This window comes from Kaistia sp. UC242_56, assembly GCF_044452255.1.
Lineage (GTDB): Bacteria > Pseudomonadota > Alphaproteobacteria > Rhizobiales > Kaistiaceae > Kaistia > Kaistia defluvii_A.
The window spans coordinates 1,377,620-1,823,360 of record NZ_JBIOAN010000002.1 but is presented as its reverse complement, the minus strand read 5'-3'; the positions used below and the strand labels follow the sequence as shown (position 1 = coordinate 1,823,360).

General features: G+C 66.1%; 423 protein-coding genes, 3 tRNA genes, 8 pseudogenes and 3 riboswitches (2 of these 437 cut by a window edge). Of the genes and pseudogenes, 228 read left to right on the top strand and 206 right to left on the bottom strand.

Features of this window, described 5'->3' with window-relative positions:
* On the top strand, positions 1 to 648 hold the 3' portion of the coding sequence (locus ACHMWQ_RS11310; RefSeq protein ID WP_396307527.1) for an outer membrane protein. Its footprint begins 87 nt before the window's first position; the window shows 648 of its 735 coding nt (coding positions 88-735); the start codon falls outside the window, past its left edge; it ends in the stop codon at positions 646 to 648.
* A gap of 160 nt (positions 649 to 808) precedes the next feature.
* On the top strand, positions 809 to 1,960 hold the full coding sequence (locus ACHMWQ_RS11305; RefSeq protein WP_396307526.1) for a serine hydrolase domain-containing protein: 1,152 nt from the start codon (positions 809 to 811) through the stop codon (positions 1,958 to 1,960).
* Between the two features lie 61 nt (positions 1,961 to 2,021).
* Here ACHMWQ_RS11305 and ACHMWQ_RS11300 read toward each other — a convergent pair whose 3' ends face one another.
* A complete protein-coding gene (locus tag ACHMWQ_RS11300) occupies positions 2,022 to 2,474 on the bottom strand; it encodes a PACE efflux transporter (protein WP_396307525.1) in 453 nt (150 codons plus the stop codon).
* A gap of 110 nt (positions 2,475 to 2,584) precedes the next feature.
* Here ACHMWQ_RS11300 and ACHMWQ_RS11295 point away from each other — a divergent pair, with 110 nt between their 5' ends.
* From ACHMWQ_RS11295 to map, 3 genes are all read left to right on the top strand, one after another.
* A complete protein-coding gene (locus ACHMWQ_RS11295; protein ID WP_396307524.1) occupies positions 2,585 to 3,466 on the top strand; it encodes a LysR family transcriptional regulator in 882 nt (293 codons plus the stop codon).
* 112 nt (positions 3,467 to 3,578) lie between these two features.
* Complete coding sequence (locus tag ACHMWQ_RS11290; protein WP_266333128.1) at positions 3,579 to 3,791, top strand: ParD-like family protein; 213 nt, start codon at positions 3,579 to 3,581, stop codon at positions 3,789 to 3,791.
* Entirely contained in the window at positions 3,788 to 4,549 is a 762-nt protein-coding gene (gene map, locus ACHMWQ_RS11285) for a type I methionyl aminopeptidase (protein WP_396307523.1), read from the top strand. Before ACHMWQ_RS11290 ends, map begins: the two co-directional genes overlap by 4 nt.
* A gap of 149 nt (positions 4,550 to 4,698) precedes the next feature.
* On the opposite strand, the gene ACHMWQ_RS11280 is transcribed toward map, so the two are convergent.
* Together ACHMWQ_RS11280 and ACHMWQ_RS11275 are read right to left on the bottom strand one after the other, a co-directional pair.
* On the bottom strand, positions 4,699 to 5,397 hold the full coding sequence (locus ACHMWQ_RS11280; protein ID WP_396307522.1) for a DUF2161 domain-containing phosphodiesterase: 699 nt from the start codon (positions 5,395 to 5,397) through the stop codon (positions 4,699 to 4,701).
* Positions 5,398 to 5,523: 126 nt separating this feature from the next.
* Positions 5,524 to 7,725, bottom strand: a complete 2,202-nt coding sequence (locus tag ACHMWQ_RS11275; RefSeq protein ID WP_396307521.1) for a P-loop NTPase fold protein — start codon at positions 7,723 to 7,725, stop codon at positions 5,524 to 5,526.
* A gap of 318 nt (positions 7,726 to 8,043) precedes the next feature.
* Here ACHMWQ_RS11275 and ACHMWQ_RS11270 point away from each other — a divergent pair, with 318 nt between their 5' ends.
* On the top strand, positions 8,044 to 8,934 hold the full coding sequence (locus ACHMWQ_RS11270) for an alpha/beta hydrolase (RefSeq protein ID WP_396307520.1): 891 nt from the start codon (positions 8,044 to 8,046) through the stop codon (positions 8,932 to 8,934).
* A 106-nt stretch (positions 8,935 to 9,040) separates the two neighbouring features.
* Here the strand turns inward: ACHMWQ_RS11270 and ACHMWQ_RS11265 are convergent, their stop codons facing one another.
* The gene (locus ACHMWQ_RS11265; RefSeq protein WP_396307519.1) at positions 9,041 to 9,979 is read right to left on the bottom strand and encodes a DMT family transporter; all 939 of its coding nucleotides are present in this window, start codon (positions 9,977 to 9,979) and stop codon (positions 9,041 to 9,043) included.
* A 168-nt stretch (positions 9,980 to 10,147) separates the two neighbouring features.
* Between ACHMWQ_RS11265 and ACHMWQ_RS11260 the strand changes: the two genes are divergently transcribed.
* Together ACHMWQ_RS11260 and ACHMWQ_RS11255 are read left to right on the top strand one after the other, a co-directional pair.
* Complete coding sequence (locus tag ACHMWQ_RS11260; protein WP_354548104.1) at positions 10,148 to 10,723, top strand: DUF1214 domain-containing protein; 576 nt, start codon at positions 10,148 to 10,150, stop codon at positions 10,721 to 10,723.
* Positions 10,720 to 11,313 carry a DUF1254 domain-containing protein gene (locus ACHMWQ_RS11255; protein WP_354548103.1) on the top strand — a complete coding sequence of 198 codons (594 nt, stop codon included), beginning with the start codon at positions 10,720 to 10,722 and terminating at the stop codon, positions 11,311 to 11,313. Before ACHMWQ_RS11260 ends, ACHMWQ_RS11255 begins: the two co-directional genes overlap by 4 nt.
* Before the next feature lie 52 nt (positions 11,314 to 11,365).
* Here the strand turns inward: ACHMWQ_RS11255 and ACHMWQ_RS11250 are convergent, their stop codons facing one another.
* A complete protein-coding gene (locus ACHMWQ_RS11250) occupies positions 11,366 to 11,548 on the bottom strand; it encodes a hypothetical protein (protein ID WP_354548102.1) in 183 nt (60 codons plus the stop codon).
* A gap of 233 nt (positions 11,549 to 11,781) precedes the next feature.
* Here ACHMWQ_RS11250 and ACHMWQ_RS11245 point away from each other — a divergent pair, with 233 nt between their 5' ends.
* Positions 11,782 to 13,290: a hypothetical protein gene (locus ACHMWQ_RS11245; protein WP_396307518.1), complete on the top strand. Its 1,509-nt coding sequence runs from the start codon at positions 11,782 to 11,784 to the stop codon at positions 13,288 to 13,290.
* 7 nt (positions 13,291 to 13,297) lie between these two features.
* On the opposite strand, the gene ACHMWQ_RS11240 is transcribed toward ACHMWQ_RS11245, so the two are convergent.
* The 3 genes from ACHMWQ_RS11240 to ACHMWQ_RS11230 are packed head-to-tail and all read right to left on the bottom strand — an operon-like array spanning position 13,298 to position 16,233.
* A complete protein-coding gene (locus ACHMWQ_RS11240) occupies positions 13,298 to 13,639 on the bottom strand; it encodes a DUF1491 family protein (RefSeq protein WP_396307517.1) in 342 nt (113 codons plus the stop codon).
* A gap of 16 nt (positions 13,640 to 13,655) precedes the next feature.
* On the bottom strand, positions 13,656 to 14,483 hold the full coding sequence (locus ACHMWQ_RS11235) for a peptidoglycan-binding protein (protein ID WP_396307516.1): 828 nt from the start codon (positions 14,481 to 14,483) through the stop codon (positions 13,656 to 13,658).
* Positions 14,476 to 16,233 (bottom strand): ATP-binding protein, encoded by a 1,758-nt coding sequence (locus ACHMWQ_RS11230; RefSeq protein WP_396307515.1) that lies wholly within the window; start codon positions 16,231 to 16,233, stop codon positions 14,476 to 14,478. Before ACHMWQ_RS11230 ends, ACHMWQ_RS11235 begins: the two co-directional genes overlap by 8 nt.
* 291 nt (positions 16,234 to 16,524) lie before the next feature.
* Here ACHMWQ_RS11230 and ACHMWQ_RS11225 point away from each other — a divergent pair, with 291 nt between their 5' ends.
* Positions 16,525 to 16,869, top strand: a complete 345-nt coding sequence (locus ACHMWQ_RS11225) for a DUF5330 domain-containing protein (protein WP_396307514.1) — start codon at positions 16,525 to 16,527, stop codon at positions 16,867 to 16,869.
* A gap of 82 nt (positions 16,870 to 16,951) precedes the next feature.
* Entirely contained in the window at positions 16,952 to 17,395 is a 444-nt protein-coding gene (locus ACHMWQ_RS11220; protein ID WP_354548094.1) for a SufE family protein, read from the top strand.
* Here the strand turns inward: ACHMWQ_RS11220 and ACHMWQ_RS11215 are convergent, their stop codons facing one another.
* Both ACHMWQ_RS11215 and ACHMWQ_RS11210 read right to left on the bottom strand, forming a co-directional pair.
* Positions 17,396 to 18,190: a DUF6456 domain-containing protein gene (locus ACHMWQ_RS11215; protein WP_396307513.1), complete on the bottom strand. Its 795-nt coding sequence runs from the start codon at positions 18,188 to 18,190 to the stop codon at positions 17,396 to 17,398.
* Positions 18,190 to 18,483, bottom strand: coding sequence for a helix-turn-helix domain-containing protein (locus ACHMWQ_RS11210; protein WP_396307512.1), 294 nt, complete (start codon positions 18,481 to 18,483; stop codon positions 18,190 to 18,192). The genes ACHMWQ_RS11215 and ACHMWQ_RS11210 overlap by 1 nt, the downstream gene beginning before the upstream one ends.
* Positions 18,484 to 18,791: 308 nt before the next feature.
* Between ACHMWQ_RS11210 and ACHMWQ_RS11205 the strand changes: the two genes are divergently transcribed.
* Positions 18,792 to 19,079 carry a hypothetical protein gene (locus tag ACHMWQ_RS11205; protein WP_396307511.1) on the top strand — a complete coding sequence of 96 codons (288 nt, stop codon included), beginning with the start codon at positions 18,792 to 18,794 and terminating at the stop codon, positions 19,077 to 19,079.
* A 64-nt stretch (positions 19,080 to 19,143) separates the two neighbouring features.
* Here ACHMWQ_RS11205 and ACHMWQ_RS11200 read toward each other — a convergent pair whose 3' ends face one another.
* The 11 genes from ACHMWQ_RS11200 to ACHMWQ_RS11150 form a co-directional block, all read right to left on the bottom strand.
* Complete coding sequence (locus ACHMWQ_RS11200) at positions 19,144 to 19,560, bottom strand: MucR family transcriptional regulator (protein WP_266333103.1); 417 nt, start codon at positions 19,558 to 19,560, stop codon at positions 19,144 to 19,146.
* 270 nt (positions 19,561 to 19,830) lie between these two features.
* Positions 19,831 to 21,510 (bottom strand): proton-conducting transporter membrane subunit, encoded by a 1,680-nt coding sequence (locus ACHMWQ_RS11195; RefSeq protein ID WP_396307510.1) that lies wholly within the window; start codon positions 21,508 to 21,510, stop codon positions 19,831 to 19,833.
* Positions 21,503 to 21,721, bottom strand: coding sequence for a hypothetical protein (locus ACHMWQ_RS11190; RefSeq protein WP_396307509.1), 219 nt, complete (start codon positions 21,719 to 21,721; stop codon positions 21,503 to 21,505). The genes ACHMWQ_RS11195 and ACHMWQ_RS11190 overlap by 8 nt, the downstream gene beginning before the upstream one ends.
* 175 nt (positions 21,722 to 21,896) lie before the next feature.
* Positions 21,897 to 23,360 (bottom strand): proton-conducting transporter membrane subunit, encoded by a 1,464-nt coding sequence (locus ACHMWQ_RS11185; protein WP_396307508.1) that lies wholly within the window; start codon positions 23,358 to 23,360, stop codon positions 21,897 to 21,899.
* Positions 23,357 to 24,838: a monovalent cation/H+ antiporter subunit D family protein gene (locus ACHMWQ_RS11180; RefSeq protein WP_396307507.1), complete on the bottom strand. Its 1,482-nt coding sequence runs from the start codon at positions 24,836 to 24,838 to the stop codon at positions 23,357 to 23,359. The genes ACHMWQ_RS11185 and ACHMWQ_RS11180 overlap by 4 nt, the downstream gene beginning before the upstream one ends.
* Positions 24,835 to 25,242: a cation:proton antiporter subunit C gene (locus tag ACHMWQ_RS11175; RefSeq protein ID WP_354548083.1), complete on the bottom strand. Its 408-nt coding sequence runs from the start codon at positions 25,240 to 25,242 to the stop codon at positions 24,835 to 24,837. The genes ACHMWQ_RS11180 and ACHMWQ_RS11175 overlap by 4 nt, the downstream gene beginning before the upstream one ends.
* Positions 25,239 to 25,658 (bottom strand): Na(+)/H(+) antiporter subunit B, encoded by a 420-nt coding sequence (locus ACHMWQ_RS11170; protein WP_396307506.1) that lies wholly within the window; start codon positions 25,656 to 25,658, stop codon positions 25,239 to 25,241. The genes ACHMWQ_RS11175 and ACHMWQ_RS11170 overlap by 4 nt, the downstream gene beginning before the upstream one ends.
* Positions 25,658 to 26,194, bottom strand: coding sequence for a DUF4040 domain-containing protein (locus tag ACHMWQ_RS11165; protein WP_396307505.1), 537 nt, complete (start codon positions 26,192 to 26,194; stop codon positions 25,658 to 25,660). Before ACHMWQ_RS11165 ends, ACHMWQ_RS11170 begins: the two co-directional genes overlap by 1 nt.
* The gene (gene mnhG / locus ACHMWQ_RS11160) at positions 26,191 to 26,559 is read right to left on the bottom strand and encodes a monovalent cation/H(+) antiporter subunit G (RefSeq protein WP_396307504.1); all 369 of its coding nucleotides are present in this window, start codon (positions 26,557 to 26,559) and stop codon (positions 26,191 to 26,193) included. Before mnhG ends, ACHMWQ_RS11165 begins: the two co-directional genes overlap by 4 nt.
* Positions 26,556 to 26,834 (bottom strand): monovalent cation/H+ antiporter complex subunit F, encoded by a 279-nt coding sequence (locus tag ACHMWQ_RS11155; RefSeq protein WP_354548077.1) that lies wholly within the window; start codon positions 26,832 to 26,834, stop codon positions 26,556 to 26,558. Before ACHMWQ_RS11155 ends, mnhG begins: the two co-directional genes overlap by 4 nt.
* Positions 26,831 to 27,316: a Na+/H+ antiporter subunit E gene (locus ACHMWQ_RS11150; RefSeq protein ID WP_396307503.1), complete on the bottom strand. Its 486-nt coding sequence runs from the start codon at positions 27,314 to 27,316 to the stop codon at positions 26,831 to 26,833. Before ACHMWQ_RS11150 ends, ACHMWQ_RS11155 begins: the two co-directional genes overlap by 4 nt.
* A 242-nt stretch (positions 27,317 to 27,558) precedes the next feature.
* On the opposite strand from ACHMWQ_RS11150, the pseudogene msrB reads away from it, so the two are divergent.
* From msrB to ACHMWQ_RS11135, 3 genes and pseudogenes are all read left to right on the top strand, one after another.
* Positions 27,559 to 27,994, top strand: a pseudogene (gene msrB / locus ACHMWQ_RS11145) (peptide-methionine (R)-S-oxide reductase MsrB).
* A gap of 183 nt (positions 27,995 to 28,177) precedes the next feature.
* Entirely contained in the window at positions 28,178 to 30,268 is a 2,091-nt protein-coding gene (locus tag ACHMWQ_RS11140; RefSeq protein ID WP_396307502.1) for a S9 family peptidase, read from the top strand.
* Positions 30,269 to 30,351: 83 nt separating this feature from the next.
* The gene (locus tag ACHMWQ_RS11135; protein ID WP_354548072.1) at positions 30,352 to 30,699 is read left to right on the top strand and encodes a hypothetical protein; all 348 of its coding nucleotides are present in this window, start codon (positions 30,352 to 30,354) and stop codon (positions 30,697 to 30,699) included.
* A 79-nt stretch (positions 30,700 to 30,778) separates the two neighbouring features.
* Here ACHMWQ_RS11135 and ACHMWQ_RS11130 read toward each other — a convergent pair whose 3' ends face one another.
* Positions 30,779 to 31,378: a superoxide dismutase gene (locus tag ACHMWQ_RS11130; protein ID WP_354548071.1), complete on the bottom strand. Its 600-nt coding sequence runs from the start codon at positions 31,376 to 31,378 to the stop codon at positions 30,779 to 30,781.
* Positions 31,379 to 31,675: 297 nt separating this feature from the next.
* Between ACHMWQ_RS11130 and ACHMWQ_RS11125 the strand changes: the two genes are divergently transcribed.
* The 4 genes from ACHMWQ_RS11125 (at position 31,676) to ACHMWQ_RS11110 (ending at position 34,808) form a co-directional block, all read left to right on the top strand.
* Positions 31,676 to 32,119 (top strand): cytochrome c, encoded by a 444-nt coding sequence (locus tag ACHMWQ_RS11125; protein WP_354548070.1) that lies wholly within the window; start codon positions 31,676 to 31,678, stop codon positions 32,117 to 32,119.
* A 2-nt stretch (positions 32,120 to 32,121) separates the two neighbouring features.
* Positions 32,122 to 33,057 carry a c-type cytochrome gene (locus tag ACHMWQ_RS11120; RefSeq protein ID WP_396307501.1) on the top strand — a complete coding sequence of 312 codons (936 nt, stop codon included), beginning with the start codon at positions 32,122 to 32,124 and terminating at the stop codon, positions 33,055 to 33,057.
* 145 nt (positions 33,058 to 33,202) lie between these two features.
* Positions 33,203 to 33,556: a YciI family protein gene (locus ACHMWQ_RS11115; RefSeq protein ID WP_396307500.1), complete on the top strand. Its 354-nt coding sequence runs from the start codon at positions 33,203 to 33,205 to the stop codon at positions 33,554 to 33,556.
* A gap of 28 nt (positions 33,557 to 33,584) precedes the next feature.
* Positions 33,585 to 34,808: an RNA polymerase sigma factor gene (locus ACHMWQ_RS11110; protein ID WP_396307499.1), complete on the top strand. Its 1,224-nt coding sequence runs from the start codon at positions 33,585 to 33,587 to the stop codon at positions 34,806 to 34,808.
* Positions 34,809 to 34,818: 10 nt separating this feature from the next.
* On the opposite strand, the gene ACHMWQ_RS11105 is transcribed toward ACHMWQ_RS11110, so the two are convergent.
* Together ACHMWQ_RS11105 and ACHMWQ_RS11100 are read right to left on the bottom strand one after the other, a co-directional pair.
* Positions 34,819 to 35,397, bottom strand: coding sequence for a TIGR00730 family Rossman fold protein (locus ACHMWQ_RS11105; RefSeq protein ID WP_354548065.1), 579 nt, complete (start codon positions 35,395 to 35,397; stop codon positions 34,819 to 34,821).
* Positions 35,394 to 36,791: a M20/M25/M40 family metallo-hydrolase gene (locus ACHMWQ_RS11100; protein ID WP_396307498.1), complete on the bottom strand. Its 1,398-nt coding sequence runs from the start codon at positions 36,789 to 36,791 to the stop codon at positions 35,394 to 35,396. Before ACHMWQ_RS11100 ends, ACHMWQ_RS11105 begins: the two co-directional genes overlap by 4 nt.
* Before the next feature lie 215 nt (positions 36,792 to 37,006).
* On the opposite strand from ACHMWQ_RS11100, the gene gstA reads away from it, so the two are divergent.
* Positions 37,007 to 37,615 (top strand): glutathione transferase GstA, encoded by a 609-nt coding sequence (gene gstA, locus ACHMWQ_RS11095; protein WP_396307497.1) that lies wholly within the window; start codon positions 37,007 to 37,009, stop codon positions 37,613 to 37,615.
* Positions 37,616 to 37,697: 82 nt separating this feature from the next.
* Here gstA and ACHMWQ_RS11090 read toward each other — a convergent pair whose 3' ends face one another.
* Positions 37,698 to 39,263: a helicase HerA-like C-terminal domain-containing protein gene (locus ACHMWQ_RS11090; protein WP_396309428.1), complete on the bottom strand. Its 1,566-nt coding sequence runs from the start codon at positions 39,261 to 39,263 to the stop codon at positions 37,698 to 37,700.
* 195 nt (positions 39,264 to 39,458) lie between these two features.
* On the opposite strand from ACHMWQ_RS11090, the gene ACHMWQ_RS11085 reads away from it, so the two are divergent.
* Complete coding sequence (locus ACHMWQ_RS11085) at positions 39,459 to 39,866, top strand: DUF4332 domain-containing protein (RefSeq protein WP_354548061.1); 408 nt, start codon at positions 39,459 to 39,461, stop codon at positions 39,864 to 39,866.
* A 383-nt stretch (positions 39,867 to 40,249) separates the two neighbouring features.
* Here the strand turns inward: ACHMWQ_RS11085 and ACHMWQ_RS11080 are convergent, their stop codons facing one another.
* On the bottom strand, positions 40,250 to 40,750 hold the full coding sequence (locus ACHMWQ_RS11080; protein WP_354551521.1) for a fasciclin domain-containing protein: 501 nt from the start codon (positions 40,748 to 40,750) through the stop codon (positions 40,250 to 40,252).
* Between the two features lie 444 nt (positions 40,751 to 41,194).
* Here ACHMWQ_RS11080 and ACHMWQ_RS11075 point away from each other — a divergent pair, with 444 nt between their 5' ends.
* Positions 41,195 to 42,373 carry an aminotransferase gene (locus ACHMWQ_RS11075; protein WP_396307496.1) on the top strand — a complete coding sequence of 393 codons (1,179 nt, stop codon included), beginning with the start codon at positions 41,195 to 41,197 and terminating at the stop codon, positions 42,371 to 42,373.
* A 35-nt stretch (positions 42,374 to 42,408) separates the two neighbouring features.
* Here the strand turns inward: ACHMWQ_RS11075 and ACHMWQ_RS11070 are convergent, their stop codons facing one another.
* Both ACHMWQ_RS11070 and ACHMWQ_RS11065 read right to left on the bottom strand, forming a co-directional pair.
* Entirely contained in the window at positions 42,409 to 43,095 is a 687-nt protein-coding gene (locus ACHMWQ_RS11070) for an anti-sigma factor domain-containing protein (RefSeq protein ID WP_354548058.1), read from the bottom strand.
* Positions 43,085 to 43,603, bottom strand: coding sequence for a sigma-70 family RNA polymerase sigma factor (locus ACHMWQ_RS11065; RefSeq protein ID WP_354551519.1), 519 nt, complete (start codon positions 43,601 to 43,603; stop codon positions 43,085 to 43,087). Before ACHMWQ_RS11065 ends, ACHMWQ_RS11070 begins: the two co-directional genes overlap by 11 nt.
* Positions 43,604 to 43,800: 197 nt before the next feature.
* Here ACHMWQ_RS11065 and ACHMWQ_RS11060 point away from each other — a divergent pair, with 197 nt between their 5' ends.
* Entirely contained in the window at positions 43,801 to 45,606 is a 1,806-nt protein-coding gene (locus ACHMWQ_RS11060; RefSeq protein WP_396307495.1) for an ABC-F family ATP-binding cassette domain-containing protein, read from the top strand.
* A 162-nt stretch (positions 45,607 to 45,768) separates the two neighbouring features.
* On the opposite strand, the gene ACHMWQ_RS11055 is transcribed toward ACHMWQ_RS11060, so the two are convergent.
* Positions 45,769 to 46,830, bottom strand: coding sequence for a LacI family DNA-binding transcriptional regulator (locus ACHMWQ_RS11055; RefSeq protein WP_396307494.1), 1,062 nt, complete (start codon positions 46,828 to 46,830; stop codon positions 45,769 to 45,771).
* A gap of 189 nt (positions 46,831 to 47,019) precedes the next feature.
* On the opposite strand from ACHMWQ_RS11055, the gene ACHMWQ_RS11050 reads away from it, so the two are divergent.
* From ACHMWQ_RS11050 to ACHMWQ_RS11025, 6 genes are all read left to right on the top strand, one after another.
* A complete protein-coding gene (locus tag ACHMWQ_RS11050; protein WP_354548054.1) occupies positions 47,020 to 48,255 on the top strand; it encodes an ABC transporter substrate-binding protein in 1,236 nt (411 codons plus the stop codon).
* A 115-nt stretch (positions 48,256 to 48,370) separates the two neighbouring features.
* On the top strand, positions 48,371 to 49,255 hold the full coding sequence (locus tag ACHMWQ_RS11045) for a sugar ABC transporter permease (RefSeq protein ID WP_354548053.1): 885 nt from the start codon (positions 48,371 to 48,373) through the stop codon (positions 49,253 to 49,255).
* Between the two features lie 2 nt (positions 49,256 to 49,257).
* Positions 49,258 to 50,160, top strand: coding sequence for a carbohydrate ABC transporter permease (locus ACHMWQ_RS11040; protein ID WP_396307493.1), 903 nt, complete (start codon positions 49,258 to 49,260; stop codon positions 50,158 to 50,160).
* 3 nt (positions 50,161 to 50,163) lie between these two features.
* Entirely contained in the window at positions 50,164 to 51,252 is a 1,089-nt protein-coding gene (locus tag ACHMWQ_RS11035; RefSeq protein ID WP_396307492.1) for an ABC transporter ATP-binding protein, read from the top strand.
* A gap of 66 nt (positions 51,253 to 51,318) precedes the next feature.
* On the top strand, positions 51,319 to 52,074 hold the full coding sequence (locus ACHMWQ_RS11030; RefSeq protein WP_396307491.1) for a sugar phosphate isomerase/epimerase family protein: 756 nt from the start codon (positions 51,319 to 51,321) through the stop codon (positions 52,072 to 52,074).
* 14 nt (positions 52,075 to 52,088) lie between these two features.
* On the top strand, positions 52,089 to 53,228 hold the full coding sequence (locus ACHMWQ_RS11025; protein WP_396307490.1) for a Gfo/Idh/MocA family protein: 1,140 nt from the start codon (positions 52,089 to 52,091) through the stop codon (positions 53,226 to 53,228).
* 441 nt (positions 53,229 to 53,669) lie between these two features.
* Here the strand turns inward: ACHMWQ_RS11025 and ACHMWQ_RS11020 are convergent, their stop codons facing one another.
* From ACHMWQ_RS11020 to ACHMWQ_RS11000, 5 genes are all read right to left on the bottom strand, one after another.
* Positions 53,670 to 54,125: a periplasmic heavy metal sensor gene (locus ACHMWQ_RS11020; protein WP_354548047.1), complete on the bottom strand. Its 456-nt coding sequence runs from the start codon at positions 54,123 to 54,125 to the stop codon at positions 53,670 to 53,672.
* Positions 54,125 to 54,583: a hypothetical protein gene (locus ACHMWQ_RS11015; protein WP_396307489.1), complete on the bottom strand. Its 459-nt coding sequence runs from the start codon at positions 54,581 to 54,583 to the stop codon at positions 54,125 to 54,127. The genes ACHMWQ_RS11020 and ACHMWQ_RS11015 overlap by 1 nt, the downstream gene beginning before the upstream one ends.
* The gene (locus ACHMWQ_RS11010) at positions 54,580 to 55,314 is read right to left on the bottom strand and encodes an RNA polymerase sigma factor (protein WP_396307488.1); all 735 of its coding nucleotides are present in this window, start codon (positions 55,312 to 55,314) and stop codon (positions 54,580 to 54,582) included. Before ACHMWQ_RS11010 ends, ACHMWQ_RS11015 begins: the two co-directional genes overlap by 4 nt.
* Positions 55,315 to 55,326: 12 nt before the next feature.
* The gene (locus ACHMWQ_RS11005; protein WP_396309427.1) at positions 55,327 to 58,509 is read right to left on the bottom strand and encodes an efflux RND transporter permease subunit; all 3,183 of its coding nucleotides are present in this window, start codon (positions 58,507 to 58,509) and stop codon (positions 55,327 to 55,329) included.
* Positions 58,510 to 58,589: 80 nt separating this feature from the next.
* Complete coding sequence (locus ACHMWQ_RS11000) at positions 58,590 to 59,729, bottom strand: efflux RND transporter periplasmic adaptor subunit (RefSeq protein WP_396307487.1); 1,140 nt, start codon at positions 59,727 to 59,729, stop codon at positions 58,590 to 58,592.
* Between the two features lie 531 nt (positions 59,730 to 60,260).
* Here ACHMWQ_RS11000 and ACHMWQ_RS10995 point away from each other — a divergent pair.
* From ACHMWQ_RS10995 to ACHMWQ_RS10975, 5 genes are all read left to right on the top strand, one after another.
* On the top strand, positions 60,261 to 61,355 hold the full coding sequence (locus ACHMWQ_RS10995; RefSeq protein ID WP_354548039.1) for a sn-glycerol-3-phosphate ABC transporter ATP-binding protein UgpC: 1,095 nt from the start codon (positions 60,261 to 60,263) through the stop codon (positions 61,353 to 61,355).
* A gap of 283 nt (positions 61,356 to 61,638) precedes the next feature.
* Positions 61,639 to 62,124, top strand: a complete 486-nt coding sequence (gene rirA, locus ACHMWQ_RS10990; protein ID WP_396307486.1) for an iron-responsive transcriptional regulator RirA — start codon at positions 61,639 to 61,641, stop codon at positions 62,122 to 62,124.
* Positions 62,125 to 62,236: 112 nt separating this feature from the next.
* Positions 62,237 to 62,683, top strand: coding sequence for a hypothetical protein (locus ACHMWQ_RS10985; protein ID WP_396307485.1), 447 nt, complete (start codon positions 62,237 to 62,239; stop codon positions 62,681 to 62,683).
* A gap of 28 nt (positions 62,684 to 62,711) precedes the next feature.
* Positions 62,712 to 63,992 (top strand): TonB family protein, encoded by a 1,281-nt coding sequence (locus ACHMWQ_RS10980; protein ID WP_396307484.1) that lies wholly within the window; start codon positions 62,712 to 62,714, stop codon positions 63,990 to 63,992.
* A 73-nt stretch (positions 63,993 to 64,065) separates the two neighbouring features.
* Complete coding sequence (locus ACHMWQ_RS10975; protein ID WP_354548034.1) at positions 64,066 to 64,572, top strand: cyclic nucleotide-binding domain-containing protein; 507 nt, start codon at positions 64,066 to 64,068, stop codon at positions 64,570 to 64,572.
* A 75-nt stretch (positions 64,573 to 64,647) separates the two neighbouring features.
* Here ACHMWQ_RS10975 and ACHMWQ_RS10970 read toward each other — a convergent pair whose 3' ends face one another.
* Positions 64,648 to 65,442: a FecR domain-containing protein gene (locus ACHMWQ_RS10970; RefSeq protein WP_354548033.1), complete on the bottom strand. Its 795-nt coding sequence runs from the start codon at positions 65,440 to 65,442 to the stop codon at positions 64,648 to 64,650.
* A gap of 244 nt (positions 65,443 to 65,686) precedes the next feature.
* Here ACHMWQ_RS10970 and ACHMWQ_RS10965 point away from each other — a divergent pair, with 244 nt between their 5' ends.
* Positions 65,687 to 66,844: a hypothetical protein gene (locus ACHMWQ_RS10965; RefSeq protein ID WP_396307483.1), complete on the top strand. Its 1,158-nt coding sequence runs from the start codon at positions 65,687 to 65,689 to the stop codon at positions 66,842 to 66,844.
* A gap of 382 nt (positions 66,845 to 67,226) precedes the next feature.
* Here the strand turns inward: ACHMWQ_RS10965 and ACHMWQ_RS10960 are convergent, their stop codons facing one another.
* The 8 genes from ACHMWQ_RS10960 to ACHMWQ_RS10925 form a co-directional block, all read right to left on the bottom strand.
* Entirely contained in the window at positions 67,227 to 67,583 is a 357-nt protein-coding gene (locus ACHMWQ_RS10960; RefSeq protein WP_396307482.1) for a DUF3307 domain-containing protein, read from the bottom strand.
* Between the two features lie 123 nt (positions 67,584 to 67,706).
* Positions 67,707 to 69,896, bottom strand: coding sequence for a CHASE2 domain-containing protein (locus ACHMWQ_RS10955; RefSeq protein ID WP_396307481.1), 2,190 nt, complete (start codon positions 69,894 to 69,896; stop codon positions 67,707 to 67,709).
* A 66-nt stretch (positions 69,897 to 69,962) separates the two neighbouring features.
* Positions 69,963 to 70,769, bottom strand: a complete 807-nt coding sequence (locus ACHMWQ_RS10950; protein WP_396307480.1) for an ATP-binding cassette domain-containing protein — start codon at positions 70,767 to 70,769, stop codon at positions 69,963 to 69,965.
* On the bottom strand, positions 70,766 to 71,887 hold the full coding sequence (locus ACHMWQ_RS10945) for an ABC transporter permease (protein ID WP_354548026.1): 1,122 nt from the start codon (positions 71,885 to 71,887) through the stop codon (positions 70,766 to 70,768). The genes ACHMWQ_RS10950 and ACHMWQ_RS10945 overlap by 4 nt, the downstream gene beginning before the upstream one ends.
* Positions 71,888 to 71,977: 90 nt before the next feature.
* Positions 71,978 to 72,976, bottom strand: a complete 999-nt coding sequence (locus ACHMWQ_RS10940; RefSeq protein WP_354551518.1) for a sugar ABC transporter substrate-binding protein — start codon at positions 72,974 to 72,976, stop codon at positions 71,978 to 71,980.
* A gap of 87 nt (positions 72,977 to 73,063) precedes the next feature.
* Entirely contained in the window at positions 73,064 to 74,329 is a 1,266-nt protein-coding gene (locus tag ACHMWQ_RS10935) for an ROK family protein (RefSeq protein ID WP_396307479.1), read from the bottom strand.
* A gap of 165 nt (positions 74,330 to 74,494) precedes the next feature.
* Positions 74,495 to 74,902: a hypothetical protein gene (locus tag ACHMWQ_RS10930; RefSeq protein ID WP_396307478.1), complete on the bottom strand. Its 408-nt coding sequence runs from the start codon at positions 74,900 to 74,902 to the stop codon at positions 74,495 to 74,497.
* The gene (locus tag ACHMWQ_RS10925) at positions 74,899 to 75,174 is read right to left on the bottom strand and encodes a hypothetical protein (RefSeq protein WP_396307477.1); all 276 of its coding nucleotides are present in this window, start codon (positions 75,172 to 75,174) and stop codon (positions 74,899 to 74,901) included. The genes ACHMWQ_RS10930 and ACHMWQ_RS10925 overlap by 4 nt, the downstream gene beginning before the upstream one ends.
* Before the next feature lie 81 nt (positions 75,175 to 75,255).
* On the opposite strand from ACHMWQ_RS10925, the gene ACHMWQ_RS10920 reads away from it, so the two are divergent.
* Entirely contained in the window at positions 75,256 to 76,095 is an 840-nt protein-coding gene (locus ACHMWQ_RS10920) for an AraC family transcriptional regulator (protein WP_396307476.1), read from the top strand.
* Here the strand turns inward: ACHMWQ_RS10920 and xylB are convergent.
* On the bottom strand, positions 76,059 to 77,531 hold the full coding sequence (xylB, locus tag ACHMWQ_RS10915) for a xylulokinase (RefSeq protein ID WP_396307475.1): 1,473 nt from the start codon (positions 77,529 to 77,531) through the stop codon (positions 76,059 to 76,061). The genes ACHMWQ_RS10920 and xylB overlap by 37 nt on opposite strands.
* 319 nt (positions 77,532 to 77,850) lie before the next feature.
* On the opposite strand from xylB, the gene ACHMWQ_RS10910 reads away from it, so the two are divergent.
* The 3 genes from ACHMWQ_RS10910 (at position 77,851) to ACHMWQ_RS10900 (ending at position 81,577) form a co-directional block, all read left to right on the top strand.
* Positions 77,851 to 78,279 carry a hypothetical protein gene (locus ACHMWQ_RS10910; protein WP_354548022.1) on the top strand — a complete coding sequence of 143 codons (429 nt, stop codon included), beginning with the start codon at positions 77,851 to 77,853 and terminating at the stop codon, positions 78,277 to 78,279.
* Between the two features lie 326 nt (positions 78,280 to 78,605).
* On the top strand, positions 78,606 to 80,906 hold the full coding sequence (locus ACHMWQ_RS10905; RefSeq protein ID WP_354548021.1) for an EAL domain-containing protein: 2,301 nt from the start codon (positions 78,606 to 78,608) through the stop codon (positions 80,904 to 80,906).
* Between the two features lie 89 nt (positions 80,907 to 80,995).
* On the top strand, positions 80,996 to 81,577 hold the full coding sequence (locus ACHMWQ_RS10900; protein WP_396307474.1) for a serine acetyltransferase: 582 nt from the start codon (positions 80,996 to 80,998) through the stop codon (positions 81,575 to 81,577).
* A gap of 1 nt (position 81,578) precedes the next feature.
* Here ACHMWQ_RS10900 and ACHMWQ_RS10895 read toward each other — a convergent pair whose 3' ends face one another.
* The 5 genes from ACHMWQ_RS10895 to ACHMWQ_RS10875 all read right to left on the bottom strand — a co-directional run bounded on the left by ACHMWQ_RS10895 (position 81,579) and on the right by ACHMWQ_RS10875 (position 90,128).
* Complete coding sequence (locus tag ACHMWQ_RS10895) at positions 81,579 to 82,814, bottom strand: glycosyltransferase (RefSeq protein ID WP_396307473.1); 1,236 nt, start codon at positions 82,812 to 82,814, stop codon at positions 81,579 to 81,581.
* Positions 82,815 to 82,816: 2 nt separating this feature from the next.
* Entirely contained in the window at positions 82,817 to 84,112 is a 1,296-nt protein-coding gene (locus tag ACHMWQ_RS10890) for a hypothetical protein (protein WP_396307472.1), read from the bottom strand.
* A gap of 120 nt (positions 84,113 to 84,232) precedes the next feature.
* Positions 84,233 to 84,853: an invasion associated locus B family protein gene (locus ACHMWQ_RS10885; protein WP_396307471.1), complete on the bottom strand. Its 621-nt coding sequence runs from the start codon at positions 84,851 to 84,853 to the stop codon at positions 84,233 to 84,235.
* 81 nt (positions 84,854 to 84,934) lie between these two features.
* Complete coding sequence (locus ACHMWQ_RS10880) at positions 84,935 to 85,474, bottom strand: invasion associated locus B family protein (protein WP_396307470.1); 540 nt, start codon at positions 85,472 to 85,474, stop codon at positions 84,935 to 84,937.
* Between the two features lie 391 nt (positions 85,475 to 85,865).
* Positions 85,866 to 90,128, bottom strand: a complete 4,263-nt coding sequence (locus tag ACHMWQ_RS10875) for an autotransporter domain-containing protein (protein WP_396307469.1) — start codon at positions 90,126 to 90,128, stop codon at positions 85,866 to 85,868.
* 541 nt (positions 90,129 to 90,669) lie between these two features.
* Here ACHMWQ_RS10875 and ACHMWQ_RS10870 point away from each other — a divergent pair.
* Positions 90,670 to 90,912, top strand: coding sequence for a hypothetical protein (locus ACHMWQ_RS10870; protein WP_354548012.1), 243 nt, complete (start codon positions 90,670 to 90,672; stop codon positions 90,910 to 90,912).
* A 327-nt stretch (positions 90,913 to 91,239) separates the two neighbouring features.
* A complete protein-coding gene (locus ACHMWQ_RS10865; protein ID WP_354548011.1) occupies positions 91,240 to 92,592 on the top strand; it encodes an MFS transporter in 1,353 nt (450 codons plus the stop codon).
* A gap of 87 nt (positions 92,593 to 92,679) precedes the next feature.
* Here the strand turns inward: ACHMWQ_RS10865 and ACHMWQ_RS10860 are convergent, their stop codons facing one another.
* Together ACHMWQ_RS10860 and ACHMWQ_RS10855 are read right to left on the bottom strand one after the other, a co-directional pair.
* The gene (locus ACHMWQ_RS10860; protein WP_396307468.1) at positions 92,680 to 93,609 is read right to left on the bottom strand and encodes a ring-cleaving dioxygenase; all 930 of its coding nucleotides are present in this window, start codon (positions 93,607 to 93,609) and stop codon (positions 92,680 to 92,682) included.
* Positions 93,610 to 93,890: 281 nt separating this feature from the next.
* A complete protein-coding gene (locus tag ACHMWQ_RS10855; protein ID WP_396307467.1) occupies positions 93,891 to 94,754 on the bottom strand; it encodes a DMT family transporter in 864 nt (287 codons plus the stop codon).
* An 87-nt stretch (positions 94,755 to 94,841) separates the two neighbouring features.
* Here ACHMWQ_RS10855 and ACHMWQ_RS10850 point away from each other — a divergent pair, with 87 nt between their 5' ends.
* Positions 94,842 to 96,293, top strand: coding sequence for a PLP-dependent aminotransferase family protein (locus ACHMWQ_RS10850; protein WP_396307466.1), 1,452 nt, complete (start codon positions 94,842 to 94,844; stop codon positions 96,291 to 96,293).
* Between the two features lie 58 nt (positions 96,294 to 96,351).
* Here the strand turns inward: ACHMWQ_RS10850 and ACHMWQ_RS10845 are convergent, their stop codons facing one another.
* The 4 genes from ACHMWQ_RS10845 to ACHMWQ_RS10830 form a co-directional block, all read right to left on the bottom strand.
* Positions 96,352 to 97,524 carry a pyridoxal phosphate-dependent aminotransferase gene (locus tag ACHMWQ_RS10845; RefSeq protein ID WP_396307465.1) on the bottom strand — a complete coding sequence of 391 codons (1,173 nt, stop codon included), beginning with the start codon at positions 97,522 to 97,524 and terminating at the stop codon, positions 96,352 to 96,354.
* Complete coding sequence (locus tag ACHMWQ_RS10840) at positions 97,521 to 98,321, bottom strand: amino acid ABC transporter ATP-binding protein (protein WP_396307464.1); 801 nt, start codon at positions 98,319 to 98,321, stop codon at positions 97,521 to 97,523. The genes ACHMWQ_RS10845 and ACHMWQ_RS10840 overlap by 4 nt, the downstream gene beginning before the upstream one ends.
* Positions 98,322 to 98,350: 29 nt before the next feature.
* Positions 98,351 to 99,019 (bottom strand): ABC transporter permease subunit, encoded by a 669-nt coding sequence (locus ACHMWQ_RS10835; RefSeq protein ID WP_354547999.1) that lies wholly within the window; start codon positions 99,017 to 99,019, stop codon positions 98,351 to 98,353.
* 67 nt (positions 99,020 to 99,086) lie between these two features.
* On the bottom strand, positions 99,087 to 99,869 hold the full coding sequence (locus ACHMWQ_RS10830) for a transporter substrate-binding domain-containing protein (RefSeq protein ID WP_354547998.1): 783 nt from the start codon (positions 99,867 to 99,869) through the stop codon (positions 99,087 to 99,089).
* A 323-nt stretch (positions 99,870 to 100,192) separates the two neighbouring features.
* Between ACHMWQ_RS10830 and ACHMWQ_RS10825 the strand changes: the two genes are divergently transcribed.
* Positions 100,193 to 101,029, top strand: a complete 837-nt coding sequence (locus ACHMWQ_RS10825; protein ID WP_396307463.1) for a response regulator transcription factor — start codon at positions 100,193 to 100,195, stop codon at positions 101,027 to 101,029.
* Positions 101,030 to 101,071: 42 nt separating this feature from the next.
* On the opposite strand, the gene ACHMWQ_RS10820 is transcribed toward ACHMWQ_RS10825, so the two are convergent.
* The 5 genes from ACHMWQ_RS10820 to ACHMWQ_RS10800 all read right to left on the bottom strand — a co-directional run bounded on the left by ACHMWQ_RS10820 (position 101,072) and on the right by ACHMWQ_RS10800 (position 106,015).
* Positions 101,072 to 102,103, bottom strand: coding sequence for a histidine kinase dimerization/phosphoacceptor domain -containing protein (locus ACHMWQ_RS10820; protein ID WP_354547996.1), 1,032 nt, complete (start codon positions 102,101 to 102,103; stop codon positions 101,072 to 101,074).
* A 3-nt stretch (positions 102,104 to 102,106) separates the two neighbouring features.
* On the bottom strand, positions 102,107 to 102,520 hold the full coding sequence (locus ACHMWQ_RS10815) for a response regulator (protein ID WP_354551516.1): 414 nt from the start codon (positions 102,518 to 102,520) through the stop codon (positions 102,107 to 102,109).
* 34 nt (positions 102,521 to 102,554) lie between these two features.
* Complete coding sequence (locus tag ACHMWQ_RS10810) at positions 102,555 to 104,060, bottom strand: CHASE3 domain-containing protein (protein ID WP_396307462.1); 1,506 nt, start codon at positions 104,058 to 104,060, stop codon at positions 102,555 to 102,557.
* Positions 104,061 to 104,734: 674 nt separating this feature from the next.
* Positions 104,735 to 105,781 (bottom strand): helix-turn-helix domain-containing protein, encoded by a 1,047-nt coding sequence (locus ACHMWQ_RS10805; protein ID WP_396307461.1) that lies wholly within the window; start codon positions 105,779 to 105,781, stop codon positions 104,735 to 104,737.
* Positions 105,782 to 105,938: 157 nt separating this feature from the next.
* A tRNA-Pro gene (locus ACHMWQ_RS10800) sits at positions 105,939 to 106,015 on the bottom strand.
* Positions 106,016 to 106,199: 184 nt separating this feature from the next.
* Between ACHMWQ_RS10800 and ACHMWQ_RS10795 the strand changes: the two genes are divergently transcribed.
* A tRNA-Gln gene (locus ACHMWQ_RS10795) sits at positions 106,200 to 106,274 on the top strand.
* A 371-nt stretch (positions 106,275 to 106,645) separates the two neighbouring features.
* Here the strand turns inward: ACHMWQ_RS10795 and ACHMWQ_RS10790 are convergent.
* From ACHMWQ_RS10790 to ACHMWQ_RS10780, 3 genes are all read right to left on the bottom strand, one after another.
* Positions 106,646 to 107,320, bottom strand: coding sequence for an outer membrane protein (locus ACHMWQ_RS10790; protein WP_396307460.1), 675 nt, complete (start codon positions 107,318 to 107,320; stop codon positions 106,646 to 106,648).
* A 192-nt stretch (positions 107,321 to 107,512) separates the two neighbouring features.
* Positions 107,513 to 108,163 (bottom strand): outer membrane protein, encoded by a 651-nt coding sequence (locus ACHMWQ_RS10785; protein WP_396307459.1) that lies wholly within the window; start codon positions 108,161 to 108,163, stop codon positions 107,513 to 107,515.
* Positions 108,164 to 108,350: 187 nt separating this feature from the next.
* Complete coding sequence (locus ACHMWQ_RS10780) at positions 108,351 to 109,004, bottom strand: outer membrane protein (protein ID WP_396307458.1); 654 nt, start codon at positions 109,002 to 109,004, stop codon at positions 108,351 to 108,353.
* Positions 109,005 to 109,451: 447 nt separating this feature from the next.
* Here ACHMWQ_RS10780 and ACHMWQ_RS10775 point away from each other — a divergent pair, with 447 nt between their 5' ends.
* Both ACHMWQ_RS10775 and ACHMWQ_RS10770 read left to right on the top strand, forming a co-directional pair.
* Complete coding sequence (locus ACHMWQ_RS10775; RefSeq protein ID WP_396307457.1) at positions 109,452 to 109,889, top strand: YqaA family protein; 438 nt, start codon at positions 109,452 to 109,454, stop codon at positions 109,887 to 109,889.
* A 129-nt stretch (positions 109,890 to 110,018) separates the two neighbouring features.
* Positions 110,019 to 110,291, top strand: coding sequence for a hypothetical protein (locus ACHMWQ_RS10770; protein ID WP_396307456.1), 273 nt, complete (start codon positions 110,019 to 110,021; stop codon positions 110,289 to 110,291).
* Positions 110,292 to 110,347: 56 nt separating this feature from the next.
* On the opposite strand, the gene ACHMWQ_RS10765 is transcribed toward ACHMWQ_RS10770, so the two are convergent.
* Positions 110,348 to 111,496, bottom strand: a complete 1,149-nt coding sequence (locus ACHMWQ_RS10765; protein ID WP_396307455.1) for an MFS transporter — start codon at positions 111,494 to 111,496, stop codon at positions 110,348 to 110,350.
* Between the two features lie 23 nt (positions 111,497 to 111,519).
* Between ACHMWQ_RS10765 and ACHMWQ_RS10760 the strand changes: the two genes are divergently transcribed.
* From ACHMWQ_RS10760 to ACHMWQ_RS10740, 5 genes are all read left to right on the top strand, one after another.
* On the top strand, positions 111,520 to 111,786 hold the full coding sequence (locus ACHMWQ_RS10760) for a hypothetical protein (protein WP_396307454.1): 267 nt from the start codon (positions 111,520 to 111,522) through the stop codon (positions 111,784 to 111,786).
* Entirely contained in the window at positions 111,783 to 112,151 is a 369-nt protein-coding gene (locus ACHMWQ_RS10755; protein ID WP_396307453.1) for a hypothetical protein, read from the top strand. The genes ACHMWQ_RS10760 and ACHMWQ_RS10755 overlap by 4 nt, the downstream gene beginning before the upstream one ends.
* Positions 112,152 to 112,287: 136 nt before the next feature.
* Positions 112,288 to 112,848, top strand: coding sequence for a sigma-70 family RNA polymerase sigma factor (locus ACHMWQ_RS10750; RefSeq protein WP_396307452.1), 561 nt, complete (start codon positions 112,288 to 112,290; stop codon positions 112,846 to 112,848).
* On the top strand, positions 112,845 to 113,519 hold the full coding sequence (locus tag ACHMWQ_RS10745; protein ID WP_396307451.1) for a zf-HC2 domain-containing protein: 675 nt from the start codon (positions 112,845 to 112,847) through the stop codon (positions 113,517 to 113,519). Before ACHMWQ_RS10750 ends, ACHMWQ_RS10745 begins: the two co-directional genes overlap by 4 nt.
* Before the next feature lie 55 nt (positions 113,520 to 113,574).
* A complete protein-coding gene (locus ACHMWQ_RS10740) occupies positions 113,575 to 115,080 on the top strand; it encodes a S8 family serine peptidase (protein WP_396307450.1) in 1,506 nt (501 codons plus the stop codon).
* A 218-nt stretch (positions 115,081 to 115,298) separates the two neighbouring features.
* Here ACHMWQ_RS10740 and ACHMWQ_RS10735 read toward each other — a convergent pair whose 3' ends face one another.
* Positions 115,299 to 117,584: a heavy metal translocating P-type ATPase gene (locus tag ACHMWQ_RS10735; RefSeq protein WP_396307449.1), complete on the bottom strand. Its 2,286-nt coding sequence runs from the start codon at positions 117,582 to 117,584 to the stop codon at positions 115,299 to 115,301.
* 98 nt (positions 117,585 to 117,682) lie between these two features.
* Between ACHMWQ_RS10735 and ACHMWQ_RS10730 the strand changes: the two genes are divergently transcribed.
* Entirely contained in the window at positions 117,683 to 118,108 is a 426-nt protein-coding gene (locus tag ACHMWQ_RS10730) for a helix-turn-helix domain-containing protein (protein ID WP_396307448.1), read from the top strand.
* A gap of 97 nt (positions 118,109 to 118,205) precedes the next feature.
* Here the strand turns inward: ACHMWQ_RS10730 and ACHMWQ_RS10725 are convergent, their stop codons facing one another.
* Positions 118,206 to 118,598 carry an endonuclease domain-containing protein gene (locus ACHMWQ_RS10725; RefSeq protein ID WP_396307447.1) on the bottom strand — a complete coding sequence of 131 codons (393 nt, stop codon included), beginning with the start codon at positions 118,596 to 118,598 and terminating at the stop codon, positions 118,206 to 118,208.
* A gap of 79 nt (positions 118,599 to 118,677) precedes the next feature.
* On the bottom strand, positions 118,678 to 119,604 hold the full coding sequence (locus tag ACHMWQ_RS10720; protein ID WP_396307446.1) for an SMP-30/gluconolactonase/LRE family protein: 927 nt from the start codon (positions 119,602 to 119,604) through the stop codon (positions 118,678 to 118,680).
* A 193-nt stretch (positions 119,605 to 119,797) separates the two neighbouring features.
* On the opposite strand from ACHMWQ_RS10720, the gene wrbA reads away from it, so the two are divergent.
* Both wrbA and ACHMWQ_RS10710 read left to right on the top strand, forming a co-directional pair.
* Positions 119,798 to 120,415, top strand: coding sequence for an NAD(P)H:quinone oxidoreductase type IV (wrbA, locus tag ACHMWQ_RS10715; RefSeq protein ID WP_354547967.1), 618 nt, complete (start codon positions 119,798 to 119,800; stop codon positions 120,413 to 120,415).
* Positions 120,416 to 120,557: 142 nt separating this feature from the next.
* Entirely contained in the window at positions 120,558 to 121,466 is a 909-nt protein-coding gene (locus ACHMWQ_RS10710) for an MBL fold metallo-hydrolase (protein WP_396309426.1), read from the top strand.
* 9 nt (positions 121,467 to 121,475) lie between these two features.
* Here the strand turns inward: ACHMWQ_RS10710 and ACHMWQ_RS10705 are convergent, their stop codons facing one another.
* On the bottom strand, positions 121,476 to 122,294 hold the full coding sequence (locus ACHMWQ_RS10705) for a DUF1499 domain-containing protein (RefSeq protein ID WP_396307445.1): 819 nt from the start codon (positions 122,292 to 122,294) through the stop codon (positions 121,476 to 121,478).
* A 267-nt stretch (positions 122,295 to 122,561) separates the two neighbouring features.
* Between ACHMWQ_RS10705 and ACHMWQ_RS10700 the strand changes: the two genes are divergently transcribed.
* Positions 122,562 to 122,741, top strand: a complete 180-nt coding sequence (locus ACHMWQ_RS10700; protein WP_354547965.1) for a hypothetical protein — start codon at positions 122,562 to 122,564, stop codon at positions 122,739 to 122,741.
* Positions 122,742 to 122,972: 231 nt separating this feature from the next.
* Here ACHMWQ_RS10700 and ACHMWQ_RS10695 read toward each other — a convergent pair whose 3' ends face one another.
* Both ACHMWQ_RS10695 and ACHMWQ_RS10690 read right to left on the bottom strand, forming a co-directional pair.
* Positions 122,973 to 123,584: a LysE/ArgO family amino acid transporter gene (locus tag ACHMWQ_RS10695; protein ID WP_396309425.1), complete on the bottom strand. Its 612-nt coding sequence runs from the start codon at positions 123,582 to 123,584 to the stop codon at positions 122,973 to 122,975.
* Positions 123,585 to 123,707: 123 nt separating this feature from the next.
* Positions 123,708 to 124,442, bottom strand: coding sequence for an SOS response-associated peptidase (locus ACHMWQ_RS10690; protein WP_396307444.1), 735 nt, complete (start codon positions 124,440 to 124,442; stop codon positions 123,708 to 123,710).
* 138 nt (positions 124,443 to 124,580) lie between these two features.
* Between ACHMWQ_RS10690 and ACHMWQ_RS10685 the strand changes: the two genes are divergently transcribed.
* From ACHMWQ_RS10685 to ACHMWQ_RS10660, 6 genes are all read left to right on the top strand, one after another.
* Entirely contained in the window at positions 124,581 to 124,988 is a 408-nt protein-coding gene (locus ACHMWQ_RS10685; RefSeq protein WP_396307443.1) for a hypothetical protein, read from the top strand.
* Positions 124,963 to 125,412 (top strand): NUDIX hydrolase, encoded by a 450-nt coding sequence (locus ACHMWQ_RS10680; RefSeq protein ID WP_396307442.1) that lies wholly within the window; start codon positions 124,963 to 124,965, stop codon positions 125,410 to 125,412. Before ACHMWQ_RS10685 ends, ACHMWQ_RS10680 begins: the two co-directional genes overlap by 26 nt.
* Before the next feature lie 109 nt (positions 125,413 to 125,521).
* A complete protein-coding gene (locus ACHMWQ_RS10675; protein ID WP_396307441.1) occupies positions 125,522 to 125,938 on the top strand; it encodes a TIGR02301 family protein in 417 nt (138 codons plus the stop codon).
* Between the two features lie 148 nt (positions 125,939 to 126,086).
* On the top strand, positions 126,087 to 126,335 hold the full coding sequence (locus tag ACHMWQ_RS10670; protein ID WP_266333004.1) for a hypothetical protein: 249 nt from the start codon (positions 126,087 to 126,089) through the stop codon (positions 126,333 to 126,335).
* Positions 126,336 to 126,487: 152 nt separating this feature from the next.
* Positions 126,488 to 127,165: a hypothetical protein gene (locus ACHMWQ_RS10665; protein WP_396307440.1), complete on the top strand. Its 678-nt coding sequence runs from the start codon at positions 126,488 to 126,490 to the stop codon at positions 127,163 to 127,165.
* A gap of 78 nt (positions 127,166 to 127,243) precedes the next feature.
* On the top strand, positions 127,244 to 127,654 hold the full coding sequence (locus ACHMWQ_RS10660) for a VOC family protein (protein ID WP_396307439.1): 411 nt from the start codon (positions 127,244 to 127,246) through the stop codon (positions 127,652 to 127,654).
* Positions 127,655 to 127,746: 92 nt separating this feature from the next.
* Here the strand turns inward: ACHMWQ_RS10660 and ACHMWQ_RS10655 are convergent, their stop codons facing one another.
* Positions 127,747 to 129,081, bottom strand: coding sequence for a dihydroorotase (locus tag ACHMWQ_RS10655; protein WP_396307438.1), 1,335 nt, complete (start codon positions 129,079 to 129,081; stop codon positions 127,747 to 127,749).
* A 116-nt stretch (positions 129,082 to 129,197) separates the two neighbouring features.
* Between ACHMWQ_RS10655 and ACHMWQ_RS10650 the strand changes: the two genes are divergently transcribed.
* The 6 genes and pseudogenes from ACHMWQ_RS10650 to ACHMWQ_RS10625 all read left to right on the top strand — a co-directional run bounded on the left by ACHMWQ_RS10650 (position 129,198) and on the right by ACHMWQ_RS10625 (position 136,216).
* Entirely contained in the window at positions 129,198 to 130,082 is an 885-nt protein-coding gene (locus ACHMWQ_RS10650; protein WP_396307437.1) for a YgfZ/GcvT domain-containing protein, read from the top strand.
* Positions 130,079 to 130,706: pseudogene (locus ACHMWQ_RS10645) on the top strand (hydrolase). Before ACHMWQ_RS10650 ends, ACHMWQ_RS10645 begins: the two are co-directional and overlap by 4 nt.
* Positions 130,707 to 130,823: 117 nt before the next feature.
* Positions 130,824 to 131,345 carry a tyrosine phosphatase family protein gene (locus ACHMWQ_RS10640; protein WP_266332998.1) on the top strand — a complete coding sequence of 174 codons (522 nt, stop codon included), beginning with the start codon at positions 130,824 to 130,826 and terminating at the stop codon, positions 131,343 to 131,345.
* Between the two features lie 25 nt (positions 131,346 to 131,370).
* Positions 131,371 to 131,943 carry a GNAT family N-acetyltransferase gene (locus ACHMWQ_RS10635; RefSeq protein ID WP_396307436.1) on the top strand — a complete coding sequence of 191 codons (573 nt, stop codon included), beginning with the start codon at positions 131,371 to 131,373 and terminating at the stop codon, positions 131,941 to 131,943.
* 136 nt (positions 131,944 to 132,079) lie between these two features.
* Positions 132,080 to 134,800 (top strand): pyruvate, phosphate dikinase, encoded by a 2,721-nt coding sequence (gene ppdK / locus ACHMWQ_RS10630; protein ID WP_396307435.1) that lies wholly within the window; start codon positions 132,080 to 132,082, stop codon positions 134,798 to 134,800.
* A gap of 126 nt (positions 134,801 to 134,926) precedes the next feature.
* A complete protein-coding gene (locus ACHMWQ_RS10625; protein WP_396307434.1) occupies positions 134,927 to 136,216 on the top strand; it encodes a cell wall hydrolase in 1,290 nt (429 codons plus the stop codon).
* 246 nt (positions 136,217 to 136,462) lie between these two features.
* Here ACHMWQ_RS10625 and ACHMWQ_RS10620 read toward each other — a convergent pair whose 3' ends face one another.
* Entirely contained in the window at positions 136,463 to 137,452 is a 990-nt protein-coding gene (locus ACHMWQ_RS10620) for an MDR family oxidoreductase (RefSeq protein ID WP_396307433.1), read from the bottom strand.
* A 262-nt stretch (positions 137,453 to 137,714) separates the two neighbouring features.
* Between ACHMWQ_RS10620 and ACHMWQ_RS10615 the strand changes: the two genes are divergently transcribed.
* Together ACHMWQ_RS10615 and glyS are read left to right on the top strand one after the other, a co-directional pair.
* Positions 137,715 to 138,599 carry a glycine--tRNA ligase subunit alpha gene (locus ACHMWQ_RS10615; RefSeq protein ID WP_266332994.1) on the top strand — a complete coding sequence of 295 codons (885 nt, stop codon included), beginning with the start codon at positions 137,715 to 137,717 and terminating at the stop codon, positions 138,597 to 138,599.
* Complete coding sequence (glyS, locus tag ACHMWQ_RS10610; protein WP_396307432.1) at positions 138,600 to 140,810, top strand: glycine--tRNA ligase subunit beta; 2,211 nt, start codon at positions 138,600 to 138,602, stop codon at positions 140,808 to 140,810.
* A 375-nt stretch (positions 140,811 to 141,185) separates the two neighbouring features.
* On the opposite strand, the gene ACHMWQ_RS10605 is transcribed toward glyS, so the two are convergent.
* Positions 141,186 to 141,377, bottom strand: coding sequence for a hypothetical protein (locus tag ACHMWQ_RS10605; RefSeq protein ID WP_396307431.1), 192 nt, complete (start codon positions 141,375 to 141,377; stop codon positions 141,186 to 141,188).
* A gap of 486 nt (positions 141,378 to 141,863) precedes the next feature.
* Between ACHMWQ_RS10605 and ACHMWQ_RS10600 the strand changes: the two genes are divergently transcribed.
* The gene (locus ACHMWQ_RS10600) at positions 141,864 to 142,220 is read left to right on the top strand and encodes a hypothetical protein (RefSeq protein ID WP_396307430.1); all 357 of its coding nucleotides are present in this window, start codon (positions 141,864 to 141,866) and stop codon (positions 142,218 to 142,220) included.
* 38 nt (positions 142,221 to 142,258) lie between these two features.
* Here ACHMWQ_RS10600 and ACHMWQ_RS10595 read toward each other — a convergent pair whose 3' ends face one another.
* From ACHMWQ_RS10595 to ACHMWQ_RS10580, 4 genes are all read right to left on the bottom strand, one after another.
* Positions 142,259 to 142,450: a hypothetical protein gene (locus ACHMWQ_RS10595; protein ID WP_396307429.1), complete on the bottom strand. Its 192-nt coding sequence runs from the start codon at positions 142,448 to 142,450 to the stop codon at positions 142,259 to 142,261.
* A gap of 76 nt (positions 142,451 to 142,526) precedes the next feature.
* Entirely contained in the window at positions 142,527 to 143,399 is an 873-nt protein-coding gene (locus ACHMWQ_RS10590) for a S49 family peptidase (RefSeq protein ID WP_396307428.1), read from the bottom strand.
* A 13-nt stretch (positions 143,400 to 143,412) separates the two neighbouring features.
* Positions 143,413 to 144,243 carry a tRNA1(Val) (adenine(37)-N6)-methyltransferase gene (locus ACHMWQ_RS10585; RefSeq protein ID WP_396307427.1) on the bottom strand — a complete coding sequence of 277 codons (831 nt, stop codon included), beginning with the start codon at positions 144,241 to 144,243 and terminating at the stop codon, positions 143,413 to 143,415.
* Between the two features lie 3 nt (positions 144,244 to 144,246).
* The gene (locus ACHMWQ_RS10580) at positions 144,247 to 144,474 is read right to left on the bottom strand and encodes a DUF2007 domain-containing protein (protein ID WP_266332986.1); all 228 of its coding nucleotides are present in this window, start codon (positions 144,472 to 144,474) and stop codon (positions 144,247 to 144,249) included.
* Positions 144,475 to 144,700: 226 nt separating this feature from the next.
* Here ACHMWQ_RS10580 and ACHMWQ_RS10575 point away from each other — a divergent pair, with 226 nt between their 5' ends.
* From ACHMWQ_RS10575 to moaB, 4 genes and pseudogenes are all read left to right on the top strand, one after another.
* A complete protein-coding gene (locus ACHMWQ_RS10575) occupies positions 144,701 to 145,720 on the top strand; it encodes a polyprenyl synthetase family protein (RefSeq protein ID WP_354547936.1) in 1,020 nt (339 codons plus the stop codon).
* A gap of 145 nt (positions 145,721 to 145,865) precedes the next feature.
* Positions 145,866 to 147,902, top strand: a complete 2,037-nt coding sequence (locus ACHMWQ_RS10570) for a tetratricopeptide repeat protein (protein WP_396307426.1) — start codon at positions 145,866 to 145,868, stop codon at positions 147,900 to 147,902.
* Entirely contained in the window at positions 147,899 to 148,813 is a 915-nt protein-coding gene (locus ACHMWQ_RS10565) for a 4-(cytidine 5'-diphospho)-2-C-methyl-D-erythritol kinase (protein ID WP_396307425.1), read from the top strand. The genes ACHMWQ_RS10570 and ACHMWQ_RS10565 overlap by 4 nt, the downstream gene beginning before the upstream one ends.
* Positions 148,814 to 148,881: 68 nt before the next feature.
* A pseudogene (moaB, locus tag ACHMWQ_RS10560) lies at positions 148,882 to 149,437 on the top strand (molybdenum cofactor biosynthesis protein B).
* Here moaB and ACHMWQ_RS10555 read toward each other — a convergent pair.
* Positions 149,438 to 150,031 (bottom strand): glycosyltransferase, encoded by a 594-nt coding sequence (locus ACHMWQ_RS10555; RefSeq protein WP_396307424.1) that lies wholly within the window; start codon positions 150,029 to 150,031, stop codon positions 149,438 to 149,440.
* Between the two features lie 113 nt (positions 150,032 to 150,144).
* On the opposite strand from ACHMWQ_RS10555, the pseudogene ACHMWQ_RS10550 reads away from it, so the two are divergent.
* The 4 genes and pseudogenes from ACHMWQ_RS10550 (at position 150,145) to ACHMWQ_RS10535 (ending at position 153,905) form a co-directional block, all read left to right on the top strand.
* Positions 150,145 to 151,283 (top strand): annotated as a pseudogene (locus ACHMWQ_RS10550) (PA0069 family radical SAM protein).
* Positions 151,284 to 151,395: 112 nt separating this feature from the next.
* On the top strand, positions 151,396 to 152,151 hold the full coding sequence (locus ACHMWQ_RS10545; protein ID WP_396307423.1) for an NYN domain-containing protein: 756 nt from the start codon (positions 151,396 to 151,398) through the stop codon (positions 152,149 to 152,151).
* 112 nt (positions 152,152 to 152,263) lie between these two features.
* The gene (locus ACHMWQ_RS10540; RefSeq protein ID WP_354547924.1) at positions 152,264 to 153,049 is read left to right on the top strand and encodes a hypothetical protein; all 786 of its coding nucleotides are present in this window, start codon (positions 152,264 to 152,266) and stop codon (positions 153,047 to 153,049) included.
* Positions 153,050 to 153,194: 145 nt separating this feature from the next.
* Positions 153,195 to 153,905 (top strand): ribonuclease HII, encoded by a 711-nt coding sequence (locus ACHMWQ_RS10535; protein ID WP_396307422.1) that lies wholly within the window; start codon positions 153,195 to 153,197, stop codon positions 153,903 to 153,905.
* Here the strand turns inward: ACHMWQ_RS10535 and ACHMWQ_RS10530 are convergent.
* The 5 genes from ACHMWQ_RS10530 to ACHMWQ_RS10510 form a co-directional block, all read right to left on the bottom strand.
* Positions 153,902 to 154,387, bottom strand: a complete 486-nt coding sequence (locus ACHMWQ_RS10530; protein WP_354547920.1) for a F0F1 ATP synthase subunit B — start codon at positions 154,385 to 154,387, stop codon at positions 153,902 to 153,904. The genes ACHMWQ_RS10535 and ACHMWQ_RS10530 overlap by 4 nt on opposite strands.
* An 11-nt stretch (positions 154,388 to 154,398) precedes the next feature.
* Positions 154,399 to 155,010 carry a F0F1 ATP synthase subunit B gene (locus tag ACHMWQ_RS10525; RefSeq protein ID WP_396307421.1) on the bottom strand — a complete coding sequence of 204 codons (612 nt, stop codon included), beginning with the start codon at positions 155,008 to 155,010 and terminating at the stop codon, positions 154,399 to 154,401.
* 92 nt (positions 155,011 to 155,102) lie between these two features.
* Positions 155,103 to 155,330: a F0F1 ATP synthase subunit C gene (locus tag ACHMWQ_RS10520; RefSeq protein WP_266332970.1), complete on the bottom strand. Its 228-nt coding sequence runs from the start codon at positions 155,328 to 155,330 to the stop codon at positions 155,103 to 155,105.
* A gap of 62 nt (positions 155,331 to 155,392) precedes the next feature.
* Positions 155,393 to 156,145, bottom strand: a complete 753-nt coding sequence (locus tag ACHMWQ_RS10515; RefSeq protein ID WP_354547916.1) for a F0F1 ATP synthase subunit A — start codon at positions 156,143 to 156,145, stop codon at positions 155,393 to 155,395.
* Positions 156,146 to 156,203: 58 nt separating this feature from the next.
* Entirely contained in the window at positions 156,204 to 156,596 is a 393-nt protein-coding gene (locus ACHMWQ_RS10510) for an AtpZ/AtpI family protein (protein ID WP_396307420.1), read from the bottom strand.
* Between the two features lie 229 nt (positions 156,597 to 156,825).
* On the opposite strand from ACHMWQ_RS10510, the gene ACHMWQ_RS10505 reads away from it, so the two are divergent.
* From ACHMWQ_RS10505 to smc, 3 genes are all read left to right on the top strand, one after another.
* Positions 156,826 to 157,332 carry a DUF721 domain-containing protein gene (locus ACHMWQ_RS10505; protein ID WP_266332965.1) on the top strand — a complete coding sequence of 169 codons (507 nt, stop codon included), beginning with the start codon at positions 156,826 to 156,828 and terminating at the stop codon, positions 157,330 to 157,332.
* A 137-nt stretch (positions 157,333 to 157,469) separates the two neighbouring features.
* Positions 157,470 to 158,108 carry a DsbA family protein gene (locus ACHMWQ_RS10500; RefSeq protein WP_396307419.1) on the top strand — a complete coding sequence of 213 codons (639 nt, stop codon included), beginning with the start codon at positions 157,470 to 157,472 and terminating at the stop codon, positions 158,106 to 158,108.
* Positions 158,109 to 158,285: 177 nt separating this feature from the next.
* Positions 158,286 to 161,747 (top strand): chromosome segregation protein SMC, encoded by a 3,462-nt coding sequence (gene smc / locus ACHMWQ_RS10495; RefSeq protein WP_396307418.1) that lies wholly within the window; start codon positions 158,286 to 158,288, stop codon positions 161,745 to 161,747.
* Between the two features lie 30 nt (positions 161,748 to 161,777).
* On the opposite strand, the gene ACHMWQ_RS10490 is transcribed toward smc, so the two are convergent.
* Positions 161,778 to 162,593 (bottom strand): class I SAM-dependent methyltransferase, encoded by an 816-nt coding sequence (locus tag ACHMWQ_RS10490; RefSeq protein ID WP_396307417.1) that lies wholly within the window; start codon positions 162,591 to 162,593, stop codon positions 161,778 to 161,780.
* A 254-nt stretch (positions 162,594 to 162,847) separates the two neighbouring features.
* Between ACHMWQ_RS10490 and ACHMWQ_RS10485 the strand changes: the two genes are divergently transcribed.
* Both ACHMWQ_RS10485 and mutY read left to right on the top strand, forming a co-directional pair.
* The gene (locus ACHMWQ_RS10485; protein ID WP_396307416.1) at positions 162,848 to 164,476 is read left to right on the top strand and encodes an ABC-F family ATP-binding cassette domain-containing protein; all 1,629 of its coding nucleotides are present in this window, start codon (positions 162,848 to 162,850) and stop codon (positions 164,474 to 164,476) included.
* 7 nt (positions 164,477 to 164,483) lie between these two features.
* Positions 164,484 to 165,575, top strand: a complete 1,092-nt coding sequence (gene mutY, locus ACHMWQ_RS10480) for an A/G-specific adenine glycosylase (RefSeq protein ID WP_396307415.1) — start codon at positions 164,484 to 164,486, stop codon at positions 165,573 to 165,575.
* Between the two features lie 42 nt (positions 165,576 to 165,617).
* Here mutY and ACHMWQ_RS10475 read toward each other — a convergent pair whose 3' ends face one another.
* Positions 165,618 to 168,701 carry a hypothetical protein gene (locus ACHMWQ_RS10475; protein WP_396307414.1) on the bottom strand — a complete coding sequence of 1,028 codons (3,084 nt, stop codon included), beginning with the start codon at positions 168,699 to 168,701 and terminating at the stop codon, positions 165,618 to 165,620.
* Between the two features lie 359 nt (positions 168,702 to 169,060).
* On the opposite strand from ACHMWQ_RS10475, the gene ACHMWQ_RS10470 reads away from it, so the two are divergent.
* From ACHMWQ_RS10470 to ACHMWQ_RS10460, 3 genes are all read left to right on the top strand, one after another.
* On the top strand, positions 169,061 to 169,675 hold the full coding sequence (locus ACHMWQ_RS10470) for an HAD family hydrolase (RefSeq protein ID WP_396307413.1): 615 nt from the start codon (positions 169,061 to 169,063) through the stop codon (positions 169,673 to 169,675).
* 73 nt (positions 169,676 to 169,748) lie between these two features.
* Entirely contained in the window at positions 169,749 to 170,210 is a 462-nt protein-coding gene (locus tag ACHMWQ_RS10465) for an Rrf2 family transcriptional regulator (RefSeq protein ID WP_266332956.1), read from the top strand.
* Positions 170,200 to 171,108 (top strand): NAD(P)/FAD-dependent oxidoreductase, encoded by a 909-nt coding sequence (locus tag ACHMWQ_RS10460; protein WP_396307412.1) that lies wholly within the window; start codon positions 170,200 to 170,202, stop codon positions 171,106 to 171,108. Before ACHMWQ_RS10465 ends, ACHMWQ_RS10460 begins: the two co-directional genes overlap by 11 nt.
* A gap of 71 nt (positions 171,109 to 171,179) precedes the next feature.
* On the opposite strand, the gene ACHMWQ_RS10455 is transcribed toward ACHMWQ_RS10460, so the two are convergent.
* Complete coding sequence (locus ACHMWQ_RS10455; RefSeq protein ID WP_354547898.1) at positions 171,180 to 172,304, bottom strand: site-specific DNA-methyltransferase; 1,125 nt, start codon at positions 172,302 to 172,304, stop codon at positions 171,180 to 171,182.
* A gap of 199 nt (positions 172,305 to 172,503) precedes the next feature.
* On the opposite strand from ACHMWQ_RS10455, the gene ACHMWQ_RS10450 reads away from it, so the two are divergent.
* The 4 genes from ACHMWQ_RS10450 (at position 172,504) to ACHMWQ_RS10435 (ending at position 175,842) form a co-directional block, all read left to right on the top strand.
* Entirely contained in the window at positions 172,504 to 173,943 is a 1,440-nt protein-coding gene (locus tag ACHMWQ_RS10450) for a VWA domain-containing protein (protein ID WP_396307411.1), read from the top strand.
* 198 nt (positions 173,944 to 174,141) lie between these two features.
* On the top strand, positions 174,142 to 174,822 hold the full coding sequence (locus ACHMWQ_RS10445) for an HAD family phosphatase (protein WP_354547895.1): 681 nt from the start codon (positions 174,142 to 174,144) through the stop codon (positions 174,820 to 174,822).
* Positions 174,823 to 174,838: 16 nt separating this feature from the next.
* Positions 174,839 to 175,420 (top strand): biotin transporter BioY, encoded by a 582-nt coding sequence (locus ACHMWQ_RS10440; protein WP_396307410.1) that lies wholly within the window; start codon positions 174,839 to 174,841, stop codon positions 175,418 to 175,420.
* Positions 175,417 to 175,842 (top strand): DUF1284 domain-containing protein, encoded by a 426-nt coding sequence (locus ACHMWQ_RS10435; protein ID WP_396307409.1) that lies wholly within the window; start codon positions 175,417 to 175,419, stop codon positions 175,840 to 175,842. The genes ACHMWQ_RS10440 and ACHMWQ_RS10435 overlap by 4 nt, the downstream gene beginning before the upstream one ends.
* Before the next feature lie 3 nt (positions 175,843 to 175,845).
* Here the strand turns inward: ACHMWQ_RS10435 and ACHMWQ_RS10430 are convergent, their stop codons facing one another.
* From ACHMWQ_RS10430 to ACHMWQ_RS10405, 6 genes and pseudogenes are all read right to left on the bottom strand, one after another.
* Entirely contained in the window at positions 175,846 to 176,793 is a 948-nt protein-coding gene (locus tag ACHMWQ_RS10430) for a formyltransferase family protein (RefSeq protein ID WP_396307408.1), read from the bottom strand.
* A gap of 207 nt (positions 176,794 to 177,000) precedes the next feature.
* Positions 177,001 to 178,580: pseudogene (gene gcvPB, locus ACHMWQ_RS10425) on the bottom strand (aminomethyl-transferring glycine dehydrogenase subunit GcvPB).
* Entirely contained in the window at positions 178,577 to 179,920 is a 1,344-nt protein-coding gene (gene gcvPA, locus ACHMWQ_RS10420; RefSeq protein ID WP_396307407.1) for an aminomethyl-transferring glycine dehydrogenase subunit GcvPA, read from the bottom strand. Before gcvPA ends, gcvPB begins: the two are co-directional and overlap by 4 nt.
* 84 nt (positions 179,921 to 180,004) lie before the next feature.
* Complete coding sequence (gcvH, locus tag ACHMWQ_RS10415) at positions 180,005 to 180,376, bottom strand: glycine cleavage system protein GcvH (protein ID WP_396307406.1); 372 nt, start codon at positions 180,374 to 180,376, stop codon at positions 180,005 to 180,007.
* A 25-nt stretch (positions 180,377 to 180,401) separates the two neighbouring features.
* Positions 180,402 to 181,550, bottom strand: coding sequence for a glycine cleavage system aminomethyltransferase GcvT (gene gcvT / locus ACHMWQ_RS10410; RefSeq protein WP_396307405.1), 1,149 nt, complete (start codon positions 181,548 to 181,550; stop codon positions 180,402 to 180,404).
* Between the two features lie 57 nt (positions 181,551 to 181,607).
* Positions 181,608 to 181,729, bottom strand: a riboswitch (glycine riboswitch).
* Positions 181,730 to 181,823, bottom strand: a riboswitch (glycine riboswitch).
* 167 nt (positions 181,824 to 181,990) lie between these two features.
* Complete coding sequence (locus ACHMWQ_RS10405; protein ID WP_354547881.1) at positions 181,991 to 182,596, bottom strand: hypothetical protein; 606 nt, start codon at positions 182,594 to 182,596, stop codon at positions 181,991 to 181,993.
* 213 nt (positions 182,597 to 182,809) lie between these two features.
* On the opposite strand from ACHMWQ_RS10405, the gene thrC reads away from it, so the two are divergent.
* From thrC to ACHMWQ_RS10385, 4 genes are all read left to right on the top strand, one after another.
* On the top strand, positions 182,810 to 184,216 hold the full coding sequence (gene thrC / locus ACHMWQ_RS10400) for a threonine synthase (RefSeq protein WP_396307404.1): 1,407 nt from the start codon (positions 182,810 to 182,812) through the stop codon (positions 184,214 to 184,216).
* Between the two features lie 41 nt (positions 184,217 to 184,257).
* Positions 184,258 to 185,532, top strand: a complete 1,275-nt coding sequence (locus tag ACHMWQ_RS10395) for a M16 family metallopeptidase (protein ID WP_396307403.1) — start codon at positions 184,258 to 184,260, stop codon at positions 185,530 to 185,532.
* A gap of 128 nt (positions 185,533 to 185,660) precedes the next feature.
* Positions 185,661 to 186,248 (top strand): GNAT family N-acetyltransferase, encoded by a 588-nt coding sequence (locus tag ACHMWQ_RS10390; protein ID WP_396307402.1) that lies wholly within the window; start codon positions 185,661 to 185,663, stop codon positions 186,246 to 186,248.
* A gap of 134 nt (positions 186,249 to 186,382) precedes the next feature.
* Positions 186,383 to 189,271, top strand: coding sequence for an EAL domain-containing protein (locus ACHMWQ_RS10385; protein WP_396307401.1), 2,889 nt, complete (start codon positions 186,383 to 186,385; stop codon positions 189,269 to 189,271).
* A 46-nt stretch (positions 189,272 to 189,317) separates the two neighbouring features.
* Here ACHMWQ_RS10385 and ACHMWQ_RS10380 read toward each other — a convergent pair whose 3' ends face one another.
* Positions 189,318 to 190,211, bottom strand: coding sequence for a hypothetical protein (locus ACHMWQ_RS10380; RefSeq protein ID WP_396307400.1), 894 nt, complete (start codon positions 190,209 to 190,211; stop codon positions 189,318 to 189,320).
* A gap of 78 nt (positions 190,212 to 190,289) precedes the next feature.
* Here ACHMWQ_RS10380 and ispH point away from each other — a divergent pair, with 78 nt between their 5' ends.
* The 3 genes and pseudogenes from ispH to rnhA all read left to right on the top strand — a co-directional run bounded on the left by ispH (position 190,290) and on the right by rnhA (position 192,702).
* Positions 190,290 to 191,258, top strand: a complete 969-nt coding sequence (ispH, locus tag ACHMWQ_RS10375; protein WP_396307399.1) for a 4-hydroxy-3-methylbut-2-enyl diphosphate reductase — start codon at positions 190,290 to 190,292, stop codon at positions 191,256 to 191,258.
* Between the two features lie 10 nt (positions 191,259 to 191,268).
* Positions 191,269 to 192,235 (top strand): annotated as a pseudogene (locus tag ACHMWQ_RS10370) (homoserine kinase).
* Positions 192,232 to 192,702 (top strand): ribonuclease HI, encoded by a 471-nt coding sequence (rnhA, locus tag ACHMWQ_RS10365; RefSeq protein ID WP_354547871.1) that lies wholly within the window; start codon positions 192,232 to 192,234, stop codon positions 192,700 to 192,702. Before ACHMWQ_RS10370 ends, rnhA begins: the two are co-directional and overlap by 4 nt.
* Here the strand turns inward: rnhA and ACHMWQ_RS10360 are convergent.
* The 4 genes from ACHMWQ_RS10360 to ACHMWQ_RS10345 all read right to left on the bottom strand — a co-directional run bounded on the left by ACHMWQ_RS10360 (position 192,689) and on the right by ACHMWQ_RS10345 (position 194,794).
* Positions 192,689 to 193,096 (bottom strand): type II toxin-antitoxin system VapC family toxin, encoded by a 408-nt coding sequence (locus ACHMWQ_RS10360; RefSeq protein WP_396307398.1) that lies wholly within the window; start codon positions 193,094 to 193,096, stop codon positions 192,689 to 192,691. The genes rnhA and ACHMWQ_RS10360 overlap by 14 nt on opposite strands.
* Before the next feature lie 2 nt (positions 193,097 to 193,098).
* Complete coding sequence (locus ACHMWQ_RS10355; protein WP_396307397.1) at positions 193,099 to 193,335, bottom strand: type II toxin-antitoxin system Phd/YefM family antitoxin; 237 nt, start codon at positions 193,333 to 193,335, stop codon at positions 193,099 to 193,101.
* A 73-nt stretch (positions 193,336 to 193,408) separates the two neighbouring features.
* Complete coding sequence (locus ACHMWQ_RS10350; protein ID WP_354547866.1) at positions 193,409 to 193,891, bottom strand: peroxiredoxin; 483 nt, start codon at positions 193,889 to 193,891, stop codon at positions 193,409 to 193,411.
* Between the two features lie 90 nt (positions 193,892 to 193,981).
* Positions 193,982 to 194,794 (bottom strand): protein-disulfide reductase DsbD domain-containing protein, encoded by an 813-nt coding sequence (locus tag ACHMWQ_RS10345; protein WP_396307396.1) that lies wholly within the window; start codon positions 194,792 to 194,794, stop codon positions 193,982 to 193,984.
* A 155-nt stretch (positions 194,795 to 194,949) separates the two neighbouring features.
* Between ACHMWQ_RS10345 and ACHMWQ_RS10340 the strand changes: the two genes are divergently transcribed.
* Positions 194,950 to 195,561 carry a YqgE/AlgH family protein gene (locus tag ACHMWQ_RS10340; RefSeq protein ID WP_354547862.1) on the top strand — a complete coding sequence of 204 codons (612 nt, stop codon included), beginning with the start codon at positions 194,950 to 194,952 and terminating at the stop codon, positions 195,559 to 195,561.
* Positions 195,562 to 195,567: 6 nt separating this feature from the next.
* Here the strand turns inward: ACHMWQ_RS10340 and ACHMWQ_RS10335 are convergent, their stop codons facing one another.
* From ACHMWQ_RS10335 to coxB, 8 genes are all read right to left on the bottom strand, one after another.
* Positions 195,568 to 196,329 carry an SURF1 family protein gene (locus ACHMWQ_RS10335; RefSeq protein WP_396307395.1) on the bottom strand — a complete coding sequence of 254 codons (762 nt, stop codon included), beginning with the start codon at positions 196,327 to 196,329 and terminating at the stop codon, positions 195,568 to 195,570.
* A gap of 30 nt (positions 196,330 to 196,359) precedes the next feature.
* Positions 196,360 to 196,761, bottom strand: coding sequence for a DUF983 domain-containing protein (locus tag ACHMWQ_RS10330; protein WP_354547858.1), 402 nt, complete (start codon positions 196,759 to 196,761; stop codon positions 196,360 to 196,362).
* 89 nt (positions 196,762 to 196,850) lie between these two features.
* Positions 196,851 to 197,690, bottom strand: coding sequence for a cytochrome c oxidase subunit 3 (locus ACHMWQ_RS10325; RefSeq protein ID WP_354547856.1), 840 nt, complete (start codon positions 197,688 to 197,690; stop codon positions 196,851 to 196,853).
* A 21-nt stretch (positions 197,691 to 197,711) separates the two neighbouring features.
* The gene (locus ACHMWQ_RS10320; protein ID WP_354547855.1) at positions 197,712 to 198,305 is read right to left on the bottom strand and encodes a cytochrome c oxidase assembly protein; all 594 of its coding nucleotides are present in this window, start codon (positions 198,303 to 198,305) and stop codon (positions 197,712 to 197,714) included.
* 9 nt (positions 198,306 to 198,314) lie between these two features.
* A complete protein-coding gene (locus tag ACHMWQ_RS10315) occupies positions 198,315 to 198,476 on the bottom strand; it encodes a hypothetical protein (RefSeq protein WP_354547853.1) in 162 nt (53 codons plus the stop codon).
* Between the two features lie 11 nt (positions 198,477 to 198,487).
* Positions 198,488 to 199,420 (bottom strand): heme o synthase, encoded by a 933-nt coding sequence (locus ACHMWQ_RS10310; protein ID WP_396307394.1) that lies wholly within the window; start codon positions 199,418 to 199,420, stop codon positions 198,488 to 198,490.
* A 60-nt stretch (positions 199,421 to 199,480) separates the two neighbouring features.
* Positions 199,481 to 201,103 (bottom strand): cytochrome c oxidase subunit I, encoded by a 1,623-nt coding sequence (gene ctaD, locus ACHMWQ_RS10305; protein ID WP_354547850.1) that lies wholly within the window; start codon positions 201,101 to 201,103, stop codon positions 199,481 to 199,483.
* An 87-nt stretch (positions 201,104 to 201,190) separates the two neighbouring features.
* On the bottom strand, positions 201,191 to 202,126 hold the full coding sequence (gene coxB, locus ACHMWQ_RS10300; RefSeq protein ID WP_396307393.1) for a cytochrome c oxidase subunit II: 936 nt from the start codon (positions 202,124 to 202,126) through the stop codon (positions 201,191 to 201,193).
* 374 nt (positions 202,127 to 202,500) lie between these two features.
* Between coxB and ACHMWQ_RS10295 the strand changes: the two genes are divergently transcribed.
* Positions 202,501 to 202,971 carry an invasion associated locus B family protein gene (locus tag ACHMWQ_RS10295; protein WP_354551507.1) on the top strand — a complete coding sequence of 157 codons (471 nt, stop codon included), beginning with the start codon at positions 202,501 to 202,503 and terminating at the stop codon, positions 202,969 to 202,971.
* Positions 202,972 to 202,988: 17 nt separating this feature from the next.
* On the top strand, positions 202,989 to 203,600 hold the full coding sequence (locus ACHMWQ_RS10290; protein ID WP_396307392.1) for a pyridoxamine 5'-phosphate oxidase family protein: 612 nt from the start codon (positions 202,989 to 202,991) through the stop codon (positions 203,598 to 203,600).
* A 432-nt stretch (positions 203,601 to 204,032) separates the two neighbouring features.
* Here ACHMWQ_RS10290 and ACHMWQ_RS10285 read toward each other — a convergent pair whose 3' ends face one another.
* A complete protein-coding gene (locus tag ACHMWQ_RS10285) occupies positions 204,033 to 205,304 on the bottom strand; it encodes a 3-phosphoshikimate 1-carboxyvinyltransferase (protein ID WP_396307391.1) in 1,272 nt (423 codons plus the stop codon).
* A gap of 204 nt (positions 205,305 to 205,508) precedes the next feature.
* On the opposite strand from ACHMWQ_RS10285, the gene ACHMWQ_RS10280 reads away from it, so the two are divergent.
* Together ACHMWQ_RS10280 and tldD are read left to right on the top strand one after the other, a co-directional pair.
* Complete coding sequence (locus ACHMWQ_RS10280; protein ID WP_354547845.1) at positions 205,509 to 205,865, top strand: hypothetical protein; 357 nt, start codon at positions 205,509 to 205,511, stop codon at positions 205,863 to 205,865.
* An 81-nt stretch (positions 205,866 to 205,946) separates the two neighbouring features.
* A complete protein-coding gene (gene tldD, locus ACHMWQ_RS10275) occupies positions 205,947 to 207,371 on the top strand; it encodes a metalloprotease TldD (RefSeq protein WP_354547843.1) in 1,425 nt (474 codons plus the stop codon).
* 214 nt (positions 207,372 to 207,585) lie between these two features.
* Here the strand turns inward: tldD and pdxH are convergent, their stop codons facing one another.
* A complete protein-coding gene (gene pdxH / locus ACHMWQ_RS10270; protein ID WP_396307390.1) occupies positions 207,586 to 208,188 on the bottom strand; it encodes a pyridoxamine 5'-phosphate oxidase in 603 nt (200 codons plus the stop codon).
* 216 nt (positions 208,189 to 208,404) lie between these two features.
* Between pdxH and ACHMWQ_RS10265 the strand changes: the two genes are divergently transcribed.
* Both ACHMWQ_RS10265 and ACHMWQ_RS10260 read left to right on the top strand, forming a co-directional pair.
* Entirely contained in the window at positions 208,405 to 208,755 is a 351-nt protein-coding gene (locus ACHMWQ_RS10265) for an RT0821/Lpp0805 family surface protein (RefSeq protein ID WP_396307389.1), read from the top strand.
* A 113-nt stretch (positions 208,756 to 208,868) separates the two neighbouring features.
* Positions 208,869 to 209,855 carry a DnaJ C-terminal domain-containing protein gene (locus ACHMWQ_RS10260; protein WP_396307388.1) on the top strand — a complete coding sequence of 329 codons (987 nt, stop codon included), beginning with the start codon at positions 208,869 to 208,871 and terminating at the stop codon, positions 209,853 to 209,855.
* Positions 209,856 to 209,942: 87 nt separating this feature from the next.
* Here the strand turns inward: ACHMWQ_RS10260 and ACHMWQ_RS10255 are convergent, their stop codons facing one another.
* Positions 209,943 to 210,929 (bottom strand): L-threonylcarbamoyladenylate synthase, encoded by a 987-nt coding sequence (locus ACHMWQ_RS10255; RefSeq protein ID WP_396307387.1) that lies wholly within the window; start codon positions 210,927 to 210,929, stop codon positions 209,943 to 209,945.
* 220 nt (positions 210,930 to 211,149) lie between these two features.
* On the opposite strand from ACHMWQ_RS10255, the gene ACHMWQ_RS10250 reads away from it, so the two are divergent.
* The 4 genes from ACHMWQ_RS10250 to ACHMWQ_RS10235 all read left to right on the top strand — a co-directional run bounded on the left by ACHMWQ_RS10250 (position 211,150) and on the right by ACHMWQ_RS10235 (position 214,239).
* Entirely contained in the window at positions 211,150 to 211,899 is a 750-nt protein-coding gene (locus ACHMWQ_RS10250; RefSeq protein ID WP_396307386.1) for an enoyl-CoA hydratase-related protein, read from the top strand.
* 48 nt (positions 211,900 to 211,947) lie between these two features.
* Positions 211,948 to 212,877 (top strand): histone deacetylase family protein, encoded by a 930-nt coding sequence (locus ACHMWQ_RS10245; protein ID WP_396307385.1) that lies wholly within the window; start codon positions 211,948 to 211,950, stop codon positions 212,875 to 212,877.
* Positions 212,878 to 212,956: 79 nt separating this feature from the next.
* Positions 212,957 to 213,205 carry an exodeoxyribonuclease VII small subunit gene (locus tag ACHMWQ_RS10240; protein WP_354547830.1) on the top strand — a complete coding sequence of 83 codons (249 nt, stop codon included), beginning with the start codon at positions 212,957 to 212,959 and terminating at the stop codon, positions 213,203 to 213,205.
* A 104-nt stretch (positions 213,206 to 213,309) separates the two neighbouring features.
* Positions 213,310 to 214,239 carry a pirin family protein gene (locus tag ACHMWQ_RS10235; RefSeq protein WP_354547829.1) on the top strand — a complete coding sequence of 310 codons (930 nt, stop codon included), beginning with the start codon at positions 213,310 to 213,312 and terminating at the stop codon, positions 214,237 to 214,239.
* A 143-nt stretch (positions 214,240 to 214,382) separates the two neighbouring features.
* Here ACHMWQ_RS10235 and ACHMWQ_RS10230 read toward each other — a convergent pair whose 3' ends face one another.
* From ACHMWQ_RS10230 to ACHMWQ_RS10215, 4 genes are all read right to left on the bottom strand, one after another.
* Positions 214,383 to 215,312 carry an IS110 family transposase gene (locus ACHMWQ_RS10230; protein ID WP_396306466.1) on the bottom strand — a complete coding sequence of 310 codons (930 nt, stop codon included), beginning with the start codon at positions 215,310 to 215,312 and terminating at the stop codon, positions 214,383 to 214,385.
* A gap of 319 nt (positions 215,313 to 215,631) precedes the next feature.
* Positions 215,632 to 216,642, bottom strand: a complete 1,011-nt coding sequence (murB, locus tag ACHMWQ_RS10225) for a UDP-N-acetylmuramate dehydrogenase (RefSeq protein ID WP_396307384.1) — start codon at positions 216,640 to 216,642, stop codon at positions 215,632 to 215,634.
* A 111-nt stretch (positions 216,643 to 216,753) separates the two neighbouring features.
* On the bottom strand, positions 216,754 to 218,058 hold the full coding sequence (locus tag ACHMWQ_RS10220; RefSeq protein ID WP_396307383.1) for a chloride channel protein: 1,305 nt from the start codon (positions 218,056 to 218,058) through the stop codon (positions 216,754 to 216,756).
* Between the two features lie 68 nt (positions 218,059 to 218,126).
* Entirely contained in the window at positions 218,127 to 218,426 is a 300-nt protein-coding gene (locus tag ACHMWQ_RS10215) for a Dabb family protein (RefSeq protein ID WP_396307382.1), read from the bottom strand.
* A 157-nt stretch (positions 218,427 to 218,583) separates the two neighbouring features.
* Between ACHMWQ_RS10215 and dxs the strand changes: the two genes are divergently transcribed.
* The 10 genes from dxs (at position 218,584) to ACHMWQ_RS10165 (ending at position 227,756) form a co-directional block, all read left to right on the top strand.
* Entirely contained in the window at positions 218,584 to 220,506 is a 1,923-nt protein-coding gene (dxs, locus tag ACHMWQ_RS10210) for a 1-deoxy-D-xylulose-5-phosphate synthase (RefSeq protein WP_396307381.1), read from the top strand.
* A gap of 114 nt (positions 220,507 to 220,620) precedes the next feature.
* Positions 220,621 to 221,109: a DUF6790 family protein gene (locus tag ACHMWQ_RS10205; RefSeq protein ID WP_396307380.1), complete on the top strand. Its 489-nt coding sequence runs from the start codon at positions 220,621 to 220,623 to the stop codon at positions 221,107 to 221,109.
* A gap of 58 nt (positions 221,110 to 221,167) precedes the next feature.
* Positions 221,168 to 221,689, top strand: coding sequence for a copper chaperone PCu(A)C (locus ACHMWQ_RS10200; RefSeq protein ID WP_396307379.1), 522 nt, complete (start codon positions 221,168 to 221,170; stop codon positions 221,687 to 221,689).
* Positions 221,686 to 222,309 carry an SCO family protein gene (locus tag ACHMWQ_RS10195; protein ID WP_396307378.1) on the top strand — a complete coding sequence of 208 codons (624 nt, stop codon included), beginning with the start codon at positions 221,686 to 221,688 and terminating at the stop codon, positions 222,307 to 222,309. The genes ACHMWQ_RS10200 and ACHMWQ_RS10195 overlap by 4 nt, the downstream gene beginning before the upstream one ends.
* A gap of 483 nt (positions 222,310 to 222,792) precedes the next feature.
* The gene (locus ACHMWQ_RS10190; RefSeq protein ID WP_396307377.1) at positions 222,793 to 223,062 is read left to right on the top strand and encodes a metal-sensing transcriptional repressor; all 270 of its coding nucleotides are present in this window, start codon (positions 222,793 to 222,795) and stop codon (positions 223,060 to 223,062) included.
* 25 nt (positions 223,063 to 223,087) lie between these two features.
* Positions 223,088 to 224,050, top strand: a complete 963-nt coding sequence (dmeF, locus tag ACHMWQ_RS10185) for a CDF family Co(II)/Ni(II) efflux transporter DmeF (protein WP_396309424.1) — start codon at positions 223,088 to 223,090, stop codon at positions 224,048 to 224,050.
* Positions 224,051 to 224,135: 85 nt separating this feature from the next.
* On the top strand, positions 224,136 to 224,864 hold the full coding sequence (locus ACHMWQ_RS10180; RefSeq protein WP_396307376.1) for a class I SAM-dependent methyltransferase: 729 nt from the start codon (positions 224,136 to 224,138) through the stop codon (positions 224,862 to 224,864).
* A gap of 111 nt (positions 224,865 to 224,975) precedes the next feature.
* Complete coding sequence (locus tag ACHMWQ_RS10175; RefSeq protein ID WP_266332902.1) at positions 224,976 to 225,731, top strand: TlyA family RNA methyltransferase; 756 nt, start codon at positions 224,976 to 224,978, stop codon at positions 225,729 to 225,731.
* Positions 225,724 to 226,998: a class I SAM-dependent RNA methyltransferase gene (locus ACHMWQ_RS10170; RefSeq protein ID WP_396307375.1), complete on the top strand. Its 1,275-nt coding sequence runs from the start codon at positions 225,724 to 225,726 to the stop codon at positions 226,996 to 226,998. Before ACHMWQ_RS10175 ends, ACHMWQ_RS10170 begins: the two co-directional genes overlap by 8 nt.
* A gap of 287 nt (positions 226,999 to 227,285) precedes the next feature.
* On the top strand, positions 227,286 to 227,756 hold the full coding sequence (locus ACHMWQ_RS10165) for a DUF1203 domain-containing protein (protein WP_396307374.1): 471 nt from the start codon (positions 227,286 to 227,288) through the stop codon (positions 227,754 to 227,756).
* Between the two features lie 246 nt (positions 227,757 to 228,002).
* On the opposite strand, the gene ACHMWQ_RS10160 is transcribed toward ACHMWQ_RS10165, so the two are convergent.
* The 3 genes from ACHMWQ_RS10160 to aroC form a co-directional block, all read right to left on the bottom strand.
* Positions 228,003 to 228,575 (bottom strand): NADPH-dependent FMN reductase, encoded by a 573-nt coding sequence (locus ACHMWQ_RS10160; protein WP_396307373.1) that lies wholly within the window; start codon positions 228,573 to 228,575, stop codon positions 228,003 to 228,005.
* A gap of 109 nt (positions 228,576 to 228,684) precedes the next feature.
* Positions 228,685 to 228,972, bottom strand: coding sequence for an antibiotic biosynthesis monooxygenase family protein (locus tag ACHMWQ_RS10155; protein ID WP_354547805.1), 288 nt, complete (start codon positions 228,970 to 228,972; stop codon positions 228,685 to 228,687).
* Between the two features lie 29 nt (positions 228,973 to 229,001).
* Complete coding sequence (aroC, locus tag ACHMWQ_RS10150; RefSeq protein WP_354547803.1) at positions 229,002 to 230,087, bottom strand: chorismate synthase; 1,086 nt, start codon at positions 230,085 to 230,087, stop codon at positions 229,002 to 229,004.
* Between the two features lie 434 nt (positions 230,088 to 230,521).
* Between aroC and ACHMWQ_RS10145 the strand changes: the two genes are divergently transcribed.
* From ACHMWQ_RS10145 to ACHMWQ_RS10115, 7 genes are all read left to right on the top strand, one after another.
* Positions 230,522 to 230,800 carry a hypothetical protein gene (locus ACHMWQ_RS10145; protein ID WP_396307372.1) on the top strand — a complete coding sequence of 93 codons (279 nt, stop codon included), beginning with the start codon at positions 230,522 to 230,524 and terminating at the stop codon, positions 230,798 to 230,800.
* Between the two features lie 518 nt (positions 230,801 to 231,318).
* Positions 231,319 to 231,447, top strand: a complete 129-nt coding sequence (locus ACHMWQ_RS10140) for a hypothetical protein (RefSeq protein WP_396307371.1) — start codon at positions 231,319 to 231,321, stop codon at positions 231,445 to 231,447.
* Between the two features lie 20 nt (positions 231,448 to 231,467).
* Entirely contained in the window at positions 231,468 to 231,725 is a 258-nt protein-coding gene (locus ACHMWQ_RS10135) for a DUF1344 domain-containing protein (protein ID WP_354547799.1), read from the top strand.
* 161 nt (positions 231,726 to 231,886) lie between these two features.
* A complete protein-coding gene (locus tag ACHMWQ_RS10130; protein WP_396307370.1) occupies positions 231,887 to 232,144 on the top strand; it encodes a DUF1344 domain-containing protein in 258 nt (85 codons plus the stop codon).
* A gap of 175 nt (positions 232,145 to 232,319) precedes the next feature.
* Positions 232,320 to 232,592 (top strand): DUF1344 domain-containing protein, encoded by a 273-nt coding sequence (locus ACHMWQ_RS10125; RefSeq protein ID WP_396307369.1) that lies wholly within the window; start codon positions 232,320 to 232,322, stop codon positions 232,590 to 232,592.
* A gap of 152 nt (positions 232,593 to 232,744) precedes the next feature.
* Positions 232,745 to 233,002: a DUF1344 domain-containing protein gene (locus ACHMWQ_RS10120; protein ID WP_396307368.1), complete on the top strand. Its 258-nt coding sequence runs from the start codon at positions 232,745 to 232,747 to the stop codon at positions 233,000 to 233,002.
* A gap of 157 nt (positions 233,003 to 233,159) precedes the next feature.
* On the top strand, positions 233,160 to 233,426 hold the full coding sequence (locus tag ACHMWQ_RS10115; RefSeq protein WP_396307367.1) for a hypothetical protein: 267 nt from the start codon (positions 233,160 to 233,162) through the stop codon (positions 233,424 to 233,426).
* A 250-nt stretch (positions 233,427 to 233,676) separates the two neighbouring features.
* On the opposite strand, the gene ACHMWQ_RS10110 is transcribed toward ACHMWQ_RS10115, so the two are convergent.
* Together ACHMWQ_RS10110 and fabI are read right to left on the bottom strand one after the other, a co-directional pair.
* On the bottom strand, positions 233,677 to 234,255 hold the full coding sequence (locus tag ACHMWQ_RS10110; protein WP_354552774.1) for a histidine phosphatase family protein: 579 nt from the start codon (positions 234,253 to 234,255) through the stop codon (positions 233,677 to 233,679).
* A gap of 118 nt (positions 234,256 to 234,373) precedes the next feature.
* Positions 234,374 to 235,192 (bottom strand): enoyl-ACP reductase FabI, encoded by an 819-nt coding sequence (fabI, locus tag ACHMWQ_RS10105; protein ID WP_354552772.1) that lies wholly within the window; start codon positions 235,190 to 235,192, stop codon positions 234,374 to 234,376.
* Between the two features lie 259 nt (positions 235,193 to 235,451).
* Here fabI and ACHMWQ_RS10100 point away from each other — a divergent pair.
* The 3 genes and pseudogenes from ACHMWQ_RS10100 to ACHMWQ_RS10090 form a co-directional block, all read left to right on the top strand.
* Positions 235,452 to 235,976, top strand: a pseudogene (locus ACHMWQ_RS10100) (DUF3300 domain-containing protein); the annotation flags it as partial.
* A gap of 43 nt (positions 235,977 to 236,019) precedes the next feature.
* Positions 236,020 to 237,204: a DUF3300 domain-containing protein gene (locus tag ACHMWQ_RS10095; protein WP_396307366.1), complete on the top strand. Its 1,185-nt coding sequence runs from the start codon at positions 236,020 to 236,022 to the stop codon at positions 237,202 to 237,204.
* A gap of 215 nt (positions 237,205 to 237,419) precedes the next feature.
* Positions 237,420 to 238,847, top strand: coding sequence for an FAD-binding oxidoreductase (locus tag ACHMWQ_RS10090; protein WP_396307365.1), 1,428 nt, complete (start codon positions 237,420 to 237,422; stop codon positions 238,845 to 238,847).
* A 729-nt stretch (positions 238,848 to 239,576) separates the two neighbouring features.
* Here ACHMWQ_RS10090 and lpxK read toward each other — a convergent pair.
* From lpxK to ACHMWQ_RS10060, 6 genes are all read right to left on the bottom strand, one after another.
* Positions 239,577 to 240,593: a tetraacyldisaccharide 4'-kinase gene (gene lpxK / locus ACHMWQ_RS10085; protein ID WP_396307364.1), complete on the bottom strand. Its 1,017-nt coding sequence runs from the start codon at positions 240,591 to 240,593 to the stop codon at positions 239,577 to 239,579.
* Entirely contained in the window at positions 240,590 to 241,909 is a 1,320-nt protein-coding gene (locus ACHMWQ_RS10080) for a 3-deoxy-D-manno-octulosonic acid transferase (RefSeq protein ID WP_396307363.1), read from the bottom strand. The genes lpxK and ACHMWQ_RS10080 overlap by 4 nt, the downstream gene beginning before the upstream one ends.
* Complete coding sequence (locus ACHMWQ_RS10075; protein WP_354552763.1) at positions 241,902 to 242,642, bottom strand: lysophospholipid acyltransferase family protein; 741 nt, start codon at positions 242,640 to 242,642, stop codon at positions 241,902 to 241,904. Before ACHMWQ_RS10075 ends, ACHMWQ_RS10080 begins: the two co-directional genes overlap by 8 nt.
* Before the next feature lie 82 nt (positions 242,643 to 242,724).
* A complete protein-coding gene (locus ACHMWQ_RS10070; RefSeq protein ID WP_266332886.1) occupies positions 242,725 to 242,961 on the bottom strand; it encodes a DUF4170 domain-containing protein in 237 nt (78 codons plus the stop codon).
* Positions 242,962 to 242,999: 38 nt separating this feature from the next.
* On the bottom strand, positions 243,000 to 243,815 hold the full coding sequence (locus ACHMWQ_RS10065; RefSeq protein WP_396307362.1) for a 3'(2'),5'-bisphosphate nucleotidase CysQ: 816 nt from the start codon (positions 243,813 to 243,815) through the stop codon (positions 243,000 to 243,002).
* Positions 243,816 to 243,819: 4 nt separating this feature from the next.
* Entirely contained in the window at positions 243,820 to 245,163 is a 1,344-nt protein-coding gene (locus ACHMWQ_RS10060; protein WP_396307361.1) for a TldD/PmbA family protein, read from the bottom strand.
* Between the two features lie 257 nt (positions 245,164 to 245,420).
* Between ACHMWQ_RS10060 and ACHMWQ_RS10055 the strand changes: the two genes are divergently transcribed.
* Positions 245,421 to 247,250 (top strand): monovalent cation:proton antiporter-2 (CPA2) family protein, encoded by a 1,830-nt coding sequence (locus ACHMWQ_RS10055; RefSeq protein ID WP_354552758.1) that lies wholly within the window; start codon positions 245,421 to 245,423, stop codon positions 247,248 to 247,250.
* A 112-nt stretch (positions 247,251 to 247,362) separates the two neighbouring features.
* Here ACHMWQ_RS10055 and ACHMWQ_RS10050 read toward each other — a convergent pair whose 3' ends face one another.
* The 4 genes from ACHMWQ_RS10050 to ACHMWQ_RS10035 all read right to left on the bottom strand — a co-directional run bounded on the left by ACHMWQ_RS10050 (position 247,363) and on the right by ACHMWQ_RS10035 (position 252,356).
* Positions 247,363 to 248,670, bottom strand: a complete 1,308-nt coding sequence (locus tag ACHMWQ_RS10050; RefSeq protein WP_396307360.1) for a M16 family metallopeptidase — start codon at positions 248,668 to 248,670, stop codon at positions 247,363 to 247,365.
* 19 nt (positions 248,671 to 248,689) lie between these two features.
* Positions 248,690 to 250,120, bottom strand: a complete 1,431-nt coding sequence (locus ACHMWQ_RS10045; protein ID WP_396307359.1) for a M16 family metallopeptidase — start codon at positions 250,118 to 250,120, stop codon at positions 248,690 to 248,692.
* An 81-nt stretch (positions 250,121 to 250,201) separates the two neighbouring features.
* Complete coding sequence (rsmD, locus tag ACHMWQ_RS10040) at positions 250,202 to 250,759, bottom strand: 16S rRNA (guanine(966)-N(2))-methyltransferase RsmD (RefSeq protein ID WP_396307358.1); 558 nt, start codon at positions 250,757 to 250,759, stop codon at positions 250,202 to 250,204.
* On the bottom strand, positions 250,740 to 252,356 hold the full coding sequence (locus ACHMWQ_RS10035) for a pseudouridine synthase (protein WP_396307357.1): 1,617 nt from the start codon (positions 252,354 to 252,356) through the stop codon (positions 250,740 to 250,742). Before ACHMWQ_RS10035 ends, rsmD begins: the two co-directional genes overlap by 20 nt.
* Positions 252,357 to 252,460: 104 nt before the next feature.
* On the opposite strand from ACHMWQ_RS10035, the gene ACHMWQ_RS10030 reads away from it, so the two are divergent.
* Positions 252,461 to 252,925 (top strand): nucleoside deaminase, encoded by a 465-nt coding sequence (locus ACHMWQ_RS10030; protein ID WP_396307356.1) that lies wholly within the window; start codon positions 252,461 to 252,463, stop codon positions 252,923 to 252,925.
* Positions 252,926 to 253,048: 123 nt separating this feature from the next.
* On the opposite strand, the gene ACHMWQ_RS10025 is transcribed toward ACHMWQ_RS10030, so the two are convergent.
* A complete protein-coding gene (locus ACHMWQ_RS10025) occupies positions 253,049 to 253,891 on the bottom strand; it encodes an alpha/beta fold hydrolase (protein ID WP_396307355.1) in 843 nt (280 codons plus the stop codon).
* Positions 253,892 to 254,355: 464 nt separating this feature from the next.
* On the opposite strand from ACHMWQ_RS10025, the gene ACHMWQ_RS10020 reads away from it, so the two are divergent.
* Positions 254,356 to 255,261, top strand: a complete 906-nt coding sequence (locus ACHMWQ_RS10020) for a hypothetical protein (RefSeq protein WP_396307354.1) — start codon at positions 254,356 to 254,358, stop codon at positions 255,259 to 255,261.
* Between the two features lie 91 nt (positions 255,262 to 255,352).
* Here ACHMWQ_RS10020 and ACHMWQ_RS10015 read toward each other — a convergent pair whose 3' ends face one another.
* The 11 genes from ACHMWQ_RS10015 to ACHMWQ_RS09965 all read right to left on the bottom strand — a co-directional run bounded on the left by ACHMWQ_RS10015 (position 255,353) and on the right by ACHMWQ_RS09965 (position 266,256).
* Positions 255,353 to 255,613: a BrnA antitoxin family protein gene (locus tag ACHMWQ_RS10015; RefSeq protein WP_396307353.1), complete on the bottom strand. Its 261-nt coding sequence runs from the start codon at positions 255,611 to 255,613 to the stop codon at positions 255,353 to 255,355.
* Positions 255,597 to 255,899 (bottom strand): BrnT family toxin, encoded by a 303-nt coding sequence (locus ACHMWQ_RS10010; protein WP_266333593.1) that lies wholly within the window; start codon positions 255,897 to 255,899, stop codon positions 255,597 to 255,599. Before ACHMWQ_RS10010 ends, ACHMWQ_RS10015 begins: the two co-directional genes overlap by 17 nt.
* 86 nt (positions 255,900 to 255,985) lie before the next feature.
* A complete protein-coding gene (gene groL / locus ACHMWQ_RS10005) occupies positions 255,986 to 257,626 on the bottom strand; it encodes a chaperonin GroEL (protein WP_354552746.1) in 1,641 nt (546 codons plus the stop codon).
* A gap of 66 nt (positions 257,627 to 257,692) precedes the next feature.
* The gene (gene groES / locus ACHMWQ_RS10000) at positions 257,693 to 258,001 is read right to left on the bottom strand and encodes a co-chaperone GroES (protein WP_266333589.1); all 309 of its coding nucleotides are present in this window, start codon (positions 257,999 to 258,001) and stop codon (positions 257,693 to 257,695) included.
* A gap of 187 nt (positions 258,002 to 258,188) precedes the next feature.
* Positions 258,189 to 258,830, bottom strand: coding sequence for a lysophospholipid acyltransferase family protein (locus ACHMWQ_RS09995; RefSeq protein WP_354552744.1), 642 nt, complete (start codon positions 258,828 to 258,830; stop codon positions 258,189 to 258,191).
* A 9-nt stretch (positions 258,831 to 258,839) separates the two neighbouring features.
* On the bottom strand, positions 258,840 to 259,817 hold the full coding sequence (locus ACHMWQ_RS09990; RefSeq protein ID WP_396307352.1) for a phosphatidate cytidylyltransferase: 978 nt from the start codon (positions 259,815 to 259,817) through the stop codon (positions 258,840 to 258,842).
* Positions 259,817 to 260,431 (bottom strand): CDP-alcohol phosphatidyltransferase family protein, encoded by a 615-nt coding sequence (locus ACHMWQ_RS09985; protein WP_396307351.1) that lies wholly within the window; start codon positions 260,429 to 260,431, stop codon positions 259,817 to 259,819. Before ACHMWQ_RS09985 ends, ACHMWQ_RS09990 begins: the two co-directional genes overlap by 1 nt.
* Before the next feature lie 113 nt (positions 260,432 to 260,544).
* Positions 260,545 to 261,129: a hypothetical protein gene (locus tag ACHMWQ_RS09980; RefSeq protein ID WP_396307350.1), complete on the bottom strand. Its 585-nt coding sequence runs from the start codon at positions 261,127 to 261,129 to the stop codon at positions 260,545 to 260,547.
* Between the two features lie 123 nt (positions 261,130 to 261,252).
* Complete coding sequence (locus ACHMWQ_RS09975) at positions 261,253 to 262,683, bottom strand: sigma 54-interacting transcriptional regulator (protein WP_396307349.1); 1,431 nt, start codon at positions 262,681 to 262,683, stop codon at positions 261,253 to 261,255.
* Positions 262,684 to 262,799: 116 nt separating this feature from the next.
* Complete coding sequence (locus tag ACHMWQ_RS09970; RefSeq protein ID WP_396307348.1) at positions 262,800 to 264,566, bottom strand: hypothetical protein; 1,767 nt, start codon at positions 264,564 to 264,566, stop codon at positions 262,800 to 262,802.
* Positions 264,567 to 264,576: 10 nt separating this feature from the next.
* Entirely contained in the window at positions 264,577 to 266,256 is a 1,680-nt protein-coding gene (locus ACHMWQ_RS09965) for a hypothetical protein (protein WP_396307347.1), read from the bottom strand.
* A 583-nt stretch (positions 266,257 to 266,839) separates the two neighbouring features.
* Between ACHMWQ_RS09965 and ACHMWQ_RS09960 the strand changes: the two genes are divergently transcribed.
* The 3 genes from ACHMWQ_RS09960 (at position 266,840) to ACHMWQ_RS09950 (ending at position 269,596) form a co-directional block, all read left to right on the top strand.
* Entirely contained in the window at positions 266,840 to 267,712 is an 873-nt protein-coding gene (locus ACHMWQ_RS09960) for a TIGR01459 family HAD-type hydrolase (RefSeq protein ID WP_396307346.1), read from the top strand.
* Positions 267,713 to 267,850: 138 nt separating this feature from the next.
* Positions 267,851 to 268,888 (top strand): bifunctional riboflavin kinase/FAD synthetase, encoded by a 1,038-nt coding sequence (locus ACHMWQ_RS09955; protein ID WP_396307345.1) that lies wholly within the window; start codon positions 267,851 to 267,853, stop codon positions 268,886 to 268,888.
* Positions 268,889 to 268,993: 105 nt separating this feature from the next.
* Positions 268,994 to 269,596, top strand: coding sequence for a hypothetical protein (locus ACHMWQ_RS09950; protein ID WP_354552729.1), 603 nt, complete (start codon positions 268,994 to 268,996; stop codon positions 269,594 to 269,596).
* 57 nt (positions 269,597 to 269,653) lie between these two features.
* Here ACHMWQ_RS09950 and ACHMWQ_RS09945 read toward each other — a convergent pair whose 3' ends face one another.
* Positions 269,654 to 270,346, bottom strand: coding sequence for a L,D-transpeptidase (locus ACHMWQ_RS09945; protein ID WP_396307344.1), 693 nt, complete (start codon positions 270,344 to 270,346; stop codon positions 269,654 to 269,656).
* A gap of 255 nt (positions 270,347 to 270,601) precedes the next feature.
* Here ACHMWQ_RS09945 and ACHMWQ_RS09940 point away from each other — a divergent pair, with 255 nt between their 5' ends.
* Entirely contained in the window at positions 270,602 to 271,252 is a 651-nt protein-coding gene (locus ACHMWQ_RS09940; RefSeq protein ID WP_396307343.1) for a DNA-3-methyladenine glycosylase I, read from the top strand.
* On the opposite strand, the gene ACHMWQ_RS09935 is transcribed toward ACHMWQ_RS09940, so the two are convergent.
* The 6 genes from ACHMWQ_RS09935 to ACHMWQ_RS09910 all read right to left on the bottom strand — a co-directional run bounded on the left by ACHMWQ_RS09935 (position 271,249) and on the right by ACHMWQ_RS09910 (position 277,713).
* Positions 271,249 to 271,407, bottom strand: a complete 159-nt coding sequence (locus ACHMWQ_RS09935; RefSeq protein WP_266333564.1) for a hypothetical protein — start codon at positions 271,405 to 271,407, stop codon at positions 271,249 to 271,251. The genes ACHMWQ_RS09940 and ACHMWQ_RS09935 overlap by 4 nt on opposite strands.
* A gap of 161 nt (positions 271,408 to 271,568) precedes the next feature.
* Positions 271,569 to 272,555, bottom strand: a complete 987-nt coding sequence (gene hisG, locus ACHMWQ_RS09930; RefSeq protein ID WP_396307342.1) for an ATP phosphoribosyltransferase — start codon at positions 272,553 to 272,555, stop codon at positions 271,569 to 271,571.
* Positions 272,552 to 273,664, bottom strand: coding sequence for an ATP phosphoribosyltransferase regulatory subunit (locus tag ACHMWQ_RS09925; RefSeq protein ID WP_396307341.1), 1,113 nt, complete (start codon positions 273,662 to 273,664; stop codon positions 272,552 to 272,554). Before ACHMWQ_RS09925 ends, hisG begins: the two co-directional genes overlap by 4 nt.
* A 5-nt stretch (positions 273,665 to 273,669) precedes the next feature.
* Positions 273,670 to 275,160 carry a histidine--tRNA ligase gene (gene hisS / locus ACHMWQ_RS09920; RefSeq protein WP_354552721.1) on the bottom strand — a complete coding sequence of 497 codons (1,491 nt, stop codon included), beginning with the start codon at positions 275,158 to 275,160 and terminating at the stop codon, positions 273,670 to 273,672.
* 185 nt (positions 275,161 to 275,345) lie between these two features.
* A complete protein-coding gene (locus ACHMWQ_RS09915; RefSeq protein WP_396307340.1) occupies positions 275,346 to 275,810 on the bottom strand; it encodes a DoxX family protein in 465 nt (154 codons plus the stop codon).
* A 151-nt stretch (positions 275,811 to 275,961) separates the two neighbouring features.
* Complete coding sequence (locus ACHMWQ_RS09910) at positions 275,962 to 277,713, bottom strand: ABC transporter ATP-binding protein/permease (protein ID WP_396307339.1); 1,752 nt, start codon at positions 277,711 to 277,713, stop codon at positions 275,962 to 275,964.
* Positions 277,714 to 277,960: 247 nt separating this feature from the next.
* Here ACHMWQ_RS09910 and ACHMWQ_RS09905 point away from each other — a divergent pair, with 247 nt between their 5' ends.
* Positions 277,961 to 278,575 carry a L,D-transpeptidase gene (locus tag ACHMWQ_RS09905; RefSeq protein WP_354552718.1) on the top strand — a complete coding sequence of 205 codons (615 nt, stop codon included), beginning with the start codon at positions 277,961 to 277,963 and terminating at the stop codon, positions 278,573 to 278,575.
* Positions 278,576 to 278,631: 56 nt separating this feature from the next.
* Here the strand turns inward: ACHMWQ_RS09905 and ACHMWQ_RS09900 are convergent, their stop codons facing one another.
* Complete coding sequence (locus ACHMWQ_RS09900; RefSeq protein WP_396307338.1) at positions 278,632 to 279,294, bottom strand: TetR/AcrR family transcriptional regulator; 663 nt, start codon at positions 279,292 to 279,294, stop codon at positions 278,632 to 278,634.
* Between the two features lie 252 nt (positions 279,295 to 279,546).
* Between ACHMWQ_RS09900 and ACHMWQ_RS09895 the strand changes: the two genes are divergently transcribed.
* From ACHMWQ_RS09895 to ACHMWQ_RS09885, 3 genes are all read left to right on the top strand, one after another.
* Entirely contained in the window at positions 279,547 to 280,791 is a 1,245-nt protein-coding gene (locus ACHMWQ_RS09895; protein WP_396307337.1) for an HlyD family secretion protein, read from the top strand.
* A gap of 176 nt (positions 280,792 to 280,967) precedes the next feature.
* Positions 280,968 to 282,536 (top strand): DHA2 family efflux MFS transporter permease subunit, encoded by a 1,569-nt coding sequence (locus ACHMWQ_RS09890; protein WP_396307336.1) that lies wholly within the window; start codon positions 280,968 to 280,970, stop codon positions 282,534 to 282,536.
* 154 nt (positions 282,537 to 282,690) lie between these two features.
* Entirely contained in the window at positions 282,691 to 284,190 is a 1,500-nt protein-coding gene (locus tag ACHMWQ_RS09885) for an MDR family MFS transporter (protein WP_354552713.1), read from the top strand.
* Between the two features lie 60 nt (positions 284,191 to 284,250).
* On the opposite strand, the gene ACHMWQ_RS09880 is transcribed toward ACHMWQ_RS09885, so the two are convergent.
* The 4 genes from ACHMWQ_RS09880 to thiM form a co-directional block, all read right to left on the bottom strand.
* A complete protein-coding gene (locus ACHMWQ_RS09880; RefSeq protein ID WP_396309423.1) occupies positions 284,251 to 284,823 on the bottom strand; it encodes a glyoxalase superfamily protein in 573 nt (190 codons plus the stop codon).
* A 190-nt stretch (positions 284,824 to 285,013) separates the two neighbouring features.
* Positions 285,014 to 286,609: a malate synthase A gene (gene aceB, locus ACHMWQ_RS09875; protein ID WP_396307335.1), complete on the bottom strand. Its 1,596-nt coding sequence runs from the start codon at positions 286,607 to 286,609 to the stop codon at positions 285,014 to 285,016.
* A gap of 106 nt (positions 286,610 to 286,715) precedes the next feature.
* Positions 286,716 to 287,357 (bottom strand): thiamine phosphate synthase, encoded by a 642-nt coding sequence (thiE, locus tag ACHMWQ_RS09870; RefSeq protein WP_396307334.1) that lies wholly within the window; start codon positions 287,355 to 287,357, stop codon positions 286,716 to 286,718.
* The gene (gene thiM, locus ACHMWQ_RS09865) at positions 287,357 to 288,187 is read right to left on the bottom strand and encodes a hydroxyethylthiazole kinase (RefSeq protein ID WP_396307333.1); all 831 of its coding nucleotides are present in this window, start codon (positions 288,185 to 288,187) and stop codon (positions 287,357 to 287,359) included. The genes thiE and thiM overlap by 1 nt, the downstream gene beginning before the upstream one ends.
* A 65-nt stretch (positions 288,188 to 288,252) precedes the next feature.
* A riboswitch (TPP riboswitch) is annotated at positions 288,253 to 288,364 on the bottom strand.
* 224 nt (positions 288,365 to 288,588) lie between these two features.
* On the opposite strand from thiM, the gene ACHMWQ_RS09860 reads away from it, so the two are divergent.
* Both ACHMWQ_RS09860 and ACHMWQ_RS09855 read left to right on the top strand, forming a co-directional pair.
* A complete protein-coding gene (locus tag ACHMWQ_RS09860) occupies positions 288,589 to 289,191 on the top strand; it encodes a TMEM175 family protein (RefSeq protein WP_396307332.1) in 603 nt (200 codons plus the stop codon).
* Positions 289,192 to 289,369: 178 nt separating this feature from the next.
* The gene (locus ACHMWQ_RS09855) at positions 289,370 to 289,633 is read left to right on the top strand and encodes a DUF1488 domain-containing protein (protein WP_266333536.1); all 264 of its coding nucleotides are present in this window, start codon (positions 289,370 to 289,372) and stop codon (positions 289,631 to 289,633) included.
* 36 nt (positions 289,634 to 289,669) lie between these two features.
* Here the strand turns inward: ACHMWQ_RS09855 and glcF are convergent, their stop codons facing one another.
* Positions 289,670 to 290,968 carry a glycolate oxidase subunit GlcF gene (glcF, locus tag ACHMWQ_RS09850; RefSeq protein WP_396307331.1) on the bottom strand — a complete coding sequence of 433 codons (1,299 nt, stop codon included), beginning with the start codon at positions 290,966 to 290,968 and terminating at the stop codon, positions 289,670 to 289,672.
* Positions 290,969 to 291,089: 121 nt separating this feature from the next.
* Here glcF and ACHMWQ_RS09845 point away from each other — a divergent pair, with 121 nt between their 5' ends.
* Positions 291,090 to 291,428 carry a hypothetical protein gene (locus tag ACHMWQ_RS09845; RefSeq protein WP_396307330.1) on the top strand — a complete coding sequence of 113 codons (339 nt, stop codon included), beginning with the start codon at positions 291,090 to 291,092 and terminating at the stop codon, positions 291,426 to 291,428.
* A 69-nt stretch (positions 291,429 to 291,497) separates the two neighbouring features.
* Here ACHMWQ_RS09845 and ACHMWQ_RS09840 read toward each other — a convergent pair whose 3' ends face one another.
* On the bottom strand, positions 291,498 to 292,670 hold the full coding sequence (locus ACHMWQ_RS09840) for an FAD-binding protein (protein ID WP_396307329.1): 1,173 nt from the start codon (positions 292,668 to 292,670) through the stop codon (positions 291,498 to 291,500).
* 34 nt (positions 292,671 to 292,704) lie between these two features.
* Positions 292,705 to 294,138 carry an FAD-linked oxidase C-terminal domain-containing protein gene (locus tag ACHMWQ_RS09835; protein WP_396307328.1) on the bottom strand — a complete coding sequence of 478 codons (1,434 nt, stop codon included), beginning with the start codon at positions 294,136 to 294,138 and terminating at the stop codon, positions 292,705 to 292,707.
* Positions 294,139 to 294,264: 126 nt separating this feature from the next.
* Here ACHMWQ_RS09835 and ACHMWQ_RS09830 point away from each other — a divergent pair, with 126 nt between their 5' ends.
* The gene (locus ACHMWQ_RS09830; RefSeq protein ID WP_396307327.1) at positions 294,265 to 295,194 is read left to right on the top strand and encodes a LysR family transcriptional regulator; all 930 of its coding nucleotides are present in this window, start codon (positions 294,265 to 294,267) and stop codon (positions 295,192 to 295,194) included.
* Positions 295,195 to 295,253: 59 nt separating this feature from the next.
* Here the strand turns inward: ACHMWQ_RS09830 and ACHMWQ_RS09825 are convergent, their stop codons facing one another.
* Both ACHMWQ_RS09825 and ACHMWQ_RS09820 read right to left on the bottom strand, forming a co-directional pair.
* Positions 295,254 to 296,534, bottom strand: coding sequence for a DUF3422 family protein (locus tag ACHMWQ_RS09825; RefSeq protein ID WP_396307326.1), 1,281 nt, complete (start codon positions 296,532 to 296,534; stop codon positions 295,254 to 295,256).
* A 56-nt stretch (positions 296,535 to 296,590) separates the two neighbouring features.
* Positions 296,591 to 297,727, bottom strand: a complete 1,137-nt coding sequence (locus tag ACHMWQ_RS09820; RefSeq protein WP_354552836.1) for an alpha-hydroxy acid oxidase — start codon at positions 297,725 to 297,727, stop codon at positions 296,591 to 296,593.
* Positions 297,728 to 297,839: 112 nt separating this feature from the next.
* On the opposite strand from ACHMWQ_RS09820, the gene ACHMWQ_RS09815 reads away from it, so the two are divergent.
* On the top strand, positions 297,840 to 298,637 hold the full coding sequence (locus ACHMWQ_RS09815; RefSeq protein ID WP_396307325.1) for a FadR/GntR family transcriptional regulator: 798 nt from the start codon (positions 297,840 to 297,842) through the stop codon (positions 298,635 to 298,637).
* Between the two features lie 185 nt (positions 298,638 to 298,822).
* Here the strand turns inward: ACHMWQ_RS09815 and ACHMWQ_RS09810 are convergent, their stop codons facing one another.
* The 3 genes from ACHMWQ_RS09810 to ACHMWQ_RS09800 form a co-directional block, all read right to left on the bottom strand.
* A complete protein-coding gene (locus ACHMWQ_RS09810) occupies positions 298,823 to 299,524 on the bottom strand; it encodes a type 1 glutamine amidotransferase (protein WP_396307324.1) in 702 nt (233 codons plus the stop codon).
* A 91-nt stretch (positions 299,525 to 299,615) separates the two neighbouring features.
* The gene (locus ACHMWQ_RS09805; RefSeq protein ID WP_396307323.1) at positions 299,616 to 302,765 is read right to left on the bottom strand and encodes an efflux RND transporter permease subunit; all 3,150 of its coding nucleotides are present in this window, start codon (positions 302,763 to 302,765) and stop codon (positions 299,616 to 299,618) included.
* Positions 302,762 to 304,084 carry an efflux RND transporter periplasmic adaptor subunit gene (locus tag ACHMWQ_RS09800; RefSeq protein ID WP_396307322.1) on the bottom strand — a complete coding sequence of 441 codons (1,323 nt, stop codon included), beginning with the start codon at positions 304,082 to 304,084 and terminating at the stop codon, positions 302,762 to 302,764. Before ACHMWQ_RS09800 ends, ACHMWQ_RS09805 begins: the two co-directional genes overlap by 4 nt.
* 277 nt (positions 304,085 to 304,361) lie before the next feature.
* On the opposite strand from ACHMWQ_RS09800, the gene ACHMWQ_RS09795 reads away from it, so the two are divergent.
* Complete coding sequence (locus ACHMWQ_RS09795; protein WP_396307321.1) at positions 304,362 to 305,315, top strand: DMT family transporter; 954 nt, start codon at positions 304,362 to 304,364, stop codon at positions 305,313 to 305,315.
* Positions 305,316 to 305,359: 44 nt separating this feature from the next.
* Here ACHMWQ_RS09795 and ACHMWQ_RS09790 read toward each other — a convergent pair whose 3' ends face one another.
* Positions 305,360 to 306,106, bottom strand: a complete 747-nt coding sequence (locus ACHMWQ_RS09790; RefSeq protein ID WP_354552692.1) for an SDR family oxidoreductase — start codon at positions 306,104 to 306,106, stop codon at positions 305,360 to 305,362.
* Positions 306,107 to 306,265: 159 nt separating this feature from the next.
* Here ACHMWQ_RS09790 and ACHMWQ_RS09785 point away from each other — a divergent pair, with 159 nt between their 5' ends.
* From ACHMWQ_RS09785 to ACHMWQ_RS09775, 3 genes are all read left to right on the top strand, one after another.
* Positions 306,266 to 307,636: a glutamate--cysteine ligase gene (locus tag ACHMWQ_RS09785; RefSeq protein WP_396307320.1), complete on the top strand. Its 1,371-nt coding sequence runs from the start codon at positions 306,266 to 306,268 to the stop codon at positions 307,634 to 307,636.
* Positions 307,637 to 307,727: 91 nt separating this feature from the next.
* A complete protein-coding gene (locus ACHMWQ_RS09780) occupies positions 307,728 to 308,552 on the top strand; it encodes a universal stress protein (protein WP_396307319.1) in 825 nt (274 codons plus the stop codon).
* Between the two features lie 79 nt (positions 308,553 to 308,631).
* Complete coding sequence (locus tag ACHMWQ_RS09775; protein ID WP_396307318.1) at positions 308,632 to 309,330, top strand: DUF937 domain-containing protein; 699 nt, start codon at positions 308,632 to 308,634, stop codon at positions 309,328 to 309,330.
* A 130-nt stretch (positions 309,331 to 309,460) separates the two neighbouring features.
* On the opposite strand, the gene ACHMWQ_RS09770 is transcribed toward ACHMWQ_RS09775, so the two are convergent.
* Positions 309,461 to 309,811, bottom strand: a complete 351-nt coding sequence (locus ACHMWQ_RS09770; RefSeq protein WP_354552686.1) for a DUF1127 domain-containing protein — start codon at positions 309,809 to 309,811, stop codon at positions 309,461 to 309,463.
* Positions 309,812 to 310,107: 296 nt separating this feature from the next.
* On the opposite strand from ACHMWQ_RS09770, the gene ACHMWQ_RS09765 reads away from it, so the two are divergent.
* Both ACHMWQ_RS09765 and ACHMWQ_RS09760 read left to right on the top strand, forming a co-directional pair.
* Complete coding sequence (locus tag ACHMWQ_RS09765) at positions 310,108 to 310,980, top strand: LysR substrate-binding domain-containing protein (protein ID WP_396309422.1); 873 nt, start codon at positions 310,108 to 310,110, stop codon at positions 310,978 to 310,980.
* An 18-nt stretch (positions 310,981 to 310,998) separates the two neighbouring features.
* The gene (locus tag ACHMWQ_RS09760) at positions 310,999 to 311,418 is read left to right on the top strand and encodes a bleomycin resistance protein (RefSeq protein WP_396307317.1); all 420 of its coding nucleotides are present in this window, start codon (positions 310,999 to 311,001) and stop codon (positions 311,416 to 311,418) included.
* A 451-nt stretch (positions 311,419 to 311,869) separates the two neighbouring features.
* Here ACHMWQ_RS09760 and ACHMWQ_RS09755 read toward each other — a convergent pair whose 3' ends face one another.
* Entirely contained in the window at positions 311,870 to 315,115 is a 3,246-nt protein-coding gene (locus ACHMWQ_RS09755; RefSeq protein WP_396307316.1) for an ATP-binding protein, read from the bottom strand.
* A 328-nt stretch (positions 315,116 to 315,443) separates the two neighbouring features.
* Between ACHMWQ_RS09755 and ACHMWQ_RS09750 the strand changes: the two genes are divergently transcribed.
* The 3 genes from ACHMWQ_RS09750 (at position 315,444) to ACHMWQ_RS09740 (ending at position 316,828) form a co-directional block, all read left to right on the top strand.
* A complete protein-coding gene (locus tag ACHMWQ_RS09750; protein ID WP_354552681.1) occupies positions 315,444 to 315,824 on the top strand; it encodes a phasin in 381 nt (126 codons plus the stop codon).
* 258 nt (positions 315,825 to 316,082) lie between these two features.
* Complete coding sequence (locus ACHMWQ_RS09745; protein ID WP_396307315.1) at positions 316,083 to 316,583, top strand: phasin family protein; 501 nt, start codon at positions 316,083 to 316,085, stop codon at positions 316,581 to 316,583.
* 168 nt (positions 316,584 to 316,751) lie between these two features.
* Positions 316,752 to 316,828: transfer RNA gene (locus ACHMWQ_RS09740), tRNA-His, on the top strand.
* Between the two features lie 197 nt (positions 316,829 to 317,025).
* Here ACHMWQ_RS09740 and ACHMWQ_RS09735 read toward each other — a convergent pair.
* Positions 317,026 to 317,946: a LysR family transcriptional regulator gene (locus ACHMWQ_RS09735; protein WP_396307314.1), complete on the bottom strand. Its 921-nt coding sequence runs from the start codon at positions 317,944 to 317,946 to the stop codon at positions 317,026 to 317,028.
* A 157-nt stretch (positions 317,947 to 318,103) separates the two neighbouring features.
* Between ACHMWQ_RS09735 and ACHMWQ_RS09730 the strand changes: the two genes are divergently transcribed.
* The 6 genes from ACHMWQ_RS09730 (at position 318,104) to ACHMWQ_RS09705 (ending at position 325,396) form a co-directional block, all read left to right on the top strand.
* Positions 318,104 to 318,919: an alpha/beta hydrolase fold domain-containing protein gene (locus ACHMWQ_RS09730; protein WP_396309421.1), complete on the top strand. Its 816-nt coding sequence runs from the start codon at positions 318,104 to 318,106 to the stop codon at positions 318,917 to 318,919.
* Positions 318,920 to 318,959: 40 nt separating this feature from the next.
* A complete protein-coding gene (locus ACHMWQ_RS09725) occupies positions 318,960 to 320,150 on the top strand; it encodes an efflux RND transporter periplasmic adaptor subunit (RefSeq protein WP_396307313.1) in 1,191 nt (396 codons plus the stop codon).
* A gap of 119 nt (positions 320,151 to 320,269) precedes the next feature.
* A complete protein-coding gene (locus ACHMWQ_RS09720) occupies positions 320,270 to 323,491 on the top strand; it encodes an efflux RND transporter permease subunit (protein WP_396307312.1) in 3,222 nt (1,073 codons plus the stop codon).
* A gap of 289 nt (positions 323,492 to 323,780) precedes the next feature.
* Positions 323,781 to 324,299, top strand: a complete 519-nt coding sequence (locus ACHMWQ_RS09715; protein WP_396307311.1) for a DUF4142 domain-containing protein — start codon at positions 323,781 to 323,783, stop codon at positions 324,297 to 324,299.
* Between the two features lie 66 nt (positions 324,300 to 324,365).
* Positions 324,366 to 324,959, top strand: coding sequence for a DUF4142 domain-containing protein (locus tag ACHMWQ_RS09710; protein ID WP_396307310.1), 594 nt, complete (start codon positions 324,366 to 324,368; stop codon positions 324,957 to 324,959).
* A 164-nt stretch (positions 324,960 to 325,123) separates the two neighbouring features.
* On the top strand, positions 325,124 to 325,396 hold the full coding sequence (locus tag ACHMWQ_RS09705; RefSeq protein ID WP_396307309.1) for a helix-turn-helix transcriptional regulator: 273 nt from the start codon (positions 325,124 to 325,126) through the stop codon (positions 325,394 to 325,396).
* Between the two features lie 143 nt (positions 325,397 to 325,539).
* Here ACHMWQ_RS09705 and ACHMWQ_RS09700 read toward each other — a convergent pair whose 3' ends face one another.
* The 9 genes from ACHMWQ_RS09700 to ACHMWQ_RS09660 all read right to left on the bottom strand — a co-directional run bounded on the left by ACHMWQ_RS09700 (position 325,540) and on the right by ACHMWQ_RS09660 (position 334,307).
* Positions 325,540 to 326,709, bottom strand: coding sequence for a zinc-dependent alcohol dehydrogenase (locus tag ACHMWQ_RS09700; protein WP_354552652.1), 1,170 nt, complete (start codon positions 326,707 to 326,709; stop codon positions 325,540 to 325,542).
* A gap of 183 nt (positions 326,710 to 326,892) precedes the next feature.
* Positions 326,893 to 327,636 (bottom strand): SDR family oxidoreductase, encoded by a 744-nt coding sequence (locus ACHMWQ_RS09695; RefSeq protein WP_396307308.1) that lies wholly within the window; start codon positions 327,634 to 327,636, stop codon positions 326,893 to 326,895.
* The gene (locus tag ACHMWQ_RS09690; RefSeq protein WP_396307307.1) at positions 327,636 to 329,870 is read right to left on the bottom strand and encodes a hypothetical protein; all 2,235 of its coding nucleotides are present in this window, start codon (positions 329,868 to 329,870) and stop codon (positions 327,636 to 327,638) included. Before ACHMWQ_RS09690 ends, ACHMWQ_RS09695 begins: the two co-directional genes overlap by 1 nt.
* Before the next feature lie 267 nt (positions 329,871 to 330,137).
* A complete protein-coding gene (locus tag ACHMWQ_RS09685; RefSeq protein ID WP_396307306.1) occupies positions 330,138 to 330,365 on the bottom strand; it encodes a hypothetical protein in 228 nt (75 codons plus the stop codon).
* Positions 330,366 to 330,527: 162 nt separating this feature from the next.
* Positions 330,528 to 331,148 (bottom strand): cysteine hydrolase family protein, encoded by a 621-nt coding sequence (locus ACHMWQ_RS09680; protein ID WP_396307305.1) that lies wholly within the window; start codon positions 331,146 to 331,148, stop codon positions 330,528 to 330,530.
* 34 nt (positions 331,149 to 331,182) lie between these two features.
* The gene (locus ACHMWQ_RS09675) at positions 331,183 to 331,587 is read right to left on the bottom strand and encodes a low affinity iron permease family protein (protein ID WP_396307304.1); all 405 of its coding nucleotides are present in this window, start codon (positions 331,585 to 331,587) and stop codon (positions 331,183 to 331,185) included.
* Between the two features lie 266 nt (positions 331,588 to 331,853).
* Positions 331,854 to 333,293 carry a DUF1254 domain-containing protein gene (locus ACHMWQ_RS09670; RefSeq protein ID WP_396307303.1) on the bottom strand — a complete coding sequence of 480 codons (1,440 nt, stop codon included), beginning with the start codon at positions 333,291 to 333,293 and terminating at the stop codon, positions 331,854 to 331,856.
* A 16-nt stretch (positions 333,294 to 333,309) separates the two neighbouring features.
* Entirely contained in the window at positions 333,310 to 333,960 is a 651-nt protein-coding gene (locus ACHMWQ_RS09665; protein WP_354552642.1) for a hypothetical protein, read from the bottom strand.
* Positions 333,961 to 334,001: 41 nt separating this feature from the next.
* Positions 334,002 to 334,307 (bottom strand): hypothetical protein, encoded by a 306-nt coding sequence (locus tag ACHMWQ_RS09660; RefSeq protein ID WP_354552640.1) that lies wholly within the window; start codon positions 334,305 to 334,307, stop codon positions 334,002 to 334,004.
* 513 nt (positions 334,308 to 334,820) lie between these two features.
* Here ACHMWQ_RS09660 and ACHMWQ_RS09655 point away from each other — a divergent pair.
* Positions 334,821 to 336,479, top strand: a complete 1,659-nt coding sequence (locus ACHMWQ_RS09655) for a hypothetical protein (protein ID WP_396307302.1) — start codon at positions 334,821 to 334,823, stop codon at positions 336,477 to 336,479.
* 48 nt (positions 336,480 to 336,527) lie between these two features.
* Here ACHMWQ_RS09655 and ACHMWQ_RS09650 read toward each other — a convergent pair whose 3' ends face one another.
* A complete protein-coding gene (locus tag ACHMWQ_RS09650) occupies positions 336,528 to 336,920 on the bottom strand; it encodes a GFA family protein (protein ID WP_396309420.1) in 393 nt (130 codons plus the stop codon).
* A gap of 297 nt (positions 336,921 to 337,217) precedes the next feature.
* Between ACHMWQ_RS09650 and ACHMWQ_RS09645 the strand changes: the two genes are divergently transcribed.
* Both ACHMWQ_RS09645 and ACHMWQ_RS09640 read left to right on the top strand, forming a co-directional pair.
* Positions 337,218 to 337,454 (top strand): hypothetical protein, encoded by a 237-nt coding sequence (locus ACHMWQ_RS09645; RefSeq protein WP_396307301.1) that lies wholly within the window; start codon positions 337,218 to 337,220, stop codon positions 337,452 to 337,454.
* Positions 337,451 to 337,639, top strand: coding sequence for a DUF982 domain-containing protein (locus tag ACHMWQ_RS09640; RefSeq protein ID WP_396307300.1), 189 nt, complete (start codon positions 337,451 to 337,453; stop codon positions 337,637 to 337,639). Before ACHMWQ_RS09645 ends, ACHMWQ_RS09640 begins: the two co-directional genes overlap by 4 nt.
* Before the next feature lie 81 nt (positions 337,640 to 337,720).
* On the opposite strand, the gene ACHMWQ_RS09635 is transcribed toward ACHMWQ_RS09640, so the two are convergent.
* From ACHMWQ_RS09635 to ACHMWQ_RS09610, 6 genes are all read right to left on the bottom strand, one after another.
* Complete coding sequence (locus tag ACHMWQ_RS09635; protein WP_396307299.1) at positions 337,721 to 339,349, bottom strand: sulfite reductase subunit alpha; 1,629 nt, start codon at positions 339,347 to 339,349, stop codon at positions 337,721 to 337,723.
* Positions 339,346 to 341,103 carry a NirA family protein gene (locus tag ACHMWQ_RS09630; RefSeq protein WP_396307298.1) on the bottom strand — a complete coding sequence of 586 codons (1,758 nt, stop codon included), beginning with the start codon at positions 341,101 to 341,103 and terminating at the stop codon, positions 339,346 to 339,348. Before ACHMWQ_RS09630 ends, ACHMWQ_RS09635 begins: the two co-directional genes overlap by 4 nt.
* Before the next feature lie 11 nt (positions 341,104 to 341,114).
* Positions 341,115 to 341,915 (bottom strand): nitrite transporter NirC, encoded by an 801-nt coding sequence (nirC, locus tag ACHMWQ_RS09625; protein ID WP_396307297.1) that lies wholly within the window; start codon positions 341,913 to 341,915, stop codon positions 341,115 to 341,117.
* A gap of 11 nt (positions 341,916 to 341,926) precedes the next feature.
* Positions 341,927 to 343,390, bottom strand: a complete 1,464-nt coding sequence (cysG, locus tag ACHMWQ_RS09620; protein WP_396307296.1) for a siroheme synthase CysG — start codon at positions 343,388 to 343,390, stop codon at positions 341,927 to 341,929.
* A 315-nt stretch (positions 343,391 to 343,705) separates the two neighbouring features.
* Positions 343,706 to 345,037, bottom strand: a complete 1,332-nt coding sequence (locus ACHMWQ_RS09615; RefSeq protein WP_396307295.1) for a CmpA/NrtA family ABC transporter substrate-binding protein — start codon at positions 345,035 to 345,037, stop codon at positions 343,706 to 343,708.
* A 35-nt stretch (positions 345,038 to 345,072) separates the two neighbouring features.
* Positions 345,073 to 345,663: an ANTAR domain-containing response regulator gene (locus ACHMWQ_RS09610; protein ID WP_396307294.1), complete on the bottom strand. Its 591-nt coding sequence runs from the start codon at positions 345,661 to 345,663 to the stop codon at positions 345,073 to 345,075.
* A gap of 935 nt (positions 345,664 to 346,598) precedes the next feature.
* On the opposite strand from ACHMWQ_RS09610, the gene ACHMWQ_RS09605 reads away from it, so the two are divergent.
* The 4 genes from ACHMWQ_RS09605 (at position 346,599) to glsA (ending at position 352,040) form a co-directional block, all read left to right on the top strand.
* Positions 346,599 to 347,855, top strand: coding sequence for a porin (locus ACHMWQ_RS09605; protein WP_396307293.1), 1,257 nt, complete (start codon positions 346,599 to 346,601; stop codon positions 347,853 to 347,855).
* A 125-nt stretch (positions 347,856 to 347,980) separates the two neighbouring features.
* On the top strand, positions 347,981 to 349,393 hold the full coding sequence (locus ACHMWQ_RS09600; RefSeq protein ID WP_396307292.1) for a glutamate decarboxylase: 1,413 nt from the start codon (positions 347,981 to 347,983) through the stop codon (positions 349,391 to 349,393).
* Positions 349,394 to 349,554: 161 nt separating this feature from the next.
* Positions 349,555 to 351,087 carry a putative glutamine/gamma-aminobutyrate antiporter GadC gene (gadC, locus tag ACHMWQ_RS09595; protein WP_396307291.1) on the top strand — a complete coding sequence of 511 codons (1,533 nt, stop codon included), beginning with the start codon at positions 349,555 to 349,557 and terminating at the stop codon, positions 351,085 to 351,087.
* Positions 351,084 to 352,040, top strand: coding sequence for a glutaminase A (gene glsA / locus ACHMWQ_RS09590; protein WP_396307290.1), 957 nt, complete (start codon positions 351,084 to 351,086; stop codon positions 352,038 to 352,040). The genes gadC and glsA overlap by 4 nt, the downstream gene beginning before the upstream one ends.
* A 91-nt stretch (positions 352,041 to 352,131) precedes the next feature.
* Here glsA and ACHMWQ_RS09585 read toward each other — a convergent pair whose 3' ends face one another.
* Positions 352,132 to 353,898: a hydantoinase B/oxoprolinase family protein gene (locus ACHMWQ_RS09585; RefSeq protein WP_396307289.1), complete on the bottom strand. Its 1,767-nt coding sequence runs from the start codon at positions 353,896 to 353,898 to the stop codon at positions 352,132 to 352,134.
* A gap of 14 nt (positions 353,899 to 353,912) precedes the next feature.
* Positions 353,913 to 355,976 carry a hydantoinase/oxoprolinase family protein gene (locus ACHMWQ_RS09580; RefSeq protein ID WP_396307288.1) on the bottom strand — a complete coding sequence of 688 codons (2,064 nt, stop codon included), beginning with the start codon at positions 355,974 to 355,976 and terminating at the stop codon, positions 353,913 to 353,915.
* A gap of 445 nt (positions 355,977 to 356,421) precedes the next feature.
* Between ACHMWQ_RS09580 and ACHMWQ_RS09575 the strand changes: the two genes are divergently transcribed.
* The 10 genes from ACHMWQ_RS09575 (at position 356,422) to ACHMWQ_RS09530 (ending at position 368,164) form a co-directional block, all read left to right on the top strand.
* The gene (locus ACHMWQ_RS09575; RefSeq protein ID WP_354552610.1) at positions 356,422 to 357,240 is read left to right on the top strand and encodes an IclR family transcriptional regulator; all 819 of its coding nucleotides are present in this window, start codon (positions 356,422 to 356,424) and stop codon (positions 357,238 to 357,240) included.
* 202 nt (positions 357,241 to 357,442) lie between these two features.
* Positions 357,443 to 358,564, top strand: coding sequence for a substrate-binding domain-containing protein (locus ACHMWQ_RS09570; RefSeq protein ID WP_396307287.1), 1,122 nt, complete (start codon positions 357,443 to 357,445; stop codon positions 358,562 to 358,564).
* An 84-nt stretch (positions 358,565 to 358,648) separates the two neighbouring features.
* Positions 358,649 to 359,713, top strand: a complete 1,065-nt coding sequence (locus ACHMWQ_RS09565; protein WP_354552608.1) for an ABC transporter permease — start codon at positions 358,649 to 358,651, stop codon at positions 359,711 to 359,713.
* Positions 359,710 to 361,236, top strand: coding sequence for an ATP-binding cassette domain-containing protein (locus ACHMWQ_RS09560; RefSeq protein WP_396307286.1), 1,527 nt, complete (start codon positions 359,710 to 359,712; stop codon positions 361,234 to 361,236). The genes ACHMWQ_RS09565 and ACHMWQ_RS09560 overlap by 4 nt, the downstream gene beginning before the upstream one ends.
* Positions 361,237 to 361,511: 275 nt before the next feature.
* Positions 361,512 to 363,152, top strand: coding sequence for an FGGY-family carbohydrate kinase (locus ACHMWQ_RS09555; protein WP_396307285.1), 1,641 nt, complete (start codon positions 361,512 to 361,514; stop codon positions 363,150 to 363,152).
* A 37-nt stretch (positions 363,153 to 363,189) separates the two neighbouring features.
* Positions 363,190 to 364,188, top strand: a complete 999-nt coding sequence (locus tag ACHMWQ_RS09550) for a substrate-binding domain-containing protein (protein WP_266333476.1) — start codon at positions 363,190 to 363,192, stop codon at positions 364,186 to 364,188.
* Between the two features lie 3 nt (positions 364,189 to 364,191).
* Positions 364,192 to 365,241 carry an ABC transporter permease gene (locus ACHMWQ_RS09545; RefSeq protein ID WP_396307284.1) on the top strand — a complete coding sequence of 350 codons (1,050 nt, stop codon included), beginning with the start codon at positions 364,192 to 364,194 and terminating at the stop codon, positions 365,239 to 365,241.
* On the top strand, positions 365,238 to 366,065 hold the full coding sequence (locus tag ACHMWQ_RS09540) for an ATP-binding cassette domain-containing protein (RefSeq protein WP_396307283.1): 828 nt from the start codon (positions 365,238 to 365,240) through the stop codon (positions 366,063 to 366,065). Before ACHMWQ_RS09545 ends, ACHMWQ_RS09540 begins: the two co-directional genes overlap by 4 nt.
* Positions 366,066 to 366,088: 23 nt before the next feature.
* The gene (locus ACHMWQ_RS09535) at positions 366,089 to 366,856 is read left to right on the top strand and encodes an SDR family NAD(P)-dependent oxidoreductase (RefSeq protein WP_396307282.1); all 768 of its coding nucleotides are present in this window, start codon (positions 366,089 to 366,091) and stop codon (positions 366,854 to 366,856) included.
* A 96-nt stretch (positions 366,857 to 366,952) separates the two neighbouring features.
* The gene (locus tag ACHMWQ_RS09530; RefSeq protein ID WP_396307281.1) at positions 366,953 to 368,164 is read left to right on the top strand and encodes an ROK family protein; all 1,212 of its coding nucleotides are present in this window, start codon (positions 366,953 to 366,955) and stop codon (positions 368,162 to 368,164) included.
* Between the two features lie 27 nt (positions 368,165 to 368,191).
* On the opposite strand, the gene ACHMWQ_RS09525 is transcribed toward ACHMWQ_RS09530, so the two are convergent.
* Positions 368,192 to 369,910 (bottom strand): BTAD domain-containing putative transcriptional regulator, encoded by a 1,719-nt coding sequence (locus tag ACHMWQ_RS09525; RefSeq protein WP_396307280.1) that lies wholly within the window; start codon positions 369,908 to 369,910, stop codon positions 368,192 to 368,194.
* Between the two features lie 134 nt (positions 369,911 to 370,044).
* Here ACHMWQ_RS09525 and ACHMWQ_RS09520 point away from each other — a divergent pair, with 134 nt between their 5' ends.
* From ACHMWQ_RS09520 to ACHMWQ_RS09500, 5 genes are all read left to right on the top strand, one after another.
* The gene (locus ACHMWQ_RS09520; protein ID WP_396307279.1) at positions 370,045 to 370,710 is read left to right on the top strand and encodes a peroxiredoxin; all 666 of its coding nucleotides are present in this window, start codon (positions 370,045 to 370,047) and stop codon (positions 370,708 to 370,710) included.
* A gap of 135 nt (positions 370,711 to 370,845) precedes the next feature.
* Positions 370,846 to 371,883 (top strand): MBL fold metallo-hydrolase, encoded by a 1,038-nt coding sequence (locus tag ACHMWQ_RS09515; RefSeq protein ID WP_396307278.1) that lies wholly within the window; start codon positions 370,846 to 370,848, stop codon positions 371,881 to 371,883.
* A gap of 292 nt (positions 371,884 to 372,175) precedes the next feature.
* Positions 372,176 to 372,997, top strand: coding sequence for an alpha/beta fold hydrolase (locus ACHMWQ_RS09510; protein ID WP_396307277.1), 822 nt, complete (start codon positions 372,176 to 372,178; stop codon positions 372,995 to 372,997).
* An 86-nt stretch (positions 372,998 to 373,083) separates the two neighbouring features.
* On the top strand, positions 373,084 to 373,389 hold the full coding sequence (locus ACHMWQ_RS09505; RefSeq protein WP_396307276.1) for a UBP-type zinc finger domain-containing protein: 306 nt from the start codon (positions 373,084 to 373,086) through the stop codon (positions 373,387 to 373,389).
* A gap of 67 nt (positions 373,390 to 373,456) precedes the next feature.
* Positions 373,457 to 375,151, top strand: a complete 1,695-nt coding sequence (locus ACHMWQ_RS09500) for an FAD-dependent oxidoreductase (RefSeq protein WP_396307275.1) — start codon at positions 373,457 to 373,459, stop codon at positions 375,149 to 375,151.
* Between the two features lie 88 nt (positions 375,152 to 375,239).
* Here the strand turns inward: ACHMWQ_RS09500 and ACHMWQ_RS09495 are convergent, their stop codons facing one another.
* The 4 genes from ACHMWQ_RS09495 to ACHMWQ_RS09480 all read right to left on the bottom strand — a co-directional run bounded on the left by ACHMWQ_RS09495 (position 375,240) and on the right by ACHMWQ_RS09480 (position 378,600).
* The gene (locus ACHMWQ_RS09495; RefSeq protein WP_354552587.1) at positions 375,240 to 375,608 is read right to left on the bottom strand and encodes a response regulator; all 369 of its coding nucleotides are present in this window, start codon (positions 375,606 to 375,608) and stop codon (positions 375,240 to 375,242) included.
* A gap of 93 nt (positions 375,609 to 375,701) precedes the next feature.
* Positions 375,702 to 376,334: a response regulator transcription factor gene (locus ACHMWQ_RS09490; protein WP_396307274.1), complete on the bottom strand. Its 633-nt coding sequence runs from the start codon at positions 376,332 to 376,334 to the stop codon at positions 375,702 to 375,704.
* Positions 376,334 to 377,845, bottom strand: a complete 1,512-nt coding sequence (locus tag ACHMWQ_RS09485) for a sensor histidine kinase (RefSeq protein WP_396307273.1) — start codon at positions 377,843 to 377,845, stop codon at positions 376,334 to 376,336. Before ACHMWQ_RS09485 ends, ACHMWQ_RS09490 begins: the two co-directional genes overlap by 1 nt.
* 50 nt (positions 377,846 to 377,895) lie before the next feature.
* A complete protein-coding gene (locus tag ACHMWQ_RS09480) occupies positions 377,896 to 378,600 on the bottom strand; it encodes a YoaK family protein (RefSeq protein ID WP_396307272.1) in 705 nt (234 codons plus the stop codon).
* Between the two features lie 226 nt (positions 378,601 to 378,826).
* Here ACHMWQ_RS09480 and ACHMWQ_RS09475 point away from each other — a divergent pair, with 226 nt between their 5' ends.
* Together ACHMWQ_RS09475 and ACHMWQ_RS09470 are read left to right on the top strand one after the other, a co-directional pair.
* Positions 378,827 to 379,876: a cupin domain-containing protein gene (locus tag ACHMWQ_RS09475; RefSeq protein WP_396307271.1), complete on the top strand. Its 1,050-nt coding sequence runs from the start codon at positions 378,827 to 378,829 to the stop codon at positions 379,874 to 379,876.
* Positions 379,877 to 379,920: 44 nt separating this feature from the next.
* Entirely contained in the window at positions 379,921 to 380,415 is a 495-nt protein-coding gene (locus ACHMWQ_RS09470; protein ID WP_354552579.1) for a DNA starvation/stationary phase protection protein, read from the top strand.
* A gap of 59 nt (positions 380,416 to 380,474) precedes the next feature.
* On the opposite strand, the gene ACHMWQ_RS09465 is transcribed toward ACHMWQ_RS09470, so the two are convergent.
* Complete coding sequence (locus tag ACHMWQ_RS09465) at positions 380,475 to 381,974, bottom strand: CoA-acylating methylmalonate-semialdehyde dehydrogenase (RefSeq protein ID WP_396307270.1); 1,500 nt, start codon at positions 381,972 to 381,974, stop codon at positions 380,475 to 380,477.
* A gap of 106 nt (positions 381,975 to 382,080) precedes the next feature.
* Between ACHMWQ_RS09465 and ACHMWQ_RS09460 the strand changes: the two genes are divergently transcribed.
* Positions 382,081 to 382,968 carry a LysR family transcriptional regulator gene (locus tag ACHMWQ_RS09460; RefSeq protein WP_396307269.1) on the top strand — a complete coding sequence of 296 codons (888 nt, stop codon included), beginning with the start codon at positions 382,081 to 382,083 and terminating at the stop codon, positions 382,966 to 382,968.
* A gap of 7 nt (positions 382,969 to 382,975) precedes the next feature.
* On the opposite strand, the gene ACHMWQ_RS09455 is transcribed toward ACHMWQ_RS09460, so the two are convergent.
* Positions 382,976 to 383,281 (bottom strand): DUF2218 domain-containing protein, encoded by a 306-nt coding sequence (locus tag ACHMWQ_RS09455; RefSeq protein WP_396307268.1) that lies wholly within the window; start codon positions 383,279 to 383,281, stop codon positions 382,976 to 382,978.
* The gene (locus tag ACHMWQ_RS09450) at positions 383,281 to 383,892 is read right to left on the bottom strand and encodes a PadR family transcriptional regulator (RefSeq protein ID WP_354552574.1); all 612 of its coding nucleotides are present in this window, start codon (positions 383,890 to 383,892) and stop codon (positions 383,281 to 383,283) included. The genes ACHMWQ_RS09455 and ACHMWQ_RS09450 overlap by 1 nt, the downstream gene beginning before the upstream one ends.
* A 203-nt stretch (positions 383,893 to 384,095) precedes the next feature.
* Between ACHMWQ_RS09450 and ACHMWQ_RS09445 the strand changes: the two genes are divergently transcribed.
* The 4 genes from ACHMWQ_RS09445 to ACHMWQ_RS09430 all read left to right on the top strand — a co-directional run bounded on the left by ACHMWQ_RS09445 (position 384,096) and on the right by ACHMWQ_RS09430 (position 387,277).
* Entirely contained in the window at positions 384,096 to 384,857 is a 762-nt protein-coding gene (locus ACHMWQ_RS09445) for a FadR/GntR family transcriptional regulator (protein WP_354552572.1), read from the top strand.
* 44 nt (positions 384,858 to 384,901) lie between these two features.
* Positions 384,902 to 385,801 carry a polysaccharide deacetylase gene (locus ACHMWQ_RS09440; protein ID WP_396307267.1) on the top strand — a complete coding sequence of 300 codons (900 nt, stop codon included), beginning with the start codon at positions 384,902 to 384,904 and terminating at the stop codon, positions 385,799 to 385,801.
* Positions 385,802 to 385,880: 79 nt separating this feature from the next.
* A complete protein-coding gene (locus ACHMWQ_RS09435; RefSeq protein WP_354552570.1) occupies positions 385,881 to 386,186 on the top strand; it encodes a hypothetical protein in 306 nt (101 codons plus the stop codon).
* A complete protein-coding gene (locus tag ACHMWQ_RS09430) occupies positions 386,186 to 387,277 on the top strand; it encodes a CobW family GTP-binding protein (protein ID WP_396307266.1) in 1,092 nt (363 codons plus the stop codon). Before ACHMWQ_RS09435 ends, ACHMWQ_RS09430 begins: the two co-directional genes overlap by 1 nt.
* Before the next feature lie 307 nt (positions 387,278 to 387,584).
* On the opposite strand, the gene ACHMWQ_RS09425 is transcribed toward ACHMWQ_RS09430, so the two are convergent.
* The 9 genes from ACHMWQ_RS09425 to ACHMWQ_RS09385 form a co-directional block, all read right to left on the bottom strand.
* Positions 387,585 to 388,565 carry an asparaginase gene (locus tag ACHMWQ_RS09425; protein ID WP_396307265.1) on the bottom strand — a complete coding sequence of 327 codons (981 nt, stop codon included), beginning with the start codon at positions 388,563 to 388,565 and terminating at the stop codon, positions 387,585 to 387,587.
* 121 nt (positions 388,566 to 388,686) lie between these two features.
* The gene (locus ACHMWQ_RS09420) at positions 388,687 to 389,445 is read right to left on the bottom strand and encodes an SDR family NAD(P)-dependent oxidoreductase (protein ID WP_266333460.1); all 759 of its coding nucleotides are present in this window, start codon (positions 389,443 to 389,445) and stop codon (positions 388,687 to 388,689) included.
* 14 nt (positions 389,446 to 389,459) lie between these two features.
* Positions 389,460 to 390,893: a dihydropyrimidinase gene (hydA, locus tag ACHMWQ_RS09415; RefSeq protein ID WP_396307264.1), complete on the bottom strand. Its 1,434-nt coding sequence runs from the start codon at positions 390,891 to 390,893 to the stop codon at positions 389,460 to 389,462.
* Between the two features lie 40 nt (positions 390,894 to 390,933).
* Entirely contained in the window at positions 390,934 to 391,689 is a 756-nt protein-coding gene (locus ACHMWQ_RS09410) for an SDR family NAD(P)-dependent oxidoreductase (RefSeq protein ID WP_396307263.1), read from the bottom strand.
* On the bottom strand, positions 391,689 to 392,618 hold the full coding sequence (locus ACHMWQ_RS09405) for an NAD-dependent epimerase/dehydratase family protein (protein ID WP_396307262.1): 930 nt from the start codon (positions 392,616 to 392,618) through the stop codon (positions 391,689 to 391,691). Before ACHMWQ_RS09405 ends, ACHMWQ_RS09410 begins: the two co-directional genes overlap by 1 nt.
* Positions 392,615 to 394,288 carry an ATP-binding cassette domain-containing protein gene (locus ACHMWQ_RS09400; protein ID WP_396307261.1) on the bottom strand — a complete coding sequence of 558 codons (1,674 nt, stop codon included), beginning with the start codon at positions 394,286 to 394,288 and terminating at the stop codon, positions 392,615 to 392,617. The genes ACHMWQ_RS09405 and ACHMWQ_RS09400 overlap by 4 nt, the downstream gene beginning before the upstream one ends.
* Positions 394,285 to 395,124, bottom strand: a complete 840-nt coding sequence (locus ACHMWQ_RS09395) for an ABC transporter permease (RefSeq protein ID WP_396307260.1) — start codon at positions 395,122 to 395,124, stop codon at positions 394,285 to 394,287. Before ACHMWQ_RS09395 ends, ACHMWQ_RS09400 begins: the two co-directional genes overlap by 4 nt.
* The gene (locus ACHMWQ_RS09390; RefSeq protein ID WP_266333454.1) at positions 395,124 to 396,179 is read right to left on the bottom strand and encodes an ABC transporter permease; all 1,056 of its coding nucleotides are present in this window, start codon (positions 396,177 to 396,179) and stop codon (positions 395,124 to 395,126) included. Before ACHMWQ_RS09390 ends, ACHMWQ_RS09395 begins: the two co-directional genes overlap by 1 nt.
* 70 nt (positions 396,180 to 396,249) lie before the next feature.
* Positions 396,250 to 397,932, bottom strand: coding sequence for an ABC transporter substrate-binding protein (locus ACHMWQ_RS09385; protein ID WP_396307259.1), 1,683 nt, complete (start codon positions 397,930 to 397,932; stop codon positions 396,250 to 396,252).
* Positions 397,933 to 398,581: 649 nt separating this feature from the next.
* Between ACHMWQ_RS09385 and ACHMWQ_RS09380 the strand changes: the two genes are divergently transcribed.
* Positions 398,582 to 399,184, top strand: a complete 603-nt coding sequence (locus ACHMWQ_RS09380; protein ID WP_396307258.1) for a biliverdin-producing heme oxygenase — start codon at positions 398,582 to 398,584, stop codon at positions 399,182 to 399,184.
* A 319-nt stretch (positions 399,185 to 399,503) separates the two neighbouring features.
* Positions 399,504 to 400,046, top strand: a complete 543-nt coding sequence (locus tag ACHMWQ_RS09375) for a flavin reductase family protein (protein WP_396307257.1) — start codon at positions 399,504 to 399,506, stop codon at positions 400,044 to 400,046.
* A 23-nt stretch (positions 400,047 to 400,069) separates the two neighbouring features.
* On the opposite strand, the gene ACHMWQ_RS09370 is transcribed toward ACHMWQ_RS09375, so the two are convergent.
* A complete protein-coding gene (locus ACHMWQ_RS09370) occupies positions 400,070 to 400,981 on the bottom strand; it encodes a LysR family transcriptional regulator (protein ID WP_396307256.1) in 912 nt (303 codons plus the stop codon).
* A 118-nt stretch (positions 400,982 to 401,099) separates the two neighbouring features.
* Here ACHMWQ_RS09370 and atzF point away from each other — a divergent pair, with 118 nt between their 5' ends.
* The 8 genes from atzF (at position 401,100) to hpxZ (ending at position 409,768) form a co-directional block, all read left to right on the top strand.
* On the top strand, positions 401,100 to 402,914 hold the full coding sequence (gene atzF, locus ACHMWQ_RS09365; RefSeq protein WP_396307255.1) for an allophanate hydrolase: 1,815 nt from the start codon (positions 401,100 to 401,102) through the stop codon (positions 402,912 to 402,914).
* A gap of 241 nt (positions 402,915 to 403,155) precedes the next feature.
* The gene (locus tag ACHMWQ_RS09360; RefSeq protein ID WP_396307254.1) at positions 403,156 to 404,259 is read left to right on the top strand and encodes a BMP family ABC transporter substrate-binding protein; all 1,104 of its coding nucleotides are present in this window, start codon (positions 403,156 to 403,158) and stop codon (positions 404,257 to 404,259) included.
* Between the two features lie 128 nt (positions 404,260 to 404,387).
* The gene (locus ACHMWQ_RS09355) at positions 404,388 to 405,497 is read left to right on the top strand and encodes an ABC transporter permease (RefSeq protein ID WP_396307253.1); all 1,110 of its coding nucleotides are present in this window, start codon (positions 404,388 to 404,390) and stop codon (positions 405,495 to 405,497) included.
* Complete coding sequence (locus ACHMWQ_RS09350) at positions 405,494 to 406,414, top strand: ABC transporter permease (RefSeq protein ID WP_396307252.1); 921 nt, start codon at positions 405,494 to 405,496, stop codon at positions 406,412 to 406,414. The genes ACHMWQ_RS09355 and ACHMWQ_RS09350 overlap by 4 nt, the downstream gene beginning before the upstream one ends.
* 25 nt (positions 406,415 to 406,439) lie before the next feature.
* Entirely contained in the window at positions 406,440 to 407,162 is a 723-nt protein-coding gene (locus ACHMWQ_RS09345; protein WP_396307251.1) for a cysteine hydrolase family protein, read from the top strand.
* A complete protein-coding gene (locus ACHMWQ_RS09340) occupies positions 407,159 to 408,706 on the top strand; it encodes an ABC transporter ATP-binding protein (RefSeq protein WP_396307250.1) in 1,548 nt (515 codons plus the stop codon). The genes ACHMWQ_RS09345 and ACHMWQ_RS09340 overlap by 4 nt, the downstream gene beginning before the upstream one ends.
* 2 nt (positions 408,707 to 408,708) lie before the next feature.
* On the top strand, positions 408,709 to 409,392 hold the full coding sequence (locus tag ACHMWQ_RS09335; RefSeq protein ID WP_396307249.1) for a cysteine hydrolase family protein: 684 nt from the start codon (positions 408,709 to 408,711) through the stop codon (positions 409,390 to 409,392).
* Positions 409,385 to 409,768, top strand: a complete 384-nt coding sequence (gene hpxZ, locus ACHMWQ_RS09330) for an oxalurate catabolism protein HpxZ (RefSeq protein WP_396307248.1) — start codon at positions 409,385 to 409,387, stop codon at positions 409,766 to 409,768. Before ACHMWQ_RS09335 ends, hpxZ begins: the two co-directional genes overlap by 8 nt.
* A 29-nt stretch (positions 409,769 to 409,797) precedes the next feature.
* On the opposite strand, the gene ACHMWQ_RS09325 is transcribed toward hpxZ, so the two are convergent.
* Together ACHMWQ_RS09325 and ACHMWQ_RS09320 are read right to left on the bottom strand one after the other, a co-directional pair.
* A complete protein-coding gene (locus ACHMWQ_RS09325; RefSeq protein ID WP_396307247.1) occupies positions 409,798 to 410,391 on the bottom strand; it encodes a TetR/AcrR family transcriptional regulator in 594 nt (197 codons plus the stop codon).
* A gap of 80 nt (positions 410,392 to 410,471) precedes the next feature.
* Positions 410,472 to 411,356 carry a MurR/RpiR family transcriptional regulator gene (locus ACHMWQ_RS09320; protein WP_396307246.1) on the bottom strand — a complete coding sequence of 295 codons (885 nt, stop codon included), beginning with the start codon at positions 411,354 to 411,356 and terminating at the stop codon, positions 410,472 to 410,474.
* Between the two features lie 241 nt (positions 411,357 to 411,597).
* Between ACHMWQ_RS09320 and ACHMWQ_RS09315 the strand changes: the two genes are divergently transcribed.
* The 6 genes from ACHMWQ_RS09315 to ACHMWQ_RS09290 all read left to right on the top strand — a co-directional run bounded on the left by ACHMWQ_RS09315 (position 411,598) and on the right by ACHMWQ_RS09290 (position 416,864).
* Positions 411,598 to 412,875 carry an ABC transporter substrate-binding protein gene (locus ACHMWQ_RS09315; RefSeq protein ID WP_396307245.1) on the top strand — a complete coding sequence of 426 codons (1,278 nt, stop codon included), beginning with the start codon at positions 411,598 to 411,600 and terminating at the stop codon, positions 412,873 to 412,875.
* A 74-nt stretch (positions 412,876 to 412,949) separates the two neighbouring features.
* The gene (locus ACHMWQ_RS09310; protein ID WP_396307244.1) at positions 412,950 to 413,834 is read left to right on the top strand and encodes a carbohydrate ABC transporter permease; all 885 of its coding nucleotides are present in this window, start codon (positions 412,950 to 412,952) and stop codon (positions 413,832 to 413,834) included.
* Positions 413,827 to 414,645 (top strand): carbohydrate ABC transporter permease, encoded by an 819-nt coding sequence (locus ACHMWQ_RS09305; RefSeq protein WP_396307243.1) that lies wholly within the window; start codon positions 413,827 to 413,829, stop codon positions 414,643 to 414,645. The genes ACHMWQ_RS09310 and ACHMWQ_RS09305 overlap by 8 nt, the downstream gene beginning before the upstream one ends.
* A complete protein-coding gene (locus tag ACHMWQ_RS09300; RefSeq protein WP_396307242.1) occupies positions 414,642 to 415,448 on the top strand; it encodes an ROK family protein in 807 nt (268 codons plus the stop codon). The genes ACHMWQ_RS09305 and ACHMWQ_RS09300 overlap by 4 nt, the downstream gene beginning before the upstream one ends.
* Complete coding sequence (locus ACHMWQ_RS09295; protein ID WP_396307241.1) at positions 415,445 to 416,290, top strand: class II fructose-bisphosphate aldolase; 846 nt, start codon at positions 415,445 to 415,447, stop codon at positions 416,288 to 416,290. Before ACHMWQ_RS09300 ends, ACHMWQ_RS09295 begins: the two co-directional genes overlap by 4 nt.
* Position 416,291: 1 nt before the next feature.
* Entirely contained in the window at positions 416,292 to 416,864 is a 573-nt protein-coding gene (locus tag ACHMWQ_RS09290) for an AAA family ATPase (protein WP_396307240.1), read from the top strand.
* A 69-nt stretch (positions 416,865 to 416,933) separates the two neighbouring features.
* Here the strand turns inward: ACHMWQ_RS09290 and ACHMWQ_RS09285 are convergent, their stop codons facing one another.
* Positions 416,934 to 417,098, bottom strand: coding sequence for a hypothetical protein (locus ACHMWQ_RS09285; protein ID WP_396307239.1), 165 nt, complete (start codon positions 417,096 to 417,098; stop codon positions 416,934 to 416,936).
* Between the two features lie 299 nt (positions 417,099 to 417,397).
* On the opposite strand from ACHMWQ_RS09285, the gene ACHMWQ_RS09280 reads away from it, so the two are divergent.
* The 10 genes from ACHMWQ_RS09280 to ACHMWQ_RS09235 all read left to right on the top strand — a co-directional run bounded on the left by ACHMWQ_RS09280 (position 417,398) and on the right by ACHMWQ_RS09235 (position 426,598).
* On the top strand, positions 417,398 to 418,204 hold the full coding sequence (locus ACHMWQ_RS09280; RefSeq protein WP_396307238.1) for an ATP-binding cassette domain-containing protein: 807 nt from the start codon (positions 417,398 to 417,400) through the stop codon (positions 418,202 to 418,204).
* Positions 418,205 to 418,264: 60 nt separating this feature from the next.
* Complete coding sequence (locus ACHMWQ_RS09275; RefSeq protein WP_396307237.1) at positions 418,265 to 419,317, top strand: sugar ABC transporter substrate-binding protein; 1,053 nt, start codon at positions 418,265 to 418,267, stop codon at positions 419,315 to 419,317.
* Between the two features lie 15 nt (positions 419,318 to 419,332).
* Complete coding sequence (locus ACHMWQ_RS09270; RefSeq protein ID WP_396307236.1) at positions 419,333 to 420,322, top strand: ABC transporter permease; 990 nt, start codon at positions 419,333 to 419,335, stop codon at positions 420,320 to 420,322.
* Positions 420,319 to 421,326: an ABC transporter permease gene (locus ACHMWQ_RS09265; protein WP_396307235.1), complete on the top strand. Its 1,008-nt coding sequence runs from the start codon at positions 420,319 to 420,321 to the stop codon at positions 421,324 to 421,326. Before ACHMWQ_RS09270 ends, ACHMWQ_RS09265 begins: the two co-directional genes overlap by 4 nt.
* 48 nt (positions 421,327 to 421,374) lie before the next feature.
* A complete protein-coding gene (locus ACHMWQ_RS09260; protein ID WP_396307234.1) occupies positions 421,375 to 422,565 on the top strand; it encodes an enolase C-terminal domain-like protein in 1,191 nt (396 codons plus the stop codon).
* Between the two features lie 5 nt (positions 422,566 to 422,570).
* The gene (locus ACHMWQ_RS09255) at positions 422,571 to 423,344 is read left to right on the top strand and encodes an IclR family transcriptional regulator (RefSeq protein ID WP_354552537.1); all 774 of its coding nucleotides are present in this window, start codon (positions 422,571 to 422,573) and stop codon (positions 423,342 to 423,344) included.
* Between the two features lie 9 nt (positions 423,345 to 423,353).
* Positions 423,354 to 423,656, top strand: coding sequence for an L-rhamnose mutarotase (locus ACHMWQ_RS09250; RefSeq protein ID WP_396307233.1), 303 nt, complete (start codon positions 423,354 to 423,356; stop codon positions 423,654 to 423,656).
* Between the two features lie 89 nt (positions 423,657 to 423,745).
* Positions 423,746 to 424,663: a dihydrodipicolinate synthase family protein gene (locus ACHMWQ_RS09245; protein WP_396307232.1), complete on the top strand. Its 918-nt coding sequence runs from the start codon at positions 423,746 to 423,748 to the stop codon at positions 424,661 to 424,663.
* 2 nt (positions 424,664 to 424,665) lie between these two features.
* Positions 424,666 to 425,694: an aldo/keto reductase gene (locus ACHMWQ_RS09240; RefSeq protein ID WP_396307231.1), complete on the top strand. Its 1,029-nt coding sequence runs from the start codon at positions 424,666 to 424,668 to the stop codon at positions 425,692 to 425,694.
* 22 nt (positions 425,695 to 425,716) lie between these two features.
* The gene (locus ACHMWQ_RS09235; RefSeq protein ID WP_396307230.1) at positions 425,717 to 426,598 is read left to right on the top strand and encodes an amidohydrolase family protein; all 882 of its coding nucleotides are present in this window, start codon (positions 425,717 to 425,719) and stop codon (positions 426,596 to 426,598) included.
* A gap of 40 nt (positions 426,599 to 426,638) precedes the next feature.
* On the opposite strand, the gene ACHMWQ_RS09230 is transcribed toward ACHMWQ_RS09235, so the two are convergent.
* On the bottom strand, positions 426,639 to 427,466 hold the full coding sequence (locus ACHMWQ_RS09230) for a universal stress protein (protein ID WP_396307229.1): 828 nt from the start codon (positions 427,464 to 427,466) through the stop codon (positions 426,639 to 426,641).
* Positions 427,467 to 427,750: 284 nt separating this feature from the next.
* On the opposite strand from ACHMWQ_RS09230, the gene ACHMWQ_RS09225 reads away from it, so the two are divergent.
* Positions 427,751 to 428,194 carry a MaoC/PaaZ C-terminal domain-containing protein gene (locus ACHMWQ_RS09225; RefSeq protein ID WP_266333401.1) on the top strand — a complete coding sequence of 148 codons (444 nt, stop codon included), beginning with the start codon at positions 427,751 to 427,753 and terminating at the stop codon, positions 428,192 to 428,194.
* An 18-nt stretch (positions 428,195 to 428,212) separates the two neighbouring features.
* On the top strand, positions 428,213 to 429,091 hold the full coding sequence (locus tag ACHMWQ_RS09220) for an amidohydrolase family protein (protein ID WP_396307228.1): 879 nt from the start codon (positions 428,213 to 428,215) through the stop codon (positions 429,089 to 429,091).
* 66 nt (positions 429,092 to 429,157) lie between these two features.
* On the opposite strand, the gene ACHMWQ_RS09215 is transcribed toward ACHMWQ_RS09220, so the two are convergent.
* Complete coding sequence (locus ACHMWQ_RS09215) at positions 429,158 to 430,138, bottom strand: LacI family DNA-binding transcriptional regulator (protein WP_354552528.1); 981 nt, start codon at positions 430,136 to 430,138, stop codon at positions 429,158 to 429,160.
* Between the two features lie 162 nt (positions 430,139 to 430,300).
* Here ACHMWQ_RS09215 and ACHMWQ_RS09210 point away from each other — a divergent pair, with 162 nt between their 5' ends.
* The 7 genes from ACHMWQ_RS09210 to ACHMWQ_RS09180 all read left to right on the top strand — a co-directional run bounded on the left by ACHMWQ_RS09210 (position 430,301) and on the right by ACHMWQ_RS09180 (position 437,857).
* Positions 430,301 to 431,509, top strand: a complete 1,209-nt coding sequence (locus tag ACHMWQ_RS09210; RefSeq protein ID WP_266333398.1) for a CaiB/BaiF CoA-transferase family protein — start codon at positions 430,301 to 430,303, stop codon at positions 431,507 to 431,509.
* A 49-nt stretch (positions 431,510 to 431,558) separates the two neighbouring features.
* Positions 431,559 to 432,536: a substrate-binding domain-containing protein gene (locus ACHMWQ_RS09205; protein WP_396307227.1), complete on the top strand. Its 978-nt coding sequence runs from the start codon at positions 431,559 to 431,561 to the stop codon at positions 432,534 to 432,536.
* Positions 432,537 to 432,726: 190 nt separating this feature from the next.
* On the top strand, positions 432,727 to 433,725 hold the full coding sequence (locus ACHMWQ_RS09200) for an ABC transporter permease (RefSeq protein ID WP_396307226.1): 999 nt from the start codon (positions 432,727 to 432,729) through the stop codon (positions 433,723 to 433,725).
* A gap of 47 nt (positions 433,726 to 433,772) precedes the next feature.
* On the top strand, positions 433,773 to 434,738 hold the full coding sequence (locus tag ACHMWQ_RS09195; RefSeq protein WP_396307225.1) for a sugar ABC transporter substrate-binding protein: 966 nt from the start codon (positions 433,773 to 433,775) through the stop codon (positions 434,736 to 434,738).
* Positions 434,739 to 434,789: 51 nt separating this feature from the next.
* Complete coding sequence (locus ACHMWQ_RS09190; RefSeq protein ID WP_396307224.1) at positions 434,790 to 436,265, top strand: sugar ABC transporter ATP-binding protein; 1,476 nt, start codon at positions 434,790 to 434,792, stop codon at positions 436,263 to 436,265.
* A gap of 15 nt (positions 436,266 to 436,280) precedes the next feature.
* Complete coding sequence (gene rbsD / locus ACHMWQ_RS09185; protein WP_396307223.1) at positions 436,281 to 436,772, top strand: D-ribose pyranase; 492 nt, start codon at positions 436,281 to 436,283, stop codon at positions 436,770 to 436,772.
* Positions 436,773 to 436,792: 20 nt separating this feature from the next.
* Complete coding sequence (locus ACHMWQ_RS09180; protein ID WP_396307222.1) at positions 436,793 to 437,857, top strand: Gfo/Idh/MocA family protein; 1,065 nt, start codon at positions 436,793 to 436,795, stop codon at positions 437,855 to 437,857.
* Between the two features lie 75 nt (positions 437,858 to 437,932).
* Here the strand turns inward: ACHMWQ_RS09180 and ACHMWQ_RS09175 are convergent, their stop codons facing one another.
* Together ACHMWQ_RS09175 and ACHMWQ_RS09170 are read right to left on the bottom strand one after the other, a co-directional pair.
* Positions 437,933 to 438,631: a FadR/GntR family transcriptional regulator gene (locus ACHMWQ_RS09175; RefSeq protein WP_396307221.1), complete on the bottom strand. Its 699-nt coding sequence runs from the start codon at positions 438,629 to 438,631 to the stop codon at positions 437,933 to 437,935.
* Positions 438,632 to 438,756: 125 nt separating this feature from the next.
* Positions 438,757 to 439,806 (bottom strand): LacI family DNA-binding transcriptional regulator, encoded by a 1,050-nt coding sequence (locus tag ACHMWQ_RS09170; protein WP_396307220.1) that lies wholly within the window; start codon positions 439,804 to 439,806, stop codon positions 438,757 to 438,759.
* A 214-nt stretch (positions 439,807 to 440,020) separates the two neighbouring features.
* Here ACHMWQ_RS09170 and ACHMWQ_RS09165 point away from each other — a divergent pair, with 214 nt between their 5' ends.
* The 5 genes and pseudogenes from ACHMWQ_RS09165 to ACHMWQ_RS09145 all read left to right on the top strand — a co-directional run.
* Entirely contained in the window at positions 440,021 to 440,881 is an 861-nt protein-coding gene (locus tag ACHMWQ_RS09165; protein ID WP_354552514.1) for an amidohydrolase family protein, read from the top strand.
* Positions 440,882 to 440,930: 49 nt separating this feature from the next.
* Positions 440,931 to 442,665: pseudogene (locus ACHMWQ_RS09160) on the top strand (IlvD/Edd family dehydratase).
* 280 nt (positions 442,666 to 442,945) lie between these two features.
* Positions 442,946 to 444,667 carry an IlvD/Edd family dehydratase gene (locus ACHMWQ_RS09155; protein ID WP_396307219.1) on the top strand — a complete coding sequence of 574 codons (1,722 nt, stop codon included), beginning with the start codon at positions 442,946 to 442,948 and terminating at the stop codon, positions 444,665 to 444,667.
* A gap of 23 nt (positions 444,668 to 444,690) precedes the next feature.
* On the top strand, positions 444,691 to 445,353 hold the full coding sequence (locus ACHMWQ_RS09150; RefSeq protein ID WP_396307218.1) for an RraA family protein: 663 nt from the start codon (positions 444,691 to 444,693) through the stop codon (positions 445,351 to 445,353).
* A gap of 75 nt (positions 445,354 to 445,428) precedes the next feature.
* Positions 445,429 to 445,741 carry the beginning of an ABC transporter permease gene (locus ACHMWQ_RS09145; RefSeq protein WP_396307217.1) on the top strand. It continues 728 nt past the right edge of the window, so only the first 313 of its 1,041 coding nucleotides appear in the window; the start codon lies at positions 445,429 to 445,431; the stop codon falls past the right edge of the window.

The window sequence follows — 445,741 nt, the reverse complement described above, 5'->3', positions numbered from 1 at the left end:
GAGACGGTAATCGTTGCCCCTGCATTCAGCTGGACCGGCTTCTATGCGGGCGTGCATGTTGGCTATGGCTGGGCGGACCTGACCAGCGAGTTCAACGATTCCCTTTTCGGCGGCGAAGGCAGCAGCCCTGACGGTTGGCTCGCCGGTGGCCAGGTCGGCTACAACTACCAGTTCTCGAACAATATCGTGCTCGGCATCGAGGCCGACGCGTCCTTTTCAAACCTGAAGGACAGCGCCAGCCTCTACACGACGGTCAACCTCAACGACGAGGACTATTTCCTCGACGCCGTCAGCCAGACGAAGATCTCGCCGCTCGGCACCGTCCGCGCGCGCGCGGGCTATGCCGTCGACCGCTTCTTGCCCTATGTCACGGGCGGTTTTGCCTGGGCCAATGCCAAGTCAACGGTCCGGGTCGACACCGACTACACCCCCGTTGCGGGCTTTAACACCAGTGACAGCCAGATCTTCACCGGATGGACGGTCGGCGCAGGCCTCGAATATGCCGTGACCAACAACATCACGGCCAAGATCGAATATCTCTATGCCGACCTCGGCAAGAAGGATTTCAACTACGGCCCCAACTTCCAGAGCGAAGGCGATCTCTCCTCGCTGGAGACCGTCAAGCTCGGCCTGAACTACAAGTTCTGACCGACGCCTGACGTCGACCCGACCCGAAGCCCCCGCGCCGTCGTGCCCGGGGGCTTTTTTTTCGCCGCTTGGCGCAACGGCACCTTCGCGGGATCAGGCCCTTGCGCATGAGCCCAGACCCGATTCATTCTGTCGCCCCGCGTCTCGCCCGGAGTACTCCATGACCGTTGCCGCCGCCGTCGATACCGCCGCCTCCGCCGCCCAGGAGAAGCGCGCCGCGCGTCTCGACGCGGTCATCGACAGCGCGATCCGCGACGGCGTGATCGTCGGCGCCGTGGTGCTGGTCGCCGAGGACGGCAAGCTCGCCTACCGGCGCACGGCTGGCCATGCCGACCGGGAAGCCGGACGCCGCACCACGGAAGACACGATCTTCCGCCTGGCCTCCGTGACCAAGCCGCTCGTCGCCGCCGCCGCGCTGTCGCTGGCCGAAGCCGGCGTGATCGGGCTCGACGACCCGGTGACGCGCTTCCTGCCCGATTTCCGGCCGAAGCTTGCCGATGGCAGCGAGCCGGTGATCACCATCCGCCACCTGCTCACCCACACCAGCGGGCTGATCTATGGCTATCCCAAGGAAGCCGGCATATCGGAGGGGCTCGACCAGCCCGGTCGCGGCATGGATGAAAACCTGGCGAAGATCGCCGCGCAGCCGCTCGCCTTCGCGCCCGGCACGTCCTGGTATTATTCCGTCGGTATCGACGTCCTGGGCGGGCTGCTCGAAAAGGCGACCGGCCAGAGCCTGCCGGACATCGTCGCCAGCCAGGTGACGAAGCCGCTCGGCCTTGCCGACACCGGCTTCCTGCCCAGCGATCCCGCCCGGCTCGCCGTGGCCTATGCCGATGGCGATCCGCGCCCGACGCCGATGGCCGACCACCAGGCCGTGACGGGCCTCGCGATCGAGGGCACGATTAATTTCGCGCCGAACCGCAATTTCGATCCGAACTCGTTCCCCTCGGGCGGCGCAGGCATGTTCGGCACGGCGGGCGACTTCCTGACCTTCCTCGAAGCGATGCGCACGGGCGGCGCGCCGGTGCTTTCGGCGGAAAGCCTGGCACTGCTGTCGCAGAACGCGATCGGTACGTTCGACACCGGCGTGCCGGGCCGCGGCTTCAGCCTCGGCTGGTCGATCACCCATGACCCGGCCGCCGGCGCCTCGCCCTTCTCGCCCGGCACCTGGCAATGGGGCGGCGTCTACGGCCATTCCTGGTTCGTCGATCCCGTCCGCAAGCTGTCGGTGGTGTCGTTCTCGAACACGGCCTTCGCCGGCGTCGCCGGCCCCTACCCCGACGCCATCAAGGCCGCCGTTTACGGGTAAGTTGCGTTCGCCGCGCCCCTTACCTCTCCCTGAGGGAGAGGTGAAGAGTCTACGCGTCGCCTCAAGCCGCCTCGGCGGCGTCCTCGCCAAAGCCCTTGGTGACCGCGTCGGGCAGGCCGAACAGGCCGTCGAACGCCCAGTTGAACACGAACATGTAGATCGGGAAGAACACGATCAGCGCAGTATCGAGGATCAGCGCCTCGACGAGCGACATCTCCATCCACCACGCCATCAGCGGAATGAGGAACACCAGCAGCGTCACCTGGAAGCCGAGCGCATGCAGCACGCGGCGGCCGAACGAGCGCGACCGCGCCGGGCGCGACGCCTCCCAGCGCTCGAACAGGCTCGTATAGGCAAGGTTGACCGTAATCGCGAGCGCCGAGGTCATCACCGCGAGCGGGCCGGTATGCGAGGGCGCTGTGCCGGAAAGATAGGCAAGGATCAGCGCCGATATGAGGATCCCGGTCACCTCGAATGTCGAGATATAGACCACCCTGCGAAGAACACCCTGCACCGAAACAACCTCTTGGCTAGCGCCGGACCGACCGGCTGGAGGCGGGCTTATAGGCGCTTTCGCAGATCGAAAAAGTTGCCATCTGTCAATTCGACTGATAGATCGCCGCCATGACCTTTTCCAGCGACAGCATCGCGCTCTTCCTGGCGGTGATCGACCACGGCTCGTTTTCCGCCGCCGCGCGGGCGCTGCGCCGCGTGCCCTCCGCCGTCAGCATGGGCATCGGCCATCTCGAGGCCGAGCTCGGCTATGCGCTGTTCGAGCGGCGCGCCCGGCAGGTCTTCCCCACCGCCGCGGCGCAGGCCCTGCTGCCGCAGGCGCGGCTGATCGCCGAGCAGCTGAAGCAGATCGACGCCCATGCCGCCGGGCTCTCGGAGGGGCTGGAGACCCGGCTCTCGATCGGCATCGGCGCGGAAATCGACAGCGCCCGCCTGATGCAGGCGATTTCCGCCGTCGCCCGGCACTATCCGCTGCTGGCGATCGAGGTGGTCGCCGCGCCGCATGACGACATCATCCGCCAGATGCGCCGCGCCGAGATCGACCTCTGCGTCGCCTATGGCGAGCTGGAAACCAGTTTGCAGGAGGATTTCCAGTTCGTCGGCACGGAAACGCTGGTCGCGGTCGTCTCGGCGCATCACGAGTCCGAGCTGCTGGCGGCGGAGACCCTGCGGCTCGACGATTTGTTCCAGCACCGCCAGATCGTCATCGCCAGCCGCGAGCTGCCGCTCTCCAATTTCCGCCAGCTGATCGCGCCCACTTTCTGGCGCATCGACAACCTCGCGACCGCCGTCAACATGGTGAAATCCGGCCTCGGCTGGGCCAACCTGCCGCTCGCCATCGCCGAGCCGCTGCGCCGTGACGGCTGCGTGCGCATCCTGCCCTTCAGCAATGTCACCAACGGCCTGAAGCTACCGCTCTATGCCCGCTGGATGAAGCAGAACCCGCCGGGCAAGGCGGGACAGGAACTGCTCTCGCTGCTCAAGGCCGGCTGATCGCCGCCGCCCCTCGCCCTCGCAAAACGCCCCTCCGCCACCAAGCTCCGCCTTGGCAAGGACAAACCGTCTCTGTATACGCTCCATAAACGGATCATATACGGAGCATGCCATGGGCATCGTGAACATCGACGACGACCTGCACGAGCAATTGCGCCGGGCGAGCAAGGTGTCGCTGCGGTCGATCAACGCCCAGGCCGCCTACTGGATCAAGATCGGCATGCTCTGCGAAACCAACCCGACGCTGACCTTCACCGAGATCATGGAGCGCGAGCTTGCCTCCGCCGGCGTCTCGGCCGCGTCGCTTTCCGCGAGCGCCGCATGACCAAGGATCCGCAGGAACTGGCGCTGATGGCGCAATCCGGCCGGCTGCTGGCCTCCGTCTTCGAGAGGCTCGACCGCACGCCGCTGATCGGCCAGTCGACGCTCGCGATCAACGATCAGGTCGAGCGCTTCATCGTCGACGAACTCCAGGCCCGCCCCGCCAGCAAGGGCCAGTACGGCTTCGGCTTCGTGCTCAATTCGTCGATCAACGACGTCGTCTGCCACGGCATCCCCTCCATGTCGGACGTGCTGCGCGACGGCGACATCGTCAATTTCGACATCACGCTGGAGAAGAACGGTTTTATCGCCGATTCCAGCAAGACCTACCTCGTCGGCACGGTGAACCCGGCGGCGCGCAACCTGGTCCAGACCACCTATGAGGCGCTGTGGATGGGCATCAGGGCGGTGCGCCCCGGCGCGAAGCTCGGCGATATCGGCTTCGCGATCGAGCGCCACGCCAAGCGCAACGGCTATTCGGTGGTGCATGATTATTGCGGCCACGGCATCGGCCGCGAGATGCACGAGGATCCGCAGATCCTGCATTTCGGCAAGCCCGGCACCGGGCTGACGATGCGCGAGGGCATGGTGTTCACCATCGAGCCGATGCTCAATCGCGGCCGCCGCGCCGTGACGACGCAGGAGGATGGCTGGACGGTGGTGACGAAGGACGGCTCGCTCTCGGCCCAGTTCGAGCACACCGTCGCCGTCACCGCCTCCGGCGTCTCGGTGCTGACCCGCCGGGCCGACGAGCGCGGCTAGAGCGTTTTTTTCCCAACGAAGCGGATGCCGGTTCGCGGCAAGCAAACGCGACCCGACGAGGGTCCGAGCTTCCCTGTTCAGGAAAACGGCGAAAGCTCCAGCGACGGCGGCAACGGATCCGAGCGCCCCACTCTCGCGTGCGGCCGGCGTCACTCCGCCGCCGGCGCGGCGACCGGGTCGCGGGCCTGCGCCTCGGCCGGTCCCTCCGGCGCGGGCGCTACGGCGGCTCGGCCGCGCTCGGTCAGCTCGTAGATCCCCCGGCTCTTGCGCTGGAACCAGCCATAGACGTTGCTCTGCAGGATCCCGGGCGCCCGCGCCACCAGCGCCTTCAGCTGCTTCGGGCTTTGCGGCCCGGAAAGCAGCGCCGTGGCGCAGATCCGGCAATCCTGCCGGTAGGCGGTCATGATCGGCTTGCCGCGTCCGCCGCCCACCTGCGGATCGCCGACCCGGCGCTTGTGCTCGGCCAGCAGCCGCGAGCGCCGCTTGGGATCGCGGCGCGGCAGGGCCGCGAAAGGCTCGATGATGACGTCGACCGCGCCGGAGGCCGAAACCGCGATCATGCCGAAGCCGAGCCGCCGGCAGAGATTGCGGAAGCGCGCATCATGCTCGCGCCCCTTGCCCTTGGAGGCGCGCGCCGCGAGCCAGACCTCGTCCGAGATCGCCGCCCGGTTGACGCCCTGCAGCACCAGTTCGAGATTGAAGGAAAGCTTCATCTCGCAGACGACGAGGATAGCCGGCTCGCCCTCCCGCACGCCGACGAGATCGCACCCCTGCACCTCGCCCTTCACGGCATACCCGGCGCCCTCGAGGAACGCTTTTATGGGAAGATAGAGGTCGGTTTCGGGCATGCGTGTTGTCGGGGTTCCAGTGTGCTCCGGGTGGTTTAGCTGAGTCCGGGGATAGGTGCACTGGATCGCTGCCGATGGCTCCGTCCTCACCGCCGCAAAGCCGCCGGTCCGGAGATCGAGACGCCCTCATTTACTCTCATCCCCTCCGGAACGACCAGGCCTCTTCTCTCGTCGCATTCTATCAACGCCATCAACTAGGGCCTTCAATATTGCTCGTTCGTCGTCGGTCAGCTCGCCGTGTCTTCCGAGATGTCTCTTCGCATTATCGTAGATGATATCGAGGTCATAGAGACTTCCATCGTAGTCATCGCGGAACTTATAGTGAATGCCGTCTCCAGAGGAAGTCTGGGCCACCACTCCCTTTACCACTTTAGCGGCGAAGCTTCCGTCCGCTACGATGCCCGCTTTCAACCATTCCTTTAGGCCAGTGAGCTCGCCCAAATGTTTCCACGCCAAAGCGATTCTACCGAAGTAGGGGGCACGACCTAGAGAGCTGTCATCGGCTGCGGCCTTTAGCTTAGGCATTAGTATGACGCCAAGTTTATCGAAGTCTCCGCTGCTGATAACAGTTGGCTCTGGTCCATCGGTTGCGAAGATACCGAGTTCTCGTCCCCGCTCAACGTAAACGTCGGAAAGAACGAACGGCGAAGCCGATCGCTCGAAAGCTGTAACAAGGTGCCTCCCAGCTTCCTCTTCGCCCCATGCTTCAAGTATGTCACGCAGGAGGAAACGAAGGTAGGAGGCCGCCCCCGAGACAAACATTTCGCCACGCCAGGGAATTGATAGAACTTCATCTCCAACGGAGATGACAGCGTCTAGTAAATCCTGCGTGGGAACCGGACTTGGTTTCAACGCGAACCGCATCCTAACCTCATCTAGCAGTATACCGACCATATCCCTGCCACGACTATTATTTTTACCTAAATAAAATCGAAATATACTCTCTATTTTATTCTTATCATTCAAATTTCTGAACACCGAATCAATTGTGCTTTTGGGTACCGCATCAGCACTGGGGTGAAGACCAAAATAGGCGTCATAGCCTGCCTCGCTCATTAGGCCTCGCCGGACCTGCGACGCGAAATGGCTTTCGCGGATCATATAACGATCTGGCTCGAACGATTTGCCATGCGCGGGAAAGAGAACCGTGAGAAGCTCGACTATAGGTTCCACCGTAGCAACCGGCAATGATGCCTTGAGGGCCTCAATATTCGCCTTGCGTTCGTCGTCCGCCCCTAAGCTGTAGCGGCCCTCACCAAAGAGGAAGTCACGATTGCGTTTGATCCACTCGAAGGCAACGGGATCGAAGAGCCGAATGCCCTCTATAGCAATGAGGTCTTGAGCGTCGAATTCGTCCTTCAAAGCTGACCAGGAAAATTTCAGCGCATTGGAGAAGCGCAACACGTCTCGCGGGGAATTTATCCAACGGTGAACACCGTCTCGAACGATGTACTGCCATCTAGCGGAATCTTCGCCGTCGGCGGTAATAAGACTTATGTGCTCATCGAGCATGGCCAAGAGCGTGTTCTTCGCCGGCATTGGAAGTTCGACCTCTTGCTGGACGATCTTCTCAGCAAAGCGTGGGCCAACACGATCGATTCCTTCGTCTAATGCCTGCCAAACGATTTCACGGTCGTAAACGAGCAGGTAGATGACGTTCGGCAAGCGTCCTATGGTTTTCACCATCTGCATGATTGACCTGATTTCGTCGTCGTCGAGCCTATCAATGTCATCAATCGTAACAAGGAGGCGCCGGTTGCTATTGCCGAGTTGCGCTCTCAGATTCTCGTATGCCTTTTGAAGACTAGGGGTATTAAGGAACTTGCCTATAGCGGCCTTTAGGGCCTTTTTCCCGACATTGCCGACGAGGCCTGAGAGCGCGCCACCACTTGGATCGATCGTGAGGGCCATCGTGGCAGCCGCGTCGACCAAATTGTCCGCTCCTGCCGCCGCCGTGCGCATACCTTTATTGAAAAGCGTCTTAGCTTTTCCTTCTTTCGGCTTCAAGTGCTCGGACAATAGCTGGAAGAAGGCAGCCATCAGGTCTTGATGACCTGAGACAATCCACGGCCGAAAATCAATGTGTTCGATTTTTTTCTTCCCGACGAAATCCTCTTTGTGCTCGTTGAGGCATTCGAGAACGAAGTTGACGACGGTAGTCTTGCCAGATCCCCATCTTCCATGAAGGCCAATGACGTAGCCATTTGGCACATTCATCTTAACGATGATATCCGCCAATCTCTTCGCGAAGGGCGCGTAAGTGAGGCGATCGTCCTTAAGGCTCTTTTTCGGTTGATCGTCGCCTAGTGTGTATTCATCGCCCCTCATCGCGCTTCGCTCCCAATTCACAAGATCTCGATGTTAACCCGACAACTAGCTACGCTACCTGCAGGTTGAGAGATAGCTCTTGCACTACCATGGCCAGTTTCCTCTGAACTACTAGGGCAGTCGCAATGCCGGCTCACTGCCGGCGCGGGTCAAGGCGAGCCGATAACCGCCATCCACGGCCATACCGAAACAGCCACTTTCCTGCGCCCCAATTGACGCAACGGAAACATCGCGCTCAAGATCTAAACGAACGCTCAGATTGACCAGCACCTCTGCGTGCACGCAGCGGCGGGATCTAGCTTGATCAGGGGGACAGGCATGACCGACACAGCCACTGAAATCGCTGCCGTTCGCGCCCTGCTGGCGGCGGGGGAGCGGCCGGCGGATCTGGCTGGGCGGCGGAAGCGGCTGGATGGGTTGACCGCGCGCTACGACATGCCGGCGGATGTCGTCGTCGAGCCGGTGGATGCGGACGGGGTGAAGGCGGAATGGACGTCGACGCCCGCTGCCGATCCGACCCGCGTCATCCTGTTCCTGCATGGTGGCGGCTATGTCGCGGGATCGATCCGCAGCCATCGGCACATGCTGGCGCAGGCCGGGCGGGAAGCAGGCACGCGCACGCTGGCGCTGGACTATCGCCTGGCGCCGGAGAATCCCTTTCCGGCGGCGCTGGAAGATGCGCTGGCCGGCTATCGCTTCCTTCTGGCGCAGGGGTTCCTGCCACAAAACATCGTGCTGGCCGGCGAGAGCGCCGGCGGCGGGCTGGCGATCGCGACGCTAGTTTCCCTGCGCGATGCGGGCACGCCCCTGCCCGCCTGCGTCTGGTGCGCCTCACCCTGGGTGGATCTCGAAATGTCGGGGGCGACGATGGAGAGCAAGGCGGCGGTCGACCCGCTGATCCAGCGCCCGTATCTGCAGGAACTGGCGACCGCCTATCTCAACGGCGCCGATCCACGCAATCCGCTGGTTTCACCGATCCATGCGGACCTCGAGGGAATGCCGCCGCTGCTGATCCAGGTCGGGTCCGACGAGACGCTGCTCGATGACGCGATCCGGCTGGCCAGCGTCGCGGCTTCAGCCGATGTGCGAACCAGCCTGCAGGTCTGGCCGCAGATGATCCACGCCTGGCACCTGTTCTATTCGCAGCTTGCCGATGGCCGTCGTTCGCTCGCGGAGATGGGCGCGTTCGTGCGCGCGGTGCTGGGCTGAGGGCGGGATCGGTTCCTCTCGGGCCTTCTAGAGGAAGACAGGACCCTCACCCCCGCCCTCTCCCACTGCGTGGGCGAGGGAGCGGACGGAGCGTGCCGCCTGTTCCTCAGGCGGGTTCGACGGCGGTTCGCGCCTTTACCCACCGCCAAACCCGTCCATCGAACGCCAGCAGACCCACGCCGATCAGCGCCATGCCGGCAAAATGCTGGGGCGCCAGGGTTTCGCCCAGCACCAGCGTGCCGAGCAGGATCGCCGAGACCGGGACCAGCAGCGTCACCAGCGAGGTGTTGGTGGCGCCGGCGCGGGCGAGCAGGCGGAAGAAGATCCAGTAGCCAAGCGCCGTCGAGAGCGCCGCGAGGCCGAGGATCGCACCCCAGACCGGCCAGCCGGGCACAGGCAGGTTCCACGGCCGGTCGAAGACGAGCGCCAGCGGCAGCATCATCGTCGTCGCCGCGATCATCTGCCCCGTCGCGGCCGTCATCGGCGCGACGCCGAGGCGCGGCAGATGGCGCCCGAGCGCGCCGGAAAAGCCGTAGCTGAGGGTCGCGAGCAAAATCGCGAATTCGCCGAGCCCGTGCGAACCAAGATCCAGGAAAACCGACGGGCCGATCAGCACGGCGACGCCGAGAACGCCGATGGCGATGCCGGCGAGCTTCGCCGGCGTCAGTTTTTCGTCGCGGGTGAGGAAATGGACGACCAGCGCGGTCCAGAACGGCGTGGTGGCGTTGAGGACAGCGGCAAGGCCGCTCGGCACCTGTTGCTGGCCCCAGACGATCAGCGAGAACGGGATGACGTTGTTGATCAGCCCCATGCCGAACAGCACGCGCCAGACCCGCCAGTGGCCGGGCAGCGCCTGCTTCGTCAGGCGCAGCAGGCTGAGGAGAATCAGCGCGCCGAGGCCGACCCGCAGCGACACGAGGGTGAAGGGCGGCAGCGCGCGGCCGGCGACCGAATTGAAGAAGAACGAGCCGCCCCAGAGCGCCGAGAGGGTCGCGAGCAAGGCCCAGTCGCCCCGCGTCATCGTCTGGCGGATCGCCATCGTCATCCTCGCTGCCGAATTTGGGAACACCGGCCTGCTCTGCCCGTCCGGCCGGCGGCCGGCAAGCCGTTTCTTGCGCTGGCAGGCGAAGAGGCGGGGGCTGGCGCATCAACCGCGCTATCGCGCGCCGCGTGCCCGCGCTATCTTCGCCACGCTCCGCTTCGAGGCCCGTTCTTGCGACTACTCATCAACATCGCGATCGCCATTGCCGTCGCCCTGATCGTCGGGTTCGGATCCGCGGCCCTCGTGCTCGACCGCGAAAGGCTTTTTGGCGCGGTGACGCGTGGGGCCTGGACGGCCTGGCCGGATACGGGCAGCCCGGACGCCGATCCCTATACGGAGGCGATGCTGGCGCGCACCGGCGAGGTGCCGCTCGGCGCCGGCGAAGGGCTCGCCTTCTCGGCCGATGCCGACAGCGCGGGGGGAAGGCTCCGCGGCGAATGCAGCTACCGCGTCACCGGGCAGACGCCGCCGGCGCGGCTCTGGACGCTGACGGTCTATGATGCCGACGGCCATCTGATGGACAATCCGGCGAACCGGACGGCGTTTCACTCGCGCGAGGTGCTGCGCCACGAGGATGGCAGCTTCACGGTGGCCGTGTCGCGCTCGGCCCAGCCGGGCAACTGGCTGCCGGTGACGACGCCCGACGCGATCCGGCTGATCCTGCGGCTCTACGATACGCCGCTGGCCGGCGGGTCGCGCATCGGCGCCGTGGTCATGCCGGCGATCGAGAAGGTCGGCTGCCCATGATCCGGACGCTGTTCTACGTGTTGGGCGGCGTGCTGCTCGGCGGCATCATCCACATCGCCATCATCCTGCTGCTGCCGGATTTCGCCAATCGCGACGCCTGGACCTCGCTTGGCCGGTTCGGGCCGGATGGCGCCTTCCACCGGCTCCCCATGTCGGAGCCCGGCACGGAGCCGCTGCCCTATCTCGACCCGCAAATGGCCTATGCCGCCTGCCGCTTCTCGCTCGATGACGGGCCGATCCGCATCAAGGCGGCGATGCCGGAGGATTTCTGGTCGATCGCGGTGTTCAACCGGCGCGGCAGCAATGTCTACAGCCTGAACGACCGCTCGGCCGAACGCGCCGATATCGACCTGGTGATCGCGACGCCGGTGCAGATGGCGCAATTGCGCGAAAATCCGATCGCGGCGCTCGACCAGTCGATCGTGATCGAGGTGCCGGTGACGCGCGGCTTCGCGCTGATCCGCAGCTTCGTCGCCGATCCGACCCTGGTCGGCCGCGCGGAAGCGTTGCTCGGCGCTGCCGATTGCTCGGCCGAACTGCCTTCCGCCGATGCCCCGCCCGCCGTCGATCCCGGCGACGAGAAGCGCTGACGGTTCCTCCCCTGCCGGGCCGCGCCTTGCCGACGCGATCCGGGTACGTGCCCTAGCCGCCGCGGCCGGGTTTGGGTTGCGGCGCCAGCGCCGGTTGCGGTGGCGGGGGACGTTCCGGACGCGAGCGATCGATCCGCACGCCCGAGAAGATGATGATCTCGCATTGTCCCTGCTTCGGCAGGTTCGCCCGGGCGCGTCTACGCCGGTCGACCGAGTAGCTCAGGATGGTGCCCATGTGACCTCCTTGGAGGTCCGTCCGGCTGCATCGACGCCCCGATTGCCTGGCGGACGCTCTCGTCAACAATAGCATCATTTACCGACTGGCAAGGTTAACGGATCGCTAACAACTTTTCGGCATGATCGGGCTGGGCTTGGCGATCGGGGCTACCAAACGGGATTTGCGATCGCGTCGACTGCTCTTCGGGTAAACGCGTCATCATGCATCCCTCCTATTTTTCGGATGGTCTCATGGCCATGGCCGTGTCGAGCCAGCAAAGTCGCGATGCCGCGTTGCTCCGCGCAACGACAGAACTGTTCGTGCTCGACAAGACGCACGACCAGGCCGGGATCCGCCGCTTCGAGGAACTGGCAGCGCATTTCCTCACCAAGGTATCCTCCGCCGATCGCGCCTTCGTGGCCGAGCGGCTGGCCCGCCACCCGGATACGCCCGGATCGATTTTGCGCATCCTGGGCAAGGACTTGCCCGAGATCGCCTCGCCGATCCTGCGGCATGCGCCGGGGCTGAACTCGTTCGACCTGCTGGCGATCATGGCCGCGACCGGCCCGGCCCATTACCGGATGATCGCGACGCGCGACGACCTCGCGCCCGATATCGTCAGCGCGCTGCGGATGACCGGCGACGCCGAGACGATCGCCCTGCTTCCGGCCGTCGCACAGGAAGCGCCGCAGGTGCCTGTCGCCATGCCCGCGCCGTCGGCGCCTAGCCTGCCCAACCCGCTCGAGGCTCTCGAAGCGGCTCTGGCAAAAATGGCGGCAAAGTCGGCCGAAACCGTCACGGAAGCGCCGGTCGAGACCCCGAAGCCGATCGATCCGGACGTCGAACCCGCGAATCACCCGGCCCAGACCAAGCTTCAGGAACCGCTGTCGGCGCTCGCGGCGGCGCGGGTCCTGACCGCCAGCCTGAGCGCCGAGATGAGCGCGCTTTCGACCGAAGCGCCCGCCCCGGCCCCACAGCTGAAGCCATCCTTCGCGTCGCCGGCTCGCCCCGTAGCCGTCGCGCCGAAGCCAGAGATCACGGCGCCGCAAGCCGTGGAGCCTGCCGTCGAGACACAACCTGCGGCAGCCGAGATTGTGGCGGCAGCCACCGTCGCGGCCGCCGAGCCGGTCGCGATCGAGCCGGAGGCACCTGCGCCAGAGCCTGCCCCAGTCACCGCCGAAGCGCCGGCCGAAACGACGCCGGAAGCGCCCGCCAACCCCGCCGAGGCCTTCCTGCGCCTCGACCGGGCCGAACGGCTGGCATGGATCCACGCGCAGTCCCCGGCCCCGACCTCGGCGCCGAGACTGTCGCCGATCCAGATCGACCACGCCTTCCGCGCGGCGCTCAGCCGGGCACGGCTGCCGATGCTCGCGCGGCAGCGCCAGCGCGAGTCGCTGATCGCGGCGCTTGCCGAAGGACTGCGGCTCGAAGTCGACCAAGTCACCGCGCTGCTGGATGATCCGTCCGGGGAGGCGCTGATCGTGCTGCTCAAGGCGATCGGCCTCTCCGATACCGAGGCGCAGCAGGTGCTGCTGTTCGCCAATCCGGTGATCCGCGAGGCGGTCGAAGCGTTCTTCCGGCTGACCGAACTGTTCCAGGGCGTGCAGCAGCCGGCTGCCGGCCGTCTGGTCGGCCAATGGCGCGGCGAGGCGGAAGCCGAGCCCGCGCATCAGCCGCATTATGCGGATGCCGGCCGCAAGGATGCGCATCCGGCCGTGAAGGAGCAGGTCGCGGCCGCGCGAGTAGAAAAGATCGCCTGAGGCGGGTCTAGCCGGTGGCGATATCGAGGAAGGATCGTCCCTGGCGATCCTCGATCTCGACCACCCAGATGTCGGAATCGAAGCGGGTTTCCGAGCCGATGCGTTCCTGCATGGCGAGCCGGTCGATCCGCTCGCCGATGCGGGAGAACAGCCGGTCCGTCGGCTTGCTGTCGTCGAACGCTGTCTGCGGCGCCGGGCCGTAGAGGTCCACCGTGCCATCCAGCCAGTCGACGACGACGAAGATGGCGCCCGCCTCTTCCGAGCCGCGCCGGACGACGGCGGCGAACGCCCCCTCGACGAAGGCGCGGCGGATATAGGCCGCGACCCAGAGGCCCGACGTCACGCGCATGTTTGCCTCGATGCCTTCAGAAGGTGTTCATGGCGCCGATCAGCACCAGCTTGGCGATGACGGCGTCGCCGGCGGTGCCGGTGAGCGGCAGTCCGTTGTCGAGCTCGAAGCGGCGAATGGCGTTTGCCGTCTTGCCGCCGCCATGGCCGTCGGTCTCGATCGGACCATAGCCGATTTCGTTCAGCGCTTCCTGCACGCGCTTGACGCGGGCGCGCTCGGCCGGATCGTCGATCGAGCCGGTGGAGACGGGATCGGCGAGATGCGCGCGCGGCCCGCCTTTGCGGATCTGCCCCAGCAGGCGCGCGCTCGGTTGCCCGGTCGGGATCAGGCCGATCTTCTTTTCATAAGCCGAGATGGCCGCCTTGGTCTGCGGGCCCATGACGCCATCGACGGCGCCGTCATAGAGCTTGACGTCGGCCAGCGCCTTTTGCGTCTCGGCAATCAGGTTGTCGGCCGGCGCCTGGCTGTTCGATGCGGAGATCGCCACCGGCAGCGGCTGGGTCTGGGTCTGGACCACGCGCGGCTGCGTCCCCGGCAGCTGGGTGGCGGCACGGCTCTTCGGCAGGGGCACGGACGCAGGCTCGGCGCCGATCTCGAGCACCGGGCTTTCGGCGACGCTGCGCGTCACGAAGAACGGGTCTGGATGATGCTTGGTCTGCAGGAAGGCGGCGTTGGAGACGATCGCCGTGATCGCGATGGCGATCAGCGCAAAACCGCCGGCGCGACCCGGATTCTCGATGATCTTGTCGGCGAGCCGGCCGAGCAGGCTCTCGTTCTCCTGCACGACGGGGCGGGAACGGGCTGGCGGACGCTTGCGTCGAACGGGCGCCTCACGCTCACGCACGCCTGCGCTCCCTCTCCTGGAGGTCTGTAGACGGCGCGCTCAGGGCGCGGGCCGGACGAACCGGCAGCCGCACGGTGGCGACGGTGCCCCGCCCGGCTTCGCTCTGCAGCGCAAAGGTGCCGCCCTGCAGCGCCACCAGCCCCTTGACGACCGAGACGCCGAGCCCGGTGCCTTCGCCACGCCGCTCGGCGCAGGCATCGGCCTGGACGAAGGGCGTGCCGATCCGCGGCAGGTCGTGGGCGGCGATGCCGATGCCGGTGTCGCGGACCTCGATCACGAGGTCGCCATGCTCCAGCGAAGCGGAGACGGTGACGGTTCCGCCCGCCTCGGTGAACTTGGCGGCGTTGGAAAGGAGATTGAGCAGGATCTGCCGGCAGGCGCGCCGATCGGCGACGATGTCCGGCAACTCGCGGTCGATCCGGCGGACGAGCTTGACGCCGCGGCTGGCGATCTGCTGCGCCATCATGTCGAGGGCACTGTCGATCACCGGGACGATCGGGAACGGCGCCGCCACGACATCGAACTTGCCGGCCTCGATCTTCGACATGTCCAGCACGCTGTTCACGACCTGCAGCAGATGTTCGCCGGAGGAGTGGATCAGCCGGATGTAGTCGCGATGCCGCGCCATCTCGAACTTGCCGAACAACTCGCGCTGCAGCAGCTCCGAAAAGCCGATGATCGCGTTGAGCGGCGTGCGCAATTCGTGGCTCATATGCGCCAGGAACTGGACCTTGGACTGGTTGGCGTGATCGGCGGAGGATTGCGCCTCGACGAAAGCCATCTGCTGGCTGCGGCCGGCGGTGACGTCGCGCATCACGGCAACGACCGAGCGCGTCCCGGTGGCGGCATCCAGCGCCGGTCGGCAGCGCATCTCGACCCAGATGAAGCTGGCCGCTCCCGCGCCTTCCCGGCGTAGGCGGAATTCGACGTCGCGCGGCTCGCCCGTGCGGTCGGTTTCCGACAGGGCGTGCAGATAGGCCGGCCGGTCCGCGACATGGACACGGTCGAACAGGCCATGGCCGATCAGCTCGCTCGAGGCGCAGCCCAGCATGGCGCGGGTGGCGGGCGAGGCAAACTCGACCGCGCCGACGCTGCTGTGGCGGGTGACGAGATCGATCGTGTTGTCGGCGAGCATCCGGTAGCGCGCCTCGCCGTCGCGGGCGGCCCCCTCGGCAACGCGCTGGACCAGTTCGATACGCAGCGCCAGGCCCGCGCCATAGAGAATGGCGGCGGCGATCAGGATCGGCGCAAAGGAGACGGGACCGGCCATCGGCGCGGGCATCCAGCCGGCAAGCGCGACCAGCGCCAGGCCCGCCAACGCAGCCGCCGACATTCCGATGGAAGCCAGCGTGATCCGGCGCGAGCCGGACAGAGCCGCTTCGGCCGGGACAATGGCGAGCAGCACCAGGGACGGCGAAGCGAGACCGCCGGTCAGCGCGCCGACCCAGACGACAAGCCCGGCCAGCGCCAGGGCGGAAAGAAGATGCGCCTCGCCATAGCGGCCGGTGCGCGACAGGAAGCCGGCGATCGGCAACGGCGCGGCGAGCCAGGCAAAGGCGACAGCCGAGGTGAAGCTCGGCCGGCCGGAAAGGGCCAGCCAGATCGGGAACAGCATCAGCACGCCCAGCCCGACGGCGAGATGCGCCGCGATGAAGGCGCGATGGCGCGCGGCGAGGAGCGAATCGTCAACGACCGAGCCGTGCACCAGCCCGTCGATGATTCGCCGCAAGGGCTCGAATGAAACCGTCATACACAACACACCAATGACGCTCGTTTCGGCCTTCCGGCCCGGCTCGGAGGTCCCGCGCAGGACCATCCGGCAATGAGCGCATCATGCCAGCCCCCGCTTAAGGGAACCCTAAGGGGGGCGGTGCCGGCGGCGCTCGACAGCCCCTCCATGGTTAACCGATCCTGACCAACCTCTTTCAAATACAGCGTTTTCTCTGCACCTCGCCTTCAGTTGCATCACCTAGGATGACAATCAGCACCACGCGAAGGCCGTGGCGAAGCGGCGCGCAAGAGAAGGCGGAAGGGCAGATCGATGTTTATCCTCCGGGCAGCATTCTGGTTTTCGGTCGTCGCCCTGCTGATTCCCGGCGATCCAAGCCACGGCGTCCAGGCGCCGCGCGTCGATGCGATCGGCGCCCTCCTCGCCGCACGGGGCGCTGTCGCCGATCTCTCGGGCATGTGCGAGCGCCAGCCGGACGTCTGCAGCCATGGCGGCGCGGCGCTGGCCGCCTTCGGCGCCAAGGCGCGCTACGGCGCACAGCTGCTCTACAGCACGATCGACGGATCGCTCGCCGGCGCGACGCTGCCGGGTGCCCAGCCGGGCGGCAGCACGCTGACGCCGGCCGATGTCGAGCCGAACTGGCGCGCCCCGGCGTAGCAGGCGCGAAAGGCCTGAACCGCCAACTTTTTGCTGCCCCGCCGTTTCACAGCGAACCGCAAAACGCTATATGCGGGGGGCCATGAACACCACCACCACGCTTTCGCCCATCGACCAGATCCTGGACGACTTCGCCTTTCTCGACGATTGGGATGATCGGTACCGCTATCTGATCGAGCTCGGCCGCGCGCTCGAGCCGCTTTCGCCCGAAGCGCATAACGAAGCCAATCGCGTGCAGGGCTGCGCCAGCCAGGTCTGGCTGCAGAAGGAAGTGCGGCAGGAAGCCGACGGGCCGCATCTCGACTTCAAGGGCGACAGCGACGCGCTGATCGTCAGCGGCCTTGTGGCGATCGTGATCGCGCTCTTCTCCGGCCGCCCGGCGGCGGAAATCGTGCAGACCGACGCCGAGGCCGTGTTCGAGAAGATCGGCCTGCGCGAGCATCTGACCGCGCAGCGCTCGAACGGCCTGCGCTCGATGGTCAATCGCATCAAGACCGAAGCAGCCGCCGAAGCCGCCGCCCGCTGATCATCCGGCCTTCGGCTTAAAGTCTTCGGCGCCCCAATGGCGTACCGGGCCGGATGCGCGCCCCTGCGCCCCCGAGGCAAGGCCGTAGTGGCGCGCGAGCGCCGATAGCGCCAGCTGGAGCACCAGCTTTGCGGAGCGCTTGGGCCAGTCGCGTTCACGCTCGATTTCCTCGATCCCCTTCAGGAAGCAGCAGAAATCGACCAGGAGGCCGGAGAATTCCGGCCCCGCAGCCGCCAGCGCCCGCTCGACCCGCAGCCGCGCTGAAAGCGCCGCGTCGGTCAGTTCCGCCATGCCGCCGGCGCCGCCACGCCGTCCGCTCGCCACTGCCGCCGACCAGTTGGCGGTCACGCGCGGCATCAACTGGCCGCGGGTGAAATCCGAACGCAGGCGTTCGCCGGCCTGGAACGCCGCGTCATCGATCAGCGGCCTGCCGTCGCGGCCCTTGCGGCTGCGCAGCCAGGCGAGCGGGCTCTCGCTTTGGTCGACGAGCACGGAGGCGCGACCGCCCTCCTCCTCGATCGTTCGGCGCTCGCGGGGCTGGTGCTGGGCGGCGAAATCATCGCCACCGGCCAGGAGCCGCCGGACCATCGCCCGTCCCGCCTGCGACAGCACATAATCCGCCCCTTCGGCGTCCAGTGCGCCATCGGCCAGCAAAGCCTTGACGGCAGCCGCATCCACCGCGCCGCGTCGTGCCGTAAGCGGCGAGACCAGGAAATATCCTTCCGGGTCACGCATGATCCGGGCTCCGGCGGTGGCGAGACGCCTTGCCAGCCGCGCGGCTTCGCGATTCGCCATCACGCCCTCCCCGATCCCAAGGAGGCCTGGCAGGCCGCCCGCTCCAGGCGATCGACGAACTGGTCCACGCGTTCGATCTCGCGCTGCTCCTCGACCCGCCGGCAGGCATGCGCCGCCGTCGTTCGGTCGCGGCCGAACAGCCGGCCGGCCTCGGTATAGGAAAACCCCAGCGTAGTGTGGGCGATATAGAGTGCGACCTGGCGCGCATAGGCCTCCTCCGCGGTGCCGCGCCCCGAGGCGCACAGCCGCTCGCCATCGACGGCGAGCGCCGAACCGACCAGCGAAACCAGCATGCGCTTCGTCGCATCCTCCCGGGCGTGCCGCCGCCTGCGCGCCTGGCTCAAGGCCAACAAATCTATCCGAACCTGCATCCGAACCTCCCGCTTTACGCATCATAGGATTATTTTCCTATGACACCATAAAGCAGCGGACTACGGACGGGGATAGATTTTTTGGGATGCACCGGGGAAGGGTTTTCTGCCGGGCCCTCCGGGGATAGAGGCCAGGCTTATCCCCGGCATCCGGGGCGGCGCGAAAATGACGGCTTCGAAACCTGGAGCCAACCATGACCGAAGCTGCCGCATGCCACGATAGCCCCGCCTTGAAGGCGAGCCTCCGCTACCACGCGCGCCACGCCGTCGATACGACGATCCAAAGCGGCATCGCCCTCTACCGCCGCCAGACCTGCCTGCCCCGCCTGCTGCCGCTGCTGCCGTCGGAACTCGCCGACGAGAGCGAGACCGCTCGGCGGCGGATCGTCGCCAGGCTCGCCCGCGCGCTGCGGGCCGAGCGCATGCGCGGCCGCGCCGGACACTGGAGCTACGACCTCAACCGACACATCGCCCTGCACCAGGCCTATGAAGGCGAGCGGCAGCGGCTGAGACCCTGAGCCATGCCGGCAACAAAAAAGGCCCGGCAGATGCCGGGCCTTTTGAGATCCTGGGAAGGAACGACTAACGGACGCGCTTGCGCTGCTGACCGAGGCCCATCTTCTTGGCCAGCTCGGAACGGGCCGCAGCATAGCTGGGGGCGACCATCGGATAGTCGGCCGGCAGGCCCCACTTCTCGCGATATTCTTCCGGCGACAGGTCGTAATGCGTACGCAGGTGGCGCTTCAGCGACTTGAACTTCTTGCCGTCTTCGAGGCAGACAATAAAGTCCGGGAACACCGACTTCTTCGGGTTCACGGCGGGCTTCAGGGGCTCGGGCTCGGGCTCGACAACACCGCCATGGGTGCGGTTCAGCGCCTGATAGACTTCGGTGATCAGCCCGGGGAGGTCGTGGGCCGAAACCGAATTGTTGCTGACGTAAGCGGAGACGATATCGGCGGTCAGATCTATAAGGTCGCTTCCTGCCGTTTTTTCAATCATGGTCTACCCTAACTTCGGTTGTGTCGTCGTAATTCTGTAGCGAGTAAATTGAGAGCTTGCGGCTTCGACGGCGCCACACCGGACTTATCCAAGCATCGGCAGTGGCCATCGGAGCTCTAAATCCGTTACTTCGTGGCACCTATATAAGTGCGCTCCCGCGAAGACAAGCACTAAGTCGGTGCATTGATAGGCGATGGCACATCTTTGTGGTCGCGGCGATTCGTCTCGGCCAATCTTCAGGTGATCACACGGTCGGGCGGGAAACCCCACTCACAATGCCGCGATCAATACGTAAATCGCCAAAAGCGCCGTCGCCCAGAAGGCAATTTGGCCCGTGGGCCAGTTTCCAGCCAGGCTGAGCCGCAAGATCGACCGCTTCGAAAAGCCCGACCATCCTTCGCCCAGCGCATCCCTTGCGACAGAGAGGGACGGGCGAAGCTTATCCAAGTTGCGGCGCCAGAGCGGCGCTACCAGGCGTGGCAGTTCGCGCCAGATCCAGTCCACGTCCAGCGTAGATCCGGCTTTCGGCTGAAGTAACGGCCATGCGCCGATAAATATGCAACTTGCCGCGATTAACATCAGGAGTTGGAACAGGATGTGATCGGGCGTGAGGATCGAAACCCCGGCAATCTCGGGCGTCAATTGCACGAGGAAGCCCGGGAAGCACCCCAATGCCAGGATGAGGATGCAGAGCAATCCCATCGCCGCTTTCATCGACAGGACGAGCTCGGCCGCCACGGTCGCCCGCTGCGTCCCGAACAGGGCGAACCAGGGCAGCTTCAGCCCGATATACAGGAAGGAACCGGCAGAAACCGCCGTCAGCGCGAACCAATAGAAGCGCGCCAGATCTTCCGCGAGAGACGCCATTATCGCCGATTTACTGACGAACCCCGCCGTCAGCGGCAGCGCTGCCAGCGAGAGTCCGCCAATCAGCATCGCCACAGCGGTAAACGGCATGGAACGGGCGAGGCCGCCCAGCGCGCTCAACCGGGTTTCACCGGTGGCGCGCAGAATCGATCCCGCCGCCATCATCAGAAGCGACTTGTAGAGAATATGCGCCAGCGCATGCAGGGCGGCGGCGGCAAGCGCCAGTGGCGTTCCAATGCCGACCGCCACGACCATGAAGCCGACCTGGCCGACGATCGAATAGGAAAGCAGCTTGCGGATGTCGTCCTCGAGCAAGGCGTAGATCAGCCCGTAGACGGCCATGGCGAGACCGATCCAGAGCAACGCCGGCTCGCCCGGAAACAGGCGGATCAGCACGAGCACGGCCGCCTTGGTGGTGAAGGCTGAGAGGAAGACTGCGCCCGACCACGACGCCTTCGGATAGGCATCCGCCACCCAGGCCGAAAGCGGCAGCGCGCCGGCATTGAGGAGAATGCCGGAAAGCATCAGCCAGCGGCCGATGCTGTCGGCGCGCATCGGGTGCAGCGCGACGCTGCCGGTTCCGGCAATTTCGGCAGATATGCCGGCGAAGAGCAGCACGCCGCCCAGCACGTGGATCAGCGCGTAGCGCAGGCCGGCACGCGCATTTCCGTTCGACCAGATCACCAGCGTCGAGCCGATCGCCAGGATCTCCCAGAACACGAACAGCGTGACGAGATCGCCCGCGAAAGCGATGCCCTGCGCCGCCCCGGCATAGACCAGCGCCGCCGCCTTTTCGGTGACGCTCGACTGGCTCACGCCATAAAGCGCTCCCGCCACCGCGGCGATGCCGAAGGCGGTACCGAAGATGCGAGCCATATTGTCTGGCGCCAGCGGCACGAGTTGCAGGCCAAGCCAATCGATGACGAGGCCCGGCCCAAGCGGCAGCGCCCAGACGAGCGCGAGGGCGGCGACCGGCGCGGCGAGGAACAGAGCGTTGCGCAGCCCCCCCTTCAGGAGCGGCAGGAGCAGGCCGGCGACGATCAGGATAAGGGCGGACGACAGCGGCCCAAAGGTCTCAGTCATCGGCCCGCTCCCCGGGACGCCGCATCAGACGCCCCCAGCCATAGGCGACGAGGACCGCGACGGCGGCGCTGACGAGGCCGAACCAGGCGGCGAAGCCCGGCGTCCCGTCAATGCCGAAGCTGGCGTGATGGGTAACGAAGGTGTCTGCCACGACCAGCAAGGCCAGGAGGACGACCAGGGCGAGAAGGATCTTGCGGCGGGTAGCGGTCATGACTGCCTCCCGGCACGAATTTGGAGAAAGACCCTCACCCCAACCCTCTCCCGCGCGCGGGAGAGGGAGCGCGACGGCGTGTGTTCGATCGATGGAGTTGCCCCGGAGGCGCGCTGGCGCAAAAGCCCTCGCCCGCTTGCGGGAGAGGGCTGGGTGAGGGTCTCGCTGAAATCGTTCATCTCACCCTCCCATAATCATCGAGGCGAGGCGGAACGGCACGCCGGGGAAGAGGAAGAGCAGGACTGTGCCAGCCGCCGTCGCGGTCAGTGCGACCACCATCGGCCAGGGCGCTTTCCTGCCGGGGGCCATTAGCCGGGCGCAGGAAGGCGCGGGTCAGGATCGGCAGGAAATAGGCGGCGTTGAGCACGGTGGAGACGACGATCACGCCGACGGCGAACCAGTCCTTGGCGCCGGTCGCCGCGTCGAGGATGAACCATTTGCCGAGGAAGCCGGCCGTCGGCGGCAGGCCGATCATCGACAGGGCGCCGATGGCAAAGGCGCCCACCGTCCAGGGCATGCGGCGGCCGATCCCGTCCATCTGGCTCACCTTCGTCACATGCTCGGCCGTGTAGACCGAGCCGGCGGCGAAGAAGAGCGTGATCTTCGAGACAGCGTGGGCTGCGATATGCAGGCCCGCCCCGATGACGGCGACGGGGGATGCGAGCGCTGCCGCCAGCACGATGTAGGAGAGCTGGCCGATGGTGGAATAGGCAAGGCGGCGCTTCAGATCATCGGCGCGCAGCGCGACGACCGAGGCAGCCACGATGGTGAAGCCCGCGACATAGACCAGCCAATCGCTGGCGCCGCTCGTCTGCAAAGTCTCGATGCCGAACACCGATACGCTGACCTTGAGGATGGTGAAGACGCCCGCCTTGACCACCGCAACCGCATGCAGGAGCGCCGAGACCGGCGTTGGCGCCACCATGGCGGCCGGCAGCCAGCGATGCAGCGGCATGACGGCGGCCTTGGCCGCGCCGAACACAAACAGCGCGAACAGCAGCGCCATGGCGCCATCGCCGAGCTTGCCGCCAAGAATGCCGCCCGTGCGGAAATCGAGCGTGCCGGCGACGAGGCCGGTCCAGACGATTGCCGGCAGCAGCAGGACCATCGACGCGCCGATCAGCGTCAGCAGATAGACCCGCCCTGCCCGCATCGCGGCCGGCGTCTGCTTGTGCGTAACCAGCGGATAGGTCGAGAGCGACAGGATCTCGTAGAAGACGAACAGCGTGAACAGGTTGCCGGAAAAGGCGAGCCCCATGGTGGCGGAGATCGCGATGGCGAAGCAGGCATAGAAGATCGTCTGGCGCGGCTCGTCATTGCCGCGCATGTAGCCGATCGAATAGAGCGAGTTGACGATCCAGAGCGTCGCGGCGACGGCGGCGAACAGCATGCCGAGCGGGTCGACCTTGAGCGCCAGCGTCAGTCCCGGCGCGACCGAGGCCAGATGCAATTGGGGCCGCGCGCCGCCCAGCACATGCGCCAGCAGAGTCATGACGACGCCGAAGAGCAGCACCGCCCCCAACAGCGTCGATGCCTCGCGGAGATCGGGCCAGCGGCCGAAGCCCGCGATGGCGAGCGTCACCAGGGCCGGGATGCCCAGCGCCAAGGCGAGCAACATCGGATCGCCCAGCCAGGTCATGGCGCCACCCGGAGCAGCGCGTCGGCCGCCGCGCGCGCGAGACCCGCGGGTCCCTCGGCGCGGACACCGAGCCAGATCGTGGCGCCAGCAAGGGCCCACATTGGGAGCAGCATTTCGAGCGGTGCCTCGCTCGCTTCGCGCGCGGCCAGCGCCGGCTCGCGGAACCAGACGACCTCGACGATGCGACCGACATAGAGCACCGCGATGAAGGAACTGGCGACGATCAGGATCGCCAGCCAGCCATGGCCTGCCTCCAGCGCGCCGAGAAGGAGATAGTATTTCGAGACGAAGCCGCTGGTGCCGGGAACACCGATCAGCGCCAGGCCGGCGATGGTCAGCGCCGCAGCGGTCCAGGGCATGGCGCGGCCGATGCCCGCGAGTTCGTCCAGCTTGGCGGTGCCGGTGCGCAGCACGATCGCGCCCATGGCCATGAAGGCGGCGCCCTTCATCAGCGCGTGGTTGAAGAGATGCAGCAGGCCGCCGGTGAGCCCTATCGGATTGGCCAGCGCGAGACCCAGAGTGATGTAGCCGATCTGGCCGACCGACGAGAAGGCAAGCAGGCGCTTGATATCGTTCTGGACGACGGCGGCCGCCGAGGCGAGGAACATCGCGGCCAGCGACAGCCCGATCAGGATCGAGCCGAGCGGGACCGAGCCGACATCGACATGGCCGCCGAATACGGTGAACAGGAAGCGCGCCAGCAGATAGATCGCGACCTTGGTCGCCGTCGAGGCCAGCAGCACAGCGGCGCTGGAAGGCGCATAGGCATAGGCGTTGGGCAGCCACGCATGCAGCGGGAACAGAGCCAGCTTGAGGCCGATGCCGACGACGATGAAGGCTTCGGCGACGATCAGCGCGCGGGAGCTTTCGATGTCAGCAAGGCGCTCGACGATCAGGCCGAGATTGAGCGTGCCGGTGGTCAGGTAGATCAGGCCGACGCCGATGACATAGAAGGTCGCGCCGATCGTGCCGACGATCAGATACTGGTACGCGGCGACCAGCGCCCGGCGGTCGCGGCCGAGCGCGATCAGCGTATAGGTCGAGAGCGACGAGATCTCGAGAAAGACGAAGGCGTTGAAGGCGTCGCCCGTCACCGCGATGCCAAGCAGGCCGGTGATGCAGAGCAGCATCATCGTGTAGAACCACGCGACGCGCTCGGGGATGATCTCGGCCAGCACGCTGCGACGGGCGAAGATCATCGTCAGCACGGCGATGATGCCGACCAGCAGGACGATGAAGGCGTTGACCGCGTCGACGCGATATTCGATGCCGAGTTCCGGCGCCCAGCCGCCGATGCGGTAGGAAATCACGCCCTCCGCCTGCACGCGCCAGAGCAGCGCGAGGGCGACGGCCGCCGTCAGCGCCGAAGCAAGGAGCGCGATCAGCCAGGCGGCGAAGCCGTTGCGCGAAAGCGCCGCGAGGATCGCGCCGATCAGGGGCGCGAGAATGAGAAGGACCGGCAGATTATGGGCGATCATGCAGCGTTCCTGCCCGTGCCCGGCGTCTTGCCGCGCTTGACCCGAAGTTTCGAGGCCTCTTCCGGTCCGTCGCGGAGCAGGATCTCATCCTCCTCGATCGTGCCGTAGGCTTCCTTGATCCGCACCACCAGCGTCAGGCCGAGCGCCAGCGTGGCGATGCCGACGACGATCGCCGTCAGGATCAGCACATGCGGCAGCGGGTTGGCGTAGACGGTGTGCGCCGGATCCAGGATCGGCGCGGTGCCGCCCAGCACCTTTCCAGGCAGGATGTAGAGCAGGTAGACCGAGGTCTGGAACAGCGACAGGCCGATCAGCTTCTTGACCATGTTGCCGCGCGCGATGACGACATAGAGCCCGGCGACCATCAGGAAAACAGTAGCGATCTGGCTGAAATGTACGATCACGAACGCCTCCGGCCGGCAAAGGCGTAGTAGATCGCGATCATCGTCGAGAAGACGGTCAGGAACACCCCGACCTCGACGAGGAAGACGCCCCATTCCTGGCCGTGGATGCTGTCATGGGCGAGATGGTTGTAGTCGAGGAGATTGTCGCCCAGCAGCATGCCGGCGACGCCGACCGCGACATAGATCAGCACGCCGCCCGGGATCAGCACCTCCAGAAGTCCGACCGGCACAATCTTCTGCGCCGGGCCGAGCCCGTTGATCAGGCCATAGAGGATGATCGCCGCCGCCGCGATGACGCCGGCCTGGAAGCCGCCGCCCGGACCGTAGTCGCCATGGAACTGGACGTAGAGCGCGAACAGCAGCAGCGGCGCCAGCATGAACTTGGTCGCGACGCGAAGGACGACATCGAGCCGCATCAGCTTTTCCCCTCGCCGCGCCGGCGCCGCAGCAGCGCCAGGATGCCGATGCCGGCCGTGAAGACGACGGTGGTTTCGCCGAGCGTGTCAAAGCCGCGATAGCTGGCGAGCACCGCGCTGACCACGTTGGCGATCCCCGTTTCCGGCATGGAGCGGGCGAGATAATCCGCGCCGTCGCGATGGATCGGCTGTTCGGGCGAGCCGAATTGCGGCAGGTCACTCAGGCCCCAGAGCAAGGCGCCGGCGGTCACCACGGCCACGAAGAGCGGCATGATCTGGCGGCGCTTGCGGGGCGCCTCGACGGTATCGGTCAGCGACAGCGCGCCCAGGAAGAAGACCGTCGAAACACCCGCGCCCACCGCCGCCTCGGTCATGGCAACATCGACCGCATCGAGCACCACGAACAGCGTGGCCATCAGGAAACTGTAGACGCCGAGCAGCACGACGGCGGCGAACAGCCCGCGCACCCGGACGATGCCGATCGTGACGGCGCCCAGCATCAACAGGAGAAGGATGGTGACAGCCGTCTCGATCATGGCTTGCGACCCTTCGAAACCGGCTTGCCGCGCTTGGCGGGCTGCTTCTTCTCGCTATCGCCGGCCAGCAGCGGCTTGACGCCCGCCTGCAGCGCGGCGGCGGCCAATGCGTGCGAGGCGACCGGTCCCATGAACAGAAGGAAGCCCAGCAGGAATACGAGCTTCAGGGTCACCAGCGTGAAGCCGGCGAGGAACACCATGCCGATCAGCATCAGGCTGACGCCCAGCGTGTCGCCGACCGAGGCCGCATGCATGCGCGTGAACAGATCCGGCATGCGGTTCATGCCGATCGCGCCGGCGATCAGGAAGAAGGCGCCCGCGAACAGGAACAGGCCGGCCAGGATGTCGCGTGCGAGGTCGATCACGTCCGGTCCGCCTCCGCTTCGGCGCCGAGCGAGCCGTGCCGGAAGAATTTCAGCACGGCGAAGATGCCGACATAGTTGAGCAAGGCATAGGTGAGGCCGAGATCGAGGAATTCCGGCCGGCCGGTCAGGAAGCCGAACAAGGCGAGCACGAGGATCGCGCCATTGCCGATCGAATTGGCGGCGAGCAGCCGGTCGAAGGTGCTGGGCCCGCGCAGCGCGCGCACCACGACCAGCGCCATGGCGACGAGCACGGCGAGAAGCGCTGCGGCGATCATTCCGCGCCTCCTTCGAAACGTCGGACGCGGCGGTCCATCTCGCCCGCCTCGACATCGTCCGCACCCGCCTTGGTCAGGGCGTGGACGAGGAAGCGTCCCTGTTCGCGATCGACCCCGGCCGTAATGGTACCAGGCGTCAGCGTGATCGAATTGGCGTAGGTCGCGATCCCGACCGGCGTGCGCGCCGACACCTTGGTGTGGAAAAGCTGCGGCGAGATCGGCAAATTCGGATCGAGGATGATCCGGGTCACCGACAGCGAGGACTTGACGATCTCGCGCGCCAACCATGGCCAATACAGCAATCCGGCAAGCAACCGGCCGACTGGATGGCCCTCCTCGTCGGCAAAGCCGAGCCGCCGCCCTGCCAAGGCCAGCAGGATCGATATGACGAGCCCTGCCCCCACCAGCCAAGGCGTGTAATGACCGGACAAAAGCAGCCAGAAGGCGAACAGAAATAGAGCAAGACTAGCGGTACGCAGCATGTAATCGGCTCCTTCTGCTCAGGACATCTCCGTCCGGTGGCGTGTGATTCGATGGATGGCCATAGACTAATCACGATGAGCCGCCCAACCCAAGGCAGGTCGGACCGTAAAGCGACAAGCGCGACAACGTGAACGGAACCGATTGTGAATTGGCGCCGATTGCCTATCTAGAGGGCTCAGCTTTGTGTTTCACCCGATTGCCATCTGCCGGCCGCCCCGACCGCAGATCGAAAGGAGCGTTCATGTCCACCACCGATCGCCCCGACACCGCCATCAAGAAGATCGAAAAGACGGATGCCGAGTGGCGGGCAGAACTGACGCCCGAGCAATATGCCGTCACCCGCCAGCAGGCGACCGAGCGCCCCGGCACGGGTCCGTACCTGCATGAGAAGCGCGCCGGGACATATACCTGCGTTGCCTGCGGTGCGCCGCTCTTCCGCTCCGAGACCAAGTATGAATCGGGCAGCGGCTGGCCGAGCTTCTTCGCCGCCGTCGACGATACGGCGGTGGGCGAGGTCACGGATCGCTCGCATGGCATGGTGCGGACCGAGATCGTCTGCGCCAGCTGCGAGTTCGCATCTCGGCCATCTGTTTCCCGATGGCCCCAACCCGACCGGCTTGCGCTATTGCACCAACGGCACGGCTCTGAAGCTGAAGCCGGACGACGGCCAGGAATAGTCGCAGCACCCCGCCTCCAGAAATTCGGGGAGCCCGCCCGGCGGGCGCCTCACCCTGGCGGAGCGTTTGTGCCATAATTGGCACCCATCATGCCGAGACGGCCGCCGGCCGTCTCGAAGAACGCAAGACCCCAGGCCAAGCCGAGGTTTGGCCGAACCACCCCTTCCCGGAGCACCCTCCCTCGTGAACCCGCCGCTCGCCGCCAAGAAGCCTGTGACCTCCACCGTCCACGGCGTCGCCATCTCCGATGACTATGCCTGGCTTCGTGCCGACAACTGGCAGGAGGTTATGCGCGACCCGAGCGTGCTTGCGCCCGATATCCGCGCCTATCTGGAGCATGAGAACGCCTACACCGCCAGCCAGATGGAAGACACCGCCGGCCTGCAGGCGGAGCTGTTCGCCGAGATGCGCGCCCGCATCAAGGAAGACGATTCCTCCGTCCCCTCGCCCGATGGCGACTTCGCCTATGCCATGCGCTTTACCGAAGGGGCCGAACAGCCGCTGGTGGTGCGGACCGCGCGGGACGGCAGCGGGCCGGAGACGATCCTGCTCGACGGCAACCAGATGGCGTCCGGCCGCGCCTACTTCCGACTCGGCAGCGCCGATCACAGCCCCGACCACAAGCGCCTCGCCTTTGCCTATGACGACAAGGGCTCGGAATATTACACGCTGCATGTGCGCGACATCGAAAGCGGCGCGGATCTCTCCGACGCCATCGAGGCGACGACCGGTGGGGGCGTTTGGGCAGCGGACAGCAACACGCTGTTCTACACCGTGCTCGACGACAACCATCGCCCCTGCCGGATCTATCGCCACATCGTCGGCACGCCGCAGTCCGAGGACGTGCTGGTGTTCGAGGAAAAGGATCCGGGCTTCTTCCTGGGCGTCGGCCAGACCCAGTCGTCGCGCTACATCCTGATCGACAGCCATGACCACGAGACGTCGGAAGTCCATCTGCTCGACGCGGAAGATCCGACCGGCGCCCACCGGCTGGTCGCCGAGCGGGTCACGGCGGAGGAATATTCCGTCGATCACAATGGCGACACGCTCTACATTCTGACCAATGCCGGCGGCGCCGAGGACTATAAGATCGTCACCGCGCCTGTGGCCTCGCCCGGCCGCGAGAACTGGGTCGATCTCGTTCCGCATAATCCCGGCACGCTGATCCTCGGCATGACGGTCTACCAAGACTACATGGTCCGGCTGGAGCGGGCTGGCGGCCTGCCGCGCATCGTCGTCCGTGCGCTCGCCAGCGGCGAAGAGCATGCGATCGCGTTCGACGAGGAAGCCTATTCGCTCGGCATGGGCGACGGCTACGAGTTCGATACCTCGATCCTGCGCTTCACCTATTCGTCGATGACGACGCCGTCGCGCGTCTATGATTACGACATGGCCACCCGCGAACGGACGCTGCGCAAGGAGGAGGAAATCCCCTCCGGCCACAACCCGGCCGACTATGTGACGCGCCGCGTCTTCGCCAAGGCGGCGGACGGCGAGACCGTCCCGGTGTCGCTGCTCTACCACAAGGACACGCCGCTCGACGGCAGCGCGCCCTGCCTGCTCTACGGCTATGGCGCCTATGGCATCACCATTCCCGCCTCCTTCTCGATCTCGCGGCTGTCGCTGGTCGATCGCGGCTTCGTCTACGCCATCGCCCATATCCGCGGCGGCAAGGACAAGGGCTTCCGCTGGTATGCGGATGGCCGGCGCGAGAAGAAGATGAACACGTTCACCGATTTCATCACGGCCGGCGAGTATCTGGCGCAGCAGGGCTTCACCGCGCGCGGCAAGATCGTCGCCTGGGGTGGCTCGGCCGGCGGCATGCTGATGGGCGCCGTCGCCAACATGGAGCCGGACCTGTTCGGTGGCATCATCGCCGAAGTCCCCTTCGTCGACGTGCTCAACACCATGCTGGACGACACGCTGCCGCTCACCCCCCCGGAATGGCCGGAATGGGGCAATCCGATCGAGAGCGCCGAGGATTTCGCCGTGATCGCCGCTTACTCGCCCTATGACAATGTCGGCGCCCACGCCTATCCGCCGATCCTGGCGATCGGCGGCCTGACCGACCCGCGCGTCACCTATTGGGAACCGGCCAAGTGGGTCGCCAGGCTGCGCGAGACCAAGGCCGGCGACGATCTGCTGCTGCTCAAGACCAACATGGATGCGGGCCATGGCGGCGCCTCCGGCCGGTTCGACCGGCTGAAGGAGACGGCCTTCTCGACCGCCTTCGCCATCAAGGTCGTCGCCAGCAAGATCATCGGCAACGGCTGATCCTTCGCAAGACTAGCGGCGGCGCTTGACTTCAGCGGGCGCTGCCGCACCTTAATCCCTACGGATCCATCGAGGGCACCGCGATGAAACGATTGGCCGCCACGGTTCTGGCTGCATCGGCACTGGCGGGCGCGCTGACGGCGCCCCTGCCGGCCAGCGCGCAAGTGTTTTTCGGCCTCAGCTACGGGCAGAACGTCTCACAGGGCGACTGCAAGGGACTGGCCGCTTCGCTCGGGCCGCGAAAAGTCTGGTTCTCGCGCTTCTCCGGCTCGAAGCCGGATGTCTGGGATCGCGGCCTGGAGCCGGCCTGGGGTGTCGGCTGCTTCCGCACCCAGCAGGAATGCAAGCGCTGGCTCTACAACACCCAGACGGAATGGCCGCGCCTGATGAACTTCACCCGCTGCGCCCAGGGCCTGCCGGCTCGCTTCTGAGACCGAGAGTAGCCACTCCCACAAACGAAAAACCCCGGCGCAAGGCCGGGGTTTCCGTATTCGACGTCGATCCGTGGGATCAGACGGCCTTCTCGTATTGCTCCAGGACGTAGTCCCAGTTGATCAGGCTGTCGACGAACGCCTCGAGATACTTCGGGCGGGCGTTGCGGTAGTCGATGTAATAGGAATGCTCCCAGACGTCGACGCCGAGGATCGGCTTCGCGCCGTGGATCAGCGGGTTCTCGCCGTTCGGGGTCTTGGAGATGGCGAGCTTGCCGTCCTTGACTTCAACCCAGGCCCAGCCGGAGCCGAACTGCGTCGTGCCGGCGGCGATGAAATCGGTGCGGAACTTGTCGTAGCCGCCAAGGTCGGAATCGAATGCCGCCTGCAGCTTGCCCGGAAGCTTCTTGCCGCCGCCGTCCTTCTTCATCCAGTTCCAGAAATGGAGATGGTTGTAGTGCTGGCCGGCATTGTTGAAGAGGCCGGCGTTCTTGCCGTAGCTCTCCTTGACGATCTCTTCCAGGCTCTTGCCCTCGAGACCCGAGTCCTTCAGCAGGTTGTTGCCGTTGGTCACATAAGCCTGGTGATGCTTGTCGTGATGGTACTCGAGAGTTTCCTTCGACATGAAGGGACCGAGCGCCTCGTAATCATAAGGCAGCGGCGGAAGTTCGAAAGCCATGGGAGACTCCTATCGACCATGTCGGTGGGTTTGGGGCTCGTCCGAAAACGGCGCCCCGGCGGGAAAGGTTCCGAACGCAACATAGGCAGCGCCGGGTCGTCCGGCAACTCGTCTCCGTCCGGATGCACAATCAAAGGTATGCGGTTTCCGATCCGCGCTCCGGGCCGCATTGCGCGCGGCGCGGCCGGGCGGGAAAGGCGATCATATTTGCGTGACCGCGACCCCTTCCGACTTGCCCCTGTCATCGTTCATCGTGACAGTTAGAACGATTCCGAACACCACAACGGAGGATTGTCGATGCGATTCAAGATCATACTGGCCGGACTGGCCCTGACGCTGGGAGCCGCGGGCCTCGCCCATGGCGCCGACGACGTCATCGCCCAGCGCCAGGCGCTGATGAAGGACAATGCCGGCGCCGCCAAGACGATCTTCCAGATGGTGCAGGGAAAGACCCCCTACGACGCGGCGGCCGCCAAGGCGGCGTTCGAGAAGATCGCCGCTGACATCAAGACCTTCCCGACCCTGTTCCCCGAAGGGTCGGACCAGGGCAAGACCACGGCCTCGCCCGCCATCTGGCAGGACAAGGCAGGGTTTGAAGCCCTCGCCGCCAAGATGGGCGCCGCCGCCACCGCGGGCGCCGCCGCCGCATCGGGCGGTCTCGACGCCATCAAGGCCTCGGCCGGAGAAGTCGGCGCCAGCTGCCAGAGCTGCCACGAGAAGTTCCGCATCAAGAAATCCTGACCGTGCGGATCCGTACCGCCACCCTTGCCGTCGTCGCCGTCGCAGCCCTGGCTGCGGCGGTTTTCTGGTTCCTGACGGCGCCGCAGCCGCTCGATGCCGCCGTTCTGCCCGACAAGCCGGGCGACGCGGCCAAGGGCGAAAGGCTGTTCTGGGCCGGCGGTTGCGCCTCCTGCCATGCCGCCCCGGGCGCCAGCGGCGACGACCTGCTGAAGCTCACCGGCGGCGTGGCGATAGCCTCTCCCTTCGGCACCTTCCACGCGCCCAACATCTCGCCGGACAAGACGCATGGCATTGGCAACTGGAGCGCGCTCGACTTCGTCAACGCCATGAAGCGCGGCATGGCGCCGGATGGGTCGCACCTCTACCCGGCCTTCCCCTACACCTCCTATCAGCGGATGACGGTGCCGGATCTCCTGGATCTCAAGGCCTATCTCGACACGCTGCCGGCGGAAGCGACGGCCAACCAGCCGCACGACCTGCCCTTCCCCTTCTCGATCCGCCGCGGCATCGGGCTGTGGAAGCTGCTCTATCTCGACGGCAAGACCTTCACGCCGGACCCGGCCAAGAGCGAGGCCGTCAATCACGGCGCCTATCTGGTCGAGGGGCCGGGCCACTGCAACGAATGCCACACGCCGCGCACGGCGCTGGGCGGGCTGGACATGAGCCGCGCGCTCGCCGGGGCGCCCGACCCTTCCGGCAAGGGCAAAGTGCCCAACATCACCTCGGGCCCCGGCGGCCTTTCCGACTGGAGCGCCGACGACATCGCCAACGCGCTCGACACGGGATTCACGCCGGACTTCGATTCCCTCGGCGGCACGATGGCCGAGGTCGTCCGCAATATGGCCAAGCTGACGGCCGAGGACCGCCAGGCGATCGGCGATTATCTGAAGCAGGTGCCGCCGGCGGCGGTTGCAGCGGCGGCCGCGCCCACGCCCTGAGGACCTTCGGCTTGACGTGGCCCATGTCGCGCTGCGAGATCGCGGAAGTTTATTTTCCCGGCCCTGTCCGAATGACGGGGCGCACCGCGACATGGTCGTGAAGGCCGGGAATGGTCCCGCCTCTCGAACCGCAGCCGAGATTTCCATGCAATACGCCCTGCTCTTCTACGAAAACAGCCAGCAGTTCACGACCCGCGAACACGACCCCGAGACCGTCGCCTATTGGGGCGCGTGGAAGGCCTATGTCGAGGATATCAGCGCTTCCGGCATCGTTCGCGGCGGCGAGGGTCTGCTCGGCCCGGAAACGGCGACATCCCTGCGCATCCGCGACGGGCAGCACCAGGTCCAGGACGGGCCGTTTGCCGATGCCAAGGAGCAGTTGGGCGGATTCTTCATCATCGAAGTCGACGATCTGGACGCGGCCATCGCCTGGGCCGCGAAGGCGCCCTGCGCGCCATATGGCGGTGTGGAGATCCGCCCGACGCTGACCACGATGTAACGAACCACTCGCGTCGGAGGGCATATCGATGGCGGGAGGTCGGGTCGAGCAGGCGGTTCGCGAGAGCTACGGCCGGCTCGTCGCCATCCTCTCCGCGCGGGGGCGCGATATCGGGGCGGCCGAGGACGCGCTTGCCGATGCGATCCTCGCCGCCTTGGAGCAATGGCCGGATCGGGGCATCCCGGATCGTCCCGAGGCGTGGCTGCTTGCCGTTGCACGGCGCCGGTCGATCGACCGCGCGCGACGCGCAACGACCGATGAAGCGTTGTCGCGCTCGCTCGCGCTACTGACCGATATCGCCGGCGAGATCGATCTGGCGGCGCCGAACTTTCCCGACGAGCGGCTGAAACTGCTTTTCGTCTGCGCCCATCCGGCGGTCGATCCCGTCATCCACGCCGCGCTGATGCTGCAGAGCGTGCTCGGGCTCAACGCGGCGCGCATCGCCGCCGCCTTCGTCGTGTCGCCGGACGCGATGGGGCGCCGGCTGACGCGCGCCACGATCAAGATCCGCGACGCCGGCATCGGCTTCGAATTGCCGGACCGGCGCGAACTCGCCGGCCGGCTGCATCCTGTGCTCGACGCCATCTATGCCGCCTATGGCCATGGCTGGGACAGCCCGACGGATGACAGCCAGCAGCATGACCTCGCGGCCGAGGCGATCTGGCTGGGCCGGACCCTGGTCGAGCTGATGCCGCAGGAGCCGGAAGCGTTGGGCCTGCTCGCCCTGATGCTGCATCTGGAGGCGCGCTCGCCGGCGCGGCGGGGGACGGACGGCGCCTATGTGCCCCTTTCAGAGCAGGATCCGTCGCTCTGGTCGCACGCCAGGCTGGCCGAGGCAGAGGCAACGCTGGCGCGCGCCGGAGCGCTCGGACGGCCGGGGCGATACCAGCTGGAAGCGGCGATCCAGTCCGCCCATGCCGGCCGCAGACTGACCGGCGAGCCGGATCGCTCCACCATCGCAGGCCTCTATGACCGGCTCCATCGCACGTCGCCGCGACTGGGGGTGGCCGTTGGCCGGGCCGCAGCGATGGCGGAGGCGCATGGTGTCGAGGCCGGGCTTCGATGCCTGGCAGAACTCGACAGCGGCAGGGTTGAAGCCTACCAGCCCTTTTGGGCGGTTCGCGCCGACCTGCTGGCCCGGGCGAACGCGCGCGGCGGGGCAATCGAGGCCTATGACCGTGCCATCGCGCTCGCGACGGATGCCGCCGTTCGATCCTATCTGACCGAACGGCGCGCCCGGCTTCTGTCCTGAAGCCGGGGCCTCAGCGCTCGGTCGGGCCGATCCACTTGGCGAGCGCCACCGGCTGGTAGTTCTCGTAGCGATCGAGCAGCGTGACCGGATTGTCGTCGACGATCAGCATGTCGCGGTGTTCGGCACGCACGAAACCGGCCTCGACCGTGTGGTCGAGGAAGGCGTCGAGCTTCTCGTAGAAGTTCGCGACATCCAGCAGGCCGACCGGCTTCTTGTGATAGCCGAGCTGGGCCCAGGTCCAGATCTCGAACAGCTCCTCCAGCGTGCCGAGCCCGCCCGGCAGCGCCACGAAGCCGGTAGAGAGATCGGCCATCATCTGCTTGCGCTCATGCATCGAGCCGACGACATGCAGCTTGGTGAGATGCGGGTGGGCGATTTCCTTGTCGCGCAGCGCCTCGGGAATGACGCCGATCACCTCGCCGCCCGCCGCCAGCGCGGCATCGGCGACCGCGCCCATCAGGCCGACTTTTGAGCCGCCATAAACAAGCGAGGCGCCGCGATCGGCTATGGCGCGTCCAAGCGCCACCGCCGCGTCGCGATAATCGGGCCGGAAACCGGAGCTCGAACCGCAGAAAACGCAGATCTTCACTGCGCGCCCTCCTCGGACAGCGCCGACAGGATCCGCGCCCAGGAGCGGATGCCGCCATGGAAGCTGGTGAGGTCGTATTTCTCGTTCGGCGAATGGATGCGGTCGTTCTCCTGCGCGAAGCCGACCATCAGTGCATCGAGCCCGAGCACGGTCTTGAAGTCGCCCGCGACCGGGATCGAGCCGCCCGAGCCGACCACGACGCAATCATGGCCCCATTCGTCCGTCAGGGCGGCACGGGTCTTCACCAGCGCCGGATTCTCGGCCGAGAGCCGGATGCCGGGCGAGCCGCCATGCCGGGCGAACTCGACCGTGCAATCGGCCGGCAGCTTCGACTCGACATAAGCGCGGAAGGCGGCACGGATCTTTTCCGGATCCTGCTTGTCGACCAGACGGAACGACACCTTGGCGAAGGCCTGCGAGGGGATCACCGTCTTGAAGCCCTTGCCGGTATAGCCGCCCGAAATGCCGTTGACCTCGCAGGTCGGCCGCGCCCAGATCTTCTCCAGCACGCTGCGATCTTCCTCGCCGGCCGGGATCGACAGGCCGACCTCGCCCAGGAACTGATCGGGATCGAAGCCGAGCGACTGCCACTGCTGGAGGATGCTGTCGGGGATCTCGCCGACGCCGTCATAGAAGCCCGGCAGGGTGACCCGGCCGGTCTCGTCGCGCAGGCCGTCGAGGATCGAGACGAGGACGTGGATCGGGTTGCGCGCGGCGCCGCCATACATGCCCGAATGGAGGTCGCGCGAGGCGGCGGTGATGGTGATCTCCTCGCCGACCAGGCCGCGCAGCATGGTCGTCACGGCCGGCGTCTGACGGTCCCACATGTTCGTGTCGCAGATGAACGCGAAATCGGCGGCGAACTCGTCCTTGTTGGCCTGCATGAACGGCACGAGGCTGGGGCCGCCCGATTCTTCCTCGCCTTCCAGCAGGATCGAGACGGGAATCGGCAGCGAGCCGGTGACCGCTTTCCAGGCGCGGAACGCCTCGATGAAGGTCATCAGCTGACCCTTGTCGTCCGAGCTGCCGCGGGCGACGATCTGCTTGGTGCCGTCGGCGGCCGTGACGATCTTGGGCTCGAACGGGGCGGTATCCCACAGCTCGACCGGATCGACGGGCTGCACGTCGTAATGGCCGTAGAACAGCGCGCGGGGCCCCTTGGCGCCATCCTGATGGGCGACAACCATCGGGTGGCCGGGGGTCGGACGCGTGCTGGCGTCGAAGCCGATCGAGGCGAGATCGGCGGCGATCATCTCGGCCGCCTCGCGGCAGGCGCCCGCATAGGCCGGATCGGTCGAGATGCTCTCGATGCGGATCAGCTTGAACAGCCGCTCGAGGCTGTTTTCGATATCGGCATCGATATGGGCGAGAACGTCGGCGAGGCGATCGGACACGGGCGGGCTCCAGGGCAATGAGCGCGCGCAGGCACGCGCTGTAAGCGGCTCTGATACGCTCGCGGCCGGAAAAAGAAAAGGCAAGCGCTTGTCGCCCCTCCCACCACAATTCGCCGCATTGTAAGGCATTGGTAGAATGCCCACCTTACAAACCAACCACTGACGCCAAACCATTCCCCGGCCGTCTGTTCCGGTCCCAATCTAGGATGTGATGAATGAAGCTCTTCTACGCTCCGGGCGCCTGCTCGCTGTCGCCCCATATCGCCCTGCGCGAAGCCGGTCTGCCCTTCACGATGGAAAGGGTGGATCTGCGCGCCAAGGCGACCGAGAGCGGCGCGGACTTCAAGGCGATCAATCCGAAGGGCTATGTGCCCGCCCTGGAGCTCGACAACGGCCACGTCGTCACCGAGGGCCCGGTGATCGTGCAGATGATCGCCGACATGGCGCCCGAAAGCGGCCTCGCTCCGGCCTTCGGCTCGGCCGAGCGCTATCAGCTGATGGATTGGCTCGCCTTCATCTCGACCGAGCTGCACAAGGGCTTCAGCCCCCTGTTCAATCCGTCGCTCAAGGATGACGCCAAGCAAAGCTTCAAGGACCGCCTGTCGCTGCGCTTCGCCTTCCTGACCGACGCGCTCGGCGATAAGCCCTATCTCATGGGCGACAAGTTCAGCGTCGCCGACGGCTACCTGTTCACGGTGCTGCGCTGGGCCAAGGGCTTCAAGTTCGACGTTGGCTCCAAGCTCGACGCCTATTTCGACCGCGTCGCTGCCCGTCCGGCGGTCAAGGAAGCGCTCCAGGCCGAAGGCCTGCTCGCCGCCGCCTGATCCGGCCTATCGGTCTGCAAGTGAAAAATCCCCGGCGTTTCGGCGCCGGGGATTTTTTTGTGCTGTCTTGGGCCGGAACGCGTCAGCGCGGGCGAAGAATGCTGCCCAGGACGCCGCGCACGATCGAGCGGCCAACGGAGCCGCCGATCGAGCCGGCAACGCTCTTGCCGATATTGGCCGCGACGTCGCCCGCAACGCGGTTGGTGACGGTGCGCGTCACTTCGCGCGCCACGCGCTGGGTCGCCGTGAAGCGCTCGCCACGCTTCTTGTCAGTGCCGAGCAGCGAGCCGAGAATGCCGCCAATGTCGAAGCCGCTGGCCGACGCCGGCGCCGCGGCCGCATCGGATTCCGCCGGTGCGTTGGCGGCGGCCTGGCGGCCCAGGATCTCATAGGCCGACTCGCGATCGACCGTCCTGTCATAGGCGATGCCGATCGGGCTGGTGGCGATGATCTGGCGGCGCTCGGCCTCCGTCACCGGGCCGATGCGCGACGACGGCGGGCGGATGAAGGTGCGCGCGACAATGCTCGGAACGCCCTTCGGCTCCAGCGTCGAGACCAGCGCCTCTCCAACGCCGAGCTGGGTGATGACGTCCATCGTCTTGAAGGCGGGATTGGGCCGGAAGGTGTCGGCGGCGACCTTCACCGCCTTCTGGTCGCGCGGCGTGTAGGCGCGCAGCGCATGCTGGACGCGGTTGCCGAGCTGCGACAGCACGCTGTCCGGCACGTCGAGCGGGTTCTGGGTCACGAAATAGACGCCGACGCCCTTCGAGCGGATCAGCTTGACCACCTGCTCGACCTTGTCGAGCAGGGCCTTGGGCGCCTCGTCGAACAGCAGATGCGCCTCGTCGAAGAAGAACACCAGGCGCGGCTTGGCCGGGTCGCCGACCTCGGGAAGCACCTCGAACAATTCCGACAGTAGCCAGAGCAGGAAGGTCGCGTAGAGGCGCGGCGAGTTCATCAGCTTGTCGGCGGCGAGCACGTTGACCATGCCGCGGCCATCCGTGGTCGTGCGCATCAGGTCGGCGATCGCGAGCGCCGGCTCGCCGAAGAAGGCGTCACCGCCCTGGTTTTCCAGCACCAGCAACTGGCGCTGGATCGCGCCGACCGAGGCCTTAGTGACATTGCCGTATTTGGCCTGGATGCGATCGGCATTCTCGGCCATGAAGCCGAGCATGGCGCGCAGGTCCTTGAGGTCGAGCAGCAGCAGCCCTTCCTCGTCGGCGACACGGAAGGCGATGGTCAGGACGCCTTCCTGCGTATCGTTCAGGTTCATCAGCCGCGCGAGCAGCAGCGGCCCCATCTCGCTCACCGTGGTGCGGATCGGGTGGCCCTGCTGGCCGAACAGGTCCCAGAAGACCGTCGGGCAGGCGCTGAACTTGTATTCCGGCGCGAAGCCGATCTCCTCGGCGCGCTTGGTGAGAAAGTCCTTTGCCTCGCCCGGCTCGGCGATGCCGGAGAGGTCGCCCTTCACGTCGGCGCAGAAAACCGGCACGCCAGCATCGGAAAAGCCCTGCGCCATCACCTGCAGCGTCACCGTCTTGCCGGTGCCGGTGGCGCCCGTGACCAGTCCATGCCGGTTGGCGAGGCCGAGCAAGAGATATTCCGGCTTGTCGCTCGTCCCGAGATAGATCTTGTCCGCTTCCAGCATCGGCATCGACACATTCCTCTGGCGCCGCCGCTTCGAGGATCGAAGGGCTATGGCGACCTTATAGAACCCAATTCGGTCCGCGCAATCTACCGTCGCGCCACCCGCGTGACGAGACGACTTGCCATCCCGCAACACACAGGCGAACATCCAAGTCTAGACTTCTAACACTTGGGATTCGCTCAGGAGAGTTCGGGAATGTCTTACCCCATCAAGGATATCGAAGGCATCGGCGCTGTCTTCGCAGAAAAGCTGATTGCCGCGGGTGTCCGCACGACCGGCGCTCTTCTTGAGCAGGCGAAGGACCCCAAGGGGCGCAAGGCGCTTGCCGCGACGTCGGGGCTCGGCGAAGACAAGATCCTGAAATGGGCCAACATGGCCGACCTGATGCGCATCAAGGGCGTGGCGGAGGAATATTCCGAGCTGCTCGAGGCGGCGGGCGTCGATACGGTCAAGGAACTGAAGACCCGGCGGGCGGACAATCTCGCGGCCAAGATGGCCGAGATCAACGCCACCAAGAAGCTGGTGCGCCAGTTGCCTTCGGAGAAGATCGTCGAGACCTGGATCGAGCAGGCGAAAAACCTGCCGCCGATGCTCACCTACTGAGGTCGATAAAGCCCGAGCCCAAGTCCGGGCAACGCACTCGCCCGGATGGTTCGCGCCGGAAGGCGAACGTCGTCGCGCGACCGTCGATGCGCGTCCAGTCCAACTCAAAAGACGGGAGAAGTCCGGCACCGTTCCAGTGGGCGGGGCGGCCTCCGGAACGGTGCCAGTGCGCAGATCGCGGAGGCGATGCGGCGCGCAGGGAGTTGGTGAACGTGCCAGGAGGCAGGGGCAGGAACACCAACTTGTCCTCCATGTACGGAGCGGGCGCCGGAAAGGTTTCAGCAGCCATCCGTTTTATCTCAAGCGGCGCGAATTCCGCCGCACCGGAGCCAAAAAGAACCCGGCCTCGCGGCCGGGTTCCGAACTCAGAGTGTCCGTTTCGATTACGGAAGCAGGACCGCGTTGATGACGTGGATCACGCCGTTCGACTGGTTGACGTCAGCGATGGTCACGCGAGCCTTGTTGCCCTTGGAATCGATGACCCAGACCTTCTTGCCGTCGACCTGGATCTTGAGCGTCTCGCCCTGCACGGTCTTGTATTCGGCCATGCCATTCATCTTCTTGGCGGCCTTCATGATGTCGGCGGCGGAGATCTTGCCGGGGACGACATGATAGGTCAGCACGGAGGTCAGCTGGCCCTTGTTGGCGGGCTTCAGCAGCGTGTCGACCGTGCCGGCCGGCAGCTTGGCGAAAGCTTCATTGGTGGGCGCGAAGACGGTGAACGGGCCCGGGCCGGACAGCGTGTCGACCAGGCCGGCTGCCTTGACGGCGGCGACCAGCGTGGTGTGGTCCTTCGAATTGACCGCGTTCTCGACGATGTTCTTGTTGGGATACATCGGCGCGCCGCCGACCATCACGGTCTTGGCAAAGCTGGGAGCAGCCATGGTGGCGACGCCGCCGAGAGCCAGGGTAGCGACAGCAGCGACACGAACGAAATTGGCAAAATGAGACATTGGACTTCCTCCTATAACGTCGGGTCTTTCCCGTCCGTTGATCCACGTTGAACTTCCGAAGTCACGTATCGAACCAGTCAATAAAATCTGTATTCAGGCAAGGATATAGCGTTGACGGAAATCGAATCTTCAAAATGCGATCTTCATCCGTATCCAATTCCGCGATTTTCTTGATCGGGTCCGAAACGTCCTTCTGCTACCTTATACGGAGGTAGATCCAAACGGTTTCAGCCCACCTCATAAAAATTGCACGCGGCGATCTCCGGGATGCCCCGATGGCAAAAACCGCCTGCGACCCGGTGTATCGAAGGCATGCGATTGCTTGCACGGGCGGGGTGCGCGCCATAATCTCCCGCGCGCCGAGTGGAGCTGCTGATGAAACCGACCAATCCCGTCTATACTGGCCTTCCGACCACCATCTTCGAGGTGATGTCGCGGCTTGCCATCGAGCACGGCTCGATCAATCTCGGCCAGGGGTTTCCCGATGTCGACGGTCCGGAGGACGTGCGCCGGATGGCGGCCGAGGCCCTGATCGCCGGGCCCAACCAGTATCCGCCGATGATGGGCCTGCCGGCGCTTCGCCAGGCTGTGGCCAGCGCCAACAAGCGCTTTTACGATCTCGACATCGATTGGAAGACCGAGGTCCTTGTGACCTCCGGCGCGACCGAGGCGCTCTCCGACGTGTTCACGTCGCTGATCGAGCCCGGCGACGAAGTCGTCATGATCGAGCCGCTCTATGACTGCTACGTGCCCTTGGTGCGGCGCGCGGGCGGCATTCCGAAGATGGTGCGCGTGACGCCGCCGCTCTGGAAGCTCGACCTCGACGAACTCGCCGCCGCCTTCTCGGACAAGACCAAGGCGGTGCTGCTCAACAATCCGATGAACCCGGCCGCCAAGGTGTTCACCCGCGAAGAGCTAAACGGGATCGCCGAACTCTGCGTGCGCTTCGACGCCTATGCGATCTGCGACGAAGTCTATGAGCACATCATCTTCGACGACCGCGCCCATATTCCGCTGATGACGCTGCCCGGCATGCGCGAGCGCACCGTGCGCATCGGTTCGGCCGGCAAGACCTTTTCACTGACCGGCTGGAAGGTCGGCTATGTGACGGCGACGCCGCGCCTGCTCGATCCGATCGCCAAGGCGCACCAGTTCACGACATTCACAACGCCGGCGGCGCTGCAGTCGGCGGTCGCGTTCGGACTGGCCAAGGAAGACGCTTATTATGCCGGTCTGGCCGGAGACCTCGCCAAGAAGCGCGACCGGCTCGCCTCCGGGCTGGAGCGGCTCGGCTTCGAGGTCGTGCCCTGCGGCGGCACCTATTTCGTCACCGCCGATACCGCTCCGCTCGGGCTTGGCGGCAGCGATGTCGAGATCTGCCAGCGCATGACGGTGGAAGCGGGCGTCACGGCGGTGCCCGTCTCGGCCTTCTATGTCGGCGATGCGCCCAAGACCTTCGTGCGCTTCTGCTTCTCGAAGCAGGATTCGATCCTCGACGCGGCGCTCGAGCGGCTGGGGAACTGGATCGACAAAAAAGTAAAGGCGGTGGCCTAGCCACCGCCTCGGTATCTCCAGGGAGAGTTGTCGTCTTACTCGGCCGGCAGCAGGTCGCCGATATAGACCACCGGTCCGGTCGCCTGGCCGGTCGGCGAACCGCCCTTGGGCTCGACCGAGATCGCCAGCTTCTCGCCCGGCTTCAGCGAGACATTCATCGACTTCAGGTCGCTGAGGTTGTCGGCTACGCCCATCGAGACGGTGGGGCCTTCGGCCGGAACCTGCCAGAGCTCGAAGCTCTTGTCCGGCGGCGGCGCATCGCCGACCCGGCGCAACCTTATCGTGCCGGCATTGGTATCGACGGAAGCGACGAAGGCCGGCTTGCCGCCCTCCCCGCCGAGGACCGCGACATAGTTCGCGGCGGGCGGCGGCGGCACGAGCCGGTCGCTGGCCACGACGACCGCGAGCACGGCGGCCGCGGCGCCGAAGATGCCGGTCGCGATCCGCAGCCGTCGCACGGTACGCTCCAGCAGAAGCACGCGCGCGCCGCCGCTGCCGACGGCGCGGATCTGGGAAAGGATGCTGGCCCAGAGGCCTTCGGGCGGCGCCTGTTCGCCGGCAAGGTCGGCCAGAGGCTGCAGCCGGCCCGCCCAGCCGCCGATCGCGGCGCGAAGGGCCGGATCGCTGGCGGCGCGCGTCTCTACCGCGTCCCGCTCGGGCCGATCGAGCGTGCCGAGCACATATTCGCCGGCCAGGCCCTCCATTTCGTCGTCATCGGCCACCGAGGCACTCCTTCAAGGCGATCAGGCTTCGCCGCAATATCGTCTTCACCGTCGCGACGGGCTTGTCGAAGCGCCGCGACAACTCCTCCCGGCTGTAGCCATAGCTATAGGCCAGGAGCACCATGCCGCGCCGGTCGGGCTCCAGCCCTTCCAGGCAGCGCCGCAATTGCGGCCCGGTCAGGCCGTCCGTCGTCGAGCCGGGGGCTGGCAGCTTTTCCGCCAGTTCCTCGTCGATGACGACCGTCGTCTTCGAAACGCGCTCCGACCCTTTGCGTACAGCGTCGATCGCCGCGTGACGGGCGATCGTCGTCATCCACGTGATCGGGGACGCCATTGCCGGATCAAACCTGTCGGCATGATTCCAGATCCGGACCCATGCCTCCTGCAGCGCCTCCTCGGCAGCTGCTTCACTAACGGCAATACGGCGGACCACGGCGAATAGTTTCGCGGAAGTACGATCATAGAGCCTTTTGAACGCGGTTTCGTCGCGCGAGGCGACGTCCCGCATCAAGGCAACCAATTCGGCGACCCCATCGGAACCTTGATAGACCAAACTCAACCTCCCCGCGCCCGACGACCGGATGGGAAGCTTAGGCCAAACTCTCGCGCCCTGCCATGGGCTCGCCGCGCCAGATCGCGCCTGTTCTGCGCCCGCCTGCGCGATCCGCCTTGCTACCGCCCTCGCGCATCGCTACATCCCGTCGAATGGCTCCTCCTCTGCTTCTCCTCCAGGACATCCGCCTCACCTTTGGCGGCCGTCCGCTCATCGAAAACGCCACGCTTTCGGTCTCGGCCGGCGAAAGGCTGTGCTTTGTCGGCCGCAATGGATCCGGCAAGTCGACGCTGCTGAAGATCGCCGCCGGCACCGTCGAGGCGGATGCGGGAACGCGCTTCGTGCAGCCCGGCGCAACGCTGCGCTACCTGCCGCAGGAGCCGGATCTTTCCGCCTTCGCCACCGTGCGCGCCTATGTCGAGGCCGGCCTCGGACCGGGCGACGACCCATACCGCGCCACCATGCTGATGGAATCGCTCGGCCTGACCGGCAACGAGGCGCCGAACACGCTTTCGGGCGGCGAGGCGCGCCGCGCGGCGCTGGCCCGCGCCATCGCGCCGGAGCCCGACGTGCTGCTGCTCGACGAGCCGACCAACCATCTGGACCTGCCGGCGATCGAATGGCTGGAAGAGACACTGAAGTCGATGCGCTCGGCGCTCGTCCTCATCAGCCATGATCGCCGATTCCTGGAGCGCCTTTCCAAGGCGACGCTGTGGCTCGACCGCGGCACGACGAGACGGCTCGAACAGGGCTTTACCGCCTTCGAGGAATGGCGCGACAACGTCCTGCACGAAGAGGAAAAGGAGCGCGAACGCCTCGACCGCAAGATCAGCCAGGAAATCGACTGGGTGCGCTACGGCGTCACCGCGCGGCGCAAGCGCAATATGGGCCGCCTGCGCAAGCTCGAAGGCCTGCGCCAGGAGCGCCGCGACCAGCGCCGCGCCGTCGGCAGCGTCAACCTTCAGGCCAGCGAAGGCAATGTCTCCGGCAAGGCCGTGGTCGAAGCGATCGGCGTGTCGAAATCGTTCGGCGACCGGGCGATCGTCCAGGATTTTTCCACCCGCATCCAGCGCGGCGACCGGATCGGCCTGGTCGGCGCCAATGGCGCGGGCAAGACTACGCTGCTCAACCTGCTGACCGGCGTGCTGCAGCCCGACAGCGGCATCATCAAGCTCGGCACCAATCTGCAGATGGTGACGCTCGACCAGCGCCGCGAAAGCCTGGATCCGAGCCTGCGCCTCGCCGACGCGCTGACCGAAGGCCGCGGCGACAGCGTCATGGTCAATGGCGAATCGCGCCACGTCATCGGCTACATGAAGGACTTCCTGTTCACGCCCGAACAGGCCCGTGCCCCGATCACCGCTCTATCCGGCGGCGAGCGCGGCCGGCTGATGCTGGCGCGCGCGCTGGCGCGGCCGTCCAACCTGCTCGTGCTCGACGAACCGACCAACGATCTCGACCTCGAGACGCTCGACCTGCTCGAAGAGCTGCTCGACGATTATCCCGGCACCATCCTGCTCGTAAGCCATGATCGCGACTTCCTCGACCGTGTCGCGACGTCCGTGATCGTGGCGGAAGGCGATGGCCGCTGGACGGATTATGCCGGCGGCTATTCCGACATGCTGATCCAGCGCGGCGCGGCAGCCCCGGCCCGCGCGATCAACAAGGCCGAGCGCAAGGACGAGAAAAAGGTCGCCGCCGACAAGGCGCCGCCCTCGAAGAGCAAGCTCTCTTTCAAGCAGAAGCACGCGCTGGAGACGCTGCCGGCGAAGATCGAGGCGCTGACTGCCGAGATTCACAAGCTGGAGGCGACGCTCGCCAAGCCAAACCTGTTCGCTGTCGACCGCAAGGCGTTCGACACGGCCAACGCCCGCCTCGCCGCCGCCCAGCATGAGCGCGACGCCGCCGAGGAAGAATGGCTGACGCTGGAAATGCTGCGCGAGGAACTGGCGGGCTAGGCTCGCCTATTAGCTTAACTAAGCCCCTCACCCAACCCTCTCCCGCAAGCGGGCGAGGGCTTTTGGCCGGTGCGCTCGCAGCCTCGCGAGTCCATGGATCGACCGGGCTCGTCGAGCCCCCTCGCCCGCTTGCGGGAGAGGGTCGGGGTGAGGGTTCTTGCCCTACCCCACCGCTCTCACGCTTTCGCGCACCACGAGTTCGCAGGCCAGGCGCACCTTCAAGGTCGGCACCGTGCCGTCGCGCCCCGTCGCCATGCGGCGCAGCAGGTCGGTCGCGGCAAGCCGGCCCATCTCGTTGCGCGGCTGGCGCATGGTCGTCAGCGCCGGATCATAGTGCACGGCATATTCGGTATCGTCGAAGCCGATCACCGATACGTCGGACGGAATGCCGACCCCCCGGTTCTTCAGCGCGCGCATGAAACCGAGCGCGATTTCGTCCGCCGCCGCGAAAACCGCCGTCGGCTTCTCGTCGAGCGCGAAATAATCCCTGGCCGCCCGTTCGCCGGAGGCGAAATCGAAATTGCTGGCGCCACGCCAAATCAGTGCCTGGTCGATCGGCAAACCGGCCTCTCGTAGTGCATCGCAATATCCGCCGAGGCGCTCGCTCGCTTCGAGCCCACCCTCCGCGCCGGGGATATGCGCGATGCGGCGATGACCCTGCGAAATCAGGTAGCGCACCGCCTCGGCCGAGGCGCCGCGATTGTCGACGTCGAAGACGGAGAATTGCGGCGTGCCGGGAATCTCGGAAAACATCAGCGATACCGGAACCGTGTCCGGCACCGAGACGAATTCCTCGTCGCGCGGCACGTTGCCGGTGACGACCAGAACGCCGTCCACCTGCCCCGCCCGGATCACGCGGGCATAGTGCGTCTCGCGGCTACGGCTTTGACGCGTATAGCCAATCAGCACGCCGTAGCCACCTTCGGTGAACACTTCCTCCAGCGCATTCAGCACGGGCGTGAAGAAGGAATTGCCGATGCCGGGCAGCAGCACCAGCACCATCTTGGTCGATTTGGCGCGCAGCGAACGGGCCGCCGCATTGGGCGTGTAGCCGGTCTCGCGGATGGCGGAAAACACTGCGGCCCGAGTCGCCTCGGTCACGCGCTCAGGCAGGGCGATGGCCCGGCTGACGGTTGCGGTGGACACGCCCGCGCGGCGCGCGACGTCCTGGATCGTAACGGATCGGGCGGCCGCTTCCGGCTCCGGCGTTTCAGATTTTCGCACCGTTTGGTCCTTCCCCAGTCCGGCTTTTCTTTTGCACTGCAAAATAACTTTGCGTTGACAGCCGGTTTGGGGAGTATACGGTAGATGTAATCGATTACAAGAATTCGGGCGTTCAAGTCCGGTGGATCGGACGGACGTTCACGAATTGGCGCCTTTGAGGAAAGGCGCTGAACCCCGGGAGGAGGAAGCATGAAGCATTTTACCAAGGCGTTGCTCGGTGCAGCAGCAGTCGTGGCCCTGATGGCTGGTCCGTCGGTCGCTGCCGAAAAGGCCGAAGTCATCCATTGGTGGACCTCCGGCGGCGAATCCGCTGCCGTGAAGGTGTTTGCCGACCAGTTCAACGCCGCTGGCGGTGAGTGGGTCGACGCGGCCATTGCAAGCGGCGAAGCGGCACGCGCCGCCGGCATCAACCGCATCGTTGGTGGCAATCCGCCCACCGCCATGCAGTTCAACACCGGCAAGCAGTTCGAGGACCTGGTCGCCCAGGGCCTGCTCAACAACCTCGATGAGGTCGCCAAGGCCGATGGCTGGGACAAGTTCCTGTCGCCGGTTCTCGTGAAGGCGGTCTCGCGTGACGGCCATTACTTCGCCGTTCCGGTCAACATCCATTCGAACAACTGGCTCTGGTACAACGCGGCCCTGCTCGAAGCGAACAAGATCGAGCCGCCGAAGACCTGGGACGAACTGTTCGCCGCCATGGACAAGCTGAAGGCAGCCGGCGTCATTCCGATGGCGCAGTCGGGCGACGCCTGGACCCAGGTCCTGCTGTTCAACGACGTCCTGCTCGGCGTCGGCGGCCGCGACCTCTATCTGAAGGTCTATGGCGACAACAACGTCGAAGCCGTCAAGTCGCCGGAATTCGCCAAGGTCGTCGAGACCTTCGGCAAGCTGCGCGAATATGGCGATGCGGGCCAGCAGGGCCGCCAGTGGAACCAGGCCACCGGCCTCGTCGTCTCCGGCAAGGCAGGCTTCAACTTCATGGGTGACTGGGCCAAGGGCGAAGTGATCGCCGCCGGCCTGACCCCCGGCAAGGAAGTCGGCTGCATTCCCGGCATCGGCAACCAGGTCTACTGGATCGGCGGCGACGTGTTCGTCTTCCCGAAGACCGACAATGCCGACGCCCAGAAGGCCCAGGCTCTGCTCGCCCACACCATGCTGACGCCCGAGACCCAGGTCGCCTTCAACGCCAAGAAGGGCTCCGTCCCGGTTCGCGGCGATGTCGACACCTCGAAGCTCGACGCCTGCGCCCAGGCCGGCCTGAAGCTGCTCGGCACCGAGAACGGTTCCGTCCCCGGCTTCGACTTCCTGCAGACGCCGGACTCGATCGGCTCGATCCAGGACATCATCGGCCAGTTCTGGACCACTCCGTCCCAGACGCCGGCCGACCTGCAGGCGAAGTTCGCCGAAATCATCGCTGCAGAATAACAGGACTCCGACCCGGCCGGTTCTCCGGCCGGGTTTTCTCCTCGATCTGGCGCCACCGCGACGGTGAGCCGGTCCGCGGCGGCTCGCATCCGCCGGGCTATCGGAGTGCGTTATCTTGAAACCTCGATTCCTACGCTTCTGGATGGCGCAGGTCGCCCTGGCTCCTGCCTGGCTGATCGTGATCTTCGCCTATATCGGCACCATCCTCTGGACCATCCAGATCTCGTTCACGAGCTCGAAGGTCTTTCCGGTCTCCAACTATGTCGGCTTCTCGCAATATACCCGACTGTTCGGATCGGAACGCTGGATCATATCGGTCCAGAACCTCGCGATCTTCGGCCTGATTTTCATCGTCGGCTGCCTGATCCTCGGCTTCCTGCTGGCGGTGTTCCTCGACCAGCGGATCCGCGCCGAGAGCGTGTTCCGCACGATTTTCCTCTATCCCTACGCCCTGTCGTTCATCGTGACCGGCCTTGTGTGGCAGTGGACACTGAACCCGACGCTCGGCGTGCAGCAGACCGTACGTAACTGGGGCTGGGAGAGTTTTACCTTCGATTGGCTGTCGCGCGGCGACCGGGCGATCTACGTCATCGCCCTTGCGGGCATGTGGCAGGCCTCCGGCCTCGTCATGGCGATCCTGCTGGCCGGCCTTCGCGGCGTCGACGGCGAGCTGTGGAAGGCCGCCAAGGTGGACGGCATCCCGACCTGGCGCGTCTATGTGCACATCGTGATCCCGATCCTGACTCCGATGTTCGTGACGGCCACGGTGCTGCTCGCGACCGCGGTGGTGAAGGTCTACGACCTGGTGGTGGCGCTCACCAATGGCGGCCCCGGCATATCGACCGAAGTGCCGGCCAAGTTCGTCATCGAATATCTGTTCCAGCGCCAGAATCTCGGCCTCGCCACGGCGGCCTCGACCGTCATGATGATCACGGTCCTCTGCGTACTGGCGCCCTGGCTCTACGTGCAATACTTCCGCAAGCCGAGGAGCGCGCACTGATCATGGCTTCTCTCACTGCAAACGCCCAAGTCGAGCCTTCGGGCCCCCGTCCCAAGCGCATCGGCCCCGGCCGGTACGGCGTCTACGCCTTCCTGATCATCTCGGCGCTGTTCTTCCTGATCCCACTCTACGTGATGATCGTGACGTCGCTGAAGCCGATGGACGAGATCCGGATGGGCAATCTCTTCGCCCTGCCGGGATCGCCCAGCTTCGACGCCTGGATCAAGGCGTGGTCGCAGGCCTGCACCGGGCTGAACTGCGAAGGCATTCATGTCGGCATGTTGAACTCGATCAAAATCCTGATCCCGAGCGTCATCCTGTCGATCGCGGTCGGATCGGTGACCGGCTACGCCCTCTCCTTCTGGCGGCCGAAGGGCGCCAATATCCTGTTTGCGATCCTGCTGCTCGGCGCCTTCATCCCCTACCAGGTCTTCCTCTATCCCCTGGTGCGGATCCTCTCGATGGTGTCGCTCTACAATTCGATCCCGGGTGTCGTGTTCGTGCACACGATCTTCGGACTGCCGCTGATGACGCTGCTGTTCCGCAACTTCTACGCCGGCATCCCGATCGACCTGTTCAAGGCGGCCCGCGTCGATGGCGGCGGCTTCTGGGCGATCTTCCTGCGGCTGATGCTGCCGCTCTCCACGCCGATCATCGTCGTCGCCGCGATCCTGCAGATCACCGGAATCTGGAACGACTTCCTGTTCGGCCTGATCTTCGCCGGTCGCGAGAACTTCCCGATGACCGTGCAGCTCAACAACGTCGTCAATTCGAGCTTCGGCGAGAAGGAGTACAACGTGAACATGGCTGCCACGATCCTGACGGCACTTGTTCCGCTCTTCGTTTATTTCGTGTCGGGACGCTGGTTCGTTCGCGGCATCGCTTCCGGCGCCGTGAAGGGGTGATCCATGGCCACTGTCTCCATTCGAGACCTCGAAATCGAATTCGGCAACCTCAAGGTCCTGAAGAATCTCGACCTCGAAATCGAACAGGGCGAGTTCATCGTCCTGCTCGGCCCCTCCGGTTGCGGTAAGTCCACGCTGCTCAACGCCGTCGCAGGCCTGCTCGACGTTTCCGCCGGCCAGATCTGGATCGGCGGCAAGAACGTCACCTGGGAGGAGCCGAAGAACCGCGGCATCGGCATGGTGTTCCAGTCCTATGCGCTCTATCCGCGCATGACGGTGACGGGAAACCTCTCCTTCGGCCTGAAGATGGCCAAGGTGCCGAAGGACGAGATCGACAAGCGCGTCGCGCGCGCCGCCAAGATCCTGCAGATCGAGCCGCTGCTCGACCGCCGTCCGGCCGAGCTCTCGGGCGGCCAGCGCCAGCGCGTCGCCATCGGCCGCGCCCTGGTGCGCGATGTCGACGTGTTCCTGTTCGACGAGCCGCTCTCCAACCTCGACGCCAAGCTTCGCACGGAACTGCGCGTGGAGTTGAAGCGCCTGCACCAGGGCCTCGGCTCGACCATGATCTACGTCACGCACGATCAGATCGAGGCGCTGACCTTGGCCGACCGCGTCGCCGTGATGAATGGCGGCGTCATCCAGCAGCTGGCCTCGCCGAAGGAAATCTACCGCCGGCCGGTCAACCGCTTCGTCGCCGGCTTTGTCGGCTCGCCGTCCATGAACTTCATCGACGGCACGATCTCGGTCGAAGGCGGCGCCGTTTCGTTCAAGCTCTCCAACGGCACGCTGATCGACCTCACCGGATACGAGTTCGAAAAGCCGCCCGAGCATGGCCGCCCGGCGACCCTCGGCATCCGGCCGGAACAGGTCGACCTCGAGCATCGCGAACCGGATGCCAGGACGATCCCGGTCAATCTGACCCTGCTCGAGCCGATGGGCGCCGACAGCCTGGTCTGGGGCGATGTCGCAGGCACGACGTTCTCGGTGCGCATCGATGGCGACGCCCACGTCCAGACGCCCTCTTCGGCAGATGCCTTCTTTCAGCCTGCCTACGCGTCGATCTTCGATCTCGCCAGCGGCCAGCGCCTCTGATCGCCCCCTGAGCCGCCTGGCGTTTCAGGCGACTTCCCTAAGAACGGATTCAAGAAAGACATTCCCATGTCGCAGCACAAGATCTCGTTTCAGCTCTACTCCGCCCGCAATTTCCCGCCGCTCGAAACCGTTCTCGAGGGCCTGGCCAAGATCGGCTATGACGCGGTCGAGCCCTATTATCCGCTCTATGGCGAAGACGCCGCCGGCTATCGCGCCAAGGTCGACGCCGTCGGCCTGGTGACCCCTACCTTCCACGCGCCGCTCGACGGCGTCGTCGGCGAGACCAGCCGCTTCATCGACATCGCCAAGACCATCGGCGCCGAAACCATCGTCATCCCCTATCTCGTCGCCGAACAGCGCCCGACCGATGTCGATGGCTGGAAGAAGTTGCATGAGAGCTTTGCCGGCGCCGCCGAAAAGGCCAAGGCAGCCGGCCTCGGCCTCGGCTATCACAATCACGACTTCGAATATGCGACGCTGGCTGACGGCTCGCGCCCGATCGACCATCTGATCGGCAATGGCGTCACCTCCGAGCTCGACCTCGGTTGGGTCGCCCGCGCCGGCCAGGACGTGGCCGCCGAGATCGACAAGCTCGCCGACGAGACGATCGCCTTCCACATCAAGGACCTGGCCCCGGCTGGCACGACGGTCGATGATGGCTGGACCAATGTCGGCGACGGCGTCGTGGACTGGAAGGCACTCTGGCCGCATATCGAGAAGGCCAAGAAGGCCCGCATCCTCGTCGCCGAGCACGACAATCCCTCGGATTGGAAGCTCTTCGCCGAGCGTTCCTATGCGGCCATCAAGGCCCTGGTTTCCTGAAAGGCTTCCCCGACATGACCAAGGTTCACAAGATCGGCCTGATCGGCGCCGGCAACATTTCGGCCGCCTATCTGAAGCTGGCACCGCTCTTTCCGGGCACCCAGATCGTCGCGGTCGCGGACATCGTGGCGGAGGCAGCCAAGGCCCGCGCCGACCAGTTCGGCGTCCGCGCCCTGACGATCGACGGATTGCTCGGCGATTCCGAGATCGACACGGTCATCAACCTGACCATCCCCTCGGCGCATTATGAAGTGTCGAACGCGATCCTCTCGGCCGGCAAGCACGCCTATTCGGAAAAGCCGTTCGCGCTTTCCGTCGAGGACGGCAAGAAGCTGGTGGCGCTGGCGGACGCCAAAGGGCTGAAGCTCGGCAGCGCGCCGGACACCTTCCTCGGCGGCGCGGGCCAGACGGCGCGCAAGCTACTGGATGAAGGCAAGATCGGCCGCGTCATCGCCGGCACCATGCATGTGATGAGCCACGGCATGGAGATGTGGCACCCCAATCCCGGCTTCTTCTTCCAACCCGGCGGCGGCCCGATCCTTGATCTCGGACCCTATTACATCGCGGCGCTGATCAACCTGCTCGGTCCGATCCGCACCGTCACCGCCGTCGCGACCAAGGGGTTTGAAGACCGCCTCGTCACGGCCGAAGGTCCGCTCAAGGGCAAGACCGTGCCGGTCGGCACGCCGACGACGATCAACGCCATCCTCCACTTCGTCTCCGGCGCTCAGGTTACCCTGACGGCGAGCTGGGACGTCTGGAAGCACGGCCACGTCAATCCGATCGAGCTCTACGGCTCGGAAGGCACGATGCTGGTGCCCGATCCGAACTTCTTCGGCGGCAGCGTCCGCTACTCCGTTGAAAGGGGCGACTATATCGAGGTCGACAGCTCGGAAGCGCCGTTCGGCAAGGCCAACTGGGAAGACGGCAAGCATGCCAACTACCGCATGCTGGGCGTCGCCGATCTGCTTGACGCCGCCGATCAGGGCCGCGAGCCGCGCTGCTCGGGCCGGGTCGCGCTGCATGCCCTCGACGCGATGGTGTCAATCCTCGATTCGGCGGCGCAGGAGAAGGTGATCACGCTCTCGACCACCACCGAGCGCCCCGCCCCGCTGACCCAGGCCGACGCCGACCGCTTCACCGCGGCGCGCTGATCCTCCCTGCACGAATGAAAACGGGGCCACTTGCGGCCCCGTTTTTCGTTATTTCGATAGGGGTTAGAAGGTTTCTCATCCCAACAAGCTGTTCGACAAGGCTCGGCCTCCAACAACCTGGGTGTCTGATCCGCAACTCGACAAGCGAGCCCGATTTCCCCACTCGAGCCGCCCTGCCCCTTACCTCTCGCTGAGGGAGAGGCCGGAGCGAAGCTCCAGGTGAGGGTTTAGGCAACCATCCGGTGAGGCCGTAACCCCTCACCCGCCGGCCTGCGGCCGTCGACCTCTCCCTCAGGGAGAGGTGAAGAAAGGGCATCTTCGCGCCTAAGAACGAAATCGTTGGCTTGGCTGTGCTGCGTGCTTCGAGACGGCCCTACGGCCTCCTCAGCATGTTGAGGCCGGGCGTGCGCAGAGAGAACGGGCGGGAAGAACCAGCCGCCGCTAGTTCGCGGGTCTAGCGAGCGCCGCGCGCTGTTCCGGCGGCAGGTTGAGGAGCGCCTCGAAGGTGCGCGATTGCACCTGCTCCTGCATCGCGCCGACCTCGATGCGGATGTTGCGCAGATGCGCATCGATCGCCGCCTTGTCCGGCGTCGGCGCAGCGACGAGCGCGTTGAGCTCGCCCCGCAAGGTCTTCAGGCGGTCGAGCCGCGCCAGAATGTCCGGCTTGAGGACATTGAGCTGCGTCTCGATGCTGTCGATCGCGTCGGGCGACAAGCGGTCCTTGAGCCAGCGCAGTTCGGTGCGGATGATGCGCGGGCTCTTATCCTCGGAGCCCAGCCGGAATCGGGCGAGATCCGTGACGGTCGCGCCGATGAAGAAGGCATTGACGGCCAATGACACGACGAGCAGGCCCCACAACAGGGTGCGCCGGGTCTTGGGTTCGATCTTGAAAGCCATCAAAAGTCTGCCTCTGACGGTCCGAAGACCAGCGTATCCAGTTGCACGACATCGACCCTCGGCGCCTCGATCTGGGCCGGAACCATCTCCGCGAAGGCGCTGCCCAAGGCGGCCGACAGCATCATCACGGCGGCGAGCGCCGCGATCCGGCGACGCCAGTGAATGACCTTCGATCCCGTCGCATCGAGCAGCTTGCGGGTGATCCGTTCGACGGAGCCGCTATCCGCGATCCGCTTGTCGAGCGATGTCGCGGCGCGGGAAAGCCGGGCCGCCTCGGCCACGGCGCGGTCGCGATGCCCACGGAAATTACGGTCGGCCAGCAACGCCTCGCGCGCCCGGCGGACGAGCATCAGGTCGGGCCAGAGATTGAGATCGGGGCCCCAGCGATCGACAGCTTCCTGCAGGCTGGCCGGACCGCTTGCCAGTTCAAAACGCCCTTCACCGGATGTCTTGCTCATGATCGCATTCCTTCCTGCCGATCGTCCCCGTCCTTGCCGCCGAGCAGGCTTCGCAGCCGGCGCCGGGCTCTCGCGAGGAGCGATTCATAGGCGTGTTCGCCAATTCCCATGATGTCCGCGCCCTCGGCCTGGCCCAGTTCCTGGAAGTGGGCCAGCACGATGACGGTGCGCTGCCGTTCCGACAGCTGGTCGAGGGCGGCCTGGACGACGCGGCCATCATCCTTCTGCGTGAGGTGACGCTCCGGGGTCGGGGCGTCGTCCTCGAGAATGTCATCGAAGCCGTCGATATCGAGATGCGGCCGGCGCCGCCGCAGACGGTCGATCGCTATTCGATAAGCCACCTGATGCAGGAAGGTGCCGATCCGCGCGTTCGGCTCCCAGGTCGCGGCCTGCTTCCAGAGCCGGAGCAGCGCCTCCTGCACGACTTCCTCGGCTTCGGCCAGATCGGAGAGCACGGACGCGACGAAGCGGGTCAGTTTCGGCGCCTCGGCCTGGATGAGGCGCGCGAACGCCCCTTCCTCGCCGGCAGCCACCGCCTGCATCAGCGCATGGTCGGCCTGGATCGCCTTGTCGTCGCCCGGATCGTCCCTGCCTGCCAATGCGTCTGCCCGACCTTTCGAATCGTCCTCGCCGGCGCTTTCGCCGGCTTTCCCGCCCGGGATCAGACGATAGCGTATCGACGCCGCCGTGGCAGCCTTGAGGCGGGGAAGATCGGGGTGGGAAAATGCCACGGCAATCTCTCCCTATTCCGCCGCGATCGCGAGAGGGCGAGGCGGCGCTTCTTCCGGACCCTTGCCCTCGCGCCGGCGGGAATCTTCGGCCTCGGCCAGTTCGGCCACCAGCCTGTGCTCCTCGGCAATGCGCGGCTTGGAGAAGCCGGCCAGCAGCAGGAAGGAGACGGGCGTCAGGAACAGCGTCGCCAGGGCCGAGACGCCGAGGCCGCCAACCATGATCCAGCCCAGCGCAGCGCGGGCCTCGGAGCCGGCGCCGCCGGTCAGGATCAGCGGCAGGCCGCCCAGCACGGTCGCGATCATCGTCATCAGCACCGGCCGAAGCCGGATCAGGCAGGCATTGCGGATCGCGTCGCGAACCGATTGGCCTTCATCGCGCAGCTGGTTGGCGAATTCGACGATCAGAATGCCGTTCTTCGCCATCAGGCCGACCAGCATGACGAGGCCGATCTGGGTGTAGATGTTGAGCGAGCCGCCCGAGAGCAGGATGGCGTAGATGCCCGCCGCGACGCCGAACGGCACCGTGGTGAACAGGATCGCCGCCGCGACGAAGCTCTCGAACTGCGCCGCCATCACCAACAGGATGATGACCACGGCGAACATGAAGGTCTGCAGGATGCCGCTCGACGTCTCGTTGAGCGTCGCCGCCTCGCCCGTCAGCACGATGTTCATGCCGGCCGGCAATTCCTTGGCGGCTTCCTCGTTCAGGATCTGCATGGCCGAGCCGAGGTCGACGCCGGGGCTCAGCGTGGCGGTGATCGGCACGGCGCGACGCAGCGACTGGCGCGCCAGCGTCGGCGACGTCGCGCCCTCGCTGACCGAGATCACGGAGGACAGAGGCACCATGGTGCCGCCGCCCGTGCGGACCTGCACGTTCATCAGATCGCTCGGGGTCACGATCATGCCGTCCGGGGCGAGCGCGGTGATGTCGATCTTGTCGTCGCCGACATAGAAATTGCCCATGTCGGCGCCGGCCAGCAGCGTCGAAACGATGGTGCCGATATCGGCGACCGAGATGCCGAGATCGGCGGCGCGGTCGCGATTGATGTCGACCGAAAGCTGCGGCTGGTTGAGGTCGTAGTTGAGCTGGACGTTGGAGAAGGCGGGATTGGAGCCCAGCGTATTGATGAGCTGCTGCGCCGCCTTGGTGATGCCGTCATACTCGACGCCCGTGACGGCGAAGGTCAGGCCCTGGCCGCCGCCGCGAATCCCGAGGCTGTTGGGCTGACGCAGATTGATCATCGCGCCGGGGATCGAGCGGATCTTCTGGCTGAGCTCGGCGGCGATCTGCGCCTGGCTGCGGGTGCGCTCGCCCCAGGGGGCCAGCGTCACCATCATGAAGCCGTTGCTCGGGCTGCCGAAATTGCCGGCGACGGAGAAGATGTTGGTCGCCTCGCCGGATTTCAGCAGCGGTTCCACGGCGCGCGTCACCAGCGACATCTGTCCCTGCGTATAGTCGACCGTCGATCCCTGCGGCGTCGTCATGGCGATCATGACCGAGCCGCGATCCTCCTGAGGCGTCAATTGCTGCGGCAGCATGTCGAAGGCCAGCACCGCGCCGCCCGCGAACAGGATGCTGATCAGGATGATGACGGCCGGAGCCTTCAGGCAGAAATCCAGCACGCGCTCATAGATGCGCTGGCCGACATTGCCGACGGCGTTCAGCCCGCGCTGCAGGAAATTGCCGCCCTCGTCGTGACCATGATTGCCATTGCCGAGCAGCCTCGAGGCCATCATCGGCGCCAGCGTCAGCGCCACGAAGCCGGACAAGGTGACCGCGAAGGCGAGCACGAAGCCGAATTCGGAGAACAGGCGGCCGGCGGTTCCCTTGAAGAAGGAGATCGGCACGAACACCGCGACCAGCGTGGCCGTGGTGGAGATGACGGCGAAAAAGACCTGCTTGGCGCCGAGAACGGCGGAGGCGCGCGCGCCGACCCCCTGGGCGCGATAGCGGGTGATGTTCTCGAGCACCACGATGGCGTCGTCCACCACCATACCCGTCGCCAGCACCAGCGCCAGCAGCGTCAGGATGTTGAGCGAGAAGCCCATCAGATACATCGCCGCGATCGTGCCGAGCAGCGAGACCGGCACGGTAACGGCGGGGATGAGCGTCGAGCGGAGCGAGCCCAGGAACAGGTAGATGACGCCGATGACGATGAAGATTGCCAGCACGAGGCTGCGCTCGACTTCCTCGAACGAGCCCGAGATGAAGTCGGCATCATCGGAGGTGACGCGGACCGCGACATCCTTGGGCAGCGTGGTAGCCAGTTCGGTGATGGCCTTGCGCACGCCGGCCGAGATTTCCAGCGTGTTGGAGCTCGCCTGGCGAACGATGCCGAGACCGACGCCAACGCGGCCATTGACCTGCAGGCTGGAGGACTTCGCCGCCGGGCCGAAGACGACGTCGGCGACGTCGCCGACGCGGGTGTCGCCCTTGATCCGGATCGCCTTGACGTCGTCGGCGTTCTTCACGCTGGCGTCGGCGCGCACGAACATGTTGCGGTTCGTGTCCTTGAGATTGCCCGCCGGCACGTCCAGGGCCACGGTCGCCAGGGCGGTCTTCAGATCCGCGACCGTGAGGCCGAAGGATGCGAGCCGCATCGGATCGATATAGATGCTGATATTGGGCGAGCGATCGCCGTTGATCTGCACGTCGGCGACGCCATCGACGGCCTTCAGGCGATCGACGATGACGTCGTTGACCAGCTTGGTGAGGTCCTCGATCTTCTGCGTCGGCGATGTCACGGCGAGCCGCATGATCGCGTCGCCATTGGTATCCGCCTTGGCGATAGTCGGCGGATCCGCGTCATCCGGCAGGTTGCGCTGGGCATTGCCGACCGCATCGCGCAGATCGTTGGCGGCGACGTTGATGTCGACGGAATCGGAGAACTGCACCGTGACACGGCTGCGGCCGCTGGTCGATTGCGACTGGATGTCGGTCCAGCCGGTGACGCCGGCCGCCGCCTTCTCGATGACGCTGGTGATCTCCTTGTCCATCGTATCCGGCGTGGCGCCGGTATAGGTGGTGGTGATCGTGACGACCGGCTGGTCGATATTCGGCAGTTCGCGGATCTCGACGCCGCGATAGGCGGCCAGACCGGCGATGACGATCAGCAGGTTGAGAACGATGGCCAGGACCGGCCGCCGAACCGAAAGCGCGGAAATGCCGCCCGGCACCGCCCCTTCCTTCGGCATCAGGCCGGACGAATTATCCATGCCGGATCCCTTGGGGTCCGACGGGTCATGCGACGGGTCCGCTCCATCGGTGCGCATGATCAGCTGCCCTTCCCGGTGGCGGCATTCGTGCCGGTGGCGGCGGTGGCGAATTCAGCCACCTTCGAGCCCTCGCGCAGACGCTGCAGGCCCTCGACGACGACCTTGTCGCCCTCCTTCAGCTCGCCCGAGACGAGCACGCGCCCGCTCTGGCGCTCCAGCACCGTGATCGGCAGGCGCTTGGCGACGTCGTCGACGACCGTCCAGATATAGGAACCGGCCCGGTCCCACTGGATCGACAGGGCGGAGATGGCCATGCGCTTCTCGCCGGCGAAGCCGAGCGAGACGACGACCGACATGCCCGGCTTGACGCCGACGGCATTGGCGGCTTCCGCGTCGAGCGAGGCCTCGACCTTGAGGGTGCGGGCGGTCGGGTCGATGCGCGTATCGACCGAGGTAACCTTGCCGGAGATGGTCGCATCCGGCTTGCTCGCCGCTGTCGCCGTAACCGTGAGGCCTTCCACCACCCGGCCGGCATAGCGCTCCGGCACCAGGAAGCTGACCAACAGCGTCGAGACATCGTCCAGCGTGGTGACGACCGTAGACGAGGTGACGAAATCGCCGACCGCGAGGTCGCTCAGGCCGACGACACCCTCGAAAGGCGCGGTGATGGTGCGGCGGTCTAGCGCGATCTGCGCACCGAGCACGGCGATCTGCGCCTTGCGCTCCACCGACTGCGCGTCCTCCAGCGCCGAAAGCGCGAGGTTGCGGCTGGCCGAGAGCTTCTGGGCGCGATCGAGCGCCGCCTGGGCATCCTTGAGCGCGATATTGGCAAGGTCGAGCGCGACGCGCTGGTCGGCATCATCCAGCCGGACCAAAGGCTGATCCTTGGTGACCTTGTCGCCCGCCTTGAACAGCACTTCGTTCACGACCGCCGAGACCTGCGGGTAGATGTTGATCGAGCGCGGCACCTTCACCGTGCCGACCGAGCGCACTTGATCGCTCTCGACCTCGCTCGTCACGGCTTCGGTCACCACCAGCGTCGGCCCGCCGCCACCCGGACGGCCGCCACCGGGAGCCGCGGACGCACTCCTGCCTCCGGCGCCGTCGCCCAGCGAATCGCGATGCTGGAAGGCGTACCAGCCCCCTGCCGCGAGAATGACGACGACAAGGCAGAGCAGTATCTGTTTCCAAAGCGGCATGGTGCGTCCGGTGAATGTGGCCCGTTCCCACCTTCAACGCGGGAACCCGGCGCTTCCGTCGCGGCGTTGCGGAAAAAGAATCGCTATGCCGTCGCAATGCGGAAGGCCGCTTTCCGCGACGCAGCCTCCGCTTGTCCGCGCCAGGCCGCGCCAAGGGCCGAGAACCAGGCCGCGCGACCGATCCACCGCCTGTCTGCCGCAAGGTAAAAATAGGTCGCCGTCGCACTATCAACAGATCAGTCATCGAGGGCGCGGCGGAAATCCGCCCGGTTTCGAGGCACGACCTCGCGGAATCCGGCAAGGGAAACCCAGCCTTGCGCGCGATTGCCGTCGTGGCGGGCACCCAGGGTTGCGCCTTCGTGGGCATAGGACCCAATCGATCACCCGCACCCGGCGCTGCGGCTGCATTTCGGGACTTTACTCAAGCCCCGCGATCGTGGACGGTAGGTATGGAGGAATGATCCTGCTTGTGGGATTGCGGCTGTCTCGACGGCCGCGCCCGTTTGCGTGTCCATCTTGGAGGTTTGATTAATGGCAAGTCTGACGTTGCGCGAAGTCCAGAAGTCGTTTGGTGAGGTTCCCATCATCCGCGGCGTCGATCTCGAAGTGAAGGACGGCGAGTTCTGCGTCTTCGTTGGCCCGTCGGGTTGTGGCAAGTCGACGCTTCTGCGTCTGATCGCCGGACTTGAAGGCACGACGGACGGCACCGTCCGCATTGGCGATCGCGACGTGACCCGCCTGGCGCCGGCCGAGCGCGGCGTTTCGATGGTGTTCCAGTCCTACGCCCTCTACCCGCACATGACCGTCGCCGAGAACATCGGCTTCGGCATGAAGATGGCCAAGATGCCGAAGTCCGAGATCCAGGCGCGCACCGAAAAGGCCGCCAAGATGCTGCACCTGACGGAGCTGCTGCAGCGCCGCCCCGCCCAGCTCTCCGGCGGTCAGCGCCAGCGCGTCGCCATCGGCCGCGCCATCGTTCGCGAGCCGGACGTGTTCCTGTTCGACGAGCCGCTGTCGAACCTTGACGCCGCGCTGCGCGTGCAGATGCGCATCGAGATCTCGAAGCTGCACAATGATCTCAAGGCGACGATGATCTACGTCACCCACGATCAGGTCGAGGCCATGACCATGGCCGACAAGATCGTCGTGCTCAGCGCCGGCAAGATCGAGCAGGTCGGTTCGCCGCTCGAGCTCTACCACCGCCCGAACAACATCTTCGTCGCCACCTTCATCGGCAGCCCGAAGATGAACCTGTTCAAGGTCAACGTCACGGAAGTGACCGGCGGTTCGGCGATCATCGCCCTGCCCGGCGGCTCTACCCTGGCGGTGCCGACGCGCGGCGCCACCATCACCCCGGGTCCGATGACCCTCGGCGTTCGTCCGGAGCATCTCACGATCGCCCCGACCGACACGGGCGGCATCCCCGGCGTCGTCTCGCTCTCCGAGCATCTCGGCGGCGAAACCATGCTCTACATCGACGTGGACGGTTCCGACCCGACCGTCGTCAAGGCCGATGGCCTTGCCGGCCAGCGCTCGGGCGACAAGATCCGCATCATCGTCGCGCCGGAGACGGTCCACCTGTTCGACCAGTCGGGCAAGGCCGTCGTGAACGGTTCGCTGATCTAGGATCCTTCGAGGGCCCTGCCCCCGGACATCCCTGAATTGGCTGCATCGAAGTGACGAAGCCCGGAAGGTTCGCCTTCCGGGCTTTTGTTTTGCCCGGCCCGAGAGAGCCGGAACTGACCAGCGGGCGGCTCGGAAATCGGCCGCGAAGCGCCGCTTTCCGAGCCGGAAGAGTCGATTTGGTTGAACTCCGGAAAACAAGACTTTAAAGAGAAGGTATTAACGACCGCTCGAGCGGCGCCCGATTCCGGCGCGCGGGCTCGGCCGGGGGTAGAAGAGGGACGCCATGCGCCTGACCCAACAGACCAGCTATTCCATCCGCATCCTGCTCTATTGCGCCGCCAATCCGGGCAGCAACAGCCGGATCAAGGATATCGCATCGACCTACAGCATCTCCGAGCTGCATCTCTTCAAGATCATGCACGTCCTCGTCGAGAGCGGTTTCGTCGAGACCATCCGTGGCCGTAATGGCGGCATCCGGCTCGCCCGCTCGGCGCATGAGATCTCGATCGGCGAGGTCGTCCGCGCCACCGAGAGCAACTTCTTCCTCACCGACTGCTTCGACACGGCCAACCGCGATTGCCCGCTGGTCGATTCCTGCGGTGTGAACAAGATTCTGGCGGAAGCGCTGCGCGCCTTCTTCGCCGTTCTCGACAGCTACACGATCGCCGACGTGGCCAAGGATCGCGGCCAGTTGCGCGGGCTTCTCGATCTCGACCACGAGGCGATGCACCCGATCACCGCCCTCACCTTCGCCGCCCAGCCCTCCTGAGCGGCGACCGCGACGAATTTATAGTTGACTTTCACTATCATATTTTAATACCTGCACATGTGGCGGCCCTTCCAAGTGGCCAGCCGGCTTCCTTCGGATGACGGGGTGGAACATGGCAGTTTTGAGTGGCAGCAAGCGCGTCGGCATGCAGCTCGGCGCGGCGCTGGTCCTGATGACGGCGACATCGTTCGCCGAAGCCCAGCAGGCGCCCCAGCCGATCGCGATCGAGCTGAATGGCGCCGAAGCCAACGGCAAGGCCTGTCGCCTGAGCTTCGTCATCGACAACCGCCTCTCGGCCGGGATCGACGACATGGCGCTGGAACTGGTGCTGTTCGAGCAGGATGGCCGGGTCAACCGCTTCGCGGTCGTCCGCACCGCCAAGGTCCCCGCCGGCAAGAGCCGCGTCCGCCAGTTCGACATCCCCGAGACCGCCTGCCCGTCGATCGCCCGCATCCTCGTCAACGACGTCAAGGAATGCAGCGGCGCCGGCCTCACCCCCGGCGCCTGTGCCGAGAGCATCCAGGTGTCGACGCGCACCGACATGCGCTTCGACAATTGATGACGACGCGAGGGATCGAGGCTCGGTGATGAAGGTTCGGCGCGCTTCCTGGGCTTGGGCACTGGTTCTGTCGATCGCGGCGCATGGCGCGGTGGTCGCAGCCTTCACGCCGGATCCCAATGAGGTCGCGGAAGCCGGCAGCGGCGCCGGCAGCTCGGTCGAGGGTTCGATCGATGCGACGCTCGGCTCGGATGTCGAGATCCAGGAGTTCCTCAGCGAAGAGCTGAAGACGGCCCAGGATACCGAGGTCGCGCCGACCGCCGAACCGGCCACGCTGGCCGCCCTCTCCCCCTCCCCGATGGATGCCGAGCCGACACCGCAGCCGACCCCGCCGGCCGCCGCCGAGGCCGTGCAGCCGGCTGCCGTCCCTGAACTGAGCCCGGCGACAACGCCATCGAGCAGCATCGCGCCGGTGCTGACCGCCGATCTCTCGGCCACGCCGATCGAGATCGACCTCCCGGCCCCCCTCTCGCCCGTGATGACCGAAATCGTGCCGACGGAGACTCTCGCTGCGATCGCCCCGACGACGCCGGACCTCGCGCCAGTCGAGCCGGCCCCCGCCGTATCGGCCGCGGCGACCGAGACGCTGGAAGCCACGACGCCTGCCTTCGAGGCCAAGCCCGTCGAGCCCGTCGCCAAGCCGGTGCAGACCGCGGTGCTGACGACGCTGAAGCCGGTCGAGGAACTGCCGCCGCAGGAGACACCCGAAGAGCTGACGCCCCTGCCCGAGGCCAAGCCGGTCGAGGTGCAGCCCGTCGAGAAGCCGGTCGAGACCAAGCCGGTCCAAGCCAAGCGCGTCGAGCCGAAGCCGGTTGAGAAGAAGATCGCCGAAAAGGCCGAGCCGACCCGCAAGCCGCCGCGCGAAAAGGCGGAGAAGGCCGACAGGAAGCGCAAAGCCGAAGCGCCGAGCCGCGGCAATGCCGAGACTGAGAGCCGCCGCGGCGCATCCGTCGCCAGCAACAACACTACCGCCCGCGACAGCGGCACAGGGCGGTCGCGCGAGGCCGGCTCGGGCGCCGCCGCCAATTCGAACTACAAGGGCAAGGTGCGGGCCAAGATCGCGCGGTCAACCCAGATGCCCAGCAAGGCACAGCGGCTCGGCATCAGCGGCCGCGCCCAGGTCCGGTTCGTGATCACGCCATCTGGCGCCGCCCAGAACATCGTGGTGGCGAGCAGCGCCGGAAACCCGATGCTCGACGAAGCCGCCATCGCCGCGGTCCGCCGAGCATCCCCCTTTCCGCGCATGCCAGAAGGCATGACCCAGCTCGAAATCAACGTTCCGATCGCTTTCAAACTCGAAGGCCGCTAGTCCGCGCAACCCGCCCGCTTGACGGCGAAGCGAAGCTGGACCCACACTCCGGCAACAACGGAGACGGTCTTCCATGGAAGCGCGCGACGTTCTGGCCCGGACCCCGCTTTTTGCCGACGTGCTTTCGGCGCGGCAGCTCGACGAGCTCGCCGCGCGCAGCAAGGTCTACGACGTCGGCAAGGACCGCGTGCTGATGACCGAGGGCGATTTCGGCACCTCGATGTTCATCATCGTCAGCGGCAAGGTCGACGTCACCGTCGCCGGCACCCGCCATCCGCACCGGGAAGTCGCCATGCTCGGACCCGGCGAGCTGTTCGGCGAGATGTCACTGATGACCGGCGCCCGCCGCGCCGCCACCGTCACGACGATGGAACCGACGCGCGTCGTCGAGATCACCAAGGTGGCGCTCGAAAACGTTCTGACGCACTCGCCGGAACTGGTCGATCATTTCGGCGCAGTCCTGGCCAAGCGCCGGGCCGAACTGGAGCAGATCGCCGACGACGAGCATGCAAGCCGCATCCTCGGCATCCGCACCGACGAGATCGTCGGCGCCATGCGGCGACTGTTCGGGCGTGGCTAGATTCTTCAGGCTTCGGAGCGGCGCTTTCCGCGTCTTCGATCCGCGCCCGTTCGGCGAGCTTTCCGCAATCGGGCGCTAGTCGCACCCGGCATGGGTGGCCGAACCGCCATTGCAGCCGCAGCTGCCGGGTTCGCAGGGCGGCGGCCCGATGTCGCGAACGCGGTTGTTGAGGTCGTTGATGACGTCGTTGCGGCCGTCCTGGGCCTGCAGCTTCTCCGGATAGGGCAGGAAGCTGTCGCCATAGAGCGGATACGGCACGACGCCGGTGACGCGGATCAGCGAGCCGTCCCAGGTCAGCGGCCCCTCGATGCGGCCGCCCTTATGGATGCGCAGCGCCTTGCCGGGCCGGTCGAGCGTGACCTCGCGCCCGCCGGGCAGCGTGATCACCAGCTTGCCCTCGACCAGGATGATGACGGATTCGCTAGGCCCGACGATCGTGTCGTAGATCGTGCCGCGCACGCCGATCGTCGCGACCGGCGTCTTCAGGTGATAGCTGCGCGGATCGGACGAGCCGGAGACGAAGCGGAAGATGCCCTTGGTGGCGCGCAGCGCAATGTCGTTCTGCGAGCGGCCGGGATCGTAGACGAAGCGGTCGAGCGTCACGTCGGAACCAGGCCCGACATTCAGGCTGGTCTCGTCCAGGAACAGGAGCTGCGCGGTCGAATTCGCGCCGGTGCGCACCTGCTGGTTCTGGACGATGGGGTCGCGCACGGCGAGCGGCCGCGCGGCGCCGCGAACCACGCCTTCCACCTTGTTGTGAACCGCGCCGGCCCGGCCGATCGTCGTATCGGCGGCGGAAGCCGGGGCCGCAGCGACCGTGGCGAGGGCCAGGACGGCCGCGGCGGTCCTGATGAGTCGACCGATACGCATGATGGGCTCCCGGTTGCTGGGATCGCTGGATCTGCCGAGGATTTTGCCACTCCGCGTGCGACAAACCAAGCCCGGCGGCAAGAACAGCGGATGGAGACGCTACGGAAGCTCCGCTTTTGCGTTCGTCGTGGCCAATCTGCACCGCTCGCCGGCAAAGTCGCCCCGCGCGGCCTGTGCAGGTTGCTCAAAGACGCGGCCGAATTTATCCTTGGTTAATTCAGGCTTGATCGGGGAGCTTCCGAGCGTGAAGCGCAGTCTTCTGGCGTTTGCACTCACCGCCTATGCCGTCGCTCTTGGCGCGTCCATCACGCCGGCTCTGGCGGTGGATCGTTCGGAGGCGATCGCCTTGGGCGAGGTTTACCAGCGCGTGCTCGCCAACCCGACCGATACCGCCGCCAACATGGAATATGCCCGCCTGGCCGAGGCGGTCGGGCAGCCGCGCAAGGCGCTCGCGACCTATGAACGCGTGCTGCTCTACGATCCCGAAAACGCCGAGGCACTGGCAGCGCTGGTGCGCATCCGCCGCCAGTTGCAGCCGGACACGACGCTGGTCACGCTGACGGGCGGGCTTGGCTATGAGAGCAACCCGCTGCAGCGCCATAGCGACTTGGAAAGTTCGCTCAAGGCCTATGTGGCCGGGCGGGTGGAGGACGAGCGCCGCCTGGGCGACACGCGCTGGCGCACGCTGCTGCTCGGCAATGCCGAGTATTTCAGCGATGTCAGCCAGCTCGACTATGGCTATCTCGGCGGCGTCACCGGACCGATCCTGCCGGTCGGCGCGCAGCTCAGCGTCAATCCGTTTGCCGGCGGCGGCGTGTCCTTCCTCGACAACGCCTATTACTATTCCGAGGCGATCGCCGGCATGCAGTTCGAGGGTTACCTGCAGGGCGCCTACCAGCTGCTGCGGGTGCGCGGCGGCTATCGCAGCTTCGGCGACCAGTCGATCTCGACCGACGGCTTCTATGCCGACGTCGTCGGCCGTTGGGCGTTGCCGCAGGTGGTTCAGGATAGCGACGTCTTCGTCTTCACGCCGCATGCGCGCTGGAGCGGCATTGGCGGCATCGACGTGACCAATACCAGTCTTGGCCCGGACGACATCAAGCCGGGCGATTATGTCTCCTGGGGCGCGCGCTTCGAATATTTCAACCAGGTTGCCGACTGGCTGACTTTGGGCGGCGGCGTCGACGTCACCCAGACGCTCTACAGCAACCTCTACGCGCCCGACGGCGACAAGCGGGACGACGTGATGATCGAGCCGCTGCTCAGCGCCGTGTTCAACCGCGCCCTCGGCATGCAGACGGACATCGCGCTCGACTACCGCTACCAGTGGAACCAGTCGAACGACGAGCAGGCCGAATTCGGCAACCACATCGCCATGGCCCGGGTGGTCACGCGGTTCTGAGGCTGGCGGTCCATGTGGGGACCATGGCCGGTTCGAAGGTGTGCGAAGGCCAAGGACTGATCCTCCAAGCGCGTTTGAACTCGCTGCGCCATCATCCTGAGGCGCTTCGCGACAGCGAAGCCTCGAAGGAGGCTCCAGCGGACGCCTCGGCACGCGAGCCAGCCAAGCGCATCTAAGTGAGCGTTCCCTGGACCCTCCTTCGAGGCCCGGCTTCGCCGGGCACCTCAGGATGATGGTCGAGGTCTTCGAGATCGGACGCCAGGCGCCGGCGCCTCTTGAAGGGATCTCAGCCGGATGCGAGCGGGACGCACAAGGTAGGGCGTTTCAACGACGCTGGGACCAGGCCTCGAGACCCTCGCGAACAACCGAACCCGCCCGGGGGCTATCGATTGACCAGAACCAGCGCAATCGTCATGGCGATATAGGTCGCCTGGTGCGCCAGTTGGTCGAGCCCCATTGCCCACCAGTACTGCTTGTCCTTCGGCTCCCAGCCAAAGCGGGCGCTGAGGTCGTTCTTCAGCCAGTCGATGTGGTAGTGCGCCACGAATTCCAGCGCCAGGATCAGCAGCGCGATCGGCAGGCGCGTCGGATAGATCAGGAAAACCGGGATCGATCCTAGAACGTGCGTCCCGGCATGGATGAGCCCGGCCGGGTGGCCATAGCGTCCCTTGTTGAGGATCTGGTTGGTCGTCTGCAGGAAATAGTCACAGACGACATGCTTGACCTGGAATATTGCCAATGCGGCAATCGGTGCGAGCGTAGGATCGATCAACACGGTCCCCCGGAATGCCGCCGGCTTCCTTGTGCAAGCCGGACACGGTTCGAATCTGGCAGAACGCGCGCGAGCGGAATGTGATCCACGTCACAGGTCGATTGTGATCTGTGGCGACGGCTCCCCCCCGAGTCCGCCACGCGCCGAAAGCCGCTCCAGCATAAGTTGATAGTAGCCGGCAAAGCGAGCCGGGGCGGAGGACTTTGCGCGATAAAATGCCGCGCGCCAGATCGCCGGATCCTGTTGCGGCAGGACGGCAGCGAAGGCCTGCTGCGCCTCGACGAAATCGGGCTCAGCATCATCCGGCACCATGGTGAAGATGCGGCTCACCCCGTGGCGGCCGCGCACCTGGATGCGGTCGATCTCTACGAGCCCGTCCGTCCCCGCCGCCCGCACCGTCGGCTCGCCGACAATGACGCCAAGGCCGTATTCCTTCGTGAGCTGCTCGAGGCGGCTGGCGATGTTGACCTCGTCGCCGATCGCCGAATAGTCGAAGCGCCGCGCCGTGCCGAGATTGCCAACGCAACAGGCGCCGGTATTGATGCCGATGCCGATCCGCACCTCCGGCATGGCGCGCCCGCGCTCCGCCGCCGCGGCCTGCCAGCGCGCGTTGAGCCCGACCATCGCGTCCATCATCGCCTCGGCGGCGTCCAGCGCGTGGCGCGCGTGGTCGGGATCGTCGAGCGGCGCGTTCCAGAACGCCATGACGGCGTCGCCCATATATTTGTCGATCGTGCCGCGATGCTCGAGGATGATGTCCGAGAGCGGCGTCATCAGCTCGTTGATGAAGCTGGTCAGCTCGGTTGCGCTCAGGCCTTCGGCCAGAGTGGTGAAATTGCGCACGTCGCAGAACAGCAGCGTCAGCTCGCGCATCTCGCCGCCCAGTTCCAGCCGCGTCGGATCGGCGATGATCTCGTCGACCACCGCCGGCGCGACGTAATACTGGAAGGCGCGGCGGATGCCGGCGCGGGCGCGCTCGGCCTGGCGGAAGGTGTAGAGCACCGAGCCGATCACCAGCAGCGCGATCACCAGCGCGGGATAGAACGGGTCGAACAGCAGTCCCGCCCAGTCATAGGCGAGGAAGCCTCCGACCAGGATGCCGCCGATCGCCATTACGCCCAGGATCGCGGCAACCCCGGCCGAGACCAACGGCAGCACCAGCGCCAGCAGCAGGCCGAGCGCGACAATGCCGGCGATCTCCAATCCGCTGGCATAATCGGGCCGGGTCAGCGAGCGGCCGGTCAGGATGTGTTCGATCACCTGGGCATGGATCTCGACGCCCGGAACGGCGGAATCGAGCGGCGTGGCGCGCAGGTCGAGCAGACCGGCAGCGGACGTGCCGACCAGCACGATCCGGCCCTCCATCGAGCGGGCGGGAAGGCTGCCGGCGAGCACATCCCTGGCGGAGACGAAGTTCTCGGGGTCGCTCGGCCGGAAGCGCAGCCAGATTGCGCCATCGGCATCGGTCGGAACCACCAGCGCACCAATCCGGACGTGGTTGAGGCCGGTCGAGCGGCCGAAAGCCTCCTCGCCGCTGGCGTTCGATCCCTTGAGGATATAGGAGCCCGCGTCCTGCGCGACGCGCAAAGCCTCCGCTGCCAGCGACGGCACCAGCGTGTCGCCGACTCGGAGCACCAACGGCACGCGGCGCACGATCTGGTCGCGATCCTGCAGCCAGTTGATCGAGCCGAGCCCCTTCGCCGCCGCGTCGAGCGCCGGCACGTTGGCGACGGCGCCGGCAAAATTCGGGATGAACGGGCGCGGATCGTCGCCGGCCGTGGCGAAGCCGGCGTTCAGATGCGGCAGCGGCGCGCCTCCGCCCGACAGCGACAGGCCAAGCACCGAAGGGCTCCGGGCGAGCGCCTCGGCAAAGGCCCTGTCATGCGTCGGCGCGGAGCCGATCGAGGCGGTGACCAGCGCCGCCTGCTCCGGCGGCAGGCGCTTGACCACCTCTTCCGGCGAGCTCTGGTCGGGCTCGGAAAACAACACGTCGAAGGCGATCGAGGCCGCCCCCGCCTCCGCCAGCTTACGGGTCAGTTCCGCCAGAACCGTGCGCGGCCATGGCCATTGGCCGATGGCCTTCAGCGAGGTCTCGTCGATGTCGACGACCACCACGGGCGGCTCGGCGAGCGGCGCGGCCGGCGCCATGCGCTGATAGAGATCGAAGGCGAGCAGGCGGATCGCCTGGACCGGGAACGGATCGGCGACGCGCAAGAGCACAGCGCCACCGAGAAACGCTGCCACTGCCAGGAAATAGACAGGCCTGCCGAAGAATCGCATGAAAATCCGTTCGCTCTCGCGGTCGGAACGATAGCCGAAGGCGGGCGCGAACGGAAAGTGCCCGCCTCAGGCGGCTTCGTCGATCGGCGGGGCCATGGCGCCTGTCATGATCGCCACGGCGTCGGACATGGTGTGGTTCTTCGGATGGATCACGGCGATGCGCTTGCCGAGACGATGGATGTGGATGCGGTCGGCCACCTCGAAGACATGCGGCATGTTGTGGCTGATCAGCACGATCGGCAGGCCCCGCTCCTTGAGGCGCAGGATCGTCTCCAGCACTTTTCGTGATTCCTTGACGCCGAGCGCCGCCGTCGGCTCGTCCATGATCACCACGCGGCTGCCGAAGGCGGCGGCGCGCGCCACCGCCACGCCCTGGCGCTGTCCGCCGGAAAGCGTCTCGACCGGCTGGTTGATGTTCTGGATCGTCAGCAGGCCCAGTTCCGTCAGCTTCTGGCGCGCCACCTTCTGCATGTAGGGCTTGTCGAGGGTTCGGAACATCCGGCCAATGAAGTCCTCGCGCCGCTTCTCGCGGCCGAGGAACATGTTGTCGGCGATCGACAGCGCCGGCGACAAGGCGAGGTTCTGGTAGACCGTCTCGATGCCCAGGTTGCGGGCCTCGATCGGGCTCTTGAACGCGACCGGCTGGCCGTTCAGCCAGATCTCGCCGTGATCGGGGCTGACCGCGCCGGTAAGCGCCTTGATCAGGGTCGACTTGCCCGCGCCATTGTCACCGATGACGGCGAGGATCTCGTTTGGCATCAGGTCGAAATCGGCATTGTCCAGGGCGACGACGCGGCCATAGCGCTTGTTGAGCGCGCGGGCCTTGAGCGCGGGGACCAGGGCGGCGGGTTCGGTGGGGCTTGCGGCGCTCATGACGAAATCTTCCGGATCCACTGGTCGATGGTGACGGCGACGATGATCAGCACGCCGACGGCGAAATCCTGCCAGAGCAGTTCGAGGCCGGACAGCGCGAGGCCGTTGCGGAACACGCCCACGATCAGCGCGCCGACCAGCGTGCCGACGATCGAGCCGCGGCCGCCGAACAGGCTGGTGCCGCCGATCACCACGGCGGTGATCGAATCGAGATTGGCGGTCTGGCCGGCCTGCGGGCTGACGCCGCCGATGCGGCCGATCAGGACCCAGGCGGCGATGGCGCAGATGAAGCCGGCCAGCGCATAGACGCCAATCAGCGTGCGGTCCGTGTTGATGCCCGCGAGCCGCGCCGCATCGGGATCGTCGCCCGAGGCATAGACGTGGCGGCCAAAGGCCGTCTTGTTGAGAACGTACCAGATGACCGCGGCGACGATCAGCATCACCACCGAGCCATAATTGAGCACCCAGCCCTTCAGGAAGGTCAGGTCGAGCCCGAGCGTCTTCGAGAAGAAGTCATAGGGTTTGATGATCGTGCCGGTCCATTGCAGGAAGGGCGCGGTTTCCTGCACGTCGGCCTGGCGGATCGTCTCGCTGCGCGAATACCAGACATTGAGCGCGCCGAAGATGCTCCAGGTCCCCAGCGTCACGATGAAGGGCGGCAGGCGCAGCTTGGTGACGATGACGCCGTTGACGAAGCCGCATGCCAGGCCCGCCAGCAGGCCGAGCGGAAAGGCGATCTCGACGGGAACGCCGTAGACGACAGCGGTGCGCCCCATCACCACCGAGGCGAGGATCATGATGACGCCGACCGAAAGGTCGATGCCGGCGGTCAGGATCACCAGCGTCTGGGCGACGCCCAGGATCGCGATGATCGTCACCTGCTGCAGGATCAGCGAAAAATTGAACGGGGCGAGGAATTTGCCGGGCGCGGCGAACGAGAAGATGACGACGCCGATCAGCAGCACGATGAACGGGATGCTGGTCGGAAAGCGATGCAGGAATTCCTGCATCCGCCGGATCGGGCCGCGATCGGCTTCATCGAAGCTCGCGACGCCGCCCGGTTCGGCCGGTGGCAGGCCTCGCTCGGCCGCTGCCGAACCTGTTGCATTGTCACTCATAAAGCCATCCTTCCCCACGCCTGTTCGTGGGAGCGCCGAAGCGCTCCCACCTGTTCATGCTCAGAACCGCCACGGGGCGGCGCGGAAAACTCAGCCCCAGCAGAGCTTGAGGCCCTCTTCCACGGAGATCGACGGCACGCCATCGACCGGCTTGGAGGTGATCAGCTGCGCGCCGGTATCGAGGAAGCCGACGGCCGGATCGATGTCCGGAATCTTGCCGGCATGGATCGCCTCGAGCGCCATCGCCGCCATCTTCAGCGGGTATTGCTGCGAGGTGGCGCCGAGCGTGCCGGCCTGGACGTTCTTGACGCCCGGGCAGCCGCCGTCGATCGAGACCAGCAGCACGCTGCCATCGTCCTTGCCGACCGCCTTCAGCGCTTCCCACGCACCGGCAGCCGCCGGCTCGTTGATCGTGTAGACGACGTTCACGTCAGGGCACTTCTGCAGCGCGTTCTCCATCGCGGTACGACCCTTCTCCTGGTCGCCCTGGCTGATTTCATGCGTGCAGATGCGCGGATCGTTCTCGTCGCCGATCTTGTTCGGGTCCTTCACGTCGATGCCGAAGCCCTGCATGAAGCCCTGGTCGCGCAGGAAGTCGACGGTCGGCTGGTTGGTGGCGAGGTCGAGGAAGACGATCCGGGCGTCGGCCGCCTTGTCGCCCAGCGTGCCCTTGGCCCACTGGCCGATCAGCATGCCGGCCTTGCGGTTGTCGGTCGCGAAGGTGGCGTCGGCGGCGTTCATCGGATCGAGCGGTGTGTCGAGCACGATGACCTTCAGGCCCGCATCGCGCGCCTTCTGGATCGTCGGCACGATGGCCTTGGAATCCGACGGGACGATCGCAAAGCCCTTGGCGCCGGCCGCGATCAGGTTCTCGATGGCGGCGACCTGGCCGTCATTGTCACCGTCATACTTGCCGGCGGCGGTGATCAGCGTGACGCCAAGCTCCTTGGCCTTGGCCTGCGCACCCTCGCGCATCTTGACGAAGAAGGGGTTGGTCTCCGTCTTGGTGATCAGGCCGATCGTCTCATCGGCGAGCACCGGAGCGGCCGACAGCGCCAACAGGCTGGCGGCGAGCATAAGCTTCTTCAACATGTCCGTTCCTCCCTGGCCGTTTCTTGTTCTGCGCCAGCGAAGCGACCAGCTTCTCCGCGACGCTCTCGGTCCCTCCCGAGGATTTCAGGTGAGGCCGGCAAGCCGCATCGGGCCGGTCTCGAATTCGCTGTCGTCATCGTCCCGCGTCAGGATCGAGGCGCGGGGCGAGAAATTGAAGAACATCGGCAGTGTCGCTGCGCCGATGGCGCCGGCATCGCGGCCGAGCGTGCCATGCAGGATGCGGGGCGGCCGGCGCGCTTCGGGCGCGTGCTGGTCGAGCGCGACGGCAAGCCGCGCGATCAACGCGTCGACCAGACCGCCATCGATGTCGGCATCGACCACGATCAACGGCACGTCGAGCAGCGCGATCGCCGACCAGATCGCCGGCGCCAGCGCCTCGACCGCGTCCTCGATCCACTCAAGCACCGCTGTATGGCCGGCCGCGAACGCCGCCTGCATGTCCGCCGGCGAGTTGACCGGGACGCCGCGCGCCTGCAGATGCCGGCCGAGCGCATTGAGCGAGGCGCGGGTGATCAGAAGTTCGCGCCCATCCTCCGACTTCGGCGAGGAACCGAGCCGGCTAGGCGCCACCGCGATCACCGCGACGTCGCCGGCATTGCCGGTGCTGCCACGCAGGCAATCGCCCTTGACGACGATGCCGCCCCCGATTGCCGGTCCGATGAACAGATAGAGAAAATCGTCGACGCGCCGGCCGAGGCCATAGAACAGCTCAGCGATGGCGGCGGCGTTGCCGTCATTCTCGCTGAACACGGGCAGGCCGGTCGCCTCCTCCAGCTGCGCGGCAAAGTCGAAATCGTCCCAGCGCTGGAAGATCTCGACCGGCAGGTCGAGACGCCGCAGCCAGGCGCCGAGATTGTAGGGCAGCGCCAGGCCGATGCCGGCGAAACGCTCGCGCGCCTGTGGGTCGAGCCGCTCCAGCAGCGCCTGCACGTCGCCCGCCACCATGGCCAGCGCCTCGGCCGGCTCGGGCAGCACCATGTCATAGGCGCGTCGGGCGAGCGGCCTGCCGTCGAAATCGATCAGGATGGTTTCGATCGAGCGGCGATCGAGGCGCACGCCGATGCCATAGGCGCCATCGGGATTGAGTCGAAGCATGGTGGCCGGCTGGCCGCGGCCGCCATCATGGCGCTTGCCGACGGCCTCGATCAGGCCGAGGTCGTCGAGCTTGCGGATGATGCCGCCAATGGCGGTGTTGGTGAGGTCGGCGGCGCGGGCGAGTTCGGCCTTGGAGGCTTCGCCGGCACGGCGCAGCCGCTGCAGGACGAGCCTTTCATTGTAGCGGCGAAGCTGGGCGGAATTGCTCCCGCGACCGATCCCGGCCTTTTCCAAGGCACGCCTCCCAGGCAGAGCGTTGACCGCTCATTAATTTAATCTGATGCAGTTAATCGGCGGATGCGAAGGCAAGTCAAGCCGCATTCGATCTTGCGCCGCGGCAATAAAAGTCTCCCGATTGCGGCGATGCAAAGTCTCGATTTCTTGGATCGGAACCTGCATTCAACCCGAGGTCAGGACTTTGTCCGCCAGGATAGTGGTGGCTACTTCTCTGGCTGCCTTATCGTCTCCGACAAACCTGAATTCGACTCCGAACGCCTTGCCGACAGCGCGCGCGGCGAGGCGGATCGGCATCGGCGTCGGGCCATTGCTCTCGATCACGATGGCGCCAGCGCAGAGCGCGGTCAGGCGGGCGCGATTCCTCTTGAACCAGATCGCCTTCTCGCGCCGCTCCTCCTGCGTCTCCTCGTGCTCGTGCTTTTGCGGCGTATCGAAGAGGATAACGAAGGGACGGTTTCGGCCGAGCAGCGCCTCCATCTCCTCCTGCCAGGACGCCTCGCCAGGCGCGGGAACGTCGTGATCGTGGTCCTGGACATAGACCAGCGGAAACTCGTCGCAGTTCAGCATCATCGTTCTCTCCGCCCGGCTCCGGTCCAGTCCGCGATCCAGTGACGAAGGTTCGGGTCACGAACCTCCATGACGGCGAACAGGCCGAGCGCCTGGAGCGCCGGTACGGCTTCGAGGATGTCAAACTCTGCGATTGCCTTGGCGGCCGCGGAGGCGCCCGGGTCCGAGAAGGTCGCGGCATTGGCGAGGAAGGCCGCGACGGTGCCCTTGCGGATCACCGTGCCGGCGAATTCGCCGGTATCGACGTCATCGGGGAGGATGTCTTCTGCACGCATGGAAGGTCTCCGTTCTGCGATGCCGGAGATTTACGCCGCGCGATCTGGCGTGGCTTGCGGGTTCGTGCCAATTTTTGTCGCATGGACGCCAATCTAGCCTCATCGATCGAACTCGACCTCCTCCATGCCGAGGACGGCCCGCTGCTTTATGCCGTGGCCGATATGCGCGGGACTGTGGTCCGGTCCGGCCAGCATCAGCATGCCCGCGGCCAGCTGTTCGGCTCGAACGCCGGCCTGCTCTCGCTGATGAGCGAGACCGCGGGCTTCGTCGTGCCGCCCGATTACGCGATCTGGATTCCGCCTGGCGTGCCGCATGGCGCGCGCTCGCATGGGCCGTTTGCCGGCTGGACGGCCTATATCGCGCCGAGCGCCTGCGCAGGCCTGCCCGACACGGTGCTGGTCGGGGCGCTGTCGCCCTTCCTGAAGCAGGCGGTGCTGAAGGCGGCGAACTGGCCGGAGAAGCGGGAGCTGGGGCCGCCCCAGATCAACCTCACCCGTGTCATCCTCGACGAAATTGCCGCCCTGACGCCGATGCCGCTGAGCCTGCCCCTACCCCGTGACCCGCGCGCCCGCAAGATCGCGCGCGCCATCGCCGACGATCCCGCCGCGAAGATGGATCTCGCCGGCTGGGGCGTCTGGGCCGGGATTGCGCCGCGGACGCTGACGCGCCGCTTCATCGACGAAACGGGGATGAGCTTCTCCGCCTGGCGGCAGCGCGCCTGCCTGATCCGCGCGCTGGAACGGATCGCCGCCGGCAACCCGATCACCCATGTGGCGCTCGATGTCGGCTACGACAGCCTGAGCGCCTTCATCGCGATGTTCCGGCGCGAGCTGGGCGTCACGCCCGCGCGCTATTTCGCTACCCCCCGCCCAGAAACGCCGGCTCAGCGCGGCGCGAATTCCGGCTTCAGCACCTTGTAGAGCCGGCGGAAGCGCTCGATCTTCTCGGCGTAGCGCGTCGTGGCGGCGGGATCGGGATCGATCGTCGCATTGATCGGCGGGGCGGTGCAGACGGCAGCCGTGCTCTGGCCCGTCGCCGCCAGGATGGCGAGCCTCGCCGCGCCGAAGGCCGGGCCCTTGGCGCCGCCTTCATGCAGCACGATCTGCACGCCCAGCACATCGGCGAACATCTTCATCCAGAGCGGACTCTTGGCGCCGCCGCCAATGGCGCCCATCCGCTTCGGCCGCGTTCCGGCGGTCGCCAACGCCGATTGCGCGTCGGCAAAAGAGAAGGCGACGCCTTCCAGGACGGCGCGGATCAGATCGGTCGTCTCCGTCGCCGGGTCCAGGCCGAAGAAGACACCGCGTGCGTAGGGGTCGTTGTGCGGCGTGCGCTCGCCGGCGAGATAGGGCAGGAACAGGAGCTCGCTGTTCTTGGCCGGCGTCGCCTCGACCCGGGCCAGCAGCTTGCCGATATCCGCCTCGCCGACCAGCTGCGCGGCCCAGGCCAGCGCGCTGGCGCCGTTCAGCATCGCCGCCATCTGGAACCAGCGCCCGGGCAGCGCATGGGCGAAGGTGTGGACATAGGCGGCCGGATAGGGCCGGTAGGTCTCGTTGACGACGAAATACTGGCCCGACGTGCCGAGCGAGATGAAGGCGTCGCCCTCGTCGACCGCGCCGATGCCGATGCCACCCGCCGCCGCGTCGCCGGCACCGCCCGCGACGATCACCTTGGCATCCAGCCCGAGCGCCGCGGCCGCCTTCGCCGAAAGCGTGCCGGCCGCATCCGAGCCCTCGACCAGGCGCGGCATCACGGCCGGATCGAGCCCGGTGGCGGCGACGATCTCCGGCGACCAGCGCCGCTCCGCTTCGTCGAGCCAGAGCGTGCCCGCGGCATCCGACATTTCGGAGACATAGGCGCCGGTCAGGCGGAAGCGGACATAGTCCTTGGGCAGCAGCACATGCGCGATCTCGGCGAAGGTCTCCGGCTCGTGCCGCGCCACCCAGAGCAGCTTCGGCGCGGTGAAGCCCGGCATGGCCGGCACGCCGGCGATCTGGCCGAGGTCGGGCACGCGGTGTTCGAGCGCCGTGCATTCGGCATGGCTGCGGCCATCGTTCCAGAGGATGGCCGGCCGCAGCACGCGATCTGCCTTGTCCATGAGCACGGCGCCGTGCATCTGCCCGGAAAGGCCGATCGCCACCGTGGCCGCATAGGCGGCGGGTGCGGCGTCCTTGAGGGTGCGGAGCGCCTTCTCCGTCGCCTGCCACCAATCCTCGGGATCCTGCTCGGACCAGAGCGGATGCGGCCGCGAGATGGGCAGCGCCACATCCGTCTCCGCCAGCACGAACTGGTTTTCGTCGATCAGCAGCGCCTTGACCGCCGACGTGCCGATATCGATGCCGATGTAGCAGGCCATGTGTTCTCCCCCAACCAAAGCGTTGCGCCCAAGAACTGGAAAGACGCCGATCTTGTCAATCGCGGCGTTGCAAAACCGAGCGCCGCCCGCCCCGGAAATTCCCCTTTGGAGCGCGCAAAAGCGAAGATTTACGCCGGATTCCATGCGGGACGACCCGACCGGAATGGCATCCTCGCCAACTGTCAAAAAAAGGAAATGCGTGGCTGGTAGAAGGGCATGTGTCGGCCCCATATGGGCATCGCATCCAACGCGATGCCGCGGTGATTTGAACAGCAGCTTGCGCCGCGACACCAAACGCTAAAGCGTCACGAACGGGTTCGTGGCTCTGGATTTCGATGAGGAGATTTCCGATGCCGAAAACGATGGCAACCCTGCGTCATCCCTTCCGTCCGTTCGAAATGTGCCGCTGTCGCCGGAACTCCCACTGACTTCCCACATTGGTGCGCACCGGGGACGAAATCCCGGCGCGACGCTTACGCTGAGCTACATGAATGATCGCGGCCCGAAGCTTGCATGGCAGGTTTCAGGCGGCGAAAGGAGAACTTCGGTGTTCGACAATTACATCATCGAGATCGATGACGAAGCGGCCGGCATCCTGATCCGGTCGGGCAGATCCTTCGCGTTCCACGCGCTGGAAGGGACATTTTCCGCCCTGGAAGGCCAGGTGTTCATGGACGCCGTGGCAGCCGAGCGCGCCGTGCGCAAGATCCGCCGCAATCCCCCGGCCCCGCTCGCCAGGGCCTCGTAAGACGACTTTCGCCCGCGTCGCCTGACCACGGCGCTCCGAATTGCATGCACCGCGCGCTGCCCAGGCGCGCGGGCCCCTCGCAAAATCGCTCCGGCGACCCGCCCGCCCGGCGCCCCCCCCCGCTCCCCGCTCCCCGAAAACGCACTCGTCCACGCAGCGACGATAAGCTTACCTTACGGCAGGCTCTGCCGTGAAATGTCGCATTATGAGGATTGCTGGAGAACAGGAATTCGCCACAATTGCGGCGGCGGATGACTTCATTTAATCGGTTATAAAGATAGGTCACGGTAGCTTTCGCCAGGTGCTGACCCAGGAAGGCCTCCGGTTTGACGAGCTATGTAGACGTCCGCATAGACGATATAGAGCAGACCACCGATTTCAGTGACGTCCGTGATCTCTGCGCCATGTGGTATGCGGCCAATGGCGGCGACATCCCTGATATCCGGCACTTCGCACTCGCGCTCGCCAGCCCCATGGCCGAGCGGATGATGGTGATGCGCGCCATCGGCGAGTCCCTGGTCTATGAACGGGTCGGCCGGAACGTCGTGGCGGTGTTCGGCCATGATCCGACCGGCCGGGTGCTGGAGCAGATGACCAATCGGGGCGCCCGCTCGTTTCGCGCCACCTATTTCCAAATCCTGCAATCGGGCCGGCCCGGCCTGGCGCTGCACAGCAAGGTCGGCGCGACCGCCGTCGGCATCACGGAGCGCCTGATCCTTCCCGTGCGGTCGGGCGAAGCCCTGCTCCTCGTCTGCTATATCCGGCCGCGCGAAGACGCGACCAATGTGCTGCGCTCGGTCTTCAACGTCAGCGCCGATGCCATCACCGTGCTGAGCGCGATCCGCGACAGCAAGGGCGCCATCCTCGACTTCAGCATCGTGGCCGCCAATGCCGAATCCGCCCGGCGCGTGCACAGGCATCCCGATGCGCTGATCGGCAGCCAGATGCTGGAAGCCTGGCCGTTCGCGGAATCGAGCGGCATGATGGAGCGGTTCGTGCGCGCCGTGAACAGCCAGCTGCCGGACGTCTTCGATGCCCGCTATACCCAGGATGGCAAGATCGTCGAACGCCAGCTGCGCCTCGCGCCGCATGGCGAGGGCCTGACGGTCACCGATATCGACATCGGGCCGACACTGGCCGCGACCCGCGCCATCGAGAAGCAGCATAACGAGCTGCTGCACGCCAACGAATTGCTGGAGGCGCGCGCCGTCGACCTGATGGCGAGCTATGCCTCGCTCGAACGGACGACGAACGAACTACGCGAGGAAATCACCCGCAACCGCGCCCTGGAGGCGGAGCTGGTCCATCTCGCCCATCATGACGGGCTGACCGGGCTCCCCAATCGCAGCTTCTTCGAGCAGCGCTTCGAGGAGAAGCTGAAGCAGATGAAGCGGGCCAAGCGGCGCGCCGCGCTCTGCATCATCGATCTCGACCATTTCAAGGACATCAATGACAGTCTCGGCCATGACGCCGGCGACATGGTGCTGCGCGAGGTGTCGAGCCGGCTTCGCGGCACGATCCGCAAATCCGACGTCATCGGCCGCCTCGGCGGCGACGAATTCGCCGTCGTGCTGACCAACGCGCAGGACACACAGGACGCGGCCGCCGCGGTCAAGCGGATGATGGAATCGGTGGCCCGCCCCTTCTCCGTCAAGCAGCAGGACGTGCCGATCAGCCTGAGCGCCGGCGTCGCCATCTTCCCTGCCGACGGCCGCACCTCGGGCGAGCTGATGGCGGATGCCGACATCGCCGTCTACCGCTCCAAGCGGGCCGGGCGCGGGCGCACGGTGTTCTTCGCGCCATCGATGCGCGACGACGCGGAGCGCCGCTATTCGCTGCTCAAGGCCCTGCGGCTGGCGCTCGACGCCAGCCAGATCGTGCCTTTTTACCAGCCGATGCTCGATATCCGCACGGGCAAGCTGATCGGCTACGAGGCGCTGGCGCGCTGGTTGCATCCCGAGCGCGGCACGCTGATGCCCGGCACCTTCGCCGAGACCTTCGACGAGCCGGATATCGCCCAGGCCCTGACGAAGACGATGATCCAGAGCGTGATCAGCGACCTCGCCGCCTGGGACAAGGTCGGCCTGTCGACACGGGTCAGCATGAACGTCACCGCCTTCGACCTGCGCCAGCCGAGCTTCGCCGAGGACCTGCACAGCCGCTTGCGCCTGCATGGCCTGACCAGCGCGCAGCTCACCATCGAGGTAACGGAAACCACGATCCTGTCACGCGACGCCGAGCGCATCGCCTCGACGCTGAACGATCTGCGCCGGCTCGGCTTCTCGCTCGCGCTCGACGATTTCGGAACCGGCTACGCCTCGCTCAGCCATCTGCGCAGCCTGCCCGTCGACAGCCTGAAGATCGACCGCTCCTTCATCACCGATCTCGAGCACGATCCGAAGACGCGCGCCATCGTCCGCTCGATCATCGAGCTGGCCGATGCGCTCGATCTCGAAATCGTCGCCGAAGGTGTGGAGACTAAGTCGCAGCTCGACGCAGTCGTCGCGCTCGATTGCCCGATCATCCAGGGCTATCTGATCGCCGAACCGATGCCCGCCGACGCCGTTCCCGCCTTCTGCCAGGCCTTCAACCAGAAGCAATTGCTGGCGCAAGGCGCGATCGGCTGAGCGCTGGCGTCCTGAGGGCGAGCAGCAGGCATTGCCCGCCGCCGCGTTTCCTTCCAGACTGGCTGCCGCGTTCCGATGCGGGGGCATCCATGCGACAGGCTGCGGAATCAAGCTCGCCCTTCGACAAGCTGCGGCAGGATTTTCACGCCTGGGCCAAGGCGACGGGCCGGCCGGCGGATTTCCGGTTGCTGCTGCGCCTCGTCCTGCTCGAGCCCGGCTTTCAGCTGGCGCTGTCGATCCGCCTGCAGGAGGCGGCGATCCGCGTGCCGCTCGCCGGCCGATTGCTGCGCCGCCTGCTCTGGTATGGCGCGACGATCTCGACCAGCTGCCACATCGCGCCGGACTCCAGCATCGCCGGCGGACTCTACCTGCCGCATCCAACCGGCATCGTCATCGGCGCGGGCACGGTGGTCGGCGCGCATGCGACCCTCTTCCAGCAGGTGACGCTCGGACGGCGCGACCCCGACCGATCCGAGGTCCCCACGCTCGGCGATCACTGCTGCATATCGGCCGGAGCGAAGGTGCTTGGCGGCGTCACGCTGGGCGATCGCGTCACGGTTGGCGCCAACGCCGTGGTGCTGAGCGACATACAGGCGGGTAACACCGCCGTGGGCATCCCGGCCCGCATCCTCGCGGCGACGGCCGAGCGAGCCACCGGCATCGACATCTGAATCAGTCCTCGTGTGCTTCCGGCGCTGCGGCGGAAGATCCGGCGATGGTGGCCATGAAGGCCAGCATCCGTTCGCCCAGCCGGTCCTGGTCGAAGCGCCCGCGCGTTGCCTCGGCGTTCCGCTGCCAGCGCCCCAGCTCCATCGGGTTTTCAAGCACGCGCCGGAGCGCGGCGATCCATGCGGCGCGGTCTCCCACGGGCACAAGGTCGCCGGTTTGGTCGGGATCGATCAGCTCCGGCAGGCCCCCGATGCGGCTGCCAAGCACCGGCAGCCCCATCTCCAGAGCCCGCACCGCCACGCCGGGCCAGTTCTCCTGCCAGAGCGAGGGGATGCAGAGAAGGTCGGCATCGCGCATGTATACCGACACCGCCGCCTCCGGCACATGGCCGGCAAAACGTAGCCAGGCCGAAGGGCGATAGCGGCCTTGCAGCCGCCCCGCTTCCGGTCCCCCGCCGACGATCGTCAGCTGGAAGCGATGCGTGGCCGCCAGAGCTTCCGCTGCCTCCAGCAGAAGCTCTACACCCTTGCTGCGATGCAGCCGGCCGACATAGAGCAGCCGGACAAGGTCAGACGCCGAGCGCGGCAGGTCCGGCCGATCATAGAGATTGGGATTGGGGATGCTGGTGTGGGGATAGCGGTCGATCGGGAGCAGCGCCGAGAGCGTCGCCAGATTGGCGCGCGACGGCGAACAGAAGCCGATCCGCTCGAAGCGGGCGATCAACGCCGCCTTGTAGCGGCTGGAGATCCGGCAGCCGAGGCATTGCCGGGCGCAGTTGGCGCCATCGCGGAACATCGACATCCGCATGCAGGCAAGGCCGAGATCGTGCAGCAGGAACAGCGTGGGCAGGCGGGCGCCGGCAATTTCCGTGAGCGCGTTGTAGCCGATCCCCTGCACGAAATGGACGTTGACGAAATCCGGCCGGAACGCCTCGATCACCTTGGCCACCAGGCCGGGATTACGGGGATCGACATGGTCCTGCAGATGCCAGATTGGCTTCTTCCAACGCGGCGCGACCGGGGCATCGCGGGCGGGATAGAGATGGGCGGTGCGGAGCCGCCAGATCCGGATGCCGTCGACCTCGACGCCGTGCAACTCTTCGGCGCGCGAGGGCGCGGTGGTCAGCACCGCCATCTCATGCCCTTGCCGCGCCAGCCACCGCGTCAGATTGGCGGCGGAATTCTCCGCGCCGCCGCGACTGTCGGGAGGATAGAGCGCGGCGACGACCAGGATCCGCATCGCTAGATCCGCACCGGGTCGAGGCGCAGCTGCCGCCCGAACCGGATGGCGGGCTGGCCCTCGAAGGCCGCGGCGCGTGGATCCAGCGCCTTGCCGGCCAGCATGCCCAGCAGGAAGCCCGGAATGACCGATTCCACGAGATTGGCCATCGCACCCAGGACGAGCACGAGGATACCCACCAGGAACAGCTCGCGATGCGCCGCGGGCGCGGTTTGGAACAGCCAGCGATTGCCCCTCCAGAACGGGGCCGCGAACAGCAGCGAGCCGAAGCCGAACGTCACGAACAGGAACACGAACAGATTGTCGCCGGGGCTGAACCGCGCGGCGTCGAAATAGGCCTGCCCGGCCCCGATGCCGCCAAACCCGACGCCCAGCGCAAGACGCGGCCAATAGGGCTCGAGCAGCGCATAGGCGCGCGGCCACATCTCGTCCATCCGCACGCCGACCGAGCCGAGCGACAGGAAGGCCAGGTTCCCGCTTTCGCCGAACCGAAACCCCGCCAGCGCCGCCAGGGGCAGGCCGATCGCGACAGCGAGCAGGCCGCCAATGGCCCACTGGCTGAAGCGGAAGCGACGGGCGGCGGCGAGCCGGTCATACAAGGCGAGGCAAAGCGGCGCGACGAGGATGGCGGCGAGCGGCGCCTTCGACGTCGTCAGCGCGATGCCCAAAACCGACAGCAGCCATATGGCAAGTTTCGCGGCGCGCCGGATCTCGCCGGCGAGCAGCAGCGCCCCGCCGATCGCGATCTGGTTGGCGGCCGTAAAGCTTGCCCGGGAGAAGCCCGGCAGCCTCTCGACGCCAAAGGCCTGCCATTCGCGCGCAAACTCCGCCTGCACGCCGAGGATTTCATAGCTCTCGCCGACCCAGGGAAACGGCATCATCGCGTTGGCGAGCACGCCGATCACGGCTACCGCCCAGACCCCGGCGATCAGCCGCAGCGCCGCCGCCCTCGCCCCGGTCGCGACCGCGAGCATGCCGAGGAAGAACGGCACCCAAGTATAGAGACCGAAGGCGGCCTGCGCCTTGGGCAACCCCAGCAACAGCGCATAGGACAGCCAAAGGAAGGCCGGCAGGAAGATGGCGATCGCGATCGCGTCCGGCCGCAGCGTCATCAGCGCCGCGAGCCCATAGGCCAGGATCAGGACGGCTGCGATCAGGAACGGCGCATAGGACAGGCCGACCAGGCCGATCGGCGCGAGGGCATAGCGGACCGGCCCGCCGAGCGCATCGTTCGCCAGCATCAGGCCGAGCGCTGCCAGCACGGCCCAGCGGAACCCGTTTGCCGGATTGCCGTTCATGCGCCCCTGCCCCCTGCCGCACGATCCAGGCGAAGCCGGCCTGCGAAGGGTCCGCGGCGGGCTTCGGGATCATGCTGGCAAGCGCATGACGCAACGTCAATGCCGTGCCGGTCGCGCCGGCTATTTGGCAGCGATCAGGCGCGTCAATCCGGTGGCGAGACCCTCATGGCTGAAGCCATAGGTCTGGGTGGCGCCGCCCTTCAGGGTCACGGTGGTGCCGGTCCTGCGGGCGGCCCGCATCAGCTCGACGAAATCAGGACCGAGCTTGGCGCGCACCTCGCAGGAGGACTGCGCGCAGGAATCATAGGGCACCACGCTCGGCTTGCCGTCGTCGAGCGCCAGCTGCATGCCCCGCCCTACCATGATCCCCGTCGGCATCGTCCAGACGCCCACGAGCTCGCCGGCGGCGTTCCGCTCGATCCGCCAGGAGACCGCCGGCATGCCCGATTGGCGGACCGTCTGGGTGAGGGAACAGCCCTTCGCCGGCGCATCGCAGGCGACGAACCAATCGCCGACCCGTTCGCCGACATCGAGGCTCGGCGCGCCGACATCGGCGGCATGGATGACGGGCGCCGACTCGCTCGCGCTCCGGCCGATGCCGACCACCGCGAGCAGGCGATCGAGGCCGGCGCCGCGCCAGGTCAGCCCAACCGCGACGACCAGCGCCACCAACAGCACCGCGAAAATCCCCCAGAGGACCGGTCGCCCGCCCGATTCCTCCTCGTTATATACGTCGCGCATCGCTCGGCGCCCCCACTCGCCATCGATCCCTACCCGACGGAAAGCCGCGGGGGCAGAGCCCCCCGTTTCCGTCGCGCCGCCTTACTTGATCTTGCCGTATGTGGCCGAGAAGCCCGCCAGCGACATCGGCAGCTTGATCGGTTCCTTGTTGAGGTTCTGGAACGTCACATTGAGCTTCTGGCCCTTGAACATCGCGGCCAGCAGCTCGTCGGAGACCGGCGCGCCGGCATAGCAGCCGCCGGCGTCACAGGTCTGCAGCGGCAGCGCCAGCGGCGAGGCATCATCAACATCGACGGTAACGCCGCCGGCCAGCGACAGGCCGAGCGGCCCGCGGATCATCAGCACGGGCTTGCGCGTCTGCGAGGGGACGCGGATCGTGATCGAGCCGATCAGCTGGCCCGAGCCGGAGATGACCGCGCGCTGCTCCATCTGACATTCGAGCTCTGCGGCGCGGCCGGGGCCCTGGCAGGTGCTGAGCCAGCTCAGGGCGGCAGCCGCCTTGTTGGCCCCGAGGACCGGCACGTCGCCGCCCTTGTCCTGCGCCAAGGCGAGGCCGGGCACGGCCAGCAGCAGCGCGGCGGTGAAAAGCGAAGGCCGCAGGCGGCGCGCGAAATGGAACATCTGAATCCCCCGAACTGAAACGATACGCCCAACCTCGCCCCGGACTTCCGCGACGGCAAGAGAGCGCCGTAGATGTCTCTCTATAGACGACCGCTGCCGACATGCCAGCGGAAGATGAAGGCCCCGTTCGATCGTGGCCGGAGGCTGGGAAAAGTGCCACAGACGCTGCGTCCGCCGGCGCCCCCGGTTGGAACGCCGAGGCGGGCATCCGGGTGATGCGTTGCGCGGTCCGTCCCCGGCCCTTTTGCAGCAGGCCCGGAGGCGGTTCGCGCGCGGGCGGCGGGTTCTATGGCGCGACCGCGACGACGACACCCCGAAGGCTACGCAAGCCAGCCTGCAAATGCAAACCGCCGGCCCTGGGGCCGGCGGCATGTCGTTTCGGCAGGCGTGCCTACCAGGCCCAGCGGGCGCCGATCTTGCCGGTGCCGCCGAAATAGTCGTCGCCGAAGCGAAGGTCTGCCTTGGCGAAGCCGGTCCATCCGCTCTTGCTGGAGAAGATGTTGATGCCCGCGCCGACCTCGCCGAAGACGTCCGGCGCGTCGTCCTCGACGACGAGACCCGGGCCGCTATCGAGGAAGACCGAGTTGTTGCTCAGCAGTTCCCCGGCAATGCCGAGGCTGACATAGGGGTCATACTTGACGCCGTCCTTCAGCGTGGAGCCGCCGAAGCGCGCACCCAGCTTGCCTTCCAGGCCGTCACCATTATCGAAGTTCACCGCCGTGCCGGAGACGTTGATGTCGTCGAACTTGGTGTGGGCATAGGCGAGGCTCGCATTCGGCTCGATGAACATGCCGGTCGAGGTCAGGAAGCGATAGCCCGACTCGACGCGGACACCGATCGTGGTGGAGTCGGTGCTGTCATCCGCGCCGCCGACATTGTAGTCGGCCTTGAGGAAGTCGCCCTTGACCAGGCCGTCGACATAGAGGCCGCCCTTGACCCAGGTCGCATAGACACCGACCTGCGGGCCGGAGAGCTTGACGCTTTCGCCATTGTCGAAGTCGACATTGCTGGTGACGTAGCCGGCGAGCACGCCAGCAACCAGCACGCCATCGGCGACCGTGCCTTCGAACTCATGGTCAATACCGGCCTGGAAGCCCCAGAGGGTCTGGTCGTAGCCGGTGTCGATCTTGACCGACTGGTTCTGGAACGGCGTGATGGTGGCATCGGTGCTGCGGTTGGCGCCGTTGCCGATCATCCGGCCCCAGATGCCGGACCGCTTCGAGGGATCGGTGCCCTCGGCGCTGACGCGCAGGTCGCCGGCCCGGTCGATCCAGCTATCCGAGGTGGTGTTCCACACACCCTGGGCAAGCCCGGTGAAGGCGGACAGATTGTAGGCGCTGGCATCGGCATAGCTGGCGAGAACCCAGGACGCGCCGCCCTCGGTCTCGGCCATCGGGCTCATGCCACCGCCCTCGGCTTCGGACTTGAGAAACAGATCGTAGGTGTAGAGCCCGCGATCGATCGGACCGTTGGCAAGCTTGAAGTCGCCTTCCGAAGTGTTGCCCGACCAGACGCGAGCCACGGTGATCCCGTCGGGATTGTAGCCGCCGATCGCCGAGGTGTCGTAGTTCACATAGACCTTCGTCGTGCCGACGACGTCGCCGGTGATCGACAGCAGGTCCGAGGCGGAGTCGCCCTTGACGCTGAGCCGCGCATCGACCGCCAGGCTGCTATCCGGACCGGCAACGAAATTGCCGTCGATCAGCGTCCAATCGCCGACGTGCGTTTCCGTACCCGGCATGGTCATCAGGCCGTAATCGTACTGGCCGTTCACCATGGTGAGCATGCCATTGTTGTTGAAGTCGTCGAGGCCGAGGAAGGACGTCACCCCGTTCGTCGAGAAGTAGTCATTGTTGTTGAACGTGCTGGTGCCGCCGGCGGCGAAGTTGAACGCCGTCAGACCGTAGGTCTCGAACACGCCGTCATTGGTGACGGTGTTATTTCCATTCACCGAGCCGAAGTTGAAGGCATGGAGGCCCGTAAACGTCATCTCCCCGGTGTTGCTGAAGTCGTTGCTGCCGGAGACGGAGCCGAGATTGAACATGACGGCGCCCTGGCTGGTAAAGCCGCCGCTGTTCTGCACGAAGTTGTCGCCGGAGACGCTGCCGAGATTGAACATCGCCGCGCCGATGACGTCGAAGCTGCCGTTGTTGGCGAGCGTATTGTCGCCGCCGATGGCGCCGAGGGTGATCATGCCGTTGGACAGGTCGACCTCAGCACCCAAGGCATTGGTTAGCGTGTTGCTGCCCGAACCGGTGGTGATGAAGGTGCTGGCGCCCGACGTCTTCCAGGTGCTGCCCTCGTCATTGTTGAACGCGTTGTCGCCGCCATTGGTGGTGAGCGCGATCACCCGGCCGATAACGTCGCCATTGTTGTTGAGGGTCATCTGGCCGCCACCGGTCAGGATGGCGAGATCGTCCGGCGCCTCACTCGCGTTCTGGATGAGGCCGCGATGAACGTTGGTGCCGTCGTCGTAGTTGTTGTTGTCGATCACGACGCCACTGTCGGAGTAGACGCCGATCACCGGCGCCGAACCGTCGCCACCAATGATCGCGCCGCCATTATTGGCGATCGAGACTTTCGAGCCCGAGCCGGCCGCAATAGCGAGGATGGCGCTGGTCTGGCCGTTGACGACGGAGTCCGTCCCGATCGTGATCTCCGTCGGGGCGCTGCCGGACGTGTCGAGCGTGAGGATGCCGAACGTTGGTACCGTGGCATCGCCGATGGTGCTGTTGTCGCCGACATCAACAGTTATGCCGCCAGCGCCGAAATTGAGGCCCACCGCGCCAGCCAGGGTGGCATCGACGTTGCTGTTGTTGCCGATGTTGACGGTCGAATTGCCGTTGACGGAGATCGCTGCCATGCCGATCACCGGCGGATCGATGTCGACGCCGTCGTCGAGCGTCACGATCGCATGGCCAGTGCCGAGCGCGATCGCGGCGCCGCCGAACATGCCGCCGTCCACCGAGACATTGCCGTGCAGGCGGACATCGACCGCACCGTCGCCGAGCGCCACGCCGACAACGCCACCGCCAACACCGATGCCCAGCCCGGGGATCGTGAAGGCATTGTCAGCGCCGGCATTGACTGTGCCGGCATCGATCGAGACGTCGCCGTTGCCCAGTGCCGCGCCAAAGATGCCGGAGCCGTTGGTTGCGTCGACAGAGCCGTAAATCTTGCCACCGGCACCATCGTCTTCACCGTCGATAACGACATTGCCAAGTCCGGCGATCGCAACGATGCCATTCTGTCCGGCCGTGATGTCGCCGCCGTTGGCGATGTTCACACCGCTGAGCAGCGAAGTGACGTTGATGCCGTTCGTAGCGCCATCGATCGTGCCGCCAGAGAGATTGACGATATCGATCTGGCCCGTTGCAAGACCGGTAATGCCGTCGCCAGCGGTAGCGCGGATGATGTCGTCCGCACCGTTCTGGATCTCAACGTCGCCGACATGCGGAATGGGAACCCCACCGACAGTGGTGCCGAAGCGAATTCCGCTCGACACGCCCTGAATTGTGCTCGCGTCGACTCCGGTCGAACGATTGTCGATGAAGAGTTTGCCCGCCGCGACCGCAGACACGCCATTGTCGCCGCCGGTGATCGAGCCGCCGTCGTTATAAACGGTTGCGTCTCCGAGCGAGCCGAGGCGGATTCCGTCGCCGCCAGTACCTTCGATTCTTGCACCTGCCCCGTTGGAAACAATCACATCCCCCTCAGTTATGGCATGGACGCCGTGCCGTCTGCCTTCAAGGGATCCGAGGTTTTCGACTTCAACGTCACCGCCCGTAGCCAATTCGACGCCAAGGGCCACGCCATACGCAGCTACACCATCTTGCCCTGCCGCGATCTCGCCCGCGACGCCATTCGAAATGGTGGCTCCGCTGGTTGTATTCGACCAGATGCCGTTCCCCGCGACATCGATAGTCTTATTGTTAACAATCGAAGCCATGCCCTCAGAGCGGACAGTCGCTCCAAGACCGTAAGGATTTCCGACGGAATTACCAACCACGATACCGTCGCCCGATACGGACTTCAGCGTTCCAGAGTTCGTAATGGCAACCGTCTGATTGAGGTCTGAATTAGTCGAATTCTGACGATAGGCTAGTATTGCGGGCCCCGAGCTGGCTTGAATCGATCCGCTATTTGCAATGGAGATCCCGCCCGCGCCCGCGGCGCCAAGAGCATTTCCACTGACTGCGACGATGCCAGTCCGTTGGGCAGTGATGTTGCCTGATGCCGTGATATTGATCGAATTATCACGACCATCCGTCATCGTGAACAGGCCGTCACGATTGGCGTTAACCGAAGAGAGGACGGGAAGATTCACTGTGACCGGATTCGACGTCCCATATGGGACACCAAAAACTGTGCCACCTAAGATCCTTATGCCGTCCGCATTCGCGCCACTGCCAGTCGCGGTTACCGTCGTAAGCGCCGTTCCATCTCCGAAATTTAGCGTAAACGCGCCAGTTGGAATGTAACTGCGTGTCGAATTGAAGCTGTTTGCGCCGGTGCAATTGACCACGTTACCACTTGTACAAGCCGCCAGCGCCTGTTCCGGCGTCATGACGGCCATGCCGGCGAGGAGCACTGCGCCGGAGGCAGAACTCAGCAGCCAGGCCTTGCGGCCCGTGTTTCGAATAGTCTCAGACATCCAGTCCCCCGGGTCAAAGCTCGGATTGACATTCCGCGCCGGCGACAAGCCCCTCGTGCCGCCAAGCGCATCCGCATGCCTGAGATATGAGCAGGACCGTGGTCGCAGCGTCCAGATACCTCCCTTTCAAGTTGCAATTTGCAACTCCAGGGACTCCCTTCCGTTTCGTAAGGATGGTAATGCAACTTTTGATAAAGGCCGCGCCTAATTTAGTTCGAATTTTTAAATATATATGGTGAAATCAGTTTGGCAGACGAACTAACGCTAACGTCACCTTCGCCATGCAACCGAGCTTTGAAAGCGGCAGGCCGGCGTGATGTTAATTTTCCCATTGTTGCCGAAACGGCACACGCTGGCAGTCCATGACACCGCCTGACAGACGCGATGGCGAGGGCGAATCACGTTACGCGGCGGCAGAAAACGCTCCCACTCGCCCGTCGGATCGCCCGCAGCCCCTGCCACCCTCCCCGGCGCCGGGCCGGATTCGACAGTCCCGCCAATTCATGGGATCAAGCCGCGCCTATTGAAGGAGAACGGCGGAATGGACACCAATACCAAGGCGTTGATCGACGAGATCAACCACGCCATGCGCAACATCGATGCCGGCATGACGGCGATCATGGCCTTCGTCGCCTCGATCCCCGGCGCCAAGGATGTCGACATCGAAGCCGTCAAGGCGCGGCTGAACGTGCCGAGCAACCTCAAGGCCGGCACCCGCCAGCCGCCGCCGAACATCGTCGTCGCCGAAGTGCTCGACCGCCTGAAGCGCATGGCCGACAAGTAAGCCCGGCACCCGCCCGGCGATTTCCGGCACGCGATGCGTGTCATCGACCTCGACACGACTTCGACGCGCGAACCGGATTTTGCGCGTCGTCTTGCTTCCGCACCCGCCGGATCCTTCGCGAGCGGCACCAGATCGCCCCCACGGCCCGAAAATCGGCGATTCAAGGGTGCATTCGGGCAAAAGCTCGGCTATAGCCACTGCCATCATCTTGACGCAAAGCAACGGCGCCCGTCGCCGCGCCCGCGACCTGCCAGCATCATCGCCAGCCTGATCCGGACGAGGACACTGCCTGTCGCCGCTGCCGCGTCCCCTTGGAGCATGGTACCCATGGCATCGACCCTCGCCGCGACAGCAAGGAACGCCGCGCCGGCCAATTCGCGCGCTCGCGTCCTCCTGGCCAGTCTCGTCGGCACCACCATCGAGTTCTACGATTTCTACGTCTACGCCACGGCGGCGGTGCTGGTGTTCCCGCACCTCTTCTTCCCGACCGGCAATGACACCACGGCGCTGCTCGCCTCCTTCGCCGTGTTCGGCGCGGCGATGGTGGCCCGTCCGCTCGGCGCCATCTTCTTCGGCCATATGGGCGACAAGCGCGGCCGCAAGATCACGCTGGTCGGCGCCCTGCTCACCATGGGCATCGCGACCTTCCTGATCGGCGTGCTGCCGACCTATGGCACGGTGGGCTGGCTCGCCCCCGCCATGCTGGTGATCCTGCGTCTCGCCCAAGGCTTCGCGCTCGGCGGCGAGTGGAGCGGCGCGGCGCTGGTCGCGACCGAGAACGCACCGCCCGGAAAGCGCGCCATCTTCGGCACCTTCCCGCAGCTCGGCGCCCCGCTCGGCTTCATCATCGCCAACGGCCTGTTCCTGATCATCGCGGCGCTGCTGCCTTCCGACGATCCGTCGCGCCCGTCGACCGCCTTCCTCGAATGGGGCTGGCGCATTCCGTTCCTGTTCTCGGCCGTCATGGTGATCGTCGGCCTCTGGGTCCGGCTCAACCTGGTCGAGAGCAACGCCTTCGAGAAGACGGTCGAGACCGGCAAGGTCCAGAAGGTGCCGCTCGCCGCCGCCTTCAAGCTGCATTGGAGGGAGCTGATCCTCGGCACCTTCTACATGCTGGCGACCTATGTGCTGTTCTACCTGATGACGACGTTCTCGCTCAGCTATGGCCGCGCCGGCGTCAACGCGCCGCTGCCGGGCCTCGGCTTCGATTATCGCACCTTCGTGCTGATGATGATCGCCGGCGTCGTGTTCTTCGGCATCTTCACGCTCGCCTCCGGCCCCTGGGCCGATCGCTGGGGCCGCCGCAAGACGCTGATCTGGGTCACGCTCGGCATCATCCTGTTCGGCCTGCTCTGGGTGCCGATCCTGTCGCTCGGCACGTTCGGCGTCATGGCCTGGCTGATCCTCGGCTTCACGCTGATGGGCATGACCTTCGGGCCGATGGGCGCGCTGTTGCCGGAACTGTTCCCGGCCAATGTGCGCTATACCGGCTCGGGCATTTCCTACAACGTCTCGTCGATCCTGGGCGCCGCCGTGGCGCCGTTCATCGCCGTGGCGCTCTGGAGCTATGGCGCCGGCAGCCCGTTCTGGGTCGGCGTCTATCTCTCGGCCATGGGCGTGCTGACGCTGATCGCGCTGGTGCTCGGCAAGGAAACCAAGGACGTCGACATCAACGCCTGAGGCAAGCCCCGGACGCTGGACGTCACAAAACAAAGCCCGCGCGGATCGCTCCGCGCGGGCTTTTTGTTGGATCGGCCGTGGTGCCGATCAGCCGAGTTGCGGCAGGACGGCTTCGAGTTCGGCGCGGCGCGGCTCCAGGAAGGCCGGCAGCTTCAGCGACTGGCCGAGGCTCGCCTGCGGCTCGTCGACCGCGAAGCCGGGCACGTCGGTGGCGATCTCGAACAGCACCCCGCCCGGCTCGCGGAAATAAACCGAGCGGAAATAGTCCCGGTTCTTCTGGGCCGTCGTCCGCTGGCCGTGGTTCTCGGCCAGCTTGCGCACCATCGCTTCCTGCGCCGCGTCATCCGCCGCGCGGAAGGCAACATGGTGCACGGTGCCGGCGCCGAGATTGCCGCGCGGAAAACCGCCGACGACACGGAGATCGACGATGCCGCCCAGCGTGGTGCCCTCGACCTGGTAGCGCTGCGTCGTCTCCTCGCTTCCGCCCTTCTGGAAGCCGAAGACATCGCTCAGGATCGCGCCGGTCGCGGCGGCGTCGTCGAGCAGCAGCGTTACGGAATGAAAACCGCGAAGCGCATGCTCGGCCGGGATGTCGCCCGCGCTGAAGCCGGGCTCGGCCTCGGCGCCGGCGACGCCGACCAGCGCCAGCCGCATGCCGTCCGGATCGCGGAAGGCGAGCACCGGTTCGCCGAAGCGGCGCGACGGCGTCTCGTGCGAAACGCCCTTTTCCAGGAAGCGCTGCGTCCAGTAGCCGATCGACGATGCGGGCACGCGGAAGGCGGTCTCGAAGGTCTCGCCACGGCCGACCTGCCCGGCTGCTGCATGCTCCCAGGGGAAGAAGGTCAGGATGGTGCCGGGATGGCCGATCTCGTCGCCGTAATAGAAGTGATAGGTGCGCGGATCGTCGAAATTGACGGTCTTCTTGACGAGGCGAAGGCCGAGCACGCCGGCATAGAATTCGAGATTGCGCCGCGCCGGGCCGGAGATCGCGGTGACGTGGTGGATGCCGTTCGACATGGGAATCTCCCGTTTCGGGAGCGCGTGAAGGCCGCGCTCGTTCGAGAGGGAATGTAGGCGAGCCGCCCCGCCCCCGCCACGCAGGGTTCGGTGAACGATCTGTCGCCGGGTGTGGCCGAGAGGGCGAGCAAGGAAGCAAGGCCCTCACCCAACCCTCTCCCGCGCGCGGGAGAGGGCTTTTCGGCCGGTATGGTAAAAAGGTCGAGGTCAGGCGCGATCGGCCCCCTCTCCGGCATGCGGGAGAGGGCTGGGGTGAGGGTCTTACCGTCCTCCGACGATCCTCAGCGTGCAAACCGCCGGGCGCCGGCGACGCAGGCGATGACGGCCAGCGTCACCACCACCATCATCCAACTGACGGGTTCGCGCAGCAGCCAGGCGGCGAGCGCCAGGCCGAAGAAGGGCTGCAGCAATTGCAGTTGGCCGACGGCGGCGATGCCGCCCTTTGCCAGGCCGCGATACCAGAACACGAAGCCGATCAGCATGCTGAACAGCGAGACATAGCCGAGGCTGAGCCAGGCTGGCGCGCCGATGCCGGCGAAGTTCGGCGGCCAGTAGAGCGCCGATACGGCCAGCATCACCGGCAACGACAGCACCAGCGCCCAGGAGATCACCTGCCAGCCGCCGATCGTGCGCGAAAGCCGGCCGCCCTCCGCATAGCCGAGGCCGCAGACGAGGATCGCCGCCAGCATCAGCAGGTCGCCCGCGGGCGAAGCCGTCAGCCCCTGCGCCAGAGCGAAGCCGGCGACGGCCGCGCTGCCCAGCCCGGAAAAGATCCAGAAGGCCGGTCGCGGCCGCTCGCCGCCGCGGATGACGCCGAAGATCGCGGTCGAAAGCGGCAGCAGGCCGATGAAGACGATCGAATGGGCCGAGGTGACATGCTGGAGCGCCAGCGCGGTCAGCAGCGGAAAGCCCAGCACCACGCCGCCCGCGACGACGGCGAGCGGCACGAGGTCTTCGCGCGCCGGCCGCTTCTGGCGCAGCAGCAGCAAAAGGGCAAGCGCCAGCAGGCCGGCGATCGCGGCGCGCGCCACGGTCAGGAATACCGGATCGAACTGCAGCACGGCCGTCCGGGTCGCCGGTAGCGAACCGCTGAAGATGAGCACGCCAATGAATCCGCTGATCCAGCCGCTCGTCGCCTTGTCCATGTCGCACCTTTTCAAGATCCCGCCGCTTCATCGCGCGCGGAGGCTTTTGCGACCAGACACAGAGCGGTACAGTTCGCGGAAACTGTTATGGCGACGGAAACAATACGGATGGACAGGATCGCTGGCGACGGCACGCTCACCGCGCAGGTCATGGCAGTCATCCGGCAGCGCGTCGCCAATCGCAGCCTGACGGCCGGCGCGAAACTGCCGTCGATCCGCGCGCTGGCGGCGAGCCTCCGCGTCTCGACTTCGACCGTGGTGGAAGCCTATGAGCGCCTCGTCGGCGAAGGGCTGATCCAGTCGCGGCCGGGCTCGGGCTTCTATGTCGCCAGCCAGACGGCGCCGCTGGCGCTCTCGGAAATCGGACCGAAGCTCGACCGCGAGATCGATCCCTTCTGGGTGTCGCGGCAGTCGCTCGATGCCGGCGATGGCGACCTGAAGCCCGGTTGCGGCTGGCTGCCGCCGGCCTGGTTTCCGGAGGATGGGCTGCGGCGGGCGCTCCGCAGCCTGTCGCGCGCCGACAGCGCGGCGCTCAGCGATTACGGCACGCCGCTCGGCTTGGCGCCGCTGCGCCAGCTGATCGGCCGCCGGCTGGCCGAGAAGGGCGTCGAGGTGCCGCCCGACCAGATCCTGCTGACGGATTCCGGCACGCAGAGCATCGACCTGCTCTGCCGCTTCCTGGTCGAGCCGGGGGACGTGGTGCTCGTCGACGACCCCTGCTATTTCAATTTCCAGGCGCTCCTGAAGGCGCATCGCGTCGTCATCGTCAGCGTGCCCTACACGCCCAACGGCCCCGATATCGAGGCGTTCGCGCAGGTTTGCGCCGAGCGGCGGCCGCGCCTCTACATCACCAATTCGGCGATCCACAATCCGACCGGCGCCACGCTCTCGCCCGTCATCGCGCATCGCGTGCTGAAGCTCGCCGAGCAGTTCGCGCTCACCATCATCGAGGATGACATCTTCGCCGATTTCGAAGCGCTGCCCGCGCCGCGGCTGGCGGCCTTCGACGGCCTGGAGCGGGTGATCCAGATCGGCAGCTTCTCCAAGACGCTTTCCGCCTCGGCGCGCTGCGGCTTCATCGCCACGCGTCCCGACTGGATCGAAGGGCTGATCGATCTGAAGATCGCCACCACCTTTGGCGGCGGGCGGCTCAATGCCGAGTTGACGCTGGCCGTGCTGCGCGATGGCGGCTATCGCAAGCATCTGGAAGCGCTGCGCCTGCGTCTTTCGCGCGCGCGGCTGGAGGTCGGCGCGAAGCTGCGGGCCCTGGGGCTCGTGCCCTGGATCGAGCCTCAGGCCGGCATGTTCCTCTGGTGCCGGCTGCCCGAAGGCATCGACGCCGCCGATGTCGCCCGGGCGGCGCTCGGGCACGGCATCGTGCTGGCCCCGGGCAACGCCTTCAGCGTCGCGCAATCCGCCGGAAACTACCTGCGCTTCAACGTCTCGCAATGCCAGGACGAACGCGTCTTCACGGTGCTGGAGGCGGCGATCGGCATGGCCGCACGGCCGGACAAGGCGCGGAGCGCCTCGCCCTCGTGATGCCGTCTCCGACCGGATGGCCGAGGCCCCGCCCCTTGCGACGAAGCCCCCGCCGATCCTAGCGGCGCAGGAAGTCGCGCAGGCGGGCGACGCCGGCGACGATCTTTTCCTCGGTGGTGGCGTGGCACCAGCGCAGCCAGCCCTCGCCTTCCGGTCCGAAGGCGCGGCCGGGCGCGAGGCCCAGGCCGGTCTCGCGCACCAGGCGCTGCGCCAAGGCGAGCGAGTCGTCATGGCCTTCGATCTTCAGGAAGGCATACATCGCCCCGCCGGCATCCGGCACGCTGACGCGGTCGAGCGCCTTGAGCTCGTCAACCAGCAGCGCCCGCGTGCGGACGAGATGGGCGCGCATCCGCGCGACCTCCGCCTCGCCCTCGACAAGGGCCGTGGTGGCGGCGCGCTGCGTCGGCTCGAAGATGCAGGAGAAATTGTATTCGACGAGCTTGGTCGCGTCCTGGGCCAGCGGCTCCGGCAGCACCATCCAGCCGATGCGCCAGCCGGTCATCGACCAGGACTTCGAGAAGCTGTTGACCGAAATGATCCGGTCACCCGGCTGATAATGGCGCAGGAAGGACGGCGCCGAACGCGGCGCGGGATCATAGACCAGCCGTTCATAGACGTCGTCGGCGAGGATCCAGATACCGTGCTTGCGGCAATGGGCGAGGATCGCCTGGAGGCTCTCGTCGTCAATCATCCAGCCGGTCGGGTTGTTGGGCGAGTTGATGATCACCATGCGCGTGTCCGGCGTCAGCGCCGCGATCAGCTTGTCGACGTCGAGCGTCCAGCGCCCGTGCTCGACCGACAGCGACACGCGCTCGACCTTTGCGCCGAGGATCAGCGGTGCCTCGCTGATATTCGGCCAGAGCGGCGTCACCACCACGACCCGGTCGCCGGGCGACAGGATCAGCTGGTTGGCGACCTGGAGGCCGGTCATGCCGGAGCCCGTCGCCACCACCCGCTCGACCAGGATGTCGCGGCCATGCAGGTCGCTCAGATAGGCGGCGATCGCCTCGCGGAGATAGGGTCGGCCAAGGTTCTGGGAATAGAAGGTCTCGCCCCCGGCCAGCGACGCGGCGGCGGCCTCGCGGATGAAGGGCGCGGTCGGCTGGTCGGATTCACCGAACCAGAACGGCAGCACGTCGGCCTTGCCCATCGCGGCATTGGCGACTTCGCGGATCAGCGAACTGGACAGCGCGCGCACGGCGGGCCGAGCTTCAACGGGGGTATCAATCATCGTGCAGGCTTTCGTGGTGAGGACGACCAGGCGGCGCCGTGCATGATGGCGCTGAGGAAGGCACGGGCTCGGTCGGTCTGCGGATTGTCGAAGAGGTCGTCGGGGCTGCCCTGCTCGATGATCTGCCCCGCCTCCATGAAGACGACGCGATCGGCGACGCGGCGGGCGAAGCCCATTTCGTGCGTCACCACAAGCATGGTGACCCCGGTGGCCGCAAGGCTCTGGATCACGTCGAGCACCTCGCCCACCATCTCCGGGTCGAGCGCGGACGTCGGCTCGTCGAACAGCAGCACCAGCGGCTCCATGGCGAGCGCGCGGGCGATCGCGACGCGCTGCTGCTGCCCGCCCGAAAGCTGCTCGGGATACTTGTCCACCTGCGGCGAAAGTCCGACGCGCTCCAGAAGCTGCCGTGCACGCTTCTCGGCTTCGGCCTTCGGCATGCCGCGCACGCGCATCGGCGCGATGGCCACGTTGCGCAGCACGCTCATATGCGGGAAGAGGTTGAACTGCTGGAACACCATGCCGACCTCGGCCCGCACCCGCGCCAGGCTCTTGCCGTCTTCCACCTTGGTGCCGTCGACGACGATCTCTCCGGACGAGATCGTCTCCAGCCGGTTTATGCAACGGATCAGCGTCGATTTGCCGGAGCCGGAGGGTCCGATGATCGCGATCACCTCCCCGCGGCGCACGTCGAGGTCAATGTCGCGCAGCGCGTGGAACTTGGCGTAGTGCTTTTCCACCTTGCGCATCGTGATGATGGGATCGGTGCCGGATGCCGAAGCGGCCTTGTCGCTCATGACGGTGGCTCCTGGATTGCGGACGGCCATCAGCGCGACCGCTTCTGGCGGGCTTCGAGGATGCTGACCAGACGCACGAGCGGCAGCAGCAGGATCAGGTAGAGCAAGGCGGCGCCGACCAGCGGCGACGGGTTGGCGTAGAACGCCTGCGTCTGCGTCGCCTGCTTGAGCAGGTCGGGCAGCGCCACGACCGACGCGAGCGCCGTATCCTTGATCAGGCCGATCGATACGCCGGTCGTCGGCGGCACGACAAGCCGCATCGCCTGCGGCAGGATGATGTCGGACATCATGCGCGGCCAGCTGAAGCCGAGCGTGCGCGCGGCCTCGAACTGCCCTCTCGGCACGGCCTCGATGCCGGCGCGGAACGTCTCGGCCATATAGGCGGAGGCGACCAGCGACAGGGCGGCGGCCGCAGCCCAGAACGATGTGAGCCGGATCCCCACGAAAGGCAGGGCGTAATAGACGAGGATCAGCAGCACCAGCAGCGGCAGCGCCCTGAAGACGTCGATATAGGCGATCGCCAGGAAGCGCAGCGGCCTCGGCGCATAGAGCCGGATCAGGACCAGCAACAGGCCCAGCGACAGCGAAATCACCAGGCTAGTCGCGCCCAGCAGGATGGTCAGCCAGAAGCCCTGCAGCAGCAAGGGCGCCGCCTGCTTCAGAACATCGAGATTGAAGAAGGTCGTGATCAGGTCCATGCGGCCCCCGCGGATACGGGTCCGGCCCGCTTTGAGGCAGGCCGGACTTCATTGGGATGGGGAAGGATCAGAGAGCCGGAACCGGCAGCACCTTCGCCGTGCTCGAGCCTTCGGCCGGGGCCATGCCGAACCACTTCTCGTGCAACTCCGCCATCTTGCCGCTCTCCTTGAGTTCGGTGATGACCTTGTTCACGTCGTCCAGGAGCGGGCTGTTCTTGGGAAGCATCAGGCCGAACTGCTCGTTCGTCGGGATGGTGGCGACGATTTTGAACTGCGGCTTGTCCTTGATGTAGTAGGCGTCGATCGGACAGTCGTGCACGAAGCCGTCAATGCGACCGGTCGCGATGTCCATCATCGGATCCTGGTTGCTGTCATAGCGGCTGATGGAACCGAACTTCAGCTTGCCTTCGCTGTCGGTCGCCCAGATCTCGCCGGTGGTGCCCGTGATCACGGCGAGAGCCTTGCCCGACATGCCCTCGACGCCTTCGATGCCGCTCTTCGAGCCGACGGTCAGGCACTGGTCCGCGTCGAAGAAGGGCTGGGTGAACGCCACCGATTCCAGGCGCTTCGGCGTGATGGTGATCGAGCCGATCGCCAGGTCCGAACGGCCCGACTGAACCGCCGCGAACAGGCTCTGGAAGGGCATTTCCTGGAAATTGACCGGCCTGCCGAGCTTTTCGCCAACCAGGCGGAGAATGTCGACTTCGAATCCCATCAGAACGCCATTGCCATCTTGGAACTCGAACGGGACGTTGGCGATGTTGGTCGCGACGCCGATCGGATCGGCGGCCTGCGCAAGGCTGGCGCCGGTGAAGAAAAAGGCCGTGGCGAGCAGGGTCTTGGCGTTCATGTAGTCCTCCCGATGAACTTGAAGAACGCTGTCCATAGCAGACGGCCCCGGGGGCAAATATCCTCCGGCGGGGGGACAGGCGCGCGCCCCCGCGCTGCGCGTGTGCAAGCAGTGACTCGTCCGGCAGGACATGACCGAGCGGCATGAAGGCGGATTCCGGCCTGGGGGCCCGGTTCGCACATAGGCTGGCCCCCGAAAGCGGGGTTTGCCATTGACGGCGCCCGCACAATCGGCTGAATCCTGCGGCCGACATCGAAGACAAGGGGGAAGCGTTGTCCTCGTCCGACTTCAAACCTGTTTGCCAGTTGGCGGCTCCCCGGTCGGTGCGGCCCCTTGCGACGCGCCGGTCCGACGACGCGCTGGCGCGCCTCATCCTGGCGTCGGAACAGCGGGACTTCGACGGTCACCTGACCGCCACGCTGCAGGAGCTGATCTCTTTCGACCTGGCGATGATCGCGCTCTATCACGACGAGGAACTTGTCGAGGTGACGTCTACCTCCTCGCCCGAGCGGATCGGCAGCGAGGTGCTGGAATCCTACGCAAAGCACACCTTCCAGCACAGTCCGTTCTACCAGATGCACCGCCGCAAGATCCAAAGCGGCTTCTACCTGATGGAAACCCTGGCCCGCAGCCCCGTCCTCGACAAGCCGCCGAGCGCCACCGAAACCATCGAGATCGATACGCGCGAAGAGATCGGCTATCTGACCGCCGGCTGGCCCAAGCGGTTGAAGGAGCTGGACTTTGCCCTGCGGGTCTCGGAGCGCGATACCGTCCAGGTCGCGCTCTATCGGACCGGCAGTCGCGGCTTCAGCGAGCGTGACCTGTCGTCGATCGAGCCGATCCAGGCCTCGTTGATGGCGATCTGCCAGCGCCACTGGGAAGACCGCACCCTGCATCTGCAGACCCGCGAAGACCCGATCCAGGCGGCGCTGAGGCGGCTCGGCAGCGACAACCTCTCCTCGCGCGAGATGGAGGTGATGCGGCTTCTGATCTCGGGCGTCGGCGAGAAAGAGATCGCCCAGATGCTCCAGGTCAGCGCCGAGACGGTCAAGACGCATCGCAAGCGCGCCTACCAGAAGCTGGAAGTCTCGTCGCGGGTGGAGCTTCTGGTGCGGCTGCTGGATGAGCGCGGCGTAGCCGGTTCGGGGCGTTGTCAGTGACGGGCGAAGAGCGCGGCATGGCGCGCGTCTTCGCCCTATCGGTCAGACGTCGAAATCGAGGCTGACCGTGCAGCCGGGCGGCAGCGAATAGTCGATCGTGGCTCCCAGACTCGCCGCCATGGCGCTGACGATCCGGCCGCCGACGCCGGTCCCGCGGGGATCCGCGCTCTGCCGGCCGACGCCGTCATCCTGGACGAGGAGGCGAAGCCGGGTTGCCGGATCCGCCTTGAGGATCACGCGGATCTGGCCGCTCAGGGCGCCGGGATAAGCGTATTTGAACGCGTTGATCACGAGTTCGGTGACGAGGATGCCGATCGTCACCGCCTTGTCGGTCGGGACCTCGACGGGGTCGATCTGGCAATGCGTCGTCGAGGTATGGCCCGAAGCGCGCATCGTCGTCTCGAGTTCGCTGACCAGGCCGCCCAGATAGGCGGAAAGGTCCACCACCCGCACGTCGTGCGAGGAATACAGCCGGCGATGCACGCCGGCGATCGCCGCGATCCGGCTCTGCACCTCGCCAAGCGCCTGCTTGACCTGCGGCTCGGTGACGGCGTTGGCCTGCATGCGGATCATCGAGCCGACGATGGCGAGGCTGTTGGCGACGCGGTGGTTGACCTCGTGCAGCAGCACCTCGGCGCGCTCCTTGGCGATGCGCGTCTCCTGCTCGGCCAGCTCGCGTGCCCGCTGCAGGCGGCCCTTCTCGACCGCCTGGTCGATGGCGCTGCCCAGGATTTCCAGGAACTCGTCGCCCACCGCCTTCGGCACATAATCGGCGGCGCCGGCCTTGAGCGCCGCGACGATCACCGCCGTGTCGCCCGATGCCGTGACATAGACCACCGGCGGCCGATCGGGGATGGCGGCGAGTTCGCGCAGGAAGTCGAGGCCGGTGCCGGTCGGCAGATAATGGTCGAGCGCGATGACGTCGATGCCACCGGCCGCCAGCCGCTCCAGGCCGCTTTCCCCCGTCGGCGACGCCTCGACCGCATAGCCCCGCCGCCCAAGCGCCTTCTGCACCAGGCGCGTCAGGCCAGGATCGTCGTCGATATAGAGGATCGAAATCGGCCGGCTTGGCATAACTTATTCGGTTTCCGGCACTTGCATGACCGCGAAGAACAGCCCGAGCTGCCGGATCGCGTTGGCGAAGCCTTCGTAATTGACCGGCTTGGTGATGTAGACATTGGCGCCGAGATCGTAGCAGCGCTGGATCTCGCGGCTGTCATCCGTCGTCGTCAGCACCACGACCGGGGAGCGGCGGGTGTGCTGGTTCGACTTGATCTTCTCGAGAATGTCGATGCCGGTCATGTCGGGCAGGTTGAGATCGAGCAGAACAAGAATCTGCCGGCCGGCGCTGACCAGGCCCGAGCCATCCGGCCCCATCAGATAGTTCAGCGCTTCCGTGCCGTTGGTGAACGGGACGATCTCGTTGCTGACGCCGGCGCGGCGAATGTTCTTCTCGATCAGACGGGCATGGCCTTCATCGTCTTCGATCATGACGATGAGAACGGGTTTGGCTTGCTGGTTCACGTCAAATGGCTCCGATTACGCTGCGCAGATCCCGCGCGAAGGTGATTTCAAAGGTCGATCCGGTGCCCAGTTCCGACTGGACGCCGACATCGCCGCCTATGTTGCGGGCCATCGAGCGGACATGGGCGAGGCCGATCCCCTCGCCGGCCTGATCCTGCGATCCCGACCGGCGGAACAGCTCGAAAATGCGCTCGTGGTCCTGGGGCGCGATGCCCCGGCCATTGTCCTCGACCCTGACGACCACGGTGTTGCCCGGACCGACCCCGGCCTCGATCCGCACCCGCAAGGGCCGGTCTTTGGAACGATACTTGACGGCATTGTCGAGCAGATTGCCGAAGATCTGCTCCAGCGTCAGGCGGTCGGAAAGCAGCGCCGGCGGGCGGCCGTCGATGACCACCTCGCCGCCGGCATCGACGATCTGGTGGCGCACCGCATTGGCGGCATTTTCGAGCAGTCCCTGCAGGTCGATCGTCTCGGGCTTCAGCGTGCGCCGGCCCTCGCGCGAAAGCTTCAGGATGGCGTTGATCAGGCCGTCCATCTTGCGCGTCGAGGAACGGATGAAGCCAATTGCCTCGGGCAGTTCCTCGAAGGCGGCGAGGCGCGCGGCCTCGGCCTTGTCCGTCTCGGCGGCGGCGGCGCCGGTCGGGGCGGTTGCCTCGCCGACATAATCCTGCAGCGCGCCGAGGCTTGCCTCCAGCTCGCTGGTGAAGCCCATGATGTTGACCAGCGGCGCGCGCAGATCATGCGTGACGATATAGGCGAAGCGCTGGATTTCCTCGTTGGCCCGGCCGAGATCGGCGGTCCGCTCGCTGACCCGCCGCTCCAGGTCGGCATTCAGCACGGCGACCTCGCGCTGCGCCTCGACCAGCTGCCGCGTATATTGCCAGACGGTCCAGATCGAGCCGCCGACCACGCCGATGATGACCAGCGCGCCCAGGAACGTCACCCAGCGCAGCATGTCGATGCCGCGCTGCTGCCGCGCGATGCTGTCGAGCACGGTCTGGTCGGCCTTTTCGATCGCGCGGTCGAAGAAGGCGCGCGCCTCGTCCATCAACTCGCGGCCGCGATCGGCGTTGACGATCGCCAGCGCCTCGTCGCGCTGGCCGTTTTTCGCCAGCTCGATCGTAGTCTCGAGTTCCGCGAATTTCGCGGTCATCGTCTCGCGCAGCCGCGCCGCGAGGGTGGCCTGGGCCGGCTCGTCGTCGAAGGCCGCCTGGACCTTGTCCATCTGGGCGGGGAACTTCGACTTCGCGTCGTTATAGGGCGCGAGATAGTCGGGATTGTTGGTGAGCAGGTAGCCGCGCTGGCCGGTTTCCGCGTCCTGGCCGAGGCCTCGCAGCGTGATCAGCGCGGCGCGCTCGCTGCGCGCCTTGATCAGATTGTTCGAGTTGACCGCCGTCTCGTTGACGAGCCAGACCATGGCCCCGACGATCGCCAGCAGGGCGGCGAGACCGAGCAGCAGGAACAGGACGGTCGAGCGGACCAGGGCATTTTTGGAGATCGGCATGGGACCACGTCTCAGGCCCAGGCGACGGCTGGACATCTTGGGCGCCACGCTATCGTCGCGCCCGCCAGTCAGCAAGATATGATGACGCCGGGAAACGGATGCAAGTCCTTCATGGTGAAGGGAAAGCTTGCCTTTCCACCTTCCGGGGCACCCTGCCCGGCATTTTGCCGCTGCGCCCGGCCACGCGCTCCGGATCGCATCCGGCGCTGGATCGTTAAAGGGCTGCAACCGGCCGCGAATCGATGTCGGCGGAATCGTCGCCGGCGGGACACAACGAACCCGCCAGCTCCCAGGAAGCCGGCGGGTTCCAGCATGCCACGGCCCGGTGAGGGATGGACCACACCCTCGGCGTCACCGCTCGGCTCGATCGGGAAACGACCTGCCGATGCCGGCGCAGTGCCGGGCGCCTGACGGCTTTAGCAGTCTTCGAAGCTGATATTGCAGGCTGCGGCGATGGTCTGCAGCGTGGCAGCCTTGTCGAGCGACGGCTTCTGGTAGGTCTTCTTCATCATGTGCCCCCTGGCATTGTTGACGCTACGCAATCTGGCAGAACCGTAAGGCATCCGTCCAGTGCGAAGTGGGGTATTCGCGGTTGCGGTTGGCGAATGTCACAACGAAATTTTCCGAGCCTAACGTCGCGTCGGCCAGTGCAAAAATGCGGCCGGGCCCGAGACCTACCCGCCCTTGGAGTCGCGCAGCAGGTCCAGCCCGATGACGTCGCTCGGGGGATAGCCGAAGTGCTGCTTAAAGGCGCGCGAGAAGGTCGAATGATCCGTGAAGCCAAGGCTGAGGGCGACCTCGCCCACCGCCGGAGCCTTGCGCGCCGCCGCCAGCCGCCGATGCGCCTCGATCAGCCTCTCCTGCTTGATCACGGCAAGAACGCCGCCATGAGGCTGGAAGGCCCGATAAAGCGCCGAGCGCGACATGCCGAGCTCACGGACCAGGGTGCCGGGGCCGAAAGAAGGGATACCGAGGTTTCGCTGGATCAGCCTCCGAGCCCGCGCGACCGTCGCCTGGTTGAGCGTGTCCGCGGCCGGCGCCCAATGCTCGGCTGAGGGGAGAATGCAGGCCGTGACCATCGCCAGCGTCGCCTCGGCAACCCGGTCCAGCTCCATTCCCGACAGCAAGGGGGCTCGATGCTCCAGCGAAACGAGATAGTCCACCATCAGCGCCGTCAATCCCGTGCAGGGGACGGCGGGCCGCAGGCTGTCGAAGATCGCGGCCTGGCCGGCGAACAGATGCCGGGGAAGGAACAGCGACAGGACTTCGCCATCCTTGCCGCGGCTCTCGAAGGGCCGGGCGAGCGACCGGAAGGTCAAGGGCGGGACGTCGAGCTCGTCCGTTCTCCTGGCGGCGTGGGGGGCGACGACCAGCATCCAGTCGTCGACGCGCGGCCTGGCCCAGTGGCGCCACTGCCGGACAATGCCGGGCGGCATCGACGCCCTTGTCAGCGTGAGCCCGCCCAACCCCCAGGCGGAATGTTCGGCCCGATACGGCGCGGCGCGCCCGTCGGCAAGATCCAGTTCGAAGACGTCGCGATAATGATCCCGCCAAGCCGCGAACTGCGCCGTGGGAGCGAGATCGAAGGTGTCAAAACGGGTGGGTAGCATCGCAGACGTCATGGCCGGTTGTGGGTGGATCCGCATTTCACCCCAAAGTGTACCGCCGATCGCCCCTCGTCCATACGCGTCTTTGCGTAGGCGCGGCGTCAGCGAGGCCATGCGCGACGCGGATAGGCCGAGGTCGGGCGCTCGAGACCGGGTGGGTTGATACGGAAACGAGAAAGAAGAAAAGCGCCGATGCGGCGTCTGCCCTGAAAGGGCCTGGCCCGTTTCCCCGAAGGGAAATCAAATCATTCAATGACTTCCGGGAGATCGATGGTCGGAGTGGCAGGATTTGAACCTGCGACCCCCTCGTCCCGAACGAGGTGCGCTACCAGGCTGCGCTACACTCCGTGACCGCCGATGAGCCGGGTTATAGACAGTGGATTCGCCAGCCGCAAGGGGCCTTGTGAAGCTTCTAAACCGCCCTGTGGATGACCGATGACGAAGGCTGTTGATGACGGGGGTGATGCACCGTTGCGGGCGCGCGTCCAACCGTCTATAGGACGGTCGCTGCGGTGTCTTCGGGCCCGCCTGCTGGGGCGTCGCCAAGCGGTAAGGCAGCGGTTTTTGGTACCGCCATTCGGAGGTTCGAATCCTCCCGCCCCAGCCAGTCAGCCAGAAAGCCGTAAATCTGCCGTCTTGGAATTCGGATCGCGACGATGCGTCCAATTCGAGACCATCTGCGCTCGATGGGCGATACCATCGTTCTCCACGACGGTACGGCTCTGTACCGCGCTCTTTGGCACGGAAGCGCCGGTCGTGCAGGCTGCCCTATTTCCCGACGACGCAAGCTACGGCCCGACATACGCCGCCCCTTTCGCGGGCAGCGATCTCGATTCGCTTCCCCCGGGACGAGGCTGACGAGCCGGGGAACCGAACTGTCCGAGCCCCTCCCCGATCTATCGAGGGCCAATGGGCCGAGCCCAAAACGAAAAAGGCGGCCCGATGGGCCGCCTTCTCGTAACCGTATGTCGAAGCCGATTAGAACTTGTAGTTCAGGCCGGCCTTGATGACGTTCGACGTCAGATCAGCCTTGACCGAGTCGAAGGCGTAGGTCTGCGAACCGAGATCAACGTAGTTGTACTCGAGCAGGCCGGTGATGTTCTGGGTGAAGGCGTATTCCGCGCCGACGCCAGCGGTCCAACCAACATGCCACTGCGACTCGTCATACGCGACGACCGGCGTGTTCAAAGAGAGCTTGGACTGGCCGTAAGCAACACCGCCCTTGCCGTAGACGAGCAGGTTGTCGAAGGCATAGCCGATGCGGCCGGTCGTGCTGCCGAGCCACTCAAGCTTCTGCTCGAAGTTGGAGCCCTCGAAGCCATCCAGGCTGACCTTAGCCGAGGTGTAGGAGAAGTCGGTCTGGGCGCCGATGACGATGTTGTCGAACTGCCAGTTGTAGCCGGCCTGGACGCCACCGAGGAAGCCGGTGTTGTCATCGTTGAAATCGGCGAAGTTGCCCTGCGGCGAGCTGTAATCGAAATCGGTGATGGCAGCGCCGGCATGAACGCCGAGGTAGAAGCCGGTCCAGTTGAAGGCAGCGGGAGCTGCTGCGGTGACCGGGGCGGGCTCGTAGGTCAGGTCAGCTGCCTGGGCGCCGACGACGCCGAGAGCCAGGACCGAAGCGGAGGCGAGAGCGAAAAAACGAATGTTCACGGGGGAGCTCCATCTGAATTGCTATGGCACTCATAGCAGACGCCCCTACGGAATACCGTTGCGCGGACGCCACAGTTTAGCTGGAATGAAAAAATGTCGAGCCCTTTATCCGCAGACGTATGGCGGGGCCGAGCCCAAAACGAAGAAGGCGGCCCGATGGGCCGCCTTCTCGAAGCGCTCGATCGAAACCGATTAGAACTTGTAGTTCAGGCCGGCCTTGATGACGTTGGTCGTCAGGTCTGCGCTGACGGCGTCGTTGAAGTAATCCTGCGAGCCGAGGTCAACGTAGTTGTACTCGAGCAGGCCGGTGATGTTCTGGGTGAAGGCGTATTCAGCGCCGACGCCAGCGGTCCAACCAACGTGCCACTGCGAGTCGTTCATGTTGAACAAGGTGTCCTCGATCTTGGACTGGCCGTAAGCGACACCGCCCTTGCCATAGACGAGCAGGTTGTCAAAGGCGTAACCGACCCGAGCGGTCGTGCTGCCAAGCCATTCAAGCTTGTTCTCGGCGCCGACGAAGTCGTCCGAGATCTTGGCTGAGGTGTAGGCGAAGTCGGTCTGGGCGCCGATGACGATGTTGTCGAACTGCCAGTTGTAGCCGGCCTGAACGCCACCGATGAAGCCGGTGTTGTCATCGCTCGGCTGGTAATCGCCGTAGTTGTAGTCGCCGTCAAACATCGCCGCGCCAGCGTGGACGCCGAGGTAGAAGCCGGTCCAGTTAAAGGCAGCCGGAGCTGCAGCGGCGACCGGAGCGGGCTCATAGGTCAGGTCAGCTGCCTGGGCGCCGACAACGCCGAGAGCCAGAACCGAAGCCGAGGCGAGAGCGAAAAAGCGAATGTTCACGGGGGAACTCCATATAAATTGCTATGACAATCATAGCAGAGCCCCTGACCGAATGCCGTTGCGCAGACGCCACAGTTTAGTGGGAATGAAAAGTCCAACCCTTCCGGTGCGGCCTGGCGGACCATCACACGCCAGAAACGAAAAAGGCGGCCCGAGGGCCGCCTTCTCCAGATAATGTCGAAGCCGATTAGAACTTGTAGTTCAGGCCGGCCTTGATGACGTTCGACGTGATGTCAGCCGAAACGGCGTTGTCGAAGTAATCCTGCGAGCCGAGATCGACATAGTTGTACTCGACCAGGCCGGTGATGTTCTGGGTGAAGGCGTATTCAGCGCCGACGCCAGCGGTCCAGCCGGTGTGCCACTTGGAGTCGTCTGCACCCGGGATGTTGATCTTCGACGAACCGTAGGCGACGCCGCCCTTGCCGTAGACGAGCAGGTTGTCGAAGGCATAACCGACGCGAGCGGTCGTGCTGCCCAGCCACTCGAGCTTGTTCTCGAAGCCGCCGTCCGAGATCTTCGCCGAGGTGTAGGCGAAGTCCGTCTGCGCACCGATGACGATGTTGTCGAACTGCCAGTTGTAGCCAGCCTGGACGCCTCCGAGGAAGCCGGTGTTGTCATCGCTGGCCGTGCCGACGACGAAAGGCGAGCTGTATTCGAAATCGGTGATGGCTGCGCCGGCGTGCACGCCGAGGTAGAAGCCGGTCCAGTTGAAGGCGGCCGGAGCTGCCTCGACGACCGGAGCCGGTGCGGGCTCATAGGTCAGGTCAGCAGCCTGGGCGCCAACGACGCCGAGAGCCAGAAGCGAGGCCGAAGCCAGGGCAGAGAGACGGAGAATGTTCACGGGGGGAACTCCAAGTTCGAAGATATTAAGCTACGTATATCACAGCCCAGCCAAATTACTGTTGTGCGCAGGACACAGCCACAGCATGAATTGAAAGGACTTCCGGAAACTCCGAGCGACAACGCAAACGGCACGATTTCGTTGCAGCCCCAAGATGGACCGTTACGAATTCATGTCCGCTAGGTTAAGAAATGTCAGGAAATCCGGCGATTATGAGGCGGAAATAAGGTCTCTGCCAGTTCGTGCACAAGCCGTTCTCCGGAGACGCCGCCGCCAGCGATCCATAGAAACAAACGCGTCGGGAGATCCGAATATATTGGAAGGCAACCATACTTACGCTGGGGAAGAAAAGGCCGATCCTCTCGCGAGACTCGCCCGGATCTTGCGGCCGCACGCATCACGCCAGCAACGCGCCTTGCGGCATCGGGCCGATGGCCGGCGTCCGGCATGACCGATCTCGCTCTCTATGCCGGCCTCTTTCTCGCCGCCCTCGCCGCCGCCACCATCCTGCCGATGCAGTCCGAAGCGGTCCTCGTCGGGCTGCTGCTGGCCGATTATTCGCCGATCTGGCTGCTGACGGTGGCCAGCATCGGCAATGTGCTGGGCTCGGTGATCAACTGGTATTTTGGTCGCGGCATCGCGCGCTTCCAGGATCGCCGCTGGTTTCCCGTCGGGCCCGCAGCGCTGGCCCGCGCCGAGGCCTGGTATCGGCGCTATGGCCGGTGGTCCCTGCTTTTGAGCTGGGCGCCGGTTGTCGGCGACCCGCTGACGGTCGTCGCCGGCATCCTGCGCGAACCGATGCCGGTTTTCCTGCTGCTTGTCACCATCGCCAAGGTGGGACGCTATCTGGTCCTGGCGGCGATCACGCTGAACTGGATCGTCTGAGCCGATTCGGGCCAAGACGGGCCCCCGCCTCCCTGGCCTCGTTTCGAACTTCGACCCAGCGGAAAGTTGGCTGCTGGCGACGGATCCAAACGCCATGCGATGCATTGGGAATGTCAGGAGGTACCCGACATGCCCATTCAATCCATCCATCAGGCGACCGCCGCCGCGAGCCCGGTCTCCCGCTCATCCTATGGCTATCTGCCGGAAGGCGTCACGCCGATCGGCTCCAGCCTCGCAGCGCTGAGAAAATCGCGCGGCCTCACCTGCGCCCAGCTGTCCGAGCGCTCCGGCGTTGATCTCATCATCATCATGCTGGCCGAACGTGGCAGCGATCTGATGGCCGAGGAGCGGGCAGCGATCGCGACCGTCCTGGAAGTCGAGGACGACGTCAGCTGGAGCTGAACGGGCAGGTCCGCCGCCCGCCTAGGGCGGCGAACCGATCTCTGCCAAGTGACTTTCTAGCGTAGCCAGCGGCTGCTCACGGCGACGCCGACCAGCAGCAGCGCGATCAGCAAGAATGCTGCCGACAGGCTGGTGAGCTGGGCGACGAAACCGATCGCCGCCGGTCCGGCCAGAATGCCGGCGTAACCCAGCGTGGTCACGGCGGGGATCGCGATGTGCTCCGGCATCACCTTCTGCCGACCGATGGCGCTGTAAAGCACCGGAACGACGTTGGAGCAGCCGGCTCCGACTAGCGCGTAGCCGACCAGAGCGGCTTCCCAGAACGGCACGAGCGTGGCAATCGCCAGGCCCGCCGCCGCGCACAATCCCCCGAACACGATGATGCGATTCTGTCCGACGAGGCGCACGATCCGATCGCCCGTCAGGCGGCCGATCGTCATGGTGATCGCGAACGCCGTATAGGCAAGACCGGCATGACTCGGGTCGACGCCGCGCACGGAGTTCAAAAATACGGCGCTCCAGTCGAGCACGGCGCCTTCCGTCAGGAAGACGATGAAGCAGAGCGCGCCGATGAACAGCACGACGCCATGGGGAATCGCGAAGGCCGGTCCGCTGCCGCTGCTGCCATAGGGCAGCAGATTGGCGGCGGCGAAGGCGAGCGCCGCGGCCACCAGCGCCACCACGACCAGGGCCGCCACGAAGGGCGATGCCCCCAGCGCCAGCATGGCGCTGACCCCGCCAGCCCCCGCTATGCCGCCCACGCTGAACAGGCCGTGAAAGCCGGACATCATCGTGCGCCCGCTGGCTCGTTCCACGATCACCGCCTGAATGTTGACGACGCAGTCGACGAGACCGACGCCGGCGCCGAACAGCAGCAGCGCCGGCACCAGCAAGCCGAAGCTGGAGACGCTGGCCAGCATTGGCAGCGCAAGGCAGAGCATGGCGGAGCCGGCAATGATGATCCGGCGGCAGCCGAACCGCGCCGCCAGCGCACCCGAAGGCGGCATGGAAACGATCGAGCCGGCGCCGAGGCAGAGCAGCAGCAGGCCCAGCATGCCGTCATCGAGGCCCGCACGCGCCTTGGCGAAGGGCACCAGCGGTGCCCAGGCGGCCATGCCGAAGCCTGCGATGAAGAATGCGATCCGGGTTGAAAGCTGTTCGGGCGCGCCGGGAACGCTGGTCGCGATCGTTTCGGTGGAAGCCATGCAAGAAGACCTGTCGTAGCTCGATGGTTGCCTTTGCGGAGCGCTCGGCGGGCTGCCCGGCCAAGAATCCGGCGCAGCGCGACCGTGACGATGGAGAAACCGGCGCTGTAATCAAGCCCGAAGGCGCTTTCCGGGCTGAATTCGCAGCAAAATCGGCGATTTCCGGCGATCGCAAAAAAACTTCGAAAAAAGTGCGAGCCCGCGTGAACCTTTTCCCGCGCCGCCGCGACCAATGGTCATCGGGGCCGCAACGGGCGGACCCAAGAGTTCCAGAGGGAGATCCAAAATGACCATTCTCAAGTCGATCCGCACCACTGCCACCGTCGCAGCGCTGGCCATCGCCACCATCGGCGCCACCTCGCTCCTCACCGCGAGCAGCGCCAATGCCGGCCCCGGCTTCGGTGGCCCCGGCGGCTTCAGCGGCGGCCATGGTGGCGGTCACGGCGGAGGCCATGGTGGCGGTCATGGTGGCCATGGCGGTCACGGTGGTTGGGGCGGCCATGGTGGTGGCTGGGGCGGCCCGCGCTGGGGCGGCGGCATCTATGTCGGCATCCCCGCTTATGTCGGCGTCCAGGAGGAATGCTACAAAGTCCGCAAGCGCGTCTTCGTCCCCGGCGTCGGCCGGGTCTGGAAGCGGGTCGTGGTCTGCGATTGAGCGCACCATGGCCGGTACAAGCCAGGCGGCGACGGGAAATTGCCCCAAAACCGCCTGGCAACCGCCACGAGAGTTGACCGGGGAACGGCAAGTCGCCACCCTCCCCGGTCAGATGGCGGGATGGATGGGGCCTCCAATGCTCGGCAGCCAGGACGAACAGTGGATCGCCCGGATCGCCAGGGGCGACCAGGCGGCGATGCGGGCCCTGTTCGGCGCCCACAACATTCGCGTCCACCGTTTCGTCCTGAGGCTGGTCCGGCGAGAGGACATCGCCGAGGACATCGTCACCGAAGTCTTCCTGGATGTCTGGCGCCAGGCCGCCAAGTTCGAAAGACGCGCCAGCGTCACGACCTGGCTGCTGTCGATCGCCCGCTTCAAGGCCTATTCGGCGCTGCGCCGTCGCACCGAAGCCCCGCTCGACGACGAGTTCGCCGAGACGATCGAGGACCTGGACGACACGCCGGAAGTCTCGCTGCAGAAGTCGGACAAGGCCGGCGTCCTGCGCGCCTGCATCGACCGGCTGTCGCGCGAGCACCGCGAGGTGATCGACCTCGTCTACTACCAGGAACAATCGATCGAAGATGTCAGCCGCATTGTCGGCATACCGGAAAATACGGTGAAGACCCGCGTGTTCCATGCCCGCAAGCGGCTTTCGGAGCTCTGCCGGGACGCCGGACTGGATAGGGGTTGGCCATGACGGATCCACAAGACGAACCCGGCCGGATCGAGGCGCTGCTGCCCTGGTACGCCAATGGCACGCTTTCGGCCGAGGAAGCCGCCGAGGTAGAAGCGGCGCTGGCGAGCGATCCGCTGCTGCGCGCCCATCTGGCGCGGATCGAGGACGAGCGTATCGCCACGATCGAAAGCGCCGAGGCCTTGCCCCTGCCCTCGTCGCGCATGACCGATCGCCTGTTCGTCGAGATCGGAAAATCCGCCCCATCGGCCCGTCCATCGCTGCTTTCCCGGCTGTTCGGCGCATTCGGGGAACAGATCGCCGCGCTATCCCCGTCTCAGCTCGGACTGTCAGCGGCTGCCGCGGCGCTGGTGCTGCTCGTGCTGGGCGGCGCGCTTGGCGGGCTGGTTGCCCAGCGGGAGTTAACGGAGGGCTACCAAACCGCCTCCGGCGACACGGCTGTTAACCCCACCGGCGCCTACCTGCTTGTCGCCTTCCAGCCCACGGCGACCGCCGCCGAGATCGAGCGGATCGTCGGCTCGGTTGGCGGCAACATCGTCGACGGCCCCCGCGCCGGCGGCCTGTTCAAGCTGCGGATCGGCGAGGCGACCATGACCGCCGCCGACCGCAAGGCGGTGACCGACAGGCTGGCGGCTGAGAAGGCCATCGTGAAGCTGGTCATAGCGGCGCCCTGAGCGCCGGTTCACAACCGTCCGAGATGGAACTGCGACCGCCCCTTGGGAGGCTGCCATGAACACGCACCGGATCACCATGCTCGCGCTCGCTTTGGCGATGCTGGCGACAACAACGCCCTACCCGCAAGCCCTTGCGGCGGAACGGTTTTCGGTGGCGCAAGCGAGCACCGACAACGGTTGGCGCGACGAGGACTGGCGGCGGCCGAAGCGCCCCAGGCCGGAACGGCCCGACCGGCCGCGCCGCCCTCACACTGGCCCAGTGATCCTGTTCGTCCCGGCGATCGCCTATCCGATGACCGAGCGCGAAGTCGCGCCGCCGCGCGATTATGAGCGACCCGCCCCTCGCCGGCCAAAGGCCGTGACGCGCAAGCCGACGCGGGCGGCCAAGGCTCCTGCCCAGAAAAAGGCGACTCCGAAACCGACCCGGCAGGCGCCCGCCGTCCAGGCACAGGCCGGCAGCTATGTCGAAGGCGAGGTTCTCTTCAGCGCCCCCTCGCCGGAAATCAGCGAGACCATCCTGAAGCGTCATCGGCTGACGCGGCTGGAGACCGTCCAACTGTCCCTAACCGGCACGACGGTGGTGCGCGCCCGGGTCGCCAGGGGCGGCAGTTCGGTCACGGCGCTTCGAGCGCTCCGGGCCGATAAAGCCTTGCTTTCCAGCGAGTTGAACCATCTCTACGCCCTGCAGGAAGATGGCGCGGCGGCGCCGGTGGGCGACCTGGCGGCGGTTCAATATGCGCCGACGAAGATGCGCCTGCCCGAGGCGCATGCGGTGGCCGATGGCAAGGCCATCCTCGTCGCCGTCATCGATTCCGGCATCGATGGCAGCCATCCGGAGCTTGCCGGCACGCTCGACGCTGCCAGCCAGAGCGCAACCATCGACCCGCATGGCACGGCGATCGCCGGCGTCATCGCCGCGCACCAGCGCTTGGTCAGCGCCTCGCCGAAAGTGAGGATCCTGGCTTTCGACAGCTTCCTCGGACGGCAGGACGGCACGGCGCGCGGCTCGACGCTCGACATCCTGAAAAGCCTCGATAAGGCGGCAGCAGCGGGAGCGCGGATCGTCAATCTGAGCTTCGCCGGCCCGGAAAACCTCATGCTCGCCAAGGGTTTGGAGGCCGCGGGTCAGCGCGGCATGATCCTGATCGCGGCGGCCGGCAATGGCGGCTCCAAGGCGGCACCCGTCTATCCCGGCGCGCATCCAGCGGTGATTGCCGTGACGGCGACGGACGCCAACGACTCCATCTACGCCTCGGCCAATCGTGGCGCCTATGTCGCGCTGGCAGCCCCCGGCGTCGACATCCTGACCGCCGCGCCGGGCGCAACCTATTCCCAGCTTTCCGGCACTTCCTTCGCGGCGGCGCAGGTGACGGGCGTGGCGGCCCTACTGCTTGAACGGGCGCCGGACCTGTCGCCCGCGGCCCTGCGCGCCATCCTCACCCGGACGGCCCGCGACCTCGGCAAGCCCGGCCGCGACGACATTTTTGGCGCAGGGCTGGTCGATGCGGCAGCGGCGCTGTCGGCGCTTCCCGAAGCGACAGCAAGCGCCGCTTTGCGGTGAGGCGGCGGCCGTCGGTTGGCCGCAGCTCTCCCGTCATCTCGTCGCCCCATCTCTCCGTCATCCCTGCGCAAGCAGGGATCCATGTCGGGGAAGGCCATCCTGCGCCGCCGAGCCTGGCGGCGCCATGGATCCCTGCTTGCGCAGGGATGACGGCAGCGTGTTGGGACAGGTCGAGATTCCTGTGGGACCCGCCCAAGGACCTTGGAGGACCTCGAGCCCTACCCCTTCTTCACTACCAGCAGCGACAGCGCGTTGATCGTCACCAGCACCGTCGCGCCGGTGTCGGCGAGGATGGCGGGCCAGAGGCCGGTGATGCCGAGAATGGTCGTGACCAGGAACACCGCCTTCAGGCCGAGTGCGATGACGATGTTCTGGTGGATGTTCGCCATCGTCCTCCGCGCCAGCCGGATCAGCCGCGCGACGTCGCCGACATTGTTGTTGAGAATCGCGGCATCGGCCGTCTCCAGCGCCACATCGGTGCCGCCACCCATGGCGATGCCGACATTGGCCGCCGCCAGCGCGGGCGCATCGTTGATGCCGTCGCCGACCTTGGCCACCTTCGCGCCGCCGGCCTGCAGTTCGCGGATGATGCGCTGCTTGTCCTGCGGCAGCAGTTCGGCGCGCACCTCGATGCCGAGATCACTGCCGACCGCCTGGGCCGCGCGCGCATTGTCGCCCGTCAGCATGATCGGCGACACGTTCAGCGCCGCCAGCGCCGCCAGTCCCGCCTTGGCGTCGGCGCGCGGGCCATCGCGCATGGCGATGATGCCCACGACGACATCGTCGACCAGCAGCACCGAAACGCTCTTGCCCTCGCCGCTGAAGGCGCTGATCGAGGCGTCCTGCTCAGTCGTCAGCGGCACGATCTCCGCCGCGGCAGCGGCCGAGCCGAGCAGCAGGGAACGGCCCTCGACCTTGCCGGTCATGCCCTTGCCGGCGATCGCCGCGATCGCCTCGGCGACGATCGTAGGCGCCGCCAGGTCGGTCGCCTTGGCGAGAATGGCACGGGCGAGCGGGTGGTTTGACCCAGTCTCCAGCGACGCGGCGAGCGCGATCACCTCGGCCTCCGGGCGGCCATAGCCGACGACATCGCTGACGACAGGCCGGCCCAGCGTCAGCGTGCCGGTCTTGTCGAAGGCGACGCGATTGATGCCTGCCAGTGTCTCCAGCACGGCGCCGCCCTTCATCAGCAAGCCCTGCCGGGCGCCGGCGGCGAGGCCGGCCGCGATCGCCGCCGGCGTCGAGATCACCAGCGCGCAGGGGCAGCCGATCAGCAGGATGGCGAGGCCCTTGTAGATCCATTCATCCCAGTTGCCGCCGAAGAACAGCGGCGGCAGGACGGCGACCAGCACGCCGACGATCAGCACGGCCGGCGTGTACCAGCGCGAGAAGCGGTCGATGAAGCGCTCGGTCGGCGCTTTGGATTCCTGCGCTTCCTCGACCAGGCGGACGATGCGCGCGATCGTGTTGTCGGACGCGACCGCCGTCACCTCGACGCGGATGACGCCATCGGCGTTGATCGTGCCGGCGAAGACGGTATCGCCGACACCCTTGCGCTTCGGCACGCTTTCGCCGGTTACCGGGGCCTCGTCGATCGCGCTCTCGCCCTCGAGAATCCGGCCATCGGCGGCGATGCGGTCGCCGGGGCGGATCTGGATGATCGCGCCGAGGGTCAGCTCGGCGGCCGGAATTTCCCGCGTGCCGTCAGGGCCTTCGAGGCGAGCCGTTTCGGGCAGCAGGGTGGCGAGGCCGCGAATGCTGGAACGCGCCCGGCGGGCAGCGACGCCTTCCAGCAGCTCGCCGATCAGGAACAGGAAGACGACCATCGCCGCCTCCTCGCCCGCGCCGATGATCACGGCGCCAACAGCGGCGATCGTCATCAGCGTCTCGATCGAGAACGGCGTGCCATAGCGCGCCGCCATCAGCGCGCGGCGGGCGATCGGCACGAGGCCGACCAGCATGGCGACGGCGAAGATGATCGACTTCGCCTCGGGGAAGAGATGCGAAGCCACGAAGGCGACGACGATCGCAGCGCCCGCCGCCAGGGTCAGCTTGGCCTTCTTCGATTGCCACCAGGCGCCCTCGTCCTCGCCGGCATCGTGGCCATGCAGGTCGAGCGGCGGCGCCGCCTTTGCGGCAGCCGCCGGGGTCGCAGGCGCATGCTCGTGCGCATGGCCACGGTCGTGCCCGGCGTGATCATGGTCGTGGCCGCTGCAGGAGGCACCATGGTCGTGGTCATGCTCGGCGGCAGCATGCGAATGTGCCGGCGCAGCCGGCGCCGTGCGGTTCGCGAGTGGCGCGATGCCGTAGCCAAGCTTCGTCACGATCGCCCGGATCGGCTCGGCCGGATCCGCGATCTGGCCGCGCCGCACCGTCATCGTGCCGGCGGAGACCGACACGGAGACATCCTCGACGCCGTCAATCCGGCGGACGGCCGTATCGATCTTCTGCGCGCAGGAGGCGCAATCCATGCCGGTGATGCGGTAGCGGTCCTGAATTCCCATGATCTACTCTCGAATTCGGCCTGGTGGTGCGAGGCTCTTGTGTGTTTCGAAAGGGAGCCTACATGCTCTAGCGACTAGAGGATCAAGAGGTGATTTGCATGGATCGCGCAGTTCCGATCGGCACGGTGTCGCGCCAGACGGGCATCAAGGTTCCGACCATCCGCTATTACGAGGAAGTCGGGCTGCTGCCCTCCCCGGCCCGCACCGACAGCAACCGGCGCAGCTATGACGCCGCCGCGATCCAGCGGCTGCGCTTCATCCGCCATGCGCGGGAGCTGGGCTTCGAGGTGGATGCGATCCGGCAATTGCTGACGCTTTCCGACCAGCCGGATCGCTCCTGCGCCGATGTCGATGTCATCGCGCGCAGCCATCTCGCCGAGATCGACGAGAAGATCGCCAAGCTGACGGCACTGCGCTCCGAGGTTCAGCGCATGGTCGACGAAGGCGAGCACGGCCGCGTCGCCGAATGCCGGGTGATCGAAGTCCTCGGCGACCACGGCGCCTGCCTGCACGACCGGCATTGAGGGGTGGTGGGGCTAGCCGGAGACGAAGTCTTGGACGACGGAACCCCTCACCCGCCGGCCTTCGGCCGTCGACCTCTCCCCATGGGAGAGGTGAAGGCTAGGCCGAGTCGTCAGGTTGGGCTCGGAGGGTTGTCAGGATGCGCAGCAACACCGTCTCCGTCTGGCGCAACACCTCGTCGTTCCAGAACCGTAGAATGAAATAGCCCGCTGTTTCCAGAATTGCGGTGCGTTCGGCATCCACCGCTGGATGGTGCTGGCCGCCGTCGACCTCAACAATCAGCCTTCGTTCGACGCAGAGAAAGTCGACGATGAAGCGATCAATGGGTTGCTGTCTGCGGAACTTGAACCCGTCGAGGCGACGGTCGCGCAAGTGATACCAGAGCCGGCGCTCGGCTTCCGTCATGTCCACACGAAGCCGCTGAATGAAGCGCCGACTATCCATCATCACCTCACAGCCAACGCAAGGCGACCGCTCGATCACCTCTCCCATGGGGAGAGGTCGGCCCGTCAGGGCCGGGTGAGGGGTTGAGGTCTAGCAGACCTGCCCCCTCACCCGCCTTCTCGAATCCCTACTTCGCTGCCGGACGCTTTGCCGCGCGCGTGTTAAGGTAGACCGAATAGAGGCTGGTCGTGCCGCAGATGTAGAGGCGGTTGCGCTTGCGGGCGCCGAACTCGACGTTGGCCACGACTTCCGGGATCTTGATCTTGCCAATCAGCGTGCCGTCCGGCGCGTAGCAGTTCACGCCGTCGCCGCACGAGCTCCAGATATTGCCGTGGATGTCGACGCGGAAACCGTCGAACAGGCCGATATCGCTGGTGGCGAAAGTGCGGCCGGCGCCGACCGACTTGCCGTCGCCCGCGACAGGATAGGCGCGGATGTCCGGCGAGCAGTCCGCCTTGTGGGTCAGGCCAGTGTCGGCGACGTAGAGGATCGATTCGTCCGGCGAGAAGGCCAGGCCGTTCGGGCGCACCATGTCGGTCACGACCGCCGTCACCGCCCCGGAGGCCGGATCGATGCGGTAGACGTTGCAGGCGCCGATCTCGCTCTCCGCCTTGTCGCCCTCATAGTCGCCGTCGATGCCATAGGTCGGATCGGTGAACCAGATCGAGCCATCCGACTTCACGACCACGTCGTTCGGCGCGTTCAGCTTCTTGCCCTCGAACCGGTCGGCAAGCACCTTGCGCGTGCCGTCATGCTCGATGCGGCTGACACAGCGGCCGAGATGCTCGCAGGAGACGAGGCGTCCCTCGAGATCGACGGTATGGCCGTTGTGGTTGTTGCACGGCGTGGCGAAAACCGAGACCGAGCCGTCGGTTTCGTCATAGCGCATCAGACGGTCGTTCGGGATGTCGGACCAGATCAGATATTTGCCGGCGGCGAAATAGGCCGGGCCCTCGGCCCAGCGAAAGCCCGTCGCGAGCTGCTCGACATGGACGTTCCCCATGGCCAGAGAACGGAACCGGTCGTCATAGACCACGAAATCCTTGGTAAGCATGTCCCCTCCACAATCTTCCATATCTTGGCGTTGAAAGATGCCGAAGCATAGGCGAAGCAACCTTTGCCGCAAGGCCCTCCACGACGGCCGCCGACGCATAACCGTGCATAGACAGACTGTTCACCAGCAGCCGCCTTTCAAAAAATGCTCAGGCATCCGACATGTGCTGAAGTGCAAATGAAGGAAGGCTCCCATGACCAAGGTTCTCGTTCTCTATTATTCCGCGTATGGCCACATCGAGAAGATGGCGGAAGCCGTCGCGGAAGGCGCCCGCTCCACCGGCGCCAAGGTCGATATCAAGCGCGTACCCGAGCTGGTGTCGGAAGAAGTCGCCAAGGCTTCCTATTACAAGATGGACCAGGCCGCTCCGATCGCGACCCCGGCCGATCTCGAAAACTACGACGCGATCATCGTCGGCGCCGGCACCCGCTACGGCACCGTCGCCTCGCAGATGCGCAATTTCTGGGACCAGACCGGTGGTCTGTGGGCCCAGGGCAAGCTCGTCGGCAAGGTCGGCTCGATGTTCACCTCGTCGGCGACCCAGCATGGCGGCCAGGAGTCGACGATTCTCGGCTTCATCCCGACCTTCCTGCATCACGGCCTGGCCTATGTCGGCCTGCCCTACGCCTTCCAGGGCCAGATGGGCGTTGAAGAAGTAAAGGGCGGCTCGCCCTACGGCGCCTCGACCATCACCGATGGCGACGGCAGCCGCCAGCCGTCGGCGATCGAACTCGAGGCCGCCAAGTTCCAGGGCGCCCACGTCGCCACCATCGCTGCCAAGGTTGCCGGCAAGGTCCTGCAGCCGGCATAAGCCGCACCAGAGCCGCTGCGCCCGCCTTCCTGCGCGGCGCGCTTGGAAACGCCCCGGCCTTCGCCGGGGCGTTTTTGCGTCGGGCGCCCGATTTTGTCGCGGCTTGCTTGAACCCGCCCGCCGATCCCGCTAGCTCATGCGCATGACTTCCATGGATTTCGAACGCGACTTCGATCCCGCCTATGGCCGCGCCGTCGCGATCGGCGACCAAGTGCGCCGCATGACAGTGCCGAATGGCGGCCCCTTCACCTTCCACGGCACCAACAGCTACATCGTCGGCCGAGGCGACGTCGCGGTGATCGATCCAGGTCCCGACGATCCCGAGCATATTGAGGCGATCCTGCGCGCCACAAAGGGCGAGCGGATCCGCCAGATCCTCATCACCCATACGCATCGCGACCATTCCCCCGGGGCCGCGCGCCTCAAGGCGCTCACCGGCGCGACGCTGCTGGGCGAAGGGCCGCACCGGCTGTCGCGGCCTCTGGCAACCGGCGAAATCAACATGCTCGACGCCAGCGGCGACATGGATTTCGTGCCGGACCGGGCGCTGGCGGATGGCGACCGGATCGAGGGCGACGGCTGGGCGCTGACGGCGATCGCCACCCCCGGCCACGCCGCCAACCATCTTGCCTTCGCGCTGGAAGGGACGCCGCTGCTATTCTCCGGCGACCATGTGATGAAATGGGCGACGACCATCGTGGCGCCGCCGGACGGGGCGATGAGCGACTACATGGCCTCGCTCGACAAGCTGGCCGAACGCCCCGAGACGATCTACCTGCCCGGCCATGGCGGCCCGGTCGAGGACGCGCCCTCCTTCGTGCGCGGCTTGAAGGCGCACCGGCGAATGCGCGAGGCAGCCATCGTCTACCGCATCGGCCGCGGCGACCGCACCATCGCCGACGTCGTCGCCGCCATCTATCGCGATACGCCAACCGCCCTGCATGGCGCCGCCGCGCTCTCCGTCTTCGCGCATCTGGAAGATCTGGTGGCGCGCGGACGGCTTCGCGCGCCAGAGGGCGTCACGCTGGTCGGCACCTTCGAGCCGGCCTGACCGGACGGCTCAGCGCGCCCGGGGCGATACCGGCGGCAAGGGCGGCATGTCGGTCTCGTCGCCCTCCACGGGCTCCGTGACGCCCTGCAGAGCCGTATCGAGATCCCCGAAGAAGGCGCGGATCCGGCGCGCATTGTCGCCGAGATCATGCGAGCCGATGCGCGAGGCCGACCGCATGTCGACCAGCGAACCGTCATCGTCGGCGACAATGCGAAGCGCGACATCCGCCGGCAGGGCCAGGACGAGGGTGCGCGCGACCGCCTCGATCGACGCGTCGGCGCTTTCGATATCAGGCGGCACCGCCTTGCTGAGGGTCCAGCCGCGCGCCGTCATCAGCGCGGTCGCCGCGTCGTAGACGCGCGCGGGCGACACCGGATAGTGGCGCGATAGGATGTCGGGATAGGCCTTCGCCTGCTCATCATTGCTGACGACATCCGGTGCCGGATGGGCAGCCTGGGCGGATGGCGCGAGTTCAGGCGGGTCATTCAGATCCGTCGAGATATCGGCCAGGCGCGGCAGGCGGACCATTTCCTCGACCACCAGCCCCGGCACGGCGAGAATCGCGATCGCCAGCAGCGAGCCGGTGAGCGCCGGGGCGAAGCCGCGCACGCCGTCGATCCAGATCCGGCGCATGGCGAGCCCGCCGAGCACCAGCGCCGCCAGCGCCAGCGCCCAGGCGATGGCGATCAGCAGGAAGAGCGGCACGGTGTCGATCTGGCCGTAGCGGTGCATCACCACAGCGACGATCAGGAGCGGGATCGGCAGGAGGGCAAGGCGCAACGACCAGGGGGCCGTCCTCGCCTCGCGCTCGAACGGGCGCGCGGTCATGCTGTCTCTCCGCAGCCACGCTGCTTCAGGAAACTCGGCTGGCCGGAACTCGTCTTCCGGAAGCTTGTCATGGCAAGTTTACCGCAGCCGGCGGACATTCCTATCCTGCAATATCCTTTAACAATCATTGTCCTCAGCCGTGGCCTTTTAACCATTTTGTAAACCACGAATCCGCCATAATGGAATTTCATACGCGCATCCCTCGGATGCCAGCCGGCGAAAGATCGGTACGGTGTCCGGCGGAAACGCTCAGGATTCGAGACGATTATGACCAGTGTGAAGCACCCCCCCTTCCGTTCCAAGGCTCAACGCGAGCAGGAGCAGAACCTGCAGGCCAAGTATGGCGAACTCGGCAATCCCGAGATCGTCGCCGCCATCCTGCAGAAGAAGAAGCTGGAACAGCAGAAGCAGGCCCAGGCCGCTTTGAAGCCCAGCGAGCGGGACTGATCCACGCGGCGGCCCGCTGGGCTGCCTCGCGCATCGACCGGAATAGAGAGGCGGGATGACCCGCCGAATCCGCTGAATCGTGCGTGGAGCCTGCGCAGCGCTGTCGCGACTGCGCCTCGACGGTGAACCTTCCAGCCTGAAAACGGGTTGCTGCGGGCATGCCGTCGGCACGCCTGGACGCGCCGCCGGCTAAAGCAGCCGCAGCGTGAGGCGGGCCATCGCTTTGGCCTATCAGCCAAAAGCCTGCCACAGCAGCGACGCGGCGATCGCGAACATCACCAGGCCGATGACGATATCGAGCGCCTGCCAGGCGACGGGCCGGGCAAACAAGGGCGCCAGCAGCCGCGCGCCATAGCCAAGCGTATAGAACCAGGCGCAGGAAGCGAACATCGCGCCCAGGCCGAATGCCAGCCGGGCCGTGCCCGCGTGGCGCGCCGACAGTGACCCCAGCAGCACGACCGTGTCGAGATAGACATGCGGGTTGAGGAAGGTCAGCGCCGCGACGGTCGCCAGCGCCGGGGCAAGCCGCGTCTCCGCCGCGCCGCTGGCCGAGAGCCCCGCCGCATGGAAGGCGCGGTGGATGGCCATCGCGCCATAGGCTGCGAGGAAGGCCGCGCCGGCCAGCGTCACCACGAACAGAACGCTCGGCATCGCCTGCACCAGCGAACCCAGCCCGCCGACGCCGGCCGCGATCAGCAGGGCATCGGCAAGAAAGCAGAAGGTGGCGATCGCAAAGACATGCCGCCGCGCCAGTCCCTGCCGCAGCACGAAGGCATTCTGCGCCCCGATGGCGACGATCAGGCTCGCGCCGAGGACGAAACCCTCGACGGAGGGCTGGAGCAGGTCTGGCATGGGGTCGGCTTCCGGACAGGCGAGAGAGGTTGGACGGCACCGTCTTAGGCAAGCCGAATGGCGCCGTCATCCTCCAAAACGTCGACTTCGCAGCCGGAAGGGGGCGTAGCGCGCCTAGAACAGCTTCAACTGGCTGCTGTCGACCGGCTTTTCCGCCTTTTTCGGACGCAATGGCTCCGGTTCCGGCATGGGCGCCACACGCGCCAGGATCGACGGATCGTCATTGCGGAAATTGTTGACCGCCGGGCCGATCGGAATCGCCTCGAACGTGCCGTCCGGGGGCGGCAGCAGAACCTGACCGGCCTTGGCGCCCCGGTCAGCGTCGAGCCCGAGCCAGAGATCATATTGCTCGCGCCGGACGATGACCGGCATGCGCTCATGAATCGGCGCCAGTTCGCGGTTGGCGGCCGTGGTCAGGATCGTCGCCGTGTCGATGATGTTGCCCTTGTCGTCGGCCCATTCATCCCAGAGCCCGGCGAAGGCGATGATGCCGCCGCTGGCGGGCTGCAGATAATAGGGCTGCTTCTTGCCGTTCGGCCCCTTCTGCCATTCGTAGAATCCGGTCGCAGGGATCAGGCAGCGGCGATGGCGATAGGCGCCGCGATAGGCCGGCTTCTCCGCCGCCGTTTCCGAGCGCGCATTGAACAGCAGCGGCAGGGCTGCGAGGTCCTTGGTCCAGGACGGGATCAGCCCCCAGCGCACCAGCGCCGGCCGCCGCTCCCCCCGGACGATCAGGATCGGCTGCGTCGGCGCAATGTTGTAGCGCGGCGGAAACCACTCGATGCGGATCATCGAGAATTCAGCCTCGATATCCTCCGGCTGCACCGCCAGGGCAAAGCGTCCACACATCCATTTTGCTCCAACTCAGCCTGCGGCGCCGCTTTGGTAAAGACTTCGTAAGGAAGCGCCGCTAACGATCTGCATCGTATCATTTTCTCGCCGCGTATTTGCGATGCCGTCCAGCGTCGTCGCAATTTGGGGGACAGCATGCAGTTCGGGCCGGCGCCGCCGGAAAGCAATTATCTGAATCACGCCGAGGACCTGGCGCTGCTTCTTGAGACATTGCCGCACCGGCTCGACCTCGTCGACGGCGTTCTGGCCTGGAGGCCGGAGCATCGGCGTCATGTGCTGGCCACCGCGGCCGGCCACCGCGATCGCGTTCGCCTGGAACAGCTGGAAACCCGCCTCTATCGCCAGGCCACCGCCGCGCAGGACGCGGTTCGCGAAGTGGTGCGCAACGGCAAGCTCGACCTGCTTTGGCCGATCGCGGCGCTCGCTGCCAAGGAAATCCGGCCCGTCATCGCCGAGGCGCGCGACGCCATCGCCCATGCCGAGCCGACGATCCCCTCCCCCGCGCCGGAGGAATCGCATGTCCCGTTCGCCCGCTCCGCCTGAGCCGCCAACGACCGCGCCGCGAGCCGGCCCGGTGCTCGGTGTCAGCGTCGCCGTCTGGCGCGACGGGAAGGTGCTGCTGATCCAGCGCGGCCACGATCCCTGGCGGGGCGCCTGGTCGCTGCCAGGCGGCCGGGTCGAGCGCGGCGAGACGCTGGTCGAGGCGGTCGCGCGCGAACTCTTGGAAGAAACCGGCCTCGTCCTGGGCGTGCCTCGCCTCGTCGAAACGCTGGACGCGATCGACCGGGCCGAGGACGGTACGGTGCGCGGCCATTTCGTCATCATCGTCTTCGCGGCCAATGCGGAAGGGACGCCAATCGCGGCTACCGACGCCGCGGACTTCGGCTGGTTTACGCTCGACGCCATAGACGCCCTCACGACGACGCCGGGGCTGAAGCGCATCGTTGCCCTCTCCGCTCCGGCATGAGCGGCGCAAATTGCCACCGCGACGCCGGGCGGCCTTGCTGCGCGTCGCCCGGCACAGCATGATCCCGCCCGACCGCGAGGTCGCAGCAGGAACGGCAAGCAGGATCGGCGTGATCACCTCAAAGGGCAATTCGGGACGGATGGCGGCGATCGCGCTGGCGCTGGTGCTCGCGGCCACGCCCATAGTGGCGCGAGGCCAGGATGCCGTCGGCGCCGGCGCGGGCGACCCGCCCTATGAACAGCAATTGCAGCGGCTGGCCGAAATCCTTGGAGCGCTGCACTATCTGCGCCCACTTTGCGGGGCCGAGGAACCGAGCGTCTGGCGCGACCAGATGGACCAGATCCTTGCCGCCGAGGACCCCACGCCGGACCGGCGCGCGCGCATCGTCTCGCAGTTCAACCACGGCTTCTCCAGCTTCGCCACGGTCTATCGCACCTGCACGCCCGCGGCGCTAACGGCGATCGATCGCTACATGGCAGAAGGCAAGAAGCTGACCCGCGACATCACGGCGCGCTACGGGCGCTGATCGCGTGTGTTAACCAGCCGCATCGAATTGTTATCGACATCTTAACCTCCTCTTCAGGATCTCGGCCCGGTTCCAACCGCTCGTGCTACCCTGCGGATGAGGGCGATTCGGTTTCTGCCCATTCATGATGCGGAAAGCAGGCGACCCCATGGAACACGATCCCGACGAGATCGAGATTGCCGAACAGAAGCGCGCGGCTCTCGCCTATCTCACGGAAGCCTGGGACGAGGCGATCGCCGAGGGTATCGAGCCGGACATTCTTGCCCATGCCGCCCTGTTCGCGGCCCTTTCCGACCTGATCGACACCTATGGCGAAGACGCCGTCGCCGATCTCGCCGTGTCGCTGCCCGACCGCGTCCGTCGCGGCGAATTCACGCTGCAGCGCACGATCCAGTAACGGAACCAGCCACAGCGCATTGACATCAAAGCCTCGCGGCGGAAACGCCGGCGGGGCTTTTTCATGCCCGGCGAAGGCCGGATTGTCCGCCCCGGCGCTTGGCCGTTTCCGGCCGGTCGGTTATGACTGACAGACGAATGTAGGAGACAGGCATGCTCGGGCGCTGGACTATCGCGGGAACCGCCATCGCGATGCTGATGATCGGGACGAGCCCGTCCCACGCTCTCGTCGCCGGCGAGAGCAAATCGGTGCCGACCTTGAGCATCACCATCCCGCCCGATCCGGAGGACGATGGCGCCGAGGATCCGGCCGATGCCAAGAAGGCCGCGCCTGCGGTCAAGGTCGCTCCGGATGAGCCGCTTCCTGTCATCGAATATGACGTCTCCAAGCTGCCGGAACCGGTGAAGCGCCTGCGCGAGAAGCTGCTCGAGGCCGCCAAGACCGGCGACATCAACCAGCTGAAGCCGATCATCGACGCCAACAAGTCGCCGCCCAATCTCGGCGCCGACGAAGACCAGGACAAGGACCCGATCGCCTTCCTGAAGACGCTGTCGGGCGACCCCGAGGGCCGCGAGATCCTGGCGATCCTGAGCGAGATCCTGGATGCCGGCTACGTGCATGTCGATATCGGCACGCCGCAGGAAGCCTATATCTGGCCCTATTTCGCGCGCTACCCGATCGACGCGCTGACGCCGCCGCAAATGGTCGAATTGTTTCGCATCCTCACCTCGTCCGACTTTGACGAGATGAAGAGCTTCGGCGCCTACATGTTCTACCGCGTCGGCATCGCGCCGGACGGCACCTGGACCTATTTCGAAGCGGGCGATTGAGGCGACTGGCCTCGCCCAAAGCCGGTTGACGACGCCTGAGGTTCATGATTTGTTCTATCCGCTATCGGAGGGAACATCATGGACACCACGCAGTTTCATCGCGGCCGCCTGATCGACCATATCCAGCTCGTCGTCAGCGACTACCCGGCCTGCCGCCGCTTCTATGAAGCGATCATGGACGTCCTCGGGATTCCGATCCTCTTCGGAGAGAACTTCCTCGACGCCGATGATTTCGTGGTGAGTGCGGGGTCGCCGACGACCGGGCGCTGCCACGTTGCCTTCCAGGCGAAGGATCAGGCCACGGTCGATGCGTTTTATGCCGCGGGGCTGAAAGCCGGCGGCCGGGACAATGGCCCGCCGGGACTGCGCGACTATCATCCGAACTACTATGCGGCCTTCCTGATCGATCCGGCCGGCAACAACATCGAAGCCGTGAACCACGGCCCCGCGAGGCGATCGGCGGAATCGGTGGTGATCGAAGCGCTGTGATCCCTGCGCCTCCCCTGGTAGGGCGCAGCGGCCCCGGTCGTCCCGGGGCCGACGTTGGAGGGCGGTTGGCTTTGGGCCCCAAGGGCCGCCAATCAGCCGCGCGGCAGGGCCTCGAGGAACTGGATCGGCTCGCCGATCGAGGGCTCCGTGATCTCTCCATCCCACATGACGCGGCGGCCGCGCACGACGGTGCCGACCGGCCAGCCTATGACGCGCTTGCCGTCATAGGGGGTCCAGCCGGCGCGCGATGCGATCCACTTGTTGGTGATCGTCTCGCGCCGCTTCATGTCGACGATGGTCAGGTCGGCATCGTAGCCGACGGCGATGCGGCCCTTGCGCGCCATGCCGAAGATCCGCGCCGGTCCGGCCGATGTCAGGTCAGCCAGGCGCTCCAGCGTCAGCCGGCCCGCATTGACGTGGTCGAGCATGATCGGCACCAGCGTCTGCACGCCCGTCATGCCGGAGGGCGAGGCCGGATAGGGCTTGGCCTTTTCTTCCAGCGTATGCGGGGCATGGTCGGAGCCGAGCACGTCGATGATGCCCTGCGCCACGCCCTTCCAGACGCCGGTGCGATGGCGCGCATCGCGGATCGGCGGGTTCATCTGCAGAAGGGTCCCGAGCCGGGCGTAATCGTCGGAAGAGAGCGTCAGATGGTGCGGCGTCGCCTCGGCGGTGGCGACATCCTTGTGCAGCGCCAGGAAGTCGATTTCCTCCGCCGTCGAGATATGCAGGACATGGATGCGCGCGCCCGTGCGGCGGGCGATGGCGACGAGCCGCTCGGTCGCCTGCATGGCGGCGATCTCGTCGCGCCAAATCGGATGCGAGGAAGGATCGCCCTCGACGCGCAAGGACTTGCGCGATTCGAGCCGCATCTCGTCTTCGGAATGGAAGGCGGCGCGGCGGCGGGTCTTGGAAAGGATGGCGGCGATGCCCTCATCGTCCGCGACCAGCAGATTGCCGGTCGAGGAACCGATGAACACCTTGATGCCGGCAGCGCCCGGCAGGCGCTCGAGGTCGGGAATCGCGTCGACATTCTCGCGCGTGCCGCCGACCCAGAAGGCGAAATCGCAATGCATTCGATGATGCGCGCGCGACACCTTGTCGGCCAGCGCCTCGGCCGTCGTCGTGGTGGGATTGGTGTTGGGCATCTCGAAGACGCCGGTCACGCCGCCCAGAACGGCGCCGCGCGATCCAGTTTCGAGATCTTCCTTCTGCTCCGCGCCCGGCTCGCGAAAATGCACCTGGGTATCGACGACGCCCGGCAATATATGCAAGCCGGTGCAGTCGATCACCTTGCCGGCGCGGCGCGGATCGACATCGCCGATCGCGGCGATCCGTCCATCGCGGACAGCGATGTCATGCGTTCCGATGCCGTCCTGATTGACGACGGTTCCGTTCCGAAAGAGAAACTCGTAGGTATCCGACATGGCCGCCCTCCCCAGTGCATACCTGATCCGCCCAAGTCCGATGACGGATGGCTGGCATCGGATTAAGGAAGGCGGAAGAACTTCACAAGCGCGTCCAATGCATGGGAACCATGTCTATGCGTAATGGGTCATATGCCCGCCTTACCGATCGCGGCTCCGTGTTCATCAATGGCGCAGAGGCCGAAGCGTTCCTGCAGAATATCATCACCACCGACATGGGTCGCGTGGTTTCGAGCGGCGCCGGCTTTGGCGCGCTGCTCTCGCCGCAGGGCAAGATTCTGTTCGATTTCCTGGTCTTCGCATCCGAAGACGGCTTCCTGTTCGACCTGCCGCGCGGGCTGGTGGACGATTTCATCAAGCGCATGACGCTCTATCGGCTGCGCGCCAAGGTCGGCATCGCCGATCGCAGCGAAAGCGACCAGGTCGTGGCGTTCTGGGGCGGCGACGTTCCGCCCGCGATTGCCGGAGTGGTCGCCGCGGATCCGCGCCTGCCGGCGCTCGGCTATCGGGCGATCGTCCCGGTCGGGACGTCCCTTGCCGTCCCGGGTTATGACGAGGCGACCGAGGCGGATTATCACGCCTGGCGGACCGGGCTCACCGTGCCGGAGGGCGGGCGCGACTTCCCGTTCGGGGACGCCTTTCCGCATGATGTCGACATGGACGATCTTGGCGGGCTCGATTTCCGCAAGGGCTGTTATGTTGGCCAGGAAATCGTCTCGCGCATGGAGCATCGCGGCACCGCTCGCCGCCGCGCCGTTGCCATTGCGGGCGAGAGCGCCCTGCCCCCGCCCGGCACGCCGATCGAAGCCGACGGCAAGCCGCTCGGCGCCCTGGGCGGCACGGCGGGCCAAGCCGGCATCGGCCTGATCCGGCTCGATCGGGCGAAGCGGGCGCTCGACCAGGGAACGCCGGTAACGGCGGGCGGCGTGCCGCTTTCGATCACGCTGCCGGCCTTTGCCAAATTCGACTGGCCTGGAGATGGCGGAGAGAGCGACGCATGAAGCCGAAGGCCGCCGCCCCGCCCCGCGTCTGGCAGCGCATGCTTTCCGGCCGACGGCTCGATCTGGCCGATCCCTCGCCCTTCGACATCGAGATCAGCGACATCGCGCATGGGCTTGCCCGGGTCGCGCGCTGGAACGGCCAGACCAGCGGCGCGCATGCCTTCTCGGTGGCGCAGCATTCCGTGCTGGTCGAGGAGATCGCGGGGCTTGCCGATCCCGCGCTTTCCGCCGCCGGGCGGCTGGCGGCGCTGCTGCATGACGCACCGGAATATGTCGTCGGCGACATGATCTCGCCGTTCAAGGCGCTGGTCGGCGGCGAATACAAGGTGGTGGAGGCGCGGCTGCAGGCGGCGATCCATCTGCGTTTTCGGCCTGCCCGCCGACCGTGCTGCGGGCCTGACCGAGGCGATCAAGGCGGCAGATCGCGTCGCCGCCTTTTTCGAGGCGACGGAACTGGCAGGCTTCACCGCCACCGAAGCGGCGAAATATTTCGGCCGGCCGCGCGGCCTGCATCGCGAGCAGCTTGCGCTGGAGCCCTGGCCGACGGCCGAAGCCGAGCAGCGCTTCCTGGCGCGGTTCGCCGCCCTGGTCGAGGCGCTGGCGCCCCCGACCGTTTCGGCGTGACCCGAACGCCTCGAACCCCTACATAGACGTCCCGGCGCCTGTTTCGCCGGGCCAATCCATTCCGGCGGCCGGTCGATCCGGCACGCCGGCGAACGAGACGGCGCAAGGAGAAAATCGATGTCCCGCATTCACGTCTGCTCATTGTCCCGTATCGGCGCGACCGTGGCCCAGACCGGCGCCAGCCATCTCGTGACGCTGATCAATGCCGGCACGCCGGTCGAGCGCCCGGCGGCGATCCCGGAAGACCGCCACCTCTTCCTGGCCTTCAACGACATCCTGGAGCCGATGGAGGGCATGACCCCGCCGGCAGAGGAGCATGTCGTCTCGCTGCTCGACTTCGTCGAGGGCTGGAAGCCGGAAAAGCCGATCGTCATCCATTGCTTCGCCGGCATCAGCCGCTCGACCGCCGCCGCCTTCATCACGGTCTGCGCGCTGCGCCCGGATCGCGACGAGGCCGAGATCGCCACGCTGATCCGCAGCGGCTCGCCCTCGGCGACGCCGAATCTCCGCCTGGTGCGTTTCGCGGACGAGATCCTCGGCCGCCGCGGCCGCATGGTCAGCGCGATCGAGGCGATCGGCCGGGGCCGAGACGCTTTCGAGGGCCATCCCTTCGCGCTCGACCTCGATCTGGTGCGGTGATCGCACTTCGCGGGAACCCAGCTGCATGAACACTCAGTCTCTGCAATTCCCCCTCGCGACTGGTCGGCTGACGCTCCGGCCGTTCGTGGCGGAGGATTTCACTGCCTACGCCGCGTACCACACGCTTCCCGAGGTCTATCGATATCTCTATGCGGCGCCGCCGGCCGGCGTGGACTTGCAAAAGCAGTTTGACGAAGTGCTCTCCGCGCCTTTCGATACGGACGGGGATGCCTTCCGGCTGGCCGTCGTGTCGACTGCCGAGCACGCCGTCATCGGCGAGACCATTCTGAAATTGGCCAGCAAGGCGGCCCTGCAGGGCGAGGTGGGATACATCTTCAACCCCGCCTTCTCCGGAAAGGGCTATGCCACCGAAGCCGTTGCCAGCACGATCGATTTCGGTTTCTTCAACTTCGGCTTCCACCGGATCTTCGCACGGCTCGACACCGCCAACCGCGGATCCGTGGGCGTGGTCGAGCGCCTCGGCCTGCGGCGCGAGGCGCATCTCGTGCAGAACGACCGCTTCAACGGCGAATGGGGCAACGAGTACATCTATGCCGCGCTGGCCTCGGAATGGCGCCAGAGACGGGCCATCGCCTGATCCTCGCTCGCGCGCCAATCGCCGCAGGGACAGGCGCCGAGAACTGTTTCAATATTTTCGTGTTGCAGCGCAGTAAGAGCTTGATCTAGCTAGATGTAGCGCCGGCAGGAGCCGGTCGCCGCGGGAGCGTGCGCAGATGACGAAATGGGTCTACACCTTCGGCGGGGGACGCGCCGAGGGTGACAGCGCGTTGAAGGAGATCCTCGGCTCCAAGGGTGCGGGACTCGCCGAGATGAGCGCGCTCGGCCTGCCGGTACCGCCGGGCTTCACCATCTCGACCGAAATCTGCCGCCACTTCCTCGCGACCGAAAGCGCCTTCCCGCCCGAGCTCGAGCAGCAGGTTGCCTCGGCACTGGACGGGATCGGCAAGGTGGCCGGCCATCGCTTCGGCGATACCGAGCATCCGTTGCTGGTATCCGTCCGTTCCGGCGCCGCCGCGTCCATGCCCGGCATGATGGATACGGTCCTCAATCTCGGCCTCAACGACGAGACGGTCGAGGGACTGGCGCGTGTCTCGGGAGATCGCCGCTTCGCCTTCGACAGCTATCGTCGCTTCATCCAGATGTATGGCGACGTCGTGCTTGGTCTCGACCACTCGGTGTTCGAGGAGAAGCTGGAAGACTACAAGCTCGAGCGCGGCTTCACGCTCGACAGCGATCTTGATGCTGGCGACTGGCAGGCGGTCTGCGATTTGTTCAAGGCGCTCGTCGCCGACGAGCTGGAGATCCCCTTCCCGCAAGCGCCGCAGGAACAACTCTGGGGCGCGATCTCAGCCGTCATCCGATCCTGGAACAATCCGCGCGCCAAGGCCTATCGGCGGATCAACAATTTGCCCGAGGGCGGCGGCACGGCCGTCACCGTGCAGGCGATGGTGTTCGGCAATCTCGGCGAAACCTCGGCGACGGGCGTCGCCTTCACGCGCCATCCCTCGACCGGCGAAAACATCCTCTGGGGCGAATACCTGCCGAATGCGCAGGGCGAGGACGTCGTCTCGGGCATGCGCACGCCGCAGGACCTGACCGAAGTCGCGCGTCGCGAGACCGGGTCCGAATTACCATCGATGGAAGCGGCGATGCCGGCGGTGTTCGCCGAGTTCCACGCCGTCTGCGCGGCGCTCGAAAAGCACCATCGCGACGTGCTCGACCTCGAATTCACCATCGAGCGCGGCCGGCTCTGGATGCTGCAGGCGCGGCCGGCCAAGCGGACGATCCACGCGGCGCTGAAGACCGCCGTCGACATGGCGCATGAAGGGCTGATCACCCGCGCCGAGGCGGTGGCCCGCATCGATCCACGCACGCTGGAGCAGTTGCTGCACCCGACGATCGACCCGGAATCGAGCGGCGACATTTTTGCACGCGGGCTGCCGGCGTCGCCCGGGGCGGCGAGTGGCACCGTCGTCTTCACCTCGGAAGAAGCCGAGATCGCGCGCACGCAGGGGCGAAAGGTCATCCTGGTCCGCGTCGAGACCAGCCCGGAAGACGTGCACGGCATGCATGCGGCGCGCGGCATCCTGACGACGCGCGGCGGCATGACCAGCCATGCGGCGGTCGTGGCGCGCGGCATGGGCAAGCCCTGCGTCTCCGGCGCCGGCACGATCCGCGTCGATTTCCACGCCGGCACGATGTCGGCCGGCGGCCGGACGATCCAGCGCGGCGACATGATCACCATCGATGGGGGCACCGGCCAGGTGCTGCTCGGCGCCGTTCCGCTGCGCGAGCCCGAGCTTTCGGGCGCCTTCGCCGAGCTGATGGAATGGGCCGACACCTTCCGCACGCTCAAGATCCGAACCAATGTCGATACGCCCTCGGATGCGCGCGCCGCGCGCGGCTTCGGCGCCGAGGGCATCGGCCTCTGCCGCACCGAGCACATGTTCTTCGATGCGCGCCGCATCGTCGCCGTGCGCGAGATGATCCTGGCCGAGACCCATGCCGCCCGCGCCGAAGCGCTGGCCAAGCTGCTGCCGATGCAGCGCAGCGACTTCGCTTCGCTGTTCGAGATCATGTCGGGCCTGCCGGTGACGATCCGCCTGCTCGACCCGCCGCTGCATGAATTCCTGCCGAAGGGCGAGGCGGAGATCGCCGAGCTCGCCGCGGTCATGGGGATTTCACCGGCCAAGATCCGCGCCAGCACCCATGCGCTTTCGGAAGCGAACCCGATGCTCGGCCATCGCGGCGTGCGTCTTGCCATTTCCTTCCCCGAGATCGTCGAGATGCAGGCGCGCGCCATCTTGGAGGCAGCCCTCGACGTCGCCGACGAGACGGGCACGCCGGTCGACCTCGAAATCATGGTGCCGCTGATCGCCGGCAAGCCGGAGCTGGACCTGGTCAACAGCCACATACGTGCGGCAGAAGCGCTCGTTCGAAAAATTCACGGCCGCGCCCCCGCCTACCAACTCGGCACGATGATCGAGCTGCCGCGCGCGGCGCTGGCCGCCGGCGAACTGGCGAAGAGCGCCACCTTCTTCTCGTTCGGCACCAACGACCTGACCCAGACGACGTTCGGAATTTCGCGTGACGACGCCGCGACTTACCTGAACACCTATCTCGCCAAGGGCATCCTGCCGCACGATCCCTTCGCCTCGATCGATCGCGAAGGCGTCGGCGAACTGATCCGCATCGCCTGCGAGCGCGGCCGGGCGACGCGGCCCGATCTCAAGCTCGGCGTCTGCGGCGAGCATGGCGGCGACCCCGCCTCGATTCATTTTTTCGCCGAAATTAACCTTGATTACGTCTCGTGTTCGCCTTTCAGGGTGCCCGTCGCCCGACTGGCCGCCGCTCAGGCAGCCTTACAAAACAGAGACAAAGCCAATTCCGCCTCTCCCCTCCCAACGCCCCCGACGGCCCCTCCCGACCGTTAACCTCGTTTTTAGGTTAATGCCGCAGATTCCAGCCACGTGACCAGCAGAGCACACTGGTCGGTTTTGTTCCGTGCGCGTGGAGTTGCGTACCTCATGGCTGGATCCAAGCGGCGTCCGACGTCAGGAATGTCCCCCCGCGCCCACCCGGGCAACGACGCGCAATTCGTTCTGCGACGTCGGCGACCGCGGCCGACCTTCCGCCGCATCGCGCTGCTTTCCGGCATTCTGGCGAGTGGCCTCGTGGCGCTTTCCTCGACCACCGTCGCGTTCCAGGACGTCGCCAGCCTCTATGGCAAGGATCTGCCGGCCTCGCAGCGCTGGCTGGCGCGGCTGATGCCGCGGCCCTCGGGCGAAGCCTATCAGCCGGGCTCTCTTTCGGCGCCGCCGGCAGCCCGCCTCGTCGCCGGCAATGTCGTCAGCGACGGCAAGCTGATCGAGCCCGTGCTCGACATCGCCGTGCGCGGTCCCGTTTCCGCGCCGGAATTCGTTCCACCGACCGTGAACCGGACCGGCAAGCAGGACATCACGATCGCTCAGCGCAAGGCAGAGCCGCTCCGCACCGCCGCCGCCCGCTTCAAGGCCGGCGTGCTCAAGACCGCCGATCTCGGCAGCGTCTTCAGCAGCGCCAATGCCGTTCCGAAGATGGCCTTTCTGACCGCCCAGGACGTGGCCAAGCCAGATCAGCCGCTGCAATACGCCTCGAAGGCCGATCCTGTCGGCGCGGATGCGAAGAAGGGCGAGGAAGTCGCCAAGCCGGTGGTGGCGCTCGCCTCGATCGCGCCGCTGCCGCGCCGCAACGAATTGCTCGAGCGCAGCAGCAAGAAAGCCGAGGCTGCCGCCAAGGCGCCGGGCAGCCTGGTTGTTTCCGCCTATGCCAATCCCGAACAGGACAAGGCGCTCAGCGCACCGTTCACCGCCCTGCTCAACCGCCCGATGGCGATCGGCAAGGATGGCAAGCCGGATCATTGGTGGGTGATGAACAAGATCCCGACCAATGCACGCTCCGCCACCGAGCAGAAATGCCTGGCGACCGCGATCTATTTCGAAGCGCGCGGCGAATCGGTGAAGGGCGAACTGGCCGTCGCCCAGGTCGTCATCAACCGCCTGAAGAACCCAGCCTATCCCAACACGGTCTGCGGCGTCGTCTACCAGAACAAGAACATGCGCAACGCCTGCCAGTTCTCTTTCGCCTGCGACGGCATCCCCGACCGGATCACCGACGCGACCTCATGGGCGCGGGCGCAGGTTCTGGCCAAGCGCGTCCTGTTCGAAGACAATTGGTGGAATGCCGATGTCGGCTCCTCGACGCACTATCACGCCAACTACGTGAAGCCGCGCTGGGCAAGGACGATGAAGAAGATGCAGAAGGTCGGGCACCACATCTTCTACAAGACCTATGGCGGCGGCTGGATTTGAGGCGGTGCGACCGGCTTTTCCGGTGGCGGACGACGGCCGTCTCCCCCGCTCCGCCGTCATCCCTGCGCAAGCAGGGATCCATGCCTAAGCGAGCCTTTCCGGCCCACGGCCACGACCGCCCTAGCCGACAACACCGCGTTTTCCGGAAAGGTGGATCCCTGCTTTCGCAGGGATGACGGCGAGGGTGAGGAAACGGGAGAGCCGCATTCTGCGCGAGGATGACGCCGGCGCGGGACGCGAAAAGCCCTACCCGATTTCCACCACGAGCCGCCCCCGGACCTTGCCGTCGACGATCTGACGCGCGGCGTCGATGACATCGTCGAAGGCAATCCGCTTCGTCATGGCGGCCAGCTTGGCGCGGTCGAGGTCGCGGTCGAGCCGGTCCCAGGCGGCGATACGGACGGGCTTCGGCACATAGACCGAATCGATGCCGTACAAAGTCACGCCGCGCAGGATGAACGGCGCGACGGTGGCCGGGAATTCCATGCCGCCGGCCAACCCGCAGGCCGCCACCGCGCCGTCATAGCGGATCATCGACAGCAGATTGGCCAGGGTTTGGCCGCCGACGACGTCGATCGCGCCGATCCAGCGTTCGCGCGCCAGTGGCTTGCCGCGACCGTTCAGCTCCGAGCGCGGTATGATCTCGGCCGCGCCCAGCCCCTTCAGATAGTCTGCCTCCTCCGGCCGGCCCGTCGAGGCGACGACGTGGTAGCCAAGGCCGGCCAGCAGGGCGACGGCGACCGAGCCGACTCCGCCCGCAGCGCCCGTGACGAGCACGGGCCCGGCAGGTGGATGGATGCCGTGGCGCTCCAGCGCCATCACCGCCATCATCGCGGTATAGCCGGCCGTGCCGATCGCCATGCCTTCATCGGGCGAGAAGCCGGAGGGCAGCGAAATCAGCCAGTCGCTCTTCCAGCGTGCCTTTTCGGCCCAGGCGCCCAGGTGCAGTTCGCCGACGCCCCAGCCATTCAGCAGCACCCGGTCGCCCGGCTTGATGCCGGGTGCGGAGGATTGCTCGACGATGCCGACGCCATCGACGCCCGGCACCATGGGAAAGCGGCGCACGACCGGGGCACGGCCCGTGATCGCCAGGCCGTCCTTGTAGTTGACCGTCGAGCGCTCGATGCGCACCGTGACGTCGCCTTCCATCAGATCCGCGTCGCCGAGGGTTGCGAAGCCGACCGACTGGCTCCCGCTCGCATCCTTCTGGATCAGGACGGCCTTGAAGCCGGGCATGGCATGTCTCCTCGGTTCGGTTGCGGGCAAAGCGCTTCTACGATCATAGGAAGTCGAGCCCGCTTCGATAAGGTCGCCACTGCCTGAAACCGCCGGATCGTCCTTCGGCGCTCCCATGCCATCCCCTTCAGCCTCGCGGGAATCCCGCGCTTCCTTGACCGGGCGGGCGCCGGGCGATTAGGGTGCGCCGCCTTCGCGTCGCATCACGCCACGCGTCCGAATTTCTCAAGGTTTGCCGGTGTTCGAAACACTTCCTCCCCACATGCGCCCTGACCGGTCCTTCCAGGGCCTGATCCTGACGCTGCAGCGCTTCTGGGCCGATTACGGCTGCGCGATCCTGCAGCCCTATGACATGGAAGTGGGCGCCGGTACCTCGCATCCCTCGACCATGCTGCGATCGCTCGGTCCGAAGCCGTGGAAGGCCGCCTATGTGCAGCCTTCGCGCCGGCCGAAGGACGGCCGCTATGGCGAGAACCCGAACCGGCTGCAGCACTACTACCAGTTCCAGGTGATCCTGAAGCCGAACCCGCCGAACCTGCAGGATCTCTATCTCGACTCGCTGCGCGCCATCGGCATCAACATGGCGCTGCATGACGTGCGCTTCGTCGAGGACGACTGGGAAAACCCGACGCTCGGCGCCTGGGGCCTCGGTTGGGAGTGCTGGTGCGACGGCATGGAAGTGTCGCAGTTCACCTATTTCCAGCAGGTCGCCGGCATCGAGTGCAACCCGGTTTCGGGCGAGCTGACCTACGGCCTTGAGCGCCTCGCCATGTATGTGCAGGGCGTCGACAACGTCTATGACCTGAACTTCAACGGCCGCGAGGGCGACGAGAAGGTCACCTATGGCGACGTCTTCAAGCAGGCCGAGCAGGAATATTCGCGGCACAATTTCGAATTCGCCGACACGGAGATCCTCTTCCGCCGCTTCGCCGATTGCGAACGGGAATGCCAGGCGCTGCTCGCCGCCGGCGGCATGACCATGCCGGCCTATGACCAGTGCCTCAAGGCAGGCCACGCCTTCAACCTGCTCGACGCGCGCGGCGTGATCTCGGTCACCGAACGCCAGAGCTACATCCTGCGCGTCCGCGAACTGGCCAAGGCCTGCGGCGCTGCCTGGCTGGAAACCGCAGCCGGGGGAAAAGAATAAATGCCCGATCTTCTGCTTGAACTCTTCTCGGAAGAAATCCCCGCCCGCATGCAGCGCAAGGCGGCGGAAGACCTGAAGAAGCTCGTCACCGACGCGCTCGTCGAGGCCGGCCTGCACTACGAGGGCGCCAAGGCGTTCTCGACGCCGCGCCGCCTCGCCCTGACCGTCAGCGGCATCCCGACGCATTCAGCCGCGACCCATGAGGACCGCAAGGGACCGAAGGTCGGCGCTCCCGACGCCGCGATCCAGGGCTTCTTGCGTGGCGCGGGGCTTACCTCGCTCGACCAGGCGCATATCCACTCGGATCCGAAGAAGGGCGATTTCTACGTCGCCCATATCCACAAGCCGGGCAGCGACACCAAGGACGTGCTCGCCAACGCGATCCCCGCCATCATCCGCTCGTTCCCCTGGCCGAAATCCATGCATTGGGGCACCGGCAAGCTGCAATGGGTGCGCCCGCTGCAGTCGATTGTCTGCACCTTCGGACCGGAGACCGAAGAGCCGGAAGTAATCGATTTTGAGATCGACGGCATCCGCTCGGGTAACATCACCCACGGCCACCGCTTCATCGCGCCGAGCGCGATTCCGGTGAAGCGCTTCGACGACTATGTCGACAAGCTCGACAACGCCTCTGTCATTCTCGATGCCGACCGCCGCAAGGACGTCATCCTGCATGACGCGCGCGACCGGGTGTTCGCGCTCGGGCTGGAACTGGTCGAGGACGAGGGCCTGCTGGAGGAAGTCGCGGGCCTGGTCGAGTGGCCGGTCGTTCTGGTCGGGACCTTCGAGGAAGAATTCCTTTCGATCCCCCCGGAAGTGATCCGCGCCACCATCCGCGCCAACCAGAAGTGCTTCGTCGTCCGCAAGCCCGGCACGACCGAGCTCGCCAACCGCTTCGTGCTGATCGCCAACATCGAGGCGATCGATGGCGGCGAGGCGATCACGGCCGGCAATGGCCGCGTCATCCGCGCCCGCCTGTCGGACGCCAAGTTCTTCTATGACACGGACCTGAAGACCCGCCTCGAGGACCGTCTGCCGAAATTCGACCAGATCGTCTTCCACGAGAAGCTCGGCACGCAGTCGCAGCGCATCCTGCGCCTGCAGAAGCTCGCCGCCGCGATCGCGCCGCTGGTCGGCGCCGATGTCGACAAGGCGAAGCGCGCCGCGCTGCTTGCCAAGACCGACCTCGTCACCGAGGTGGTCGGCGAATTCCCGGAAGTCCAGGGCCTGATGGGGCGCTACTACGCCATCGCGCAGGGCGAGGACGAATCGGTCGCCGCCGCGATCGAGGACCACTACAAGCCGCAGGGCCCCGGCGACCGCGTGCCGACCGATCCGGTCGCGATAACCGTGGCGCTGGCCGACAAGCTCGACACGCTCACCGGCTTCTGGGCGATCGACGAGAAGCCAACCGGCAGCAAGGACCCCTATGCGCTGCGACGCGCGGCGCTGGGCGTCATCCGCATCGCGCTGTCGATCCCGGCCAAGCTGCCGCTCAACGTCGCGCTCGCCCATGCGATCGACGGCTATAATGACCAGACCGAATCCGAAGCGCTCACGGATTATGAAGGCGCCCAGAGCCATGTCTCGCGCGAGGACGTGGATGGCGAACAGGATCTCGACAACGCGCTGGAGAACTTCGGCCGCCGGCTGCGCCGCGAGCTCGACGCGAAGACGCCCGAGATCATCGCCGACCTGATCGCCTTCTTCGCCGATCGCCTGAAGGTGCAGCTGCGCGACCAGGGCGCGCGGCACGATCTGGTCGACGCCGTGTTCGCGCTCGGCAATCAGGACGATGTGCAACTGATCGCCCGCCGCGTCGAGGCGCTGGGCAAGTTCCTCGATACCGAGGACGGCAAGAACCTGCTCGCCGGCTACCGTCGCGCCGCCAACATCCTCAAGGCCGAGGAGAAGAAGGGCGAAAGCTTCGATGGCGCCGTCGATGCCGCCCATCTCCGCCTGTCGGAAGAGCGGGCGCTGCATGTGGCGATCGCCACCGCCCGCGCTGAGGCGGAAGGCGCCGTCGCACGTGAAGACTATGAAGGCGCCATCGCCGCGCTCGCCCGCCTGCGCGCGCCGGTCGATGCCTTCTTCGAGGCCGTTTTGGTGAATGCCGAGGAGCCGGAGGTTCGCGCCAATCGGCTCCGCCTGCTGAACGCCATCCGCAGCGCCACGCTGACGGTTGCCGACTTCTCGAAAGTCAGCGGCTAGTCCGCCGCAATCCGCCTGGCCCTCCCCCTGGGGAGGGCCAGGTTGCGCCCCACTCTCCTGATGGTGGCAACTCGATCACGCTACGTCACAGCGTTTTGAGGCGCGGAATTCTTGATCTCCTGCGGGAAAGAGAGATTTTCCCGACTTGCCCTCGGCCCGGGGGAAATCCCCCGTTTGAAGCACCTTTGGATCCGATGCGACGCGCGAGCGGCTGGGAGGTCGCTCGGTTTTCACGTCGCTGCCGATGGCATGGGCTCAAGGAGCAATCATCATGGCGACTCAAACCAGACATGCTTCACTTGCTTTCGCTGCCGCCCTTTCCTTGGCCGCAGCGCCCGCATTTGCCGATCAGAACGGATATGGCGGCCCAAAAAGCTATTCCGGTAACGGCGGATCGTCCTTCACCAGTATGGGCGGGCCTTCCTTCTCCAGCATGACGGGAGGGGGTTCCATGTCCGGCTCCCCGTCCTGGGGCAGCGCGACATCCATGAACAGCCCTTCGTCCGGCAGCCATTCCGGTTCGGGATGGCAAGGAGGAACGGGCAACAGCCCCAAGAACTGGGCCAATAATGGCTCCTGGGGCGGCAACAGGCACCATGGCGTCAAGTGGCCAGGCACTGGTCATTGGCCACATCATCCCCTGCCCGAACCCGAGCCGACACCGACGCCAACACCCACGCCCACTCCGGTCCCGGTGGCTCCGCTGGCGCGCCTGCTGGGCCTCGGTAGCGGAGGGGGGAGCAGCAGCAGCATGCCGGACTATAACTGCTCGATCTACGGCTATGCGAACGCGCCCTGGTATTGCGGACAATCGTCCGGCGGCCAGTAACAGTCTTCGCCGGATCGGTGATTTCCGCTGATCGCGCCGGGGTCGCGAGCTTGTGACCCCGGTCATATTGCCGCTGAGGGGAAAAGACGATGGTGCGCCTGCCATCGGCCGGGCAGACATGCCCGGTGCAGCCTCTCCTCGAAGAGACCGCATGGGCGCGCGGACGACAGGGTGTCGCTCCGGTATTCGCGTCGTCATCGGTGGCAGCTCAAGGGAGCCCCATCATGACGAAACGCCTCGCCCTCTCCATCGCCGCCTTTGCCATCGCCGGCCTGTTCATGGCCGACCTGTCGCCGGCCATCGCCCAGACCGCCGCGCCTTCCCGCACGCCCCCGTCCTCGACCGTTCCTGGTGGACCGGACGGCGGTGATGGCGGCATGCGTTCGGCCAGCTGCGGCGAATACGGTTATGCCAACATGCCGTCGGGCTGCCTGATCCAGGCCATGGCCTGCGTCTGCCCGAACGACAGCGATCCGAACTACCGGTCGCCTTCCAGCTGCGAAGGAATTACGCGCAACGCCCGCCACGCCGCGGAGCGCAAGTGCGCCAACAACACGCGCGCGGTTCGCCGGCTGTTCTGAGACGTCGGTGTCGACCGAAGACTTCGCTACGGAGAGATCTAGTAGCGGTCGTTGGGACGATAGATGCCGGTCACAGGATCCTGAACCAGAGTCGCCATCGGCCGCTTGGCCATGGCGCGCTCTGCTTCGCGCATCCGGACCGCGACGCGTTCGCGCGACTTCATCAGGGTGCGGGCCGTAATGACGCCCAGCGTGCCCAGAAGCGCCAACATCAGAACCTGCGGCATCATCCCAATCCCTTCCCTGTCGAGCCCTTGGCTCGCTCGATCCATCCGCTGAAAGATGCCGGGAAAACCCGGCCTGCGCCTAGAGCCCGAACCGGCTCCAATGGGCGCGTTCCTCCAGCGTCGAGACCGCACTGTCCACCATATTGGACGCAATAGCGGCAGAGGCAAGGCCACCGGCTCCGCCACCGCCAAACCGCGCCAACACGCCGCGCTTCGGCGCGACCAGGACCATGCGCATCTTGTCGCCGAAACGACCGCGCAGATAGGAGCGCAGATCGCCGATCCGGTCGATCAGGCCGAGTTCCAGCCCTCGCGTGCCCGACCAGAACGCGCCGGAGAACAGCGTCGGATCATCGGCGAGCCGCTCGCCGCGGCGGGCGCGGACAAGGTCGATGAACATGTCGTGCACGTCGCGCTGCAACGACTTCAGATGCTGGATGTCGGCCTCTTTCTCCGGCTTGAACGGATCGAGCATCGCCTTGCTCTCTCCCGCCGTGTAGACGCGGCGCTCGATGCCGATCTTCTCGATCAGTTTCTCGAAACCGAACCCGGCCGAGACGACGCCGATCGAACCCACGACCGAGCTCTGATCCACGATGATGACGTCTCCGGCGAGCGCGATCAGGTAGCCGCCGGAAGCGGCCACATCCTCGACCCCGACGATCACGTCCTTCTTGTTCTCTTCGGCCAGCGCGCGGATGCGCTTGAAGATCAGATGCGACTGCACCGGCGAACCGCCGGGCGAATTGATCAGGATCCCCACCGCGGGCGCGTTCTTCATCGCAAAGGCGCGCTCCAGCTGCGGCGCCACGCTGGAGAGCGTGAGGCCCGAGCGAAATTGCGAAACGGCGCCGATGACGCCCGAGAGGCGAACCACCGGGACGACCACCTCTTCCTTGCGGAAGCGGGCGGGAAGAACCCTGGAAAGCGAGGCTTTGAGATCCTGAAGCACGGCGATTTGACCTTCACGAAGAACGGGTTGCGGTCTCGCCCCATTGCGGGTCGGACCAGACGGAATGGATGTCGGCAATCGAAGCGCCGTCGCGCAGGATCGCGGCCGGGCCGGCCAAGTAGGGGGAGCCCGTGCTGCCGTGCAGAAACAGGCCCGGCAGGAGGCGCATGGCCGCCCGGCTGCCCTTGGTGCCACGGACCAGAACCCGGCTTGCCGGTTCGCCGACTCGCGGATGCAGCGGCAGGACCGCCAAGCCACCGAACCGGCCCTCGCAGGCGGCCAGAACCGCCGGCAGGCGATCGGCGGGCAGGATGGCCGCCAGCGTCCCCTGCTGGCGGACGAGCGCGGCGGCGGCGCGGAACCAGTCGTCCAGCCCGCCCGCCTCCAGCACATGCGCCCGGGCGCGAAAATCATCCGGCGAGGCTCGAACGCGGCCACGGTCGTGAAAAGGCGGATTCATTAGCGCATGGTCGAAGCTCTCCGGCAGCAGCGCCGCCGCCTTGCGGGCATCGCCGGCCAGGAGATCCACGCCGACGACCTCGACCCGATCGGCGAAGCCGGCATTGGCCGGCCGCTGGAGGGCCTGCTCCGCGCAAGCCAACAGTTCCGCTTCGCGTTCGGCCAGCACCAAGCTGGCGCCCTGGGCCCGCGCCGCGAGCGACAGGCCGGCGACGCCGGCCCCCGCGCCCATGTCGATGATACGGCCTCGCGCGACGCCACCCATCGCGGCCGCCAGGATGACCGCGTCGAGCCCGGAACGGTGATGACCGCGCGCCGGCTGGATCGCCTCCACCATGCCGCCCAAGAAGGCGTCGACCGTCGTCTCAAGCGGCATGTCGAGCATCGCCTAGCGTTCCTCCGGCAGTTCGCCACCGACACCGGCGTCGGTCAGCAACTGGCGCGCGTCCGCCATCTCCTCGGCGAGGACGAGGACGCGGCGCGGCAGCACGCCGAGCGAACCTTCCATGACGCTCATGTTCTGGTCGACGACCATGTGCTCGATGCCGGCATCCCGCAGCAGGGCTTCAACGAAGGAAATCATGACGATGTCGTTGGTACGGATGAGTTCTTCCATGTCCCCTCAAGAGTTGTCGACGGCGATATACCGTCTCGCCAAGCCTAAGGCCGGCCGGGCCTGGCAGCAATGCGGCTGGCATGGTCGCAACGTTCGTCCTGCATCGCAGCAAGAAAAGCCGCAATCGGCGACTTGGTTGCCTGCGTGAGCCATCGTGTCACTTGTTCCGATCCCGCTCGCCCCCTATTGTCCCCCGCGAAACAGAGGCGAACCGGGAGCGTTGCCCGTGGGATTGGTAGTTCCGCTCGACGAGAGCAAGAAGAAGGGCGCAGCCCGGATCGAGCCTCTCGTCGCGCTAGTATCGGCCGACATGGATCTGGTGAACCAGATCATCCTGTCCAAGGCCGGATCTGATGTGGAGATGATCCCCGAGGTCGCCCAGCATCTTATTTCTTCCGGCGGCAAGCGCCTGCGCCCGATGCTGACGCTCGCGGCGGCGCGCATGTCTGGCTATCATGGCGATGCGCATGTGAAGCTGGCGGCCAGCGTCGAGTTCATGCACACGGCGACGCTGCTGCACGACGACGTTGTCGACGAGAGCGAATTGCGGCGCGGCAAGCAGACGGCGCGGATGGTCTGGGGCAACCAGGCCAGCGTGCTGGTCGGCGACTTCCTGCTCGGCCAGGCCTTCCGCATGATGGTCGAGGTCGGCTCGCTCGACGCGCTCGACGTCCTCTCGGCTGCCGCCACGGTGATTGCCGAGGGCGAAGTGATGCAGCTCTCGGCCGCCAAGAACATGGCGACGACCGAGGACGAATACCTGGCCGTGATCAAGGCCAAGACGGCGGCGCTGTTCTCGGCCGCTGCCGAAGTGGGCCCGATCATTGCCGACAAGGGCCGCGACGCCCGCGCCGCCTTCCGCTCCTACGGCACCAATCTCGGCCTCGCCTTCCAGCTGATCGACGATGCGCTCGACTATGGCGGCAACTCGGCCGAGCTCGGCAAGAAGGTCGGCGACGATTTCCGCGAGGGCAAGATCACCCTGCCCGTCGTGCTGGCCTATCGGCGCGGCTCGGAAGCCGAGCGCGCCTTCTGGCAGCGCACGCTCGAAAAGGGCGACATCCAGGACGGCGATCTGGAAAAGGCGATCGCCCTGCTTCGCTCGCACAAGACCATCGACGAGACGATCGAGCGCGCCCGCCATTTTGGCTCGGTCGCGCGCGACGCGCTGGCCACCTTCCCGGACAGCGGCTGGAAGTCCTCGCTGCTCGAAGTCATCGACTTCTGCATCGAGCGGGCGCACTGACGAACGTGGCGGTGGAACCCGTGGCGCCCCGACTGCCATGAGTTCATTCGCCACGGGTTGCGGGGTGGTCGCAAAAGCGCCATCCTCTTTGGCCAGCCTCGGGATCGAGGTTCTATACCAACACTGGGTATCAGACAGGATTTCGATGCGCCGCACGCTGCCTTCCCTTGTCCGCCCGCTTCGCTCCGCGGCCATCTGCCTTGCCCTGCTCGCCAGCACCAGCCTTCTGGCCGGCGCGGCGGCCCGGGCCGAGACGTCCGTGTCCGACTTGCTCGACGACGCGATGCCCACGCTGACGGGCAGCTATCTGGCCGCTTTGAGCGCCATCTCGGCCCAGGACTACGATGCGGCGACCGCGCTGTTCGAGGAGGCGCTGAGCCAGGATCCGGACAATCCGATCCTGATGGAGCGGACCTTCACGCTGCTGATCGCCAATGGCCATATCGACCGGGCGATTCCTCTGGCCGAACGGCTGGTCGAGTTGAACCCCGAAATGCGCATGGGCCAGATGGTGCTCGGCGTGAAGGCGCTCAAGTCGAAGAAATTCGCCGAAGCCGGCAAGCATCTCGGCAAGAGCGAGCGCGGCCCCCTCGCCAACATCTCGTCCGGCCTGCTTTCGGCCTGGGCGGCACAGGGCCAGGGTGAGACCGACGCGGCGCTCAAGATCGTCGAAACGCTGCAAGGCCCCGAATGGTATTCGGTGTTCAAGAATTTCAACATCGCCCTGATCAACGAAAATGCCGGGCGCACCGACGCCGCGCTCAAGGCGATCACCGCCGCCTATGAGGCCGAAGGCGGTTCGCTGCGCGTCACGGAAGCCTATGCCCGGATGATGGCAAGGGCGGGCAAGATCGACGAGGCGAAGCAGGCGCTCGACCGCTTCACCCAGAACAGCGTCGGCCATCCGCTGGTCGCCGCCCTGCAGAAGGACGTCGCTTCCGGCCGGAAGCCCGCCCCGATGGTGCGCAACGCCCAGGAAGGCGCCGGCGAGGTCCTCTACGGCCTCGGCTCGGCGATCGGCAGCGAGAATGGCGGCGCGGACCTCGCGACGATCTATCTGCGTCTGGCGAACTACCTGCAGCCGACCAACGAACTCGTGATCATGGCGCTCGGCGACCTGACGCAGAACGCGCAGCGCTTCGAGCGCTCGATCCCGATCTTCGACAAGGTCCCCAAGACCTCGCCGCTGCGGCGCAATGCCGACCTCCAGGTCGCACTCAGCCTCGACGCGGCCGGCAAGCCGGACCTGGCCATCAAGCGCCTCAAAAGCCTGATCGCGGCAAACCCGCGCGACATCGACGCCCTGACCACCCTGGCGACGATCAATCGCACGGCCAAGCGCTATGACGAGGCGGCCAAGCTCTACACCCGGGCGATCGATGCGATCACCGAGGACAATCCCCGCAACTGGCTGATCTATTATTTCCGCGGCATCGCCTATGAGCGCGCGCAGCAATGGCAGAAGGCCGAGGCCGATTTCCTCAAGGCGCTGGAAATCACCCCGGAAGAGCCGCAGGTACTGAACTATCTCGGCTATAGCTGGATCGATCGCGGCCTCAATCTCGACCGCGCCACCGACATGATCAAGAAGGCGGTCGAGCTGCGCCCGAATGACGGCTACATCGTCGATAGCCTCGGCTGGGCCTACTACAAGCAGAACAAGTTCGAGGAGGCGGTCGCCCAGCTCGAGCGCGCCATCACGATCAAGGCCGACGACGCCACCATCAACGACCATCTCGGCGACGCTTACTGGAAGGTCGGGCGCAAGCTCGAAGCGACGTTCCAGTGGGCGCATGCGCGCGACCTGAACCCCGAGCCGGCCGACAAGGCGCGTATCCTCGCCAAGCTGGCCAAGGGGCTCGACAAGGTCGAAGCCGAAGAGAAGGCTGCGGCTGCCCCGGGCGACGCGACCAAGGGCAACGCCGTCAAGGGCGATGCAGCCAAGCCGGAGCCCGCCAAGGCGGATTCCGCTACCGACAAGACCGCTTCGCCGCATGCCGAGGGTCCGAGCCGGATCACGATTAGCGCCGGCGACAGCCTGTGGAAGATCGCGCTCAAGGTCTATGGCGATGGCGAGCTCTACAGCCGGCTGATCGACGCCAACCGTGACAAGCTGCCCAACCCGAACGTCATCGTTCCGGGCCTGGTCATCGACATTCCGCAGTTCGACACGGCGCAGTGACCGCAGACGACCGGAGCGGCGCCGAGCCGGGTTCCGTGCTCGGATCCGCTTTCGCTCCGGCGAAGGTCAATCTCGCCTTGCACGTCACCGGCCGGCGCGCCGATGGCTATCATCGCCTGGACAGCCTCGTTGCGTTCGCGGCGATCGGCGACACCATTGAGGCGATCGCCGACCCGGCCGCCACCGAACCTTCCCTCGCCATCCAGGGTCCATTCGCGGCGGGTCTCGCGATCGGGCCGGATAATCTCGTCCTGCGGGCTGCGCGCGTCCATGCCGCGGCCGGCGGCCGTATCGACGGCCTCGCCTTGCGCCTCACCAAGCGGCTGCCCGTGGCATCGGGGATCGGCGGCGGATCGGCCGACGCGGCGGCGACGCTCCGCCTGCTGGGCGCGATATCCCCCCTCCCCGACGCGCGCGCCAGCGAGCTTGCGGCGCTCGCCGCATCGCTTGGCGCCGACGTGCCGATGTGCCTGCTCTCGGCGCCCGCGCGCGCCAGCGGCATTGGCGAGATCCTCAAGCCGGTGTCCGGCCTGCCCGCCCTGCCCATGCTGCTGGTGAACCCCGGCATCGCCGTGTCGACGCCAGCCGTCTTCAAGCGGCTCGAACGGGCCGACAATCCCGCGCTTCCGCCTATTCCCTCCGCCTTCGCCGATAGTGCCGAAGTGGCGGAATGGCTCCGCGCGACGCGCAACGATCTCGAGGCCCCGGCCATCGCCGCCCTGCCACAAATCGGCGATGTGATTGCCAGGGTCGAGGCCGAGCCGGGATGTTTACTGACGCGAATGTCAGGGTCCGGCGCCACAGTCTTTGGACTTTTCCCCGATACCGCCAGCGTGGACCGGGCCGCCGCGCGGATACGCGCCGATCATCCCGCATGGTGGGTCGTCTCGACCCGGACGGCTTCGTCCTAGCCGCCACTTTCCTCGGCCCCCGGCGCGGTCTATGTCTGGTCCCGAGACATGCGACCGAGGATCCAGCCATGGCCACGCCCGACGAGAGCCTGCCCTTCATTGCCGTCCGCTTCGCCGTGCTGACCGTCTCGGACACGCGCTCGCTGGAGGACGACAAGTCCGGCAAGATCCTGGCCGACCGCATCCTGGAGGCGGGCCATATCCTGTTCCGAACGGGCGATCGTTCCCGATGACATCGACGAGATCCGGACCATCGTCACCTGCTGGATCGAGGACCCCGAGATCGACGTGATCATTACAACGGGCGGAACCGGCTTCACCGGCCGCGATGTCACGCCGGACGCCGTGGAGCCCTTGTTCGAAAAGCGGATGGACGGCTTCTCCGCCGTCTTTCACCGGATCAGCTACGACAAGATCGGCACGTCGACGATCCAGTCGCGCGCCACGGCCGGCGTCGCCAACTCGACCTTCATCTTCGCCATTCCGGGATCGCCCGGCGCCTGCAAGGATGCCTGGGACGGGATTATCCGCGTGCAGTTCGACTATCGCAGCCGGCCCTGCAATTTCGTCGAGATCATGCCCCGCCTGGACGAACACCTGAAGCGCGGCAAGCTGAAGGGCTGATCAGGCGACCGCTGCGCGCGACACAGCGCGCGAACGCAGGAAGGACAGCCGGGCGCGGCCGATGCGACGGGCGAGATCGCCGTCGACATTGCCGGGCCTGGCCCGATGACCGCCGACCGTGCGGTAGAGGCTGGCCGAGACCAGAAGCCCTTCCATGCGCGAGGGCGAGGCGAACAGGCGCGAGCGGACCGAGGCACGGATTTCCGACAGCCGGGCCCGCCAGCCGAAGCCGGCATTGGCATGACGGAACGAGGCGGCGCGATTGGCCCCTGCCCCCGAGATCGCCAGCCGATCGATGAAATCGCGCGCCTCGCGCTGCCAGCCGGGCTCCAGCATCACGTCGGGCGACAGGAACAGCAGCCAGTCGGAGCGCGCCTTGGCGGCGCCCGCCGCCAGGTCCGCGCCGCGATCGCCGGTACCGGGGAGGATCTTGCAGCCGGCCGCATCCGCGACCGCCAGCGTGTCGTCCGTCGAGCGCGCATCGACCACGATCACTTCGCGCACCATGCCATCGGCCGCAGCCGGGACCAGTGCCGCCAGCGCATGCGCCAACGCCATTTCATCATTGTGAGTGGAAAGGATCACGCTGATCATCATTTCGATCTTAAACCGAGTTTTTTGCGACTGCGAGACGAATCCGCCGAGACGTTGCGTCGCAAGACATAACGTTCTTGTTTTGTTCCCGCTCTGAGCGTATGAATCGTTGCATGTCGCTCGCCCGCTCCCTCCCCCCGCATCTCGACCCGCTGCTCCTGCCGGCGGACCAGACCCATGCCGCGTCGATCGATCCTGACCGTCGACGCGGACGGGCGCCCAGAGCAACAGCTCTGGGCGCTTTGAAAAATTCCAGTCCATCCCTTTCGACGATGGCTGGCAGACCCTGGATGAACTGCCGCCGTTCAAGACGGAAGTGATGCCGGAGAAGGCGAAGACGATCATCACGCGAAACGATTCGCCGGATCTCGCCTTCGACCGGTCGATCAATCCCTATCGCGGCTGCGAGCATGGCTGCTCCTACTGCTTCGCCCGGCCGACGCACGCCTATATGGGCCTGTCGCCGGGACTCGATTTCGAATCGAAGCTTTTCTACAAGCCGGATGCCGCCAAGCTGCTGGAGAAGGAGCTGTCCGACCCCGGCTACAAGCCGCGCACGATCGCCATCGGCACCAATACCGACCCGTATCAGCCGATCGAGCGGCAGCACCGGATGATGCGCGACATCCTCGAGGTGCTGGACCACTTCAACCATCCCGTCGGCATCGTGACGAAGTCGGCGCTGGTGCTGCGCGACGTCGACATTCTCGGGCGGATGGCGGAGCGCGGCTTGGCCAAGGTGGCGCTGTCGATCACGACGCTCGACCGCCAACTGGCGCGCACGATGGAGCCGCGGGCGGCCACGCCCGGTCGCCGGCTCGACGCGCTGCGCGGCCTGGCGGACGCCGGCGTCCCCGTCGGGGTCCTGGTCGCACCCGTCATTCCGGCCCTCAATGATTCGGAGATCGAACGGATTCTCGACGCCGCGGTCGCCGCCGGGGCGACGGAGGCCGGTTATGTGATCCTGCGCCTGCCCCTCGAGGTCAGCGAGATATTCAAGGAATGGCTGCTGCGCCATTATCCCGACCGCTTCCGCCATGTCCTCTCGGTCCTCCGCTCGATGCGCGGCGGCAAGGATTACGATTCGGAGTTCGGCAAGCGGCAGAAGGGCGAAGGCCCCTATGCCTGGCAGATCGGCCGCCGCTTCGAGATCGCGGCGCAGCGCCTCGGGCTGAACCGGCGCCACCTGAAGCTTCGCACGGACCTGTTTTCCCCACCTCGCGAGGCCCCGGCGCAGCTCAGCCTGTTCTAGTCACGGCGCTCTCCGACGCCATCTATGGTAACAAGGGCGATCTGGCGCGCGGGTGGCAGGCGCTCGGCGTCTTCGTCCATCGGCCGCCCTCATGCGACGATCGGAGTGAGAATTGGCAGAACAACTTCCCGGGGCGACGCAGAAGCTCGCTCTGCTGATCGATGCCGACAATGTGCGGGCCGACTTCCTTCCGATCATCATTCGCGAAGCCTCGACCATCGGCCGCGTCGTCATCCGCCGCGTCTATGGCCACTTCGCCTCCAGCGCGATGAACCAGTGGCAGCCGCTGCTGCATTCGCATGCGCTTACGCCGGTCCATGTGCCGCCGGCCGCTGTCGGCAAGAACGCGACCGACATGAAGCTCGCCATCGAGGCGATGGACATGCTGCACGAGAAGGGGCTGGACGGCTTCTGCATCGCGTCCAGCGACAGCGATTTCACCACGCTGGCAAGCCGGATCCGCGAGGACGGGCTCGTCGTCTATGGCTTTGGCGAGCAGAAATCGACCAAGCCCTATGTCGCCGCCTGCGACCGTTTCTTCTACTGCGACCTGCTTCTGGCCGAAGAGCGGCAGGAGAAGAATGACGGCCCCGCGGCCAAGGCGACCAAGCAGCCGGCCAAGAGCGCCCCTCGCCTGCCGCGTGATGAGATCTTCGCAGCGATCGAGGACGTGTCCGGCGACGATGGCTGGGCGCATCTCGGCCCGGTCGGCCAGATCCTGTTCAAGCGCATGCCCGATTTCGACCCGCGCAATTACGGCTTCCGCAAGCTCGTCGACTTGATGGAGACGGTTGCCGGCGTCGAGGTGCGACGCGTCGACCTGGAAGCGGGCGGCCGCGCCGTGATGATCCGGCTCAAGGTGAAATAGCGCAGGCCCGTGTTGGCAGGCGAAGCGCAGCGCGCGGCGGCCGGATGGCATTGCGGCGCGCGGCTTTGCTGACTAACATACTCACAATTGTATCCATCTTGTGGGGGCGACCGTGCTCAAGTCCACGACAACCGATCTCGACTATCTGGTCAGCCACATCGCCCAGGCGGTCCGCTCTGCCGAAGCGTTCGACGATCCGTTCTATCATCTGGTGCTGGACGGGATCTTTCCGGCCGATGTCTATGCCGAGATGCAGGAACTGATGCCGTCGGCCGGCCATTTCCGCGCGCTCGCCGGCCGGGGTAACGTCAATATCCGCGATGACGGCAGCGCAACCCGCGTCAAGGTCGATCTGTTTCCGGAATATCTGCGCCATCTCGAAGGCCGCCGGAAGGTCCTCTGGAACCTGGTCGGCGCCGCGCTGTGCTCGGTTCCCGTCCGCGATGCCTTCGTCGAGCGGCTGGAGCCCGGCCTCAAGCGTCGCTTCGGCAGCGCCTACAAGGCGACGGATTTCTTCCCGATCCCGATGCTCACGCGCGACACCTCCGGCTACCGGATCAAGGAGCACACCGATACGCGCTGGAAGGGCATCACCGTCCAGATGTACCTGCCGCGCGACGAATCGCTGAACGGCGTCGGCACCGTGTTTTCCTCGCGCGAGCCCGAGGGTGGCTTTACCCGGGTGAAGCAGATGGAGTTCATCCCGAACCACGGCTATGCCTTCGCGGTCGGCGACAACACCTGGCATTCGGTCGACCCCACGGGCGTGCTGCCGACTTCGCGCGACAGCATCCTGCACACCTATTTCGTCGACCAGACCGCCTTCGAGAAGGCGCGCAATCGCGGCAAGCGGGTCGGCAATTTCATCAAGAACGAGTTCCGCCAGTTGGTTGGCTGAATTCGGCCCATAGCGGCGCAGGCTTGCCTTCGAAGGCGTCGGGGCAACCCGGCGCCTTTTTCCATTCGGCCACGGCTCGCCTGCGTCGTCAGGCGCGACGCCGGCCGCGCTTGCATTCGTCCGCCGCCTCGGGGATTTTGCCGAAATGGCACGCGCATCCGAATCACAGCTTCTGTTCGAACTTCCGCCCGTCCCGACCGACGCGATCGAACGACGCCTGCGCCGGGCCGGCCACAAGGCCATTGCCGGGGTCGACGAAGTCGGCCGCGGTCCGCTCGCTGGTCCCGTGGTCGCGGCGGCGGTCATCCTCGATCCCAAGCGCATCCCCGACGGGCTGAACGATTCGAAGAAGCTGACGCCAGCGGCGCGCGAAGCGCTGTTCGAGCAGATCATGGCTACGGCGCATGTCTCCGTGGTCGCGGCGTCCGTGCTCCGGATCGATACGACCAACATCCGCCAGGCGACGCTCTGGGCGATGGCGCGCGCCGTCAACGGCCTGTCGCATCTCGCCGACCACGTCATCGTCGACGGCATCGACGTGCCGCCCGGCCTCGCCTGCCGGGGCGAGGCGTTCGTCAAGGGCGATGGGCGCTCCGTGTCGATCGCGGCCGCCTCGATCGTCGCCAAGGTCTCGCGCGACCGGATGATGGTCCGCGCCGCCGCGCATTACCCCGATTACGGCTTCGAGCGCCATGTCGGCTACGGAACCCCGGTTCATCTCGCCGCGCTGGCTAGCCTCGGCGCCTGCCCGCTGCACCGCACCAGCTTCGCGCCGGTGCGCGCCGTGCTCGCAAACGAAAACGCCGCCGGCATGGCCGACGGCGTTGACTGTCTCGACGAGGAATTCCTCGTTTAGTTCAGGCGGTTCTTCACGTCGGCGATCGACGAGGCAACCATCTCGGCGCCGGCCGCGCCCTTGAGCTTGGCCGACAGGATCTTCTCGGCAGCCGCAATCGCGACATCGGCAGAAAGCGCCTTCACTTCCTGCAGAGCCTGATGCTCGGCCTGGGTGATCTTGTCCTCGGCCATCTTGGTGCGGCGCGTGACGTAATCTTCCATCTGGACCTTCGCCTCATCGGCCAGCGCCGCGGCTTCGCGACGTGCCTTCTCGACGATGGTCTGAGCCTCGGCCTCGGCCTCGCGAGCCCGCTTCTGGTAGTCGGCGAGCAGAGCCGCCGCTTCCTCGCGGAGACGCTTGGCGTCGTCCAGGTCCTTGGCAATGCTCTCGGAACGCTTGTCGAGCGCCTTACCGATGGTCGTGTGCACGCCGACGAAAGCCAGCAGCACGAAGAAAAGGATCAGGCCGACAAGGGCGAAAAAGGAAGCATCGATATGCATGGTCCTGCCCCTTACTTCGACGACACGGAGGAGACGGCGGCTGCCACCTCTTCCGAGCTCGGCTGCTGTCCGGAAAGCGCCGCGACAACGGCTGCGGCGGTTTCTTCGGCGATCGCGCCGACATCGCCGAGCGCCTTTGCCTTGATCTCGCCGATCCGGGCTTCGGCTTCCTCGAGCTTCGCGCTGAGCGAGGACTCGATATCGGCACGCTGCTTGACGGCGGCAGCCTTCGCCTCGTCCGTGCCGGCCTGCGCGATGGCGTGGGCGGCGGTACGTGCGTCGGCCAGAGCCTTCTCATAAGTGCCGAGTGCCTTGTCGGACTCGACGCGAAGGCGCTGGGCTTCTTCCAGATCGCCGGAGATCCGCGCTGCGCGGCCCTCGACGATGGTGCTGAGCCGCGGCACCAGGAAGCGCTTCATCAGCAGATAGAGCAGGCCGAAGAAGATCACATACCAAAGGATCTGCGACGGGTACTTCTGCGTGTCGAAGGGTGGGAACGGTGCCTTCACCCCTGCCTCGTGCCCGACCTCGGTATGTGTCTCAGTCGGCGCCGGCGGAACGACGGCAGGCGCCGGCGCGGGCGCGGCATCCTGTGCGTGGGCAGGCGAGATGAACCAAGTCATCGAAGACCCCAGATCGTAAACTAAAACACATGCGACGGCACGAGGCCGCCGCATGAGGCTTCACCCGGCCGCCCGAAGGCGGCCTGACGGGATCAGACCACGAAGAGCAGGAGCAGAGCGACGAGCAGCGAGAAGATGCCGAGCGCTTCCGTCACGGCGAAGCCGAGGATGAGGCGACCGAACTGGCCGTCAGCAGCCGACGGATTGCGCAGCGCGCCCGTCAGGTAGCTCGAGAAGATGTTGCCGAGGGCGAGAGCCGTTCCGGCCATGCCGAAGCAGGCAAGACCAGCACCGATGAACTTTGCAGCTTCCGCTTCCATTTTATGCTCCTTGAAGTCGTAATTTCGGGTTGGAAGAACGTGTACCTTCGCCGACCTGCTGATCAATGCCCGGGATGGAGGGCGTCGTTCAGATACATGCAGGTAAGGACCGTGAAGATGTAGGCCTGGAGGAATGCCACCAGGAATTCGAGAGCCGTCAGGCCGACCGTCATGGCCAGCGGCAGGATCGCGCCGCCGACGCCGATGGCGCCGAGCGAGGCCATGCTGGCAACGAAGCCGGCAAATACCTTGAGCGTGATGTGACCGGCAAGCATGTTGCCGAAGAGACGAACCGAAAGGCTGATCGGGCGGGACAGGAACGAGATGATCTCGATCGCCGACACCAGCGGCACGACCGCCATCGGAACGCCATGCGGCACGAACAGGCCGAGGAAGCCGAAGCCATGGCGCATGAAGCCATAGACAACCACGGTCAGCATGACCGTCATCGCCAGGGCGAAGGTCACGATGATCTGGCTGGTCGCCGTCATGAAATAGGGGAACATTCCGAAGAAGTTGGCCACCAGGATGAACATGAACAGCGAGAATACGAGGGGGAAGAACCGCATCCCCTCCTTGCCGGCGCTCGATCGGAGCGTGTTGGCAACGAATTCATAGGCCAGTTCCGCGACCGACTGCAGCCGGCCCGGGATCAGGCTCGCCTTCGACGTCGCGAGCAGGATGAAACCCGTCACGATGGCGACCGTCGCCCCCATGGCGAAAGCGGAGTTGGTGAAATGGAATTCCATTCCGCCGAACTGGCCGAGCGGGAAATATTCCTGAATGTGAAACTGATGGATCGGATCGTTAGCCACCGAGCCCGCCTTCTTCGCCTGAGTCTGACCGCAGCCTGTGCCGCGACCCTATGGATACCTACTTCTTCTTAGTCCGGCTCGACACCTGCCGGGCTTCCGGCGGCGCAACTTTGCCGACCGCGCGCAAGACGTTCAGGACGCCCGCGACGAACCCAAGCAGCAAGAGCACGATCATCCCCCAGGGGGACGTACCAAGCCAGCGGTCGAACAACCAGCCAAGTCCGGCACCGACCAGCACGCCCGAGACGAACTCTCCAACGATCCGAAACGCCAGACGCATACCCTGCGCATTGACTTCGTTCGATGGCTGAGCCCGTTCGGCTGCCTTCGCTTCCTCAGACGCCTTATCCAGCTTCTGACTTAGCGCGCGCAGCCTCGCCGATAGCGCGGCTTCGTCCTCAGCCATACGCTTGATCGTCTCTTCGTCACCCGGCGAACCCGTGTCGCTCATCGCGTCATCCTTGCCAAGTGCCGAGAAAGCCTCACAAAGCTTATTACCGCCCCGAAACCGCGCGCACCATAGTGACGCCTCCAACCCGTGTCAAGAAGCCGGAATTCATTCGTAACGCCTTGATTTTATTGGAATTAATCAAATCGTTGCTGAGACGTTTTAACGGAATCAGCGAATCCCTGACGGGCGGCACGTTCACAGCGCCTCGCCATCGTGCGACAAGACGACCATGAGCGACAATACTAATCCCAAGGTCAACCGCGGGCCGCGATCGATCGGCGCGCTGATCGGCAGCGTGATTGCGCCGGTCTGCGCCAAGCGCGGCTTCGCCACCGCCGATCTGATCTCGTCCTGGGCCGACATCGTCGGTCCGCGCTACGCGACGACCACAATGCCGGAAAAGATCACCTGGCCGCGGCGCGACCAGGCCAAGGCGCCGGCCGGCGCGACGCTGGTCATCCGGGTCGATTCGGGCATGGCGATCTATCTGCAGCACGAGACCGGCGTGATTCTCGACCGGATCAACGGATTTCTGGGTTTCGGCGCGGTGTCGCAGCTCAAGATCGTGCAGGGCGTCGTCGCGACGCCGCGCAAGGCCACGGTGGCGCCCGCCCCGCTTTCCAAGGCCGACGAAGCCCGCGTCGTCGATACCGTCGCCTCGGTGGAGAGCGAGGGATTGCGCCAGGCGCTCGAGCGCCTCGGTCGCGGCGTCTACGGCGCCTCCCGGCGGTCCTGAGCGTCGCTGGCAAGGGCCGGCGTGTTCAACTTAACGAGAAACGCCACATTTGATGTGGTAGGTTTCCCGCCAAGCGTGTCATTCGTTCCGCTGTCCGGACGCCATAGCAGCGCCGGGGCAAAAGGAGATGCAGGATCTTGAAGTTCAATCGCAGACAGTTTCTCGGCCAGGCTGGTGTCGGCGTTCTCGCCATCGGCGCCGTTTCGATGCTGCCGGCTTCGGCCCAGGCCGCGGACTCGGTCGACCTCGCAGCATTGCTGAAGCCGGGCCCGCTTGGCGACAACATGATGGGCGATCCCAAGGCCCCCATCACGGTCGTCGAGTACATGTCGCTGACCTGCTCGCACTGCAAGCATTTCCACGACACGACCTGGAAGCCCTTCAAAGAGAAGTACATCGACACGGGCAAGGTCCACTTCATCATGCGGGATTTCCCGCTCGATCCGCTGGCCACCGCCGCGATCATGCTGGCGCATTCCGCCCCCAACGATAACTTCTTCCCGATGGTCGACCTGCTGTTCGACCAGCAGGAGAAGTGGGCCTTCGTCGAGAACCCGGTTCCCGCCCTGCTCGACCTCGCCAAGCAGGTCGGCTTCACGCAGGAAACCTTCGAGCTCACCCTGAAGAACCAGGCCCTGCTCGATGCGGTGAACGCGGTCAAGGAACGCGGCGCGAACGAGTTCGGCGTCAATTCTACCCCGACCTTCTTCATCAACGGGTCCAGGCATCCGGGTGCTCTCTCGATCGAGGAAATGGACAAGCTGCTGGCCGGCTGACCGGCGGCACCGGATCGTATCCAGTCTCGCGAGGGCGCGCTGGCGCCCTTGCGGGCCTTCCTTTCTGTCTGTCCCGACGATCGGCCCTCTCGACCCTGGGAGGGCTTTTGCTATGCAGTTGTTCCGCTTGCCGTCCCTCCGCTCGCAGCCCCTCTCCTCAAGGCCCGGTGCCGCGTCATGAAATTCACGCGGCTCCGCGTCCACGGCTTCAAGTCCTTTGTCGAAGGCACCGATTTCCTGATCGAGCCGGGGCTGACCGGCGTGGTCGGCCCGAACGGCTGTGGAAAATCCAACCTCGTCGAAGCCCTGCGCTGGGTGATGGGCGAGAGCTCGTACAAGAACATGCGCGCGTCCGGCATGGACGACGTCATCTTCGCCGGCAGCGGCAAGCGCCCGGCGCGCAACACCGCCGAAGTGACGCTCGTCGTCGACAATCAGGACCGGATGGCGCCGGCAGCCTTCAACGATGCCGACATCCTGGAAGTGACGCGCCGGATCGAGCGCGAATCGGGCTCGGTCTACAAGATCAACGGCAAGGACGTCCGCGCCCGCGACGTGCAGTTGCTGTTCGCCGACGCCTCGACCGGCGCCCGCTCTCCGGCCATGGTGGGCCAGGGGCGCATCGGCGAGCTGATCTCGGCCAAGCCGCAGGCACGCCGCGCGGTGCTTGAAGAGGCCGCCGGCATTTCCGGCCTCTATTCCCGCCGCAACGAGGCCGAGCTTCGCCTGCGCGCCGCCGAGCAGAATCTGGAGCGGCTGGAAGACGTGCTCTCCGAGCTCGAGAACCAGCTCGAGGCGTTGAAGCGCCAGGCGCGGCAGGCCAACCGCTACCGCAACCTTTCTGCCGATATCCGCAAGACCGAGGCGACCGTCCTTTACCTGCGCATGCTCGCCGCCGCCGTGCAGATGCGCGACGCGGAAACGGCGCTGCAGGCGGCGGGCGAAACCGTGGTGGCCCGCAGCGAGGCGCAGGCTCGCGCGGCCCGCGACCAGGCCGTCGCCGCCAGCAAGCTGCCGGCGCTGCGCGAGGCCGAGGCCGGATCCGCGGCGGCGCTGCAGCGCCTGACACTCGCCCGCGACGCGCTCGACGCCGATGAAAAGCGGATGAAGGAGCGGCTGGTCGACCTCGATCGCCGCCTCGCCCAGCTCAACGAGGACATCCTTCGCGAAGAGCGCATGGTGCGGGAGAACGCGGATATCCTCGCAAGGCTGGACGCCGAAGAGCAGACGCTCCGGGCCGAGGACGCCGAGGCTGTCGGCAAGCAGGCTTCGGCCAATGAGGCGCGCGGCCTCGCCGAGGCCCAGCTCGCCGAGACGGAGCGCAAGCTTGCCGAGGCGACCGCCGCCCATGCCGCGATCGCGGCGCGGAAATCCGAGCTGGAGCGTGCGCATCGCGAGACCGGCGAGCGCACCGCCCGCGCCCGCAACCAGCTTGCGGAAGTCGACCGGGAACTGACGGCGCTGGTCCGCCAGATCGCCGCCTTGCCGGGCGTCGCCCCGGCGCAGGCAGCCGTCGCCGCCGGTGAGGCCACCCTAGCCGAGGCCGACGCCAAGGCCCAGGCGGCAGAGCGCCAGACGGCGCAGGCCCGCGACAGCGAGACCGCCGCCCGCGCGCCGCTGGCGGAAGCCGAGCGCGCGCTTTCCGGCATCGAGACGGAAGCGCGCACGCTCGCCAAGATCCTGGGATCCGGGGCGCCGGCGGGCAAGCGCCCGCCCCTGCTCGACACGCTCTCCGTCGCCAAGGGCTTCGAGGCAGCGCTGGCGGCTGCCTTCGGCGATGCGCTCGACGCTTCGGACGACCTCGCCATGGTCGCGCACTGGCGCGATGTCGCGGCGCTGGGTGACGACCCCGCCCTCCCCGCCGGCGCGCAGCCGCTTGCCGCCAAGGTCAAGGCGCCCGACGTGCTGGCCCGCGCGCTGGCCCAGACCGGGCTGGTCGCCCGCGCCGATGGCCCGGCGCTGCAGAAATCGTTGAAGACCGGCCAGCTTCTGGTTTCGCGCGAGGGCGACCTCTGGCGCTGGGACGGCTATGTCGCCACCGCCGAAGCGCCGACGGCCGCCGCCATGCGCCTCGCCAACCGCAACCGTCTGGCCGAGCTGCAGGAAGCGGCGATCGGCGCTCGCACCGAGGTCGAGAACCACCTGGCCGGATTGGCGCAGGCAGCGCTCGCCGCCCGCAGCGCGCAGGAACAGGAGCGGATGGTGCGCGAGGCCGGCCGCGCCGCGCAGCGCACGCTGGACGAAGCGCGCAGCCGCCTCGCCGCCGTCGAGCGCGAGGCCGGCCGCCTGACCAGCCGGCGCACGGCGCTGGAGGAATCGCGCGAGCGCGTCGTCGCCTCCGTTACCGAGGCCGAAGCGCAGCACGCCAGCGCCGCCAGTGCGCTCGCCGACGCTGCCGACCCGCTCGCGGCGCAGCAGGGCGTCATGATCCTTCGCGGCACGGTCGCCGAGGAGCGCGGCGCGCTGTCCGAAGCCCGCGCCGCCGCCGATGGCCTGACACGCGAAGCGGAAGTTCGTCGGCGCCGTCTGGAGTCGATGGCGGCGGAACGCAAGAACTGGCAGGAACGCGCCCTCAACGCCGAGAGCCAGGGCCGCATCCTGGCCGGCCGGCGCAAGGAGATCGAGACCGAACGCGCCGGCCTTGCCGACGCCCCGGCCGAGATCGAGCAGAAGCGGCGGGCGCTGCTTTCCGAAATCACCCGGGCGGAGGCGGCCAAGCGGGACGCCGCCGACGCGCTGCGCGAAGGCGAGCAGGCGCTGGCCGGCTTCGACCGCGCCTCGCAGGACGCGATGACGGCGCTTTCCGAGGCACGCGAGCAGCGTGGCCGCGGCGAGGAACGGTTGAAGGCGACGCAGGAGCGCCGGCTCGAGATCGAGGCGCGGATCCTCGAGATCCTCGATTGCGAGCCGCATGAGGTGGTGAAGCTCGCCGAGATCGATGCGTCCGCGCCGATGCCGGACCTTGGCCAGCTGGAGACCCGCCTCGACCGGCTGCGGCAGGAGCGCGAAAAGCTTGGCGGCGTCAACCTGCGCGCCGACGACGAGGCCGTGGAAGTCGCCGGCCGGCGCGAGGCGCTGATCAAGGATCGCGACGATCTGATCGAGGCGATCCGGCGGCTCCGCCAGGGCATCGCCAGCCTGAATCGCGAGGGCCGCGAGCGCCTGCTGGCCGCCTTCGACGTGGTAAACGGTCACTTCCAGCGGCTGTTCACCCATCTCTTCGGTGGCGGCGCGGCCGAACTCCAGCTGACCGAATCGGATGATCCGCTGGAAGCCGGCCTCGAAATCATGGCCAGCCCGCCCGGCAAGAAGCCGCAGACCATGACGCTGCTTTCGGGCGGCGAGCAGGCGCTGACGGCGATGGCGCTGATCTTCGCCGTGTTCCTGACCAATCCGGCGCCGATCTGCGTGCTCGACGAGGTCGACGCCCCGCTCGACGACCACAATGTCGAGCGCTTCTGCAACCTGCTGGACGAGATGGCGCGGACGACCGATACCCGCTTCGTCACCATCACCCACAACCCGATCACCATGGCGCGGATGAACCGTCTGTTCGGCGTGACGATGGGCGAGCGCGGCGTCAGCCAGCTGGTCTCGGTTGACCTCGAAACGGCCGAGCAGTTCCGCGAGGCGGGCTAGCCTCCCTCCGTATCGATCGATTCGCGGAATTCAGTCCGGCTTTCTGGCCTCGAACACCAGCGTCTTGATCGGCATACGGCCGGGATCGGCGCCAAATTCGCGCTGAAGCGCCTCGGCGAACGCATCCACGAGCCGATCGGGATCGACACCGCCACGCGCCCGGACCTCGGCGATGGTCGGATTGCCGAATACCAGCCCGCGCGCAAAGGCATGCGCGTCTGGAATGACGGCTTGCCGCCGGATGAAGGCGGTCTCGATATCGGTGAACCCTGCCGCCGCCAACGATGCGCGGATGGGCTCTGGATCGGGACAGGAAAACGGCACCTTGTAGAACTGCGGCGGATCATCGGGGAAAAAGCTGGCGATGGTCTCATGCGCGATCCGGCCATACGGATTGTCGGCATGGGAGCCCCACGTATTGAACAGATAGGTCCCACCGGGCGTCAGAACGCGAAACACTTCGCGGTTGCAGCGGTCCTTGTCGGGAAAGAACATCATGCCGAACTGGCATGCCACGACGTCGAACGAATTGTCGCGGAATGGCAGCACCATGGCGTCGGCGGTCTGGAACTCGACCTGCTCGCCGGGCCGGAACTTCGATTGGGCTCGATCCAGCATCGGCGCATTCAGATCCGTGATGGTCATCCGCACGCTGGCGGGAAGCCTGTCGCGAAGCTGCCGGGACAAGATGCCGGTCCCGGCCGCGATCTCGAGCACGGTCGCAGGATTATGCGCCTCCACGCGGCGGGCTAGATCCTCCGCGGAGGGGCCGAAAATGACCGGCCCGAGCCCCTGATCATAGTGCTCCGGGATATCCCCAACGAAGCGTGCAATGTCGCTGCTCATGATAACCCTTCGATTCCTTATACCGTCAAATAGATAGCCGGTGCCAAGTGACAAGATGGGCCGCCTCGATGCCGGGTTGCCGCTGTTCGGCTATCGGCACTTGGCATTCTGGCGCGGTGGGCCTATTTACGGCGCACCGACAGGCGCAGGAGTTCAGGACAATGAAGCAGCAGGCATCCGCGACGGCGTAATCGCCGCAATCCGCCTGTCCTTGGCGCGCCGATCCGCGCCCTGCTTCCTTCTCCGGTATCTCCATGTCTCTTCGCGCCGCCACGTCGCTCGTGGCCCTGCATGGTGTTTCGTTCGCCACCCCCGACGGCCGCCTTCTCCTTGATGGGATCGATCTCGCCTTCGGGCCGGAACGCACCGGCCTCGTCGGCCGCAACGGCGTCGGCAAATCGACCCTCCTGAAGATCATCACCGGCGAAGCCTTGCCTTCCGCCGGCTCGGTCGAGCGTGCCGGCCGGATCGGGCTGCTGCGCCAGACCGTTCAACCCTCTCCAGGCGAGACCGCCGCCACCGCGCTCGGCATCGGCGCCGATCTCGAAAGGCTCGACCGGCTGGAGCGCGGGCTCGGCACGGATGAGGACTTTGCCGAGGCGGACTGGTCGCTGGAAGCCCGCCTGGGCGAAGCGCTCGCCGCAGTCGACCTCGCGGGGCTCGATCCTGGCAAGGCGATCGACAGCCTCAGCGGCGGCCAGCGCACCCGGCTCGGGCTCGCCGCGCAGCTTCTGGCCGAGCCCGACCTGATGCTGCTGGACGAGCCGACCAACAATCTCGACGCCGAGGGCCGCGCCGCCGTGGCCCGCATCCTGGCCGGCTGGAAAAAGGGCGCGATCGTCGTCAGCCATGACCGGACGCTGCTGCGCGACATGGACCGCATCGTCGAACTCTCGACGCTGGGCGCCCGCATCTATGGCGGCAATTACGACCTCTATGCCGAGCGCAAATCAGCCGAACGGGCGAGCGCCGCGCGCGATCTGGAGAGCGCCCGGAACGAGGCCAAGGCAACGGAGCGCCGGATCCAGGCCAGCGTCGAGCGCCAGCAAAAGCGCGACGGTCGCGGCGCGAAGAATCGCGCCCGGAACGACCAGCCGAAGATCCTGCTCGACGCCAAGCGTGATCGCAGCGAGCGCACCGCGGGCGCGATCGGCCAGCGTGCCGAACACCAGCGACAGGAGGCGGCGGAGGCACTTTCCAGCGCTGAAGCCGAGGTCGAGCGCATCGAGACGCTGGCGTTGCGCCTGCCCTCCACAAAGCTGCCGGCGGGCCGGGTCGTGCTCGCTTTCGACGAGGTCGCGTTCGCCTATCCCGACCGCCCGGCCACCCTTAGCGATTTCAGCCTCACGCTGACCGGGCCGGAGCGCGTGGCGCTGGTCGGCGCAAACGGGGCGGGCAAGTCGACCCTGCTGAGGCTCGCCGCCGGCGAAATCCTGCCAACGATAGGAATCGTGCAGCGGCCCGTCGCGAGCGCCATGCTCACCCAGAGCGTCGATTTTCTCGACCCCGCGCTGTCGATCGTCGAGAATTTCCGCCGCCTCCATCCGGATGCCAGCCTCAACCATGCCCATGCGGTGCTGGCGCGCTTTCTCTATCGCAACCAGGCGGCGCTGAAGCCGGTGCATGCGCTTTCCGGCGGCGAGATGCTGCGGGCCGGGCTTGCCTGCGTGCTGGGCGGTGCGACACCGCCGGGCCTGCTCATCCTCGACGAGCCGACCAACCATCTCGATCTCGATTCAATCGCGGCGATCGAGGCGGCCTTGCGCGAATTCGACGGCGCGTTGCTGGTCGCCAGCCATGATGCGGATTTCCTTGACGCCATCGGGATCGAACGTCGCATCCCCTTCCCGCTCGCTGGCGCGGCAACACCGTTTCCAGCATGATCCCGGCATGATTCAGCCCGTCAGCCCGCCCCGTCCCGCCGATCTGCTCGCCTGGTATGATCGTCATGCCCGCAGGCTTCCCTGGCGGACGCCGCCGGCCGAACGTCGCGCCGGAGTGAAGCCCGATCCCTACCGGGTCTGGCTTTCGGAGATCATGCTGCAGCAGACCAACGTCACGACGGTGAAGCCCTATTTCGAGGCGTTCCTCGCGCGCTGGCCGACGGTCGCCGACCTCGCGGCCGCGCCGACGGAAGACGTCATGAAGGCCTGGGCCGGCCTCGGCTATTATTCGCGCGCCCGCAATTTGAAGGCCTGCGCCGATGCCGTGGTGCGCGAGCATGGCGGCCGCTTCCCGGAAAGCGCCGCGGGCCTGCGGGAATTGCCGGGAATCGGCGCCTATACCTCGGCCGCCATCGCCGCGATCGCTCATGACGAGCCGGCCGCGGTCGTCGACGGCAATGTCGAGCGCGTGCTGTCGCGCGTCTTCGCCATCGAGACGCCACTGCCCGCCGCCAAGAAGGAAATCGGCGCGTTGCAGGCGCAGCTGACGCCGGAAAAGCGGGCGGGCGATTACGCACAGGCGATCATGGATCTCGGCGCCACGCTCTGCACGCCGAAGCGTCCCGCCTGTTCGCTCTGCCCGTGGGAGACCGGTTGCGTCGCCCATGCGCGCGGCACGGAAGAGCTTTATCCGCGCAAGGCGGCCAAGACCGACCGGCCGGAGCGTGCCGGAGCCGCCTTCGTCGCCATCCGCGCCGATGGCGCCATCCTGCTGCGCAAGCGGCCCGAGCGCGGCCTGCTCGGCGGCATGACCGAGGTACCCGGCTCGGACTGGATCCAGGGCTTGGAGCGATCCCAGGGACCGGAGGCGGCGCCGCTCGACGCCGACTGGCAACGCGTCGCCGTGCCCGTCATCCATGTCTTCACCCATTTCCGCCTGACGCTCGACATCTGGCATGCGCGCCTGCCGGACACCCATCCCGCCCCGGACGATTCCTGGTGGGCGAGCGCGGCGGAGCTGCCGCATGAAGCGCTGCCCAGCGTGATGAAAAAGGCGATCGAAGCGGCCGCCCCGGGAGCCACCCGCAAACGGAAATGACGGCCGGAAACCGGCCGTCATTCTTCCTGTCAGAGCGTCAACCTATTGCGGCGGCTGTTGCTGCTGCAGTTGGTCCAGTTGTTGCCGGATCATCCGCTGCGGCCGCTGGTTGTCGCCGCCCTGCTGGTCCGGCACGCACTGACCGCGACGGAAGGTGGTTCCATCGGGGCAATCCGGCCGCTTGCGTTCCGGCTGCTGGTTCCGTTGCGGCCGGTTGTCCTGCGGCGGCTGGCTATCCTGCTGGGGCCGGTTGTCGCGTTGGCGCTGCGGCTGCACGTCAATGCAGCGGCCGTTGCGCAGGCGCTGGTCCGGCCCGCATTCGACCGGCGCCGGCCGAGCCGGGCGATCCGGCTTCTGGACGTCGGTCGGTATGCAGCGGCCACGGCGCGAGATCGTCCCATCGGGGCAAGCCTGCTGGGGCGGATTGGACCGGACGTCGACGCAGCGACCATTGCGCAGGCGCTGGTCCGGGCCGCAGGCGGCGGGCGTGTTCCGGTCCGGGGTCTGGGCGTCGGTCGGCACGCAACGGCCGCGGCGCGAGATCGTGCCATCGGGGCACTGCTGCTGGGGGTTCTGGATGTCGACGCAACGTCCATTGCGCAGCCGCTGATCCGGCCCGCACTGGGCAGGCGCAGGACGAACCGGCTGGTCCGGATTCTGCACGTCAACCGGAACGCAGCGCCGTCCCTTGCGAACCTGGCCATCCGGGCATTGCGCGGCGGCAATCGGACGGCAGCGGCCATTGTCGGCCCGCTCCTGGCCGCGTGGGCAAGGCCTTGTGTCCGGCGGGGCAACGCAACGGCCGTTATTGTCGCGGATCTGCGGCGGACGGCAATCGCCCTGCGGCGGGACGCAGCGGCCATTGTTGTCGCGGATTTGCGGCGGACGGCATTCGCCTTGCGGGGGAACACACCGGCCGTTGTTGTCGCGCACCAGCGGCGGGCGGCACTCGCCTTGCGGCGGGACGCAGCGGCCATTGTTGTCGCGGATCTGCGGCGGACGGCACTCGCCTTGCGGCGGGACGCACCGGCCGTTGTTGTCGCGGATCAGCGGCGGACGGCACTCGCCCTGCGGCGGAACGCAACGACCGTTGAAGTCGCGCACCATCGGCGGGCGGCACTCGCCCTGCGGCGGAACGCAGCGGCCGTTGAAGTCCCGCACCATCGGCGGGCGGCATTCGCCCTGCGGCGGGACGCAGCGGCCATAGCGGTCCATGAACAGCGGCGGGCGGCAGCCGACCGGCGGCACGCAACGGCCGTTGCGATCCATGAACATGGGAGGACGGCAGCCCTGCGGCGGCAGGCAGCGACCGTCGCGGGTCATGAACATGTCCGGCGGGCAACGCTGCGGAATGCACTGGCCACGGACATAGATTTCGTCGCGCGGGCAGCCGCAATAGCCGTTGGGCAGCCGCACCAGGTCCGGCGGGCAGCGCCAGGGAATGCAGCGCCCGTCAACGAAGGTCTCGTAGCGCTCGCAATGCATCGGCGGGGGCAGGCATTCGCCCCGGATGCGGATCATGTCCGGAGGACAGCCTATGGCGACGCAATAGCCATCGCGGAAGCGCGTGCCGATCGGGCAACTGGGCGGCAGCAGGCAAGCGTCACCGACGAGGAAAGTGCCGACCGGGCAGCCGAGCAGTACCGGCGGCGGCGGAGGCAGCGGTTCGGAGAAGCGCGGCGGTGGCGGCGGCGCCACGGCGCGGCGGCCGGGCGCAGGCGCAGCCTCGCAGGGCAGCGTGACGACGGCGCCCATGTGACCGGAGAAGGCGCTGTCGCCCGGCTTGTCACCATAGGCGATGAACCAGCTGTTGGTCGGCGGGGCGTTGGTGGGCAGCACGAGTTGCGTGTCGTTGCCCTGCAGGCCGTCGACGGGTTCGACGGACGGAGCGTCGCCGAGCAGTTGCTCGCCCGTGGACCAGAGCGTGACGGCGCAGGCGTTCATCTGCATGCGGCCGCTGGAATCATAGCCGCGGCCGAGCGCTACGCCGCCATCGGCATTGCGGTAATCCGGCAGCAGGCCAACCGCATATTGCTCCGGCATGGGCAGCCAGAGACCGGGCTCGGAATCCGGCTGCGCCTTCGGCCGGAAGCGCAGCACGCGGCTGTTGCCGCCCTCCGCCACATTGGTGAAATCATAGGCGCCAGTCGGCGGTGCGCGTTCGGCCGCATAGAGCAGGCCGCGATTGTCGAAGGCGATGGAGGAGACCTCCATGCCGGGTCCGAGCACGTCGACGGCGGTCTCGAAGCGCGCGTCGCGGGCGAAGGAGCCGTCGCGGTTGATGCCGACCGACCAGATCTCCGGTCCGGCGGCGACGGAATAGAACAGGCGGTCGCCATGGATCGCGAGCGCGAAGACCAGCCGCTCCGGATCGGCGAAGCCCCAGGTCGCGGGCTGTTCGGTATCGAAGGACTGGCTGGCGATATCGACGCGGACCGGCGTCAGCGGCGCTTCGGCCAAGCCGTTGGCCGGGCGCGCTTCCGTGCCATGGTCATAGGTGCCGCGATCGGCGCCATCGAGGCTGAGCTTGTGGATCAGGCCCGTCGCGCGGTCGGCGACGAAGATCTGCTGGCTGCGCGGGTCGTAGGCAAGACCGCCCAGCGAGGCGGCGGCATTGGCGCCTTCATCGCCGATATTGGCGAAGAGCGCGACCTGGCCGGTCGTGCCGTCGACGCGCCAGATCGAGGTCGGGCCGCCGCGCTGCTCGGCCGGGCCGAACTGGTTGGGCAGGAAGCTGGCGCCCTGCAGGCCGTGCAGCAGGCGCTTGAAGCCGCCGCCGGCCGCATCGGCAAGGCCGATCGACAGGCCATAGGCCGAGGTGGCGGCGAGATAGATCGAAGGCGCCGGCGCATCGTCGAGCGCGACGCCGAAGACCTGGCCGACCTGTCCGGCCTTGACGGTAAAAGGCTTGGCCGCTTCGGACAGCCCGCCCTGCGCGCCGAGCCGGGACACGTCGATGACGCGGGCGGAGGGGCCATCGGCCGGGATGACGAGGTAATCGAGCGGGTCGGCGCCGCTGGGCGCCTGCCCCGCCGCCGTGCCGGAGAAGCCGGTGACAACAGCGTCCTCGGGGCCGACGATCGCCTGTTGCTGCTGCGCCTGCGCGGGTGCTGCGGCAAAGCCCATGCCGGCCGCCAACAGCAAAAAGGCGCCCGATAGGCGCCGTGTCCACATCCCTGAACGGGAAATAGCCGATCCCGCGCCAGCCACCCGCCGCGCCGCCTTCAAGCCCGTAAGCATGGTCGCCTCTCCCGGAACAGCATCCCGTGGCGAAGGTCGCGGCGAAGGAGGGAAGAGAAGAGCCGCGGTCCCAGACACGAAACAAGCTAATCTTCTTTGGCCGAAATCTACGCCACGGCAGAACTTCCAGCCAGCGGGAACATTATTAAGGCATGCGAAATTGTCAGTGACCGCCTTCACAGGGTCAAGAAGATGGTGAGGGTGGTTGCGAACCTACGATTCCAGGACGCGAGGAGCACCCGCCCGTGAGCGAAATCCAGCACATCGTCTTCGATATCGGCAATGTCTTGCTGCGATGGGATCCCGAGATCCCTTTCAAGCGGCTGATCCCGGACGACGCGACCCGGCAACAGTTCCTCGCCGAGGTCTGCACCCCGGACTGGAACCTGGAGCAGGATCGCGGCCGCCCCTGGCAGGACGGCGAAGCGGAGCTGGTGACCCGATTTCCCGAGCATGAGGCGCTGATCCGCGCCTGGAGGGCGCATTGGCACGAAATGGTGCCCGGCTCGCTGGAAGAGACGACGGTGATCCTGGACGAGTTGATCTCGAGCGGCCATGACGTCACCGCCTTGACCAATTTCGCCGAGGACACCTTCACGGAGGCGCAGGAGCGCTTTCCCTATCTGCGCCTGTTTCGCGGCGTCACCGTTTCCGGCCGCGTCGAACTGGTAAAGCCCGATCCCGAAATCTACCGGCTACATGCCGACACGTTCGGCCTGGCCCCGGCCGCGACGCTGTTTTTCGACGACAACGCGGCCAATGTCGAAGCGGCGCGGGCGGCCGGCTGGAAGGCCGAACGCTTCATCGACGCGGCGACGATGCGCGCCGATCTCGCCCGCCACGGCATCACGGTCTCCTGACGCGCCCTCTTCCCGTCTCCCTCCCATCCAGCCCGCTTGACACCTTCGCATCTCATGTAACATTATTTGTTTCATGAGACACGACAGCAGACTTTCGGGCGTCCTGCACGTCCTCCTTCACATGCTCGAGGCCGGCGAACCGATCACCTCTGAGCACCTTGCCGAGATGATGTCGACCAATCCGGTCGTCGTCCGCCGCATCATGGCTGGACTGCGCGATGCCGGCTTCGTCCATTCGGAAAAGGGCCATGGCGGCGGCTGGACCGTCACCTGCGACCCCGCCCAGGTCACGCTCGACGACATCTATGTCGCGCTCGGCTCGCCGCCGGTCTTCGCGCTCGGCCACCGTTCCGAAAACCCGGCCTGCCTCGTCGAGCAGGCCGTCAACGCCTCGCTGGAGAGCGCCTTCCACGATGCCGAGCAGCTTCTGCTGAAGCGCCTCGGCGAGGTGACGCTTGCCGCCCTCTCCGCCGATTTCCACCAGCGCTACCTCGCCAAGCGGGGCACGAAGAAGGACATCAGCCATGCCGTATGACGCCATCATCATCGGCGGCAGCTATGCCGGCCTTTCCGCCGCCATGCAGCTCGCCCGCGCCCGGCGCTCCATCGCCGTCATCGACAGCCACACGCCGCGCAACCGCTTCGCCGCCGCCTCGCATGGCTTCTTCGGCCAGGATGGCGCCGCGCCCCGCGCCATGATCGCCCAGGCGCGCGAAAAGCTTCTCGCCTATCCGAACGTGCATTTCGTCGACGGCACGGCGATCCATGCCGAGGCGGTCCCCGCCGGCTTCGCCATCGATCTCGGCCAGGGCGACAGGCTCGAAGCCGCCAAGCTGGTGCTGGCCTTCGGCGTCGTCGACGAGCTTCCCGACCTTCCGGGCCTGGCCGGCAAATGGGGCAAGTCGGTGCTGCACTGCCCCTATTGTCACGGCTACGAGTTCAAGGGGCAGCGGCTCGGCGTGCTCAACGTCATGGAGAAATCGGTGCATCAGGCGCTGATGATCCCGGACTGGGGTCCGACGACCTTCTTCGTCCATGGCGGCGCGATGCCGGATGCCGAGACGGTGGGGAAGCTCCGCCGCCGCGATGTCGCGATCGAACCGGCAAAGGTCGTGGCCCTGGAGGGAACGGAGACGGATCTTTCCGGCGTGCGTCTTGAGGATGGGCGGGTGATCGAGCTTGATGCGCTCTTCACCGGCTCGCGCACGCGAATGGCGAGCGGAATCGCCGAGCAGCTTGGCTGCGCCTTCGAGGAAGGCATGCTGGGCCCCTTGATCCGCACCGACGCCATGAAGATGACGACGGTGCCGGGCGTCTATGCCGCCGGCGACATTGCGCGCGGCATGCACAATGCCACCTTTGCCTCGGCCGACGGCGTCATGGCCGGCACGGCCGCGCACCAGGCGCTGATATTCGAACCGCTGGCGGCCTGATCCGGGATCGGATCCAGGACGCCAGCGGCTTGTCAGGACACCGCGAGACCCGAGGGCCTCGCGGCGTCGGCTCAGCCTCCGGCTGCAGCCAGTTCATCGCGGACGATCTTCCGGAGATCGTCGATCGAGGTCAGTCGGCCATTGTGGTGGACGTGCCAGAACGTCCAGCCATTGCAGGCATCGAAACCCTGCACCAGCGCGCCGACCCGGTGGATCGAGCCCATCATGGCGCCGGATTCGAGCGAGGCGTCGGCCCGGACGCGGGCCTGATGGCGGCCCCGTGAATCCGTGAGCACGGCGCCCGGTACGATCAGGCCGCGCTCCAGCAGTGTGCCGAACGGAATGCGCGGCTCGGAGCGCTTGCCCTTGAGCAGTTCGAGGGCCGCGGCCGGCGCGGTCTCGACGGCATCGATGCGGGCCTGGGCCGCGTCGATATAGGCCTGCTCACGCTCCACGCCGACGAAATGACGGCCGAGGCGCTTGGCGACGGCGCCGGTCGTGCCCGAGCCGAAGAACGGATCGAGGATGACGTCGCCGGGCTTCGACGAGGCCAGCATCACCCGGGCCAGCAGCGCTTCCGGCTTCTGCGTCGGATGAACCTTGTGGCCGTCGCCATCCTTCAGGCGCTCGCCGCCGGTGCAGATCGGCAGCAGCCAGTCGGAACGCATCTGGACGTCGTCGTTGAAGGCCTTCATGGCCTCATAGTTGAAGGTGTATTTCGAGCCCTGCCCGCGCGAGGCCCAGATCATGGTCTCATGCGCATTGGTGAAGCGCTTGCCGCGGAAGTTCGGCATCGGGTTGGCCTTGCGCCAGACGACGTCGTTCAGGATCCAGAAGCCGAGATCCTGCAGCATCGCGCCGACGCGGAAGATGTTGTGGTAGGAGCCGATGACCCAGAGCGCGCCATCCGGCTTCAGCACGCGGCGCACCGCCAGCAGCCAGGCGCGGGTGAAGGCGTCATAGGCCTCGAAGCTGTCGAACTTGTCCCAGTGATCATCGACCGCGTCGACGACCGAATGATCCGGACGGGTCAGACCGCCCTCGAGCTGCAGATTGTACGGCGGATCGGCAAAGACGAGATCGACCGACGCGGAAGGCAACTTCTCCAGCGCGGCAATGCAATCGCCCTTGATGATGGTGTCGAGCCAGGGTGCCTGGTTCGCGACCTCGATCGGCTTCCGCGCAAGTGCCTTCATTTCCCAACTCCCCAACGCAACGAAACATGCGCCTATGGTTAGCGAACAGGGTGAAGGACCCGTTACGAAGCATGGTTAATCAATTGTAAGCGCACGAAATTGCACGTTTTTGCCGGCTTCGACATCGTTTCGCCGAAAGTCTTGGTTTATGGTTCGGCGTCGAAAGGGCCCGGCGCCGGGCCGCACCATCGAGGCCATCATGATCCGCGGTTTTCTTGCCCTGCCGGCTGCGCTGGCTCTTCTTTGCGCGACCAGCGTCAGCGTGCTCGCCGACGACGTGATGCTCGTGATCGACGCATCCGCCTCGATGGCCGGAAAGCTCGGCCGCGACCGGAAAATCGATCTCGTCGCCGATAGCGTCGAGACCGCGGTCGCCGATTTCCCGACGGAAGCGCGCATCGGCGTGCTCGCCTTCGGCGCCAAGAGCAAGACCAGCTGCACCGATGCAGAAGTCGTCGCTCGGCCCCAGCGCAACAACAACGAGATCGTTGCCGCGGCCGCCGCCAAGCTGCAGCCGCGCGGCAAGGCGCCGCTCGCCGTCGCGGTCGAGCGCGCCGCCAACGCGCTCGACTACAAGAAGGAGCGCGCCACCGTCATCGTCTTCGTCGACAAGGTCGAGGCCTGCGATGCCAATCCCTGCGTGCTGGCGGAATCGCTGGCCGAGCGGGCAAAGGACCTGACCGTCGAGGTGATCGGCCTCGGACTCGACGACAAGGACATCGAGAGCGTCGCCTGTCTCGCCGAGAAGACCGGCGGCAAGTTCATCAACGCCAAGGACGGCACCGACGTGGCCGGCGGCCTCGCCGCGGCCCTCGCCTCGGCCAAGGCGCCGCCGCCCAACCTGCCCTCCGCCCATATCGAAGCGCCGGCCAAGGTGATCCAGTCGGCCGTCTTCGACGTCGCCTATGACGGCCCCAAGGCCAAGGGCGACCGGGTGCAGATCGTCTGGCCGGGCCTGCCGGCGGGATCGGAAATCCGCAGCGTGCTGGTCGCCAAGGACGGCAAGATCCGCAAGCTGCGCGCCCCGGCCGAACCCGGAACCTACGAGATCCGCTATTACCATCCCGAGCTCAACGTCATCCTGGCGACGCAGTCGATCGAGGTCGATGTCCGTCCGACCACGGTCACCGCACCGGACCGCGTCGGCGCCGGCGCCCCCTTCAGCGTCGCCTGGTCCGGACCGGCCGCCGCTTCGGATGTGATCGAGATCGCGCCGGAGGCCGCCAGCACGAAGCTCGCCGCGATCAGCGTGAACAAGGACGGCCGCGCCCTGACCTTCACGGCGCCGATCGCGCCGGGACGCTACGAAGTGCGTTACCGCTCGGCCGCCGACCAGACGATCGCCGCCAAAGCCGGCTTCACGGTCGATGCGCCGTCCGCGTCGCTGAACGGCCCGGCAACCGCCAGGCCCGGCAGCGAGATCAAGGTCGACTGGAAGGGCCCGGCGGCTCGTTTCGACGACGTCGTCATCGCCCGCGCCGAGATGCCGGCCGGCGAGCATGTCACGCTGGCGCGCATCCGTCCCGACCGGCCGACCGTCGCGATCACCGTGCCCGCCGAGCCCGGCAGCTACGAACTGCGCTACATTGCCGGCGACGGCACGGCAATCTTCGCCCGCGCGCCTCTCACGGTGCGCTAGAGGCCGCAACCGGGCCCTTTTTCAGCGCGGATCGGAACGAGACAGTTTCGCCGCGATCTGATAGAGAGCCCGCGTATTTGACCGGCGAGATCGCGTCTTGCACCCGATCCCGCCCTCGCCCTGTCCTGCAACGCGCGATCCACGTCCGAACCATTCGCGACGCTTCGAGATCCGCTCAGACTGACCGGAAGGTCCTTCATGCTTGTTCTTTTCGATTGCGACGGAGTGCTCGTCGATTCCGAAATCATCTCCTCGCGCGTCGACAGCGAGCGGCTCGCTGGCATCGGCTACGACATTTCGGTCGAGGAAATGTCGCACCGCTTCGCCGGCCTCACCTGGGACCGCATCTCCAAACTGATCGAGGCGGATCTGGGCCACGCGCTGCCCGAGAACTTCCATGAGGAGACCAACAAGGAGCTCGACCGCCGGCTCGCCAAGGACCTGCAGATCATCCCCGGCGTGCAGGAGATGCTCGATGCGCTCGACTACCCGCGCTGCATCTGCTCCAACTCCTCGCCCGAGCGGCTGAAGATCTCGCTGACCAAGACCGGGCTCTACGATCGCTTCCGCCCCTACATCTTCTCGGCCGTCGCCGTCCGTAACAAGCAGCCGAAGCCGTCGCCCGACGTCTACCTGCATGGCGCGGCCGAATTCGGCGTCGACCCCAGGGACTGCATCGTCATCGAGGACTCGACCCACGGCATTCATGCGGGCCGCGCGGCCGGCATGCGCGTGGTCGGCTTCACCGGCGGCACCCATTCCTGGCCCGGCCATGCCGACGCCCTGACGGCTGCGGGCGCCATCACGGTCATCAACCGCATGCGCGACCTGCCGGCCACGATCGAGGCGCTCGCCGCCTGGCACCCCGAAGACGTCTGATCGGCGGGAGTTCGACGTGACCGACACGCAGTCGCCCGCTTTCGTGCCTTTGCTGGCCGCCAAGCGCTCGCCGGCGCAGATCGTGGTGCTCGTCGCCTGTGGGGCGCTGTTCCTCGCGGCGTCGTCCTACATCGCAGTGCCGATGGTGCCGGTCCCGGTGACGATGCAGACCTATGCGGTCATGCTGGTCGGCGCGCTGGCCGGCTGGCGCTACGGGGCGCTGATCGTGCTGGTTTGGCTGGCAGCCGGCCTCGCCGGCCTGCCGGTGCTTGCCGGCGGTGCCGGGGGCCTCGCGCCCTTCACCGGGCCGACCGCCGGCTATCTCGCAAGCTTCCCCTTCGCCGCCGCCTTCTGCGGCTGGATCGCCGAGCGCGGCTGGACAAGGCGGATCGCCTGGTCCTTCGCGGGCTTCCTGCAGGCGCAGGCGATCTGCCTGGTACCGGGCGCGCTGTGGCTTTCGACCTTCGTCGGCCCTGCCAAGGCCCTGGCGTTCGGCGTCACGCCGTTCCTGGTCGGCGCGGTGATCAAGGCGGCGCTCGCGGTCTGCACCCTCGTCGTCATCGGAAGGCTCGCCGGCGGGCGTGCCTCGGCGCCTTGACCGTCCGGCTGCGCGCCCATCACCTGCTCTGCATGCTGACCTATGTCGGCAAGGGCTACACGCCGGCCTTCTGCACCAATTACGACGCGATCACGACGCGGCTGACACGCGGCGAGGATATCGAGATCGTTGCCGGCCCGGACGATGTCTGCGCGCCCCTGCTTTCGACGGACGACCCGCATTGCCACAATGACAGCGTGCTGGTCCGCGACGCGGAGGCCGCGGCGGCTGTCTCCGCCCTCCTGGAAACGCCGGTCTCCGACGGCTTCCGCCTGTCGCTCGATGCCATGACGCTTACCCGCTTCCAGGCCGCCTTTGCCGCCGGCACGACGCGGACGGCCTGCGGAGGCTGCGAGTGGTCAGCGCTCTGTGACAGCGTCGCCGCCGGCGGGTTCCGCGGCACCCGCCTGTCAAAAACCTGAGCGTTATCCGGTGGGTGGCGTGACCGGGCTTCGCCGCAGCCGCATGAAGAACCGCCATCGCTCCAGCCGCCGCCAGCCGCTCCAACGTAGCCGCACGCGCACGCGGGCATCGGATGCGTCGAACTCGCCGGAGAACCGCCGGGCACGCGGTGGCGCGCCGGTCCTCGGCCCCAGCACGCGGTCAAAGCCGATCGCGTCGCGGCCCGGCAGGTCGCGCACGGCGGGCGGCCGGAAATAGGGCATCATTCCGCAGCGCCAGGCGATCTCGTCGGCCGTCAGATCCGACGAGACGACGAACGACTTGGCCGGAACCACCTTCACATAGGATGCCGCGGCCTCGTCCTGTGGACGGGCGTCGATCCTGCCCTCCAGGAAGGCCGGAATCTGATCGACCAGCCTGGCGGCGGCATGGGCGAGCGCGACGGCATAGCTGTCCGCGGGCGGCTCCTTCGGAAAGGCTACCGGCGTCTGCGCGACGATCGCGCCCGTGTCGAAATTGGAGTCGAGCAGATGCAGCGTCGCCCCTGCCGCATCCGTCGCACGGTCAAGGATCATGCCCGGCAGCGGCGTCGGCCCCCGGTAGCGCGGCAGCAGCGAGGGGTGGATGTTGAAGGCGCGGCCGGGAAAGAGATCGAGCAGGTCGGGCGGAATGAGATGATGGAAATAGGCCGAGATCAGCACATCGGCCCTCGCCTCTCGCGCCAGCCGCACCCGGTCCGGATAGAGGCGGAGGCTCGGGACCTCAATGATCGGCACCCCCGCCGCCCTCAGCTGACGGCCGATCGACCATTGCGGCGCGACCCGTCCGAGCTTCCGGTCGAATCGCCAGAGGTCTTCCTTGCCCGAGGCCGTCCAGAAGGCCGCGATCGTGTGGCCGTTGGCCAGCCAGCGCGCGACGATCGCCGCCGGGGCAACCGACGGGCTACCCAGTAAAAGTGCCGTCAGGGCCAAGCGAGCCCCCTTCCGGTCCAGGAACCAGCGGCTTCGCGAGCCGCCGGTTTACACAACGGCAACGCACCGTTACCGTTGCGCTACCGAAGCAGGAGCACAGTATGACACCGATCCGCAAACCCTACGCCAAGCCCGTCCTGACGAAGGGCGAAGCGCTGGGCGCCATCGCCGCGGTCTTGGCCCAGAGCAACGGCAAGAGCTGACGCTCTATTCCGCCGCGGCCGCCTCCACCCACGGCTCCGGCTTTTCCCATTTGAGCTTGGGCGAACGCGCAGCGCGCGTCTCGTCCAGGCGGCGGCGCGGCGCATAGCGTGGCGCCTGCTGGAAGCGCTCCAGTTCTCCGGCCTTCGCCCTCATCACCAGATCCCGCAACGTCGCGATGAACAGGTCCAGCGAGGCCTTGGATTCCGATTCCGTCGGCTCGATCAGCATCGCGCCATGCACGACGAGCGGGAAATACATCGTCATCGGGTGATACCCCTCGTCGATCATCGCCTTGGCGAAATCGAGCGTCGAGACGCCGGTGCCTTCCAGGAAGGTGTCGTCGAACAGCACCTCATGCATGCAGGTGCGGTCCCCCGAAGGCTGGCTCATCAGGTCGCGCAGGCCGGCGCGGACATAGTTGGCGTTGAGCACGGCATCCTCCGACGCCAGCTGCACGCCGTCCGAGCCATGCGACAGCATGTAGGAAAGCGCGCGGACGAACATGCCCATCTGGCCATGGAACGCCGTCATGCGGCCAAAGGGCGTCTCTCCCGGCAGCAGCGCTTCGTCGCTCTCGACGAGAACCGGGCCGTCCTCCCGGCCCGTACGAAGGGCAGCGGCGCGAAGGCCGCGAGACGCTCGGAGAGGACGACAGGACCCGCGCCCGGACCGCCGCCGCCATGCGGCGTGGAGAAGGTCTTGTGCAGGTTGATGTGCATCGCGTCGACGCCGAGATCGCCGACCTTGGCCTTGCCGACGATGGCGTTGAAATTGGCGCCGTCGCAGTAGAAATATGCGCCCGCCGCATGGATCGCCGCGGCGATCTCGACGACGTCGCGCTCGAACAGGCCGCAGGTGTTCGGGTTGGTCAGCATGATCGCGGCGACATCGGGCGAGAGCAGCGCCTTGACCGCCTCCGGCGCAACGGTGCCATCCGGCCTAGCGGGGACGGTGACGACCTTGAAGCCGATCAGGGCGGCGGTGGCCGGATTGGTGCCATGCGCCGATTCCGGCACCAGCACGATGTTGCGCGTCTCGCCCTTGGCGGCGATGGCGGCCTTGATCGCCATCATGCCGCAAAGCTCGCCATGCGCGCCGGCCTTGGGCGACAGGGCGACCGAGGTCATGCCCGTCATCTCGAGCAGCCAGCGGCCAAGCTCGGCCATCAGTTCGACCGCGCCGCCGACCGTCGAGAGCGGCTGCAGCGGATGCACGTCGCCGATGCCGGGCAGTCGCGCCATCTTCTCGTTGAGGCGCGGATTGTGCTTCATCGTGCACGAGCCGAGCGGATAGAGGCCGCTATCGATGGAGTAGTTCTTCTGGCTGAGGCGCACATAGTGGCGCATCGTTTCCGGCTCGGAGAGGCCGGGAAGATCGATCGGCTGCTGGCGGGCGAGCTTGCCGAGGCGCGGCTTGAAGTCGGCGGGTTCGTCGAGATCGACGCCGGTGACGTCATGCCGTCCGACCTCGAACAGCAGCGCTTCCTCGATCTGAAGGGCGCGGTTGCCGGTGAAGGTATCAGGCAGGTCGGAGGTCGCTGCGGTGGCGGCGACGGTGGGGCGACCCTGGCTGTTCATGCTCATGCGAGCACCTCCGAAAGCGCGGCCACGAAGGCGGCGCGGTCATCATCCGTGTTCACTTCGGTCGAGGCGACGATCAGCAGATCGGCGAGTTCGGCCTTGCCGGGCTCGAGCCTGGAGACCGGCACGCCGGCGAGCACGCCCTTGGCCACCAGCTTCTCGACGATATCGGCGGCGTTGCCCGGCAGGCGGATGGTGAACTCGTTGAAGAACGAGTCATTCAAGAGACTTACGCCCGGCAGCGCAGAAAGCGATTCAGCGAGCTTCACCGCATTGGCGTGATTGACCCGCGCCAGCCGCGCCAGGCCCGTCTGGCCGAGAAGCGTCATATGGATCGTGAACGCCAGGGCGCAAAGCCCTGAATTCGTACAGATATTCGAGGTCGCCTTGTCACGGCGGATGTGCTGCTCGCGGGTCGACAAGGTCAGCACGAAACCGCGCCGGCCTTCCGCGTCGACCGTCTCGCCGCAGAGCCGGCCCGGCATCTGGCGGACGAACTTTTGACGCGTGGCGAACAGGCCGACATAGGGGCCGCCGAAGGAGAGCGCGTTGCCGATCGACTGGCCTTCGCCAACGACGATGTCGGCGCCCTGCGCGCCGGGCGGTTCGATCAGGCCGAGCGAAACCACCTCGGTGAAGACGGCGATCAGCAGCGCGCCGACCTCATGCGCCTTCGCCGCGATCGGCGCGAGATCGATCAGGTGGCCATAGACGGAGGGCGACTGCACGACGACGCAGGACGTGTCGGCATCGATTGAGGCGAGAATGTCCTCGGTCGCGTCGGGATCGGCCGGCAGCGACAGGACCGTATCCCCGGCCATGGGCGAGAGCGATTCGACGACGGCGCGATAGTGCGGGTGCAGGCCGCCGGAGAGCACGGCCTTCTTCCGCTTGGTCAGGCGATGCGCCATCAGCACGGCTTCGACCGTCGCGGTGGAGCCGTCATACATCGAGGCGTTCGCCACCTCCATGCCGGTCAGATGCGCGATCTGGGTCTGGAATTCGAACAGGACCTGCAGCGTGCCCTGGGTGATCTCCGGCTGATATGGCGTGTAGGCGGTCAGGAACTCCGAACGCTGGATCAGGTGGTCGACGGTCGCCGGCACATGGTGCTTGTAGGCTCCGGCGCCGACGAAGAACGGCACCGAGGACGCCGAGACGTTGCGGGCCGAAAGGCGGCCGAGCGTGCGCTCGACGGACATTTCTCCGGCCGCCTTGGGCAGGTCCAGCCCGTGGACGCGAAGGTCCTTGGGAATATCGGCGAACAGATCGTCGATCGAGCCGACGCCGATCGACGCCAGCATCGCCTGCCGGTCGGCATCGGAATGGGGAAGATAGCGCATTGCCTGGTCTTTCCTTCACCTCTCCGCTCGCGGGAGAGGTCGACGGCGCCGCCGTCGGGGGAGGGTTTCGGGGCGGTCGTTCGGCTACAGGGTCTCGACGAACGCCCGGTAGGCGGCCTCATCCATCAGGCCGTCCAGTTCGCTGGGCTCGGTCAGCGTCAGCTTCAGGAACCAGCCGTCGCCTTCGGCGGCGTCGTTGATCATGGCGGGCGACTTTTCCAGGGCGTCATTGACGGCAAGCACGACCCCGGAGACGGGGGCGTAGACGTCGCTGGCCGCCTTGACGGACTCGACCACCGCCGCGTCATCGCCCTTAGCGAAAGTTTTGCCGACTGCGGGAAGCTCGACATAGACGACGTCGCCCAGTTGCGACTGCGCGTAGTCGGTGATGCCGACATAGGCCGCGTCGCCATCGATGCGGACCCACTCGTGATCCCTGGTGAAATAGCTGGTCATGGTGATCTTCCCTGGAAGGTGCCGTTCAGGCTTGCTTGCGGAAATAGCGGTGGGGAACGAAAGGCATGGCGACGACGGATGCAGCAAGATCCTTGCCGCGCACCACCAAAGTCACCGGCGTGCCGGGCGCGGCATGATCGGCCGCGACATAGCCCATGGCGACGGGGCCGCCGGCCGTCGGGCCGAAACCGCCCGAGGTGACGATGCCGATGGTGGTGCCGGCGGCATCACGGATCTCGGTGCCCTCGCGGGCGGGCGCCCTGCCCTCGGGCTTGATGCCGACGCGCAGCCGCGCCGGACCGGAGGCGAGTTCGCCCAGGATGCGCCCGGCGCCTGGAAAGCCGCCCTCGGCGCGACGGCGCTTGGCCAGCGCGAAGCCGAGATCGGCCTCGACCGGCGAGGTCGCCTCGTCGATGTCGTGGCCATAGAGGCAGAGGCCGGCTTCGAGCCGCAGCGAATCGCGCGCGCCGAGCCCGACCGGTTCGACCTCGGGTTCGGCCAGCAGCGCGCGGACCAGCGCCTCGGCGTCGGCCGACCGGACGGAGATCTCGTAGCCGTCCTCGCCGGTATAGCCAGAGCGGCTCAGATGGCAGTCGATGCCGTCGACGACGAAGCGCGCCGCCGTCATGAAGCCCATTCCGGCCGCTTCCGGGCAATGGCGCGCCATCACCTCGGCCGCCTTCGGCCCCTGCAGCGCCACCAGCGCCAGGTCGTCGGCCGGCTCCAGCGTGACGCCCTCGGGCAGGTTGGCGGCGATATGGGCGTAATCGATCGTCTTGCGGCCGGCATTGACGACCAGATAGAGCGTGCCGTCCTCGTTGGGATCGGCGGAACGCGTGACCATCAAATCGTCGATGATGCCGCCTTCCGGCGTCGTCAGCAGCGTGTAGCGGATCCGGCCGGGCGCCAGCGCCTGGAATTCGCCCGGCGTCAGCGCCTCGAGCGCGCGCGCCGTCGTCGCATGATCCGGGCCGACCAGATAGGCCTGCCCCATATGCGAGACGTCGAACAGGCCCGCGCTTTCGCGCGTCCAGTTATGTTCGGTGAGGATGCCCTTGGGGTATTGCACCGGCATCGCATAGCCCGCGAAGGGCACCATGCGGGCACCGAGTTCGCGATGGAGGCCGGCAAGCGGCGTCTCGAGCAGAAGGTCCGTATCGGCCTGTTCAGCCATGCACCAGAATCCTCGACAGGGTCCAAATGGCACGGGCAGGCCCAATCTGGCCTGTTCCGCGCCCCCTCTGTCTGAGAACCTGAGAGATTTCCCACGCTTGGCCGTAAGGCAAGCGCGGCTACTCCTTCGGTGAGCCCTTGCCTGATGATGGCAAGAAGCTGCTTTCCAGAGCGTCGCCGACCGTCCGGTCCGTTGGCCTGAGAGTTTCCGGGGCGGTTGCTCCTTCGGCGCCGACGGGGCTTTCACCCCTTCGGTCTCTCCCGGCGGTCGTTCAGCCGGCGACCATGGTCGCCGACTCGACAGGATCGCGACACGGATCCTGTCTGGCTCGTTAGTGGCGGATACCGGGCATGCCTGTCAATCGACGGAATGCCCGGAGCTGCCTCAATACTGGACAAATGCCAGAAGCCGGACCCGGAGCCCGGCTTCGGAGACCGCCCTTAGCTGCGACCCTTGCCGCCCGCCGCACGCTCGTCGAAGCCGACATAGACGTGGAAGTCGGTGTTGTTTTCCGACAGCGGCACGGTGATCGATTCGTCGATGCGCGAGAAGTCAGACGCGAAGGTCGGGGCCGACAGGACGACCGGCAGCTTGACCAGGTCGGATTTCAGCACCTTGTCGCGGCCTTCCATGACCACGATGCGAATCGGCACGTTGATGGTCTGCGCCTTGCCGGCCGGACCGGAGGCGACGCGGCCCTTGATTCCGAGCTTGATGTTGACGCCACCCTCGACCTTGCGGCATTCGCGCGCCGTGTCGATGATCGTCGCCTGATAGACGACCGGCGGGTTGGCGCCCGTCAGCGGATCCGGCTTGCCGGCCGCGAAAACCTTGAATTCCTCGGTCCCCGGCTTGATTGCTACCGGCGGACAGTCGACGTCGGCGCCGAAATTCGCCGCCGAAACGATCGTCGCATTCTGCAGGTTCTTGTTCGGCGCGCCGAAGATCGCGTTGTTGACGACGTTGCCGCCGCCGGACGAACCATCGGCGACGCTCGAGCAAGCGGAAACCAGGCCAGCCAAGGTGGCGACCGATAGAAGAGCCATGAGGCGGCGCGGCCCAGCCGAGCCACCGAAAGAAGAACCATGCATCCCAATAATCCTCGACGCTGATGCGCGACGTCTATAACAGTCCGATTGATCTTTGGCGACTTAGTGGCCGACGGCCCGCCGCACCTTGCCCGCCGCATCACGCGAAGATAGGGTTGCAGCAAAGAGCGGCCGGCTACAAGTCCGGCCGCATGTGGAGGCGTTTCTTCCGTGAAATATGTAAGCACGCGCGGTCTTGCCCCCGCGCTCGGCTTCTCTGACGTTCTTCTGGCTGGGCTCGCACGCGATGGCGGCCTGTATGTCCCCGAGACATGGCCGGCATTTTCTTCCGAGAGCTTCGCGCGCCTGGCAGGGCGGCCCTATCATGAGGTTGCCTATGCGGTGATCCATCCATTCGTCGCCGGCGAAATCGCCGATGCCGATCTGGAACGGATGTGCACCGAGGCCTATGCGACCTTCCGCCATCCGGCGGTGGCTCCGCTCGTGCAGAGCGGGCCGAACAGCTTCATCCTCGAGCTGTTCCATGGGCCCACGCTGGCGTTCAAGGACGTGGCGATGCAGTTGCTCGCGCGGCTGATGGACCATGTCCTGGCCGAGCGCGGCCGTCGCGCCACGATCGTCGGGGCGACCTCCGGCGACACGGGCGGCGCTGCCATCGAGGCGTTCCGCGGGCGCAACGCGACCGATATCTTCATCCTGTTCCCGCATGGCCGCGTCTCGCCGGTGCAGCAGCGCCAGATGACGACGGTGCGGGACGCCAACGTCCATGCCATCGCGCTGGAAGGCTCGTTCGACGACTGCCAGACGATCGTGAAGGGCCTGTTCAACGACCACGGCTTCCGCGACCGCGTCTCGCTTTCGGGCGTCAACTCGATCAACTGGGGCCGCATCGTCGCCCAGGTGGTCTATTACGTCACCGCCGCGCTCTCGCTCGGCGCACCGGCCCGGGCGATCTCGTTCACGGTCCCGACCGGCAATTTCGGCGACGTTTTCGCCGGCTATGTCGCGAAGAAGATCGGCCTGCCGATCGACCGGCTGATTATCGCGACCAACACCAACGACATTCTCGCCCGCACGCTGGAAAGCGGCCGCTACGAGATGACCGGCGTGGTGCCGACGCAGTCGCCCTCGATGGACATCCAGATCTCGTCGAATTTCGAGCGCCTGCTGTTCGAGGCGACCGGCCGCGACGGCGACGGCGTGCGCCGCCTGATGGACAGCCTCGGCCAGTCCGGCGCATTCACCATGCCCGAGGCCGCGCTGGCCGGCATTCGCGGCGAATTCGCCGCCGGCTGCGCCAGCGAAGCCGAGACCGAGGCGACGATGCGCGACATGCTGGCCGCGACCGGCTATCTCGCGGATCCGCACACCGCGGTGGCGCTCGCCGTGGCGGCGCGCCAGCTGGATACGGGCTCGCCCATGGTCACGCTCTCGACCGCCCATCCGGCCAAGTTCCCGGCGGCGGTCGAACAGGCGACCGGCATCCATCCCGCCCTGCCGCTCTGGCTCGGCGACCTCATGCAGCGGGAGGAGCGCTTCACCGTTCTTCCCAACGATATCGGTGCCGTCGCCCGCTTCGTCGAAGCCCGCGCCCGCGCTCTCCACGAGAAGGTGTGAAGCATGGCTCTGGAAGCATTCCTCATGCCGGTGATCCGCGCATGACCGTGCAGGTGACCAAACTCAAGTCGGGTCTGACCGTCGCGACCCACGACATGAATCACCTGGAAAGCGCGGCCTTGGGCGTCTGGGTCGGCGCGGGCTCCCGCCGGGAAGAAACCTCGGAACACGGAATTTCCCACCTTCTCGAGCACATGGCCTTCAAGGGCACGCGCAAGCGGTCCGCGACCGACATCGCCGAGGAAATCGAGGCCGTCGGCGGCGAACTCAACGCCGCGACCAGCGTCGAGACGACCTCCTACTACGCCCGGATCCTGAAGCCGGACGCCGAACTGGCCGTCGACATTCTGAGCGACATCCTCTGCAATTCGGCCTTCGATACCGACGAGCTGAAGCGCGAGCAGCACGTCATCGTGCAGGAGATCGGCGCCTCGCTCGATACGCCGGAAGATCGCGTCTTCGATTTCTTCGTCGAGAGCGCCTATCCCAACCAGCCGATCGGCCGCACCATCCTCGGCACCGAGGAAACCGTGCGCCGGACGCGCTCGAGCGACCTCTCCTCCTATCTCGACCGCCACTATCACGGCCCGAACATGGTGCTGGCCGCGGCCGGCAATGTCGATCACGACGCCCTGGTCAAGCTTGCCGATGACCGTTTCGCCAGCCTGCCTTCGGCCGAGCTTTCGCAGAGCGAGCCGGCGCATTACCGCGGCGGCGAGATGCGCGAGACCCGCGACCTGATGGAAGCGCAGATCCTGCTCGGCTTCGAGGGCGTGCCCTACAAGTCCGAGGATTTCCACGCGGTCCAGATCCTCGCCTCGATGCTGGGCGGCGGCATGTCCTCGCGTCTGTTCCAGGAAGTCCGCGAAAAGCGCGGCCTCTGCTATTCGGTCTACGCCTTCCATTGGAGCTTCGCGGATACCGGCCTGTTCGGCATCCATGCGGCGACGGGCGGCGAGGACATCGAGGAGCTGATGCCGGTGATGCTCGGCGAACTCGAGCGCGCCAGCCTCGACGTTACCGAAGCAGAGCTTGGCCGAGCCCGCGCCCAGATGCGCGCCAGCCTGCTGATGAGCCTGGAGAGCCCGGCGGCGCGTGCCGGCCAGGTGGCCCGGCAGTTGCTCCTGTTCGGCCGCCCCATTCCGGTCGAGGAGATCGTCGCCCGCATCGACGACGTCTCCGTCACCCGGGTGCGCGACCTTGCGCAGCGCATCTTCACCGGCAGCGCGCCGACGGTCGCCGCGATCGGCCCCATCGACAAGCTGGTCGAGCATGGCAAGATCGCGGAGCGCCTGGGAGCGCCGCTCGCGGTCTGACGGATGGACGGACGGTTATGGCGGATCGGGGCATCCCGGCCGCCGGAACCGGGAATAAACGACCAGATCGATCCGGACGGATCCATCTGGAAGACAAGCAACGCGGATCGGGGGGCCCGGCGCGGCAAATGGAATTCTTGCGATCCGTCGTGCCGTTCCATCCCATGCCGGTGATCTCCACCGGCACCGTCGTCCTGCGCGCGCCCTCCATGTCCGATTTCGACGCCTGGTCGAGCCTGCGGGAACAGAGCCGCAGCTTCCTGGCGCCATGGGAGCCGCTCTGGCCGGCCGACGACCTCACGCGCGGCGCCTTCCGCCGGCGGCTGCGCCGCTATCACAGCGAGATGCGCGACAGCACCGGCTTCCCATTCCTGGTCTTCTCCACGGACGGGATGCAGCTCGTCGGCGGGCTGACGCTTTCCCATGTCGTGCGCGGCGTGACGCAGAGCTGCTCGCTCGGCTACTGGATGGGCGCCCCCTTTGCCGGCCGCGGCCTGATGACCGCAGCGGTCCGCGCCGTCATCCCCTTCGTTTTCGACACCTTGCGCCTGCACAGGCTCGAAGCCGCCTGCCTGCCCCACAACGCGGCATCCACACGCCTTCTCGAAAAAGCCGGATTCACCCGCGAAGGCTATGCGCGTCGCTATCTCTGTATCGAGGGTCGGTGGCAGGACCACCTCCTCTACGCGATCGTCAGCGATGATCCACGTCCTTGAGACACCGTGCTCCGTCGGGCCCCACCCGACCGGGCGAAAGGAACTGTTGCAAGCCTGTCACGCAGCCGAAAATTTCTTGTGCTGCCCCGGCCCGGATAGTACTGCTCGACTGCCTTCGGGCCTTGGAGGTTTGTTTGTTGCTTAACCGCTTCGTCGCCGCGGTCCTGTTCGTCCTGTTTGCGGTCGTCGGCACAGCCACGCACGTGCAGGCGCTCGATGCTGTCAACGTGCCGCTGGACGGCACGACGCTCGACCTGACCAAGGCCGTCGAACGCGCTTCCCGTGACCCGTCCGATCGCGTGCAGGTATCGACCGCGCCGGGCCCGGACGGCATCGTCCGCCGCATCGAAGTGCGCTCCAACGAAGCCGGCGGCACCTCCTACTGGGTCTCCTTCGCGCTCACCAACAATGGCGACGAGCAGATCGACCGCCTCCTGGTCGCGCCGCATTTCCGCCTCGCCAACTCCGGCCTGCTGATCCCCGATCTCGGCGCCTCGCGCATTGCCACCGTGACGCCGAGCCAGGGTTTCGCGCCGGAACGGCAGGCGAGCCAGGAAGCCGACGTCTTCCGCGTCACGCTCGATCCCGGCGCCGTCGTCACCTTCGTGGCGGAACTGCGCACCCCTGTCCTGCCGCAGCTCTATCTCTGGGATCCCGACAACTACAAGGACGCCATCAACAGCTACACGCTGTATCATGGCATCGTGCTGGGCATTTCCGGCCTGCTGGCGCTGTTCCTGACCATCGTCTTCGTGGTCAAGGGCACGGCGATGTTCCCCGCCACGGCGGGCCTCGCCTGGTCGGTGCTGATCTATCTCGCCATCGATTTCGGCTTCTGGAACAAGGTCATCCAGATCGCGCCTGGCGACGACAAGATGTGGCGCGCCTTCGCCGAGGTGCTGCTTTCGGCAACGCTGCTGATCTTCACCTACACCTATCTGAACCTGAACCGATGGCACGCCCGCTACAGCCACGCGACGATCGCCTGGCTGGTCGGACTGCTGATCCTGCTCGGCGTCGCCGTGTTCGAGCCCGGCATCGCTGCCGGCGTCGCCCGTTTCTCGTTCGGCCTGACGGTGACGCTGGGCTTCGTCGTCATCATCTACCTCGCGCTGCATCACTACGACCGCGCCATCATGCTGATCCCGACCTGGGTGCTGCTCATGGTCTGGATCCTCGGCGCCTATCTGACGGTGAACGGCAACCTCACCAATGACGTGATCCAACCGGCGCTGAATGGCGGCCTCGTGCTGATTGTGCTTCTGATCGGCTTCACGGTGATGCAGCATGCCTTTGCCGGCGGCTCGATCGCGCAGGGCGCCATCGGCGAGACGGAGCGCCGGGCGCTTGCGCTTACCGGCGCCGGCGACATCGTCTGGGACTGGGACGTCGCGCGCGACCGCATCTATACCGGCTCCGACGCCGAGGACCTGCTGGGCCTCAAGCACGGCGCGCTGGAAGGGCCTGCCCGCGACTGGCTCGACGTGCTGCATCCTTCCGACCGCGACCGCTTCAAGGCGACGCTGGACGCCGTCATCGAGCAGCGCCGCGGCCGCATCGCCCAGGATTTCCGCCTCCGCGCCGAGGACGGCCATTATCGCTGGTTCCACCTGCGAGCCCGCCCGGTTCTGGGCTCGGATGGCGAGGTCACGCGCTGCGTCGGCACGCTGGCCGACGTCACCGAGGAACGCACGGCCGAGGAACGGCTGCTTCATGACGCCGTCCACGACAATCTGACCGGCCTGCCCAATCGCGAGCTGTTCATGGACCGTCTGGCTTCGGCCGTGACGCGCACCCAGGCCGAAGGCGCCGCGCGCCCGTCGGTGTTCGTACTCGACATCGACCGCTTCAAGCAGGTCAATGACGGCTTCGGCCTGTCGGTCGGCGACTCGATCCTGCTGACGATCGCCCGCCGCCTGACCCGCCTGCTGAAGCCGCAGGACACGCTCGCCCGCATCTCCGGCGACCAGTTCGCCTTCCTGCTGATTTCCGAGAGCGAGCCCGAGCGCATCGCTGGCTTCGCCGATTCGGTTCGCCGCACGCTGCGCGCGCCGATCTCCTTCGGCGACAAGGAAATCTTCCTGACCGCCTCGATCGGCATCGCCATGCATGACAGCAAGCAGAGCGAGGCGGCCGAGATCGTCAAGGATGCCGAGATCGGCATGTATTACGCCAAGCGACTGGGCGGCGACCGCATCGAGGCATTCCGCCCAGCGCTGCGCCAGCACGGCGCCGACACGCTTACGCTGGAGGCGGATCTGCGCCGCGCCATCGGCCGCGAGGAGATCAAGGTTCTTTACCAGCCGATCGTGCGGCTGGAAGACAGGACCATCGCCGGCTTCGAGGCGCTGGTGCGCTGGGACCATCCCCAGCACGGCCGCATCCCGCCAGCGGAATTCATTCCGCTTGCCGAGCGCAACGGCCTGATCATCCCGCTCGGCCTGTTCGTGCTGGAACGCGCCGCCAAGCAGCTTTCCGACTGGCAGGAACAGCTCGGCCGCGACGTGCCGCTGTTCGTCTCGGTCAACATCTCGAGCCGCCAGCTGCTGCGCCACGACCTGATCAACGACGTGAAGTCGGTGCTGTCGCGCTCGGCCGTTACGCGCGGTTCGCTCAAGCTCGAGCTCACCGAGAGCCTGGTGATGGAGAACCCGGAATATGCGGCGCAGGTGCTGACCCGCATCCGCGAGCTGGGCGCCGGCCTGTCGCTGGACGATTTCGGCACCGGCTATTCGTCGCTGTCCTATCTCCAGCGCTTCCCCTTCGAGACCCTGAAGATTGACCAGAGCTTCGTCCGCGGGCCGTCCGCCAAGCAGAAGCGCGTGATTCTTCGCGCCATCATCGGCCTGGCGCATGAGCTGGAGATGGACGTCGTGGCAGAAGGCGCGGAGACGGAGGACGACGCGCTCGACCTCTATGATCTCGGCTGCGAATTCGCCCAGGGCTTCCTGTTCGGGCAGCCGATGACGGCCCCGGAAGCGGGCAAGCTGATCTTCCGCGAAGAAGAGGCGATGATCGCCTGAGGCGACGTCGCCCCAGGCCGGCGTTCCCGCCAGCTGTGGCAATCGATCAGGCGACCTGGCGCTCTGCCATGCCGGAAACATGCTCCAGCACCTGTTCGCGCAGCTGCATCAGTTCGGCGTCGTCCGTGACGCGGGCCAGGAGCTTCTGCTCGCGGTCGTAGAGCTGGCTGTGCCGCGACAGGCGCCGGGCAATGGCATCTTCGCCGAGCGGCGACAGGCCTTCGAACGAGCTGCCGCCGCCTTCGACGGCCACGCGGTTCAAGGCCCCTTCGTCCGGCACCAGCCGAAGCCGCGCGGCGATGGCCGCGCGATAGGCGGCGTCGACGACCCAGCGGTCGTAATAGACCCCGACATGGCCCGGCAGAAGATGGGTGTGGCCGAGAAATTCGCGCGCGTGCGATTTCCAGAGCTCGATCGAGTTCTGGAAATACTCGCCCGCCCGGTCCTTGCCATAGAGGACATGCATGCCGTTGCTCATGCGGATCCGGCTGGCAAACATGTTGAGCGGGTCTCGCAGCAGCAGGATGTGCTGACAGCGGCGCGGCCAGGGTGTGAAGATCGGCTTGTCGATCGGCCAGTCTTCCAGACTCACGCAAAGGCCGCGGGTAAGAAGCTTCCAACCGGTCTTGCGCAACATGCGGCGGACATAGCGACGGGCGCAAACGCGCGGAAACCAGTGCAAGAAGGCCTTGGTGGGAAACGGATCGCCGAGCAAGGCGGGCACCTGCTCGCGCTGCAGGATGTCGTTCATGAAGAAAGCGGACTCGGTCAGACCGCTCCAGTTGAGAACGACGTGGTTGCCGCTCCGCCTCATCCCGTGAAAAGCCCATGTCTGCATGGAAGCTGCCTCATCGTGCTGCCCCCACCCCAAACCAAAATGGGCAAGAATTATCGATAAGGCTACCAACCCATACACGTTTCCGTGAACGACTACACGCAAGCGGTTTGCCCTCACGGCGCTTGACAGCGCACCGCCCCATCCCTCTATTCCCGTCTCATGTCGCGGAACGAAAAACCCATGGCCGTCGCCCCCAAGCCACCGCTCGAAATCCTGCTTTGCGCACCACGCGGCTTCTGCGCCGGCGTCGATCGCGCGATCCAGATCGTCGAGCTGGCGCTGCAGCGTTTCGGTGCGCCGGTCTATGTCCGGCACGAGATCGTGCATAACCGCTATGTCGTCGACAGCCTGCGCGACAAGGGCGCGGTCTTTGTCGAGGAACTGGACGAGATCCCGGATGACGGCCAGCCGGTCGTCTTCTCCGCTCATGGCGTTCCGAAATCGGTGCCGGCCGACGCAACGGCGCGCCAGATGTTCTTCCTCGATGCCACCTGCCCCCTGGTTTCCAAGGTGCACAAGGAAGCGCAGATCCACTTCAAGCGCGACCGCGAGATCGTCCTGATCGGCCATGCCGGTCATCCGGAAGTGATCGGCACGATGGGCCAGTTGCCGGAAGGCACCGTGACGCTGATCGAGACGGTGGCCGACGCCGAAGCCTTCCAGCCCAAAAATCCGGAATCGCTCGCCTTCATCACGCAGACGACTCTGTCGGTCGATGACACCTCGGCGATTGTGCGGGTGCTGACCGCGCGCTTTCCCTCGATTACCGCGCCGCACAAGGAAGATATCTGCTACGCGACCACCAACCGCCAGGAAGCGGTCAAGCGGATCGCCGGCGATGTCGATGCGATGATCGTCGTCGGCGCACCCAATTCGTCGAACTCGCAGCGCCTGCGCGAGGTCGCCGAGCGCGAGGGCTGCGCCGTATCCGTGCTGATCCAGCGCGCCGCCGACATCGACTGGTCGCAGCTCGACGGCATCCGCCGCGTCGGCGTCACCGCCGGCGCCTCGGCGCCGGAAATCCTGGTCGAGGAAGTGATCGACGCCTTTGCCGCGCGCTACAGCGTCAAGGTCGAACTCGTCCAGAACGCGATCGAGACGATCGCCTTCAACCTGCCCCGCGAACTTCGCCTTCCAGCCGCAGAATGAGCTTTGCCTGATGGCCGTCTATACCGAGATCGCTGACGATGAGCTCGCCTGCTTCATCGCGAGCTACGACATTGGCTCCGTGCTCTCCCTGAAGGGCATTGCCGAGGGCGTCGAGAATTCCAACTATCTTCTCGTCACCGAAACCGGCCCCCACATCCTGACGCTCTACGAAAAGCGGGTCGATCCCAACGACCTTCCCTTCTTCATCGGGCTGATGGAACATCTGGCGAAGCGCGGCATCATCTGCCCGCAGCCGGTGCGCAACCGCGAGGGACAGGCGCTCGGAACGCTCGCCGGCCGGCCGGCGGCGATCGTCACATTCCTGCCCGGCATGTGGGTGCGCCGGCCGCGCCCGGACCATTGCCTGGCGATCGGCGGGGCGCTGGCGAACCTGCACATCGCCGGCGAAGGCTTCGAACTCACGCGCCACAACGCGCTCACCGTCGATGGCTGGCGGCCGCTGTTCGACCGCGCTGCGGCGCGGGCCGACGAAGTGATGCCGGGCCTTCGCGACGACATCGCGGGCGAGCTCAACCTGCTGGAAAAAGACCTGGCCGACAGACCTGCCGCGCGGCGTCATCCATGCCGATCTCTTCCCCGACAACGTCTTCTTCCTGCATGAGGAATTGTCCGGGCTGATCGACTTCTATTTCGCCTGCAATGATTTTCTCGCCTATGACGTCGCCGTCTGCCTGAATGCTTGGTGCTTCGAGTCCGACGGTTCACTCAACGTCACCAAGGCGCGCGCGCTGCTCGCGGGTTACCAGAAGGTACGCCCCTTCACGCCCGAGGAACTGGAGGCGCTGCCGCTGCTGGCGCGCGGCTCGGCGCTGCGCTTCCTGCTGACCCGTCTCTATGACTGGCTCAATGTCCCGCCCGGCGCGCTGGTCGCGCCGAAAGATCCGCTTGAATATCTGCGAAAGCTGCGTTTCCACCGCACGGTGCAAGATGCCAGCGCATATGGATTGATCCTTTGACTGACGAAAACAAGATCTCGATCTGGACCGACGGCGCATGCTCGGGCAATCCCGGCCCCGGCGGCTGGGGCGCCGTGCTGATTTCCGGCGAGCACGAAAAGGATCTGAAGGGCGGCGAGGCCGACACGACCAACAACCGCATGGAGCTGACGGCGGCGATCGAGGCCCTCGACGCGCTGAAGCGCCCTTCCGTCGTCGATATCCATACGGACTCGCAATATGTGAAAGGCGGCATCACCGGCTGGATCCATGGCTGGAAGCGCAATGGCTGGAAGACCGCCGACAAGAAGCCGGTGAAGAACATCGACCTCTGGCAGCGCCTCGACGCGGCCCTCCAGCGTCACACCGTGACCTGGCACTGGGTCAAGGGCCACGCCGGCAACGAGGTCAACGAGCGTGCGGATCAGCTCGCCCGCGACGGCATGGCGCCCTACAAGGTGAAGAAGAAGAGTTTCAGCCCGGGCTGATCGCCGCGTCCCAGAGACGCCGGACGTCGAAGCGATCATAGAAGGTCTCGTTCGACACCAGCACGATGTCCTCGATCAGCGCCTGGGCGATGAGGATCCGGTCAAACGGGTCCGCATGCGCTCCGGCGAAGGTCTCCGCGCGCGCCGCGTGCTGGGTGGTGATCGGCAGCCGCCCGAAACCCGCTTCGTCGATCTCGTCATCGACATGGTCCGCCAGCCGCTGCATGGCCGGCAGAACGCCGATCCGGCGCTTGCCTAGCAGCTCCAGCACCGAGGCGGCGCTGACCAGCGGATCATTGCCCGCGTCGGCGATGGCCGCGCGCGCCGGCAGCGACAGGCGCGGGCTGCCCATCATCCACCAGAACCAGGTCTGCGTATCGAGAAGCAGCTTCATCGCTAGTGATCCCACTGCGCCGATTCGGAAGGCGGATAGGGATCGAAGAAGCGATCGTCGAAATCGATGATGCCGCGAAGCCGGCCGGGAACACGCGGGGGGCGAAGCGAAGCGCCATCCGCGCGAGGCGCAAGCGGCGCAATCCGGGCGACCTCGGTATTGCCGCGCATCAAAACCACGTCCTCCCCTGCCAGCGCCTGTGCGACAAGCCTGGAAAGATTGGTCTTCGCTGCGTGCATCTTGACCCGTATCATGGCGCGGAAACCCATCAGCTAAGCCTAGCTAAAGGGTTTCCGCTACGGAAAGCAAGCCTTAGAGCAGTTCGAGGATCGCCGCAGCGCCCGAGCCGGTCACGCCGCCGGCTTCCTCGACGTTCAGCGTCTTCACCACTCCGTCCTCGACGATCATGGCATAGCGCTTGGAGCGCAGGCCAAGGCCGTTGGCCGAGAGGTCGAATTCCAGGCCGATCGCCTTGGTGAAATCGCCGGAACCGTCTGCGAGGAACACGATCTTGTCCTCGGCGCCGGTGGCCTTGGCCCAGGCGCCCATGACGAAGTGGTCGTTCACGGCAACGACGGCGATGGTGTCGACGCCCTTGGCCTTGATGGCGGCCGCCTGGTCGATATAGCCCGGCAGGTGGTTCTTGTGGCAGGTGGGCGTGAAGGCGCCGGGAACCGCGAACAGCACGACCTTCTTGCCGGCGAAGATGTCCGCGTCCGTCTTTTCGACGGCGCCGTCCGCCGTCATGACCCGGAATTTCGCTGCCGGAATGCGATCGCCAACCGAGATGGTCATCTCGTGCTCCATGAATTGCTGTGTGGGTGGGTGAATGTCAGGCGGGAACACCGCGCGAGGCAGCGTCCCCGGAAAGCTAGCGAGGCGACGTTACGGCCTGGCATCGCCCGCGTCGAGCGTGAAAGTCCGGCTCGTCGCGCCGCCCTCGCCCTTCAGCGTCAGCCGGATCTGTGAGCCGTCGATCCTTCCGGCGGCGGAGCGTCGGTCGACGACGAAGCGGAAGCCCGGCTGACCAGCCTCGCCCGCGACCGGCTTGGGTTGGCCGGCGAACCAGTCGCCCGGGGTCTCGACGAAGAGAACGGCCTTGTCGGGCTGGGTGCCGGCAAAAGTCGCCTCGAACTCCGGCTTCTGGTCCGGGCCGCCGACACGCTTCAGGGCAAGCAGTTCGAATTCGCCGGGCTTGCCGGGTCCCGGCACCGCCGCGCGCGCCGTGGCGACCAGCGTGCTGGCGACGGGATCGCCATCCTTGGGCGCGACATCGACCGAGGTGCGGAGATTGACCGGGATGCAAATCTCCTCGCAAATCCCGATATCCATCGTCACATCCAGCGTCACCGGCTTGCCGGCGTCGGCCACGGTGAAGCGGACCGGAAGCACGACACGGTCGTGATAGACATTCGAGGCGGCATAGCCGTCGTCATAGCGCTCGGGCGCCGGGAAATCGACCGCGGCCGCCTTGGCGTTGCTGGAACCGGAGAAATCGAACTGCGGCGGCACCCCGGCGTCGCCGGGGGAACGCCAATAGGTCTTCCAGCCCGGCGCGAGCTCGATCTCGATCGCGCCGTCCAGGATTCCGCCGGCCGAAGGCGTCGCGGCGACGAGACGCGCGCGGACCTTGTCGGTGGAAACCCACGGTCCCATGGCCGCCCAGACAGGCTGGGAAATGACGGCGAACAGGCCCACAAGAATGAGTCGTCGGATGCACATTGTGACAGGCTACCGGTGCTTTTGGGCAATCTCCAGACCGGCTCAAGGCAGCCCGATCATTTGTTCGTGTGCCCTCGGAGCGATCGCGGCGCAGTCTTTTCTTTTGGTCCGCCCGTGCTAGGCTTGCTCCCATGATCGAGAAACCGCACCGCGCGCCGGTCGAGCCCAGCTATCTCGACGGGCAGTTCCTGATCGCCATGCCGAGCATGGAAGATGGACGCTTCGCCCGCTCCGTCGTCTATATCTGCGCCCATTCCGCCGATGGCGCGATGGGCATCGTGATCAACCAGATCGCGCCGCAGATCGATTTCGTCGACTTGCTGATCCAGCTCGACATCATCCCGGACGGGCCAGAGATCCGCCTGCCCGCCAGGGCCAACCGCATGATCGTGCAGCGCGGCGGCCCGGTCGAAACAGGGCGCGGCTTCGTGCTGCACAGCGCCGACTATTTCATCGAAAACTCGACGCTGCCGATCGCCGAGAATGTCTGCCTGACGGCGACTCTGGATATCCTGAAGGCGATCGTGGCCGGCTCAGGCCCGCGCAGCGCCATGCTGGCGCTTGGCTACGCCGGCTGGGCGCGCGGGCAGTTGGAGGCCGAGATCCAGCAGAATGGCTGGCTGCACTGCGAGGCGCCGGCCGACCTGATCTTCGATCCGGAACTTTCGACCAAGTATGATCGCGCCATGGCGCTGCTGGGCGTCGACCTCGCCATGCTCTCGGACGAGGCCGGGCACGGCTGAGGCCTTTCAGTCCCGGCGCTTCAGCACGCCGCGCGCATAGGCGATGAAGACGCCGACAAGCGCCAGCGCCAGCCCGAACCACGTCACGACATATTGGAGATGGTTGTTGCTGAACGTGACCGTGGTCTCGCCGCCCTGCGGCAGGCCGCCGGGATTGGGCGTCGCGTCGGCGTCGATCGTGTAGGGCGCGACCTTGTCGGCGGGCAGGCCGGCGCGGGCCGCGAACTTGTCCGGCTGGCGGGCGAACCATTGCTGGCTCGTCTCCTTGGCGGAGGCCTGGAACCGGCCCGGCGTCTCGGGCCGGCGCAGCAGGCCGGTGACGGTAACACGCCCCGGAACCTGTCCCGCGGGGCGCGTGGAGGCCTTTTCCTTCTCGACGGGCACGAAGCCCCGGTTCACATAGACGATCCAGCCCTCATCGGTCCGGAGCGGCGTGAAGACGAACCAGCCGACGCCGCCGACCGGCCCGCGCGGCTCCATCAGCGAATTGTAGAGATGCGCCTCCGCGTCGTGCAGGAACTCGCCCGATACGGTGACCGGCGTGTAGTCGGCCTCGGTCAGGTCGAGCGACTTCCAGCGTTCCGGGCCGGGCGCCGGCACCGGCGTCTCCTTCAACCGGCTGTCGACCTGCGCGATCAGCGCTTCCTTCCAGTGCAGGCGACGCAGCTGCCACATGCCGAGCGAGCATAGGAGGGCGAAGACCACGGCCGTGGCGATCGCGGGCACGATCAGCTTGCGCAGGGGAGAGCGGCGGGACGTTTCAGGCATGGATCTGTCAGACATGGAAGGCGCGCCGGGTCAGCCCTGCTCGAGCCGCCCCTCCTCCGCCTTGTGGCGATACTGGATCGCGATCATCAGCCCCTTCAGCGGCCGCAGCAGCCCGAGCGCCAGGACGACGACCAGCGGGATCCAGAGCAAGGCATGGACCCAGAAGGGCGGCTGGAAGGTGAATTCGACGTAGAGCGCCAGGAAGGCGACGATGAAGCCGACGATCAACATGATGAAGACGGCGGGGCCGTCGCCCGCGTCGCTGAAGGAATAGTCGAGGCCGCAATTGTTGCAGCGCGGCGCCACTTCGAGATAGCCGCTGAACAGGCGTCCCTCGCCGCAACGCGGGCAGCGGCCGCGCAGGCCGGTGCTGGAAGGGGTCAGCGGCGGGTACAGCGCCTTGTCGCGGTAGGGCGTGCCGGAATCGGACAAGGGTGGCTCCTGGAAACGCAGGCGGCGCAATCGGGATCGCTGCGCCGCAAAGGAAACGGGCGGCCCGAGGCCGCCCGTCATGTCTGTTATCAGCCGCCGTGCATCGGCGCGCCCCAGCCGCCCCACACATAGATCGTGAAGAACAGGAAGAGCCAGACGACGTCGACGAAGTGCCAGTACCAGGCAGCCGCCTCCATGCCGAAATGCTCCTTCGGCGTGAATTGGCCGGCAAGCGCACGCAGCAGGCAGACGATCAGGAAGATCGTGCCGATGATGACGTGGAAGCCGTGGAAACCCGTCGCCATGAAGAAGGTGGCGCCGTAGATGTTGCCGCCGAACGAGAACGCGGCATGGGCATACTCATAGGCCTGGACGCAGGAGAAGATCAGGCCGAGCACGACGGTGCAGATCAGGCCCCACTTCAGGCCCTCGCGGTCGTTGTGCAGCAGGGCGTGATGCGCCCAGGTCAGCGTCGTGCCGGAGGTCAGCAGGATCAGCGTGTTCAGCAGCGGCAGGTGCCAGGGATCGAACACCTCGATGCCCTTCGGCGGCCAATGGCCACCGGTGAAGGCATAGCGGCCGACATTCTGCGCTTCGCTGGCGAACAGGCTGGCGTCGAAGAAGGCCCAGAACCAGGCGACGAAGAACATCACTTCCGAGGCGATGAACAGGATCATGCCATAGCGCAGGTGCAGCTGCACGACGCGCGTATGATGGCCTTCCTGGCCCTCATGGATGACGTCGGCCCACCAGGCGTACATCGTGTAGAGGACCATCAGCGTGCCGGGGATCAGCCACAGCATGGATCCGCCATGCATGTAGGTGATGCCGCCGAGCGCCAGCGCAAACGCGCCTGCCGAGGCCACGAAAGGCCAGGGGCTCGGATTGACGAGGTGATAGTCGTGGTGCTTGGCGTGGGCCTCAGCCATGGAGATGCTCCCCGGTCTTTCTCAAAGCGACTTTCCCGCGTCCTTCGCAGAGATCGCGGCGACGGGCGCCGGGGTCTGCTCGGAACTCGGGAAGAAGGTGTAGGACAACGTAATCGTGTCGATGTTGCGCGTCTGATAGTTGTCGACGATCGCAGGGTCGATGAAGAAGGTAACCGGCATCTCGACCTTCTCGCCCGGCTTCAGCGTCTGCGACGTGAAGCAGAAACAGGCGATCTTGTTGAAATACTGCCCGGTGATATCAGGCGTGACGTTGAAGGCCGCGGTGCCGGTCGAGGTCCGGTCGGTGCGGTTTTCGGCGAAGAACTTGATCTCGTTGATCTGGCCGACCTTGACCTTGATCTGGCGCTGCTCCGGACGGAACGCCCAGCCGATGCCGTTCGCGACATTGCCGTCAAAGCGCACCGTCACGGTGCGGTCCAGCGCCTTCTTCGGGGCGGAATCGGCGCGCACCGGGGTGCCGCCATAACCCGTCAGCTGGCAGAACATGCTGTAGAGCGGGACCGACGCGAAGGCCGCGCCGAGCATCGCCGCGACGAACACGCCACAGGCGGCCGCCGTCAAACCGTAGGACCGCCCCCGCGGCTTGTTGCTCATGTCAGACCCTCACAAAGGCCGGTTGAGAACAGCGCCGGGCCCCATCTTGACGATGGTGACCACGTAGAACAGCGCGACGAGACCGAACAGGACCGCGGCGATGGCAATCGAGCGGGCGCGCTGACGGCGCTTCTGTTCGTCGGTAAGCCGGATGCCGTCTTCTTCGTTCATGGCGATGTCCTTCATGCAACGAACCCCAGCAAGCCAAGGCAGCGTTCGACAAGCAGCATGGCGAAGAGCAGGAACAGATAGAGGATCGAGAAACCGAACAGGCGCTTGGCCGGCAGCATGGCCTTGTCGTCGTCGCCCATGCGGTAGACCCGCACGGCCAGGATGACGAAGCCGAGGCCGAGCGCCGAGGCCGCGACGCCATAGGCGAAGGAGGCGAAGCCGAGGATCGCCGGCAGAACGCCAATCGGCGCCAGCAGGATGGAGTAGATCAGGATCTGCTTGCGGGTCTCGGCCATGCCGGAGACGACCGGCATCATCGGGATGCCAGCGCGCTTGTAATCATCCGACTTGAACAGAGCCAGCGCCCAGAAATGGGGCGGCGTCCACATGAAGATGATCAGGAAAAGGATGATGCTCTCATAGCTGACGCTGCCGGTGACGGCGGCCCAGCCGACGATCGGCGGGAAAGCGCCGGCGGCGCCGCCGATGACGATGTTCTGCTGCGTCGAGCGCTTCAGCCACATCGAGTAGATGACGACGTAGAAGAAGATGGTGAAGGCGAGCAGCGCGCCGGCGACGAGGTTGACGAAAAGAGCCAGCAGCGCGACCGAGAAGCCGGCGAGCGTCAGGCCGAAGGCCAGCGCCTCGCCCTCGGTGATCGTGCCCTTGGGAATCGGACGCGACTGGGTGCGCTTCATCACGCGGTCGATGTCGGCGTCGTACCACATGTTCAGCGCGCCGGAGGCGCCGGCGCCGATGGCGATGCAGAGCAGCGCCGTGAAGCCCAGCACCGGGTGGATGCCGCCCGGCGCCATCACCATGCCGACCAGCGCCGTGAAGACGACAAGCGACATCACACGCGGCTTCAGCAGCGCGAGGTAGTCGGATGGGCTAGCGAGATTGCCGGCCACGGTGTCGATCCGGTTCAGGGGCACGTCAGACATGGTGGTTCTAACTACTCAAAAAGGAGGGCCGGGACGCATCCCGGCCCCTGATCGTTGCGCTTAGTGCTTGGTTTCACCAATGCGCGGCAAGACTTCCCACTGGTGGAAGGGCGGCGGCGACGACAGCTGCCACTCGAGCGTCGTGGCACCCGAACCCCACGGATTGTTCGGAGCCGGGACCTTCTTCAGGAAGGCGTCGATGACGCCATAGAGGAAGATCGCCACGCCGAACATCGAGATGTACGAGCCGATCGACGAGACGAAGTTCCAGCCCCAGAAGGCGTCCGGATAGTCTGCGTAGCGGCGCGGCATGCCATCGAGGCCGAGGAAATGCTGCGGGAAGAACACCAGGTTCACGCCAATGAACATGACCCAGAAATGCGCCTTGGCGATGGTGTCATTGTACATGTAGCCGAACATCTTCGGGAACCAGTAGTACCAGCCCGCGAAGATCGCGAACACGGCGCCCAGCGACAGCACGTAGTGGAAGTGGGCCACCACGAAATAGGTGTCGTGGAACGAGCGGTCGAGACCGGCATTCGCCAGCATGACGCCCGTCACACCGCCGACGGTGAACAGGAAGATGAAGCCGATCGCCCAGAGCATCGGCGCCTTGAAGTCGATCGAGCCACCCCACATCGTCGCGATCCAGGAGAAGATCTTGATACCGGTTGGCACCGCGATCACCATCGTGGCGGCGACGAAATAGGCCTGCGTCTCGAAGGAAAGGCCCGTCGTGTACATGTGGTGCGCCCACACGATGAAGCCGACGACGCCGATCGCGACCATGGCGTAGGCCATGCCGATATAGCCGAAGATCGGCTTCTTCGAGAAGGTCGAGATGATGTGGCTGATCATGCCGAAGCCGGGCAGGATCAGGATGTACACTTCCGGGTGACCGAAGAACCAGAACAGGTGCTGGAACAGGATCGGGTCGCCGCCGCCCTCAGGCTTGAAGAAGGTGGTGCCGAAATTGCGGTCGGTCAGCAGCATGGTGATCGCGCCGGCGAGAACCGGGAGCGACAGCAGCAGCAGGAAGGCGGTGACGAGCACGGACCAGGCGAACAGCGGCATCTTGTGCAGCGTCATGCCCGGAGCGCGCATGTTGAAGATCGTGGTGATGAAGTTGATCGCACCGAGGATCGACGAGGCGCCCGAAATGTGCAGGGCGAGGATCGCGAAATCGACGGCGGGACCCGACGCGCCTTCCGGACCGGAGCCCGACAGCGGCGGATACATCGTCCAGCCACCACCGACGCCATGCTGGCCCGTCGCGCTCGGCATGAAGAGCGAGATGATCAGCAGCAGCAGCGAGGGCGGCAGCAGCCAGAACGAGATGTTGTTCATGCGCGGGAACGCCATGTCCGGCGCGCCGATCATGATCGGCACCATCCAGTTGCCGAAGCCGCCGATCATCGCGGGCATGACCATGAAGAAGATCATGACCAGGCCGTGCGCCGTGACGAAGGTGTTGAAGACGTAGGGGTTGCCGAAGATCTGCAGACCAGGCTGCTGAAGCTCCAGACGAATGCCGACCGACAACGCACCGCCGATGATACCCGCGACGATCGCGAAGATCAGGTACATCGTGCCGATGTCTTTATGGTTGGTCGAATAGACCCAACGACGCCAACCCGTCGGGTGGTCGTGGTGTTCAGCAGCGTGTGCAGCACCCGTGGCCATGGCCTGCTCCCTTTTCGTGTCCTGCGGCATCACGGCGCTGACGCGCCGGAGCCGATCAATTGCAATCCTGCGTCCCGGCGGCTGCCTTTAGCGGGCAGCCACCTCGACGGCGGTTTCCGAGGCCTTGGCGCCATTGTCCTTGGCAACCTTGTCCGAAGCGAGTGCCGCCGCGAGCGTCTTGTAGGCGCCGGGCAGATCGTCCTTGGCCTGGGCGACCCAGGTCTTGAACTGGTCCGGCTTCACGACGCGGATGGCGATCGGCATGAAGGCGTGGTTGGTGCCGCAAAGCTCGGAGCACTGGCCGTAATAGACGCCCTCGCGCTCGGCCAGGAACCAGGTCTCGTTGAGACGGCCGGGCACGGCGTCGAGCTTCAGGCCGAAGGCCGGCAGCGCGAACGAATGGATGACGTCGGCGCCGATCACCTGGAGGCGAACGACCGTGCCGACCGGAACGACCATGTCGTTGTCGACGGCGAGCAGGCGCGGCTGGTTGACCGGATCGGTGCGATCCTTGTCCTCAAGCATGGTGGAATCGAAGGCGACGCCCTCATTGTCCGGATACTCGTAGTTCCAGTACCACTGCAGGCCGGTCGCCTTGATGGTCAGCGTCTTGGCCGGATCGTAGTTCTGCACGACGCGGGCCGGGTCTTCCTGCGCGAACAGCAGCGAGAAGGACGGGACCGAGATGCCAATCAGGATCAGGATCGGGGCAAGCGTCCAGACCACTTCGATCATCGTGTTGTGCGAGGTGCGCGAGGGCACCGGGTTCGCCTTCGCATTGAAGCGGAGGACGACATAGACGAGCAGGCCCAGAACGACGAGCACGACGATCGCCATGGCGATCGTGATGCCCAGATTAAACCGCTCGATCATATCCATGATCGGCGAGGCCGGCGTCTGCATCCACATCGCCCAAGGGGTCGGCTGGGCGGCCTGCGCCACACCCGTCAGCCCGCTCAATGCCGTCGCAGACGCTCCGCCGAGCGCCAAAAATGATCCGAGACGCGTGATCGCCTTCGTCACGTGTACACTCCCTGTCCATGCCTTAACGGCATCGAAGCCGATCAGCGCAACGAAGCTCGAAAAACGGCCTCCGTTGCGCCATTTTCCACAACACTATAGGCCGAAGGCGTTTTCTGCCATGCGGAGAGTTCGGATTCGGCCGAATATCGACCGAGACAAACCACATGCCCCTTTGCCTAGCAACGGGGGATCGTGAGATGAGATGCGGCAAATCGCGCTCGCCGAAGCGCCCCGCGAGGGTTACTGCGGCGAGCATCGTCGTGCATGGATGTGCGACAATTGTGAGAATCGAGGAGATCGCTCAGGTGAAGGTATTTCCGACTGTGCGTCTTGGCGCATTTCGTCCGTTGCGAATCGTTCTAAGCGCGCTGGCGATGGCGGCCCTGGCCGCTGCCATGCCCGTCGCGGCGTCCGCCCAGGGCGTCTCCAAGGGCATGCATGGCGATTGGGAAACGCGCTGCGACAAGCCCCCGGGCGCGCAGGGCGAAGTCTGCTCGATGATGCAGTTCGTGACCGCCGAGGACCGCGACAATGTCGGCCTCTCGGTCATCGTCCTGAAGACGGCGGACAAGAAGTCGAAGGTCATGCGGGTTCTGGCGCCGCTGGGCGTGCTCCTCCCCTCCGGCCTCGGCCTCAAGATCGACCAGAACGAGATGGGACGCGCCGGTTTCGTGCGCTGCCTGCCGGATGGCTGCCTCGCCGAGGTGATCCTCGACGACGACCTGATCGGCAAGCTGCGCAATGGCAAGACGGCTACCTTTGTCATCTTCCAGACACCGGAAGAAGGTATCGGCATCCCGATCTCGCTGACCGGCTTCGGTCCGGGGTTCGACGCCCTGCCCTAAGACGCTGAGAGTGCGACATGGCCCGGATTGAATCGCTCGAATCGCTGCGCGCCATCTATGGCGCGCCGAAGGGGCGATCCGTCGCCAAGCAACTCGACCGGCTCGACCGGCATTGCCGGTCGTTCATCGCGCTGTCGCCCTTCCTTGTTCTCGCCACCCAGGGCGCGGACGGCTTCGGCGACGCCACGCCGCGCGGCGATCAGCCGGGCTTCGTCGGCGTGCTCGACGACAACACGCTGGTCATCCCCGACCGTCCCGGCAACAACCGGATCGACTCGCTCGCCAACCTGGTCGAACGGCCGGGCATCGGCCTGCTGTTCCTGATCCCCGGCGTCGACGAAACGCTACGCGTCAACGGCACGGCGGTGATCGATGAGGACGAGACGCTGCGGCCCGCGCACATGGCGGACGGCAAGCTGCCGGCCACCGTCATGGTCGTCACCGTGCGCGAAGCCTATCTGCAATGCGGCAAGGCGCTGATGCGCTCGAACCTCTGGGCCGACGAAAGCCGGATCGACCGCAGCCTCCTGCCCACGATGGGCGAGATGCTTCGGGATCACACCCGCTCCAGCGAGCCGCCCGAGACCCAGGCCGACATGCTCGCCCGCTACGCCAAGGCGCTGTATTGAGGCGAGATTCGGCCAAGGCGAATGCCGGAGCGGATCTATCCGGGCAAACCCGGCCCCTCACCTCTCCCTGAGGCCTTTGCATAACATTGCCCCCGAACCTCCAATCCACCATTCGCCGCTCCCCATCATCCTGAGGTGCTTCGCGTGAGCGAAGCCTCAAAGGAGGGTCCAGCGAAACTCCGGAACCTCCCCCGCGAGCGCCGGGTCATGCGGCTTGCTGCCCGGGCCAGACGGATGCACGCAAAAAACCATCTGGACCCTCCTTCGAGGCCCGGCTGCGCCGGGCACCTCAGGATGATGGTCGTGCGGTTTGCAGCAAGTGGTGGTCAGGCTTGCAAGGAGGCTGCCCGCAGGATGCAGAACTGCCTTTCGACGTTGCGCAAAGGTCTCCTCAGGGAGAGGTGAAGTAGGCCCCCGGGCGCTACGACGATCTCAGTCGGCGATCTTCACGCCAAGGCCGGTCAGCGCTTCCCAGTAGGTCGGGTAGGTTTTTGCCACGCAGCCGGGATCGAGGATCGTGATACCGCCGATCTTGAGGCCGGCCACCGCCAGGCTCATGGCGATGCGGTGGTCCGAATAGGTTTCGATGCGCGCCGGAAGCGTCTGCCCGGCGAGCGAGGGATCGGAGGCAACGATCAGGTCGTCGCCCTCCTCCGTTCCGAGGCCCGGTCGGATACGCGAGAGCTCGGTCGCAACCGCCGCGACGCGGTCGCATTCCTTGACGCGCAGATTGGCGATGCCCACGAAACGCACCGGCGTGTTGTTGAAGGCGGCGAGCACGGCAATGGTCGGGATCGCGTCCTGCATCTGCGAGCCGTCGATGACAGCCGGCAGGTTCGGGAACTGGGCGATCACCTCGCGCGCCTTGGCGTCGGGCTGGGTGAACGCATCGGACGGGACGCCAAGGTCGATATGGCCACCGGTCAGCACCTCCGCCGCCCAGAGATAGGTGGCGGCCGAGGCGTCCGGCTCGATGACGAAATCGGTCGCCTGGTATCCGGTCGGCTGGACGCGCCAGCTCGATGCGTCGATCTGCTCGACCTCACCGGCAAAGGCGCGCATCGCGGCGATCGTCAGATCGACATAGCCGCGCGCGCCGATCTCGCTGCCGGTCAGCGCAACCTCGATCGAACCCTTGCCGAAAGCGGCCGCCATCAGCAGCGCCGAGACATACTGGCTCGACAGGCCGCCATCGATCTCGACCCGGCCGGAACCGAAGGTGCCGTTGCCCTGCACGGTGACGGGGGGATAGCCACCGGCGTCCGACGCATCGATGCCCAGCGAGCGCAGCGCCTCGACCAGCGGGCCGATGGGGCGCTTGCGCATATGCGCGTCGCCGTCGACGACGACCGTGCCCTCGACCAGCGTTACCGCGGCCGAGAGGAAGCGCATTGCCGTGCCGGCATTGCCGAGGAACAGCGGCTCGGCCGGCGGGGCGAGCCTGCCAGAACTGGTGACGATGAAGGTGGTGTCGTCCGGCTCCTCGACCGTGACGCCCATGGCGCGCAGGGCGCCGGCCATCAGCTTGGTATCGAGGCTCTTAAGCGCACCGGTCAGGCGGCTGGTGCCCTTAGCGAGGGCGGCCAGTAGCAGGGCCCGGTTGGTGATCGACTTGGAGCCCGGCGGGGTGACCCGACCCTCGAGCGGCCCCGACACCGGAATAATCGTCAAAGCCTGCTTGTCGAGACCGAATGCCGTCGCCATGATTCGTCTTGTCCTTCTCGCCTGGAGATCGCGGCGCGGCGCGCTTCCGTGCGTCGCGCGGCCAGCGATCCCCCGTCCTGTTCCGTGCCGCAGCGTATGGGCCATTCGGGGGGCGAAACGCAATGGGGGACGGCATGCGGTTGGTTCTCGACAGGTGCCGGGCGTGCCATAAGGCTCCGCCCGCTCAAGCAAAGGTCCATCGTCATGAAGCTTTCCTCTTTGATCGTCCTGACGATCCTCGGGCTCTCGGCCGCTGCTCCGGCCGAGGCCGCCAGCTTCAATTGCGCCAAGGCCGTCGCCCCTGACGAGGTCGCGATCTGCAGCAATCCGGAGCTGTCCGAGCGCGACACGGAAATGGCGGCGCTCTGGTTCGCCTACAACAAGGTCCCGATGATGATGGGCGCCAATGCGGCGCGGCGGGACGGCGCCACGGACTTCCTCAAGCTGCGCGCCGCCTGCGGCAGTGACACCGCGTGCCTCGGGCGGGTGTATGAAGCGCGGATCACGGCGCTCAGGGCCGAGATCTCGCTGGCGATGGATGCGCTCGCCGGACAGCAATGAACAGGCAGAGGCCGGCAAGGGGGTGCGAAAGCGCGTGCGATCCCCTATTTCTGCTGCCTAGACATGAGCCCGGAGTTCCCCATGGCCGATGAACAGCTTTCCATTCTCGCGCGCGCCGGCCTCGACCGTGACGAAACCCGAACCGTCGTCGCCGAGGCGCTCTCCGGTGCCGATGATGGCGAGCTCTATCTCGAATACGCCCAGTCGGAGGGCCTCGTCTTCGACAATGGCCGCCTTTCCGGCGCGAGCTTCGACACCCGCCAGGGCTTTGGGCTGCGCGCCGTCGCCGGCGAAGCGGTCGGCTATGCCCATGCCGGCGAAGTCTCGCTCGACGCGATCCGCCGCGCGGGCGATGCGGTCGCTTCGGTGAAGCGCGGCCATTCGGGCACGCTGGCCGAACCGCCCAAGGGCACCAACCGCGTGCTCTATACCGACGAGAACCCGCTCGGCAGCCCGAGCTTCGCCGAGAAGGTGAAGCTGCTGGAGGCAATCGACGCCTATGCCCGCGCGAAAGATCCGCGCGTCCGTCAGGTCAGCGCCTCGCTGGCCGGCTCATGGCAGATCGTCGAGATCCTGCGTCCCGACGGCGTCTATCGCCGCGACATCCGCCCGATGGTGCGCGTCAGCGTCTCGATCATCGCCGGCGAAGGCGACCGCCAGGAGCAAGGCTCCTATGGCATGGGCGGGCGCGAGGGCTTCGGCCAGTTCGTGACCAGCGACCGCTGGCACCATGCCGTGGACGAGGCGCTGCGCCAGGCCCTGGTCAATCTCGAAGCGGTCCCCGCCCCCGCCGGCACCTTCGACGTCGTGCTCGGCCCCGGCTGGCCCGGCGTCATGCTGCATGAAGCGGTCGGCCACGGCCTCGAGGGCGATTTCAACCGTCGCGGCGAAAGCGCCTTCTCCGGCCTGATGGGCCAGCAGGTGGCCGCCAAGGGCGTCACCGTCATCGATGACGGCTCGATCATGGACCGGCGCGGCTCCCTTTCCTTCGACGATGAAGGCACGCCGACCCAGGCCACCACGCTGATCGAGGATGGCATCCTGGTCGGCTACATGCAGGACCGCCAGAACGCCCGCCTGATGGGCATGCAGCCGACCGGCAATGGCCGCCGGCAGTCCTATGCCCATGTACCGATGCCGCGCATGACCAACACGATCATGAAGAGCGGCAAGGACGATCCGGCCGAAATCCTGGGCTCGGTCAAGAACGGCCTCTACATGGTCTCATTCGGCGGCGGCCAGGTCGACATCACGAGCGGCAAGTTCGTCTTCGCCTGCACCGAGGGCTACCGGATCGAAAACGGCAAGATCGGCGCGCCGGTGAAGGGCGCGATGCTGATCGGCAACGGGCCGGATGCGATGAAGCGCGTCTCGATGGTCGGCAACGACATGGCGCTCGATCTGGGCATCGGCACCTGCGGCAAGAGCGGCCAGGGCGTCCCAGTCGGCGTCGGCCAGCCGACCATCCGCATCGACCAGATCACGGTCGGCGGCACGGCGACCTGACGGCCGGGTAAGCACTTTACGCGGCGGCGCGGGCGGGACGGGGAAGCACTCCCCGCTCCGGCGTCATCCCGGCGAAGGCCGGGATCCAGACACACTGCCAGCCGCCGAAAAGGCTGTGCGCGGCCTCCTACGACTGTGTTAATGGGCCCCGACCTTCGCCGGGGCGACGTCCTGCACAACAATCGCAAATCGTGCGGCTGAACGCTCCCCCAGCCTACGGATACAGCCGCTCGCTCTGCCAGTCGCCCTCGCCCGGCACCGCGCGCCGGAAGACAACGCGGTCGTGCAGGCGGAAGGCGCCGTCCTTCCAGAATTCGATCTGGACCGGCTTGATGCGGAAGCCCGACCAGTGCGGCGGGCGCGGGATTTCGCCGATCGCATATTTGGCCGCCAGCGCCGCGACCGACTTTTCCAGCGCAAAACGCGATTCGAGCGGCTGCGACTGTTTCGATGCCCAGGCGCCGAGACGGCTGTGGCGGGCGCGCGTCGCGAAATAAGCGTCGGCCTCCGCATCGGTCACCGTCTCGACCAGGCCGCGAACCCGCACCTGCCGGCGCAGGCTCTTCCAATGGAAAAGCACGGCGGCCTTGGGGGTTGCGAGCAGTTCCCGGCCCTTGGCGCTGCCATAGTTGGTGTAGAAGACAATCCCGTTCTCGTCGAAATCCTTCATCAGCACCATGCGCACATCCGGCAACCCGTCGGGGTCGACGGTGGCCAGCGCCATGCCGTTCGGATCGTTGATTTCCGAGGCCTCCGCCTCCTTCAGCCAGCTGGCGAAAAGGGCGAACGGGTCCGTCGCGGCGGTGAAGTCACTCATCCTTAATCATCTTTTCCGATGCTGCGATCCGCAGAGCGTCCGCTGAGGATCATTCGTGCTGCTACGGGACAGACATATATCGACCGGACGGCCTATGACCAGACAAGACGGGATCCACCGGGTATGCGAATGATTGGCCGAATAGGACCGATCATGCTGTGCGCGGGCTTGGCCGGCTGCGGTCTAACGCCGGGTGGCCCGGAAACCGACATCGACATGACCACCACGGGCTCGATCGCCCCGGCGGTCCCGGCCGCCAAGCGCACGGTCGTCGAAGCCGTGGACCCGTCCGACTGGGAGCATATCCGCCTGACGGCCTCGACCTTCATCTCCGGCTCCGCCAATGGCGACGTCATCGACTGGACCAATCCCGACACCGGCTCGAACGGCACGCTGTCGCCGGTCCGCGCCGCCCATGTCGAGCCGGATGGCCGCAACTGCCGCGCCTTCGCGCTCACCGTCAGCGACGTCCGCGGCATCCGCCGTTACAAGGGCGATGCCTGCCGGGCCACGGATGGCATGTGGCAGCTCTTCGAAGTCGTTCCCGAAGACAGCGCGCTCCTTTAGACTCCAATCCGAGTCGAGGCGATTGGAATCAATTCCTAGCCTCCCTATGTTATGGAGGGTTCCGGTGCCGCCGTTTGGGCCGGGACGAATCCTGCCCTTAGAGGGGGTTTCCCATGCGTGATCCATACCAGGTGCTCGGCGTCGAGAAGAAGGCGTCCGCGGCCGAGGTGAAGAAGGCGTTTCGCCGTCTCGCCAAAAAACACCATCCCGACCAGAATCCGGACGACTCCAAGGCCCAGGAGAAGTTTTCGGAGATCAATTCTGCCTATGAGATCCTCAGCGACGAGGAAAAGCGCGCCCAGTTCGACCGTGGCGAGATCGATGCCGAGGGCAAGCCCAAATTCCAGGGTTTCGAAGGGTTCGATCCGCGCGGTGGCACGGGCGCCGGTTCCGGCGCGCACAGCTTCCGCTGGTCGTCTGCCGGCGGCGCCGATGACATCCTGAACGATATTTTCGGCGGCTTTGCCGGCCAGGGCGGCGGCGGCGGCTTCAGCAATTTTGGCGGCGGCCGGGCCGGCGGCTTCAGTGGCGGCGGCGCGCGCGCCTCGTCGCAGGCCCGCTCGCGCGGCGAGGACGTCACCGCCACCGTGGGCGTAACGCTGGAGCAGATCGCGCGCGACGAGAAGGTCCGCGTCGAACTGCCGACCGGCCGGACGCTGGAGATCGCCATTCCCGCCGGGACGCGGCCGGGACGGGTGATCCGCCTGCGCGGCCAGGGCTGGGCCAGCCCGACCGGCGGCCAGGCCGGCGACGCGCTCGTCACCGTCGAGTTCGTGCCGCACCCGCTGTTCAAGGTGGAGGGCGACGCGCTGCGCCTGGAGCTTCCGGTGACGCTGGATGAAGCGGTGCTGGGCGCCAAGGTGCGCGTCCCGACGCTAACCGGCTCGGGCACCATGACCATTCCCGCCCATTCGGATGGCGGCCGTGTCATGCGCCTGAAGGGCAAGGGCCTGCCGACCGCCGTCGGCGGCAATGGCGACCTGCTCGTGGCGCTCAAGATCGTGCTGCCGCCGGAGATCGATCCCGAATTCGAGGCGATGATGCGGCGCTGGCGCGAGACCAAGGCCTATTCGGCGCGCGGTCCCGAATTCGAAAGGTAGTTTTTCGCCTGCCCTGACTCTTCTCCTCTCCCTCAGGGAGAGGTGAAGGATGGCATCGCGTCCTGCCTGTCGATCAATCCTGCCGCCTCACGGGCGCGGAGCAGCGGCGCGGCGAAGGCGGTCTACGATCGCCTCGCCGAGGCCCGTCGTCGGGATCGGCGCCACCGCGATGGTCGCGGCCTTGCCGTCCAGCTCGCGGAGCGCCGAAAACAGGCGCGCCGCCGCCTCGATCAGATCGCCGCGCTCGCTCAGATTGATCGTCACGGCCGCATTGCCGGCATGGCGCGGCAGATCCGCCCCGAAGGCGAGCAGCGCCTCTCCCGGAAACACTTCCTCCACATCGAGCCGGACCATCGCGCCCGGCGCGTAATGCGAGGCCAGCTGTCCCGGCGCGGTCGGCGCTTCGGGATCCGTGAGGTCGACGATCGTCAGCGGCATCCCGGCGACCGCCTCGATCGCTTCGCGCGGCAATCCGCCCGCGCGAAGCAGCGCAAGTCCTGCGGGCGTTGCCGCGACGATGGTCGATTCGACGCCGACATGGCTGGGCCCGGCATCGAGCACGATCGCGACGGCGGATCCGAGATCCTCCGCGACATGGGCGGCGGTGGTCGCGCTGACATGGCCGGAGCGGTTGGCGCTGGGCGCCGCAACCGGCCGGCCGAACGCCTTCAAGAGCGCATGCGCGGCCGGGTGGGACGGCATGCGCACGGCCAGCGTGTCGAGCCCGGCGGTGGCAAGGTCGGATACGCCGGCGTCGGCACGCTTCGGCAGAACCAGCGTCAGGGGCCCCGGCCAGAACACCTCGGCCAAGCGCCGAGAGACAGGATCGAACAGAACCAGCCGCTCCGCCGCTTCGAGATCCGCGACATGGGCGATCAGCGGGTTGAAGCTCGGGCGTCCCTTGGCGGCATAGATCCGCGCGACCGCCTCGCCATTGGTGGCGTCCGCCGCCAGGCCATAGACCGTTTCAGTCGGCATTCCGACAAGCTGGCCGGCCTTGAGCGCCGCGATCGCCTCGCGCAGCGCGTCGTCGTCATCCGCCGGACGTATGTTGGAGGAATGATGCCTGGCCAATCCGGCCTCCCGAGCCAATTTTGCAGCGAAGCGCCAAAAGGCCCGTCGCGGCCGGGCAGTCAAGCCCTATCCGCCCTCGCCGCCCAAACCGCGGGGATCCGCCGTGTGACCGCGTCAATTGTAGGCAATTTTGAACATATGCTTTACTTCGCGGCAGGACCTGTCCAATTCTCCTCCGCCAACTAGCTAATGGGAAGGTGGGACCCGGATGAGCGAGAGCATGAGTTTGCCGATCGGTATCGAAGCGAAGGGCGGGATCACCGTCATTCGATTCGACAGACCGGAAACTCAGAATGCCCTGACCGTCGAGATGCTCACCACGATTTCGGACGCGCTTGTCCTCGGGGAACGGGACGGTCGCAACAAGGCCTTCGTCATCCTCGGATCGCCGGGCGTGTTCTCTATCGGCAACGACCTTCGCGAGTTGGTCCAGTTCGCCGATGAGGGACGCATCGACGAGAGCATCGCCCGCTTCCTCAAGACCATCGCCACCATCGAGAAGCCGCTCATCGCCGCCGTAGACGGGCTGGCGATGGGAATTGGCGCCACCATCCTGCTGCATTGCGACTACGTGGTCGCCAGCGAATGGTCGGCCTTCGAATCGAACTGCGTCGAACTGGGCCTCATCCCGAGCGGCGGCTCGACGCTGCTCGCCGCCCGGCTGATGGGGCACCAGCGCGCCTTCGAATATCTCGTGCTCGGCGAGCGTTTCGACGTCGAGCGCGCCTTCCAGGCCGGGCTGGTCAACCGAATCGTTCCCGCCGCCGATGTCGAGAAGGCGGCGCTTGCCGTCGCCCGAAAGCTCGCCAGCCGCTCGATGGAATCGGCCGGCACCACCCGTCGCCTGATGCGCGGCGACCGGCGCGAAGTGCTGACCCGGATCGACCAGGAAATCGCCCAGATCCTCAATCGGCTGCGTTCGCCTGTCGCACGCGACACGCTGGTTGCCTATATGCGCAAGAACCAATGACCGGCGCCGCCATTCGGTGGTCCGTCTGAAATCGAATTCGGGACGCCCATGGCAACGCTGCTGATCCATCATCCGGTCTTCGCCGAGCACCTCGTGCCCTTCGGCCATCCGGAACGACCCGAACGCATCCAGGCTGTCGAGGCGGCGCTATCCGACGACCGCTTCGCGCCGCTGCTGCGCGAACAGGCGCGGATGGCGGATGTCGAGATGATCCTGCTCTGCCACCCGCTCTCCCATCTCGAGGCGATGCGCCATTACAGCCCCTCGGAGAGCATGATTCGCGTCGATGCAGACACGACGATGTCGCCGATGACGCTGGAAGCGGCGCTGATCGCCGTCGGCGGCGCCTGCCAGGCGGTCGATGCCGTGCTGGATGGCGACGCGAAGAACGCCTTCTGCGCCATGCGCCCGCCCGGCCACCATGCCGAGCCGGATCGCGCCATGGGCTTCTGCTTCTTCAACCAGGCGGCGATCGCCGCCCGCCACGCCCAGCGCGGCCACGGTCTCGAGCGGATCGCTGTTGTCGACTGGGACGTGCATCACGGCAACGGGACGCAGGCGATCTTCTGGGACGATCCGTCCGTGCTCTACGCCTCGACCCACCAGATGCCGCTCTATCCGGGCACCGGCGCCGCGTCGGAGTCAGGCGCCGGCAACATCTTCAACGCGCCGCTCGCGCCCGGTGCCGATGGCGCTGATTTCCGCCGCTCGTTCGAGACCGTGATCCTGCCGGCCCTCGACGCCTTCCGGCCGCAACTCATCATCATCTCCGCCGGCTTCGACGCCCATTCGCGCGATCCGCTCGGCGAGCTGGAACTGGTCGAGGCCGATTTCGTCTGGGCGACCGAGCAATTGATGGAGGTCGCGAACCGCCATTCGCATGGCCGCATCGTCAGCATCCTGGAGGGCGGCTACGACCTGAAGGCGCTCGCCGCATCAACCGCCGCCCATGTCGAGACGCTGATGCGCGCCGGCTGACCCGCCGGGGCCGTGCACGGCTTGCATCGCGCGGCCCGATGGCCGAAAAGGTTCGCCGCACAATTCCGGAGACCAGCCCATGTCCGACGTTCAGACCGCCCTTGAAGGCCTCTCCTTCGAGAAGGCCCTGGCCGAGCTCGAGACCATCGTCGGCCATCTCGAGCGCGGCGACGTTCCGCTCGAAGAGTCGATCAAGATCTATGAGCGCGGCGAAGCGCTGAAGAAGCATTGCGAGGCACTGCTGAAGCAGGCCGAGACCAAGGTCGAGAAGATCCGCACCGGCGCCAACGGCCAGGCGACCGGCACCGAGCCGCTCGACGTCGAATAGGCCAGTCGGCGCTTTCGCTGAACAATCCGTCGCCGGAACGGCGTCTTTCGGCTCATACTCCGCCTCTCCATTATCGGCTCAACACCGAAGCCAAGGAGATTGCCATGAGCCGCCTGCCCGATATCGATCCGATCTTTGGCGACGCCGCCTCGAGCGACGCCATTGAACTCGTCGTCGTGCCGCGCACCGTCGACATTGGCGGCTTCGCGGTGAAGCGCGCCTTGCCGACGGCCAAGCGCCGCATGGTCGGGCCGTTCATTTTCCTCGACCAGATGGGCCCCGGCGAATTCCCGGCCGGCGAAGGTCTCGACGTGCGGCCGCATCCCCATATCGGGCTGGCGACGGTCACCTATCTGTTCGATGGCGAGATCGTGCACCGCGACTCGACCGGCGTCGAAATGGCGATCCAGCCGGGCGACGTGAACTGGATGACGGCCGGGCGCGGCATCGCCCATTCCGAGCGCTCCAGCCCTGAATTCCGTCACCGCGCCAATGACCGCAAGGTCGGCGGCCTGCAGACCTGGGTGGCCCTGCCGAAAGACCATGAAGAGGACGCGCCCGAGTTCCACCATCACGGCAAGGCCAACCTGCCCGTGGTCAGTGGCGATGGCGTCGACCTCCGGCTGATCCTGGGCTCCGCCTATGGCGAGACCTCGCCGGTGCAGACCTTCTCCGACACGATCTATGCCGACGTGGCGCTGCAGCCGGGCGGCCGCCTGCCGATCGACGCCGAGCATGAGGAACGCGCGCTCTACATCTTCGAGGGCGAGATCGAAATCGCCGGCGACGTGTTCGAGGCCGGGCGCCTGCTGGTGCTTCGCCCCGGCGACCGGATCAGCCTGACCGCGCGCAAGCCGACGCGGCTGATGCTGGTCGGCGGCGCGCCGATGGACGGGCCGCGCCACATCTGGTGGAATTTCGTCTCCTCGTCGAAGGACCGCATCGAGCAGGCCAAGAACGACTGGAAGCTCGGCCGCTTCGACAAGGTGTTTGGCGACGAGAGCGAGTTCATCCCGCTGCCCGAGGGGCCATAGGTTTCCCGCTCTAGTCGGCAAAACAGGGCTGCTCATCACCTTCCAGAGAGAGCGAGAGGTGATGGAAAGCGGCGTGTCAGGTTGCGGCGAACCGCCCCCCCACCCTCGGCGTCATCCCGGGCGGAGACCCGGCAACTGTGTGGTCACGGGTTGAATGAGAGGTGTTGTCGGAGCATGGCGTTGGCGATGACTAGGATCTTTCTGGCGATAGCGATGAGGGCGACCTTGGGTGGCTTTCCGGCGTTGATCATGCGTCGGTAGGCGTCTGCGAAGCGTTGCTCGATCCGGGCGGCGCAGACGGCTGCCATGTAGAGGGCCTCGCGGACGCGCCGTCGTCCGCCGTGGATGCGGCGACTGCCGCGGAACTGACCACTGTCGACATTGTAGGGTGCCAGGCCAGCCAGCGCGGCGATGGTCTTGGGAGAGCGCTGGCCGAGTTCGGGCAGCAGGGCGATCAGCGTGGCGCTGGCGACGGGGCCGACGCCGGGGATTGAGCGCAGCCGCGCCTCAGCACCGGCGAGATCGGCCGAGGCCTTGATGCAGGCCTGAATGGTGCGCTCCAGCGCCGCGATGCGGATGTCGAGCCAGGCCAGGGTCTCGCGGATGTCGTCGGCGATCTCGTCGCTGCATCCCTGCCGTCGGGTGCGTTCCTGCTTGCGCATGGCGACGAGCTGGTCGCGACGCTTGTGCAACTCCGCCAGACGGTTGCGCTCCGGGGAGCGCGGCTGGCGGGGCGCGGGACGAAGCGTCTGGGCCATGGCGGCGAGCATGCGCGCATCGATCCGGTCGGTCTTGGCGAGAACGCCGGTGGCGCGGGCGAAGTCACGCGCCCGGGCCGGATTGACGCGAACGAAAGCGATGCCGGCCTCTGTCAGGGCCTGAGCGAGGACCCGGTCGTACGGACCGGTCGCCTCGAACACGACGAGGATATCGCCATGCCGCCAAGGTTCGAGCCTTTGCGCGATCGCCTCGGCTTGATTGGCGATGCGTTCGGCCACGCCCACGGCGCCGTCGAACAGATCCAGATGGGCTTTGGAGATGTCGCAACCGACAAAGCCAGGGTGTATCTTCATGATGCCTATCCCTGTGCTGCGAGGTCCGTCACCACGGCCTCGATCAACTGTTCAGGCTTGGGTATCGAAGCAGGCGGACGAGGACCGGGCCGGCTCACGGTCTCGAAGACCAGGGATCCAACGATCTCTCGTCCGCCACCCCATCATCGCACAGCTTCAACACACAGGGATCCATTCATCCGGGTTCTGGGGAGCTTCTCGCGGATCAGGGCTCGGCTGCATGGGTCCTCGCTTTCGCGAGGATGACGACGAGCGTGTTGGGTGTTGCGGAAAGGCTGGCCAAGCAACCGGAAAGGACTTCCCCGGACGAGCCGAAGTCTCAGAGAAACACCGGTTCCTCGACCAGTTCCACGCCGAATTTGGCGCGGACGCCGGCCTTGATCTCGCCGGCCAGCGCGGTGATCTCGGCTGCCGAGCCGCCGCCATGGTTGACCAGGATCAGCGCATGGCGGTCATAGACGCCGACATGGCCGAGCCGGATGCCCTTGAAGCCGCTCTGCTCGACCAGCCAGGCGGCCGAGAGTTTGACCTGCCCATCGGGCTGCGGATAGCCACCGAGCTTCGGATAGTCGACCTTGAGCGCGTCGTGCTTGGCCGCCGGGACGATCGGGTTCTGGAAGAAGCTGCCGGCATTGCCGATCACCGCCGGATCGGGAAGTTTTCGCCCGCGCACGGCGACGACCTCGTTGAACACGGCTTCGGGCTCAACTGCCTCACCATGCTGGAAGATCGCGGCGATGTCGGGATAGCTCAGCACCGGCTGCCACGGGCGCGGCAGGCGGAACCGCACGCTGGTCACGATATAGCGGCCAGGATGGTGCTTGAAGACGCTGTCGCGATAGGCGAAGGCGCATGCGTCCTTGTCGAAGGTGACGAAGCGCTCCGTCTCGACGTCATAGGCGCGCAGGCTGTCGAACCGGTCCGCCAGCTCGATGCCATAGGCGCCGATGTTCTGCACCGGCGAGGCGCCGACCGTGCCGGGAATCAGCGCGAGGTTTTCCAGCCCCGGATGGCCCTCGGCCAGCGTTGCGCGAACGAAGCCATGCCAGTTTTCGCCCGCCGCCGCCTCGACGATCCAGGCATCGTCCCGCGTCTCGACCAGCCGTCGGCCCTGGCTGCGCATCAGCAGCGTCACGCCCTCGAAATCCGCGCTCAGCACGATGTTGCTGCCGCCGCCGAGAAGCCGGCGCGGCAGGCCCTGGAGGCGCGGATCGGCCAGCGCTGCCACGAGATCGGCCTCGGAGCGGATCTCGACCGCATACCGGCTCCGGGCGCGGAAGCCGAAGCTGTTGCTGTCGTCGAGCGGGTAATCGGTCAGTATCTCGGGCATTCTCGTTCCGGCAGAAGGGCCAAGCCGTCGGGTCGGCCCTTCCTATGGACGATCAGGCTGTCCGTGTCGATTCCGCGGGCGGCAGGGTCCTCGCCGCTCGGGAATCTCCGTTCAGTTCCGGAGCGTCGTCTCCGTCAGGTTCTTGTGCATCAGCGACGCCGCCAGGCCGTGATACAGCGATTGCGGCATGATCAGGCTGGAAACGCCGTAGCCGAGCACCGACGCACACATGATCGGAATGACGTCGCTGTTGTTGCCCGTCATCTCCAGGATGATGACGAAGGCGGTGATGGGAGCCTGCACCACGCCGGCGAAATAGCCGGTCATCCCCAGCAGTGCCGCTATGCCGGCCGTGCCCCCGAGCGCCAGGGCGAACAGACTGCCCAGGCCGGTTCCAACCGCCAGCGATGGCGCGAAGATGCCGCCCGGGATGCCCGAGATGGACGACAGCAGCGTGGCGATGAACTTCGCCGGCCCAAAATACCAGGGCAGGATCTCGCCCTCGAGCGCCAGCCGCGCATGCTCATAGCCGGTGCCGAAGGTGATGCCCCCCGATGCGAGCCCGATCAGAGCCACGACAAGGCCGCAGGATCCCGCGATCACCAGCGTCCGCACCAGCGTCATCTCGCTGGTCCAGCGGCGGATGGTTTGCGTCGACCACAGCATCAGCCGGCCGAACAGGGCGCCAAACAGGCCGCCGAACACACCGCAGAGGCCCACCATGACCCATCCCTGCAGGCCGACGACATGCCCCGAGGCCTGACCGAAATAATTGTAATTGCCAACCAGCCCGAGCGAGACGAGGCCGGCGAGGATCACGGCGGACAGGACCAGTCCGGAGGTCTTCGTCTCGAACGATCGGCTCATCTCCTCGATGGCGAAGACGATACCTGCCAGGGGCGCATTGAACGCCGCCGATATGCCGGCCGCCGACCCTGCCAGGATCAGGCCGCGCGCGCGGTCCGCCCCGCCGATCTGGCCGACCTTGAGCATGATCGCGGCGCCGACCTGAACCGTCGGCCCCTCGCGGCCGATCGATCCGCCTGAAGCAATGCCGACCAGGGTCAGCAGGATCTTGCCGAAGGCGACGCGCAGCGACAGCAGCTTGTTGCGGGACGCTTCATCGGTCATCTCGCAGGCAGCGATCGCATGCTGGATGCCGCTGCCGGCCGAGCCGGGAAACACCGTGCGCGCCAGATGGGCGCAGAGCATGAAACCAAGCGGCGTCAGGATCAGGGGGATCCAGAACGCCTGGCTGGACACAAGGTGAAAGAGCGACTGCGCCTGGTCGGCCGCATAGGCGAAGGCGACGCTGACCAGGCCCGTGACGCCCGCGCCGGCCCAGAACACCACGCGCCGTCGCCACACGTCGCGGGAAAGCCAGGCAGGCTGCGACCGCTTCAGTTTCCGTCTCAACAACAACAATCCACTCCCTAGGAAAAATCGGGCCGCGCACGCTGATATGGGCCGGAGGGCCAAGCGGTTCAGTCGGCGGTCAGGGGCACGTAGTCGATCTCCAGGAACGACTCGACCTCGGGGATCCAGCGGTCCCGAACGAAGGCGACATGGTCGGGATGATCGTTATACAGGGAATAAGCGGCCTGGTCGGCGAACTCCATGGAGAAGCCGAAATCATAGTCGTTCTTGGGGCTGACCTGGCGCAGCTGCTCGAAGTTTCCGACGCCGGGGATCGCGGCGAGGATGCGGGCATCGGCGAGAAACCTTCCCTCCGCCTCGGAACCGCTGGAATGCTTGAGACGGAAGACGACGGTATGGCGGATCATGCAAGGGCCCCTTCGATGCCAGGAGAAATGCACAGTAGAGGACGCGGAAGCGCGTGCAACCGCGCGGATATGGCCCGTCCCCTCGGCCTCGACCGCGTTGCCACCCGTCGCCACGTCGTGTAACCGTGCCCCTTCACATAACAGTCTTGTTTCATAGATGACCGGCAAGCCCGAAACGCCCCTTCTCGACACCGTCACCACGCCCGAGGATCTCCGTCGCCTTCCGGAGAGCTCGCTCGTGCAGCTGGCGGCCGAACTCCGCGCCGAGACCATTGATGCGGTTTCGATCACCGGCGGCCATCTTGGCGCCGGCCTCGGCGTCGTCGAGCTGACGGTGGCGCTGCACTACGTGTTCAACACGCCCGCCGACCGGATCATCTGGGACGTCGGCCATCAGGCCTACCCGCACAAGATCCTGACCGGCCGCCGCGACCGCATCCGCACGCTGCGCCAGACGCATGGGCTCTCGGGCTTCACCAAGCGGGCAGAGAGCGAATACGACCCGTTCGGCGCCGCCCACTCCTCGACCTCGATCTCGGCCGGCCTCGGCATGGCGGTGGCGCGCGACCTGTCCGAAGGCGACAATGCCGTCGTCTGCGTGATCGGCGACGGCGCGATGTCGGCCGGTATGGCCTATGAGGCGATGAACAATGCAGGTGCCCTGCGCTCGCGGCTGATCGTCATCCTGAACGACAACGACATGTCGATCGCGCCGCCGGTTGGCGCCATGTCGGCCTATCTGGCGCGCCTCGTCTCGGGCCGCGCCTATCGCTCCTTCCGCGAAGTGGCGAAGCAGCTGACCAAGAAGCTGCCGCGCATCTTCCACGACAAGGCGAAGCAGACCGAGGAATATGCACGCGGCTTCTTCACCGGCGGCACGCTGTTCGAGGAACTCGGCTTCTACTATGTCGGGCCGATCGACGGCCACAATCTCGATCACCTGCTGCCGATCCTGCGCAATCTGCGCGATGCGCCGGAAGGTCCGATCCTGCTGCATGTCGTGACGCAGAAGGGCAAGGGCTACGCCCCGGCCGAGGCCGCCGCCGACAAGTATCACGGCGTCAACCGCTTCGACGTCATCACCGGCAAGCAGGCCAAGGCGACGCCCAACGCGCCGAGCTATACGCGTGTTTTCGCGGAAACGCTGATCAAAGAAGCCGAAGCCGACGACAAGATCGTCGCCGTCACCGCCGCCATGCCGACCGGCACCGGCCTCGACCTGTTCGGCCAGGCCTTCCCGAGCCGCACTTTCGATGTCGGCATCGCCGAACAGCACGCCGTCACCTTCGCCGCGGGCCTTGCCTCGGAAGGCTACAAGCCGTTCTGCGCGATCTATTCGACCTTCCTGCAGCGCGGCTACGACCAGATCGTCCATGACGTGGCGATCCAGAAATTGCCGGTGCGCTTCGCGATCGATCGCGCCGGTTTCGTCGGCGCCGATGGGCCGACCCATGCCGGCTCGTTCGACACCGGCTTCCTGACCGCGCTCCCGGGCATGATCGTCATGGCGCCGTCCGACGAGGCCGAGCTGGTGCACATGATCGCAACCTCGGTCGCCATCGACGACGCGCCCTCCTCCTTCCGCTATCCGCGCGGCGAAGGCGTCGGCATCGACATGCCGGCACGCGGCGAGGTCCTGCCGATCGGCAAGGGCCGGATCCTGCGCCAGGGATCGAAAATCGCCATCCTCTCCTTCGGCACGCGCCTCAAGGACGCGATGAAGGCGGCGGAAGAACTGGATACCTACGGCCTCTCGACGACCGTCGCCGATGCCCGCTTCGCCAAGCCGCTCGATACCGACCTCGTGCTGGACCTCGCCCGCAATCACGAAGTCGTGATCACGGTCGAGGAAGGCGCGGTCGGCGGCTTCGGCGGCCAGGTCCTGGCCTTCCTCGCCGGCGCCGGCGCCTTCGATCGCGGCCTCAAGATCCGCACGCTGGTGATGCCGGACGAGTTCACCGATCACGACAAGCCCGAGGCAATGATCGTTTCCAGCGGGCTCGACGCGCGCGGCATCGTCGCGACCGTGTTCGAGGCGCTCGGCCGCGGCGACGAAGCAGCGGCAATCCGGCTGGCCTGATTTCCAGCCTTCACATTGTAAACTTGGCGACCTTCCGTTGCGTAAACTCGCGACTCGTTCTACCCGATAGCGGACGGGATCCCCTTGGGAGATCCGGCCGAAGGGGGAACGAGGATGGTATCCGACGCGATCCGGCTGGTGCTGACGAACCTGCCAAGCCTGCTGTTTTTCGCAGCCCTTCTCATCGCCACTCTGCGCGGCGGCTCGGCGCAAGCCTATCTCGACTGGCTGCTTCTGCTCTCCATCGGGGTCACCAATGTCTGGGCCGGCCTCTACCACGTCTTCGCACCGGAAACGGCCGCGGCGTTCATCGGCTGGCAGGTCAGCCCGTTCCAGTTCGAGGTCGGCATCGCCGATATCGCGCTCGGTGTCATCGCCATCGTCGCGTTCTGGCAAACGCTGGCGTTCAAGGCCGCCGTGATCCTCTTCACCACGGTCTATTACGTTGGGCTTGTGATCGGCCACATCCACCAGATCGTCAGCGCCGGCAACTGGACGGCCGGCAATGCGGGGGCGCTCCTGCTCCTGACGGTGCTCCAACCGATCCTGCTCATCGCCTGCTACTGGATCCTCACACGACGCCAGGCCGCTAGCCCGCTCTGACACCCGCCACATCGTCGCACGGCTCGCGCGGCAGTCCGCCGCGCTTTGCAAGCGCGGCGTGCGGGGCTATCTCTGCGACATGATCAAGCACATCGCCTTTTCGCTCCTTCTCGCTGCGTCGCTGGCAACGCCCGCGCTCGCCGATGTCACCGCCGGCCCGCTCGTCGTCAGCGAGCCCTGGTCGCGCGCGACGCCGCCCGGCGCCAAGGTCGGCGGCGGCTACCTGACCATCAAAAACACCGGCACCGAGCCGGATACGCTGGTCTCGGTCGCCTCGCCCGTCTCCGAAAAGACCGAGCTTCACCTGATGAAGACCGAGGACGGCGTCATGACGATGCGCCCCGCGACCGACGGCGTCGAGATCCCGGCCGGCCAGACGCTGACGCTGGAGCCCGGCGGCTACCACATCATGTTCATCCGCCCGAAGGCGCCCTTCGTGCAGGGCGAGACCGTGCCGCTGACGCTGACCTTCGCCAAGGCGGGTCCGGTCGAGGTCGAACTGACCATTTCGCCGATCGGCGTGCCCGGCCCGAAGACGGATCACTCCATGCACATGAACCATGACGGCGCCGCGAAATGAGCGACAGCAGCAAGCCCGACGCCAGCCGCAAGACGCTGCGAACCATCCGCTACATCCTCTGGGGCCTGGTCGCCGTCGCAGTCATCGCCGTCGCCGGCTTCGCGGTGACGCAGAAGAGGGGCGGCGCCAGCCTGACCACCAGCGCGATCGGCGGGCCATTCTCCGTCGTCGACCAGAAGGGCCAGCCCGTCACCGAGGCGGCGCTGAAGGGACATCCCTCGGCGATGTTCTTCGGCTTCACCTTCTGCCCAGATGTCTGCCCGACCACGCTGTTCCAGGCGACGCAGTGGCTGAAGCAGCTCGGCCCGGACGGCGACAAGCTCAAAGTCTATTTCGTCACCGTCGACCCCGAGCGCGACACGCCTGAGCAGATGGACAATTATCTGCACGCCTTTGATCCGCGCATCATCGGCCTGACCGGCAGCCGCCCGCAGATCGACGCGATGCTGAAGGCGTACCGCGTCTATTCGAAGAAGGTCGGCGAGGGCGAGGACTACACGATGGACCACGCGGCTGCCGTGTACCTGCTCGATTCCGACGCCAATTTCGTCGGCACGGTCGACTATCACGAGAAGGACGAGACGATCATGGCCAAGCTAAAGCGCCTTGTCGCCGGCTGATGCAGGGTCACCGGACGCCGCTTGCGGCAAGGTTCCCGACAGGGGCGCGACGACATCGTCGCGCCCCTTTTCGTCTGAGGTCGGCTCGGCGTCTGGCCCACCTGCCGCCATTGCGCGCCTGGACTGTCCGCTCCAATGCTTCAGGTAGCTCGACCAACATCCTGAGGTGCCCGGCAAAGCCGGGCCTCGAAGGAGGGGCCGGCGAACGCTCAGATGGCGCGATTTTGCTCGACTTCCGGTTTCCCTGAAATGCGGGATTGTCAACTGGAGCTCCTTCGAGGCCTCGCGAAAGCGAAGCGCCTCAGGATGAGGGCGGAGCCGATTGATCTGCCTGACAAGTCAAAGCTTGCCAGCCGGCCGTATCGGCCGGATCCAGCGGCCCGATCCGGGGGCCGCCACCTTCCCTCGCACGGCCCTGCGCAACCCGCCGCCAGAGGAAATACTCCCGCTTGCTGTATCCCCTCCCCCAGGATAGGATCTGGCATGAGCCACGCCCAGAACCCCGATATCCTGCTCCGCCTGCGCCGCGCCTCCGGTCACCTGACCAGCGTCATCGCCATGGTCGAGGACGGCCGCGACTGCCTGGCCATTGCCCAGCAGATGCAGGCCGTGATCAAGGCGATCGAAAGCACCAAGCGCATCCTGATCCACCACCATATCGACGAGCATCTGGGGGCGGCCGCCAGCGCGCTGCCCGCCGCCGAAGCCCGCGCCCTGGTCGAGGAAATCAAGGAAGTCAGCAAGTATCTCTGAGGAGCGGACGGGCCATGGCAGGAGTATCGCAATGAACGCGTCGCAAGCCCTCGGGGGCCACGAGCACGTCTTCCTCGGCGCCTCGCACGACCGCAACCAGCGCCGGACGATGATCGTCGTCGGCATCACGACGCTGACCATGCTGGCCGAAATCGTCGGTGGCTATGTCTATGGCTCGATGGCGCTGCTGGCCGACGGCTTCCACATGTCGACGCATGCCGGCGCCCTGCTGGTGGCGGCGCTCGCCTATCGCTATGCCCGCCGTCACGCGCATGACCCGGCCTTCACCTTCGGCACCGGCAAGATCGGCGATCTCGCCGCCTTTGCCAGCGCGGTCATCCTCGGCGTCATCGCCGTGCTGATCGCCGCCGATGCCGCCTGGCGCCTCGCCCATCCCATCGACATCAGCTTCAATCCGGCGATCGTCGTCGCGGTCATCGGCCTCGCCGTCAATCTCGTCAGCGCCGCGCTGCTGCACGAGAGCATGCCGGGACACAGCCACGGCCATGACGACCACCACGGGCATGACCATGATCATGCGCACCATGATCATGGCGGCGCCCGGGATCACAATCTGCGCGCCGCCTATGTCCATGTGCTCGCCGATGCGGCCACCTCCGTGCTCGCCATCGCGGCGCTGCTCGCCGGGCGCTTCCTGAACTGGGTCTGGCTGGATCCGGCCGTCGGCATTCTCGGCGCAGCGGTGATCGCGAGCTGGTCGCTGCAGTTGATGCGCGACAGCGGCCGCATCCTGGTCGACACCGTGCCCGATCCGGATCTCGCGACCGCCATGCGCGCCCGTATCGAGCAGAATGGCGACCGGGTTACCGACCTGCATCTCTGGCGCGTCGGCCCCGGCCACAACGCGGCGGTGATCAGCCTCGTCTCGGCCCATCCGCAATCGCCCGACGTCTACCGCAAGAAGCTCGCGGCGCTGCACGCGCTGTCGCATGTCACGGTCGAGGTGCAGACCGCGCCGGCCGTTTAGTCAGGCTGGTGCGCGAAGCGAGCGCAGCGCGATTGTGGTAGGAGACGCACCCCGGCCGGCGAAAACCGATGGAGGTGCGAGCGCCATGACCCAGAATATTTACGACAATCCCGCCTTCTTCGAGGGCTACAGCCAGCTCGGTCGGTCCGTCCATGGACTGGCGGGGGCTGCAGAATGGCCGGCACTGCGCGCCATGCTGCCGGATCTGCGCGGGCTTCGCGTCGTCGATTTGGGCTGCGGCTATGGCTGGTTCTGCCGCCATGCGAGCGAACAGGGCGCGGCCTCCGTGCTCGGGCTCGACGTGTCGGAGGCGATGCTGGCGCGCGCCACCTCCATGACCAGCGATCCCGTTATCCGCTACGAGCGCGCCGATCTCGAGACGCTGGAACTGCCCGAGGCCGCGTTCGATTTCGTCTATAGCTCGCTGACGCTGCACTATATCGAGGACCTGCCGCGCCTTCTGGCAACCGTTCATCGCGCGCTGGTGCCGGGCGGCAGGCTCGTCTTCTCGATCGAACATCCGATCTATATGGCGCCGACCAACCCCGGCTGGGTGATCGATGCCGAGGGGCGCCGCACCTGGCCGCTCGACCGCTACAGCGCCGAGGGCCCGCGCTCGACCGACTGGCTCGCCAAGGGGGTGATCAAGCATCACCGCACCATCGGCACCCAGCTCAACATGATGATCCGGCAGGGTTTCACCATCACCCATTTCGAGGAATGGGGGCCGACCGACGCCGAGATCGCCGCGCAGCCGGCGCTGACCGAGGAGCGAGACCGGCCGATGATGATGCTGATCGCGGCACATCGATAGGCGCCCCTCTCGCCCCAGGCCGCCCCTTTCGGCGGTCTGCGAGGCCTGCGACGCGTGCCTGCGGCCCGATAGCGCTTGCGCTTGACCGCCGCGCACGCCATCACTCGCGCCATGAACGACACCACACATCGCCTGGACATGGTCCTGCTGGCGCGCGGGCTGGTCGCCTCGCGGGCCAAGGCGCGCGACGCCGTCCTGCGCGGCCATGTCCGCGTCGACGGGGTCCTGATCACCAAGCCCGCCGCGACCATCCGGCAGAACGCCACGCTCGAGATCGACGATCCCGCGCAGCGCTACGTCTCGCGCGCCGCGCTGAAGCTCGTCGCCGGGCTGGATCATTTCGGCTATGACCCGACCGGCCGCACCGCGCTGGATCTCGGCGCCTCGACCGGCGGCTTCACCGAAGTTCTGCTCGAACGCGGCGCGCGCCATGTCCATGCGCTCGATGTCGGGCATGGCCAGCTGCATCCGCGCGTGGCCGGCCGGTCGCGCGTCACCATGCGCGAAGGCCTGAATGTCCGCGACCTGACCGCCGAGGACATTGGCGAACCGTTCGATGCCATCGTCTGCGATGTCTCGTTCATCTCGCTCCGCCTGGCGCTGCCGCCGGCGCTCGAGCTGGCCGAGCCGGGCAGTTGGGGCGTCCTGCTGGTCAAGCCGCAGTTCGAGGTCGGCAAGGACGGCATCAACAAGAGCGGCCTGGTTCGCGATCCCCTGGAAGGCGAGGCCGCTGTCGAGCGCATCGTTGACTGGATTGCCGCGGAGCCGGGATGGGTCGTCGACGGCCTCGTCCCCTCCCCGATCGCCGGTGGCGACGGCAATCATGAATTCCTGCTCGGCGTTAGGAAAGAAACAGCCCATGGCTGAAACCCTCACCATCACTGCTCTCGGCCATGAGGGCGACGGCATCGCCGAGACCGCATCGGGCCAGAAGGTGTTCGTGCCCTTCACCCTGCCGGGCGAAGTCGTGACGGCCGATATCGACGGCGAGCGCGGCCACCTGGTTTCGATCATCACGCCGAGCCCGGACCGCATCGCGCCCGCCTGCCGGCATTTCACCGTCTGCGGCGGCTGCTCACTGCAGCATTGGGCGCCGGAGAAATACCAGGCCTGGAAGCGCGAGCTGGTCGTGCACGCCTTCGCCCAGCGCGGCATCGAAACGGAGGTCAATCCGGTGATCCCGGTTGCGCCCCATTCGCGCCGCCGCGCCGTCTTCACCCTGTCGCGCACCGAACAGGGCGTCGTGCTCGGCTTCAACAAGCGCGAGAGCCACGACATCCTGGCGATCGAGGAATGCCCGCTGCTGGTGCCCGAGATCGAGACGCGACGCGACAAGCTCGCCGCCCTGGCCGACCGGCTGATGGATCGCGGCAAGCGCGCCCGCATGACCGTGGTCTCGACCGATACCGGCCTCGACGTGTCGCTGGAAGGCGCGCGCAAGCCCGGCCGCGCCGACTATGAGGCGCTCGGTCGCGCCGCGGTCGACGGCTCGATCTCGCGGCTGACGGTCGATGGCGCTGAAATCTTCATGAGCCGCGTGCCGGAAATCCGCAACGACCCGATCGTGCTCTATCCGAGCGCCGGCGGCTTCCTGCAGGCGACGGCCAGTTCCGAACTGGCCATGGCCGACCTCGTCGACGCCGCGATCGGCAAGTCGGGCGGCCCGGTGCTCGACCTCTTCTCCGGCATCGGCACCTTCACGCTGAAGCTGGCGCGGCGCTTTCCCGTTCTCGCCGTCGAGGGCGAGACCAAGCTGCTACAGGCGCTCGACCGCTCGATGCGCTTTTCCACCGGCATCCGGGCGGTGACAACGCGCCGGCGCGACCTGTTCCTCAATCCCATGGCACCGGTCGAGCTGAAGGAATTCAAGGCCGTCGTGTTCGACCCGCCCCGCGCCGGCGCCAAGGCGCAGGCCGAGACGCTGGCGAAGTCGATCGTGCCGAAGATCGTCGGCGTCTCCTGCAATCCCGCGACGCTCGCCCGCGACGCGCGCATCCTGATCGACGGCGGCTACAAGCTCACCAGCGTTACGCCCGTCGACCAGTTCCTGTGGTCGGGCCATGTCGAGGTGGTGGCGACCTTCGAGCTCGCCCGCAAGAGCGCCAGCAAGGGCCGCCCGGTGCGGTTGAGCTGATCGGCCGGCTGGGACCCGTCTGGGTGGCGGAAGCCCAGGAAAGCCCCTCACCCAACCCTCTCCCGCAAGCGGGCGAGGGCTTTTGCGGCCGGCGCCCTTGGCCATATGGCGCGACGGTCGCCACTAGCACCACCTACCCCCTCGCCCGCTTGCGGGAGAGGGCTGGGGTGAGGGTCTGAACGCCAGGCTCCGACAGGACGATCCCGCAATTCGGCGGCAAGAACCGGATAGAACCGGCGCGTCCTCCCGCGTTAGCTCGCAGCTTCCAAACCCATGAGGAAGCTTTGATGCCCGCCCTTCGCTATGTCGCCATTCCCAGCACTGCCGCCGCGCACTATCGCAGCGGCGGGCTCGATGCCAACGGCCAGTCGCCCGAACGGCGGGTCTCCGACGGCGGGGGTGTTCCCTGCCGTCATTGCCTGGATATGGTCCCCGCTGGATCCGACTATCTGATCCTGGCGCACCGGCCGTTCGAGACGATCAACCCCTATGCCGAGGTTGGGCCGATCTTCCTGTGTGCCGAAGCCTGTGTGCGCGCCGATGAAGGCGACGCGCTGCCGCGCATGCTGACCTCGACGGCCTACATCATCCGCGGCTATTCGGCCGATGAGCGCATCGTCTATGGCAGCGGCAAGGTGGTGGCGCGCGAAAGGCTTGGCGCCGAGGCGGACGAACGGCTCGCCCGCGACGACATCGCCTTCGTCCATGTTCGCTCCTCGACCAACAACTGCTTCCAGTGCCGGATCGAGCGGGGGTGAGGCGAACTATGGGCTCGTTCTTTCACCTCCCCTGAGAGAAAGGTCGACGGCCGCAGGCTGGCGGGTGAGGGTTTACGGCCTCACCAAGATAGACTCCATGGTCCGAGCCTTATGCGGAGGGTTTCCTAACCCCTCACCCGGAGCTTCGCTCCGACCTCTCCCTCACGGAGAGGTGAAGAAGCGCAGCGCATTCAGAAAAATGGCGGCCAGAGGCCGCCATTTTCATGTCGTTCAGACGTCGCAGGCTCAGGCGGCCGCCAGTTCCTTGCGGCCCGCCTTCAACGTCGCGCCGACCTTGGCGATGCGGTTCAGCATGACATTGGCCGAATCGACGAAGCTCGCCGGCGGCACGAACAGATCGTCCTGGCGGTATTGCGAGAAGAACGGAATGTTGACCTCGCCCGCCACGACCAGACCGACCGCGCCGGCGACCGGCTTCAGCAGTTGCACCGCCCGGGTGCCGCCGGAGACGCCGCCATAGCTGACGAAGCCGAGCGGCTTGTCGGCCCATTCATGCGACAGGTAGTCGATCGCGTTCTTGATCGAGGCCGGGAAGCCGTGATTGTACTCCGGCAGCACGAAGACGAAGGCATCGGCCGCGTCGATCGTCGCGCTCCAGTCCTTGGTGTGCTGATGCACATACTGGCGCATGCGCGGGTGGTTGGGCTCGTCGAACATCGGCAGGTTGACCGCCTTCAGGTCCACAAGTTCGGCCTGGAAGTCCTTGTGCGCGGCGGCGACGCCGTTGAACCAGGTGCCGATGGAGAGGCCGGCGCGGCCCGGACGGGTCGAGGCGACGATGGTTTGAAGCTTGAGCAAGGTGAAGCATCCTGTGCAGATCCGATAAGCCTGTGAGACCATATATAGGCCTTATCAGATCGGCGGGAGGTGAACGGTGCGTCAACCGTTCCCGCCCCGACGCGGCCGCTCAGTCGATCGGATCGAAATAGGAGCCGACGGGCGCGGCCGCGAACAAGCCCCGCGCCTGCTGCAACAGGTCCGGCGGGATGTTCTTGACCGAGGCCTGGTGCGCCTCGGGCGTTTCCCAATGCTCGATCATGAGAAAGCGCGCGGCGTCGTCCCGGTCGCGGAACAGTTGGCAGGACAGCGCGCCCTCCGAGCCCAGGATCAGGGGCGTGATCGAGGCAAGGAAATGGGCCAGAGCGTCCTCCTGGCCCGCGAGGGCCCGAAACTCGCCAATCCGTGCGATCGCCATGACATCCTCCCCAAGCTGCGTGGTGGAGCCTAGCCGTTCTGGCCCCGATGACGAAGATAATGATCCGCGATGGCGCAGGCGACCATGGCCTCGCCGATCGGCACGGCGCGGATGCCGACGCAGGGGTCGTGCCGGCCCTTGGTCATGACGTCCACTTCTTCGCCCTGCGCCGTGATCGAGCGGCGCGTGGTCAGGATCGACGAGGTCGGCTTGACGGCGAAGCGGGCGACGATCGGCTGGCCGGTCGAGATGCCGCCCAGAATGCCGCCGGCATGGTTGGAGAGGAACAGCGGCTTGCCGTCATTGCCCATCCGCATCTCGTCGGCGTTTTCCTCGCCGGTAAGCGCGGCGGCATCAAAGCCCTCGCCAATCTCGACGCCCTTCACGGCGTTGATCGACATCAGCAGGCTGGCGATATCCTGGTCGAGCTTGGCATAGACTGGCGCACCAAGGCCGGCCGGCACGCCCTCGGCGATGACCTCGATGACCGCGCCGGCGGAAGAGCCTGCCTTGCGGATGCCGTCCAGATATTCCTCCCACACCGTCGCCGTCTGGGCGTCAGGGCAGAAGAAGGGATTCTGGTCGACCTCGTTCCAGTTCCAGCGCGAGCGGTCGATCTTGTGCGGGCCGATCTGCACCAGCGCGCCGCGCACGCTCATGCCCGGCACGACCTTGCGGGCGATGGCGCCGGCGGCGACGCGGGCCGCCGTCTCGCGCGCCGAGGAACGGCCGCCGCCGCGATAATCGCGAATGCCGTATTTCAGGTCATAGGTGAAGTCGGCATGGCCCGGCCGGTAACGATCCTTGATGTCGCCATAGTCCTTGGAGCGCTGGTCGACATTCTGGATCTCGAGCGCAATCGGCGTGCCGGTGGTGAGCAGCGTGCCGTCTTCCTGGGGCAGGACGCCGGAAAGAATGCGCACCTCGTCGGGCTCGCGGCGCTGGGTGGTGAAGCGCGAGGTGCCGGGCTTGCGCTTGTCCATCCAAGCCTGGATCTCGGCCTCGGAGATGGCGATGCGCGGCGGGCAGCCGTCGACGACCGCGCCCAGCGCGGGTCCGTGGCTCTCGCCCCAGGTCGTGACGCGAAAGAGATGGCCGAAGGTATTGTGCGACATGGGCGAAGGCGCTCCCGGTGATTGGCCCCGGTTCTAGAAAGCCAGCGGCCTTCCGTCAAACGCCAGCTTCGCGCGGGCCCGGATATGCGCGAGCGGTGCATAGAGAGTGAGCACAGGACACCATCACTTGCACTGATGGTAAGCTTTGCTATTATCAGCCATAAGGACTTACACGAAAGCGTGATTACGCAAGGCCGGACGGCGCGACATGTCACATCCACCCCGACGATCCCAGCGAAACCGCCAAGCTTGGCTCCCCCTAAGGCTTCTGGCGGCGGAAGCGGCCTTCAAGCGCTAAGCCGATGAATTCCTTGTGAATTGCCTTCGAACGAGAGGACTCCATTTTCCGACGCAGCCAGGAACGGGCACCGCTTCCCCCCGCGGATCGCTTGATCAGACCCTGGCTTGACCCTGCAGGAACTGGAAACCACACCATGCGCCATCTCGTTCTCGCCGCCGCGTCTGTCGCCCTTCTGTCTTCGGGCGCTGTCGCTTACGCCGCCGAAGAAGTCGAAGGCTCGGTCGAAAGCGTCAATGTCGGACACGGCACATTGACGCTGCAATCCGGGCAGACATTCATCTTCGCCAACCCGGCGGTGCTCTATGGAATCGTGCCCGGCCAGTCAGTGGGCGTGAGCTATACCGGCCGGAACCAGGGCATCACGGCTTTCGACCCCCACCCGGAGAGTGACGGCGACCACGGAAATTACTGACCTCCCCGTTGACGCTACTCTCTGAAAGCGGCGCCCGGCACCCCTCCGGGCGCCGCTATCTTTTTATGCCCTCCCCGATGGCCGCCGACGGGGGCCCGCCGGGCCAAGGGCCTGCCCTCCGAGTCGAGCTCGTCGCCCCCACGGGGGTTGCTGGCAAAGCGGGGAAGGCTTCTCACCAGGCAGCCCCCTTGTCTCGCTTCCGCCGTCCGCCAGCCGGCAAACCGCGCGGCATGACCATGTGGGAAGCTCGAGCAATGATAAGTGGCCGTACTTTTCATGGCCGACGGAACGCCCGAGAGCTCGATTCGACCGCGCCCAAAGCCCGCGATCGATCCCGCCAGATCCATTTAATGAGCTTTTACTACAATAAGCAGCGACACATAATGAACAGTGCCCTTGGGTTCAGTGAACAATCCGATAGCGCCGCGCCTATCATATTCCCAAATCAGGCCGTTTTATAGAATTTTCGTCTCATATCAGTCGATTATGTATTCGAAAACAGAAATGCCAGGGTCTGAATGGCCGATTTCGCAAAATATCGGGCGCTTGCAAACCGCGATGGACAGGACCAAATTCAGCTCACCGGCGACGGACTGAACGAAACCGCCCCACAGAAAAAGGGGTCGTCGCTGCAAGCGGTCGAATGAATCGACCAGGAGAAAAAAAGATGCGTAACCTTATCATTGCTGCCGCCTCCGTCGCGTTCCTTGCTTCTGGCGCAGCCGCCATGGCCGCCGAGCAGACCGAAGGCACCGTCACCAGCGTCAACGCTTCGGCCGGTACGCTGACCCTGCAGGACGGCCAGACGTTCAATTTCGCCAATGGCACCCAGCTCTACGGGATCCTGCCCGGCCAGACGGTCGGCGTGACCCACGATGGCAGCCAGGGCCTCGGCGCCTTCAATCCGAAGCCGGCCAACGACTGATCGCCCTCGCGATATCGAGCTGAGCTTCCAGGCCGGCGTCCGGCTTCCTCCCTCCCGGACACCGGCTTGATCTACCGCCTGCCCCCCGACAGGCGGACGGGAATGGCCCCTCCCCCGACCGGGCCAAATCACGTCGAACGCGGTTCGACAAGGAGACTCAAATGCGTAATCTGATCCTCGCCGCTGCTTCCGTTGCCTTCCTCGCTTCGGGCGCCGCCGCCATCGCTGCCGAGCAGACCGAAGGCACCGTGACCAGCGTCAACGCTTCGGCCGGCACGCTCACCCTGCAGAACGGCCAGACGTTTAACTTCGCCAATGGCACCCAGCTCTACGGCATCCTGCCCGGCCAGACGGTCGGCGTGAGCCACGATGGCAGCCAGGGCCTCGGCGCCTTCAACCCGAAGCCCGCCAACGACTAATCCAAGCCTGACCTGATCTCATCTCTTCTCTTCCTGACCTCCAGGGCCGCCGTCCGGCTCCCCTCCGGACCCAGCCCATCTCCCGCCTGTCGTCCCCCGCGACAGGCGGCCGGGAATTGCCCTCCCCCGAACGGGCACAATCACGTCGAACACGGTTCGACAAGGAGACTTTAAAATGCGCAATCTCATCCTCGCCGCCGCTTCCGTTGCCTTCCTCGCATCGGGCGCCGCCGCCATCGCTGCCGAGCAGACCGAAGGCACCGTTTCGAGCGTCAACGCCTCGACCGGCACCCTGACCCTGCAGGACGGCCAGACCTTCAACTTCGCCAATGGCAAGCAGCTGCTCGGCATTCTCCCGGGCCAGTCGGTCGGCGTCGCCCATCAGGGCACGGAAGGCCTAGGCGCTTTCAATCCGAGCCGCGCCCGCGCCGACAACAGCAACGGCTGATCCGGCGAGTTCCTCCCGCCTGACGCGAAGGCGCCCGGAGATCCGGACGCCGTCCCGACCCCCCGCCTGTCCTCCCCCCGACAGGCGAATGGGAATTGCCCTCCCTCGAACGGGCACAATCACGTCGAACACAGTTCGACAAGGAGACTCAAATGCGTAATCTGATCCTCGCCGCTGCTTCGGTTGCCTTCCTCGCTTCGGGCGCCGCAGCCATCGCCGCCGAGCAGACCGAAGGCACGGTCACCAGCGTCAACGCTTCGGCCGGCACGCTCTCCCTGCAGAATGGCCAGACCTTCAACTTCGCCAATGGCACCCAGCTCTACGGCATCCTGCCGGGCCAGACCGTCGGCGTCAGCCACAATGGCAGCGAAGGCCTCGGCGCTTTCAACCCGAAGCCGGCCAACGACTAATCGTCGGGTTCACGAGACCTGACGATCTCAAGATCAAACCGGCGTCCGGCACACCGGACACCGGTTTCTACTCCGCCTGCCCCCCGACAGGCGTCCGGGAATAGCCCTCCCCGAATGGGCTCGATTGCGTCGAACACGGTTCGACCAGGATAACATCATGCGTAATTTCATCATGGCCGCTGCTTCCGTCGCGTTCCTCGCCTCGGGTGCAGCCGCACTCGCTGCCGAACAGGCCAACGGCAGCATCTCCCAGGTCAACACGACCAAGAGCCCCCTGTCGTTGCAGACCGGCCAGCTGGCTCAGGACGGCAAGCCGTTGCTTCGCCTTCTTTCCGTCCAGCGGCTGGGCATCAGCGACAATGAAGCCGATGGCGTCGGCACGTATAATCCGACCCCCGTGCGCGATGAGAACGGCATTATCTGATCATCCCTGACCTTCATCGACCTGACTGACCTCCCAGAAACGACGTCCGGCACCCCTCCGGACGTCGTTTTCGTTTGTCGGAAGGCCGTACGCGCATAGGCGGCGCGCCGAATGCGGCAACGCGCAGGCATGCCAAATCGCCTCGAGCCCGGACATCCAGAGCCCTGGCGCAATCGCCCGATGGCCGGGCGCTTGGATCAATGGATGGATATCGGGCCGAGATTGCTGGCAGCCGGGACAGCCGCGGCGATCAGATCCAGCGGGTCTCGTGGCCGTCCCAGACGAGGACGCGATCCTGCGGGACGTCGAGATTGGGCGTCTGGTCGGTATCAAGGCCGAGCAGAAGGCCGCGCAGCACCCGGCAGACGCCGCCATGCGAGACGACGACCGTGTCCTTGGTGACGCTGGCGAGCCAGGTTCCGATCCGCACCGAGAGCATGGCGTAGCTCTCGCCCTGCGGCGGCTGGAAACCCCATTTGTCGACGTCGCGCTCGGCCACCAGATCGGGCCAGCGCTGCATCAGTTCGGGGGCGGTATAGCCTTCCCAGCGGCCGAAGGTGATTTCCTTCAGGATCGGGTCGAGGCGGTAGCCGGACGGGTCCAGCCCCATGGCGCTGCGGGCGATTTCCATGGTCTGGCGCGTGCGCTCCAGCGGGCTGGCGACGAAGTCGAAGCCCGCCGCTTCCGGCATTTGCTCGGCCAGTGCGCGGCCATTGCGCTGCGCCTGGCTGCGTCCGTGCGCATTCAGCGGAATGTCGCGCTGGCCCTGGAAGCGGCCTTCGGCGTTCCAGTCGGTCTCGCCGTGCCGGATGAAGATAAGGGTCGGCACGGCGTGCTCCGAAACGCTCAGAAGTATTTTACCGTTTCAGCGAAACGGCAAAATACTTAACTCCTTGTTTGGCCGCGTTTTCTTCACGCGAACCGCGCACACTTCGCTCGAAAACGCTTTAGTCCTTGATGACGGAGATATCGGGCGCGTCGACGGCCTTCATGCCGACGACGTGGTAGCCCGAATCGACGTGGTGGACTTCGCCCGTGACGGCGCGCGAGAGATCCGACAGGAAATAGACGCCGGAATCACCGACCTCTTCCGTCGTCACCGTGCGGCGCAGCGGCGCGTTGTACTCGTTCCACTTCAGGATATAGCGGAAGTCGCCGATGCCGGAGGCGGCCAGCGTCTTAATCGGTCCGGCGGAAATTGCGTTGACGCGGATGTTCTTCGGTCCGAGGTCGACGGCCAGATACTGCACGCTCGCCTCGAGCGCGGCCTTGGCGACGCCCATGACGTTGTAGTTCGGCATGACCTTCTCGGCGCCGTAATAGGTCAGCGTCAGGATCGAGCCGCCATCCGTCATCAGCTTCTCGGCGCGCTGGGTCACAGCGGTCAGCGAGTAGACCGAGATCAGCATGGTCTTGTTAAAATTGCCTTCGGTCGTGTCGACATAGCGACCGGTCAGCTCGTCCTTGTCGGAGAAGCCGATGGCGTGCACGAGGAAGTCGAGCTTGCCCCAGTGCTTTTCGACTTCCGCGAAGACCGCGTCGATCGAAGCGCTGTCGGTGACGTCGCAATGCCCGACGACGAGCGCGCCGAGTTCAGCCGCAAGCGGCTCCACGCGCTTCTTGAGCGCATCGCCCTGGTAGGTAAAAGCCAGCTCGGCACCGTGGTCGTGGGCGGCCTTGGCAATTCCCCAGGCGATCGACCGGTTGTTCGCGACGCCCAGCACGAGGCCGCGCTTACCCTTCATCAAACCGCCTGCTTCAATCATGCCTATTTTTCCCTCTTCGTACGTCTGGAGGCGTGCCTCCTATCGCACAGGGTCCCTTGCGCTTCAAGGCGAAGCAAGCCGTCCTGCATCACAGTCGATGTACACTTGTCGCGGAACGCGGGGAGGCGTTCGTTAGGAGCGGATAGAAACGGCGCAATCGCTGACCTGTAGGCTCCCGGTCCCACGGTCCGGCTCTCCATCCCAAACTTATCCATCCAGCCGGCTAACCGGGCGTAAAGCTTCCGAAGAACGAGCTTCTGTGCCAGTTATTGAAGCGCATCCGACCGATAGGAGGGCCCCAGCAGTGGCGCCACGCTTGAAAGACAAGGTCTGGTTTGGAACGGGCAACTATTCCCGACTGGCAGTCGCCGCCGTATTCGGCTGGTCGACGACGATTTATCCGGTTCTCGCAGAGACGTTGACACCCCCCGTCAAGCTGGCGCAGAGCGACTCGACGACAGCACCGGCGCCGGCGGAAAAGCCGGCCGCTCCCGAAGCGCCGCAATCCGCCCCCGCCCTCCCCGACCAGGTGCCAGGCGCGGCGGAGGCCGCGGCGGCATCGACCTCCGACCAGGACGCCGATCTCTACACGGTGTCGGATCTGGAATTCCTGCTCGGCCCGATCGCGCTCTATCCCGATCCGCTGCTCGCGCTGGTACTTTCGGCCAGCACGCTGCCGGACCAGTTGCGCAAGGCCGACGATTGGCTGGCCGCCAATCCCAAGGCCGTCGCCGACGAGAACTATACCGAAGCCGAGAAGCTCGGCCTCGACGCGCCGGTCGTGGCGCTGATGCGCTTCCCGTCCGTGATCGAGATGCTGGTCGATCATGAAGACTGGACCGAGTTCGCTCGGTTTCGCCTTCGACCGCCAGCCCGAGGACGTCGCCACCGTCATCCAGCTCCTGCGCGCGCAGGCGGAGAAGGTCGGCAATCTGAAGACGACGCCGCAGCAGGTCGTCACCGTCGAGCCGGCGACCTCGAACGCGCCGCGCGTAATCTCGATCGCCCCGGCCCAGCCGGAGCGCATCTACGTCCCCGTCTACAATTCGGCCGATGTGTTCACCACCGCCGCCACCGGCGCGCTGGTCTTCGGCACGGCGATCCTGGTCGGCTCGGCCTGGAACAACCGCTGGGGCTGGAACAATCGCGGCTGGAACAATGTCTGGGTTACCCATCATTGGCATGGCACCCCGGGCTGGCGTCCCGGCCCGCCGCAGCGGCCGCGCCCGCCCGGCGCCTGGCAGCCGGACCGGCCGAATCGCCCCGATCGGCCCAACCGTCCGGGTCGCCCCGACAATGGCCGCCCCGACCGCCCCGGTCGTCCTGGCGACAACAACCGGCCTGGCCGTCCGGGTGACAACAACCGCCCCGGCCGTCCGGGAGAGAACAACCGCCCGAACCGGCCCGGCGACAACAATCGTCCGAACCGTCCCGGCACGGAGACTGGCCGCCCGAATCGGCCCGGCACCGAAACCGGTCGTCCGAACCGTCCTGAGCGGCCCGGCACGGAAACGGGTCGTCCGAATCGGCCGAACGTTCGCCCGGAACGTCCGGGCGCCGAGACCGGACGGCCGAATCGGCCCGAGCGGCCCGCGAACTCGCGTCCGAACCGTCCCGAGACGGGACGCCCGGGTGCCGAGAACCGGCCCAACCGCCCGAACCGGCCCGAGGCGACCCGTCCGTCGCGTCCGGACAATGCCCGTCCGCAGCAGCGGCCGGGCCAGAATGCTCGCCCGCAGCAGCGGCCGAACCAGAACGCCCGTCCGCAACAGCGGCCGAACCAGAACGCCCGTCCGCAACAGCGGCCGAACCAGAACGCCCGTCCGCAACAGCGGCCGAACCAGAACGCGCGTCCGCAGCAGCGGCCGAACCAGAATGCCCGGCCGCAGCAGCGGCCAAGGCAGAATGCAAGGCCACAGCAGAATGCCCGGCCGAACAACCAGAACCGCAACCGGCAGCCGCAGAACCGCAACCGCAATTGCCGGCCCGGTCAGGACAACTGCCGCCGGTAGCTGCGCAGGATGAGGGTGGCGCGCGCAACCGCGCCACCCTTCCCCCGGAGGCGGACGCTGCACTCGGCATGGTCCGCCCATGGGGACAAAGATCCAGTCTGGCTCGCCGGCCTGCTCCTGCAGGCCGGCGTTTTTTTGACGGCCCACATGGCTTCCAACCGGAGCCGCGGGCCGGGTATCCTGCTTGTCGCCAAGCAAGGACCGAACCTGCCATCATGCTGAACCACCCGACGCCAGACCTTCTTGCCCGCTTCGCCGCCCTGGTCGGCCCGGGCGGCGCCCTCACCGACCCCGAAGCGACCCATCCCTACCGGATGGAATGGCGCGACAAATATCTGGGCGAGACGCCGCTGGTATTGCGCCCGCAGACGGTCGGCCAGGTTTCCGCCATTCTCGCGCTCGCCAATGAGACGCGCACCGCGATCGTGCCGCAGAGCGGCAATACCGGGCTGGTCGGCGGCCAGGTGCCCGATTCGAGCGGCACCGAGATCGTCCTTTCGCTCGACCGCATGACGCGGATCCGCGCCGTGGATGCCGAGGGCTATTCGCTGACGGCGGAAGCCGGCGCGATCCTCGCCGACGTGCAGAGCGCCGCCGAGGCAGCCGGCCGGCTGTTTCCGCTCTCGCTCGGCTCCGAAGGCTCGTGCCGGATCGGCGGCAACATCTCGACCAATGCCGGCGGGACCGCCGTGCTCGCTTACGGCAACATGCGCGACCTGGTGCTCGGCCTCGAAGTGGTGCTGGCGGATGGCCGGATCTGGGAAGGGCTCGGCGCGCTGCGCAAGGACAATACTGGCTATGACCTGAAGCAGCTCTTCATCGGCGGCGAAGGCACGCTCGGCATCGTCACCGCCGCCGTCCTCAAGCTCTATCCGCGCCCCAAGGGCCAGGCCGTCGCCTTCGCGGCGCTTTCCGATCCGGCCGCGGCGCTGGCCCTGTTCAATCTGGCGCGAGACCGCGCCGGCCATGACCTGACCGGCTTCGAACTGATGCCGCGCATCGGCGTCGATTTCGTGCTGCGTCATATCCCCGGCTCGCGCGACCCGGTCGGCACGGTGGCCCCCTGGTATGCGCTGCTCGAAATCTCCTCCGGCCATTCGGACGAGGCGGCGCGGGGGGCGATCGAGGATATTCTCGGCACCGCCTTCGAGCAGGGCGTGGTCGCCGACGCGGCGATCGCCCAGTCGCTCGCCGACCGCGCCATGTTCTGGCGGATGCGGCATGGCATGTCGGAAGCGCAGAAGCCGGAGGGCGGCTCGATCAAGCATGACGTCTCGGTGCCGGTCGCCAGCGTCCCGGCTTTCCTGAGCGAGGCGATCGCCGCGATCGAGGCGTTCATTCCCGGCTGTCGGCCCGTGCCCTTCGGCCATCTCGGCGACGGCAACATCCACTTCAACATTTCCCAGCCGGTCGGCGCCGACAAGCAGGCGTTTCTCGATCGCTGGGACGAGGTCAACGCGCTGATCCACGGCATCGTCTCGCGCTACAATGGCTCGATCTCGGCCGAACACGGTATCGGTCGCCTGAAGCGCGATTTGCTGCCGGCGGCCAAGGGCCCGGTGGCGATGGCGATGATGCACTCGATCAAGCAGGCGCTGGATCCGAACGGCATCCTCAACCCGGGCAAGATGCTGCGCAGCTAGCGCGGTTTGCCACTGACCGTCGCGCCGCCTCCCTTCTCAGCCTCACGTGTCTCTAGTTCAGAACTGGACCATCATCCTGAGGTGCCCGGCAAAGCCGGGCCTCGAAGGAGGGTCCAGGAAACGCCGATTCGATCTCGAGGCCTGCAAGATGGAGGCCCGCTGGATCCTCCTTCGAGGCTTCGCTGGCGCGAAGCGCCTCAGGATGATGGCGGAGCGGATGGAGAGAGAAGAAGCTGGCCATTTGCACGCCCGAGCGCCTCGATTCTCAGCCTCTCGAGTCTTTGGTCCAGAACTCGACCATCATCCTGAGGTGCCCGGCAAAGCCGGGCCTCGAAGGAGGGTCCAGGAAACGCCGGTCCGATCTCGCAGGCCCGCAAGATGGAGGCCCGCTGGATCCTCCTTCGAGGCTTCGCTGGCGCGAAGCGCCTCAGGATGATGGCGGAGCGGGATTGAGAGAGAAGAAGCGGGCAGTCTGCGCGCCCGGCGCCTCCCTTCTCAGCCTCACGTGTCTCCGGCCCGGAACTGGACCATCATCCTGAGGTGCCCGGCAAAGCCGGGCCTCGAAGGAGGGTCCAGGAAACGCCGGTCCGATCTCGCAGGCCTGCAAGATGGAGGCCCGCTAGATCCTCCTTCGAGGCTTCGCTGGCGCGAAGCGCCTCAGGATGTTGGCGGAGCGGGATTGAAGGATAGAAAAGCTGGTAGTTCTCATCCCCCGAGCGATGACGGTCTCTAGCGCGTCGCGACCCGGCGAACCGTCTCCGCGATCAGCGCGGCGATGCGGGCTTCGTTTTCGAAATGCATCCGCACCTGGAACACCCGCGTCCGTTCGCGCAGCCTGGCGAGGTCGCCTTCCTGGCGCGCGAGGCGGGCGTGATCCTTGCTCGTCGTGATCAGGTCGAGCGTCTCGGCATCGGCCCGGGCCAGCAGCTTGCGGGCGTCCTCGGCGGTATAGGCGTGGTGATCGGGAAACGCCTTGACGTCGGCCAGCGGCACACCGGCGCGGTCCAGCGTGTTGAAGAACTTCTCCGGCCTGCCGATGCCGGCGAAGGCCAGGAAGGAGCGCGGTCCCCAGACCTGCATCGCAGCCGGCTCGAGCTTCGCCTTCAGGATGACCTTGCCGGCCCGCGCGGCGCGACGGACGATGCGATCGCCGGGCTTGCCGTCGCCGACGATCAGCACCGCATCGGTGCGGATCAGCTGCGTGCGCAGCGGCGCCCGCAACGGCCCGGCCGGAAACACGCGGCCATTGCCGATCCCCGTCGCGCCATCGACGACGATCAGAGACAGGTCCTTGCGCAGCGACGGGTTCTGGAAACCGTCATCCATGATGATCAGGTCGACGCCCGCCCGCTCGAGCAGCGGCAGCCCGGCCGGACGGTCCGGCGAGACGACGACCGGCCCGGCCTCGGCCAGCAGCAGCGCCTCGTCGCCGACGCGCGCCGCGTCATGCAGGTCCGGGTTGACCAGGAGCGGCTCGCGCGCCGAACCGCCATAGCCGCGCGTCAGGAATCCGGGATTGAGACCCTGCGCGCGGGCAATGCGGGCCAGCGCCAGCGCCGTCGGTGTCTTGCCGGCGCCGCCGACGACATAATTGCCGACGCAGATGACGGGAACGGTGGCGGTCGCTTTCGGCTTGCGGCGCATCCGCCGGCCCGCCACCCAGCCATAGAGGCCGGCCACGGGAGCCAGAAGCAGCGATGGCACCGAAAGCCGCTGCAACGACCAGAAGCGCGGCGGGCGGATCATCGCGGCGAACCCTCGCGTTCTCGCAGCCGCGCGGTGATCGCCAGCGGCTCCAGATAGGGCACGAGCGCCCGCATCGTCGCGTCGAGCGCGCCGGTGAAGGGCGCCAGGGCCTCGGCCGCCTTGGTGGCGCGCCGCCGCATGGCGTTCGGGTCGGCGAAGAGGTCGTCGAGCACCCGGGCAAGCTGCTCGGAGCTGCGGATCACCTCGGCCCGGCCGGTGCGGTCGAGGGCCGAATAGATCTCGGCAGCATTGTGCACATGCGGCCCGTGCAGGATGGCGACGTTGAGCTGCGCCGCCTCGATCGGGTTGTGGCCGCCGACCGGCACCAGCGTGCCGCCGACAAAGGCGATCGGCGCCACGCGGTAGAAGATGCCGAGTTCGCCCAGCGTGTCGGCCAGGTAGATGTCGGTCTTGGGCGTGATCGGCTCTCCGGCGCTGCGCATCGCGACGTCCAGCCCCTTGGCGGCCAGCATGTCGCGGATCGCCGGGCCGCGCACCGGGTGGCGCGGCACGATGATGGTGAGGAGTTCCGTGCGGCGGTGGCGAAGCACGCGATGCGCCGCGGCGATCCCCTCCTCCTCGCCCTCATGCGTTGAGGCGGCGACAAAGACCGAGCGCCCCTCGACGGCGCGACGCACTTCCTCGACCCGTTCCGGAGCCGCATGCGGCGGCGGCACGTCGAACTTCAGATTGCCGGTGACGCGCACGTCCCGGACGCCGAGCGCCGCCAGGCGTTCGCCATCGCCCTCGCTCTGGGCCAGCGCCATCGTCACCTTGCCGAACAGCCCGCCCTTGCCGGCCTCGATCTTGTGCCAGCGCTTGAAGGAGCGTTCGGACATGCGGGCATTGACGAAGATCTGCGGCACATTGCGGGCGACGAGCCGGGTCATCTTGGTCGGCCAGATCTCGGATTCGACCGAGATGGCGAGATCGGGCTTCCAGTGGTCGAGGAAGCGATTGACGATCGGCGTGATGTCGAGGGGCGAATATTGATGGAACGCGCCGCGCGGCAGGCGCTGCTCGGCCACCGCCGCGCTCGTCACCGTCACCGTGGTGAAGAGCACGTTCAGCCCTTCCTCGACGATGCGACGGACCAGCGGCAGCACGGCATTGGTTTCGCCGACGCTGGCGGCATGAACCCAGACCAGGGCGCCGGTTGGCCGTTTCAGCGTCGCGCGGCCATAGCGCTCCTGGCGGCGGGCGGGATCTTCCTTGCCCTTCGCCGTGCGATAGGCAAGCAGCAGCGGCACCAGCGGCAAAGCGGCATAACCAGCCAGTCGATAGGCGGTTAGGGCCGCTCCGGCGCGCTCAGTCATTCTGCCTGCCGACGCGTTGGTAAGCCCGCTCCGTCACGCGGTTGAGCTCGTCCTCGAGCTCGACCCGCTTCTGCTCGACCAGCGCATCGTCCGCATCCGCCGGGACGTAGATCGGCACGCCGAAGACGCAGATGCCCTTGCTGAAGGGGAGATTGACCGTCGTGCGGTCCCAGTTCTTGATGACGAAATGCCGGCTGGTCGCCACCGCGACGGGCACGATCGGCCGTCCGGAGGCGCGCGCCAGCTTGATGATGCCGGGGCCGGCGCGGCGCGACCGCTGGTTGGAGAGATCGGCGGTCATCGCGACCGTCGCGCCCTGCGCCAGCGCCGCCTTCATTTCCAGGAAGCCGCGCAGGCCGCCCTTCTCGATGACGCGCGACGAGGAGCGCGCCGCCGAGGCGCGCACCGTGCCGAGGCCAAGGCTCTCGGCCGCGATCGCGTTGATCTCGCCGTCGCGGTGCTTCGAGATCATGACGCGGACGTCATGGCCCTCGCGGCGAATGAACGGCACCATCAGGTGCTGGCCATGCCACATGGCGACGATGCCCGGCAGCAGGTGGCCGAAGAACTCGTAGGGTTCGCTCGGTTCGAATTCCAGCGTACTGGTGCGCCGGACAAAGCGCAGATAGGCCGCCGCGCTCCGGCCGGCCAGCCGCGTGACCTGGTCCGACGTTCCAATCCTCTTGAGGAGGCTGGGGCGCTTGGCGCGCCTCTTGGCCTGAGAATCCGCCAAAATACGATCCGTCCCTTCCAGCCGCCGCAATCGCGGCGGTTTCATTTCCCGCCAGCAGCGCCGTGGGCGCGGAGGCGTCGGCTCAGCCCGCCGTTGCGTCGGGGTCGAGCAGCCTGTGCAGGTGCACGATGAAATAGCGCGTCTGGGCGCTGTCGACCGAGCCCTGCGCCGCCTTCTTCCAGGCATCATAGGCGGTCTTGTAGTTGGGGTAGATGCCGACGATGTCGAGCTTCGACAGGTCGGAGAACTCCATCGTTCCGACCGAGCTCAACTCGCCGCCGAACACCAGATGCAGGAGTTGCTTGTCCGTTCCAGGCATAATGCCGCCGTCTCCTAGTCCTAACCGATAAGGCACGCTTAGAGCGCGCCGGGTCCCGAAGCCTCGTGCGCGGCCTCGGCTTCAGCGATGATGGCCATGGCCGCCGAAGCGAGCCCGGGCGTCGAGGCGATCAGGGCCGGATGACGCGGTATCACGTCATTGAAACGAAGCGGCGCGCCCTCGAGATCGCGCAGCGTTCCGCCTGCTTCCTGCACCAAAAGGTCCACTGCTGCAAGATCCCAATCATAGGCGCCGGGACGCGCCGTGGCGACGTCCACACGGCCGCAGGCTACCAGCGCGAAGCGATAGGCGAGCGAGGGCGTGAAACGCCGCTCGCGCGGGTCCATGCCGTGCCCAGCCATGGCGCGCAAATGGCGCGCCGGACCGGCGATCCGCGCGCCTTCCAGCGCCTGGCGGTCGCTGACGCGGATGGCCTCGCCATTGAGGCGGGCGCCGCCGCCGGCGGTCGCCTCAAACAGTTCCTCGCGCGCCGGCACGAACAGCGCCGCCGCCACGGCCGCGCCATCCTCGACCAGCGCGACCGAGACGCACCAATCCGGATTGCCGTCGATGAAGCCGCGCGTGCCGTCGATCGGGTCGACGACGAACAGGCGGCGTCGGTCGAGGCGATCCGGCGTGTCGGCGCTCTCCTCCGACAGCCAGCCATAGTCCGGCCGCGCCGCGGTCAGCGTGGCGTGCAGGGCATGGTTGGCCGCAAGATCCGCCTCGGTGACGGGCGAATTAGCGCCCTTGGTCCAGACCTTCGGATCGCGCTTGAAATAGCCGAGCGCAATCTGCCCCGCCTCGCGCGCCGCCGCGATCAGCAACGCCAGATCGGCGGCCCGGTCCGCCAAGATGTCAGCGCCCGGCAATCATCATGCCCTCGATGGCGACGGTCGGCGAATTGAAGGCGTAGCGGTATTCGAGATCGTTGGCGACGATCAGGCGGCGGAACATGTCGCGCATGTTGCCGGCGATGGTGATCTCGCTGACCGCCTCGGCCAGCTGGCCGTTGCGGATGCGATAGCCACCGGCGCCGCGGCTGTAATCGCCGGTGACGCCATTGGCGCCATGGCCGATCAGCTCGGTGACATAGAGCCCGTCGCCGATGTCGGCGATCAGCTCGGCCGGCGTCTTGTCGCCGGGCAGCAGCGTCAGGTTGGTTGCGCTCGGGTGCGGGTTGCTGCCGCCGCCGACCGCGCGGCCATTGGTTTCGAGGCCCAGTTCGCGGGCCGTGCCGCTGTCGAGGAACCAGCGCTGCAGCACGCCGTCGGTGACCAGGTCGAACGCTTCGGCGGCGACGCCCTCGCCGTCGAACGGGCGCGAGGCAAGGCCGCGCACGCGCAGCGGGTCGTCGGTGATGCGGATGCCGCGCGCGAAGATCGCCTCGCCCAGCGCCTTCTGCAGGAAGCTGGTCTTGCGGGCGATGGCGCTGCCATTGACGGCGCCGGCGAGATGGCCGAGCAGGCTGACCGCGACGCGCGGATCGTAGACGACCGTGGCGCTGCCGGTCGGCATCTGGGTCGGGTTCAGCCGGCGCACGGCGCGCTCGGCGGCGCGGCGGCCGATCTCGGCCGGGTCGGGCAGATCGGAAGCGTGGATCTTCGACGCGCTGTCATAGTCGCGCTCCATGCCGGTGCCCTCGCCGGCGATGGCAGTGGCGGAGACGCTGTGGCGCGAGCCCATATAGGCGCCGGTGAAGCCATGCGACGTCACCAGCACGGCGCCGGACAGCGACCAGCCGGCCGAGGTGCCGCCCGACTTGGCGATTCCGGGCACGGCGAGCGCGGCCTGTTCGGCCCGCGTCGCGCGATCGATCAGGTCCTCGGCCGAAGGGGCGGAAGGATCGAGCAGGTCGAGTTCGGGGAACGACTTCGCCAGGCGATCGGCCGGCGCGAGGCCCGCGAACCGGTCTTCCGGCGCCACCTTCGCCATGGCGACGGCGCGAATCGCCAGCTCGTCTGCCGGCGAGAGGCCATTGGTCGAAACGCTGGCGTGGCGGTTGCCGACAAAGACGCGCAGCGCCAGTTCGTCGCCCTCCGAACGCCCCGTCTCCTCGACGGCGCCATTGCGGATATCGACCGAAAGGCCGATGCGCCGGAACGCGACGGCGTCGGCGGCATCCGCGCCGGCCCGCTTCGCGGCCTCGACGAGCTTGGCGGCGGTTTCAACAAGGCGGGACTGGTCAGGCAGCGCGGTCATGGCTCTTCTCCGTTGCCCCTTTAGTAGGGATCGAAGGCGGTACCGACAACCCCGCCAGGATCGTGGCATCTATGCGGCGGATGGGCTCGCTTTTCGCAGGCGATTGCCCTAAGCCCCGTCACCATGGTTTCAAGAGGCGCGCGCTAGGCTGCAGCCTCCGGCGCCACACCTGCCCAATCGGTTCGCATGCCCGTCTCGCGCCTTGCGCGGATCGAACTACCGTTCCATCGTGAAAGCCCCCAAAGCCGAGGCCCCTCATGTCGGTCGATACCCAAGGCACCGATCTCGTCCAGCTGGTGGCGCTGCTCGGCGCGGCCGTGATCGCGGTTCCCATTTCCAAGCGGCTCGGCCTCGGCACGGTGCTCGGCTATCTCGCCGCCGGCCTGGTGATCGGCCCCTATGGCCTGAAACTGTTCACCGATCCGCAGTCGATCCTGCATGTCGCCGAGCTCGGCGTGGTGCTGTTCCTGTTCATCATCGGGCTGGAAATGCGGCCATCGCGGCTGTGGAGCCTGCGCGGCGAGATCTTCGGGCTCGGCCTGGCGCAGGTCGTCGCCTGCAGCGCGCTGCTCACAGGCCTCGGCATCGTCGCCGGCTTCCCGCCGGCCGTCGCCTTCATCGCCGGCATGGGCTTCGTGCTCTCCTCCACCGCCATCGTCATGCAGATCCTGGAAGAGCGCGGCGACACGGCGACGCCGGCCGGCCAGCGCGTCATCTCGATCCTGCTGCTGGAAGACCTCGCCATCGTGCCGATGCTGGCGATCGTTGCGCTGCTCGGCACGCATGGGTCGGACGGTGAGGCGCAGTCGCGCTGGATTTCCATCCTGATCGCCATTGCCTCGCTGGCGGCGCTGATCGCGGCCGGGCGCTGGCTTCTCAATCCGATGTTCCGCATCCTGGCCAATGTCCAGGCGCGGGAGGTGATGACGGCCGCGGCGCTGCTGGTCGTGCTGGGCGCGGCGCTCGCCATGCAGATCGGCGGCCTGTCGATGGCGATGGGCGCCTTCCTGGCCGGCGTGCTGCTGTCGGAATCGAGCTTCCGCCACCAGCTCGAGGCGGATATCGAGCCGTTCCGCGGCATCCTGCTCGGCCTGTTCTTCCTCAGCGTCGGCATGTCGCTCGATCTCGGCGTCATCGCCCGCCACTGGCAGATGATCGCGATCGGCGTCGTCGCCTACATGGCGCTGAAGGCCGTCGGCATCTATGTCGTGGCGCGTGTGCTCAAGGCCGACCATGCCGAGGCGATGGCGCGCGCCGCCATGCTGGCCCAGGGCGGCGAGTTCGCCTTCGTGCTCTATGCGGCGGCGACGGCCGGCGGCGTGTTCACCGGCGAGGTCAACGCCATGCTGACCGCCACCGTCATCATCTCGATGGCGCTGACGCCGCTGGCGGTGCTGTCGCTGAAATGGCTGCTGCCGCCGGCGACGCCCGAACAGATCGAGGAGGATTTCGAGGGCGCGGGCGGGCGGGTGCTGATGATCGGCTTCGGCCGCTTCGGCCAGATCTCGGCGCAGTTCCTGCTGGCCGAAGGCGTCGACGTGACGGCGATCGACTCGGACGCCGAGATGATCCGGGCGGCCTCGCGCTTCGGCTTCAAGGTCTATTTCGGCGACGGCACCCGCCTCGACGTGCTGCACGCCGCCGGCATCGAGCGGGCGCAGATCGTGGCGGTCTGCACGGACAAGCCGGAGGTGACGGACAAGATCGTCGAGCTGATCCAGTCGGAATTCCCCTTCGTGCAGCTCTATGTGCGCGCCTATGACCGCGGCCATACGCTGCGGCTCCTCAAGAAGGGCGTGACCTACCAGATGCGCGAGACGCTGGAATCGGCCTTCACCTTCGGCGCCTCGGCGCTGGAAGGCCTGGGCGTCGCGCCCGAGCGAATCGAATCGATCTCGGAAAGCCTGCGCAGCCGCGACGCCGCGCGCCTCGCGGCGCAGCAGGCCGGCGGCCTGCTGTCGGCCGGGCGCGACCTGTTCGTCACCAAGGCGTTCAAGCCGGAGCCCGAGCCGCTCACCGTGCCGAAGCGCGAGGCGAAGGCACTCAACAAGGAAGCCGAATCGGCCACAGCCGAGCCGGTGGACTGAAGAGACCTCCGAAATGCAAAAAGGGCCGGGAATGTTTCCCGGCCCTTTTTTGTTTGTCGCAAGTAGGGCTTCACCTCTCCCTGAGGGAGAGGTGAAAAGTCCTGTCCTTAGGTCAGCTCTTGTCGTGCGGGCCGACGCGGACGATCAGGCTGGTGCCGTCGGTGAAGTACTTCTGCGAGGCCTGCTTGACCTCGTCGAGCGTCACCGCATCCACCATGTCGTTGCGCTTGTTGATGTAGTCGATGCCCAGATTGTCGAGCTGGATGGCCAGCAGCTGGCGGGCGATCTTGGACGAGGAATCGAAGCGCAGGGCGTAGGAGCCGACCAGGAAGCTCTTCGCCTTGGCGAGTTCCTCCTCGGTCGGGCCGTCCTTGGCCATCCGGGCCATCTCGCTCTTGATCAGCCCCACCGTCTCGTCCACGCGGTCGGCGCGGGTGGCGGTGTTGCCGGAGATGGCGGCGGAGTGGCGGAACGGCAGCATCATGGTGCCGACCGAATAGGCCAGGCCACGGCGCTCGCGCACCTCTTCATACAGACGGGACGAGAAGGTGCCGCCGCCCAGGATGTGGTTGGCGACGAAGGCAGCCATGAAGTCCGGCGCGTCGCGACGCGGGCCGGGGCCGCCAAAGGTGATCACCGTCTGCGGATTCGGCATGTCGACTTCCGCCGTGCCGCCCTTGGGGATCGTATCGGGGATGTCGGTCAGCTTGGCCTTTGCCGGCAGCGGACCAAACACCTGGTCCAGCATGGCACCAACGCTCTTGGCGTCGATCGCGCCAACGACGGCGACCTTCAGATTGTCTCGTGCGAAGATCCGCTCGCGGTAGTTCTTCAGATCGTCGGCCGATATGGCGGCGATGCTCTCGACCGTCCCTTCCGGCGGCTGGGCATAGGGGTGGCCGGGATAGGCCGTGGCGCGGATCGTGGCGCTGGCGACCGATTCCGGATCCTTCTTGGACTCGTTGATGCTCACCTGGATCTGGGCGCGGATGCGCTCGATCGGCTCGGCATCGAAGCGAGGCTTCTGCAGCGACAGGGCGAGCATGGAGAAGGCCTCGTCCTTGTTCTCCTCCAGCGTCTTCAGCGTGCCGAAGAAGTCATCGCGGCCGGCGTCGAAGGAGAGCCCGATCGAGAGGTCGTTGAGCTTGGCCTGGAACGCCTTGCTGTCCAGGTCGCCGGCGCCCTCGTCGAGCAGGCCGGAGAGCATATTGGCGAGGCCGGGCCGGTCGGCCGGGTCCTGCGAGGTGCCGCCGGAAAAGGCGAAGTTCACCGCGACGATCGGCACCGCATAGTCTTCCACGAGCCATGCCTCGATGCCGCCGGGGCTGACGACGCGCTGGATCTCGATCGCCTGGCTCGCCGGAGCCAGTATCACCAGCCCGATGAAAGCGAGGCCGAGCCGTGCCAGTAGGTTTGCCATCATATGTTTCCTCTGACGATCAGCTGCGGCCATCGGCCGGTGCTGGCAAAAGGGTGCCCGTGACCGAGCGGCGCTTGTCGAGATATTTCGCGGCGGCCTGCGAGACGTCGGAAAGCGTCACCGCGTCAATGCGACGGGCCCAATCCTGCACGTCCGAAAGCGACTGGCCTGACACCATGGCGGAGCCGAAGATCCGGGCGAGCGAGGACTGGCTGTCCTGGCTGTAGATCGTCGAGGCGCGGGTGCGCTTCTTGGCCAGCGCCAGCTCCTCGGCCGTGATGCCATGCTCGCGCACGTCGGCCAGCACCGCGTCGACCGCAGCGCTCAGCTTTTCGATCGAGACGTCGCCGCGCGGCGACGCATAGAAGCCGAGCCGGCCATAGTCGAGGCCATCACCGGAGTAATAGGCGCCGGCGCCCGAGGCGATCGCCTGCTCGACCACCAGACTGCGATAGAGCCGGCTGGTGGCGCCGCTGCCGATCACGTCGGAAAGGATATCCAGCGCCTCGGCCTCGCCGGGCTTGCCCGAAACATAGGACGGGGCCAGGTAGACCTGGTTCCAGTAAGGCTGGCTCACCCGCTGGTCGCGCAGGACGAGCGAACGTTCGGTCAGGGGCTGGGGCTCGAGCGGCCGCTTGCGCGGCGCCGGCTCGGAACGACGCGGCAGCTTGCCATAGCTATCTTCGGCGAGCTTCTTCACTTCGTCGGCCGTCACGTCGCCGGCGACCACCAGGATCGCATTGTTCGGCGTGTAATAGCGCTCATACTGGGCAACGGCGTCCTCGCGCGTCAGCCCGGCCATCTCATGCTCCCATCCGATGATCGGGATGCCGTAGGGATGGTTCTGGAACAGCGCCGCGTTCATCGCCTCGCTGAGCTGGGCGGACGGATTGTTGTCCGTGCGCATGCGCCGCTCTTCCAGGATGACGTCGCGCTCGGGCAGCACGACCGGGTCGGTCAGCTGCAGGCCCTGCATGCGATCGGCCTCGAAGCCCATCACCATGCCGAGCTGTTCCTTGGCGACCGTCTGGAAGTAGGCAGTCGAATCGGCCGTGGTGAAGGCGTTCTCGACGCCGCCCACCTCGGAGACCCGGGCTGAGAATTCGCCGGCGGGATGATTCTTGGTGCCCTTGAACATCAGATGTTCGAGAAAATGCGCGATGCCGGATTTCCCGGCCGGATCGTCGGCGGCGCCGATCTTGTACCAGACCATGTGGGTAACGATCGGGGCGCGGTGATCGGGGATCACCACGACTTCCATGCCATTGGCCAGCTTGAACGTGCTGGCATCCGGCGCGATGCGCGGGATCTGGCTCGTCTGGGATTGGGCCGGAGTCGCGGGCTTGTCTTCCGCGAGGGCTGGAGCTGCCATGCCGATCGTGACGGCGATGAACAGGGCGGCTGGTCCGCGCTTTAGCGCAGCCAGATTCGACTGGAGAATAGAGGCCATTGACCCTCGATTTGCTCGGCGTGCCACTTGAGGGTCAAGCTATGCGGCAGCTGTGGCTAGATTGCGACTTTAATGTCGCAATCAAACATTAAATTTCAGAAAGATAAGCTGACTGTCCCCAGCCTGGCGCGTCTCGATCCGTTCGAGGCCCGGAATATCGGCGATCTGGGCCTTGGCTTCTTCTTCCAGCACGACGAGCGCGCCGGGGGCCAGCCAGCCGCCCTCGACAGCGGATTGCAGCGCCGCCTCGCCAAGGCCACGGCCATAGGGCGGGTCGGCGAAGACGAGCTGGAAGGGATCGACGGTGCCGGCCGGGCCGAGCTTGGTCGCGTCGCGGCGCAGCAGCTTGGTCCGGCCCGTCAGGCCGAACGCCTCGATATTGTCGCGGATCAGGCCGCGCGCCTCGACGCCTTCCTCGACGAAGATGGCGTAGCGCGCGCCGCGCGAGATCGCCTCGAGCCCGAGCGCGCCGGTGCCGGCGAAGAGATCGAGCACGCGGGCATCGACCACGACGTCGTCATAGGCGTGCGCAAGCACGTTGAAGAGACTTTCGCGCAGTCTGTCGGCCGTCGGCCGGATCGTCTGCGTACGCGGGGCCGCAAGCGAGCGGCCCCGAAACTCACCGGCGACGATCCGCACGACCCGTACCACCCGACCTGCTGCCTGAACCACCCGAACCCGAAGGCTTGCCACCGCCGCCGCCGGAGGGCTTGCCGCCCCGGCCGCCGCGCGGCCTGTCGCCGTCCGGATTACGGCCCGTTACCGGGCGCTTGTCGAACGAGCGTCCCGGTTTGCCGCCGGCCTTCGCGCCGCCGCCCGTCTTGGGGGCGCCACCTGAACTGGGACGGCCACCGCTCTTGACCACGCCGCCGCGCGGACCGCGCGCCGGCCGGTCGCCATCGGGATTGCGGCCGGTGACCGGCCGCGCATTGCGGAGGCTACCCTCGAAACGGCGGCCATCCTGGAAATCGCGCTTGTCGCCACCCTCGGCGGCGGGCTCGCCACGGCCCCTGCCCCGGGCCGCACCGCGATGCGACGTCCGCTGCGGAGCCTCGCCCTCGGCACCGCGTTCGCCACGGCCACGCCGGCCCTCGCCACGGGGCGCACGGCCCTCGGCGGGACGCTCGTCCCGGCCACGGCGCGCTTCGCCACGCGCTGCACGACCCTCGGCGGGGCGCTCGTCGCGACCACGGCGGCCTTCGCCACGCGGGGCGCGGCCTTCGGCCGGGCGCTCGTCTCGGTTTCGGCGCGCTTCGGAGACGGGACGACCGCCACGGCGCTCGCCGGTCTCGGCTTCCTCGACGCGGCGCGGATCGACGCGAACCGGGCGTTCGCTGGTCGGCTTGACCTGGGCGAGCGGCTTGATCGGGCCACGGCGGACGGTTCGGCCGCCGGACTTGCGATTGCTGCGGCGGGCGGCTTCCTCTTCCTCGCGCAGGGGCGCGTCGAAATCCGCGCCGGATTCCTGCGCCAGCTTTTCGCCAAGCTGGTCACGCAGGACGCGGCCCTTGATCTCGACGGCCTCGCCTTCCGGCAGGTCGCCGAGCTGGAACGGGCCGTAGGAGATGCGGATCAGGCGGTTCACGTCGAGGCCGATGCTCGAAAGCACCTTCTTCACTTCGCGGTTCTTGCCTTCGCGCAGACCGATCGTCGCCCAGATGTTGGAACCCTGGATGCGGTCGAGAATGCCTTCGATGGCGCCATACATCACGCCGTCGATCGACACGCCGTCCTTCAGCTTGTCGAGATCGGGCTGCAGGATGTCGCCCCAGGCGCGGACGCGGTAGCGCCGCATCCAGCCGGTCGAGGGCAGCTCCAGCACGCGGGCAAGGCCGCCATCATTGGTGAGAAGCAGCAGCCCCTCGGTGTTGATGTCGAGGCGGCCGATGGCGATGACGCGCGGCAGATGTTCCGGCAGCGCGTCGAACACGGTCGGGCGGCCCTCCGGATCATGCGCTGTCGTCACCAGACCCTTCGGCTTGTGGTAGAGCCACAGCCGCGTGCGTTCCTTGGTGGGAAGCGGCTCGTCATCGACCGTGACGCGGTCGTGCGGGCCGACATTCACGGCCGGGCTGGTCAGGACGCGGCCATTGATGGCGACACGTCCCTCTTCGATCAATCGTTCAGCGTCCCGGCGCGAGCAGAGTCCGGCGCGCGCCAATACCTTGGCGATGCGGTCGTGCTCGGCGTCGTCTTGCGCGGGGCTGTCCTTCGTGCGTTTCTGCGGCGGCTTCATCTATCCATCCTTGAAACGGTTCCTTAGAGCATTTTGCGGCCGGGTGGATACGGCTTCGTGCAAACAAAATGCGACAGGACGAAAATGGGTGGTCAATTCGAGCCATGCGAGCGGAAATGACGGGCGGCGCGCCCTCCTTCATGAGCCTGGCGCTGGACGAGGCGCGCAAGGCGGCGGCGCGCGGCGAGGTGCCGATCGGCGCGGTGATCGTGCGCGACGGCGTGGTGCTGGCCGCCGACGGCAACCGCACGCTCGAGCTCAATGACCCGACCGCGCATGCCGAAACGCTGGCGATCCGCACCGCCTGCGCCACGCTGCAATCGCAGCGGCTGCCGGAATGCGATCTCTATGTGACGCTGGAGCCCTGCCCGATGTGCGCGGCGGCGATCTCGTTCGCCCGCATCCGCCGGCTCTATTATGCCGCGCCCGATCCGAAGGGCGGCGCGGTCGAGAGCGGCGTGCGCTTCTACAGCCAGCCAACCTGCCACCACGCGCCGGATGTCTATGGCGGCATCGCCGAAAGCGAATCGGCCGATATGCTGCGGCAGTTCTTCCGGGACCGCCGCTAAGGGCAGCGCTGCACCCATCCGGCATCGCGGACCCGAGTGCCAAGACGCCTGCCCTGGCCTCCCCTGCAAGTAAAGAAAGGAAGGGCGGATCTCTCCGCCCTCCTCGATCGCGTCGGTTCCGGTTCAGGCCTTCACGAAGGCCAGCAGGTCCGGATTGATCACGTCGGCATGGGTGGTCAGCATGCCGTGCGGGAAGCCCTTGTAGATCTTGAGCGTGGCGTTCTTGAGCAGCTTGGCCTGAAGCAGCGCAGCGTCCTCATAGGGCACGATCTGATCGTCATCGCCCTGGGTGACCAGCGTCGGCACGGTGATCGCCTTCAGATCCTCGGTCTGGTCGGTTTCCGAGAAGGCCTTGATGCCTTCATACTGGGCGAGCGCCCCGCCCATCATGCCCTGGCGCCACCAATTGTCGATGATGCCCTGCGAAACCTTCGCGTCCGGACGGTTGAAGCCGTAGAACGGGCCCGAGGCGACGTCGCGGTAGAACTGGGCGCGATTACCGGCCAGCGCCTTGCGGAAGCCGTCGAACACCTCGATCGGCGTGCCGCCGGGGTTGCTGGCGGTCTTGAGCATCAGCGGGGGAACCGAGCTCACCAGCACGGCCTTGGCGACGCGGCCCTGCGGCTGGCCGTAGCGGGCGACATAGCGCGCCACTTCGCCGCCGCCGGTCGAGTGACCGATATGGACGGCATTGCGCAGATCGAGATGCTCGACCACGACCGAGGCGTCGGCGGCGTACTGGTCCATCGTGTTGTTGGTATCGACCTGCGAGGAGCGGCCATGGCCCCGGCGGTCATGGGCGACGACGCGGTAGCCATTCGCCAGGAAGAACAGCATCTGGGCGTCCCAGTCATCGGCCGAGAGCGGCCAGCCGTGATGGAACACGATCGGCTGGGCGTCCTTGCTGCCCCAGTCCTTGAAATAGATTTCCGTGCCGTCCTTGGTCTTGATGAAGCCGCTGCTCATGGGAGTCTCTCCTTGGGAACCGGGGTTGAAGGCTGCAGTGCGGGCAAGCGCGCCCTTGGGAAGGATGGTCGCCGCGGCCAGGAAGGCCGTTCCGGCGAAAACCTCGCGCCGGGTGAGGCGAAGGTGCGGGCGATTGGCGGGCGAGGTCATCGGCATCCCCTCTCGGGAGCGGGCGACCGGCGGGTCGCTTCCTGTCGATGCGCCGGGGCGCAGGCCCGATGGCGTGGCGGGAATGTCGTCGTGCTCATGGCCCTTTGTCTCCGATGCGGTGAACTCGCATGGACAAGCTAGGCGATGGCCAGGTGACGCAGAATCCTACACTCGGTTCAGGGCGTCATACCTTGGTATGTGCGAGCCGGATCGAGCAGGGGCGGCATCCGGAGGCCAGGTGCAGCTTACGTTACGGATAGCGACGCCCCCTATTTCCTGACAGTATGGGAGGCATAGGGGGGCGAGCCGTCTAGATGCGGAGGGAAACCGTGCTCGCCAAGGAACTCAGCGTCCGCCTGACCAGCTGGATGCCCAACAACTATTCCGAAGCCAGGAACCATGATCACGAACTGGAGTGGTATCTCTGGTTCGAGGGTCGGGAAGCCTTTCGGCTGTTCGACAAGGGCCCCAGCGACCTCATCCCCGCCCATGGCTATTTCGGCGACCAGATCCAGCCGATGATCTACCCGCGCGTCGTCAACAACCGCTTCAAGGTGCGGCTGGTGGCGATCGAGCGCGACGGGCCGCAATGGCTGGACCCCGACGACCGCGCTAAGGACGATCTGTGGATCGACCTCGACCAGGTCGGCCCCTATTCGACCTGGACCATCGTCGCAAAGGGCTCCGATACCGCCCTCAACGTCCAGGTCTCGTTCGACATCGTCTCGCTCGAATATGTCAACGCCCCGGAAATCCCCGCCCCGGGCAAGCCCAGCATCGAAGATACGACGAACTTTCCGTTCCCCTGGGGCGGCGAGATCAAGGTCTTCGAGCATGATCTGGGGCTGGGAAGGCAGGCGCGGCTCGATCTGGCCGACAGCCGGCGTGTGTCGCGGCGCGATCTCTGGACGATCGTTCCCGGCAATCCGGGCATGCTCAAGCAGTCCACCCAGGACATCTATCGCTTCGGCGTCGCCGATATCGGCATTGCCAATGACACGATGAGCAGTCTGTACCTGCCGAAGCCGGCCAAGGGCCGCTATTCGATCACGGTCTACGACCATGATTTCAGCGACCCGCGCTTTGCCCAGGGCGCCAAGCGCACACTCAGTGCGCCGGGGCTCTACAAGCTGTCCGATTTCGGTCTCGGCGACCGGGTCTCCTCGGTCGAGGTGGCCCACACTTACCCGAAGACCAATCCGCCCAGGCCGCCAAACTGAGGCTGGGGCGGCGAAACAAATCCACCCCCGAAAAGCCCCGAAACGAAAAAGGGCGCGGCTTGCGCCGCGCCCCGCCCATCCCTGGGGACGCTCAGCCCACTTTTTCGGCCAGCCACGTCTTGATCAGCGATTGATAGGGCACGTCGCGTTTGTTCGCTTCGGCCTTGATGCGGTCGAGAATGCTCACCGGCAAGCGCAGCGAAATCGACGTCGTCGTCGGCTTCAGATTCGGCAGGACGACGCGTGCCGCCTGGGCCCAGTCGACATAGTCCGCCGTGTCATGGCTTTCCCAGAAGGCACGCTCTTCCGCCTCGTCCTTGAAGGACGGGATGGGCTCAAGCTTCCTGTTCATAGCGGCGCCTTTCCCTCTCGCTCATGTCGCGGGCAGATATGACCCGGATCAACGTCCCACCTCCCCGCAGCGTGAAGGTGATCTGCAACCTGCGCCCCGAATGGGTGACACCAAGCGCGTGGAGCCGCACCTCGTCTTGGCTGTGCGCGGGATCGCCAACGACCAGAAGCGGCTGGTTGAAGAACACTTCCTCGGCCTCGGAGCCAGAAACGCCGTGCTTGGCAGCGCTTTTCGTGTCGTTGCCGCTATCCCAATCGAAGCCGACGATCCCGGAGAAGTCGATCATCGACGTATATTATCATCATAGGCCCCGAAACGAAAAAGGGCGCGGCTTGCGCCGCGCCCTTTCGTATTTTCGAGAGGTAGGACTTCTTAGAAGTCCATGCCGCCCATGCCGCCGCCCGGAGGCATTGCGGGCATGCCCGAGTCCTTCTTGGGCTTGTCGGCGATCAGCGCCTCGGTCGTGACGATCAGCGAGGACACGGAAGCCGCATCCTGCAGAGCGGTACGGACGACCTTGGTCGGATCGATGATGCCGGCAGCGACGAGATCGACATAGGTCTCGCTCTGGGCGTCGAAGCCGAACGAGTCGCCCTTGCCTTCGAGAACCTTCGACACGACGATCGAACCCTCGACGCCGGAATTCTCGGCGATCTGACGGATCGGAGCCTCAAGCGCGCGCAGCACGATCTTGATGCCTGCCATGATGTCCGGATTCTCGGACTTCAGCTTCTCGACAGCCTTCTTGGCGCGCAGCAGAGCCGTGCCGCCGCCCGGGACGATGCCTTCTTCGACAGCGGCGCGGGTTGCGTTCAGCGCGTCGTCGACGCGGTCCTTGCGCTCCTTGACTTCGACTTCCGTCGCGCCGCCGACGCGGATGACCGCGACGCCGCCTGCGAGCTTGGCGAGACGCTCCTGGAGCTTCTCCTTGTCGTAGTCCGAGGTCGTCTCTTCGATCTGAGCCTTGATCTGGTTGACGCGGGCTTCGATCTCTTTCTTCTTGCCGTTGCCGTCAACGATGGTCGTGTTCTCCTTGGAGATCGTGACCTTCTTGGCGCGGCCGAGCTGAGCGAGCGTGACGTTCTCGAGCTTGATGCCGAGATCTTCCGAGATCACCTGGCCAGCCGTCAGGACAGCGATGTCCTCGAGCATGGCCTTGCGGCGATCGCCGAAGCCCGGAGCCTTGACGGCTGCGACCTTGAGGCCGCCACGGAGCTTGTTGACGACGAGCGTGGCCAGGGCCTCGCCTTCGACGTCTTCCGAGATGATCAGCAGCGGCTTGCCCGACTGGACGACAGCTTCCAGGACCGGAAGGATCGCCTGCAGGTTGCCGAGCTTCTTCTCGTGCAGAAGGATGTAGGGGTCGTCGAGCTCAGCCACCATCTTCTCAGCGTTGGTGACGAAGTACGGCGACAGGTAGCCGCGGTCGAACTGCATGCCTTCGACGACTTCGAGCTCGGTCTCGGCGGTCTTGGCTTCCTCGACGGTGATGACACCCTCGTTGCCGACCTTCTGCATCGCCGAAGCGATCATCTGGCCGATTTCCTTCTCGCCATTGGCGGAGATGGTGCCGACCTGAGCGACTTCCTCGGACGTCTTGATCTTCTTCGAGCGGGCGACGAGATCCTTGACGGCTTCGGTCACGGCCATATCGATGCCGCGCTTCAGATCCATCGGGTTCATGCCGGCGGCGACGAACTTGGCGCCTTCCTTGACGATCGCCTGAGCGAGAACCGTCGCGGTGGTGGTGCCGTCGCCGGCCTTGTCGTTGGTCTTGGAAGCGACTTCACGAACCAGCTGCGCACCGAGATTCTCGAAACGATCCTCGAGCTCGATCTCCTTGGCGACGGAAACGCCGTCCTTGGTGATGCGGGGAGCGCCGAACGACTTCTCGATGACGACGTTACGACCCTTGGGGCCGAGCGTGACCTTGACAGCGTTGGCGAGGATATCGACGCCGCGCAGCATCTTTTCGCGCGCGTCGGCGGAGAACTTTACTTCTTTAGCAGCCATTGAATGAGCTCCTTGGAGGTTGTGGCAGACAAACGTAATTCGCGTCTGGGGCGGACCCCGCGCGGCTTACTTGCCCTTGCCGGCCTTGCCTTCGATAACGCCGAGGATGTCCGACTCCTTCATGATCAGGAGCTCTTCACCGTCGATCTTGACTTCCGTGCCCGACCACTTGCCGAACAGGATGCGGTCGCCGGCCTTGACGTCGAGAGCGACCAGCTTGCCAGCCTCGTCACGAGCGCCGGGGCCAACAGCGACGACTTCGCCTTCCTGCGGCTTTTCCTTGACGGTGTCGGGGATGATGATGCCGCCGGCAGTCTTCTCTTCCGACGCTACGCGGCGGACGACGACGCGGTCGTGCAGAGGACGGAATGCCATGTTTGTTCTCTCCTCGCGTGCAGGGCGATCCGGACCGGACCACCCGCTAATGTGGGTTGCTAGCACTCACCGATGGGGAGTGCTAGCAGGCAGCACGGATCTAGGCGGCGGGGGGCAGATTGTCAAGGAGACGGTCTCGAGGCCGGTCTCACTTTTTTGGGCGATGACCGATCGGACGATGCCGAACTCAGGCCCATTCGGAGCTGGGCGTCTCGCTGCCGAGCGTATCGACGGCCATCTCCAGGCGCTGGACGAAGCCCTCGCCGGCGCCCGTCATCGGATGGCCGATCACCACATCGCAGAAGAATGGGACAGGAAGATGAACGCCCTTCGGCAGCACCTTGCCGAAGCCGCGCAGGAACACCGGCAGCACCGGAACGTGAGGGCGACGGCGGGCAATGTGGGCGACGCCGCGCTTGAAGGCCTGGCGCATTTCCGGCTCGCCGCGCGACCCCTCGGGGAAGAAGATCAGGATATCGCCGGCGTCGAGCGCGGCCAGCGCATCGGCCAGCGGATCCGCGCCGCCCCGGCCGCTGCTGCGCTCGATCGGCAGGATGCCGATCAGGTCGACGGCGAACCATTTGAGCAGCCGGTTCTTCAAAAAATAATCCGCCGCCGCCACGGCCCGCACCCGGCGCAGCTTCCGGAGCGGGAAGAGCGACATCAGCGCCAGCGTGTCGAGATGGCTGTTGTGATTGGCGGCGATGATCACCGGCCCATCCTTGGGGAGCCGCTCGCGATGGCGCACGGAAAGGCCGATCGCCACCAGAAGGAACGGCCGCACCAGAAGCGCGAAAAACAGCAGTCGCAGAATGTCGCGGGCGGTCATCGGGGATGCTCAAAAATAGAAGTAGCGGACGGCGTGGAAGAAGATCGGCGCGGTGAAGACCAGGCTGTCGATGCGATCGAGGATGCCGCCATGGCCCGGCAGCATGGTGCCGGTGTCCTTGATACCGAGGTCGCGCTTCACCGCCGACATGACGATGTCGCCGAAGAAGCCGGCGGTGGCCAGCAATCCGCCGATGACGGCCGCCTGCCAGGCGCCGATCGGCGTCAGGATCGGCGCCAGCGCGGCGGAGAGCAGGATCGTCGCCACCAGTCCGCCGAGAAAGCCGCCGATCGTCTTGTTGGGCGAGACCCGCGGCGTGATCTTGCGCCGGCCGATCAGCTTGCCGGAGACGAACTGGGCGACATCGTTGAACTCGGTCGCGATCAGCAGGAAGACCAGCAGCCCCGCCCCCATGCCGAGCGGCGCATCGGGCGGCGGAACGGCGAGCAGATAGGCGGCGTGGCTGACGGCGAAGACCGAGGTCATCAGTCCCCAATGCAGCGTGCCCGCCGCCTTGAGGAAGCCCTGCGTCTCGCCGCGCAGCACCATGGCGGCCGGCAGGATCAGGAACATGTAGACGGGGATGAAGATGACGAACATGCCGTACCAGCCGATCCCGACCCAGTAGTACTGGACCGGGACGGCGAGATAGGCGACCAGCAGCACGACGCGGTCGGCCTTCCGGGTCGGGATGATCGTCAGATATTCCTTCAGCGCGAGATAGCTCACGAAGGCCAGCAGCACGATCATCGCCGTACGGCCCAGCGCCAGCGCGACGACCAGCAGCGTGACCATCGCCCACCAGCTGCCGATTCGGGCTTTCAACTCCCGCCGCTTTTCATTGGCCTTTTCGTCCTCCGCCGGCGGAGCGGCGCGCATCCACACCAGCAGGGTCGCCGCGAGCAGGCCGAGAACGACCAGCACCAGCGTGATGACGATCTGCGCCGGCAAGCCGAACAGAACGAACAGGAAAGCGATATCCGACATCAGGCCTCCGCCCGCAGCGCGTGGCGGGCGCGGTTGAAGCAGGTCCAGATGGCGAGGAAGGCGAGGAGCAGCATGATGCCGTCCAGCCACCAGCCCGCCGGGACTCCGATCGCGATCAGGAAGGCTGCCAGGCCCACCACCGCGGCGCGGTCCGATTTGCCCATCGGCCCGTCATAGCGGCGGCCGGCGCCGAGCGACTGGACCAGCACGCCGACGAATTCGGTCAGGATCGCCGCGATGACGAAGAGGACGATCGGGAAGGCATGCGCGCCATAGGGCGCCAGCGCCGGCACCAACGCCAGATAGAGCGCCGAGTCCGACACGACGTCGCCGACCTCGTTCAGGATGGCGCCGAGCTGGCTCTTCTGGTCATGCTCGCGGGCGATCATGCCGTCTATGGCGTTGAGCGCCATCCGCACGAACAGGAGCAACGGCAGGAGCAGCAGGCTGGCGCGGTCGCCGGCAAGCCCCCACAGGGCGATCGCCGTGGCGACGCTGGCGAGCATCGCGGCGATCGTCACCTGGTTGGCCGTCACGCCCCGGGCGACAAGCCCGCGCGTCAGCGGGCGCAGCAGCGCCTGAAAGCGCGGCTTCAGATCATAGACAGAGGTCATTCAGCGCGTCGCAAAGCAGGAGAAGTCGGAGGACACCCGTCCAGCGTTCCGCCATCCTGCGCCCGGCCGGGCCGGCTGGGCTATGATAGCTGTCACAGGCCTGGACCGGCGGCTCAGCCGGTGATCGAGAACGGCAGTTCGACGGGCGCGGAGCGGCCGGTCGCGGCATCGGTCACGGTCAGGACCAGCACGTAGTCGCCCGCCTTCAGGGCCGGCAGCTGGACGCCGACGGTGATCTGGAACTCGCGATTGCGGTTGCGGCTGATCTTCTCGAACACCGCCGGGGCCGACGACTTGGTCAGGATCTGGCCGCTGGCGTTGCGGATCTCGATCTCGGACGAGAGGGCGATCTTGTAGCCGTCCGCGACCTCGGCCCAGCCGAAGCCCTGCGGCTCCACATAGATCTGGATCGGGCTGGACGCGCCGAAACGATTGCCGTCATGCGGGACGTAGTCGCCAAAGCCCTTGGCTTCGTCGACGAAGCGGGCGTTCTTCAGCGTGAGCGGCGCATTCTTCCAGAACGCGTCGACGGCGCCATCCAGCGCGGCCTGGGCCTCGGCGGTCTTGCCGGCCTGGAGCAGGGTTTCCGCTTCTCCGGCCTTGTCGGCAACTTCACCGGCGCCTGCGACGCCCGACACAGCGAAAAGCAAAGCGCCCGCCACTGCAATCCCGGAAGCCCGGGATGCCCAGTCCTTCATGTCTTTCCCCTCGTCTCAGGCGCGGCAAGCGCCCGTACAGCCCCATTTCGCGCGAACATGCCGTTCCGCCGCGTCCTGCGCAAGGGCCTCCACAAAGGAGGATTAATTCAGCGCCGCAACGGCTTATGCGGTCCGGCGCTCCAGCCAGGCCTGGCGCTTGCGATAAATCGTCGAAGGACTGATCTCGAGCGCCGCCGCCGCGCGGGCGATATTGCCGCCATGCGCCTCGACCGCGCACTCGATGATCGAGCGCTCCTGCTCCCAGAACGGGGCCACAACCCCAGGCGCGGCGCGGGTTTCTACGCCGGCGAACTCGCCCGACGCCGCCGTGGCGCCCCGGCGGATCGTCGGCGGCAGCATGGCCAGCGTGACCTCGCTGCCCTGGTGCAGCACCACCATGCGGCGGATCGCATTCTGCAATTCGCGGACATTGCCGGGCCAGGGATGGCGCATCAGCATGGCCGCAGCCTCGGGATCGAAGCCGCGAAAGCCGCGCGATTCCTCGGCCGCATAGCGGGAGAGGAACGCCGAGGCGAGCGGCAGGATGTCCTCGGGCCGTTCCCGCAGGGCGGGAAGCTGGATCGGTAGGACGTGCAGACGGTAGAAGAGATCCTCGCGGAAACGCCCGGCGGCGATCTCGACAAAGGGATCGCGATGGGTGGCGCAGACGATGCGGACGTCGACCCGGCGCGTCGCGACGTCGCCGACGCGCTGGACGGTGCCGCTCTGGATGAAGCGCAGCAGCTTCGCCTGCAGGCCGAGATCCATCTCGCCGATCTCGTCGAGGAACAGCGTGCCGCCATCGGCGAGCTCGGCGGCGCCAAGCCGCGTCTCGGTCGCGCCGGTGAAGGCGCCCCGGACATGGCCGAAGATCTCGCTCTCCATCAGGTCCTTGGGGATCGCGCTGCAGTTGATGGCGATGAATGGCTTGTCGCCCCGCCCCGAGCGAGTGTGGATCGCCTCGGCGCAGAGCTCCTTGCCGGTGCCGCTTTCGCCGGTGACGAAGACCGGCGCGCGCGACGGCGCGATCCGGCTGATCTGGTCGTAGACAATCATCATCGCGGCGGAACGGCCGATGAAGCCTTCGAAATCCTCGCGCGCAATGCCGGCCGTGGCCGGCTTCGGCCGCGCGGCTTCGGGAGCCCGGGTCTCCAGCGGCCTGGTGGTCGACCATTGCGCGATCGCCGCGTCCAAGCGGTCGAGCAGCGCCGCCGCGCCGAACGGCTTGGGCAGGAAATCGATCGCGCCGGCGCGCATGGCGGCGACGGCGGCATGCACCGAGCCGCGCGCGCTCATCGCGATGACGGAGGAATCATTGGCGGCGAAGCTGCCGAGCTGGTCGACCCCGCCGACGGTTTCGAGATCGGCCACGACGATCGAATGCGGATGACTGACGAGGCGTTCGATCGCCTCGGCCTTGGTCGCGAAAGCAACCGTCGAAAAACGCAGCCCCGCCTCGGACGCCAGATGCGCGGAAACGGTGCGCCGCTGCACCGGATCGGCATCCACGATCAGAACCTGAACGAGCTCTTGCGAGCCGCCAACGAAACCCATGCCTGGAAGACCCCTCTTCCGCCGCGAAACATTTTCCGCGACGGACCAACCTTCTCAGAACAGGGTAAACAAAACGTTCCGAAACATCCGCCAATCGCGTGAAACGACAGGCGATTTCAGCTTTGAAGCCCGGCCTGACGGGCGGCGGCGACCAGCTTGTCCACCAGTTCCGGGTTCGGCAGCACGCGGTTCAGCACCGCCGCCGGGTCGGCCGCCATGGCCGGGTAGCGGGCGCGCATGCGGGCGGCGGCCGCGTCGCGGGCATCGGAATTGCTGGCCGCGATGATCTCCAGGAGAGCCGCGAGGGGATGATCCGGCAGGTCGACGCGCCCCATCAGCTTGCGCAGCGTCTCGGTCTTGCCGCCCTGGAAGGCCGCCAGCGCTAAATAGAGATCGTACCAGGGCGGGTAAGCGGTGTTACTGCTCGCCGCCTCCTCGATCAGCCGCTGGCCGAGCTGGTAGCGGCCGGCGACGATCAGCACCTGGCCCTGCGAGGCGCGGATGTCGGTATCGAGCGGATTGAGCAGCATGGCGCGGTTGCCGGCCTCGATGGCGCGCTGGATCTGGCCGGTGGAATAATAGGTGAACTGCAGCGCCTGCATCGCCCGCGCACTGGTCGGCGCCAGCTGCACCGCCAGGGCGGACGCCTTCACGGCGCGGTCGATGGCATCCGCGTGAAGCTTGGGGTCCGCCGCCACAGCGCCTTCGGAGAGATAGAGCAGGCTCAGCTGCGCGTAGGAAAGCGCATAGGCCGGGAAGCGGTGCGTCAGTTCCTCCAGGCAGGCCTTCACGTCGGCATGCGACTTCGGCGTGTAGCTTTGCCAGAAGTTGAACGAGCGGATCACGCAGGGAAAGCCGTCATCGGGAAGATCGCTGCGGGTCAGCCGATCGGACAGGACCACGCCATAGGGCTGGGCGATGGCGGTGGCGATCGCGCCCGTCAATTCGTTGATGGTCGCGGAAGGGCGGATCGGATTGCGCGGCAGGGTCATTTGCGACGACCAGATCACACGGCCCGTGGAGCGGTTCGTCAGCATGGTCGAAACGGAGATGCCGGACACGCCGGACGACAGCCGGCCGCTCACCTGGTAATCGGCGTCGCCATCCATGCGCGTGACAACCGTGACCTCGTCGAAACGCGACATGGCGGTGGCCAGCATCACCGAAAACTGGCTGCCGGAGACGCCGAGCGACGTCTCGTCCGTGACGGCGAAGGGGGCGACGAAGATCCGCGGCGCTTGGGGCTTGGTGGCAGGAAGCCGCGCGCCGACTGCCAGAGGGTCACCGGCCGCGTCGGCAATGCTCGCCTGGGCCCTGCCCAGATCCGCAAGCAGGCGCGATCCGCCGGACATCCCGAAGGCCAGGAGCACTGCCCCGACCAGCAGCGCTGCGGAAAGACGAAAGCTCCAGGATTGCCCTGCGACCGGCAACGGCGCAGGTGGAGCCGTCAGCGCCTCGTCTTCCAAGGGCGCGGCTTCTGCGACCTCTGGAGGTTCGGCCTGCCGGGCATCCTCGGCGATGCGTTCGAAGCGCGGCACGTAGCTGCCGCGCGGAACGGTGATCCGAAGCTGGGCGTCGGCGCCCTCGGCAAGATAGTAGGCGTCGAGCGCCTTGCGCAGCCGTCCGGCCTCGACCCGGACGATCGGGTCCGAGGCGGGATCGAACGTTTCCGGCCGACCGAGCGCTTCGGTCGCGATCGAATAGGCCTTGATGCGATCCGCCTCTCCCGCGAGCGCCTTCTCGACGACGTAGCTGAGGAAGGCGCTCAGCTGTCGCGAGGCGACGAACGAGGCGCAGGCCTGGATGTCGGCAAGGGCCGCCCTGATTTCGTCCGGTTCAATATCGGCACCGGTTGGCCCGACCCGGGAATCCTGTTCGGTCATGTTGCTACCATCAGGTGCCGACGCCGGCTTCATGCAGTGCGTCCTGGAGGCGGCGAGTAAAGGGCGAAGGCGGAAACTGTCGGCTGAGCGCGGTTGGCATGTCGGTCGCAAAGAGAGGCATCAATTCATAGAGCACCTGCACGGCGGCGTCCCGTGCATCGATCTGACCGGCGGCATCATAGGCCAAAATGCGCGCGATCGCACCGTAGGGAAGCAGCGACACATCCGCCATGACGGCGCCGGACATCGGCTCGGTATGCATCGGCTTGCCAAGCCGCGCCAGAAACTCCAGCGAATCGTAGAAGGAAACGTGTGCGGGATCGAGCAGTCGCGCCGCTGCCGCTTGTTGCAGGGCCTGGTCAGGATAATCCGAGGCGATGAGCGCCAGCACATATTGCAGCCGCGACAGCGGATCGTGCGGATTGGAAGAAATGGCACGGAGGCCGACGGTGCGCGCGGCCTCGAGGTCGCCCTTGGCGAAGGCGACTGTCGCGACCGCCGTCATGGCGCGAACGTTGGCGGGCTCGAGCTGCAACGCCTGGCGTGCCAGTTCGTCGGCCTCCTTCAGCGCCTCCCGCGCTGCGGCCGCATCGGGATTGAGCCGGAAATTCTCCATCAGCAAAAGCGCCCGCGACGCCCGCGCATTGGCGAAATTGGGATAGCGCTCGATCAGTTGGGCCAGACAGGTGTCGAACCGGCTCCACGCCTCGCCATCGAGCCGGTGCTTCTGCAACTGGGCCTCGATCAGGCAATCATAGCCGCTCAATTCGCCAGCCGGCCCGTCATCACTGCGCGCCACGAACTGGGCGATGGCGCCGAATTGCGGCGCGATGGCCGTCGTCGCCGCGGCCAGCAGACGGTCGATGCCCTGGCGCGACATCAGCTCGGAAAGGGGCATGTCGATCGAGGCGCTCCACAGCACCTCGGCGGTTCCCGTCGAAAGCAGCCGCATCGCGACGGTGCTCTTCCGGTCGGAAACCAAAATCTCGCCTTCCAGGCGGAAATCCGCCGCCTGCCCGCGATCGGAGAGGACGCGCAGTTCGGGGAAGCGGGCGAGCGCCACGGTGAGGCCGGAGACCAACTCCTCGCTGCGGTCCGCGATTTCCCCCCCGGCCGGCGCGGAGAACGGCATGACCTCGATGCTGGGCAAATAGGGGCTGGTCGCCGGCGGTGCCACCGCTGAACGGGACGCGATCCGGGTAGGAGCTGTGGCGGTGCGATGGGCGGGCTGCGTATCCGCCATGCGCTGCTGCAATAAAACGAAGGTGCCGAAGAGCGCGATGGCAATCGCCGCCAGGATGGCGCCGATGACAATTGCGTTGATCCCCGGCCCGCGCGATGCCGGTTCGGGCGGCGGATTGGGGAACGCGGGAGGCGGCTGCGGCATCGCCGCGGCGTCCGGCAGGGGTGACGGCAGCGGCGGCAGGCGCTCGAAGCGCGGCACATAGGAGCCGCGCTCGACGACGATGCGGACCGGGTCGTCGGCGCCGCTACGCTCATAATAGGACGCCAGTGTCCGGCGCAGCCGGTTGGCCTCGACGCGCACGATCGGGTCGCGCTGGGAGTCGTAGCCTTCCGGCCGGCCGAGCACCACGGTGCCGATGGTCTGGCCCTTCAGCGTGTGCTCGTTGCCGGCGAGGCGGGCTTCGACGATGTAGGTGAGAAAGGCGCAGAGCTGGGGCGAGGCCACGAACTCGGCGCTCTTCAGGATCTTTTGCAGAGCAGCACGGGCCTGGTCCGCGTCAACCTCATCGAGGTGGAATGCAGACCCTGAGTCGGGCGGCATGTAATTCACGACCCTTCCCTATCTCCTGCACAAGTTGACGTTGCTCCTGTCGGTACGACAGGACAATACCGCCCGGCCGCCCGAGGCCGGTCATCTTGCGCCGCTCCGAGCGCCCAAGCACAGCTTTGTTCCCCTGGAACAATTGGAGGGGGAAAAAGGCAAAGAACTGTGCCGGCACAACCGATAGCTCACCCGACTGGGTAACATGGACCTGGTGCGCGCCGAACGGAGAAAACGAAAATTCCCCATGTTTGGGCGGAATTGACGTTACGCAACCCCACCGCTTTTTCTTGTCGAGATCAAGGCCGGATGGCGCAAATCGACGTTTGAAACAATACTAGCGACACACCGGCCACAGATGGGGCGCGCCCATTGCCCCTGCGAACTGCCGCCGCGGACCGCCGATCGGCACCAAATTCATGCGCCGCCCGCTCAATCCGGCAGGCGCGAGCTTGACCCTTGCGAGCGGAAGCAATACGCCCCGCTTATGACCAATACGACCTCGCCCATCGCTGTCTCCGGCCTGTCGGAGCTCGCCGCCCAGTATCGTGCCGTCCTCTGCGACGTCTGGGGTGTCATCCACAATGGTGTGCGGTCGTTTGCGCCCGCCTGCGACGCGCTCGCGCGCTATCGCGCGCAAGGCGGCATCGTCGTGCTGATCACCAATGCGCCGCGCACCAGCCATTTCATCGTCGAGCAGATGGGGACGCTGGGCGTCAGCCCGGATTGCTATGACGCCATCGTCACTTCCGGCGACGTCACCCGCGCCCTCCTGCTGGAGCGCGGATCCGCCAAGACGTTCCATGTCGGCAGCGAGCGCGAGAAGACGCTCTATGAAGGCCTCGACCTGCAGTTCGTCGGCGAGGGCGACGCGGACCTCATCTCCTGCACCGGCCTCTTCGACGACACCGTCGAGACGCCCGACGACTACGCCGAGCGCCTGGCAGCCTGGCACCGGCGCGGCCTGCCGATGATCTGCGCCAATCCGGACATTGTTGTCGAGCGTGGCGACCGCTTCGTGTGGTGCGCCGGTTCGCTCGCCGAGCGCTACAAGGCGATCGGCGGCACCAGCTACGTCGCCGGCAAGCCCAATGCGCCGATCTACGAGGCAGCCTTGAAGAAGGCCGAGGCGATCCGCGGTGGCCCGATCGCCCGGGACACGGTCATCGCGATCGGCGATGGCGCGCCGACCGACCTGCGCGGCGCCTGCGACCAGAATCTCGACGTGCTGTTCGTCACCGGCGGCATCCATTCGGCCAGCTTCGGCCCGACGGAGGCCCCGGAAGCCGCGGCCGTCCACCGCTTCCTCGCCGAAAAGGATCTCGGCGCCCGGGCCTTCGTCCCGCACCTCACCTGGTAATCGGGCGATGGGCGCCGCGCCTGCCGGCGCCCTCGCCGCTCACTGCGCAGAAAGTCGCGGCTTGACCCTGTTCGAGCGAGAGGCCAATTTCCGGCCGCAGCCGCCCTCGCCCCACCGGCCGGCTCAACTGGAGCCATCATGACGAGCGCCAACGCGCCCCTGCCGCCCGCCCGGATCTTCCCGCTGGATGCCCTTCCCACGGAATATCGGCGCGGCGCCATCGCCATCGGCAATTTCGACGGCATGCATCGCGGCCACCAGGCGCTGCTCGAAGCCGCGCGCAGCGAGGCGGACGCCCATAGCACCCCCGCCCTGCTGCTGACCTTCGAGCCGCATCCGCGCAGCGTCTTTCGGCCCGAAGTGCCGCTCTTTCGCCTGACCCCGGTCGAAGCGAAGGCACGAATCGCGGCCGCATTCGGACTGGACGGCATCGTCGTCGTCAATTTCGACCCGGAATTCGCAAAGACCACCGCCACCGATTTCGTCGACGCCGTCCTGGTGCGGCAGCTCGGCATTTCGGCCGCCATCATCGGCCACGATTTTCATTTCGGCCATGACCGGCAGGGTTCGCCCGCCTTCCTGGCGCATGCGGGCGTGCGCCGCGGCTTCACCCTGTCGGTGCTTGGCGCGGTGATCGACGAACATGGCGAGGCCTTCTCCTCGAGCCGGGTGCGCCGCTGCCTCGAACAGGGATCGATCGAGGCGGCCAATGTCGAACTCGGCTATCGCTGGTTCGTCACCGGCACGGTGCAGCATGGCGACAAGCGCGGCCGCGAGCTCGGCTACCCCACGGCGAATGTGCGGCTTCCTTCCGATTGCGGCTTGGCGCTGGGCATCTATGCCGTGACCCTCACCCGCGCCGACGGCAGCGTGCACGAGGCGGTGGCGAGCTATGGCCGCCGGCCGACCTTCGACAATGGCGCGGTGCTGCTGGAAGTGCATGTGTTCGATTTCAACGACCAACTCTACGACGAGAGCGTCATCGTCACCTTCCACGCCTTTCTGCGCCCGGAGGCGCGCTTCGACAGCATCGAAGCGCTGATCGAGGAGATGGACCGGGATTCACTGAATGCGCGCCGCGTTCTCGCCACTGCGGGGCCCGGAACGGCGCTGGATCAGCGGCTCGCCACGATCGCGCCGCCGCCGCTTGTTGCCCCGGCAGGCTCGATCCGATAAAAGGGCGCGCAAGACCGTGCCGGAATTTTGCCTGCTTTTCTGCGTTTAACAACGGCACAGGCTAAGGTGTGCCGATTCGAGCGCGCCCAGGAGTGACCGATCGACATGCCCGCTTCGACTGTTCAGCGTTATCTGGTTCTCCCCGCGGGAGCCCTCGTACTGGCCGCCCTCGCGGGCTGCTCCGGCACGACCTACGGCACAGGCGTATCGCCCGAGACGCAAACGCTGACGGACGTCATGAGCATCGCCAGCCTCGGCAGCGACGACAAGCCGCCGATCGACTACAAGCCGCGCGGCGGCATCGTCGTTCCGCCGTCCAAGTCCCTCCCCCCGCCGGGACAGACGGTCGCGGCCGTCGACGATCCCAACTGGCCGAAGGATCAGGACGTCGCCCGCCGCAAGAAGCGCGAGAACGACGCCGTCGCCCCGAACAGCGAAGGCGCGCCCAATCTGCGCCTCGCGCCGGGCGAGACCAGCTTCAGCCGCCGTGACGCGGAATATTCCGAGGCCCGCAAGGCCGAGGGCAAGAAGGCCTGGAATGACCTGCACGCCGGCAAGTCCGGCTCGGTCAATGCCGATGGCACGCCGAAGCGCAAGTACCTGACCGAGCCGCCCGTCGCCTATCGCGCCGCCGACCCGAACGCGCCGATGACCGAGCCCGAGAAGACGAAGAAGAAGTTCGACGTCACCAAGCTCTGGCCCTTCTAGGCCAGACGCACGCGCGACATACAAAGGGGGCCGAGGCCCCCTTTTTCATGCCTGGCTCTAGCGGACGACGACCCGCGTGCCGACGCCAACCCGCTCGTAGAGATCCTCGACATCCTCGTTGCGCATGCGGATGCAGCCCGACGATACCGCCTTGCCGATCGACCAGGGCTCGTTCGAGCCATGGATGCGATAGAGCGACGAGCCGAGATAGAGGGCGCGCGAGCCGAGCGGATTGTCGAGCCCGCCTTCCATGCGCACCGGCAGGCCGGGCCTGCGGGCGCGCATCTCGGCCGGCGGCGTCCAACTCGGCCATTCCGCCTTGCGCGTGATGGTATGAGCGCCGGCCCATTCGAAACCGGGCTTGCCGACGCCGACGCCATAGCGCCGCGCCGTGCCGTCATCCTCAATGAGGTAGAGATAACGCGACTCAGTGTCGATCACGATGGTCCCCGGCCGCTCCGACCCGTCATATTCGACGATGGCCGGCAGGAAGGCCGGATCGAACTGGCGCGACTTGCGAGCAGTCGGCCGTTCCGAACGCGGCATCAGGCCGACCGTCTCGGTCGCCCCGCGCGAACGGCGGGGCGCGCCATAGGTCGGCCGCTCCATCCACCAGGCCTGCCCCTCCTCCGGATACATCACCGGCGGACGCGGACTGTAGCGGTCATAGGCCTGAACTGAATCGGGGATTGCGGCCAGCCCCAGCAGGGCGAGGCCGGCGAGGACGGTTCTTTGCAACGGACTACGCATGGTCGCCTCGAATGGAATGGCTCGGGGGTAGGCTGACGGATCGATCGTTTCCGGCCTCGCGGCCGGTCCTGCTCCGGACGGTAGATAAAGCAGGCAAAGGAAAGGTGAAGCGGTCGGACGGTCAAGCGGGATGGTGAACGGAAGGCTAACGGGGCATTAACAACCCAGACGCGTTTTCGTTGCCAGAACGGCCCTTGCCCTCGCGCCTCGGACAGTCGTAGAAGCAGGGAACAAAAGACGAACTTCGAGAGTCCCATGTCCCTCCCCGATGGTATCCTTGCCGGCGAAGACGGCGTTCCCCGCTGCTGGTGGTCAAACGGCACCGTCGAGTACCAGGCCTATCACGACAAGGAATGGGGAAGACCGGTCATGGACGACCGCCGCCTGTTCGAGAAGCTTTGCCTCGAAGGCTTCCAGTCTGGCCTGTCCTGGCTGACGATCCTGCGCAAGCGCGAGACGTTCCGGCAGGCTTTCGCCAATTTCGAACCGGAGAAAGTGGCGCAATTCGGCGACGAGGACATCGCCCGGCTGCTCGCCGATCCCGGCATCGTGCGCCACCGCGGCAAGATCGTCTCGACGATCAACAATGCCCGGCGCGCGCTGGAACTGATCGAAAGCGAAGGCTCGATCGCAGCCTATGTGTGGAGTTTCGAGCCGCCGGCGAGCGAACGGCCGGATGCGTTCGACAAGGCAAGCCTCACGGCCAACAGCACGTCACCGACTTCGGTGCGGCTGTCGAAGGATCTCAAGCGACGCGGCTGGAGCTTTGTCGGCCCAACCACCGTCTACGCCTTCATGCAGGCGATGGGGCTGGTCAACCACCACGTCGAGGGCTGTCACTGTCGCGCCGAGGCGACGCGCCTGCGCTATGAACTCAAGCTGCCAGGCAAGGCCTCGGCGTCTTAGTAGCCGCCGTAGGAACGACGACCGCGACGGTCGAGGTCGCGCTGGATCATCTCGAGGTCGATCAGATCGCCAGCCTGGGCGAGCTGTGCGGCTTCGGGGTCGAAATTCACATATTCCGACCAGCTGCGGCGGAACTTCTTCAAGGACTTAAACATCTGCGTGTCTCCCGTTGGTGGGTGATAACGCAAAGGTAAGCTGTTACTCCCGCATTGCAAACGCCCATGTTGCAATGCAGCAATGCGGTTCCTGCATGACAATTCACAGCTTGTCCGCCATCACCGCGCCTAGTCGGCGCGGTGAAAAACGCGAATTCGGACTAGCTCCGCGCGCGTCCGTCGATGCGGCCCAGCAGGTGTTCGGCCAACGGGCTGGTGGCGGAAAACACCGTGTCGAGCCGGGAAACGGCCACCGTGCGCGCGCCGGCGCCGGTGCGGAGCCATTCGGCGCAGGCATAGACCTTGGCGGCCGGGCAATGCAGCAGCAGGTGCCCCGATGGCATGCCAAACGGCGTCGTCGCACCGAAGCGATCGGCAGCGACCTTGGCAGCCCCTTCCGTATCCGCGACGTCGGCCCGGATCTCGCGCAGCGAACGGCCGGCCGATTCCGCCTCGATGCGGTCGATGATGGTGCGCAGGGCGCCGCGCGCCGCGCCGCTCCAGGTGGCGGATAGGCTGGCGACCAGATGCGCCTCGGACTGCAGGATGACGCCGTCGCCGACGATCTTCAGCGCGTTGGCCGCGAGCGTGGAGCCCGTCGAGGTGATGTCGACGATCAGGTCCGCGGCGCCCGAGGCCGGCGCGCCCTCGGTCGCGCCGAGGCTCTCAACGATCCGGTAATCGGCAATGCCGTGATGGGTGAAGAAGCGGCGGGTCAGGTTGACGTATTTGGTGGCGACCGTCAGCCAGCGGCTGTGGCGCGAGCGGAAATCGGCCGCGACATCGTCGAGATCCGCCATGCAGCGGACATCGATCCAGGCTTCCGGCACGGCGACGACGACGTCGGCATGGCCGAAGCCGAGCGGCAGCACCAGGTCCAGGCGCTGGGCGAAATCGGAGACTTCCTCCTCGACCAGGTCCCGCCCGGTGATGCCCAGATGCACGGAGCCGGCGGCCAGTTCGCGCGTGATCTCGGAGGCCGAGAGGAAGGCGACCTCGACGTCGGGCAGGCCGCCGATGCGACCGCGATAGGAGCGCTCGCTGCCCTGCTGCACGACCGGCAGGCCGGCGCGGGCAAAGAAGGCGTTGGCGTTTTCCTGCAACCGCCCCTTGGAGGGGACGGCGAGGACGAGCGGGGCGTCGGTCATGCCGCTTCTCCCTTGACGCGATCGAGCCAGAGGGCGAAGCCGACGGCGGGCACGGTGGACTTGGCGCCGAGCAGCGGCATCAGCCGGTCATAGCGGCCGCCGCCGACGACCTGCTGGCCGGCCGGAAGCGCCTGGTCGTAGATCTCGAAGACGAAGCCGGAATAATAGTCGAGACGACGGCCGAAATCGGCGGCGAAGTCGAGCCGTTCCAGGTCGATGCCCCGCCGCGCCAATCCTTCGGCTCGTTTCTCGAAGCCCTCTATCGACGCGTCGATGCCCAGCTTCTCATCGCGGGCGAGCGACTTCAGATCGTCGAGAACCACGGATGGCTTGCCGACAATGCCGAGGAAACGGCCCAGCACCGCCTGCGCGCGCTCGTCGAGCCCGCCGCCGGCGGCCAGCGCCGATTGCTCCAGGAACCGGTCGGCGATCTCGCCGGCGGAACGGCCGCCCACGGCGCGGATACCGGCGATCGACAGGAGGTCCTCGACGATGCGGTGCGCTGCCTCGTGATCCGTGCCGTCGATGGCGGCCAGAAATCCGGCATGCGCCGGCGTCTCGGCCGAGCGGCCGGTGGAAAGGCGGGCGATCGTCGCGTCGAGACGGGCGCGATCGCCGAAGGCGCGCGACAGGCGTCGCTTCCAGACGGCCGCGATGCCCAGTTGCTCAATTACCGCGGAAAACAGCGCCGAGTCGCCGATCCGCACGATCGGCTCGTCGAGGCCGTAGATGCGGACCGCGTCGAGCGCCAGCGCCAGCACGTCGGCGTCGGCGGTGATGCGATCGGTCCGGCCAAGCGATTCGACGCCGGCCTGCAGGAACTCGCCATTCGCCCCACCCGGGCGCTGGCGGAAGACCGGGCCGAGATAGGCGTAATCGGCGGTGCGGTGCGCGTCGCCGGTGGCAATGTGCTGCAGGCATACCGGAATGGTGAATTCCGGCCGCAGGCACTGCTCGCGCCCATCGGCACTGGTCGTCAGATAGAGACGGCGGCGCAGATCCTCGCCGGCGACGTCGAGAAAGACATTCGCCTCCGAGACGATCGGCGGCTCAACGAAGCGGTAGCCTGCCTCGGAAAGAAGAACGCGAAGTCGGGTCGTCTCGACCATGTCCATTACCCCGCTTGCCGCGCCAGGATCTCGCGCACGGCGGCGACCAGATCCGTTTCCGGCACCTCGACCTGGGCCGGACGGGCTTCCCGCCAGACCGCGTTGTCGGTGATCTCGGCCGACATCTGCTTGCCGAGCGCCAGATCCTTGACCTGGATGACGCCCTTGGCCTTCTCGTCACCGCCCTGGATGACGACGCAGGGCGCATTGCGCTTGTCGGCATATTTGAGCTGCGCCTTCGGGCCGGAGCCGCCCAGATAAAGTTCGGCGCGAATGCCGGCGTTGCGCAGTTCGGTGACCATCTTCTGGTATTCGCCGATGCGGTCGCGATCGAAGATCGTCACCACGACAGGACCGATCTCGGCCTCCGCCGAAACCTTGCCGAGCGCTGTCAGCGCCGCCATCAGGCGCGAAACGCCGATCGAAAAGCCGGTTGCCGGAATGGATTCGCTGCGGAAGCGCCCCACCAGCCCGTCATAGCGGCCACCGCCGCCGACCGAGCCGAAGCGGGCGGGCTCGCCCTTCTCGTTGACCGTCTCGAACAGCAGTTCGGCCTCGAAGACCGGGCCGGTGTAATATTCGAGGCCGCGCACGACCGAGGGATCGATCTTGATGCGATCCGAATAGCCGGCCGCCGTGGTGATGACCGAGATCTGGTCGAGTTCGTTCAGGCCTTCGACGCCAGAGGGGCCAAGCCCAATATTCTGTCGGATGCTTTCGACGGTCGCCTCGTTGCCGACGCTCGATTGCGCGGCGACATATTTCATCACCGTCGCGACGCCGGCTTCATCCAAGCCCGCGCCCTTGGTGAAATCTCCGCTCTCATCCTTGCGGCCTGCGCCGAGCAGGAGCTGGACGCCTTCCGGGCCGAACTTGTCGAGCTTGTCGATGGCCCGCAGCACTGTCAGCCGTTTGCCGGCATTCTCGGGGCCTGCCAAGCCGATCGACTCCATCACGCCGTCGAGAACCTTGCGGTTGTTGACGCGAATGACGTAGTCGCCGCGGCTGATGCCGAGCGCCTCGATCGTGTCGGCCATCATCATGCACATTTCGGCATCGGCGGCGGGTGACGCGGAGCCGACCGTATCGGCGTCGAACTGCATGAACTGGCGGAAACGGCCGGGACCCGGCTTCTCGTTGCGGAAAACCCAGCCATTGCGATAGCTGCGATAGGGCTTCGGCAACTGGTCGTAATTCTCGGCGACATAGCGGGCGAGCGGCGCGGTCAGGTCATAGCGCAGGCTCAGCCACTGCTCGTCATCATCCTGGAACGAGAACACGCCCTCATTGGGACGGTCCTGGTCGGGCAGGAACTTGCCGAGCGTATCGGTATATTCGATCAGCGGCGTCTCGACCGGCTCGAAGCCATAGAGCTCGTAGACGCCCCGAATCGTGGCGAGCATCCGGTCGGCCGTCTTGATCGCGCCGGCATGGCGATCGACGAGCCCACGCGGCAGGCGCGCCTTCAAGGCGTTCGTCTTGTCTTTCTCGGCCATGTCGTCGATCCCGTCTCTCGAGCGATACATCTTGTACCGCATCCGAAGGTACATTTCGTACCGCATCTAGCGGCGCGTTTCGTACCCCATCGACCTTGAACGGGCAACCTCACCGGCGCATGACACGAAACGCAAAAGGCCGCCCCGAAGGGCGGCCTCTCAAAGCGTACTGCGAACAAAAGCGCTTAGAAGGCGCGGCCGATCTTGGCGTCGACCGAGTACTGGTTGCCGCCCTTGAAGACGAAGTAGAGCACGGCGAAGAACCAGAGCGAGGCATATTCGAAGCCGCCGCTCGCCATGAAGAAGCCGTTGCCGATATGAACGGTCAGGGTTGCGACCAGCAGGACAAAGGCAGCGACGAAGGCGGCGGGGCGGGTCAGCAGGCCGATGGCCAGGAACAGGCCGCCGAAGAACTCGCCGAGACCGGCGAGCGTTGCCAGCAGGACTGCGGGCTGCAAGCCGATCGAGCCAAAGAAGCCGGCCGTGCCCTCGATGCCGCCACCGCCGAACAGGCCGAACAGCTTCTGCGCGCCATGCGGGACCAGCCAGAAGCCGACGACGAAGCGAAGAACCGCTTCGAAAAAGGGCGATGCAGCGTAAAGGCCGCCAAAGGCGGGCACGATCAGCTTCTGCGACGTCGTATCAGTCATGTTCATCTCCAGATGCCGGATCGGCATGTTCGATTGATCTGGATCAAAACATAGACGATCCGATTGATCGCCGAAACGTAGCCGTCACACGACACACTGTTCAATCGGGGTAAACAATTCTGCGCAGGGCCCGCCCGTGCGGAACAACGTGTCACGCCGGCTGGAGCGCCACCTCCTCGCGCTCGACCAGCACATGGCCGCCCCCGCCATTCTCGACCAGCTCGAGGAAGCGGTCATGCAGCAGGGTGAGGCTGGAGCGGTGGCCGATCGACACCACCGTGGTGTGCGGCAACCGCTCCCGGATCAGATTGTAGACCGACGCCTCGGCCTTCTCGTCCAGCGCGCTGGTGGCCTCGTCGAGCAACAGCCAATCGGGACTGGCGAGGATGGCACGCGCGATGGCGATGCGCTGCTGCTCGCCGCCGGACAGGCGATTGCCCCAATGCGCCACCTCGTCCAGCCGCTCCGCCAGCCGCGAAAGGCCGACGGCCTCCAGAGCCTCGCTGGCCTGGTCGGTGGAGAGCGTTTCTGCGTCGCGCGGATAGGCAAGAGCGGTGCGCAGCGAGCCGAGCGGCATATAGGCTTCCTGCGGCAGGATCAGCAGGTTGGAGCCCTCGGGGATCCGGATGGAGCCGTTGCCGAACGGCCAGATGCCCCCCAGCGCGCGGAAAAGGCTGGATTTGCCGGAGCCGGACGGCCCGGTCAGGAGGACGCGCTCGCGCGGGGTCAGCGTCAGTTGCGGCACGTCGACGATCTCGCGTCCATCGGGGAGATGCACCACCAGCCCGTTGATGACGAGATCGGCGTCGGTGCTGTCGGCGGCGAGCGCGGGTCCGGACTCGGCCAGGGCCTGCGAGTTCTCCATCGCCTTCTCGAAGCCGTCGAGACGATCGACGACCGCCTTCCAGCCCGCCAGTGTCGAATAGGCTGTGACGAAGAAGGAAAGCGCGCCCTGCACGGTGCCGAAGGCCGAGGCGATCTGCGTCAGCCCGCCCAGCTCGATGGAGCCTGCGAAATAGAGCGGACTGATCAGGATGAAGGGAAAGATCACGGCGAGCTGGCTGTAGCCGGCGGTCAGGAAGGTGAGCTTCTTGGTCCGGCTCATGATCTGGTAGAAATTCGACAGCACGGAGCTGAAACGGCCGTAGAGCCCGGCGCGCTCCGCGGCCTCGCCCTTGAGCAGCGCGACTTCCTCGCCATTTTCGCGCAGCCGCACCAGGGCAAAACGGAAATCCGCCTCATAGCGCTGCTGCTGATAGCTCAGCGCCACCAGCGGCTTGCCGACCCAGTGAGTCACCAGCGTGCCGAGGATCGCATAGCCCAGCGCCAGCCAGACCAGATAGCCGGGGATCGCGTAGCTCTTGCCGAAGACGATCAGCGGCGCCGTCGACGACAGGCTCCAGAGAATGACAATGAAGGTGACGAGCGTGACGATCTGGCCCAGCAGCGCGACGCCGATCGACAGCGCGCCATCGGTGAAGCGATCCGTATCCTCGGCCACGCGCTGGTCGGGATTGTCGGCGGGGTTGCCGACCAGCCGCATGCGGTAATGCGTGCCCTTCGACATCCATTGGTCGAGGTATTTGTGCGTCAGCCAGTTGCGCCAGCGGATCTGCAGCCACTGCGAGAAATAGAGCTGGTAGACGGTGGTGATGATCGTCAGCGCCGCGATCCAGGAGAACACCACGAACATCTGGTAGGCGAAGGTCGGCCAGTCCTTCTTCTGCAGCGCCGTGTAGAAGTCGTTGTTCCAGTAGTTGAATTTGACGTCGAGCCAGACGTTGAACAACCGCAGCCCGATGACGATCGCGAGCAGCCCTATCGCCACCCACATCTCGGACGAACGGAAATAGGGAAGCGCGATCCGCAGGACCGTACCCAGCGCCGATTTGAGCTTTTGCATGTCGATCTCCACGCGGAGCGGATCGCCGCCGCAGCGTATTGCAGCACTGTGGCGCGACGGACCTCACAGCGACATTGCCGCCGCGTTACCGAACATTAATGGCCGGAAGGGAGAATGCAGGCTCTGTGAACGCGATCACAATCACGGCCGCGTGATTCGCACGTCGGTTGCCGCATCCCAATCGCGATTCTATTCTACCGTATTCGAGAACGCGCCCCGCGCGCGATGGACCTAGATGGGGAACTCCATGAACTTCCGACGCGTCATAGCCGCCTCGCTGCTGGCTGGAGCGGTCTCCATGACCGCAGGTGGCAGCGCACACGCGCAGAACTTCTTCCAGAAGCTGTTCCAGCCCAGCGACAATTTCCGCGCAACCGGTCCGGGTGCACCGCTTCCCTACAAATACCAGAAGCAGCGCGTGCGCTTCGCGACCAATGAAAAGCCCGGAACGATCATCATCGATTCCAACGAGAAGTTCCTCTATCTCGTCGAGGGCAATGGCAAGGCGCTGCGCTATGGCGTGGGCGTGGGCCGCGACGGCTTCGGCTGGCAGGGCAATGTGAAGATCGGCCGCAAGGCGGAATGGCCGGGCTGGACGCCGCCGCCGGAGATGATCCGCCGCGAGCGCAAGAAGGGCCGGATCCTGCCCGCTTACATGGAAGGTGGCCCGCAGAACCCGCTCGGCGCCCGCGCCATGTATCTCTACCGCGGCGGCCAGGACACCATCTTCCGCATCCATGGCACCAGCGAGCCCTGGACCATCGGCCACAACGTCTCGTCGGGCTGTATCCGGATGGTGAACGCCGACGTCAGCGACCTCTATTCCCGCGTGCCCGTGGGAACCAAGGTCGTCGTCCGCTAAGCGGCAACACTCCAGGACGCCGCCGGGCGGCGTCCGGCGTCCTTCACACCCAGGCTTCAGCCGGCCAAGGCCGGCTGCGGCGCCTCGTAGGCCTTCATGAAGATCTTGACGGCGCTGTCGACCCGCCGTGCGATCTCGGTCGGCCCCGGCGTATCGATGACGCCGAACAGCACGCTGCGCATGATGCCGCTCTGCGACAGCTCGACGAACTGCTGCGCCGCGAGGAGAGTATCCTCGATCTCCAGCACGCCGGCCTTCGTCTGCGCCTCCAGATATTTGGCGAGCAGTTCCGTGCAGAGCAGCGGACCGTTCGAATAGAACTCGATCCCGATCTCCGGCATCCGGTTGATGATCGAGAACACCGACCGCATCGCCTTGATGTAATAGGGCTTGGTCAGGATCGCGCAGAGTTCGCGACCGAATTTCTTCAGCACCGCCTCCACGTCGTGATTCTCGAAATCGAGCGAGACGATCCGAAACACCTCTTCGCGCTTCTCGGTCGAGATCAGCTCGACGAAGAGCTGCTCCTTGTTGGCGAAGTAGACATAGAGCGTGCCTTTCGAGACGCCTGCCGCGCGCGCGATATCGTTCATGCTCGCCGCGTCAAAGCCCTTCTCCAGAAAGACCTGACTGGCGCCGCGCATGATCTGCTCGCGTTTGCGCGAATCCTGCCCCGCTCCACCTTCCTCGGTGTCACGGGTAGCGTCGACGAGTGACACAGCGTTTCTCCCATCCGGCTGCGATCCCCCCGCCTGAGGCGGTTTTGAGTCGGGATCGCTTATGTCCAATCCAAAAGTACCAAGAAGCGGCGGCCAAACCAACCGAGCTGCCTTTTTGTGCGGCGCACGATTTTTATGACCGAACCGTTCAGTTCGATCTTGATTTAACCAGTCAATGGGACTAATTCAAGCGCCATTGACCGAACGGTTCGGTCAAACCCTTTTCCAGGGCTGAGAAACAGGAGACGAGTCATGGCAAAGGTCGCACTTGTCGAGACTCCTGAGGATACCGGTGTTTCCGAGCTGGAGCCGATCCAGCGCCGCAACGCCGAAGCCACACCGCCGCCGCCAGCGGCTGCGCCCACTGCCGAGCGGCCCTCCGCGCCCGGCAACAGCGGCGAAGCCAAGCCTGCGATTGCCTCACCCCCGGCAAAGCGCGGCGGGCGGCGGCGGTTTCTTCTCCTGACCGTGGCAGCCGTCGCGATCGCGGCCGGCGCCTATTTCGGTCACGAATGGTGGACGGTCGGCCGCTTCATGGTCTCGACGGACGACGCCTATGTCGGCGCCGACACCTCGACGGTGGCGCCGCGCCTTGCCGGCTATGTCACCAAGGTCGCCGTCGCCAACAACACGGCGGTCAAGTCAGGCGACCCGCTCGTCTATCTCGACGATTCCGACCAGAAGCTGGCCGTCTCCGCCGCCGAGAACCAGATCGCCGCCCAGCAGGCCGCCATCGACCGTATCGACAAGCAGATCGAGGCTGGCCAGGCCGGCGTCGCGCAGGCCCGCACGTCGATTGCCTCGGCCAATGCGGACGCCGAGCTCGCCGTCGCCGATCTCGCCCGTGCCTCGACGCTCGCCAAGAACCAGTTTGCGTCGCAGCAATCGCTGCAGCAGGCGCAGGCGACCAAGGACAAGACCGCCGCTGCCGTCGAATCGGCCAAGGCCGGCATGACGACGGCCGAGGCCAATGTCGCCGTCCTACAGGCGCAGCGCGTCGAAGCCGAGCGGGCGCTCGACCAGTACCAGACGACGCTGGAGCAGAAGAAGCTCGACCTCGACCACATGGTCGTGCGCGCGCCCTTCGACGGCGTCGTTGGCAATCGCGCGGTGGATCCCGGCGAGTATGTCGCGACCGGGCAGCGCCTGCTGGCGCTGGTGCCGCTGCAGGACGTCTATGTCGACGCCAACTACAAGGAAACGCAGCTTGGCCGGATCCGGCCGGGCGCGACCGCGACGGTCAGCGTCGACGCCTATTCCGATGCCACGATCGAGGGCACGGTCGAAAGCGTGGCGCCGGCTTCCGGCTCGGTGTTCAGCCTGCTGCCGGCCGACAATGCGACCGGCAACTTCACCAAGATCACGCAGCGTGTCCCGGTTCGGATCCGCATTCCCGCCGAGGAAGCCGCCAAGGGCATCCTTCGCCCTGGCCTCTCCGTGGTGGTCGACATCGACAGCCGCACGGGCGGCAATGCCGCCACCGCGGCCCGCAACTGACCCAGCAAGCTTCTCTCCTTCGGGGGAGTGCTTCGAGAGGGGAGCCGGACATGCTGTCCCTACCGGCCCTCCGGCTCCCCTCTCGTTGAACCAAACCGACCGTCCGCGCACGGCCGTGCCGCCAGGTCCAGAAGCCTGGCGCTTTTCAGGGGTGAACGCACCCCCAGGAGACAGTCATGGCCGGTCCGCAACCACCCGCCCTTCCCGTGATGACGCCCCGCCGCACGCTTGGCTTCGTTGCCATGGCGGTCGGCATGTTCATGGCGATCCTCGACATCCAGATCGTCTCGTCGTCGCTGACCGAGATCCAGGCAGGCCTTTCCGCCAGTTCGCAGGAAATCTCCTGGGTCCAGACGGCCTATCTGATCGCCGAGATCATCATGATCCCGCTGTCGGGATTCCTCGGCCGCGCGCTGTCGACCCGCTATCTGTTCGCCATCGCCGCCGGCGGCTTCACCATCACCTCGATCGGCTGCGCCAGTTCCTCGTCGATCGGCGAGATGATCGCCTGGCGCGCGGCGCAGGGCTTCATCGGCGGCGGCATGATCCCGGCCGTGTTCGCCGCCGCCTTCACGATCTTCCCGCCCAACCGTCGCGCCATGGTTTCGGCGATCGTCGGCCTGATCGCGACGCTGGCCCCGACCGTCGGCCCGACGATTGGCGGCTATCTCACCAACATCTTTTCCTGGCACTGGCTGTTCCTGGTCAATGTCATCCCCGGCATCTGCGTGACGCTCGGCGTGCTGGCCTTCGTCGACTGGGACAAGCCCAACTTCAAGCTGCTGCAGCGCTTCGACTATATGGGCCTGGTCACGCTCGCTTTGTTCCTCGGCAGCCTCGAATATGTGCTGGAGGAAGGGTCGGCCAATGACTGGTTCCAGGATGAAACGATCGCGACGCTGGCCGTCGTGACCGTGGTCGCCGGCGTGCTGTTCTTCTGGCGCGTACTGCGCACGCAGGAGCCGATCGTCGATGTCCGCGCCTTCCAGAACCGCAACTTCGCCACCGGCGCGCTGTTCTCCTTCATGCTCGGCGTCGGGCTCTACGGCCTCGTCTACCTCTATCCGGTCTATCTGGCCCGGGTGCGCGGCTACGATTCCCTGCAGATCGGCGAGACCATGTTCGTCACCGGCCTGTTCATGATGATCACCGCGCCAATCGTCGGCCGGCTCGGCCAGAAGATGGATCCCCGCTACATGATGGCGTTCGGCCTGTCGCTGTTCGCACTCTCCTGCCTCGAACTGGTGCCGATCACCAAGGACTGGGCCTTCAACGAGCTGTTCATTCCCCAGGCGATGCGCGGCGTCGCGCTGATGACGTCGATGATGCCGGTGTCGATGCTGGCACTGGGCACCCTGCCGCCCGAGCGGATGAAGAACGCGTCCGGCCTGTTCAACCTGACGCGAAACCTCGGCGGCGCCGTCGGCCTCGCCGTCATCACCACGATCCTGAACAATCGCTGGGACCTGCACATTACCCGTCTGCACGAGCAGGTGCAGTGGGGCCGCGAGGCGGCGACCGAACGGCTCGACATGATGACCAAGGGCTTCGCCGCCACGATGGGCAGCGACGCCAATCTGGCGGCGATCAAGACGCTGACCCAGTCGGTCAAGCGCGAGGCGCTGGTGATGGCCTTCTCGGACGTCTTCCTCGTGCTCGCGGTCATCTTCGCGCTGATCGTGCTGCTGGTCCCGCTTGCCCAGAAGCCGCAGGCAGCGCCTGCCGGCGGTGGCGGCGGCCACTGAAACGCCGCGGTCCCGCCGATCGGCCGGGACCGCGGATTGAGATCGTCGGGCAACGGGGCTAAGCTCCGGTCCATCTTTGCTGAATCAGAATGATCAGCCGTCTTTATCGCCCCGGCCCTACCCGGCGGGCGAACAATCACATTGGCGATACCCCATGGATGCTTCCGTTTCCGCGCGCCCCGGCCCGGCTCCGCTCGACCAGGCCACCATTCGCTCGATCGTGCTTGGCGTCATGCTGGCGATGTTCCTGGCAGCTCTCGACCAGACCATTGTCGCGACCGCGCTGCCCACCATCGGGCGCGAACTGGGCGATCTCCAGAACATCGCCTGGGTCGTGACCGCGTATCTGCTGTCGTCGACGGCCGTCACGCCGCTCTATGGCAAGCTCAGCGATATCCATGGCCGCCGCACGGTCCTGTTGATCGCAATCGTCATCTTCATCATCGGCTCGGTCGCCTGCGCGCTCGCGCCCACCATGACCGGGCTGATCATCGCCCGCTTCCTGCAGGGACTGGGCGGCGGCGGGTTGATCTCGCTCGCCCATACCATCACCGGCGACGCGATCGCGCCCAAGGAACGCGCCAAGTACATGGGCTATTTCGGCGCCGTGTTCGCGGCCGCCAGTGTCGCCGGCCCCGTGCTGGGCGGCGTGCTTTCGGAATCGCTGAACTGGACCGTTATCTTCTGGATCAACGTGCCGCTCGGCCTTCTCGCCTTCGCCATGACCTTCAACGCGCTGAAGAAGCTGCCGCGCAATGACCGCCCGCACAAGCTGGACATCATCGGCGCGGTGCTGCTGGTCGCGGCGGCCGTGCTGCTGCTGCTGGCGCTCAGCTGGGGCGGCGTTTCCTATCCTTGGTCGTCCTGGGAGATCATCGGCCTGTTCGTCGCCTCCCTGGCCGCATGGGCGCTGTTCGTGTTCCGCGTCCTGAACGCGCCGGAGCCCTTCCTGCCGGTCGGCGTGCTGCGCGACCAGGTCGTGGCAACCGCCACGCTCGCCGGCTTCTTCGGCATCGGCACCATGGTGGGCCTGTCGATCTACATGCCCCTGTTCTTCCAGTCGGTCCTGCACATGTCGGCGGCGGAATCCGGCTTCGCGCTCATTCCACTCTCGATCGGCACCGTGTTCGGCGCGCAGTTTTCCGGCCGAGTCATGGCACGCGTCCAGCACTACAAGCGCTCGCCGATGATCGGACTGACAGTTGCGATGGTCCTGACCGGGGTCCTCGCGGTCTGGGCCGGCCGGCTCGACGTGATCTCGATCGAGGTCATCCTGACCTTCATCGGCGCCGGCCTCGGCACGCTGTTCCCCGTGACCATCGTCGTGGCGCAGAACGCCGTGCAGGCGCACCACCTCGGCACGGCGACGGCCACGATCAACTTCATGCGCTCGCTCGGCAGCGCCATCCTGGTGGCCGCCTTCGGCGCGATCTTCCTGGGCGGCTTGGGTGCAATCTCGGGCGGAACCGGCACTTCGGTCGAGGCCAAGATCGCCGCCGCGGCGGAGGCCGGCGTTTCGCTGGCCGGCGCGTTCAACGGCGTCTTCATCGCGGCGACGATCTGCATCGCCATCTCGCTGGCCCTGCTCGCGATCATGGAAGAGCGCCCCCTGCGCGGCGGCCGCAGCCCGGTGCCGACCGCTGTCGAAGTTTAGGACATCAAGATCCATCCCGATCGCTCGGGATGAGTCTCCGCGACCAGTCTGGAGAACGGCTTAGCGAGCGCCGACGGGGTCGTTGTGTTCGTTGAATCGGATCCGGTTGCCGAACGGGTCCGGCACCTCGACCATGCGGGCCCCATAGCCGGTGTCTTCGAGACCCGGGCGCGAATAGCCGTACTTCTTGCCGAGAAGTTCGCGATGGAAGGCCTCGATCCCACGCATCCAGACGAACACCGTCGAGCCCGGGCTCGCATCGCCGTGGTGCTCGGACAGATGCAGCAGCATGCCCGCGCGCGAGATCTGCGCATAGAGCGGCATGCCCTCGCCGTAGCGATGTTCCCAATCGACGGTGAAGCCAAGAAAATCCCGATAGAATTCCATCGCCTTGGCGATGTCGAAGATCCGCAGGATCGGGATGACCTGATTGAACCGGATATCTCCGACGACCACGGCCTGCGCCTTGGGAGTCTCCGAAGCAATTTCGGCCGCCAGAATGTTCCAGTCGTCATAGCCAAACTGGCGGGCGACGATCTCGAGCGTTTCGCTATGGGAGAGTTCGATGTTGCGCTCGGCCATGAAGGCCCGAAGCGCCTTTGCCATGGCTTTGGCATCGCGAAAATCGCGCATGTTTCCTGTTCCTTGCCTCAGGGCGAACGCAGTCACTTCAGCGCTTGCATTACTGAGGCGTTCGCCGGGAGCCAACGGATCAGGTTCAGACAGTCGGATACATTCACCCTACCCCGAGGGGCGCAAGCGGCAGGCCGTATCAGCCTGCCGCCATTTTTAGCGGACGCGGAATGCGCGTCAATCGGCTCGGCTAGTCGATCAGTTTGTAGGCCGGGACCGTGAGGAAGGCCTCGAAGGTCTTGGCGGTCGAAAGCTTGGCAAACAGGTCGATCGCCTCGGGGAATCGGCCGGCAGCGTAATTGTCCGCGCCGACCTCGCCCTTCACGACTTCCATTTCCTCGGCGAGCGCGCGGCGGAACAGTTCTTCCGTAACCTTCTGGCCGTCTTCCAGCGTCGCCTCGAAATTGAGCTGCTGCCAGATCTGCGCACGGCTGATCTCGGCGGTGGCCGCATCTTCCATGAGGTTGTAGATCGGCACCGCGCCACGGCCGCGCAGCCATGCCTCGATATACTGGACGCCAACACGGATGTTGTGGCGCAGTCCCTCTTCCGTCCGGGTGCCGTCATGGATGGCGAGCATGTCCTTCTGGCCGAAGGAGACCTCCTCGCGGAGGCGCGTGAGCTGGTTCGGCGTCGGCATCAGGCGGTCGAACACTTCCATGGCGACCGGCACCAGATCCGGATGCGCGACCCAGGTGCCGTCATGGCCGGCATTGGCCTCGCGTTCCTTGTCGGCGCGCACCTTGGCGAAGGCGGCGGCGTTCGCTTCCGGATTGTTCTTGATCGGGATCTGCGCGGCCATGCCGCCCATGGCGAAGGCGCCGCGGCGGTGGCAGGTCTTGATCAGCAGTTCCGAATAGGCGAGCAGGAACGCCTTGCCCATGACGACCTGGCCGCGATCCGGCAGCAGGAAAGCCTTGTTGTTGCGCAGCGTCTTGATGAACGAAAAGATGTAATCCCAGCGGCCGCAATTGAGACCGGCCATGTGATCCTTCAGTTCATAGAGGATCTCGTCCATCTCGAAGGCCGCCGGCAGCGTCTCGATCAACACGGTCGCCTTGATGGTGCCGTGCGCCAGCCCCAGCGCCTCCTCGGCATAGGTGAAGACGTCGTTCCAGAGGCGCGCCTCGAGATGGCTCTCGGTCTTGGGCAGGTAGAAATACGGGCCCGAGCCCTGCGCCAGCGCCGCCTTGGCATTGTGGAAGACATAAAGCCCGAAATCGACGAGCGAGCCGGAGGCGTCCATGCCGTCAAAGGTGATGTGGCGCTCGGGCAGGTGCCAGCCGCGCGGGCGGATGATCAGCACGGCCGGATTGGCGCCGAGCTTGTAGGCCTTGCCGGTGCGCGCGTCGGTGAAGTCGATCTGGTTGGCCCAGCGGTCCTTCAGATTCAGCTGGCCCTCGACCATGTTGGCCCAGACCGGCGAGGACGCGTCCTCGAAATCGGCCATGAACACCTTCGCGCCGGAGTTCAGCGCGTTGACGATCATCTTGCGGTCGACGGGGCCGGTGATTTCGACGCGGCGGTCCTGCAGGCCGGCCGGAATCGGCGCGACCTTCCAGTCGCCCTCGCGGATTGCCTTGGTCTCGGGCAGGAAGTCCGGCAGCCCGCCATTGTCGAAGAAGACCTGACGCTCGTTGCGGAATTCGAGCAGGGCGCGGCGCTTCGCGTCGAACCGGCCATGCAGTTCGGCGACGAAGGCGAGCGCCTCGGGCGTCAGGATCTCGTCGAAACGGGGGCCCAGGGCTCCCTTGACGACCAGGCGTTCAGCGTTGGTGGCGGACATGGACAACTCCTCGGTGGGCACGTTGGAGCGGACTATGCCACGCCGCCGTCTTCAACTGAACCTGCATGATCAGGGCAGAACTTGTTCCGTTTTGGAAAAAGTCGACCTATCGCGACCGGTAGTGTGCAATGCGGTCGGCGAAGTCCCGCGCCGCCTTGGCCGGGTCTTCCGCCGCCATGATGGCGGAAACGACGGCAAGGCCATCGGCGCCCGCGGCCAGCGTCGGTTCGACATGCTCGGGCTTCAGGCCACCGATCGCCACGACCGGAAGGCCAGCCGCCGCCTTGATCCGCCCGAGATGGTCGAAGCCGATCGCGTCGTCCGCGTCCGGCTTGGTCGTCGTCGCGAAGACCGGGCCGACGCCGAGATAGTCGATCGGGCCGAGTTCGTCCGGCGTCAGTTCCTCCATCAATGCCGCGGACAGCCCGAGAATGCGATCCGGGCCGATCAGTTCGCGCACCTTGGCCACGCGCATGTCGTCCTGGCCGACATGGACGCCATCGGCATCCACCGCCAGCGCGACATCGACGCGGTCGTTGATGATGAGCGGGATGCCACGCGGGCGCAGGATTTCCATCAGCGCCGACGCCGTCGCGACGAAATCGCGGGTGGTGCCGTGCTTGCAGCGATGCTGCACCAGCGTGACGCCGCCCTCGATCGCGGCGCGCACCGTCTCGACCACGCCGCGCGGTCCGGCAAGATCGTCGTCGGTAACGAGATAGAGCGAAAGATCGAAAGGACGGCTCATCAGACATTCACCTCATCAACAACCCGGATGGTCGCATAGCGCGCGATCATGTCGGCGTCGACCACATAGAGCGCGTCGCAAAGCTCCGCCGGCAGATGGCCCGGCCCGGTCACGCGGGTCGCCGCGGCAGCGCCCGCCGCGCCATAGACGGCGATGGCCGCCACCGCCGCCTCGAAGGGCGGACACACGGCGGCGAAGGCGGCAACCGTCGCCGACAACGCACAGCCCAGCGCGGTCGAGAGCGGCATCAGCGGGCTGCCGCCGGTGATCGCCACGACCGTCGTGCCGTCCGTGACATAGTCCGTCTCGCCGGTGATGGCGACGACCGCGCCGCTGGCGAGCGCCAGCGCCTTGCCGGCTTCCAGCGCCGCATCGGACGAAGCGGTCGAATCGACGCCCTTGCCCCCTGCCCCGGCCGCGCCGGCGAGGCTCATGATCTCGCTGGCATTGCCGCGAATGATCGACGGGCCCGCCCGGCTCATCTCGACGGCGAAATCGGTGCGGAACTTCGTCGCGCCGCAGCCGACCGGATCCAGCAGCCAGGGCTTGCCGAGGGCGACGGCCCGCTTCGCCGCGCGCTGCATGCCCTCGATCCAGGTCGGCGACAGCGTGCCGATATTGATCACCAGAGCATTGGAGATGGCGACGAAGTCATCGACCTCCTCGGTCGCGTGCACCATGGCCGGCGACGCGCCGACGGCGAGCAGCACATTGGCCGAGATCGTCATGGCGACGTAGTTGGTGATGTTCTGGACAAGCGGACGGGCAGCGCGCATGGCATGCAGCGCATCGGTCGCGGCTTCGATCGTGAAGGAAGGGTTGGGAGACACGGGTAGACGTCCTTTGCTGTGACGCAGGACGGAACGACGGCAAGAACATCCAGGTGCTTGAGCATCCAGGCGCTTGGCTCAATCCCTCCGCCGGCATGATCCGGATCAGGTTCGCGGGTTAGTCCGAAGACCTCTCAGCCAGGATCCGGATGGATCAGGGCACCCCGATGAGACGAGCGGACCCTAGCATGGCTAGGCGGACAGGCAAGAGGCACCCCGGCGATCCCTGGTGGGCAAAGCGGCGTGCGACCCATGTCGCCGCGCGCACGGACACATCGCGCAGGCTTCCAGGCACTCCGCGCCTAGACGGCAGGAGCGACCCTATCGCGCGCACGGCAAGGATGGAGCGACGCCGCGGAAAGGGCTAGCGTGCGAGTTGGCATGGCGACGGAGCAGCGGGCATGAACAAGAGCCGGATCGAAGCATTCAGCGACGGCGTCATCGCCATCATCATCACCATCATGGTGCTGGAACTGAAGGTGCCGCACCAGGCGGACATCCACACGCTTCTGCCCCTCGTTCCCGTGTTTCTCAGCTATGTGTTGAGCTTCATCATGATCGGCATCTACTGGAACAACCATCACCACATGTTCCATGCCGTCAGCCATGTCCGCGGCGGGGTGCTCTGGGCCAATCTGCACCTGCTGTTCTGGCTGTCGCTGACGCCGTTCACCACGGCATGGATGGGTGAAAACCACATCGAGTCGGTCCCGGTCGCCGTCTACGGCTTCGTGCTGATGATGTGCGGTATCGCCTATTACATCCTCGCGCGGTCGCTCATCCGGCTCGAAGGCGCAAACTCGGCTATCGCCGAGGCATTCGGCCGGGATCGCAAGGGCAAGATTTCCGTGCTGATCTATGCCGTCGCGGTCGCGCTGGCCTTTGTCAGCCCGTGGATCGCCATCGCCTGCTATGTCGGCGTCGCGATGATCTGGCTCGTGCCGGATCGGCGGGTGGAGCGCGTCCTGCTGTCGGCGCGCGCGGGCCATGCGCCGGAGGGCTAGAACTGGCCTTAGCGTTCCCAAGTCCTCAACCGCTTTGAGAGCGGTCGTCTCGACGCCCGGTCTTGAATTGCTTTGGGCCGGTAAAGGAGAAGGCCTTCAGCTCTATGAATTCATGGCCATATCGACTGGGACCACAATAGAGGTAACCCTCGCGCGGAATTACGCGTATGCTTGGAAGATGAACCTCCAATTCCCCAATCGCAGCCGCAGTTACAATGAGACGCGCCACCGGATTCAGTTCTGGGGCCACGATAGCGCGAAGGAAGTCTCGTTCTATCTCGAAGCGGATGCCCTCGCGCGCATCGATCCGAACGGTGCGCTGGACGAGGACCATGCGCTGCGCACCTTCGACGCCAACCGGGCGCGGATCGAACAGGCCGCCGCACGCGCCTATTCCAGGCAGGCGCACGCCTCCTACACCCTCACTGCCAGCGATCTTTGATTTCCGGCGATCGCGCCGACCGTTCGGCGCGATGCGTCAGGCATTGAGACCGGCCGGCTTCGGGCCGCCATAGGCCCAATCCAGCAACTCGATCGTATGGACCACCGGCACGCCGCCGGAGAGCTGCGTGATGCAGCCGATATTGCCGGTGGCGACGACATCGGGCGAAACCTTGGCGATGTTGCCGAGCTTTCGCGCCTTGAGCTGCTGCGACAATTCCGGCTGAAGCATGTTGTAGGTACCGGCCGAGCCGCAGCAGATATGGCCTTCGGGCACGTCGCGCACGGTAAAGCCTGCCTTCGCCAGCAGCGTCTTCGGCGTCGTCTTGATCTGCTGGCCGTGCTGCATCGAGCAGGCGGAGTGATAGGCCACGGTTAAGGCCTTCGGCGCGGCGACGGGCGCGAGCTTCAAGCTCTCCAGATATTCGGAGATGTCCTTGGCGATGGCTGACACGCGCGCCGCCTTTTCGGCATAGGCGGCGTCCTCGCGGAACATGAAGCCGTAATCCTTGATCGTCGTGCCGCAGCCGGACGCGGTGATGATGATGGCGTCGAGCCCCTCGCCATCCATTTCGGCGATCCAGGCGTCGATCGTCCGCTTGGCCGTCGCATGCGACTGTTCGGACTTGCCCATGTGATGGGCGAGCGAGCCGCAGCAGGTCTCGCCCTTGGCGATCACCACCTCGACGCCGACCCGGTTCAGCAGGCGGATCGTCGCCTCGTTGATGCCGGGATCGAGCACAGGCTGGACGCAGCCGGACAGCAGCGCCACGCGGCCGCGCTTCTCGACCTCCGTCGGGAAGGTGCCAGGTCCTTCCGAAGCGGTGCGGCCATGCGGAAAGCGCGGCGCCAGCTTCAGCATGGCGCTGATCCGCTTGAAACCCGGCACCTTGCCCATCGGTCCCGCAAAGGGACGCGCCATGGCAGCTCCCACCAGCGCCAGGCGGAAACGGTTGCGATAGGGCAGGATTCCGGCAATGGCCGAACGGATCACCTTATCGGCGATCGGCCGGTCATAGGTCTCCTCGATATGCGCGCGGGCATGATCGACGAGGTGCATGTAGTTCACGCCGGACGGACAGGTCGACATGCAGGAGAGGCAGGACAGGCAGCGATCGACATGCTTGACCACCTGCTCGTTAGCCGGCTTGCCGCCCTCGAGCATGTCCTTGATCAGGTAGATGCGCCCGCGCGGACTGTCGAGTTCGTCGCCGAGCAGCAGATAGGTCGGACAGGTCGCCGTGCAGAAACCGCAATGGACGCAGGTGCGCAGGATCTTCTCGGATTCACGCACATCCGGATCGGCAAGCTGGGCGAGGGTAAAGGAGGTTTGCATGGGGTCACTCTGCCGAAGCGGGCGGGGTCAGGGACGGCGAACAATCATGCTTGCGCGACCTTGGGGCATCTGGCATTGGCGGGACGCCTGAAATTTCTTCAGTGCTATCAAAGGAATGATTATGCAGCATCGTCTGTGGACCGCCCTGGGCGCGGTGTTCTTTGCAACCATGGTCCTTGGCGGAGCGGCCCATGCCGAAAATCGCAAGGTCAAGATCATCAACGAGACCAACAGCGATCTGAACGAATTCTACGCCTCGAATGTCGGCGCCAGCGACTGGGAAGAAGACATTCTCGGCGACGACCAGGTCCCGGCCGGTGGGTCGGTCAGCATCAACATCGATGACGGCAGCGGCTACTGCAAATTCGACTTCAAGGGTGTCTTCGTCGACGACAGCGAAGCCATTCTGGAAGGCGTCGACGTCTGCGAAGTCGGCGTCGTCCGCTTCACCGAGAAGTAGGCCAAGAAAGGCCCCGGCGTCCTGCGACGCCGGCGGCCTGCCCGCGACGGTCCCAATATCCGGCATCGCCTACATCCGCCCCGGATTGAGCACGCCGGCGGGATCGAAGGTCGCCTTGATCAGGCGGCTCATCGCCGCCACGCCGGGCGACTCCGGCTCGAACACCGGCACGCTGGCGCGCAGTTCCGGCGATCCGCGCACCAGCATGGCATGGCCGCCTACGGACGCCACCGCGCCGCGCACGACGGCCGCGCCGCCATCGCCTTCCGCCGGCGCGCTCGCCCAGACCAGGCCGCCGGCCCAGTCATAGAGCACGCGGCTGCCAAGCTTAGCTTTCAACGACTCGCCGACCCTCGGGCCCTCGGTCGGCCGGACCGAAATCCGCCAGATCGTGGCAGCGTGCGGCGTTTCCAGCGCCTCGACGTCGCGGATCGACTTCCAAAGCACCCGGGAGGCTTCGGCGGCGATCGTCTCGAACGCGCCAAACGGCTGCAGCACGGTGTCGAGCCGGTCGGTACGATAGCGGACCGAGGCGTCGAAGCCTTCCAGTCGCAGTGCCGTGCGGGTCGGCATGCCGTCGGTCGCCGGCAGATGCGCCGCGCCCGTCACTTCGAACGGCGTGCCGAGGGCCGTCGTCATCGCCTCGACGGCGCGCTCCGCCGACAGCCCGGTCAGGAGCAGCGTCAGTTCCGTTTCGGCTTCCGGCAGCAGCTTGTAGGTGACTTCCGTCAGCACGGCGAGCGTGCCCCAGGACCCTGCCAGCAGCTTGACGAAATCATAGCCGGTCACGTTCTTCATGACCCGGCCGCCGGACTTGATCGTCTCGCCGCGCCCGGTGGTGGCGCGGACGCCGATCAGCGAGTCGCGCGCCGCGCCCGAATGGATGCGACGGGGACCGGAACTGTTGGAAGCGGTGACGCCGCCGATCGTCGGGATGCCGTGATTGCCGAGCAGGTGGCGATAGTCGATCGGCTCGAAGGGCAGGCGTTGCCGGTTGGCGGCCAGCGTCTGCTGGATCTCGGCCAAGGGCGTACCGGCGCGGGCCGAGATGACGAGCTCCGACGGTTCGTACAGCGTGATGCCGGTCAGAAGCTTCGTCGAAAGCGTCCGGTCCGCGTGCACCGGCTTGCCGATCGGCCGCGTGCCGCCGCCATGGATGGCCAGCGGGCTGTGCGACTGCGCCGCCTCATGCACGATCGCCTCGATCTCGGTCTCGCTATCGGGGAGAAGGATCGACGTCATCGGCATGCTTTCTGGAAGAACGGATATTCACACATCAGACCGGGCGCCCCGCGAGCGGAAACACCTTGTGCGGATTGAGCAGCCACTGTGGATCGAGCGCGGTTTTCACCCGCATCTGCTGGTCGAGATCGATGGTGTTGAACTGGTAGGTCATCAGGTCGCGCTTCTCGATGCCGACGCCGTGCTCGCCGGTCAGGCAGCCGCCGAGATCGACGCAGAGCTTGAGGATGTCCTCGCCGCAGCGCTCGGCCTTGTGCTGCTCGACCGGATCGTTGGCGTTGAAAAGCACCAGCGGATGCAGATTGCCATCGCCGGCATGGAAGATGTTGGAGACGCGCAGGCCATAGCCGGCGCAGATTTCCGCGATGCCGGTCAGGACTGCGGAGAGCTGCCCGGTCGGGATCGTGCCGTCCATGCAGATATAGTCGGCGAGCCGCCCCATCGCGCCGAAGGCGGATTTGCGGCCCTTCCAGATCGCGGCGCTCTCGGCTTCCGATTGCGAAACGCGCAGGCCCGACGGATTATAATCGGCAGCGATCCGCGTGATCTTGCCGATCAGGTCCTCGATCTCGGCTTCGGAACCCTCGACCTCGATGATCAGCAGCGCCTCGACATCGAGCGGATAGCCGGCATGGGCGAAGGCCTCGCAGACCTGGATCGCCGGGCGGTCCATATATTCGATCGCGACCGGGATGATGCCGGATGCGATGATCGCGGCCACGCAGGCGCCGGCGTCCTCGGCGGACTGGAAGCCCATCAGCATCGGCCGCGCGCCTTCGGCGAGCGGCAGGATGCGCAGCGTCGCCTCGGTGACGACGCCGAGTTGGCCCTCGGAGCCGACGATCAGGCCCAACAGGTCATAGCCGGCCGCATCCATATGGGCGCCGCCGATCTCGACGATGGTGCCGTCGATCAGCACGATCTTGACGCCCAGCACGTTGTTGGTGGTAACGCCATATTTCAGGCAGTGCGCGCCGCCGGAGTTCATGCCGATATTGCCGGCGATGGTGCAGGCAAGCTGGCTCGACGGGTCGGGCGCATAGAAGAAGCCAAGATGGGCGACGGCGCCGGAGACGCCGAGATTGGTGACGCCGGACTCGACGCGGATGGTGCGGTTGGCGGTGTCGACGTCGAGGATCCGGCTCATCTTGGAGACGCCGAGGACGACCGCGTCCTCGCTCGGGATGGCGCCGCCGGCCAGCGACGTGCCGGCGCCGCGGGCGACGACCTTGACGCCTTCCTGGTTCAGGAATGTTAGCACCTTGGAAACCTGCTCTGTGGTTTCCGGCAACACCACAGCCATGGGGATGCGACGATAGGCGGTGAGCGCGTCGGTCTCGAAGGCGCGGCGCTCGTCCTCCTCGGTAATCAGCGAGGTCGGCGGCACCAGCGCGGCGAGGCCGGCGAGAATTTCCGCACGGCGCGCGAGGATGCGCGGGTCCGGCTTCGGGATCTCAATCGCGGACATGGCAGCCTCCCTCCCAGTTCAGAACCACTCTAGGCGCGGACGGTTTTGTACCCAAGCCGGGATAGAAAACAATCATCCTTGCCCCAGGATTGAAAATGCCCCTGTTTTTTTGCCACTATAGAGGCAATGAGCACCTTATCCGATATGGAGATCTTCGCCCGCGTTGTCACCGCCGGAAGTCTTTCCGCCGCGGGCCGCGAGCTTGACCTCTCTCCCGCCGTCGTCTCCAAGCGCCTGAAGCGTCTGGAGGATCGGCTTGGCACGCGCCTGTTGCAGCGCACCACCCGGCAGATTGCGCTGACGGAGGCCGGGCGCGGCTTCCACGACCGCGTGGTGCAGATCCTCGCCTCGATCGACGAGGCGGAGTCGTTCGTCAGCCGGCGATCCGACGTGGCGCGGGGCACGCTCAAGGTCTCCGCGCCCACCACCTTCGGCCGGCTGCACATCGCGCCGCATCTGGGCAGCTTTCTCGCCGCCAATCCCGGCCTTTCCGTCAATCTCGTGCTCTCCGACGAGTTCGTCGACCTGGTCAAGGACGGCATCGACGTCTCGATCCGCATCGCGGAGCTGACGGATTCGAGCCTGGTGGCGCGGCGGCTGGCGCCGAACCACCGCCTGCTCTGCGCGACGCCGGCCTATCTCGCCGAACACGGCACGCCGCAGACCATCGCCGAACTGTCGAAGCACACGCTGCTCGCCACCGCCAGCCAGGATCCCTGGCGGGTGGAAGGGCCGGACGGCCCGGTGACGGTGCATGTCGAGGGCAGGCTTCGCACCAATTCCAACGAGGTGGTGCGCGAGGCGGTTCTCGCCGGGCTCGGCATCGCCTATCGCTCGACCTGGGATGTCGGGCCGGAGCTTCGCGAGGGTCGCCTGGTCGTCGTGCTGCCCGCCTACCGTGCCTCGCGGCATGTGGCGGTGCATGCCGTTTATCCGAGCCGGCGCTTCCTCGCCGCCAAGGTGCGGCTGTTCATCGACCACCTCGCCGGGCTCTATGGCGAGCACCCGCACTGGGACGAAGGCCTCGGCAAGATCCTCGCACCGGTCACGCCCTAACTCCTTGTGGGATCGCGTTTTCTTCACGCGAACCGGTACCCACTTCGCTCGAAAACGCTCTAGTCGGCGCCATGCCCGTCATTATGCTTCGAGCGGATGCGGCGGACCAGGAACCAGACGAACAGCGCCACCGGGATCACCGCGAAGGCGGTGACATGCGCCGGGTCCAGCTCGAAGCCGACGACGGACGATCCCTTCGCCAGATAGCCGATCAGCCCGACGATGTAATAACTGATCGCCGCGACCGAGAGCCCTTCGACCGTCTGCTGCAGGCGCAGTTGCAGCCGGGCGCGGCGGTTCATGCTGTCGAGCAAAGCGCGGTTCTGCTGCGACAGCTCGACATCGACGCGGGCGCGCAGCAGGGCAGCGGCGCGGGCGAGCTTTCGCGACAGGTCCTGCTGGCGCCCCTCGACCGTCTGGCAGGTGCGCATCGCCGGCGCCATGCGGCGGGCGAGAAAGGCCGTGAAGCTCGAATAGCCGGCGATCGGCTGCTCATCCATGGCGTTGAGGCGCAGGCGCACGATCTCGGAATAGGCGCGGCTGGCGCCGAAGCGGAAGGCGCTTTCGGCGGCGCCGGCTTCCAGATCGCCGGCCTGGGCGGTCAGGTCGTCGAGCAGCGCGCGGTTGGCCTCGAAGCCTTCGCTGGCGCGGAAGCGACCGGTATTGGCGACAAGCTCCATCTCGATGCGGCGAAGCTCCGGATGCAGGCGCTGCGCTTCCGGCAGGCCCAGCATGGCCAGCGTGCGATAAGTCTCAAGCTCGAGCAGGCGCTGGACGATCGGTCCCGCCTCCTGCGGCTCGAGCCCACGATCGACCACCAGCAGGCGCGTATAGCCGTCGCCATCCTCGCGAAAATCGGATGCGATCAGCCCCCTGCCCCCGGCCACTTCCGAGACCGCGAGCGAGCCCGGATCGAAGCCGGAGAGCAGTTCGGCGATCGGGCGCTGGTCGGCGACGAGGTCGAGCCGCGCGGCCACCATCAACGGACCCGGTGCCTCAAAGGCCTCGCCGAACGGCGTCTCGGCCGGCAGCGCGCCGGCGCCGCCGCGCGCATCCCAGCTATAGGTGGTGAATTCGGCGTGGCTCTCCCAGCGCAGCGTGCCGCCGCAGAGATCGACAACGTGATGGCGCGCATGTGCTGCCGGTTGCGGCAGGCCGTTGCGGATACACAGCGCCGCGAGACGGTCGCGGGCCGCGTCCGCGTGGCCGGCATCGGTCATGAAGGCATAGTTCAAAACAATGCGCGGCGCTTCCATCATGTGGAAGGGCCGCGCATGGATCTCGTTCAACACCGCGCTTCGAAGCGGATGATCCTCGAAACGCCTTGGTCCTTCGCGCATCCCGCCCTCGATCCCGCGCCCAACTGACTAAGCAGTAGGGCCGGGACGGAAAGGGCTCAACCCCGGTCGATGACGGTATCGTCGATCTCGGCCAGGGTGCGACGACCTGTCAGGGCCATCGAGACGTCGAGCTCCTTGCCGACGATCTGGATCACCTTGGAGACGCCCTCTTCGCCGCCGGCGCCAAGGCCGAACAGGAAGGCCTTGCCCAGCATGCAGCCCTTGGCGCCGAGCGCCAGCGCGCGCAGCACGTCCTGGCCCGAGCGGATGCCGCTGTCGAACAGGATTTCGGTCTGGTTGCCGACGGCGTCGACGATGCGCGGCAGGCGCGAGATCGCGGACGGCGCGCCGTCGAGCTGGCGGCCGCCATGGTTGGAGACGACGATCGCATCGGCGCCGGTATTGACCGCCTTCTGCGCGTCGCCGACATCAAGCACGCCCTTGAGGATCAGCTTGCCGGGCCAGATCGAGCGGATCCAGGCCACGTCATCCCAGTTCAGCGCCGGGTCGAACTGGCCGGAGATCCACTGGCCCAGCGACTTGACGCCGCTCATGCCCTCGACGCCGTTCAGATTGCCGAAGGTCTTGTGCTTGCTGCCCAGCACCTTGAACGCCCATGGCAGCTTGGTCGCCATGTCGAGAACGTTGTGCAGCTTGATCTGCGGCGGCACGGTCATGCCGTTCTTGATGTCGCGGTGGCGCTGGCCCTGCACCTGGAGGTCGAGCGTCAGGATGAGGGCCGAGCACTTGGCGGCGATGGCGCGCTCGACCAGCTGCTTGGCGAAGTTGCGGTTCTTCATGACGTAGAGCTGGAACCAGAACGGCCGCGAAGTCGCCGCCGCCACGTCTTCGATCGAGCAGATCGACATGGTCGACAGCGCAAACGGGATGTTGGCCTTCTCGCAGGCCTTGGCGGCGAGGATTTCGCCATCGGCATGCTGCATACCGGTCAGGCCGGTCGGGGCGAAGGCGAAGGGATAGGCGAACTTTTCGCCAAGCAGCGTGACTTCGGTCGAGCGGTTGGACACGTCAACCATGACGCGCTGGCGCAGCTTGAGGGCCTTGAAGTCGGCCGAGTTGGCGTCGATCGTTTCCTCATTATAGGAGCCGCGATCGGCATAGTCGAAGAAGGCGCGCGGCACGCGGCGCTTCGCCAACAATCTCAGGTCTGCAATGCTCGTTGCGTCCTTCAAGCCGCCCATGGCGCCGCTCCAATTTCATATGAATTCTTGAAAGGCGAGCCGCGCCCGCCAACTGGATCAATTTCTTGACCACTTCCTGATTTCCGCTGATAGGCTCTTCCGCATGGTCTTTCAACCGATTCCTTCCCGCGCGACCGCCGACGAGGTGGCGCGACAGATCGAGATGCTGGTGCTGGAGGGCGTGCTGCATCCCGGCGACAAGCTGCCGGGCGAGCGCGACCTGTCGGCGACGCTCGGCGTTTCGCGGCCGATCCTGCGTGATGCGCTGAAGGCGCTGGAGGGACGCGGGCTGGTCGAAAGCCGCCCGGGCGGCGGCACCTATGTGGCCGCGATCGAAGGTTCGGTCTTCGCCGCGCCGATCGTCGACTTGATCGCGCAATCGCCCAAGGCCGGCGGGGACTATCTGGAATTCCGCCGCGAGATTGAGGCAACGGCGGCGGCGATGGCGGCGACACGCGCCACCGAGGCCGACCGCATCATCCTCGGCCGCATCATCGAGACAATGGAAGCCGAACACGGCAAGGCCGACTTCCGCCGCGAGGCGGCGCTGGACGTCGAATTCCACCAGGCGATCGGCGAGGCGACGCACAACATCGTCATCATCCACGTGCTCCGCGCCTGCTACCGGCTGCTGGCCGACGGCGTGTTCTACAATCGCAGCCGGCTCTATGGCCAGGCCGGCTCGCGCGACCAGCTCCTGGCCCAACACAAGGCGATCCGGGATGCGATTTTGGCCGGTGATCCGGAAGCCGCGCGCAAGGCGGCGATCGATCACATCTCCTATGTCGCGGCGTCGATGAAGGACGCCGCCGAGGCCGGCGCCCGCGAAGAAATCGCCTCGCTGCGACTGATGCAATTCGAGGAACGCGCGACGGCGAAGCGGCCCGTGCGCCGGGACTGAGCGGATTCGCGCGGCGGGCGGCATTGTTCCCGTAGCCTTCAAGACTGCTAGTGCTCAACCATCATCCTGAGTGTCTGGCCCATAATTCGACAAGCGAGCCCGATTTCCCCACTCGTGCCGCGCTGCCCCTTACCTCTCCCGGAGGGAGAGGTCGGAGCGAAGCTCCGAACGTTTGACCAGCCCGCCTACCGGATCGTTGCGATCCAGGCCCGTGCGATGGCCCTTCCCGCGGCGTCGGCGCGGCTGCCGAGCGGGCCTTCCTCGCGCGCATGGCGCTCCGGCCAGTCGGGATCGATCTCCGCCGCGACATCGCCGAACGTGTCGCTCCAGTCGCGCACCAGCGCCGTATCGGCCTCGAAGTGGAACTGGATGCCATAGACGGCGCGGCCGATGCGAAAGGCCTGGTTGGGCGTCAGCGCGCTGGTCGCCAGGTGGACGGCGCCCTCCGGCAGGCTGAACGTGTCGGAATGCCAGTGGAACAGGGGCGACGGGCCCTCCAGCACACCGACGACAGGATCGTCGCGGCCCGCCTCGGTCGGCGTCACCTCCTGCCAGCCGAATTCGGTCGGCCGGCCCAAGATGTTGCTGGCGCCATAGCCGCGCGCCAGGATCTGCGACCCCAGGCAGATGCCGAGCACGGATTTGTCGGCATCGCCAAAGGCGCGCATCAGACGGGCGAGGCGCGGCAGATAGGGATGCGCCTCGTCGTCGACCGCGCTCTGGCCACCGCCGAGCACGATGATCGCGTCATAGCCCTCCGGGGTTTCCGGCAAGGCGTCGCCCTCATGGGCGCGGCGGATATCGATCACCGCCCCGGCCGAGGCAAGCGCCGGCCGCATCAGGCCGAGCGAGGTGGCTTGATAGTTTTCGACGACGAGAATGCGCATGGGGCTGACGGCTCGCTTGGATTCGGCATCCATCAATAGATGCCGAACCGAACGATTCCGCCAGCCCGCGCTTGTCGCGAATGCGCCGAAGCTATTCTCCGGCCGGCTGCGGCAGCAGCGCCGGCGCCGCGGGCGATCCGGCCGGCGTCGCCGGCTCCGCCGAAGGGCCATGGCGCAATCCGGCGAGGAACCGGCTCAAGCGCTCCATCTCGACGAAGATCACCGGCGTGATGAACAGCGTCAGAAGCTGCGAGACCAGCAGGCCGCCGACGACCGCGATGCCGAGCGGCTGGCGCAGTTCGGCGCTGGCGCCGGTCCCGAGCGCGATCGGTACCGCGCCGAGCAGGGCTGCGAAGGTCGTCATCATGATCGGCCGGAACCGGCGCACCGCCGCCCGGTGGATCGCCATTTCGGGCGCGAGGCCCTCCTCGCGCTGCCCGACAATGGCGACGTCGACCATCATGATCGCGTTCTTCTTGACGATGCCGATCAGCATCAGGATGCCGATCAGCGCGATGACCGAGAGATCGAGCCCCATGAACTTCAGCGCCACGAGCGCGCCAAAGGCCGCCGCCGGCAGGCCGGACAGGATGGTGAGGGGGTGGATGAAGCTCTCATAGAGCATGCCGAGCACGACATAGATCGTCAGCACCGCCGCGAAGATCAGGATGCCCTGCGTCGCCAGCGATTGCTGGAACACCTGCGCCGTGCCGGCATAGGAGGTATAGACATTGGCCGGCACGCCGATCTGCCGCTTCAGCACCTCGATCTGGTCCGTCGCCTGGCTGAGCGCGACGCCGTCCGGCAGGTTGAACGAGATGGTCGCCGCCGGCAGCTGGCCGAGCTGGTTGACCGTGACGGGGCCGACCGCGCGCTGGACGCTGGCAAAGCTCGACAGCGGCACCAGCGTGCCGGACGACGAGCGGACGCGGATGTCGGAAAGCAGGCTGTCCGACCAGGCTAGATCCGGATCGTATTCGAGGATGACGTCGTAGCTCGAGCCGGTCGCCTGGATCGTCGCCGCCGTCGAGGTGCCGAAGCCGTCTTCCAGCGTCTGGCGCAGGGTGGCGGCGGAAATCCCGAGCGAATCCGCCTTGTCGCGGTCGACGACGATGCGGGCCTGCAGCGCGTTGTTCTGCAAATTATTGGCGACGTCGACGAAATGCGGGTCGCCGCGCATCGCCGTGGTCATCCGCGTCGCCCAATCGTTCAGCGCCTGCTGGTCGATCGCCTGCAGCATCAGCTGGTAGGTGCTCTGCGAGCTGACGCCGCCGATGCGCAGGTTCTGCACCGGCTGGATGTAGGACTGGATGCCGGGAATGCGCGAAAGCTGCGCCCGCAGATCGTTCATGACGACATTGACCGGCGGGCGCGCATCCTTCGGCTTCAGCTGCACCGACAGCGAGGCGGAGTTCAGCGTCACCGATCCCGGTCCACCGCCGACGAAGGAGGCGACATGCTCGACATAGGGCGAGGCCTTCAGCGTCGCCTCGACCTGCCGCTGCAGCCCCACCATGGCCTGGAAGGAGATATCCTGCCGCGCCTGGGTCGAGACCGAGAGCTGGCCAATATCCTCCTGCGGGAAAAAGCCCTTCGGCAGCGTCATGAACAGCCAGCCGGACGCCACGACGGAGGCCAGGAAGACGCCGAGGACGATGAAGCGATGCGCCAGGCACCAGCCGACGCCGCGGTCATAGCGTCCCTCGACCCAGAGGAAGCCGCGCTCGAACCAGGCGGCCGGTCCGCGCCGGACGTGGCTGGTGGCGGATTTGGGCAGGCGCGCCGCCAGCATCGGCGTGAGCGTCAACGACACCACCATGGAGGCGCCGATCGCCAGCGTCACGACGACGCCGAACTCGTTGAACAGCCGGCCGATGACGCCACCCATCAGCAGCACCGGCAGGAATACGGCCACCAGCGACAGCGTCATGGAGACGATGGTCGCGCCGACCTCGCGGCTGCCGACCAGCGCCGCCTCGAAGGGCGGCATGCCCTCCTCGACATGGCGCATGATGTTTTCGAGCATGACGATCGCGTCGTCGACGACGAGGCCGACGGCGAGCGTCAGGCCGAGCAGCGAGATGTTGTCGACGCTGAAGCCGAAGAAATACATGCCGCCAAAGGCCGCCACCAGCGACAGCGGCACCGAGAGCGCCGGGATGAAGGTGGCGTAAACCTTGCCCAGAAACAGGTAGATCACGAGGATCACCAGGCCGATGGTGATCGCCAGCGTGGTCTGCACGTCGGCGATAGCAGCGCGGATCGAGGTCGAACGGTCGTTCAGCACCTTGATCGTCATCGAGGCCGGCATCGACGCCATTAGCTTGGGCAGCTGCGCGTTGACGGCATCGACCACGGCGACGGTGTTGGCGCTCGGCTGGCGCTGGATCGCCAGCACGATCGAGCGCGTGCCGTCATACCAGCCGGCCGTCTGCGCGTTCTGCACGCCGTCAACGACATTGGCGACATCCGAAAGCCTTACCGGGCTGCCATTCGGATTGGCGATGATCAGCTGCTTGAAGGCCGCGGCATTGGTCATCTGCGTCGGCGCGTCGATGACGAGCGACTGGCTCCGGTTCTGCATCGTGCCGACCGGCGTCTGGTCGTTGGCGGCGGCGAGCGCCGACGCGATCTGGTCGAGGCCGATATTGCGCGTGGCGAGCTTGTCGGGATCGGCCTGGACGCGGACGGCATAGGTCTGGCCGCCATAGACGCCGACCTGCGCGATGCCGGGAAGCGTCGACAGGCTGGGCGAGATCACGTTCTCGGCGAAATCGTCGAGCGTCGACATTGGCAGGGTATCGCCCTGCACCGCCAGCAGCAGCACCGGCGCATCGGCCGGATTGACCTTCCGGTAGCTGGGCGGGTTCTGCATGTTGGGCGGCAATTGCCGCAGCGAGCGGTCGATCGCCGCCTGCACGTCGCCGGCGGCGGTGTCGATGTTCTGGTTGAGCGCGAATTGCAGCACGATCTGCGAATTGCCGAGCGAGCTGGTAGCGCTGATCGTGTCGATGCCCGAGATGGTCTCGAACTGCTTGATCAGCGGCGTGGCGACGGCGGTCGCCATGGTCTGCGGCGAGGCGCCTGGCAATTGCGCGCTGACGCTGATGGTGGGGAAGCTGACTTCCGGCAGCGCCGCCACCGGCAATTGCTGGTAGGCGAAGACGCCGCCCATGGCGACGCCGAGAAAGAACAGGATGGTCGCGACCGGGCGGCGGATGCAGAGCTCCGAGATCTTCACAGCTTGGCCTCCGATCCGCTGACCGCTTGCGGCGCGCTCGAGCTCGTCTGCGGTCCGGTCTTCGGCGCTGGCTTTGGCGGCGGCGCGGCGGCCGGCTTGGCATCCCGCACGTTCACTTTCATGCCGCTGGCAAGCGAGAGCTGGCCCTCGGTCACGACCGCCTCGCCGGCCTGGAGGCCCGAGACGATGCCGGCGCGATCCCCGACGATGCCGGTGAGCTCGACCGGACGGACGTCGATGGTCTGGTCCGGCTTGACGACGAAGACGTTGGAACCCTGCTGCCCCGGCTGAACCGCGACGGTGGGAACCAGCACGACGTTGGTGTGCATGCCGAGATCGACATCGACCTTGACCGCCTGGCCGGGCCAAAACAGCCGGTTGTCATTCGGAACGGCGGCGCGGACCGCCATCGTGCCGGAGCCGGTATTGATGGTGCTGTCGATGAAATCGACCGTCGCCTCGGCCGAGCTGCCGGCCGGGGTCGCGGGGTGGGGCTGCGTCGCGGCGGCGGCCTTCGGGCCGATAGCCACCGCCGTCGGCTGGTTCGAGGGCGAGACGCGCACCGGTACGGAGCCTGCCGCCAGGGACTGCCGCAGCAAGCCGACATCGGCGTCTGAGACGGTGAAATCAGCCTCGAGATGGGTCATGTCGGTCAGCATCACCACCGGGTTTCCCGGCTGGACGAGGCTGCCGACCGTGATCAGAAAGGCGCCGAGCCGGCCATCATGCGGCGCGGTGATGCGCATGTCGTCGACCACCACCTGATCGGCGTCGATATTCGCCTGATCCAGCGTGACGACGGCGGCGGCGCTGGCGGCGGCCGCGACGGCCTGGTCGAGCTGCTGGCTGGAATCGACCTTGCGGGCGACGAGGTCCTGCGCGCGCTTCAGGTCGGCCGTGGTGGCCACGACGGTGGCCTGGTCGCGGGTGAGCGCCGCCCGGTCGCGCGCCAGCGTTGCCTGCGCGGCGCGATCGTCGAGCTGGACCAGGAGATCGCCGGCCTTCACGTCGGCGCCGTTCGCGAGTGCGATGCGGGTGACGACACCCTGCTGCTGCGTCGTCACGGGGGTCGAGGCGACCGAATTGATCCAGCCGATGGTAGAGCGCCGGACCGGCAGGTCGCCGGTCTCCGCCTGGGTGACCGTCACGGACGGCGTGGCGTGGCGCCGCCCGCCCTTGCCGCCACCGCCCGTATCCGCCGGCGGACCGTCGCTGGCCGCGAACCGGTCGATCGAGGCGGGAAGAAGCCCCTCCCGATAAGCAACCCCGACGACAACCACTGCGGCAACAACCAGCACGGCAACAACGGATCTGCGCATGACGAGCTTTCCTGCGTCCCCCGCTATTGCTATGGCGCGGTCGCCTGAACGTTTCTCATTAAATCGCGGTAAGCTTTGCCGAGCGGCCGCGGCGGCGCCGGTTTTCGCCCGCGGGCCAAGCGCGACGCCTTCGCCATTCGGCGCTGAATTCCGCGACTTTCCCGCATTGCAGCATCGCACTCATCAATCTGGGTGACGTCACCGCTCACAAAGATTTGCTGGACGGGGTGCGGGGTTCCTGCTCTCGGTGCAGTCCCCCAGCCATCCGGATCGCCGCATGTCTCCCCCAACCGATACCCACGCGACCGAAATCGCCCCGGCCGCCCACCCGCGCGCCAAGCCTTCCGAGGCGGCGATGACGCGGCTCGATTATTCGCTCTATGCGGTCACCGTGTTTGCCTGGAGCACGAGCTGGATCGCGCTCAAGCTGCAGCTCGGGGTCGTCGCGCCGCAGGTGGCGCTAACCTGGCGGTTCCTGCTCGCCTCGCTGGTGATGTTCGGCTGGGCGATCGTCCGCCGCCATCGCCTCGCCTTCCCGCTTGCCGACCATCTGCGCTTCATCGGGCTCGGCTTCTTCATCTTCTCGATGAATTTCCTGCAGTTCTATATCGGCGGCGCCAAGCTGGCCTCGGGCCTGCTCGCCGTCATCTTCTCGCTCGCCTCGGTCTTCAACATGCTGCTTGGCGCGATCTTCCTGCGCCAGTCGGTCGACCGGCGCGTGCTGCTCGGCGCCGCCTTCGGCTTCGGCGGCGTGGCGCTGATGTTCTGGCCGGAAATCGCCGGCACCGAGATCGACCACGACGCGGCCATCGGCCTGCTGCTCTGCGTCGGCGGCACGCTGTTCTTCTGCATCGGCAACATGATTTCAGCCTCGGCGCAGAAACGCGGCATTCCGGTCGTCTCGGCCAGCGCCTGGGGCATGGCCTATGGCGCGGCGATCCTGGCGATCACCGCCGCGATGCTCGGCAAGCCGTTCATCTTCGACCCGTCCTTCCAGTACATCGCCTCGCTGCTGTGGCTGGCGCTGCTGTCCTCGGTGGTCGCCTTCTTCGCCTATCTGACGCTGCTCGGCCGGATCGGCTCGGGCCGCGCCGGCTATTCGACGGTGCTGTTCCCCGTCTTCGCCCTGCTGATCTCGACCTTCGCGGAAGGCTATCACTGGACGGTCTTCGCCATTGCCGGCCTCGCCCTCGTCATGGTCGGCAACGTCATCGTGCTCGGCCGGCGCTGAGGAACGAGGAAACCCGGAAGGCCCAAGCCTTCCGGGTTTCGCAATCAGACCATCCGCATGCTCATGCCGCCATCGACCACCAGCGTCTCGCCGGTGATGAACTCGTTGGTCAGCAACTCGACGGCGGCGGTCGCCACCTGCTCGGGGGTGCCGAGGCGCTGCAGCGGGATGCGGTTGGCGAGGTTGTTGGCGCGCGCTTCCGGCGTCATCGCCTCGTGGAAGCGGGTTTCGATGATGCCGGGGCAGATCGTGTTGATGCGGATGCCTTCATGGCCATGGTCGCGGGCAAGCGCCCGGCCCATCTGCGGCAGCGCGCCCTTGACGGTCTGGTAGGCAATGGTCGCCGGACAACCGCGCAGGCCCGCCACCGACGAGATTAGGAGCATCGCCCCGCCCTGCTTGGCGAGCGACGCGTGCGCCGCGCGGAACAGGTGGAACGGCGCATGGACGTGCACGCGAAACGCGTTCTCCCAGGCTTCCGGCGTTACCGTCAACGCCGTGCCCGGCACGGCGCCGCCGGCCGAGGGAACGAGATAGTCGACCCGGCCAAAGCGGGCGAGCGCGGCATCGACGATCGCCGGCGCCGAAGCCGGATCGGCGGCATCGGCTGCGTGGAACAGCACGCCGGTGACGGCGCCGAGTTCGCGCATCAGCTTCTCCACCGGCTCGTCGCGATGGCGGCCGGAAAGGACGAGGTCGACGCCCCGCGAAGCAAGCGCCCGCGCGATCGCCGCGCCGATGCCGCGCGTCCCTCCGGTGATGATGGCAACGGGTCTCGCCGAATCGGTCATTCTGATTTTCCTCCCTGAAAGCATGTCCTCGGTGCTATCGGTGCACCGATTCAGGCGATCGGTCCACCGCCCGTCTCGGTTTTGCGAGGCAATGGCCCCTCCATTGCCGTTCCCCTGGCGCGCCGCTACTGTGCCGCGCCTCACTGCTTCGGAGTACTCATGGCCCGCGACGCTACCGATTCCACGATCGTCGAATCGCGCGACGAACTCGTCGACGTAATTGCCAGCGGCTCCAAGCCCAAAGCGCAGTGGCGGATTGGCACCGAGCACGAGAAATTCGGCTTCTACACCGATGACCTGACGCCCGTCCCCTATGAGGGTCCGCGCGGCATCGAGCGCATCCTCCGCCTGATGGAAGGTCTTCTCGGCTGGCAGCCGATCGTGGATCGCGGCCTGATCATCGGCCTGGTCGACCCCATCGGCGGCGGCGCCATCTCGCTGGAGCCCGGCGGCCAGTTCGAGCTTTCCGGCGCGCCGCTGGAGACGATCCACCAGACCTGCCGCGAACTGCACGCGCACCTGGCGCAGGTGCGCCAGTGCGCCGAGCCGCTCGGCATCGGTTTCATCGGCCTCGGCACCTCGCCGATCTGGTCGCTGGCCGAGACGCCGGTGATGCCGAAATCGCGCTACGAGATCATGGCCCGCTACATGCCGAAGGTCGGCACGCGCGGCCTCGACATGATGTTCCGCACCTCGACGGTGCAGGTGAATCTCGACTTCTCCGACGAAGCCGACATGGTCAAGAAGATGCGCGTCTCGCTGGCGCTGCAGCCGATCGCGACGGCGCTGTTCGCCAATTCGCCCTTCATCGACAACGCCGCCAACGGCCTGCTTTCGAACCGCGCCGAAATCTGGCGCGACACCGACAATCAGCGCTCCGGCCTGATCCCCTTCGCCTTCGAGGACGGCTTCGGCTTCGAGCGCTATGTCGACTGGGCGCTCGACGTGCCGATGTATTTCGTCAAGCGCGGCGACACCTATCACGACGTCGCCGGCCAGTCGTTCCGCGACCTGCTGAAGGGCGAGCTGCCGGGCCTGCCGGGCGAGATCGCGACGCTGTCGGACTGGAACAACCATCTCACCACGCTGTTCCCCGACGTGCGGCTCAAGAAGTACATCGAGATGCGCGGGGCCGATGCCGGTCCGTGGCGCCCGCTCACCGCGCTGCCGGCGCTCTGGGTCGGCCTGCTCTACGACCAGCCCTCGCTCGACGCGGCGTGGGAACTGGTCAAGGACTGGACGGTGGAGGAGCGGCAGGCCCTGCGCGACGGCGTGCCCCGCACCGCGCTTTCGACGCCGTTCCGCAATCACACGGTCCGCGATATCGCCCGCGAAATGGTGCAGATCGCCCGGCGCGGACTGACGGCGCGCGGCTATCTCAACAGCGACGGCCACGACGAGACGGTCTATCTGCAGCCGCTCGAGGAGATCGTCGCCAGCGGCCAGACCCTGGCCGAGCGGCTGCTCCACGAATGCCGGACGGAGTGGAACGGCGACATCAGCGAAGTCTTCCGCCGCCACGCCTACTAGTTGCGCATATTTGCCGATTGATCCTTCTCAAAGCGCGTGGTCGGAGTAGACTCTAGCTTCGCCAGGATCGAGAGAGCCAAGGGAGCGCATCATGGATATCAAGGACATCAGCGTCGTCGTCGATCTGGCCGGCGACCGGCCGGCCGCGCGCGCCGCGGCCGATCTCGCCAAGCGTCTCGGCGCCCATCTGACCGGCCTTTCGCTCGCCTATGACCCGATCGTGCCCGGCTATGCCGTGGCGCCCGTGCCGGCCGACTTCATGATCAGCGCGCGGAACCAGGCGATGAAGGAAGCGGAGACGGCGATCGACGCCTTCCACAAGATCGCCGCCGAAACCGGCATCGAGGGCGAGGCGCATCTGGTCGACGTCATGGCCGGCGGCGGCCTGGACGGCATCGTTCACGAAGTGCGCCTGGCCGATCTCGTCATTATCGGCGAGGACGACCCGGACCATCCCGAGCCGGTGCGCGAAGCGCTGATCGAGGCCGTGCTGTTCAATGCCGGAGCGCCGCTGCTGATCGTGCCGCGCAAGGGCAAGACGACGATCGACCCGAGCCGCATCATGATCGCCTGGGACGGGACGATCACCGCCGCGCGCGCCGTGCGCGCCTCCATGCCGTTCCTGAAAATGGCCAAGCATGTCGAAGTGGTGCTGGTCGACGACGGCAAGAAGCTGCCGACCGGCGAGCGGCTCTGCGGCCACCTGCTGCGCCACGGCGTGGAAAGCAGCATCCGCAAGGTGCCCAATCCCGGCAAGGACGTCGCCAAGGCCATTCGCCAGGCGGCGATCGACGCCGATGCCGGCATCATCATCATGGGCGCCTATGGCCATAGCCGGCTGCTGGAATGGATCCTCGGCGGCGCGACGCGCGGCATGCTGACCGGGCTGAGCCTGCCGGTCTTGATGACGCACTGATCGCGGCGATCGACACGAACGAGTTGACGCGGGCCGACCGCCGCGCCGAACATGCCCTTGGGGCGGCGGGAGCAAGATGATGAAAACCTTCTACGATCTGATGCTGGAGGCGCAGCAGGGCGCCTTTGCCGCGACCATGGCCAAGGAGTTCGGCCTCTCCCAGGACCAGCAATCCAAGGCCTTCGAGGCGATGATGCCGGCGTTCTGGCTCGGCATGCGGCGCACCTCCGCCGATCCGTTCGGCGTCGCCGCCTTCTGGCAGCAGGTCGGGGCCGGCCAGTTCCAGTCCTATTTCGACAATCCGCTGGCGGCGATGACGCCGCGCGCCCAGGCCGATGGCAACGGCATCGTCGAGCGCATGTTCGGCTCGCCGGAGGTCGCCAAGGCTGTGGCGCTGCAGGTCGAGGCATCCACCGGCATCGCGCATGACGTGATCCGGCGGATGATGCCGGTCATGGCCAACATGATGATGGGCGGGTTGCAGCGGCAGACCGAGAGCTACGACAACCCGTTCCTCGCCATGATGCGCGACATGACGGGCGGCGGCGCCAAGCCGAAGCCCGCGGCGCAGAAGCGGCCCGACCTCCCCTTCGTCACGCTGATGGAGAGCTTCCTCGGCAAGGAGAAGGAGCCCGAGCCGGAGCCCGGCCCGATGAGCAACGAGGAAGTGATCGACCGCCTGTTCGATGCCGGCAAGAGCATGCAGGACAATTATCGCAAGTCGATGGAGATGATCTTCGACCGCTTCGCGCCAGCGACAACGCCCCGCAAGGACTGACGCGACGGTTGCGCGGAAAAGAAAAGGGCCCGCCACGAAAGCGGCGGGCCAAGTGCGGAACCGCCAGGGGATCTAGGGGTTCCGGCTGCGGCGGTATCGCAGGGCCTGGGCGACGCGTGCGTCGCGATTCTCAGGCCTTGCGCTGATAGCGGGCGGACGAGCCGCGCAATTCCCGGGCATGGACGAGGCGGTCTTTCGCCTGCGCCTGGGTGGCATAGCGACGCTCCAGCGAGCGCATGGAGAGCTGGACCGATGCGTCCTCATCGGCACGCGTCGACAGGGCGGAATACACATCGCCATGCGTCAGTCCGATATCGCTCAGCATGCGGGCGTCCCAATCGAGAAGGCGCGCGACGGAGCGACGATTTTTCCAGATGCGAACGCGCGTCACAAGTGCCGTCGCGACCTGGGCGACGATCAGGACGATCGTGCGGCCACGCGACGGGCGAGCATGCGGAGTGAACGTTTCGAATGTGGTCATGTCAGCCTCCAACGGCAGGCGTGGCGAAGTCCTTCGAATGCTTCGAAGGGGTTGTCCGGCACGCGTCTCGGGTACGCTTTGAAGATGCCCCGTCCCGATTGATCATTCCAACGAATGTTTCTAATATCAGCCATCGGAATTGATGATGCTTGTCGTCGGGGCCTGGAAGCCTGTTTGCCCCGCGCCGACGTCCCGCTCCAGCGGAAACGGCGATGCTTCGTTCGCGGGCGAAGGATCGGCGAGACCGGCAGAGCGAAACGGCATCTGCAGTCAGCGAGGGTAGTGCCGTGGCATCGATGCTTGATCTCGACCAGTTGCGGACCTTCGTCGCGATCTCGGATTCCGGCAGCTTCACGCGCGCCGCGGAGACGGTTCACAAGACCCAGTCGGCCGTATCGATGCAGATGCGTCGTCTGGAGGAGCGGATCGGCAAGCCGATCTTCGGCCGCGACGGCCGCAGCGCCAAGCTGACGGAAGACGGCGAGCGCCTGCTCGGCTATGCCCGACGGATGGTGCGCCTGTCGGACGAGACGATGGCCGCCTTCGACGACGACGAACTCTCGGGCCGCGTCCGCCTGGGCACGCCGGACGATTATGCCGACCGCTTCCTGCCGGAGATCCTGGCCCGCTTCTCGCGCTCCAATCCGCGCGTCGAGGTGACGGTGGTGTGCGAGCCGACCGTGCAGCTGATCGAATGCCTGCGCGCCGGCGAGCTCGATCTCGGCATCATCACCAACATCAAGGGCACGCCGATGACCGAGGTGGTCCGGCAGGAGCCGCTGCTCTGGGTCGTCTCGAACCACCACCAGCTCGAACAGGACGACGTGCTGCCGCTGGCGCTGGGCCGCGACACCTGCTGCTGGCGCAAGACGGCGATCGAGGCGCTCGCCCAGACCGGGCGGCGCTATCGCATCCTCTATTCCAGCAACAACTCGACCGCGCTCGCCGCCGCCGTGCTGGCCGGGCTCGCCATATCGGTGCAGCCGGAATCGGCGCTGCGGCCGGGCATGCGCGTGCTCGGCGAGGCCGATGGCTTCCCCAAGCTCGCACCTTGCGAGATCGGGCTGATCCGCGCCTGGAACAAGCCGACCACGCCCATCGTCGACGCGCTGGCCGAACATATCGTGTCTTCGCTCGACAACCTTTCCATGCAGATCGCCGCCGAATAGCGGCCCCGGACAAGACCGATGCCGCCCAAGCTGGTGCCCGAACTGGAGGTTTCGAACCTCGACGACTCGCTTCGCTTCTATATCGGGCTGGCCGGCTTTCGCATCCTCTATGGCCGCCCGGAGGAAGGCTTCGTTTTCCTCGATCGCGACGGCGTGCATCTGATGCTGGAGGAAGCGGAAGGCCCCGGCCGCCGCTTTCACCGGGCGGCGCTGGAGCGTCCCTTCGGGCGCGGCGTCAATTTCCAGATCGAGGTCGAGGATGTCGACTCGCTCTGGGCGCGGATGCGCGACGCGGCGCCGATCACCCTGCCCTTCGAGGAACGCTGGTATCGGCGCGAAGACGAGGAACTCGGCCACCACCAGTTCGTCGCCGCCGACCCGGATGGCTATCTGCTGCGGTTCTTTACAAGCCTCGGCACGAGGCCGGCGGCGGGCTGAGGGTCCTTGGCGGGGGCTGGCTGGGATTCGCCTGCTACTGAAGCGATCTTCGCATAGCGCTCCCCTCTCAACATGCTGAGGAGGCCCGGAGGGCCGTCTCGAAGCACGCACAGGGGCAGCGGCCCAACAAGTCTGCCCTCAGGCTGTGCGTCCTTCGAGACGGCTTGCGTCGCAAGCCTCCTCAGGATGTTGGACGTCGAGACCTGCACGACGCTGACCTCCGTTCTGGAAGCGCTTCCCAAAGCTCGCTCCGAGCTATCCCACAGGGATGGGTAAAGAGGAGCGCGCCTGCCAGATCCAAGGCTGGATCACGCAAGCAAGCCCCTCACCCCACCCTCTCCCGCAAACGGGCGAGGGCTTTCAGGCTTTCGCCAAGCCCGGTCGTCGGAGATTGTCCGAAGTGCGCGCCCCCTCACCCACCTGCGACAGAGGCACAGGATGAGGGTCTTCCCTACCCCGCGAGAACCCGCGTCGCCGGGAAGGTCACGCGGATCAGCGTGCCCTGGCCGACCGCGCTGTCGATCTGGAAGGCCGCGCGGTTGGCCTCGACCAGCGCCTTGGTCAGCGGCAGGCCAAGGCCCGTGCCGTCGCTGCGATGCTTGGCCGAAGTCGCGATCTGGCGGAACGGCATCAATGCGGTCTCGACATCCTTCTCCGACATGCCGATGCCGGTATCGCGAATGCGCAGCGTCACCTCGCCCCGCTCCTCCAACGCCGTCGACACGATCACCTGGCCGCCGGCCAGCGTGAACTTGACGGCGTTCGAAACCAGGTTGAGCACGATCTGCCGGATCGAGCGCGGATCGGCGACGATGCTCGGCACCTGGCTCGACAGGCTGGTGCGAATGATGATGCGCTCGCGATTGGCCTGCGGCTGCATCATCGCGACACATTCCATGACGATCTCGTTCAAGGCCACGGCCTCGAAATTCAGGTCGAGCTTGCCGGCCTCGATCTTGGAGAGGTCGAGCAGGTCGTTGAGCAGGCTCATCAGATGCGCGCCAGAGACGTTGATGTCGCGCAGATATTCCTTGTAGCGCTCGGTGCCGATCGGGCCGAAGCGCTCCTCCATCATGACTTCCGAAAAGCCGATGATGGCGTTGAGCGGCGTGCGGATCTCGTGGCTGACCTTGGCGAGGAAGTCCGACTTCTGCATCGAGGCCGTCTCGGCCGCGCGACGGGCGTTGATCAGTTCTTCCTCGGCGTTCTTCCACTGCGTGATGTCGCGCAGCACGGCGCAGAATTTTCCGGTCTCGCCGAGCCGGCCCATGGTCATGAACAGCGGAATGAGCCCGCCCTGCGGCACGCGGCCGATGACCTCGCGGCCATCATTGAGCACGCTGGCGACGCCGTTCTGCGCCAGGCCTTCGAGATAATCGAGCGCCGATTTCCGGCTTTCCTCGGCCAGCAGATGCGTGAAGGGCAGGCCCGCGACATGGGCGGAATCGACCCCGAACAGCGCCTCGGCGCTGCGGTTGATGCGCACTATGCAGCCATCGGCATCAACGACGGCGACGCCATCCGTGGCGGTATCGAGAATTGCTTCCAGCTCGGCGATCTTCTGTCCGGCGGCGGCGAGATCCTCGACCAGCTGGCGATCCGGCGACGGCGCCCGGGCGACGGGGGTTTCCACACGCCCTGCAAGCGCCGGCTCCGGCGCCTGGAAGACTTCCACGACAGGTTCGGGCTCGGGCGCAGGCGCAATTTCGGCCGTCGGTAGCTCGGCGGCAAGCACGGCTGCGCTGTCGGGTTCGACAGCCGTTTCCGTCGACTCGATTTCCGGCGTCTCGGCGGCGACGTCCTGCGGGACAGCCGGCGCGGAGGCATGGGCCGAAGCCGACGTCTGGTTCGATTGGGTATCCGTCTGGGTGACGTCCACGGGCGCAACCGGCGCGTCTTCCCTCGGCTCCGGCACGACGGTCGCCTCGACCTCGGGCAAAGGGGCGCCCTGCCCCTTGGCTTCCTCGGCGGGCGGGGTTTCCGCCACCGGCTTGGCGGCGTCCTCGACCTTGGCGCCGAGCGCCACGGCAATCCGGCGGAAGGCATCCTGCTCGGGCATGCTCAGCCGCTCGGCATCGGCCGGCAGGGTTGCGGCGCGCGGCAGGCGCACGACATTGGACGGCTCGGCGGCGGGCGGCCGCGTCGGCAGAACCACGACCGGCCTCGGCGCCGCGACGGGCGGCTCGCGGCGCAGCTCGACCGGGCGGATGACGCCAAAGCCGCGATAGCCCTCAAAGGCCCGATCGCGCGAAAAGGCGGGCAGCGCGGCGAGGTCGACCGAAACACGCAGGTCCAGGCCATCGACGGGCCAGTTCAGGGTCGCGCCGCTCCAGGTATCGCGCCGGGCGATCAGGGCGGCAATGGTGCCTTGCGGGTCCAGCCCGCGCTCAGCCGCGACAACTGGCCAGGCGACGCCGACGATGGCGGCCGAACGCGGCCCGACGACCGCGGCGAACTCCGGCGAGACGAAGCTGAAGCGGCTTTCCGAATCCATCTGGAAGACGAAGCGGACGGGGGTGGACGGCGCCTCGAACCGGAAGCCGGGCTGTTCCTCGACCAGCGAGGCCCCGACGGCCTCGGCCGCGGCAGCCGGCTCGGGCTCGACAGGCGCAGCTTCCGGCACATCCGGCGTTGCAGGCGGCGCATCGGAAGGCGCAGCCTTTTCCGGCGCCATGTCGGTCGCGGCCGGAACGGGGGCCTCGACGGCGGGCGCTTCGCTAACCGCCTCGACGATATCCGCCATCGACTTCGGCGCGCGCTCGAGCGGCGGCGCGGCGCTTTCGACGTCCACGGACGGTTCGGTTTCCGCTTTCGGCTCTTCGACCGGGAGCGGAGCGGCAGCCTTTTCCGGCTCCGGCTCAGCCGCCGCAGGCGGTTCTTCCGGCGCGTCGACAGGCTCGGCCGGTGCCGTGGCGACTGCGACCGGCTCGAGAGCGGGAGGCTCCGCCCGAACGGGCTCGACGCCTTCGCTTGCAGCCTCTTGCTCCGGCGACGGCGCTGATGGCACAGCAGCCGGCTCCAGGCGAACCCGTTCCGCCGGGCCGACGACCAGGAGATGGAAACGACGATCGTCCTGCTCGAAGCGGGCGACACCGGCCGGACGGCTGACGTCGTCAATACGTAGCACACGCTTCAGCAGGCGCGCCTCGCCGCGATCGATGCCGGCGACCAGCGCCTCGATGGCGCTCTCCGCCGCCGTTAGGGCGTCGAGACCGCCGGAGGCGGCAACGACCTCGCCCGAGGCATCCAGAATGGCGACCAGGCAATCCTCGGCCGCCAGCGCATCGGCCAGGCGTTCGGCGCGCTCGCTCAGCGACGACGCCGGCCCGCGCGGCGCATCAAGGGCGATCAGTACGGCGCTGCTGTCGTCGGCCAGCGCGATACGCGTGCAACGGGCCGCCAGGCTCTGCAGCCGGCCGCCGGTCGCGAAACTGATGCGCTCCATGCGGGTCGCGCCCTTCGGCAGGGCGCGGGCAAAGCGGGCGATCTGGAGGGTGGAGGGGAAGGTCTCGGAGAAGCGGCGGTCCAGCAGCCGGTCGAGTTCGGCGACGCCGAAGAAATCGGCGCCGGCGGCATTCGCCCAGAGCACCCGTCTTCCATCCGGCGCCCAGACGAAGGTCGGGCGGGCAGACAGCAAGGCCGGTCCGACGGTCGGCAAGGCCGACAGGTCGAGATAGGCAAGATTGCGTGCACTCATGTAGCTGCCACTTTTCCCGCCATTCCGGCGTACTCACTCTCACGCCTGGCGCAGCCCCGTGATCGAACGGGCCGCCTGCTCATCGTCCCGCCGATGAACAATCTTCTCCTCAAGAGCGTCAGTCCTTGAAGACAAGCTAATATAGGGCCTGCCCTCCCCGGTCCACGCCGCGCCCGCCGCAACCCCTTATCTCTTCCATCCTTTGGTTAATGTGTTGCTTGCGCTTTCCATCAAAGGCGATCCATGCCGCAAGCATTGCCCGCAAGCTCGCCTTGCGTCGCCCCCAACAGGGACTATTGTTGTCTTGTCCTCAACATGGGAGATGGCGATGGCTGACAAGACGGCATTCGAAATTCCGGAGCAGATGCGGGCCCTTGCCGACAAGAGCGTCGACCAGGCCAAGAAGGCTTTCGACGATTTCATGGGCGCCACGGTGAAGGCGGTCGAGAAATCGGAAACATCGGCCAAGACCCTGCAGTCCGGCGCGCGCGACGTCAACCGCCAGGCGCTCGCTTTCCTGGAGGCCAATGTGGCCGCGTCCTTCGACTTCGCGCAGAAGCTGGTGCGCGCACGCAGCGTCGAGGAATTGAGCCAGATCCAGCAGGACTTCCTGAAGAAGCAGGTCGAGGCGGCGCAGAGCCAGGGCAAGGATATGGCTGACACCATCGGCAAGGCCGCCAGCGAGGTGCAGCAGCAGACCAAGAAATAGACCAGGAAATGGGCAGGATGGCGAGGAACGCGCCAGATTTCCCGTCCCCGTTGCCGTGCCTTTCGGCGGCTTGGGCGTGTCGCCCCTGCTAAGATCCTGAAATCACTTCGGAATTGTGCAATGCAACAAAATATTGCATTGCACAATGAATTGACGTAAGGTCGCGTCAAGTCGATCGGAGTTGCAATGGATCCGCAATCCTTGGATCCGGGACCAAGCTCCGCGACGGCGATTGAGCCCGAAGGAGACTTTCAGTCCATGTCCGATACCGCCACCGCCCCCAAGAGCGCCAAATCCGCTTCCAAGTCGAGCAAGGGTTTCGACGCCCCGTTTGAAGCGTTCAGCTTCGCGGTTCCCAATGTCGAGGTTCCCGCAGCCTTCCGCGAGATGGCCGACAAGGCTGTCGCCGGCTCTAAGGATGCCTATGCCAAGCTGAAGACGGCCGCCGAAGAGGCGAGCGAAGTGTTCGAGGACAGCTACGAGACCACCCGCAGCGGCTTCGTCGCCCTCGGCAACAAGTCGCTCGACAACGCCAAGACGCATTCGGACGCCACCTATGCGTTCGCCCGTGCCTTCATGGGCGTCAAGTCGTTCGCCGAAGCGGTCGAGCTCCAGGCCGCCTTTGCCCGCCAGCAGTTCGAGACGCTGACGGCGCAGACCCGCGACATGCAGGAATTCGCGCAGAAGTTCGCGACCGACGCGTCGCGCCCGGTCAAGCAGGGCGTCGAAAAGGCGCTGAAGGGCTTCCAGCCCAGCTGATGACAGCTGGATCGGCCCCTTGCCGATCGCGGAATTCCGCCAAATATGACGAACGGCCCGATCGATTTTCGGGCCGTTTCTCTGTCGGCTCAAAGCTTCTGCGGATAAGTCGGATTCCGTGCTTGTAACCGGCGAACTTTGATTCTAGGTTCCGCTCGCTTTTGGCAGGCAGTTGTAGCTCAGTTGGTTAGAGCGTCGGATTGTGGCTCCGAAGGTCGGCGGTTCGAGCCCGCCCAACTGTACCAAAGCATTCTCCTGAAAATTCAATGACTTGACTATGGCGCAGGCCCCGTGAAACGGGCCGGCCATGTCGCGTCATGTTATGGAGATGAGCGCTCGCTGGGATCTTATGGTCGGCGCAGGCGCGGTCTCACAAACGCTCCAGACGCGTCCCGCCGACGATCCCTGCCGCCCTCCATATCACCCCACCGCCTTAGCGAGGCTATCGTGAATGTTGCGGGTTCACGCCTTTTTCCGCCATCAGCCTGACAAGCCACTCGACGAAGACCCTGACCTTGTTGCTCAGATGCCGGTTTGGCGGATAGACGACATAGAGCGGGATCGGTTCGATATGCCAGTCCGGCAGCACCGCAAGGAGCCGCCCGCTGGCAATCTCGTCCGCCACCATGCAGCGAGGAAGCTGGCCCGCGCCGAGGCCGGCAAGAACCGCTGCCGTGTAACTGCGTGCGTCGTTGACGGACAAGGCGTAGCGCGGGTTGATCTCGACGCGCTCGCCACCCCTTTCGAACTGGAACGACATGCTCCGATTGCCGGGCGGCATGAAGTAGCCGACGCATTGATGGTCCGTTTCAAACTGCGAGGGATGCTTCGGCATCCCGCGCCTCTCCACGTAGCCGGCAGAGGCGCCAAATGTCAGGTCGACCTGGCCCACGCGGCGCGCGATCAGGGACTGATCGGCAGGCTGGCCGCCCCGCAAGGCGACATCGACATTTTCGGCGAGATAGTCGACATTCCGGTCGCCGACCCCCAGATCGATATGGATGTCCGGAAACGCCCGGTGGAAATCATCAAGCGCAGGAATGACGATCCAGTCCGCGAAGATGCTGGCCATCTCCACCCGCAGGCGTCCCGTCGGGGTCGAGTAGGACTGGGACAGACTGCCGTCGAGTTCGTCCACTTCGGAAATGATCCGCAGGGCCCGCTCGTAATAGAGCGCACCGTCCGTCGTGACCATCACCCGCCGCGTCGTCCGATTGAGCAGCTTCGTCTGCAGGTGCGCCTCGAGATTCTGGACGAGGTTGGTCATCGACGCTTTCGACAGGCCGAGGGCTTCGGAAGCCTTGGTGAAATTGCCGGTATCGACGACACGGATGAAGGCGCGCATGGCCAATAGCTGATCCATATCAGAACCTGCGCCTCCGGATTGCGGGTCATTGTTCGAAATCTCGAATAGAGTAGTCGGATTTGGCGCCCTTATTCAAGGCGTTGAATAATGCTAAATTTTTGAAATGACGGGAGCTGCGAACCCTGCGGCCTCAACATCCAGAGTGAAAAGCGTGATCGCCGTCCAAGTGAGAAATGTGGAGTTGGAACAGCTGGCGGGAGGCTGTGTGTCTGCGCAGATCTATCAGGGCGCAGAACCCGTCCGATGCCCGCCCGTCCTCCTGTATTTTCATGGCGGCGCATTCATGCGTACGGGTCTGGAAGAGTGCCCGCTCGCCCGGTGCTTTGCGGCGACCGGCGCAATCGTCGTGGTGCCGGACTACAATGCGCCTTTCGGCGGCGTGTTTCCCAAACCCATGGAAGTCGGCTTTTCGATCTTCTCCGCCCTTGCGAAGAAGTGCGCCGGATTTGGCGAGCGAAAGTCGCTGCTGATCGTCGGCGGCGAGGAGTCGGGCGCCAACATCGCCGCTGCCGTCGCGCTGAAGGCACGCGACAACTTTGCCGGCGAACTGGATGGCCAGGTGCTCGCATCGCCGCTGCTGGATCCTTTCATGGGCTCGCCGTCGTTTCGCAATTCCGACGATATCGGGATGCGCCAACGCTGGGAAAATGGGTGGGCCCATTATCTGAGCGGCGGGATCTGTCATCCCTACGCTGCCCCCTCCATCTGTTCGCGCCTTCGTGACGTGGCGCCGGCACTCGTGCTGGCGTCGGACGACGATCCCTTGCTGGATGAAGCGAAAGACTATGCCCGGCATCTGACGGATGCGGGGGTTCCCGTACACCAGCACATTCTTCCTGCCGGGACCGGCTGGCCATCCATCTATGGTGGCGACACGGGCCAGGCATCGTCATGGCAGGATCCAGTAGGCAGCCATTTTTTGAGTTTCACCCGCGAACTCGGCACCCGGTATGCGCGGCTTGAAACCTAGTTGACCATCGCCGGCATCCACACGCCGTAAGGAAAAGACAATGACACCGACTATCAAGCGCTGGGCCCTTGCGGGCACCGGTCTGGGCCTTGCTGCGTCCGTTTTGTCCGCCGCCATGGTCCTGGATCTTCCCCTGAGCAGCCATGCAGCGGCATCGGACGCGGTTCTGCAATCCCCGGCAGTGCCCGTTACCGTCACCGTGATCGAGGCTCGTGACGTGAACCGGTGGCAGGAATTCTCGGGTCGCCTCGAGGCCGTCAACCGCATCCAGATTCGCTCTCGCGTCGCGGGCGCCATCCAGTCCGTCGACTTCCGGGAAGGCTCGCTCGTAAACGCCGGCGACCTCCTTTTCACGGTCGATCCGGGCCCGTATCAGGCTGCCGTCGCCCAGGCAGAAGGCCAGGTCGCGTCGGCCGCTGCCAAATTGAAGCTCGCAGAAATCGAGTTGGAGCGAGGACGGCGGCTGTCGCAGACCCAGGTCATATCGCAAAGTACCCTGGACCAGCGCCAGAACGCCCTGGCCGAAGCGCGGGCAGCGCAACAGACGGCCCAGGCCGTCCTGCAGTCGGCGCAATTGGAACTCGACTATACGAAGCTATATGCGCCGGTCACCGGTCGGATCGGCAAGGTCGAGATCACCGCCGGCAATCTGGTCGCCGCCGGTTCCGCCTCGCCTGCGCTGACGACGCTGGTCTCGATCGATCCGATCTATGCGAGCTTTGACGTCGCCGAGGAGATGGCGGCACAGATCCTCGCCAAGCTTCCGTCATCGGGCGCCGCCCATTCGCCGCTCGAAGACATACCCGTCGAGATCCAGTCGCCGACGGCAGATGGCGCGCCCCTTCACGGAAAGCTGCAGTTCATCGGTAATCAGGTCGATGGGACCAGCGGCACCATCGGGGTCCGCGCGGTCTTCTCCAATCCTGGTGGCAAGCTGATTCCGGGCCAGTTCGTTCGGATCCGTGTCGGCGAACCCAAGGCCGAAAAGCGGATCCTGGTCAGCGAACGCGCGATCGGCACGGACCAGGACAAGAAGTTCGTCTTCGTCGTCGATGCGGAAAACAAGGTGATCTACCGGCCCGTCCAGCTCGGTGAGAGCGCGGATGGCGAGCGTATTGTCGAAAGCGGCCTGGCCGCGGGTGACCGGGTGGTCGTCAACGGTTTGCAGCGGGTTCGTCCCGGCGCCCTTGTGGCCCCGAAGGTCGATGAAGCGGTCGCCGTCCTGAAATAGAGGCCACAGCGGAGGGCCTCTAAGCTCCGCAAAAACCTCAGATTCTTCTAATCGGCCTGCGGAGCGATCCGGGGACTAGGACGATTCAGGCAAATTTCGTCCCAGAGTAGGACTTGGAAATGAATATATCGCGGTTCTTCATCGATCGCCCCGTGTTTGCCGGCGTGCTGTCCGTTCTCATCGTCGTCGCAGGCCTGATCGGCATGCGGTCGCTGCCGATCTCCGAATATCCGGAGGTCGTTCCGCCTTCGATCGTCGTGCGGGCGACCTATCCGGGCGCCAATCCCGTCGTCGTCGCTGAAACCGTGGCAACGCCTCTCGAGGAGCAGATCAACGGCGTCGAGGACATGCTGTACATGAACAGCCAGGCGACCTCCGACGGCGTGCTGACCCTCACCGTCACCTTCAAGCTCGGCACGGATCCCGACAAGGCGCAGCAGCTGGTGCAGAATCGCGTCTCGCAGGCGGAGCCCCGCCTGCCGGCCGAGGTCCGCGCCCTGGGCGTCACGACCATCAAGAGTTCGCCCGACTTCATCATGGTGGTGAACCTGGTTTCCGACTCGGACCGCTACGACATCACCTATCTGCGAAACTACGCGACCTTGAACATCAAGGACCGCCTGGCTCGCACGGAGGGCGTCGGCCAGGTCCAGATTTTCGGCGCCGGCGACTACGCCATGCGCGTCTGGATCGATCCGGAAAAGGCCGCGCGACACAGCCTTGCCGCGAGCGACATCACCAATGCCATCCGCCAGCAGAACATCCAGGCGGCCGCCGGCACGATCGGCGCTTCGCCCGCACCGTCGACCGCGGACCTGCAGTTGAACGTCAACGCACGCGGCCGCCTCGGCACGCCCGAGGAGTTTGGCGAGATCATCGTCCGGACAGGCGCGAACGGCGAGATAACGCGGCTTCGCGATGTGGCCCGCGTCGAAATGGGCGCGGCCGACTATACGCTGCGCTCGCTGCTCGATGGCCAGCCGGCCGTGGCCATAGCGGTGCTGCAGGCGCCAGGCTCGAATGCCATCGAGATCGCCGACCAGATCTATTCCACGATGGATGAGCTGCAACGCGCCATGCCGGAAGGGGTCCGGTACGAGATCGTCTATGACACGACCCAGTTCGTGCGCGCCTCCATCGACAAGGTCATCGATACGCTGCTCGAGGCCATCGCGCTCGTCGTTCTGGTCGTCATCCTCTTCCTGCAGTCCTGGCGCGCGTCGATCATTCCCCTGATCGCGGTTCCCGTATCGATCATCGGCACCTTCGCCGTGATGTATGTGTTCGGATTCTCCATCAACGCGCTGACGCTATTTGGCTTGGTGCTGGCCATCGGCATCGTCGTCGACGATGCCATCGTCGTGGTCGAGAATGTCGAGCGCAACATCGAGATGGGGCTCAGCCCCCGGGAGGCGACCTATCGCGCCATGCGCGAAGTGTCCGGACCGATCGTCGCCATTGCGCTGGTGCTGGTGGCCGTCTTCGTTCCCCTGGCGTTCATCAGCGGACTCTCCGGCCAGTTCTACCGCCAGTTCGCGCTGACGATCGCGATCTCGACGGTGATTTCCGCCATCAACTCGCTCACCCTGTCGCCCGCGCTGGCAGCCCTTCTGCTGCGGGACCATCACGCGCCGAAGGACCGCCTGACCCGCGCCATGGATTTTGCCTTTGGCTGGTTCTTCCGCGGCTTCAACCGGATGTTCAGCTCCGCGTCCGCCGGTTACGGCAAGGGCGTGGGCGGCCTCATGACGCGCAAGGGCATCGTGATGGCTATCTATCTGGCCCTCGGCGGCGCGACCTATCTGGTGTTCAACAGCGTACCCGGCGGGTTCGTGCCGGCCCAGGACAAGCAGTATCTGATCGGTTTCGCGCAGCTCCCGGACGGCGCCTCGCTCGACCGCACCGAGACTGTCATCAAGCGGATGAGCGCCATCGCTCTGGAACAGCCGGGCGTCGCCCACGCGATCGCTTTCCCGGGCCTGTCGATCAACGGCTTCACGATCGGCTCGAACTCCGGCATCGTCTTCGCGATCCTTGACGATTTCGAGAAGCGCAAGTCGCCTGAGCTCTCCAGCGGCGCCATCGCCATGCAGCTGAACGGCAAGTTTGCGGGGATCCAGGACGCCTTCATCGCCATGTTCCCGCCGCCGCCGGTCAACGGTCTTGGTTCGACGGGCGGCTTCAAGCTGCAGATCGAGGATCGCGCCGGCCTTGGCTACCAGGCACTCGACACGGCCACCAAGGACTTCCTGGCCAAGGCCAGCCAGGCGCCGGAACTGGCCGGCTTGTTCTCCAGCTTCCAGATCAACGTGCCCCAGCTCTTCGCCGATATCGACCGGCCGAAAGCCCAGCAGCTTGGCGTCGCGGTCACAGACGTCTTTGACACGCTGCAGATCTATCTGGGGTCGCTCTACGTCAATGATTTCAACGCCTTTGGCAGGACCTACAGTGTCCGTGTCCAGGCCGACGCTGCCTATCGGGCCGTACCGGAAGACATTGGCCGGCTCCATGTCCGCTCGCAATCGGGCGAGATGATCCCCCTGGCCGCTCTGCTCAAGGTCGAAAGCGCCAATGGCCCGGAACGGACGACCCGATACAATGGCTTCCTGGCCGCCGATATCAATGGAGGGCCGGCGCCTGGATTTTCGTCAGGCCAAGCGGAAGCGGCCATCGAGAAGATCGCAGCCGAGACCTTGCCGGCGGGCATCGACTTCGAATGGACGGACCTGACGTATCAGCAGATCATCGCCGGCAATTCGAGCTTCATCGTCTTCGCGCTCGCCCTGCTGCTGGTCTATCTGGTGTTGGCGGCTCAATATGAGAGCCTGACCCTGCCGGTCGCCATCATCCTGATCGTGCCGATGGGCGTGCTGGCGGCTCTGACGGGCGTCTGGCTGATCGGGGGCGACAACAACATCTTCACCCAGATCGGCCTCATGGTCCTGGTGGGCCTGTCCGCCAAGAACGCGATCCTGATCGTCGAGTTCGCCCGCGAACTGGAGTTTGAAGGTCGTAACCCGGTTCAGGCGGCCATCGAGGCCAGCCGCCAGCGCCTTCGGCCCATCCTGATGACCTCGATGGCCTTCATCATGGGCGTGGTTCCCCTGGTTGTTTCCGTCGGCGCGGGTGCGGAAATGCGCTCGGCCATGGGTGTCGCCGTCTTCTCCGGCATGATCGGCGTCACCTTCTTCGGCATATTCATGACGCCCGTTTTCTATGTCCTGATGCGCCGGGTGGCGGGCAACCGCCCGCTCGTCCAGCACCATCTGGACGTGGAAGGCGGGGAAGTGAAGCTCAGCGCGGCCAGGAGCGCCGAAGCAGCCTCGACAAGAACCTCGTGATTCCAAAAGGCTGCTCAGGCAGTCCCTCGAGAACACCACGCATCGCGAGCCGAGAGCTGTGATAGCCCCCGGCTGCACGGATAGGCGCTTGCGAAAAAGTCTTTCGCAGCTCGGGGAGCAACGATCCGGCGGGGCGGGCCGTTGAGGCTCCAGCAGGAGGAGCGATCGGGATCCCGCCGAGAATCCAAACCCGGGCCCCGTGCCGGCAGGACGATCGAGATCCCGTCCCGACACGCTTCCTCCTTTGCCGTTCGGCCGCGAGATCGCGGATTTTCACAAGGATGGAATCATGTCGATTGCTCGCACCCTCGTCGTCGCTCTCGGGACCGCGCTGGTCACCCTGAGCCTTTCCCCCGCCAACGCGCAAAGCGATGCGGCGCCGCCCAAGGCCGAGGAGTTCATCTCCCGCGCGGCGGTGTCCGGCCTCTATGAAATTGATGCCAGCCAGATCGCGCTCGAGAAGGCGCAGAATGCGCAGCTGAAGTCCTTCGCGACGGCCATGATCGCGGACCACACCAAGGCCGGCGAAGAACTGAAGAAGGTCGCGGGCGACCTGCCCGTTCCGACCACGCTCGACAGCACGCACCAGGCCCTGATCGACAAGCTGAATGCGGCGAAGCCGGGCGAATTCGACAGGCTCTACTGGGAGCAGCAGTCGGCGGCGCACAAGGACGCGGTGTCGCTGTTCACGCTCTATTCGATCAAGGGCGGCAATGGCGCCGAAAACGGCTTCGCCGCCAAGACCCTTCCGACGCTGCAGCATCACCAGGAAATGTTGGGCGCGCTGGAGCCCAAGATCAGCAACTGAGGCCATCGCAGGCGGAACCGCGAGCCGGTTCGCGGGTTCGCTCTGGACAAGACAAGGGAGAGTTGGATGAGTGCGAAGCTGTTTCTGATGGCATTGGGTCTGGGACTGGTCGGGCTGGGGGTTTCCCAGGCCAAGGCGCCGCAGCGGGACGCGCCGCACAAGGGGCACGACCGGGACCGTTCGCGCAACCGGTCGGCGATCGCTGACGGGACGGAGACGGAGGACGGCGCCGCTGAGGCCCCTTCCCTGCTCACCGAGGCGTTCGTCCGCGATGCGACCATGGCCGAGATCTACGACGTGCAGGCCGCGCGCATCGCCCTCAACAAGGGACAGAACGCGGAGCTCCGTGCCTTCGCGGCCCAGGTGATCAAGGACCATAACGACGCGGCCGGCGCGTTGAAGGACGCGACCGGCGGCCTCCCGGAACCCAAGGCACTGGACCGGGAGCATCAGGGGCTGATCGACCGGCTCAACGAGATCTCCGAGCATGATTTCGACGCGCTCTATCTCGAGCAGCAGGCGAAGGGCCAGGAAGCGGCGGAGGCGGCTTTTGTAAAATTCTCCGGCGAAGCGCCGAACGAGGCATTGCGCGCCTTCGCCGACAAGCTGCTGACCGCCATCCGCCATCGACAGGACGCCGTCCGCGCCCTGATGCCGTAAGAGGGGCAATCCGGCTACGGCTCGCGTCGCGAGGGGTGGCCTGCCCTGTCAGGCGGGAAATCCACGACTTGACTGCCGGTAACTTGGCTTCCCGGCAGTCGCCTCAGCGAAGGCGTCCGTTTCGCCGGCGCGAGCCCTTGGATCCCAAGCGAGGAGATCGATTCATGCCCGACGAATCCAGCCATGATTTCGGAACCGAGCCCAACAAGGCGCTTCCATCGGAGGTGATTGCCGCGATCGATCGCGGCGTCACGCCCCTGCTGGCCGTCCGGGAGTGGAAAGGCTACAGCATCGAGGATCTCGCCCGCATCGCGGGCGTCGAGGAGCAGGCCATCCGCAGCGCGGAAGATGGCGGGGAGCTCTCGCTGCAGACGCGCGTGGCGCTGGCGAAGTCGCTTGGCGTCGACGCCGATGTGCTGGCGCACAGCGGGATCTAAGTCCGTTGTCCGTCCAGCTGCCGCCGCCTCGCGCTGACAGCGAGCGGCAGCTTCGGCGGTGCCGCCGTACTCTTCCCCCGAACGAAACCTGCCTGCCCCTCCAGCGATGGACTGAGGGGCAGGCACGTGTTTAAGCGGACCGATCAGGGCTTCAGCACGACCTTGATGCAGCCATCCTTGCGGTCGCGGAACTTGGCGTACAGGTCCGGACCATCCTCGAGCGAGCCACGATCAGTGATGACGAAGGAGGGATCGATCTCGCCCTTCTCGATCCTGCCGAGCAGTTCCGGCAAATAGCGCTGGACCGGGGTCTGCGCCATGCGGAAGGTCAGGCCGCGATTGATCGCGGAGCCCATCGGGATGCCGTCGAGCTTGCCGCCATAGACGCCGACAATCGAAACCGTACCAAAGTTCCGGCAGCACATGATGGCTTCGCGCAGGACATGCGGGCGGTCGGTGCCGAGATAGGTGGCGACCTTGATGCGGTCGACGACGGCGTCCAGGCCGCTGCTGGCATCAGGCTCGGTGCCGACTGCGTCGATGCAGGCATCCGCGCCGCGTCCGCCCGTGAGTTCCTGGATGCGCTCATAGACATCGCGCTCCTTGAAATCCAGCGTGATCGCCCCGGCCGCACGGGCCAGTTCCAGCCGTTCCGGCACCGTATCGATCGCGATCACCCGCCCTGCCCCGAGCAGGAACGCGCTGCGGATCGCCATCTGGCCCACCGGACCGCAGCCCCAGATGGCGATCGTGTCCCCGCCCTGGATGTTGCAGAAATCGGCGGCCATGTAGCCGGTCGGAAAAATGTCGGAGAGGAACAGCGCCTGTTCGTCCGTCAGGGAATCCGGCACCTTGATCGGGCCGACATCGGCATAAGGAATTCGCAGATACTCGGCCTGCCCGCCGCTATAGCCGCCCAGCATGTGGGAATAACCGAACAGGCCGCCCGGCGAATGGCCCCACATCTTTTCCGCCGTCTCGCGGTTGGGGTTGCTTCGTTCGCAGCCGGAGAACATTCCCCGCTTGCAGAAGAAGCACTCGCCGCAGGAGATGGTGAAGGGAACGACCACCCGGTCGCCGATCTTCAGCTTCTGGTTTCCGCGACCGACCGCGACCACCTCGCCCATCGTCTCGTGGCCCAACACGTCGCCCGATTTCATCTCGGGGATGACGCCGTTGAAGATGTGAAGGTCGGATCCGCAGATGGCGCAGGCCGTGACCTTGATGATCGCGTCCCGGTCGTGCTCGATTGTCGGATCGGGCACCGTCTCGCAACGGATATCGCTTTTGCCGTGCCAGGTAAGAGCTTTCATGGGATGTCTCCGGACTGAGAGGCCCGCCAAGGCGCGGCCCCGGTGTGGCCTGGTGCTGGCCACTCTTGCTGTGTATTCCGCGCGAGCGACGCTCGTGAATGCTGGTGGGACGACCCGAGGATCGACCAGATCTTTGCTGCACGGAGCGTATAAACGGCGGCCGCAGATCGCTCGCCGCCTATGCTAGGAATAGTCTTCCAGACGCGGCTCGATCTTGAGATTGACGACGTCGCAGCGCTCGGAGCGGGTCAGGATGAACTGCACCGCCTCGGCGATCTCTTCTGCCTCCAACATCTCGTGCTTCTGGATCTTCTCGCGTTGTTCTTCCGGTGAGGACTCCTGCATGTCGCTGGAGACCGAACCCGGCTGGATGCAGCTCACACGGATGTTCTTCTCGGCGAGCTCTTTTCGCAGCGTCTCCGCGAAAGCCTGGTTGCCGGCCTTGGTGGTCGCGTAGATGCTCTCGCCGGGCGATTTGAGATCCGCGCTGATCGAGCCGATCATCACGATCTGGCCGGCGCCCTGCTTCTTCATGCGGTCGATCGCCGCCTTCGAAGCGGCGATGTAGCCGACCAGATTGGTCTCGATCACATAGCGCCATTCGTCATCCGACGCCTCGTCGAGCGGTTCAGACGCGATGCCGGCATTGGCGACGAGGACGTCCAGTCCGCCCAGCTTGCTGTCGACCTCGGAGAAGACCCGGGCCAGATCCTCCTTTGAGGTGACGTCGGCCACGGTTCCAAACACCTTGCCGCGTCCGCCTTCCGCCAGGCGAATGACCTCGGCCAATGGCTTCTCGTCCCGGCCGAAGGTCAGCACATGGGCGCCTTCGGCTACCAGGAGAATGACTGTCGCGCGCCCGATGCCGGTGGTCCCACCGGTTACGAGGATGCGTTTTCCTTCGAGGGACGTACGCTCCTTCAGCATCAGCTTCTCCTTTTCAGTTCCCAGCTCAACACCAGGTGGGCATTGGCCGGTACTTCAAACTGAACTCGGTCTTTGTGGATCGCGACGGGTTCGACGGGGGCTCCGGCGATGGTTCGCAGGTTGAACTCGGGCAGCCGCCTGCGCTTGAGGCGGAGGCAATGGAGCGTGGCCCGGCCGCGACCATCGCCGGTCAGCTGCAGGGCGATCGCGTTGCCGCCCTGGTGTTCGAGCGAGACGATGAAGTGATCGCATTGCAGGCGGAACGGCGCGTCCTGGATGTGACGGAAGGCGCGACTGGCGAAGATCCAGGCCGCGCCCGCGCCATAGACTTCCTGGCCGACCTGTCCCGCGGGCTGGCCATCGGGATAAAGATCTTCGAGCGGAAACGACAATTTCCGGTCGATATGGCCGTTGCGCTGCTTGGTGGCGAGCACCTGCTTCGGCAGCGCATCGGGATAGTAATACCAGGCGCGGTCGAGCGCATATTTGCAGTATTCGCTGACCAGCAGGCGAACCGCGGGGTCCATGTCGGGACCGCCATCCTGAAGATAGCGTTCGAACGCGGCAAACGACTCGAAACACTCGTAGATGGCCATGTAGGGCGCATCCTGGAGACAGGTGACGCCCAGGAAATTCTTGTAGAGGGCGGCGTTGTCGATCTCGGATTCCCAGATCTCGCAATTGTGGAAGAAGCTCGCGAGATAGACATAGCTCTGCTGCAGGTAGCGCTCGTCGCTGGTGATGCGCCACAGCCGCATGCAGGCGGCCGCCCCCCAGGCGGTTAGATTGGCCTGGTAGTTCAGGTTGAAGCGCAGTCCCATGGCCGCTTCGATCGCCGTCTTGGCCTCATCGAGAAATCGCTCTTCCGCCGTCAGCTGGTAGGCGACCAGCATAAGCTGCGCGTAGAGACCGCCAACGTCGGTCTGGCCTCGGCCGTCCGATGGCGCCACGGCGGTGACGATCGAGAAGTCGCGGATATCGTACTGGATCGGCCAGCGATATTTGAAATGACGCGCGGCCTTGATGCCGAAATCGATCGATTTCAGAAGCAGGCTGCGTGCCTCTTCGTCACCGTCCAGGGCCAGGTAGGCCAGGTTGAGCAGCGGGTGGTAGAGGTACCAGGAATCAACCGCATTGGCGTCCTTGTCGTCGCCCACATCCGGCAGATAGCGGCGGATGCTTTTGAGCTTCGGATCGTAGAACCTGGCGAGCCCCTTCTGAAACAAGGCTTCCAGCGTATCGGCCTCACCGCGCCAGACACCGTAATTGTGCATGGCCGTGAGCAGCGACATCTGCACCATGCTGTCGGGGTACTCATCGTCCGTGTAGGGGCGGGCATAGATGGCGCCGAACTTCTTCTGGGTTGCCTTCGGCGAGGTGGCGAGGTCCTTCAGCGTGCGCTCCGCGCGATCCACCCAGTCATGGTATTCGGCGACGGGCAGCTCCAGCGCGGTATAGGCCGCCGCCAGCATCTGCAGGAAATGGCGGGCCGAATCCGTCTCGTTCGGCTTGTAGCATTGCTTGATCACGAGGATGGCGTCGGAGAGCACGACCGCCGCGCCGGGAAGCAGCGAATGGATCTCGCCGTCCTTCGATTTCGTCGGCGGCAGGTAGCCCAGTTCCGGCCATTCGCCGCCGACCGCGCCATCCGGCTTGGTCTGCGTCGTACGATAATAATCGTTCAGCGCCGTCAGATTTTGAAAGTACAGCACGCTTCCGAAATCCGGCTCCGCCATGCGGAAATAGACCAGCCCGCTGTTCAGGCCGCGCTGGGCCGCCTCGACCTCGCCGACCACGCCGAGTGGGTCCAAGGTCTCGTCGAAGGGATAGACGTCACGCGGCGCGAAGGGAATCGACAACGGGGCGATGGGTGTCAGCGTGTGGGTGATGCGAACCCGTTGCAGCCCGATATCGACCTTGTGCATCAGAACGAGATGCTCGCCGAGCGGGCTCGTCGCAGAAAGGCGCAGCGCCTCATCCGGCCCAGGCTCGATGAGTTTGCAGGTGAAGCCGCCACCGGGAATGAAGGCCGCGCGGATCGCCATGCCGCCGGCCCCCTTGCGACGGAACAGGACCCAGATGGAATCCCGGCCCTGCACGACGTTCAAGGCGACATCCCCTAAGGAAACCTTGGCAAGAGAGACCAATGATCCCGAGATCAGCTCGTCCCGAACGCCGAGGACATAGGAACTGACATTCTGCTCGGAAGTAACGTCTCCAAGGGACTTGAGCATTGGACTCTCCAGATTGACGCATGCCGGCGACTGTTTTCATGCGGCATGCTCTCAACCCCTCAGCGCCCATTTAGTTCGAGGTAGAATCAATCCATTCAAGACTGTGAACGCCGGGAACGATATCGGAAGACAAACCGTTCGAACGCCCGCAGACGGGACATCGTTTCGCCGACGTGGAACCTATTTCCATAAGACTTTCGACGGATCCCAGGCAGGGCCGCCAAGTACTGGCGCCTGCAAGCGGATCCCGATCCGGCCGCAGCCAGCTCAGCCACCCTCCTCCGGGCGATCGATCGCCTTGCGGCCGTCGGTGTCGGCCTTGGCCGGTTCGCTCTTGTCGATTTCCTTCCGCCCCAGTTCGCTGATCACGCCTCGCTCACGCGGCGGCGCCTGGCCACGATCGATCGCCTTGCGACCCGGTTGAGGATCCGATTGCTTGTCGATGTCCTTGCGCCCCAGATCGATATCGGTGCCGCTATCCTTGGCAATGCTCATTTCCCGCTCCTCTGTCCGACTTCCCATTTGCCGTCGCTGCGCAACCACTCCGCACTGTCCCTCCAATGGCCGGAACGGCACCTGGGTTGCCCGGGTCATGCGACAGAGTCTTTGCCAAGGCGCGGGCTGGTTCCAAATCGCTCGGGGATGGCGGGGCGTGCCTCAACTGGGTGGCCAGATTTCCATCAGGACGTCGGTCGTCAGCACCTGGACCTGCTGATAGAAGCGGGTGTGGTAGAGCGTCAGAACCGCGTCGTGGCTCGCATCGGTCGAACTGCAGACCCCGTCCGAAATGACGTAGACGGGCCAACCGAGGTCGACCGCGTCGAGCACGGTTGCAAGGACACAGACATCCGTTTCCGCTCCGGTCACGATGATCCCGTCGGCGCCCCTCGCCATCAACGTTTGCCGGAGCGTCGTTCCCAGGAAGGCGGAGTAGACAGGCTTGTCGATAACGACCGCAGGCGGAGCAAAGGCCGCAAGCGGGTCGATAAGGTCGATGGCGGCCGGGTCGATGGTGTCGAGCGTCGATTGGCTGTGCAGCGTGTAGTAGTGACGCCAGGTCCCCCTCGCTTCGGCCGAAGACGGCGGCGGGACGAAACGGGTGAAGATCGTGCGGTCGGGTGCATGGCCGGCAATCCGGACGATATTGGGAAGGACCGCATGCATCCAAGGGGTCGGCCAAATATTGCCCGGTGCGAAAATTCCCTGCATATCGAGGCACAGGTGAACCGTTCGGCGGGTCGGGTACCAGGGGAAGGACGGCGACTTGATCTCATCCAAGGCCAGCGACTCCTGAGAATTTCGGCAGCGTGGGCTAGGTGGAGGTCCTCGACTGGCGCAATTTCTCGATCGTGCTCAGCGATTCCTGAGCCTTCGCCGCGGACGCCTGGCACTTCTCCTGCAACGCATCCAACTCTTTGTCCGTCAGCTTCTCGATGCCCATGAACTCATCCTTGGCAGCGGAGGAGCGGATCAGTTCGTCCAGCTTGGTCTGCAGGGCCTCGCTGTCGCGGTTTTGCGTATTCTGGATCAGGAACACCATCAGGAAGGTCACGATGGTCGTGCCGGTGTTGATGACCAGCTGCCACGCTTCCGAGAAGCCGAAGAATGGCCCCGAAACCGCCCAGAGGATCACCGCGGCGACGCAAAGCAGGAAGGCAGGCGAACTGCCCGTGGCTTTGGCTGTGGCATTGGCGAATTTCTCGAAATAGCGCTCCATCCGATCCTCCTGGCAAGCTCAGGAGAACGGGCGCGCGATGAAATGCGTTCCCTTTGGACGTCCAATTGGCGGAAAGGTCGAGCCAAGGCGAGCCGGCTGGTGGGCCCGCGGACACCACGAGCCATGCAGGGGCGCGTTCGGCTTTTCTGCAAAGGACAAAAGGCTGCGCGGCCGGAGGAAACGCTGTTTCCGCGGCACGCGCAGCCCTTTGATGGCAAGGGGCGAGCGACGGGTCCGGAGGAGCCGCCGCTCGCCCATAGAGGGAGCTATTTCGACTTCACGACGGGCGGGATGATCCAGCTGCCGTTCAGGATCGTCGGATCGCTCTCGTCCGGCCAGTAGAGGCGCATCATCAGGTAGAACTTGTCCTTGGGCGCCGGCAGCCAGTTGGACTCCTTGTCCTTGCCCGGAGACTTGTGCTGGATGAGGATATCGACAGAGCCGTCCGGATTGGCCTTCAGGTCCTGCCGGGCGCTGATCGAATAGCGGTTGATCGGATTTTCAACGAAGAAGTACTGGTCGTTGTACATGGTGATCGACCAGAAGCCCTTCACTGGCGGCAATTGTCCCTTCTTGAAGGTCAGGACATAGTCCTCGCTGCCATTGTAGCTGCGCGAGAAGACGCCGCCGCCATCCTTCAGCGAGGTCGGATAGACCGCGTCCTGCGGCCGGTTGGCGCCGAGGCCGATGGCGGTGATGAGGGCGCGCTGGATATAGTTGGTGCCGTAAAGACCCGTCTTGGTGGTGAAGCCCCAGCCATTGACGCTCTGCACGTCGCCATCGCTGAACTTGAAATGCATCATGATGCGGTCGAAGGCGAGATCCGGCAGCCGCTTCTCGAAGGCCGGATCGAATTTCGACTTGTCGAAATCCTGCCCCGGCACGATGCCGATAGAGGCGAACTTCTCGATCGCCGGCGCGTCGGCGGGCGCCGGCGGGTTGGTCTTCATCAACTCGCAGAGCAGCGTGAAATACTCGGTCGCGGTCATGCGATTGACCTGCTCGCGTACCGCCGTCTTCATGTCGATGGACGGGTCCACCTTGCCGGCCGGCGGCGTATATGTGTTGCCCCAGGTCGAGAGCGGCTGCAGCTTGCAGGCGTCCTGGAGCTTGTGCACGGCGGCGTAATCCTCGGGCGTGCCCTCGCAGTAAATGCGGCCGAGCAGCCAGACGATGTTGGTCGGCGATTTGTACTCGACCACGCCCTCCGGCAACGTGCCGGACCAACCGGGGCCGGTGATGGCAACGGTCTTTGCGCCTTCGCCGGTGGTGCGGGAGCCCGGCACCTGGAAGACATTGGTCCAGCCGTCGAGCATCGGGAACAGGAAGTAGCGCTCGCCCATGTCGGGATAGGCGAACACCCAGGGCTCGCTGCCGACATCCACAAAGGCTGTCGTGTAGAGCGTATCGGCGTTGGGGGCCGTCACGTCGCGGAACGAAGCGTTGGGATATTCCCGAAGCTTGATGAGATGGCCCATCGGGGCCCGCGTCCCCTTGGGCTCCGCCACATTGGTGACGACGCGGCGCGTCATCTCCATCGTGACCAGCGGGTAGCCGTAGATGTAGGCCTCGACCCCGGTCCAGAAGTCATCGCGGCCGGCGACGATGTCGGACAGAGGGCCATCCAGCGCAAAGGCGGGCGAGAGGGCGGCGGAACCGAGCAGGCCGGCGCCCAGCAGGGTCGCGGTGCGGCGCGTGATATCCATGGTCATGGCTCCTGGATCAATAGGGGCGATAGGGCGGGTAGTAAGGATAGGGCGGATAGACCGGATAGGGCGCGTAGGGCGGCGGATAGCGATAGGCTGCCCCGGCTGCCGCACCGGCGTAGAAGGCGCCGCGATAGGCCGTGCGGCGCGCGGCGCCGGCAAAGGACAGCGGCGTCAGCGGCATGCCGATGATGTCGATGAACACCGAGGCCGGCCCCGCCGCATCGCCGAGGTCGCCCTCTAGCACGGCGACATCGAACACGATGTTCGCCCCGTCCACCTTGGGCGAGCGAAGCGTCACCACGGCGTCCTTGACGCTCGCGCCGGTCTTGTCGAAGACCGAGACGGTGGCGTTGGGCGGATCCTTGGCGAAACTGTCAGACCCAGTGTCCCATTCCTCCAGGAGATGGGCGGTCAGCGCATGGCCGGCGGCCCGCACCGGGCGGTCGGCGAAGATGATCGCGTTGGGCGCCGCGCCGATCAGCGTGAGCCGGTTGCCCTCGAGCTTCGCGCCGGCCGCGTTCAAGACGATCAGCGACGGCTCGATCTGCGTCTTGGAACTGCCGCCGATCGGCTTCTGCGCCGGCGCCTGGATGGCGTCCTGTGCCTGGGCGGAAGTGGCGAGGGCGCAGAACAGCGCCGCCGCCAGCAGGTTCATTCGCCTCATGGTCGTTCTCCTCGTGGATAGTGGAAGCGGGCGCGGCCGCTTCAGCCGTCGGACCCGCTGGTCCGGTCTATGGACACGACCCGTGCCTGTCGCAGGTCGGCGTCGATCTCTTTCAGCGCCCAGCGCACGAAGGCGAGCCACTCCAGCCGCCGTTCCGCGCGCAGGGCCAGTTCGAGCCCGTCGACTGCCGAAAGCGCCGCTTCGGCCTCGGCCAGTTCCTCGCAGAGGTCCCGGAAGCGCTCGCTCTCACGTGCCAGCGCCTCGATCTCCGTCGCTTGGGCTGGAAAGTGGCGGATGGCGGCCGGGACCCCGTCTCGCCCTGCCCCAGACTGTTCCTCGCCTGCCATGGTTGAACCCCAGTTCGCCTGTTGTTCATGCGTGCGGGCCCGGGGCTCAGGGGCAGATCACATCCGTCGTGCCGCCCGCGCCGGTGGACTGGCACGTCGAGAGTCCTCCCGTCGACGACTGGTTGCTTTGGCAGGCCGCCAGAGCCAGGACGCAAAGAACGAGAGCCAATGCGGTCTTCATTTCCGATCTCCTCGTCGGTTGATGGGACCCCGGCCGGTCCATGGCGCATCGCCGCCACGGCCTGCCGACCCCGCATACAAGCCCGGACGGCTGCCGCAACCTGCTGGTGCGCCCGGCCCCTCACGGATTTAGCAGCGGAGAAGACCGGCAGACCCGCTGTCGTCCTTCCCTGCGCCGGAATGCAGCTATAGAGTGCGGTGGGCATATCGCCGCGTAAGGTTACGCAGCATGTGGGGGTAACAAAGGCGATGCGGGGTTGGTTTGCAGCGCTCCGACACGGTCCTGCAGCGGCGGGCGAGGCCCCGCCCCCGGCAGACCGTTCGCCCCCTGCGATGGGCGAAGAGCCCACGCCCGAGAGGGTTCGGGAGGCACTGGCCAGGATCCTCGAAAGCGCGAAATTCGACGCGTCGCCCCGGTCGCGCCGATTTCTGGCCTATGTCGTCGAGGAGACGCTGGCCGGCCGGGCCGATCGCATCAAGGCGTTCTCGATCGCCACGGATGTCTTCGGCCGCGGCGCGGATTTCGACGCCCATGCCGATCCGATCGTGCGATTGGAAGCCGTCCGGCTGCGCCGCGCGCTGGAGCATTATTATGAGAGCGACGGGTCCGCGGATCCGGTCGTGATCTCCATCCCGAAGGGCGGCTATGTCCCCGCCTTCGAGCCCCGACAGCCCGAGCCGGCCGCGCCGCCAGAGGCGCCGAGGCGGCGGCCCTGGTGGCCCCCCACGCTCGTCGCCGCCCTTTGCGTGGTCGTCGTCGCCTCCGGGGCGTTGTTCGCCCTGGGCTGGTCGCCCTGGCCGATCGATCGATCCGCGCCGGCCGTCCCGCGCCTGCTTGTCCGCCCATTCGAGGACCTTTCCCGCACTGATGCCGCCTCATCCGTCGCCGACGGGCTGACGCAGGAGGTCCTCAACCAGCTGACCAAGTTCAAAGACATCGTCACGGTGCAGGGCGAGCGCGACGGGGCCGATCACGGCTCCCGCTATGTCCTGATGGGCTCCGTCAGTGTCGCCGAAGACAAGCTCCGCCTGCAGACGCGCATTCTCGACGCCCAGGACGTCAGCGTGCTCTGGGCCAAGACCTACGAGGCGAGCTACGACCCCGCGCGGAGCCTTGCGGTCGAGGCGGACCTGGCGCGCCAGGTCGCGACGGCGGTCGGCCAGCCCTATGGCGTGATCTACAAGGCCGATACGGGACGCAGTGGCTCGGTCGCCAATGGCGACTGGGATGCCTATTCCTGCACCCTCTCCTATTTCACCTATCGCGCCAATCTGGACGCCCACTCCCACCCCCGCGTGCGGAGCTGCCTGGAAGAAACCGTCGAGCGCTTTCCCAACTATGCCACCGCATGGGCGCTGCTGGCGCAGACCTATATGGACGAGCTGCGCTTTCAATATCCGGTCGCGGAATCGACCTTGCCGGCTTCGCTGGAGCGGGCGGCGGCCGCGGCCAAGAAGGCGACGGAGCTGGATCCCGAGAATGTCCGCGCCTTGCAGGCAAAGATGCTGGCGCTTTATTTCGATGGCCAGGTCGAGGCCTCGCTGGCCGTCGGCGAGCGGGCGATGCTGACCAACCCGAACGATACGGAGCTGGTCGGCGAATATGGCGTGCGGCTGGCGGATTCGGGCCAGTGGAAGCGCGGCTGCGCCCTGGTCGCCGAGGCGCTCCAGCGCAATCCCGGACCGCTCGGCTATTATGAAGTGGTGCTGTCGATCTGCGCCTATATCGACAAGGACTACGAGGCGGCGAAGATGTGGGTGCGACGGGCGGCGGTGATGGACAACCCCGCCTATCATCTGATCGCGGCGGCGGTCTTCGCCGAAGGCGACGAACCGCTGGAGGCCGCTGCCGAGCGCCAGTGGCTGCTCGACCATGCGCCGGAATTCGTCGCCAATGTCCGGGCGTGGGTGGGTCTGCGCAACGTCATGCCGGCGGACCGCGAGCGCTTCCTCGCCTCGCTCCGCAAGGCCGGCCTGCAGGTTTCGCCGTGAACGCCCGGCGTCGATCCACGCCCATAGCGTGACCGCGGCCGACACCGGTCAGCCGGTCGCGCCGGCCTTGGGCGGGTCTTCGTCATATTGCGGGATTCCGGACAGCGGCGGCAGCCAGGACTCGCGCCGCTTCACCCACGCCTCGACGCCCGGGCTTATGCCGGACGGGATGACGTCGAGGGTTCCCACATAGACCTCGGCCTGTTCTTCGCTCAGGCTGAAGAGACGGGAGCCGCAGCGGGGGCAGAAGGAGCGGCCCTGATAGACCTGTACCTCGCCGGTGTAGCGAAACATTTCCGGCCGCCAGTCGGCATAGGCTAGGAAGGCCGTGCCCGTGACCTTGCGGCAATCGGCGCAGTGGCAAAGGCCTGCCTTGAACGGCTCGCCCTTCGTCTCGTATCGCACCGCCCCGCACAGGCAGCCCCCGGCCCTGGTCTGCATCTCCGACATCGTCCTCCTCCACGCTGCGACCTACTTTTCTTTGAAGGATCCTGAGGCGGAGAAGTTCCGAGCGGTAGCTCTCCGCCGCGCGGAAGGCCCATCCTGGAAGGCGCCAGCATCAAGACAGATGGGGCCCGCGCCATGAGCCGGACTGCCCGCCTCTCGATATCGGGAGCAACCAAATTTAACGCGACGGGATTGGAGGGGTCTCTACCCCGAAACGGGCCTCGAATGACGGCATCCGAATTCGGGGGCGCATGCAGGCCCGACCGGGCGCCCCAGCAAGGAGACGCGACAATGACATCCACGCGCGACACTTCCGACAAAACGAAGCCCGACGTCGACGGCGTCGCCAGCCCGACGAAGGAAGACGCCACCGGCCAGTTCCATCGTGGCAAGGCCGGCAGCGGCAATGACGGGCTCGTCAGCGCCGAGCCGCGCATCTTCGGCAGCCGGGAGCGGGAGGCTTCCAGCTGGAACGAGAATGCCGATGAAACCGGTACCAAGACGGACAGCCAGGAGAAGCGTCCATGAGCAGCGCGTTCCATATCACCCTCGGCAAGCCGCCCGCGGCGCGGGAAATCCAGGATGTGGCGGCCGCCGCGGAATGGCTGTCCGATCGCTGGCCAGAGGCCCATCGCGGCACGCTGAAACATCTCGCCGCCCAGGTCGCCTGCGCCGACCTCATCGAGAGCGGCGGAGATGCGGCGATTGCGTAGGACGCCTTCATGGCTGCTGCGGAAGAGGCAGGTCTCCTCTCCTCCCAATAGTCCAGGGCGCCCCCTGCCCGTCCTGCGGGCTCAGTAGACGTCGGCCTGGAAACGGCCGGCCTTCTTGAGCGAACGGATCGCCGCGACAGCTTCGTCCGCGCCCAACCGGCCATGGCTGGCGGCAATGGAAACCAGTGCCGCCTCGACATCCTTGGCCATGCGCTTGGCGTCGCCGCAGACATAGAGATGCGCGCCCTCGCCGATCCAGCGCCAGAGCTCAGCACCGACTTCCAGCATGCGATCCTGCACGTAGAATTTCTCTGCCCCGTCGCGCGACCACGCCAGCGACAGGCGCGTCAGCAGGCCGCTCGCGCGCATCGCCTGCAGCTCGTCCTTGTAGAAGAAATCCGTCGCCTGACGCTGATGGCCGTAGAACAGCCAGTTGCGACCGGGCGCGGCGATCGCCTCGCGCTCTTTGAGAAAGGCGCGGAACGGCGCGATGCCGGTGCCGGGCCCGATCATGATGACGGGCGAGTTCGGATCGGCCGGCAGGGCGAAATCATGCGCCTTCTGGATATAGCAGCGCAGCGTTTCGCCGGGCTCCATCCGTTCGACAAGGAAGGTAGAGGCGACGCCGAGGCGCTTGCGCTGGCCGATCTGGTAGCGCACGGCATCGACGGTCAAGGTGACGCGACCGGCCTCGGTCTTCGGCGATGACGAGATCGAATAGAGACGCGGCTGCAACGGCTCCAGCGCATCGACGAAGGCTTCGGGATGCGGGCGGGCGGCAGCGAATTTCTGCACCACGGCGAAGACGTCGAGCTGCGCCGCATCGCCGTCGGGATCGCCGCCACGCGCCAGCTCCCGCGCCTTTTCTCGCAGCGTCCCCCCAAGAATGTGCGAATAGAGCTCGTAGAGCGCATCGGGCGCGAGGCCGAGCGAAACCTCGTCGCGCAGCACCTCGCGAAGCGTCCGGCCGCGCACTTCCGTCGTGTGGGCGACGCCCAGCATGGCGATGATCTGGTCGACATGGCCGAGGCTGTTGCGCGGAAAGACACCAAAACTGTCGCCGACGGCGTAGTCGAGGCCGCTCGCGGCGATGTCGAACTCGACGTGATGCGTATCCTTTTCCGAGCCCGCGCCATTCAGGCGGCGGCGGCCGAGGAAGATGGCGTCAACCGGCTGTTCGCGGCTCATGCCGGGCTTTGAGACAGCCATCGCGACACCGGGCTTGTCCTCGGAAATGGGCGACGCCTTGGCGCCCGCGCTCGGCTCGCCAAGCTCGGCCGCCAGCGCCTTGACCAGCCGGAACGTCTCCTTGCCGCCGGGCGCGCAGAGATTGAGCCGCGCCTCGTCCTTCAGGAAGATCGCATTGGCATAGGCGGCGCAGCTATAACCGCACTGGCCGCAATCCTGCTGCGCCATCGCCGCCATCAGTTTCTGGCTGGCGGGGCGGCCTTCGGCGAGCTTCATCCGCTCGTCCGCCGGCATGGCGGCATCGTGCCAAGGCGCATCGTCATTGCTGGCCAGCGGCGGACCGATGGGAGCTTCCGGCGCCGGAGCGAGCAGACCTTGCGGCAGGATGCCGGCGGTGTCGACGGGGGTGAGCGAGCCGAGGGCGGCAGCGAGGAAGCCGGACAGCCAGGCGCGCTGCTCGTCGCTGAACGGCGCGCCCTCGGGCACGATGTTGGTCGGCGAGGGTGTCGGCTGGAAGGTCATGTGGCGGCCTCCTGGGTCATGGCGTTCAGCGCTTCGGCGTCGTGGCGCAGCGTGAAGGTGGCGAAGCTCTCGGTCGCGTCCGCGCGATGGGCGAGATAGGCGCGCAGCAGCGCCTCGATGCGGTCGGGCGCGTCCTCGGCCTTGACGTCGGACTGGAGCAGCCGGCCAATCCGCGCGTCGGCGCCGAACCCGCCGCCGACATGGATGTGATAGCCCTCGACCTGATCTCCTTCCTCATTGATCGAGACCTTGGCGCCGATCAGGCCGATATCGCCGATATAGTGCTGGGCGCAGGAGTGATGGCAGCCGGTCAGGTGGATGTTGAGTGGCTGGTCGAGCTCGATGCGGCCATCGAGATGATTGGCGATATCAAGCGCGTGGCCCTTGGTGTCGGAGGCGGCGAACTTGCAGCCCCGGCTGCCGGTGCAGGCGACGAGCCCTGCCCGCACGGCGGAGGCCGTCCAGGCAAGGCCGATCGCCTTGATGCGGGCCTTCGCCTCGGCGATGCGGCTGTGCGGGATGCCCGACAGGATGACGTTCTGCCAGACGGTGAGGCGGATATCGCCATCGCCGAGGTCCTGCGCGATGGCCGCGATCGCCCGCATCTCCTGCGCGGTCATCCGCCCGGCCGGAATGACGATCCCCGCCCAGGAAAGCCCCGCCTGGCGCTGGGGGTGGAAATCGATATGCGCGCCACGGTCGGTCGCCGGCCGCTTCGCCACGAGCGCGGCGTCGATCCGGGTCAGCGGCGCGCCGAGCTTCTTCTCGACCTCGTCAAGGAAGCGGGCAAAGCCCCAGTCGTCGAGCAGGTATTTGAGCCGCGCCTTGGTCCGGTCGGTGCGGTTGCCATGATCCACGAAGACGCGAACGATGGCGTCGGCGACGCGCACCGCCTCGGCCGGCTCGACGATGATGCCGGTGTCGCGGGCAAAATCCTTATGGCCGGTGATGCCGCCCAGGGTCAGGCGGTACCAAATGCCGGGGCGAACCGGCGCGCCGGGCAAAACCTCGACCGCCTGGAAGCCGATATCGTTGGTCTCTTCCAGCGTCGGGATCTTGCCGCCGCCGTCGAAGGCGACGTTGAATTTTCGCGGCAGGCCATACATCGCACGCGTATTGAGGATGTGATGGTGCCAGGCGCGGGCGTGCGGCCTGGTATCGATCAGCTCCTGCGGATCAATGCCGGCCGTGGCCGAGCCGGTGACGTTGCGGATGTTGTCGGCGCCCGACCCCTTGGACACGAGACCGACATCCATCAGCCGCTCGACCAGGACCGGGGCATTTTCCGGCACGATTTCGCGGATCTGCAGATTGGCGCGCGTCGTCACATGGCTGTAGCCACCGCCGAGGCGCTCGGCCAGATCGGCAACGGCCGCGAACTGCCAATGCGTCAGGATGCCGTTCGGGATGCGCAGCCGGCACATATAGCTGTCCTGCGCCGGCGCGACGTGGAACAGGCCATGATAGCGCCAACGGAAATTGTCCTCCGGCTTCGGCTTGGCGCCGGAACGGGCCTCGCGGCTCAGCCGGTCATAGGCCTCGAACGGATGATCCGCGCGCTTCCACTTTTCCTGGTCGACCAGCTTGCCGCCGGCTGCCACCGTGCGGTCCTGCGCCTTCCATTGCTCGGCGTCCGGGCCGGTCGGCTCGGCGGCCATGGCGGGGACAGGCGGCGCGACGTTGCGCGCCGCCGTCGCGCCGGAGAGAAAGCCCTCCAGCCAGCGTTTCTGTTCGGGGAGAAAATCCTGGCCCATCGTCGCCTCCTTCACTCAGCCGCGACGATGCCGGCGACGGACCGGGACGAAGGCCGCGCCGCCGCCACCCAATAGGCGCCTGCCATCAGGATGGCGCCGGCGAAGGTGTTGCCGATCGTCACCCAGAACAGGTTCCAGGCGGCGCCGGCCCAGGTGATCGTGTCGGGATGCTTCGAGAACAGGGCGAGCGCGAAGACGGTCATGTTGGCGACGGAATGCTCGTAGCCGGACGCAATGAAGGCGAACAGGCACCAGGCGATGGCGATCATCTTGGCGGCGTCGCTGGTGGTGCGGGCCGACATCCAGAGCGCCAGGCAGACAAGCCAGTTGCAGAGGATGGCGCGCGCCACCAGTTGCACCGGATCGGCATTCATCTTGGCCGCGGCCGCCTTGAAGATGAACTCGCTCGGCGACGAGAGGATCGATCCGCCGCCGGCCAGGACGAACAGGCCGGCCAAAAGCATCGCGCCGACGAGATTGCCGACCCAGCTCGCCAGCCAGACGCGACCGAGCTGGCCGAGCGTCGTCTGACCTTCCAGCGTCGAGATCGTCATGTTCATGGTGTGGCCGGTGTAGAGCTCGGCGCCGGCGAAGACGACGAGGATCAGCGCCAGCCCGAACGACGCGCCCATGACGAGCGGCCGGATGCTCGGATCGAGCAGCGAGCCGAGGCTGAAGATCAACAGGATGCCGAAGCCGACATAGATGCCGGCCATGGCCGAGCCGATGAAGAAGCCGGCCGGGTTGGTCTCGAGCAGACGGGCCTTGGACGCGCCAAGGGCGGAGAGTTTGCTGATGGTCTCGTCAAACATGCTGCTGGTCCTCAGGTGCCAAAGAGAAGGGTCTGTGCGGTATCGGTGTGGTAGATTTCGGCTTGCGCGGCGGGGCGGAACGCCTCGCCGATGCCGACCAGGACCGGGCCGTCGGAACGGCTGGACGGTTCGGTTGCGAGGCTCGCCAAGGTGGTGTGGCGGATGGTCTGCTCGGGTCGCGAGACGGATTGCGCCAGCACGACGGGGGTCGCAGCGGCGCGGCCCTCGGCCAGCAGGCGGCGGGCGAATTCAGGCGCCGTGCGGCCGCCCATATAGACGGCGAGCGTCGTCTCGGGATCGGCAAGGCCGCGCCAGTCGAGATCCGGCATGTCGCCGTCGCGGCCATGGCCGGTGACAAAGCGGACCGAATGGGCGTGGTCGCGATGGGTCAGCGACGCGCCGAGGCTGGACGCCAGCGCCGACGCGGCCGTGATGCCGGGCACGACCTCGACAGCGATGCCCTCGGCCCGCAGCGCCCCGATCTCCTCGCCGGCGCGCCCAAACACCATCGGATCGCCCGACTTGAGGCGGACGACATTCTTGCCCTGCCGCGCCAGCTTGAGCGCCATGGCGTTGATATCGTCCTGCGCGCAGGAGGCCCGGCCGCCGCGCTTGCCGACCAGCATCCGCCGCGCCTCGCGACGCGCCAGTTCGAGCACGCCATCGGAAACAAGATCGTCGAACAGGATGACATCGGCCGCCTGCAGGGCGCGCACCGCCTTGACGGTCAGCAGGTCCGGATCGCCCGGGCCCGCGCCGACCAGCGTGACGCGGCCAACCGGCGCGGCGACCTCGCCACGCCGGGCCTCATCGATGAGTTGCGCGAGATCGCCGGCCTCGGCGGGCGATGCCGGGGCGAGCGCCAGATCGGCAAACCGCTCCCAGAAGCGGCGGCGTTCCGCCCCCGGCTGAAGCGTTTCCAGGACCGTCCGGCGCATCCGGGCCGCGCGCTCCGCCCAGGCGGCAAGCGTCGCGGGAAGCGCGAATTCGATCCGCCGCCGCACGGCCTGGCCAAGGATCGGCGCGGCGCCGTTGGTTGAAATGCCGATCACGACCGGCGAGCGGTTGACGATGCCGCCAAACTGAAAGCTGCAGAAATCGGGGCGATCGATGACGTTGTGGGGGATGCCGGCGGCCACGGCGTCGTCGCGAAACTGCGCCGCCTGCCCGTCCGTCTCGGCGTCAAAGACTGCGATCGCCATGCCGCGCAACTGTCCGGGTTCATAGGGACCCAGCACGGTGATCCGTCCGGCCTCGACCAGCGCGGCGAGTTCGGGAGCAAGCGGCGCATCGCCCACACAGGCAAGGCAGGTGGCCGCCCCGGCGGCGGCGAGAAGCTCCGCCTTCCAGGCCGCGGCGGCGCTGTGGCCGACGACGAGGGCGCGCCTGCCTTCCAGCCGCAGGAAGATGGGCAGGACGGCGAGCGGGGCGATGCGCGGCGCGGCAATACGGGGCTGGCGGCTGGCAAGCGGCATGCGATCTCCTGTCATCGGGGGGATGGACACGGCTCTCCGTTCCGAGCGAATTCGGAGGAAAGCGGGATCGTCGCCGGAAAACGGATGCATGCGTCGCGGCCGTGCGTTCATGCACTCGAATGCGGCGACGTCGTTGTCGGGATAGCCTCTTCAGAGGCAGGCCAAGGGCGGATCTTCGTTGATCACCCTGGCGGCGAATTCGGTCATAACCGAACTCAGCTTGGAATAAGTGTAAGGCCTTGCCTCATCTTTACTCAAGACTAATTTATAAGCATACCGCTGGAATTGCGGGCGGCGCCATGCTGCTTTCGGCGGCTAAAGCAGGTCGTGGCGCCCGCTGCCCGAGGTCGGATGGGTGACGGGAAACCCGGCGACATAGTCGACGATCCGGTCGGGTTCGAAGGCCCGCCCGTCGAGAAACGGCGCCGCAGGCAGCCGCATCGGCCCTGCCGTGGTCTCGATCTCGATGGCGACCGGACTGCCCTCGACCTTGCGGTCGGCGAGCGGCAGCGGCGTCGAGGAGCCCGCCAGCGCCTGGCGATACAGATCGGGCCGATAGGCGGACGCCGCGCGCTCGATCGCCTGCGGCGTCAGCGGCGCCTGGCCCCAGCGCGCCATCTGGCTGAACAGCCACAGCGCCTCGCTGACCCAGGGGAAATTCGCGGCCTCGCGGTGGAAGGTCAGGTAGTTCGGAATATCGCGCAGCGTGCCATCGGGATCGACGAGGAAACGATCGGTGAGCAGCGAGCCGATCAGCGCCGGGGAGCCGCCGACATAGCCGGGCTCGGCCAGCATGGCGGCGAGCGTCGTCCGGTTTTCCGGCACGTCGCACCATCTTGCCGCCGCATCGAGCGCGACGATCAGGCGCGACAGCGTCTCGGGCTGACTCTCGGCCCAATCCGGCCGCACGCCCAGCACCTTTTCCGGCGCGGCCGGCCAGATATCCGCCTTGACCGCGACGACGCGACCGACGCCGCGCTCGACCGCGATCATGTTCCAGGGCGCATTGACGCAAAAGCCGTCGATCGCCCCGGCGGCCATCGCCTCGGCGGTCAGCGGCGGCGGCACAACGGTCATCGTCACGTCGCGGTCAGGATCGATGCCGGCCGCCGCCATGAAATAGCGGAACTCGTAATTGTGCGACGAGAAGGGATAGGTCATGGCGAAGACCAGCGGCCTTTGCCCGGCCTCGCGCCGCGCCGCGATCACCTGCGCCAGCGCGCGCGCATTGGTCAGCGCATCTTCGTTTCCACCGAGCCCGGCCAGCGCCTGCATGTCGCGATAGAGACCGACGGAGAGCGTGATGGCATTGCCGCCGCGCCCGAGCACGAAGGGCGCAAGGGTCGGCGACGGGTTGGAGCCCAGCCCGACGCAGGAAGCAACGGCCATCGGCGCCAGCATGTGCGCGACATCGAACTGATGGAAGGCGAGCCGGTCGCGGATATTGGCCCAGGAGACATCCCTGATCAGTTGCAGGCTCAGCCCCTCGCGGGACGCGAAGCCCTGCTCCTCCGCCGCGACCAGAACGGCGATGTCGAGCAGCGGAATGAAGCCGACGCGAACGATGCGGTTCTGGTCCGGCCGGATCGCGGCGGGACCGGCGAGCCGGTCGCCGTCCGGGTCTGGCATCGTCGAGCGTGCGGTCATGGCGTCGTTTCCGCCTTTCCTGGCATTCAGCATGGCTATTTTCCGAGCAATCCGGCCGCGGTGACGAGGCTCTGCGCGATGTCGGCGATGCGGCGCTTCTCGTTCATCGCCGCCTGCCGCAGCAGCGCATAGGCCTCTTCCTCGGACAGGTTTCGCGACCGCATCAGGATTCCCTTGGCGCGGTCGATCACCTTGCGGTCGGCCAGTTCACTCTTCGCTTCCAGCAGTTCGCGCTGCAGCCGGTCGAACGCCTCGAAGCGGCTGATCGCCATGTCGACGATAGCTTTCACCCGCTCCTTCTTCAGGCCGTCGACGATATAGGCGGAGACGCCGGCATCGACGGCGGCGCGGATCATAGATTGATCGGACTGGTCGACGAACATCGCCACGGGACGCGACACGACGCGCGACACCTGGAACATCTGCTCGAGCATGTCGCGGCTGGGATTTTCGAGATCGATGATGATGACGTCGGGATCGATCGCAGCCAGCCGGCGAACGAGTTGCGTGCTGGTCTCGATCACCTCGACGCCGTCAATGCCGGCCTCGCGCAGGCCATCGACAAGGATCGCCGCCCGAACCGCATTGTCGTCGACCACCACGACCCGGATGGCATTTGGTTTCATCGGCGACCCATCAGTCCTCGCACACCCCGCATCGAGATGAGACCCAAGCAAGAATCATGCAAGACCGGTTCTGCCCGGCGGTAGCCGCCACGGTCCGAACACCGAACCCAACGAACACCTAACCATGCCCGCCCGGGAGCCGGCAGGATTTATACCCCAATGCAAGACCCGCGGGCGTTTCCTGGAGTTTTGATACAGCACATGAGCGGCCGACGGGATTTGCCACCACTACACTCGCATCCCAATGGATGGAACCGGCTCTCGGGGGAGAAGCAAAGGATCTCCGGGGCTGACCGGCCAAGCGGACGGCGGCGCGGAAAGAGCTGGCTATTGGGAATGAGCGAGGTGCTCGGACATCCCGAGTGCGGACAGGAGAACCGCTCCCATCGAGCCCCAGCGGATCGATCCAGACAATCAGCGCCGGCAAGCCAAATAATGCAATCTCAGGTTACAGACCGCATCGATCAGACTGCCCTTTGCCCGCATCCGCTACCCCCGACTGAACAGTGAAGCGACTGTAAGGACAGATCTTTCTGCGCGTCAAAGACTGCAAAATCGAATTTTGAATTAAATTTGGAGATATGGGTAGAATATCATAGCAACCTAGGGTTGACAACCTGATCATACGGTCGGTTGATCGAGCCGTCTTGTTCTCCATAGGCTTGGTCCCAAGGGCAGCGCATCAAGGACGTGCCCATTATCGGACGGGTTCACGAACGGCTCGGCGCCGGCGAATGGCCGGTAAAGACCGTTCCTTCTTCCTCCTTGCACGCCGCGACGCCTCAAAGGGGAAGGTTGCTATCGGGGCCGGCGCGTTGCCGACCCGCTCATCGGAAATCTGGCCAGGCGGAGCACCACACTTCGCAAACGGCCTTTCGAGCGCCGCCCGCTGGGCGCGATCGGATCCCTATTGTCTGCGTTATCGGGAGGGGCACATGACGCATTCCACGAGACATCTGGCGACGTTGGCCGCAGCGGCCGGGCTGTTCGCCTTGGCCGGTGATCCCGCCGCCGCCGCCGACAAGACGGCGGCCGATCCGCAATGCCCCATCCAGAACAACGCCTATATCTGGGTGGAGGCGCTAAAGACCTGCATCAACCCCGGGGCCTATGTCTGGGGCGAAGTCTATTCCAACAGCTATACCGACTATCCCGAGAGCGCGTCGGAGGTCTACGGTATTGCCACGCTCGGACTGACGCTCAATACCACGACGATGCTGGAGGTCGGCGGGCCGTTCAAGACAACGACCGATATACGCTTCCAATATCGCGGCGCCGAGCCCTGGTCGGGCGGGCCGCCCGAGGTCCAGTTCGAGCCGCAGACCATCACCGCCGAATGGGCCGGCGCGACCATTGGCTATCGCGATTCCTTCTTTGATTTCTATGGCAATGCCAATGTCGAGGGCACCGATCCGGCCACGATCGGCGACAGCACCAGCCTGCCGCTGGTGGCCTATACCGCCTCCCTGCCGAAAGGGTTCTCCGCAACGTTTTCCCTTGAGCAAGGCAATTATCGCGGCGGCGGCATCGACGCGGCCAATGCCTATTCGACGGCCGCCTTCGAGCAGGATTCGACGATGCCGGATTTCGTCGGCGCGCTGGGCCAGACGACGGATTGGGGGCGCTACCAGCTCTCGGCCGCGCTGCACCGGGTGAAGATATATAGCGGAACAGAGCCCGGCGCCGCCGACGCCTCGACCTGGGGCTATGCGGTGCAGGGCGGCGTCATGATCGAGATGCCGATGATCGCCGCCAATGACTCGATCTATCTGCAAAGCGCCTATGTCGATGGCGCGATCTCCTATCTCGGCCTCGTCAATCCGAGCGGCGATTTCGCTCCGCCGGATGCCTATTACAGCGCGACAGGCGGCCTATCCCGCGTGACCGGCTGGAACGTCACCGCGCAATACCTCCACAACTGGACGCCGACGCTCAATTCGGCAGTGTTTGGCGGCTACGCGAACTTCAAGCTGCATGATGCCGTGGCCCAGGCCAGCTATGGCGGCTCCGGCGCGGACAATTTCAACATCGGCGCCAATCTGGTCTGGTCGCCGACCAGCAAGACCACGTTCGTCGCGCAGTACATCTACAACCACTACAGCGCCAACGACTACGTGGATACGTCGAACGGCCTGCCGCAGGCCTCGCAGGACGCGCACGACCTGCTGCTGATGGCTCAGTACACCTTCTGAACCAGTCTGCTCCAGCGTCGTGTCGCCGGACCAGAGATCCGCGCACGCCAGTCCAAAGCCTCCTGCCCGGCCTCAAGACCGCCGATCGCTCGACCTCACCCCAAACACCAACCCAGACCCGGGAGATGATTGTGACCGCAAGCAAAGCCAGCGCCGCACTACGTGGCGAAATCCTCGACGACATCTATTCCTCGGAAGATCTCGCTTTGTGTCTTCCCAAAACAACCTTTCCCGCTGTCGAGCGTGAGCCGAGACATGTCTTCGCCGCCGTGCGCGACGAGTTGATGCTCGACGGCAATTCGCGCCAGAACCTCGCCACCTTCTGCCAGACCTGGGTCGATGACGAGATCCGCGACCTGATGGAACTGTCGATCGACAAGAACATGATCGACAAGGACGAATATCCCCAGACCGCCGCGATCGAGGTGCGCTGCGTCGCGATGATCGCCGATCTCTGGAACGCGCCCGACCCGGCGGGCACGCTGGGCTGCTCCACCGTCGGCTCGTCGGAGGCGGCCATGCTGGGCGGGCTGGCGCTCAAATGGCAGTGGCGCAAGAAGCGCCTGGCAGCCGGTAAACCGGCCGACAAGCCGAACCTCGTCTGCGGCCCCGTGCAGATCTGCTGGCACAAGTTCGCCCGCTACTTCGATATCGAGCTGCGCGAGATCCCGCTCGAAGGCGACCGGCTGATCATGAATGCCGACGAGGTGCTGAAGCGCGTCGACGAGAACACGATCGGCGTCGTGCCGACCATGGGCGTCACCTTCACCTGCCAGTTCGAGCCGGTGAAGGCGGTGAGCGACGCGCTCGACAAGCTTCAGGCCGAGACAGGGCTCGATATTCCGATCCATGTCGACGGCGCCTCGGGCGGGTTCCTCGCCCCGTTCTGCGCGCCGGAGGTGCCCTGGGACTTTCGCCTGCATCGCGTGAAGTCGATCAACTCGTCCGGCCATAAGTTCGGCCTCGCGCCGCTCGGCGTGGGCTGGATCGTCTGGCGCGAGAAGACCGACCTGCCCGAGGAACTGGTCTTCAACGTCAACTATCTCGGCGGCAACATGCCGGACTTCGCGCTCAACTTCTCCCGTCCCGGCGGGCAGGTGATCGCGCAATACTACAACTTCATCCGCCTCGGGCGCGAAGGCTACGCCAAGATCCAGAACGCCTGCTACGCGACGGCGGAATATCTTGCCCGCGAGATCGCGGCGATGGGTCCGTTCGAGGTGCTGTTCGACGGGGACAAGACCGCCGGCATTCCCGCGCTTTGCTGGAAGCTGAAAGAGGCGAACGGCATCGGCGGCTACACGCTCTATGACCTTGCCGATCGCCTCCGCAGCCGGGGCTGGCAGGTGCCGGCCTATTCGCTGCCGGCAGACCGGGAGGATCTGGTGATCCAGCGCATCCTCGTGCGCCACGGCGTCAGCCTCGACCTCGGCTCGCTCCTGCTCGACGACATGCGCCGCGCGGTCGACTTCTTCGACAAGCACCCGGTGGTGAAGCCACTAACAGAAGAAGAAGCCAGCGGCTTCAACCACAACTGACCCCGCCGCCCGCATCGAATCCCTCCGCTTCATCGCCTCCGGGCGCGGCAAGCGGAGGGCGACCGGGCGCGCCGAATGGGCAGATCGCACCAAGCCGCGCGGCCGCGAGACCCTTGCGCTGGACGCGCCGTTTCTCAACGGATCAATGGTTGGAGGCTATAGTGACAACAGTTGGCGATACGTCGAAGGCGGGCGTCGCTCCCGCACAATCCCGGCCCAAGATCGAGGCCGGCAAGATCACGATCTTCGGACTGGCTCTCCTGAACGTCACCGCCGTGGTGTCGTTGAACGGCCTGCCTTCGGAAGCCGAATATGGACTGAGCTCCATCTTCTACTACCTGCTGGCCGCCGTACTCTTCCTCGTGCCGGTCTCCCTCATCGCGGCCGAGCTGGCGACGGGATGGCCCGAGAAGGGCGGCATGTTCCGTTGGGTCGGCGAGGCCTTTGGCGGGAGGCTGGCGTTCACGATCATGATGATCCTGTTCGTCGAAGTCTGCGTGTTCCTGCCGACGGCGCTGACCTTCGGCGCGGTATCGATCGCCTATGTCGACCCGAACGAGCAGGTCGCGTCGACCATCGCGAGCAACAAGTTCTTCGTGCTCGCCCTCGTCCTCATCGTGTACTGGGCGGCCACCTTCATCGGCCTGCGCGGCGCGGGAGCCTTCTCCGCCGTGGCGAAATGGGGCGGCGTCATCGGTGTGTTCATCCCGGCCACCATCCTGATCGTTCTCGGATTTCTCTTTGTCCTTTCCGGCCAGGCGCCGGAGGTGGTGATCGCCTGGGGCGATATCCTCCCGGACTTCTCCAACTTCGGCAACATCGTCCTCGCGGCCAGCATTTTCCTCATGTACGCGGGCATGGAGATGAATGCCGTGCACGTGAAGGAGGTCCGGGACCCGACGCGCAACTATCCCATCGCCATCATGATCGCGGCGGCGGGTACGGTGCTGATCCTGGTGCTGGCGACGCTTGCCATTGCCTTCGTCGTGCCGCGCAACGACATCAACCTGACCCAGGCGATCCTGACCGCCTATGATGATCTCTTCACCTGGGCCGGCATAGGCTGGGCGTCGTCCGTCGTCGCCATCATGCTGGCGATCGGCGTTTTTGCCTGCGTGACCACTTGGGTGGTCGGCCCCTCCACCGGTCTGCTCGCGGTGGCCAAGGCGGGCTATCTTCCCAAGCTCTGGCAGAAGACCAACCAGCACGGCCAGGCGACCTTCATCCTGCTGCTGCAGGCGGTGCTGGTCACGCTGCTCTCGATCCTGTTCGTCGTGCTGCCTTCGGTGCAGGCGGCCTACCAGATCCTCAACCAGCTCGCGAACATCCTGTATCTGATCGCCTATCTCTCCATGTTCGCGGCCGCCATCCGCCTGCGCTACAGCCAGCCGGACCGGCCTCGCCCCTACAAGCTGCCCGGCGGCAATGCCGGCATGTGGATCGTGGGGGGCGTCGGCTTCCTGGCCGCGCTGACCGCATTCGTCTTCAGCTTCATCCCGCCGGATCAGATCAGCGTGGGTAGCCCCGAACTCTATGTCGGCCTGCTGGTCATCCTCGCCGTGCTGTTCCTGGTCATTCCGAGCCTGATCTACGCCGTCCGGAAGCCGAGCTGGAAGGGCGCGGATCCCGACTTCGCGCCGTTCACATGGGAAACGCAGGCCGTCGCGGTCGAAAAAGGAAAGGCACAGCCATGACCCAGGTGATGGAAAAGAGCCGGCTGGAAGAGGCCGTTGCGCAGGCCCATGCGGAGAACAAGGCTCTGCCGGGGGGCGCGAATGCGAGCTACATTCCCTATCTCGCCTCCGTCCCGTCGGACCTGTTCGGCGTGGCGGCGGTTACCACCGGCGGAGAGGTCTTTACCGCCGGCGACGCGAAATTCGAATTCGCGATCGAATCCATCTCGAAGGTCTTCACCATGGCGCTCGCCATGGAGCAGGTCGGCGCCGATACCTTTCGCAAGAAGATCGGCGCGGATCCGACCGGCGAGGCCTTCAATTCGGTGATCGCGCTGGAACTGCACGGGGACCGCCCCCTGAGCCCGCTGGTCAATGCGGGGGCGATCGCCACGACGAGCCTCGTGGCGGCGAAGGACAAGGAGGATCGCTACCAGCAGATCCTCGGCATCCAGAGCGCTTTTGCCGGTCGCCCGCTATCGATGAGCCAGGACGTCAACGGGTCGGAGCAGTCGACCAATTTTCACAACCGCGCGCTTGCCTGGCTCATGCAGAGCGCCGGCGCCATGTATTCGGAGCCGATGGAGGCGGTCGACGTCTATACAAGGCAGTGCTCAACCCTGATCACGGCAGTCGACCTCGCCGTCATGGGCGCGACGCTGGCCTCGGGCGGCGTCAATCCGTTGACCGGCAAGCGGGTGGTGCAGACCCAGAATGTGGCGCCGATCCTTGCCGAGATGATGATGGAAGGGCTCTACACGGCCTCCGGCGACTGGGCGTATACGGTCGGCCTGCCGGGCAAGAGCGGCGTCGGGGGTGGGATCCTCGCGGTCGCGCCAGGCAAAATGGCGATCGCCGCCTTCTCGCCGCCGCTCGACCCGGTCGGAAACAGCGTGCGGGCTCAGGCCGCCGTCGCTGATGTGGCCAGGGCGCTCGCCCTCAACCCATTCGGCCCGGCCCCTGCCCCGCGCTAACCGGTCAGCCCGCCCGGCGCACCGAACGGGCATGACGTATTGCCGGATCGCGGTCTCGTTGCGCGATCCGGCATTTCATCGCGAAAGCCCGCTAGGCGGGGACCAGCGTCTGCCTTGCCTCGGCGGTCCGCTCGGCGTCGATGCGGTTGTCGTCCGTCAGCACGACGCCATAGACCGAGGCCGCACGGTCGCGGCTGATCCAGCCTTCCTTCACATCGTGCAGGACGCGGGCCGGATCGCGCTCGTGCGGATGGCCGTAGCCACCGCCGCCACCGCTGATCGAGACCATGGTTTCATCGGGACCGATGACGACTTCGGCACAGGCCGGGACCGGCTGCAGCGTGCCGTCGGCAAGGCGCCGATATTGCGCCGAGGTCGCCCCCGCCAGGCCGCCACGGGTGCCCAGCGCCGGATTGACGTTGCCGTCGCTGACATAGGCGACCGTCATCGAGCAGTCGACCGGCGCGAACTCCGAATAGGCGCCGAGCGCGCCACGGAACCTTCCCGCGCCTTCCGAATCCGAGATGAGGCGCCGCGCATGGACAAAAATGGGGTGGCGAAGCTCGTCGATCTCGATCGAGTCCTGGTAGCACATGCCGGCATTGCCGACATGCAGGATGGTCAGCCAGCCATCCGTCCAGGGCGTGCCCGCCCCGCCCGTGCAACCGAGATAAACCTCGTTGACGAAGGGCTTGCCGTCATGCACGCCGGAAACCACGCCGCAGGAGGGCGGGATCAAGGCGCCCGTCTCGGCCTGGCCGAGGCCATCGGCGAGTTCGGCCAGGGCCGCCTGGACCGGATTGGCGACGCGGTCGGCGATGTTGGTGGTCGCGACCGAGCAGGAAGTCGGATGCCGCGGCCGGCCGACGACGCAGCCATCGCGCAGGTGGATCTTGATGCGGCGGAAGCTGCCCTCGTTCTTCGGCACGGTGTGATCGATCGAATTGAAGATGCCGATCATCGGCGCCGACAGCGAACAGGCCTCCGACAGGTTGAGCCCGTTCGGCATCGAGTCAGGGTTGTCGGTCATGTCGACCTCGATCATCGCCTCTTCCGGCTTGACCTCGACCGTCGCCGTGATGGTCACGCCTTCCGCCGGCGTGCCGGGGAAAGCGTCATGCGTGCTGGTGCGCGTGACGCGGCCCTTCGGCAGCGCGCGGATCACCTCGATCATCCGCTTCTCGCTGTAGTCGAACCATTGCTGCGAATAGTCTTCCAGCCGATCCCAGCCGATTTCCTTGCCGAGCGCCAGGATCTCACGCTCGCCGACGCGGGCAGCCCCCAGCGTCGCCAGATAGTCGCCCCACCACTGGTCCGGCACGCGGATGCGCATCTGGCACATGCGGATGATGTCCATGACGTGCTGGTAGTTGTCCTGCACCTTCACGGCCGGGAAGATCAGCGCGCCCTCATTATAGACGTCGAGCGCCGCGCCCATATAGGTCGTCGGCAGCGAGTTGCCGCAATCGGCCTGGTGCGCCTTGGCGAGCACGGTGAAGCGATGAACGCCCGCCTCGTCAATGATCGGGATCAGGATCGAGTGATCGGCGGGATGGGTACAGCCGTGATAGGGCGAATTGTGCAGGAAGGCGTCGCCGCGCTTCAGCACCGGATGATTGTCGGTCATCGTGCGCGACATGATGTCGGGCCCGCGCAGCACATGGTTGGGCAGGCTTTCGGCCGTTGCCAGCAGCTCGTGCTTGGCTGTCAGCACGACGCAGGAGAAATCGCGCGCGATGGTGAGAATGCCGGAGCGGCCGGTGCGGTGCAGCGTGTTCGCCATCTTGCGGGCGATGCCCTCGAAGCGGGCGGTCAGCACCGCGAGCGTCGAGCCATCCATCTTGTTGGTGTCGGACATGGGTCTCTCTCCGCTCAGACTTCGATGACGAGATTGCCGGATGCGTCGCGCCAGGCCTTTGCGCCGGGATCGATGACGATCGACGTGAAATCGGATTCGACGATGGCCGGGCCAAGCAAGGGCTGGCCTTCCGGGATGGATTCGAGCCGCCAGACATCGGCGTCGATCCAGTCGGTGCCGAGGAAGCGGACCGGGCGCGACGGCAGCTTGGCCGGACGGCTGTCGGCTGCGAGACGGCCGGGCACGCCGGAGCCGATGCGGCAGCGCACCTCGGCATTCCAGCTCACGGTCTCGATCTCCGCCTTGTCGTCGCTGACGGCGAAGATATCCTGGTGCATCTGGTGGAAATCGGCGACCAGCGTGCGAACGTCATCGCCGCCGACGAAGCTCGGCACCCGGAGCGGGACCTCGATTTCCCAGGCCTGGTCCGTGTAGCGCGCCTCGGTCGACCAATCGATTTCGACCGCCTTGGCGCCGGCGCCGGGGCCTGCCGCGAAGGCGTCGCAGGAAGCCTTGAGGCCGGCCAGCACCTTGTTGACGCCGTCGACGTCGAAGCTGTCGCTGCGCGAATGGAACATGGCCTGCTGGTGCGCGGTCAGGTCGGAAATCAGCGCGCCGGAGGCCGAGAGCGCGGCGCCGGCTTCCGTCACCAGCACGCGCTTGCAGCCGAGACGCCGGGCGATCGCCACACAGTTGATGCCCGCGGCGCCGCCGCCCGCGACGAAGGTTGCCTGCGTCGGGTCGATGCCCTGGTTGACGGTGATGTCCATGATCGCCTGGACCATGTGTTCGGTCGCCAACGCCACGATCACCTCGGCTGCCTGCTCGACCGTCTTGCCGAGCGGCTCGGCCACGTCGGTGCGGATCGCATCGAGCGCGCCCTGCTTGTTCAGCGCCATCTTGCCGCCGAGGAAGAACTCGGCGTCGATGAAGCCGAGCGCGACGGAAGCGTCCGTTAGCGTCGGCCGCGTGCCGCCACGACCGTAGCAGACAGGGCCCGGCACCGCGCCGGCGCTTTTCGGGCCGACATGGAGAAGGCCGCCCGCATCGACCCAGGCGATCGAACCGCCGCCGGCGCCGATGCTCTTCACGTCGACGGAGGGCATGCCGGTCATGTGGCTGCGGAAAGGCTGGCCGAGCCAGGTCTCCCGGCTGCGCGGAATGCGGCCGCGCCGGACCAGCGAGACGTCGAAGGTGGTGCCCCCGGTGTCGCCGACGATCAGGGTTTCGGCCGCGTCGTCAGCGCCATAGGCCTTGGCAGCGACCGGGGCCATGCTCGGTCCGGAATTGATCAGATGGACCGGCGCTTCCGCCACCCGCGCCGCGTCCATCACGCCGCCCTGCGAGGTGACGACGAGCACGCGGCCCTGGAAGCCAGCGTCGCGCAGGCGCTGTTCGAGGCCGCGCATATAGGCGCCCATGACCGGCTTCAGCGAGGCGTCGATACAGGTCGAGGAGGCGCGGCGATATTCGCGGATCGACGGATTGATCTCATGCGACAGCGTGTAGGGCACGCCCGGCAGGTGCTTTTCGATCAGCGCGCCGACGGCCAGTTCATGCGCCGGATTAACCACCGACCACAGGAACGACACGCCGATCGCCTCGACCTCGGCCGCCTTCAGCTTCGCCAGGACCTCGATCACGGCCGCCTCGTCCAGCGGCATCTTGACCGCGCCGCTGACCGTCATGCGCTCCGGCACCTCGAAGGTCAGCGCGCGCGGCACATAGGGCTCGGTATAGGGCACCGTGAAATTGAACGGCTCGATGCGCCCGCCCTCGCGGAAAACCAGCGTATCCGGATGGCCCTTGGTCGTCAGGAAGGCCGTGCGGGCGGTCGAGCCGGTGACGATGGCGTTGATCGCATGCGTCGTGCCGTGGACGAGGATCTCGCCGCGACCCAGATAGCTGTGCAGGTCCTCGCCTGCCGCCTCGGCGGCGATCCGCAGGCTGTCGATCACGCCGGCGACGGGATCGGACGGCGTCGTCGACGCCTTGTGCATGCTGAGAACGCCATCTTCCGTGGCGACCATCAGGTCGGTGAAGGTGCCGCCCGTATCGACGGCAAAACGAAGGCCCATTGTCGGCTCCAGAATGCGGGCGCGACCGAGAGCGGCGGCGCCTTCAAGAAGGGATCGGAAAAGGTGCGAGACCGCAGACGGCCCCGGAAAGGCGGGGATGAACCCGGACGGCTATGGCTGTTGCCCGGCGCGGCGTCGGGGCTGAACGAGTCCGTCAGCCGGCGCCGGTGTCGAAAGCACCCGGCGAAGATCGCGCCCGCCGACCGCAACCGATCGATCCATGCGCGCCTCCCCGGGATAGAAACTCTGACGTTCCGACCGCATCCTGCACTTCCCCGTCGCAACCATTTATCTGTTCTGTTAAGCCGAACATGGTTCTGTTATGCAAATCGTAGGGGCAGTTCGAGGATATTGTCAACGGGCCATCGTTCCGCGTATCGGTTGTGCGGACGGCCCTATCCGCCCTGCACGTTGCAGGCGCGGCGAAACCAGAAGGCAACCAACCGTGTCCACCACGCCTGACGAGAGCACTCCCGACAAATATCCGCTGCGCAGCGTCGGCCGGGCCCTGGACGTGCTCGAAGCCCTGGGCGCGGGCGACAGCAAGGGGATGGGCGTGGGCGAGATCGCGGCGGCCATCGGCGTCTCGCGCAGCACCGCCTTCACCCTGCTGCAGACCATGGTGGCGCGCGGATTCGTGGCCGATACCCGCGTCGGCAATGGCCGCCTCTACCGGCTCGGCCTGGCGCTCGTGCATCTGGGCGACCGTGCCGTGGCCGAGATGGGCATCACCCAGATCGCCACCCCGATCCTCCAGCAACTGACCGACACGACGAAGCTGACTTCGCGCCTCGCCGTGCTTGACGATGGCCATGCGGTGGCCATCGGGCGCGTCGATGCGCCGGGGCCGTTCCGCATGATGTCGTCGCTTGGCCGCCGCGAGCTGCCGCATTGCTCGTCGGTCGGCAAGGCGCTGCTGGCGCGGCTGCCGCAGGACGAGGTCAAAGCCATCCTCAAGCGGCTCGGCATGCCGCGGCGTACCGAACACACGCTCACGACACCGGCGGCCCTGATCGAGGAACTGAAGGTGATCGCCGAGCGCGGCTATGCCCTCGACAACGAGGAAGACAATATCGGCGTGCTGTGCGTCGGCGCGGCGATCTACGACCGCAACAGCGCCGCCGTGGCCGCGATCAGCGTCACGACGATGAAGCGCGCCGACGAGGACGTGCACCGCCTGGGCGCGATCGTCCGCGCCCATGCCGATCGGATCAGCCTCCTGCTCGGCGGCCCGGCGCACGCCGCCCTGCCCTCAGAGCGCTAAGACACCCGCGTCCCGCCAACCGGTCCGGACCGACCTCCCGCCTGCGCGGGGGGCGCTTCCGCGCGCCTGTCCCCCCTCACCACGAACGCCGCCAGACGACCCCAGCGGTCGTATTGACAAGCCGCGCCCCTCCGTTACAGTTCAAGTGCACAAAACATAGTTCTGCCTAACAGAACACTTCCAGATGCGAACGGAGAGCCACATGTCCCGCCTTAGAAGCCGCATGCTCGCGGTAATCGGATCCGCGCTGCTTGCCGGTGTTTGCGGCGCAGCCACCTCGGCCCACGCGGCCGGCATCACCGTGCCGGACGGAGCGAAGAGCCGCGCCATGCCCTGGGGGGAGTTCAAGCTCGCGCCCCGCATCGTCAAGAAGCTCGAGGCGGGCGAGACCGCCAACATCGTGGTCGGCATCGAAGGCACCGGCCTGCCGATCCAGGGCGCCGAAATGCGCATCGGCACGAAGAAGGGCTGCGAGACCGCCAACAAGTCGCTTTCGGCCGAGTGCCGCATGGTCGGACCGGTCAATCCCGACACCGCCAAGCAGTTGTCCGAGCTGGAGACGCTGCTGAATTCGGGACAGGTCGACTGCCTGGCCCTGCAGCCGCCGCTGCCGAACCAGTTCACCAACATCATCAACAAATATGCCGATGCCGGCATCCCGGTGTTCACGCTGAACATCGACGCGCCGAAGGCCAAGCGCTTCGCCTTCTACGCGCTGAACGAGGTGCAGGCGGGCAAGATCAACGGCGAGACGACCGCGCGGCTGATCAAGGAAAAGGGCATCAAGGTCAACCAGATCGCCATGGGCAGCGGCGCTCCCGACCAGCCCTGGGCGCAGGCCCGCATGGAAGGCTTCATGGAAGGCTACAAGTCGGTATTCCCCGACGCGAAGTTCTTCAATGACGTGAAGAGCGGCATCCCGACCGGCAAGAACTTCACGACGCAGGAAGTGCTGAACTCGGTCACGCCGTTCCTGACCGCCAATCCGGACGTCACCCTGTTCTTCCACACCGACCAGGGCATCGAGGGCGTCGGCAACGTCATCCGCAACCTGAAGCTCAATGGCAAGGTGTTCGCCTCGGGCTTCAACGTCAGCGGCGCCATCCTCGACTCGATCGGCGAAGGCAACACGCTGGTCACGATCGACCAGGGCTTCGACAACCAGGCCCAGGCCCCCGTCGAGCAGTGCGCCCAGTTCCTTGCCAAGGGCGAGACCCCGGCCGATCCGATGCAGTTCCTGCGCCCGATCGTCATCACCCAGGCCGGCGGCGCGAACGAACTGACCGTGGACGCAGGCCGCGAGCGCCTCAAGGCCGCCCGCTAGCCTTCAGCGCCGACAGGACGGCGCGGGGATCCGATCTCCGCGCCGTCCTTGCTTCTCCCTTGTCGCTGCCGTCCCGGAGCCACCATGACCCAGTCCGCCCTTGCCCTCCTGGGGCAGCAAAAAGTCCTGAACAGCCTGCGAACCCTCGGTTTGGCGCTGGCTATCGTCCTCATCGCCGTCATCGTCCAGTCGCAACGTTCGGCCTTTCTCAGCCCCGAAAACATGCTGACGCTGGTCCGCTCGATGGTAGCGCTCGGCATGGTGGCCTTCGCCCAGATGCTGGTCATCCTGCTCGGCGAAATCGACCTTTCGGTCGGCGCCGTCTACGGGCTGGCCGGCACGGTTACCGCCACGCTCTGGCTCGGCGGCGGCAGCCTGCCCTTCACGACGCCGCTGCTGGTGGCGCTCGCGGCCGGCCTCGGTATCGCCCTGCTCACCGGCCTGCTCAATGGCTTCCTGACCGTCCGGGCCGGCCTTCCCTCCTTCATCACGACGCTGGGCATGCTCAACGTGGCCGATGGCCTGTCGCTGCTGATCAGCAACGCCACCACCTTCACCCCGGCCTATAACGAGCCGCTGCCGCCCGCCTGGGAACTCTCCTTCTTCCACGGCCTCGGCGGCGCGCTGATGGCCTATGACATTCCCGTCGAGACGCTGTGGCTGGTCGGCGCCTTCATCCTGTTCTGGATCCTGCGCCACCGCACCGTGTTCGGCTTCCGCCTGATGGCGATGGGCGGCAATGCGGAAGCGGCGCGCGTCGCCCGCCTGCCGCTCAAGAAGTACAAATATGTCGTCTTCGTCCTGAGCGCGCTGATGGCCGGGCTCGCCGGCATCCTCGATTTTTCCTATGTCGGCTCGGTCGGCCCGACCCAGTCCAGCTCGCTGTCCTTCCAGGTCATCGCGGCGGTCGTCATCGGCGGCGCCAGCCTGAATGGCGGCCGGGGCACCATTGTGGGCACGCTGCTCGGCGTCATCCTGCTCGCCCTTCTCAACAACGGCCTCGCTTTGCTCGGTGTCAGCTCCTTCGTCCAGCTCCTGTTCATCGGTCTGGTGACGATCGGCGCCGTATGGCTCGATCTCGTCTCGCAGAAGCTGATCCGCAGCGCCGGCCAGCGCTCGGTCCGTTCGGGCACGGGAGCCGTGGCATGATCCGGCTCACCGGCAAGGGCATCACCAAGCGGTATGGAGCGACGCGGGCGCTCGACGGGCTGGATCTCGACATCACCTCGGGCAGCATCATCGGCATTGCCGGCCCGAATGGCGCCGGCAAGAGCACGCTGATGCGCATGCTGGCCGGCGAGGAGAAGGCGGATAGCGGCGAGATCGTACTGCAGCGGCCCGACGGCCCGGTCGCGGACATGTGGCAGCGGGTCGCCGTCGTGCACCAGGAGCCGCATATCTGGCCCAACATGACGGTCGAGCAAAATCTTGCCGTCGGTCGCGAGGGCCACTGGTTCGGCCGCATCGCCGTCGATCCGGCGGCCGCCGAGGCGGTGCTGACCCGGCTCGGGATCGCCGCCTTCGCGCATTACGAACTCGCCGATCTGTCGCTCGCCGTGCAGCAGCGCGTCGAGATCGCCCGCGCCATGCTGAGCGATGCCGACGTCTACCTGTTCGACGAGCCCAACTCGGCGCTGACGGAACAGGAATCGGAAGCGCTCTTCACCACCATGGGCGAACTCGCTCGGGATGGCAGGATCGTGCTGCTGATCACGCACCGGCTGAACGATTTCGTGCGCAGTTGCGACCGCGTGCTGGTGCTGCGCGACGGCCGCATCAGCGCCGAGATCAACGGCGCGGAGATCAGCGAGACCGCAATCGCCGCCCATCTGACGGCAAGCCATGCCGGCGACCGGAAGCCGGATGAAACCCGCGCCGCGCCAAGGGCCGCCTCCGGCCAGGCCGGATCGCCGGTCTGGCGCCTCGCCCGCTGCGCCGACCGGCTCGACGCCTTCCGCGACATCTCGATGGACCTGATGCCGGGCCGCATCATCGCGCTTTCCGGCGTCGAGGGGTCCGGCGCGCGCGAGCTGGCGCAGGCGATCGGCGCCTTTCGCCCGATGTGCGAAGCGGACCGCAAGAGCCTGACGCCGCGAGGCCGCACGTCTGTCTCCTATCTCGCGGCAAGCCGGCGGCACACCGTGTTCCACAATATGAGCGTCGGTGAGAATCTCGCGGCGCGGCTCGGCCTCGGCGCGCTGGGCGGCCGATCGCGCCTCCTCGATCCCGGCCGGCTGGAGGCGATCGCCCGCGAGGGCGTAGCGCGCTATCGCGTCAAGACCGGCAGCACGAGCCACCCGATCACCTCGCTCAGCGGCGGCAACCAGCAGAAGGTGGTGCTCGGCGCCTCCATGGAGGAGAACACCGACATCATCGTGATCGAGGAGCCGACACGCGGCGTCGACATCTCCAGCAAGGCCGACATCTACGAACTGCTGCGCGACTTCGCCGCCCGCGGACGCTCCGTCGTCGTCTTCTGCACCGAGGTGCAGGAGATCTTCGACGTGGCGCACGAGGTCGTGGTGCTGTCACGGGGGCGGATCGTCGGGCGGATCGACATGGCCGAAATCGCAGACATACCGACGCTCGGCGATCGCCTCGCCCACTATGAAAGCCTGCCGGAAAGCAGCCCCGCCCTGCCCGCTGGCGAAAGGCTGCCCGCCTTTGCCTGACAGCGGTTAGACGGCCCGTAACACGCGCTGCTGTGCTTCCAACCTCGATTGATCGCCTCGCCGGCCACGGTGGGGCGATTTTCGTTTGGCGATCCCGAACGCCAACTCGAGTGTCGGCCTATTTATATACGTCCAAAAATATACATAACTCAGTTGACTTAAGACCACACGCGGACATTAATTCGTCGCCGGCGACAGGGAGCGTTTCCTGTTCGCCGGCGAGCAGGATCGAGGCGGGCCCATTCGGCCCTCCGCAGGAGTGAACTGGGTGCATCGTGGCTGACGTCTATCTGCTAGGTCTGGATTTCGGCACGGAGTCGGCGCGCGGCGTCCGCATCCATGCGACGACGGGCGAGCAGGAAGCGAGCCACACCCACCCCTACCGGCACGGCGTCATGACCTCCGCCCTGCCCGACGGCACGGCGCTGCCGCCCGCCTATGCACTGCAGGACGCCGCCGACTATCTCGAGGCGGCCGAAGCGATTCTGACCGCGATCGGCGGGGGCTTCGAGATCGCCGGCATCGGCATCGGCTTCACCGCCAGCACGCCGCTGCCCGCCCGCGCCGACGGCACCCCGCTCTCCGCCCTGCTCCCCGACGAACCGCATGCATTCGTGAAGCTCTGGAAGCATGCGGCGGCCCAGCCCTATGCCGATGCGATCAACGCCCAGGGGGGCCGCTTCCTGAAGAATTTCGGCGGCCGGCTTTCTGGCGAATGGATGCTGGCCAAGGCCGCGCAGATCGAAGCCGAGGCGCCGGCGATCTGGAAGCAGGCCGACCGCTTCATCGAGGCCGGCGACTGGCTGGTCTGGCAACTGACCGGGCTCGAGGCCCGCAGCCTCGACTTCGCCGCCTACAAGGCGCAGTTCTCGGCCGAGAGCGGCTATCCCAACCATACCGTACCGGGCCTCGCCGACCGTCTGTCGCCGCCCCTGCCCGTCGGCTCGGCCGCAGGATTGCTGGCGCCGGGCTGGCACGAGCGGACCGGCATTCGCGGCGATGCCGTCGTGGCCGTCGCCGTCATCGACTCGCATGTCGTGCTGCCGGCCGTGGACGGCATCGCCGCCGGCACGCTGGTCGGTGCGCTCGGCACCTCCGCCGCCTACCTGCTGCTCGGCGACCGGGCGGGCGAACTGCCGGATGGCATCGAGGGCGTCGCCGATGGTGCCGTGCTGCCGGATCTCGCCTGCTACGAAGCGGGACAGGCCGGCTTCGGCGACATTCTCGCCTGGTACATCCGCAATTTCCCCCGCGCCGAGACGGTGGCCGAGAGCTTCCGGCTCTATGATGAAAGCGCCGCCTCGCTCAACCCGGGCCAGAGCCGTCTGATGGCGCTCGACTGGTGGAGCGGCAACCGCGTTCCCTACGCGGATTCGAGCCTCAGCGGCCTGCTGGTCGGGCTCAACCTCTCGACCAGCTCGACACAGATCTATCGCGCGTTGCTGGAGGCGCTCTGCTATGGCGCGCGCTCGATCTTCGATCACCTCGCCGCCGGCGACCTGCCCATCGACCGAGTCATCCTGACCAGCGGCCTGTCGCGGCGCAATCCGCTGCTGTTGCAGATCATGGCCGATGTGCTCGGACGCGAGATCGAGGTTCCCGACATCGCCAACCCGACCGCTGTGGGCGCCGCCATCCATGGTGCGGTCGCGGCCGGCGTCGTCCCGGATTTCGCCGCCGGCGCGGCCCGCTTCGGCGCCCGACGCTTCGACCGGTTCACGCCCGATCCCGCCGCCACCGGTGTCTACGCTTCGCTTTATCAGCAATACCGCCAGCTCGCCGCCGACGACCGGCTTCGCCAGTCGATGCGCGCGCTTGGGACGGCGGGCGGCTTTCCGAACGGCTCGTCGGAAACGTCGCGATTCGCGAGCCAGCCCGCAAGCCCGGAGCGGGAGGTTGACCAGGCACATCCGTGACAATCGACAATAAACCAGGTTGGAGGAGACCAGGACTATGTTGAAGATGACAAGCCGGACCCTACGGTCCATCGCCATGCCCGCGACGCTCGCGCTGACCGCCACCATGGCGCTTTCGGCAGGTGCGCAGGCACAAGACAAGACGTTCCTGATCGGCATCGTCGAGCAGCAGCTGGCAAACCCGTTCTTCGCCAAGCTGCAGCAGGCGGGCGTCGACGCGGCCAAAAAGCATGGCCTCGAGACCATGACGGCAGAATCGAGCGTCGCCGGCGATTCCGCGACCCAGGTCGCCGCCATCGAGAACATGATCAACCGCGGCGCCAAGGGCATCGTGCTCGATCCCGCCAACGCCTCGGCGCTGGTCAAGATCGTGCAGAAGGCCCGCGACGCCGGCATCATCGTGGTGACGACCAACACTTCCCTGGAGCCCGCCACCGCCGCCGACGCCTCCTACGAGACCGACAACCTCGCCGCCGGCGAACTGATCGGCAAATGGGCGAAGGCCCGGCTCGGCAGCACGCCGGCCCGCATCGCCATGCTCGACTACGACCTCTCCGACAAGACGGCCAAGGCGCGCCATGACGGCTTCCTGAAGGGCTTCGGCATTGCCGAGGGCGCTCCGGAGATCGCCGGCACCGCACTGACGCAGGCCAATGTCGAGACCGGCCAGTCGTCGATGGAAAACCTGCTGTCGGCCCATCCCGACATCAACGCCGTCTACACGATCAACGAGCCGGCGGCCCAGGGCGCCTTCCTCGCCATCAAGCGGGCGAAGAAGGACATCGTGATGACCTCGATCGACGGCAGCTGCTCGGGCGTCCGCAGCGTTGCCGACGGCACGATCGGCGCGACCGTGATGCAGTTCCCGACCAATATGGGCACGCTTGCCGTCGAGGCGATCGTCAAGGCCGTCAATGGCGGTCCCAAGCCGACCGGCGTCAACAATTCCGGTACCATCCTGATCACCGACAATCCGGTGGACGGCATTGAATCCAAGGACTCCAAGTGGGGCCTGGAAAACTGCTGGGGAGAGTAGAAAATGCAGACGTCTGACCGGGCTCGCACCGATACCGGGCAGGCAAAGATCGACGCGGAGCCGGCAGGGAATCCCCCTGCCGGCTTCCTCGCCGGATTGCGCCGCGCCGCCACGGGACTGTTCGCCTTTCCGGTCGCCGGACCGCTGGTGGCGCTGGTCCTGATCCTTATCGTCTTCTCGGTCACGACCTCGACCTTCCTGAATGCCGGCAATCTGTCGCTCATCTTCCAGCAATCCGTCGTCGTCGGAACGCTGGCGCTCGGGCAGACGCTGATCATCCTCGTCTCGGGCATCGACCTCGCCAATGGCGCGATCATGGTGCTGGGCATGGTGGTCGCGGGCAGCATCGCCGCCAATGGCGATCCGATGCTCGGCATGCTGGTTGGCCTCGCCGTCTGCATCGTCGCCGCCTCGATCAACGGCCTGATCATCACGCGCTTCCGCCTGCCGCCCTTCATCGCGACGCTCGGCCTGTTCACCATCCTGACGGCCGCGGCGCGGCTCTATACCCAGTCGCGCAGCTATCCGATCAACTCGGACCTAATGACCATTCTCGGCGAGGGCCCGTCCTTCGGCCTCGTCACCATCACCTATGGCAGCATGCTCTGGATCGTGCTGACGCTGGTGCTCGCCTATGCGCTGAACCAAACCGCCTGGGGCGTGCGCGTCTATGCGATCGGCAATTCGCCCGCCGCCGCGCGCCTCAACGGCGTCAACGTCAATGGCGTGATCTTCAGCGTCTATGCGCTCGCCGGCGTCTTCTATGCCTTCGCCGGCTGGCAGGCACTGGGCCGTACGCCGATCGCCGACCCGAGCGGCTACCAGATCGCCAACCTCGACAGCATCACCGCGGTCGTCATCGGCGGCACAAGCCTGTTCGGCGGACGCGGCGGCGTCGCCGGAACCTTCATCGGCGCGCTGATCGTCGTGGTGCTGAAGAACGGCCTGACCCAGGCCGGCATCGACTCGCTCTACCAGCAGATCGCCACCGGCTTCCTCGTCATCCTCGCCGTCGGCGCCGATCAGTATCTGGGCCGGGGACAGCGCGCATGACGACCCAGCCCCTTCCGTCGCTCGCCATGCAGGCCATGGGCCTGACCAAGCGCTATGGCCATGTCGTCGCCCTCGACGGCGCCGATTTCGAGCTGGCAAAGGGCGAGATCCTCGCGGTCGTCGGCGACAATGGCGCCGGCAAGTCGAGCCTGATCAAGGTGCTGACCGGGGCGACGATCCCCGATTCCGGCACCGTGTTCGTCGACGGCGCCGAGGTTCACTTCAAAAACCCGCTCAGCGCGCGCCTCGCCGGCATCGAGACCGTCTACCAGGAACTCGCGGTGGCGACCCAGCTCAACATCGCGCAGAACCTGTTCCTCGGCCGCGAGCTGCGCAAGCCCGGCCTGCGCGGGCAGATCTTCCGCCAGCTCGACAAGTCGCGCATGCGCCAGCAGGCGGCCGACCACATGAAGAACCTCGGCATCCGCATCCAGTCGATCAACCAGAAGGTCGAGACCCTTTCTGGCGGCCAGCGCCAGGCCGTCGCGGTCGCCCGTGCCGCTGCCTGGGGCAAGCGCGTCGTCATCCTCGACGAGCCGACCGCGGCGCTCGGCGTGCGCGAGACCAACCAGGTGCTGAACCTGATCACCCGTGTGCGCGACCAGGGACTTTCCGTCGTGCTGATCAGCCATTCCATGCCCGACGTGTTCCAGATCGCCGACCGGATCCATATCCATCGGCTCGGCCGCCGCGCCGTCGTCGTCAGCCCGAAGACCACCTCGATGAGCGACGTGGTCGGCGTCATGACCGGCGCGCTGCCGGCCGATGCCGTCCAGTCGAGCCTGATCGCCACCAACCCGCCGCTTGAGACGGCCCGCCCCTAATTCACGAAGAGAGAGTCATACCCATGTCGATCCTGGACAAGTTCTCGATGCGGGGCAAAGTCTCCGTCGTCACCGGCGGCAATCGCGGCATCGGCAAGGCGATCGCCGTCGGGCTCGCCGAAGCCGGTTCGTCGATCGTCATCGCGGCGCGCGACGAAGCCAAGAGCGAGGAAACGCTGGCCGAGCTGAAGAAGCTCGGCGTACCCGCCATCGCCGTGAAGACCGACGTCGCCAACCGGGACGACCTCGAAGCCATGGTCGAGACCGTGGCGAAGGAGCTCGGCCCGATCGACGTGCTGGTCAACAATGCCGGCATCGGCTTCCATGCCAATGCGCTGACGCTCTCCGACGACGAATGGCAGCGCCTGTTCTCGATCAATCTCGACGCTGTCTGGAAGGCGAGCCAGGTGGTCGGCAACCAGATGGTCAAGCGCGGCTCCGGCTCGATCATCAATATCGGCTCGATCTCCGGCCTGATCATCAACCGCCCGCAATGGCATTCGCCCTACGGCATCTCCAAGGCCGCCGTGCATCACCTGACCAAGTCGCTGGCAGCCGAATGGGCGCAGTCGGGCGTGCGCGTCAACGCGATCGCGCCGGGCTATGTGAAGACCGAGATCGCCAGCACCGAATATGAGGACTACGCGCACTACTGGCGCGACGAGGTGCCGATGCAGCGTTATGCGACGCCGGAGGAAATCGCGCCGATCGCGCTGCTGCTCGCGAGCGAAGCGTCGTCTTTCGTGACCGGATCGGTGTTCGTCGTCGACGGCGGCTATACACTCTGGTAGCCGACGAATCGGCCGGTTCGGTCGCCCGGAGCGTGCGTTTGCAACAGGGCGCTCGCGGCCGGGCCAGGCCTGGTTCGGCAGAAAGAGCGACATTTCGTGCAGAACGATCCGGATAGAAGCGACATTGCGGCGGCGGCCAGCGGGGCCCCTCTCCTGTCCCTGATCGCCTCGGGCCGGGCGCAGTCCCGCGCCGAGCTGATCGACCGCACCGGACTCTCCCGCACCACCGTCACCCAGCGCCTCAACGCGCTGATCGCGGCCGGCCTGGTCGACGAGGCGCCGAAGACCCTGCCGAGCGGCGGCCGGCCAACCCGGGTGCTGGAAATGAACACCGGCTTCGGCGTCATCCTGGTCGCCGATGTCGGCGAGAGCATCCTCCGCACCGCCGTCACCACGCTGGAACCGGCGATCCTGGCCGAATCCACCTGCACGATCGACCTGAGCGACGGGCCGCTGCCCGTGCTGGAGCGGATCGCCGGGCAGTTTCTCTCCCTGCTCGACGGCATCGGCCGGCCGCGCAGCGACCTGCTGGCCGCCGGGCTCTGCCTGCCGGCACCGGTCGATTTCGGCGCCGGGCGCGTCTTCGGCCCTTCGATCCTGACCGGCTGGGACAATTTCGACATCCGCTCCTGGCTGGGCGACGCGATCGGCGCGCCGGTCGTGGTCGAGAACGACGTGAACCTGATGACGCTGTCGGAATCGCGCCGCTTCTGGCCCGAGGTCGAGCAGCTGCTGTTCATCAAGGCCGGCACCGGCATCGGCAGCGGCATCATCGCCGATGGCCGGCTCTATCGCGGCGCACAGGGAGCGGCCGGCGACATCGGCCACATCCAGCTCAATTCCGCTGACCCGCCGCTCTGCCGATGCGGCAAGCTGGGCTGCGTCGAGGCGCGGGCCGCCGGCTGGGCGCTCGCCCGCGACCTGCGTGCCAAGGGATTTGAGGCCGAGAACGCGCGCGACATCGTCGCCCTCGTCCACGCGAACCAGCCCGAGGCGATCCGCTGCGTGCGCGAGGCGGGCCGCGTGCTGGGCGAAGTGACGGCGGACGTCGTCAGCGTGCTCAACCCCAGCACGATCGTGATCGGCGGCACGCTTTCCGGCGCAGCAGACCATCTTCTGTCCGGCGTGCGCCAGTTGGTCTTCGAACGCTCTTTGCCGCTCGCCACGCGCGAACTGCAGATCGTGCGGGCGAAATCGGACGGCAATGGCGGCATTCTCGGCGCCGCGCAGCTGGCGATCGACACCATTCTCCGGCCCGAGACGATCGAGGGCGTGATCGTCAAGCACGCCCGCTTCGCCCGTCGATAGAGGCGATCGGTCGGGAGTGCCGGACGATCAGGCGCCGGCGGCCGGCATCACCGCGGCCATCCGCTCCAGGCAGCGCGACTGGTCCAGGGGCCGGCCCAGATCCTCGTAGCGGGCGGCGGCCTCCGCGAAGGCGGCGAGCGCCCGCACCTTGTTGGATTGCGCCTGCCGCTGGATGCCGCGCGCCTCCCACAGGGCGGCTGCCCACGGCCCGCCCTGCCACATGCCGGCGATGCGCTCGGCCTCGTTGAGGCGGCGATCGACCTGTTCCATCTCCCCGGCCTGGGTCAGCGCCACCGCCGAGGCGATGCGAAGGCCCATCGAACAGGGCTGGCAGGCGCCCGGCGTCAGCAGGCGGTCGCCGGTCAGGATCGCTTCCTCGACCTTCCCCGGCGTCGTCGCCGCCCGCACCGCCAGCGCCTGCAGGCGAAGCAGCAGATGGTTGGACAGCCAGGATTGCGTCGCGTCGCCCAGCGCCCGCTGGACCAGCCGGCTCGCCTGCCATTTCTGGCCACGCGCCAGCGCGATCTCGGCCAGGCGCTCCAGGACGAGGACCCGGCCCGACAGGGCATTGGCGCCGGCATGCAGGCGCTCGGCCTCGTTCAGATGCGTCTCTGCTTCGTCGAGATCGCCGGCGCAGCGGGCAATCTCGCCCAGGATCAGCCCGGCCAAGGCGCGGCCGGCGGCCGAGTCGGCATCCTCCGCGACGCACATCAGCTCCTGCGCCGATTGAGCGATCGCGGCGTGGCCCTTGGCGTCGCACAGGCAGAATTCGGCGAGGCACAGATGCCCATCGAAGACGGAGGGCACGAAATCGTCGCGGCTGCGCACCCATTCGGTGAATTCGCTGCGGAACAGTTCCGGCCAGCGGCCCTGCATGTGCGCGGTCAGTCCCAGCACGGCACCCGCCTCGCCGACCTCGCGGGCCAGCCCGCCATCCAGCGCCTGCGCGCGGGTTTCGCGCGCCAGCTCGGCCGCCTTGTCGAACTCGCCGCTCTGCAGATGCACCAGCGCCCAGGCGAGCGAAGCGCGGATGCGTTCCGCGGGCGATGCCGGCTCGGCGCCGGATAGCGCCAGCGCCCGCTCATAGAGCTCGATCGAGGCCTTGCTCGGGCCAACGCCCAGCTCGGCATGCAGCCGCTCGCGCAGCTGGTCGAACTGGCGGATCGCCTCGCCGCGATTGCCGGCGTCGAGCGCCGCCTGCATCAGCGCGCGCTGGGCCTCTTCATCGGTCGGGTCGAGCGCGATCAAGCGGCGCCAGAGCCGGCCCTTGCGCAGCACGGCGGCATAGAGTTGCTGCAATCGCTCGCGCGGGGCGTCCAGCCATTCGAGGAAGCGATCGTCGGGCAGCAGCACGCCGCCATAGAGATCGGCCGCCGCCTCGCATTCCGCCGGATCGCCGCTCCGCAGCGCCTGCTTCGCCGCCACCTCGAAACGCTCCATGTCGGTCTCGAGCTGCACCTCATCGGCAAAGGCGACGATCTCGCGGGTCACCGTGATCAGATCCTGCGTGCCCATGGCGCGGCGAGCAAAATGGATCGCCTTGCGCAGATTGGCGCCGGCCAGCTCGACGTCCTGGTCGGGCCAGAACGCCTCCATGATCTGCTCGCGATGGATACGGTGCTGCGGCGACACGGCCAGCAGCTTGATCAGGGCCGCCGCGCGATCCCGCTTCCAGGCGATCGATGGCACCTCTTCGCCATCAAGGCGGACGCCGAAGCGCCCCAGTAATTGAATGAAAAGCCGCACCCTGCATCCCCAGCCAGCCATAGATCCGGCGCCCCAGAGACTCGCCGCAACGCTTTTTACGTCGGGGAACGCTCGCGGAACAGCGCATTCATATCCTGCGCTCCTCGACACGTTCAACCAGGAAGGGAAACATCATGTCGCTTCGCATCAACGACCTCGCCCCGGACTTCACCGCCGAGACGACCCAGGGCCCGATCTCGTTTCACGAGTGGCTGGGCAAGGATTGGGGCATCCTGTTCTCGCACCCCAAGGACTACACGCCGGTCTGCACCACGGAGCTCGGCTACATGGCGCGGCTGAAGCCGGAATTCGACAAGCGCGGCGTCAAGATCATCGGGCTCAGCGTCGACCCCGTCGACAAGCACGCCGGCTGGGCCAGGGATATCGCCGAGACGCAGGGCATGGCCCCGAACTTCCCGATGATCGGCGATCCGACGCTCGCAGTCTCCAAGGCCTATGACATGCTGCCCGCCGCCGCCGGCGACACGTCGGACGGCCGCACCGCCGCCGACAACCAGACCGTCCGCAACGTCTACGTCATCGGGCCGGACAAGAAGATCAAGCTCGTGATCTCCTATCCGATGACCACCGGCCGCAACTTCGACGAGGTGCTCCGCGTCGTCGACTCGCTGCAGCTGACGGCCAAGCATCGCCTTGCCACACCGGTCAACTGGAAGCCGGGCGACGACGTGATCATCGCCGGCTCGGTCTCCAACGACGAGGCGAAGCAGCTTTATCCGCAGGGCTGGAAGGAGCCGAAGCCCTATATCCGCATCGTGCCGCAGCCCGTCCTGACCTAGGCGAACAAGGCGGGGACGGTTCGCCCGTCCCCGCCGCCCCTTTGCCAAGCCGGATGCCACAGGAAATCGCGGACATGATAGACTGTCGCCGCGTCCCGGCGTTCGGCGGAACATTCCCAACCGATGGAGCGGACCATGATCTTCCGGCAGCTGTTCGATAGCGTTTCCGGCACCTACACCTATCTGCTCGCCAGCCGGCCGGGCGGCGAAGCCCTGATCATCGATCCGGTGCTGGAAAAGGTCGATCGCTACCTGCAGCTGGTGCGCGAGCTCGACCTGAAGCTGGTCAAGGCGGTCGATACCCACCTGCACGCCGACCACATCACCGGCCTCGGCGCGCTGCGCGACCATACCCAGTGCATCACCGTCATGGGCGAGCAGACCAAGGCCGACGTCGTCGCCATGCGCGTCTCGGAGGGCGACCGGGTCACCATCGAGGGCCTGAGCCTCGATGTCCTCTACACGCCGGGCCACACCGACGATTCCTATTCCTATGTGATGGGCGGAAGGGTCTTCACCGGCGACACGCTGCTGATCCGCGGCACCGGACGCACCGATTTCCAGAACGGCGATCCCCGCGCGCAGTACGACTCGATCTTCAATAAGCTGCTGCGCCTGCCGGACGAGACGCTGCTCTACCCGGCGCATGACTATAAGGGCGACACGGTCTCCACCATCGGCGAGGAAAAGCGCTTCAACCCGCGTCTGCGGGTGAAGTCGATCGACGAATATGTCCAGTTGATGAACAGCCTGAACCTGCCCAACCCGAAGATGATGGACGTAGCCGTGCCGGCCAATGTCCATATCGGCCTTCACCAGGACGAGATCGCCCGCAAGGGCTGGGCCGTGTCGGCGACGCAGGCGCTCGACCTGCGCGGCCGCACCGACGTGACGCTGGTCGACCTGCGCGAGAAGAGCGAGCGCGAGCGCCACGGCGTCATTCCCGGCTCGATCCATGCGCCCTACCCGGCCCTGCAGGAAAACCTCGACGCCGGAGGCCTGCTGCATGCGCTGGCCGTCTCCGCCGGCAAGCGGATCGTATTCTACTGCGCCTTCGGCGAACGCTCGGCCATGGCGGTGCAGGCGGCCCAGGATACCGGGCTGAAGACGGCCTGCCACATCGAGGGCGGCATCGACGCCTGGAAGAAGGCCGGCGGCCCCGTCGCGTCCTGAGGCGCGTGGGCGCACACCGCATTTAGCAAAAATCGGGACGGGGGTTTTCCCCGTTCGTGTGAGCCCTAAGTCCCCTTCGGCGGCGCCTGGGGATCGGGACCCTTGCCGCTGCATTGACCAGCCATGTTCCCTCCCCGGCGGCGCTCTGTCCCGAGGCGGGCTCATACTCAAGTATGATTGGGACAACCCTACATAGAATGGTTCACGGGCGGGGTGTGTCCCATGCTGTCCCTGTCATCATCACCCAGCCGGCAGCGAGCCGGTTCCCAGAGATCCCAGCGGAGAGAGATCCATGAGCACGTTCCAGGTCAAAGACGGCACCACCATCTCCTACAAGGACTGGGGCACCGGCCAGCCCATCCTGTTCTCGCATGGCTGGCCGCTGGCCGGCGACGCCTGGGCGCCGCAGATGCTGTTCTTCGGCTCGCAGGGCTTTCGCGTCATCGCCCATGACCGTCGCGGCCATGGCCTCTCCGACCAGCCCTGGGACGGCAACAACATGGACCAGTATGCCGACGACCTGGCCGAACTGATCGAGGCGCTCGACCTGCGCGACGTCGTGCTGGTCGGACATTCGACCGGCGGCGGCGAGATCGCGCATTATGTCGGCCGACATGGCACCAGCCGCGTCGCCAAGATGGTGCTCGTCGGCGCCGTCCCGCCGCTGATGCTGAAGACCGAGGCCAACCCGGAAGGCACGCCGCTCGAAGCGTTCGACGGCATCCGCAAGGGTACCGCCGGCGACCGCTCGCAGTTCTTCAAGGACTTGTCGATGCCGTTCTACGGCTTCAACAAGGAAGGCGCCAAGGTCAATGAAGGCCTGCGCGAGAACTTCTGGCGGCTCGGCATGATGGGCAGCATCAAGGGCGAATATGACTGCATCCGCGAGTTCTCCGAGGTCGACTACACCGAGGACCTGAAGAAGATCGACAAGCCGACGCTGGTCATCCATGGCGATGCCGACCAGATCGTGCCGATCGCGGCCGCCGGCCTGAAGACCGCCAAGATCGTCAAGGGCGCCGAGCTCAAGGTCTATCCGGGCGCGCCGCATGGCCTCGCCGAGACCGAGGCCGACAGGTTCAACGCCGACGTCCTGGCCTTCATCCGCGCCTAGGCCAGGCCTTGAGGGCGCCGCGTCCCCCCGCGCGGCGCCCTCGTCTCTTCCCGTCCTTTTGCCAACCGCCCACCTGGAGATGAACCATGTCGATGCAGTGCCATCACGTTGACACCATCCGGACCGTCACCCCCGGCAGCAAGGGTTGCGAGGAGTGCCTGAAGATCGGCCAGGAATGGGTGCATCTGCGGCTTTGCCGGCAATGCGGCCATGTCGGCTGCTGCGACGACTCGCCCGGCCGCCACGCGACGGCGCATTTCCACGCCACCCGCCACCCGATCATCGAAGGCTACGATCCGCCGGAAGGCTGGGGCTGGTGCTATGTCGACGAGGTCATGGTGACGCTGCCCAACCAGACCCCGCAGGTCGGGCCGATCCCGCGCTATTACTGACGCCGGCTTCCGGCGCCTTTTCCCTGCAATCCGGCGCGAAACAGCGCCCTCGCCTCATGAGGATGCCATGGCCAGCTTGCGGGATGCGCAAATGTTTCCGGTGCTCTCGCCGGCGCAGGTGGCGATGGCAAAACGCTTCGCCAGCACGCTGGTGCCGCGTTTCGCCGCGGGGGCGCCCATCTTCGCCATCGGGGCGCACAACGTCCCGACCTGGCTTGTTCTCGAAGGCTCGCTCGAAGTCTTCAGCCGCTCCGGATTTTCCGGCGACACCGTCATCACGACGCATGAGGCCGGCCAGTTCTCCGGCGAGATCAGCCAGCTTGCCGGCCGGCCTGCGCTGGCCGGCGGCCGCGCCGGTCCCGAGGGCTGCCTCGCCATCCCCTTCGACGCCGCGCATCTGCGCGCGCTGGTGATCGGCTCCGCCGAGATCGGCGAGATCATCATGCGGGCCTTCATCCTGCGCCGTGTTGCCCTGATCGACGCCGGCAGCGGCGGCCCCGTGCTGATCGGCGCGCCGGACGCGCCCGAGATCGTCCACCTGCGCGGCTTCCTTACCCGCAACGGCTATCCCCATGTCGTGCTCGACGCGTCGCTCGATGCGGAAGGCCGCGCGCTGGTCGAACATCTGGGCGTGCAGCCCTCCGAACTGCCCCTGATGGTCTGCCCGGCGGGCACGGTGCTTCGCCGTCCCAGCGATATCGAGGTTGGGCTCTGCCTCGGCATCACGCCCGCGCTCGATCCCGCAAAACTCTATGACGTCGCGATCGTCGGCGCCGGTCCGTCCGGCCTCGCCGCCGCCGTCTATGCCGCCTCCGAAGGCTTGAGCGTCCTCGTGCTCGACGAGCGCGCCATCGGCGGACAGGCCGGCGCTTCGGCGCGGATCGAGAACTATCTCGGCTTTCCCGCCGGCATATCCGGCCAGGCGCTGGCCAGCAGCGCCTTCGACCAGGCGCTCAAGTTCGGCGCTGAGATCGCCGTCCCGCTCGCCGTCGCAAGGCTCGATTGCCCGGATCCCTCGGATATCGGCACGGCGCCCCTGCGGCTGACGCTGACCGATGGCCGCGAGATCCAGGCCCATACGGTCGTCATCGCTTCGGGCGCGCGCTACCGCCGCCCGGCCATTGCCAACCTCTCCGATTTCGAGGGCGCCGGCGTCGCCTACTGGGCCTCGCCGATCGAGGCCAAGCTCTGCGAGGGCGAGGAGATCGCCCTGGTGGGCGGCGGCAATTCGGCCGGACAGGCCGTTGCCTTCCTGGCGCCAGGCGTAAAACGCCTGCACCTGATCGTCCGCCGCGACGGCCTTGAAGCGACCATGTCGCGCTATCTCATCGACCGCATCGCCGCGCTGCCGAATGTCGAACTGCACGCGGAATGCGAGATCACCGAGCTGGATGGCGACCGGGAATCCGGTCTGACGGCGGCAGTGATCCATAATCGCCTGACCGGCACCTATGACCGCCGCCCGCTGCGGCATCTGTTCCTGTTCATCGGCGCGGATCCGAACGCGGCCTGGATCGAGGACTGCGTCGAGCGCGACGGGCATGGCTTCGTTCGGACCGGCGCCGATGTCGGCACCCGGCAGACCGCGCCCGACCGCACGGCCTATCCGCTGGAAACCAGCCTGCCGGGCGTGTTCGCGATCGGCGATGTCCGCTCGGGCTCGACCAAGCGCATCGCAGCAGCGGTTGGCGAGGGCGCGGCCGTGGTGGCGCAGATCCATGCCGTGCTGGCAGCCAAGGCCCAGCGCACCGGAACGGCCTGAGGGTCACGCAGCGCGCGTCAGTCCTGACACAACCCCCGCAAACGAAAAGGCCCGCGACATGCGGGCCTTTTCGTTTGCGGGGGTTGTGTCAGGCGACCAGCGCCATCTCGATGCAATCGATCAGCGCCTGGCCTTCAAAGGGCTTGCCGAGGAAGCCGATCGCGCCGGCGGCCATGACGCGGTCGCGGATGCGATCATCCGGGAAGGCGGTGATGAAGATCACCGGCGTGGTGTCGCCGCGCTCGCGCAGGATCTGCGACAGCTCGACGCCGCCGATACCGTCCATCTGGACATCGGTGATCAGGCAGTCGATCGGCTGGACGCCAAGCGCCGCCAGATAGTCCTCGGCCGAGGGAAAGGTGGTCGCCTTCATGCCGAGCGAGCGGACAAGGCTCTCGGTGGCGACACGGACGGACGCATCATCGTCGACGATGGCTATGGATTTTACCTGAGACACTGCGGTTCCTTCGGGAGCGGCACACGCCCCATGCGCCCGGTTTCATGCTTCCAAAATGCACCCTGCAGCGTCGGATTGGAATCATACTGAAGTTTAGCCGGGCTGGTTTTCGAGCCCGGGCTGGAGCGCCTGATACATCTTCACCAGCTCGGCCAGCGAGCGCGCCGCCATCTTCTCCATGACATGGCCGCGATGGATCTTGACCGTGATCTCGCTGACGCCGAGCTTGCCCGCGACCTGCTTGTTCATCAGCCCTGTGGTGACCAGCGCCAGCACCTCGCGCTCGCGCGCCGTCAGCGTGCCGTAGCGCTGCCGGAGCGTGGAAAGCTGCGCGTCGCTGGCGCGGCGCAATCTGTCATTCGCAAGGGCGCTCGAGACGGCGTCGAGCATGTCCTGGTCGCGAAACGGCTTGATCAGGAAGTCGAGCGCGCCAGCCTTCATCGCCCGCACCGACATCGGCACGTCGCCATGGCCGGTCATGAAGACGATCGGGATGTTGTTGCCGAGCTTGGCCAACTGGCTCTGGAAATCGAGGCCGCTGACGCCCGGAAGTCGGATGTCGAGCACCAGGCAGCTTTCACTGTCGACCACGCCGCGAGCCAGGAACTCGGCCGGCGAGCCGAACAGCTCGACGCGCATGCCGACCGAGCGGAACAGGCTGCCCAGCGCCTCGCGCAGCGATGCGTCGTCATCGACGACGAAGACCAGGGGAGCGATATCGGCCATTACGCGGCCTCCTTGTCGGCGGGAAGGCTGAATTCGAAGCTGGCGCCGCCAGACGCCGGCGAACTGGCGCGCAGGCGTCCGCCATGCGCCTCGACGATCGAGCGGCAAATCGAAAGGCCCATGCCCATCCCCTCCGGCTTGGTGGTGAAGAAGGCGGCGAAGAGGCGCGCCTCGTCGGCGGGCTCGAAGCCCGGTCCGGTGTCGGTGATCTCCAGCACGACGCCGTCTTCGCCCGCCCGGGAGAGGATGGCAAGCTGGCGGTAGCCGACCGGCATGGCGCCCATCGCCTGGATGGCATTGACGATCAGGTTGATGATCACCTGCTGCAACTGCACACGGTCACCCGAAATCCGGCCGAGCCCGTCAGCCAGCGACAGCCGCAACGCGACATGCTGGGACGCGATCTCGCGCTGGACCAGGGTGAGCGTATCCTGCACGAGCTCGTTGATGTCGACGGAGGTCGGCTGCGGCGTGGCCTTGCTGGAAAGCGCGCGCAGCCGCTTGATGACCTCGCTGGCGCGCCGCGCATCGGCGATCATCCGCTCGATCGAGGCAGAGACCTCGCCGAGATCCGGCTCCGGCCGCCGCAGCCAGCGCAGCCCCGCCTCGCCATTGGTGACGACGCCGGCAAGCGGCTGGTTGACCTCATGCGCGATCGACACGGTCAATTCGCCGAGCGTCGCGACGCGGGAGACATGCGCCAGTTCCGCCTGCGCCTGGTGCAGGCCGTTCTCCGCCTCCAGGCGCGCCGTGACGTCCATGATGCTGACCAGCACGACGTCGAGCGCGCGCCGATCGGTGGGCATCGCCACCGTGTAGAGGACGTTCAGGCGCTTGCCGTCGATCGCCTCCATGACGCCCTCGGACTCGAAATTGGTCCGGCCGTTCCAGATCGCGTCGAGCATTCGCAGGATCGACGGCTCCATCTCCTTGGGCGTCAGGTCCGGCAGCCTCTCGCGAAAGGCTTCGAGATTTGGCGCCTTGAAGGTGGAGAAGGTGGTGTCGTTGGCATTGACCAGCTTCATCAGGCCGAGCGCTTCGCGAACGAAGTTCGGATCGTCCCGGACGATGTCGTCGATGCTGCGCGCGCCATCGGAGCGCATGGAATCGAGCCGCGCCTTGAGTGCGGAGAAATCCATTTCCAGAATGGCAACGCCTGTCGAGCGGAAGATGGTGCGATAGCGCCGCTCGCTTTCGCCGATGATGGCGATCGTCGCGGCGAGCCGCAGCGCCAGTATGGTGGTAATGACGATGGCTGCGAGGCTGACAAGGGCTCGGGCAACCGCGCCCGACTCCATCCCAGCGCCATGGGTCACGACGAAGCTGATCAGCGTCAAAAGAATGCAGATCGCCGCCACCGCCAGCGTGCCGCGCCGGCCCGTGAAATTGAGCGACAGCAGCACCACGGCGACATAGAGCACCGCGATCGCCACATCGAACTGCGTCAGCGTGTCGAACAGGAAAATCGCCGCGGCGAGGACGATCGCAGCGATAAGCGAATAGCGTGACATGAGTCCCCCGACCGGTAGTTGCGGCATGGCAATATCAGATCCGCGCGCCGTCATGCAGGAAACTCGCCATGACGGGTCGCCTGACCCAGCACCACCGCAATACCGATCACGATCGCGACTGCGAAAACAAGACAGCCGAGCCCGACCGCCTTGAAAGCGAGGCCGCCGACCGCCACGCCCACCAGAAAGCCCAGCATGACAAGCCCTGTATCGGCCATTCCCGGCGCCACGCGGCGGCGCATCAGGCTGTCGGCCAGGTCGATCGACAATTGCGTGGTGTTGGTGGTCATGACGTTGCTGGATCCATAGCCCGGCAGCAGCAGATGCGCGGCCGCGCTCTGCACGCCCATGGCACTCAAGCCAAACAGGGCGGCCAGGGTCAACAGCCCGGCCGGACTGCCCATCACACCGTAAAGAGCCAGCACGCTCAGCAGCGCCGCCTCGATGCAGAGCGCGGTGACCAGCGCCTGGCGGGCCCCGCTGCCATAGGCGCGAACGACGACGGTCGTCGCCATGCCGGCGAGCAGGAACACCGGGATAGCCAGAACCTTCAGGACAAAGCCGGCATTGCCCTGGACGAGTTCGGAGCCGGCGACGACGAAGCTGCCGGTGACCTGGGCGACGAACAGCCCTGAGAACGCCAGGAACGTGCAGGCATCGACGAAGCCGGCCACGAAGGCCAGCGTGGTCGGCAGGGCGTGCCCCGGTTTGAAGGCCGGCACAGACACGGCCGGCAGCGCCATCTTCGACGTCATCTGCTTCTCGCTTTCCCGGCTTGCGTGAACGGCCTCCGGCGCGCTTCGCGTCGAGGAGGCAAGCGCCCTGGCTGGGACGGGCGCGGCGCGGACCTTAGCCGGGGCGGTCGCCGGCCGTCGCTTATACGCAGGTATGAACCAACCGAAACCACCATCCGATATTGCCGGAGGGAGGCTCCGGTCTAGATTTGCTCATCGACCGACCGGCCCAGGAGGGGGAGCAATCATGACAACGGAAACCAGATCCCGACACACGATTTCGCTGGCGGGCCAGAAGCCCCGCTTCGAGGGCCCGAGAGGCTCCATCACCCACATGGATGTGACGGACCTGCCGATCCTGCGCCGGCTTTCCATCCGGCGGCTGCTGCTGGCGCCGCTCGGCCTGCGCGAACCGCACTGGCACGCCAATGCCCATGAATTGGGCTACTGCGTGCATGGCGAAGCGCTGATCACCATCGCCGGCAACCACGCCGAGCGCGAGAGCTTCGTGGTCCAGGCCGGCGAGATGTTCTTCGTCCCCTCCGGCGCCATGCACAGCATCGAGAATATCGGCACCGGGCCGGCCGAGTTCGTGCTCGCCTTCTCGCATGAGAAGCCCGAGGATTTCGGCATCAAGGCGGCCTTCGGGGCGATGTCCGACGCCGTGCTGGGCAACACCTACGACCTGCCCGCCGCCGCCTTCACGCCGTTCGACCGGCAGGTCGCGGGAAGCGAGATCCTCGAACTCCCCGCCCATCGGGCGATCGAGGACGAAGCCCGCCACGTCAATCCCTACAAGTATAGTGTCGAGGCCACGCCGCCGCAGATCGACTATCCGGCCGGCAACGCCCACACCACCAAGGCAGCCCTCTGGCCGGCGCTGCGCGATATCGCAATGTTCTCGGTGACGATCACCCAGCAGGGCATGCGCGAGCCGCACTGGCACCCGGAAACGGCGGAGATGGGCTATGTGCTCACCGGCCAGGCGCGGATGACGATCCTCAATCCCGACGGCCAGACCGACACTTACCTGATCGGTCCCGGCGACGCCTATTTCATTCCCGCCGCCTATCCGCACCACATCGAGAATGTCGGCGAGGGCAATGTGCACCTCCTGATCTTTTTCGATCAGGTCTCGCCCGGTGACGTCGGTTATCGCTCGCTGATCAACGTCTATCCGCGCGCCGTGCTGGCCGCCGCCTTCGGCATTCCCGAGGCCGAGTTGCCGGAATTCCCCTTCACGGAAATCGACCCGCTGCTGGTGCCGCGGCCCAACCCGCTCGACCCCGTCCTCTGAAACCTCCCCTGCCCCAACCGACCTTCAACCCAAGGAAATCCGCTATGACCACCCGCAACGCCCTCCGTACCCCGACCGATCTCGGCGAGAATGCCACCAAGGACATCTCGGCCGCCCTGTCGGGCCTGCTGGCCGATACCTTCGCGCTTTACCTCAAGACCAAGAACTTCCATTGGCACATGTCGGGGCCGCACTTCCGCGACTATCACCTGATGCTCGACGACCAGGGCGACCAGATCTTCGCGATGACCGATGCGATCGCCGAGCGCGCCCGCAAGCTGGGCGGCACGACGATCCGCTCGATCGGCCATATCGCCCGCCTGCAGCGCATTCCCGACAATGACGCCGAGTTCGTCACACCTGAGGACATGATCGCGGAACTGGCAAGCGACAACCGCGAGCTGGTCGGCTTCCTGCGCTCGACCCATGCAACGGCCGAGGAACATAACGACGTCGCCACCACCAGCCTGATCGAAGTCTGGATCGACGAAACCGAGCGCCGCAGCTGGTTCCTGTTCGAGATCACCCGCAACGTCTGATCGGCTGCCTCCAAAAAGCAGAAAGCGCGCCCGGCCTCCCCACGGGCGCGCTTTTCTTTTTAGCGCATCGTCGGCATCACGAAGTCGGCGCCGGCGCGGATGCCGGTAGGCCAGCGGCTGGTGATGGTCTTGAGCTTCGTATAGAAGCGCACGCCCTCCGGCCCGTGCATGTGATGATCGCCGAACAGTGACGCCTTCCAGCCGCCGAAGGAATGGAACGCCATCGGCACGGGGATCGGCACGTTGATGCCGATCATGCCGACCTGGATCTGGTGCGCGAACTCGCGCGCGGCGTCGCCGTCGCGGGTGAAGATCGCGGTGCCGTTGCCGAACTCGTGCTCGTTGATCCACTTGGCGGCCGTCGCATAATCGGGCGCGCGGGCCACGGCCAGCACCGGCCCGAAAATCTCTTCCTTGTAGATCTTCATGTCGGTGGTGACGTTGTCGAACAGCGTCCCGCCGATGAAATAGCCGTCCTCATAGCCCTGGCGCTTGAAATCGCGGCCATCCACGACGAGCGTGGCGCCTTCGGCGACGCCGGCATCGACATAGCCGCGCACCTTGGCGAGATGCTGGGAGGTGACCAGCGGCCCCATCTCGGCCTCGGGATCGGTGCCCGGCCCGATATTGAGCGCGCGCACCTTGGGCTCCAGCTTGGCCATCAGCGCGTCGGCCGTCTTCTCGCCGATCGGCACCGCCACCGAGATTGCCATGCAGCGCTCACCGGCGGAGCCATAGGCCGCCCCCATCAGTGCATCGACCGCCTGGTCGAGATCGGCGTCCGGCATGATGATCATGTGGTTCTTGGCGCCGCCCAGCGCCTGGCAGCGCTTTCCGGTCCGCGCCGCCGTCTCATAGATGTAGCGCGCGATCGGGGTCGAGCCGACGAAGCTCACCGCCGAGATGTCCGGGTCGAACAGGATGGCGTCGACCGCCTCCTTGTCGCCGTGCACAACGCTGAAAACGCCGTCCGGCAGGCCCGCTTCCTTCAGCCATTCGGCGACCAACAGCGAGGCCGAGGGGTCCCGCTCCGACGGCTTCAGGATGAAGCAGTTGCCGCAGGCGAGCGCGACCGGGAACATCCACATCGGCACCATGGCCGGGAAGTTGAACGGCGTGATGCCGGCGACGATGCCGAGCGGCTGGCGCAGCGAATGGCTATCGACGCGGGTGCCGACATTCTCGGTGACCTCACCCTTCAGCAACTGGGGCGCCGAGGTCGCGAACTCCACCACCTCCATGCCGCGCTGGATCTCGCCCTTGGCGTCGGACAGCACCTTGCCATGCTCGGCGGTGATGACGGCCGCGAGCTCGTCGGTGCGGTCTTCGAGGATGCGCAGGAACTTGTTGAGGATGCGCGCGCGGCGAAGCGGCGTGGTCGCGACCCAGCCGGGCAGCGCCTTGCGCGCCCCGGCGACCGCCTCGCGCACCTCGTCGGCCGAGGCGAGCGGCACCAGGCCCGTCTGCTCGCCGGTCGCCGGATTATAGACGGGGGCCGTGCGGCCGCTGCGCCCGGCGACAAGGCCGCCGCCGATGAAATGGGAAATCTGGTTCGGCATGTCGCCCTCCACGAGCCGGGTTTCGATCTGGGGCTTATGAACCTCGCAGAATTGCACAGCAATCGCGACAATTGCAGTTCCGTTGTGCGGAAATTATAGTCCTGATATGGATTGGGATCGCATTCGCATCTTCCTCGCCGTCGCGCGCACCGGCCAGCTGGCCGGCGCCGCCAGGCGCCTTGGCCTCAACCACGCGACGGTCGGCCGCCAGCTGACGGCGCTGGAGGAAGAGCTTTCGACCAAGCTGGTCGAGCGGCAGACCAATGGCTGTGTCCTGACGCCGGCCGGCGAGGCACTGCTTTCGACGGCAGAACGGGTCGAATCCGAATTCCTGCAGCTCGAGGCCGAACTTTCCGGCACGGCGGAGGCGATCAGCGGCGCGGTCCGCGTCGGCGCGCCGGACGGGCTCGGCAATTATTTCCTCGCCGGGGCGCTGGGCGGCATGGCGGCGCGCTATCCCGACCTCGTGATCCAGCTGGTGCCGCTGCCTCGAACCTTCTCGCTGTCCCGCCGCGAAGCCGACATCGTCATCACGCTCGACCGGCCCAAGCAGGGACGCATGCTGGTGCAGAAGCTGACCGACTACACGCTCAGCGTCTACGCCTCGGAGCGCTACCTGGCCGAGACGGGGCCGATCGAACAGGAGGCCGATCTCGCCGGCCGGCTGTTCGTCACGCATGTCGAGGACTTCGTCTATAGCCGCGCGCTCGACTATGCCGACCGGCTCGGCCAGCTGATGCATCGCCGCTTCGAATGCGGCAGCGTGATGGGCCAGATGGAGGCGGTACGCGCCGGCCATGGCATCGGCATCCTGCACGATTACGCCGCGCAGCGCTTCCCGGAGCTGAAGCGCCTGCTGCCGGAGATCCGCTTCACCCGCAATTACTGGCTGATATCGCACCCCGACACGCACCGGCTGCGCCGGGTCGCCGAGGTGCAACGCCACATCGTCGCCAGCGTCCGCGCCGCACGCCGCGAATTCGAGGCGGCGTAAGCCCGTTTCAGGCGGGGCGCCAGTCGATGGCGAGTTCCTCGCGAAACGCGAAGCGCACGAGGTGGCGCACCACGACATCCTGCAATTGCGGCATCTCACTACCGTCCGGCGCGGCCAGCGTCAGGGTCAGCACGCCGTCTGCCGCGGCCAGCTGGCAGGTGCCGATCGAGAAATCGATCTGCCCCGCCGTCTCGTCGAAGGTGACGGGAAGCTTATGCGCGAAGTGCTTGCAGAGCTGCTGCAGGTAGCGGCTCGCATGCTCCGTCGCCACGGTGGCGACGGCGGTCTGCGGGTTCGGACTGGTATCGGCCATCAGCTGCGCTCCACCGTCTGGGCGGCCGCGTCGAGGGCGGCGGCGATGGCTTCGGCGGCGGCGGCGTCGATCGAGCCGCGCTGGATGCGAAGCCGCAGGGCGAGCTTGAGGTTTTCCATGGCGCGGATCATCGGCGCGGGAACCGCCTCGCTCCCTTCCCGGCCGACCGGACCGACGCGGGCCAGGAGCTCATCCGCCGCGGCGCGATTGGCCGCGAGGAAGGCCTCGCCCTCGGCGGTAATGCGATAGCGCTTGCGGCCGGCCTCGACCGGTTCAATCGCGGCATAGCCCATGTCGTCGAGCCAGGCGAGCGTCGGATAGATCACGCCGGGGCTGGGCGTATAGCTGCCGCCGAAGCGTTCCTCGATCGCCTTGATCAGCTCGTAGCCATGCCAGGGCCTCTCGGCGATCATCGCCAGCAGCAGCAGGCGCAGCTCGCCATAATCGAACAGGCGGCCACCGCCATGGCGCCCGCCGCCGCGGCCATGCGGGCCGCGACGACCGTGATCCGAATGCGGATGGAAGTGGGGGTGAAAGCGGTGATGCCCCGAGAAATCCTCATGGGCGGCGAAGGGACGGCCGTGGCCGTCATGGGTGTGTCTGTGTTTCATGAAGCCGATATAGATCTCGATATATCTCAAATCAAGATATATCGAGAAATATCTCGCTTGTATCGAAACTGCTTTCGAGGCCCTTGCCTTTTTGACTGGCGGATGCACCGTGCGATTGCACAAATCAAAGTCTGGTCGGACCAATTCCAAGCTGCCATGATCTCAAGCGAGCGCCACCGCGCTCCGAAAGATCGAATGGAAGCATGACGGCAGACATCAACAGCCAGGATATCGACACCGGTCTGACCGGACGCGGTTCCAGCGACCCATCCACCCCGAATGCCAGCCTGGCGCAACTTGCGGTCGTCAAGCTGCGCAAGATGATCGAGGATGGCGAACTGGTCGCCGGCGAGGCGCTGGTGGCGCAGCGCCAGCTGGCGCGCGAGCTCAATGTCAGCCGCGCCACCTTGCGCGAGGCGCTGTCGATCCTGGCGACCGTCGGGCTGGTTTCGATCGAACCCGGGCGCGGCACCTTCGTGCGCGACCCCCATGCGGTGGCGGAATCCGGCTCGGCGATGTCGTGGCGCTTCTCCGCCCGCTACAGCCCGGCCGAGGTCTACCAGGTGCGCTATATCGCTGAGAGCCAGGCGGCGCAGTTGGCAGCGATGACGCTGACCGCGCCGGAAATCGGCCTGCTCAAGGACAATCTGCAGGCCTTCCGCACGGCGGCGCGGCTGTTCGACGTCGACGCCTTCGCGCAGGTCGATTTCGAATTCCACGCCATGATCATGCGCTTCTCGCGCAACCGGCTGCTGTCGGACATCCATCACAGCTATGCCAGCGTGCTGATCGAGAGCACGCGGCTGCCGATCACCCGCGAAAAGCTCTGGGATCCCGTCGCCGAGCACGAGCGCGTGGTCGAGGCGCTGGTGATGAACGATCCCGAGGGCGCGGGCTACTATATGCGACGCCATCTGAGCCGCACGGCTCATCGCGTCGGCATCTCCATCGTTGAACTGGTCTGAAAGCGGGCGGCACGCCGCCCCGATGTTAAGCGGAAAGGAACGACATGCCGAAAGAGATCTTCGTATCCTACGGGATCGACGTCGACGCCGTAGCCGGCTGGCTTGGCTCCTATGGCGGCGAGGATAGCCCTTGCGACATCTCGCGCGGCGCCTTCGCCGGCCATATCGGCAGCGCCCGCCTGCTGCGGATGTTCGAGAAGTGGGGCATCCAGACCACCTGGTTCATCCCCGGCCACTCGATCGAGAGCTTCTGGACCGAGATGAAGGCCGTCGCCGACGCCGGCCACGAGATCGGCATGCATGGCTACAGCCATGAGAACCCGATCGCCATGACGCCCGAACAGGAAGAGGCGATCTTCGACAAATGCGTCGAGCTGATCACCAAGCTCTCCGGCAAGCCGCCGCGCGGCTACGTCGCGCCGTGGTGGGAGTTCGGCTCCAAGACCAACGAGCTGCTGAAGCAGAAGGGCATCAAGTACGATCATTCGCTGATGCACAACGACCATCACCCCTATTACGTGACGGTCGGCGATGAATGGACCAAGATCGACTACTCGAAGCATCCCTCGACCTGGATGAAGCCCTATGTCCAGGGCGAAGAGACCGACCTGATCGAGATCCCGGCCTCCTGGTATCTCGACGACCTGCCGCCGATGATGTTCATCAAGGCCTCGCCGAACAGCCACGGCTTCGTCAATCCGCGCGACATCGAGCAGATGTGGAAGGACCAGTTCGACTGGGTCTACGAGAATTACGATTACGCCGTCTTCCCGCTGACCATCCATCCCGACGTCTCGGGCAAGCCGCATGTGCTGAAGATGCATGAGCGGCTGTTCGAATACATGAAGGGCTTCGAGGGCGTGAAGTTCGTGACGATGGAAACCATCGCCGAGGATTTTGCCAAGCGCTTCCCGAAGAGTGGCACGGCGCGGCCGCAGTCCTGATCGAACGACAATCGGCGCGGCGGCGGTCTGCGGATCCCCGCCGCGCCCCACCCAAGGCCAGGGCCGGAAGGAACAGACGATGTGCGGATTGTGCGGCGCCTTTGGCGGCAGCGACCACTGGACCGGCGGCAGCGCGGCGACGGCGACCGGTCTGACTCCCGCGGCCGAACGACAGGCGCGCGCTCGCATCGCCAACCAGATCCTGAAGCCCTACGGCCTGACGCTGGACGAATGGGCCGGCCGCTTCACGCTGCGCGCCCGCAACGGCAAGACCGCGATCATCGACCATTTCGGCGCCATCTGGCCGGAAGCGGAAAGGCTCACCGGCCGGACCTTCGACCCGCTCGACCCGGCCGCCCTCGACCGGATGGAGGGAATTTCCTGATGACCGCCCCTGACGAAAGCGACGCGCGGATCACCGCCAATGTGCTGACCGGCTTTCTCGGCGCCGGCAAGACCTCGCTGCTGAAGCGCCTGCTCGCCCTCCCCTCGCTTTCCGGCACGGCGGTCATCATCAACGAATTCGGCGAGGTCGGGCTCGACCATCTCCTCGTCGAGGCGATCGACGACGACATCGTGCTTCTGAAGAGCGGCTGCATCTGCTGCAACATCCGCACCGATCTGAAGACCGCGCTGCTGTCGCTGTTCGAGCGCAGCCGCAGCGGCGAGATCCCGCGCTTTTCCCGCATCGCGATCGAGACCACTGGCATTGCCGACCCCGCGCCGATCGTGGCCACGCTCTCCGCCGATCCCATGCTGCGGCACCATTTTCGCGTCGGCAACATCGTCACGGTGGTCGACGTGCCGAACGGCCTGAGCAACCTCGACGCTTTCCCGGAATCGCAGCGTCAGGTCGCGGTCGCCGACCGGATCATCGTCTCCAAGAGCGACATCGCGCCGGCCGAGGCCACGGCCCGGCTGCGCGCCCGGCTCGAAACGTTGAACCCCGCGGCGGAAATCATCGAACTCTCGGAAGTCATGCAGCCGGACGAGGCGCTGTTCGTGCGCGACATCCACGACATTTCCGCACGTGGAGCGGAGGTAGCCCGCTGGCTGAAGGCTGAGAGCCACGCGCATGACCATCACGGCCACCATCATCATGGGCATGCGCACCCTGCGCACGAGCACGACATCAACCGGCACGGCGACATCCGCGCCTTTGTGCTGACCGGCGACGCGCCGATCTCCTGGGCGCGCTTCGGGCTCTGGCTGTCGATGCTGCTCAACCGGCATGGTGGCGAGATCTTGCGGCTGAAGGGCCTGCTCGACATCGAGGGCAATGACAGCCCGGTCGTCATCCAGGGCGTGCAGCACCTGATCCACAAGCCGATGCATCTCGACCGCTGGCCGGACGGCGTCACCGGCACGCATCTCGTGGTGATCGCCAGGGGGCTCGACCCGGCCCTGGTCGAGCGTTCGTTCCGCGCCTTCAACGGCCTGGCGCCGCTGGCGGCAGGGCTTGCGAAGAGCGCGTGAGGACGGGCTTTCACGAAGCACCCATCTCAACATGCTGAGGAGGCCCGAAGGGCCGTCTCGAAGCACGCACGACGTCTGCCCATCGGCCCTGCGTCCTTCGAGGCTTCGCTGCGCGAAGCGCCTCAGGATGTTGGAGATTGGGCACTGCAGGCCTGCCGGCGTGGAGCCCCGCACGTAAAGCTGGCGCGGTCGTCATCCCGGCGGAGGCCGGGATCCAGACACGCTGGCGCGTGGCCGCTAGGCTGAGCCCCTCTTGCCAGCGCCGGTGTCTATGGGCCCCGGCCTTCGCCGGGGCGACGACTGCCCCCTACCCGCCCAGCAGTTCAAACTCCGCGCGGATCTCTTCCCGGTCCAGCCCCAGGCCCAGCAGCACCGAGGCGAGGATGCGGGCCTTGATGCCGGTCAGGTCGCCGGCAAAGATCACCCCGGCGCGCTCCAGATCCTTGCCGCCGCCATTGCCGTAGATCGGCTTGACGCGGCCTTCCGGGCAGCGCGACGTGACGATGACGGGGATGCCGGTTTCGGCCAGTTCCTCGACGGCTCGTGTAACGGCCGGCGTGGCGTTGCCGCGGCCGAATCCTTCCAGCACGATCGCCTTGGCGCCGCTCGATGCCGCAAAGCGGATGGCGCGGTCGGAGGCGCCCATCACCATCTTGATCAGCTCGACATCCGTCTCGACCCGCTCGGCGGAATAGGCCTTGCGCAGCAACGGCTTGCGCTGAACGAGGACGCGCTCGCCATCGACCTCGCCCAGCTTGCCATGCTCGCCGGAGCGGAAGGTGTCGACGCGCGAGGTGTGGGTCTTGGTGACGTCGCGGGCGGCGTGGAAATCCTGCTCGAAGGCGATCACGACGCCAAGACCGCGCGCGGCCGGGCTAGCGGCGATGCGGATCGCCGCGGCGATGTTGCGCGGGCCGTCCGTATCGGGCTCGTCGGCGCTCCGCTGCGCGCCGGTGAAGACGACCGGCTTGTCGCTGGCGACGAGAAGATCGGCCATCCAGGCGCTCTCCTCCATCGTGTCGGTGCCATGGGTGACGACGACGCCGCCGCAGGCGGGATCGGCAAGATGCTCGGCGATCCGCTTCGCCAGGCCGAAGGCGAGCGGCAGGTCGATTGCGTAGCTGCCGACATTGCAGAATTCGTCGATCGTGAGCCCGATCCCCTCCAGCGGATCCTGCAGCGTTTCGCGCAGGTCGGCGCCGGAAACGCTGGCGACGACATCGCGGCCGTCGGCGGCGAGCCGGGAGGCGATAGTGCCGCCGGTCGTGATCAGGGAGATCTGGGACATGGAAACCAACTCCATTCGCGCGAGGCGCGAAAAGGATCCCGGAACGGGGGCATTCCGGACGGATCCTGCAGGGAATGAGGAAGGACGCCGACCGCCGCCAGGGCGACCGGCGACCGGATTTTCAGTAGCGGCCGACGAGCAGTCCGCCGTCGACGACGATGACCTGGCCGGTGATATAGCGCGAACCGGGCGAGGCGAGGAAGAGGATGACGTCGGCAATGTCTTCCGGCTCGCCGACGCGGCCCATCGGGATGAAGGACGCCGCCTGCTCCAACCCCTCGGGGCCGAGCGAATGCTCCTTCGACAGAGCCTGCGCAGTGCGGATATAGCCGGGCGCGATGCCGTTGACGCGGACGCCGTCCGGGGCGAGCTCGACGCCAAGCCCCCGCACCAGGCCGACGACGCCGGACTTGGCGGCGGAATAGTGGACATGCTCATCCCAGCCATAGGCAACGCCCATGATCGAGGACAGCGCGACGATGGCGCCGGACTTGCGGCGGCGCATGCCGGGGGCGGCGGCGCGGATGATGCGCAGCACGCCCTTCAGGTCGACGTCGAGCGTGCGGTCCCACTGGTCGTCGGTGAGGTCGGCGAGCGGCACCTTCTTGGCGATGCCGGCATTGGCGATGATCGCGTCGATCTGGCCGAAGCGCGCCTCGACATCGGCGACCAGCGCATCGGTGCGCTCGGTCGAGGTGACGTCGAGAAACTGGAACTCGGCGCTGCCGCCCTCGGCGCGGATGCCCTCGGCGACGGCGTTGCCTTCCGCCTCGAGGACGTCGGTCACCACGACATGATAGCCGGCGCGGGCGAAGGTGAAGGCGGTGGCCCGGCCGATGCCGATGCCGGCGCCGGTGATGATGGCGATGGGCTGCGTCATGAAATATCCGTTCGTTACAGGGCGGCTGCGCCGTTCGGCACAGCGTAGGGCGAAAGCGAGCGCTTGAGGAAGCCGCCATCGCCGGGCTCACCGACGATCTCGCCATCCTGCATCACGACCTTGCCGCGCAGCACGGTCATGACCGGCCAGCCGGTGACCTCCAGCCCTTCATAGGGCGTGTAGTCGGCGCCGTGATGCATCAGCTCCTGCCGGATCGTCTCCTTGCGGTTGGGATCCCACAGCACGATGTCGGCGTCGAAGCCGGGCGCGATCGAGCCCTTCTTCGGATAGAGGCCATAGATCTTGGCGTGGTTGGTCGAGGTCAGCGCGACGAACTCGTTGACCGTGATGCGGCCCTCGACGACGCCCTTCTGGTAGAGGATCTGCAGCCGCGTCTCGACGCCAGGAATGCCGTTCGGCACCCAGCGGAACGAGGTACGCGCCTTCGGATTGAGCTTGCCCATCTCGCCTTCGTAGAAGAAGGGGCAATGGTCGGACGAGAAGGTCTGGAACACGCCGGTTCGGATGCCCTCCCAGATCGCGCCCCAGCTGGCATGGTCGCGCGGCGGCGGCGAGCAGACATATTTGCCGCCGCTCTCGTCCATGTTGAGGCCCTTCATGTCGTCGGCGGTGAGGGCGACATATTGCGGGCAGGTTTCGGCATAGACCTTAAGGCCCTTCTGCTGGGCCCAGCGGATCTGCTCCATCGGCTCGCGGCCGGAAACATGCACGACCATGATCGGGACGTCGGTCAGCTCGGCATGGCTGATGGCGCGGTGCGTCGCCTCGCGCTCGACCGATTGCGGCCGCGACACGCCGTGATAGTAGGGCGCCTTCTTGCCGGCCGCCTCGAGCTTCTCGGTCATGAAGCGGATCGCGTCATAGCCCTCGCAATGGACCATGACGAGCGCGCCGCAGCCGCGCGCGCAGTCGAACACCTCCAGCAGCTGCCGGTCGTTCAGCACCAGGTCGTCATAGGTCATGAAAACCTTGAACGACGAGTAGCCGTCATCGACCAGCGAGGGCAGTTCCTGGCCGAGCACGCTCGGGCTCGGGTCGGAAATGATCAGATGGAAGCCATAGTCGCAATAGGACTTGCCGTCGGCTTCCTTGTGATAGTCGACGACGCTGCTCCGGAGCGATGCGCCGCGCGGCTGCAGCGCGAACGGGATCACCGTCGTGTTGCCGCCGGCGATCGCCGAGCGCGTGCCGCTCTCGAAGCCGTCGGCCATGGCCGGGCCGCCAAAGGCCGGCTGCGCCAGGTGCACATGGCTGTCGATGCCGCCCGGCATGACCAGCAGGCCGGTGGCGTCGATGATGCGGTCGGCATCGTCGAGCTTTTCGGCGACGGCGATGATGCGGCCATCGCGGATGCCGACATCGGCGCGCAAAGTATCGGACGCGGTGACGACGGTGCCGCCGCGAATGACGAGATCATAGTCGCTCATGGAGCCCTCTTCCGGATCAGACGTTTCTTGAAGGCGACCGTCAGACCATCACGTCGCCGCCATTCGGCGACAGCGTCTGGCCGACATAGTAGGCGCCGGCGTCCGAGGCGAGCATCAGAATGGTAGGGGCGATTTCGGACACCTTGCCGAAACGGCCGATCGGCAGCTGCGCCTTCTTCATGTCGCGCCATTCCTGGCTGAGGCCGTTCAGCAGCGCGGTTTCGGTGGCGCCCGGCGCGATCGCGTTGACGGTGACGCCATGCGGCGCGCCCTCATAGGACAGCGCGCGGGTGAAGCCGACGAGGCCAGCCTTGGCGGCGCAATAATGCGCCAGGCCCGGCGCGCCCTTATAGGCGAGCTGCGAGGCGCAGTTGATCACCCGGCCATAGCCGCGCGCCAGCATGTCGCCGAAGAAATGGCGCGTGACCAGGAAGGTGCCGCGCAGATGCACGCCGAGCATCTGGTCCCAGTCGGCGACCGAGATATCGACAAAGGCCTTGTCGCCGCCAATGCCGGCGAGGTTGACGAGGATGTCGATCTGGCCGAGCTTTTCCTTGGCCCAGACGGCCATCGCGTCGACGGAGGCTTCCTCGGCGACGTTGCACTCGATCGCGTGGACCGTGTAGCCCTCGCCGGCCTGCCGGGCGACCAGCGCCTCGGCATTCTTCGCGTCGCCATAGTGGCAGAAGGCGACTTCGGCGCCGTAGCGGGCGAAGAGCTCGACCGTCTCGCCACCAATGCCGCGGCTGCCGCCGGTGACGAGGGCCTTGCGGCCTGCAAGCGAAAATTCGTTCATCAATGGGCTCCCGCATTCGGCTTCCGGCTGGCGATCCAGTCGGCATAGGACCTTATTCCGGCCTCGAGGTCGAAGCTCGGCGCATAGCCGAGATCGCGCTCGACGGCCGAGATATCGAAGCGCCGATGCACCTCGTCGACCGGATCGGCGCCGGGCTGCATCTCGATGTCGGCATCGGGAAGAACCGTCTTCACGATGTCGCCGATCTCCTGCAGCGTATGATAGGTGCCGCCGGTCACCGTATAGATGCGGCGCGGCAGGTCGGCGGCGTCGAGCGCCAGCAGAAGCGCGCCGGCCGCGTCGTCGACATGGATGTACTGGCGATGGAAATCGGCGCCGAACGGCACGCGCGTCGGCCGCCGGGCAAGCGCATCCTCGATCAGCGTGCGGATCATGCAGTCCGTCGTGCGGCCGGGTCCGTAGACCCAGGAGAGCCGCAGCGCCACCGCATCGACGCCGAACTGGCGGAAATAGGTCCAGACCAGCTGCTCACTCGCCGCTTTGCTCGCGCCATAGACCGTGGTCGGATAGAGCGGGACATCCTCGGGAACCGGCCCTTCCGGCGTGTTGCCATAGGCGCTGGTCGAGGAACAGAACACCATGCGCCGCATCTTATGCACGCGGGCCAGTTCCAGCATGTTGGCGGTGCCGACGATGTTGACCTGCACCATGGAATAGGGATTGTCGCGCGCCACCATCGGGCCGGAATAGGCGCCGCAATGGATGATCGCATCGACGTCGTGATCGGTGACGACGGCATGCAGGCGGTGGATGTCATTGACGTCGCAGGGGATGATGGGCTGGCCGTCGGCACTGCGATCGACCCGGTCGATCGCGACGACGGCGCGCCCCTGCTTCTCCAGCTTCTGGCGCACGACATTGCCGACCAGGCCGGCGGCGCCGGTAACGAGAACTGCCTTGTCGCTCATGCCGCGGCTCCTGCCAGACGTCGGGTCTCGGCCCGGTCGCGCTGCGCCGTGCCCTGTTCCACCGGCAGTTCGGCCGCCAGCAACGCCTTGGTGTAGTCTTCCTTCGCAGCAGAGAAGATCATCTCGGTATCGCCCTCCTCGACGATCTTGCCATAACGCATGACGGCGACGCGATGCGCCAGCGAGCGCACCGAATTGAGATCATGCGTGATGAACAGCGCCGACATGCCCATCTCCGCCTGCAGGTCGCGCACCAGGTCGATGATCTGGGCGCGGACGCGGATATCGAGCGCCGTGGTCGGCTCGTCGAAGACGACGAAATCCGGCCGGGTCGCCAGCGCGCGGGCGATGCCGACGCGCTTCTGCTCGCCGGCCGTCAGCTGGTGCGGATAGACCTCGGCGATACCGGCGGGGAGTTGCACCAGGTCGATGAGCTGGCGAACCCGCTTGTCAGTCGCGGCGCGGTCGAGCGTCGGATCGAGGCGCAGCGGTTCGGCGATCAGCGCCTTGACCGGCCAGCGCGGGTTGAGCGCAACATAGGGTTCCTGGAACACCATCTGGATGCGCCGGCGCATGGCGCGGAACTCGGCCGCCGGCATGGTGGTGATGTCGACGCCGTCGAAGGTGATGCCGCCGCCATCGCTCTCGAGCAGGCGCACGAGGCACTGCCCGACCGTCGTCTTGCCGGAGCCGCTCTCGCCGACCAGCGCCAGCGTCTCGCCGCGCTTGACCGAGAAGGACACGTCGTCGATCGCGCGCACCACGTCCTGCGTGCCGGCGATCGGGAACAGCTTGAGCAGGCGGCGCACGTCGAGCAGCGGCGTCTCGGGCTGCTTCTCGAGCGCGGGATCCTCGACCTTGGCGACCATCGGCGTCGGACGAACTCGCGCGGCATCGAGCAGCGCCTGGCCGTATTGTTCCTTCGGCGCGGCCAGGAACTTGCCGACCTCTTCCAGCTCGACGATCCGTCCCTCCTTCATGATCGCGACGCGGTCGCAATAATGCGCGACGATGCCGAGATCGTGGGTGATCAGCACGGCGCCGGCGCCCAGCTCGCGGCAGCGCTTGACCAGGAGGTCGAGCACCTGGACCTGGATCGTGGCGTCGAGGCCGAGCGTCGCGTCGTCGGCGAGCACCACGTCGGGCCCCGCAACCATCGCCATGGCGATGACGATGCGCTGCGCCATGCCGCCGGAAAGCTCGTGCGGATAGGCCTTGGCGCGGCGTTCCGGATTGACGATGCCGACCTGAACCATCAGGTCGACGGCCGCCTTCCACGCTTCCTTCTGGCTGCAATTGCGGTGGGCGCGGAGCACGCGGGCGATCTGCGCGCCGACCGTCTCGACCGGCGACAGCAAGGCCTTGGCATTGGTGCCGATCAGCGCGATGCGGCCGCCGCGGATCTTGCGCTGCTCCGCCTCGCTGATGCCAAGCACCGTCTCGCCCTCGAGGCGGATGTCGCCACTGGTGAAGCGGCCGCCCTCGGGCAGCAGGTTCAGCAGGCTGCGGGCGAGCAGCGACTTGCCGGCGCCGGTCTCGCCGACAATGCCGAGGATCTCGTCGCGGCCGAGGCTGAACGAAATGTTCGAAAGCGCCTGGCGCGTACCCTCGCCGAAATCGACCGAGAGATTGTCGACCTCGAGCAGAGCGGTGGAGTTGCGATCGCTCATCGGCGTTCCCTCGTGGTCGGGTCGGAAAGGTCCTTCACCATGTCGCCGAGCAGCGCAAAGCTGAGCACGGAGATGACGATGGCAAGGCCGGGGAACAGCGCCACCCACCAGACGCCGAGGATCATCTGCTGCGCGCCGGTCGAGACCATCAGGCCCCATTCCGGCGTCGGCATGCGCACGCCGGCACCGACGAAGGAGAGACCGGCGGTGAGCAGGATGGCGAGGCCGATGCTGATCGAGACCTGGACGATGGCCGGCGTCAAAGCGTTGGGCAGGATGTGGCGGAACATGATCGAGCCGTCCGTCGCCCCGCTGCAGCGCGCCGCGCTGACATAGGGCCGCTCGCGCAGCGACAGCACCTCGGCGCGGATGAGGCGGGCGAACATCGGGATGAACAGCACCGCCAGCACGATGGCGACGTTCCAGATCTCCTGCCCCATCACCGACACCAGCGCCATGCCGAGCACGAAGACCGGGAAGGACTGGATGAAATCGAACACGCGCATGACCAGCGCGCTCATCCAGTTGCGGTAGAAGCCGATCAGCAGCCCGATCGGCACGCCGACGACGAAGGCGAAGGCCACGGCGACGATGCTGATCAGCAGGTTGATGCGGGTGGCGTAGACGATGCGGGTATAGATATCCATGCCCGAGACGTCGGTGCCGAACCAGTGCGCGGCCGAGGGCGGCTGCAGCGACATCAGCGGATCAGCCTCCTCCGGCGAGTAGAAGGTGAGCCAGGGGGCGAACAGGATCGAGGCGATCTGGAGGGCCAGGAGCGTGAGCCCGACCATCGCGCCCGGATGCTTGGAGACGTAGCGGATGAAGCGGGTCATCAGACGCGAATCCTCGGATCTGCGAGTTCGTAGAGGATGTCCACCACCGTGTAGACGATCAGGATGAAGGCGGCGGCGACGAGGACGAAGCCCTGCAGCGCCGGATAGTCGCTGTTGACGACCGACTGCACGGCATACTGGCCGAGCCCGCCCCAGGCGAAGATCGTCTCGACGAGAACCGCCGCGCCCAGTAGGAAGCCGAACATGAAGCCGACCAGGGTGATGATCGGTGGCAGGCTGTTGCGCAGCGCGATGCGGCGGATCGTGCCTTCGGAGAGGCCGGAGGCGCGGGCATGGCGGATGAAGTCGCTGCGATAGATGTCGGCGAAGGTCGTCTTGGTCATCTTCATCAGCGCGCCGGCATTGACGATGGCGAGCGTGAGGACGGGCAGCGTCAGCCGTCCGAGCGAGGAGACGAAGGCGTTGAGGTCGCCGGCGATCAGGCTGTCGATGGTGTAGAAGCCCGTCACCGTATCCGGCGGCGACACGAAGGTGTCGATCCGGCCGAAGGGGGCCGGCGCCCAGCCGAGAATGTAAAAGAAGAAATAGATCAGCAGGAGGCCGACCCAGAAATCGGGAATGGCGCCGGCGGCGAGGCCGTAGACGCGGCTGCCGATATCGACGACGCCGCCGGCCCTGACGACAGAGATGATCGCCAACGTCACGCCGATCAGGATCGTCAGCAGCATCGCATAGGTGATCAGTTCCAGCGTCGCGGGGGCGCGCTCCAGAAGATCGGTCACGACCGGGTTCGAGGTGAAGATCGAAACCCCGAGATCGCCATGCAGCGCATTGCCGACATAATGGACGAACTGTTCCCACAGGCTGAGATTGAGGCCCAGCTTCTCGCGGAAGGCCGCGATCGTGTCGGGCGTCGCCATGTTGCCAAGCAGCAGCAGCGCCGGATCGCCGGGCAGCATGCGCACCAGCAGGAACGTCACCATCATGACGCCGAACATCTGCGGCACCAGCATCAGGAGCCGGCTGGTGATGATGCGCAACGGCCGGGGTATCGCCCGCCAGTAGACGCCAAGATTGGCAACAGCCACGGTCATCGGATCTTTCCTGTCTTCGCAACCGGAGAAGGAGATGCGGCCCCGCCGGGGGGCGAGGCCGCGCTGTTCGCTATTCCTTCGAGAGGTCGAAGAAGGCGTTGCCGTTGGGCGTGTACCAGGAGTAGCCCTTGACGTTGGCCCGCGTGGCGAGCTGGTAGCCGGGGTTCATCAGGAAGACCCAGGGGGCCTGCTCCATGGTGATCTGCTGCACGCGCTTCATGTCGACGAGGCGCTTCGGCTCATCCGTGCTCTTGAGGCCGCTGTCGATCAGTTGATCGACCTCGTCGCTCTTGAACTTGGAGTAGTTGATCGCCGAGGCGCTGTTCAGCCAGAGATTGGCGACATAGGCGGCGTCGGGGACGATCGCCATGTCGCGGAAGAAGTACATCGGCACTTCGCCCTTGGTGTAGCGCTCGACCAGGGTCGAGGCCGGCAGCTTCAGCAGTTCGACATCGACGCCGGCCTTGGCGAAGGCGGACTTCAGGATGACGGCCATTTCCTCTTCAAGCTGGTCGCCGGTGCGGTAGGCGAGCTGGGTCTTGAAGCCTTCCGGGAAGCCGGCTTCGGCGAGCAGCGCCTTGGCCTTGGCCGGATCGTTCGAATAGGCGAAGAACTCGTCCGAGAAGCCCGGATAGATTTCCGAGATCGGGCTCTTGGTGAAGCGCGCGGTGTTGAAATAGACGCTCTTCAGGATCTCGTCGCGCGGCACCAGGTAGTTCAGCGCCTGGCGGACCTTGACGTTGTCGAAGGGCGGCTTGGCGTTGTTCATCTCGACGCGGTGGATGAAGTTGCCGAACACCTTGTGCACTTCGACGCCGGGCGCCTTCTCGAGCAGCGCCAGTTCACGGGGCAGCAGATATTCGGCGACGTCGACCGAGCCGGCCTGGATGGCGGCGACGCGGTTGGCCGAGGTCGGCATCTCGCGCAGGATGACGCGCTTCAGCTTGGGCTCGCCGCGGAAGTAGTTCGGGTTGGCGTCGTAGACGACTTCCTGGCCGGGCTTGTACTTGCTGATGAAATACGGGCCGAAGGCAGCGGTGTTGGTGGCGAGCCAGGAAGCGGCCCAGGGATCGGCGTCGGTCAGGTGCTTCTTGACCTCGACCGAGTCGAGAATGCCAAGATCGCTGTTGATCCAGATGCGCTCGATCAGCGGCGAGGCGTTGGGCAGCGTGACCTTGACGGTGTAGTCATCGACCTTCTGGAACGCGGTGTCGAAATCCTCGATCTTGAAGATCTGCGTCATGTACCAATGGAAATTGGACTTCATGTTCCAGCCGCGCAGGAACGACCACATCACCGTATCGGCGTTGAGCTCGTTGCCAAGCGCCGACTTGACGCCCTTGCGCAGGTGGAAGGTGATCGACTTGCGATCGTCCGAGACTTCCCATTTCTCGGCGAGCGCGCCGTCGATCGCGCCGAAATCTTCATAGAAGATGCCGTCGTCGCCCTTCTTCTGCTTGTAGGTCAGCAGGCGCTCGAACACGTTGCGGCGCACTTCATGGCCGGCTTCGGTCGGCGGGTATTCCTGGTCTAGCGATTCCGGCGTGCGCGGCGCGGCCACGACGAGCGTGGTCTTGGCGTCCTGCGCGAAGGCGCCGACGGAGCCCAGCACGGTCGTCGCCATGAAGGCGCCGACGAGGCCGGCGAAGATGCCCTTGAGCGGCGCCTTGCGCAGCCACAGGGACCGCGCGGCGCCCTTGCCTTCCGGCAGACGTCTCGTCATGCCGCTGGAGGTATGAGGGAAAGTCTGCACGTTCGTCTCCTTGAGATGGGAGTGGCACCGCACGACTGGTCTGACCAATGCAGGTGTGAGAGCATCCTCCCGATGCGGGCGCCCATCGACAACGACAAATTTTCAGCGCTTTATGCACAAGACTCGATCAGGATTAAAAAGACGGCAAATTGCCGATAATCCAGCGAAACTCCGCAAGATAATCACGGCGGATTCTGCGGATCAGCGACGAAAACATTTGTCCATAATGTCGCCACCAGACTATATTTACAGATATTTTGCATGCCTACATCGCATCGGTGAACGGTTGCGGTCGCCGTAGATCCCCGGACTGGAATTTTCACTCCGAGATAACAGGAGATCCGGGCAATACATTGGGAATCTATACATCGCTATAGGTTGGCGGCTCTTCATGACACCGCTTAACCTCGCGACGATCCGCCCGCCCCTGATGCCGCCTGCGCGCCAGACTGCCTGCAATTTGGTCTGACCGGTTTGTGACAATCTGGCCCAATGGCCCCAAATGGCCCATCCGGGGCTCCAGCGGCCCGCGTCGACCGGCCCTTCTTCCGAAAAGCCTCTGTCCCGGCAGCGTCCCTCGGGTCAGCTTGACAGCCGCGCCCGGAGCTATACCAAGGGGCAAAAGTCAACTTTCATGGAAAGACTCCGCATGAGCGAGACGATGGAACGGGCAAAGCCGCTCGATACCGGGCGCGCCAAGCTGCTGAAGGCCGAGACGACCGAGACCCATAGCCGGCTCGACCAGTCGATCATGGCCGGACGGCCGTTCGAGAGCCGCGAGCGCTATGCGCTGTTCCTCAAGGTGCAGCACCAGTTCCACCGCGATATCGACGCTCTCTACTTCAACCCGGCGCTGGATCGCCTGCTGCCCGACCTGGCCGGCCGGCGGCGCTTTGACGACATCGAGCAGGACCTTGGCGATCTCGCCGTGACGGCCCCCGCCGCCGCGACGCCCCCCGCCTTTGACGGCAATCCCGACATCCCGACCGCGCTGGGCTGGCTCTATGTCGCCGAAGGCTCCAATCTCGGCGCCGCCTTCCTGATCAAGCAGGCCGCCAAGCTTGGCCTTTCGGAAGAATTCGGAGCCCGCCATCTGGCCGGCGCGCCGGAAGGCCGCGGCCTGCACTGGAAGACGTTCACCGCGGCGCTCGACGCGCTCGATCTCGACGAGGCAGAGGAAGCGCGCATGATCGAGGGCGCCCGCGCCGCCTTCCGCCGCGTGCATGGCCTGGTGACGGACGTCTTCGCCTGAAAGCTTCGGCGCCGGCTCGCCCGCTGCCGTCCAAGCCCCTGATAACGGCGGCGGGCACCACCCGCCGCTCACGCCGGAGAAGACCCCATTTGTCGCCTCGGTCGACCGGCGGTTTTTTCTTCCCCGCATTCCCCGCCTTTCAGCAAGGAAAGTCCTCGCAAAGGGGCAATCCCGGACTGGCCCGCCCTCGTCTTGCCTCGGCCGTCCGTGCTGCAATGGGGCATGAAGGCCGCCTGCCCCTCCGATCGCATCGCCCTGCCCCGCCTCCCGCCAAAACCGGCGCGCGACCGCTCGAACGACGTCCCCCATGGAGAAAACCATGTCGCTTGCCGCAGCCTATGACCCCATGCTGATCCCCGAGCAGCCTCCCGTCGAAAGCGCGGACTTCAAGCACTCGATGCGGTTTCTGGCAGGAGCCGTCAGCGTCGTCACGCTCGGACAGGGCCGCGATCGGACCGGGTTCACCGCAACCTCGGTGTCCTCCCTCTCGGCGGATCATCCCTCGATCCTCGTCTCGCTTAACCGTGCCTCGTCCTCCTGGCCAATCCTCCAGCGCTATCGCCGCTTTTGCGTGAACGTGCTGGCCGACGACCAGCAGGCCGTGGCCGACAATTTCGCCGGCCGGGGCGGCGTCAAGGGCGCCGACCGCTATGAGGGCGCCGCGTGGGAGACGCTCGCCAGCGGCAACCTCGGCTTGGTCGGTGCGCTGACCGTGCTCGATTGCGAACTGGAAGAGGCGATCGAGCGGCATTCGCACTCGATCCTGATCGGCTCGGTCCGCGCGATCACGACGCGGGCGGAAGCCCAGCCTTTGCTCTACTGGCACGGCGGCTACCGCCACCTGTCCAACCAGACGGCGTAGGCCCATGGCGGATCGGACGCCGGCTAGTACCGGCCCGCCGCCGCATAATCCTTGAGGCTGGTGGCGAGTTGAACCGCGAAGCGGGCGGATGCCACCGGCAGCGCGCGGCCGCGCATCTGGCCGAGGATCAGGTTGCCGGCCGGCAGGTCTCGCTCGGCGATCGGCCGGAACACCAGCGAACCGTCGCCGGGATCGCGCAGGCCGATGCCGATCTGGAACCCGATGACGTTCTCGTGCCGGACATAATGGCGGATCATGTCGAAGCTCTCGGTCTCGACCACCGGGGAGACGCGCCGCGATCCGCGCCGGGCCGCGAAATCGAGCAGATGGCGAACACCGAACTTCGTGCTCGGCGCGATGTGCGGAACATCGAGACATTCGCGCAGCCGGATCTCGCTCTTCGCCGCCAGCGGATGATCGGCGCGCATGACGACGTGGACAGGCTGCGGGATGACGTGCAGCACCTCGAAATCGACGAGATAGACCGGCTCGAACACCAGCGCGAGGTCGCTTGAATAGCTGGCCAGGTCCTGCTCGGCCTGGGCGCGGTCGCGCACATGCACCGAGAAGGTGACGCCTGGATGATCGGCGCGATAGCGGGCGATCTCCTGCGGCAGGAAATAGGGCAACAACGCCTGCGAGCAGGCGATCGAGACATGGCCGCGCCGCTCGCCGGATAGATCGGCGACCTGTCCCTGCACCCGCAGCAGGTCGGACCGCGTGGCGCGATAGTGATGCAGCAGCAATTCGCCGGCCGAGTTGAGCCGGACCCCGCCCGGCAGCCGCTCGAACAGTTCGGCGCCGAACTCATCCTCGAAGCGGTTGATGCGGCGGACCAGCGCTGATGCCGTGATGTTCATGTCCTCGGCCGCCTTGCGCATCGAGCCGGCGCGCGCCACCGCCTCGATCATCAGGAAGGTCTGCAAGTGGCGCATCGCGTCGCTCTCCGGAGGCCGGTGCATTTTTTGCACCGCATCGCTGAAATCATAGCATTTTTGGAGAACACGAAAAGACTGCACCTTGCCGGGGCTGAGTTCTGCCGCCGAGCGATCCATGACCCTTTCGAAACTGCCCTTCACCGTCGACGCCCTGCACGCCGCCTACAAGGCCGGCTTGCAGCCCGAAGCGGTTGTCGCCGAAGCCTTCCGCCGGCTCGATGCCGTGGGCGACGCGGGCATTTTTATCCACCACGCGCGCGAGCAGGCGCTGGCCGAGGCCCAGTCGCTGGGCGCGCCGGACGGACGCCCGCTCTGGGGCATCCCCTTCGCGGTAAAGGACAATATCGATGTCGCCGGTATGCCGACCACCGCCGCCTGCCCTGATTTCGCCTATCAGCCCGGAGCCGACGCCTTCGTCGTGGCGCGGCTGCGCGCCGCCGGCGCCATCTGCCTCGGCAAGACCAATCTCGACCAGTTCGCCACCGGCCTGGTCGGCGTGCGCACGCCCTATCCCGTGCCGAAGAACGCCATCGACCCGGCGATCGTGCCGGGCGGATCGTCGTCCGGCTCCGCCGTCGCGGTGGCGCAGGGCCTTGTCGGCTTCGCGCTCGGTACCGACACGGCCGGCTCGGGCCGCGTGCCGGCGGCGCTGAATGCGATCGTCGGGCTGAAGCCGACGCTGGGCGCGCTTTCCGCCTCGGGCGTCGTGCCGGCCTGCCGCACGCTCGACACCATCTCGATCTTCGCCACCACGGTCGCCGACGCCTGGACGGTGTTCCACGCCGCCGCGGCACCGGACGAAGCGGACGCCTATTCGCGCCAGGTCGCGGTTCCCGCCCTGACCGCGCCGCCGCCTTCGCTCCGCATCGGCGTGCCGAACGCGGCGAGCCTCATCACCTTCGGCGACGCCCTTCAGGCCGAGGATTTCCGCGCCACCGTCGCGAAACTGGCTGACCAAGGCGCGACCCTCGTCGAGATCGACCTAGAACCCTTCTTCGCCGTGGCCCGCATGCTCTATGAAGGCGCCTGGCTGGCCGAACGGGTCGCTGCCGTCGGCGACCGGCTGACCGAAAAGCCGGAAACCCTGCATCCGACCACGCGCGCCATCCTCGAACCCGGCGTCGATCTTACCGCCGTCGATGCGTTTCGCGGCCTGTACCGGCTTAGGGAGCGCGAGGCAGTCTGCCGGAAACTGCTCGCCGGTATCGATGCGCTCTGCGTGCCGACCATTCCCGCCTTCGTCACGCTCGACGAGATCGCGGCCGATCCGATCGGCCCGAATTCGCGCCTCGGCACCTATACCAATTTCGCCAATCTGCTGGATCTCTGCGGCATCGCGGTGCCGACCGGACCGCGCGCCGATGGCCGGCCGGGAAGCGTCACCCTCCTCGCCACCCAGGGCCGCGATGCGCTTTGCGCCGGTATCGCGGCCGGCCTCGAAGCGGGACCAATGGGCGCGACCGGCTGGCCTCGCCCGGCCAAGGCCCTGCCCGATGCTGTCCTGCCCGGCCCCCACGAGATCGCGATCGCCGTCTGCGGCGCGCATATGTCCGGCCTGCCGCTCAACCACCAACTGACCTCGCTGGGCGGACGCTTCCTGCGCGCCACCCTGACGGCGCCGGAATACGGGCTCTATGCGCTCGCCGGTGGACCGCCGGCGCGCCCGGGCATGGTCCGTCACGCGGCAAGCGGCCAGTCGATCGCGCTCGAGGTCTGGGCGCTGCCACGGATCGCGGTCGGCGACTTCCTGGCCGGCATCCCCGCCCCGCTCGGCCTCGGCACCGTCAAGCTCGCCGATGGCAGCACGGTGAAGGGCTTCCTGTGCGAGACGCAGGGACTGGCCGGCGCCAACGACATCACCAGCTTCGGCGGCTGGCGCGCCTGGCTCGCCGCCGGCGCGGCCAAGGCATCGCCGGAGGTGGTCGCATGACGCGTCTCACGCGCTTCATCCCCCTCCACACCCCGAGATGGATGCCCACTTTCGAGGCATGCCGCATGGGCAGGCAGGGAGTCGTCTCCCGGCGGCTGCCACGAGATCGCAGGGTTAACAGGACGTTACCAGCAAGCCTTCGCCCGACACGGGAATGGCATGTGCCTTGCCTCTACCTGGAAGACAGACCGGCTGCCGCTGGGGGCGCGCCGGACACGCAACCTTAGCCACGGAGCCTCGCATGTTCACATCGTCCCTGACGAGACGTTCGCTTTTCAAGGCCGGCGCCGCCGGTGCTGCCCTGGCCGCCCTGCCCTTCGGCGTGGCTCGCGCCGCCAACCCGATCGTCATCGGCGCCGTCTATGTCGGACCGCGCGATGATTTCGGCTGGAACCAGGCCCATGCGGTCGCCATGGACATCCTGAAGCAGGTGCCGGGCGTCACGGTCATCGAAGAGGAGAAGGTGCCGGAAACCGACGCCGTCACCCAGTCGATGGAATCGATGATCAACCTCGACCAGGCCAACCTGATCCTCGCCACGTCGTTCGGCTATTACTCGCCCTTCGTCGTCGAGGCCGCCAAGAAATACCCGGCCGTCCAGTTCCGCCATGCCGCGCCGCTCTGGAAGGAAGGCGACCCGAAGAATGCCGGCAGCTATTTCTGCTACCTGAACCAGGCCCATTACGTGAACGGCGTCGCCGCGGGCCTGTCGTCGAAATCAGGCAAGATCGGCTTCGTCGCCGCCAAGCCGATCCCCTCGGTGCTCTCCAACGTCAATTCGGTCCTGCTCGGCGCCCGCAGCGTCAATCCGAACGCCACGGTTCAGGTGATCTTCACCGGCGAGTGGTCGCTCCCGGTGCGCGAGGCCGAGGCTTCCAACGCGCTGATCGACGCCGGCTGCGACGTCATCACCTGCCATGTCGACGGCCCGAAGGTGGTCATCGAGACGGCCGAGGCGCGCGGCGTGAAGAGCTGCGGACACAATGCCAGCCAGGCGCCGCTGGCGCCCAAGGGCTTCATCACCGGCGCCGAGTACAAATGGGAGACGATCTACAAGATCTACGCCGATGCGCTCGCCGCCGGCAGCGAACTGCCGAACTTCATCGCCGGCGGCTACCACAACGACATGCTGCGCAACACCGCCTATGGCGCCGGCGCGACGCCCGAGGCGATCAAGGCCGCCGACGCCGCAATCGCAGGGCTCATTGCCAAGAAGCCGATCTATGTCGGCCCGCTCAAGGACAACACCGGCAAGATCGTCATCGAAGGCACGATGGACAATTACGACCCGGTCCTCGACGGCATGAACTACCTGCTCGAAGGCGTCCAGGGCTCCACCACCTGACCTTCCTCCCGGCGGCGGCGGCGGCGCCATGCCGCCGCCCACTGCAGCGCAAGCGCGCGATCGCGCAGGACAAGGACCCGGACGATGCACGCCAGAGCCACGAGACTGCCGGGCAAAGGAGGCAGGCCATGACCGCCGTCCTCGCCTCCTCCTCGATCGAACGCGGCGGCTTCAGCCCGCGCGCCATCCGCATGATCGAGGCGGTGATCATCCCGCTCGGCGCGCTCGTCGCCTCGGCGGCGCTGTTCTCGATCTTCCTGCTCTTCCTCGGCAAGTCGCCGGTTACCTTCTTCAACCTGATCTGGACCGGCGGGTTCGGGTCGTCCTTCTCGATCCAGAACACGCTGCAGCGCGCCGCGCCGCTGATCCTGACCGGCCTCGCCTTCGCCATTCCGGCCCGCATCGGCCTGACGCTGATTGGGGCGGAAGGCGCCTTGGTGCTCGGCGGCTTCTCGGCGGCGGCCATCGCCATTCCTCTGGTGCGCGGCGGCTGGACGCCCTGGATCGGCCTCCCGGTCATGGCCATCGCCGCCATGCTGGTCGGCGCCTTCTGGATCGGGCTTGCCGGCTGGCTTCGGCACTATCGCGGCGTCAACGAGACGATCTCGTCGCTGCTGCTCTCCTACATCGCCATCGCGATCATGAACTTCTTCGTCGAGGGCGCGCTGCGCGATCCGTCCTCCGCCAACAAGCCCTCGACCATGCCGATCGGCGATGCCTATCGCATCGGCCCGATGCCGGGCACGTCGGTGCACTGGGGTCTGGCCGCGGGCATCGTGCTGGCCGCGATCCTCTGGCTGCTGATGTCGCGCACCACCTTTGGCTTCGCCGCGCGCATGACCGGCGGCAATGTCCGCGCCGCGCAGGCACAGGGCCTGCCCGTCGGCTTCCTCGTCGTCGCCTGCTGCGCCATTGCGGGCGCCTGCGCGGGCCTCGCCGGCTTCTTCGAGGTCGCCGCCATCCACGGCCAGGCCAATGCCTCGCTAGTGGCGGGCTATGGCTTCACCGGCATCCTCGTCGCCTTTCTCGCCCGGCAGAACCCGCTCGCCGTCGTGCCGGTCGCCATCCTGTTCGGCGCGCTCGCCGCCGCCGGCGGGCTGGTGCAGCGGCGCATGGCGATGCCGGACGCCACCGTGCTGGTGCTGCAGGGCATGATCTTCGTGGTGCTGCTGGTCAGCGAGACCTTCTATGGCCGCATTCCCTTCCTGCAGCCGAAGCGCGCGGGAGACCGGTCATGAGCCAGGGCGACCTCTTCATCGTCTTCATCGCGCTGGTCGGCGGCGCCATCCGCGTCTCCACCCCGTTCATGTTCGTCGCGCTCGGCGAGAGCCTGACCGAGAAATCCGGCCGCATCAATCTCGGCCTCGAGGGCAATCTCGTGCTGGGCGCCATGGTCGCCTATGCCGGCTCCTACACCACCGGCAGTCCCTGGCTCGGCGTGCTGATGGCGGGCTGTTCCGGCCTCGTGCTCGGCGCCATGCATGGCTACATCTGCAAGCTGCCCAAGGTGAACGACATCGCCGTCGGCATCGCCTTCATGAGCTTCGGCATCGGCCTCGCCTTCTTCTTCGGCAAGCCCTACATCCAGCCGACCGCGCCGCGCCTGGAGGCGATCCCGCTCGGCGGCTGGTCTTCCGATCCGCTGGTCGCCCAGGCACTGCAGGTCAACCCGCTGTTCTTCCTCGGCATCGCGCTGGCGCTGTTCCTGCGCTGGGCCTTCGCCAATACGCGGTGGGGCCTGATCCTGCGCATGACGGGCGACAGCGCCGCCTCGGCCCGCGCCATGGGGGTCTCGGTCGATCTGGTCCGCCTGCTGGCGACGGCGGCCGGCGGCTTCCTCGCCGGCGTCGGCGGCGCCTTCCTGTCGCTGTTCTATCCCGGCAGCTGGAACGAGGGCCTCTCGTCCGGCCAGGGCCTGATGGCCGTGGCGCTGGTGATCTTCGCCCGCTGGGACCCGATCCGATGCGTGCTGGCGGCGCTGCTGTTCGGCGCGGCCGGCGCGCTCGGTCCCTCGCTGCAATCGATCGGCGTCAGCCAGGGCTACTACTTCTTCAACGCGGCCCCCTACATCCTGACCCTCTTCATCATGATCGCTTCGGCCCGTTCCAAGAGCGCTGCGCGCGAAGCGCCCGGCGAGCTCTCGATCGTCAAGTGATCCCCGAATTTCCCGTGAGGTTGCCATGACACTCGTCGATGAACGCATAGACGCCGCCCTCAAGCCCGATGCCGTCACGGTCGCCGCCGACCCCTATCCCTGGCCGTTCGACGGCGATCTCGGGCCGCACAACACCTGCCTTGTCGTCATCGACATGCAGACCGATTTCTGCGCGCCCGGTGGCTATGTCGACTCGATGGGCTACGATATCTCGCTGACCCGCGCGCCGATCGGGCCGATCCAGGCGGTGCTCGCCGCCATGCGCGCCAAGGGCTATCCGATCCTCCATACCCGCGAGGGCCACAAGCCCGACCTCTCGGACCTGCCGGCCAACAAGCGCTGGCGCTCGCAGCGCATCGGCGCCGGCATCGGCGACCAGGGGCCGTGTGGCCGCATCCTGGTGCGCGGCGAGCCGGGCTGGGAAATCATCCCAGAACTGCAGCCCTTGCCCGGCGAGGCGATCATCGACAAGCCGGGCAAGGGCTCGTTCATCGCCACCGATCTCGATCTGGTGCTGCAGAACAAGCGCATCCGCAACATCATCCTGACCGGCGTAACCACCGATGTCTGCGTCCACACCACCATGCGCGACGCCAATGATCGCGGCTATGAGTGTCTGCTGCTGTCGGATTGCTGCGCGGCCACCAAGGTGGAAAACCACCTCGCCGCCATCGACATGATCAAGATGCAGGGCGGCGTCTTCGGCGCGGTGGCGACATCGGCCGAGTTCCTGGAGGCGCTGCCATGAACATCGCCGCCCGGCCGACCCCCGACATCCTGCCGCTGCGCGCGCCGTCGCTGCAGACCATCGGCATGACAAAGACCTTCGGCGCCTTCACCGCGCTCGACGACGTGTCGATCGACGTCAAGCCGGGCTCGTTCCACGCCCTGCTCGGCGAGAACGGCGCCGGCAAGTCGACGCTCGTCAAATGCATCATGGGCTTCTACACGCCCGAGCAGGGTTCCGTGCTGCTTGACGGCAGAGAGGTCGAGGTGCGCAGCCCGCGCGACGCCCGGGCGCTGGGCATCGGCATGGTCTACCAGCAGTTCACGCTGGTGCCCTGCCTGACCGCGGCGGAAAACCTCGTCATCTCGCGCGCCGACGCGCCGGCCATCATCGACTGGAAGGCGGAGAAGCAGCGGCTGGAAGCCTTTATGGAACGGATGCCCTTCCGCGTGCCGCTGAACGAACAGGTCTCCTCGCTCTCGGCTGGCGAGAAGCAGAAGCTCGAAATCCTCAAGCTGCTCTATCTGGAACAGCGCTTCGTCATCCTCGACGAACCGACCTCCGTGCTCACCCCCGGCGAGGCCGACGAAGTGCTCGGCCTGCTCGGCGATATGGCGCGGCGCGGCGAGGTTACCGTGCTGATGATCAGCCACAAATTCCGCGAGGTGAAGGCCTTCTGCGACAGCTTCACCGTGCTGCGCCGAGGCCGACTGACCGGCGCCGGCGACGCCCAGACGGCGACCGTCGCCGAGATGAGCCGGATGATGATCGGCGACACCGAGATCCGCGAGCGCGCCGAACGGCGGAAGCACAACGATACCTCGGCCGTGCTCGAACTCGCCGGCCTCGTCGCCGAGGATGGCGAAGGCCGGCCCGTCCTCAACGCGATCAATCTCAAGGTGAAGGCCGGCGAGATCGTCGCCATCGCCGGCGTCTCCGGCAACGGGCAGAGCGCGCTGGTCGAGGCGCTGGCCGGGCAGCGTCCGCTGAAGGATGGCGCCATCTTCATCCACGGCAAGCCCTTCGAGCCGAAGCGCGGCGACTTCGACCGCTTCAAGGTATTCGGCCTGCCGGAGGAGCCGCTGAAGAACGCCACCGTGCCGCGCATGAGCGTCGCCGAGAACATGGCGTTCCGCGCCTTCGACAAGGCGCCGATGGCGAGCCTCGGCTGGTGGCTGTCGCCCGGCCCGATGCGCCGCAAGGCCGAGGAACTGATCGACCGATACCGGGTCAAGACCACCTCCGCCGACGCGCCGATCGAGACGCTGTCCGGCGGCAACGTCCAGCGCGCCGTGCTGGCGCGCGAGCTTTCCGGCGATGTCGACGTGCTGATCGTCGCCAACCCCTGCTTCGGCCTCGACTTCGCGTCGGTCTCGGAGATCCGCAGCCAGATCATGGAGCAGCGCAACCGCGGCGCGGCGGTGCTGCTGGTCAGCGAGGACCTCGACGAGATCCTCGAGCTCTCCGACCGGGTGGCGGTAATGTCCGGCGGGGCGATCGGCTATGTCTCGCCCATCGAGGACACCGACCGCAACACCATCGGCCAGCATATGGCGGGGCACTGAGCATGACGCTTTCCGTCGCCGCCCGCCCCTATGACTTCGCGCTCGACCCGGCCAAAGTCGCGCTTGTTGTGATCGATATGCAGCGCGATTTCATCGAGCCCGGCGGCTTCGGCGCCGTGCTGGGCAATGACGTATCGCGGCTGACCGCGATCGTGCCGACCGTCGCGGCGCTGATCGATGTCTTCCGCGCGCACGGCCTGCTGGTCGTGCACACCCGCGAGGCACACAAGCCCGACCTTTCCGATTGCCCGCCGGCCAAGCGGCTGCGCGGCAAGCCGGGCCTCCGGATCGGCGATGAAGGCGCGATGGGCCGCATCCTGATCGCCGGCGAGCCCGGCAACCAGATCTTGGCCGAGCTGGCGCCTGTGGCCGGCGAGATCGTCCTCGACAAGCCGGGAAAAGGCATGTTCTGGGCGACCGGCCTGCATGAAACACTTTCGGCTCGCGGAATCAGCCAGCTGGTGTTCGCCGGCGTGACGACGGAAGTCTGCGTCCAGACCTCGATGCGGGAGGCGAACGATCGCGGCTATGAATGCCTGCTGATCGAGGACGCGACCGAGAGCTATTTCCCGGAATTCAAGGCGGCCGCGATCGAGATGATCGTGGCGCAGGGCGGCATTGTCGGCTGGTCGACGCCGCTCGCCGCTTTGGAGGCGGCCTTCGCAGGAGCCCTGGCCGATGGCTGAGCCCCTCGTTGTCGACGATCCGGCCTTGGTCGCCGAGGTGACCGCGATCTTCCAGTCTTACGAGAAGGCGCTGCTCGAAAATGACGGCGACACGCTCGACGCGATGTTCCTGCATTCGCGCCAGACCATCCGCTACGGCGTCGCCGAGGTGCAGCATGGCATCGAGGAAGTCCGGACATTCCGTGCGGCGCAGAAGCCGTTCGAGCGCACCCTGTCGCGAACCGTCATCACCACCTATGGCGAGAACGTCGCCATCGCCTCGACGCTGTTCCACCGCCCCGATTTCCCCAACCGCATCGGCCGCCAGATGCAGACCTGGATCCGGACTGAGGACGGCTGGAAGGTCGCTGCCGCGCATGTCAGCATGATGGACTGACGGGCAGCGCCGGGCTGGTCCGATCGACCTCAGGCGGCGGGCTTCTCCGCGGCCCCGCCGGGCGCGAGATGCGCCAGGGTGGCTTCGAGGATTTCGCTGGAAAGCGCGGGGTCGTCGGCAGCGCGGGCGAGAATGACCGCCCCGACCATTTCCGACAGCGTCGAAAGGGCCCGCTGGCGTTTCGCGGCCTCGGATCGTCCAGGCACGAGGGAGGTGAGTTTCTCGACATAGACGCGGATGCCCCGACCGAACACCGATCGGACACCCGCCTCCTGCCGGATGGCGTCCGGGCCGAGCGCCGTCAGCGCACAGCCTGAATCCGGGCTGTCGCGATGCTGGGGCGAAACATAGGCCCGGATGATCGCCTCCAGCGCCGCCTCCGGCTCCATGCCATCCAGGCCACGCCAGTTTTCGCGCGACGTGACGAAGGCGTGCTCGCTGGCGCGCGCCGCGAGGTCTCCCTTGGATTTGAAATTGCCGTAGAAGCCGCCATGCGTAAGCCCAGCCTGCTTCATGACATCGGCAATGCCGATGCCGTCAAATCCATGCTGGCGGAACAGCCGGCTGGCGACATCGATGACGCGGGCCCGATTTTCATCGGCCTGGGCTCTGGTAACCTTCATCGTCCAACCTCCAGATCCATACTGATCTAGATATATGTCAGGCGAAATCTATCAGCAATGCGCCAAGGCCTCGGGCACCGTCATTTGACCCGCTCGTCGCCGAGAATGCGCTCGATCCGGCGGACGTTTTCCAGCATTTCCGGGTTCTGGATGGCGAGGCAGTGGAACAGCGCCTCGTTGAACATCAGCTCCAGCACGCGGGTCATCACGGCATCGGCGCCGAACAGGCTGACGCCGGGCGGCGTGATGATGCGGATATCGGCGAGCGCTGCCATCGGCGAGCGGGTGCCGCCCAGCACCGCCGCGATGCGGGCGCCCCGGGAGCGCGCTACTTCCGCCGCCTGCAGCGTCGACTTGGTACGGCCGGAATAGGAAATGGCGATGGCCAGGTCGCCCGGCTTCATCAGCCCCGCGCAGGCGATCTGGTTGTGCTGGTCCTCCGAGAAATTGATCGGGATGCCGAGGCGAAGCAGCCTCTGATGCATGTCGAGCGCCACCACCGCCGAGGCGCCGGCGCCGAAGACCTGCACGCTGCGCGCCGTGCGGATCGCCTCGACCAGTTCGCCCAGTTCCGGCGAACTGGAGAGGATCTCGGCGAATTTCAGCGCCCGGATCGAGGCGCTCTGGAACACCTTGAAGGCGATTTCGCCCAAGCCGTCGGACGCGATGATCGCCGGCTCCAGCGTAGAGGCGGCGCTGACCGGCGTCTGCATCGCCCGGCTTTCCTGCAGCAGCGCCTTGCGCATCTCCTTGATGCCGGCAAAACCCAACCGCTTCGACAGGCGGTCGATGGTGGAGCGGCTGGTATTGGTGCGCTCCGCCAATTCTGAGGAGGTCAGCCCGGCAAGGTCATATTCGGCAATGCTCAGCAGATATTCGGCGACCCGCTTCTCCGCCGCCGAGAAGGGCATGCTGGAAACACGGGACAGAAGGGAAGCGACTTCACCCGGGGCGGCCTCGCTCATGGTGACACCTCATGCGGCAATGCAAAGACGGATATAGAAACGTTATGCGTCATATTTCGATCATTTTATCATATTGCGACGCATAATGTGTCGTGATAGCGTCGCGTCAGGATAGGAACGGAAAGCCCGTCGAGGAGAGGCGTGGCCCGGTCTCGCACCCAGCTGTTCCATCCCCTGACTGAGATCAACAAGACGGTTCGATCGCGGCGCGACCATGCGCGGGATCGAGGGAGGATGACGCATGCGCAAATTCCAATCTGCTCTGCTGAGCTGGGCTCTGGTGGGGGCCTCTACCCTGGCACTCGCCGGTTCGGCGACCGCGGCGGAACTGACGTTCTGGCACCACACCTATCCGCCGGCCACCGACTTCATCGCCAAGAAGGCGGCGGAGTATACGGCCCAGCACCCTGACGTGACCATCAAGCTGCATGAGGATCCGCATGGCGATTACGAGGTCAAGCTGACCGCCGCCATCGCCGCAGGAAATCCGCCGGATATCATCAACGTTCTCGACTATTTGTTCCCGCAATATGCTTCCAAGGGCATTCTCGCGCCCGTCGATCCGGCCGCGTTCGGCCAGAAGTCTCAGGCCGATCTCGAAGCCCTGTACCAACCGTCGGCGCTTTCGGGCCTGACCATCGACGGCAAGACCTATGGCGTGCCGGAAGAATTCAACACGCTGGCGCTCTTCCTCAACAAGAAGCATTTCGCCGATATCGGCCTCGACGCCACCGATCCGGCCAACTGGCCGAAGACATGGAACGACGTCTTCGAGCTGTCGAAGAAGCTGCAGAAGAAGGACGAGTCCGGCAAGACGACCCGGCTTGGCTTCAACTGGGTCTGGAACCTCGATCCCTACTGGTACGCCCAGCAATATTGGCCGATCCTGGTCCAGTATGGCTGCGACGTGATCGGCGCGGACGGCAAGGCCGCCATCAACTCGCCCGCCTGCGTCCAGGCGTTCACCGAGACCTGGCAGCGCATGATCACCGACGGCACCGGTGGCCCGGAACTCGCTACCGTCAACCCGGTCAACGCGCTGCAGGACTTCAGCGAGGGACGCCAGTCCATGGCGATCGCCGGCATCTGGGCGCCACCGCTTTATTCCGATGAGGTCAAGGCCGATTACGTTGTCGCGGCTTTGCCGCAGCGCGATGTGGCGAAGCCCGCGACGCTGCTGAACTCCTACGCGCTCGCCGTAACCTCCGGTTCGAAGAACCAGAAGGAAGCCTTCGAGTTCCTGCGCTTCCTCACCGCCGACAGCGACGGTTACCTGGCCGCCACCGGCTACGTCACCGGCCTGAAGGGCTGGGCCGATACCGAAGTCGCCAAGCAGACGCGCGGCAGCGCCGTCTTCGCCGAAGGCCAGAAGCACGGCAGCTTCGTCTGGCGCTCGCCGACCTGGGCGCAGGAAGGCACGGCGATCAAGAACGCCATCGAGCAGTTCGCCCAGGGCGTTCCGGTCAAGGATGCCCTCGACCAGGCCGCGACCGAGATCGACCAGATCCGCGCCAACTGACTAAGGTCCTTCTCCGGACCACAGGACCGGCGCGGCGCTCCCGGCCGCGCCGGTCCCCAACAGGATTGCTCTCCATGTCGCGAACAGCCTCGGGACCGAGCCGCTATGGCCGTTGGGGTTTCCTCTTCTGCCTGCCCGCTCTTCTCTTCATCGCCATCTTCCAGCTCTACCCGGTGCTGTTCTCGTATTTCATCAGCCTGCACGAATACGACCTGCTGTCGCCGCCGCGCTATGTCGGCTTCAAGTATTACCTGGGCTTGGCCAGCGACAAGGCGTTCCTGCGCTCGCTTGGCATCACCATCACCTATGTCGTCTACACGGTCGTTCCGGTGCTCGGCATCGCGTTCTGGCTCGGCTGGGCGCTGACCAAGCTCGGCCGCAGCCGGGGTGTCTGGCGCACGCTGATCTTCCTGCCCTCGGTCATGCCGCTCGTCTCCGTGGCGCTGACCTGGAAGCTGCTGCTCAATGTCCAGGGCCCGGTCAATGACGGCCTCGCCACGCTCGGCATGGCGCCGGTGTCCTGGCTGACCAGCAGCGCGATGGCGCCCTGGGCGCTGATCCTCGTCAGCTGGTGGCATGCGACCAGCTACTACACGATCATCTTCCTCGCCGGCTTCCTGGCAATCCCGCGCGACCATTACGAAGCGGCGGCGCTGGATGGCGCGCGCGGCTGGTCGGTGCTGCGCCACATCACCCTGCCCTCGATGAAACCGACCATCGCGCTCGTCGTGGTGCTGTCGACCGTCAACGGCCTCAAGACCTTCGCCTTCCAGCAGATTATGACCGATGGCGGCCCGGCCGGCTCGACCCAGATCCTGACGCTGCTGATCTACAAGACCTCCTTCAGCTTCCTGCAGATGGGCAAGGCCAGCACCTATTCGGTGATCCTGTTTACCGGCATCCTGGTGATCAGCCTGCTGCAGATCTGGCTTCTGAGGGACCGTCACCGCCATGCATAGGTCCCTCGCCGAGCGCCTGCTCGCCATCGCCATCGTCGTCTTCGCGACGATCCTGACGCTCTATCCGATCGTCTGGATGCTGGCGGCGTCGCTGAAAACCAATTCCGAGCTGTTCTCCGGCAGCATCTTCGAGCTGGGCAGCGCCGGCCTCAGCAACTTCACCTCGTCGCTGAGCCAGCGTCCGTTCTTCCTCTATCTGTTCAATTCGGTGCTGGCGGCACTGGTCTCGGTCGTCGTCACGGTCGTGTTCGGCGCGCTCGCCGGCTACAGCCTCGCCAAGTTCCAGTACCGCTTCTCCGGCGCCGTCGCGCTGATCGTGCTGGCCTCGATCATGATCCCGCTCGAGGCGATCGTGATCCCGCTGTTCCTCGAAGTGCATGCCTTCGGCTGGACCAACACCTACGCGGCGCTGCTGCTGCCGACCGCCTTCAACGTCGTCGGCATCTTCGTCTTCCGCCAGGCGATGGTGGCGATCCCCGACGCCTACATCGAAGCGGCGCGGATCGACGGCGCCAGCGAGCCGCGCATCCTGTTCTCGGTGATCATGCCGATGGTGGCGCCCAGCGCCGTCGTCGTCGCGATCCTGACCTTCAATCTCAGCTGGAACAGCTATCTCTGGCCGCTGATCGTCGCCAGCGACGATGGCCTTCGCACCCTGCCGCTCGGCATGGCCGCGTTCCAGAGCGCCTTCAACACCCAGTACGGCCAGGTCATGGCCGTCTCGATCTTCGGCGCGATCCCGACCACACTCTTCTTCATCGCCTTCCAGCGCCACTTCATCGAAGGCGTCTCCGCCGCGGGGGTCAAATGAGGCTCGCAATCGATCTCGGCGGAACGCATCTGCGCCTCGCGCTCGGCGACGGCAGCGGCCCCTGGCGGCACACCCACCGCTCGCGCCGGCCGGACGGCATGACGCCGGAAGCCTTCGTCGCGGCGGTCGGCGAGGTGCTGGCGGAATGGGGCGTCGATCGCGGCGATGTCGAGGGCATCGGCGTCTCGGTCGCCGCCGTGGTCAGCGCCGGCGGCCACATTGTGCGGGCGGAAAACCTGCGCTGGTGGGATGCGCCGCTCGGCCGGCTGCTCGGCGAGGCGTTCGATCGCCCCGTTATCGTCGAAACCGACGTCTATTGCGGCGCGCATTTCGAGGCGACCCGCGGCCATGCCCGCACGGCCGGATCGGCGCTCTACGTGTCGATCGGCACCGGCGTCGGCCATGCCTTCGTGCTCAACGGCCAGGTCTGGCGCGGCGCCGTCGGCGGGGCCAATGCGCTCGGCCACATGGTGCTGCGACCGGAAGGAATCCCCTGCTATTGCGGCCATCGCGGCTGCCTCTGCGCCACCGCCTCGGGCCTGGCGCAGGCCGTCGACCAGCCGCCGCCGGGCGCCCTCGCCGATCTCGCCCAGGCGATCGCCGCCGCACTGACCCTGCTGGAACCCGAGATCGTCATCCTGACGGGCGGCGCGCTCAGCCAGCCCTGGTTCGATCTCGATCGCCTCAGCCGCCTTCTGCCGGAACTCACCTATCCCGGCATCGTCCAACCCGCACTCGTCATCAGCGACGTCCCCGACCCCAATCTCCGGGGCGCCGCACTGCTCTTGAAGGAAATCGCATGATCAGGGAAAGCGCACCGTATTGGATCGGCCGGGCCTACCGAGAAAGCTGGGCCGTCGGCATGTTCAATGCGCACCATCTCGAGGCGACGCAGGCGATCGCCATGGCGGCCGACCGCAGCCGGGCGCCGGTCATGCTTTCCACGACGATGGGCGGCATCAAGCATGTCGGCCTCGATTATTTCGTCGCCATGGCCGCCGTCGCCCGCAAGCGTTCGGCCGCCCCGCTCATCCTGCATCTCGACCATGGCGCCCATTACGAGATCGTGCGGGAGTGCATCGAATCCGGCTTCGATTCCGTCATGATCGACGCATCGAGCGCCTCCTATGACGAGAATGTCGATCTCGTCCGCCGCGTCGTGTCGCTTGCCCGTCGCCACGGCGTCGGCGTCGAGGCGCAGATCGGCGAGACGCTGGCCGAGGAAGGCGGCGAGGTCATCGAGCGCAAGACCACCGTCGAAGAGGCCGTGCAGTTCGTGAAAGATACCGGCATCGACTATCTCGCCATCTCGATCGGCAACACCCCGGGCCAGCTTGCCGACAACGCACCGATAGACGTGCCGCTGGTCAAGGCGATCTCGGCCGCCGTCAACATGCCCCTCGTCCTGCATGGCGGCACCAGCGTGCCGCAGGCGACCGTCGCCCAGTTGATCGCCGCCGGCATCGCCAAGATCAACATCGACGCCGCCGTGAAGGGCGCGTTCCGCTCCACCTTCCAGCGCCACTATGGCGTCGACGATCCGATCGTCGATACCCGCGTGCCGTTTGGCGAGGCCCGCAGCCTGGCCGTCGAAGCGGTAGCCGAGCGGATCCGGTGGTTCGGCGCCGAGAACCGGGCGGATTGACGTGAAAACCGGCTCGCAACCCCTGGTCCTTCTGCTGGTCGGGCTGCCCGGTGCGGGCAAGACGACGCTCGCTCGCCGGCTCGCGCCGGCGATCGGCGCGGTGACGCTCAGCCGCGACGACATCCGCGATGCGATCTTCCCCGAGGCCCTGCTCGATTACAGCAGCGAGCAGAACCAGGTCGGGACTGACGCGCTGCTCGGCGTGCTCGACTATCTTCTGTTCCGGCCCAGGCCCGATTTCATCATCGTCGATGGCAAGCCGTTCTCGCGCAAGGCCGAGATCGAAACCGTGGCCAATCTGGTCGAGGCAAGCGGCGCGCGCCTGCTCATTCTCCATTGCGTCGCGCCGGACGCCGTCATCGAGGGCCGGCTGCAGCGAGGGCTCGCGGACGAGCGCAATGTGCGTGCCCAGCGTGATCCGGAAAAGGCCGCGCGAATCCGGGCCGAGTTCGAGCCGATCGACCTGCCGCATGTCGTGGTCGATACCAGCCTGGACGAGAAGACAGTGCTGGATCTCTGCCTCAAGGCGATCGCAAACGCCGGCGCCGCACCGGGCGTTTCGTCCGCCCCCTGACAAGCGAATACGAAAAAGGCGGCGCTGGTAGCGCCGCCTTTTCTTCAACGGCCCGCGAGGGCTCGCTGATCAGCCGGGTCCAATGTCGACACCCTTGGTGTCGGGATCGGGCAAGGAGCCGGTGCCGGGCGTCTTCTCGTTATCGGTCAGGTCCGGCCGCGCATGCGGACCTTCCGGCGGCATCGGAGCCTTCTTTTGCGGCACGTCCTTGCGGGCCAATTTATCGTCCGACATGCGGCTTTCCTCCTATTCCCTCGATATCTATCAATGCGCAGCCCCATGCATCGTTGCGTCCGCGGTCGCTTACCCGACACGTCCCGCCGTCTGACCGCCCCGCCGGTCCGCCGGGGCCGCTAATCTTGCAGCGCAACATGAGAGATCGCTGCGCCGCGCGCTCAAAACCAGCCATGACGCAACGAACGGCAAGATCCGCTTTCTCGCCTTCCCCTCGTTGACAAGCTCTCCTGCGCTTCGTACCGTTCATTATCTGGTACGGCCGTTCCAATATTGGAACAGCATGGAGGCGTACTTGAATGTCGGAAATAACCACCACGCCTGTTCTTGAGGCGCGGCACATCACGCGCCATTTCGGCGCCGTCATCGCCCTGGCCGACGCGTCGCTGACGCTCGGGCGCGGCGAAGTTCTGGGGCTGGTCGGCGACAATGGCGCTGGCAAGTCGACCTTCCTGAAGATCCTGTCCGGGGTGATCAGCGCGTCGAGCGGCGAAATCTTCGCCGATGGCAAGCTCGTGCAGTTGAAGCGGGCGCAGGACGCCATGGATGCCGGTATCGAGACCGTCTACCAGGACCTGGCCCTCGTCGATACGATGAGCGCCTTTCAGAACGTCTATCTCGGACGCGAGGAACTCTCGTCCAATCCTCTGGCGCGGCTGTTCAATCTGGTCGACGACCGCAAGATGCGCAGCCGGGCCCGCGAAGTGCTCGACATGCTGGCGGTGAAGATCCCGTCGATCGACGTCAGCGTGAAGGGCATGTCCGGCGGCCAGCGCCAATGCCTCGCCATCGCCCGCGCCCTGCTCTGGGGCCGCCGCATCGTCATCCTGGACGAGCCGACCGCCGCGCTTGGCGTGCGCGAAACCGGCCAGGTTCTGGATGTCATCCGCGACCTGCGCAACCACGACGTCAGCGTGATCGTCGTCAGCCACAACATGCAGCAGCTGATGAGCGTCGCCGACCGCATCACCGTAATGCGCCTCGGCCGCTCGATTGCCACGCGCAGCGTCCGCGACACGCAGGTATCGGAAATCGTCGGCCTCATCACCGGGGCGATCCCCGGCGACACCGAAGCGGAGGCTACCAAGCTCGCCGTCCCCGCCTGAGACCGGATCAACCGGCCCATGGCGGACCATCCAGACTGACCATTTCCTTAGGGAGGAAGCATGTTGCGCATTTCGAAACGCGTCATCGCAACGATGGCGCTCGCGGTCCCGCTCGCCTTCGGCGTCGCCTGGACCGCCAATGCCGCCGAAAAGTTCAAGCTCGGCATGGCCGTCGGCGGAAATACCTGCTGCGACTGGATGAAGGCCCAGGGCGATGTCGCCCGCGCCCTCGCCGAAAAGAACGGCTGGGACTACATCGAGCTCTCCAACAACAACGACCCCGCCATCGCGCTGAAGAACGCCAGGATCTTCGCGCAGGAGGGCGTCAACGCGATGATCCAGTTCAACGGCCAGCCGGCTTCCAACCCGGCGATCAGCCAGGCGATGAACGCCGCCAAGATCCCTGTCGTCACCTATGACATCGCCGATCCCGGCATGTATTTCGTCGGCATCGACAATCTCGCGGCCGGCGTCGCGGGTGGCGAGCAGCTCGGCAAGGTCATCAAGGAAAAGTGGGCCTGCAACCCCGACCTGGTCGTCTCGGCCGAAGGCGCCGCCGCCGGCATCGTCAATGAATGGCGCACGGGCGGCATGCGGACGGGCCTGAAGAAGGTCTGCCCGGATATCCCGGCCGAGAAGTGGGTCAGCTTCGAAAGCCAGGGCGACGCGGCGGTCGGCCTGCCGGCCGCGCGCGACCTGCTCGCCGCCCATCCCGACGCCAAGAAGATGGCGGTCGTCGGCCTCAATGACGGCGGCGTGCTGTCGCTGATCAACGCCGCCGAACAGCTCGGCCGTGCCGACGAGGTCATCGGCTGGGGCCAGGACGGCGCCTTCATCACCGGCGACAACGTCAATCCGCATCTCGCCGGCTCGGTGTTCTACTTCCTCGAGGGCTACGCCGTTTACGCGATCCGCGACGTGATCGCGCCGATCGCCGCCGGCCAGATCCCGCCGCTCAAGGCCGCCGCCGACAATCCGGCCTCGCGCGTCGAGCCCTGCCCGGTCAGCGCCGAGCAGGCCAAGGCCGTGCCGGCCATGGCCGAGCGGGTCGCCAAGCTGCTGGAAGCCCCGGCAGGCACGACCGCCTATTCGCTCTTCTGCCCGAACAAGTAAGGCCTGGGTTCGCCGATGTCCCTTGACCAACGCCTCGAAAGCCCGGCCCGGGCGCTGTCGCCCGGGATGCGTTTGCAGGGCTGGGGCACCGGCCTCACGCTTCTGGCCGTGTGGCTGCTGCTGATCGCAGCCACCGGCCTCTACCGGCCCGATTTCCTGTCGCACCAGACGGTCCTGGCCGTCAGCTTCACCATGTCGATCGTCGGCGTGATGGCGATCGGCCAGGGCCTGGTCGCCATCTCGGGCGGCTTCCTGGATTTGAGCCAGCCGGCGGCGCTGATCGCCTCGAGCCTGGTCGCGGTCCGCCTGTCCGAGGCCGGCCTTCCCTTCGCCTTCGTCATTCTCGGCGCGGTGCTGACCGGCATGGCCTGGGGCTTTGCCAACGCCGTCATCATCGTCGGCGCCAAGCTCAATCCTGTCATCGTCACGCTCGCCACAAACTTCATCGGCCTCGCCGCGCTCTATTTCGCCTTTCAGCTGGCCGAGGTGCCGCTCGGCTCGGCGATCCACCAGTTCGGCCGCGCCAAGCTTCTCGGTCTGCCGGCGATCTGGTGGCCGATGCTGGCGCTTGTGCTGGTCGTCGGCTTCCTGATTCCGCGCACCCGCTATGGCCGCCGCGCGATCGCGGTGGGTGGCAACCGGATGGCGGCGCGCGCCCGCGGCATTTCGCTGAAGGCGACCCGCTTCGCGATCTTCACCGCGGCGGGCGGCTTCGTCGGCTTTGCCGGCGTACTGTTCTGCGCCACCAGCGGCCCTTTCAATCCGAGCTCGGCCAATGCGCTGCAATTGAACGTCATCGCCGGCGTCATCCTGGCCGGCATCTCGCTTTCCGGCGGACGCGGCAATTTCTGGCTGCTGCTTCTCAGCGTCGGCTTTCTTTCCACCATCCCGACGGCGCTGGTCTTCTTCGGGCTGAGCTCCGACACGCAATCGATCTTCCAGGGCCTGATCCTGATCTCCGCGGTCGCCTTCGATGGCTATCGCGCGCGGAGGGGAATTCCATGACCGACGCCACTGCCCCGCGCAGCGCGCCCGCGACCTATATCGTGCCGCACCATCCCTGGCGCGACCTGCTCACCGGGCCGGTCGCCAGCATCGCCTTCACGGTGATCGCTGTCATCGCGGTCGGCCTGATCTGGATCGGTCCGCGCTTCCTCGCCTTCGGCAATGTCGGCATCATGGGCGCGTTCCTGATCGTGCCGCTCGTGGTGGGCGCCTGCTCCGGCTTCGCCCTCCTCTCCGGCGTCGTCGATCTGTCGATCGGCTCGATGGTCGGCTTCTCCTCGGCGCTGTTCGCCCTGCTTCTGACGCTCGCCTGGAACCCATGGGCGGCCGCGGCCGTCACGCTCGCCGCCTGCCTCGGTTTCGGCGCGATCAATGCCATCGCCATCGTCGGCTTCGGCGCCGAGGCGATCGCCGCCACGCTCGGCATGCTCGTGGCGCTGCGCGGCATCACCTGGGTGCTGCTCGGGCCGCAGGGTGCGATCTTCTCGTTCAATCCCGGCCTCTCCGACCTGGTCAACCAGACCCTGTTCGGCCTGCCGCTGTTTTTCGTGGTCGCGATCGGATTGACCGTAATTGCCGCCATCGTCGTCACCAAGACCCGCTTCGGCCGGCATGTGCAGGCGGTGGGCGGCGACGACAAGGCCGCCTCGCGCGCCGGCATTCCGGTCAAGCGGATCCGGGTCGCGGCGCTGCTGCTCTCGGCCTTCGGCGCCGGGCTTGGCGGTATTGTCTTCACGGCGCAGCTCGGCAGCGCTGCCCGCGCCACCGGCTTCGGCCTCGAATTCCAAGTCTATGCCGCGCTGATGATCGGCGGCTACTCGATCCTGCGCGGCGGCGTCGGCAACCCGATCGGCGGCGCGCTCGGCCTGCTCGCCGTCGCCGGCGTCTCCAACATTCTCGATCTCAAGGCGGTCAGTCCCTACTACGTCAACATCATCGTCGGCCTGCTGCTGCTCGCAGCTGTGCTGCTCGACCGGATGCGCGGGGGCGACGCCTATGAATAGACCCCTGCCTTCATCTCGCGCCCTTTCGCCTGCCAGAGGACTGCATCCGTGAAAATCACCGACATCAAGATCAAGACGTTCAAGACCTGGGCCGATCGCTGGGATGTGGGCCACGCTTTGCCCGTGCCGAAGGCGGACCTGATGCAGACCGTGCTGGCGATCGACACCGACGAGGGCGTCACCGGCTATTATTTCGGCGGCGGTTCGCATGGCGACGCCGAGGGGCTGAACATCGTCGACCAGCAGATGATCCGCGGTCGTATCCTGCCGCTGCTGCGCGGCCAGGATCCGCTCGACCGCGAGATGGTCTGGAAATGGCTCTGGGTCGCCAACATCCCTGAGAATGTCGCGAGCGTCATCGACAACGCGCTGTGGGATCTGGCCGGTCGCGCCTTCAACCAGCCGGTCTACAAGCTGATGGGCGGCGCCGGCCGCGAGAAGGTCAAGGCCTATGCCTCGACCTATCCGAACATCGGCGTGCCGCGCGTCTATGCCGAGCACGCGCTCGCCTGCAAGAACGAGGGCTACCAGGCCTACAAGATCCATCCGCATTACTTCTGGAACCCGGAGACCGGCCAGCCGACGCCCGGCCGCCCTTCCAACATCAAGGCCGACATCGAGACCTGCCACCTCGTGCGCGAGGCGGTCGGGCCGGACTATGTGCTGATGTTCGATCCCTGGGGCACCTACATGACCATGGAGGAGGCGATCCAGGTCGGCCGCGAGCTGGAGAAGCTGAACTTCTACTGGTACGAGCACCCGATGCCGGAATACCGGGTCGAGAGCTATGTCCGCCTGTCGCGCGAATTGTCGATCCCGATCCTGTCGCCGGAAATCGTCGCCGGCGGCGTGTTCAGCCGCGCCGAATGGATCCTGCGCGGCGCCGGCGACATGAGCCGCATCGACGTCGTGCGCGGCGGCATCACCGGCGCCCGCAAGACGGCGATCGTCGCCGAGGCCTATGGCCTGCGCTGCGAGATGCACATGGCCGGCTGGGGCAATCTGCAGGTGCTCGGGGCTACCTCGGAGGATACGTCCGAATATTACGAGAAGGGCCTGCTCGCCCCCGGCGTCGACTACGACGCGCCGCATCCGTATCTGAAGAACACCTGCGACCGGATCGACAGCGAGGGCTATGTCCACATGCCGAAGGGCCCGGGCATGGGCTACGAGATCGAGTGGGACTACATCGACGACAATCTGATCGACCCGTTGGCGCTCGAAAAGAAGTTCTGGTAGCCGCGATGTCGAGCATCCGCCGATCCGTGCAGGTGATGGAACTGCTGGCGCGCAAGAGCCCGCTCGGCGTCCGCGCCGTCGCCACCCAGCTCAGCCTGCCGCTCGGATCGGTGCATCGGCTCCTGCTCGACCTCGAGCAGGAGGGCATTGCCGAGCGCACGCCGGGCGGCGAATGGGAGCTGTCGTTCCGGCTGCTGGAAATCTGCGGACTGCAGCTGGAGCGCATCGCCCTGCCGGCACTCTCCCGCCCCTTCGCCGAGAAGATCGCCGAAACCACCGGCGAGACCGTCAACATCAACGCGCTGAGCGGCAAGCATGGCGTCTGCATCGACAAGGTGCGCGGCAATGACGGCATGCAGCTCGACATGCGGATCGGCGCGCGCGGGTCGCTCCATTGCGGCGGCGCCGGCAAGGCGATGCTGGCCTTCATGAGCGAGGCCGAGCAGCGCGAAGTGCTCGACGGCGCTCTCCCAGCCTATACCGTGAAGACCATCACCGATGCCGGCGTGCTGGAGGCGGAACTGAAGCGCATCCGCCAACGCGGCTATTCGATTGACGACCAGGAAGTCGTGCTCGGGGTCTATTGCGTCTCCGTGCCGATCTTCGATGCCATGGCCCGTCCCGTCGGCGCCATGAGCATCACCGGGCCGTCGCTCAAGCAGCCCGGCCCCGAAATCCTGCCGCTGGTCGAGATGCTGAACGAGGCCTGTGGCCATGTCAGCCGGCGCCTCGGCTTTCGCGGCACCTGGCCGGCCGCGGCCGGCGAAGCGAAACAGTGAGGAGCAGGCATGCGCGTCGCGTGGGTGATGAAGCTGAAGCCGGGCTTCGAGGCGATCTACAAGCAGAAGCATGACGAGATCTGGCCGGAGATGCTGGCCAATATGGAGCGCGACGGCGTCCGCAACTTCTCAATCTATCGCTACGGCCTGCTGCTCTTCGCCTATCTCGAACGCGATCACGAGACGCCGCCCGGCACGCCGCACGACCCGGTTACGCTGCGCTGGTGGAAGATGATGAAGCCCTACATGGAATATAACGACGACGGCACTCCCTGGCAGGCGCCCCTCGAAGAGATGTTTCACAAGTCCTAGCGCGCGTCCCCGCGAACCGGATGCGTTTCGCGGGAAGACGTGACCAGGAACCAGACCCCAATTCATTCCGAAGAGCCGAGAAGAACATCATGTCCCTCCCCGCGCTGCACGGCGTCGTGCCGATCCTGGTGACGCCGTTCCATGAAGACGGCCGGATCGACGAGGAAAGCCTCGCCAACCTGGTCGAGTTCAACATCGCAGCCGGTGTGCATGGTCTCGGCGTCGCGCTGGGCAGCGAGGTGTTCAAGTTCAACGAGGCCGAGCGTGCCCTGGTGACGCGCGTGGTGATCGAGGCGGCGGCGAAGCGCGTGCCAATCGTCATCAATTCCGGCGCCGCCGGCACCGACCTCGCCGTGTTCTATTCCAAGGCGGCGGAGGCGGCCGGCGCCGACATGCTGATGGTGATCCCGCCCTCCTTCATGCCGATCAGCGCCGAGGAGATCTTCGATTACTACAAGGCGATCGATGCCGCCGTCGGCATCCCAATCATCCTGCAGGACGTGCCGCAGGCGCCGATCTCACCCGGCCTGGCGCTGAAGATCGCCGTCGAGTGCCCGAACGTGCGCTACATCAAGGTCGAGACCCTGCCGGTCACCAGCAAGGTCGCCGCCATGTCGCAGCAGGCCGGCGACCGGCTGACCATCTTCGGCGGCGCGGGCGGCAGCTATTTCATCGAGGAATTGCGGCGCGGCGCCCTTGGCACCATGCCGTTCTGCAGCCAGCCGGCAGATTTCGTCGCCGTCTGGGACGCCTTCCGCCGGGGTGAAGAGGCCAAGGCGCGCCAGCATTTCGATGCGACGATCATGGCGATCAACCGCCTCGCCGTGCAGGGCGGCGACATTTTCTATTTCATTCACAAGCAGATCCTGGTCCGTCGCGGCGTCATCCGCACCGCCTTCGTCCGTAGCCCGACGACCACCATCGACCCGATCACGGCGCGCGAGATCGAGGAACTGGTCGCCCAGATCGTGCCGGCCGCCATACCCTTCGGCCGGCTCGCGGCGTGATCATGGATCCCTTTGCCCTGCGCCCGCTCGGGCGCACCGACCTCCGCCTGCCGCAGCTTGGCTTCGGCGGCGCGCCGTTCGGTAACCTCTTCACGATCGTCAGCGACGACGAGGCCGAGGCGACGCTGCAGGCCGGCTGGGATGCGGGCTTGCGCTATTTCGATACCTCGCCCTGGTACGGGCGGGGCCTCTCCGAACAGCGGATCGGCAGCTTCCTGCGCCGGCAGGCACGTGAAGAATTTCTACTCACCACCAAAGTCGGCCGAGTCTTCACCGCACCCGTCGACCCCGACGCTTTCGCTGCCAGTAAGCGGGACTGGCCGAACGGGCTGCATTTCGAGCACCGCTACGATTACAGCTATGACGGCGTCATGCGCGCCTATGAGGACAGCCTGCAGCGGCTCGGCCTCAACCGGGTCGATGCGCTGCTGATCCACGATCTCGACCTCGCCAATCTCGGCTCCGAGGTATTGGTCTCCGCCCATCTGGCGCAGCTCGCGACCGGCGGCATGCGGGCGCTGCAGGAACTGAAGGCGGCCGGCCGGATTGGCGCCATCGGCGCCGGCGTCAACCGGATCGGCACAATTCCGCGCTTCCTGAAACTTCTCGACCTCGACTTCTTCCTGGTCGCCCTGCCCTACACGCTCGCCGAGCAGCCGGTGCTCGACCATGAATTCCCGCTCTGCGAAGAGCGCGGCGTCGGAATCGTCATCGGCGGCGTGTTCGCCTCGGGCATTCTCGCCACCGGCGTGGTGCCCGGCGCGACCTACAATTACCACCCGCCGACGCCGGCGGAGGCCGCGCATGTGCGCGGAATCGAGGCCGTCTGTGCCCGCCACGACGTACCGCTTGCCGCCGCCGCGCTGCAGTTTCCGCTGCATCATCCTCTCGTCGCCTCGGTGATCCCTGGCGGCTTCCGCCCGGATCATGTCACCCGCAACATCGCCTCGATGCAGCACGCGATCCCGGACGCGCTCTGGGCCGAACTGAAGCATGAGGGCCTGTTGCGCACCGATGCGCCGACGCCCTGAGCCCGCAGAAAGAGAGCCGCCGATGCCCGCTTTTCCGATCGTCGACACTCACCTGCACCTCTGGGATCCAGCCCGGCTCGACTACACCTGGATCCAGGGCAACCCGCTCTTCGACCGGCCCTATCACGTCGAGGACTACGCCCGCGATCTCGGCTCGGTCGATGTCGAGGCGATGGTGTTCCTCGAATGCTTCGCCGATTTCGACGCGGAGCGCGGGCAATATCTGGAGGAAGTCGTCTTTGTCGAGGACGAAGCGAAGCGCGACCCGCGCCTGAAGGCGATCGTGCCGATGGCGCCGCTCGAACGCGGCGCAGGGGTAGAGCCGATCCTGGCCGAGATGGCCGAGACGCATCCGATGGTGAAGGGCATCCGTCGCATCGTCGAGTTCGACGCCGATCCCCGCGCGCTGACGCTGGGCCCGGACTTCATCGCCGGCGTGAACCTGCTGGACCAGTTCGGCATGCATTTCGAGATCAACGTCAACTACACGCAAATGGACATCGTTCGCGAGTTCGTGCGGCACATCCCGGATGTGCCGCTGATCCTCGATCATTGCGGCAAGCCCGGCATCCGGGCCGGTGCGATCGAACAATACCGCGCCGACGTAGCCGAACTGGCGCGCCACCCCAACCTATGGATCAAGCTCTCCGACCTGCCGGTCGAAGCCGACCACCGGAACTGGACCGAGGCGGATCTCCGCCCCTTCATCGCGGCCACCATCGAGACCTTCGGCGTCGACCGCGTGATCTATGCCGGCGACTATCCCGTCTGCCTGCAGGCCACCACCCTGCCCCGCTGGGTCGAGGTGCTGGACCGCGCCTTCGCCGATCTCGGCCTCCCGGAAGCCGAGACGCGAAAGATCTATCGCGACAACGCCAACGCCTTCTACCGGCTGGGCCTGTAAGCCATCCCTGTCTGATATCGACTGAGGCCGTGCGCGGGGCTCAATGGCTCATCAGGCAGGCGACGGTGCCGGTTTCCAGCATGCCGCGCGTCGTCCCGCCAAACACCCACTCCCGGGCGCGGGCCCGGCCATAACCGCCCATGACGACGAGATCGGCGCCCTGGTCCTCGGCAAAATCGCAGATCCGGGTGGCGGAAGGCTCCGAACTTTCCCCGAGCGCGAAGGAAGTGGCGGCGATGCCGTGCCGCCCCAGGAAGGCGACGACATCCTCGGCACCGCGGCGCCAGCGCGACTCGCTTTCCGGCGACGGCATGGTGAGGAGAGAGACCCGGCTCGCCCGCCGCAGGAAGGGCAGCGCGTCGGTGACGCTGCGGCGCGATTCCCGCGTGTCTTTCCAGGCGACGACGATGTTCTTGCCAGTCGGAGCATGTGTATCCGGCGGCAGCAGCAGGATCGGCCGCCCGGCGCGAATGAGCACATCGCCCGGCTCGACCGAATTGTTGGGCGCGCTCGCCCCTCGCCGCCCGAGCACGATGAGATCGGCCCTGCGCGACTGCTCGGCGATGAAGCCGGCCGGATAGGTCATGGCCGAACACCATTCCATCCGCGCGGCGCTGCGATCGGCGGCGCTCCGGAACAGCCTCTCGGCGCTGCGCAGTCCTGTTTCGGCGGTGTCGCGCTGCAACATCGAATATTCGCCGGCCATGGCGCCCACGGTGAGCGGGTCGTAGAGCGGCGCCTCCGAGGCGCAGGCCGCGATCCCGATCAGCGTGGCGTCGAAACGCTCGGCAAGATTGCAGGCAGCCGCCACCCTCGTGGCCGCCGATCTAGTGTCGTCGACGTGAACCATCAATGTAGCGATAGACATCGCGATCCCATCCATTGCCCCAGCAGGCCCAGTCCTGTCATGCCGGCCGATCGGCTTCCTTGCGCCAGATCAACGGAGGGACCGAAAGGCGCGGCACTGCCCGAGATGCCGCAGGCGGCCGTCGCACCGCGTGTTTGCGAGGCCCAGGACGGCCCCGCACGGGGCCCGGCTGTCGCCGCTTGTAGTGCGTTAATGATAGCGCTAACCTGACATCGGCCCCAATCGGCGAAAATGGCCTCGCCGGTTAACAAAAGGCTAACAAGAAGCGCTGTTAGAGGACGACAATGGCCCGCTATTTCGAAGATTTTCATGAGGGCGATGAGCTCTGGTCGCCCGGCCGTACCATCACCGAATCCGACGTCATGGCCTTTGCCGGACTCTCGGGCGACTACAACCCCGCCCATACCGATTACCAGTTCGCGTCCAAGGGACCGTTCGGCAAGCCGATCGCGCATGGATTGCTGGCGCTGATCGTCTCGGCCGGTCTCGCCGACCGGGATGGCGGCCTCGACGGCACCGCCGTGGCCTTGCTTGGCGTGAACTGGCAGTTCAAGAAGCCGGTATTCTTCGGCGACACGATCCGCCTGAAGCTGACCGTCGGCAGCACGCGCCGGACCAGCAAGGGCGATCGCGGCGTCATCGTGCGCGATATCGCCGTCTACAACCAGAATGACGAAATCGTGCAGCTGGGCGCGTTCACCACCATGGTCCTGGCGCGGCCGGCCTGACACTGACGGGAGGAAACTATGACCAACGAGCCATTCGAATTCGTCGACGCCCACCACCATTTGTGGGACCTGAAAAGCGGGATCCGCTACGGCTGGCTGACCGACAAGCCGTTCGTCGGCCACCCCTCGGGCGACTATTCCGCCATCATGAAGGACTATCTGGTCACTGACCTGCAGCGCGAGGGCGCGCCGGTCAACCTGATCAAGTCCGTGCATATCGAAACCGCGGATGGCGAGGTCGATACGGTCCGCGAGACCGAGTGGCTGCAGAAGGTCGCCGACGAACACGGCATGCCGAACGGTATCATTGCCCGGGTCGATCTCGCTGCGGACAATGCGGCCGCGGAACTGGACCGGCACCGGCAGTACGCCAATTTCCGCGGCGTGCGGATGCTTTCCTTCATCGGCCTCGACTTCCTCGATGACCCGGCTTTCCGTCGTGGTTTCAACGAGTTGCAGAAGCGCGACCTGATCTACGACATGGATGCCGGCTGGCCGCAGATGGGCAAGGCATTTGATCTCGCGCGCGATTTTCCGCGCTCGACCATCATCCTCGGCCATTGCGGATTCCCAAAGCAGCGCACGGTTCCTTATTTCAACGAATGGCGCAAAGGCATCCAGCATCTCGCCAAGGCGCCCAACGTCGCCTGCAAGCTGTCCGGCCTCGCCATGGTCGATCATGAGTGGACGGTGGAGACGATCCGGCCCTGGATCGAGGTCTGCATCGAGGCCTTCGGCCCGTCGCGCTGCATGTTCGGCACCAACTGGCCGCTGGACGGCCTGTTCAGCGATTATCCGACGGTGGTCAACGCCTATCGCGAGATCGTGGCCGGCTATTCGGCCGACGAGCAGCGTCAGCTGTTCCGCACCACGGCCGAAGGCTGGTACCGGATCTAGCCCATCTCAAAGGGATAGCGGGTCGCCGCTATCCCTTTGAAGCGAATGAGAAAGGTCGCGGCGGCGTCACGCGCTGCCGCGACGGATCAGCTGGTGCTGGAGGATGACGCTGGCGGGCTTGTCGTCGCCGTCGAGCCGCGCCAGCAGCAGTTCGGCGGAGGTGCGCCCCATCACGTCGGGCTGGATCTTCACCGTGGTGAGCGCCGGCGTCACCAGCGAGGCGAGGTCGAAATCGCCAAAGCCGCAGATTGCCAGTTGCTCCGGTACCCGCAGGCCGCGCCGGTTGCATTCGAGCAGCGCCGCGAGCGCCAGGCTGTCGGCCGAGAAGAAGATCGCATCCGTCATCGGCGCCTTCTGCATCACCTGATCGAGCCCGCTGATCCCGTCCTGCGTGCTCATTGGCAGCACCAGCTCGATCCGCAGCGGCGGCGGCAGGTCCGCCTCCTCCAGCGCCTTGGCCAAGCCGATGAAACGGCCGTTCGCGCGCGAATCCTGGTGCGCGGCGCCGCCGACAAAGGCGATGCGGCGCGAGCCGCGGGCCGCCAGCAGCGAGCCGACATCATGGCCGGCCGCGATGTTGGAAAAGCCGGCGGCGCAATCGAGCGGCGCGGTGTCCGTGTCCCAGGTCTCGACCACCGGCACGCCGCTCTGGCGCAGCAGGTCCTTGGCGCGCGGCGTGTGGTGCAGGCCGGTCAGAATGAAGCCCATCGGCCGCCGTTCGAGCAGCGTCTGGATGATCTGCTCCTCGCGCAGAACCGAATATTCGCTGTTGCCGATGACGACCGAGATGCCGCGCAGCTCGAGCGTGTCGATGGTGGCCTTGACCTGTGCGGAGAAGGCCGAACTCGACAGGGTCGGGATGATGACTGCGACGACCCGGCTGCTGTTGGAGGCCAGGTTCCGCGCCGCCTCGTTGGGGATGTAGTTCAGCTCGCGAATCGCGTCGTGCACGCGCTTGCGGGTTTCCTCCGTCACCATCTCCGGCCGGCCGATGACGCGGGAAACGGTCTGGGCCGAGACTCCGGCCCGGCTGGCGACGTCCGACATCGTAACGACACCCGCCCCGGCTGGAGCATTTCCAAATCGTCTCCGACGCATTGACAGCCTCCCATGTTGGCGCTAACAAATATACCGACTTGTTAGCGCTATCACAACGATCAACACAGCCGCCATATTTCAATCGGCGAAAAAATTCGAGCGGGAGAGGCAATGAGCCAGGAAAAGCGGAATAAGGCCCAGATCCTTTCGGGCTACCGCGTGCTGGACTGCACGGTTGCGATGTCGGGTCCGTTCGCGGCCCAGCGCATGGGCGACATCGGCGCTGACGTGATCAAGATCGAGCCGGTCGAGGGCGAGTGGCAGCGGCGCATGCCGGCAGGCGGCGGAAATCGCAAGATCAACGCCTCGTTCCTGTCGCTGAACCGCAACAAGCGAAGCCTGGCAATCAACCTGAAGGCCCCCGAAGGCCAGGCCGCCCTGCACAAGCTGGTCAAGGACGCCGACGTCTTCATGCAGAACTATCGCCCGCATGTGGCGAAGAAGCTGGGCGTCGACTACGACACGCTGAAGGCGATCAACCCGCGCCTGATCTATGTCTCGATCTCCGGCTATGGCGCCGAGGGCCCCTACTCGGCCCGTCCCGGCCAGGACCTGCTGCTGCAGGCGCTGAGCGGCGCGATGTATTCGACCGGCCAGGCGGATGGACCGCCCCAGCCGATCGGCCAGTATGTCGTCGACGCCACCACCGCCTATGCCGCCTTCGAAGGCGCGCTGGCAGCGCTGCTGCACCGCGAGCGCACCGGCGAAGGCCAGCTGGTCGAGGTCAACATGCTCGACGCGGCCATCTCCTTCCAGATGCAGGAGCTTTCCGTCTTCACCATCGACGGCAAGCCGCAGAAGCGCACGCAGGAGCCGCACGGCCACGTCTATATCCGCGCGCCCTATGGCGTGTTCGCGACTCAGGACGGCTATGTCGCCCTCGCCTTCCCGCAGCTCGCCAAGCTTGGTGAACTGTTCGACGAGCCCGCCTTCCTGGCGATGAACGACGATGTTGATCCGTTCGAGCAGCGTGACCTGATCCACCAGCTGGTGGCCAAGCACAGCGCGAAGTGGAAGCAGGCCGACCTGATCGAAGCGATGCTGGCGCTCGGCCTCTGGGCCGGCCCGGTCAATGATTTCGCCAAGACGGTCGAGGATCCGCAGGTGAAGTTCAATGGCAGCTTCGTCGAATACGAACATCACTCCGAGGGCCATCTGAAGACCCCCGGTTTTCCCATCCGCTTCAGCAAGACCCCGTCGACGGTGGAGAGAGGCGCGCCGCTGGTCGGCGAGCATAGTCGCGAGGTTCTCGGTGCCGCGGGTTTCGAGGCTGAGGAGATCGACCGTCTGATCTCGGAAGGCGTTATCGGCGCGCCCTAGGCGCGCGAGGAAGGGCGGCGAATGCCGCCGTCGATGAGGGAGGATTACCATGACCTATACCAAGCGTCAGTTCATCGCTCTGGCAGGCGCGTTCGGCCTGCTGGCTTCTGTCGCGATGCCGGCGGCGCAGGCCGCAGGCAAGCAGATCGTCTATCTTTCGGCCGGGCTCGACGCGCCTTTCTGGCGCTATGTCTCGAAGGGCGTCGAGGCCGCGGCGAAGGAGCACGGCTACGATTTCGTCGCGCTCGATTCCCGCAACAACACCCAGACCCAGCTGCAGAATACGCAGGACGCGATCGTCAAGGGCGCGACCGGCATCGTCCTGTCGCCGACCGACTCCTCGACCGCTCCGGCCGTTCTCGGCCTCGCCCAGAAGGCGAACATCCCGGTAAGCTTCGCCGGCATCGGCACGACTTCGGGCGAATACGTCACCTTCGTCACGTCGAATGACGAGGCGGGCGCCTACGACGTCGGCAAGGCGCTTGCCAAGGCGTTTGAAGCCAAGGGCTGGAAGAATGCCGAAGTCGGCATGGTCACCATCTCCCAGGCCCGCCAGAACGGCGTCAAGCGGACCAACGGCTTCGTCAAGGCGATGGAAGAAGCCGGCAACAAGATCGTGGCCCGCAACGAGATGCAGACCTACACGGCCGACGAAACCTATCGTTTCGTGCAGGACATGCTGACGGCGCATCCCGAAATGCGCGGCATCTTCGTCCAGACGGACTCCCCGACTCTTGGCGCCAAGCGCGCCGTCGACGCGATGCGTCGCGGTGGCGAGACCCTGATCGGCGCCTTCGACGGCGTGCCGGAATTCCTGCCCATGATCGAAGGCGGCTCGATCGTCGCCAGCGGCATGCAGCAGCCCTACCTGATGGGCAAGACGGCGGGCGAAAGCGTCATCGCCAAGCTCGAAGGCGGCAAGACGGAGAAGGAAGTCGTGCTTCCGATCCTGACGGTCAGCAAGGACAACCTCGCGACCATTCTGCCGGATATCAAGCTGACGGTCTTCGCCGGCGAACTGAAGTAATCGGCCGGTCGGCGGCCTTGCGCCGCCGGCCCGTCCGCCCGCCCGCCCTGCCCGATACTGCATTGGGCCAAGCCATTTCATGAAATCAACACCCTGCGAGCCGGGCCGCTTCGTTGCGCACCGCCTCGTGGACCAACGGATACGGAATCGTCCGCACGCTGAGCTGCGACGATGCGAGGGAGATAGGATGATGACGAACGTCGCAACGGGCAGCCCCGCGCAGGGTGGACTGGTACAATCGGCGCGAGGGCTGCTGCTGACCCGGGAGGCCGGTGTCTTCGGGGCGTTGCTGGCGCTCTGCATCGTCTTTGCCATTGCCAGCCCCGTCTTCCTGACGGGCCAGAATATTCTCAACCTGCTGCGCCAGATCTCGCTGCTTGGCGTGCTGGCAATCGGCGCCACCTATGTTCTGATCATCTCCGAAGTCGATCTCTCGGTAGGCTCGCTCTACGGCTTCGCCGGCATGGTCGGCGGCCTGCTGATCGTCAGCGGTGTGCCGGAAGTCGCCGCGATCCTGATCACGCTGACGCTGGGCCTCGCCATCGGCGCGATGAACGGCGCCATCACGGTCGCCGGCCGCATCCCCTCCTTCATCACCACCCTCGGCACGCTCTATCTGATCCGCGGCGCCACGCTGGTGATGAGCAACGGCATGCCGGTCTCCCTGCCGCACGGTCAGGGCGCAGCACCCATCCTGACGTCCCTGGCGCAGGGAAGCCTGATCGGCAACCTTTCCAACCAGGTGCTGGTCCTGATCGTCGTCGCCGTGCTCGGCTTCTTTCTGCTGCACAAGACGACCTTCGGTTTCCACATCTTCGCGGTTGGCGGCAATGACCGCGCTGCGCGGATTGTCGGCGTGCCGGTATCACGCACCAAGATCGTCGCCTTCGCGATCGCCGGCCTGCTCGCATCCTTCGCCGGCATCATCAATTTCGGATTTCTTGAAAACGTCCAGCCCGTCACGGGCATCGGCCTGGAGCTGGATGTCATCGCCGCAGTCATCATCGGTGGCACGCGGCTTGGAGGCGGCGAGGGTTCCATTCCCGGAACCCTGCTCGGTGTTCTGCTGATCGGCGTCGTACGCAACGGTCTTATCCTGCTGGGTGTGACGCCCTTCTGGCAAACCACGCTGATCGGAGCGGTTGTGCTGACCGCGGCGCTGATCGGTGGACTGACGTCGAAGAAATAGCGATTCGACCCATCAACTGAACGAACTTCATCTGGGAGGATACCACCATGCTACGCGCAACACTCTTTGCGGGCCTCGCGACCCTCGCTCTGCTCGTGCCGGCCGCGGCCGCCGACTTCACGCTGTCGCCGGCGATCAAGGCCCGCGCGGCCGCCAAGGAACAGCCGACCTTCGTCGTTTCCTATCATGACCCCGCGCTCTCGGTCGCCGTGCCGATGCGCAACGGCGTCGAGGCTGCCGGCAAGGAGCTCAACGTCAACGCGCTGTTCACCGGCCCGGTCGGCGGCGGCGCCGAGAAGCAGGTTGCCGAGCTCGAGAACTGGATCACCAAGGGCGTCGACGGCCTCGCCGTCTCGTCCTCCTCGACCGACGCGCTCGCGCCGGTGATCAACAAGGCGCTCGCTGCCGGCATCCCGGTCGTCACCTTCAACACCGACAATCCGGCTTCGCAGCGCCTGACCTTCGTCGGCCAGGACCTCGTCTATTCCGGCGTCGTCATGGGCGACACGCTGGTCAAGGAAATGGGCGAAAAGGGCAAGATCCTGATCTTCACGGTCGATGCCGCCGCCCAGTGGTCGAAGGATCGCGAAAACGGCGCCCGCCAGGCGCTCGCCAAGCATCCCGGCATCACCATCGCCAGCCTGGTGAACACCACCAACGAGCCGCAGCAGGTCTACGCCGCGATCGAAAACGCGGTCCTCGCCAATCCGGACATCACCGGCATCATCTCGCTCGATTGCTGCTCGTTCCCCGCGATCGGCCAGTATCTCGAGCGCAACGGCATGGCCGGCAAGATCCCGGTCGTCGGTTCCGACCTGCTGCCGCAGACGCGTGAACTGATCGTTTCGGGCGCGCTGACCTCGACCATCACGCAGAACCCGCAGCGCCAGGGCCACGACGCCGTGCTCGTGCTCAACCAGATCTACGCCGAAGGCAAGATGCCTCCGAGCCACACCGACACCGGCGTCGAAGTCATCGACAAGTCCAACGTCGAAAAGCACCAGGCCGAGTAAGGCCCGCTGCTTCCTGCCCTGCCAATTGATCCAGAACGAGAGTATTCGCCGATGACTTCGATGCTTCAGCTTCGCGACCTGGGAAAATCCTTCGGGAGCTTCTGGGCGCTGCGCAATGTCAGCATTGAGTTCAAGCAGGGCGAGGTTCATGCACTCGTCGGAGAGAACGGCGCGGGCAAGTCGACGCTGATCAAGTTGATCGCCGGCGTCTACCAGCCAAGCGAGGGGGCCATCATCGGCCCCCTCGGCACCGAACTGAAAATGAAGACGCCGCGCGATGCGCTCTCCTGCGGCATCGGCGTCGTCCACCAGGAACTCGACCTGTTCGACAATCTGACGGTGGCCGAGAACATCGCGCTCGGCATCGACGACAGCGGCTTCGTCAAGCCGTCGAAGGAAAAGATGGCGGCGCGGGCGCGCCAGGCGCTCGACGAACTCCAGGAACAGAAAATCCTTCCCTCGATGCGGGTCGGCGACATTTCTTCGTCCGACAAGCAGCTGGTTGCCGTCGCCAAGGTGCTGACCTGGGACGCGAAGGTCATCATCTTCGACGAACCAACCTCGGCGCTGAACGCGGCCGAAGCCGCCCGCCTGCTGGAGCGCATCCGCCACCTGCGCTCGGTCGGCGTCACCGTGATCTATGTCTCGCACAAGCTCGGCGAGATCTTCTCGATCGCCGACCGCATTTCGGTCATTCGCGACGGCACGCTGATCACTACCCGTCCGGTGGCCGAGTTCGACCACGAGAAGGTGGTCGACGCGATGCTGGGCCGCCAGCCGGCCGAGATCTTCCCGGTCCAGGTCAAGCCGCGCCCCACCAAGGAAGTGCTGCTCGACGTTGCCGACGTGCATGGCCGCGAGCTGGCGGGCGCCTCGCTGAAGGTGCGCGCCGGCGAGATCGTCGCCCTGGCCGGCCTGCCGGATTCCGGCCCCTCGTCGCTGCTGCGCCATATCTTCGGCATGGACCATGCCACCTCGGGTACGATCTCGATTTCGGGACGGCCCATTGGCCGCTCGACGCCCCGCGCCGCCATCCGCAGCGGTGTCGCCTATCTGCCGGCCGACCGGCTGCGCGAAGGCATCCTGCCGCTGATGAGCGTCTTGCGGAACGCCGAGGCGACGGATGAGGCGATGCACGCGAGCGACGGGTCGACGCGCCGGGGCAAGGCGCTGGCCGCCATCAAGCGCCTCTCCGTCCGAACATCCTCGATCCTGAACCGCATCACCTCGCTCTCGGGCGGCAACCAGCAAAAGACGCTGATCGCCCGCTGGCTGGTGATGGATCCGAAGGTGCTGATGCTCGATGACCCGACGCGCGGCGTCGATATCGGCGCCAAGTCGGAGATCTATCACATCCTGCGTGGCATCGCCGATTCCGGCGCCGCCGTCGTCTTCACCTCATCGGACTCGCTGGAACTCGCCCGCCTGTCCGACCGCATCCTGCTTTTCCGCGGCGGCAAGATCGTCGACGAGATCGTGCGGGACGTTACCCATGCCGAACTCGACCGCGCGATCAGCGCGGCTTAACAGAGGAAGAAACCCATGAAGCGCTCCGGTATTCTCAACGCCGAACTCGCCGAGGCCATTGCCACGATGGGCCATGGCGACATCATGATGATCGTCGATGCGGGCTTCCCGATCCCCAGCGACGCCTGGCGCATCGACCTCGCCATCAGCGCCGACCTGCCGACGCTCGACCAGCTCTATTCGGTGATCGCACCGGAGCTGATCGTCGAGAAGGTGATGTTCGCGTCCCAGGTCGCCGAGCACAACAAGCCGCTCTACCGCTCGCTCACCACCTGGTTCGACGAGCGCGACTTCGAGGCCGTCACCTATGAGGATACCGTTGGTCCGCTGGCCCAGAAGGCCAAGGTCATCGTCCGCTCCGGCGCGCTCGATCCCTGGGGCAACATCGCCCTCGTCGGCGGCGTCGACTACAAGGCCTATTTCAACGACCCGGAATGCGCCGTGCCGGACATGTACCGCAAGTGGCTCGACCGCGAGCCCTTCGTCCCCGGCGCCAAGCGCCGCTAGTCCGACCGGAAGGAGCACACATGGCTGAGACAGCCCAGGCCGGGCGCAAAGCGCGCATCGGCATCATCGGCGCCGGCTCCTGGGCCGTCGCCAACCACCTTCCGATCCTGAAGCGCCATCCGGGCGTCGAGCTGGTCGGCGTCGCGCGGCCCGGCGCCGCGGAGCTGGCCAAGGTCAAGGAGGCGTTCGGCTTTGCGCACGCCTACGAGACCTATGAGGAACTGCTCGCCAATGTCGAGATGGACGGCGTCATCATCGCGTCGCCGCACCATCTGCACGCCGAGCAGGCCATGGCGGCGCTGGCCAAGGGCAGCCACGTCATGGTCGAGAAGCCGATGGCGACCAATTCCGACGACGCGCGCAAGCTGATCGCGGCCGCCGAGGCCGCCGGCCGCGAGATCCTCGTGCCCTATGGCTGGAGCTTCCAGCCCTATTTCAAGAAGGCGCACGAACTGGTCGCTTCCGGCCGCATCGGCCGCATCCGCCATGTCTCGGCACAGATGGCAACGCCGATCGAAGACCTCGTCTCGGGCGGCGAGCTGCAGGGCACCGAGAACGAGATGTTCCGGCCCGAACGCGCCACCTGGGCCCATCCCGGCACCGGCGGTTATGGCTGGGGCCAATTGGTCCACATGCTGGGCGGCCTGTTCTATGTGACGGATCTGGAGCCGCAGAGCGTGTTCGCGCTGCTCGGCAAGTCGGCTATCGACACCGACATCCACAACGCGCTCGCCATGACGTTTGCCGGCGGCGCCACCGGTTCGCTATCGGGCTCCGCCTCGGTGCCGCCCGGCTCGGCCTTCCAGGTCGATATCCGCCTGTTCGGCACGGAAGGCATGCTGCTGCTCGACGTCGAGCGCGAGCGGCTCTGGCTGCGCCGTCTCGACGGCCAGGACGAGGAAATGGCAATCGAGCCCGGCGCCGGTGCCTATACCTGCGTCACGCCGGTCGAGGCCTTTGTCGACATCTGCCTCGGCATCCCGACCGAAAACTGCGGCAACGCGCAGGTCGGCCTGCGCTCGGTCCAGGTGGTCGAGGCGATGCTGAAATCAGGCGAGACCCGCACGATGGTCGACGTCGCCTAAGCCTCGTTGCTCCCCGAACGATCCACATCGCCCTGCCGGGAATCCGGTGGGGCGATTGGCGTTTGGAGCCTTGTTCTACAGCCCCAGGCGGCGAGACGAGTTGGTCAAATGCGAGCGCATCGCGGCGGCTGCGGCAGCGGGATCGCGCGCCTGGATCGCCTCGAAGATCCGCTGATGCTCGCCATGCGCAATGGCCTTCGTCTTGGTGAAGTCGAGCGAGCGCAGCGCCATGAGAATGCTCTCCTTCAGCTTCACGTCGACGAAGGCGATGAACAGCGAGACGAACGGGTTCTTCGTCGCGCCGGCCACCGCGCGGTGGAACGCGATGTCCGTCTCGACATAGGCGCTATGCAGGTCCTTGACCTCGGCCAGATTGTCGATGCAGCGGGCCATTTCCGCGAGATCCTCGTCGGTGCGCTGGATCGCGGCGAGTTCGGCTGCGCCCGTCTCCAGCATCAGCCGCAATTCGTAGAGGTGACGGTAGTCTTCCGGCACCGCCAGGCTGTTCGGCTCCAGCGTCAGCGAGTTGGCAGCCTCGGGCGAGGCCACGAAGGCGCCGATGCCCTGGCGCGAGACGACCAGCCCCTCATGCCGGAGCTTGGCGATCGCCTCGCGGATCACGGCGCGGCTGACGCCATGCTGGGCCGAGAATTCCTGTTCGGTCGGCAAACGGTCGCCAGGCTTCAGGTTTCCGCGCAGGATCTCGAAGCGCACAAAGGCGGCGACCTGGGACGGAAGCCCCTGCCGGCTGACCTTGTTCGGATTGGTTTCCATCGCGGCGCACTTCCCTGATCCGGTTCCAACGGGTGGGACACACGCGGTGGAACTCAACAAGGCCTCATACGCCGACTTGCCCCCTCAAGCCAACCTCGACGGCATTTCTCGTCGCCCCGGAGGAGTCAGGTCGTTTCACCCAGTTCGAAATGAACCGGCAGCACCAGCTCGCGGGTTGGGAAACGTCCCTCCTCAAAGCGGGTCAGCAGCATCTGCCCTGCCCTCTCGCCAAGTTCGTAAGCGGAGGAGATGACCGTCGTGACGAGCGGCCTTGCATAACGGCGCTGCTCGAAGCCGTTGAAGCCGGTGATCTTCACCCGCTCCGGCACGGCGATGCCGCGATCGAGCAGGATCGACATCGCCGCGATGGCGAAGCGGTCATTGCCGCCGACGATCGCATCCGGCAGCGGATGGCGGTCGAGATAGCCCATCACGGCCGCCCGGGCGCTGTCGAACTCCTCGGTTTCCGCGTGCACCACATCGATGCGGACATCACCGCCCGCCGCCTGGAAGCCCTCGCGCAAGCCGGCAACACGTTGATCGATGGCGGGCCAGTTCTGGCTCGGCACGACCACCAGCACGGTCTCGACGCGACGGGCAGCCAGGTGGTCGGCGAGCAGCCGGCCGCCCCCGGCATCATCCTGGCGGACGATGCAGGTTTCCTGGTTGGGCGAGGCGATCGGCTCCTGCATCAGGACCAGAGGCTGATCCAGGTTGATCAAGCTGTCCAGGATGGTGCTGCGCGCGTCCGGCGGGCCGGAAAGCACGACGCAGAAGCCGTCGACCGCGAAGTTGCGGATGATCGACGACTGGTTGAACTGGCCGGCACGGATGCCCTGCACCGTGACGGTGTGGTCGGCTGTGCTCAGCACGTTGCAGAGGCCGGCAACAACGTGGGCGTTGAAATGATCGACCAGAAAGGACGGCGACTCGTCGACGAAGATCATCCCGACGGAGCGGCGGCGCGAGACGCGCAGGCTCCGGGCGCTGTGCTGGACGCGATAATTGAGGCGGGCGATCTCGCGCTCGACAGCCTTTCGGGTCCGCTCGCTGACGAACTGGTGCTTGCCGTTGACCACGTTGGAAACGGTCATCGGCGAGACGTCGGCCGCCTTGGCGACGTCCTTTATCGTGACACGCTTTTGCGGAGCGCGGCCGGAATCATTGTCCGACATGGAACTGAGTCATCCTCTTTTGGCCCTTGGGCTTCGCTTGTCCACCCCGGCCCGCGATTCAACGCTTCAACTCTCGAATTAACGGCTCATTCAGCGACTTTTGCCGCCGGAAGCAATCCCCCATTTCACAAATGGCCACTTGACAGGGTTAAGTGGGGTGTAATTTAACGTTAAACAACACAAACGCAGATCCTGGAAAAACGAGGGGCCGATCATGCTGGTGGACTGTCACGTCAATATCTACAACGACGACCAGGTTACGCCGCTCTATGCCCAGCAGGCAGGCCTGGCCCGCGCGGCAGGCCTCGCCCCGAAGGCGGATGCGGATACGCTGGCCCGCGAGATGGCCGACGTCGACAAGGCCATCATCTTTTCGCTGCGCTACAAGGACTCGATCGGCGTCGACGGCAATGACGAGGTCACCGCCGCTGCGGTCGCCAAATATCCCGACAAGTTCGTCGGCTTCGCCGCCGTTGATCCCCGCATGCCCAACTGCATGGATCTCCTGGTTCACGCGATCGAGGATCTGAAGCTCAAGGGCGTCAAGTTCGGCCCAATCTACAATGGCGTGTCGCTGCTCGATCCCCGCCTTGAGCCGGTCTACGAGTATCTGCAGAAGAACAACCTGCCGCTCACCATGCATATGGGCACGACCTATGGCCGCAACGCGCCGGTCAACTATGGTCGCCCGCTCGACGTCGACACGATCGCGCTGCGCTATCCGGATTTGAAGATGATCATGGCCCATATGGGCCACCCCTGGTACGAGGAGTGCATCATCGTCGCCCGCAAGCAGCCGAACGTCTATTGCGAGGTGTCGGCGCTACACTACCGCCCCTGGCAGTTCTACAACATCCTGGTCTGCGCCCAGGAATACACCATCACCGACCGCAACAAGATCTTCTGGGGCACGGATTTCCCGTTCGCCCGCGTCGCGGAATCGGTCGAGGGGCTGAAGAACATCAACAGCCAGGTCGAGGGCACGCCGCTGCCGCGCGTCGCCGATACGACGATCGATTACATCCTGAATTCAAACCCGTTCGAGCATTGGTGGCACGGCGGCCTCGCCGTCTGAGCGAGCCTCCCCTCGCCTGAACTGACCTCCAGCAGCCGATGGATTCGAGATGGCAGACGACAGCAGGGACAAGAAGGGTTTCCGCAGCCGGGAGTGGTTCGGCCGTCAGGATTCCTACGGCTTCATCTATCGAAGCTGGCTGCGCAACCAGGGCCATACGGCCGAGATGTTCGATGGCCGCCCGGTCATCGGCATCTGCAATAGCTGGTCCGACCTCAATCCCTGCAACGGCCATCTGCGCGAACTGGCCGAGCATGTGAAGCGCGGCGTCTATGCCGCCGGCGGCTTTCCGCTGGAGTTTCCGGTCACCTCGCTCGGCGAGGCGCTGATGCGCCCGACCGCCATGCTGTTCCGCAATCTCGCCAGCATGGATGTCGAGGCCTCGATCCGCGCCAACCCGATCGACGGTGTCGTGCTGCTGGTCGGCTGCGACAAGACCACGCCGGCCGCGCTGATGGGCGCTGCCAGCGTCGATGTGCCGACGATCGTCGTCTCCGGCGGACCTATGCTTTCGGGCTCCTGGGAGGGTCGCCGCATCGGCTCGGGCACCGACGTCATTCGCTTCAAGGAAGCTGTGCGTGCCGGCACCATGTCGCTGCAAGAATTCATGGCGGCGGAAACCGCGATGTCGCCCAGCACCGGCTCCTGCATGACGATGGGCACCGCCTCGACCATGGCGAGCCTCTGCGAAGGGCTGGGCGTCGCCCTCCCCGGCAATGGCGCCATTCCGGCCGTCGACGCGCGTCGCCATGCGATTTTCCTTCGAGGCCGGCAAGCGCATCGTCGCCATGACGCATGAAGGCCTGCGCCTCTCCAAGATACTGACGCGCGAAGCTTTCGAGAACGCCGTCGTTCTCAACGCGGCGCTCGGTGGCTCGACCAATGCCGTGGTGCATCTGCTCGCGATTGCCGGCCGCCTCGGCGTCCCCTTCTCGCTTGACGATTGGGACAGGCTTGGCAGCGACGTGCCCTGCCTGCTCAACCTGATGCCATCCGGCGAATATCTGATGGAAGACTTCTTCCGCGCCGGTGGCGTGCCGGCCGTGCTGAATGAGATTTCGTCGCTGCTGAATAGCGATGCGCTGACCGTCACCGGCCGGACCCAGGCGGAGAACAATGCGGGCGCCGTGCGCCATGACGAGCGGGTCATCCTGCCCCTCGACAAGCCGTTCCGGGCCAAGGCCGGCATCGCCGTGCTGCGCGGCAACCTCGCCCCTTCCGGCGCGGTGATCAAACCATCGGCGGCGACGCCGGAACTCCTGGTTCATCGCGGCCGCGCCGTCGTGTTCACCTCGGCGGACGATCTGAAGGCGCGCATCGACGATCCCGACCTGCCGGTCGACAAGGACAGCATGCTGGTGCTGCAGAACTGCGGCCCGCGCGGCTATCCCGGCATGGCGGAGATCGGCAACATGCCGATCCCGGCCAAGCTGCTGCGCGAGGGCATCACCGACATGGTGCGCATCTCGGATGCGCGCATGAGCGGTACCGCCTTCGGCACGGTCGTGCTGCATGTGGCGCCCGAAGCCGCCGCCGGCGGCCCCCTCGCCCTAGTCCGCGACGGCGACATGATCGCGCTCGATGTGCCGGGGCGATCGATCCATCTGGAAGTCGACGACGCCGAACTGGAGCGTCGTCGCGCCGAGCTCAAGCCATTCGTATCGCCCTATGGGCGCGGCTATGAGCGGCTCTACGTCGATCACGTTATGCAGGCCGATTCCGGCGTCGATTTCGACTTCCTGGTTGGCGGCAGCGGCGACTACGTTCCGCGGGAGTCGCATTAACGCCGCGGGAAAAGACCGGCCCCATGCCTTCGACCCGCCCGCCATACCCTGCGGGCGGTAATCGCTGCGATATCGCCTTTATCGTCATATTAAACCCCGCCCCACACTCCCCGGAGCGTCAGCAGAAAAGCGGAATTGGCCGCATTTTCTAAATTGACTCGCTGGCACTTCGCCGCTTAGCATCTACTTTAACGATACATATAAATGTGTCGACATGGTTCAAAAATTGAACCAACCAGGGAAACCGGGCCGCAGGGTTCGGGCAGAGGAGAATGATCCGATGAGCGAGCGCAAGCCGCTTCGGAGCGCGCGGTGGTTTGGCCGCCCCGACAAATACGGCTTCTATGCCCGCAGCTGGATGCGCAACCAGGGCATCCCGTCGGAGATGTTCGACGGCCGCCCGGTCATCGGTATCTGCAACACCTGGTCGGAACTCACCCCGTGCAACGCGCATCTGCGGCAGCTGGCTGAGCATGTGAAGCGCGGCATCCTGGTTGCCGGAGGCCTGCCGCTCGAATTCCCCGTTATGAGCCTCGGCGAGACGCTCGTCCGCCCGACGGCGATGCTCTACCGCAACCAGGTCAGCATCGACGTCGAGGAGACGCTGCGCGCCAATCCGATCGACGGCGTCGTGCTGCTGGCAGGTTGCGACAAGACCACGCCGGCGCTGCTGATGGGCGCGGCCAGCGTCGACCTGCCGACCATCCTCGTCTCCGGCGGGCCAATGCTGAATGGTCGCGTGCGCGGCAAACAGGTCGGGTCGGGAACCGACGTCATCCGCTTCGCCGAAGCCGTGCAGATCGGCACGATGAGCCAGGAAGAATTCTACGAGGCCGAAGCCAGCATGAGCCGTTCGCCCGGCTCCTGCATGACCATGGGCACGGCTTCCACCATGGCGAGCCTCGCCGAAGCGATGGGCATCGCCCTCCCCTATAATGCGACCTGGCCGGCCGTCGACAGCCGCCGCGCGGTGCTCGCCGAAAAATCCGGCCACCACATCGTCGACCTCGTCCGCAACGACGTGCCGATGTCGAAGATCGTGACGCGCGAGGCGCTGGAAAATGCCATCGTCGTCAATGGCGGCATTGGCGGCTCGACCAATGCGGTCGTGCATCTGATCGCGCTCGCAGGACGCCTCGGCCTCGAGCTGACCCTCGACGACTGGGATCGCCTCGGCCGCATCGTCCCCTGCCTGCTCGACCTGATGCCGTCCGGCCAGTTCCTGATGGAAGAATTCTGCTACGCGGGCGGCTTGCCGGCCTTGATGAAGGAATTGAAGCCGCTGCTGCATGGCGGCTGCATCACGGTCGAAGGCGCCACCATCGCCGACCGGCTGGAGGAAGCCGAGTGCTTCGACCGCACCGTCATCCGGACGCTGGAAGAACCCTTCAAGCCGTTGGGCGGAATCGCGGTGCTGCGCGGCAACCTCGCTCCCTCCGGCGCCGTCATCAAGCCGTCGGCGGCCTCGCCCGAACTGATGAAGCATCGCGGCCGCGCCGTCGTGTTCGAGAACATGCCGGACTTCAAGAAGCGGGTCGATGATCCAGATCTGGACGTCGATGCCGACAGCATCCTCGTGCTGAAGCATGGCGGTCCGATCGGCTATCCCGGCATGCCGGAGATCGGCAACATGCCGTTGCCGAAGAAGCTCCGCGCCGCCGGCGTGCTCGACATGGTGCGTATCTCGGACGCGCGCATGAGCGGTACCGCCTTCGGCACCGTCGTGCTGCATGTCGCACCGGAAGCCGCGATCGGCGGTCCGCTCGCCTTGGTGCGAAACGGCGACTTCATCGAACTCGATGTCGAGGCGCGCAGCCTACATCTCGACGTTTCCGAGGCTGAACTCGCACAGCGCCGGGCCGAATGGACGCCTCCCCCTCCCCATTATGACCGCGGCTACGGCCGGATGTTCCTCGACAACGTCCAGCAGGCCGACCGCGGCGTCGACTTTGGTTTTCTCGTTGGCGGCAGCGGTCATCCCGTGCCGGCCGAATCTGCCTGATCGCTCTAGTTACAGGATCTTTCATGACGTCCACTGCCCCCCTGCCCGAAGGCTGGAACAAGCTCTACGCCGCCGTTCTGTCGGATGCGCTCGATGCCGTCGGCGTCACGACGCAGGCGATGCCGTCCACGATCCGGCCGCTCGACGAATCCCTCATCCTCTGCGGCCGCGCCCGCACCGGCATCTACATGGAGACCGCCCATGTCGACCCGGACGTCAATCCGTATGAGCTGGAGATCAAGCTCATCGACGATTTGAAGCCGGACGAAGTGGCCATCCTCGCCTGTGGCGGTTCCGGACGCATCGCGCCCTGGGGCAGCCTGCTTTCGACCGCCGCCGTCGGCCGCAAGGCGGCCGGCTGCATCACGGACGGCTTCGTGCGCGACATCAAGACGATCCGCGAGCTGAAGCTGCCCGTCTTCCATGCCGGCATCGCGCCGCTCGATTCCAAGGGGCGCGGCCAGATCGCGGCGATCGACGTTCCCGTCATCTGCGCCGGCGTGCGCGTCTGCACCGGCGATCTGGTGTTCGGCGATGCCGACGGCGTCGTGGTCATCCCGCAGGCGGTCGAGGCCGAAGTGCTGAAGATCGCCTTCGACAAGATCGCCAGTGAGGACAGCTCGATGGACGACCTTCGCAACGGCGCATACCTGCGCGACGTCTACGAACGCCACGGCGTCCTCTAGCTCGTCGAGGGTCGCGTTTTCTTCACGCGAGCCGGTAACCACGTCGCTCGAAAACGCTCCAAGCGGAAAAAGACCATGGCCATGCAAGCTTCGCAAGATCCATCCGCCGCCAGCCTGCGGCTTTCCCTGAGCCGGCGTATCTTCGCCGTCGAGGGCATGGCCATCCTCGCGGTCTTCGCGCTGCTGATCGCGATCTTCATGGTCACGGCGCCGCAGACCTTCCTCGGCTACCGTATCTACATGACGTTCCTCGCGAACGTGCCGCCGCCGATGATCCTGGCGCTCGGCCTCACCTTCGTCGTTGTGGCGGGAGAGATGGATCTCTCCTTCCCCTCGATCGTCGCCTTCTCGAGCTATGTCTTCGCCATCCTGTTCAAGAATTACGAGT

What these genes read in the sequence shown, in the direction of transcription:
- ACHMWQ_RS11305 (WP_396307526.1), top strand. Translation starts at nt 809, where the DNA reads ATGACCGTTGCCGCCGCCGTCGATACCGCCGCCTCCGCCGCCCAGGAG.
- ACHMWQ_RS11295 (WP_396307524.1), top strand. Translation starts at nt 2,585, where the DNA reads ATGACCTTTTCCAGCGACAGCATCGCGCTCTTCCTGGCGGTGATCGAC.
- ACHMWQ_RS11290 (WP_266333128.1), top strand. Translation starts at nt 3,579, where the DNA reads ATGGGCATCGTGAACATCGACGACGACCTGCACGAGCAATTGCGCCGG.
- map (WP_396307523.1), top strand. Translation starts at nt 3,788, where the DNA reads ATGACCAAGGATCCGCAGGAACTGGCGCTGATGGCGCAATCCGGCCGG.
- ACHMWQ_RS11280 (WP_396307522.1), bottom strand. Translation starts at nt 5,397, where the DNA reads ATGCCCGAAACCGACCTCTATCTTCCCATAAAAGCGTTCCTCGAGGGC.
- ACHMWQ_RS11275 (WP_396307521.1), bottom strand. Translation starts at nt 7,725, where the DNA reads ATGAGGGGCGATGAATACACACTAGGCGACGATCAACCGAAAAAGAGC.
- ACHMWQ_RS11270 (WP_396307520.1), top strand. Translation starts at nt 8,044, where the DNA reads ATGACCGACACAGCCACTGAAATCGCTGCCGTTCGCGCCCTGCTGGCG.
- ACHMWQ_RS11265 (WP_396307519.1), bottom strand. Translation starts at nt 9,979, where the DNA reads ATGACGATGGCGATCCGCCAGACGATGACGCGGGGCGACTGGGCCTTG.
- ACHMWQ_RS11255 (WP_354548103.1), top strand. Translation starts at nt 10,720, where the DNA reads ATGATCCGGACGCTGTTCTACGTGTTGGGCGGCGTGCTGCTCGGCGGC.
- ACHMWQ_RS11250 (WP_354548102.1), bottom strand. Translation starts at nt 11,548, where the DNA reads ATGGGCACCATCCTGAGCTACTCGGTCGACCGGCGTAGACGCGCCCGG.
- ACHMWQ_RS11245 (WP_396307518.1), top strand. Translation starts at nt 11,782, where the DNA reads ATGGCCATGGCCGTGTCGAGCCAGCAAAGTCGCGATGCCGCGTTGCTC.
- ACHMWQ_RS11240 (WP_396307517.1), bottom strand. Translation starts at nt 13,639, where the DNA reads ATGCGCGTGACGTCGGGCCTCTGGGTCGCGGCCTATATCCGCCGCGCC.
- ACHMWQ_RS11230 (WP_396307515.1), bottom strand. Translation starts at nt 16,233, where the DNA reads ATGACGGTTTCATTCGAGCCCTTGCGGCGAATCATCGACGGGCTGGTG.
- ACHMWQ_RS11225 (WP_396307514.1), top strand. Translation starts at nt 16,525, where the DNA reads ATGTTTATCCTCCGGGCAGCATTCTGGTTTTCGGTCGTCGCCCTGCTG.
- ACHMWQ_RS11220 (WP_354548094.1), top strand. Translation starts at nt 16,952, where the DNA reads ATGAACACCACCACCACGCTTTCGCCCATCGACCAGATCCTGGACGAC.
- ACHMWQ_RS11215 (WP_396307513.1), bottom strand. Translation starts at nt 18,190, where the DNA reads ATGGCGAATCGCGAAGCCGCGCGGCTGGCAAGGCGTCTCGCCACCGCC.
- ACHMWQ_RS11210 (WP_396307512.1), bottom strand. Translation starts at nt 18,483, where the DNA reads ATGCTGGTTTCGCTGGTCGGTTCGGCGCTCGCCGTCGATGGCGAGCGG.
- ACHMWQ_RS11200 (WP_266333103.1), bottom strand. Translation starts at nt 19,560, where the DNA reads ATGATTGAAAAAACGGCAGGAAGCGACCTTATAGATCTGACCGCCGAT.
- ACHMWQ_RS11195 (WP_396307510.1), bottom strand. Translation starts at nt 21,510, where the DNA reads ATGACTGAGACCTTTGGGCCGCTGTCGTCCGCCCTTATCCTGATCGTC.
- ACHMWQ_RS11190 (WP_396307509.1), bottom strand. Translation starts at nt 21,721, where the DNA reads ATGACCGCTACCCGCCGCAAGATCCTTCTCGCCCTGGTCGTCCTCCTG.
- ACHMWQ_RS11185 (WP_396307508.1), bottom strand. Translation starts at nt 23,360, where the DNA reads ATGACCTGGCTGGGCGATCCGATGTTGCTCGCCTTGGCGCTGGGCATC.
- ACHMWQ_RS11180 (WP_396307507.1), bottom strand. Translation starts at nt 24,838, where the DNA reads ATGATCGCCCATAATCTGCCGGTCCTTCTCATTCTCGCGCCCCTGATC.
- ACHMWQ_RS11170 (WP_396307506.1), bottom strand. Translation starts at nt 25,658, where the DNA reads ATGCGGCTCGATGTCGTCCTTCGCGTCGCGACCAAGTTCATGCTGGCG.
- ACHMWQ_RS11165 (WP_396307505.1), bottom strand. Translation starts at nt 26,194, where the DNA reads ATGATCGAGACGGCTGTCACCATCCTTCTCCTGTTGATGCTGGGCGCC.
- ACHMWQ_RS11155 (WP_354548077.1), bottom strand. Translation starts at nt 26,834, where the DNA reads ATGATCGCCGCAGCGCTTCTCGCCGTGCTCGTCGCCATGGCGCTGGTC.
- ACHMWQ_RS11150 (WP_396307503.1), bottom strand. Translation starts at nt 27,316, where the DNA reads ATGCTGCGTACCGCTAGTCTTGCTCTATTTCTGTTCGCCTTCTGGCTG.
- ACHMWQ_RS11135 (WP_354548072.1), top strand. Translation starts at nt 30,352, where the DNA reads ATGAAACGATTGGCCGCCACGGTTCTGGCTGCATCGGCACTGGCGGGC.
- ACHMWQ_RS11130 (WP_354548071.1), bottom strand. Translation starts at nt 31,378, where the DNA reads ATGGCTTTCGAACTTCCGCCGCTGCCTTATGATTACGAGGCGCTCGGT.
- ACHMWQ_RS11125 (WP_354548070.1), top strand. Translation starts at nt 31,676, where the DNA reads ATGCGATTCAAGATCATACTGGCCGGACTGGCCCTGACGCTGGGAGCC.
- ACHMWQ_RS11115 (WP_396307500.1), top strand. Translation starts at nt 33,203, where the DNA reads ATGCAATACGCCCTGCTCTTCTACGAAAACAGCCAGCAGTTCACGACC.
- ACHMWQ_RS11110 (WP_396307499.1), top strand. Translation starts at nt 33,585, where the DNA reads ATGGCGGGAGGTCGGGTCGAGCAGGCGGTTCGCGAGAGCTACGGCCGG.
- gstA (WP_396307497.1), top strand. Translation starts at nt 37,007, where the DNA reads ATGAAGCTCTTCTACGCTCCGGGCGCCTGCTCGCTGTCGCCCCATATC.
- ACHMWQ_RS11090 (WP_396309428.1), bottom strand. Translation starts at nt 39,263, where the DNA reads ATGCTGGAAGCGGACAAGATCTATCTCGGGACGAGCGACAAGCCGGAA.
- ACHMWQ_RS11085 (WP_354548061.1), top strand. Translation starts at nt 39,459, where the DNA reads ATGTCTTACCCCATCAAGGATATCGAAGGCATCGGCGCTGTCTTCGCA.
- ACHMWQ_RS11080 (WP_354551521.1), bottom strand. Translation starts at nt 40,750, where the DNA reads ATGGCTGCTCCCAGCTTTGCCAAGACCGTGATGGTCGGCGGCGCGCCG.
- ACHMWQ_RS11075 (WP_396307496.1), top strand. Translation starts at nt 41,195, where the DNA reads ATGAAACCGACCAATCCCGTCTATACTGGCCTTCCGACCACCATCTTC.
- ACHMWQ_RS11065 (WP_354551519.1), bottom strand. Translation starts at nt 43,603, where the DNA reads ATGCGGGACGTCGCCTCGCGCGACGAAACCGCGTTCAAAAGGCTCTAT.
- ACHMWQ_RS11060 (WP_396307495.1), top strand. Translation starts at nt 43,801, where the DNA reads ATGGCTCCTCCTCTGCTTCTCCTCCAGGACATCCGCCTCACCTTTGGC.
- ACHMWQ_RS11050 (WP_354548054.1), top strand. Translation starts at nt 47,020, where the DNA reads ATGAAGCATTTTACCAAGGCGTTGCTCGGTGCAGCAGCAGTCGTGGCC.
- ACHMWQ_RS11040 (WP_396307493.1), top strand. Translation starts at nt 49,258, where the DNA reads ATGGCTTCTCTCACTGCAAACGCCCAAGTCGAGCCTTCGGGCCCCCGT.
- ACHMWQ_RS11035 (WP_396307492.1), top strand. Translation starts at nt 50,164, where the DNA reads ATGGCCACTGTCTCCATTCGAGACCTCGAAATCGAATTCGGCAACCTC.
- ACHMWQ_RS11030 (WP_396307491.1), top strand. Translation starts at nt 51,319, where the DNA reads ATGTCGCAGCACAAGATCTCGTTTCAGCTCTACTCCGCCCGCAATTTC.
- ACHMWQ_RS11025 (WP_396307490.1), top strand. Translation starts at nt 52,089, where the DNA reads ATGACCAAGGTTCACAAGATCGGCCTGATCGGCGCCGGCAACATTTCG.
- ACHMWQ_RS11020 (WP_354548047.1), bottom strand. Translation starts at nt 54,125, where the DNA reads ATGGCTTTCAAGATCGAACCCAAGACCCGGCGCACCCTGTTGTGGGGC.
- ACHMWQ_RS11015 (WP_396307489.1), bottom strand. Translation starts at nt 54,583, where the DNA reads ATGAGCAAGACATCCGGTGAAGGGCGTTTTGAACTGGCAAGCGGTCCG.
- ACHMWQ_RS11005 (WP_396309427.1), bottom strand. Translation starts at nt 58,509, where the DNA reads ATGCCGAAGGAAGGGGCGGTGCCGGGCGGCATTTCCGCGCTTTCGGTT.
- ACHMWQ_RS11000 (WP_396307487.1), bottom strand. Translation starts at nt 59,729, where the DNA reads ATGCCGCTTTGGAAACAGATACTGCTCTGCCTTGTCGTCGTCATTCTC.
- ACHMWQ_RS10995 (WP_354548039.1), top strand. Translation starts at nt 60,261, where the DNA reads ATGGCAAGTCTGACGTTGCGCGAAGTCCAGAAGTCGTTTGGTGAGGTT.
- rirA (WP_396307486.1), top strand. Translation starts at nt 61,639, where the DNA reads ATGCGCCTGACCCAACAGACCAGCTATTCCATCCGCATCCTGCTCTAT.
- ACHMWQ_RS10985 (WP_396307485.1), top strand. Translation starts at nt 62,237, where the DNA reads ATGGCAGTTTTGAGTGGCAGCAAGCGCGTCGGCATGCAGCTCGGCGCG.
- ACHMWQ_RS10980 (WP_396307484.1), top strand. Translation starts at nt 62,712, where the DNA reads ATGAAGGTTCGGCGCGCTTCCTGGGCTTGGGCACTGGTTCTGTCGATC.
- ACHMWQ_RS10975 (WP_354548034.1), top strand. Translation starts at nt 64,066, where the DNA reads ATGGAAGCGCGCGACGTTCTGGCCCGGACCCCGCTTTTTGCCGACGTG.
- ACHMWQ_RS10970 (WP_354548033.1), bottom strand. Translation starts at nt 65,442, where the DNA reads ATGCGTATCGGTCGACTCATCAGGACCGCCGCGGCCGTCCTGGCCCTC.
- ACHMWQ_RS10955 (WP_396307481.1), bottom strand. Translation starts at nt 69,896, where the DNA reads ATGCGATTCTTCGGCAGGCCTGTCTATTTCCTGGCAGTGGCAGCGTTT.
- ACHMWQ_RS10950 (WP_396307480.1), bottom strand. Translation starts at nt 70,769, where the DNA reads ATGAGCGCCGCAAGCCCCACCGAACCCGCCGCCCTGGTCCCCGCGCTC.
- ACHMWQ_RS10945 (WP_354548026.1), bottom strand. Translation starts at nt 71,887, where the DNA reads ATGAGTGACAATGCAACAGGTTCGGCAGCGGCCGAGCGAGGCCTGCCA.
- ACHMWQ_RS10930 (WP_396307478.1), bottom strand. Translation starts at nt 74,902, where the DNA reads ATGATGCTGAACTGCGACGAGTTTCCGCTGGTCTATGTCCAGGACCAC.
- ACHMWQ_RS10925 (WP_396307477.1), bottom strand. Translation starts at nt 75,174, where the DNA reads ATGCGTGCAGAAGACATCCTCCCCGATGACGTCGATACCGGCGAATTC.
- ACHMWQ_RS10920 (WP_396307476.1), top strand. Translation starts at nt 75,256, where the DNA reads ATGGACGCCAATCTAGCCTCATCGATCGAACTCGACCTCCTCCATGCC.
- xylB (WP_396307475.1), bottom strand. Translation starts at nt 77,531, where the DNA reads ATGGCCTGCTACATCGGCATCGATATCGGCACGTCGGCGGTCAAGGCG.
- ACHMWQ_RS10900 (WP_396307474.1), top strand. Translation starts at nt 80,996, where the DNA reads ATGCGACAGGCTGCGGAATCAAGCTCGCCCTTCGACAAGCTGCGGCAG.
- ACHMWQ_RS10895 (WP_396307473.1), bottom strand. Translation starts at nt 82,814, where the DNA reads ATGCGGATCCTGGTCGTCGCCGCGCTCTATCCTCCCGACAGTCGCGGC.
- ACHMWQ_RS10890 (WP_396307472.1), bottom strand. Translation starts at nt 84,112, where the DNA reads ATGAACGGCAATCCGGCAAACGGGTTCCGCTGGGCCGTGCTGGCAGCG.
- ACHMWQ_RS10885 (WP_396307471.1), bottom strand. Translation starts at nt 84,853, where the DNA reads ATGCGCGACGTATATAACGAGGAGGAATCGGGCGGGCGACCGGTCCTC.
- ACHMWQ_RS10880 (WP_396307470.1), bottom strand. Translation starts at nt 85,474, where the DNA reads ATGTTCCATTTCGCGCGCCGCCTGCGGCCTTCGCTTTTCACCGCCGCG.
- ACHMWQ_RS10875 (WP_396307469.1), bottom strand. Translation starts at nt 90,128, where the DNA reads ATGTCTGAGACTATTCGAAACACGGGCCGCAAGGCCTGGCTGCTGAGT.
- ACHMWQ_RS10870 (WP_354548012.1), top strand. Translation starts at nt 90,670, where the DNA reads ATGGACACCAATACCAAGGCGTTGATCGACGAGATCAACCACGCCATG.
- ACHMWQ_RS10865 (WP_354548011.1), top strand. Translation starts at nt 91,240, where the DNA reads ATGGCATCGACCCTCGCCGCGACAGCAAGGAACGCCGCGCCGGCCAAT.
- ACHMWQ_RS10860 (WP_396307468.1), bottom strand. Translation starts at nt 93,609, where the DNA reads ATGTCGAACGGCATCCACCACGTCACCGCGATCTCCGGCCCGGCGCGG.
- ACHMWQ_RS10855 (WP_396307467.1), bottom strand. Translation starts at nt 94,754, where the DNA reads ATGGACAAGGCGACGAGCGGCTGGATCAGCGGATTCATTGGCGTGCTC.
- ACHMWQ_RS10850 (WP_396307466.1), top strand. Translation starts at nt 94,842, where the DNA reads ATGGCGACGGAAACAATACGGATGGACAGGATCGCTGGCGACGGCACG.
- ACHMWQ_RS10845 (WP_396307465.1), bottom strand. Translation starts at nt 97,524, where the DNA reads ATGATTGATACCCCCGTTGAAGCTCGGCCCGCCGTGCGCGCGCTGTCC.
- ACHMWQ_RS10840 (WP_396307464.1), bottom strand. Translation starts at nt 98,321, where the DNA reads ATGAGCGACAAGGCCGCTTCGGCATCCGGCACCGATCCCATCATCACG.
- ACHMWQ_RS10835 (WP_354547999.1), bottom strand. Translation starts at nt 99,019, where the DNA reads ATGGACCTGATCACGACCTTCTTCAATCTCGATGTTCTGAAGCAGGCG.
- ACHMWQ_RS10830 (WP_354547998.1), bottom strand. Translation starts at nt 99,869, where the DNA reads ATGAACGCCAAGACCCTGCTCGCCACGGCCTTTTTCTTCACCGGCGCC.
- ACHMWQ_RS10820 (WP_354547996.1), bottom strand. Translation starts at nt 102,103, where the DNA reads ATGCCAAGCCGGCCGATTTCGATCCTCTATATCGACGACGATCCTGGC.
- ACHMWQ_RS10815 (WP_354551516.1), bottom strand. Translation starts at nt 102,520, where the DNA reads ATGATCGAAGACGATGAAGGCCATGCCCGTCTGATCGAGAAGAACATT.
- ACHMWQ_RS10810 (WP_396307462.1), bottom strand. Translation starts at nt 104,060, where the DNA reads ATGCCGATCTCCAAAAATGCCCTGGTCCGCTCGACCGTCCTGTTCCTG.
- ACHMWQ_RS10805 (WP_396307461.1), bottom strand. Translation starts at nt 105,781, where the DNA reads ATGGCCTCGCTGACGCCGCGCCTACGCAAAGACGCGTATGGACGAGGG.
- ACHMWQ_RS10775 (WP_396307457.1), top strand. Translation starts at nt 109,452, where the DNA reads ATGACCGATCTCGCTCTCTATGCCGGCCTCTTTCTCGCCGCCCTCGCC.
- ACHMWQ_RS10770 (WP_396307456.1), top strand. Translation starts at nt 110,019, where the DNA reads ATGCCCATTCAATCCATCCATCAGGCGACCGCCGCCGCGAGCCCGGTC.
- ACHMWQ_RS10765 (WP_396307455.1), bottom strand. Translation starts at nt 111,496, where the DNA reads ATGGCTTCCACCGAAACGATCGCGACCAGCGTTCCCGGCGCGCCCGAA.
- ACHMWQ_RS10760 (WP_396307454.1), top strand. Translation starts at nt 111,520, where the DNA reads ATGGTTGCCTTTGCGGAGCGCTCGGCGGGCTGCCCGGCCAAGAATCCG.
- ACHMWQ_RS10755 (WP_396307453.1), top strand. Translation starts at nt 111,783, where the DNA reads ATGACCATTCTCAAGTCGATCCGCACCACTGCCACCGTCGCAGCGCTG.
- ACHMWQ_RS10750 (WP_396307452.1), top strand. Translation starts at nt 112,288, where the DNA reads ATGCTCGGCAGCCAGGACGAACAGTGGATCGCCCGGATCGCCAGGGGC.
- ACHMWQ_RS10745 (WP_396307451.1), top strand. Translation starts at nt 112,845, where the DNA reads ATGACGGATCCACAAGACGAACCCGGCCGGATCGAGGCGCTGCTGCCC.
- ACHMWQ_RS10740 (WP_396307450.1), top strand. Translation starts at nt 113,575, where the DNA reads ATGAACACGCACCGGATCACCATGCTCGCGCTCGCTTTGGCGATGCTG.
- ACHMWQ_RS10735 (WP_396307449.1), bottom strand. Translation starts at nt 117,584, where the DNA reads ATGGGAATTCAGGACCGCTACCGCATCACCGGCATGGATTGCGCCTCC.
- ACHMWQ_RS10730 (WP_396307448.1), top strand. Translation starts at nt 117,683, where the DNA reads ATGGATCGCGCAGTTCCGATCGGCACGGTGTCGCGCCAGACGGGCATC.
- ACHMWQ_RS10725 (WP_396307447.1), bottom strand. Translation starts at nt 118,598, where the DNA reads ATGGGAGAGGTGATCGAGCGGTCGCCTTGCGTTGGCTGTGAGGTGATG.
- ACHMWQ_RS10720 (WP_396307446.1), bottom strand. Translation starts at nt 119,604, where the DNA reads ATGCTTACCAAGGATTTCGTGGTCTATGACGACCGGTTCCGTTCTCTG.
- wrbA (WP_354547967.1), top strand. Translation starts at nt 119,798, where the DNA reads ATGACCAAGGTTCTCGTTCTCTATTATTCCGCGTATGGCCACATCGAG.
- ACHMWQ_RS10710 (WP_396309426.1), top strand. Translation starts at nt 120,558, where the DNA reads ATGACTTCCATGGATTTCGAACGCGACTTCGATCCCGCCTATGGCCGC.
- ACHMWQ_RS10705 (WP_396307445.1), bottom strand. Translation starts at nt 122,294, where the DNA reads ATGACCGCGCGCCCGTTCGAGCGCGAGGCGAGGACGGCCCCCTGGTCG.
- ACHMWQ_RS10700 (WP_354547965.1), top strand. Translation starts at nt 122,562, where the DNA reads ATGACCAGTGTGAAGCACCCCCCCTTCCGTTCCAAGGCTCAACGCGAG.
- ACHMWQ_RS10690 (WP_396307444.1), bottom strand. Translation starts at nt 124,442, where the DNA reads ATGTGTGGACGCTTTGCCCTGGCGGTGCAGCCGGAGGATATCGAGGCT.
- ACHMWQ_RS10685 (WP_396307443.1), top strand. Translation starts at nt 124,581, where the DNA reads ATGCAGTTCGGGCCGGCGCCGCCGGAAAGCAATTATCTGAATCACGCC.
- ACHMWQ_RS10680 (WP_396307442.1), top strand. Translation starts at nt 124,963, where the DNA reads ATGTCCCGTTCGCCCGCTCCGCCTGAGCCGCCAACGACCGCGCCGCGA.
- ACHMWQ_RS10670 (WP_266333004.1), top strand. Translation starts at nt 126,087, where the DNA reads ATGGAACACGATCCCGACGAGATCGAGATTGCCGAACAGAAGCGCGCG.
- ACHMWQ_RS10665 (WP_396307440.1), top strand. Translation starts at nt 126,488, where the DNA reads ATGCTCGGGCGCTGGACTATCGCGGGAACCGCCATCGCGATGCTGATG.
- ACHMWQ_RS10660 (WP_396307439.1), top strand. Translation starts at nt 127,244, where the DNA reads ATGGACACCACGCAGTTTCATCGCGGCCGCCTGATCGACCATATCCAG.
- ACHMWQ_RS10655 (WP_396307438.1), bottom strand. Translation starts at nt 129,081, where the DNA reads ATGTCGGATACCTACGAGTTTCTCTTTCGGAACGGAACCGTCGTCAAT.
- ACHMWQ_RS10650 (WP_396307437.1), top strand. Translation starts at nt 129,198, where the DNA reads ATGCGTAATGGGTCATATGCCCGCCTTACCGATCGCGGCTCCGTGTTC.
- ACHMWQ_RS10640 (WP_266332998.1), top strand. Translation starts at nt 130,824, where the DNA reads ATGTCCCGCATTCACGTCTGCTCATTGTCCCGTATCGGCGCGACCGTG.
- ACHMWQ_RS10635 (WP_396307436.1), top strand. Translation starts at nt 131,371, where the DNA reads ATGAACACTCAGTCTCTGCAATTCCCCCTCGCGACTGGTCGGCTGACG.
- ppdK (WP_396307435.1), top strand. Translation starts at nt 132,080, where the DNA reads ATGACGAAATGGGTCTACACCTTCGGCGGGGGACGCGCCGAGGGTGAC.
- ACHMWQ_RS10625 (WP_396307434.1), top strand. Translation starts at nt 134,927, where the DNA reads ATGTCCCCCCGCGCCCACCCGGGCAACGACGCGCAATTCGTTCTGCGA.
- ACHMWQ_RS10620 (WP_396307433.1), bottom strand. Translation starts at nt 137,452, where the DNA reads ATGCCCGGCTTCAAGGCCGTCCTGATCCAGAAGGATGCGAGCGGGAGC.
- ACHMWQ_RS10615 (WP_266332994.1), top strand. Translation starts at nt 137,715, where the DNA reads ATGCGCCCTGACCGGTCCTTCCAGGGCCTGATCCTGACGCTGCAGCGC.
- glyS (WP_396307432.1), top strand. Translation starts at nt 138,600, where the DNA reads ATGCCCGATCTTCTGCTTGAACTCTTCTCGGAAGAAATCCCCGCCCGC.
- ACHMWQ_RS10600 (WP_396307430.1), top strand. Translation starts at nt 141,864, where the DNA reads ATGACGAAACGCCTCGCCCTCTCCATCGCCGCCTTTGCCATCGCCGGC.
- ACHMWQ_RS10595 (WP_396307429.1), bottom strand. Translation starts at nt 142,450, where the DNA reads ATGATGCCGCAGGTTCTGATGTTGGCGCTTCTGGGCACGCTGGGCGTC.
- ACHMWQ_RS10585 (WP_396307427.1), bottom strand. Translation starts at nt 144,243, where the DNA reads ATGCTCGACATGCCGCTTGAGACGACGGTCGACGCCTTCTTGGGCGGC.
- ACHMWQ_RS10580 (WP_266332986.1), bottom strand. Translation starts at nt 144,474, where the DNA reads ATGGAAGAACTCATCCGTACCAACGACATCGTCATGATTTCCTTCGTT.
- ACHMWQ_RS10570 (WP_396307426.1), top strand. Translation starts at nt 145,866, where the DNA reads ATGCGCCGCACGCTGCCTTCCCTTGTCCGCCCGCTTCGCTCCGCGGCC.
- ACHMWQ_RS10555 (WP_396307424.1), bottom strand. Translation starts at nt 150,031, where the DNA reads ATGATCAGCGTGATCCTTTCCACTCACAATGATGAAATGGCGTTGGCG.
- ACHMWQ_RS10535 (WP_396307422.1), top strand. Translation starts at nt 153,195, where the DNA reads ATGGCACGCGCATCCGAATCACAGCTTCTGTTCGAACTTCCGCCCGTC.
- ACHMWQ_RS10530 (WP_354547920.1), bottom strand. Translation starts at nt 154,387, where the DNA reads ATGCATATCGATGCTTCCTTTTTCGCCCTTGTCGGCCTGATCCTTTTC.
- ACHMWQ_RS10525 (WP_396307421.1), bottom strand. Translation starts at nt 155,010, where the DNA reads ATGACTTGGTTCATCTCGCCTGCCCACGCACAGGATGCCGCGCCCGCG.
- ACHMWQ_RS10520 (WP_266332970.1), bottom strand. Translation starts at nt 155,330, where the DNA reads ATGGAAGCGGAAGCTGCAAAGTTCATCGGTGCTGGTCTTGCCTGCTTC.
- ACHMWQ_RS10510 (WP_396307420.1), bottom strand. Translation starts at nt 156,596, where the DNA reads ATGAGCGACACGGGTTCGCCGGGTGACGAAGAGACGATCAAGCGTATG.
- ACHMWQ_RS10505 (WP_266332965.1), top strand. Translation starts at nt 156,826, where the DNA reads ATGAGCGACAATACTAATCCCAAGGTCAACCGCGGGCCGCGATCGATC.
- smc (WP_396307418.1), top strand. Translation starts at nt 158,286, where the DNA reads ATGAAATTCACGCGGCTCCGCGTCCACGGCTTCAAGTCCTTTGTCGAA.
- ACHMWQ_RS10490 (WP_396307417.1), bottom strand. Translation starts at nt 162,593, where the DNA reads ATGAGCAGCGACATTGCACGCTTCGTTGGGGATATCCCGGAGCACTAT.
- ACHMWQ_RS10485 (WP_396307416.1), top strand. Translation starts at nt 162,848, where the DNA reads ATGTCTCTTCGCGCCGCCACGTCGCTCGTGGCCCTGCATGGTGTTTCG.
- mutY (WP_396307415.1), top strand. Translation starts at nt 164,484, where the DNA reads ATGATTCAGCCCGTCAGCCCGCCCCGTCCCGCCGATCTGCTCGCCTGG.
- ACHMWQ_RS10475 (WP_396307414.1), bottom strand. Translation starts at nt 168,701, where the DNA reads ATGGGCTTTGCCGCAGCACCCGCGCAGGCGCAGCAGCAACAGGCGATC.
- ACHMWQ_RS10465 (WP_266332956.1), top strand. Translation starts at nt 169,749, where the DNA reads ATGAGACACGACAGCAGACTTTCGGGCGTCCTGCACGTCCTCCTTCAC.
- ACHMWQ_RS10460 (WP_396307412.1), top strand. Translation starts at nt 170,200, where the DNA reads ATGCCGTATGACGCCATCATCATCGGCGGCAGCTATGCCGGCCTTTCC.
- ACHMWQ_RS10455 (WP_354547898.1), bottom strand. Translation starts at nt 172,304, where the DNA reads ATGAAGGCACTTGCGCGGAAGCCGATCGAGGTCGCGAACCAGGCACCC.
- ACHMWQ_RS10450 (WP_396307411.1), top strand. Translation starts at nt 172,504, where the DNA reads ATGATCCGCGGTTTTCTTGCCCTGCCGGCTGCGCTGGCTCTTCTTTGC.
- ACHMWQ_RS10445 (WP_354547895.1), top strand. Translation starts at nt 174,142, where the DNA reads ATGCTTGTTCTTTTCGATTGCGACGGAGTGCTCGTCGATTCCGAAATC.
- gcvPA (WP_396307407.1), bottom strand. Translation starts at nt 179,920, where the DNA reads ATGCGCTATCTTCCCCATTCCGATGCCGACCGGCAGGCGATGCTGGCG.
- gcvH (WP_396307406.1), bottom strand. Translation starts at nt 180,376, where the DNA reads ATGACCAGCTATTTCACCAGGGATCACGAGTGGGTCCGCATCGATGGC.
- gcvT (WP_396307405.1), bottom strand. Translation starts at nt 181,550, where the DNA reads ATGGCTGAACAGGCCGATACGGACCTTCTGCTCGAGACGCCGCTTGCC.
- ACHMWQ_RS10405 (WP_354547881.1), bottom strand. Translation starts at nt 182,596, where the DNA reads ATGGCTCTTCTATCGGTCGCCACCTTGGCTGGCCTGGTTTCCGCTTGC.
- ACHMWQ_RS10395 (WP_396307403.1), top strand. Translation starts at nt 184,258, where the DNA reads ATGACCGTGCAGGTGACCAAACTCAAGTCGGGTCTGACCGTCGCGACC.
- ACHMWQ_RS10390 (WP_396307402.1), top strand. Translation starts at nt 185,661, where the DNA reads ATGGAATTCTTGCGATCCGTCGTGCCGTTCCATCCCATGCCGGTGATC.
- ispH (WP_396307399.1), top strand. Translation starts at nt 190,290, where the DNA reads ATGGCCGTCGCCCCCAAGCCACCGCTCGAAATCCTGCTTTGCGCACCA.
- ACHMWQ_RS10360 (WP_396307398.1), bottom strand. Translation starts at nt 193,096, where the DNA reads ATGAAGCTGCTTCTCGATACGCAGACCTGGTTCTGGTGGATGATGGGC.
- ACHMWQ_RS10355 (WP_396307397.1), bottom strand. Translation starts at nt 193,335, where the DNA reads ATGCACGCAGCGAAGACCAATCTTTCCAGGCTTGTCGCACAGGCGCTG.
- ACHMWQ_RS10350 (WP_354547866.1), bottom strand. Translation starts at nt 193,891, where the DNA reads ATGACCATCTCGGTTGGCGATCGCATTCCGGCAGCGAAATTCCGGGTC.
- ACHMWQ_RS10340 (WP_354547862.1), top strand. Translation starts at nt 194,950, where the DNA reads ATGATCGAGAAACCGCACCGCGCGCCGGTCGAGCCCAGCTATCTCGAC.
- ACHMWQ_RS10335 (WP_396307395.1), bottom strand. Translation starts at nt 196,329, where the DNA reads ATGCCTGAAACGTCCCGCCGCTCTCCCCTGCGCAAGCTGATCGTGCCC.
- ACHMWQ_RS10325 (WP_354547856.1), bottom strand. Translation starts at nt 197,690, where the DNA reads ATGGCTGAGGCCCACGCCAAGCACCACGACTATCACCTCGTCAATCCG.
- ACHMWQ_RS10320 (WP_354547855.1), bottom strand. Translation starts at nt 198,305, where the DNA reads ATGAGCAACAAGCCGCGGGGGCGGTCCTACGGTTTGACGGCGGCCGCC.
- ACHMWQ_RS10315 (WP_354547853.1), bottom strand. Translation starts at nt 198,476, where the DNA reads ATGAACGAAGAAGACGGCATCCGGCTTACCGACGAACAGAAGCGCCGT.
- ACHMWQ_RS10310 (WP_396307394.1), bottom strand. Translation starts at nt 199,420, where the DNA reads ATGTCTGACGTGCCCCTGAACCGGATCGACACCGTGGCCGGCAATCTC.
- ctaD (WP_354547850.1), bottom strand. Translation starts at nt 201,103, where the DNA reads ATGGCCACGGGTGCTGCACACGCTGCTGAACACCACGACCACCCGACG.
- ACHMWQ_RS10295 (WP_354551507.1), top strand. Translation starts at nt 202,501, where the DNA reads ATGGCGGCCCTGGCCGCTGCCATGCCCGTCGCGGCGTCCGCCCAGGGC.
- ACHMWQ_RS10290 (WP_396307392.1), top strand. Translation starts at nt 202,989, where the DNA reads ATGGCCCGGATTGAATCGCTCGAATCGCTGCGCGCCATCTATGGCGCG.
- ACHMWQ_RS10285 (WP_396307391.1), bottom strand. Translation starts at nt 205,304, where the DNA reads ATGGCGACGGCATTCGGTCTCGACAAGCAGGCTTTGACGATTATTCCG.
- ACHMWQ_RS10280 (WP_354547845.1), top strand. Translation starts at nt 205,509, where the DNA reads ATGAAGCTTTCCTCTTTGATCGTCCTGACGATCCTCGGGCTCTCGGCC.
- tldD (WP_354547843.1), top strand. Translation starts at nt 205,947, where the DNA reads ATGGCCGATGAACAGCTTTCCATTCTCGCGCGCGCCGGCCTCGACCGT.
- pdxH (WP_396307390.1), bottom strand. Translation starts at nt 208,188, where the DNA reads ATGAGTGACTTCACCGCCGCGACGGACCCGTTCGCCCTTTTCGCCAGC.
- ACHMWQ_RS10265 (WP_396307389.1), top strand. Translation starts at nt 208,405, where the DNA reads ATGACCACCACGGGCTCGATCGCCCCGGCGGTCCCGGCCGCCAAGCGC.
- ACHMWQ_RS10260 (WP_396307388.1), top strand. Translation starts at nt 208,869, where the DNA reads ATGCGTGATCCATACCAGGTGCTCGGCGTCGAGAAGAAGGCGTCCGCG.
- ACHMWQ_RS10250 (WP_396307386.1), top strand. Translation starts at nt 211,150, where the DNA reads ATGAGTTTGCCGATCGGTATCGAAGCGAAGGGCGGGATCACCGTCATT.
- ACHMWQ_RS10245 (WP_396307385.1), top strand. Translation starts at nt 211,948, where the DNA reads ATGGCAACGCTGCTGATCCATCATCCGGTCTTCGCCGAGCACCTCGTG.
- ACHMWQ_RS10240 (WP_354547830.1), top strand. Translation starts at nt 212,957, where the DNA reads ATGTCCGACGTTCAGACCGCCCTTGAAGGCCTCTCCTTCGAGAAGGCC.
- ACHMWQ_RS10235 (WP_354547829.1), top strand. Translation starts at nt 213,310, where the DNA reads ATGAGCCGCCTGCCCGATATCGATCCGATCTTTGGCGACGCCGCCTCG.
- ACHMWQ_RS10230 (WP_396306466.1), bottom strand. Translation starts at nt 215,312, where the DNA reads ATGAAGATACACCCTGGCTTTGTCGGTTGCGACATCTCCAAAGCCCAT.
- murB (WP_396307384.1), bottom strand. Translation starts at nt 216,642, where the DNA reads ATGCCCGAGATACTGACCGATTACCCGCTCGACGACAGCAACAGCTTC.
- ACHMWQ_RS10215 (WP_396307382.1), bottom strand. Translation starts at nt 218,426, where the DNA reads ATGATCCGCCATACCGTCGTCTTCCGTCTCAAGCATTCCAGCGGTTCC.
- dxs (WP_396307381.1), top strand. Translation starts at nt 218,584, where the DNA reads ATGACCGGCAAGCCCGAAACGCCCCTTCTCGACACCGTCACCACGCCC.
- ACHMWQ_RS10205 (WP_396307380.1), top strand. Translation starts at nt 220,621, where the DNA reads ATGGTATCCGACGCGATCCGGCTGGTGCTGACGAACCTGCCAAGCCTG.
- ACHMWQ_RS10195 (WP_396307378.1), top strand. Translation starts at nt 221,686, where the DNA reads ATGAGCGACAGCAGCAAGCCCGACGCCAGCCGCAAGACGCTGCGAACC.
- ACHMWQ_RS10190 (WP_396307377.1), top strand. Translation starts at nt 222,793, where the DNA reads ATGAGCCACGCCCAGAACCCCGATATCCTGCTCCGCCTGCGCCGCGCC.
- ACHMWQ_RS10180 (WP_396307376.1), top strand. Translation starts at nt 224,136, where the DNA reads ATGACCCAGAATATTTACGACAATCCCGCCTTCTTCGAGGGCTACAGC.
- ACHMWQ_RS10175 (WP_266332902.1), top strand. Translation starts at nt 224,976, where the DNA reads ATGAACGACACCACACATCGCCTGGACATGGTCCTGCTGGCGCGCGGG.
- ACHMWQ_RS10170 (WP_396307375.1), top strand. Translation starts at nt 225,724, where the DNA reads ATGGCTGAAACCCTCACCATCACTGCTCTCGGCCATGAGGGCGACGGC.
- ACHMWQ_RS10165 (WP_396307374.1), top strand. Translation starts at nt 227,286, where the DNA reads ATGCCCGCCCTTCGCTATGTCGCCATTCCCAGCACTGCCGCCGCGCAC.
- ACHMWQ_RS10155 (WP_354547805.1), bottom strand. Translation starts at nt 228,972, where the DNA reads ATGGCGATCGCACGGATTGGCGAGTTTCGGGCCCTCGCGGGCCAGGAG.
- aroC (WP_354547803.1), bottom strand. Translation starts at nt 230,087, where the DNA reads ATGTCGCACAATACCTTCGGCCATCTCTTTCGCGTCACGACCTGGGGC.
- ACHMWQ_RS10145 (WP_396307372.1), top strand. Translation starts at nt 230,522, where the DNA reads ATGCGCCATCTCGTTCTCGCCGCCGCGTCTGTCGCCCTTCTGTCTTCG.
- ACHMWQ_RS10140 (WP_396307371.1), top strand. Translation starts at nt 231,319, where the DNA reads ATGGCCGATTTCGCAAAATATCGGGCGCTTGCAAACCGCGATGGACAG.
- ACHMWQ_RS10135 (WP_354547799.1), top strand. Translation starts at nt 231,468, where the DNA reads ATGCGTAACCTTATCATTGCTGCCGCCTCCGTCGCGTTCCTTGCTTCT.
- ACHMWQ_RS10130 (WP_396307370.1), top strand. Translation starts at nt 231,887, where the DNA reads ATGCGTAATCTGATCCTCGCCGCTGCTTCCGTTGCCTTCCTCGCTTCG.
- ACHMWQ_RS10125 (WP_396307369.1), top strand. Translation starts at nt 232,320, where the DNA reads ATGCGCAATCTCATCCTCGCCGCCGCTTCCGTTGCCTTCCTCGCATCG.
- ACHMWQ_RS10120 (WP_396307368.1), top strand. Translation starts at nt 232,745, where the DNA reads ATGCGTAATCTGATCCTCGCCGCTGCTTCGGTTGCCTTCCTCGCTTCG.
- ACHMWQ_RS10115 (WP_396307367.1), top strand. Translation starts at nt 233,160, where the DNA reads ATGCGTAATTTCATCATGGCCGCTGCTTCCGTCGCGTTCCTCGCCTCG.
- fabI (WP_354552772.1), bottom strand. Translation starts at nt 235,192, where the DNA reads ATGATTGAAGCAGGCGGTTTGATGAAGGGTAAGCGCGGCCTCGTGCTG.
- ACHMWQ_RS10095 (WP_396307366.1), top strand. Translation starts at nt 236,020, where the DNA reads ATGAAGACTGGACCGAGTTCGCTCGGTTTCGCCTTCGACCGCCAGCCC.
- ACHMWQ_RS10090 (WP_396307365.1), top strand. Translation starts at nt 237,420, where the DNA reads ATGCTGAACCACCCGACGCCAGACCTTCTTGCCCGCTTCGCCGCCCTG.
- lpxK (WP_396307364.1), bottom strand. Translation starts at nt 240,593, where the DNA reads ATGATCCGCCCGCCGCGCTTCTGGTCGTTGCAGCGGCTTTCGGTGCCA.
- ACHMWQ_RS10080 (WP_396307363.1), bottom strand. Translation starts at nt 241,909, where the DNA reads ATGACTGAGCGCGCCGGAGCGGCCCTAACCGCCTATCGACTGGCTGGT.
- ACHMWQ_RS10070 (WP_266332886.1), bottom strand. Translation starts at nt 242,961, where the DNA reads ATGCCTGGAACGGACAAGCAACTCCTGCATCTGGTGTTCGGCGGCGAG.
- ACHMWQ_RS10060 (WP_396307361.1), bottom strand. Translation starts at nt 245,163, where the DNA reads ATGACCGCGCTGCCTGACCAGTCCCGCCTTGTTGAAACCGCCGCCAAG.
- ACHMWQ_RS10055 (WP_354552758.1), top strand. Translation starts at nt 245,421, where the DNA reads ATGTCGGTCGATACCCAAGGCACCGATCTCGTCCAGCTGGTGGCGCTG.
- ACHMWQ_RS10050 (WP_396307360.1), bottom strand. Translation starts at nt 248,670, where the DNA reads ATGGCAAACCTACTGGCACGGCTCGGCCTCGCTTTCATCGGGCTGGTG.
- ACHMWQ_RS10045 (WP_396307359.1), bottom strand. Translation starts at nt 250,120, where the DNA reads ATGGCCTCTATTCTCCAGTCGAATCTGGCTGCGCTAAAGCGCGGACCA.
- ACHMWQ_RS10035 (WP_396307357.1), bottom strand. Translation starts at nt 252,356, where the DNA reads ATGAAGCCGCCGCAGAAACGCACGAAGGACAGCCCCGCGCAAGACGAC.
- ACHMWQ_RS10030 (WP_396307356.1), top strand. Translation starts at nt 252,461, where the DNA reads ATGCGAGCGGAAATGACGGGCGGCGCGCCCTCCTTCATGAGCCTGGCG.
- ACHMWQ_RS10025 (WP_396307355.1), bottom strand. Translation starts at nt 253,891, where the DNA reads ATGAGCAGCGGCTTCATCAAGACCAAGGACGGCACGGAAATCTATTTC.
- ACHMWQ_RS10020 (WP_396307354.1), top strand. Translation starts at nt 254,356, where the DNA reads ATGCGGAGGGAAACCGTGCTCGCCAAGGAACTCAGCGTCCGCCTGACC.
- ACHMWQ_RS10015 (WP_396307353.1), bottom strand. Translation starts at nt 255,613, where the DNA reads ATGAACAGGAAGCTTGAGCCCATCCCGTCCTTCAAGGACGAGGCGGAA.
- ACHMWQ_RS10010 (WP_266333593.1), bottom strand. Translation starts at nt 255,899, where the DNA reads ATGATCGACTTCTCCGGGATCGTCGGCTTCGATTGGGATAGCGGCAAC.
- groL (WP_354552746.1), bottom strand. Translation starts at nt 257,626, where the DNA reads ATGGCTGCTAAAGAAGTAAAGTTCTCCGCCGACGCGCGCGAAAAGATG.
- groES (WP_266333589.1), bottom strand. Translation starts at nt 258,001, where the DNA reads ATGGCATTCCGTCCTCTGCACGACCGCGTCGTCGTCCGCCGCGTAGCG.
- ACHMWQ_RS09995 (WP_354552744.1), bottom strand. Translation starts at nt 258,830, where the DNA reads ATGACCGCCCGCGACATTCTGCGACTGCTGTTTTTCGCGCTTCTGGTG.
- ACHMWQ_RS09990 (WP_396307352.1), bottom strand. Translation starts at nt 259,817, where the DNA reads ATGTCGGATATCGCTTTCCTGTTCGTTCTGTTCGGCTTGCCGGCGCAG.
- ACHMWQ_RS09985 (WP_396307351.1), bottom strand. Translation starts at nt 260,431, where the DNA reads ATGACCTCTGTCTATGATCTGAAGCCGCGCTTTCAGGCGCTGCTGCGC.
- ACHMWQ_RS09980 (WP_396307350.1), bottom strand. Translation starts at nt 261,129, where the DNA reads ATGAAGGACTGGGCATCCCGGGCTTCCGGGATTGCAGTGGCGGGCGCT.
- ACHMWQ_RS09975 (WP_396307349.1), bottom strand. Translation starts at nt 262,683, where the DNA reads ATGGGTTTCGTTGGCGGCTCGCAAGAGCTCGTTCAGGTTCTGATCGTG.
- ACHMWQ_RS09970 (WP_396307348.1), bottom strand. Translation starts at nt 264,566, where the DNA reads ATGACCGAACAGGATTCCCGGGTCGGGCCAACCGGTGCCGATATTGAA.
- ACHMWQ_RS09960 (WP_396307346.1), top strand. Translation starts at nt 266,840, where the DNA reads ATGACCAATACGACCTCGCCCATCGCTGTCTCCGGCCTGTCGGAGCTC.
- ACHMWQ_RS09955 (WP_396307345.1), top strand. Translation starts at nt 267,851, where the DNA reads ATGACGAGCGCCAACGCGCCCCTGCCGCCCGCCCGGATCTTCCCGCTG.
- ACHMWQ_RS09950 (WP_354552729.1), top strand. Translation starts at nt 268,994, where the DNA reads ATGCCCGCTTCGACTGTTCAGCGTTATCTGGTTCTCCCCGCGGGAGCC.
- ACHMWQ_RS09945 (WP_396307344.1), bottom strand. Translation starts at nt 270,346, where the DNA reads ATGCGTAGTCCGTTGCAAAGAACCGTCCTCGCCGGCCTCGCCCTGCTG.
- ACHMWQ_RS09940 (WP_396307343.1), top strand. Translation starts at nt 270,602, where the DNA reads ATGTCCCTCCCCGATGGTATCCTTGCCGGCGAAGACGGCGTTCCCCGC.
- ACHMWQ_RS09935 (WP_266333564.1), bottom strand. Translation starts at nt 271,407, where the DNA reads ATGTTTAAGTCCTTGAAGAAGTTCCGCCGCAGCTGGTCGGAATATGTG.
- hisG (WP_396307342.1), bottom strand. Translation starts at nt 272,555, where the DNA reads ATGACCGACGCCCCGCTCGTCCTCGCCGTCCCCTCCAAGGGGCGGTTG.
- ACHMWQ_RS09925 (WP_396307341.1), bottom strand. Translation starts at nt 273,664, where the DNA reads ATGGTCGAGACGACCCGACTTCGCGTTCTTCTTTCCGAGGCAGGCTAC.
- hisS (WP_354552721.1), bottom strand. Translation starts at nt 275,160, where the DNA reads ATGGCCGAGAAAGACAAGACGAACGCCTTGAAGGCGCGCCTGCCGCGT.
- ACHMWQ_RS09915 (WP_396307340.1), bottom strand. Translation starts at nt 275,810, where the DNA reads ATGACTGATACGACGTCGCAGAAGCTGATCGTGCCCGCCTTTGGCGGC.
- ACHMWQ_RS09910 (WP_396307339.1), bottom strand. Translation starts at nt 277,713, where the DNA reads ATGCAAAAGCTCAAATCGGCGCTGGGTACGGTCCTGCGGATCGCGCTT.
- ACHMWQ_RS09905 (WP_354552718.1), top strand. Translation starts at nt 277,961, where the DNA reads ATGAACTTCCGACGCGTCATAGCCGCCTCGCTGCTGGCTGGAGCGGTC.
- ACHMWQ_RS09895 (WP_396307337.1), top strand. Translation starts at nt 279,547, where the DNA reads ATGGCAAAGGTCGCACTTGTCGAGACTCCTGAGGATACCGGTGTTTCC.
- ACHMWQ_RS09890 (WP_396307336.1), top strand. Translation starts at nt 280,968, where the DNA reads ATGGCCGGTCCGCAACCACCCGCCCTTCCCGTGATGACGCCCCGCCGC.
- ACHMWQ_RS09885 (WP_354552713.1), top strand. Translation starts at nt 282,691, where the DNA reads ATGGATGCTTCCGTTTCCGCGCGCCCCGGCCCGGCTCCGCTCGACCAG.
- ACHMWQ_RS09880 (WP_396309423.1), bottom strand. Translation starts at nt 284,823, where the DNA reads ATGCGCGATTTTCGCGATGCCAAAGCCATGGCAAAGGCGCTTCGGGCC.
- aceB (WP_396307335.1), bottom strand. Translation starts at nt 286,609, where the DNA reads ATGTCCGCCACCAACGCTGAACGCCTGGTCGTCAAGGGAGCCCTGGGC.
- thiE (WP_396307334.1), bottom strand. Translation starts at nt 287,357, where the DNA reads ATGAGCCGTCCTTTCGATCTTTCGCTCTATCTCGTTACCGACGACGAT.
- ACHMWQ_RS09860 (WP_396307332.1), top strand. Translation starts at nt 288,589, where the DNA reads ATGAACAAGAGCCGGATCGAAGCATTCAGCGACGGCGTCATCGCCATC.
- ACHMWQ_RS09855 (WP_266333536.1), top strand. Translation starts at nt 289,370, where the DNA reads ATGAACCTCCAATTCCCCAATCGCAGCCGCAGTTACAATGAGACGCGC.
- glcF (WP_396307331.1), bottom strand. Translation starts at nt 290,968, where the DNA reads ATGCAAACCTCCTTTACCCTCGCCCAGCTTGCCGATCCGGATGTGCGT.
- ACHMWQ_RS09845 (WP_396307330.1), top strand. Translation starts at nt 291,090, where the DNA reads ATGCAGCATCGTCTGTGGACCGCCCTGGGCGCGGTGTTCTTTGCAACC.
- ACHMWQ_RS09840 (WP_396307329.1), bottom strand. Translation starts at nt 292,670, where the DNA reads ATGACGTCGATCCTTCTCCCCGATAGCGAGACCGAGATCGAGGCGATC.
- ACHMWQ_RS09835 (WP_396307328.1), bottom strand. Translation starts at nt 294,138, where the DNA reads ATGTCCGCGATTGAGATCCCGAAGCCGGACCCGCGCATCCTCGCGCGC.
- ACHMWQ_RS09830 (WP_396307327.1), top strand. Translation starts at nt 294,265, where the DNA reads ATGAGCACCTTATCCGATATGGAGATCTTCGCCCGCGTTGTCACCGCC.
- ACHMWQ_RS09825 (WP_396307326.1), bottom strand. Translation starts at nt 296,534, where the DNA reads ATGCGCGAAGGACCAAGGCGTTTCGAGGATCATCCGCTTCGAAGCGCG.
- ACHMWQ_RS09815 (WP_396307325.1), top strand. Translation starts at nt 297,840, where the DNA reads ATGGTCTTTCAACCGATTCCTTCCCGCGCGACCGCCGACGAGGTGGCG.
- ACHMWQ_RS09810 (WP_396307324.1), bottom strand. Translation starts at nt 299,524, where the DNA reads ATGCGCATTCTCGTCGTCGAAAACTATCAAGCCACCTCGCTCGGCCTG.
- ACHMWQ_RS09800 (WP_396307322.1), bottom strand. Translation starts at nt 304,084, where the DNA reads ATGCGCAGATCCGTTGTTGCCGTGCTGGTTGTTGCCGCAGTGGTTGTC.
- ACHMWQ_RS09795 (WP_396307321.1), top strand. Translation starts at nt 304,362, where the DNA reads ATGTCTCCCCCAACCGATACCCACGCGACCGAAATCGCCCCGGCCGCC.
- ACHMWQ_RS09790 (WP_354552692.1), bottom strand. Translation starts at nt 306,106, where the DNA reads ATGACCGATTCGGCGAGACCCGTTGCCATCATCACCGGAGGGACGCGC.
- ACHMWQ_RS09785 (WP_396307320.1), top strand. Translation starts at nt 306,266, where the DNA reads ATGGCCCGCGACGCTACCGATTCCACGATCGTCGAATCGCGCGACGAA.
- ACHMWQ_RS09780 (WP_396307319.1), top strand. Translation starts at nt 307,728, where the DNA reads ATGGATATCAAGGACATCAGCGTCGTCGTCGATCTGGCCGGCGACCGG.
- ACHMWQ_RS09775 (WP_396307318.1), top strand. Translation starts at nt 308,632, where the DNA reads ATGAAAACCTTCTACGATCTGATGCTGGAGGCGCAGCAGGGCGCCTTT.
- ACHMWQ_RS09770 (WP_354552686.1), bottom strand. Translation starts at nt 309,811, where the DNA reads ATGACCACATTCGAAACGTTCACTCCGCATGCTCGCCCGTCGCGTGGC.
- ACHMWQ_RS09765 (WP_396309422.1), top strand. Translation starts at nt 310,108, where the DNA reads ATGCTTGATCTCGACCAGTTGCGGACCTTCGTCGCGATCTCGGATTCC.
- ACHMWQ_RS09760 (WP_396307317.1), top strand. Translation starts at nt 310,999, where the DNA reads ATGCCGCCCAAGCTGGTGCCCGAACTGGAGGTTTCGAACCTCGACGAC.
- ACHMWQ_RS09755 (WP_396307316.1), bottom strand. Translation starts at nt 315,115, where the DNA reads ATGAGTGCACGCAATCTTGCCTATCTCGACCTGTCGGCCTTGCCGACC.
- ACHMWQ_RS09750 (WP_354552681.1), top strand. Translation starts at nt 315,444, where the DNA reads ATGGCTGACAAGACGGCATTCGAAATTCCGGAGCAGATGCGGGCCCTT.
- ACHMWQ_RS09745 (WP_396307315.1), top strand. Translation starts at nt 316,083, where the DNA reads ATGTCCGATACCGCCACCGCCCCCAAGAGCGCCAAATCCGCTTCCAAG.
- ACHMWQ_RS09735 (WP_396307314.1), bottom strand. Translation starts at nt 317,946, where the DNA reads ATGGATCAGCTATTGGCCATGCGCGCCTTCATCCGTGTCGTCGATACC.
- ACHMWQ_RS09725 (WP_396307313.1), top strand. Translation starts at nt 318,960, where the DNA reads ATGACACCGACTATCAAGCGCTGGGCCCTTGCGGGCACCGGTCTGGGC.
- ACHMWQ_RS09720 (WP_396307312.1), top strand. Translation starts at nt 320,270, where the DNA reads ATGAATATATCGCGGTTCTTCATCGATCGCCCCGTGTTTGCCGGCGTG.
- ACHMWQ_RS09715 (WP_396307311.1), top strand. Translation starts at nt 323,781, where the DNA reads ATGTCGATTGCTCGCACCCTCGTCGTCGCTCTCGGGACCGCGCTGGTC.
- ACHMWQ_RS09710 (WP_396307310.1), top strand. Translation starts at nt 324,366, where the DNA reads ATGAGTGCGAAGCTGTTTCTGATGGCATTGGGTCTGGGACTGGTCGGG.
- ACHMWQ_RS09705 (WP_396307309.1), top strand. Translation starts at nt 325,124, where the DNA reads ATGCCCGACGAATCCAGCCATGATTTCGGAACCGAGCCCAACAAGGCG.
- ACHMWQ_RS09700 (WP_354552652.1), bottom strand. Translation starts at nt 326,709, where the DNA reads ATGAAAGCTCTTACCTGGCACGGCAAAAGCGATATCCGTTGCGAGACG.
- ACHMWQ_RS09695 (WP_396307308.1), bottom strand. Translation starts at nt 327,636, where the DNA reads ATGCTGAAGGAGCGTACGTCCCTCGAAGGAAAACGCATCCTCGTAACC.
- ACHMWQ_RS09690 (WP_396307307.1), bottom strand. Translation starts at nt 329,870, where the DNA reads ATGCTCAAGTCCCTTGGAGACGTTACTTCCGAGCAGAATGTCAGTTCC.
- ACHMWQ_RS09685 (WP_396307306.1), bottom strand. Translation starts at nt 330,365, where the DNA reads ATGAGCATTGCCAAGGATAGCGGCACCGATATCGATCTGGGGCGCAAG.
- ACHMWQ_RS09675 (WP_396307304.1), bottom strand. Translation starts at nt 331,587, where the DNA reads ATGGAGCGCTATTTCGAGAAATTCGCCAATGCCACAGCCAAAGCCACG.
- ACHMWQ_RS09670 (WP_396307303.1), bottom strand. Translation starts at nt 333,293, where the DNA reads ATGGATATCACGCGCCGCACCGCGACCCTGCTGGGCGCCGGCCTGCTC.
- ACHMWQ_RS09665 (WP_354552642.1), bottom strand. Translation starts at nt 333,960, where the DNA reads ATGAGGCGAATGAACCTGCTGGCGGCGGCGCTGTTCTGCGCCCTCGCC.
- ACHMWQ_RS09660 (WP_354552640.1), bottom strand. Translation starts at nt 334,307, where the DNA reads ATGGCAGGCGAGGAACAGTCTGGGGCAGGGCGAGACGGGGTCCCGGCC.
- ACHMWQ_RS09655 (WP_396307302.1), top strand. Translation starts at nt 334,821, where the DNA reads ATGGGCGAAGAGCCCACGCCCGAGAGGGTTCGGGAGGCACTGGCCAGG.
- ACHMWQ_RS09650 (WP_396309420.1), bottom strand. Translation starts at nt 336,920, where the DNA reads ATGCAGACCAGGGCCGGGGGCTGCCTGTGCGGGGCGGTGCGATACGAG.
- ACHMWQ_RS09645 (WP_396307301.1), top strand. Translation starts at nt 337,218, where the DNA reads ATGACATCCACGCGCGACACTTCCGACAAAACGAAGCCCGACGTCGAC.
- ACHMWQ_RS09640 (WP_396307300.1), top strand. Translation starts at nt 337,451, where the DNA reads ATGAGCAGCGCGTTCCATATCACCCTCGGCAAGCCGCCCGCGGCGCGG.
- ACHMWQ_RS09635 (WP_396307299.1), bottom strand. Translation starts at nt 339,349, where the DNA reads ATGACCTTCCAGCCGACACCCTCGCCGACCAACATCGTGCCCGAGGGC.
- ACHMWQ_RS09630 (WP_396307298.1), bottom strand. Translation starts at nt 341,103, where the DNA reads ATGGGCCAGGATTTTCTCCCCGAACAGAAACGCTGGCTGGAGGGCTTT.
- nirC (WP_396307297.1), bottom strand. Translation starts at nt 341,915, where the DNA reads ATGTTTGACGAGACCATCAGCAAACTCTCCGCCCTTGGCGCGTCCAAG.
- cysG (WP_396307296.1), bottom strand. Translation starts at nt 343,390, where the DNA reads ATGCCGCTTGCCAGCCGCCAGCCCCGTATTGCCGCGCCGCGCATCGCC.
- ACHMWQ_RS09615 (WP_396307295.1), bottom strand. Translation starts at nt 345,037, where the DNA reads ATGACCGCACGCTCGACGATGCCAGACCCGGACGGCGACCGGCTCGCC.
- ACHMWQ_RS09610 (WP_396307294.1), bottom strand. Translation starts at nt 345,663, where the DNA reads ATGAAACCAAATGCCATCCGGGTCGTGGTGGTCGACGACAATGCGGTT.
- ACHMWQ_RS09605 (WP_396307293.1), top strand. Translation starts at nt 346,599, where the DNA reads ATGACGCATTCCACGAGACATCTGGCGACGTTGGCCGCAGCGGCCGGG.
- ACHMWQ_RS09600 (WP_396307292.1), top strand. Translation starts at nt 347,981, where the DNA reads ATGATTGTGACCGCAAGCAAAGCCAGCGCCGCACTACGTGGCGAAATC.
- glsA (WP_396307290.1), top strand. Translation starts at nt 351,084, where the DNA reads ATGACCCAGGTGATGGAAAAGAGCCGGCTGGAAGAGGCCGTTGCGCAG.
- ACHMWQ_RS09585 (WP_396307289.1), bottom strand. Translation starts at nt 353,898, where the DNA reads ATGTCCGACACCAACAAGATGGATGGCTCGACGCTCGCGGTGCTGACC.
- ACHMWQ_RS09580 (WP_396307288.1), bottom strand. Translation starts at nt 355,976, where the DNA reads ATGGGCCTTCGTTTTGCCGTCGATACGGGCGGCACCTTCACCGACCTG.
- ACHMWQ_RS09570 (WP_396307287.1), top strand. Translation starts at nt 357,443, where the DNA reads ATGTCCCGCCTTAGAAGCCGCATGCTCGCGGTAATCGGATCCGCGCTG.
- ACHMWQ_RS09565 (WP_354552608.1), top strand. Translation starts at nt 358,649, where the DNA reads ATGACCCAGTCCGCCCTTGCCCTCCTGGGGCAGCAAAAAGTCCTGAAC.
- ACHMWQ_RS09560 (WP_396307286.1), top strand. Translation starts at nt 359,710, where the DNA reads ATGATCCGGCTCACCGGCAAGGGCATCACCAAGCGGTATGGAGCGACG.
- ACHMWQ_RS09550 (WP_266333476.1), top strand. Translation starts at nt 363,190, where the DNA reads ATGTTGAAGATGACAAGCCGGACCCTACGGTCCATCGCCATGCCCGCG.
- ACHMWQ_RS09545 (WP_396307284.1), top strand. Translation starts at nt 364,192, where the DNA reads ATGCAGACGTCTGACCGGGCTCGCACCGATACCGGGCAGGCAAAGATC.
- ACHMWQ_RS09540 (WP_396307283.1), top strand. Translation starts at nt 365,238, where the DNA reads ATGACGACCCAGCCCCTTCCGTCGCTCGCCATGCAGGCCATGGGCCTG.
- ACHMWQ_RS09535 (WP_396307282.1), top strand. Translation starts at nt 366,089, where the DNA reads ATGTCGATCCTGGACAAGTTCTCGATGCGGGGCAAAGTCTCCGTCGTC.
- ACHMWQ_RS09520 (WP_396307279.1), top strand. Translation starts at nt 370,045, where the DNA reads ATGTCGCTTCGCATCAACGACCTCGCCCCGGACTTCACCGCCGAGACG.
- ACHMWQ_RS09515 (WP_396307278.1), top strand. Translation starts at nt 370,846, where the DNA reads ATGATCTTCCGGCAGCTGTTCGATAGCGTTTCCGGCACCTACACCTAT.
- ACHMWQ_RS09510 (WP_396307277.1), top strand. Translation starts at nt 372,176, where the DNA reads ATGAGCACGTTCCAGGTCAAAGACGGCACCACCATCTCCTACAAGGAC.
- ACHMWQ_RS09505 (WP_396307276.1), top strand. Translation starts at nt 373,084, where the DNA reads ATGTCGATGCAGTGCCATCACGTTGACACCATCCGGACCGTCACCCCC.
- ACHMWQ_RS09500 (WP_396307275.1), top strand. Translation starts at nt 373,457, where the DNA reads ATGGCCAGCTTGCGGGATGCGCAAATGTTTCCGGTGCTCTCGCCGGCG.
- ACHMWQ_RS09490 (WP_396307274.1), bottom strand. Translation starts at nt 376,334, where the DNA reads ATGGCCGATATCGCTCCCCTGGTCTTCGTCGTCGATGACGACGCATCG.
- ACHMWQ_RS09485 (WP_396307273.1), bottom strand. Translation starts at nt 377,845, where the DNA reads ATGTCACGCTATTCGCTTATCGCTGCGATCGTCCTCGCCGCGGCGATT.
- ACHMWQ_RS09480 (WP_396307272.1), bottom strand. Translation starts at nt 378,600, where the DNA reads ATGACGTCGAAGATGGCGCTGCCGGCCGTGTCTGTGCCGGCCTTCAAA.
- ACHMWQ_RS09475 (WP_396307271.1), top strand. Translation starts at nt 378,827, where the DNA reads ATGACAACGGAAACCAGATCCCGACACACGATTTCGCTGGCGGGCCAG.
- ACHMWQ_RS09470 (WP_354552579.1), top strand. Translation starts at nt 379,921, where the DNA reads ATGACCACCCGCAACGCCCTCCGTACCCCGACCGATCTCGGCGAGAAT.
- ACHMWQ_RS09465 (WP_396307270.1), bottom strand. Translation starts at nt 381,974, where the DNA reads ATGCCGAACCAGATTTCCCATTTCATCGGCGGCGGCCTTGTCGCCGGG.
- ACHMWQ_RS09460 (WP_396307269.1), top strand. Translation starts at nt 382,081, where the DNA reads ATGGATTGGGATCGCATTCGCATCTTCCTCGCCGTCGCGCGCACCGGC.
- ACHMWQ_RS09455 (WP_396307268.1), bottom strand. Translation starts at nt 383,281, where the DNA reads ATGGCCGATACCAGTCCGAACCCGCAGACCGCCGTCGCCACCGTGGCG.
- ACHMWQ_RS09450 (WP_354552574.1), bottom strand. Translation starts at nt 383,892, where the DNA reads ATGAAACACAGACACACCCATGACGGCCACGGCCGTCCCTTCGCCGCC.
- ACHMWQ_RS09445 (WP_354552572.1), top strand. Translation starts at nt 384,096, where the DNA reads ATGACGGCAGACATCAACAGCCAGGATATCGACACCGGTCTGACCGGA.
- ACHMWQ_RS09440 (WP_396307267.1), top strand. Translation starts at nt 384,902, where the DNA reads ATGCCGAAAGAGATCTTCGTATCCTACGGGATCGACGTCGACGCCGTA.
- ACHMWQ_RS09435 (WP_354552570.1), top strand. Translation starts at nt 385,881, where the DNA reads ATGTGCGGATTGTGCGGCGCCTTTGGCGGCAGCGACCACTGGACCGGC.
- ACHMWQ_RS09430 (WP_396307266.1), top strand. Translation starts at nt 386,186, where the DNA reads ATGACCGCCCCTGACGAAAGCGACGCGCGGATCACCGCCAATGTGCTG.
- ACHMWQ_RS09425 (WP_396307265.1), bottom strand. Translation starts at nt 388,565, where the DNA reads ATGTCCCAGATCTCCCTGATCACGACCGGCGGCACTATCGCCTCCCGG.
- ACHMWQ_RS09420 (WP_266333460.1), bottom strand. Translation starts at nt 389,445, where the DNA reads ATGACGCAGCCCATCGCCATCATCACCGGCGCCGGCATCGGCATCGGC.
- hydA (WP_396307264.1), bottom strand. Translation starts at nt 390,893, where the DNA reads ATGAGCGACTATGATCTCGTCATTCGCGGCGGCACCGTCGTCACCGCG.
- ACHMWQ_RS09410 (WP_396307263.1), bottom strand. Translation starts at nt 391,689, where the DNA reads ATGAACGAATTTTCGCTTGCAGGCCGCAAGGCCCTCGTCACCGGCGGC.
- ACHMWQ_RS09405 (WP_396307262.1), bottom strand. Translation starts at nt 392,618, where the DNA reads ATGAGCGACAAGGCAGTTCTCGTTACCGGCGCCGCCGGCCTGGTCGGC.
- ACHMWQ_RS09400 (WP_396307261.1), bottom strand. Translation starts at nt 394,288, where the DNA reads ATGAGCGATCGCAACTCCACCGCTCTGCTCGAGGTCGACAATCTCTCG.
- ACHMWQ_RS09395 (WP_396307260.1), bottom strand. Translation starts at nt 395,124, where the DNA reads ATGACCCGCTTCATCCGCTACGTCTCCAAGCATCCGGGCGCGATGGTC.
- ACHMWQ_RS09390 (WP_266333454.1), bottom strand. Translation starts at nt 396,179, where the DNA reads ATGACCGTGGCTGTTGCCAATCTTGGCGTCTACTGGCGGGCGATACCC.
- ACHMWQ_RS09380 (WP_396307258.1), top strand. Translation starts at nt 398,582, where the DNA reads ATGAGCGAGACGATGGAACGGGCAAAGCCGCTCGATACCGGGCGCGCC.
- ACHMWQ_RS09375 (WP_396307257.1), top strand. Translation starts at nt 399,504, where the DNA reads ATGTCGCTTGCCGCAGCCTATGACCCCATGCTGATCCCCGAGCAGCCT.
- ACHMWQ_RS09370 (WP_396307256.1), bottom strand. Translation starts at nt 400,981, where the DNA reads ATGCGCCACTTGCAGACCTTCCTGATGATCGAGGCGGTGGCGCGCGCC.
- atzF (WP_396307255.1), top strand. Translation starts at nt 401,100, where the DNA reads ATGACCCTTTCGAAACTGCCCTTCACCGTCGACGCCCTGCACGCCGCC.
- ACHMWQ_RS09360 (WP_396307254.1), top strand. Translation starts at nt 403,156, where the DNA reads ATGTTCACATCGTCCCTGACGAGACGTTCGCTTTTCAAGGCCGGCGCC.
- ACHMWQ_RS09355 (WP_396307253.1), top strand. Translation starts at nt 404,388, where the DNA reads ATGACCGCCGTCCTCGCCTCCTCCTCGATCGAACGCGGCGGCTTCAGC.
- ACHMWQ_RS09350 (WP_396307252.1), top strand. Translation starts at nt 405,494, where the DNA reads ATGAGCCAGGGCGACCTCTTCATCGTCTTCATCGCGCTGGTCGGCGGC.
- ACHMWQ_RS09345 (WP_396307251.1), top strand. Translation starts at nt 406,440, where the DNA reads ATGACACTCGTCGATGAACGCATAGACGCCGCCCTCAAGCCCGATGCC.
- ACHMWQ_RS09340 (WP_396307250.1), top strand. Translation starts at nt 407,159, where the DNA reads ATGAACATCGCCGCCCGGCCGACCCCCGACATCCTGCCGCTGCGCGCG.
- ACHMWQ_RS09335 (WP_396307249.1), top strand. Translation starts at nt 408,709, where the DNA reads ATGACGCTTTCCGTCGCCGCCCGCCCCTATGACTTCGCGCTCGACCCG.
- hpxZ (WP_396307248.1), top strand. Translation starts at nt 409,385, where the DNA reads ATGGCTGAGCCCCTCGTTGTCGACGATCCGGCCTTGGTCGCCGAGGTG.
- ACHMWQ_RS09325 (WP_396307247.1), bottom strand. Translation starts at nt 410,391, where the DNA reads ATGAAGGTTACCAGAGCCCAGGCCGATGAAAATCGGGCCCGCGTCATC.
- ACHMWQ_RS09320 (WP_396307246.1), bottom strand. Translation starts at nt 411,356, where the DNA reads ATGAGCGAGGCCGCCCCGGGTGAAGTCGCTTCCCTTCTGTCCCGTGTT.
- ACHMWQ_RS09315 (WP_396307245.1), top strand. Translation starts at nt 411,598, where the DNA reads ATGCGCAAATTCCAATCTGCTCTGCTGAGCTGGGCTCTGGTGGGGGCC.
- ACHMWQ_RS09310 (WP_396307244.1), top strand. Translation starts at nt 412,950, where the DNA reads ATGTCGCGAACAGCCTCGGGACCGAGCCGCTATGGCCGTTGGGGTTTC.
- ACHMWQ_RS09305 (WP_396307243.1), top strand. Translation starts at nt 413,827, where the DNA reads ATGCATAGGTCCCTCGCCGAGCGCCTGCTCGCCATCGCCATCGTCGTC.
- ACHMWQ_RS09300 (WP_396307242.1), top strand. Translation starts at nt 414,642, where the DNA reads ATGAGGCTCGCAATCGATCTCGGCGGAACGCATCTGCGCCTCGCGCTC.
- ACHMWQ_RS09295 (WP_396307241.1), top strand. Translation starts at nt 415,445, where the DNA reads ATGATCAGGGAAAGCGCACCGTATTGGATCGGCCGGGCCTACCGAGAA.
- ACHMWQ_RS09285 (WP_396307239.1), bottom strand. Translation starts at nt 417,098, where the DNA reads ATGTCGGACGATAAATTGGCCCGCAAGGACGTGCCGCAAAAGAAGGCT.
- ACHMWQ_RS09280 (WP_396307238.1), top strand. Translation starts at nt 417,398, where the DNA reads ATGTCGGAAATAACCACCACGCCTGTTCTTGAGGCGCGGCACATCACG.
- ACHMWQ_RS09275 (WP_396307237.1), top strand. Translation starts at nt 418,265, where the DNA reads ATGTTGCGCATTTCGAAACGCGTCATCGCAACGATGGCGCTCGCGGTC.
- ACHMWQ_RS09270 (WP_396307236.1), top strand. Translation starts at nt 419,333, where the DNA reads ATGTCCCTTGACCAACGCCTCGAAAGCCCGGCCCGGGCGCTGTCGCCC.
- ACHMWQ_RS09265 (WP_396307235.1), top strand. Translation starts at nt 420,319, where the DNA reads ATGACCGACGCCACTGCCCCGCGCAGCGCGCCCGCGACCTATATCGTG.
- ACHMWQ_RS09255 (WP_354552537.1), top strand. Translation starts at nt 422,571, where the DNA reads ATGTCGAGCATCCGCCGATCCGTGCAGGTGATGGAACTGCTGGCGCGC.
- ACHMWQ_RS09250 (WP_396307233.1), top strand. Translation starts at nt 423,354, where the DNA reads ATGCGCGTCGCGTGGGTGATGAAGCTGAAGCCGGGCTTCGAGGCGATC.
- ACHMWQ_RS09245 (WP_396307232.1), top strand. Translation starts at nt 423,746, where the DNA reads ATGTCCCTCCCCGCGCTGCACGGCGTCGTGCCGATCCTGGTGACGCCG.
- ACHMWQ_RS09240 (WP_396307231.1), top strand. Translation starts at nt 424,666, where the DNA reads ATGGATCCCTTTGCCCTGCGCCCGCTCGGGCGCACCGACCTCCGCCTG.
- ACHMWQ_RS09235 (WP_396307230.1), top strand. Translation starts at nt 425,717, where the DNA reads ATGCCCGCTTTTCCGATCGTCGACACTCACCTGCACCTCTGGGATCCA.
- ACHMWQ_RS09230 (WP_396307229.1), bottom strand. Translation starts at nt 427,466, where the DNA reads ATGTCTATCGCTACATTGATGGTTCACGTCGACGACACTAGATCGGCG.
- ACHMWQ_RS09225 (WP_266333401.1), top strand. Translation starts at nt 427,751, where the DNA reads ATGGCCCGCTATTTCGAAGATTTTCATGAGGGCGATGAGCTCTGGTCG.
- ACHMWQ_RS09220 (WP_396307228.1), top strand. Translation starts at nt 428,213, where the DNA reads ATGACCAACGAGCCATTCGAATTCGTCGACGCCCACCACCATTTGTGG.
- ACHMWQ_RS09215 (WP_354552528.1), bottom strand. Translation starts at nt 430,138, where the DNA reads ATGTCGGACGTCGCCAGCCGGGCCGGAGTCTCGGCCCAGACCGTTTCC.
- ACHMWQ_RS09210 (WP_266333398.1), top strand. Translation starts at nt 430,301, where the DNA reads ATGAGCCAGGAAAAGCGGAATAAGGCCCAGATCCTTTCGGGCTACCGC.
- ACHMWQ_RS09205 (WP_396307227.1), top strand. Translation starts at nt 431,559, where the DNA reads ATGACCTATACCAAGCGTCAGTTCATCGCTCTGGCAGGCGCGTTCGGC.
- ACHMWQ_RS09200 (WP_396307226.1), top strand. Translation starts at nt 432,727, where the DNA reads ATGACGAACGTCGCAACGGGCAGCCCCGCGCAGGGTGGACTGGTACAA.
- ACHMWQ_RS09195 (WP_396307225.1), top strand. Translation starts at nt 433,773, where the DNA reads ATGCTACGCGCAACACTCTTTGCGGGCCTCGCGACCCTCGCTCTGCTC.
- ACHMWQ_RS09190 (WP_396307224.1), top strand. Translation starts at nt 434,790, where the DNA reads ATGACTTCGATGCTTCAGCTTCGCGACCTGGGAAAATCCTTCGGGAGC.
- rbsD (WP_396307223.1), top strand. Translation starts at nt 436,281, where the DNA reads ATGAAGCGCTCCGGTATTCTCAACGCCGAACTCGCCGAGGCCATTGCC.
- ACHMWQ_RS09180 (WP_396307222.1), top strand. Translation starts at nt 436,793, where the DNA reads ATGGCTGAGACAGCCCAGGCCGGGCGCAAAGCGCGCATCGGCATCATC.
- ACHMWQ_RS09175 (WP_396307221.1), bottom strand. Translation starts at nt 438,631, where the DNA reads ATGGAAACCAATCCGAACAAGGTCAGCCGGCAGGGGCTTCCGTCCCAG.
- ACHMWQ_RS09170 (WP_396307220.1), bottom strand. Translation starts at nt 439,806, where the DNA reads ATGTCGGACAATGATTCCGGCCGCGCTCCGCAAAAGCGTGTCACGATA.
- ACHMWQ_RS09165 (WP_354552514.1), top strand. Translation starts at nt 440,021, where the DNA reads ATGCTGGTGGACTGTCACGTCAATATCTACAACGACGACCAGGTTACG.
- ACHMWQ_RS09155 (WP_396307219.1), top strand. Translation starts at nt 442,946, where the DNA reads ATGAGCGAGCGCAAGCCGCTTCGGAGCGCGCGGTGGTTTGGCCGCCCC.
- ACHMWQ_RS09150 (WP_396307218.1), top strand. Translation starts at nt 444,691, where the DNA reads ATGACGTCCACTGCCCCCCTGCCCGAAGGCTGGAACAAGCTCTACGCC.